The organism is Runella sp. MFBS21, assembly GCF_029433105.1.
GTDB lineage: Bacteria > Bacteroidota > Bacteroidia > Cytophagales > Spirosomataceae > Runella.
On sequence record NZ_JARNTW010000001.1, the window covers coordinates 115343 to 576715 of the forward strand.

General features: G+C 41.8%; 389 protein-coding genes and 1 riboswitch (2 of these 390 only partly in view). Of the genes, 200 read left to right on the forward strand and 189 right to left on the reverse strand.

Going from position 1 to position 461373, the window contains the following annotated elements; genetic code table 11:
• From P1X15_RS00325 to P1X15_RS00345, 5 genes are all read right to left on the reverse strand, one after another.
• Positions 1-1937: the 5' portion of an ABC transporter permease gene (locus P1X15_RS00325; protein ID WP_277336150.1), read on the reverse strand. The gene continues 535 nt to the left of window position 1, outside the view; 1937 of the gene's 2472 nt are visible here — the first part of the coding sequence; the start codon lies at positions 1935-1937; the stop codon falls past the left edge of the window.
• 72 nt (positions 1938-2009) lie between these two features.
• Positions 2010-4421 (reverse strand): ABC transporter permease, encoded by a 2412-nt coding sequence (locus tag P1X15_RS00330; protein ID WP_277336151.1) that lies wholly within the window; start codon positions 4419-4421, stop codon positions 2010-2012.
• An 84-nt stretch (positions 4422-4505) separates the two neighbouring features.
• A complete protein-coding gene (locus P1X15_RS00335; RefSeq protein WP_277336152.1) occupies positions 4506-6863 on the reverse strand; it encodes an ABC transporter permease in 2358 nt (785 codons plus the stop codon).
• Positions 6864-7068: 205 nt separating this feature from the next.
• Positions 7069-7746 carry an ABC transporter ATP-binding protein gene (locus P1X15_RS00340; RefSeq protein ID WP_277336153.1) on the reverse strand — a complete coding sequence of 226 codons (678 nt, stop codon included), beginning with the start codon at positions 7744-7746 and terminating at the stop codon, positions 7069-7071.
• A 99-nt stretch (positions 7747-7845) separates the two neighbouring features.
• Positions 7846-9099: an efflux RND transporter periplasmic adaptor subunit gene (locus tag P1X15_RS00345; protein WP_277336889.1), complete on the reverse strand. Its 1254-nt coding sequence runs from the start codon at positions 9097-9099 to the stop codon at positions 7846-7848.
• A 453-nt stretch (positions 9100-9552) separates the two neighbouring features.
• On the opposite strand from P1X15_RS00345, the gene P1X15_RS00350 reads away from it, so the two are divergent.
• The gene (locus P1X15_RS00350) at positions 9553-10923 is read left to right on the forward strand and encodes a sigma-54 dependent transcriptional regulator (protein WP_277336154.1); all 1371 of its coding nucleotides are present in this window, start codon (positions 9553-9555) and stop codon (positions 10921-10923) included.
• On the forward strand, positions 10920-12260 hold the full coding sequence (locus tag P1X15_RS00355) for a PAS domain-containing sensor histidine kinase (protein ID WP_028664123.1): 1341 nt from the start codon (positions 10920-10922) through the stop codon (positions 12258-12260). Before P1X15_RS00350 ends, P1X15_RS00355 begins: the two co-directional genes overlap by 4 nt.
• Positions 12261-12275: 15 nt before the next feature.
• Here the strand turns inward: P1X15_RS00355 and P1X15_RS00360 are convergent, their stop codons facing one another.
• The 8 genes from P1X15_RS00360 to glgB all read right to left on the reverse strand — a co-directional run bounded on the left by P1X15_RS00360 (position 12276) and on the right by glgB (position 19723).
• A complete protein-coding gene (locus tag P1X15_RS00360; protein WP_277336155.1) occupies positions 12276-12578 on the reverse strand; it encodes a DUF952 domain-containing protein in 303 nt (100 codons plus the stop codon).
• Positions 12575-13645, reverse strand: coding sequence for a TerC/Alx family metal homeostasis membrane protein (locus P1X15_RS00365; protein ID WP_277336156.1), 1071 nt, complete (start codon positions 13643-13645; stop codon positions 12575-12577). Before P1X15_RS00365 ends, P1X15_RS00360 begins: the two co-directional genes overlap by 4 nt.
• Positions 13646-13768: 123 nt before the next feature.
• On the reverse strand, positions 13769-14485 hold the full coding sequence (locus P1X15_RS00370) for an alpha/beta fold hydrolase (protein WP_277336157.1): 717 nt from the start codon (positions 14483-14485) through the stop codon (positions 13769-13771).
• A gap of 127 nt (positions 14486-14612) precedes the next feature.
• On the reverse strand, positions 14613-15851 hold the full coding sequence (clpX, locus tag P1X15_RS00375) for an ATP-dependent Clp protease ATP-binding subunit ClpX (RefSeq protein WP_277336158.1): 1239 nt from the start codon (positions 15849-15851) through the stop codon (positions 14613-14615).
• A gap of 215 nt (positions 15852-16066) precedes the next feature.
• The gene (locus P1X15_RS00380) at positions 16067-16669 is read right to left on the reverse strand and encodes a superoxide dismutase (RefSeq protein WP_277336159.1); all 603 of its coding nucleotides are present in this window, start codon (positions 16667-16669) and stop codon (positions 16067-16069) included.
• Between the two features lie 65 nt (positions 16670-16734).
• Entirely contained in the window at positions 16735-17181 is a 447-nt protein-coding gene (locus P1X15_RS00385) for a nucleoside deaminase (protein WP_277336160.1), read from the reverse strand.
• A 91-nt stretch (positions 17182-17272) separates the two neighbouring features.
• Positions 17273-17509, reverse strand: a complete 237-nt coding sequence (locus tag P1X15_RS00390) for an acyl carrier protein (protein WP_028664116.1) — start codon at positions 17507-17509, stop codon at positions 17273-17275.
• Between the two features lie 192 nt (positions 17510-17701).
• Complete coding sequence (gene glgB, locus P1X15_RS00395; protein ID WP_277336890.1) at positions 17702-19723, reverse strand: 1,4-alpha-glucan branching protein GlgB; 2022 nt, start codon at positions 19721-19723, stop codon at positions 17702-17704.
• A 141-nt stretch (positions 19724-19864) separates the two neighbouring features.
• On the opposite strand from glgB, the gene pnuC reads away from it, so the two are divergent.
• Positions 19865-20524, forward strand: a complete 660-nt coding sequence (gene pnuC, locus P1X15_RS00400) for a nicotinamide riboside transporter PnuC (RefSeq protein ID WP_277336161.1) — start codon at positions 19865-19867, stop codon at positions 20522-20524.
• A gap of 102 nt (positions 20525-20626) precedes the next feature.
• On the opposite strand, the gene P1X15_RS00405 is transcribed toward pnuC, so the two are convergent.
• Both P1X15_RS00405 and P1X15_RS00410 read right to left on the reverse strand, forming a co-directional pair.
• Positions 20627-20893: a hypothetical protein gene (locus tag P1X15_RS00405; protein WP_277336162.1), complete on the reverse strand. Its 267-nt coding sequence runs from the start codon at positions 20891-20893 to the stop codon at positions 20627-20629.
• Positions 20894-21236: 343 nt separating this feature from the next.
• Positions 21237-22601, reverse strand: coding sequence for a dihydroorotase (locus P1X15_RS00410; protein ID WP_277336163.1), 1365 nt, complete (start codon positions 22599-22601; stop codon positions 21237-21239).
• Between the two features lie 114 nt (positions 22602-22715).
• Here P1X15_RS00410 and P1X15_RS00415 point away from each other — a divergent pair, with 114 nt between their 5' ends.
• Both P1X15_RS00415 and P1X15_RS00420 read left to right on the forward strand, forming a co-directional pair.
• Positions 22716-25121, forward strand: coding sequence for a TonB-dependent receptor (locus tag P1X15_RS00415; protein ID WP_277336164.1), 2406 nt, complete (start codon positions 22716-22718; stop codon positions 25119-25121).
• A 4-nt stretch (positions 25122-25125) separates the two neighbouring features.
• Positions 25126-26046 (forward strand): DUF4249 domain-containing protein, encoded by a 921-nt coding sequence (locus tag P1X15_RS00420; RefSeq protein ID WP_277336165.1) that lies wholly within the window; start codon positions 25126-25128, stop codon positions 26044-26046.
• 2 nt (positions 26047-26048) lie between these two features.
• On the opposite strand, the gene P1X15_RS00425 is transcribed toward P1X15_RS00420, so the two are convergent.
• A complete protein-coding gene (locus tag P1X15_RS00425) occupies positions 26049-27020 on the reverse strand; it encodes a zinc-dependent alcohol dehydrogenase family protein (protein ID WP_277336166.1) in 972 nt (323 codons plus the stop codon).
• Between the two features lie 102 nt (positions 27021-27122).
• On the opposite strand from P1X15_RS00425, the gene P1X15_RS00430 reads away from it, so the two are divergent.
• On the forward strand, positions 27123-27857 hold the full coding sequence (locus tag P1X15_RS00430; protein WP_277336167.1) for a 1-acyl-sn-glycerol-3-phosphate acyltransferase: 735 nt from the start codon (positions 27123-27125) through the stop codon (positions 27855-27857).
• A gap of 51 nt (positions 27858-27908) precedes the next feature.
• Here the strand turns inward: P1X15_RS00430 and P1X15_RS00435 are convergent, their stop codons facing one another.
• The 3 genes from P1X15_RS00435 to hisA form a co-directional block, all read right to left on the reverse strand.
• Positions 27909-28148: a hypothetical protein gene (locus tag P1X15_RS00435; RefSeq protein WP_028664339.1), complete on the reverse strand. Its 240-nt coding sequence runs from the start codon at positions 28146-28148 to the stop codon at positions 27909-27911.
• Positions 28123-28722, reverse strand: coding sequence for an RNA polymerase sigma factor (locus tag P1X15_RS00440; protein WP_028664340.1), 600 nt, complete (start codon positions 28720-28722; stop codon positions 28123-28125). Before P1X15_RS00440 ends, P1X15_RS00435 begins: the two co-directional genes overlap by 26 nt.
• A 311-nt stretch (positions 28723-29033) precedes the next feature.
• Positions 29034-29756, reverse strand: coding sequence for a 1-(5-phosphoribosyl)-5-[(5-phosphoribosylamino)methylideneamino]imidazole-4-carboxamide isomerase (gene hisA / locus P1X15_RS00445; protein WP_277336168.1), 723 nt, complete (start codon positions 29754-29756; stop codon positions 29034-29036).
• Positions 29757-29926: 170 nt separating this feature from the next.
• Here hisA and P1X15_RS00450 point away from each other — a divergent pair, with 170 nt between their 5' ends.
• The 10 genes from P1X15_RS00450 to P1X15_RS00495 all read left to right on the forward strand — a co-directional run bounded on the left by P1X15_RS00450 (position 29927) and on the right by P1X15_RS00495 (position 41550).
• Positions 29927-32332 carry an endonuclease MutS2 gene (locus tag P1X15_RS00450; protein WP_277336169.1) on the forward strand — a complete coding sequence of 802 codons (2406 nt, stop codon included), beginning with the start codon at positions 29927-29929 and terminating at the stop codon, positions 32330-32332.
• Positions 32333-32377: 45 nt separating this feature from the next.
• Complete coding sequence (locus P1X15_RS00455) at positions 32378-33559, forward strand: DUF819 domain-containing protein (protein ID WP_277336170.1); 1182 nt, start codon at positions 32378-32380, stop codon at positions 33557-33559.
• Between the two features lie 23 nt (positions 33560-33582).
• Positions 33583-34407 carry a glutamate racemase gene (gene murI, locus P1X15_RS00460; RefSeq protein WP_277336171.1) on the forward strand — a complete coding sequence of 275 codons (825 nt, stop codon included), beginning with the start codon at positions 33583-33585 and terminating at the stop codon, positions 34405-34407.
• 273 nt (positions 34408-34680) lie between these two features.
• The gene (locus P1X15_RS00465) at positions 34681-36039 is read left to right on the forward strand and encodes a Na(+)-translocating NADH-quinone reductase subunit A (RefSeq protein WP_277336172.1); all 1359 of its coding nucleotides are present in this window, start codon (positions 34681-34683) and stop codon (positions 36037-36039) included.
• A 37-nt stretch (positions 36040-36076) separates the two neighbouring features.
• A complete protein-coding gene (locus P1X15_RS00470; RefSeq protein ID WP_277336173.1) occupies positions 36077-37234 on the forward strand; it encodes an NADH:ubiquinone reductase (Na(+)-transporting) subunit B in 1158 nt (385 codons plus the stop codon).
• Positions 37227-37958 carry an NADH:ubiquinone reductase (Na(+)-transporting) subunit C gene (gene nqrC, locus P1X15_RS00475; RefSeq protein ID WP_277336174.1) on the forward strand — a complete coding sequence of 244 codons (732 nt, stop codon included), beginning with the start codon at positions 37227-37229 and terminating at the stop codon, positions 37956-37958. Before P1X15_RS00470 ends, nqrC begins: the two co-directional genes overlap by 8 nt.
• Entirely contained in the window at positions 37955-38635 is a 681-nt protein-coding gene (locus P1X15_RS00480) for an NADH:ubiquinone reductase (Na(+)-transporting) subunit D (protein ID WP_277336175.1), read from the forward strand. Before nqrC ends, P1X15_RS00480 begins: the two co-directional genes overlap by 4 nt.
• A 45-nt stretch (positions 38636-38680) precedes the next feature.
• On the forward strand, positions 38681-39295 hold the full coding sequence (gene nqrE, locus P1X15_RS00485) for an NADH:ubiquinone reductase (Na(+)-transporting) subunit E (RefSeq protein WP_028664349.1): 615 nt from the start codon (positions 38681-38683) through the stop codon (positions 39293-39295).
• Positions 39296-39301: 6 nt separating this feature from the next.
• The gene (gene nqrF, locus P1X15_RS00490; RefSeq protein ID WP_277336176.1) at positions 39302-40552 is read left to right on the forward strand and encodes an NADH:ubiquinone reductase (Na(+)-transporting) subunit F; all 1251 of its coding nucleotides are present in this window, start codon (positions 39302-39304) and stop codon (positions 40550-40552) included.
• A gap of 2 nt (positions 40553-40554) precedes the next feature.
• Complete coding sequence (locus tag P1X15_RS00495) at positions 40555-41550, forward strand: FAD:protein FMN transferase (protein ID WP_277336177.1); 996 nt, start codon at positions 40555-40557, stop codon at positions 41548-41550.
• A 7-nt stretch (positions 41551-41557) separates the two neighbouring features.
• Here the strand turns inward: P1X15_RS00495 and P1X15_RS00500 are convergent, their stop codons facing one another.
• On the reverse strand, positions 41558-41746 hold the full coding sequence (locus P1X15_RS00500; protein WP_277336178.1) for a hypothetical protein: 189 nt from the start codon (positions 41744-41746) through the stop codon (positions 41558-41560).
• A 146-nt stretch (positions 41747-41892) separates the two neighbouring features.
• On the opposite strand from P1X15_RS00500, the gene P1X15_RS00505 reads away from it, so the two are divergent.
• The 13 genes from P1X15_RS00505 to rimO all read left to right on the forward strand — a co-directional run bounded on the left by P1X15_RS00505 (position 41893) and on the right by rimO (position 54701).
• Entirely contained in the window at positions 41893-42327 is a 435-nt protein-coding gene (locus tag P1X15_RS00505; protein WP_277336179.1) for a CBS domain-containing protein, read from the forward strand.
• Positions 42328-42364: 37 nt separating this feature from the next.
• Positions 42365-43672 carry a sodium:proton antiporter NhaD gene (nhaD, locus tag P1X15_RS00510; RefSeq protein WP_277336180.1) on the forward strand — a complete coding sequence of 436 codons (1308 nt, stop codon included), beginning with the start codon at positions 42365-42367 and terminating at the stop codon, positions 43670-43672.
• A 263-nt stretch (positions 43673-43935) separates the two neighbouring features.
• Positions 43936-44973, forward strand: a complete 1038-nt coding sequence (locus tag P1X15_RS00515) for a hypothetical protein (RefSeq protein WP_277336181.1) — start codon at positions 43936-43938, stop codon at positions 44971-44973.
• A gap of 166 nt (positions 44974-45139) precedes the next feature.
• Entirely contained in the window at positions 45140-47071 is a 1932-nt protein-coding gene (locus tag P1X15_RS00520; RefSeq protein WP_277336182.1) for a TlpA disulfide reductase family protein, read from the forward strand.
• A gap of 153 nt (positions 47072-47224) precedes the next feature.
• The gene (rfbA, locus tag P1X15_RS00525; RefSeq protein ID WP_277336183.1) at positions 47225-48085 is read left to right on the forward strand and encodes a glucose-1-phosphate thymidylyltransferase RfbA; all 861 of its coding nucleotides are present in this window, start codon (positions 47225-47227) and stop codon (positions 48083-48085) included.
• A gap of 61 nt (positions 48086-48146) precedes the next feature.
• On the forward strand, positions 48147-48740 hold the full coding sequence (locus P1X15_RS00530) for a riboflavin synthase (RefSeq protein WP_277336184.1): 594 nt from the start codon (positions 48147-48149) through the stop codon (positions 48738-48740).
• A 48-nt stretch (positions 48741-48788) separates the two neighbouring features.
• Positions 48789-49013 carry a hypothetical protein gene (locus P1X15_RS00535; RefSeq protein ID WP_277336185.1) on the forward strand — a complete coding sequence of 75 codons (225 nt, stop codon included), beginning with the start codon at positions 48789-48791 and terminating at the stop codon, positions 49011-49013.
• Positions 49007-49396, forward strand: coding sequence for a type II toxin-antitoxin system VapC family toxin (locus P1X15_RS00540; protein ID WP_277336186.1), 390 nt, complete (start codon positions 49007-49009; stop codon positions 49394-49396). The genes P1X15_RS00535 and P1X15_RS00540 overlap by 7 nt, the downstream gene beginning before the upstream one ends.
• A 12-nt stretch (positions 49397-49408) precedes the next feature.
• The gene (locus P1X15_RS00545) at positions 49409-50881 is read left to right on the forward strand and encodes an alpha-amylase family glycosyl hydrolase (protein ID WP_277336187.1); all 1473 of its coding nucleotides are present in this window, start codon (positions 49409-49411) and stop codon (positions 50879-50881) included.
• A 67-nt stretch (positions 50882-50948) separates the two neighbouring features.
• Positions 50949-51455, forward strand: a complete 507-nt coding sequence (locus P1X15_RS00550; RefSeq protein WP_277336188.1) for a GbsR/MarR family transcriptional regulator — start codon at positions 50949-50951, stop codon at positions 51453-51455.
• 97 nt (positions 51456-51552) lie between these two features.
• On the forward strand, positions 51553-52119 hold the full coding sequence (locus P1X15_RS00555; RefSeq protein WP_277336189.1) for a hypothetical protein: 567 nt from the start codon (positions 51553-51555) through the stop codon (positions 52117-52119).
• Positions 52116-53051, forward strand: coding sequence for a TIGR01777 family oxidoreductase (locus P1X15_RS00560; protein ID WP_277336190.1), 936 nt, complete (start codon positions 52116-52118; stop codon positions 53049-53051). Before P1X15_RS00555 ends, P1X15_RS00560 begins: the two co-directional genes overlap by 4 nt.
• A 342-nt stretch (positions 53052-53393) precedes the next feature.
• On the forward strand, positions 53394-54701 hold the full coding sequence (gene rimO / locus P1X15_RS00565) for a 30S ribosomal protein S12 methylthiotransferase RimO (RefSeq protein WP_277336191.1): 1308 nt from the start codon (positions 53394-53396) through the stop codon (positions 54699-54701).
• Positions 54702-54788: 87 nt separating this feature from the next.
• Here the strand turns inward: rimO and P1X15_RS00570 are convergent, their stop codons facing one another.
• The 11 genes from P1X15_RS00570 to P1X15_RS00620 all read right to left on the reverse strand — a co-directional run bounded on the left by P1X15_RS00570 (position 54789) and on the right by P1X15_RS00620 (position 68965).
• The gene (locus P1X15_RS00570; RefSeq protein WP_277336192.1) at positions 54789-56153 is read right to left on the reverse strand and encodes a putative oxidoreductase C-terminal domain-containing protein; all 1365 of its coding nucleotides are present in this window, start codon (positions 56151-56153) and stop codon (positions 54789-54791) included.
• A gap of 51 nt (positions 56154-56204) precedes the next feature.
• The gene (locus P1X15_RS00575; protein ID WP_277336193.1) at positions 56205-56990 is read right to left on the reverse strand and encodes a glucosamine-6-phosphate deaminase; all 786 of its coding nucleotides are present in this window, start codon (positions 56988-56990) and stop codon (positions 56205-56207) included.
• A 166-nt stretch (positions 56991-57156) separates the two neighbouring features.
• Positions 57157-58365, reverse strand: coding sequence for an N-acetylglucosamine-6-phosphate deacetylase (gene nagA, locus P1X15_RS00580; protein ID WP_277336194.1), 1209 nt, complete (start codon positions 58363-58365; stop codon positions 57157-57159).
• Between the two features lie 81 nt (positions 58366-58446).
• Positions 58447-59769 (reverse strand): sugar MFS transporter, encoded by a 1323-nt coding sequence (locus P1X15_RS00585; RefSeq protein WP_277336195.1) that lies wholly within the window; start codon positions 59767-59769, stop codon positions 58447-58449.
• A gap of 83 nt (positions 59770-59852) precedes the next feature.
• The gene (locus P1X15_RS00590; protein ID WP_277336196.1) at positions 59853-61220 is read right to left on the reverse strand and encodes a Gfo/Idh/MocA family oxidoreductase; all 1368 of its coding nucleotides are present in this window, start codon (positions 61218-61220) and stop codon (positions 59853-59855) included.
• A 28-nt stretch (positions 61221-61248) separates the two neighbouring features.
• Complete coding sequence (locus tag P1X15_RS00595; RefSeq protein ID WP_277336197.1) at positions 61249-61584, reverse strand: high-potential iron-sulfur protein; 336 nt, start codon at positions 61582-61584, stop codon at positions 61249-61251.
• A 34-nt stretch (positions 61585-61618) separates the two neighbouring features.
• Positions 61619-63724, reverse strand: coding sequence for a PVC-type heme-binding CxxCH protein (locus tag P1X15_RS00600; protein ID WP_277336198.1), 2106 nt, complete (start codon positions 63722-63724; stop codon positions 61619-61621).
• Positions 63725-63814: 90 nt separating this feature from the next.
• Positions 63815-65077, reverse strand: a complete 1263-nt coding sequence (locus P1X15_RS00605; RefSeq protein ID WP_277336199.1) for a hypothetical protein — start codon at positions 65075-65077, stop codon at positions 63815-63817.
• 114 nt (positions 65078-65191) lie between these two features.
• Entirely contained in the window at positions 65192-66535 is a 1344-nt protein-coding gene (locus P1X15_RS00610) for a neutral/alkaline non-lysosomal ceramidase N-terminal domain-containing protein (protein ID WP_277336200.1), read from the reverse strand.
• Positions 66532-67932, reverse strand: coding sequence for a DegT/DnrJ/EryC1/StrS aminotransferase family protein (locus P1X15_RS00615; protein WP_277336201.1), 1401 nt, complete (start codon positions 67930-67932; stop codon positions 66532-66534). Before P1X15_RS00615 ends, P1X15_RS00610 begins: the two co-directional genes overlap by 4 nt.
• A 19-nt stretch (positions 67933-67951) precedes the next feature.
• A complete protein-coding gene (locus P1X15_RS00620) occupies positions 67952-68965 on the reverse strand; it encodes a Gfo/Idh/MocA family protein (protein WP_277336202.1) in 1014 nt (337 codons plus the stop codon).
• Positions 68966-69120: 155 nt separating this feature from the next.
• Here P1X15_RS00620 and P1X15_RS00625 point away from each other — a divergent pair, with 155 nt between their 5' ends.
• The 20 genes from P1X15_RS00625 to P1X15_RS00720 all read left to right on the forward strand — a co-directional run bounded on the left by P1X15_RS00625 (position 69121) and on the right by P1X15_RS00720 (position 96990).
• A complete protein-coding gene (locus tag P1X15_RS00625; protein WP_277336203.1) occupies positions 69121-69759 on the forward strand; it encodes a GntR family transcriptional regulator in 639 nt (212 codons plus the stop codon).
• Positions 69760-70099: 340 nt separating this feature from the next.
• The gene (locus P1X15_RS00630) at positions 70100-73264 is read left to right on the forward strand and encodes a TonB-dependent receptor (RefSeq protein ID WP_277336204.1); all 3165 of its coding nucleotides are present in this window, start codon (positions 70100-70102) and stop codon (positions 73262-73264) included.
• 59 nt (positions 73265-73323) lie between these two features.
• Positions 73324-75111: a RagB/SusD family nutrient uptake outer membrane protein gene (locus P1X15_RS00635; RefSeq protein ID WP_277336205.1), complete on the forward strand. Its 1788-nt coding sequence runs from the start codon at positions 73324-73326 to the stop codon at positions 75109-75111.
• A 79-nt stretch (positions 75112-75190) separates the two neighbouring features.
• Positions 75191-75985, forward strand: coding sequence for a creatininase family protein (locus P1X15_RS00640; RefSeq protein WP_277336206.1), 795 nt, complete (start codon positions 75191-75193; stop codon positions 75983-75985).
• An 11-nt stretch (positions 75986-75996) separates the two neighbouring features.
• Complete coding sequence (locus tag P1X15_RS00645; RefSeq protein ID WP_277336207.1) at positions 75997-76389, forward strand: RidA family protein; 393 nt, start codon at positions 75997-75999, stop codon at positions 76387-76389.
• The gene (locus tag P1X15_RS00650) at positions 76386-77357 is read left to right on the forward strand and encodes a 3-hydroxyacyl-CoA dehydrogenase family protein (protein WP_277336208.1); all 972 of its coding nucleotides are present in this window, start codon (positions 76386-76388) and stop codon (positions 77355-77357) included. Before P1X15_RS00645 ends, P1X15_RS00650 begins: the two co-directional genes overlap by 4 nt.
• Positions 77344-78468: a mandelate racemase/muconate lactonizing enzyme family protein gene (locus P1X15_RS00655; RefSeq protein ID WP_277336209.1), complete on the forward strand. Its 1125-nt coding sequence runs from the start codon at positions 77344-77346 to the stop codon at positions 78466-78468. The genes P1X15_RS00650 and P1X15_RS00655 overlap by 14 nt, the downstream gene beginning before the upstream one ends.
• Before the next feature lie 14 nt (positions 78469-78482).
• Positions 78483-79409 (forward strand): DMT family transporter, encoded by a 927-nt coding sequence (locus P1X15_RS00660; RefSeq protein ID WP_277336210.1) that lies wholly within the window; start codon positions 78483-78485, stop codon positions 79407-79409.
• Between the two features lie 12 nt (positions 79410-79421).
• Positions 79422-80375, forward strand: coding sequence for a dihydrodipicolinate synthase family protein (locus P1X15_RS00665; protein WP_277336211.1), 954 nt, complete (start codon positions 79422-79424; stop codon positions 80373-80375).
• 89 nt (positions 80376-80464) lie between these two features.
• Entirely contained in the window at positions 80465-81208 is a 744-nt protein-coding gene (locus P1X15_RS00670; RefSeq protein ID WP_277336212.1) for an SDR family NAD(P)-dependent oxidoreductase, read from the forward strand.
• 50 nt (positions 81209-81258) lie between these two features.
• Positions 81259-83328, forward strand: a complete 2070-nt coding sequence (locus P1X15_RS00675; RefSeq protein WP_277336213.1) for a glycoside hydrolase family 20 zincin-like fold domain-containing protein — start codon at positions 81259-81261, stop codon at positions 83326-83328.
• 169 nt (positions 83329-83497) lie between these two features.
• Positions 83498-84571, forward strand: coding sequence for a hypothetical protein (locus P1X15_RS00680; protein ID WP_277336214.1), 1074 nt, complete (start codon positions 83498-83500; stop codon positions 84569-84571).
• Positions 84572-84651: 80 nt separating this feature from the next.
• The gene (locus tag P1X15_RS00685; protein ID WP_277336215.1) at positions 84652-86073 is read left to right on the forward strand and encodes a Gfo/Idh/MocA family oxidoreductase; all 1422 of its coding nucleotides are present in this window, start codon (positions 84652-84654) and stop codon (positions 86071-86073) included.
• An 84-nt stretch (positions 86074-86157) separates the two neighbouring features.
• Positions 86158-88149: a TonB-dependent siderophore receptor gene (locus P1X15_RS00690; protein WP_277336216.1), complete on the forward strand. Its 1992-nt coding sequence runs from the start codon at positions 86158-86160 to the stop codon at positions 88147-88149.
• 5 nt (positions 88150-88154) lie between these two features.
• On the forward strand, positions 88155-88649 hold the full coding sequence (locus tag P1X15_RS00695; protein WP_277336217.1) for a molybdopterin-dependent oxidoreductase: 495 nt from the start codon (positions 88155-88157) through the stop codon (positions 88647-88649).
• A 4-nt stretch (positions 88650-88653) separates the two neighbouring features.
• A complete protein-coding gene (locus P1X15_RS00700) occupies positions 88654-89760 on the forward strand; it encodes a cytochrome-c peroxidase (RefSeq protein WP_277336218.1) in 1107 nt (368 codons plus the stop codon).
• Positions 89761-89848: 88 nt separating this feature from the next.
• Positions 89849-90583: a Bax inhibitor-1/YccA family protein gene (locus P1X15_RS00705; RefSeq protein ID WP_277336219.1), complete on the forward strand. Its 735-nt coding sequence runs from the start codon at positions 89849-89851 to the stop codon at positions 90581-90583.
• Positions 90584-91021: 438 nt separating this feature from the next.
• Entirely contained in the window at positions 91022-94123 is a 3102-nt protein-coding gene (locus tag P1X15_RS00710; protein WP_277336220.1) for a SusC/RagA family TonB-linked outer membrane protein, read from the forward strand.
• Positions 94124-94197: 74 nt separating this feature from the next.
• On the forward strand, positions 94198-95658 hold the full coding sequence (locus P1X15_RS00715; RefSeq protein WP_277336221.1) for a SusD/RagB family nutrient-binding outer membrane lipoprotein: 1461 nt from the start codon (positions 94198-94200) through the stop codon (positions 95656-95658).
• A 69-nt stretch (positions 95659-95727) separates the two neighbouring features.
• Positions 95728-96990 carry a dipeptidase gene (locus P1X15_RS00720; protein WP_277336222.1) on the forward strand — a complete coding sequence of 421 codons (1263 nt, stop codon included), beginning with the start codon at positions 95728-95730 and terminating at the stop codon, positions 96988-96990.
• Positions 96991-97181: 191 nt separating this feature from the next.
• Here the strand turns inward: P1X15_RS00720 and P1X15_RS00725 are convergent, their stop codons facing one another.
• The 7 genes from P1X15_RS00725 to msrA form a co-directional block, all read right to left on the reverse strand.
• A complete protein-coding gene (locus P1X15_RS00725; protein WP_277336223.1) occupies positions 97182-99602 on the reverse strand; it encodes a hypothetical protein in 2421 nt (806 codons plus the stop codon).
• A gap of 11 nt (positions 99603-99613) precedes the next feature.
• Positions 99614-100732 carry a DUF4249 domain-containing protein gene (locus tag P1X15_RS00730; RefSeq protein WP_277336224.1) on the reverse strand — a complete coding sequence of 373 codons (1119 nt, stop codon included), beginning with the start codon at positions 100730-100732 and terminating at the stop codon, positions 99614-99616.
• Positions 100733-100743: 11 nt separating this feature from the next.
• Positions 100744-103515 carry a TonB-dependent receptor gene (locus tag P1X15_RS00735; RefSeq protein ID WP_277336225.1) on the reverse strand — a complete coding sequence of 924 codons (2772 nt, stop codon included), beginning with the start codon at positions 103513-103515 and terminating at the stop codon, positions 100744-100746.
• Positions 103512-104225, reverse strand: a complete 714-nt coding sequence (locus P1X15_RS00740; protein WP_277336226.1) for a hypothetical protein — start codon at positions 104223-104225, stop codon at positions 103512-103514. Before P1X15_RS00740 ends, P1X15_RS00735 begins: the two co-directional genes overlap by 4 nt.
• 248 nt (positions 104226-104473) lie before the next feature.
• Positions 104474-105745 (reverse strand): TolC family protein, encoded by a 1272-nt coding sequence (locus tag P1X15_RS00745; RefSeq protein WP_277336227.1) that lies wholly within the window; start codon positions 105743-105745, stop codon positions 104474-104476.
• Between the two features lie 91 nt (positions 105746-105836).
• Positions 105837-106499, reverse strand: a complete 663-nt coding sequence (locus tag P1X15_RS00750) for an ABC transporter ATP-binding protein (protein ID WP_277336228.1) — start codon at positions 106497-106499, stop codon at positions 105837-105839.
• A gap of 238 nt (positions 106500-106737) precedes the next feature.
• Positions 106738-107391 carry a peptide-methionine (S)-S-oxide reductase MsrA gene (gene msrA / locus P1X15_RS00755; RefSeq protein ID WP_277336229.1) on the reverse strand — a complete coding sequence of 218 codons (654 nt, stop codon included), beginning with the start codon at positions 107389-107391 and terminating at the stop codon, positions 106738-106740.
• 193 nt (positions 107392-107584) lie between these two features.
• On the opposite strand from msrA, the gene thiL reads away from it, so the two are divergent.
• The 3 genes from thiL (at position 107585) to P1X15_RS00770 (ending at position 109975) form a co-directional block, all read left to right on the forward strand.
• Positions 107585-108616, forward strand: coding sequence for a thiamine-phosphate kinase (gene thiL, locus P1X15_RS00760; RefSeq protein WP_277336230.1), 1032 nt, complete (start codon positions 107585-107587; stop codon positions 108614-108616).
• A gap of 43 nt (positions 108617-108659) precedes the next feature.
• Positions 108660-109073, forward strand: a complete 414-nt coding sequence (locus P1X15_RS00765; RefSeq protein ID WP_277336231.1) for a cytochrome B — start codon at positions 108660-108662, stop codon at positions 109071-109073.
• A 161-nt stretch (positions 109074-109234) separates the two neighbouring features.
• Positions 109235-109975: an outer membrane beta-barrel protein gene (locus P1X15_RS00770; RefSeq protein ID WP_277336232.1), complete on the forward strand. Its 741-nt coding sequence runs from the start codon at positions 109235-109237 to the stop codon at positions 109973-109975.
• A gap of 13 nt (positions 109976-109988) precedes the next feature.
• On the opposite strand, the gene P1X15_RS00775 is transcribed toward P1X15_RS00770, so the two are convergent.
• From P1X15_RS00775 to P1X15_RS00805, 7 genes are all read right to left on the reverse strand, one after another.
• On the reverse strand, positions 109989-110579 hold the full coding sequence (locus P1X15_RS00775) for a methyltransferase domain-containing protein (RefSeq protein ID WP_277336233.1): 591 nt from the start codon (positions 110577-110579) through the stop codon (positions 109989-109991).
• Between the two features lie 2 nt (positions 110580-110581).
• Complete coding sequence (gene hisH / locus P1X15_RS00780; RefSeq protein ID WP_277336234.1) at positions 110582-111172, reverse strand: imidazole glycerol phosphate synthase subunit HisH; 591 nt, start codon at positions 111170-111172, stop codon at positions 110582-110584.
• A 6-nt stretch (positions 111173-111178) separates the two neighbouring features.
• Positions 111179-111658 (reverse strand): 6,7-dimethyl-8-ribityllumazine synthase, encoded by a 480-nt coding sequence (gene ribH / locus P1X15_RS00785; protein ID WP_277336235.1) that lies wholly within the window; start codon positions 111656-111658, stop codon positions 111179-111181.
• A gap of 132 nt (positions 111659-111790) precedes the next feature.
• Positions 111791-112855 (reverse strand): DUF3500 domain-containing protein, encoded by a 1065-nt coding sequence (locus P1X15_RS00790; protein ID WP_277336236.1) that lies wholly within the window; start codon positions 112853-112855, stop codon positions 111791-111793.
• Positions 112856-112978: 123 nt separating this feature from the next.
• On the reverse strand, positions 112979-113563 hold the full coding sequence (locus tag P1X15_RS00795) for a hypothetical protein (protein WP_277336237.1): 585 nt from the start codon (positions 113561-113563) through the stop codon (positions 112979-112981).
• A 46-nt stretch (positions 113564-113609) separates the two neighbouring features.
• Entirely contained in the window at positions 113610-115367 is a 1758-nt protein-coding gene (locus P1X15_RS00800; RefSeq protein WP_277336238.1) for an Ig-like domain repeat protein, read from the reverse strand.
• Between the two features lie 35 nt (positions 115368-115402).
• The gene (locus tag P1X15_RS00805; protein WP_277336239.1) at positions 115403-118198 is read right to left on the reverse strand and encodes a TonB-dependent receptor; all 2796 of its coding nucleotides are present in this window, start codon (positions 118196-118198) and stop codon (positions 115403-115405) included.
• Between the two features lie 289 nt (positions 118199-118487).
• Between P1X15_RS00805 and P1X15_RS00810 the strand changes: the two genes are divergently transcribed.
• From P1X15_RS00810 to kynU, 5 genes are all read left to right on the forward strand, one after another.
• On the forward strand, positions 118488-121454 hold the full coding sequence (locus P1X15_RS00810; protein WP_277336240.1) for a glycoside hydrolase family 3 N-terminal domain-containing protein: 2967 nt from the start codon (positions 118488-118490) through the stop codon (positions 121452-121454).
• An 83-nt stretch (positions 121455-121537) separates the two neighbouring features.
• Positions 121538-126397 carry a PKD-like domain-containing protein gene (locus tag P1X15_RS00815; RefSeq protein ID WP_277336241.1) on the forward strand — a complete coding sequence of 1620 codons (4860 nt, stop codon included), beginning with the start codon at positions 121538-121540 and terminating at the stop codon, positions 126395-126397.
• Between the two features lie 60 nt (positions 126398-126457).
• Positions 126458-128194 carry a hypothetical protein gene (locus P1X15_RS00820; protein WP_277336242.1) on the forward strand — a complete coding sequence of 579 codons (1737 nt, stop codon included), beginning with the start codon at positions 126458-126460 and terminating at the stop codon, positions 128192-128194.
• 83 nt (positions 128195-128277) lie between these two features.
• The gene (locus P1X15_RS00825; protein ID WP_277336243.1) at positions 128278-128730 is read left to right on the forward strand and encodes a thioredoxin family protein; all 453 of its coding nucleotides are present in this window, start codon (positions 128278-128280) and stop codon (positions 128728-128730) included.
• Between the two features lie 88 nt (positions 128731-128818).
• Complete coding sequence (kynU, locus tag P1X15_RS00830; RefSeq protein WP_277336244.1) at positions 128819-130120, forward strand: kynureninase; 1302 nt, start codon at positions 128819-128821, stop codon at positions 130118-130120.
• Here kynU and P1X15_RS00835 read toward each other — a convergent pair.
• The 3 genes from P1X15_RS00835 to P1X15_RS00845 form a co-directional block, all read right to left on the reverse strand.
• Positions 130113-130727, reverse strand: a complete 615-nt coding sequence (locus tag P1X15_RS00835) for a transposase (protein ID WP_277336245.1) — start codon at positions 130725-130727, stop codon at positions 130113-130115. The genes kynU and P1X15_RS00835 overlap by 8 nt on opposite strands.
• A gap of 108 nt (positions 130728-130835) precedes the next feature.
• Positions 130836-131699 (reverse strand): prolipoprotein diacylglyceryl transferase, encoded by an 864-nt coding sequence (lgt, locus tag P1X15_RS00840; RefSeq protein ID WP_277336246.1) that lies wholly within the window; start codon positions 131697-131699, stop codon positions 130836-130838.
• A gap of 117 nt (positions 131700-131816) precedes the next feature.
• A complete protein-coding gene (locus P1X15_RS00845; RefSeq protein ID WP_277336247.1) occupies positions 131817-132794 on the reverse strand; it encodes a bile acid:sodium symporter family protein in 978 nt (325 codons plus the stop codon).
• 179 nt (positions 132795-132973) lie between these two features.
• Between P1X15_RS00845 and P1X15_RS00850 the strand changes: the two genes are divergently transcribed.
• Both P1X15_RS00850 and P1X15_RS00855 read left to right on the forward strand, forming a co-directional pair.
• Entirely contained in the window at positions 132974-134353 is a 1380-nt protein-coding gene (locus P1X15_RS00850) for a glutamine synthetase family protein (RefSeq protein ID WP_277336248.1), read from the forward strand.
• A 251-nt stretch (positions 134354-134604) separates the two neighbouring features.
• A complete protein-coding gene (locus P1X15_RS00855; RefSeq protein ID WP_277336249.1) occupies positions 134605-135282 on the forward strand; it encodes a superoxide dismutase in 678 nt (225 codons plus the stop codon).
• Positions 135283-135348: 66 nt separating this feature from the next.
• On the opposite strand, the gene P1X15_RS00860 is transcribed toward P1X15_RS00855, so the two are convergent.
• From P1X15_RS00860 to cysS, 3 genes are all read right to left on the reverse strand, one after another.
• Positions 135349-137724 carry a gliding motility-associated C-terminal domain-containing protein gene (locus P1X15_RS00860; protein ID WP_277336250.1) on the reverse strand — a complete coding sequence of 792 codons (2376 nt, stop codon included), beginning with the start codon at positions 137722-137724 and terminating at the stop codon, positions 135349-135351.
• A 68-nt stretch (positions 137725-137792) separates the two neighbouring features.
• Positions 137793-138332, reverse strand: a complete 540-nt coding sequence (locus P1X15_RS00865) for a DUF192 domain-containing protein (RefSeq protein WP_277336251.1) — start codon at positions 138330-138332, stop codon at positions 137793-137795.
• 27 nt (positions 138333-138359) lie between these two features.
• The gene (gene cysS, locus P1X15_RS00870) at positions 138360-139889 is read right to left on the reverse strand and encodes a cysteine--tRNA ligase (protein ID WP_277336252.1); all 1530 of its coding nucleotides are present in this window, start codon (positions 139887-139889) and stop codon (positions 138360-138362) included.
• Between the two features lie 204 nt (positions 139890-140093).
• On the opposite strand from cysS, the gene udk reads away from it, so the two are divergent.
• Entirely contained in the window at positions 140094-140723 is a 630-nt protein-coding gene (gene udk / locus P1X15_RS00875) for a uridine kinase (RefSeq protein WP_277336253.1), read from the forward strand.
• Positions 140724-140729: 6 nt separating this feature from the next.
• On the opposite strand, the gene P1X15_RS00880 is transcribed toward udk, so the two are convergent.
• Positions 140730-140951 carry a PspC domain-containing protein gene (locus P1X15_RS00880; protein WP_028664477.1) on the reverse strand — a complete coding sequence of 74 codons (222 nt, stop codon included), beginning with the start codon at positions 140949-140951 and terminating at the stop codon, positions 140730-140732.
• 299 nt (positions 140952-141250) lie between these two features.
• On the opposite strand from P1X15_RS00880, the gene P1X15_RS00885 reads away from it, so the two are divergent.
• Positions 141251-141445 (forward strand): cold-shock protein, encoded by a 195-nt coding sequence (locus tag P1X15_RS00885; RefSeq protein ID WP_028664478.1) that lies wholly within the window; start codon positions 141251-141253, stop codon positions 141443-141445.
• 105 nt (positions 141446-141550) lie between these two features.
• Here P1X15_RS00885 and P1X15_RS00890 read toward each other — a convergent pair whose 3' ends face one another.
• Entirely contained in the window at positions 141551-142744 is a 1194-nt protein-coding gene (locus P1X15_RS00890) for a Gfo/Idh/MocA family protein (RefSeq protein WP_277336254.1), read from the reverse strand.
• 110 nt (positions 142745-142854) lie between these two features.
• Between P1X15_RS00890 and P1X15_RS00895 the strand changes: the two genes are divergently transcribed.
• Positions 142855-143400: a hypothetical protein gene (locus tag P1X15_RS00895; RefSeq protein WP_277336255.1), complete on the forward strand. Its 546-nt coding sequence runs from the start codon at positions 142855-142857 to the stop codon at positions 143398-143400.
• A 19-nt stretch (positions 143401-143419) separates the two neighbouring features.
• Entirely contained in the window at positions 143420-143911 is a 492-nt protein-coding gene (locus P1X15_RS00900) for a hypothetical protein (RefSeq protein ID WP_277336256.1), read from the forward strand.
• A gap of 72 nt (positions 143912-143983) precedes the next feature.
• Here the strand turns inward: P1X15_RS00900 and P1X15_RS00905 are convergent, their stop codons facing one another.
• From P1X15_RS00905 to P1X15_RS00925, 5 genes are all read right to left on the reverse strand, one after another.
• Positions 143984-144955 carry a MoxR family ATPase gene (locus P1X15_RS00905; RefSeq protein ID WP_277336257.1) on the reverse strand — a complete coding sequence of 324 codons (972 nt, stop codon included), beginning with the start codon at positions 144953-144955 and terminating at the stop codon, positions 143984-143986.
• A gap of 34 nt (positions 144956-144989) precedes the next feature.
• The gene (locus P1X15_RS00910; RefSeq protein ID WP_277336258.1) at positions 144990-146147 is read right to left on the reverse strand and encodes a DUF4350 domain-containing protein; all 1158 of its coding nucleotides are present in this window, start codon (positions 146145-146147) and stop codon (positions 144990-144992) included.
• 72 nt (positions 146148-146219) lie between these two features.
• Positions 146220-146936 carry a DUF4129 domain-containing protein gene (locus P1X15_RS00915; RefSeq protein ID WP_277336259.1) on the reverse strand — a complete coding sequence of 239 codons (717 nt, stop codon included), beginning with the start codon at positions 146934-146936 and terminating at the stop codon, positions 146220-146222.
• A 118-nt stretch (positions 146937-147054) separates the two neighbouring features.
• Complete coding sequence (locus tag P1X15_RS00920; RefSeq protein ID WP_028664485.1) at positions 147055-147399, reverse strand: c-type cytochrome; 345 nt, start codon at positions 147397-147399, stop codon at positions 147055-147057.
• Positions 147400-147500: 101 nt separating this feature from the next.
• Positions 147501-148808, reverse strand: a complete 1308-nt coding sequence (locus tag P1X15_RS00925; protein ID WP_277336260.1) for an MFS transporter — start codon at positions 148806-148808, stop codon at positions 147501-147503.
• 100 nt (positions 148809-148908) lie between these two features.
• On the opposite strand from P1X15_RS00925, the gene P1X15_RS00930 reads away from it, so the two are divergent.
• Positions 148909-149367, forward strand: coding sequence for a regulatory protein RecX (locus P1X15_RS00930; protein WP_277336261.1), 459 nt, complete (start codon positions 148909-148911; stop codon positions 149365-149367).
• A 315-nt stretch (positions 149368-149682) separates the two neighbouring features.
• Here P1X15_RS00930 and P1X15_RS00935 read toward each other — a convergent pair whose 3' ends face one another.
• Positions 149683-150147: a helix-turn-helix domain-containing protein gene (locus tag P1X15_RS00935; protein WP_277336262.1), complete on the reverse strand. Its 465-nt coding sequence runs from the start codon at positions 150145-150147 to the stop codon at positions 149683-149685.
• Positions 150148-150449: 302 nt separating this feature from the next.
• Here P1X15_RS00935 and P1X15_RS00940 point away from each other — a divergent pair, with 302 nt between their 5' ends.
• The 4 genes from P1X15_RS00940 to P1X15_RS00955 all read left to right on the forward strand — a co-directional run bounded on the left by P1X15_RS00940 (position 150450) and on the right by P1X15_RS00955 (position 154241).
• Positions 150450-150677 (forward strand): hypothetical protein, encoded by a 228-nt coding sequence (locus tag P1X15_RS00940; protein ID WP_277336263.1) that lies wholly within the window; start codon positions 150450-150452, stop codon positions 150675-150677.
• Between the two features lie 278 nt (positions 150678-150955).
• Positions 150956-151531 carry a hypothetical protein gene (locus tag P1X15_RS00945; RefSeq protein WP_277336264.1) on the forward strand — a complete coding sequence of 192 codons (576 nt, stop codon included), beginning with the start codon at positions 150956-150958 and terminating at the stop codon, positions 151529-151531.
• A gap of 27 nt (positions 151532-151558) precedes the next feature.
• Positions 151559-152050, forward strand: a complete 492-nt coding sequence (locus tag P1X15_RS00950) for a peroxiredoxin (protein ID WP_277336265.1) — start codon at positions 151559-151561, stop codon at positions 152048-152050.
• The gene (locus P1X15_RS00955; protein ID WP_277336266.1) at positions 152037-154241 is read left to right on the forward strand and encodes a peptidase domain-containing ABC transporter; all 2205 of its coding nucleotides are present in this window, start codon (positions 152037-152039) and stop codon (positions 154239-154241) included. Before P1X15_RS00950 ends, P1X15_RS00955 begins: the two co-directional genes overlap by 14 nt.
• 21 nt (positions 154242-154262) lie before the next feature.
• On the opposite strand, the gene P1X15_RS00960 is transcribed toward P1X15_RS00955, so the two are convergent.
• Entirely contained in the window at positions 154263-155108 is an 846-nt protein-coding gene (locus P1X15_RS00960) for an alpha/beta hydrolase (RefSeq protein WP_277336267.1), read from the reverse strand.
• Positions 155050-156807, reverse strand: coding sequence for a gamma-glutamyltransferase (gene ggt, locus P1X15_RS00965; protein WP_277336268.1), 1758 nt, complete (start codon positions 156805-156807; stop codon positions 155050-155052). Before ggt ends, P1X15_RS00960 begins: the two co-directional genes overlap by 59 nt.
• A 100-nt stretch (positions 156808-156907) precedes the next feature.
• Between ggt and P1X15_RS00970 the strand changes: the two genes are divergently transcribed.
• Complete coding sequence (locus P1X15_RS00970) at positions 156908-157390, forward strand: hypothetical protein (RefSeq protein WP_277336269.1); 483 nt, start codon at positions 156908-156910, stop codon at positions 157388-157390.
• A 7-nt stretch (positions 157391-157397) separates the two neighbouring features.
• On the opposite strand, the gene P1X15_RS00975 is transcribed toward P1X15_RS00970, so the two are convergent.
• Entirely contained in the window at positions 157398-158156 is a 759-nt protein-coding gene (locus tag P1X15_RS00975; protein WP_277336270.1) for an NrtR DNA-binding winged helix domain-containing protein, read from the reverse strand.
• A 216-nt stretch (positions 158157-158372) separates the two neighbouring features.
• Between P1X15_RS00975 and P1X15_RS00980 the strand changes: the two genes are divergently transcribed.
• The 3 genes from P1X15_RS00980 (at position 158373) to P1X15_RS00990 (ending at position 160149) form a co-directional block, all read left to right on the forward strand.
• Positions 158373-159056, forward strand: coding sequence for a MotA/TolQ/ExbB proton channel family protein (locus tag P1X15_RS00980; RefSeq protein WP_028664491.1), 684 nt, complete (start codon positions 158373-158375; stop codon positions 159054-159056).
• An 87-nt stretch (positions 159057-159143) separates the two neighbouring features.
• Positions 159144-159536 carry a biopolymer transporter ExbD gene (locus P1X15_RS00985; protein ID WP_277336271.1) on the forward strand — a complete coding sequence of 131 codons (393 nt, stop codon included), beginning with the start codon at positions 159144-159146 and terminating at the stop codon, positions 159534-159536.
• Between the two features lie 151 nt (positions 159537-159687).
• Positions 159688-160149, forward strand: a complete 462-nt coding sequence (locus P1X15_RS00990; protein ID WP_277336272.1) for a polymorphic toxin type 4 domain-containing protein — start codon at positions 159688-159690, stop codon at positions 160147-160149.
• Between the two features lie 2 nt (positions 160150-160151).
• Here P1X15_RS00990 and P1X15_RS00995 read toward each other — a convergent pair whose 3' ends face one another.
• Complete coding sequence (locus P1X15_RS00995; protein ID WP_310586000.1) at positions 160152-160694, reverse strand: hypothetical protein; 543 nt, start codon at positions 160692-160694, stop codon at positions 160152-160154.
• A 7-nt stretch (positions 160695-160701) separates the two neighbouring features.
• Positions 160702-160959: a DUF4296 domain-containing protein gene (locus P1X15_RS01000; protein ID WP_277336274.1), complete on the reverse strand. Its 258-nt coding sequence runs from the start codon at positions 160957-160959 to the stop codon at positions 160702-160704.
• Between the two features lie 147 nt (positions 160960-161106).
• Here P1X15_RS01000 and P1X15_RS01005 point away from each other — a divergent pair, with 147 nt between their 5' ends.
• From P1X15_RS01005 to P1X15_RS01020, 4 genes are all read left to right on the forward strand, one after another.
• On the forward strand, positions 161107-161976 hold the full coding sequence (locus P1X15_RS01005) for a DUF58 domain-containing protein (RefSeq protein ID WP_277336275.1): 870 nt from the start codon (positions 161107-161109) through the stop codon (positions 161974-161976).
• Positions 161977-162053: 77 nt separating this feature from the next.
• Complete coding sequence (locus P1X15_RS01010; RefSeq protein ID WP_277336276.1) at positions 162054-162779, forward strand: sulfite exporter TauE/SafE family protein; 726 nt, start codon at positions 162054-162056, stop codon at positions 162777-162779.
• Positions 162780-162803: 24 nt separating this feature from the next.
• Entirely contained in the window at positions 162804-163406 is a 603-nt protein-coding gene (locus P1X15_RS01015; RefSeq protein WP_277336277.1) for a phosphatase PAP2 family protein, read from the forward strand.
• A gap of 69 nt (positions 163407-163475) precedes the next feature.
• Positions 163476-163572: riboswitch (TPP riboswitch) on the forward strand.
• Complete coding sequence (locus tag P1X15_RS01020) at positions 163563-166019, forward strand: TonB-dependent receptor (protein ID WP_277336278.1); 2457 nt, start codon at positions 163563-163565, stop codon at positions 166017-166019. (Overlaps the previous riboswitch by 10 nt.)
• 367 nt (positions 166020-166386) lie before the next feature.
• Here P1X15_RS01020 and P1X15_RS01025 read toward each other — a convergent pair whose 3' ends face one another.
• The 6 genes from P1X15_RS01025 to P1X15_RS01050 all read right to left on the reverse strand — a co-directional run bounded on the left by P1X15_RS01025 (position 166387) and on the right by P1X15_RS01050 (position 175465).
• The gene (locus tag P1X15_RS01025; protein ID WP_277336279.1) at positions 166387-167064 is read right to left on the reverse strand and encodes a hypothetical protein; all 678 of its coding nucleotides are present in this window, start codon (positions 167062-167064) and stop codon (positions 166387-166389) included.
• Between the two features lie 154 nt (positions 167065-167218).
• Positions 167219-170074, reverse strand: a complete 2856-nt coding sequence (locus tag P1X15_RS01030) for a T9SS type A sorting domain-containing protein (RefSeq protein ID WP_277336280.1) — start codon at positions 170072-170074, stop codon at positions 167219-167221.
• Positions 170075-170287: 213 nt separating this feature from the next.
• Entirely contained in the window at positions 170288-171145 is an 858-nt protein-coding gene (locus tag P1X15_RS01035; RefSeq protein WP_277336281.1) for a hypothetical protein, read from the reverse strand.
• Positions 171146-171364: 219 nt separating this feature from the next.
• The gene (locus P1X15_RS01040; protein WP_277336282.1) at positions 171365-173848 is read right to left on the reverse strand and encodes a sacsin N-terminal ATP-binding-like domain-containing protein; all 2484 of its coding nucleotides are present in this window, start codon (positions 173846-173848) and stop codon (positions 171365-171367) included.
• An 80-nt stretch (positions 173849-173928) separates the two neighbouring features.
• Positions 173929-174855, reverse strand: a complete 927-nt coding sequence (locus tag P1X15_RS01045; protein ID WP_277336283.1) for a sugar phosphate isomerase/epimerase — start codon at positions 174853-174855, stop codon at positions 173929-173931.
• 43 nt (positions 174856-174898) lie between these two features.
• Positions 174899-175465 (reverse strand): hypothetical protein, encoded by a 567-nt coding sequence (locus P1X15_RS01050; RefSeq protein WP_028664502.1) that lies wholly within the window; start codon positions 175463-175465, stop codon positions 174899-174901.
• A 107-nt stretch (positions 175466-175572) separates the two neighbouring features.
• On the opposite strand from P1X15_RS01050, the gene P1X15_RS01055 reads away from it, so the two are divergent.
• Entirely contained in the window at positions 175573-176793 is a 1221-nt protein-coding gene (locus P1X15_RS01055) for an NADH-quinone oxidoreductase subunit D (RefSeq protein WP_277336284.1), read from the forward strand.
• 1 nt (position 176794) lies between these two features.
• On the opposite strand, the gene P1X15_RS01060 is transcribed toward P1X15_RS01055, so the two are convergent.
• From P1X15_RS01060 to rpmH, 3 genes are all read right to left on the reverse strand, one after another.
• On the reverse strand, positions 176795-177496 hold the full coding sequence (locus P1X15_RS01060) for a response regulator transcription factor (protein ID WP_028664504.1): 702 nt from the start codon (positions 177494-177496) through the stop codon (positions 176795-176797).
• Positions 177497-177674: 178 nt separating this feature from the next.
• Positions 177675-178085, reverse strand: a complete 411-nt coding sequence (rnpA, locus tag P1X15_RS01065) for a ribonuclease P protein component (RefSeq protein ID WP_277336285.1) — start codon at positions 178083-178085, stop codon at positions 177675-177677.
• 87 nt (positions 178086-178172) lie between these two features.
• Positions 178173-178331, reverse strand: coding sequence for a 50S ribosomal protein L34 (gene rpmH / locus P1X15_RS01070; protein ID WP_028523643.1), 159 nt, complete (start codon positions 178329-178331; stop codon positions 178173-178175).
• A 426-nt stretch (positions 178332-178757) separates the two neighbouring features.
• On the opposite strand from rpmH, the gene P1X15_RS01075 reads away from it, so the two are divergent.
• Positions 178758-179885, forward strand: coding sequence for a hypothetical protein (locus P1X15_RS01075; RefSeq protein WP_277336286.1), 1128 nt, complete (start codon positions 178758-178760; stop codon positions 179883-179885).
• Here P1X15_RS01075 and P1X15_RS01080 read toward each other — a convergent pair.
• Positions 179872-180645: a hypothetical protein gene (locus P1X15_RS01080; RefSeq protein ID WP_277336287.1), complete on the reverse strand. Its 774-nt coding sequence runs from the start codon at positions 180643-180645 to the stop codon at positions 179872-179874. The two genes, P1X15_RS01075 and P1X15_RS01080, sit on opposite strands and share 14 nt — an antisense overlap.
• A 110-nt stretch (positions 180646-180755) precedes the next feature.
• The gene (locus P1X15_RS01085; protein ID WP_277336288.1) at positions 180756-181334 is read right to left on the reverse strand and encodes a nucleoside triphosphate pyrophosphatase; all 579 of its coding nucleotides are present in this window, start codon (positions 181332-181334) and stop codon (positions 180756-180758) included.
• A 157-nt stretch (positions 181335-181491) separates the two neighbouring features.
• Between P1X15_RS01085 and P1X15_RS01090 the strand changes: the two genes are divergently transcribed.
• On the forward strand, positions 181492-182238 hold the full coding sequence (locus P1X15_RS01090; RefSeq protein WP_409049666.1) for a HipA family kinase: 747 nt from the start codon (positions 181492-181494) through the stop codon (positions 182236-182238).
• Positions 182235-183080 (forward strand): hypothetical protein, encoded by an 846-nt coding sequence (locus P1X15_RS01095; protein ID WP_277336290.1) that lies wholly within the window; start codon positions 182235-182237, stop codon positions 183078-183080. The genes P1X15_RS01090 and P1X15_RS01095 overlap by 4 nt, the downstream gene beginning before the upstream one ends.
• 29 nt (positions 183081-183109) lie before the next feature.
• On the opposite strand, the gene P1X15_RS01100 is transcribed toward P1X15_RS01095, so the two are convergent.
• Both P1X15_RS01100 and P1X15_RS01105 read right to left on the reverse strand, forming a co-directional pair.
• Positions 183110-183517, reverse strand: a complete 408-nt coding sequence (locus P1X15_RS01100; protein ID WP_277336291.1) for a MaoC family dehydratase — start codon at positions 183515-183517, stop codon at positions 183110-183112.
• Between the two features lie 57 nt (positions 183518-183574).
• The gene (locus P1X15_RS01105; RefSeq protein WP_277336292.1) at positions 183575-184363 is read right to left on the reverse strand and encodes an SDR family oxidoreductase; all 789 of its coding nucleotides are present in this window, start codon (positions 184361-184363) and stop codon (positions 183575-183577) included.
• A gap of 130 nt (positions 184364-184493) precedes the next feature.
• Here P1X15_RS01105 and P1X15_RS01110 point away from each other — a divergent pair, with 130 nt between their 5' ends.
• Positions 184494-185252, forward strand: coding sequence for a DUF547 domain-containing protein (locus P1X15_RS01110; protein WP_277336293.1), 759 nt, complete (start codon positions 184494-184496; stop codon positions 185250-185252).
• 113 nt (positions 185253-185365) lie between these two features.
• Here P1X15_RS01110 and P1X15_RS01115 read toward each other — a convergent pair whose 3' ends face one another.
• The 5 genes from P1X15_RS01115 to P1X15_RS01135 all read right to left on the reverse strand — a co-directional run bounded on the left by P1X15_RS01115 (position 185366) and on the right by P1X15_RS01135 (position 190819).
• A complete protein-coding gene (locus P1X15_RS01115; protein WP_277336294.1) occupies positions 185366-186715 on the reverse strand; it encodes a Gfo/Idh/MocA family protein in 1350 nt (449 codons plus the stop codon).
• Between the two features lie 323 nt (positions 186716-187038).
• Positions 187039-187353: an L-rhamnose mutarotase gene (gene rhaM, locus P1X15_RS01120; RefSeq protein WP_277336295.1), complete on the reverse strand. Its 315-nt coding sequence runs from the start codon at positions 187351-187353 to the stop codon at positions 187039-187041.
• Between the two features lie 141 nt (positions 187354-187494).
• Positions 187495-188481 (reverse strand): aldo/keto reductase, encoded by a 987-nt coding sequence (locus P1X15_RS01125; RefSeq protein WP_277336296.1) that lies wholly within the window; start codon positions 188479-188481, stop codon positions 187495-187497.
• Positions 188482-188503: 22 nt separating this feature from the next.
• Positions 188504-189097 carry a gluconate 2-dehydrogenase subunit 3 family protein gene (locus P1X15_RS01130; protein WP_277336297.1) on the reverse strand — a complete coding sequence of 198 codons (594 nt, stop codon included), beginning with the start codon at positions 189095-189097 and terminating at the stop codon, positions 188504-188506.
• Positions 189098-189112: 15 nt separating this feature from the next.
• The gene (locus P1X15_RS01135; protein WP_277336298.1) at positions 189113-190819 is read right to left on the reverse strand and encodes a GMC oxidoreductase; all 1707 of its coding nucleotides are present in this window, start codon (positions 190817-190819) and stop codon (positions 189113-189115) included.
• A 296-nt stretch (positions 190820-191115) separates the two neighbouring features.
• Between P1X15_RS01135 and ygiD the strand changes: the two genes are divergently transcribed.
• Positions 191116-191988, forward strand: coding sequence for a 4,5-DOPA dioxygenase extradiol (gene ygiD / locus P1X15_RS01140; RefSeq protein ID WP_277336299.1), 873 nt, complete (start codon positions 191116-191118; stop codon positions 191986-191988).
• 30 nt (positions 191989-192018) lie between these two features.
• Here ygiD and P1X15_RS01145 read toward each other — a convergent pair whose 3' ends face one another.
• Positions 192019-193038, reverse strand: coding sequence for a zinc-binding alcohol dehydrogenase family protein (locus P1X15_RS01145; RefSeq protein WP_277336300.1), 1020 nt, complete (start codon positions 193036-193038; stop codon positions 192019-192021).
• A gap of 126 nt (positions 193039-193164) precedes the next feature.
• Here P1X15_RS01145 and P1X15_RS01150 point away from each other — a divergent pair, with 126 nt between their 5' ends.
• Positions 193165-193920 (forward strand): enoyl-CoA hydratase/isomerase family protein, encoded by a 756-nt coding sequence (locus tag P1X15_RS01150; RefSeq protein WP_277336301.1) that lies wholly within the window; start codon positions 193165-193167, stop codon positions 193918-193920.
• Positions 193921-193975: 55 nt separating this feature from the next.
• Here P1X15_RS01150 and P1X15_RS01155 read toward each other — a convergent pair whose 3' ends face one another.
• Positions 193976-195700: a M3 family oligoendopeptidase gene (locus P1X15_RS01155; protein ID WP_277336302.1), complete on the reverse strand. Its 1725-nt coding sequence runs from the start codon at positions 195698-195700 to the stop codon at positions 193976-193978.
• Between the two features lie 140 nt (positions 195701-195840).
• On the opposite strand from P1X15_RS01155, the gene P1X15_RS01160 reads away from it, so the two are divergent.
• The 3 genes from P1X15_RS01160 (at position 195841) to P1X15_RS01170 (ending at position 197969) form a co-directional block, all read left to right on the forward strand.
• The gene (locus P1X15_RS01160; RefSeq protein ID WP_277336303.1) at positions 195841-196299 is read left to right on the forward strand and encodes a beta-carotene hydroxylase; all 459 of its coding nucleotides are present in this window, start codon (positions 195841-195843) and stop codon (positions 196297-196299) included.
• An 85-nt stretch (positions 196300-196384) separates the two neighbouring features.
• Positions 196385-197140, forward strand: coding sequence for a ThuA domain-containing protein (locus P1X15_RS01165; protein WP_310586002.1), 756 nt, complete (start codon positions 196385-196387; stop codon positions 197138-197140).
• A 166-nt stretch (positions 197141-197306) separates the two neighbouring features.
• Positions 197307-197969 carry a porin family protein gene (locus P1X15_RS01170; RefSeq protein ID WP_277336304.1) on the forward strand — a complete coding sequence of 221 codons (663 nt, stop codon included), beginning with the start codon at positions 197307-197309 and terminating at the stop codon, positions 197967-197969.
• A 66-nt stretch (positions 197970-198035) separates the two neighbouring features.
• On the opposite strand, the gene P1X15_RS01175 is transcribed toward P1X15_RS01170, so the two are convergent.
• Positions 198036-198269 (reverse strand): hypothetical protein, encoded by a 234-nt coding sequence (locus tag P1X15_RS01175; protein WP_277336305.1) that lies wholly within the window; start codon positions 198267-198269, stop codon positions 198036-198038.
• A gap of 201 nt (positions 198270-198470) precedes the next feature.
• Here P1X15_RS01175 and P1X15_RS01180 point away from each other — a divergent pair, with 201 nt between their 5' ends.
• From P1X15_RS01180 to P1X15_RS01200, 5 genes are all read left to right on the forward strand, one after another.
• The gene (locus tag P1X15_RS01180) at positions 198471-199664 is read left to right on the forward strand and encodes an AI-2E family transporter (RefSeq protein WP_277336306.1); all 1194 of its coding nucleotides are present in this window, start codon (positions 198471-198473) and stop codon (positions 199662-199664) included.
• Between the two features lie 127 nt (positions 199665-199791).
• Positions 199792-201612, forward strand: a complete 1821-nt coding sequence (locus tag P1X15_RS01185) for an alpha-amylase family glycosyl hydrolase (protein WP_277336307.1) — start codon at positions 199792-199794, stop codon at positions 201610-201612.
• A gap of 33 nt (positions 201613-201645) precedes the next feature.
• Positions 201646-202104 carry a hypothetical protein gene (locus tag P1X15_RS01190; RefSeq protein WP_277336308.1) on the forward strand — a complete coding sequence of 153 codons (459 nt, stop codon included), beginning with the start codon at positions 201646-201648 and terminating at the stop codon, positions 202102-202104.
• A 197-nt stretch (positions 202105-202301) separates the two neighbouring features.
• A complete protein-coding gene (locus P1X15_RS01195; protein WP_277336309.1) occupies positions 202302-202679 on the forward strand; it encodes a hypothetical protein in 378 nt (125 codons plus the stop codon).
• A 137-nt stretch (positions 202680-202816) separates the two neighbouring features.
• Complete coding sequence (locus P1X15_RS01200) at positions 202817-203614, forward strand: transglutaminase family protein (protein WP_277336310.1); 798 nt, start codon at positions 202817-202819, stop codon at positions 203612-203614.
• A gap of 46 nt (positions 203615-203660) precedes the next feature.
• Here the strand turns inward: P1X15_RS01200 and P1X15_RS01205 are convergent, their stop codons facing one another.
• Together P1X15_RS01205 and P1X15_RS01210 are read right to left on the reverse strand one after the other, a co-directional pair.
• Positions 203661-204254, reverse strand: coding sequence for an RNA polymerase sigma factor (locus P1X15_RS01205; protein ID WP_277336311.1), 594 nt, complete (start codon positions 204252-204254; stop codon positions 203661-203663).
• 81 nt (positions 204255-204335) lie between these two features.
• Positions 204336-204839, reverse strand: coding sequence for a PA2169 family four-helix-bundle protein (locus P1X15_RS01210; RefSeq protein WP_277336312.1), 504 nt, complete (start codon positions 204837-204839; stop codon positions 204336-204338).
• 196 nt (positions 204840-205035) lie between these two features.
• On the opposite strand from P1X15_RS01210, the gene P1X15_RS01215 reads away from it, so the two are divergent.
• The 3 genes from P1X15_RS01215 (at position 205036) to P1X15_RS01225 (ending at position 206990) form a co-directional block, all read left to right on the forward strand.
• Entirely contained in the window at positions 205036-205260 is a 225-nt protein-coding gene (locus P1X15_RS01215; RefSeq protein ID WP_277336313.1) for a hypothetical protein, read from the forward strand.
• 97 nt (positions 205261-205357) lie between these two features.
• Positions 205358-205672: a hypothetical protein gene (locus P1X15_RS01220; RefSeq protein WP_277336314.1), complete on the forward strand. Its 315-nt coding sequence runs from the start codon at positions 205358-205360 to the stop codon at positions 205670-205672.
• Between the two features lie 115 nt (positions 205673-205787).
• Positions 205788-206990 (forward strand): FAD-binding oxidoreductase, encoded by a 1203-nt coding sequence (locus P1X15_RS01225; protein WP_277336315.1) that lies wholly within the window; start codon positions 205788-205790, stop codon positions 206988-206990.
• Positions 206991-207010: 20 nt separating this feature from the next.
• Here P1X15_RS01225 and P1X15_RS01230 read toward each other — a convergent pair whose 3' ends face one another.
• Entirely contained in the window at positions 207011-207376 is a 366-nt protein-coding gene (locus P1X15_RS01230; protein WP_277336316.1) for a response regulator, read from the reverse strand.
• A 270-nt stretch (positions 207377-207646) separates the two neighbouring features.
• Here P1X15_RS01230 and P1X15_RS01235 point away from each other — a divergent pair, with 270 nt between their 5' ends.
• From P1X15_RS01235 to P1X15_RS01245, 3 genes are all read left to right on the forward strand, one after another.
• Positions 207647-207958: a YtxH domain-containing protein gene (locus P1X15_RS01235; protein WP_277336317.1), complete on the forward strand. Its 312-nt coding sequence runs from the start codon at positions 207647-207649 to the stop codon at positions 207956-207958.
• A 117-nt stretch (positions 207959-208075) separates the two neighbouring features.
• Entirely contained in the window at positions 208076-208441 is a 366-nt protein-coding gene (locus P1X15_RS01240) for a phage holin family protein (protein WP_277336318.1), read from the forward strand.
• A complete protein-coding gene (locus P1X15_RS01245) occupies positions 208431-208907 on the forward strand; it encodes a hypothetical protein (RefSeq protein ID WP_277336319.1) in 477 nt (158 codons plus the stop codon). The genes P1X15_RS01240 and P1X15_RS01245 overlap by 11 nt, the downstream gene beginning before the upstream one ends.
• On the opposite strand, the gene P1X15_RS01250 is transcribed toward P1X15_RS01245, so the two are convergent.
• Together P1X15_RS01250 and P1X15_RS01255 are read right to left on the reverse strand one after the other, a co-directional pair.
• Positions 208904-209350 carry a response regulator gene (locus P1X15_RS01250; RefSeq protein ID WP_277336320.1) on the reverse strand — a complete coding sequence of 149 codons (447 nt, stop codon included), beginning with the start codon at positions 209348-209350 and terminating at the stop codon, positions 208904-208906. The genes P1X15_RS01245 and P1X15_RS01250 overlap by 4 nt on opposite strands.
• Complete coding sequence (locus P1X15_RS01255; protein WP_277336321.1) at positions 209347-210765, reverse strand: CHASE3 domain-containing protein; 1419 nt, start codon at positions 210763-210765, stop codon at positions 209347-209349. Before P1X15_RS01255 ends, P1X15_RS01250 begins: the two co-directional genes overlap by 4 nt.
• A 264-nt stretch (positions 210766-211029) precedes the next feature.
• Here P1X15_RS01255 and rpoN point away from each other — a divergent pair, with 264 nt between their 5' ends.
• From rpoN to P1X15_RS01285, 6 genes are all read left to right on the forward strand, one after another.
• Entirely contained in the window at positions 211030-212445 is a 1416-nt protein-coding gene (gene rpoN / locus P1X15_RS01260; RefSeq protein WP_277336322.1) for an RNA polymerase factor sigma-54, read from the forward strand.
• Between the two features lie 19 nt (positions 212446-212464).
• Complete coding sequence (locus tag P1X15_RS01265) at positions 212465-212878, forward strand: low affinity iron permease family protein (protein WP_277336323.1); 414 nt, start codon at positions 212465-212467, stop codon at positions 212876-212878.
• Between the two features lie 13 nt (positions 212879-212891).
• Positions 212892-214367 carry a sigma-54 dependent transcriptional regulator gene (locus P1X15_RS01270; protein ID WP_277336324.1) on the forward strand — a complete coding sequence of 492 codons (1476 nt, stop codon included), beginning with the start codon at positions 212892-212894 and terminating at the stop codon, positions 214365-214367.
• Positions 214367-215968, forward strand: coding sequence for an ATP-binding protein (locus P1X15_RS01275; protein WP_277336325.1), 1602 nt, complete (start codon positions 214367-214369; stop codon positions 215966-215968). The genes P1X15_RS01270 and P1X15_RS01275 overlap by 1 nt, the downstream gene beginning before the upstream one ends.
• Before the next feature lie 44 nt (positions 215969-216012).
• Entirely contained in the window at positions 216013-216483 is a 471-nt protein-coding gene (locus P1X15_RS01280) for a response regulator (RefSeq protein ID WP_028664539.1), read from the forward strand.
• 189 nt (positions 216484-216672) lie between these two features.
• Entirely contained in the window at positions 216673-218142 is a 1470-nt protein-coding gene (locus P1X15_RS01285) for a hybrid sensor histidine kinase/response regulator (RefSeq protein WP_277336326.1), read from the forward strand.
• Positions 218143-218410: 268 nt separating this feature from the next.
• Here the strand turns inward: P1X15_RS01285 and P1X15_RS01290 are convergent, their stop codons facing one another.
• Together P1X15_RS01290 and P1X15_RS01295 are read right to left on the reverse strand one after the other, a co-directional pair.
• Complete coding sequence (locus tag P1X15_RS01290) at positions 218411-219274, reverse strand: hypothetical protein (protein ID WP_277336327.1); 864 nt, start codon at positions 219272-219274, stop codon at positions 218411-218413.
• A gap of 26 nt (positions 219275-219300) precedes the next feature.
• A complete protein-coding gene (locus P1X15_RS01295) occupies positions 219301-220233 on the reverse strand; it encodes a YihY/virulence factor BrkB family protein (protein ID WP_277336328.1) in 933 nt (310 codons plus the stop codon).
• A 224-nt stretch (positions 220234-220457) separates the two neighbouring features.
• On the opposite strand from P1X15_RS01295, the gene P1X15_RS01300 reads away from it, so the two are divergent.
• From P1X15_RS01300 to P1X15_RS01340, 9 genes are all read left to right on the forward strand, one after another.
• Positions 220458-220610 carry a lmo0937 family membrane protein gene (locus P1X15_RS01300; RefSeq protein WP_157585112.1) on the forward strand — a complete coding sequence of 51 codons (153 nt, stop codon included), beginning with the start codon at positions 220458-220460 and terminating at the stop codon, positions 220608-220610.
• 52 nt (positions 220611-220662) lie between these two features.
• Complete coding sequence (locus P1X15_RS01305) at positions 220663-220833, forward strand: hypothetical protein (RefSeq protein ID WP_277336329.1); 171 nt, start codon at positions 220663-220665, stop codon at positions 220831-220833.
• A gap of 63 nt (positions 220834-220896) precedes the next feature.
• A complete protein-coding gene (locus P1X15_RS01310; protein ID WP_277336330.1) occupies positions 220897-221364 on the forward strand; it encodes a Dps family protein in 468 nt (155 codons plus the stop codon).
• A 33-nt stretch (positions 221365-221397) separates the two neighbouring features.
• On the forward strand, positions 221398-222093 hold the full coding sequence (locus P1X15_RS01315) for an OmpA family protein (protein ID WP_277336331.1): 696 nt from the start codon (positions 221398-221400) through the stop codon (positions 222091-222093).
• A 16-nt stretch (positions 222094-222109) separates the two neighbouring features.
• Positions 222110-222289, forward strand: a complete 180-nt coding sequence (locus tag P1X15_RS01320) for a hypothetical protein (protein WP_277336332.1) — start codon at positions 222110-222112, stop codon at positions 222287-222289.
• A gap of 15 nt (positions 222290-222304) precedes the next feature.
• A complete protein-coding gene (locus tag P1X15_RS01325; RefSeq protein WP_277336333.1) occupies positions 222305-222553 on the forward strand; it encodes a hypothetical protein in 249 nt (82 codons plus the stop codon).
• Between the two features lie 179 nt (positions 222554-222732).
• Positions 222733-223035, forward strand: coding sequence for a Dabb family protein (locus P1X15_RS01330; protein ID WP_277336334.1), 303 nt, complete (start codon positions 222733-222735; stop codon positions 223033-223035).
• Entirely contained in the window at positions 223016-223903 is an 888-nt protein-coding gene (locus tag P1X15_RS01335; protein ID WP_277336335.1) for a helix-turn-helix domain-containing protein, read from the forward strand. The genes P1X15_RS01330 and P1X15_RS01335 overlap by 20 nt, the downstream gene beginning before the upstream one ends.
• Positions 223904-223986: 83 nt before the next feature.
• Positions 223987-224946: a VOC family protein gene (locus tag P1X15_RS01340; RefSeq protein WP_277336336.1), complete on the forward strand. Its 960-nt coding sequence runs from the start codon at positions 223987-223989 to the stop codon at positions 224944-224946.
• Positions 224947-224948: 2 nt separating this feature from the next.
• On the opposite strand, the gene P1X15_RS01345 is transcribed toward P1X15_RS01340, so the two are convergent.
• Positions 224949-225902 carry a helix-turn-helix domain-containing GNAT family N-acetyltransferase gene (locus P1X15_RS01345; RefSeq protein ID WP_277336337.1) on the reverse strand — a complete coding sequence of 318 codons (954 nt, stop codon included), beginning with the start codon at positions 225900-225902 and terminating at the stop codon, positions 224949-224951.
• Between the two features lie 231 nt (positions 225903-226133).
• Here P1X15_RS01345 and P1X15_RS01350 point away from each other — a divergent pair, with 231 nt between their 5' ends.
• Genes P1X15_RS01350 through P1X15_RS01360 form a run of 3 tightly spaced genes read left to right on the forward strand, consistent with a single transcriptional unit; the run spans position 226134 to position 228667 of the window.
• On the forward strand, positions 226134-227111 hold the full coding sequence (locus P1X15_RS01350; protein ID WP_277336338.1) for a VOC family protein: 978 nt from the start codon (positions 226134-226136) through the stop codon (positions 227109-227111).
• Between the two features lie 54 nt (positions 227112-227165).
• Positions 227166-227792: an alpha/beta hydrolase gene (locus P1X15_RS01355; protein WP_277336339.1), complete on the forward strand. Its 627-nt coding sequence runs from the start codon at positions 227166-227168 to the stop codon at positions 227790-227792.
• Complete coding sequence (locus tag P1X15_RS01360) at positions 227789-228667, forward strand: pirin family protein (protein ID WP_277336340.1); 879 nt, start codon at positions 227789-227791, stop codon at positions 228665-228667. The genes P1X15_RS01355 and P1X15_RS01360 overlap by 4 nt, the downstream gene beginning before the upstream one ends.
• A gap of 105 nt (positions 228668-228772) precedes the next feature.
• On the opposite strand, the gene P1X15_RS01365 is transcribed toward P1X15_RS01360, so the two are convergent.
• Positions 228773-230020 carry an RNA polymerase sigma factor gene (locus tag P1X15_RS01365; RefSeq protein ID WP_277336341.1) on the reverse strand — a complete coding sequence of 416 codons (1248 nt, stop codon included), beginning with the start codon at positions 230018-230020 and terminating at the stop codon, positions 228773-228775.
• Between the two features lie 65 nt (positions 230021-230085).
• Positions 230086-230439 (reverse strand): YciI family protein, encoded by a 354-nt coding sequence (locus tag P1X15_RS01370; RefSeq protein WP_277336342.1) that lies wholly within the window; start codon positions 230437-230439, stop codon positions 230086-230088.
• A gap of 129 nt (positions 230440-230568) precedes the next feature.
• Here P1X15_RS01370 and P1X15_RS01375 point away from each other — a divergent pair, with 129 nt between their 5' ends.
• The 11 genes from P1X15_RS01375 (at position 230569) to P1X15_RS01425 (ending at position 239285) form a co-directional block, all read left to right on the forward strand.
• Entirely contained in the window at positions 230569-231264 is a 696-nt protein-coding gene (locus P1X15_RS01375; protein ID WP_277336343.1) for a YafY family protein, read from the forward strand.
• A 56-nt stretch (positions 231265-231320) separates the two neighbouring features.
• A complete protein-coding gene (locus P1X15_RS01380) occupies positions 231321-231752 on the forward strand; it encodes an SRPBCC domain-containing protein (protein WP_277336344.1) in 432 nt (143 codons plus the stop codon).
• A gap of 99 nt (positions 231753-231851) precedes the next feature.
• Positions 231852-232361 (forward strand): YdeI/OmpD-associated family protein, encoded by a 510-nt coding sequence (locus P1X15_RS01385; RefSeq protein ID WP_277336345.1) that lies wholly within the window; start codon positions 231852-231854, stop codon positions 232359-232361.
• Between the two features lie 56 nt (positions 232362-232417).
• Positions 232418-232750, forward strand: coding sequence for an MmcQ/YjbR family DNA-binding protein (locus tag P1X15_RS01390; RefSeq protein ID WP_277336346.1), 333 nt, complete (start codon positions 232418-232420; stop codon positions 232748-232750).
• A gap of 35 nt (positions 232751-232785) precedes the next feature.
• Positions 232786-233325 carry a dihydrofolate reductase family protein gene (locus P1X15_RS01395; RefSeq protein ID WP_277336347.1) on the forward strand — a complete coding sequence of 180 codons (540 nt, stop codon included), beginning with the start codon at positions 232786-232788 and terminating at the stop codon, positions 233323-233325.
• A gap of 381 nt (positions 233326-233706) precedes the next feature.
• Complete coding sequence (locus P1X15_RS01400; RefSeq protein ID WP_277336348.1) at positions 233707-234393, forward strand: hypothetical protein; 687 nt, start codon at positions 233707-233709, stop codon at positions 234391-234393.
• Between the two features lie 236 nt (positions 234394-234629).
• The gene (locus tag P1X15_RS01405) at positions 234630-234989 is read left to right on the forward strand and encodes a hypothetical protein (protein WP_277336349.1); all 360 of its coding nucleotides are present in this window, start codon (positions 234630-234632) and stop codon (positions 234987-234989) included.
• 197 nt (positions 234990-235186) lie between these two features.
• Complete coding sequence (locus P1X15_RS01410) at positions 235187-235531, forward strand: hypothetical protein (RefSeq protein ID WP_277336350.1); 345 nt, start codon at positions 235187-235189, stop codon at positions 235529-235531.
• A gap of 380 nt (positions 235532-235911) precedes the next feature.
• A complete protein-coding gene (locus tag P1X15_RS01415; RefSeq protein WP_277336351.1) occupies positions 235912-236826 on the forward strand; it encodes a DUF5050 domain-containing protein in 915 nt (304 codons plus the stop codon).
• Between the two features lie 134 nt (positions 236827-236960).
• On the forward strand, positions 236961-238139 hold the full coding sequence (locus P1X15_RS01420) for a cytochrome-c peroxidase (protein WP_277336352.1): 1179 nt from the start codon (positions 236961-236963) through the stop codon (positions 238137-238139).
• A gap of 51 nt (positions 238140-238190) precedes the next feature.
• Positions 238191-239285, forward strand: coding sequence for an acyltransferase family protein (locus tag P1X15_RS01425; RefSeq protein ID WP_277336353.1), 1095 nt, complete (start codon positions 238191-238193; stop codon positions 239283-239285).
• 370 nt (positions 239286-239655) lie between these two features.
• On the opposite strand, the gene P1X15_RS01430 is transcribed toward P1X15_RS01425, so the two are convergent.
• Positions 239656-240369: a hypothetical protein gene (locus tag P1X15_RS01430; RefSeq protein ID WP_277336354.1), complete on the reverse strand. Its 714-nt coding sequence runs from the start codon at positions 240367-240369 to the stop codon at positions 239656-239658.
• A gap of 247 nt (positions 240370-240616) precedes the next feature.
• On the opposite strand from P1X15_RS01430, the gene P1X15_RS01435 reads away from it, so the two are divergent.
• The 4 genes from P1X15_RS01435 to P1X15_RS01450 are packed head-to-tail and all read left to right on the forward strand — an operon-like array spanning position 240617 to position 243156.
• Entirely contained in the window at positions 240617-241321 is a 705-nt protein-coding gene (locus P1X15_RS01435; protein WP_277336355.1) for an ATP-binding cassette domain-containing protein, read from the forward strand.
• Between the two features lie 2 nt (positions 241322-241323).
• A complete protein-coding gene (locus P1X15_RS01440) occupies positions 241324-242142 on the forward strand; it encodes a hypothetical protein (RefSeq protein WP_277336357.1) in 819 nt (272 codons plus the stop codon).
• A 5-nt stretch (positions 242143-242147) separates the two neighbouring features.
• On the forward strand, positions 242148-242510 hold the full coding sequence (locus P1X15_RS01445; RefSeq protein WP_028667375.1) for a GntR family transcriptional regulator: 363 nt from the start codon (positions 242148-242150) through the stop codon (positions 242508-242510).
• Positions 242497-243156 carry a hypothetical protein gene (locus P1X15_RS01450; protein ID WP_277336358.1) on the forward strand — a complete coding sequence of 220 codons (660 nt, stop codon included), beginning with the start codon at positions 242497-242499 and terminating at the stop codon, positions 243154-243156. Before P1X15_RS01445 ends, P1X15_RS01450 begins: the two co-directional genes overlap by 14 nt.
• A 68-nt stretch (positions 243157-243224) precedes the next feature.
• On the opposite strand, the gene P1X15_RS01455 is transcribed toward P1X15_RS01450, so the two are convergent.
• The 4 genes from P1X15_RS01455 to P1X15_RS01470 all read right to left on the reverse strand — a co-directional run bounded on the left by P1X15_RS01455 (position 243225) and on the right by P1X15_RS01470 (position 249717).
• Positions 243225-246989, reverse strand: coding sequence for a PVC-type heme-binding CxxCH protein (locus P1X15_RS01455; protein WP_277336359.1), 3765 nt, complete (start codon positions 246987-246989; stop codon positions 243225-243227).
• 60 nt (positions 246990-247049) lie between these two features.
• Positions 247050-247526 carry an IS200/IS605 family transposase gene (tnpA, locus tag P1X15_RS01460; RefSeq protein WP_277336360.1) on the reverse strand — a complete coding sequence of 159 codons (477 nt, stop codon included), beginning with the start codon at positions 247524-247526 and terminating at the stop codon, positions 247050-247052.
• Positions 247527-247670: 144 nt separating this feature from the next.
• Positions 247671-248795, reverse strand: coding sequence for a Gfo/Idh/MocA family protein (locus tag P1X15_RS01465; RefSeq protein WP_277336361.1), 1125 nt, complete (start codon positions 248793-248795; stop codon positions 247671-247673).
• Between the two features lie 94 nt (positions 248796-248889).
• The gene (locus P1X15_RS01470) at positions 248890-249717 is read right to left on the reverse strand and encodes a sugar phosphate isomerase/epimerase (protein WP_277336362.1); all 828 of its coding nucleotides are present in this window, start codon (positions 249715-249717) and stop codon (positions 248890-248892) included.
• A 239-nt stretch (positions 249718-249956) separates the two neighbouring features.
• Between P1X15_RS01470 and P1X15_RS01475 the strand changes: the two genes are divergently transcribed.
• The 5 genes from P1X15_RS01475 (at position 249957) to P1X15_RS01495 (ending at position 255717) form a co-directional block, all read left to right on the forward strand.
• A complete protein-coding gene (locus P1X15_RS01475) occupies positions 249957-251855 on the forward strand; it encodes an AAA domain-containing protein (protein WP_277336363.1) in 1899 nt (632 codons plus the stop codon).
• A 102-nt stretch (positions 251856-251957) separates the two neighbouring features.
• A complete protein-coding gene (locus P1X15_RS01480; protein WP_277336364.1) occupies positions 251958-252572 on the forward strand; it encodes an NAD(P)H-dependent oxidoreductase in 615 nt (204 codons plus the stop codon).
• Positions 252569-254455: a monovalent cation:proton antiporter-2 (CPA2) family protein gene (locus P1X15_RS01485; protein ID WP_277336365.1), complete on the forward strand. Its 1887-nt coding sequence runs from the start codon at positions 252569-252571 to the stop codon at positions 254453-254455. The genes P1X15_RS01480 and P1X15_RS01485 overlap by 4 nt, the downstream gene beginning before the upstream one ends.
• 5 nt (positions 254456-254460) lie before the next feature.
• The gene (locus tag P1X15_RS01490) at positions 254461-255336 is read left to right on the forward strand and encodes an AraC family transcriptional regulator (protein ID WP_277336366.1); all 876 of its coding nucleotides are present in this window, start codon (positions 254461-254463) and stop codon (positions 255334-255336) included.
• Between the two features lie 27 nt (positions 255337-255363).
• Positions 255364-255717 (forward strand): YraN family protein, encoded by a 354-nt coding sequence (locus P1X15_RS01495; protein ID WP_277336367.1) that lies wholly within the window; start codon positions 255364-255366, stop codon positions 255715-255717.
• Positions 255718-255723: 6 nt separating this feature from the next.
• Here the strand turns inward: P1X15_RS01495 and P1X15_RS01500 are convergent, their stop codons facing one another.
• The 5 genes from P1X15_RS01500 to P1X15_RS01520 are packed head-to-tail and all read right to left on the reverse strand — an operon-like array spanning position 255724 to position 264598.
• On the reverse strand, positions 255724-256152 hold the full coding sequence (locus P1X15_RS01500; RefSeq protein WP_277336368.1) for a barstar family protein: 429 nt from the start codon (positions 256150-256152) through the stop codon (positions 255724-255726).
• Positions 256153-256169: 17 nt separating this feature from the next.
• Positions 256170-256721 carry an NTP transferase domain-containing protein gene (locus P1X15_RS01505; protein ID WP_277336369.1) on the reverse strand — a complete coding sequence of 184 codons (552 nt, stop codon included), beginning with the start codon at positions 256719-256721 and terminating at the stop codon, positions 256170-256172.
• A complete protein-coding gene (locus tag P1X15_RS01510; protein ID WP_277336370.1) occupies positions 256718-257695 on the reverse strand; it encodes a YheT family hydrolase in 978 nt (325 codons plus the stop codon). The genes P1X15_RS01505 and P1X15_RS01510 overlap by 4 nt, the downstream gene beginning before the upstream one ends.
• Positions 257696-257746: 51 nt before the next feature.
• Positions 257747-260551, reverse strand: a complete 2805-nt coding sequence (locus P1X15_RS01515) for a S8 family serine peptidase (RefSeq protein WP_277336371.1) — start codon at positions 260549-260551, stop codon at positions 257747-257749.
• 24 nt (positions 260552-260575) lie between these two features.
• Positions 260576-264598, reverse strand: a complete 4023-nt coding sequence (locus P1X15_RS01520; protein ID WP_277336372.1) for a S8 family serine peptidase — start codon at positions 264596-264598, stop codon at positions 260576-260578.
• A gap of 277 nt (positions 264599-264875) precedes the next feature.
• On the opposite strand from P1X15_RS01520, the gene P1X15_RS01525 reads away from it, so the two are divergent.
• The 6 genes from P1X15_RS01525 (at position 264876) to P1X15_RS01550 (ending at position 274911) form a co-directional block, all read left to right on the forward strand.
• On the forward strand, positions 264876-267974 hold the full coding sequence (locus P1X15_RS01525) for a two-component regulator propeller domain-containing protein (protein WP_277336373.1): 3099 nt from the start codon (positions 264876-264878) through the stop codon (positions 267972-267974).
• A gap of 52 nt (positions 267975-268026) precedes the next feature.
• On the forward strand, positions 268027-268647 hold the full coding sequence (locus P1X15_RS01530) for a response regulator transcription factor (protein ID WP_277336374.1): 621 nt from the start codon (positions 268027-268029) through the stop codon (positions 268645-268647).
• Positions 268648-268894: 247 nt separating this feature from the next.
• A complete protein-coding gene (gcvP, locus tag P1X15_RS01535; protein WP_277336375.1) occupies positions 268895-271774 on the forward strand; it encodes an aminomethyl-transferring glycine dehydrogenase in 2880 nt (959 codons plus the stop codon).
• Positions 271775-271995: 221 nt separating this feature from the next.
• Positions 271996-272961: a fasciclin domain-containing protein gene (locus P1X15_RS01540; protein ID WP_277336376.1), complete on the forward strand. Its 966-nt coding sequence runs from the start codon at positions 271996-271998 to the stop codon at positions 272959-272961.
• Positions 272962-273129: 168 nt separating this feature from the next.
• Positions 273130-273546 (forward strand): CBS domain-containing protein, encoded by a 417-nt coding sequence (locus tag P1X15_RS01545; RefSeq protein WP_277336377.1) that lies wholly within the window; start codon positions 273130-273132, stop codon positions 273544-273546.
• Positions 273547-273603: 57 nt separating this feature from the next.
• The gene (locus P1X15_RS01550) at positions 273604-274911 is read left to right on the forward strand and encodes a deoxyribodipyrimidine photo-lyase (protein ID WP_277336378.1); all 1308 of its coding nucleotides are present in this window, start codon (positions 273604-273606) and stop codon (positions 274909-274911) included.
• Positions 274912-275163: 252 nt separating this feature from the next.
• On the opposite strand, the gene P1X15_RS01555 is transcribed toward P1X15_RS01550, so the two are convergent.
• From P1X15_RS01555 to P1X15_RS01590, 8 genes are all read right to left on the reverse strand, one after another.
• The gene (locus P1X15_RS01555) at positions 275164-275913 is read right to left on the reverse strand and encodes a hypothetical protein (RefSeq protein WP_277336379.1); all 750 of its coding nucleotides are present in this window, start codon (positions 275911-275913) and stop codon (positions 275164-275166) included.
• Positions 275914-276556: 643 nt separating this feature from the next.
• Positions 276557-276928, reverse strand: a complete 372-nt coding sequence (locus P1X15_RS01560) for a hypothetical protein (protein ID WP_277336380.1) — start codon at positions 276926-276928, stop codon at positions 276557-276559.
• Positions 276929-277125: 197 nt separating this feature from the next.
• Positions 277126-277947, reverse strand: coding sequence for a nuclear transport factor 2 family protein (locus P1X15_RS01565; protein ID WP_277336381.1), 822 nt, complete (start codon positions 277945-277947; stop codon positions 277126-277128).
• 223 nt (positions 277948-278170) lie between these two features.
• Positions 278171-278911: a hypothetical protein gene (locus P1X15_RS01570; protein WP_277336382.1), complete on the reverse strand. Its 741-nt coding sequence runs from the start codon at positions 278909-278911 to the stop codon at positions 278171-278173.
• An 11-nt stretch (positions 278912-278922) separates the two neighbouring features.
• Positions 278923-279507, reverse strand: coding sequence for a hypothetical protein (locus tag P1X15_RS01575; RefSeq protein WP_277336383.1), 585 nt, complete (start codon positions 279505-279507; stop codon positions 278923-278925).
• 98 nt (positions 279508-279605) lie between these two features.
• Positions 279606-279995 (reverse strand): hypothetical protein, encoded by a 390-nt coding sequence (locus tag P1X15_RS01580; protein WP_277336384.1) that lies wholly within the window; start codon positions 279993-279995, stop codon positions 279606-279608.
• 41 nt (positions 279996-280036) lie between these two features.
• Positions 280037-280714, reverse strand: coding sequence for a response regulator transcription factor (locus P1X15_RS01585; protein ID WP_277336385.1), 678 nt, complete (start codon positions 280712-280714; stop codon positions 280037-280039).
• A gap of 139 nt (positions 280715-280853) precedes the next feature.
• Positions 280854-281942: a histidine kinase gene (locus tag P1X15_RS01590; protein WP_277336386.1), complete on the reverse strand. Its 1089-nt coding sequence runs from the start codon at positions 281940-281942 to the stop codon at positions 280854-280856.
• A gap of 84 nt (positions 281943-282026) precedes the next feature.
• Here P1X15_RS01590 and P1X15_RS01595 point away from each other — a divergent pair, with 84 nt between their 5' ends.
• Positions 282027-283520: a DUF1501 domain-containing protein gene (locus P1X15_RS01595; RefSeq protein WP_277336387.1), complete on the forward strand. Its 1494-nt coding sequence runs from the start codon at positions 282027-282029 to the stop codon at positions 283518-283520.
• Between the two features lie 2 nt (positions 283521-283522).
• Here the strand turns inward: P1X15_RS01595 and P1X15_RS01600 are convergent, their stop codons facing one another.
• Entirely contained in the window at positions 283523-284344 is an 822-nt protein-coding gene (locus P1X15_RS01600) for a hypothetical protein (protein ID WP_277336388.1), read from the reverse strand.
• Between the two features lie 12 nt (positions 284345-284356).
• On the reverse strand, positions 284357-285721 hold the full coding sequence (locus P1X15_RS01605; RefSeq protein ID WP_277336389.1) for a M28 family peptidase: 1365 nt from the start codon (positions 285719-285721) through the stop codon (positions 284357-284359).
• A 253-nt stretch (positions 285722-285974) separates the two neighbouring features.
• Here P1X15_RS01605 and P1X15_RS01610 point away from each other — a divergent pair, with 253 nt between their 5' ends.
• The 5 genes from P1X15_RS01610 (at position 285975) to P1X15_RS01630 (ending at position 292412) form a co-directional block, all read left to right on the forward strand.
• Positions 285975-288407 carry an outer membrane beta-barrel family protein gene (locus P1X15_RS01610; protein WP_277336390.1) on the forward strand — a complete coding sequence of 811 codons (2433 nt, stop codon included), beginning with the start codon at positions 285975-285977 and terminating at the stop codon, positions 288405-288407.
• A 105-nt stretch (positions 288408-288512) separates the two neighbouring features.
• Positions 288513-289541 (forward strand): YncE family protein, encoded by a 1029-nt coding sequence (locus P1X15_RS01615; RefSeq protein ID WP_277336391.1) that lies wholly within the window; start codon positions 288513-288515, stop codon positions 289539-289541.
• A gap of 51 nt (positions 289542-289592) precedes the next feature.
• Entirely contained in the window at positions 289593-290918 is a 1326-nt protein-coding gene (locus P1X15_RS01620; RefSeq protein WP_277336392.1) for an alpha/beta fold hydrolase, read from the forward strand.
• A 303-nt stretch (positions 290919-291221) separates the two neighbouring features.
• Positions 291222-291710, forward strand: a complete 489-nt coding sequence (locus tag P1X15_RS01625) for an AraC family transcriptional regulator (RefSeq protein WP_277336393.1) — start codon at positions 291222-291224, stop codon at positions 291708-291710.
• A 123-nt stretch (positions 291711-291833) separates the two neighbouring features.
• The gene (locus tag P1X15_RS01630; protein WP_277336394.1) at positions 291834-292412 is read left to right on the forward strand and encodes a 1-acyl-sn-glycerol-3-phosphate acyltransferase; all 579 of its coding nucleotides are present in this window, start codon (positions 291834-291836) and stop codon (positions 292410-292412) included.
• A 1-nt stretch (position 292413) separates the two neighbouring features.
• Here P1X15_RS01630 and wecB read toward each other — a convergent pair whose 3' ends face one another.
• Together wecB and P1X15_RS01640 are read right to left on the reverse strand one after the other, a co-directional pair.
• Positions 292414-293526 carry a non-hydrolyzing UDP-N-acetylglucosamine 2-epimerase gene (gene wecB, locus P1X15_RS01635; RefSeq protein ID WP_277336395.1) on the reverse strand — a complete coding sequence of 371 codons (1113 nt, stop codon included), beginning with the start codon at positions 293524-293526 and terminating at the stop codon, positions 292414-292416.
• 15 nt (positions 293527-293541) lie between these two features.
• A complete protein-coding gene (locus P1X15_RS01640) occupies positions 293542-293886 on the reverse strand; it encodes a Spx/MgsR family RNA polymerase-binding regulatory protein (protein ID WP_277336396.1) in 345 nt (114 codons plus the stop codon).
• 71 nt (positions 293887-293957) lie between these two features.
• Here P1X15_RS01640 and P1X15_RS01645 point away from each other — a divergent pair, with 71 nt between their 5' ends.
• Positions 293958-294404 carry a hypothetical protein gene (locus P1X15_RS01645; RefSeq protein ID WP_277336397.1) on the forward strand — a complete coding sequence of 149 codons (447 nt, stop codon included), beginning with the start codon at positions 293958-293960 and terminating at the stop codon, positions 294402-294404.
• A gap of 2 nt (positions 294405-294406) precedes the next feature.
• Here the strand turns inward: P1X15_RS01645 and P1X15_RS01650 are convergent, their stop codons facing one another.
• Together P1X15_RS01650 and tatC are read right to left on the reverse strand one after the other, a co-directional pair.
• Entirely contained in the window at positions 294407-295153 is a 747-nt protein-coding gene (locus P1X15_RS01650) for an ABC transporter ATP-binding protein (RefSeq protein WP_277336398.1), read from the reverse strand.
• Positions 295154-295158: 5 nt separating this feature from the next.
• Positions 295159-296067, reverse strand: a complete 909-nt coding sequence (tatC, locus tag P1X15_RS01655) for a twin-arginine translocase subunit TatC (protein WP_277336399.1) — start codon at positions 296065-296067, stop codon at positions 295159-295161.
• 322 nt (positions 296068-296389) lie between these two features.
• Between tatC and P1X15_RS01660 the strand changes: the two genes are divergently transcribed.
• Both P1X15_RS01660 and P1X15_RS01665 read left to right on the forward strand, forming a co-directional pair.
• Positions 296390-296812: a hypothetical protein gene (locus tag P1X15_RS01660; RefSeq protein WP_277336400.1), complete on the forward strand. Its 423-nt coding sequence runs from the start codon at positions 296390-296392 to the stop codon at positions 296810-296812.
• A complete protein-coding gene (locus P1X15_RS01665) occupies positions 296784-297548 on the forward strand; it encodes a geranylgeranylglyceryl/heptaprenylglyceryl phosphate synthase (protein WP_277336401.1) in 765 nt (254 codons plus the stop codon). The genes P1X15_RS01660 and P1X15_RS01665 overlap by 29 nt, the downstream gene beginning before the upstream one ends.
• Positions 297549-297565: 17 nt before the next feature.
• On the opposite strand, the gene P1X15_RS01670 is transcribed toward P1X15_RS01665, so the two are convergent.
• Positions 297566-299110 carry a hypothetical protein gene (locus P1X15_RS01670; protein WP_277336402.1) on the reverse strand — a complete coding sequence of 515 codons (1545 nt, stop codon included), beginning with the start codon at positions 299108-299110 and terminating at the stop codon, positions 297566-297568.
• A 280-nt stretch (positions 299111-299390) separates the two neighbouring features.
• Between P1X15_RS01670 and argS the strand changes: the two genes are divergently transcribed.
• On the forward strand, positions 299391-301169 hold the full coding sequence (gene argS, locus P1X15_RS01675; protein ID WP_277336403.1) for an arginine--tRNA ligase: 1779 nt from the start codon (positions 299391-299393) through the stop codon (positions 301167-301169).
• Positions 301170-301422: 253 nt separating this feature from the next.
• Here argS and P1X15_RS01680 read toward each other — a convergent pair whose 3' ends face one another.
• Positions 301423-302130, reverse strand: coding sequence for a 2-phosphosulfolactate phosphatase (locus tag P1X15_RS01680; RefSeq protein ID WP_277336404.1), 708 nt, complete (start codon positions 302128-302130; stop codon positions 301423-301425).
• A gap of 10 nt (positions 302131-302140) precedes the next feature.
• On the reverse strand, positions 302141-303241 hold the full coding sequence (gcvT, locus tag P1X15_RS01685) for a glycine cleavage system aminomethyltransferase GcvT (protein WP_277336405.1): 1101 nt from the start codon (positions 303239-303241) through the stop codon (positions 302141-302143).
• A 188-nt stretch (positions 303242-303429) separates the two neighbouring features.
• Here gcvT and P1X15_RS01690 point away from each other — a divergent pair, with 188 nt between their 5' ends.
• Entirely contained in the window at positions 303430-304146 is a 717-nt protein-coding gene (locus P1X15_RS01690; RefSeq protein WP_277336406.1) for a hypothetical protein, read from the forward strand.
• Positions 304147-304173: 27 nt separating this feature from the next.
• Here the strand turns inward: P1X15_RS01690 and P1X15_RS01695 are convergent, their stop codons facing one another.
• From P1X15_RS01695 to P1X15_RS01735, 9 genes are all read right to left on the reverse strand, one after another.
• On the reverse strand, positions 304174-305085 hold the full coding sequence (locus P1X15_RS01695; protein WP_277336407.1) for a class I SAM-dependent methyltransferase: 912 nt from the start codon (positions 305083-305085) through the stop codon (positions 304174-304176).
• 12 nt (positions 305086-305097) lie between these two features.
• Complete coding sequence (gene pheS / locus P1X15_RS01700; RefSeq protein ID WP_277336408.1) at positions 305098-306138, reverse strand: phenylalanine--tRNA ligase subunit alpha; 1041 nt, start codon at positions 306136-306138, stop codon at positions 305098-305100.
• A 115-nt stretch (positions 306139-306253) separates the two neighbouring features.
• Positions 306254-307867: an amidohydrolase family protein gene (locus P1X15_RS01705; protein ID WP_277336409.1), complete on the reverse strand. Its 1614-nt coding sequence runs from the start codon at positions 307865-307867 to the stop codon at positions 306254-306256.
• 122 nt (positions 307868-307989) lie between these two features.
• On the reverse strand, positions 307990-308364 hold the full coding sequence (gene hpf, locus P1X15_RS01710) for a ribosome hibernation-promoting factor, HPF/YfiA family (protein ID WP_277336410.1): 375 nt from the start codon (positions 308362-308364) through the stop codon (positions 307990-307992).
• A 186-nt stretch (positions 308365-308550) separates the two neighbouring features.
• Entirely contained in the window at positions 308551-309387 is an 837-nt protein-coding gene (gene kduI, locus P1X15_RS01715) for a 5-dehydro-4-deoxy-D-glucuronate isomerase (protein WP_277336411.1), read from the reverse strand.
• A gap of 78 nt (positions 309388-309465) precedes the next feature.
• Complete coding sequence (locus P1X15_RS01720) at positions 309466-310527, reverse strand: NAD-dependent epimerase/dehydratase family protein (protein WP_277336412.1); 1062 nt, start codon at positions 310525-310527, stop codon at positions 309466-309468.
• Between the two features lie 6 nt (positions 310528-310533).
• Complete coding sequence (locus P1X15_RS01725; protein WP_277336413.1) at positions 310534-312486, reverse strand: KUP/HAK/KT family potassium transporter; 1953 nt, start codon at positions 312484-312486, stop codon at positions 310534-310536.
• Between the two features lie 11 nt (positions 312487-312497).
• On the reverse strand, positions 312498-314441 hold the full coding sequence (locus tag P1X15_RS01730; RefSeq protein WP_277336414.1) for a KUP/HAK/KT family potassium transporter: 1944 nt from the start codon (positions 314439-314441) through the stop codon (positions 312498-312500).
• Between the two features lie 425 nt (positions 314442-314866).
• Positions 314867-316315 (reverse strand): NADH-quinone oxidoreductase subunit N, encoded by a 1449-nt coding sequence (locus P1X15_RS01735; RefSeq protein WP_277336415.1) that lies wholly within the window; start codon positions 316313-316315, stop codon positions 314867-314869.
• A gap of 83 nt (positions 316316-316398) precedes the next feature.
• On the opposite strand from P1X15_RS01735, the gene P1X15_RS01740 reads away from it, so the two are divergent.
• Positions 316399-317067: a hypothetical protein gene (locus P1X15_RS01740; protein ID WP_277336416.1), complete on the forward strand. Its 669-nt coding sequence runs from the start codon at positions 316399-316401 to the stop codon at positions 317065-317067.
• 66 nt (positions 317068-317133) lie between these two features.
• Here P1X15_RS01740 and P1X15_RS01745 read toward each other — a convergent pair whose 3' ends face one another.
• The 9 genes from P1X15_RS01745 to P1X15_RS01785 all read right to left on the reverse strand — a co-directional run bounded on the left by P1X15_RS01745 (position 317134) and on the right by P1X15_RS01785 (position 327455).
• Positions 317134-318321 (reverse strand): phosphoglycerate kinase, encoded by a 1188-nt coding sequence (locus P1X15_RS01745; protein ID WP_277336417.1) that lies wholly within the window; start codon positions 318319-318321, stop codon positions 317134-317136.
• Positions 318322-318553: 232 nt separating this feature from the next.
• Positions 318554-318988, reverse strand: a complete 435-nt coding sequence (locus P1X15_RS01750) for a nuclear transport factor 2 family protein (protein ID WP_277336418.1) — start codon at positions 318986-318988, stop codon at positions 318554-318556.
• A 9-nt stretch (positions 318989-318997) separates the two neighbouring features.
• Positions 318998-320299 carry an MFS transporter gene (locus P1X15_RS01755; protein ID WP_028667429.1) on the reverse strand — a complete coding sequence of 434 codons (1302 nt, stop codon included), beginning with the start codon at positions 320297-320299 and terminating at the stop codon, positions 318998-319000.
• A 24-nt stretch (positions 320300-320323) separates the two neighbouring features.
• Complete coding sequence (locus P1X15_RS01760) at positions 320324-320992, reverse strand: bifunctional 4-hydroxy-2-oxoglutarate aldolase/2-dehydro-3-deoxy-phosphogluconate aldolase (RefSeq protein WP_277336419.1); 669 nt, start codon at positions 320990-320992, stop codon at positions 320324-320326.
• 22 nt (positions 320993-321014) lie between these two features.
• Entirely contained in the window at positions 321015-322064 is a 1050-nt protein-coding gene (locus P1X15_RS01765; RefSeq protein WP_277336420.1) for a sugar kinase, read from the reverse strand.
• A 66-nt stretch (positions 322065-322130) separates the two neighbouring features.
• On the reverse strand, positions 322131-323540 hold the full coding sequence (gene uxaC, locus P1X15_RS01770; RefSeq protein ID WP_277336421.1) for a glucuronate isomerase: 1410 nt from the start codon (positions 323538-323540) through the stop codon (positions 322131-322133).
• An 18-nt stretch (positions 323541-323558) separates the two neighbouring features.
• Positions 323559-325106, reverse strand: a complete 1548-nt coding sequence (locus tag P1X15_RS01775) for a tagaturonate reductase (RefSeq protein WP_277336422.1) — start codon at positions 325104-325106, stop codon at positions 323559-323561.
• Positions 325107-325115: 9 nt separating this feature from the next.
• Positions 325116-326945, reverse strand: a complete 1830-nt coding sequence (locus P1X15_RS01780; RefSeq protein WP_277336423.1) for a glycoside hydrolase family 88 protein — start codon at positions 326943-326945, stop codon at positions 325116-325118.
• Positions 326946-327101: 156 nt separating this feature from the next.
• Complete coding sequence (locus P1X15_RS01785; protein WP_277336424.1) at positions 327102-327455, reverse strand: cupin domain-containing protein; 354 nt, start codon at positions 327453-327455, stop codon at positions 327102-327104.
• Positions 327456-327786: 331 nt separating this feature from the next.
• Here P1X15_RS01785 and P1X15_RS01790 point away from each other — a divergent pair, with 331 nt between their 5' ends.
• A complete protein-coding gene (locus P1X15_RS01790) occupies positions 327787-328707 on the forward strand; it encodes an AEC family transporter (RefSeq protein WP_277336425.1) in 921 nt (306 codons plus the stop codon).
• Positions 328708-328709: 2 nt separating this feature from the next.
• Here P1X15_RS01790 and P1X15_RS01795 read toward each other — a convergent pair whose 3' ends face one another.
• The 10 genes from P1X15_RS01795 to P1X15_RS01840 all read right to left on the reverse strand — a co-directional run bounded on the left by P1X15_RS01795 (position 328710) and on the right by P1X15_RS01840 (position 342816).
• Complete coding sequence (locus P1X15_RS01795; RefSeq protein ID WP_277336426.1) at positions 328710-330920, reverse strand: radical SAM protein; 2211 nt, start codon at positions 330918-330920, stop codon at positions 328710-328712.
• A 65-nt stretch (positions 330921-330985) separates the two neighbouring features.
• A complete protein-coding gene (locus tag P1X15_RS01800; RefSeq protein ID WP_277336427.1) occupies positions 330986-332665 on the reverse strand; it encodes a PNGase F N-terminal domain-containing protein in 1680 nt (559 codons plus the stop codon).
• A gap of 62 nt (positions 332666-332727) precedes the next feature.
• Positions 332728-333696 (reverse strand): glycosyl hydrolase family 18 protein, encoded by a 969-nt coding sequence (locus tag P1X15_RS01805; RefSeq protein ID WP_277336428.1) that lies wholly within the window; start codon positions 333694-333696, stop codon positions 332728-332730.
• Positions 333697-333721: 25 nt separating this feature from the next.
• Entirely contained in the window at positions 333722-335482 is a 1761-nt protein-coding gene (locus P1X15_RS01810; RefSeq protein ID WP_277336429.1) for an SGNH/GDSL hydrolase family protein, read from the reverse strand.
• A 43-nt stretch (positions 335483-335525) separates the two neighbouring features.
• Positions 335526-336887 carry an alpha-L-fucosidase gene (locus tag P1X15_RS01815; RefSeq protein WP_277336430.1) on the reverse strand — a complete coding sequence of 454 codons (1362 nt, stop codon included), beginning with the start codon at positions 336885-336887 and terminating at the stop codon, positions 335526-335528.
• A gap of 85 nt (positions 336888-336972) precedes the next feature.
• Positions 336973-338022, reverse strand: coding sequence for a N(4)-(beta-N-acetylglucosaminyl)-L-asparaginase (locus P1X15_RS01820; RefSeq protein WP_277336431.1), 1050 nt, complete (start codon positions 338020-338022; stop codon positions 336973-336975).
• A gap of 49 nt (positions 338023-338071) precedes the next feature.
• Positions 338072-339508 (reverse strand): alpha-L-fucosidase, encoded by a 1437-nt coding sequence (locus P1X15_RS01825; RefSeq protein ID WP_277336432.1) that lies wholly within the window; start codon positions 339506-339508, stop codon positions 338072-338074.
• A gap of 57 nt (positions 339509-339565) precedes the next feature.
• Positions 339566-340042 carry a GNAT family N-acetyltransferase gene (locus tag P1X15_RS01830; protein ID WP_277336433.1) on the reverse strand — a complete coding sequence of 159 codons (477 nt, stop codon included), beginning with the start codon at positions 340040-340042 and terminating at the stop codon, positions 339566-339568.
• A gap of 60 nt (positions 340043-340102) precedes the next feature.
• Positions 340103-341527: a glycoside hydrolase family 125 protein gene (locus tag P1X15_RS01835; RefSeq protein WP_277336434.1), complete on the reverse strand. Its 1425-nt coding sequence runs from the start codon at positions 341525-341527 to the stop codon at positions 340103-340105.
• Between the two features lie 281 nt (positions 341528-341808).
• Entirely contained in the window at positions 341809-342816 is a 1008-nt protein-coding gene (locus tag P1X15_RS01840) for a hypothetical protein (RefSeq protein WP_277336435.1), read from the reverse strand.
• Between the two features lie 257 nt (positions 342817-343073).
• On the opposite strand from P1X15_RS01840, the gene P1X15_RS01845 reads away from it, so the two are divergent.
• The gene (locus P1X15_RS01845) at positions 343074-343742 is read left to right on the forward strand and encodes an MCP four helix bundle domain-containing protein (protein WP_277336436.1); all 669 of its coding nucleotides are present in this window, start codon (positions 343074-343076) and stop codon (positions 343740-343742) included.
• Positions 343743-343752: 10 nt separating this feature from the next.
• Here the strand turns inward: P1X15_RS01845 and P1X15_RS01850 are convergent, their stop codons facing one another.
• Positions 343753-347238, reverse strand: coding sequence for a VCBS repeat-containing protein (locus P1X15_RS01850; RefSeq protein WP_277336437.1), 3486 nt, complete (start codon positions 347236-347238; stop codon positions 343753-343755).
• Between the two features lie 393 nt (positions 347239-347631).
• Between P1X15_RS01850 and P1X15_RS01855 the strand changes: the two genes are divergently transcribed.
• From P1X15_RS01855 to P1X15_RS01910, 12 genes are all read left to right on the forward strand, one after another.
• Positions 347632-350634, forward strand: a complete 3003-nt coding sequence (locus tag P1X15_RS01855) for a SusC/RagA family TonB-linked outer membrane protein (RefSeq protein ID WP_277336438.1) — start codon at positions 347632-347634, stop codon at positions 350632-350634.
• A 26-nt stretch (positions 350635-350660) separates the two neighbouring features.
• Positions 350661-352154 carry a RagB/SusD family nutrient uptake outer membrane protein gene (locus P1X15_RS01860; protein WP_277336439.1) on the forward strand — a complete coding sequence of 498 codons (1494 nt, stop codon included), beginning with the start codon at positions 350661-350663 and terminating at the stop codon, positions 352152-352154.
• A 109-nt stretch (positions 352155-352263) separates the two neighbouring features.
• A complete protein-coding gene (locus P1X15_RS01865; RefSeq protein WP_277336440.1) occupies positions 352264-352833 on the forward strand; it encodes a hypothetical protein in 570 nt (189 codons plus the stop codon).
• Between the two features lie 30 nt (positions 352834-352863).
• Positions 352864-356187 carry a VCBS repeat-containing protein gene (locus P1X15_RS01870; RefSeq protein ID WP_277336441.1) on the forward strand — a complete coding sequence of 1108 codons (3324 nt, stop codon included), beginning with the start codon at positions 352864-352866 and terminating at the stop codon, positions 356185-356187.
• Positions 356184-358934: a TIM-barrel domain-containing protein gene (locus tag P1X15_RS01875; RefSeq protein WP_277336442.1), complete on the forward strand. Its 2751-nt coding sequence runs from the start codon at positions 356184-356186 to the stop codon at positions 358932-358934. The genes P1X15_RS01870 and P1X15_RS01875 overlap by 4 nt, the downstream gene beginning before the upstream one ends.
• Before the next feature lie 9 nt (positions 358935-358943).
• Positions 358944-360146 carry a DUF4249 domain-containing protein gene (locus P1X15_RS01880; protein ID WP_277336443.1) on the forward strand — a complete coding sequence of 401 codons (1203 nt, stop codon included), beginning with the start codon at positions 358944-358946 and terminating at the stop codon, positions 360144-360146.
• Positions 360143-362536 (forward strand): TonB-dependent receptor, encoded by a 2394-nt coding sequence (locus P1X15_RS01885; protein ID WP_277336444.1) that lies wholly within the window; start codon positions 360143-360145, stop codon positions 362534-362536. Before P1X15_RS01880 ends, P1X15_RS01885 begins: the two co-directional genes overlap by 4 nt.
• 69 nt (positions 362537-362605) lie before the next feature.
• Positions 362606-365974: a VCBS repeat-containing protein gene (locus P1X15_RS01890; RefSeq protein ID WP_277336445.1), complete on the forward strand. Its 3369-nt coding sequence runs from the start codon at positions 362606-362608 to the stop codon at positions 365972-365974.
• A gap of 121 nt (positions 365975-366095) precedes the next feature.
• Entirely contained in the window at positions 366096-366752 is a 657-nt protein-coding gene (gene fsa, locus P1X15_RS01895; protein ID WP_277336446.1) for a fructose-6-phosphate aldolase, read from the forward strand.
• 72 nt (positions 366753-366824) lie between these two features.
• Complete coding sequence (locus P1X15_RS01900; protein ID WP_277336447.1) at positions 366825-367511, forward strand: cell division ATP-binding protein FtsE; 687 nt, start codon at positions 366825-366827, stop codon at positions 367509-367511.
• A gap of 424 nt (positions 367512-367935) precedes the next feature.
• Entirely contained in the window at positions 367936-369663 is a 1728-nt protein-coding gene (locus P1X15_RS01905) for a DEAD/DEAH box helicase (RefSeq protein ID WP_277336448.1), read from the forward strand.
• Positions 369664-369816: 153 nt separating this feature from the next.
• Positions 369817-371661 carry a YgiQ family radical SAM protein gene (locus P1X15_RS01910; RefSeq protein ID WP_277336891.1) on the forward strand — a complete coding sequence of 615 codons (1845 nt, stop codon included), beginning with the start codon at positions 369817-369819 and terminating at the stop codon, positions 371659-371661.
• Between the two features lie 32 nt (positions 371662-371693).
• On the opposite strand, the gene P1X15_RS01915 is transcribed toward P1X15_RS01910, so the two are convergent.
• Entirely contained in the window at positions 371694-373631 is a 1938-nt protein-coding gene (locus tag P1X15_RS01915; RefSeq protein WP_277336449.1) for a DUF3857 domain-containing protein, read from the reverse strand.
• A 137-nt stretch (positions 373632-373768) separates the two neighbouring features.
• On the opposite strand from P1X15_RS01915, the gene P1X15_RS01920 reads away from it, so the two are divergent.
• Positions 373769-374158: a hypothetical protein gene (locus P1X15_RS01920; protein ID WP_277336450.1), complete on the forward strand. Its 390-nt coding sequence runs from the start codon at positions 373769-373771 to the stop codon at positions 374156-374158.
• Here P1X15_RS01920 and P1X15_RS01925 read toward each other — a convergent pair.
• Positions 374155-376203, reverse strand: a complete 2049-nt coding sequence (locus P1X15_RS01925) for a hypothetical protein (protein WP_277336451.1) — start codon at positions 376201-376203, stop codon at positions 374155-374157. The two genes, P1X15_RS01920 and P1X15_RS01925, sit on opposite strands and share 4 nt — an antisense overlap.
• A gap of 537 nt (positions 376204-376740) precedes the next feature.
• Between P1X15_RS01925 and P1X15_RS01930 the strand changes: the two genes are divergently transcribed.
• The 10 genes from P1X15_RS01930 to P1X15_RS01975 all read left to right on the forward strand — a co-directional run bounded on the left by P1X15_RS01930 (position 376741) and on the right by P1X15_RS01975 (position 391789).
• Positions 376741-377160 carry a hypothetical protein gene (locus P1X15_RS01930; protein ID WP_277336452.1) on the forward strand — a complete coding sequence of 140 codons (420 nt, stop codon included), beginning with the start codon at positions 376741-376743 and terminating at the stop codon, positions 377158-377160.
• Between the two features lie 237 nt (positions 377161-377397).
• On the forward strand, positions 377398-378030 hold the full coding sequence (locus P1X15_RS01935) for a hypothetical protein (RefSeq protein WP_277336453.1): 633 nt from the start codon (positions 377398-377400) through the stop codon (positions 378028-378030).
• Positions 378031-378127: 97 nt separating this feature from the next.
• Positions 378128-378580: a hypothetical protein gene (locus P1X15_RS01940; protein WP_277336454.1), complete on the forward strand. Its 453-nt coding sequence runs from the start codon at positions 378128-378130 to the stop codon at positions 378578-378580.
• Between the two features lie 223 nt (positions 378581-378803).
• Complete coding sequence (locus P1X15_RS01945; RefSeq protein WP_277336455.1) at positions 378804-381533, forward strand: substrate-binding domain-containing protein; 2730 nt, start codon at positions 378804-378806, stop codon at positions 381531-381533.
• Between the two features lie 276 nt (positions 381534-381809).
• Positions 381810-383135, forward strand: coding sequence for a sugar porter family MFS transporter (locus P1X15_RS01950; RefSeq protein WP_277336456.1), 1326 nt, complete (start codon positions 381810-381812; stop codon positions 383133-383135).
• Between the two features lie 79 nt (positions 383136-383214).
• Positions 383215-384105 carry a carbohydrate kinase family protein gene (locus P1X15_RS01955; RefSeq protein WP_277336457.1) on the forward strand — a complete coding sequence of 297 codons (891 nt, stop codon included), beginning with the start codon at positions 383215-383217 and terminating at the stop codon, positions 384103-384105.
• 41 nt (positions 384106-384146) lie between these two features.
• On the forward strand, positions 384147-387284 hold the full coding sequence (locus P1X15_RS01960; protein ID WP_277336458.1) for a SusC/RagA family TonB-linked outer membrane protein: 3138 nt from the start codon (positions 384147-384149) through the stop codon (positions 387282-387284).
• A gap of 20 nt (positions 387285-387304) precedes the next feature.
• The gene (locus tag P1X15_RS01965) at positions 387305-389011 is read left to right on the forward strand and encodes a RagB/SusD family nutrient uptake outer membrane protein (RefSeq protein ID WP_277336459.1); all 1707 of its coding nucleotides are present in this window, start codon (positions 387305-387307) and stop codon (positions 389009-389011) included.
• Positions 389012-389105: 94 nt separating this feature from the next.
• Positions 389106-390608, forward strand: a complete 1503-nt coding sequence (locus tag P1X15_RS01970) for a glycoside hydrolase family 32 protein (protein ID WP_277336460.1) — start codon at positions 389106-389108, stop codon at positions 390606-390608.
• Positions 390609-390856: 248 nt separating this feature from the next.
• Entirely contained in the window at positions 390857-391789 is a 933-nt protein-coding gene (locus P1X15_RS01975; protein WP_277336461.1) for a carbohydrate kinase family protein, read from the forward strand.
• A 4-nt stretch (positions 391790-391793) separates the two neighbouring features.
• Here P1X15_RS01975 and P1X15_RS01980 read toward each other — a convergent pair whose 3' ends face one another.
• The 5 genes from P1X15_RS01980 to P1X15_RS02000 all read right to left on the reverse strand — a co-directional run bounded on the left by P1X15_RS01980 (position 391794) and on the right by P1X15_RS02000 (position 400360).
• Positions 391794-393065: a hypothetical protein gene (locus P1X15_RS01980; protein ID WP_277336462.1), complete on the reverse strand. Its 1272-nt coding sequence runs from the start codon at positions 393063-393065 to the stop codon at positions 391794-391796.
• Positions 393066-393163: 98 nt separating this feature from the next.
• The gene (locus tag P1X15_RS01985) at positions 393164-393856 is read right to left on the reverse strand and encodes a hypothetical protein (RefSeq protein ID WP_277336463.1); all 693 of its coding nucleotides are present in this window, start codon (positions 393854-393856) and stop codon (positions 393164-393166) included.
• Positions 393857-393875: 19 nt separating this feature from the next.
• Positions 393876-395600 carry a SusD/RagB family nutrient-binding outer membrane lipoprotein gene (locus tag P1X15_RS01990; RefSeq protein WP_277336464.1) on the reverse strand — a complete coding sequence of 575 codons (1725 nt, stop codon included), beginning with the start codon at positions 395598-395600 and terminating at the stop codon, positions 393876-393878.
• A 20-nt stretch (positions 395601-395620) separates the two neighbouring features.
• Positions 395621-398968: a SusC/RagA family TonB-linked outer membrane protein gene (locus P1X15_RS01995; RefSeq protein ID WP_277336465.1), complete on the reverse strand. Its 3348-nt coding sequence runs from the start codon at positions 398966-398968 to the stop codon at positions 395621-395623.
• Positions 398969-399586: 618 nt separating this feature from the next.
• Positions 399587-400360, reverse strand: a complete 774-nt coding sequence (locus P1X15_RS02000) for a patatin-like phospholipase family protein (protein WP_277336466.1) — start codon at positions 400358-400360, stop codon at positions 399587-399589.
• A 213-nt stretch (positions 400361-400573) separates the two neighbouring features.
• Between P1X15_RS02000 and nspC the strand changes: the two genes are divergently transcribed.
• Both nspC and P1X15_RS02010 read left to right on the forward strand, forming a co-directional pair.
• Positions 400574-401731, forward strand: a complete 1158-nt coding sequence (gene nspC, locus P1X15_RS02005; RefSeq protein WP_277336467.1) for a carboxynorspermidine decarboxylase — start codon at positions 400574-400576, stop codon at positions 401729-401731.
• Positions 401732-401993: 262 nt separating this feature from the next.
• On the forward strand, positions 401994-402404 hold the full coding sequence (locus P1X15_RS02010; protein WP_277336470.1) for an Rrf2 family transcriptional regulator: 411 nt from the start codon (positions 401994-401996) through the stop codon (positions 402402-402404).
• Here the strand turns inward: P1X15_RS02010 and uvrA are convergent.
• Entirely contained in the window at positions 402388-405255 is a 2868-nt protein-coding gene (uvrA, locus tag P1X15_RS02015) for an excinuclease ABC subunit UvrA (protein ID WP_277336471.1), read from the reverse strand. The two genes, P1X15_RS02010 and uvrA, sit on opposite strands and share 17 nt — an antisense overlap.
• A gap of 260 nt (positions 405256-405515) precedes the next feature.
• Between uvrA and P1X15_RS02020 the strand changes: the two genes are divergently transcribed.
• Entirely contained in the window at positions 405516-406586 is a 1071-nt protein-coding gene (locus tag P1X15_RS02020) for a 6-bladed beta-propeller (protein WP_277336472.1), read from the forward strand.
• Positions 406587-406752: 166 nt separating this feature from the next.
• Positions 406753-407508, forward strand: coding sequence for a hypothetical protein (locus tag P1X15_RS02025; protein ID WP_277336473.1), 756 nt, complete (start codon positions 406753-406755; stop codon positions 407506-407508).
• 56 nt (positions 407509-407564) lie between these two features.
• Here P1X15_RS02025 and P1X15_RS02030 read toward each other — a convergent pair whose 3' ends face one another.
• The 4 genes from P1X15_RS02030 to P1X15_RS02045 form a co-directional block, all read right to left on the reverse strand.
• On the reverse strand, positions 407565-409496 hold the full coding sequence (locus P1X15_RS02030) for a hypothetical protein (protein ID WP_277336474.1): 1932 nt from the start codon (positions 409494-409496) through the stop codon (positions 407565-407567).
• A 41-nt stretch (positions 409497-409537) separates the two neighbouring features.
• Positions 409538-411913, reverse strand: coding sequence for an ELWxxDGT repeat protein (locus P1X15_RS02035; RefSeq protein WP_277336475.1), 2376 nt, complete (start codon positions 411911-411913; stop codon positions 409538-409540).
• A 106-nt stretch (positions 411914-412019) separates the two neighbouring features.
• Positions 412020-413117 (reverse strand): alpha/beta hydrolase, encoded by a 1098-nt coding sequence (locus tag P1X15_RS02040; protein WP_277336476.1) that lies wholly within the window; start codon positions 413115-413117, stop codon positions 412020-412022.
• 329 nt (positions 413118-413446) lie between these two features.
• Entirely contained in the window at positions 413447-414178 is a 732-nt protein-coding gene (locus P1X15_RS02045; RefSeq protein ID WP_277336477.1) for an outer membrane beta-barrel protein, read from the reverse strand.
• Positions 414179-414325: 147 nt separating this feature from the next.
• Between P1X15_RS02045 and P1X15_RS02050 the strand changes: the two genes are divergently transcribed.
• The 4 genes from P1X15_RS02050 to P1X15_RS02065 all read left to right on the forward strand — a co-directional run bounded on the left by P1X15_RS02050 (position 414326) and on the right by P1X15_RS02065 (position 421487).
• Positions 414326-415411: a hypothetical protein gene (locus P1X15_RS02050; protein WP_277336478.1), complete on the forward strand. Its 1086-nt coding sequence runs from the start codon at positions 414326-414328 to the stop codon at positions 415409-415411.
• Between the two features lie 111 nt (positions 415412-415522).
• A complete protein-coding gene (locus tag P1X15_RS02055; RefSeq protein WP_277336479.1) occupies positions 415523-419350 on the forward strand; it encodes a PVC-type heme-binding CxxCH protein in 3828 nt (1275 codons plus the stop codon).
• A gap of 344 nt (positions 419351-419694) precedes the next feature.
• Positions 419695-420165, forward strand: a complete 471-nt coding sequence (gene tnpA, locus P1X15_RS02060; protein WP_277336480.1) for an IS200/IS605 family transposase — start codon at positions 419695-419697, stop codon at positions 420163-420165.
• A gap of 62 nt (positions 420166-420227) precedes the next feature.
• Complete coding sequence (locus P1X15_RS02065; RefSeq protein WP_277336481.1) at positions 420228-421487, forward strand: DEAD/DEAH box helicase; 1260 nt, start codon at positions 420228-420230, stop codon at positions 421485-421487.
• 1 nt (position 421488) lies between these two features.
• Here the strand turns inward: P1X15_RS02065 and P1X15_RS02070 are convergent, their stop codons facing one another.
• The 3 genes from P1X15_RS02070 to P1X15_RS02080 all read right to left on the reverse strand — a co-directional run bounded on the left by P1X15_RS02070 (position 421489) and on the right by P1X15_RS02080 (position 425231).
• A complete protein-coding gene (locus P1X15_RS02070; RefSeq protein WP_277336482.1) occupies positions 421489-422355 on the reverse strand; it encodes a hypothetical protein in 867 nt (288 codons plus the stop codon).
• An 8-nt stretch (positions 422356-422363) separates the two neighbouring features.
• Positions 422364-423803, reverse strand: coding sequence for an AAA family ATPase (locus tag P1X15_RS02075; protein ID WP_277336483.1), 1440 nt, complete (start codon positions 423801-423803; stop codon positions 422364-422366).
• A gap of 150 nt (positions 423804-423953) precedes the next feature.
• Positions 423954-425231 (reverse strand): PAS domain-containing sensor histidine kinase, encoded by a 1278-nt coding sequence (locus tag P1X15_RS02080; protein WP_277336484.1) that lies wholly within the window; start codon positions 425229-425231, stop codon positions 423954-423956.
• Positions 425232-425239: 8 nt separating this feature from the next.
• On the opposite strand from P1X15_RS02080, the gene P1X15_RS02085 reads away from it, so the two are divergent.
• The gene (locus P1X15_RS02085; RefSeq protein WP_277336485.1) at positions 425240-425926 is read left to right on the forward strand and encodes a 2'-5' RNA ligase family protein; all 687 of its coding nucleotides are present in this window, start codon (positions 425240-425242) and stop codon (positions 425924-425926) included.
• Between the two features lie 32 nt (positions 425927-425958).
• On the opposite strand, the gene P1X15_RS02090 is transcribed toward P1X15_RS02085, so the two are convergent.
• The 8 genes from P1X15_RS02090 to P1X15_RS02125 all read right to left on the reverse strand — a co-directional run bounded on the left by P1X15_RS02090 (position 425959) and on the right by P1X15_RS02125 (position 434567).
• On the reverse strand, positions 425959-427389 hold the full coding sequence (locus tag P1X15_RS02090; RefSeq protein WP_277336486.1) for a sigma-54 dependent transcriptional regulator: 1431 nt from the start codon (positions 427387-427389) through the stop codon (positions 425959-425961).
• A 111-nt stretch (positions 427390-427500) separates the two neighbouring features.
• Entirely contained in the window at positions 427501-428613 is a 1113-nt protein-coding gene (locus P1X15_RS02095; protein ID WP_277336487.1) for an ABC transporter permease, read from the reverse strand.
• A 59-nt stretch (positions 428614-428672) separates the two neighbouring features.
• Positions 428673-429920 (reverse strand): ABC transporter permease, encoded by a 1248-nt coding sequence (locus P1X15_RS02100; RefSeq protein ID WP_277336488.1) that lies wholly within the window; start codon positions 429918-429920, stop codon positions 428673-428675.
• A 2-nt stretch (positions 429921-429922) separates the two neighbouring features.
• Entirely contained in the window at positions 429923-430588 is a 666-nt protein-coding gene (locus P1X15_RS02105) for an ABC transporter ATP-binding protein (RefSeq protein ID WP_277336489.1), read from the reverse strand.
• Positions 430589-430624: 36 nt separating this feature from the next.
• Entirely contained in the window at positions 430625-432124 is a 1500-nt protein-coding gene (locus P1X15_RS02110) for a TolC family protein (protein WP_277336490.1), read from the reverse strand.
• Positions 432125-432903: 779 nt separating this feature from the next.
• Positions 432904-434154: an efflux RND transporter periplasmic adaptor subunit gene (locus tag P1X15_RS02115; RefSeq protein ID WP_277336491.1), complete on the reverse strand. Its 1251-nt coding sequence runs from the start codon at positions 434152-434154 to the stop codon at positions 432904-432906.
• A gap of 159 nt (positions 434155-434313) precedes the next feature.
• Positions 434314-434460, reverse strand: coding sequence for a hypothetical protein (locus P1X15_RS02120; protein WP_277336492.1), 147 nt, complete (start codon positions 434458-434460; stop codon positions 434314-434316).
• Complete coding sequence (locus P1X15_RS02125) at positions 434457-434567, reverse strand: hypothetical protein (RefSeq protein WP_277336493.1); 111 nt, start codon at positions 434565-434567, stop codon at positions 434457-434459. The genes P1X15_RS02120 and P1X15_RS02125 overlap by 4 nt, the downstream gene beginning before the upstream one ends.
• Positions 434568-434721: 154 nt before the next feature.
• Here P1X15_RS02125 and P1X15_RS02130 point away from each other — a divergent pair, with 154 nt between their 5' ends.
• The 4 genes from P1X15_RS02130 to P1X15_RS02145 all read left to right on the forward strand — a co-directional run bounded on the left by P1X15_RS02130 (position 434722) and on the right by P1X15_RS02145 (position 439857).
• Positions 434722-435186, forward strand: a complete 465-nt coding sequence (locus P1X15_RS02130) for a (2Fe-2S)-binding protein (RefSeq protein ID WP_277336494.1) — start codon at positions 434722-434724, stop codon at positions 435184-435186.
• A gap of 50 nt (positions 435187-435236) precedes the next feature.
• The gene (locus tag P1X15_RS02135; RefSeq protein WP_277336495.1) at positions 435237-437366 is read left to right on the forward strand and encodes a xanthine dehydrogenase family protein molybdopterin-binding subunit; all 2130 of its coding nucleotides are present in this window, start codon (positions 435237-435239) and stop codon (positions 437364-437366) included.
• A gap of 176 nt (positions 437367-437542) precedes the next feature.
• On the forward strand, positions 437543-438934 hold the full coding sequence (gene lpdA / locus P1X15_RS02140; RefSeq protein WP_277336496.1) for a dihydrolipoyl dehydrogenase: 1392 nt from the start codon (positions 437543-437545) through the stop codon (positions 438932-438934).
• A 146-nt stretch (positions 438935-439080) separates the two neighbouring features.
• Positions 439081-439857: a hypothetical protein gene (locus tag P1X15_RS02145; RefSeq protein WP_277336497.1), complete on the forward strand. Its 777-nt coding sequence runs from the start codon at positions 439081-439083 to the stop codon at positions 439855-439857.
• A gap of 56 nt (positions 439858-439913) precedes the next feature.
• Here P1X15_RS02145 and P1X15_RS02150 read toward each other — a convergent pair whose 3' ends face one another.
• The 3 genes from P1X15_RS02150 to P1X15_RS02160 all read right to left on the reverse strand — a co-directional run bounded on the left by P1X15_RS02150 (position 439914) and on the right by P1X15_RS02160 (position 442193).
• The gene (locus P1X15_RS02150) at positions 439914-440420 is read right to left on the reverse strand and encodes a hypothetical protein (protein WP_273213785.1); all 507 of its coding nucleotides are present in this window, start codon (positions 440418-440420) and stop codon (positions 439914-439916) included.
• Between the two features lie 96 nt (positions 440421-440516).
• Positions 440517-441665, reverse strand: coding sequence for a hypothetical protein (locus P1X15_RS02155; protein ID WP_277336498.1), 1149 nt, complete (start codon positions 441663-441665; stop codon positions 440517-440519).
• 156 nt (positions 441666-441821) lie between these two features.
• Complete coding sequence (locus P1X15_RS02160; protein ID WP_277336499.1) at positions 441822-442193, reverse strand: hypothetical protein; 372 nt, start codon at positions 442191-442193, stop codon at positions 441822-441824.
• Positions 442194-442534: 341 nt separating this feature from the next.
• On the opposite strand from P1X15_RS02160, the gene P1X15_RS02165 reads away from it, so the two are divergent.
• Positions 442535-443191 carry a porin family protein gene (locus P1X15_RS02165; RefSeq protein WP_277336500.1) on the forward strand — a complete coding sequence of 219 codons (657 nt, stop codon included), beginning with the start codon at positions 442535-442537 and terminating at the stop codon, positions 443189-443191.
• A gap of 79 nt (positions 443192-443270) precedes the next feature.
• Here the strand turns inward: P1X15_RS02165 and P1X15_RS02170 are convergent, their stop codons facing one another.
• The 10 genes from P1X15_RS02170 to rplM all read right to left on the reverse strand — a co-directional run bounded on the left by P1X15_RS02170 (position 443271) and on the right by rplM (position 450047).
• Positions 443271-443666, reverse strand: a complete 396-nt coding sequence (locus P1X15_RS02170; protein WP_277336501.1) for a LytTR family DNA-binding domain-containing protein — start codon at positions 443664-443666, stop codon at positions 443271-443273.
• Between the two features lie 252 nt (positions 443667-443918).
• A complete protein-coding gene (mscL, locus tag P1X15_RS02175) occupies positions 443919-444257 on the reverse strand; it encodes a large conductance mechanosensitive channel protein MscL (RefSeq protein ID WP_277336502.1) in 339 nt (112 codons plus the stop codon).
• Positions 444258-444326: 69 nt separating this feature from the next.
• Positions 444327-445220: a DUF3078 domain-containing protein gene (locus P1X15_RS02180; RefSeq protein ID WP_277336503.1), complete on the reverse strand. Its 894-nt coding sequence runs from the start codon at positions 445218-445220 to the stop codon at positions 444327-444329.
• Positions 445221-445312: 92 nt separating this feature from the next.
• Complete coding sequence (locus P1X15_RS02185; RefSeq protein WP_277336504.1) at positions 445313-446143, reverse strand: mechanosensitive ion channel family protein; 831 nt, start codon at positions 446141-446143, stop codon at positions 445313-445315.
• On the reverse strand, positions 446140-446349 hold the full coding sequence (locus tag P1X15_RS02190) for a hypothetical protein (RefSeq protein ID WP_028667510.1): 210 nt from the start codon (positions 446347-446349) through the stop codon (positions 446140-446142). The genes P1X15_RS02185 and P1X15_RS02190 overlap by 4 nt, the downstream gene beginning before the upstream one ends.
• Before the next feature lie 4 nt (positions 446350-446353).
• Positions 446354-446980, reverse strand: coding sequence for an RNA polymerase sigma factor (locus P1X15_RS02195; protein WP_277336505.1), 627 nt, complete (start codon positions 446978-446980; stop codon positions 446354-446356).
• Positions 446981-447167: 187 nt separating this feature from the next.
• Positions 447168-448004 (reverse strand): translation elongation factor Ts, encoded by an 837-nt coding sequence (gene tsf, locus P1X15_RS02200; protein WP_028667512.1) that lies wholly within the window; start codon positions 448002-448004, stop codon positions 447168-447170.
• A 220-nt stretch (positions 448005-448224) separates the two neighbouring features.
• Positions 448225-449028 (reverse strand): 30S ribosomal protein S2, encoded by an 804-nt coding sequence (gene rpsB / locus P1X15_RS02205; protein ID WP_028667513.1) that lies wholly within the window; start codon positions 449026-449028, stop codon positions 448225-448227.
• Between the two features lie 186 nt (positions 449029-449214).
• Positions 449215-449601, reverse strand: a complete 387-nt coding sequence (gene rpsI, locus P1X15_RS02210) for a 30S ribosomal protein S9 (protein ID WP_277336506.1) — start codon at positions 449599-449601, stop codon at positions 449215-449217.
• A 2-nt stretch (positions 449602-449603) separates the two neighbouring features.
• Positions 449604-450047 (reverse strand): 50S ribosomal protein L13, encoded by a 444-nt coding sequence (rplM, locus tag P1X15_RS02215; RefSeq protein WP_028667515.1) that lies wholly within the window; start codon positions 450045-450047, stop codon positions 449604-449606.
• Between the two features lie 226 nt (positions 450048-450273).
• On the opposite strand from rplM, the gene nadB reads away from it, so the two are divergent.
• Both nadB and P1X15_RS02225 read left to right on the forward strand, forming a co-directional pair.
• Entirely contained in the window at positions 450274-451857 is a 1584-nt protein-coding gene (gene nadB / locus P1X15_RS02220; RefSeq protein WP_277336507.1) for an L-aspartate oxidase, read from the forward strand.
• A gap of 83 nt (positions 451858-451940) precedes the next feature.
• Entirely contained in the window at positions 451941-453197 is a 1257-nt protein-coding gene (locus tag P1X15_RS02225; RefSeq protein WP_277336508.1) for a DUF5690 family protein, read from the forward strand.
• Positions 453198-453240: 43 nt separating this feature from the next.
• Here P1X15_RS02225 and P1X15_RS02230 read toward each other — a convergent pair whose 3' ends face one another.
• Positions 453241-454155: an RraA family protein gene (locus P1X15_RS02230; RefSeq protein ID WP_277336509.1), complete on the reverse strand. Its 915-nt coding sequence runs from the start codon at positions 454153-454155 to the stop codon at positions 453241-453243.
• 220 nt (positions 454156-454375) lie between these two features.
• Between P1X15_RS02230 and P1X15_RS02235 the strand changes: the two genes are divergently transcribed.
• From P1X15_RS02235 to P1X15_RS02255, 5 genes are all read left to right on the forward strand, one after another.
• A complete protein-coding gene (locus P1X15_RS02235; protein ID WP_277336510.1) occupies positions 454376-455809 on the forward strand; it encodes a mandelate racemase/muconate lactonizing enzyme family protein in 1434 nt (477 codons plus the stop codon).
• Positions 455810-455943: 134 nt separating this feature from the next.
• On the forward strand, positions 455944-456360 hold the full coding sequence (locus P1X15_RS02240; protein WP_277336511.1) for a hypothetical protein: 417 nt from the start codon (positions 455944-455946) through the stop codon (positions 456358-456360).
• Between the two features lie 17 nt (positions 456361-456377).
• A complete protein-coding gene (locus P1X15_RS02245; protein ID WP_277336512.1) occupies positions 456378-456860 on the forward strand; it encodes a hypothetical protein in 483 nt (160 codons plus the stop codon).
• A 12-nt stretch (positions 456861-456872) separates the two neighbouring features.
• Entirely contained in the window at positions 456873-457286 is a 414-nt protein-coding gene (locus P1X15_RS02250) for a hypothetical protein (RefSeq protein ID WP_277336513.1), read from the forward strand.
• Positions 457287-457383: 97 nt separating this feature from the next.
• A complete protein-coding gene (locus P1X15_RS02255; protein ID WP_277336514.1) occupies positions 457384-458658 on the forward strand; it encodes a hypothetical protein in 1275 nt (424 codons plus the stop codon).
• Here the strand turns inward: P1X15_RS02255 and P1X15_RS02260 are convergent.
• Positions 458655-459629: an NAD(P)H-quinone oxidoreductase gene (locus tag P1X15_RS02260; RefSeq protein WP_277336515.1), complete on the reverse strand. Its 975-nt coding sequence runs from the start codon at positions 459627-459629 to the stop codon at positions 458655-458657. The genes P1X15_RS02255 and P1X15_RS02260 overlap by 4 nt on opposite strands.
• Before the next feature lie 296 nt (positions 459630-459925).
• Between P1X15_RS02260 and P1X15_RS02265 the strand changes: the two genes are divergently transcribed.
• On the forward strand, positions 459926-461373 hold the 5' portion of the coding sequence (locus P1X15_RS02265) for a bifunctional aldolase/short-chain dehydrogenase (protein ID WP_277336516.1). Its footprint extends 685 nt past the window's final position; 1448 of the gene's 2133 nt are visible here — the first part of the coding sequence; it begins with the start codon at positions 459926-459928; its stop codon lies beyond the right edge, outside the window.

Below are 461373 nucleotides of genomic sequence, written 5' to 3' on the forward strand. Positions count from 1 at the left end.
CCCCAAGTTTGGTAAGTTTTAGAAGATTTATGAAAAATCGCTACAGGCTCAATAGCTGCTCTAATCGACCCAATGTGAAAATCTTTCATAATTCCTACTACCTGAAAGCGTTGGTTTCGATTGCCAGGGTAGCGCATCCATTTACCTATGGGTTTTTGCCAGCCAATGGCTTTTACTGCTGCTTCGTTAAGAATAACTGAAGTAGAATCAAGGGTCGAATTATGAACAAAATTTCTACCTTCTAACAATTGAATTCCCAAAGTTGGTACAAAATACTCGTCGGTTAAAAAAGAAGAAATAGGTAAATTTTGAACAACAGGACTGGTTTGAGTACCTTGCTCTGGCTCATAAAAATCCCCAAAACTTCCTAAAGAAGGCAAGAAAGTCGAATGTGTTACTTGCTGCACTTCGGGTAGTTGGAGCAATTTTTGTCTGAAAGTTTCTCTGGTACTTTCAGATTCTAGGTGTCGTACATTTTCTACAATCAAGATGTTTTTGCGCTGTAAACCAGCCGATTGGTTTTGTGCAAATTGTAATTGCCAATAAACGACCGTGGCGCATATCATCAAGGTGATAGAAACCGCAAACTGAAATACCACCAAACTACTACGGAGCCAGCCCTGTCCGCCTTTGGCCGAAGGAGTCGCAGCTTTGAAGATATCTACAGGCTTAAATTTGGATAAATAAAGGGCAGGATAGATTCCTCCTAAAAGCGTACTTATGAAGGGTAATATCAGCATCAAACCAACGGTATTTGGTGAAAAAAGCTCCTTGAAAGTCCATACATGGTCGGTGAGTTGATTGAACAGCGGCAGAGCTAAAGATGCTAGAATCATAGTTAGGCCTAGTGCCATTAGACTAAACAAGAATGCTTCTATTAAAAATTGACCAATGATGGTGCTACGTTGCGAGCCAATCGCCTTTCTTACTCCTACTTCGCGAGCTCTTTGTAAGGAGCGTGCGGTAGTAAGGTTGGTAAAATTGACGCAGGCAATGATTAGTATCAACACACTGATGATACTAAATAACTCAACTTGTTGGGCATCCCCCAAAGTATTGAGTCTGGAAGAGAGGCCCGGCTGATGCAGATGCAGAGACTTTAAAGGTAAAAGTTCGACTTTATAACGGTCTCCGCGCTTCATGTTTTCCTCAAAATTTTGGCCAATGCGTTGATAAGCCGCGGGTGCATGAGTACGTACCATGAGATCAAACCTATCGGTAAGCGCTGCCAATGCCTCAGGAGTAAGAGGCTTACGAAGGCGTACCCATGTATCCATTTGGAGCCATACCCAGCTCCACGAAAAACGCTCCACTACTTTGAAATTGGTCATTGAAACCAAAAAATCAAATTGAACAGAAGAGTTGGAAGGAATGTCTTTAACGATACCAGTAATGCTAAAAGGGCGGTCATTAATCGTCAAGGAGCGACCCATTGCATCCAAATTACCAAAGTATTTTTTTGCCATTTTTTCGGTCAACACCACACTATTAGGCTTATCCAGTACCAATGATACATCACCTTGCTGCATCGGAAAACCAAATAATTCGAGAAAGGCAGTATCAGCTGCCATAATCCCGTCTTCATTAAAAAGTAGGGGTTTTTGGTTTGGCAAGTCCCGTTGAATGACAGTGGTGCCTAGGTCAAACGTTCGGGCAAACATCTCAATTTCAGGATAATCAATCGCCAACTGCGGCCCTAAAGGGGGCGGGGTATTGGTAGTACGACCTTCATCCTGCCCCATTTTGATGTTGAGTGCTACTGCGTGTGTACGCTCAGCATATGGCAAAAATTCATCATAGCTTTTTTCATGTTGTACATAAAGCATAATCAACCAACAAGCCGTTAGGCCCATTGCCAAACCTGCTATATTGATAATACTGTACACCTTATTTCGAGTTAAGTTACGAAAGGCGATTTTGAGATAGTTTTGTACCATGATGATATAGATTATTTGTTGGAATGGTCATTGCATTGCAACGACCATTCCAACGGCCCTGCACGCATAAATTTATTCCGATTTCAATGATTTTACGGGATTTACCAAAGCAGCTTTGGTCGCGTAATAAGCAATCGCTCCAATGGCCACAGTCAACACTACCCCAAAAAACAGAACCATCAAGCCTATGTTTAACCCTGCATAAAAAGTAAACATCTTATTCATAAACATATTCTCAACCAATCCAATCGGTAAAGCGACCACTGCTGCAATAAACAATAGTTTCAAAAAACTCCACGACAAAATCCGAACCACTTCCCATACGCTTGCTCCCATTACTTTCCGAATCCCGATTTCTTTGTAGCGTTTTTCGGTACTGTATGTCACCATGCCTAGCAATCCCATAAGGGCAATTACAAAAATGATGACTGAGGCCAAGCCCATGATTTTCATATCTTCTGCCGGATAGTAGCGGTCATATAGTTCTTTTTCGTACCACGAATACCCTAGTTCTTTGTAAGGATGGTGTTTTTTCCAAATGGTCTTCATATCGGCCAAGAAAGCATCCTGATGCACTTGTGGGTTGACTTTCACCGACAGCATCGCAAATTGTGACGGATTGTACTGGAAAACCAACGGTTCTTTTTTGTATTGGTAATGGAAATGACAAAAATCTTTGACTATGCCCACAATTTGGGCAGGAAAACCATTGTTCAAAAATACCTGCTGCCCAATCGTTTCGCGAGGCGTGCCGAGGCGCAGACGCTGCACGGCGGTTTCGTTGAGTAAGATAAAATGCCCCGTCGAGTCGGTAGAAGAAAAGGGTAAATTTTTACCTGCTACCAACGTCAGATTCATGTTTTCGATGAAGTTTTTATCGACCGAATAATAGTATGTGGATGAATTTTCATCCTTTTCGTGCACTTTAATGGCTTGCTGCGAAGGCACACCTCCAAAGGGCATGGAGACCAAACCTATTTTTTCTACATCTTTATGCTTTTTGATGTCATCTATCAACACACGATAATCTTGCCCTGCCAATGATAAATTAAAAATTCCTTTTCGGTTAAAATTATCGTTTTCGGTAGCCATATAACTAAACTGATTGTACATATGACCAATCATAAACAAGAACCCCAACGTAGCTACAAACTGAATGACAATCAGGCTTTTTCGGAAGTTTACTTTTCCAAATGAAATCGGGCCTAACATACCTTTCAAGACCATAGCAGGCTGAAATTTTGACAAAATAACGGCTGGTAATGCCCCTGCCAAAATACCCAACACCAAAGTAAAAATCACAAACATTCCTCCGATTAGCGTTTTATTTTCGACCTCCCAGGTAAGCCATTGTACTTGAAGGTTTTGTTTCATAAAATACAACAACACTAACCCAATCCCAAAGGCAAAAAAGGCAATGATAAGCGCTTCACAAATAAACTGAATCACCAACTGAACCCGAATTGCCCCCATCACTTTGCGTACACCTACTTCTTTGGAGCGACTCAACGACCGCGCCAATGTCAGGTTGGTGTAATTGAAACCGGCCAACAACAAAATCATTAAAGGAATGAAAAAATTGAAATAAATATCTTCCATAGAGTCTACATAGGGATTGTATCTCAAATCCTCGACACTTGGAGATATATCGGCCAAAGCCTGTTTCCGAAACAGATTGGTCTTTTTGGTAGCGGTTAGGTTGATATTCGTCTTTTTAGCCACTCCTTGTAGTGCCAAATCTAAAGCATTTGAAGGCGCATTAGGCTGGACTCTCACAAAGGTGTGGGTTTCGTAGGTTCCCCATTCCGCGTTTTGTTTTATCTCTGGCCGAAATTTTTCTAACGTCGCTATCGATACCATTACATCGCTTCGAAACTGCGTTTGCTTTTTAAAAGGCTTCAACACGCCCGTTACCGTCATGGGGCCGTAGGTAGGATGTACCAATGTTTGTCCAATAGGATTGGCATCATTAAAAAACCTTTTAGCGGCTTCAGTACTCAACATCAACGTATTGGGAGCTATTGAAATGCTTCCTTTGGTGAGCGAAAACCCAAAAAGTTCGAAAAAACTGGGCTCTACGTACAAGGTGTTTACTTTCAACGACTTAAACGGAGTAGTTAGCTCCCAGCCAAAATCCCGCACCACTTTGGTGGCTTTTTCAATGCTAGGGTAGTTGTTTTTTAACTCATCTGCTAGTAAGTAGGGCGACGAAGCATACTTTGTCACTGTTCCTTCGCGGGTTATTTCGTTGGTCAAAACTCGATAAATGCGTTCGGGATGAGGGTGGAAATTGTCAAACTCAAAAGTGCTTTGAAGATGCATCAAGGCCAATAGCGCAAAAGGAATAGCCAACCCCAAACCCATGATGTTGATGAAGGAGAAAAGCTTGTTTTTCCAGAGATTTCGAAACGCTATTTTGATATAATTGGCCGCCATGCCAGCCTCCCAACCTGCAATAGGGAAGAAATTATTTGATGTTTTCATATTTCTATTTTCCGTGTTGGGGTATTGTAGAGACGTTGCATGCAACGTCTCTACAGCATGCAACGTCTCTACGTGACAATGAATTTATTCTGATTTCAACGATTTCACGGGATTCATCAATGCCGCCTTGATAGCCTGAAAACTGACCGTAAGAAGCGCAATCACCAACGCACTAACGGCGGCTATTAAAAAATACCACCATTCCATATCGATGCGATACGCGTATTTTTGAAGCCAATCCTTTAGGAAATACCATGCAATAGGAAAGGCGATGAGCGTGGCAATGAACACTAATTTCAGAAAATCCAAAGAAAGCATTTGGACTAAGTTGCCTACGCTTGCGCCCAATACTTTTCGCACGCCGATTTCTTTGGTACGTTGTTCGGCAGTAAATGCGGCCAATCCAAATAGACCCAAACAGGAAATAAAAATGGCTAAGAAGGCAAAGTAGTTGGAGAGATTGCTGACTACATTTTCGCTTTTGTACTGTTTGGCAAGTTCTTGGTCAGCAAAGAAGTACTTGAATGGAAAATGAGGATTAAACTGCTTAAAGATTTTTTCGGTGCTAGCGATAGCCGTTGGGATTTTTCCAGCCTCGGTACGAATTACTACTACGCCCCAATTTTCGTCTTTGGGCTGTAATCGCAAAATCAAAGGCTCGATGGCTACATGAAGTGTATTGTGATGAAAATCTTTCATCAAGCCTACAATCGTCCCTTTGCGCCCCCACATGGTCATTTCTTTGCCAACGGGGTCTTTGTAGCCCATTTTGCGAGCGGTGGCTTCATTGATGATATAGTTGGTGGTATCCATACCAAATTGAGGGCCAAAATCACGTCCTTCAATCAGCTGTATGCCCATGGTTTGGATATAGTCATAAGAGATAGAATTGTTGGCAAAAAGGAGAAGCTGAGTAGTATCTTTGCCAGGCCAAGACACCCCTTGGGTAGAAGAACCCACTTCCAAAGGATTGGCCTGTGAAGAAGTGACAAGCTTGATGCCGGGTTGATTTTGAAGTGCTTGCTTAAACGAAGCGAAATTTTTCTGTAAATCTCCCTCCAATGGCATATAAAGCAGGTTTTCGCGGTCAAATCCTATATTTTTGGTCTGTAAAAAATTGATTTGGCGGTGTACGATAATCATCCCCACAATCAGGATAATAGATAATGCAAACTGAAATACCACCAGCCCCTTGCGAAAATAAGTGGCACTAGGTTTGAATTTAAGTGCTCCTTTCAAGACTACGACAGGATTGAGCGACGACATAAACAAGGCTGGATAACTCCCCGCTACAAATCCCGTAAGAAGGGTTAGAATAACTAAAAAGAGCCAGAAACTGCCTTCAGTAAAGTTGAGAGAAAGCTCTTTTTCGGTAAGCAGATTGAAAGTAGGTAACAACAAAAACACAATCAATAGGGCTATCACAAGAGACATAAAAGTGATAAGAATAGCTTCCCCGATAAACTGGCCAATCAAAACACTTTTCATGGCACCGATTACTTTTCTGACTCCTACTTCCTTGGCTCGCTTGACCGAACGTGCCGTGGCTAAATTCATAAAATTGATGCACGCAATTGCCAAAATAATAATGGCAACAATGGCAAAAATACGAACGTAATCAATCCGACCGCCGTTTTGACGACCACTGTCCCAGTTAGAATATAAATATGACTCTTGGTATGACTGTAAAAATAATTCTACGTTGCTGTCTTTGTTTTTGGTTTTAATATACTTTTTGATTTTGGCATTTACTTTTTCTATAGAAGCACCTTTGACGAGCATTACGTAGCAGCGGGGGCCATTGTTGCCCCATTCTTTGGCCCATGCGTTGGTTTTATGCCAACGGTCGTAGCTCATCAAAAAGTCAAATTTAAGGGAGGAGTTTTTGGGGATTTCGGCCAGAATACCCGTCACCATCATGTCATCTTTGCTATCAATTCGGATGGTTTTGCCTAAGGCATCTTGATTGGGAAAATATTTATCCGCCAATTTTTTAGAAATCACAATGCCGTCGGGGCGTTTGAGGGCAGTCCGAGCATCTCCTTTGCCTAGTTTAAAGCTAAACATTGTCAGAAAATCGCCTTGTACATAGCGGCCTTTTTCTTTATCGAAATTGTTGCCAACCGTAAAAAGCGGTTCTTCTTCCCATAGCATCTGACTTGCTTTTTCTATTTCAGGAATATCCTTTACGATATTTTCGGCCAAAATGCCAGGTGTAGAAGCATAAGTCTCAATTTTACCAGAATAAAACTGATTTTCCATCACCCGATAAAGACGAGAGCCATTTTCATGGAAAGAATCCATCGCTACTTCATCTTGTACCCATAGCATAATGATAAGGCTACAAGCCATTCCGAGGGCTAGCCCTAAAATATTGATAGCCGAAAAAGCCTTGTTTTTTTGAAGATTACGAAGGGCTATCTTGAAGTAATTACTAAACATGATTAAAAGAGCTGTTGAATAGGTTTTTGAGAAATGAGAAAAGGAAAAAACAGCGTTGTACTCACTTTGTGTTTTTTATAGCAGCATTACACAAACAGCACTGTCTCACTCAAGACAAGTGGTATGAAGAAAAAAATGTGCTGTATGAGATAGATATCAAGGAGAGAAAAGTAAACAATTCTTACTTTTCTCTCCTTAGAAGGGTTTAAACCCGCATTTTTTCGGTTACTACTTTTCCGTCAAATAAATTGACAATACGGTGGGCAAAGCCAGCATCGTAAGGTGAGTGAGTCACCATGATGATGCTTGTGCCTTCGTCGTTGAGTTGAGAGAGGAGTTTCATCACTTCTTCGCCATTAGCAGAGTCCAAATTTCCGGTAGGCTCATCGGCCAAGATTAATTTGGGTTTTGCTACTACTGCCCGCGCGATTGCGGTCCGTTGTTGCTGTCCACCAGAGAGTTGTTGAGGAAAGTGATTGCGACGGTGCATGATATTCATACGGGTCAAAACAGTCTCTACCATATCCTTGCGCTCATTGGCAGGCACTTTGAGATAAAGCAAAGGAAGCTCTACGTTTTCGTACACCGTTAGCTCGTCGATAAGGTTAAAACTTTGGAATACGAATCCAATATTGCCTTTACGAAGCTGAGCGCGTTGGCGTTCGGAGAGTTTGGCTACTTCGGTGCCATGAAAATCGTAGCTGCCATCAGAAGGATTGTCAAGCAATCCTAGGATATTGAGAAGGGTGGATTTTCCACATCCAGATGGCCCCATGATAGCTACAAATTCGCCATCTTTTACTTCCAAATCTATTCCGTTCAGGGCTGTTGTTTCTACTTCTTCGGTAGTGAAGATTTTTTGGAGATTAGTTGTTTTTATCATCGTAAAGTCAAAATTATGGATTCAAGAATTGTGAGGATGAAAATGGCTACTCGATAAGAGACTCAATATAAAACCGAGGGTTTCTTTCTTAGGGGTTGATTAATTTAATTCCAATACTTCTTTATCTCCAAAATTGGCGTACGAACTTGTAATCACTTTTTCACCATTTTGAAGGCCCTCCAATACTTCATAATACTCGGGGTTTTTGCGGCCTAAAGTGATATTTCTTTTGACGGCCCGCTTGCCGCTGTTGTCTAAGACATAGACCCAGTTGCCACCTGTATCGGAGAAAAACCCACCTACTGGCAATAAAAGAGCCTTTTCTGCTTTACCTAGCCAAAGACGGATGGGGGTAGATTGTCCACGTTTGATTCCTTCAGCAGCGCCGGTGGCAGGGAAAATCATATCCACTTCAAAGCGACCATTGCGTACTTCAGGGTATATTCTAGAAATGGTGAGGGGGTTTTCTTTTCCGTTAAAATCAAAAGTACCTTTCAGACCTACAAAAATCCGTGAGATATAGTGTTCATCGATAGCAACCCGCATTTTGAAGCCGTTGAGGTCGTCGATTTGTCCGATGTTTTGTCCTTGGCTGATATTAGAACCCACTTCTACATCAATCGAAGACAGTACCCCGCTTACGGGTGCTTTTACCACTAAGTTGTCGAGGGTTTGTCGCCACAGCTCAACGTTTTTCTGAGTACGTGAGAGCGTACCTTCTAGCTGTGCGATTTGCATCTTGGCGTTTTCTTCCTGATAGTTTTGTGATTCGGTTTCGATTTCTTTTTGTTTTACCAAAAGCTCATAATCACGTTTTGATTTCAAAAAATCAGACTCAGGCAATACTTTATCTTTGAAGAGTTTCTGATTGCGTTCATAAATATCCTTCGCTTGGTCGATTCTGAACTCTAGATCGTTGAGAGTACGGCGAATATTGAAGCGATTGACTTTCAGTTGTTGGCGGGTATTTTGGAGGTCGTTTACCAAGCGGCTTGCTTCGGTTTCTGACTGCAAGAAGCTCAACTTTAAATTTTGATTCTCAAGTTTGAGCAATATCTGTCCTTGATTGACCATACTACCACCTTCTACAAGTTTTTCTTTAACGTACCCTCCTACAATCGCATCTAAGCGGATGATTTTGAGGGGTTGTACCACCCCTGTTACCACAATAAACTCATCAAACGAACCTCTTGAGACTGAGGAAACCGTGAGTTTTTCGGCTTCTACGTTAAGTTTAGAGCGTTTATCTGCAAAAAATACTTGATAAACGACAAAAGCCACGAGGGCTGCCCCGCCCGCAAACATGAGCATGCGTTGGGTATTCCAAAATTTCTTTTTGCGTACGCGGTCCATTGAGCCTTGAGTATGGTTGCCCGTGGTTTGGTTGATGAGCGGATTCTTAACTTCCATGTGAAATAAATTTAAGCAAAATAATTTTTAGAAAAATGGTAAACAAAATGGCTGTTAATAACAACGCCTTGTCTGGCTCACGCTTCTCTTAACCTAAACTAATTTTCAAATCGTGTTTTTATGGCTGTATGAGTTCATTTACAATGCTGCCAATACCCGTGCCAGAAATATAAGTACCTGTATATGAGCGATTTGTTTTTGGAGAATGATTCGCAAATTGTCCGAAAACGGACAACCGTTGTACGGCTTTGGACAAGAATAAAAATAGCCTTATTTCTTAATGGTTGATAATGAGGGATTTCGTATTTTGGCATCCTAATTGGGTAATAAATAATACAGAAAGTCTTCTTAAGATTACAGAGAAAAAATTAAATCGTCCATTCACAAATATCTCAAATGCAGACAGCCAAAATATTAATTGTTGACGACGACGTGGATGTCCTTAGTGCAGCTAAGTTGCTCTTAAAGCGTCATTTTAGCCAAGTCGATATTGAAAAAAATCCGCAGCGCATCCCTTTTTTAGTCACCAATGGAGATTATGATGCCATTTTGCTTGACATGAACTTTACGCGGGATGTTATCAGTGGCAAAGAAGGATTTGATTGGCTTGATCGTATCTTGGATATTGACCCCTTAGCGGTGGTGGTTCTTTTTACGGCGTTTGGCGATGTCGAAATGGCGGTTAGAGCTATGAAAGCTGGGGCAATGGATTTTGTTTTAAAACCTTGGGAAAACGACAAACTCTTGGCTACGATGCAAGCAGGAGTTCAGAAAAGGGCTAATGATAAAGCACAGGTGGGTATAGCGGCCCCCATGACTACTAACAAAGCAACACCCCCTCACCAAAATTCTAGTATCAATTTGGTATTTGTAAGTTCGCTCATGCAGCAGCTCTTTGAAACCGCCGAGCGCGTAGCCGTTACGGATGCTACTATATTGATTTTGGGAGAAAATGGTACCGGAAAAAGCGATTTGGCACAGTTGATTCATCAAAAATCCAAACGTGCTGAAAAGCCTTTTGTCACAGTCGATTTGGGGGCTATTCCAGAAAGCTTGTTTGAAGGAGAATTGTTTGGACACGTCAAAGGGGCTTATACTGATGCAAAGGAAGACCGAGCGGGGCGTTTTGAAGAAGCCAATGGTGGCACTCTCTTCTTGGACGAAATCGGCAATTTGTCGTTGCCGATGCAGGCCAAATTGCTAACCGTTTTACAAAGCCGGGTCGTAACTAGGGTAGGCTCCAATAAGCCAAAACAGGTAGATGTTAGGATTATATGTGCTACCAATCAGCCACTGGGACAGATGGTTGCCGAACGAGCCTTTCGTCAAGATTTACTATATCGTATCAATACCATTGAGCTGCGTTTGCCTGCTTTGCGAGAGCGCCCTGAAGACATTATGCCTCTGGCTGAGTTTTTCTTAAAGCAGTATCGGCACCAATATAAGCGCGTAGTTACTACTTTCAGTGCGCCACTGGTCAAACAATTACAACGGTATAATTGGCCCGGAAATGTGCGCGAGCTTAGAAGTGCTGTAGAGCGGGCGGTAATTCTTACCCAACAAAATGCCTTGCAACCCGAAGATTTTTTTCAAAATGCTTTTACCGAAGCGTCGCAATTTTCGGAAACATACCAACTCGAAGAAATGGAAAAACAGTTGATTGTGAAAGCGATGAAAAAGTACAGTGGCAACATCACCGAAATCGCACGAGAATTGGGGCTGTCGCGGCAAGCCCTCTACCGTCGCATGGAAAAATACGGGTTATGAGACATTTTTCTATCGGGATTTTGTGGCGGATTTTGTGGCTAGTGGCGAGTATATCGGCCTTGATTTATTTTTTTCCTCAGCAGCAATGGGTACTCTCTGCCCTCATAGGATTGGTGTGTTTGATTGCGGTGATTCAGTTGTATTATTATGTAACCAACACCAACCGCAAACTTGCCCGTTTTTTTGAGTCAGTAAGGTATTCTGATTTTGCCATCAAATTTCGCTCTGATGACAAAATGGGCGATAGCTTTCGCGAAATCAATCAACAATTCAATGAAGTATTGGAGGCATTTAGGGTGGCTCGTGCCGAAAAAGAAGCAAATCTACAATACCTCAATACCATCGTTCAGCATATCAGTACGGGACTAATCAGTTTTAGTGGTCAAGGGCGCGTAGAGCTTGTGAATAGTGCCGCCCTTAAAATGCTTAATATCTATCGCCTGCGTCAGCTTGACGACTTGAAAGAGTCTCATCCGCAGCTGTATACTTTGGTAGAAAATCTTCATACTGGCGTAAGGCAGCTCTATCAAACGCCTGACGATGAGCCACTATCGGTGCAGGCTACGCAAATCCAACTGAGAGGTAAAGTTTTGAAAATTTTGGTGCTTCAAAATATTCAATCCGAATTGCAGCAGAAAGAAATCGAAGCTTGGCAAAACCTAACGAGGGTACTGCGCCACGAAATCATGAATTCTTTGACCCCGATTTTGTCGCTTGTAGGTACAATGAAAGACATTGTAGAGCTTGATATATTGCCTGTAGTCCCTGAAAACGAAGGCGTACAAGACTTAAAAGAAGCCCTCCAAACTTTACAAAAACGCAGTGCTGGCATCATCCAATTTGTGAATGCTTACCGTGATTTTACGACGCTCCCAAAGCCTGTTTTAGTAGATATTCCAGCCAAAGAATTGCTAAATAGGATTGTACAATTGTTTCAGAAAGGCTTACAAGATGCTTCTATCGAAACTACCGTAACAGTACTGCCCGAATCTCTCATCCTTAAAGCGGATGCCGACCAAATCGAACAGGTGCTTATCAATTTAGTGAAAAATGCCATTGAAGCTTTAGAGGAAATTCCCAATGCTCACCTTACCGTTAAAGCCTATGCCGATATGAGTCAGCGTATGTATATTGAGGTTGCTGATAATGGACAAGGTATCGAACCCGAAGCATTAGAGCGGATTTTTATTCCTTTTTATACTACCAAAAAAACAGGCTCAGGGATTGGTCTAAGCTTGTCTCGTCAGATTATGCAGCAGCATGGAGGGCAGTTGAGTGTTTCGTCGGCAGTGGGCGAGGGGACTACTTTTGTGATGGTACTGCGGGGAGCGGAGTAAAAAGGCAAACTACCCCTAAGTTCGCTTTCCCCAGCTTATTTCCACAATCGCCTCTCGGTTAATCGGCCCATAGATGTGCGGAAAAGTTTCGGAACTATCAGCAACCGCTTCGTACAAAAGCGGCGATGTGAGTTTTGACTCATCAATGTGGAGTAATAGCAATTCTGAAACGTTGCCATAAAAACGCTCTAATACCCCTGCAATCTGTTCGTGTCGGCTACAATGGATGAAATTTTCGGTAGCAAGAGACTCGCTCACATAGGCGGTCTCTTGCTCAAACTGTGCCCAATACGCTGGACTTACGAGATGATAAATCATTGGGCAGTCTCTAGTTCGGGTTTTTTAGGAAATAAAAGAGACGCAATAACGGCGACTGATAAAATCCCCACAATGATATAAAGCGAATAAATCGTTTTAAAGCCCCATGCCTCTAGGTAGTGATGAGCCAGCATTTTGATACCTATGTATGACAACAATATACCAAGCCCAGGCTTGAGATAATGGAATTTGTCCATAATACTCGATAAAAAGAAGAACATAGACCGAAGCCCCATAATGGCAAAAACATTGGAGAAAAATACAATGTAGGGGTCTTTGGTAATTGAAAAAATGGCCGGAATAGAATCTACCGCAAAAATCAAATCGGTAAAGGCAATCACAATCACTACTACAAAAATGGGTGTGATGTACCATTTTTTATAACGTTTGTGATAGACAAAGAAATGATCAATGACATTTCTTTTATACACATTGAAGTACTTAGATGCAAACTTTACAGCAATATGCTCGTTGGGATTGATTTGCTCGTCTTCTTCTTTTTGAAACAAAATCTTAATACCTGTGTATACCAAAAAAGCACCGAAGATATAAATAATCCATTCAAATTTTTGGAGCAAAGCTGCCCCTACGAATATAAATACAAAGCGGAGTAATACCGCCCCCGAAATCCCCCAAATGAGTACTTTTTTGTAGAATTTTTCGTGAACTCCGAAGGAGCTAAAAATCAAAATAAACACAAAAATATTGTCAGCGGAGAGGGAATATTCTACCAGATAACCCGTGATATATTCAAGGGCCATATTGTTTTGGAAAATTTGTAAACTTTCTTCAAAATTGCCGGGTACTAGCTTCAGATGATTCGCATATTTGCTGACAATTGCCTCAAGATGTTCCATATCCGAGACATCATGCACCAAATAGCCGTAGTTTTTAATAAAGAAATAAAAACCAATTGATAAAGCTACCCAAACCGCGCTCCAAATCCCCGCTTCTTTAAAGCTAACAATATGGCTATGTTGTTTGGTGAATACACCAAGGTCAATGAGCATGATGAAGATAACAAAGAGCGAAAACGCTCCGAAAAATAGAAGTTCGTTAGAAATCATCGCTTACGCGTGGGTTAGTTGTGAACTGTTTTGGACTCATAAGCCCAAAACCTTGGTCAAAGTTCCGTAGATTCTTTCACATTGACAAATGGCAATAGAGAGAAGACGAGCGGATAAAATTACTTAAGTGGTTTGTAAGAAAGTTTTGATGGAGTCTGCACAAGCATCCGTATCTTCAATCATGCCCATGTGTCCTGCTTGGGCCAAAATCACCGTAGAAGCTTTTTGGGGTAGTTCGGAAAGGCCGATGTTTTTTTCAAACACAATGAGCTTATCTTGTTTTCCAAAAATGAATAAAACGGGCACGGAGGTTTCGCTAAGTAGGTGGGTACGGTCAGGGCGATTCATGATAGCTCTAAACCCCGTAATGACGGCATCAGTGGGAAGTTGACTATACTGCTCTACGTGATTTTTGACGATTTCTGGGTTTTGCTCGGCAAATTCTTCGGCATACATATTAGGGCCTGATTGACGAATAAAAGCAGCAGCTCCGTGATTTTCCATGAATGCCAACGTTTTTTTACGCTGTTCTTTTTTTGCTTCGTCGTCAGCATATGCCGTGGAATGAAAAAGACCAAAGCCTTCTAGCAAATCAGGATATTTTTCGGCAAAAGCTAAGGTGATATAGCCTCCCATCGAATGACCTAATAAAGTGCATTTTTCAACACCCACCGAAATCAGCCATTGATAGAGCCAATCGGCATAAGCTTCGATACTTTGGTAAGCTACCTCTGCCGAATAGTCAGGAGTGAGTACTTGGTAATCGGAAAGTTTTGTGCTTAGAGGCTCCCATATTTTAGAGTCAACTCCGTGGCCATGCAAAAGTACTAAGGTTTTCATACGTTAAAATCTGTGTTTTGGTGGGGATGAAGATAGCTAAAAAAAGACTTCCCAAGTTATGTTCTTACTCTTTTTGTTTGAGTAGAATTAACTTGGGAAAGTCAAAATGGAAAAAAAATAGGGTGTATTAAGCAACAGATTTTAGCACATATAGCGATGAACGCTCAAACTTTTCACGAGCATAATCAAGCGTAAGTGTAAACTCAGTGACATCTTTCATCGAAGGAAGGTCAAACATAGCATCGGTCATGATAGCCTCACAAATGGACCGCAATCCTCTAGCGCCTAATTTGTAAGTAAGTGCTTGATCTACAATATACTCAAGTACGTCGGCGTCAAAGTGTAGTTTGATACCCTCCATCGCAAACAATTTTTGGTATTGTTTGGTGAGGGCATTTTTAGGCTCTGTCAAAATTTGACGTAAGGCATCAGCATCAAGCGGGTTGAGGTGAGTCAATGCTGGAAGACGGCCTATCAATTCGGGAATCAAACCAAAAGACTTAAGGTCTTGCGCTGCTACATATCTCAGGAAGTTGCCTTTATCAAAAATCTCACCCAAACGGCGGTCGTTGGTAAAGCCTATGGGGCGGGAGTTGATGCGTTTGGCAATATGGCGCTCGATACCGTCAAAAGCTCCCCCACAAATGAAAAGGATGTTTTCGGTATTAAGCGGAATGAGTTTTTGGTCGGGGTGCTTACGACCTCCTTGGGGCGGAACATTCACGATAGAGCCTTCCAGCAGCTTGAGAAGGGCTTGCTGTACGCCTTCGCCGCTCACATCACGAGTGATAGAAGGATTATCGCTTTTGCGGGCTATTTTGTCGATTTCATCAATAAACACAATACCTCTTTCGGCGGCTTCGGCGTTGTAATCTGCCGCTTGGAGAAGGCGAGTTAGAATCGTTTCTACGTCTTCGCCCACGTAACCCGCTTCGGTAACTACGGTCGCATCAGCAATACAAAAAGGCACTTGCAACATCTTTGCAATGGTACGTGCCAAGTAAGTTTTGCCTGTACCTGTTTCACCCACCATGATGATGTTGGTTTTTTCGATAGTCACCTCATCCTGAGATTTGGGTTGCATGAGGCGTTTGTAGTGATTGTATACCGCTACAGATAATGTTTTCTTGGCTTCATCTTGGCCAATCACATACTGGTCAAGATAGCGTTTGATTTCAAGGGGTTTGACAAGGTTAAACTTAGGTGTGCTAGTTTTTTCCTTTTTCTTTTTAGGATACAATTCCTCCTGAACTACGCCATAGCCCTGTTCGATGCAGAAATTACAGATATGGGCATCAATTCCAGAAAGGAGGAGTTGAACCTCGTTTTTGCGCCTACCGCAAAAAGAACAATTTATTGCTGCCATGGAAGGTGTCAATGTGAACAAATTAAGATTTTGATGAATGCAAATTTAAAGGGAAAACACAAAGAAACCCCAATAAGTTTATCTAACGGTCTTACGTATTTGAGAGTGAGGGCGTTGCAATATTGTATGATGGAATTTTAAAAATAATTACGGCGACAAACTGCCGTTTTACACAGTTTGTCGCCGTAATTATAGGTTTTACCCTAAAAGATTATTTAGCCTTGAAAATTAGCTTCGGCTACGTTCCAATCTACTACATTCCAAAACGCATCCACGTAATCGGGGCGTTTGTTTTGGTATTTCAAATAATAAGCGTGCTCCCATACGTCAAGTCCGATGATAGGAGTTCCTTTTACATCGGCGATGTCCATCAAAGGATTGTCTTGGTTGGGAGTAGAAGTAATTGCTACGCCTCCGTCTTCAGTTTTGATAAGCCATGCCCATCCTGAGCCAAAGCGGCCAAGCGCTGCTTTTTTGAATTCATCTTTGAAAGCGCTGAATGAGCCAAATTTTGCATCAATAGCTTCAGCCAAAGCGCCTACGGGTTGTCCACCGCCGTTGGGCGACAAAATTCCCCAAAAGAAAGTGTGATTCCAGTGACCACCGCCGTTGTTGCGTACTGCTGGTGAAATAGCACCGGCATTGGCTACCAATTCTTCTAAGCTTTTATCTTCGTTGGGGGTACCTGCTACCGCGTTGTTGAGGTTGGTAACGTAGGTATTATGATGACGACCGTGGTGGATTTCCATGGTAGCTTGGTCAAAATGAGGCTCTAACGCATCAGAGGCGTAGGGCAGAGGAGCTAATGTAAAAGCCATAGTAGATATTGAATTTATGAAGTTTTAAAAATTAAGATTCGACTCCAAAACACCATGCCAGCCGATTACGTTCGCAGCTTGAGGAAAAATTTCTTCAACAATTGGGTTATTTCTACCTCTAAAACGCCTTTTTTAACGATAGTTTTTGGATGTAAAATAGAGGGTTGAATGAGCGAAAAGCCACGTTTTTCATCAGAGGCACCATAAACAATTCTGCTGATTTGGGACCAATAAAGCGCTCCTGCACACATGACACAAGGCTCTAAGGTTACATAAAGTGTACAATCTTTGAGGTATTTGCTTCCTAAGTATTCGGCGGCAGCGGTGATGGCAAGGATTTCGGCATGAGCCGTGACATCGGAGAGTTTTTCAGTGTGGTTGAATGTTTTCGCAATCACATGATTTTGGCACACTACGACGGCTCCGACGGGAATTTCGCCCGCTTCTGCGGCAGCTTCTGCTTCATAAAGCGCCATTTGCATGTAATATTCGTCCGAAAAAAGAGGGTGCATATGTAAGCTCAAAAAGAAGTAGCTAAATATGAAAAGAGGATACAACTTAGGTAGTTATATCCTCTTTATGAATGTTTGGAAATAAGACCTCTTATGCCATAGCGACGTTTTGTTCTTCTTCCAAATACTGCATCAATTTACTCATTGTAGTGAGTTTATGATAATCTTCATCTGGAATGCGAAGTCCAAATTCCTGTTCAAGTTTCATCATCAAATCTACTGTATCGAGGCTATCAAAGCCCAAATCTTTGACAAAATGAACTTGATCTGTTACGGTACGGCGCTCGACGCCAAATTCTTCTAGGATGGTCAAGATACGGTCTTTCATGGCAATGTATGTTAATATTTAGTGTATAAACTCTACATTCGAATTAACGCCAAGAAAGACATAAAAATTTCAACAAATAAGATGAAACTAATAACTATTTATTTTTATTAAATCCAATCAACTTATGTTCAACAAGATATGAAAAAAGATTTTTGTAAAAAAAACAGAATCCATTATTGATTTTAAAATAGATTAAGGTTTTTTCTTCAAAACAATCCCTCCTAAAGGAGGAATGGTAATCACCGTTGACTGCGGCTGATTGTGCCATTTGAGATTTTCTGTTTCGATGTGTTGGGTATTACTCACCCCACTACCATAAAAATCTGAAGCATCGCTATTGAAAACTTCTTCCCATTCACCCTCTGCTGGAATACCGATACGGTAGCCACTTTGGGGTGTGGGTGTCATATTGAGAACTACCACCAAAGTATCGCTGGGATTAATTCCTTTACGTGAATAAACGACGATACTATTGTCGCGGTCTTGGGCATCAATCCACTCAAAACCCTCGGCAGAGAAGTTATAGTCGTGAAGCGCAGGTTGGTTTTTGAGCAAATGATTCAATGATTTCAAACAATTTTGGGCTCCTTTGTGGGGCGCAAGTTGGAGGAGATGCCAATCAAGCGATTGCTCAAAATTCCATTCTTTTAGTTGGCCAAATTCCCCACCCATAAAAAGTAACTTGGTGCCTGGGTGTGTGTACATATAAGTAAACAAAAGACGTAGATTAGCAAAGCGTTTCCACTCATCGCCGGGCATTTTATCAAGTAGGGAGCCTTTACCATATACAACTTCATCGTGAGATAAAGGAAGCATGAAGTTTTCGGAAAAAGCATATACTAGACTAAATGTAATTTGGTCTTGGTGCCAACGACGATACATAGGGTCTTTTTGGAAATATTTGAGGGTATCGTTCATCCAGCCCATCATCCATTTCATCCCAAAACCAAGTCCTCCTATGTATGTAGGACGAGATACGCCGGGAAATGCCGTAGATTCTTCGGCAATCGTCTGTGCATCGGGAAATTCGCTGAAGATAGCCACGTTTAGCTCACGCAAAAAGGTAATGGCCTCTAGGTTTTCGCGTCCACCAAATTCATTGGGAATCCATTCGCCGTGTTTACGAGAATAATCAAGGTAGAGCATTGAGGCAACTGCATCTACCCTGAGGCCATCTACATGATAGCGATCAAGCCAAAATATAGCGTTTGAAATCAGGAAGGAACGCACTTCATTGCGACCATAGTTGAAGATAAAGCTTTTCCAGTCAGGATGATAGCCTTTGCGGGGGTCGGCGTGTTCGTAAAGGTGCGTTCCGTCAAACGCAAAAAGACCGTGAGCATCGCCCGGAAAATGCGACGGCACCCAATCCATATACACACCGATGCCTTCTTGGTGAAGGTGCTCAATGAGGTACATCAAATCTTGTGGAGCACCCATACGCGACGCGCAAGAAAAATAACCCGTGATTTGGTAGCCCCATGAGGGAGGATAGGGAGCTTCCATGATAGGCATCAATTCTACGTGCGTAAATCCCATATCTTTGACGTATCCCACAAGACTATCGGCAATTTCTCGATAGTTTAAGAATCGTGTAGGCTCCGCAGGGTCGCGCATCCACGAACTCAAATGCACTTCATATACCGATATAGGCGAAGTGAGGGAGTTGTGTTTACGGCGATTGCGCAACCATTCAGCATCTTGCCATTCGTGCCATGTATCCCACACAACAGAAGCCGTTTTGGGGGCTACTTCACACCAAAGAGCAAAGGGATCTGCTTTTTCAATTTCTGCGTCATTGATGTTGGATTTAATAAAATACTTATAAACTTCTCCCCGTCCAATATGAGGTACAAAACCTTCCCAAATCCCTGAGTTGTCCCAGCGTAGACTCAAGGGATGACTTCCTTTGTTCCAACCATTAAAGTCGCCAATGACCGATAGGTATTGGGCGTTTGGTGCCCACACGGCAAAGTAAGTTCCTATTACTCCCTTGTATTCCATTACATGAGAGCCAAGCTTTTCGTATAGCTTATAGTGTTTGCCAGATTTAAAAAGATATATATCAAAATCAGTAAGCCGGGAGTAATTTTCGACACCCTGCAAAGGGTCATTTACGATAGGTTCGGGTACGATTTCGGCTTTTTTGCGAGTTTTTTTGGGGGCGGGAACTTCGGCTACGACTTCTTTTTTAGTTTTTGCTGATTTTGCCATAATATTGATATTGGAGGATGATTCATCGAGGGTTATGTGATGCAAAATAGACTTTTTCAAGCTAAAATTGCACTATTGTACAAAAAAATAATTTGTTTGGTGAACATACTTCCATTCAAGCAAACACGCAAAGAACACACAATGAATTTTTTTGATATTAACACCATTTTTTTTGAGGCTTTGGGTTATAAAATGAGCCATTTAGAGTTTTGGGCTACTGTCACAGGGGCAGTGGCGGTGTGGTTGTCGGCTCGTGAAAATGTATGGAGTTGGATTATAGGTCTTTTTAATGTAGTTCTAGCTTTTGTGATGTTCTACCAAATCCAGCTTTATCCTGATATGTTTTTGCAGGTTTTCTTTTTTATTACAAACCTAATAGGCTGGTGGCAGTGGAAATTTCCTAAAGTAGAAGAGGCCAACCAAAAAAATGAATTAAAAATAAGCAAACTTTCAGTGAACCAATGGATAGTGCTTGGGGTAAGTGGGGTAGGAGCGACGTTTCTGATGGGACATTTTGCTAAAAATCTTCATGAGTGGTTTCCTCGCTTATTTAGTATTCCTAGTGCTTTTCCCTACATGGATTCGTTTACGACTATCATGAGTGTGGTGGCGACCTTTATGTTGATTCGTAAAAAAATTGAATCTTGGTATGTGTGGTTGTTAATTGATATTATTGCTACTTACATGTACTATATCAAAGACGTGAAGCTTTATTCACTTTTGTATTTTGTGTTTTGCTTTATTGCGGCTTTTGGAGCTTACCATTGGACCAAAGAATACAAAAGTTATTTCAAGTCGTAAAACTTGCTCAATAAGATAGGCACAAAAAAAACCAACCTGATATGGTTGGTTTAAATTTTAGAAAGGATATATACACAAGCGATTAGACTTATCGCTTTGTGGTTATGAATTGATTAATTTCCAAAATATTGCCACAATACTCCCAATCGTAGAAACAGCTTGGCGAGTTTCCTCCGCGCCATTTTGTGCTTTGGTAGTCACTTCTTTCAATACCGAAGTACTCGGGGTTACGTTTACTTTTTTCGGTTGATTTGCCGCTGTGCGTTCCACTAAAGCCTTGTGGTTAGCAAAGATATTGTGAGGGCGACCAATCGAAAAAGCAGAAGTGCTTAACAAACACAAAACGGCGACGAGGGTGATAGCTTTCATGACTGTACGGGTTTTTAAAATGGTCGATTTTTTATCTATTTTGTTGTCTGGCTGTAATGTTGATACAAAGATATATGTTTGCTATGGTATTATGCAATACAAAGTACCTTGTTTTTTGTTGAATTAGTGATAGAAGGCAAATTTTCAGGATAAATGGTAGGCAAATTTGGCTCTTCGCTAAATCCATCCGTTTGTCATATAAACATTGAAGATTTGCTTCACACAACATTATGATGCAAAGGTGTGATGGAAGGTTGCATCACACCAAAAAAAAATGACAAACTCGCTCTTATTCCCGATGAAACGGATAAAACGTGGGGCGAACCGAGCCAGTTTTTAGAGCCTAATGAGAAAAACGCAAACGTTTGCCTTGCTTCGATTCGTCAAAAGTACCATTTTCATAAACCACATGTCCTGATACCAAGGTATGAGTCACTTTAGATTGAAACGTAGTGCCTTCTAGCGGAGACCAGCCGCATTTAAACAAAATATTTTCTTTGGATACGGAGGTAGTTTGATTCAAATCAACTAGTACCAAATCTGCCCAATAGCCTTCTCGAATGTATCCGCGTTTTTCAATCCTAAATACATCGGCTACGGCGTGGCTCATTTTCTCCACCACTCTTTCAAGAGAGATTTTACCTTGGGCTACAAATTCGAGCATTATATTGAGGGAATGCTGCACCAAAGGTAAGCCTGAAGGGGCAGCCCAATATCCCTTGGATTTTTCTTCCCACGTATGAGGTGCATGGTCTGTCGCAATTACATCAATACGATTGTCTAAAACGGCCTGTAGTATTTGCTCTTTATGATGAGGAGCTTTGATAGCGGGATTGCACTTTATCAAATTTCCAAGTCGGTGGTAGTCTTCGGCATCAAACCATAAATGGTGTACACAGGCTTCGGATGTGATTTTTTTTCGCTGCTTTTCTGTGTCGCTTATGGATGAATTTCCATAACTTCCTATTTCAAAAAGTGAAGTTTCTTCGCCAGTAGAAATATGCAATATGTGTAAACGGGTGCCATATTTTTGGGCAAGGCTTACCGCCAACGACGACGATTTCAAACAAGCCTCTTCGTTTCGAATCAGGGCATGAATATCATAGGGGACTTGGTCACCATAGCGTTCTTTAAACATTTCGGTACGTTGACGTACAGTCGGCTCATCTTCACAGTGGGTTGCAATGAGACAAGGTGCCGTTGAAAATAGTTTTTCTAGCACATCGGGTGAATCAACAAGCATATTACCGGTAGAAGAACCCATAAAAATCTTGATTCCACATACATCAGGGCAAATTGTTTTCATGACCTCATCATAATTATCATTGGATGCCCCCATAAAAAAAGAGTAGTTAGCCAACGAGGTTTTAGAGGCAATTTGATACTTGTCTTCCAACAATGCTTGAGTAAGTGCATTTGGTACTGTATTGGGCATTTCCATAAAGGAAGTCACTCCGCCAGCTACGGCAGCTTTGGCTTCGGTATAGATAGAAGCTTTGTGAGTAAGACCTGGTTCTCTGAAATGTACTTGGTCATCAATAACCCCCGGCAAAAGATACTGCCCATTGGCATCGATGATACGGTCGGCAGTAAGATGTGCAAGATTAGTACCTAACTGCTCAATAAAGCCATTTTTTACAAAAATGTCTTGCGAAATTGTCCGCCCTTCGTTGACAACTTGAGCGTTAAGAATAAGGATATTTTCCATATTATTTTGATAGAGATTTTACTTCCCTATTAGCAAATGATACTATTTTCAGTAAAGAATTCGTTTTTCAAATTAAAAATCAAACTTACGACGCATTACCTAAACAGCCATAGAATGAAGTTTTTTTTATTTTGTTTTCTAATCTCAATTTCTACTTTATCGCAGCAGCGATTCACTATTAGCGGTTATATTAGAGAACAAGGGAGCCAAGAGCAACTCATTGGAGTAAATGTTTTTTTACCCGGAACAACTACTGGCACCACTTCCAATACTTACGGTTTTTATTCTCTGACTCTCCCTAGCAATGATTCTGTCACAATAGCCTATTCTTTTGTAGGATATGAAACCGCACAGCGTAGTTTTCGATTAAATAAAAACACTGAACTAAATATCTCTTTAGCGCCAATAGGACGGCAGCTGGAAGAAGTGGTAGTCTCTGGCAAGCGTGACAATGAGCGTATCAGCGAATCGCCTCAGATGAGCCGAATTGATATTCCGGTACAGCAAATCAAGAAAATTCCAGCTTTTTTGGGTGAAAAAGACGTACTGCGTGTATTGCAGTTAATGCCTGGTGTGCAAAAAGGCTCGGAAGGACAAACAGGTATTTATGTAAGAGGAGGGGGCCCCGATCAAAACCTTGTGATTCTGGATGATGCCCCCGTCTATAATGTAAGTCATTTGTTTGGGTTTTTCTCGGTGTTTAATGGAGATGCGCTCAAAAGCGTCGAGCTGATCAAGGGGGGATTTCCGGCGCGTTTTGGAGGGCGACTCTCTTCAGTCATTGAACTTAACATGAAGGAGGGCAACAAAGAAAAACTTCATGGAGAAGGGGGTGGGGGATTAATTGCTTCGCGACTTACCCTTGAAGGCCCCATCAAAAAAGGCAAATCCTCTTTTTTAGTATCAGGGAGGCGTACTTATCTTGACCTTTTGGCTCGTCCGCTCATTGCTGCCCAAAACGACGGTAATAGTACCGGAGGATATTATTTTTATGACTTGAATGCCAAACTAAATTATGATTTTGGACAAAAAAATAAGCTATATGCCAGTGGCTATTTCGGACAAGATCGATTTTTCTTTAGAGACAATAGTTCGTCTTCTTCAAGCGAAGGGGGGCTTAATTGGGGGAATGCCACAGGTACAGTTCGTTGGAATCACCTCTTCAATGAGAAAATGTTTTCGAATGCCTCGCTCATTTTTAGTAATTACAAATTTCAGATTTATGCCAAAGACACCCGCACCAGTGGAACTACCCAGAATGAATACGAACTTAGATATAGCTCAGGAGTGAGAGATTGGGGATTAAAATATGATGTTGATTATTTTCCTAATCCACAGCATGCTTTACGCTTTGGCGTTGCGACTACTTTTCATCGGTTTACCCCTAGCGCTGTAGTGGTCAAAGATTCTGACATTGCACAATTTAAAACAGAAGTAGAGGCTTTAGATAATGTAGAGTCGGGGATATATGTAGAAGACACCTGGAAACCTACCAATAGGCTGAAAGTAAATGCAGGGCTAAGATTAAGTTATTTTCAGGCCGAGACAAAACGCTATCTACGTCCCGAACCTCGTATTTCAGCAGCATTTATGTTGCGTTCGGATTTGTCTTTCAAAGCTTCTTATGCTCGTATGAATCAGTACATCCATTTGCTTTCTAATACAGGAATAGGATTACCTACTGATCTTTGGGTACCAAGCACTGACAAAATCGCACCTCAACAATCAGGTCAGGTCGCGGCGGGTTTTGCCAAAGATTTCACTAAAAGAGGACTTGCCTTATCGATTGAAGGTTATTACAAAACCATGAACAACATCGTTAACTATAAAGAAGGAGCAAGTTTTTTATTGATAGATGGTCCCGAAGGAGCCGATAAAATTCGCTGGGATGACAATCTCACTGCGGGTAGAGGCTGGTCGTATGGAGCAGAAGTATTGTTACAGAAAAAAACAGGGAAATTGTCGGGTTGGATTGGCTATACGCTGTCTTGGACTCAATGGCAATTTGCGGAGCTTAATGCGGGCAAGACTTTCTTTCCTCGTTATGACAGACGGCATGATTTTTCTATTGTGGGTATTTATGAGCTTTCACCGCGTGTCACCTTGTCGGGGACTTGGGTATACGGGACAGGCAATGCACTCACTCTGCCTCAAAGTAATTATACGGCTTTTCAGCATGCCGCTATTCCCTATTTAAGCAACAACAACTCTTCGTTGATCAATACTACTTTTGGAGGAGTAAGAGCCGTAAGCGACTATGGACCCAAAAATAGCTTTCGAGCTGAGCCCTATCATCGTTTTGATTTAAGCCTCCAGTTTCATAAGAAAAAACGCTATCACGAACGTACTTGGGAATTAAGTATCTATAACTTATATAATCGGCGAAATCCATTTTTTTATAATTTAATCACTCGCCCCGTATACGATAGCGCTGGTAAAGTCATCAGTAATGAAAGGGTATTACAACGCGTTTCGGTTTTCCCGATTGTTCCTACTTTAAGCTATAACTTTAAATTTTAGAACTGTGAAAATAGTTGCAACAATTGCTACTTTGCTTCTTCTCATCGTATTTACTGCTTGTAATACCCTCATCAAAGATGTTGATTCTAGCCTATTGCCTCAGACTGCTAACAAACTTGTGATACACGGCTATCTTTCTCCTCAAGATACCGCAATCAATATCATGGTCAATCGAAGCAACGAAGTACTTGGAAATATTTATGGTAGCTCTAGCAGTTCGGCCTCTTTAGCCGGAGCAACTGTTTTGCTTGCGAGCCAAAATCGTGAAGTGAAAATTCCTTTCAATACCAAAGATTTAGTGTACCGAATATCTGTTAAAGACATGCCTATCGTAGAAGGTCAAACTTATTCTTTGAAAGTCACTCTGGGTGACCAAACAGTTCAATCGTCTTGTACTGTCCCTAAGGCCACATTTATCAAAGAAATAAAATTTGATTCTACACTTTCAACCTCCATGTTTTCATCAGCTCAAACTTATTACGACTATCTCTACCGCATTGTATGGCAAGATGTCCCAAATCAGGTTAATTATTACCGAGTAGCGGGGTATTTATTTCAAATAGAAAAAATACAAACAGGGCCTGACAAGTATCAAATGATGCCCAATATTACCAATATCAACTTTAGGGATAAAAGTCGTCTTGGTGATTTGGTATCAGACCAAAATGCTGATGGTGAAACCATGATTTCAGAACCTGGAAGAATAAGCGCTTATACGCTTACTCGCCCCGTAGAAAACTCCCGACAAGTAACCTTAATGCTTCTAAGTTGCGATAAAAGCTACTATGATTACCACCGAACCGTACGTTCTTTTGATGATGACAACCCTTTTAGCGAACCTACTTTGATTCCAAGCAACATCCAAAATGGACTTGGGTGTTTTGCTGCTTACAATAAAAGTTCTGTCACTATTACTCTAAAATAGATTTAAGGCTTGAGTAAGACCTTACCCCACCGTCCTGAGGCCTCTGCATGAGAAACGGCTTTTTTGATTTCATCCAATCCATATACTGCTTCTACGGGTATTTGTACTTGGCCAGTTACGAGTAGGTTTATTACTTCTTGAGATACTCTTTGACGAGTATTGGTATCTACCCTACGCATCCAATCAGTAAGCCAAAATCCCCTCAATGTCAGTTCTTTGAATATCATCAGCCCCACATTTACTTGCGGATCTTGGAGACTAAGTGAACCGTATATAAGCATTAATCCTCCTCTACTGATACATTTCACGGCTTCGCTTGCGGTGTGGCCTCCTACACACTCTAGTACCGCTTTTACGCCTTCGTATTTGGTGATATGTTGGACTTTTTTAGGGAGATTTTCTTCTGAGGTATTCACTACTTCATCTACTCCAAGGCTTTTAAGGTCTTCAGTATGTTCATTATGGCGTACAGTTCCGATGGTTTTGATTCCTCTCATTTTACAAATCTGAATCACCATTTTGCCGAGAGCGGATGCTGCTGCCGTAATCATGAGCCACTCACCGCTTTTTACGCCTGATTCTTCAACCATTGCTACTGCCGTAAAGGGATTGACAAACAACTGCGCTGCTACATCATCTGTCATGGCTTCGGGTACTGGTATCAAAGTTCGATGATTGGTAAGCACATACTCTGCCCATGTTCCGATTCCTGTAAAACTTACCCGTGTGCCTATCGGTATTTTGACGTTTTCACCAAAAGACTCTACAATACCCACTCCTTCAAACCCTGCGCCAGAGGGTAAATGAGGTCGAATACCATATAAATTTTGTACAAACATAATATCAGAAGGATTGATAGGGCTGGCTATTACTTTGATAAGTACTTCGTCGGTATTAGGGCTTGGCTTAGGTAATTCTTCTACCGCCAATATATCGGAAGGTTTGCCAAATTGATGGAATACAACTTTTTTCATGTGATTTTGAGACTTAGTGAAAGGTTTCGCTAAAACATTTTCTTGTTCAATATTCGACAATTACTTTTACATTTTTGGTATCGTCATTTACAATTTTCGTTAATGAAACTTATTTATACGATTTGGTGTGGTTTTTGGCTCGTGATTATCTTTTTGGTTTTATTTCCTGCGATGTTTATTTGTTTACAACGTCGCCCATGGAAACCTTATGCACATTGGCTTAATCGGCTTTGGGGCAAACTTTTTTTTCCATTAGCAGGTATCCGAATCGAAATAGAATACCGTTATAAACCTTCCGCTGACAAAGCCTATGTTTTTTGTGCCAATCACTTCTCATACTTAGATATTGCAGTGATGGGGGTTATTCTAGAAAATTACTTTGCTTTTGTCGGAAAGCATGGCGTGAAGAACATCCCTTTGTTTGGGTATATGTTTCGGCACTTGCACATACAAGTAAACCGTGAAAATAGCCAAAGCCGTGTATCCTCTCTCAATAAGGCGATTAAGACCTTATCACAAAATAGAAGTGTGGTGATTTATCCTGAAGGGGGAATCAAAACAAAACAGCCACCCCAAATGCACTATCCTTGGATGGACGGAGCTTTTAGGATGGCTATTCATCAACAAGTACCGGTAGTACCGATTACATTGTTGACCAATTATAAAATTTTACCAGACAAAAACCCTATTCGCTTGCATAGATACCCAATGCGAGCGATAGTACACGAGCCTTTACTTACAATAGGTCTAACCTCTCAAGATGTCTCAATGCTAAGAGACAAATGCTATCAAGTCATAGACGACGAGTTAAAAAAACATCATCTTCTCGAAAATTGAGAAGGAGAAAGAATATTGCACAAAATAGAAAAGCAGCCAACCTTTAGCACTTTAGGCTACTGGCAGACTGCTCTTATAATTTTGTGAATACTCCAGAATGTTAGCAACGACACCCTTAGAAGGGGTACGTTCTATTTTGTTCATTAGCATTTTTATCTCAAGGGTCTCAAGATAAAACTCTAAAAGCTCTTGATCGCTAATCAAAGCATCTTCAATGAGCGTGTTTTCTTCATCGGTAGTTTCTTCATAAACATACCGAATTACATCATCTGGGGTAAACGTTTGTGTCATATATAGGAACGCGTTTGCTGAGTTGCTTTCGCAAATTGATCAGCGCGTAACGCATTCTCCCCAAAGCCGTGTTGATACTCACTCCTGTGGCATCGGCAATTTCTTGGAAACTCATGTCTTCGTAGTGCCGCATAATAAGCACTTCTCTTTGAGGATCCGGTAACCGTTGAATCAGTTCGCGAAGGTGTTCGTGCGTTTCTTGACGAATCTGAAGAGACTCAATTGAATCTTCTGAAAAGTCTAACGTATTAAACACGTTGCTTCCGTCTTCAAACACTATTTCGGGGTAGCGTTTGTCGCGCCGAAAATGGTCAATAGCCAAATTGTGAGCAATTCTCAGTATCCACGGCAAAAACTTGCCTTCATCGTTATACTTACCCGATTTGATGGTGTCAATCGCTTTTACAAAACTATCTTGCATCAAATCCTCAGCCACGTACTGATCCTTAACAATCAAATAAATGGTGGTGTAAATTTTGGACTTGTGACGCTGAACGAGTTTTTCGAATGCTTTCTCGTTGCCATGCATATACAATGAAACCAGCTCACTGTCGCTAACTTGGTACTTTTCCATTTCAGTATGTACAATTAGTTAACGTAAAGCTTTGTTTCGATATTGTATCCTCCGTAGGTTTAAGTTGAAGAAAAATTATTTGCGTCTGTTCGTTGTGCCAAAGATAAAACATAAAAAAAATATTGTGCAAGTATTTGCCAAATTTTTTTTAAAGTGTAAAGGAAACACCAAATTTAATTCTGATTATTTTCGTGAATGCCGAATTAATGTCTGTATTACACTAATCAAAGAAAAAATTGGATAGGTATATTTTTTGAGGCTTAAATCAATGATTTGACTGTATTTTCCTTAAGTAAAAATCATTATTATTTCTAGGCTATCCACTTACTAAGCTCTGACAACGATACCCTACCTTCATAGATAGCTTTACCAATAATCACGCCAAAAAGATTCATTTCGGCTAATTTTTCAATATCGGCCAGGTTGCTCACCCCGCCGCTCGCAATTATATTTAAAGAAGGAGATTGCTGTTGAAGTTTTTTGTACAAATCAAAGGAAGGACCTTGAAGTAATCCATCTTTAGCGACATCTGTACTAATGACATAGGTGGCACCTTTTTCTACCCACTGCTGCACAAAATCATATACCCAAATCGCGGTTCCTTCTTCCCAGCCACTTACGGCTACTTTTTCGTTGCGAGCGTCGGCTCCCAAAATCATTTTATCGCCCCCATGCTTTTGAAGCCATCCTTCAAATAGCTCAGGCTTTTTGACTGCTATGCTCCCGCCTGTTACTTGTTTGGCTCCCGATTCAAACACGACACGTAAATCATCGTCTGACTGTACACCTCCTCCAAAATCAATATGAAGACTTGTTTTGGTAGAGATAGTTTCTAGCACTTTCCAGTTTACGACTTTTTTGGCTTTTGCCCCGTCAAGGTCTACTAAGTGCAATCGACTCAGGCCTGCATCCTCAAATTGCTTCGCTACTTCTAATGGATTTTCGTTGTATACCGTTTTTTGATTATAGTCACCTTGGGTAAGGCGCACACATTTTCCTTCGATGAGGTCTATGGCAGGGATGATTTGAAACATGTTTTTAGGAAACTACAGAAGACTAAAATTGCTAAATACGATGCGAAAGTAGCTTAAACGCTGCGTTAGTCCTACCTTTGTAGGAACTTTTCGTGGAATATTTATCATTTATCACTAAGCATTTACTGCCTCTAAATGGATGAATATTCGGTGGTAAATGTTTGATATATATGTTATACCCGCAAGATTTAGAACAGAAATTAGGATTCGACCGTATTCGTGAGCAACTAAGTGAGCTATGCCTAAGCCCACTTGGACAAGCTTTTGTGCAAAAAATCCGCTTTTCCGACAATTTTGTCGTGATTGATAAACTTACCCGCCAAACTGCCGAAATGAAAAACATTTTGGAAGAAACGACGGGAGAGTTTCCAGCCCAAAACTATTTGGATGCTACTCCTGCTTTAGAAAAAATCAGAATAGAGGGCATGTTGCTTTCATTGGATGAGTTTTTTGATCTTAAGCTTTCGTTACGTACCATTCGACAAGTATTGAAATTTCTGGCCGATCAAGAAGAAGGACGTTTTCCTTTCTTAACAGATTTGGCCGGTAATGTTAAAGTAGAGAAATCGGTCAGTGACGCTATTGACCGTATCATCGATGACCGTGGTCAAATCCGCGATAATGCCTCTCCTCAGTTAGCGGATATTCGTCGTAGGCTGATTGCTGAAGCGGCAAGCGTACGCAAAAAACTCGACTCTATGCTCAAACATGCCAAAAGTAGTGGATGGGTAGGAGATGATGTATCATTGACGGTCAGGAATGGCCGAATGGTGATACCTATTGCGGCCGAACATAAACGTAAACTCAAGGGTTTTGTGCATGATGAATCTGCCACGGGTCAAACTCTCTTCATCGAACCCGCAGATGTGTTGGACGCTAACAATGAAATCAGAGAACTAGAATATGCCGAACGCCGCGAAATCAATCGGATTTTGATTGAATTAGCCAATCGAATCCGTCCTCATTTGACTGATTTACAAAAAGCGTATCAGTTTTTAGGAATGGTAGATTTTATCAGAGCCAAAGCAAAATTTGCTTCTATACTTGGTGCTACGAACCCTAAATTTGTGAATCAGCCTATTGTGGACTGGCGCCTGGCACAGCACCCTTTGCTTTTTTTATTTTTCCAAAAACAAAATAGAAAAGTAGTGCCCCTCACCATTCAACTCCAACAGAATCAGCGCATTTTGGTGATTTCGGGGCCCAATGCGGGAGGAAAATCAGTGGCACTGAAAACCCTTGGATTGGTACAATATATGCTACAATGCGGCTTGTTGGTACCCATGCGTGAGGACTCGACAGTAGGTCTTTTTCAAAACCTCTTTATTGACATTGGCGACGAGCAAAGCCTTGACAATGACCTTAGCACCTATAGTAGTCACTTGACTAATATGCGTCATTTTTTGCAGTTTTCGCACAAGCGTACTTTGTTTTTGATTGATGAGTTTGGGACTGGTACTGAGCCAAGTTTGGGTGGAGCTATTGCGGAGGCTATCTTAGAAGACCTTACCAAATCTGGAGCCTATGGTGTAATCAATACCCACTATACCAATCTCAAGACCTATGCCGACAAAACCAATGGCTTGGTCAATGGAGCAATGCGCTACGACGGAGAGCACCTTGAGCCTCTGTATGAGTTAGAAATCGGGAAGCCAGGCAGTAGCTTTGCTTTCGAAATCGCCTCTAAGATTGGTTTGCCCAAAGCAGTGGTGGAAAGAGCTAAAAGTAAGCTTGGTACTCAACAAGTCAATTTCGAAAAGTTGCTCAAAGAACTAGATATTGAAAAGAAAGTATTTGCCGACAAAAACCTAGAGATAGGAATCAAAGAACGCAAGCTGGCTCAACAACTTGTAGAAACGACTGCGCTGCAATTAAAGCTTGATACTGAGCAAAAAAAGATTTTGAATGAAGCCAAACAAAAAGCGAAGCAGCTCTTAGCAGAAACCAACCAACGTATCGAAAACACGATTCGGGAAATTAAGGAAAACAAAGCCGAGAGAGATACTACCAAAATCGTGAGGCAGGAGTTAGAGCAATTTGAGAAAAAGGAACTCCAAATTGAAACCGTAATCGAACCAGAAAGAGAAGAGTTTTTGCCAGAAAAAGGCGAAATCGGCGTAGGTAGTTTCGTTCGTATCAAAGGCCAATCTACGGTGGGAGAAGTATTAGCTTTGAAAGGTAAAGATGCTGAAATACGCATCGGAGATTTAAAATCCAATGTCAAACTCAACCGTCTTGAAAAAGTCTCCAAAAAGGCTTTTAAAGAGGCTACTGGCGAAAAAAGCCCAGCCCCAAAACTAGGTGGCATTGACCTTAATGAAAAGATGTTGAATTTTAGTTTTAATCTTGACATAAGAGGTAAGCGTGGTGAAGAAGCAATAGTGGAGCTGGATGATTTTATCAATAATGCCATTGTACTAGGCTACGACGAACTACGCATAGTACATGGGAAAGGCGACGGGATATTGAGGCAATTGGTTCGGAATCATCTCAAGTCATTCAAACAAGTTGGCAAAATGAACGACGAACACCCCGACCGTGGTGGTGCTGGAGTCACGATTGTGCAGATGCGATAAGAAAGCTTATATTGCATCTGCAATCTACTTCATCATCAGCCCACTATGCCTTTGTTTCAAGACCCACTCGCTATCTTAGTCATTTTGATGCTCAATATCGTTATTTCTGAGCAGCTAGCACGTTTGCCTTATCTACGTCATATGGGTACGGCACTAATCGTAATTTTGTTCACCGCCTTTACTTCCAATATTGGCTTGATTCCTGCCTCCACCCATGTGCCCCCTCTCTATGACGGCATTTTTACTTACCTCGCTCCCGTTTCTATTTTTTATTTATTGCTTACTGTCAATCTTAAGGATATTCAAAAGGCGGGCAAGCCCATGATAGGTAGTTTTTTGCTCGGAGCACTTGGTACAATGATGGGCGTTACGGCGGGGATTGTTGCTATCAACGGCCCCGAGGGTTTCGGTAAATTTTATTATGCACTAGGAGGGATGTTTACGGGTACCTACATTGGAGGAAGTAGCAACTTCAACGCGATTGCTCTTCATTATGGTATCAACAAAGAGGGACATTTGTATGCCTCTGCCACGGCGATAGATAATATTTTGACGGCTCTGTGGATGATATCAACCCTTCTTTTGCCGCAGCTGTTGAATCGTTACTTTCCTCGTCGGAGTCCAAGTTCTTCTTCAGCCCAAGTTCCACCTTCAGTTGAAACGGAAATATCTTCGGCCACCAACGATACCGAGACCTTTACGCCTCAAGATTTAGCTATCTTAATCGGGCTGGGGGCTTTTGGCCTTTTGGTATCTAGTCAAGTATCGCTTTGGTTTCCCAAAATACCTTCGATTTTGGTACTTACGACTTTAGCTTTAGGATTAGCACAGTGGCCTGTGATTCAGCGTTTGCGGGGAATGAAAGTGCTTGCTATGTTTTGTATTTACTTATTTTTGGCAGTGATTGGCGCATTCTGCGATATTGAGGCACTTTTCAAAGACGGCACTTTGGCTCTTAGTATGGTCATTTTCGTAAGTGTGCTCATAACGGTTCATGCCAGTATTATTTTTGGAATCGGAGCCTTATTGAAGCAAGATTGGGATATATTGGCGATAGCGTCGCAAGCCAATGTGGGAGGTTCGGCCTCTGCTTTAGCTCTTTCCAAAAGCCTCAATCGTCCAGATTTGTATCTGCCTGCTATCTTAGTGGGCGCTTTAGGCAATGCCCTGGGTACTTACTGTGGGTTGGGAGTAGCTCAACTCTTAATCACTATATTTGGCACCTAGTTTTTAATCATAAAATAAAGTCGATGCAGGGAGCAATCGGAGTATTTGATTCGGGCTATGGAGGCCTTACTATTTTGAAGGAATTAGTAAAACAGCTTCCCTCTTATGATTATATGTATCTCGGCGACAATGCTCGCGCTCCTTATGGTACGCGGTCGTTTGATACGGTATATCATTATACTTTGGAATGTGTCAAACATCTATTTGCCAAAGGTTGCCCTCTCGTTATTTTGGCATGCAATACCGCCTCGGCTAAGGCCTTACGCAATATTCAGCAACTAGATTTGCCTCATATTGCTCCTGACCGAAGAGTATTGGGCGTCATTCGACCTACTACCGAAGTTATTGGGGATTTTTCCCACACAGGGCATATTGGTATATTTGCTACCGCAGGTACAGTGGCTTCTGAATCTTATTTGGTCGAAATTGAAAAATTCTTCCCCGGAACTCAGGTTTTTCAAGAAGCTTGCCCGATGTGGGTTCCTTTGATTGAAAACAATGAATACGACAAAGGAGGGGCTGATTATTTTGTAAAAAAACACATTGACAATTTACTAAAAAAATCTCCTGCTATTGATGCTGTGCTGCTAGGATGTACGCATTACCCACTCCTTATCCAGAAAATCCGCCAATTTTTACCTACTCATATCCAAATCATCAATCAAGCCGAAATCGTCGCTAGAAGTTTGACAGATTATCTACACAGGCATCCCGAAATCGATGAGCGGTGTAGCAAAAATGGAAATCGTACGTTTTATACCACCGATTCCACCGAAAACTTTGACAAGCAATCTGCCGTATTTTTTGGTCAAAACGTAAAAAGCTTCCATCAAGATTTAATTCATTAGATGATTGTCTTTCAATCTCCACCAATGAATTTTATATTTCTTCGAATATTTTATTTGACTCCTTTTTTTGCAGCTTAATATTCCTATATCATCTTCTTAGTGGCACAAATAAGCCTTTATGAAGCAGAAACGCTTTTTCTAGTTAATCTCTATATAAAAACAACATAATATCCTCATAATCAATGTTGTAAATCGGGGTGAGTTTTTTTGGAAATAATTAGGATTTTCAAAAAAAAAGGTTTCTTTTGTATTATTAAAAGAATAAATAGTATTATGGAAAAAGTAATTACTATTAAAAAAGGTTATAATATAAAGCTAAATGGTGTAGCTGAAAAGATAACCTCCTCCCTTGACCTCCCCAATTTAATCGCTATTAAGCCTCATGATTTTCCTATGCTTATCCCCAAACTTTCTGTAGAAGTAGGGCAGGAAATATTGGCAGGTCATCCACTTTTTTATGATAAAAACAACCCACTCATTCGTCTTCCTTCGCCAGTAAGTGGCGAAGTGGTCGAAATCGTCAGAGGTGAAAAAAGACGAATTTTAGAAATTCGAATTTTGCCCGACAAAATCCCCAAGTATATTTCCTTCCCCTCACCCAACCTTAAAGAAGCCGCGCGAGAGTCAATCATAGACTTATTATTGGAAAGTGGCTGTTGGAGTTACATTCGCCAGCGCCCCTACTGCTTCATCGCCAATCCTACTGATATTCCTAAAGCTATTTTTGTGTCTTGTTTCGACACGGCCCCTCTTGCTCCCGATTTAGGATATATTATCGAACAAGAACGCGCCAATTTTCAACTAGGAATTGAAGTATTGGACAAACTTTCCAACGGTCATCTTCACATTTCAATTCACGATTCGACAAAAGAGAAAATCTCAGAAAGTGATTTTCAGGAATTTTCTCACCATAAAATACATCATTTTAGAGGCCCTCATCCCGCCGGCAATGTAGGTATTCAGATACACCATATTGCTCCTATTCAGAAAGGAGAAGTTGTGTGGTATATTCATCCGCAAGATGTGATTATCATTGGGCGTTTGTTCAGCGAAGGTCGCTATCGCGCTCACAGAACGGTCGCACTTACAGGGAGTGGGGTGATTCATCCCCACTATGTTAGAGTCATGACGGGCCAAAAACTAAGCACTATCTTAGAGCATCAACTCCATGAGGGCCATTATCGTATTATACAAGGTAATATCCTTACAGGAAAGCGATCTAGCAGCGACGATTTTCTTTCTTTTTATGAAAATCAGCTGACTATTGTCCCTGAGGGAAACGAACCTCAGTTCTTGGGGTGGCTTCTTCCTGGTCTTCATAAGCTTAGTCTTTCTCGAACTTTTCTGTCGTGGCTTACTCCCGACCGTAGCTATAATCTGAATACAAATACCAACGGTGAAGAACGTGCCTTTGTCATGACAGGGCAATACGATAAAGTACTTCCCATGAATATCTATCCGGTACATTTGCTCAAAGCTATTTTGGCCAAAGACATTGAACGTATGGAAGATTTGGGAATATACGAAGTATCAGAAGAAGATTTTGCGCTCTGTGAGTTTGTGTGTACTTCCAAAATTGACGTACAACGTATTATTAAAGAAGGTCTCGATTATATCCGCAGTGAAGGCTAGTGTCTTAGAAAATGTTTAACCTCTACTTTCGTTTAGTGTGAAAATAGCTCAAAATCTCATTCAATCCGTAAAACCGCATTTTGAGAAAGGGGGGCGATTTGAAAAATTCCATCCCGCCTTTGATGCTCTCGAAACGTTTTTGTTTGTACCAGCTCATACTACAGCTAGTGGGGTACACATACGCGATGCGATTGACCTCAAGCGAACCATGTTTACGGTTATTATTGCATTGGTACCCACCCTACTCTTTGGAATGTGGAATGTAGGTTATCAGCATCACCTTGCTTATGGCGTACAAGTATCAATGATGGATAATTTTTTATTTGGCTTTTGGAAAGTCCTCCCCATCATCGTGGTCTCTTATACGGTAGGGCTAGGGGTCGAGTTTATTTTTGCTATTATTCGCAATCACCAAGTCAGCGAGGGTTACCTTGTTACGGGGCTACTGATTCCGCTCACCATGCCCGTCACGATTCCGCTGTGGATGGTGGCACTTGCGGCTATTTTCTGCACCGTATTAGGTAAAGAAATTTTTGGGGGCACTGGCATGAATTTCATGAACCCTGCTTTATTGGCGCGGGCCTTTTTATTCTTTGCTTTTCCAGCGTATATGTCTGGTGATATCTGGACTGATTTGTCGTCCGAAAATGGACATTCGCTTGTTGATGCCTATTCCGGAGCGACCAATCTCGTCACTTTTGATACTGATTTCACAAAAGTAGGGACTGTATCAGATATGTTTTGGGGGTTTGAACAAGGCTCGATTGGCGAAACAAGCGCTTTTGCGTGTCTGATTGGTGCTTTTATTCTCATTGTTACTGGCATTGGAAGTTGGCAAATTATCGTCTCTTGCTTTGTGGGGGCATTGGTGATGGGGCTAGTACTCAATGGCCTCGCGCCAGTCGACATCCCTACCCATCCTATGCATACTCCCGCCTACTATCATTGGCTGATGGGAGGGTTTGCGTTTGGGGCAGTGTATATGGCTACTGACCCCGTCAGTGCTGCACATACCGAAGTAGGTAAGTGGATATATGGTTTACTTATTGGGATGTTTACGGTCATTCTAAGAGTCTTTAATCCTGCCTATCCAGAAGGAGTGATGTTGAGCATTTTATTGATGAATGTTTTTGCTCCTTTGATTGATCATATTGTAATAGAACAACACATCAAAAATCGCAAGAAACGTGCATAGCAATCGATATACTCTCCTCTACGCCGGGGTATTATCCATCATTACGGCGATTGTACTGACTGTAGCTGCCGAAGGGCTGAAACCTGCCCAAGTAGCCAACATTGCTCTCGATAAGAAATCTAACATCTTGAAAGCGGTGCGTTTATCTTTTACAAAAGGTGAAGAGATTGAACATGCCTATACCAAAGGTATTCAGGAAGTTGTATTGAATAGTTCGGGAGAAGTATTAACGGGACTAAAAATAAACGACATTGATTTAAAAAAAGAACTCTCTAAACCCGCCAAAGACCGCCACCTTCCTTTGTATATCTTCACCGCAGACGACGCCCGCAAATACTACATTGTTCCGTTGAGAGGGGTAGGGTTGTGGGGGCCAATATGGGGCTATATTTCTCTTGAAAATGACCTAAATACAGTATATGGCGCTTTTTTTGACCATAAAAGCGAAACCCCTGGCTTAGGTGCTGAAATAGCCGAAATTCCTTTTCAGCAACAATTTCAAGGAAAAAAAATCATCTCTGAGCAAGGGCAGTTTGTATCCGTAAACGTGGTCAAAAAAACGGATAAACTAAACCTCAGCGACGAACATCGTGTAGATGCTATCTCAGGGGGAACCATTACCTCCAAAGGCACTGATGCCATGCTCAAAAATTGTACAGCCCCCTATTTAGCTTATTTTGAAAAAATCAAAAACGAATCACCATCAAATCAACAAGCACCATGAGCACCGAAACTTCAGCTACATTGGCTACTCAGGAGACAAAAAAGGAGGGATTGTTGTCGAAAAAAAATATCCAAATTTTACGCGACCCTCTGGATGATACCAACCCTGTCACGGTACAGATATTAGGTGTATGCTCGGCTTTGGCGGTGACTGTCCAAGTGAAGCCTGCGCTTATCATGGCTTTGGGGGTGACTCTGGTTACGGCTTTTTCTAATCTTATTATTTCTCTCATTCGAAATTCCATCCCAAACCGTATTCGAATCATTGTGCAGCTTATCGTAGTAGCAATGCTCGTCACGATTGTAGATCAAGTATTAAAAGCCTATCTGTTTGATGTCAGCAAAAAGCTATCCGTATTTGTGGGTTTGATTATCACCAATTGTATCGTTATGGGGCGTCTAGAAGCTTTTGCACTTGCTCAAAAACCTTGGCCTTCGTTTTTGGATGGCATTGGCAATGGGCTTGGTTACGGGATTATATTAGTGGTAGTAGCTTTTGTTCGGGAGTTGCTGGGGGCGGGTTCGGTTTTTGGTATCAAAGTCGTTCCTCAATGGTTGTACGATATGGGCTATGTCAACAACGGCCTCATGATGCTCCCTCCCGCTGCTTTATTTTTGATTGGAATCTATATATGGTGGCAACGAAGCCGCAACAAAAACCTTATCAATGCCTCCTAATTCGGTGATTACTAGAGATATATTTACTCCTAAAACTAAGTAAGTATGCAAAACCTAATCAATATCTTAATCAAGACCATATTTGTCGAAAATGTCATTTTTGCCTTTTTTTTGGGAATGTGTTCCTTTTTGGCTGTATCCAAAAAAATAAAAACGGCCTTTGGGCTTGGGTTGGCAGTGGTGTTTGTGATGCTCCTTACCACTCCACTCAACTATCTCATTCTACGCTATATGCTTCAAGAAGGAGCACTGAGTTGGATACACCCTTCTTTGGCTTCGGTAGATTTAACATTTCTTTCGTTTATTTTATTCATATCCACTATTGCAGGGGCAGTACAATTGGTAGAGATGGTTGTTGAAAAATTCATGCCCGGCTTATACAATTCTCTCGGTATATTTTTGCCGCTCATTACGGTCAATTGTTCCATTTTAGGGGCGTCGTTGTTCATGCAAGAACGCGAGTATAATTTTGCCGAAACTACTGCTTTCTCTCTCGGTGCAGGTATTGGCTTTTTCTTAGCGATTGTATTGCTTGCTGCTATTCGCGAACGTCTACGGTATTCCAATATTCCTGCGCCTTTGCAAGGATTAGGGATTGCGATGATTATCACAGCCTTGATGGGGCTTGCTTTTTTAAGTTTCTCAGGAATTCAACTCTAACATCCTATGCTGCCTGTACTTTCTGCCAGTGTTGTCGTCTTTATTCTAGTGATTTTGTTGTTTGCATTCCTTATTTTGACGGCCAAAAATCGGTTATTGCCTCAAAAGGATGTGGCTATTGTCATCAATGGCAACCAAGACACTCCCCTCATTGTCAAACCCGGTTCCTCTTTGCTGTCAACCTTAGCCGCTCAAAATCTCTTTTTAGCCTCCGCGTGTGGAGGCGGCGGAACCTGCGCCATGTGTAAATGCCAAGTATTTGAGGGCGGCGGCGAGGTATTGCCCACCGAAACCAATCACCTCAACCGCCGACAAGTAAACGAGAAGATAAGGCTTGCTTGCCAAGTCAAGGTCAAAGATGATATGGAAATCAGAATCGCTGACGAAGTATTTGGGATTAAAAAATGGGAGTGTACGGTAATATCAAACGAAAATGTATCTACCTATATCAAAGAATTTGTAGTAAAACTGCCTGAGGGAGAGTTGCTTAAATTCAAATCTGGGGATTATATACAAGTGGATGTTCCTTCTACTATGATTGATTTCAAAACCCAGCTTTATCAGATTCCCGAACGCTTTAAAGACGAATACGATAAATTTAAGATTTGGGATTTGAAAACCAAAATCGATGAGCCGCTTTTTAGGGCATATTCAATGGCCAATCACCCCGCCGAAGGCAACATCATCATGCTCAATATTCGATTGGCTACTCCTCCTTGGGATAGAACTCGCAATGCCTTTATGGATGTAAATCCTGGGGCTTGTTCTTCGTATGTTTTTTCACGAAAACCCGGTGATAAAGTCACCATAAGTGGCCCCTATGGCGAATTTCATATCAAAAATACCGATAAAGAAATGATTTATATCGGGGGCGGTGCTGGGATGGCTCCTCTCCGTTCTCACGTTTTTCATTTATTTCATACCCTCCAATCGGGACGTAAAGTATCTTATTGGTACGGTGCGCGTAGCAAAAGAGAAATATTTTATGAAGAAGATTTCAGGGCGATTGAACGGCAGTTTCCTAATTTTCGGTTTGAAATCGCGCTGTCTATTCCTTTGCCCGAAGACAATTGGGAAGGTTATGTAGGGTTTATTCATGAAGTTGTAAAAAACGAATATTTGGATAGTCATGAAGCCCCTGAAGACATCGAATACTACTTGTGTGGCCCACCTATGATGCTATCGGCCGTACAAAATATGCTCGACAATCTTGGAGTGGCTAGAGAAAATATTGCTTTCGACGATTTTGGTAGTTAAGTATGAAAAGTTTGCAGAGGGGTATTTTGTTTATCAGTTTTTGGGTAAGTAGCTGTCAACAATCACCTACTTTCACTACCTTGGAAGGAGAGGCTCAAGGAACTACCTTTAAAATTGTATATGACAGCAAGGAAGATTTTTCGCACTCCATCGATAGCCTTTTTAGAGTCATAGACCATAGTATGTCGCTTTGGGACAGCACTTCTATTCTTCGCGCTGTCAATACCAATCAATCCTCCATAAAAGTTGATTATCATTTTGAAAAAGTGTTCGAAAAATCGCAGTCTATATCCCAAATCACCAATGGAGCTTTTGACATTACGGTGGGACCTTTGGTAAAAGCATGGGGATTTAGCTACAAAAAAGGAATGCCTTTTCCTGCTCAAACTACACTTGATAGCCTCCGGCAATTGATAGGGTATCAGTCGGTACAACTCAAAAATGGCGTAGTTCAGAAGCAAAACCCACGAACCGAAATCGATTTTAATGCCATTGCACAAGGCTATACAGTAGATGTAATGGTAGCGTTTTTAGAAACTAAGGGTATTAAAAACTATCTGGTGGAAATAGGAGGTGAAGTGCGCGCCTTGGGACATAACCAACACGGCAAAATATGGCAAGTAGGGATCGACAAACCTATTTCAAATTCCGATAATCAACGACAACTTCAAGCTATTGTCGCTTTAAACGGCCAAGCCTTGGCTACATCGGGGAGTTATCGAAAGTTTGTGGTACGTCAGGGGCAGAAGTTCAGTCACGCTATCGACCCCAAAACAGGTACCCCTATTACTCATCATTTGCTAAGTGTCTCTGTAATAGCCGACGATTGTATGACTGCCGATGCCTTCGCTACGGCTTTTTTGGTGATGGGGTTAGATGCTGCAAAAAAAATAGCAGAGCAGCAGCGTTTAGAGTTCTACTGTATTTATACCCTGCCCAATAAGGATTTTCAAACTTATCATACTCCAGGTTTTTTTAATACCCCTTCTTCAAACTGAAGTAGCTTCAAGATTTATTGCTACAAGCTTCTCCTACTTTTTTTCCACAAACACCACACACAATTCCATCCTTTTGTAAAAATGGGTTATTGTTGGCACAACTGCCTTTAAATTCGCCATTTTTGACAAAAATCAATCTCACTCCCAACAATAACACACTTATAATCACTACCAAAACGGATAAAACCAGAAGCATAACTATTTATCTTTTTAAATGACAATTATCAAATAAATATACACAAATATAATAATATTTTTCATATATTTATTTGTATATATTCAACATTGTTTATATATTCGTATATGTCTACTCGCTACTAACTCACTAAATATGAAACGCTTATGAAATCAGTCAAAAAATTGCTTACCGATAAGCCACAGTCCTATGTCTGGAGTGTTTCTTCCGACAATACTGTCATAGATGCCTTGCACTTAATGTCCGACAAAAACATCGGTGCTGTAGTAGTAATCGACAACAATCAGCTCGTGGGTATATTTTCTGAGCGAGATTATGCACGAAAAGGAATCATCAAAGGGCGAAAAGCCAAAAGCACTCCTATTGCAGAAGTCATGACTTCAAGGGTATTTACGGTAAGTCCTGATACAGACATCAAAGAGTGTATGAAACTTTTTAGTGAGAAAAAATTCCGCCACCTACCTGTCGTAGAAGATGACCAAGTGATTGGGATATTGAGTATTGGTGATATTGTAAATTCAATCATGAAAGAACAAGTGGATCATATCCAATTTCTTGAAAGTTATATTACGAATGCCTAATTTTCGGCTCAATTCCCAACCTCTCTAATTTTCTATCATGATTATTTTACTGACGGCCGTATTCATCTTAGGGTACGTGCTCATTGCGCTTGAGCATCCTCTCAAGATTGACAAAGCAGCCTCCGCTTTATTGACGGGGGTTTTTTGTTGGGTTATACTACTCATTGGATATGATTATATGCCCGCCTTTCAAGGAGCTAACGGAGATGCCCACGAGACTCTTAATGAATCTCTCTTCGAACATTTGGGGGAAATCGCCGGTATTCTTTTCTTTCTACTTGGAGCGATGACTATTGTGGAGCTGGTAGATGTGCATGATGGATTTAAAGTAATTACGGATCGCATCTCTACCACCAATCGTGTCACTTTATTGTGGATTATTTCTTGGATAACATTCTTTTTATCGGCGGCCTTAGACAACATGACCACGGCTATCATCATGTGTGCGTTGCTTCGGAGGATTATTAAAGACAAGGAAAATATTTGGTTTTTTGGGGGCTTTGTGATTTTAGCAGCCAATGCTGGTGGGGCATGGTCGCCGATTGGGGACGTGACGACCATTATGCTGTGGATTGGCGGACAAGTAACTACCCTAAGTGTTATGAAAACCCTGATTCTTCCCTCGGCGGTTAGTCTTCTCACTCCTTTGTTAATAGCCTCTTATACTCTGCGTGGGCATATAGAAACCCCTAAAGTGACCGAAAAAGAAAAGAAAGCTCATGCCTATACTACGCCTCTAGAGCGTAATTTAATGTTTGTACTAGGCGGCTTGGGACTGCTATCCGTACCGGTATTCAAAGCCCTTACTCATTATCCGCCTTATATGGGAGTATTGCTAGCGGTGGGGCTTCTATGGTATTTTACTGAATTTTTGCATCGGCATAAAGAGCCAGAATACAAACAAGGCTATTCGGTAGCGGCTATGTTGCACCGTATTGATACACCCAGTATTTTGTTTTTTCTAGGGATTTTATTGGCGGTAGGAGCCCTCAATACTTCGGGGCATCTTCGTTTGATGGCTACTTATCTAAACGAAACCTTTGGTAGTATTTATTTGATTAATGCCCTCATTGGGTTACTGTCGGCGATTGTAGATAATGTGCCTCTAGTAGCAGCTGCTATGGGAATGTACCCTATTTCTACTTACGCACCCGACCATGATTTTTGGAATTTGTTGGCCTATTGTGCTGGCACAGGTGGTAGTATTTTGATTATTGGCTCGGCGGCGGGCGTAGCTTCGATGAGTATCCTAAAAATCGATTTCATATGGTATCTCAAACGAATCTCAGGGTATGGATTGGCAGGGTATTTGGCTGGCATTGGTGTTTATTATTTAACGCATTAGATTGACTACTTAGCTATAGGCTTTAGGCGATAAGCTCCTAGCTAAAAAAGTTTCAGCGACAGATAAACTGTCTTTGTGCCTTGAAAATCAATAACTTGGTTGTTGTGTAGGTTTGCGATTTTGGTTTCCTGAAAATGCATATCACTAAATGATTTCCTTTTATTTTAAAAAAATATAGAAGTGGTGCAACGTTACGAATCAAATTAGCATCTTTTTAAAAAATCACCAACAATTTCATCCTCTCATTTATAAATTTACAGCTCATGAAAACCTTCTTAACCTTCGCAATGCTTGTTGGCACAGTTGCCGTTGCCCTTGCCCAAAACGACGACAAACCTTATTTTACCAAAACATTTAACCCTTCTTCTTTTAAAGCTTTGAATGTTCGTACTTCCGGAGGAAGCATTCAGGTGACAGGCGAAAGCGGTGAAGCAAGGGTAGAAATGTATGTACGGTCTAACAATTGGAATGGAAAGTCTTCGATGAGCAAGGAAGAAATCGATGAGCGCCTCCAAGATTATGAAGTAAGAGTGGCATTGGACGGCGAAACCCTCGTCTGCAAAGCCAAACGTAAAAGCGAAAACGATAGCTGGGACTGGAAAAAATCACTTAGTATTTCTTTTAAAGTGTTTGTTCCCGAAAAAACCACTACGGATTTGGCTACAAGCGGTGGAAGCATCAAATTGGCTCGTTTGTCGGGTATACAAAATTTTACCACTAGCGGCGGTAGTCTTCACCTCAACGAATTAAGAGGTAACATCAAAGGCCGTACCTCTGGTGGCAGTATCCATTTGACCAATTGTCGCGAACAATTAGATTTAAGTACAAGCGGTGGAAGTATTCACGCCGATGCCTGTGACGGTGATATTAAACTTGTGACTTCGGGTGGCAGTATTCAATTGGATGAAGTAACGGGCTATGTAAAAGCTACTACAAGTGGAGGAAGTATCAAAGGCGGAGGTATCAAAGGTGAGCTTGTGGCTTCTACTTCGGGCGGCTCTATTAGACTTATGGGAGTAGCTGCTGCCCTCAAAGCTAGCACAAGTGCTGGTAGTATCCACGCCGAAATCGTAAGTCTCGGCAAATACCTTGATCTTTCAACTTCGGCCGGTGGGATTCATGTACAAATGCCACTCAACAAAGGACTTGACCTTGACCTACGTGCCAATCGGGTGCATGCTGGCACTCTCCAAAACTTCAGCGGTATTATAGAAAAAGACCGTATCAATGGCAAACTCAATGGCGGCGGTACGCTCGTCACTATGAGAGCTAGCTCGGGTTCTATTTCTATCAATGATTAAATTTTTAATTTTAGTTTGTAAAGGTTTCCTTATTAGGCCTCTTGCTTTGGTAAGAGGTCTTTTTTTATTCCTATATTTTGAGCCTCATTACTTGGGATTGTTTCTGCTTTTTTTGACTTTTGATGATACAAACTCTTTATATTCCACATTTTACTTCATCTTTCCCATGAAACAACTATTTTTTTATGCTACTTTATTGCTGATTTGGAGTAGTAGCGCCATGGCTCAATACACCGGCAACGCCCTCAAATTAACTACGGATAGGCCTATCGTAGGGCAAGCAATGGGGGTAACTTATGACCCTAGTCAAACAAAACTTAGAGAGGCCACATCCCTCGAAGCAGTCGTATATTGGTTACGTACCAATAACGAACCTCTGGCGCAAGCATACACGTTCACAAAAAAAGCAACGAAGTTTGAGGCACAAATTACGGCTCCTACCGACGCTGTCGCGTTTTGTATCATTCCCCAGACCGAAGAAAAGAAAGACCTCAACAATGGTCAAACTTATGCTTTTTTGTTGTATGGAACCGACGCCAAGCCTCTGTCGGGTAGCTATGCAAGTCTAAGCTATGCCTACGCCAACTATTATTATGATATGGGACTCGACGACCGCGACATAGACCTAGCAAAATCACTCATTGAAAAAGAGTTTGGTCTTTATCCTCCCAACAAACGCAAATTTTTCAAAGAATATGCTTCTACGCTGAGTCCTCGGAAAGAAGAAGACAAAAAACAGCTCCTCTCCGATGCAGATTTACTTGCCCAAAATTCCGACTTAAATGAAGAAGAATTGGGTACGTTACAACAAGTTTATCAAAGATTTCAACAAAAAGAAAAAGCCGAAGCTGTCCAAAAAGTGAAAGAAAGTAAGTTTGGTAAAAAAGAAGATATGGTAGCTACGTATAGCAATTTTGTACGTACCAAATCATCAATTGCCGACAAGAAAAAAGAATATGCTAAAGTCTGGAATAATTTTCCCTCAGAGCCAAAGCCTATTGATTGGCAGTACATGACATACATTCATAATACTTATTTGAGAATGCTCGCCGATTCTAATCAATGGGATGATTTCAAAAAAACAGTAGCCGAAGCGCGTCCTAAACTAAAATCCCAGTCGATGCAAGTATATAATTCAAGCGCATGGAATTTGGCCAAAAAAGACCAAAACTTAGAACAAGCCGCCGAGCTATCGATCCAAGCTACCCAATGGGCCAAGGAGCAAATCAATCAACCCCGCCATGCAAGCGACCCTTCTTCAAGTACTGATGCGAAAATTCGGAAAGGACGCGAAAATCAATACAGTACCTTTGCTGATACCTACGGTTATATTTTACTCAAACAAGGCAAAGCTGCCGAAGCCGTGCCGTTTTTGAAAGATGCGGCCATTACATATGGTCATTACAAAAATGCCGAAATGAATGAGCGATACATTCAAGCTTTAGAAAAGGTAAACCCTGCTGCTATCAAAGAAGTGGCCGAAAATGCCATCAAAAAGGGCAAGTCTACCGAAGCTATTCATACTGCTCTCAAACAAGCGTACTTAAAAGAAAAAGGAAATGAAAATGGTTTTGAGGGATACATAGCGGAGTTGAATCGTATCGCTTCCGAAAGTACGCGCGCCGAACTTCGCGAAAAAATGATTCTAAAACCTGCTCCTGCTTTTAGTCTCGTCAATCTGGAAGGCAAGCCCGTGACCTTGGCCGACTTAAAAGGCAAAACCGTAGTAGTTGATTTTTGGGCTACTTGGTGTGGGCCTTGTATCATGTCGTTTCCCGGAATGCAAAAAGCCGTTGACAAATTCAAAAATGACCCCAATGTAGCTTTTGTTTTCATCGATACTTGGCAAACCGAAACCGACAAACGCAAAAATGCGGCTGATTTTATCGAAAAGAAAAAATATACATTCAATGTGTTGCTCGACGAAAAAGACGAAGTAGTGGCTTCTTATAAAGTATCGGGGATTCCTACCAAGTTTGTGATTGATAAAACAGGCAATATTCGTTTCAAAAGCATTGGTTTTGGCGGAAATACCGATGCACTTGTAGATGAGCTTTCGACCATGATTGCGCTCGCTAATGAGAATAATCAGCCATAAAAAGCGTTTTTGAATAGCTATTTGTCAAAGCCCGTTGCAAAACGGGCTTTATTTATAGGTAACAGCGTTATGACGCTAATTTATTATTTTTGCGCTTATCAGCTTAATACCTGCTACCAAATCAATTGAAACCAATTCGATAATCATCCAAATATGAAGGGAATTATTCTTGCCGGAGGCTCTGGCACTCGTCTTCACCCACTTACGTTGGCCGTAAGCAAGCAGCTCATGCCTGTTTATGATAAACCTATGATATACTACCCCTTGTCAATTTTAATGCTAGCGGGTATTCGTGAAATCCTCATTATTTCTACGCCTCATGATTTACCTCATTTCCAAAAACTTCTGGGTGATGGAAGTCGGATTGGGTGTAAATTTGAATACGCCGAGCAACCTAGCCCCGACGGACTCGCACAGGCGTTTATCATTGGAGCTGATTTCATTGGCAATGATAAAGTAGCACTTGTATTGGGCGACAATATTTTTTACGGCAGTGGATTGAGTAAATTGCTCCAAGCCAACAACGACCCCGAAGGAGGAGTAGTATATGCTTATCAAGTACATGATCCTGAGCGCTACGGCGTGGTGGAGTTTGACAAAGATTTCAATGTGCTTTCTATCGAGGAAAAACCCGAAAATCCTAAGTCAAATTATGCCGTACCAGGACTTTATTTTTACGACAACGAAGTAGTAGAAATTGCTAAAAATATCAAACCTAGTCCTCGTGGGGAACTAGAAATTACGGATATAAACCGTGTTTATCTTGAAAGAGGTAAACTAAAAGTAGGTGTTCTCAATCGCGGTACTGCTTGGCTCGATACGGGTACTTTCGCTTCTCTAATGCAAGCAGGCCAATTTGTGGAGGTAATTGAAGAACGTCAAGGGCTTAAAATTGGTTGTATTGAAGAAGTCGCTTATCGAATGGGCTTTATCAACGAAGAACAACTTCGCACAATCGCCCAGCCTTTGTTAAAAAGTGGTTATGGACGCTATTTGCTAGGACTTCTTAAATAATTTTTTGACTAATCAGCTAGTGACTTCGCTAGCTGGTTTATCTTTTTGAATCTCGAAATCTATGTTTACGGGCATTGTTGAAACTACCGCCGAAGTAATCGAAATCCTTGCCGAAGGTACCAACCTCACTTTTAGGCTTCAATCGCATTTGGCATCAGAACTCAAAATCGACCAAAGTGTAAGTCACAATGGCGTATGTTTGACTGTGACGAGTTTAGAAGAGCAATCTTACACCGTCACGGCGGTAGATGAAACCCTCAAAAAAACCAACTTAGGACAATGGAAAATAGGCACCAAAGTAAACATCGAGCGCTGTATGCCAGCGCATGGGCGTTTTGATGGGCATATTGTGCAAGGACATGTGGACCAAACGGGGATTTGTACTTATATCGAAGAGGTAGGCGGAAGTTGGCTTTTCGATTTTCAATATGATGAAAGTATTGGTAATATCACCGTTGAAAAAGGTTCGATTTGTGTCAATGGCGTGAGTTTGACTGTTTTTAATTCAAAAGACGATGGCTTCCGCGTAACCATTATTCCATATACCTACGAGCATACCAACTTTCATCAGCTTCAGGTAGGAGATAGTGTCAATTTGGAGTTTGATATTTTAGGGAAATATATGCAGAAGATATTAGCGAGGAGGCAAGGATAGTACAACTCTCAGTATAAAAAGGTTATATTTGGTAAAATTTCATATTTTATGAATGCAATCAGTGATATAATAGAGGTAAAAGCCCACAAGATAACCTATTCACTCCCTCCAGATTTCGATGCAAAAAGGGTGCAAATTATTATTTTACCCATTGAGTCAAAAACTGAAAAGCCTGCAAAAAAAAATCGTATTCTTGGTCTTAAAAGAAGCATTTTAGGCGAGGAAGGGCGCCGTTTAGAATCACATCTCAAAGAAATCAGAGAAGAATGGTGAAACGTTTCTTGGTAGATAGTTCTATTGTAAGCAAGTATTTGAATGGGCTTCTTCCTGAGAAAGGGTATGAGTTTATGGACTCTATTTTTGAAATAGAAAGCAATATTTCCATTATCACTAAAATAGAGTTATTGAGCTGGACAACTACTGATAAAATGCTGTATCAGCAAATTGAGATATTTATAGAAGATTCTACTATCTATTCTCTTTCAGATGAAGTAGCCCAAAAAACCATAGCACTCAGGCGAAAGTATCGGATAAAAACTCCGGATGCAATTATAGGAGCGACCGCTTTAGTTCATCAATTAACCTTGCTGACAGATAACGAACGTGATTTTCGGGCTATTAAATCCCTTAAAATTGTCAATCCTACCCGTTTATAACTTTTACATATCTTGTCTCACCCACGCATTTGTTACGAAATCTTCGTTCGCTCATTTTGTGATTCAAACGGCGACGGTATCGGTGACCTCAATGGTATCACTTCCCGATTAGATTATCTCACCGACTTAGGCATTGAAGCTATCTGGCTCACTCCTATTTTTACTTCCCCGAGTTATCACAAATACGATGTGATTGACTACTACGCCATCGACAAAGAATATGGCACGCTCGACGATTTCCAGCGGCTGCTCTCAGAAGCGCACGCGCGTGGCATTGCTGTCATCATGGATTTAGTCATCAATCACACAAGTGCCAATCATCCTTGGTTTCAGGAGTCGGTTAGGGGCAAAAACAATCCTTATCGAAATTTTTATAATTGGAAAAGCCCTCAAGAAATCGAAGAACTAGGCATTGCTACGCGCGAAGTTACGCCCGACACTTGGGATCGAAACCCTTGGCACGAATGGCCCGATAACATTGAAAAATACTACGGGCTGTTTTGGAGAGGAATGCCAGATCTCAATTGTGACCATCCTCCAGTGCGCAAGGCGATTTATGAAATAGGGCAGTTTTGGCTTAAAATGGGAGTAGATGGCTTTCGACTTGATGCAGCACGGCATATTTATCCCGAGTGGGAAGAATATAAAAATCATGATTTTTGGGTGGAATTCCGTATCGAAATGCAAAAAATCAATCCACAGGTATATCTTGTGGGTGAGGTATGGACCGAAGCACCCAAAATTGCCCCGTATTTTCGAGGGCTTACCGCCAATTTTAATTTTGACTTGAGTTTGGCACTCCAAAAAATCACCGCCACCGAACGGGATTCGGTAGGTTTGGTAAAAAAGCTTGCTCAAAATCGCCTGATTTTTGCGCAAACCAATCCGCGTTTCATTGATGCTATCATGCTTACCAATCACGACCAAACCCGCATCGGAAGTGCGTTGAAGGGTAATATCAACCGCCTAAAAGTCGCCGCCAATATTTTGTTGACTTTGCCTGGGCAGCCTTATTTGTACTATGGAGAAGAAATCGGAATGTTGGGTAAAAAACCTGACGAGTATATCCGTGAGCCTTTTTGGTGGGATGAGCCCGAAAAAGACCATCAACGCACACACTGGATGGTGCCTAAATACAACAAAAATAAAAGAATAATCCCTTTGGGAGTACAACGCCAAAACCCTGATTCACTCTTTAATCACTACAAACGCCTCATTCATTTCCGAAAATCGAACGCAGTTTTGGGGGATATTCGAGGAAATCTCCAACCCTTAGATACCCACTCCGACCGTCGCATGGTGGCTTTTAAGCGTAGCGTGGGGGAGAATGAAGTCTGGGTGATTCATAATATTTGTGGTGAAGAAGTTACGTTTTCGGCTCCGTTTTTACCTCATCATGTTTTGTTTAGTACGTCTTCGGTTACTTTCCTAAAAGCCGACACTCTTTCTATTGCTCCTTATAGTTGTGTGGTATTGGGGGAGTGAAAATTTATTTTTCCAATTGAATTTTCAATTATTTTTGAAATTACGATAGCTTGTTATACATTTGGCTATGGAATTACAAGAGGCAAAAGATCGCTTTGTTCAGGCGTGGGGGACATTGGCAACTCAATGGGGTATCAATCGTACAATGGCACAGATTCATGCGTTGTTAATGATTTCTCTCAATCCACTCACGACCGAAGACTTGATGGCGCAGCTGCAAATTTCGCGAGGGAATGTAAGCATGAACTTGCGGGACTTGATGGATTGGGGGCTAGTTTTTAAAGAATTACGCCCTGGCGAGCGAAAAGAGTATTTTTTTGCCGAAAAAGATGCTTGGAAAGTAGCAAAACAAGTGGCTAAAGAGCGCAGAAGAAGGGAAATAGAGCCTGTCATTAAGCTGTTAGAAGAGCTTCGAGCTGTTCCTGTTCGGGCGGGTGATGCCGATTCAGAAACATTTCATGCGACTATAGAAAGCATCAGTCGAGTGGTAAACCTCGCCGACGGGGCGCTGGACGCCGCCATGAAAGCAGAAGAAAGCCTGATTTTAGGAACACTCATTAAATTATTACGATAGCATTCAAACCGTAAATGAGCACTCATGTGCTTATTTTTTGAATCTTAAATTTCAATAATTTCTGAAAATTATAAATTTATAGAAAATGAATCGTGTCATGAATCTTCCGACCCAGGCCCCCGACATTCGTTCGGCCTTTCGTAAAAAATGGTTTTGGTTATGGGCTTTGTTACCCATTGGAGCCTACTATATAAGTTGGTTGTTAATGATGATGCCCTTTCCTGTGTTTTTGGTCATTGGACAATGGCTAGCTTTGGAGAGCTTCCAAAAAAAGAAGAAACCAATGATTTTATGGCTACTGAACTTGGGGACACTTTTGATAACGGGACTGATTATCACGTTTCTGATTGAAAAAATGTGGACAAACAAATACGATAACTATCTCATTTTTTTCCTTTTTGGGACATACTATCTATTCCAGTGTTTCAATGAGTGGATTTTCTTTAAATTATTTCCTTCTTGGCGTTTTGGTTATTGGTCGGCCGCCAATCTCATCGCGGCGGTAGTATGGATAGTAGTTTTAATGGGAGGTAAACACGCTTTACCTTTCACTGTAAAGCAAGAATATGTGCTTTGGTTTATCATTCCATTGCTTGGAATCATCTCCAATAGCATCACAGGCTTAGGAATACACATCGCTACCCAAACCCGTTATGGACTATGAAAAAGATAGTAATTGCGGGAGGGACTGGGTACTTAGGAAGAGTGCTTACCGATCACTTTGTTGCAGAAGGGTATCAATGCGTTGTTTTAACTCGCAGTCTTCCCCCATATTCTCCTCAAACCTCCCAAATCAAATGGGTAGAGTGGGATGGGAAATCGTTGGGAGCATGGAGTAGGGAATTGGAAGGAGCAGAAGCTGTAATAAACTTAAGCGGGCGAAGTGTCAATTGTCGATACAATGACCGTAATAAATTAGCTATTTTTATTTCCCGACAATGGTCAACGTTCGTTTTGGGAAAAGCCCTACAGGAGTGCCAACATCCACCTAAAGTGTGGCTTAATTCTTCTTCCGCTACCATTTATCGACATGCTGAAGACCGTCCAATGAATGAAGAAAATGGAGAATTGGGTGCGGGTTTCTCGGTTGAAGTGTGCCAACTTTGGGAACATACTTGTAATGCGTTCCAATTGTCTAATACCAGAAAAATCCTTTTACGTACAGCCCTTGTTTTAGGAACGAGTGGGGGTGTTTTTCCTGAATTAGTGGGATTGACGAAATGGGGGCTAGGTGGAAAAATGGGGAGTGGGCAACAAATGGTAAGTTGGCTTCATGAAAAAGATTTTGTTGGGGCAGTACATTGGCTTATAAACAATAATGGCGCGAAAGGAGTGTATAATTTGGTAGCCCCTACAGCAACTTCTAATATAGAAATGATGACGATTCTAAGACGGGCATTAAAAATTCCGATTGGATTGCCCAGCACCAATTGGATGCTAAATATAGGTACGTGGCTGAAGCAAACAGAAGCGGAACTGGTCTTAAAAAGCCGTTGGGTATTACCGACTCGCTTGCTCAATGAGGGTTTTACTTTTGAATTTGTAACTTTTAAAGAGGCTTGCCAAAATCTCCTACTAGAAAAACCTACTGTGTAAGGTTGCGTGAGAATAAAACGGACGCTAAAAATAACATCAATTTTGGTGCTTCCGATTCAGTTGCCGAACTTTGTGGCTCAAATTACAGTATTACGTAAGGGCATAAGGAGTTGAATATCTGTATTATTTAGCGATGTCACCTAAAGTCGGAGACTTTAAGCCGTATTCGTCCCGACATTATGTGGGGACGAGCCTTAGCTTGCCCCAAACTGTATTTGGGGCACACCTGGCCTTGCGTCTCCGACGCAAAGCATAAAAACTAAACAGTTAAAATCAAACAATCCATAGTTGGAAGAAATAAAAGAGGCTTTACCCAAAGCAGGTGAGTCGTACAAATAATCAATGAAAACCAAAGGAACCAAACGAAACAAAGTCAATATCGTGACACTGGGTTGTAGTAAAAACTTGGTGGATAGCGAAAATATCTTTACGCAACTCAAAGGTAACGGTTATAACGTGACCCACGAGTCGCAAAAAGACGATGCCAATATCGTGATTGTCAATACGTGTGGTTTTATCGACAATGCCAAACAAGAGTCGGTGGATACCATTCTGCGCTATGCCGATGCCAAAGAAGCGGGGTTAGTGGATAAAGTATATGTAACGGGTTGTTTGTCACATCGTTATAAGGACGAATTGGCAGTTGAGATTCCCACAGTAGATGCGTGGTTTGGAACGAATGAACTCCCACGTTTGCTCAAAACCCTCAAAGCCGACTACAAACAAGAGCTCGTTGGAGAACGTCTATTGACGACGCCCGCGCACTATGCCTACCTCAAAATCGCGGAAGGCTGCGATCGTCCTTGTAGTTTTTGCGCAATTCCGTTGATGCGCGGCGGCCACGTGTCGCGCTCGATAGATGAGTTGGTGACCGAGGCGAAATCATTGGCGCGCCGTGGCACGAAAGAGTTGATTTTGATTGCCCAAGATTTGACCTACTACGGGTTGGATATTTACAAAAAACGCAATTTGTCGGAGCTACTCAACCACCTGGCCGATGTAGAAGGCATTGATTGGATTCGTTTGCAGTACGCATATCCGTCGGGTTTTCCGCTAGATGTGTTGGATGTGATGCGCGAGCGTTCCAACATTTGTAAGTATTTGGACATGCCGCTTCAAAGTGGTAGCACCGAAATGCTGAAACTCATGCGCCGTGGTATCACACGCGAGAAAACCGAAGACCTCATCAAGACCATTCGTGATAAAGTACCTGGCATTGCGCTGCGTACTACGCTTATTGCAGGACACCCAGGGGAAACGGAAGAAATGTTTGAAGAAACCCTTGAGTTTGTGGAGCGTACCCGTTTCGATCGATTGGGGGTTTTTGCCTATTCGCACGAAGATCAAACGTACTCGTTTACAATGCCCGACGACGTGCCTGCCGACGTAAAACAACAACGTACCGACGACATCATGGCGGTGCAACAAGATATTTCGTGGTCGTTGAACCAAGCTAAAATTGGCAATACGTACAAGGTGTTGTTTGACCGTAAAGAAGGTGGGTATTTTATTGGTCGTACCGAATTTGATTCCCCCGAAGTGGATAATGAAGTACTGATTTCGGCTGAACAATACGTTCGTTTAGGGGATTTCGCCCAAGTAAAAGTCAATGATGCCGAGGAGTTTGACTTATATGGGGATTTGGTATAAAGAATTTTAATCACAAAGGTCTCAAAGAATAGCACCAAGGGGCACAAAGAAATATTTCTTGTGCCCCTTGGTGTGTAGAACCAGAAGCTACTTCTTCGCTTTTGCGATTTTAAGTGCTTCGGTAGTGGTATAATATTTCGAAATCATATTAGGCACTTCCCACTCAGGCAATTTGCCCGCTTTCAGAAAATCCATATATTTTTTGGCAACTTGCGAAAAATGCGCTTCGTGGCCGATGTCGTATTTTTTCGGAATCACCACTTCCCAACCTTTGTCGTTTTTCTTTAACTCAACGCCCGGATAAGTGGCTTGCACTTTCTTAAAAGCGTCCGCAACGGCTTTTTCATAGGCAGGCGTGTTGTTGATAGCTTCGATGTACAGTACAGGCTTGAAATTTTGTTCTTTGCCTTGACGAATGATAAGATTTGCCTTACTTCCTTTCATGATTGAGTAATGCGTATCACCCGTACCTTGTGGAGCCTGAAAATTCCAAATCACCGATGCGCGCGCATGAACACCCTTGAGTGTGTAGTCAATCTGACCATTGGCGTATACTTCTAGGTTTTTACCTTTTACGTCTTTTTTGAGATAGTCAGGATAAGTGTCGTTTTTGGTAACTAGCTTAAACTGCTCAGGTGTGAGCGTAGTAGGAGTGTGGGTAGCGTTTATGATTTTTATATCTTTTTGATAATCAAGAGACTGATTAGGAAAACAGCTCCATTGAATCAAATCTACTAAGTGGGTAGTGACGTCCACAATGCCTTCTCCTTGCTGCGCTACATCAAAAAACCAACTTGGGCGAATCAACGGCTCGCCTGATACATATTTGAAAAAATGGTGAACGCTTTCTTTGGTCACAGCAGGGTCTTGAGGTGTTCCTTTTTGTAGGGTACCAAACAATGCCGGCAGTAAGGCCAATTCGCGTTGAAGGGCGTTACTGATTTCGTAGCGCTCCGTCATGATATCATATAGCAACACATTGTTTTTCTTGGCCTGCGCAAAAGCCTGTTTCAACAACGTAAATCCAGCGGCATCGATTGCCATAGGCTTATCGGCCAATACATTCAAGCCCGCATCTACCGATTTTTTAATATAATCTGTCTTTTTTTGATTATTTCCAGCCAATACCACCAAGTTTCCAGCTTTTTCAGAAATCATTTTTTGGAAAAAATCAGGACCGGTATAAACCTTTTCATCCCATTTGGTGGGGTCTTCGGGGCGGGTATTGTACTTCTTGATTTTGTCGAGGTAAGCTTCTACATCAGGGCCTTTGGAGGCATATACATGCACGACAGGGTTGACGTTGTCATAGCGCGTATTTTGAACCAAAGCGGCATGAAAGTGGCCTGGCTCTAATACAATCAAATTAACAGGCTTACTATTTTGTTGTCCCATACTTGGAATCACGACACTACTTGCGGCTAATAAACAACCTAAAATGCGGGTTTTCATAAAAATGTGGGTGTTTTTTAGGGGAATAAGCTAGCTAAGAGACAAATTTACTTACAAACTTACGGCTTCCCTCCATTTTTGGGCGCTATTTTGGTCAATAAACAGCGTAGCATTAGGGTGCTTACGCAAAATCGTTGAGGGGTATAATTCTTGAATATCATCTATCAAAGTATGATAGATTGCTTCTGCCTTGTGAGCCGCAGGCACCATACAAAATACACTTGGGGCTTTGACTAGCGCCGGAATCGTAAGCGTAAGGGCATACTCTGGTACTTGTTCGAGTGTGGCAAAACATCCATCATGCACTTGCTGTAGGCGGCTTGTAAGGTCTAGGTCAATTCTTTTTACCAATACAGGGTCGTCAAAAAATGCAACGTGGGGGTCGTTGAAAGCAATATGACAATTCTCGCCGATACCCATAAATACAATGTCGGTAGGGTACGCCTCCAAGAGTGCCGAATAGCGTTGACATTCTTCGGCGGGGTCAGAGATATTGCCGTTGAGATAATAGACGTTTTTAAGAGGTACTTTGTCAAAAAAACGGTCTTTCAAAAAATTCCCAAAACGTTGTGGTGCGTCATCGGCTAAGCCAATGTATTCGTCCATATGAAAGGCATTTACCCGTCCCCAATTGATGCCCTCCTGAAGTGACAATGCATCCAAAAACTCATTTTGGGAAGGCGCTGCTGCAAATATGATATTAACTACGTCTTGATTTTGGAGTAATTCTTTGATTTTAACGGCGGCCATTTCAGCTGCATTTTGACCCAATTCTTGACGCGTTTCAAAAAGTTTAACGTTGAGTTGGTCAACGATTGTTTCTTGTAATGGATTCATTTTTGAGAATGTTTTATAAAGCTTTTTTCTACCACAACGAAGTGTAGTTAGGATATGTGTATTAGAATTCTATTGTGTTCGTGGCGATTAAGTAAGCAAATCTATCGCACCAACCTAAAGGCGTAGGGTTAGAGGAGAACCTTGTTGTTTTATTATATTTTGATTATCAGATAGTTGACTTTGTCTTGAATCCGACCTGATAATTTGAATAAACCACTCTTCCCTCTACCATCGTCATACTTACCGTGATGTCTTTATCGAAAATCACAATGTCGGCATCTTTCCCTTTGGCCAACGAGCCTTTCTTTTCTCCTACACCCATGATACGAGCAGGTGTAGTACTCGCCATTTTGACGGCTTCGAGCAAGGAAACATCGGCCATAAAGACCATATTTCTGACCAAACGGTCGAAGGTAGCGACACTGCCCGCAAAAGACGTGCGGTCGGGGAGTTTGGCAACCCCGTCTTCAATAATGACCTTCAGTCCATTTTTGAGTGAACCTAGCGTACTTTCACCCTCTGGCATCCCTGCACCACGCATAGCGTCAGTGATAAGAGCGGTACGGTCAGCACCTTTGATTTTGTGAACCAATTTGAGAAGAGGAGCTGGCAAATGAATGCCATCGCCGATGATTTCGACATCTAAGTCTAGCAAATAAGCACTTTCAATCACTCCTGCATAGCGGAAGGCATTTTTACGAGTTACTCCCGACATAGCCGAATACAGGTGTGTAACGAGCGAATATCCATTTTCATATGCCTCCAGCACGTCATCATAAAAGGCATCGGTGTGGGCAATAGCTGCTAAAATTCCTTTTTGACGAAGTCGTTGCCCAAAAGCAATAGCGCCGTCTAGTTCGGGTGCGGCACTCCATCGTACAATCGACGACGAATGAGCGAGTATCTCTTCGTATTCGGCAGGGTCAGGATTGCGAATATAGCGCGGGTCTTGCGCCCCTCGCTGACTTAGGGCAAAATAAGGGCCTTCGAGATGTATCCCCAAAAACGCCGCCCCACTTGTATTCAAGCGATTGGCATTTTCATAGACATCGAGGGTTTGAAGTAAGTCTTCTTTTTCGGCGGTGAGTGTAGTGGGTACGAGGGCTGTGGTGCCGTATTGGGCATGGAGTTGGGCTATTTTCAAGAAAGCTTCTTCGGTGCCATCCATAAAATCGAACCCTCCTCCTCCGTGCACATGAATATCAATAAAACCTGGAGCGATGTATAGCCCTTGGGCGTCTATTTCCTCGGCGTCGGGTACTTCTACGTTACCTTCGTGAACCCCTAAAATTTTCCCGTCTTCCACAACTACCGTTCCGTTTTTAATGGCGCGGAAAGGAGTAAGAACGGTACCGTTGGTTATCTTTATTTTCATGAAAAATGTCTTCTTTTAGTGCTTCGCTCTAATTACCTTATTCAAACCTTCCAAGTTTTCAAAACTTGGAAGGTTTGAGAACTATAAAGACCAGCGTTTTACTTTATGGCCGTAAGCGGCATAATACACCAAATACAAATAGCAAGGGAATAATACCCAGTAAGCGGTGCGGACATCATACAAATCGGCAAAATATCCGTAAAACAAGGGCATGATGGCATTGCCACAAAGCCCCATAATCAAGATAGAAGCGCCTAGCTTGGTATAACGCCCCAGACCATCAAGTGCTAAGGGCCAAATACCTGCCCATACCAAGGAATTGGCCAACCCTAACAAGACCACAAACCAAATTGAGAGATCAGCGGTATGACCTAGAAAAGAGACTGTTCCTTTCGCGAAAATGATGAACAAAGTAAATATCGTGCCCAATACCGTACAAAACCGTAAAGCATTGACTTGGCTAATGAATCGAGGAATAGTAACGATACCGATGATATAACCTGCAATCGTACAAGCCAAGGTATAAGAAGGAAATGTTTTGGCTTTGAGCAAGTCAATCCCCATCGAATTGGCATAACCAATGACGGTATCAATCGCGATTACTTGAGTACCTACGTGTAGGAAAATGGCCACAGCCCCTAAAATCAAATGTGGAAACTGAAAAATACTGTTTTTGCCCGCATTGGCCGACGCCACTTCGGGGCTTTCGTGCTCGGTGTTGATTTCGGGCAAAGGCGAACGATAGACCAAATAACCCAGTACAAATAAAAATACGCCTAAAACAGAGTAAGGAGTAATGACCCGTCTCACCAATTCATCCAAAGCTGCTCCTCGTTCGGCATCACTCATGGTACTAAGTTGGGCAAACAAATCGGTATCGGTAGGTCTTAAAATGACCGCTGCAAATACCAATGGCGACAAAATTCCCGCTGCTTTGTTGCAAATCCCCATGATACTTATACGCTGAGCACCACGTTCTTTAGGCCCCAAAATCGTAATGTAAGGATTGGCCGCAGTTTGAAGAATAGCCAACCCTATACCAATGGTAAAAAGACCCGCTAAAAAAACGCCGTAGGTGCGCGTCATAGCCGCTGGTACGAAAATAAACGCCCCCAATGCCATAAACCAAAAACCAAACATCATTCCTTTTTTGAATCCTTGGGTTTTGAGCAAATACGATGCCGGCACCGACATGATGAAGTAGGCGATATAAAACGCAAACGCTACCAGATATGCCTGAAAACTCGTAAGCTCACAGGCGATTTTGAAATAAGGAATCAGGATAGAATTGACCCAAGAAATAAAACCAAAGATAAAAAACATCAACCCGATGAGGAAGATAGAAACGGTGGTTTCGCGGGGACTTAGGCTGCTTACTTCAACGGCAGCAGTAGAGGGTTTCATAGCAAGAAAAGGGGTTTCAGGTTGAATTTGTTTGAACCACAAAGAGCCTATAGAATCGCTTCTTTGTGGTTCTGAAAGAATCGCTACACGGTAGGCTCCCAGCCTTTTTCGTATTCGCGTTTCCAGAGTTTTTGGGCTTCTTTATTGTTTTTGATATGTCCGTTAGAAGGGTCAATATCAAGGATACTATTGGAGCGAATCGCGATATTACCTAGTTGACAAAGTAACGTGCTCTGATGCCCTCCCACAATACCAGAAGCTAAGGTTGACCCTTGTTTGATAGCTGATACAAAATTCTGGAAGTGGAATGCATCAAGTGCCTGCGACGGATCCATTTTGTTGCGTGGGTCGATGACCAAATCATTTTTTACATCCTTTACAATCTTATTGTCTAAATCGTAAATTTTGTAGGCATTGCCACCGCCATATTCTAATGTGCCTTTTTCACCATAAAATGATACTCCTACACTGCTTCCTTCAATGTTGCGGCTATTGCAACTGCGGCCTTCCCAAGTCATAAACTTATCTTTACCAAACTCTAAGTTAATCACTTGCGTATCGGGAGCTTCCCAGTCATCTTGATAACGATAGCGCCCACCCGACGAGGATACTTTGGTTGGGTATTCAACTTGCAACCCCCATCGCATCAAATCAAGCATGTGCGTGCCATTGTTGAGGGCTTCGCCGGTGCCCCAATGCCAAAACCAGTGCCAGTTATAGTGAATCACATTGTCTTTGTAAGCTCGGCGTGGGGCTGGCCCTTGCCACAGGTCATAATTGAGCCACGAAGGTACCGCTGCCGCTTTACCGATTCCGATTGAGGCGCGGTTGTTGGTGTACCAGCCTTTGGCGAAATAAGGCCGACCAATCACTCCATCATGTATTTCCTGAATGGCTTGCTTCACATTAGGCCACGAACGACGCTGATTCCCCATCTGAATCACATTTTTGTATTTGGCGGCTACTGCCATTAGCAATTCACCTTCATTGGGATTATGACTACATGGTTTTTCAAGATATACGTGTTTGCCTGCTTTCGACGCCAAAATCGCCGCCGGTGCGTGCCAATGGTCAGGAGCTGCCACGATAAGCCCATCCATGTTTTTGTCTTCCAGCGCTTTGCGAAAATCAGGCGTATCCTTCGGCTTTGAGTTTTGGATAGTCTCTACGGCCTTGATACATTTTTCAGCAGCACGAGAATCTACATCCGAAATCGTAACTATCTCACAGTTGGGTTGTAATGCAAAATTTTTGGCCAAGGCTAAACCACGGCTATTGACCCCCATTACTCCGAGTCTTACTTTTTCGTTGGCTCCTATGATGCGTCCATAGCTTTTCGCACTGACGCCCGGTAAAATTCCACCAACGGTGATGGCGGCCGTTCCGGTCAAAGTCTTTTTGAGAAAATCGCGTCTCGACGCACTGTTTGAAGAGTTTTCCTGCTTATTCATGCAAAGATTTGTTTTGAAAAAAAGGTTTTTATTTGCTTTGAGGAACCCAATAAGTACAATAGCCCGTAGCCTCTACAGGGCCTTTAAACAGCATACAGCCTCCGCAAGCTTTTTGCTCTTTGGGCGGAAGCCACAAATTACAATTGCTGCATTGAGACTCAGCTTGGGGTGACACCGCTACATAGCCTAATTTCTTTCGGGTCTTCAGGTCATTTTCCGATAGTCCCGATAAGTCTTTACAAGGGTCAATGTTTACTTTTGAGTTCTTTTCCTCAGAAGTCGATTTTGACTGGCAGCTACTCACCCAAATTCCTAAGGCAGGGATAGTGTAGAGCGTTTTTTCGATAAAATTCCTTCTTTTCATGTTGATGAATCAGCCTCTTTTAAGTCACCTTATTTTATGGGTTTTTGCTTGTGTTAGAGGAAATTAAAAATTCAATGTTTGCTTTGGTAGTGCTGTCGGCAGTTGCGACTTGTTTTTTTAGTATTTCCTTCAAAGAATCTTCAGGTATTACTTTTAGTTTTTTCATTCCTCTTATTGCTCCTTTCACCACCCAAATTTGCGACTCAGACCCTTCTTCAAATATCCCGAATAGCTCAGCGATTTCCCCTCTACGATTACGAGCTCCGATGACGTGCCCAAATTCTTCTAAAAATTCATTTTTTGCAAGAACAGTTTGTTGGAAAAAGTTTTTTTGCTGTAATCCCTTCAACAAACTTAACGAAGCTCCCGTCTCTGCGCTCAACACACCCATGCGAAACCATTTGTCTGAAACTTGCTTTTCTAGCACGCTAGCCAATGCTTCCGTGCTTTGAGGAGTCATAAACTGACCTACACTCAAACACGCCTGAAAAGCTACTCTAGGAGAGGTGTCTTTAGTGGCAGCTAGTATTTGGGCAAAAAGCGTAGGAAAACGCTCCGCTTCGGCTACAGCATAGGCTCTTATTTCGGGTTGTTTGTCTTTCAAAACTTCAGCTACGAGACGCTCTTCCAAAGCATTAAGACCTTCCAGTGTAAAAAAGGCGTGTAAACGAGCATGAGGATTTGCATCTTTTAGCAACATTTCTTTCAGCGATGCTACCACCGATTTGTCCTGTTTTTCGAGCAAAAGGCGTTGTGCTTGTAGCCTCCACCATTGCTGAGGATGCGCCAAAAGAGCTACTAATTCGGCCGCACTTTTCGACCTCAACCGAGGCTGAACGGGCGTAGGTTTAGCGCCTTTAGGTATAATACGATAAATCCGTCCCAATTGACTACCCTTGAAAAAATCCATTTCTTCTTTTAAATCTTCGGGAATCGCCGTAGGAGTTTCGATGTGTTGACGATACATATCAATTACATACAAAACGCCATCAGGTCCCACGCTCAACTGAACAGGACGAAACCAAGGGTCGGATGAGACCAAAAACTCCTTATCTTTTTCTTTGTCGCCTCTTTTGGCAATAAAAGTGGGACTATTGGAAGCCAAAGTAAGTATGTCTCGATGCACCAGATTGCCAGCCACTTCTCCCGTAAAAACCGACCCTTGGTATTCTTTGGGTAATAAGTCTGCCCCATAAAAAGTACCGCCCGAAGCTCCCGTAAAGTGGTCTTCGGCGTATTCATGACGGTCTAGCTTGGCTTCGGCAAATTGTTCGTTTCGGCGTTTGGTTCGTTCTTTACGCCAATAGGGCGGTGGGGTTTGCTGAAACATTTCAGGGTCGTGGTCAGAGATATTGAGTGCCACATCGTAAGAAGGCAAAAACCCGTGACGATACAGATACCGCCCTGCGATAGGCGCATGCTGAATATGAATGGAGTTTTCGGTAAAAAAACGATTTCCCCAATCATCTACCGCCATCCCAAACTGCCCCGAACTAGACTCAATTTCAAACTTCCCTTTGTCTAATCGAAATCTAAAATCTCCACCCTTGATTGAAATAGCAGGAGCTTGGGGATTTCTTAAAAACTTGATTTCGCCTGCTTGCCCACAGTTAGAAGCATAAATCCAGTTATCTACATTGTAATGCAAATTGGTGATTTGAGCTTCGGAATTGCTGGCAAAAAAGCCCGTAAAAAGCACTTCCTTCACATCAGCGCGGAAATCGCCCGTTGTGTCTTTCAAAAACAAAATATCGGGCGCAGCGGCCACCAATAGCCCCCCTGCCCACGGCAAAATACTGGTAGCCTCAGAAAGATGATCCGCAAAAACGACGGCGGAGCCAATCCGTCCGTCTCCGTTGGTATCTCTCAATAGCCGAATCGCCCCGTTGAGCGTGCCATCTTCGGGTTTGGAAGGATAGTCGGGCATTTCTACTACAAAAGCATTTCCTTCTTCGTCAAATACCATCTCTACAGGGTCGAGTACCTGAGGCTCAGTAGCGAAAATGTCAACAGTAAGTCGGTCGTCGCTCAAGGTGAAACTTTTAAGAGCCTCCTCTGCTGTGAGCGAATCGGTATAGTGTCTACAGGATAAACTCATCCCTACCAAGACGAGAAGCCATAATTTTGTTGGAGCATTCATGGGGTTATTTATGGAATATCTGCACCTTTTGTTGTTGCGGGGTTATTTCTACAAATATTTCGGTGCGCTGCACCTTTGGGGGGCTTTGTCTTACTTGGGGATTTTTACTAAATCTTGTATTTCGTGGCCTTCGTGGTCAAAACGGGCTAAAGTATAAACGCTACCGTCGTGACCCACGGCAATAGAGTTGACATAAGTCGGGCGACTACCATCAGGATAGAAAATAGGGCCGTGGTCTTTGTAAGTTTGAGTAGGAATATGAAACGTAACCAAATGCAAATTTTCTAAACCTTTAGCGGCTCCTTTGGCGATTTCGTCGGCTCCTTTTAAGCGTTTACCATCAATGTAAATAGGGCTACCCGTGAGATAATAAATGGTTTCATTGTCGGGTCCAGGCTGAAAACCCAAATATCCATAGCTAAATTGGTCAAACATTCCGCTTTTTCGCGAAGGCTCTGAAGTAAGCCTTTCTACCAATTCTATTTTAGGGATTTTGGGATCAAAGCGAAACAGATAGCCCGAGTTTCCGTGGATACCATAGGCGACTTCTTCGGGTGCATACCAAAAGATTTTGCGCCAATTGTATCCCATACTTCCGGGACGGGTAGGGTCGTATTTGCCAAAATAATCCAATCGTAAATCTACCCCTTCTAGTTTTTGAATTGATTCATTGTTAGGATGATACGTGAAAATGTCTCCTTCAGAAGTAGAAAAATAAACAGTCCCGTCGCGAGGGTCAACCACCATAGAGCGGCACAATACACGATAATCATCTCCCGGAATGCCCGCTTCGCCTTTGACCGATACCAGCCCGACGGTTTTGAGGGTTTGAGTATTCAAATCAAAATGAATAAAATACCCTAACGGCCATGTGATTCCATATAAATGACCTCGCTCACGGTCGATAGTCATGGTAAGGATACCTTCTCCTTCTGGAGCAAGGGCTAAATTTTCAAACTGACCTGTTGCCAAATCATAAGATATAAAATGCCCGCCTGGATATAACGCTTTGCCCGCCGGCGCTGACACTGGCAAACGTTCCATACCATCAATCATGTCGTACACGCCTACATGCGTAGCAAAATAAAGCTTGCCATTGCTTTCATAAAATCGCACATGACTTTTGCCTTGCGGAATGGCATTGGCATTTTTTTCGCCGCATATTTCGGTCAGGTCAGCTACCCATTCGGTGAGGTCGGTGGCGGGGTCATAAGCATACATTTGACCACCAATCTCGTAAGATTCGGAGCAGAGAACATAATAAATTTTGCCGTTGCTTGCGGCTGTAATGGCATTGTAAGTATCATGGGCCAAATCAAAACCAGAGAAATAAGGAGTTGCAATCAGGGTCATAAGTGAGAAGGATTTGAATTTGTCAAGGCACAACAATGACTTCAAAGGACTTTGGTTCTTTGCTAGTGTGCTTGACAATAAGTTTTTTAGCTATAAAAACGTTGTTTTCAATTGTTATTTAGGAGTAAGACCTACTTGAGCGGCTAATTTATCTATTTCTTGATAAATTAGCCCCGGCATACGTGCATCCCAAACACTCGGCAAACCATACACCATTTGAGAAGAAGCCCCCTCATAGCCACCTTCTTTCAGAATAGTAGCCGACGGGATGTAGCCCATCACGTCGTTGGAATAACCCATCACGAAGGCATCTTGTCCAAATCGCTTTTTGCATTCAATGGCATATTCTATCACTAGCTCTCCGCCAAAACTAAACAATGCTTGGTCGCCTATTTTCCAGATTTGGATGGGGTAGCTATAAGAAGAAAGAAAAGGTTTGCCTTGTTTTTTTTCATTCAAAAGTCTCGTAGCCCAGCGTTGCATATAAGGGGCATCATCTTTTTGGACTTTAAGCAATTCGGCTTCCGTAGGGGGAGGCGACAAGGGCAAATCTATTTCAGCATAAGCCGTGAGAAGCTCCGCTGCCAACGGGCGCATAGGTTCTTCGATGACACGTTCTACTGCTGCCGCCAGCTCACGCCCGTACTGTTTTGCCAACGCAACCGTCCGACGAGGAAGGGGGTTTTGGTCGCCCGCAGCTCCCTGAAAAAACAAAGCAGTGGCCTCGGGATGGGCTTTTTCAAGCTCAATTTGAGCAAATCCCGGATAGTCTCCCGACAATTGATAAATATCCAGTACCGTAGGATGGCACGCATACCCAAAAGCCAAAGCTTTGAGTACGCCTTTGGCATTGACGACTTTGATGACTGGTACTGCATAGTCGTTGGGGCCTTTGAGTTCTGTTTGTTCTCGCAAACTCCCTTCTTTATTGTTGCGACGATTTACCTGAAACCTTGTTACTCCATTTTGGGCAAATAGTTCGACTGGTTCCAAAGATTGAATGGCTTTGGCCGCCAATGCGATAACCTGCGCTTCTAATTGGCGAGAGTATTTGGCAATTTTGGCTTCTTCAGTTTCATTCAAGGGATAAATATCGTGCAAAGCATCGTCCAATACTGGTCCCGAATGCGTGTGGGAGCTGTTGAGAATGATTTGGGCTTTTGATAATCCAAACTGCCGCTTGAGCTGCTCCCGAATTCGGTCAGACATTGCCTTGGGAAACCCTAGCATATCAGTCGTAATAAGTAAAGCCTTTTGGCCTTTTTCGTCTTCCAAGGCCAACGCTTTTGCCCACAAATTATGTAGTTTTCCTTCGGAAGCGTGCGTACGAGAAGCATAGCCTGCTTGCCAAATCGCCGTTTGAGGCGTGATAATGACTTTGGCTACGCCGGCTTTCCAACCTTTGGCCCAAGTGGTAAGACTCACCAAAAGACCAATCACCCAAAACATTTTTTTCATTTCAAACTGATGAGTTTATCGGCGTGAGTGTAGATTTTCTCAATGGCATTCACAATCTCATCCATATCGGCGCGTGTACCTAGGAGCATATTTTGTGTAAACCAAACTGCCTCTTCGTTGCAGAGTTTGTCATTTTGAGGGCAATGATTCCTTTCTACGTATCCTTTAAAATTCAATTGAGATTTTGGATACATTTTCTGGAAATTTTTCGATTGAAAAGCGTCATTGAGATAAGGCATATTGTTGAGCGTAGCGTAGCCTTTTGAACACGGAACTCCCTCCGCATTAAGTGCCTTTAAGAATGTATCTCTCGACAACCCCTTGAAATCTTGCTTTTTATAACGAAAAGGAAATAAATGAAAGGCTGCACGGGTTACATTGTCATATAATTGGTAGGGGACAATGCCCGGTATCTTTTCAATCTTCGCTTTTAAATAAGCCGCATTTTCGTTGCGCAACGTTGTTTCGGCATCTAGGCGTTTGAGCTGTGCTAATCCAATCGCCGCTTGGTACTCGGTGATGCGTTGTTTGTTGCCTTGCATAATCGTCCCGGCCCCAATCACGCCTGAGGCCATTCCATAAGGATTTCCGTAGTTGTGATATGAAAAACAACGATCCATAAACAGGTCGTTGTTGCTCACGATAGCCCCCGCTTCGCCAATAGCCAAGTTTTTAGAGTTTTGGAAACTAAAACAGCCTGCATCCCCAAAAGTGCCTACTTGTTTGTGGTTTATTTCGGCCAAATGCGCTTGGCAAGCATCCTCAATCACGGCCAACTTGTGTTTTTTCGCGATTTCTAAAATCTTGGGCATATTGGCAGGTAAGCCCAAAATGTGCACCGGAATGATTGCCTTGGTACGTGGCGTAATTTTTGCTTCGATTTTGGCCGGGTCAATTTGAAAAGTTTCAGGGTCCACATCCACAAAAACCGGCATCGCTCCGTTTGCAATCACGGGTGCCACTGTACCTATAAAAGTATAAGGCGGTACCAATACCTCGTCACCACCCCGAATATCCAATTGTGCCAAAGCCGTAATGAGGGCATTGGTACCGTTGACGACCGCCAAAGAGCGTTTTGCACCGACGGTTTCGGCCCATTTTGCTTCAAATTCAGTGACGACACCCGCCCGTGACCATACGCCACTCCGAATCACTTCAAGGAGCTGTTTTTCGTCAGTTTCGGGCTTCCAAATCGGCCACGTGGGCCACGGTTTTGTCCGCACGGGCTTGCCTCCTAATAGAGCAGGTGGCTCCGCCAACGAAAAAGTAACGGGTACTTCTTGTGGGATTGGCGTTTGAAGTTTTTCGGTGAGTAAGGTAGGCGTTAGCATGGCGCCTAAACCCGTCAGAGAATTGCGCTTCAAAAATTCGCGTCTGGAAAAGGGTTGAGAGGGCATAGTAATGACTTTTTTAGATTTATGCTTTTCTTGCTTTTTTGAGCACACTTTCGATGGTTACGGGTGCACCACCTTGGCGTTTGCTTTCGTCAGCTGCTTCCATAAAAGCAAAGATTTCAATGGTTTCTTCGGGGGTAACAGGCACACTTCCTGTATCAAAATAGTTGACAATATCTTTGAGCAACGGCTCATATCCACCATAAGGCCCTAAGACGATGTTGCCGTTTTGGGTATAAACCGTTCCGCCATAATCGTGTTTTCCCGTACGAGTGCCACGAAAAGTGCCTACTCGACCATCTGCCCAAGTACCTACTACAATATCCGTACTGTCGTTGTTGACCCTCACTACCTGCTTGCAACCTGTGCCCATCACGGTATAGAGTGTCTCTACTCCATGAATACCGTACCAAAACAAATCGGGGTGCGTTTTTTCTAAAACGGCAGGACTAAAGGTATCTGCTCCTACTACGGTACTTTTATCCACTTTTTCGATTCCTTTGATATGGCGTAAAGAAGAGGCCGAGAAAACGGGTATTTTGTACTTTTTGGACGCTTCAAAAATAGCAATCGCATCCGAAAGCGAAGCGGCGATTGGTTTGTCAATAAAAAGACGTTTTCCTGATTTAAGAACCTGAATCGCTTGCTCCAAATGCAGGCGTCCGTCGTTGGTTTCGAGCAAGACTACGTCCACCTTTTTTAGCAAATCAGCAATCGAATCTACGATTTCTACATTGTATTTTTTTACTTCTTCGATATAGCCCGGAATACGTTTCGTACTACTTTCGATGTCTTTGCTACCGTATGGATAAGCTGCTACTATTTTATAACCCCTAAAATCAGTACTCGCTTCAGGGGCGTTGAGTACTTTGGTGAAGGCCGTACTATGAGAAGTATCAAGTCCGATAATGCCCACCCGCTTGCCTTCCACTATCGTCTGAGCAGAAATACGAAGAGGGTCTAACATTCCCAAAGTCAAAGTTCCTAAAGTGGCATTTTTTACAAACTTTCTACGGTTATATAGTGATTGAGCCATGATAAAATGTTGAGATTTAAATAAGAGACAATAATATATCTATATTTAGTAAGTCTTTTTGTACTATTACTACGGTAGTTTGAATAAATATTTTTTTAACTTTACAAAGATAGTTAAAATTTGTTTACATTTTTGCATAAAATTTGATTACAAAAATGAAGGTTGATTCTCTTGCTAATAAAGTATATATAGAGCTTCGCAAAAAAATCCTCTCCAATCAACTCGTATCAGGCACGCGCCTTAAGGAGGATATTTGGGCCAAACGCCTAGATGTAAATCGTATGGCTGTCCGAGAAGCCCTCACTCGTCTTCTAGGAGAACAACTCATCGAAAATGGTGAAAAAGGCGGCTTCTTTGTAAAGTCAATGAGTGCAGAAGATGTAAGGCAAATTCGCGAACTCCGCGAAATTTTAGAATTGGGGGCGATTCGGCTGGCGATTCAGAAAATCGATGAACAAGGGATTCAGAAACTTGAGGAAATTTGCAATGATTTTACATCAATGGTAGAGCGAGGGTATTTTGGGGGTGCTTGTGAAGCTGATGTTAAGTTTCATGAAACCTTGATTGATTGTGCTCAAAATGAGAAATTAAAAGATATTTATGAAATTAGCAATATTCCCTTGTTTCATCAGAAGCTAGGCAAGTCGCAGACTCATATGGATGACTATGAGCTTACTGACCAAGAGCATCGACAAATCTTAAAGGCACTCAAAGAAAAGGACATAAAGCTTGCGGAGGAGACTCTTAGTAAGCATCTTCTACGTGGCGAAGTAGAAGCATTGGAGTTGGACTGACACTTATTATACATATCTATTGTTTCCTTGATTCACCCTAGGCTGTTATCTTATTAAGGTAGCAGCCTCTTTTTTCTCTAAAAACTCCAATTGTAGCTTGGCATTGTTAACTAACAAGCTTTGTGAAGTTAGTTTTCGTAAAAAAAACTTTATACAATTTTTTTTGTTTACAAAAATAAGTTTTCTTTGTAAACAAATTAACGGAATATATGCCAACAATCATGATCAAATTGTTTTATATATTTTGGTAAACTGTAAGTCTAACCAATCAACATCTCAAAAAACCTGTCTGCATAAACCCTATTTCAACGTAACGCATTCCTTAAAAACCATCTAACACATGAACAACTTTTTCCTACTCCGAAAAAAAGGAGTAAGTATGCTACTGCTTTGCCTACTTACCTCCATTGCGGTGTATGCCCAAACCCAAATCTCTGGTCGAGTAGTGGGTTCTGACGATTCGCAGCCAATTGCAGGGGCGTCAGTACTAATCAAAGGAAATACGACAAATGGCGCTATTACTGCTGCCGACGGCACTTTCAAATTATCGGTTGGCTCTAACGCGGTTTTAGTGATTTCTTATATAGGATACCAAGCCCAAGAAATTCCAGTAGGCAATCAAACCACTTTTAATATCTCTCTCACTCCCTCTTCTACGACTTTGGGTGAAGTAGTAGTAACAGGCTACTCTGCTGAAAGAAAAAAGGATATTACAGGGTCGGTATCGGTAGTGGATGTAAAAGCCATGAAGTCTATTCCGGCGGGGTCGGCAGTGCAAGCCCTTCAAGGCCAAGCGGCTGGGGTCAATGTGATTAGTTCGGGTGCCCCCGGTAGCCCAAGCAATATCTTCGTGCGGGGTATTTCTTCCTTTGGAAACACGCAGCCGCTTGTACTGGTAGATGGCGTACAAGCCGAGCTCAACGACGTCAGTGCCGATGATGTAGAGTCGATTCAGGTACTTAAAGATGCTGGTGCGGCCTCTATTTATGGAGTTCGTGGTTCAAACGGTGTCATCATCGTTACGACCAAAAAAGGAAAATCAGGGCAGCCTGTGATTTCGTATGATGCCTACTACGGTAATCAGCAACCTTTGCAAGGAAATGTATTCAATTTGCTCAATTCGACGGATTTTGCTCGTTTGACCAAAATCGCTTACCCTACTACAGGCTTGTTTCAAAACGGTCTTCCTGACTTTACGTATAGAGGTCCGGGTGCAACAGGGGTAGGAAAAGCAGGAGATGCCGCCGTAGACCCTTCTAAGTACAATTTCGACGCCAACGCGCCAGGTCGTAATTACTTGATTCAGGCTGTCAATAAAACAGGTACTGACTGGTTTCATGAGTTGTTTAAAAATGCCCCTATGACTAGCCACAACCTAACCGCGAGTGGTGGAACCGACAAATCGAATTATATGGTTTCGTTGGGCTACTTCAACCAACAAGGTACCATGTTGAAGAGTTATTTGGAACGTTATTCGGCACGTATCAATACCCAATTCAAGATTAAAAACAACATCAGAGTTGGGGAAAATGTGTATATGTTTTATAAGAAAAACCCTGGTTTTGACAACCTAAGTACCGGAAATCCTATCGCTTGGACTTACCGCGCTATGCCTATCATCCCTGTGTATGACATCAAAGGCAACTATGGTGGTACATTTGCTGGCCCAGAGCTAGGAAGCTCATCTAATCCAGTAGCGGTACAAATGAATACCGTCAACAACAAAAACAATGCTTGGGATGTAGTAGGAAATGTGTTTGCAGAAGTGGATTTCTTAAAGCACTTTACCGCTCGTACAAGTTTTGGGGGAACCATTGATAATCAGTACGCTACCAATTTCAACTTTACCCCTTATAACAATTCTGAAGGAAATACCAACCCCAACTCCTTCTCCGAAATTGCGCTCTACAACAGTAACACCATGTGGACCAACACCCTTACTTATACCAATGCGTTTGGGAAACACAACCTAAAAGCGATTGTAGGTTCGGAGGCGATTCGCAATTATGGTCGCTATTTGATTGGGTCGGCAAGTAGATTATTTTCGACCAATTTTGATTATTTGAGCCTTTCAAACGGTACTATCAATATTACCAACTCCAGCAGTGCGTATCACAATACTCTCTTCTCCATTTTTGGTCGTGTTGATTATGCTTATGACGACAAATACCTCGTGGGTGTGACAGTTCGCCGCGACGGTTCTTCGCGTTTTGGGGCCAATCGCCGCTACGGAACCTTCCCTGCGGTATCATTAGGCTGGCGCTTGACAGGCGAAGAATTCTTGAAAGATGTAGCGTGGCTCAACGAGCTTAAACTCAGAGGTAGCTATGGTGTATTGGGTTCTCAAAACAACGTAAGTCCTCAGAATGCCTATACGCTATTTGGTGGAACTTTTGCCAATGCCTACTATGATATCAATGGCAACAACGCCTTGGTACAAGGTTTTGCGCAAACTAGCATCGGAAACCCCAACACAGGTTGGGAGGAAAACATCGTGACCAACGTCGGGTTGGATGCGACTATCCTAAACAATAAATTGGATGTATCGGTCGAATACTACCAAAAATCAATTAATGGACTGTTATTTACCCAACCTCTCCCTGCTACTGCGGGTGGAGCTACGGCTCCTACGGTCAATATCGGAGACATTCAAAACAAAGGGGTAGATTTGGGGTTAACTTACCGTCATGCAGTTAATTCTGAACTTAAATTTAACATTGGTGCCAATATTACCACTTACAAAAACAAAGTAGTAAATACGCCAAGCCCTGGGTATTTTGACGGAGCTAATACCCAAAATTTAGGGAATGTAGTACGTAACCAAATCGGTCAGCCAGTAAGTTCGTTCTTTGGATATCAGGTGATTGGTTTATTCAAAAATGATGCAGAAGTGACGGCTTCTCCTACTCAAAGTGGTGCCGCACCGGGTCGCTTCAAATATGCCGACATCAACGGTGACAACAAAATCGATGCAAGTGACCGTACTTTCTTGGGAAGTCCTAACCCGGACTTTACTTACGGACTGAACTTAGGTGCTACGTATCGTAATTTTGATTTCTCGACGATTTTGTACGGCTCACAAGGCAACGAAATTTTCAATACCGTAAAATCCTTTACGCATTTCTTTAGTACCTACGTGGGTGCCAAAAGCAATGACCTTCTCAACGCTTGGACGCCCGAAAACCCCAATAGCAATATTCCCAAAATCGAATCCACTGGTTCGTTTAGCTCATCGGGCGTTTCCAATTCATTTTACGTAGAAAACGGTTCGTTCCTCAAAATGCGCTCTTTGATGGTGGGATATACTGTTCAACCTTCTTTCCTCAAAAAATATGGTATGAGCAAGCTGCGTGTATATGCCCAAGGAGCCAATTTGTTTACGATTACCAAATACAGCGGACTCGACCCTGAATTGAGTGGTAACAGTTCGGCGTTTGGAATTGATTATGCCAACTACCCCAACAACCAACGGAATTTCATTCTGGGCCTCAACCTTTCTTTCTAAGGTATTGAATAAATGATAAACACGAGAAATCGGATAACATTCCAAACATATTGACTCTCATGAAAAGATTTAAAACACTTTTATATGCCGCTGGATTGGGGTTGATTTTGACCACCAACTCTTGTAAGGATGATTACTTAGAAATTGGGGCACTAGGCTCCACAAGCGAAGCTACTTTGGCCAACAAAGCGGGGGTCAATGGCCTACTTGTGGGTGCGTATTCTCTCCTCGACGGCTGGGGCGTACCGGGTACTACCTATTATTTTGTAGGTGTAAGCAACTGGATTTTTGGCGGTGTTACGTCTGATGATGCCCATACTGGTACACAAGCCTCGGCGCTTCCGCCAATGGAAGCCGTAGAAAGCTATAATTATGACGCTACTATGGCACCTTTCAACAATAAGTGGATTGTGCTGTATGCAGGGATTCAGCGTGCCAACGACGTATTGCGTGTTTTAGCCAAAACGACCGACCCTTCGCTTTCGGCAGAGGAAGCCAAGCAAATCAAGGCAGAAGCTACATTCTTGCGTGCAGTGTATCACCTCGAAGCTGCCAAAATGTGGGAAAACATTCCTTATCTTGACGAAAACGTGAGCTATTCAAATGGTAACTTCAACGTAAGCAATACCACTTCAGCGTGGCCTAAAATCGAAGCGGATTTCAAATTTGCTGCGGATAATTTGAGCGCTACCAAAACCGACGTAGGCCGCGCCAATAGCTGGGCAGCCAAAGCTTTCTTAGCCAAAACCTATATGTTTCAAGATAAATATACCGATGCAAAACCACTATTGGAAGAAATCATTGCGAATGGTGTGACGGCTTCGGGTGCTAAATATGCTTTGGTAAACTATGCCGACAACTTCAATCCTTCTAAAAAGAATGGTCCTGAATCCGTATTTGCTGTACAAATGTCGGTAGCGGAGTCGTTTCAAAACGGAAACTATGGCGATGCCCTCAACTTCCCAATGGGTGGGCCTGCTACTTGCTGCGGTGCGTATCAGCCTTCATTTAGTTTGGTAAATTCTTATAAAACAGACGCTACTACGGGTCTTCCTTTGATTGATACTTTCAATAACTCTGACGTCAAAAACGACCAAGGTATCGAAAGCAGCACTCCTTTCACACCTTATGAAGGTACGCTCGACTCGCGTTTGGACTGGACAGTAGGTCGTCGGGGTATTCCTTACCTAGATTGGGGACTTCATCCGGGCAAAGCATGGATTCGGGTACAGGATGTGGCAGGACCTTACAGCCCTATCAAAACCATTTATTACCAAGCAGCTGCGGCTACTACTTCTTCGTCATCACGTTGGACTTCCAACAACTACACCATGATTCGCTTTGCCGACGTACTGCTGTGGGCCGCCGAAGTTGAAGTAGAGGTAGGAACCCTAGCCAAAGCCCAAGAATACGTAAACCGCGTAAGAGCACGTGCCGCCAACCCTGCGGGATGGGTCAAAAAATATGTTGACAATACAGCTCCTTTAAAAGGCTTTACTAGCGAACCCGCTGCTAATTACAAAGTAGGTTTATATACAACTGAGTTTACGGCAAAAGGCAAAGATTTTGCGCGTGAGGCTGTTCGCTTCGAGCGTAAAATTGAGCTAGGAATGGAAGGCCACCGTTTCTTTGACCTTCGTCGTTGGGACAACGGAACAGGCTATATGGCCAATACCCTCAACGCATACGTAGCACACGAAACATCAATCCCTAGTTATAACTTCACTTATATGAAAGGAGCTACATTCAAAAAAGGCAAAAGTGAATTGTATCCTATTCCTCAGGCGCAGATTGATTTAAGTGTCGTAAATGGCAACTCGGTATTGAAACAAAATCCGAATTATTGATTAGCTTTAATATCCTTTCCAAGGTGCAAAGCCTTGGAAAGGATGCAATGATTTCTTTGCCTAATTTTCAGATTAACAAATGCTTTTTTACGCATCCACATACGCCGACCTCAACAAGGCAACCAAAGACAAGGTTGTGCTTCTTCCTCTAGGAGCTATCGAACAGCACGGGCCTCATTTGTCGGTTTCGACCGATACCGATATCGTTACTTATGTCGCTCAGCAGATAGAAAAATTATTGCCCTACTCTGTTTTACTTTGTCCTACGTTGCCTTTTGGGTCGAGTCATCATCATTTGTCTTTTGGAGGAACCATAAGCCTCGCTCCTGAACTCTACACCCAAGTCATCATTGATCTCGTAAATTCGTTGGTAGTGAGTGGATTTCGCAAAATTTTATTGCTCAATGGACATGGCGGTAATATCACGCCCGTCAAACAAGCTTTAGCGGTATTGAGCAAGCGTTTTGATGTATCTCATCAGCCTACTATCGCCTTAGCTACTTACTGGGAAGTAGGCGGAAAAGCTTTTGCAGGCGAGGCACCTATGCAAAGCCCTGCCCTAAGTCACGCTTGTGAGTACGAAACCAGCATGATGCTCCATCTTTTTGCCGACAAAGTGTGGATGGATAGAGTGGCGCGTGCCCAGCGCCCCGAAAGCAACGGCTATATCCCTTGGGAAGATGATGAGCCTTACCGAGGTGTTACGGTATTCAAACAAACGGAATTTATATCGAGCAACGGCAGTAGTGGAGAGCCACAACTAGGAACTGCCGAAAAAGGTCAATATTTATTAGAGAAAGCAATAGAAGGGCTAGTGTCTTTTGTAGAGTCATTCAAAAACTGGCCACTATCTGATAGCTTGGTAAATTCATAATTGTGAAAGATATGACTGAAAAAATAGAAATTCATCACCCCGACAAAGCGGTCGATACGGGTGCTTATTCGGCGGGTGTACAGGTAGGTGAATGGCTCTTTGTGAGTGGTCAAGGACCTTTAGATTTGGCTACGGGAGAGGTGATTCATGGAACTATAGAAGAAGAAACTTTACATACGCTTTCTCATATCCAGAAAATAGTAGAAGCCGCTGGGGGCAGTATTGATAACATCGTAAAATGTACGGTACATTTAGAAAATATCAACGATTTTGACCGCTATAATGTGGCTTATGCTTCCTTTTTTAGAGGTATCAAACCCGCCCGCACTACGGTGCAATCCGTATTGTCGGATGGTATCAAAATAGAAATAGACGCGATTGCCATTATTCCAAAAAAATCATGACAAACAAAAAAAGAATCGGCACGGTAGGTTTGGGCCTAATGGGAAGTAGCATTGCTACCTGCATTTTAGCAGCTGGGCATGATGTAACCTCCTTGGTCAAGGACTTATCACAAGCCGATGAAGCCAAAGCTCGAATTTTGGGCTTTTTGGAACAGTTACACGAAGAAGAAATTCTGACCCAAAGCCCCCAAGAAGTTTTAAAACGCCACATTATTACCGACGATGTGTCCCTATTTCGGGAACACGAAGTGGTGATAGAATCGATTACAGAAAATATCGAAGAAAAGAAGAAGGTATATCAACGCCTCGAAACCGTGCTCTCACCGACGGCGATTATTGGTAGTAATACTTCGGCAATTCCGGTTACGGTTTTGCAAAGTGGGCTCCAACATCCCGAACGGGTCTTAGGCATTCACTGGGCCGAACCTGCCCATATTACCCGTTTCATGGAGGTAATTTGTGGTAATGAATCCGACCTAAAGTACGCTTATGAAATTGTGGCTTTGGCCGAAAGCTGGGGCAAAGAACCTTCCTTGTTAAAGAAAGATATTCGCGGGTTTATTACCAATCGTATCATGTACGCCATGCTACGAGAAGCTTTTTATTTGGTCGAAAATGGCTATGCCACCGTGGAGGATGTAGACCGCTCTCTCCGCAACGACCTCGGTTATTGGATTACGTTTGCGGGGCCTTTCCGCTTTATGGATTTGACGGGTATTCCGGCTTATCTCACCGTGATGAAAGACTTATTCCCCGAACTCAGCAATACCGCCCAAGTACCTTCTTTGATGGAAGAAGTGGTGGCCTCTGGCGCCAAAGGCGTAAGCAACGCAAAAGGGTTTTATCCTTATACGTCCCAAAGTGCGGAGCATTGGGAAAAGCAATTTGTTGAGTTCAGCTACGACATCCGAAAACTGGCTAAAAAATATTCCTCTACTTCTTCAGAAGATAAAAATGACGCTTATTAAAACCATAAAAGCCACGCAAGTGGTAGTGCCTGCCAAACCTGGCAGTCTTAACTCTGAGGAGGTAATTGACAAAGATGCTGCTTTTGCCCAAAAATTTTTGACTGGCGAACGATGGACCGAGTTTGCCAACCAGCCTAAATGGATTATTGAGATTACGTTGGCAAACGGTCTTACGGGTATCGGTGAAACGTATCGGAGTGCTTCCGAAGAGGTGCTTTTGGAAGCGATGAAAACTTTTGTAGGGCAGGATGTTTTGAAACTAAACTGGCGTCGTTTGCCCCTCACTGACCAACGTATTTACGAAGCTTTTGAGACGGCCGTACTGGATGTGGTGGGCAAAATACTGAACGTACCGGTCGCTCAATTGCTCGGAGGTATCTATCGCGACCGGATTGATTGCTTCGGCTGGACAGGCCGCCGTACTCCCGAAGATGCCGCCCAAAAAGCCTACGAAGCCATGCAAAAAGGGCACAAGGCTTTTAAATTCAAGTGCTCGGATGAAGACCCTGTGCGGCTTTGGACGGCCGAAATAAAGAAAAAATGCGGCGATGGCATCAAGATATTACTCGACCCCAATCAGCGCTGGACCGACGTAGCTACCACGCTTCGGCTAATGGAAGGCGTCGAAACCGACATCATGCTTGGCCTTGAAGATCCTATTCTTCATGCCGATGTGGCGGGTTTTAAATACCTCCGTCAAACCTTGGGAATACCGATGTACCGGCATATATCCCTTCCTTATACCCAAGACATCCGCGATATGATTGCTTTTGTACGCGCCGATGCTGTGGATGGCTATAATTTCAATGGTTCGGCCTACAACTGCGTTCTTTTGGCGGAGATTGCTCATTTGGAGGGCAAATCATGCTGGCGTGGCTCAGAAGTAGACTTGGGTATTTCCGAAACCATGGGGCTTCATATAGCGGCGGCTAGTGTAAACTGTACCATTCCGTCCGATATTTTTGGCGAATTGGTTCGGGAAAATGATTTGATTGTAAATCCCATTCAGTTTGAAGATGGTGCTGCCCTACTGCCTTCGGGAGCTGGGCTTGGCATCGCGCTAGACCAAGAAGCGCTTCATCATTACAAACAGCGCGAAATGAGCGTTTAACCCCTTTTTGCTTTATGAAAAAATCTGTCATGTCTTGGATTATTCTGTTTGCTTGCAATTTTATGTGGGCATTCCACTTTACAAGCATCAAGCTCACCCAAGACCAAGTAGGCCCTTATTTTACAGTATGGGCACCCATGTTGCTAGCTACGATATTGTTGGCTCCTTTTGTGGCTAGAGATTTCAAAAAAGGGGGTAAAAAACTCAAAGACATTCTCATTTTTGTACAGCTTGCCGCACTAGGTGCTTTTCCTTCCCAAGTACTCATGACCTGGGGTACTCAATACTCCCTAGCGAGCAATGCCGCTATTTTGGTCTTGACTTTACCGGTCATTACGGCCGTATTTGCCTTTCTTATTTTAAAAGAAAGAATGAATACCGCCCGCTGGATAAGTTTTGGGATTGCGATTATCGGGGTTGCTCTGTGTTCGACCGACGATATTAAGCGCGTGGACTTAGGCTCGCGCTATGCGCTTGGAAATGTGCTGATTTTCTTAGCAATTTTAGGAAATGCCTATTACAATGTAGGCTGTAAACAAATCGCCGAAAAATACACCGAAATCGAAATGGTATTTTATACCTATCTTGTAATGTGTATCCTGCTTACTCCTCTAGTGCTGTATTACGAACCTGAGATGTTTGGCAAAATTCCGGAGTTTACCACCAACACTTGGATAGGAATGATTTCGTTGACGGTATTCCACAATTTCCTTTCTATGGTGTTGTTTTTCAAAGCCCTAAAAAACTTGGATGCCACCCAAGTGGCCTTGTCCAACTACCTCATTACATTCATGGGGCTGCCGATTGCGGCCTTTTGGCTAGGCGAAAAACTCAATACGCAGGCCATTGTAGGAGGTGTATTGGTACTAGTTTCGACCCTTATCCTTTCTATAGTTGATAATAGAGTGCAACAAAAAAAATTGATTAATAACAATCCATAATCAGTCAAAATTATGTCAGAGCTAACCAACGAACTTTTCGGCGTTGTTCCGATTATTCCCACGCCATTTACCGAAAACGAAGAAATCGACGAAGATGCCCTTCGCAGCCTTATTGATTTCGCCATCGCAGGTGGTATCAAAGCCGTATGCTTACCCGCGTATGCCAGTGAGTTTTATAAACTTACCGACGACGAAAAACTCCAAGTGGTACGTGTAGCTGTACAACACGCCGCTGGTCGTCTCAAAATCGTAGCCCAATCCAATCACCCTTCGCTCAAAGTAGCCATCAAACTTGCCCAGGCCAATGTAGAAGCAGGAGCAGACGTGGTTTCGTTGGCAGTGCCTCGGATTTTTAGTTTACCCGAAAATTCGTTGAAACAATACCTTTCCGAATTTTTACAATCCATTCCCAACACCCCCGTTCTTATCCAAGACTTCAATCCGGGAGGTTCGTCTATCAGTGTTGAATTTATCAAAGAACTGATGAACGAAAATCCCAATTTCAAATACCTTAAACTAGAAGAACCTCTTTGCGCTCCGAAGTTTGAAAGTATTATTAAGGCCACCCAAGGCCAAGTGGGGCTTTTTGAAGGTTGGGGAGGTTTGTATATGCTCGAACTCATTCCGATTGGCATCCAAGGCGTTATGCCTGGCCTTGCCGTTTCCGATATTTTACAACGCGTATTTGATCTCCGCCGCAATGGAGAAGACGGTAAAGCGTTTGATTTGTTTGAAAAAGTAATGCCGCAGATTTTCTTTTCGCTACAAAACATGGAGCTGTTTCATTATGCCGAAAAAGAGCTGCTCATCGCTCGGGGAGTTCTTTCCAATAGTATTGCACGTAAGGCCGCTTATATTCCCGATGCTTCAAGTGTAAGTTATATCAAAGAACTTAACCAACGCGTGTTGGATGTGCTCAATGACGAAACTTATGCGCTTCGCCCTTCAGCTGTAGTAGAGTTATAAATTAGGTTAGGAAACCATAGGCAAGCTCGTACTTTGTATGGGCTACTGCCTAGGTTTTTTTGCTTTCACAATTTTAATCAGATTTACTTATGAACGAATTTAGCGGACAAGTCGCCATCGTAACAGGTGCCGCTTCGGGAATTGGGCTGGCTATCGCCCATAAATTGCTAGCAGAAGGGGCGAAAGTAGCCCTCTTAGATTTTAACGAGAAAGGTTTAGAAGAAGAATTTTCAAAGTACGAAGCTCAAGTATTAAGCATCGGAATCGACATTACCAACGAAGCAAAAGTACAAGAAGCCGCCGACCAAGTTGCTGCTCATTTTGGCAAAATCGATATTCTTATCAACTGCGTTGGAATCACGGGTATCACCAACCTCAAAAGCCACGAAGTAAGCACCGAAAATCTGCAAAAGGTGTTTGAAGTCAACTTTATGAGTTGTTTTTATACTTCAAAGGCCGTTATCCCCTCTATGCTTGCCCAGAAATACGGCCGGATTTTGCACATTGCTTCTATTGCAGGCAAAGAGGGCAATGCAGGTATGTTGGCTTATTCGGCTTCCAAAGCGGCAGTCATTGGCATGACCAAAGTACAAGGCAAAGAATACGCCGAGCAAGGTATTACCGTCAATGCTCTTGCCCCTGCGGTGATTCAGACGCCACTCGTAGATGCCATGCCCGAAGTCCAAGTCAAATACATGACCGACAAAATCCCAATGAAACGCTGCGGTACACTCGAAGAAGCCGCCAATCTGGCAGCCTATATCGTCTCGGCCAAAAATAGCTTTACAACAGGCTTCACTTTCGATTTATCGGGAGGAAGAGCAACTTATTAAAAAAAGATGTGGGCTTTCTAAAGGCCCACATCACTGAAAATAAAAGATGTATGAAATTTCTCTTCATTATTTTTAATCTTGTTTGTTGGGGACTTGTAGAGGTTTTGGCCCAAAATCCCCCTGTTCTTTATCCCCAACCGACGGCTGTCAAATACAAACAAGGAGAGATTCTTCTGCAAAATATTTCTGTTTTTGTAGCCCCTTCCGCTCCCGAAGAAGTAGTTTTTTCCCTTAATGAATTGAAGCAAATTTTGCGTGAAAGAAGCGGTCAACTTCCTAAAAAAGCAAGCAATGCCCAAACTTCTACGGTGCGCTATCGCATCCAAAATACAGGAGGCGCACTACCTCAGCCCAATGAAGCTACCACTCAAAGTACCCGAGAACATTATACGTTGACTATCTCAGCCAAAGGAATTGAAATCAACGCCCAAACCTCTACGGGTTTGTATTATGCCGTTCAAACGCTACGGCAATTGATTAGGGGAGAAGGCAGCAAAGCTTCTTTGCCTTTTGTAGATATCAACGACCGCCCTCAAATGGCTTTTAGGGGCGTGATGATGGATTTTGCGCATGGCGGCCTGCTGACGGTAGATGAAATCAAAAAACAAATTGATTTTCTAGCCCGCTGGAAAACAAACCAATACTATTTTTACAACGAAGTAAGTATCGAACTAGAAGGATACGCTACGCTCAACTATCGGGCAAGCTATACCCAAGCGCAGGTGAAGAGTATCATCGAATACGCCCAACAACGTCACATGGATGTGATTCCATTTGTCAATTTTTATGGACATTTGCATGAGTTGATTCGCAATGAGAAGTACGCCTCTTTGGCTATTGGAAAATATGGTCATGAATTAGACCCGCGTAATGTGGGCGTCAGAACACTCCTCCAAAATTGGATAAAACAATACACTGCCTTATTCAGAAGCCCTTTTATTCACGTAGGTTTTGACGAAACATGGGAAACCAAGCGCCTCAATAGTACCGGCGAAATGTCGCTTAATCCAGAGGCTTTGTACATCCAACAACTCACGTTTGTAAGCAACGAACTCAAGCAGTATGGTAAAACCTTACTTGCTTGGACAGATATGAGTTCTTTTTATCCAGAAATCATCAAAAAATTCCCAGCTGATGTGATTCCGGTTATCTGGCAGTATTCGCCCGATTCGTCGGCTACATACCATTATCTTGACCCTGTTTTAAAAGAAAAACGGCCTTTTTTCATTCAGCCAGCAGTTTCGGGTTGGGGGCATATTTATCCCGAATCTGATTATACTTATGACAACATCGCGCTGTGCTTGCGCGCAGGTCTTCGCCACCAAACCCTCGGCTTCATTACTTCCGTCTGGACCGATTCGGTAGAGCCTTTTGTGCGTTCGTCTTGGATGTTTATGGCCTATGGATGCATAGCCGCTTGGCAGGGGCAGGTGCCTGACAAAAAGACCTTTGCCAGCCACTACAGTAATATTATGTATCCTCGTATTGGGTCAGAGATGAGCAAAGCTTTTGAAAACCTAGCGATTGCGGGCGATTATTTGGGAAAATGTTTGGGGAAAAACACCCAAAGTATGCCACGAGGTACTTTGGTAGAAGCTTGGTCAAATCCTTTTGCTAGTTATTATTTGACCAATACTGAAACCCACATGGCCGATTTTCGAGAAGTACGCAAATACAGTGAAGAAGCACAAGCTCAGTTGATTGCGGCTCTTTCCAAAGCCACTCGTGCCGATAGTGCTTTTATCCACTCGCTATGGGTTTCGGCACGTCTCATTAATTATACAGCTACGCGCTTTATGTGGGCCAAAACTATCGTTGACCGTTGGGATTATGCTATGGTATCCAAGAAAAAAGAAGATTACGTAATTTACGATTTGACTTACCCTTGTCATAGTTTACTAGTAGATGCAATGGACGAGACAGGCGAACTGAAACGCGTGTACGAAGAAGCATGGCTGTCGGAATGTATGCCGTATCGGTTAAATGGTATTTTGAGTAGGTTTGATGTTGAGTACAGCTTGTGGCGAAAATTACATCTCAAAGTCGTAGATTTCCAGATTCAGCGTGATAAACAAGCCCCCGTCAAATCTTTTGTGGAATTGTTCAAACCTGATTTTTGAAATTTGAAAATGACAAAATACCCCGTAGGGGCTATATATCGGTAACCTCAAATGACATACAAAATCGACATCAATGCCCCGTAGGGGCTATATATCGGTAACCTCAAACGACACACAAAATCGACACCAATGCCCCGTAGGGGCTATATATCGGTAGAACCCCAAACACATGAAAACCATAGAATTTATAAATCCCATCGAAGGCGATATGCTCCATGCCCGCGATGGTATCGTGGTAAATGGCAGTTTACAAACCATCGTCAAAATCAAAGCGCCGCTACAACATTTGCTCACTATCAACGGAGTAGAAGCGCAAGAACGTGAAGGTGTTTTTGAAGCTCGGATTATTCTTAACGACTACCAAAATACCATAGAAGTCAAAAATATGACTACGGGCGAAAATGCCCAAATTACCGTTTTTTGGCTCCCTCGTTTTGCTGGCAATTATCGCCTTTCGATTGACGACAACATTTGGTTTTTGCGCGATATCCATCAAAATGAAGATAAATACACCTCTATTTTTGACAATCCCTACTTAGGGTTTCTCAAAGAAGTACATGATACTTATGGGACCAAGGTTCATTTCAATTTGTTTTACGAAACCGATGGTTTTAATCTCTCACAGTTGACCGATAAGTACAAATCCGAATGGACAGCCAACGCCGATTGGATTCGATTGAGTTTTCATGCCCTAGGCGAATTTCCAGATATGCCCTACCGCAATGCAAGCTACCAACAAGTCGCCCAAGATTGTGAATTAGTCAAGAACGAAATCCGACGCTTTGCCGGAGAAGCCGTCATGGGGCCTGTCACTACGATACATTGGGGAGAGGCAAACGTAGAAGGGTCGCGGGCTTTGCGCGATGCTGGTTATGTGGGTCAATTAGGCTACTTCAATGTCGACGATGACCTACCAGCGGTATCTTATTATTTGACCGTAGAGCAGCGCCGCCGTCTCAAAAAGCGTTTTGTATGGCACGATACCGCCGAAAATATTACGTTTATCAGAAGCAGTATTGTGGTTGACAAAAAAGAGTTAGACGAGATTGTTCCTCACCTCAACTACTACGAACAACTACCTTCGGGACAGCCTCCCTATGTGGATTTCTTAGTACATGAGCAGTATTTCTATCCTTTTTATGAGGCTTATCAGCCCGATTTCCGGGAGCGGATTGTGGCGTGTGTCAAATGGGCGACTCACAAAGGTTATACTCCCGCTTTTTTAGGAGATTGTATTCTGTAGGCGAAAAGGAAACTACTATTTCTAAACACTCAAATTACCCCCTTATGAAACTCAAAACTTTGTAAGGGGTATCTAAAAACATGGAAAACAACCGTAGAAACTTCTTAAAAGCTGCCAGCGCTACAGGGTTGGGGCTGATGGCAGCCAATCCATTTTCTGCCTATGCCCAAACCCCTGACGAATGGGCACAAGTCCACCAACAAGCTACTCGTCCCCGTGTTCAAAAATTCAACATGAGTGGTTATGCTGCTCCTAAACTAGAGACCGTTCGAGTAGGTTTTATTGGGATTGGCAACCGAGGCATGGGCGCCGTGGAGCGCATGAACAAAATTGAAGGTGTAGAGATTAAGGCGCTGTGCGATTTGCGAGCTGAAAGGGTTGACAAAGCCAAAAAACTAGTCGAAGCCTCTGGGCATCGCCCTGATACTTACATAGGTACGCCCGAAATCTGGAAAAAACTCGCCGAGCGCACCGATTTAGACCTTATTTATATCCTTACCCCATGGGCTTTTCATACCCCGATGGCGGTTTTTTCGATGGAACACGGCAAACATGTCTGCGTAGAAGTGCCTGCCGCCAAAACCATAGAAGAAGCTTGGAAACTCGTAGAAACTTCAGAACGCACCAAGAAACACTGTATGATGGTCGAAAACTGTTGTTATGATTTTTCGGAACTACTTACGTTAAACCTAGCTCGAAATGGTTTTTTTGGGGAGATTGTACATGGAGAAGCTGCCTATATTCACAATTTACAAGACTATGTATTTTCCAAAAATCATTTTTATCAACTTTGGGAACTTCATGAAATGTATCAGCGTCAAGGCAACTTGTATCCTACGCATGGTTTAGGACCTATCTGCCAGGTCATGAATATCAATAGAGGTGATAAAATGGAATACCTGACCTCTATGTCAAGCAACGATTTTGTGCTAGGGAATTTGGCGAAAGAATTGGCGGCTAAGGATGATTTTTATAAACCTTATGTAGGAAAATCTTTCAACGGAAACATGAGTACGACCACCATCAAAACCAATAAAGGCCGTACTATCATGGTACAATATGACGTATCTTCTCCTCGTCCTTATTCTCGGATTCAGCTTGTAAGTGGAACCAAGGCCGTAGGACTCAAATATCCAGAGCCCGCGCGTTATTCTACGGGACATGAATGGATGAGTGCCGAAGAATATAAAGCGTTGGAACAAAAGTACCTTCCTCCAATTGTGAAAAAAATGGGTGAAGTTGCCAAGAACGTAGGCGGACACGGTGGTATGGATTTCTTGATGGATTGGCGTACGGTCGATTGCTTACGCAATGGCCTTCCGCTCGACCAAGATGTGTATGATGCCGCGCTGTGGAGTTGTATTGCCCCTCTCAGTGGGTGGTCGGTTGCAAATCGTTCCAATTCCATTGATGTTCCGGATTTTACGGGTGGGTCTTGGAAAAACAATGCTCCAGTCGATATTTCAATGACCAAAGGCGGCACTACCAAAGCCAAAGTATAATTTCCGCCCAGCTCATTTAGAGTGCTGATTAGGTATTTTTGAGAAAGCGTTATATTTTTGAAGAAATAACGCTTTTTCAAAAATATGTTATCTATATCTACCCGCCTTTTTGCTTTTCTTATATTTTCTTTAAGCCTCTGCGTCAATGTATTTGCCCAAGTACCTGACTCTTCTTTACGCGGGCGCACTTTTCTTTTGGGCGAAATCTCGGTGATTGGTCGCCGCGCTTCAGACACGCTTTTAGTGGCATCTTCTGCCCAAATGGAAGCTTTCAATCGCTTAGATGTTGGACGGGCTTTGGCGCTTTTGCCAGGAGTTAATTTATCCAATGTAGGCGCTCGTAATGAGTCTATGGTGTATATACGAGGGTTTGATTTACGACAAGTCCCTGTATTTGTGGATGGTATTCCAGTGTATGTACCCTATGATGGCTACGTAGATTTGGCAAGATTTACGACCTTTGATTTGGCCGAAATCAACATTTTCAAAGGTTTTACTTCTGTCACTTATGGTCCTAATACCATGGGTGGAGCAATCAATTTAGTGTCGCGTCGCCCTCAAAAATCTTTAGAATTTGACGGAAAAGTAGGGATGTTTAGCGGCAACGGACGCCGACTCAACCTCAATCTTGGCACTAAATTGGGGCGCTTTTATATACAAGGCTCCGCTTCCCAGCTCAAACAAGATACTTATCCTCTTTCTGCCGATTTTGTACCTAAAGCACAAGAAGACGGCGGCGATCGCCAAAATGCTTTTCGGGATGATATTAAATATAGTGCGAAAGTAGGTTTCACTCCCAACGCCACCGACGAGTATGCCGTCAGTTATATCAATCAACACGGTACTAAAGGTACTCCACCATACGTAGGAGACGATACGCGACAAAATCCTCGTTTTTGGCAATGGCCTTATTGGGACAAAGAAAGTTGGTATTTTATTTCCAAAACTCGTATTACAGCCAGAAGCTATTTGAAAGCAAGGGTATATTATGACCGCTTCAAAAATCTCCTCAGTGCTTTTGACGACAATACTTACACCAAACAAACCCGTGGCTCTTCTTTCAATAGTTATTATAATGACGATACCAAAGGAGCTAGCCTTGAATTGGGCATTCAAGAATGGAACAAGCATACCCTCAAAGCCTCGATACATTATAAACACGACCATCACCGTGAAAACAACCTAGGCGAACCCGTACGGAATTTTATTGACCAAACTTACTCCCTCGGTATCGAAGATGTAATCCGCCTTAGCAGTAGCCTTACGCTCGTACCGGGCTTGAGCTTCAATGCCCGACAAAGCGACAAGGCTGAAAACTACGCCTCAGCTACTAAAACGATTACCCTTTTCCCAAAAAACAACAGTCAAGCCTTAAACGCTCAAGCAGGACTATTCTATAATCCCAGTGCCTTGCGTCAGTTGAGTTTTACGGTAGTGCGTCAAACTCGCTTTGCCACTATCAAAGACCGATATTCGTATCGGATGGGAGCGGCTATTCCTAACCCTGATTTGAAAGCCGAAGGAGCGTTGCACTTTGATGCAGGTTACAGTGAGCAATTGGCCTCTTTTCTAAAACTTCAAGCCAATGTATTTTACAGTCGAATATCGGATGCCATTCAACAAGTCAACAATGTCCAGCCCAATATTTACCAATTCCAAAACACGGGAAAAGCGGAATTTTATGGGACCGAAATCAGTCTCAATGCTTCTGCGCGCAATTGGCTGCAAGGAGGAATACAATACTCATATATTAGCCGCAAAAACCTCAGTAATCCTGATTTAAAATTCATCGATGTTCCTCCTCATAAACTTCTCATTTTTGCCCAAGCTCATTTGCTCAAAAGGATTTCGTGGCTTGCAAGTGTAGAATACAATGCCAAACGTTTCAGCACAAGCTATGGTACCGAAGCCGCATCTTTTGTGGTAGCCAATACTAAATTGTCGGCAAAAGTGTGGCGTTTTATTCAGCTTGAAGGGGGCATCAACAATATTCTTGACCGAAATTATGCCTTATCAGAAGGGTTTCCAGAAGCAGGGCGAAATTATTTTATCAACTTAGTTTTCAATAATTTATAATCACAATGAAAATCTTAAGATTAAAGCATATTTGTTTTCTTATAGGCTGTGTTTTGGTAGGAAACTTCTCAGTAGCTGCCCAAACGCTTTCTATCATTGGCGAAGTCAAAACCCCACTGACTTTGTCAATCAATGATCTCAAAGCCATGCCGCAAACGCAGTTAAAGGCCAAAGACCGTGATGGAAAAGAGCATGAGTACGGTGGCGTGCGTTTAGTAGATTTGTTTCAAAAAGCAGGCGTGACACTTGGCGGAGAGCTGCGTGGCGAAAATCTCACTAAATATGTCATAGCAAGGGCTGCTGATGGCTATGAAGTTTTGTTTTCTTTAGCCGAAATAGATGAAGAATTTAGCGGGTGCACCATCTTACTAGCTCATACGGTAGATGGACAAGCTTTACCTCAAGGGATAGGTCCTTTTCGCCTTGTCGTTCCTGATGAAAGAAGACCTGCGCGGTGGATTCGTGAAATCAAAACTATTGAAATAAGATTTGCCAAATAATCCCATGAAACTCCTGACGAGCATCTTGAGTTTGTTTCTGCTTGCGGGCTTTTTAGCTCTCAAATCACCTCGTCATGATGCCCGTTTACATCCTTACAAACTAGAGTATCCTTCTTCTTTCGGGAGTCGGTTTGTGATTCCTGAAAACAACTCTCTTACCGAAGAAGGAGTGACATTGGGCAGAATGCTTTTTTATGAGCCCTTACTTTCCAAAACCAATACAATTTCGTGTAGTAGTTGTCATCAGCAATCGCTTGCTTTTTCTGACAATCGCCGCCTGAGTATAGGCGTATCGGGCAAGCCTACTCGTCGCAATTCGATGTCGTTGGCCAATTTATTGTGGGTCAAAAACTTATTTTGGGACGGACGAGTCAGCGGGCTAGAAGCACAGGCGGCATTTCCACTTATCCATCCCGACGAAATGGGACAAAGCCTTGAGATTTCGGCCAAAAAACTTTCAAAAACACGGCTTTATCCGCCACTATTTAAGGAAGTATTTGGGACAGCTACGATTACGGGCGAGCAAATCACCCAAGCATTGTCTCAATTTGAGCGCACACTTATCTCTGCCGATTCGCCTTATGACCGCTACTTGGAGGGTAAGTATCAATTGTCGGCTACAGAAAAACGTGGTTTAGAGCTATTCATGCGTGGCCCTGCTCCTGAGCGTGGCGTGAGGGGAGCCAATTGTGCTCATTGCCACGGAGGTGTAAAGCTTTTTCAGGAAGTATTTCATAACAACGGCTTAGATAGTATAGCCGTACAAGATAAAGGTCGGCAAGAAATCACTGGAGAGGCATCAGACAATGGTCGCTTTCGAGTACCCACTTTAAGGAATATTGCCTTGACTGCACCTTACATGCACGACGGGCGCTTTGCTACTTTAGAAGAAGTGCTCGACCATTACAATCAAAATATGTTTCATCCTTCCAACCTCAGTCATGAACTTCGTACTGCTACCAACACAGAAGGTGGAAAAACGTTGGGGCTTACTGCGGTCGAAAAAAAGGACCTTATCGCTTTTCTGCATTTATTAACAGATTCGACCTTCATTACCAATCCTGCTTTTGCCAATCCACACCCAAATACCAAAACCAAGCCCATTAGATAGAATATCCGTTATTTTGTTTGTACAATATTCATAATTGGTATAAATTGTGAATCAGAAAACGATTTTTTATTAAACACCTAATAAACAAATGGCAAATCCAACCTTATCTGAAAAATCTTTCATCAAAGCAGCACAAGAAGGCGTCGGTCAGAGTGCTATGACAGTCCAAGGTACTGTCAATAAAATCATCATCATGGGTGCGCTTGTTATCGCATCGGCGGCGGCTAGCTGGTTTTTGCTTGTGGCCAATCCCGGGCTTATCATGCCTTTGGCCATTGGAGGTTCTATTGCAGGCCTTGTAGTGGCCTTGATTCTTGCTTTCAAGCAACACCTTGCGCCTACTTTGGCACCTCTATATGCCGTAGTAGAAGGTGTTTTTGTGGGTGCGATTACTTTGGTATTTGAGAGTATGTATCCTGGCATTGGGATGTCGGCGGCATTGCTTACGTTTGCGATTTTGGCCGGCATGGTAGGTTTATACAAAGCGGGAGTTATCCGGGCTACTCCTACATTCAAAAGAGTCATTTTTGCGGCTACTGCGGGCGTGGCTATTTTTTATTTAGTGGCTATGGTACTTCGCATGTTTAGTATCGATGTACCCCTTATCTACGATTCAGGCTGGTTTGGCATTGGCTTTTCTTTGTTTGTGGTAGGTTTGGCTGCCTTCAACTTAGTGATTGACCTAGATACCATCGAACAAGGTGCCGCTTACGGTGCTCCCAAATACATGGAGTGGTATTGCGCCTTCGGTATGATTGTCACGATTGTGTGGCTATATGTAGAAGTACTCCGTCTATTGGCCAAGCTTTCAAGCCGCGATTAAGCGATTTTATTTTTTATTCAAAGAGGCTGCTCTAATAAACTTAGGGTAGCCTCTTTTTATGTGTTTTAAGGTAGTAAAAATATAAAAATAGTTATATTTTTTAAAATAAAACAAAGTTGGTTGTTTGGTTTTACAGTATTTTGTTCCACAAGTTTGAAAAATTCATATGTACTATGGAAGGAAATTATAATTTCTCCAACAATTATTTTTAAATATTAAATTTTTGTAAAATTTAATTTGGATATGATATTTAATAAATCTAAAATTGCAGCGTCTGTTACCAAGCAATAACTCTTCTCCGTTCTTTTAAAATCAGGTTTTTGAATTCGAAATGGCCGCAAACTATTAAGATTCCAAGACGCTTTCTTGCTAAAGAAGCGCGTCTGTAAAATTGGAAAAGTACAATTTTTATCCGATAACTTAATACTTACAATGCCCATGAGAAATTTTTTTACAAAAACCTGCTTTTTGGTCTTTACGCTTTTATGCTTTCATAGCTATGCACAAGACCGAACATTGAAAGGACGGGTGCTCTCCAAAGACGGCACTAGTCTTCCTGGTGCCAGCATTATAGTCAAAGGCTCAGATCGCGGTACAAGTGCCAACGCTACGGGGGAGTTTACGCTTGCAGCCCCTGCCAATGCCACTCTTGTAGTCTCATTTATTGGTTACAAACCCCAAGAAATTGCGGTAGGCAATCAAACCTCCTTTGATATTTCGTTGGAAGAAGACGCTTCTATTCTTAGTGAAGTAGTGGTCACTGCGCTCGGGATTGCCCGCGAGAAGAAAGCCTTGGGTTATTCTGTACAAGAAGTAAGCGGCAAGCAAATGACCCAAGCCCGCACCACCAACTTCGTCAATGCACTCTCAGGAAAAGTAGCGGGTGTTCAAGTCACTGGTACTAATGGTGCTCCGGGTGCTTCGTCGCGTATACTAATTCGCGGAGCTAGCTCTATCGGTAGTAACAATCAGCCTTTGTTTGTGGTTGATGGTGTACCTATCGACAACGGTAACTATGGCTCAGGAACGGGCGTAGATTATGGTAACGGCGCAGCTTCTATCAACCCCGATGATATTGAAAATGTGAGTGTTTTGAAAGGACCAAGTGCCGCCGCACTTTATGGCTCAAGAGGTGCCAATGGTGTGATTCTAATTACTACTAAAAGTGGGAAAGGTTCTAAAGGAATCGGAGTTTCGTTTAATTCAAATACTGCCTTTGATACTCCATTTCGTCTACCCGAATGGCAAGATGGCTACGGTCAGGGCAACAAAGGCCGTTTTTCGTTTGTGGACGGAACGGGTAAAGGTGTAAACGATGGGGTAGATGAAAGTTGGGGACCTAAAATGGACGGCCAACTTATCCCGCAGTTTGATTCGCCTATCGCTGCAGATGGTACACGCACTCCTACTCCTTTTATCCCTCATCCCGATAACGTGTCCAATTTCTTTGAAACAGGAAAAACCTATACCAACAACATTGCCATCACGGGTGCCAACGAAAAAGGCGATTTCCGTCTTTCCTACACAGATTTGAATCAATCCGGTATCCTTCCTAATACAGACTACAAAAGACGCACTTTGTCGTTGAATGCGGGCTGGAACGTTACCAAAAAATTGAGCATCAGAGCTACCGGAAACTACGTAGTAGATGGTAGCGACAACCGCACCAACTGGGGACTTTACTTTATCTGGTTTGGGCGGCAAGTAGATATGGAAAAATTGAAAGATTATCAAGCTCCGGGTAGCATTTATCAATACAACTGGAACTACAATTACTGGACCAATCCTTACTATGTATTGAATCTAAGTACTAAATTTAATCAACGTGACAGGGTATATGGCAACGTAGCGGCAACTTACAAATTTACGGATTGGCTTACGCTTACAGCACGTACCGGAACGGATGTGTATATTGACCGACGCAAAACCAAAAACGCTGCTCGTATCGACAACTTAAACGGTGCTAAACAATACGATAGCTACAACGAAGAGCAAATCTTTATTAGAGAATCTAACTCTGATTTCTTGTTGACCGCCACGCACAAATTTGGGGAGTTTGACGTGGCCGCCAACCTTGGAGCCAACCACCGTAGCAATTACTACCAACGCAACTACATGGGCGCTACCGAATTGGCGATTCCTAGGGTATGGAACTTAGGAAACTCTCGCCAAGCCAAAGTAGCTGAAAACTCTTTTACCGAAAAAGTAGTCAATAGCGTTTATGCCGCAGCCAATATTGGTTTTAGAAATTATTTATTTTTGGATTTGACCGCTCGCAACGACTGGTCGAGCGCACTTCCTTCTGACAACCGCTCTTATTTCTATCCTTCAGCGGCTTTGAGTGCTGTATTGACCGATATGCTCGGCATCAACTCGCCCGTTTTGTCGTTTGCCAAAGTGAGAGCGGGTATTGCACGTGTTGGAAATGACACGGATGCTTATCGCTTAATTCAGGCTTATAAATACGAAAACCCTTGGGGTAGCACGCCGTCGTTGTCAGAAAACAACGCCATGCTCAATGCCAACCTTAAACCCGAACTTACTAATTCATATGAGATTGGGGCAGAAGTAAAACTTTGGCGTAATCGCGTGGGATTGGATGTGACTTATTACAACAAACAATCTTTCAACCAGATTTTGGATGTTAATATTTCTCAGTCTACTGGTTTTACTTCTAAACTTCTTAATGCTGGTAAGCTTGAGAATAAAGGGGTTGAAATTCAATTAAGTGCAACGCCTGTCGTCGCTGGACCTTTCCAGTGGGATGTGGCTGTCAACTGGGCTCGTAATCAAAACAAAGTAATAGAACTAGCCGAAGGACTTACTACTTACACTTTGGGTACAGTACGCGGTATGGCCATTGAGGCACGCGTAGGTCAGCCTTACGGAAACTTCTTCGGGCAAGGGTTTGCACGTGACCCTAACGGCAATATCATCTATGACAAAAGCGGCTATCCTACTCTCAACCCTACCCGTCGCATCTTAGGCAATTTTACCCCCAAATGGATAGGTGGTCTTCAGAATACATTTACTTATAAGAAACTGTCTTTGAGTACCTTGATTGATATGAAAAAAGGTGGAGACATTTTCTCCCAAAGTGTAAACATCGGTCGCTATACAGGGGTATTGAAAGAGACGCTTATGGGTAGAGAAGAAGGTATCGTAGGAGAAGGTGTAGTAAACACTGGTACCGCTACTGAGCCGGTGTATGTGCCTAATACTACACGCATTACGTCGGAAGAATGGCATCACAAATACTATGCTCTTACCAACAACGAAATGACGATTTTTGATGGTAGTTTTGTCAAACTTAGAGAAGTGAAACTTACCTACATGATTAGTGGTCAGGTATTTAAAAAATTACCTTTCCGCGATATAGCTATCTCGGTGGTGGGCCGCAACTTACTATTGTTGCACAGCAATGTTCCACATATCGATCCCGAAACTAGCTATTACAATGATGGCAACCTACAGGGAATCGAAAATGGCCAAATCCCTACCACTCGTACCATGGGCTTTAATATTAGTTTTAATCTGTAAACAACCCTTGGCTACTGCAAAATGGGTAGCCAAAGCATTTACCTTAAAACAACATCTCAAAATTTTTGATGCATATGAAACGTATTTTCTCTTCTCTCCGACATATATCACTGATTGCAGCATTTACCCTTGGCGTATCTGCCTGTACTGACAAATTTGACGAAATCAATACCAATCCTAATGCACCTTCTACCGCTACAGCAGATTTGTTTTTGCCGCATGGTATCCAAAGTGCCGTAGATGCTTACTGGGGCGGATCGCTTGGTATGGACATTGGCAACTTGATTTCGCAATATTGGGCCCGTATCCAATACACCGATATTGACCAATATCTCGTCTCTAGCGATGTATATAGTGGGGCTTGGCAAACTTTCCATATCGAAGCATTAGCTGACTATCAGCGTATTTATAAATTGGGCGTCGAAACCAAAAACCCCAATTATCAAGCTGTAGCGCTGATTATGCGTTCGTGGGTATTTTCTCTGATCACCGATATTTACGGTGACATTCCTTATAGCCAATCTATTCAGGGGTTAGAAGGTATTCTTCAACCCAAATATGATACTCAAAAAGAAGTGTATGCGGGTATCGTCAAAGAATTGAAGACAGCCAACGACCTCATAGATGCTACTGACAAAACAAAGGCCATTGCTGGGGATATTCTTTTTGCGAATGATTTGACCAAATGGAAAAAATTTGCCAATTCACTTAGCCTGCGTCTTCTCAATCGCATGTTGGACAAATCTGACGCGGGTATTGATGTAAAAGCTGAAATAAATCGTATTTTAAGCGACCCTGCTAAGTACCCGGTGATTGGTTCGGTTTCGGAAAATATCCAATTGAATTACATTGATGCCACAAACAACAATAACCCTATTAATCAAAATCGTAAGACCCGCGATGACCACCGCGTAAGTGCGACTTTGGTAAACAAATTAGTGGAAATGAAAGATGCACGTTTGGCGGTATATGCCGATAAGCCTGCCGACGGTGGAGATTATAAGGGTGTACCCAATGGTCTTTCAAATGCCGATGCCAATGCGCTAGGTTTGTCAAAAACCTCAAAAGTGGGTGCTTATTTTGTAGCGGCAACCGCTCCTGGAGTGATTATGAGCTATGCTGAGCTGCTATTTATCAAAGCAGAATTGGCTTATAAAGGAATCACTGCTGCCGGAACGGTTGCTGCCAATTATACCAATGCTATCACCGCTTCGCATAGCCAATACAAGTTGACGGTAAGCCCTGATTACTTAGCCGCCAATGCACTCAAAACGGGCAGTGAAGGCTATACGCAGATAATGGAGCAAAAATGGATTGCGCTTTTCGGACAAGGTGTAGAAGCGTGGACGGAGTTTCGTCGTACTGGAATTCCCGCTCTCAAGCCTTCTGTAATTAATGTAAATGGGGGCGTGATTCCAACTCGCTTGCCTTATCCTGGTTCGGAAGAGTCGCTCAATTATGAAAATTTCAGCGCGGCCCTCAAACAACAAGGTGGTACAAACGACATGAAACTCAAACTGTGGTTTGCTAAATAACATTAGTCGGGTAAGGAGTTTTGGCTCTTTACCCGCTTTTACCTTATCATTTTCAAACTAAATCATTTCATGAAAACCCTTATCCGTTCTACACTCATTTCGTGCTTTGCCTTGAGTACCTCTGTAGCAATGAGTCAGGAAACAGACAAAGCTTTGCTCAAAAAAGCAAAAAAAATTCACGAGAAAGCTTTCACTGTCGATACTCACGCTGATACGCCTATGTTGCTCTCGCGCGGAGGATTTGATATTACCAAAGACAACGACGCCCGCACAACCAATAGCAAAGTGGACTATCCGCGTATGAAGCGCGGCGGACTAGATGCTATCTTTTTTGCGGTTTATTTGGGTCAAGGCCCGCGTAATACTGAAGCCCACGAAGCCGCCAAAAAACGTGCGTTGGATATTTTTGAAGCCGTCAATACTACCCTGAAAAATACGAGTTCGGAAGCCGAGCTGGCCACTACGCCCGAAGAAGCTTACCGCATTGGAAAAACAGGAAAAAGAGTTATTTTCATTGGTGTCGAAAATGGCTATGCCATGGGTCATGATTTGAAAATGCTCCAAAAATTTTATGATTTGGGTGCACGCTACATGACGCTTTGCCACTCAAGCAACAACGACATCTGTGACTCTTCTACCGACCCCAAAGGAGCCGAATATCAAGGCCTTAGCCCATTGGGGGAGCAAGTAGTAAAAGAAATGAATCGTTTGGGGATGATTATCGACATATCGCACGTCTCTGATTCTACCTTCTATGATGCCATTCGCCTTTCTAAAGTTCCTATTGTAGCCACTCACTCAGGCGCTCGCGCTATCTGCAATCACCCTCGTAATCTTACCGATGATATGCTCAAAGCTTTGGCTAAAAACGGGGGGGTGATTCAGTTGAATTTGTTGAGCGATTATATCAAAACGATTCCTCCTAGCCCCGAAAGAGAGGCTGCTATGAAGGGTCTTTATGAAAAATACAACATCAAAGATCGTCGCGGCATGGCTACTTTGTCGGAAGAGCAGCAGAAACAAGCCCGTGCTGAGTTTATGGAATTAAACAAAAAATATCCCGTGCAACTCGCTACTGTCAAAGATGCAATCGACCATATTGATCACATCGTCAAGCTTATTGGTATCGACCATGTAGGTATGGGGGCTGATTTTGACGGTGGTGGCGCTTTGGCTGATTGCTTTGATGTAAGCCAATACGAAAACATGACCATTGAATTGGTACGTAGGGGTTATTCCAAGAAAGACATCGAAAAGATTTGGAGCGGCAATTTTTTCCGTGTCATGAAAGCGGTTGAAAAAGGAAAAACCCAAGAAGTAAGCCTCAAGTAAAGTTTATTTCTAACAGTCTGATATATAAAAAACGGGCAGAGTCAGCGACTCTGCCCGTTTTTTATGAAGTTAATTTAGACAGTAGAGCAAAAATTTTTGTGTGCCTGATTGAGTATAATTCGTTGATTTTGAATGGGCAAAAATTAATAATTGACCGTCGGGTAGCACCGTTGTGCTTTAGCACTTAACTTTTATAAAGCCGCTTTTTTGACTTCAAAAGTCGCGGTTTTACTGCCAGCTTGGCCATCGTTGGTGAGACCTTGCACCACTATTTTGTAAGTTCCGAGCTGTTCGGAAGCATAAAAATTCAACGATGCTTTTCCTTCGGCATTGGTCATCAATTGCGGCGACCAATGGAGCAAATTTCTAAAATCTGGCACACGTGTTTTTTGGGCGGCTTCGGTATCATAGCGGGGAGCATAAAATTCTTTTTTGCCTTGCACTCCTTCATAAGACAACACCAAGGCGCGTGGGTCGATGGGGAAACCCGCCATATCACCTTTATAAGTAGTATAGCTCACAATTCCCGAAAAAGACATGGTTCCTAAGTAGTAAAGCCCGTCTATTACTTCCAATTTTTTAACTTTCAAAGGGTCAAAAGCGATGATTTTGTCGGTATCAAACACAGGTACACCATCCATCAAAACCAGCGGTTCTTCTTCAAAAAGTACGTTGGGTTGTAATAAATCAACGACACGAAAACGAAATTTACCCTGTCTTTTCCGAACTACTACCCCTGGTACATATTCTCTCATCACCTCCTCCATGGTCGGGAATCGGGTATAGGCATCTAGCAGATACCTTTCGTCGGGTTTGCCAAAAAACGCCAATGTATCCGTCTCTCCAGTGGTCATTTGCTGTGCCCATTTGGGCAAAAAAGCATTGTAAGTCTGCATGTTGATGCTTCGAGCCTGAAGATTGTTTTTCCAAGTAGCATTCCACGCAAAAGGCGGCAAAGTACGTATGCCAAATTTGTCAGAAAAAGGGCTCAAGATTTCGATACGAGAAGTAGTATCTACTTGGGTATTGGTTTGGACAACCACTTCTTGCGAACCAAAAAAATGTTTCATTTCAAAAGCAATTCTTCCTTGTGCATCACTTGTGGATACAAATAACTGAGGCCTTTTGGAAGGTGCTGCAAGATAGGTATTGACCCACGGCACAGGTGCGCCCGTTTGGGGATTTAGCACTTTGCCTCGTATAAAATGTCCTCCATTTTCGGGAATATAATCAAATGAAAGCTTTTGCTTGTCAAGTACTTCGTCCCAAGTAAAACGCCGCCATCCGTGGGTAAGCATCAGATTATCAATGGCTGTATTAGCGGTTTCATCGGTATTGTTGAAATAATATTGGGGCGATTCTACGTTTCCTTTCAAGTCAGAAGAAAGGCCAAGGTAGCTTTCAATCATGGGATGGTTTTCGACAGGCAGCGAATCTACCAGATAAACCGATACTGACAAATCCGCTGAAGCAGGAGTATTTCCCTTGCCGGTGGTTCCCAAATCAAGTTCAATTTTTTGGCGGGGGGCGTATTGATTCTTGTCTGTTTTGGCACTAATACTTAGATTTTGAGCGGGGCGTTTGAAATAAAGGCGTTCGCACAAAGGCTTTTGGGATTCGTCAAAAAGCGTAATAGCAGTGATGCCATCCGCCAAATCGCTCTTGTTAATTAAAAACACCGACTGTCCCTCTTTCAATATTTTTTTCTCGGCGTATTTAGGGCTTCCTTTAGTATGAGCCAAGACATAAACGGAAGCATTGGAAGAAGCATTGGACAATACCTCCACCTTGAGCCACCGTGCCGTAGAGTCGGTGACTTTCAATACAAACCCTTTTTCTTGAACCGTAGGAAGATTATAAACCAGCCATTTCTTGTGCTCATCTTTCAGCAATACGCGGTACTTTTCACCTGTCTGAGGTTTGAATTGAAAAGAACCAATCCCAAATTTTGAGGGTTCAAATCGAACTATGGTATCATTTTGCTGATTGACTATCGCGCCATTAAATTTGATTCCCTTTCCTGCTATATCCGTAGCTCTAAATCCTAGCTTGCTTTCCATTCCCTGCACCAATTGCCCTCCTTCTGGAAATAGTTGCAAATCATAGGCTAAAGTAGGCGCTGCTGAAGGGATAAAGGTAGGCTTACTGAAAGGGTTGGCAATGGTAATGAGAGTTTCGAAATAAAAATCAGGGCTAAAGTTTTTCATCCAGTTGGTATAACACCTTACGGAGTAATGTCCACTCTGCAAAAAAGGCGGGATGAAAAGCGAGCCATTTCCTTTACCTTTTTCTAGGGCTATTTTGGTTTGTAAAACTGGGTTATGCTCTTTGTCTAAGACATCAAGGTAAGCTACTTTGCTCATGTCTAATGGATGGTGTAGCAAGGCATCTACACAAATGGCCTTAAACCAAATACTTTCTCCCACCACATAAAGAGGCCTGTCAAGATGGACAAACATCTTTTCTTGCACAGTCCGCTGACCATGTTGTGTAAGCTTTTGGGGGAGATTTTGCTCTTGGCTTTTGGAGAGTAGGGGCATTCCAAAAATGCTAAAAATCACCGCTATTTGGGTTTTCCAATACGTATTTTTAAACGAAAAAAAGGGTTTCATAAAAAGCATTTTTATTGCCAAAAACTAGGTCTAATGATGGTGCCACCTCGCGTGCGGCAATCTGTGCAAGCATGGTCGCCTGTGATATATTGAGGAACCCTCGCTCCCTCAGGCCAATACTCTGATAAAAGAAGGTCGTGAGTTTTGAGAGCTTCTGCTGCACTGAGGGTGTCTGTCGGAACGCACCATTCGTATCGTCCCAATGAAGGAGTAATAAATATCCGCTGCTCTTGGGGCGTTACGGCACTAAAAAAACCAAACACCAATTCTTGCGAATCGCTAGTAGAGTTGATATTGCCTGTGACTTGGGAGGGTTGTGGGTCAAACAAGCTGCCGGTGGTTTCGGTGGTTTTGGCGAGGTTTGTCCAGTATTCAAATCCTTCTTGCGTAAGTCCATATTGTTTTACTAAAATGCTATACTTAACAAGCATTTTATTACTCGAAGTCGGGACATTTGTGATAGGAATATCTCTAATCAAATCTTGTGTAAGCTTTATGGTGGAAGCCAATAGAATTGTAGATGGCTTCTCAGAACTCCAACAAGTGTTGATATTTTCGACTCGGTCTATAATGGAATTATTTTTAACTTCATACAAAGAATAGAGTGACATCCGGTATTCCCAAGTTTCTTCAAATTTCCACCGATAAAAACGGGTTTTGGCGCGCGGGTCGTGGGTATTGATGTTGATTTGGACGGCGCTTTTATCGGCAGCTATTTTGTAAGTAATGCTATCAATAGGTGGGGTTTGTTTGACCTCTACGTAGGATGAGACATATTCTTTGCGAGTGGAAGTGCGGATACGGAGTCTAAACTGCTCGGCTTCGTTAAAAGCCCTGGGTGCCAGGCGATAAAGTCCTTTTCCTATTTCGGTAAAGTTATAAACACTTCCTTTATTTCCTTCTACAATCACTTGGGCTCCTACGGCAGCCGTAAAAGCGTTTTTGTTGGTAACGAGCTGCGTATAACTAAGCTGAATACGGCTACTGTCTTTTGCTCCAGTATTCAAGAATCCATCTACTACCAAAAACTTGTCAGCGGCCGTAACTTCAGGAGGTGAGAAGGGTACAATACAGCCTTCTAACCCCAACATTACTATCAATACCGCCACAATCCCAAAAAAGGTTTTCATAAGCTTTAAAGCTAAAATCTAAAATTATAAGTAATGGTGGGGATGGGTTGCCCAAAAATTGAAAGCATATATCCGTTTACTACGCCATTTTGGGTACGGAAATAAACAGACGAAGGATTTTTACGTCCCAATAAGTTAAACACGGCGAAGGTCCAGGAGCTATGCGCTAGTTTTTTGATTTTGTGATTTCCTTCCACATTCATTGAAAAATCAACCCTGAAATAATCAGGAATCCTGAATTGGTTGCGGTCGGCATAATAAATCCGTGGTACCCCTTCGAGCACATATTTTCCAATCGGTGGGGTATAAGGGCGGCCACTGCTATACGTCATATTGAACGAAAGACTAAAGCGGTGCGAAAACTTATAATTGCTCACCAATGTAAAATCGTGCGGTTTGTCATAATTGCTTGGATAATATTCACCTTTGTTGGGTACATCCGATGCGGTAGGGTCATCTGCTTTGAGCAAAGAGCGAGCATAGGTATAGCTTACCCAGCCATTAAGCTTACCCGTAAGTTTTTTCAGCATCAATTCTACCCCGTATGCTTTTCCAGTAGTAGAAATGACTGCCGTCTCAATACGGTGGTTGAGAATCAACGAATCGCCTCCTTTATAATCCAGAAAATGCTGAATGTTTTTATAATATGCCTCAATAGAAATCTCTAGTTTGTTGCCTCTCATATTACGATAAAGCCCCAAAGCCCATTGACTTCCTACTTGGGGTTTGATATAAGGATCGCTCAATTTCCAGATGTCTGTTGGCGACATTACCATTGTATTGGTCAACAAATGAATGTACTGACGAGTAGTATTATAACTTACCTTTAGAGAAGTAGAATTGTTAAGAAAATACCGTCCCGATACTCTAAACTCTGGCCCTTGATAGGTTTTGATGTTTTGGCCTGCTTTGTAAGTCTCACTACCTGAGGCATAAGGCTTCTCGATAGGAAGCCCTTCGGTATAAGTAGTGATGGTTTTGGGGCCTAAATAATTGAACATCGAAAAACGAATCCCACCCGCTAGCGATAGTCGAGGACTTACATCAAACCTATCTTCAATATAAATAGCACTTTCTACAGCTTGCTCCGCCTCCATGATGTCGGGTATCAACAACGACTCCCCACCCACTGGCTGGAGCGTGCCAGGATGTAGTTTATAATGCGTAGATGTAATTCCAAAATCAAGTGTATGCTGCCGATGCAAAAAGTAAGTAAAATCTGCTTTTCCTTGGGTTTGACTAATATCAAAATTCAAATTGAAGGCATTGATAGGAACCCTCTCACTGCCTACCGTATATTGATAATGACTATATGCCCCTACAAAAACCCCGTAGAGTTTAGAATTGAAAGTGTGCTTCCATTTGATAGATGCCAGATGATTTTGGTAGCTATAGGCCGTATCCCCAAAAAGCTTGAATTGGTCTTTGCTCAGATAACCCGTCAAAGAAATACTATTTTTTTCATTGATTTCGTGATTGACTTGTAAGTTTATATCATAAAAAGAGGCGGTACTCTTATTAAAAGAATTATTGTCTAATCGCCTAAACAACCAGTTTGAATAGGTAGTGCGACCGCCCAAGATAAAAGATGACTTTTCTTTGATAATGGGTCCTTCTACCGCAAAACGTCCCGTAAGGAGGCCAATCCCGCCTGAGCCCACAAATTTTTTCTTATTACCGTCGCGGCTATTGATTTCCAATACCGATGATAGACGCCCTCCGTATTTGGAGGGAATCGTACTTTTGTAAAGTTCAACTTCTTTAATCACATCAGGATTAAAAGCGGAGAAAAAACCAAAAAGGTGAGAAGGATTATAAACGACCGCGTCGTTGAACAAGATGAGGTTTTGGTCGGTAGAGCCACCTCTTACATTGAGCCCTACGCTACTTTCGCTCACGGCCTTTACTCCTGGAAGGGTAAGGACAGTACGCAGCAAGTCTGTTTCGCCAAAAGCTGTCGGAACCTGCTTCATAGTCTTGATATTGAGCTTTACTTGCCCCATTTGGGTACCTGCTACGTTGGCATCTTTTCCGGCCGTAATCGATACTTCTTTCAAAGCCATTACACTTTCTTGCATTTCAATATCAAGCTTGCCGTCGCCATATAGCACAATCCGCCGATAGGTATCCCTCATACCTATACTTTTTATTTTGAGGGTATGCTTGCCGCGCGGAATTGTCAATGAAAACAGCCCTAGCGCATCGGTCGAAGCACCTATAGAGGGGGATTCTATATACACAGAGGCCCCTATGACAGGCTCGCCCGTTTGAGAATTTCTCACATATCCCGTCAGAGTAGATTTTCCTTCAATAATACGCTGCCGTTGCACCCCAATATTATACGTTTTGCTTTCGGCGGTAGATAGTAGCCTATCTTGCTCTTCGGTAGTAGGAGCTACGTATAAGTTTTTATCTGTTTCTTTTTCTGAGGTATTATTTTCAAACAAATCGGCGGGGAGCTCTGTAATAATCGCTTGATCGGATGTCACAAAAACCCGGTCTTTGTCATCAATCGAAAATTTGAAATCAGTACCATTGAATACCTGCAACAAGACCCTGACCAAAGGCTCATTATTGGCATCAAGGGTTATTTTTAGACTATCGAGCTGTGATGGGTCATAGTAAAAATAACAGCCTGTTTGGGTTTCGGCTTCTTTGACAAACTGTTCAAACCGCACGTCATTAAATCGCCCTGTTAGGCGTTTTTCGGATTTTGACTGAGCAAAAACCAAAGCATACCCAAACACAAAAAATAAAGTAAAAATCGTATAACGCTGTTTCATGGGTGAAGTTTGTCGTACTGTGTGGCTATTTCGATAAGTGCAAGTTCTGTGGTTTTACGGTATTTTATTTTTTTGTCTCTCAAATGCCGTTTTAAAGCCCTTTTGTCCTCTTTCAATAGCCCCAAAACCGCTTGTTTAGAGCGTATGATATGGTATTTGTCGTCTTTTTTAAGATAATAAAATGTTTTTTCTGGAAAGCTTACAGTCACTTTATTACTCTCTATTTGCTCTTGCCTTTGCTTGGTTCGGCGTACAATAAGAGCCGTTTTGCCACTGTACAACAAATCATAAAAACCAGTTACACTGATTCCACTTTGCGGATCGGCTTCCAATCTTACAAACTGATGCTCCAGTACCCTAAAGCTTTTGATACGCTCACTTTGAAGCTGCACCAGACCAATTCTTTCTTGATGACGCACTACTACTTTGTCTTTCACAATGTCGTAGAGCATGTTTATAGGTTCATACAACTGCCCGTCATAGACTACTGAACCATCCTGCCAGGTTTCGGTTTCAAAAAATTGATGGTCTTTAGAGCGACTATCATAAATATGATAGCGATTGCCATTATACAAATGAGGTGACAGGCGAGTTTCGGCCTTGTAAAGTGCAAGAGGAGTATCGGCGATTGTGGCCGAGGGTACATTTTGCCCCTTTAAAGAAAGCACTGCGCAAACAGAGTACCCTAAAAACAGTAGAGTTTTGTGCATAGAGTGTGAATAAAGCCGTTTTTTTATTTAAAAGTAGTAAAACTTTTATTTTACTTAGCTATGAATATTGTTGATTTTCAAAAACTTGAATATTTATGAGTATTTACGCTTCCCAAGAGGAGTGTGTTGCATTTTTTTGTTTGTATTTTAAGCTTTAATTGGGTAACTATGTTCTAAAATACAATAGCGGTGGCTTTACTTAAAGCCACCGCTGACGGTATAAACATTCTAATCCTATAAACGCTCTTTTAAAACTCCCACCTACCTTTTTGGTAGAAGTCGATGATTTGCCGCTGTAGGGCATATTCATAACGTGACCGAATTTCGTTGGCCTGGGCTCGCGCCAAATTTGCCTTGGCCAAAGTGTATTCAAAAACATTGGCAGTACCAGCCGCCAAACGGCTTTCGGCAGCGGCAAAGTTGGCCGTTAGCGATTCTACTTGACTTTTAGCTGCTGCATATCGGTCAGTGGCAGCGGCTAGTTGTTGGGCCCCTTGCTCAATAGATTGACGTAACACCTGCTTTACTACATCTACCTGATTACGTGCCAACTGCTGTTGAGCTTTTACTACATCCACCCTTGGTCTGATTTGCCAACGCCCCATAATGGGTATATTCAGACCTAAGCTCAAAGAACCGTTACGGGTTGCATCTAGTTGTTTAAAATAACTTCTTTCCGAATTAGAAGAGGCATAGAAGGCACCAAAACTAGCCGACAAATCTACCGAGGGAAGGGCAGCGGCCTTCACTGCCTTGATTTGGCTTGCAAAGCTACTTAGTCTTAATTCGCCACTTTTCACCTCTGGAAAAGTCTTAATAGCATCTTCATAGATAGCATCGGCCGATGGAGGAGCACTCAAAGCTGTAGCAGCATCTTCTACGGGCTGGAAAACAATGCTTTTATCTGGTGGTAAATTCATCAATTGAAAAAGAGTAAGACGAGCTATTTCTTCGTTGTTTCGGGCTGTTACTTCGTCAAACTTATCATTGGCTAATTGAGCTTTGATTTCATAGAGGGTATTGAGCGCGATAGTCCCCGCATTCACTTGTTTTTCGACCCGCTCTACTTGTTGCTGCGACGATGCCACCTGCTCTTGTGCCGCTTCATAGAGTGCTTTTGTTGCCAGCACTTGTACATAAGCTTGCAGCAAGCGAATAATCTGCTGATTAAGAATAGCTTCTTGGTTTTTCAGCGCGGCATCTCTCAGTGCAATACCCTGCTGAATTTGATGCTGAATCTGAAACCCCTGAAAAAGAGGCATCTGCATACCTACGCCTATCCCGTTGGTATTGTACACTTGGTCGATGTATGAATTAGTAAAACGATCAATACTGCGACCAAAATTTAAGTTTTGACCTGCGTTGAAACCTAGCTGGGGGAGCTGAAGCGATTTGGTCTGCTGCAACTGTGCCCCCGCACTTTGCGCCTGTAGCTGACTTTCGCGGTAAGTGAGGTTGTTTTTTGTTAACAATTCAACACACTCTTTCAGCGTCAAAGCCTTTTGTGCATAGCCACTCATGGCTTGTAATAATGCACAGCATAAAAGAAATTTAATTTTAGATGCTTTCATCATCCTGACAAATATACAATTAGACTATTAAGTCACTTTTTTAGGCAATCCAGCCATCTTTTAATCTTATCACACGATTTCCGTATTCGGCATTCACTTCTGAGTGAGTTACTTGTACAATCGAAACGCCATCTTTTTGATTGAGTTCTTTAAACAACTCCATGATTTCTTTGGCTTGTTCGGAGTGTAAGTTGCCAGTAGGTTCATCGGCAAAAATGATTTTAGGCTCATGTACAATCGCTCTGGCAATACCTACAAGCTGCTGCTGCCCACCCGACAGCTGACTAGGAAACAAATCTTTTTTGGCAACGATATTGAAACGGTCAAGCAATTCGGCCACCCGACTTTTGCGCTCCGACGAAGAGGTTCCTTTGTACAACAATGGTGTCTCTATGTTTTCATATACCGTGAGTTCATCAATCAAGTGATAAGCCTGAAACACAAATCCGATACGATGCCTGTGAAGCTCGGTACGTTTTTTTTCACTAAGCCTATCTACTTTTTCATCCAAAAACAAGTACTGACCTTCGGAAGGCTCTTCCAACAAGCCCAAAATATGTAAAAGAGTGGACTTGCCCGAACCCGACGGACCCATGATTGATACAAATTCTCCTTCTTGAATGTCTAGGTTAATATTTCGCAGTACGTACGTTTTACCGAAACCTGCGGGATAATGCTTTGAAATACCGTTTAACTGAATCATGAACCTTGCTGCTGAGTGATTAAAAATAATAATTAATAGTTTGCATGAGTTGTGCCAATAATTTATACTACTGAAAATCAGATAGTTGATTTGTTGTAGTTCCACAAAAACGTCCGAAAACGGACAATATTTGTACGCCTTCGGACGGCTTATTCAAGTCCCATACTTTGGAATGAAGACACAAAAAAAGCCCAAAAAATGGGCTTTTTCAATCACTAACACTAAAGTTTCTAGCTTCTTAGTGTTTTAGTTTTTCTTTAAACACTTTCCGAAATTTATCCACTTTGGGAGCTACTACAAACGCACAGTATCCTTGAGTGGGATTATTGGCGAAAAAGTTTTGGTGATAGTCTTCGGCAGGATAAAATTTCACGGCTTTGGATACTTCTGTCACGATAGGCTTACTAAATGCGCCCGATGCATTGAGTTCTTTGATCGCTTTTTCGGCAAGGGCTTTTTGCTCAGCATCATGATAAAAAATCACCGACCGATACTGTGGCCCTACGTCGTTGCCTTGGCGATCTTTGCTTGTAGGGTCATGTACCCGAAAAAATACCTCCAACAACTCCACATACGATACTTTCTTAGGGTCATATTTAATTTCTACGCACTCTGCATGGCCCGTAGCTTTGCCACATACTTGCTCATAGGTGGGATTTTCAACAAACCCTCCCGAATATCCCGATACTACCGATTCTACCCCTTCCATTTCTTGATATACTGCTTCGGTACACCAAAAACAGCCCGTTCCAAAAGTTGCCGTTGCCAGACCAGTCATGGTTTTTGCTTTATCTTCCATCTGTTCGATTTTTTTGGCTGACTGCTGCCCACAAGACGTAAGAGCAGAAAAAGTCAACACGCTTAAAAGGATTTTTTTGATGAGTGTCTCCATATTATTTTAACAAAAAAGAAGTGATTAAGTTCTCAATAAGATGCTGCTTACTTTACCATAAATCTCAGAACGTTTTGGGAGTACATACGGGAAAAGACTTTGATTTAACGAACTTTGCGCCAAAAAGTTTTGTAATGCAAATTTTCAACTATTACTTTACAACAAATGTCGGGTATCTGACATCTTTCTTAAAATGACTCGAACTGAACTATCTACTATAGGTGAATTTGGGCTGATTAGCCGTATAAATCAGCAATTTACCCCCCAACTTTCGCAGACTATCAAGGGCATTGGTGACGACGCCGCCGTCATTGATACTGGCACGGACGAGTACTTGCTAGTATCTACCGATATGTTGGTAGAAGGGGTGCATTTTGACCTTAGCTATGCCCCACTCAAGCACCTAGGTTATAAAGCTATCGCGGTCAATGTATCCGACATTGCGGCCATGAATGGTATCCCTCGGCAAGTGACTGTGAGCGTAGGCCTTAGCAATCGGTTTTCAGTCGAAGCAATCGATGAGCTATATGCGGGAATTCAAGCAGCTTGCGAAGCCTATAAGGTGGATTTGGTAGGAGGCGATACTACTGCTTCTCGCTCAGGATTAGTGATTTCGGTAACAGCCCTTGGAGTGGTTGAAAAATCAAAAATAGCTTACCGTAATGGCGCTAAACCCAATGACATTATTTGTGTCACGGGAGATTTAGGAGCCGCTTATGTAGGTTTGCAACTACTCGAACGTGAAAAAAGGGAGTTTTTGGAAAACCCCAACATGCAGCCTCAACTCGAAGATAAATCGTATTTAATAGGTCGCCAACTCAAACCAGAGGCCCGCACCGACATTGTATATGAGCTACAAGATGCGGGCGTGATACCTACTTCTATGATTGATATTTCAGATGGGCTTGCCTCAGAGATACTTCATTTGTGTACTCAATCGGGCGTAGGAGCGCAAGTTTTTGAAGAAAATCTTCCGATTGCGGATGAGACATATCTTACCAACGATGAATTTAAACTTAGTCCTCTCACGGGCGCTCTCAACGGCGGTGAAGATTATGAACTGCTGTTTACGATTCAACAGAGCGATTATGAAAAAATCAAAAACTCACCTCATATAAGCTTTGTAGGATTTATGACCAACCAACCCGACCAAGTAGAGTTGATAACCAAAGGAGGAGGGCGCTTCCCTATTCAGGCACAGGGATGGCAACATTTAAGCAAATAATACGCTAATCAAACTCATAAACACCCAAACAAAAAACGAATCTATGGAAATTCTTGTCCGTGCACACTCTGGCCTTCGATATGTGGTTTTAGGCCTTTTGATTGCGGCTATCTTCGTGGCTTTTAGCAAACGTGGAGAACGCAATGCCCCTTATTCTAAAATATACTTATTTGCCATGATTGCCACTCATACACAGTTATTGATAGGACTCATACTATATGCACTTGATTTTGGAGTAAAGGTACGTTTTGATATGATGAGCGATAAGTTTTATCGGTTTTATACAGTAGAGCATATTGTAGGAATGCTAGTGGCGATTGTTTTAATCACTATTGGACACTCTCAAGCCAAAAAACTCAACCACGGTAAGGTATTTGCGTACTATTCAATAGCATTACTTCTTATTTTGATTTCTATTCCTTGGCCTTTCCGTAATTTAGGCGCTGGATGGTTCTAATATCGCAATCTCGTTTGAAGGGAGCATAGTTTTAATCAATAATTTATCCCTTCAGACGAGATTTTTATACCGTTTGTTAAACAAGTAATCTTCTTTTGTCAAACGGATTTGATATTTTTGTACATTAGCTTCTGTTTCAGATTTCTAACCCTCCCATTCCTATGAAACACTGCTACGTGATTGTTGGATTGTTATGTTTGATTGCATTGTCGGGATACGGTCAAGCGAGGCTTTTTCGCGGCAACTGGTATGTAGGCGCAGATGCTGGGGTATTTAGCAGTCATACGCGTATGATTGCGGGAGAGCTCAGTACATATAATGCCGGAGGGTCTGGGATTATGTCTATGTATGGAGTGAAAGTAGGTCGAGTATTAAATCCCTATTTATCTGTTGAAACAGGTGTCTATTCACTTCCTCTCAATCTTGTCTACCTTTATCAAAAAGACCGTATTATCGGCACTAGCTCACTTCAATATGTAGCTTTGCCAGTGCGTGCTCTGTGGCGAGTAAGGGTTTTTCATGACCAATTAGACGCTCATCTTGGAGCCGGCTTACAGTATGTTTCGGCCAGCAGTACATTAGGTGCGCAACCTTTTAGTGGAGTCATTACGACCAACAGACATACTTGGACTGATTCACTTGTGTATAGTGGTACCGCCAATGTGGTACGGCAGCATTCTATCAATGCGGAAGTCTCAGCGAGTTTTAATTGGGCGATGTCGCGTCGTTGGACTCTCAGCGTATATGCCCGTCAGATGATGGGGCTTGTCAATATTGCTCAAGTAAAAGTTGCTATCAGAAATAATCAAGAACCAACTCAAAATGCCGAATTTGTATCAAAAGGTTCAGGGTTTACGGCTGGAGTAGGAATTCGATACAACATTCCTGTTAAGGTGAAATAACGCTTATCAAGCTCTACTCAATTAAGGAAGTATAGAAAGCCCTAAAAAACACTTCACTACCACGTCTTGCGGGAATGGAAGGGGGATGAAGGTCAAAAATCATCTCAAATCCTGCTTCGGTAAAGAGTTGCTGATATTCTTCTTTTGTTCCACCAAAAGGTGGACCACCTTCAAAAGTGCGATTAAAAAGCAAACCTGCTAATACTCCTTTTGTGTTTAACAAAGTCCGCATTTTTTGACAATATGCCGAACGCAGCTGCGGCTCTAAAGCACAAAAGAAGGTCTGTTCTACAATCAAATCATATTGACCTTCATGTTGAAAAAAATCCTGACAAACTACTTTTAATCCTTGAGTTTTGTATTTTTCGGTAAGCGTTTGGCACACTATTTCCGAAATATCAACCACCGTTACGTTTGCAAAACCCAATTCCAGTAAATACTGAGCTTCGTAGCTATTACCTCCTCCTGGAATTAAGACAGCAATATTTTTGTCGGTAAGGGTCTCAAAATATTGCTTTAGCGGAGTAGATACATAGCCTATGTCCCAGCCTATTTGCTGATTGAGATAGCGGTTGTCCCAATATTGTTTGTCCAGAATTTCCACCTTTATGAGAGTTGAAGAAAATTCTCAAAAATCCTTTGTCCTACGTTTCCGCTGATTTCGGAGTGAAACTGAGCCGCAAAAAAATTATCTTTTTGAAGCATGGCCGAATACTCCAAAATATAATTTGTTTTAGCTACAGTCTGTTTACATAGAGGTGCATAGTAGCCATGATTATAATATACGTAGTCGTGCTCGTGAAGGCTTTGACAAAGCGGATTTGTTAAATCGTAAATGTCGTTCCAACCAGTTTGGGGGACTTTAAAACCTTTTGTCGCCGGAAAACGCAATACATCCACATCGAAAATTCCCATGCAAGTAGTGTCATTTTCTTCCGAATAACGGCACATAAGTTGCATTCCTACACAAGTCCCCAATACGGGTTGGCGAAGCGAAGGAATAAGTTTATCAAGCTCCCGTTCGCGTAAGTAAGCCATCGCAGTACTGGCTTCTCCTACTCCCGGAAAAATCACTTTATCGGCCGAACGAATGGTGTCAGGGTCATCGGTCCATTCGTACTGAGCGCCGATGCGGTCGAGAGCATACATGACCGACTGCACATTGCCTGCATTGTATTTGATAATAACTGTTTTCATTGCTTTTTATTGAAGGCCCAACATTTTGATAGCAGTAATAGCGGCTTCGTCGCCTTTGTTGCCATGAATCCCACCTGCACGGTCGAGAGCTTGCTGAAGGGTATTGGGAGTAAGTACGCCAAAAATCACAGGCTTGTTGTATTTCAAGGCTACATCAGTGAGACCATGTGCTACGGCGTGATTAATGTAATCGTTGTGCTTGGTTTCTCCTTGTATCACACACCCAATGGCAATCACAGCATCCACTTCGGTTTTTTGGGCATACACTTGAGAGCCAAAACTCAACTCGAAACTACCCGGAACGCTTACTTTTTTGATATTGTCGGGATGAGCACCGTAAGCAAGCAGGGTTTTATGCGCTCCTTCATAAAGTGCTTCGGTGACTTCTGCGTTCCATTCGGCTACTACAATCACAAATCGCTTGCCGCTAATATCGGGCAAACCGTCGGTGGAAAAGACACTTAAATTTTTGTGGGCTGATGACATTTCGATGAGTATTTTAGAAAATAATTGACAACAAGAGCCAATGTCTCGCACAAAATTAGGGTATTGCAGCGAAGTTTCTATTTTTTCATCAGTTCTAAACTCATTAAATTGGAGGTCATGCTTCGGTATGCTTTATTTTTTGTGGGCGGCTTCGTAGTGTGCTTTCAATAAATCTTCTCCCCAGTCATCGGTTAAGTCACGAATGACCGAATGTACGTGGTTGGCGTTGTTTTGGGTGTTGTCGTACTCTATCAAAAATGTAGGGCCGTGGATGCGATAATAAAACCCCTTTCCTTGTCCTCGTTCGGGACGTTGGTCTCCCATCCATGCAAAATACACTTCGTTGAGATTGGCTTGGCTGATGCGGTGGAGAGCTTGATTTTTGAGCGTAACATGAAAACGGCTAAAATAAACATTCAGCAATTCTTTAAAAATAGCTTGTTGAGAAGAGGTCATTTTTCCAAACGACAAACCTTCTCTTGTTTGAAGGTTTACTTTTCGGGAATTGCTTGTGATGATTTCGTAAGGCGCTTTATCTGATATAATGACCTGAGCGAGCTGTTGCTCGTCAAATGATGCTAATAAACGAAAAGCGCTTTCGGTTTCTTCTTTCAATACTTGTTTTCCTTCTTGTACATAGCCCGGCAACACAACGGCGGGGTTGCTTCCAAAAAAGCTAGGCAAAAACTGAATTTTCCCGTTTATGATTGTAAAATGTAAAGAAAGATGGTGCCCTTCTACGCGCCAACCCCAAGGCAATTTGGAGTCGGGTGTTCCAAAAACAAGGAAAGCATAATTTTCGGGGTCTCGATAGGTATCATTGTCGGGGCGTTTTTCTACTTGGCGTAGCACCTGTTCTAATCCTATGATAGCTTCTACTTTTGCTAGTCCTTTATCACTGAGGGTCGTTTTTAGGATTTGCATAGCTGCTTGGCGTTGAGAGGCGTCCATCTGTTTGAGAGGAAGCCCTTTGCGCTGCCGAGGCGTAAAATGCCAATCAAAACGCCATTCAGAATCAAAAGGTAAATTGGCTACGCTTTTTTGCTCTGCTGAAAGCCCCTGTAAAAACACTTCAGTAGCTTTTTGAATATCAGTGCTGATATTTTTTTGAGCAACGGTATTGGCAATATTGAAGCAGATGATGACAAAAAAAAGAAGCCATCGAGAAGTAAAATGGTAGATAAAAGGTATTCTCATGACAGAAGCGATGATTAAGGAATAACAATCTGAAAATGAATTTATTCCGAAAATCTACTCCAATAAAAAAACCAAGGACAGCTGCCCTCGGCTTTTTTGACAATCTGACACCAATATGAAATCTTAAGGTTGGGGCAACATTGGTTTGGTTGCGACCCATTCTTTTATTTTTTTATCATAAACAAGAGTTGAATCGGGCCATTCGACATAATGCTTCATGGTCAGGTACTTGTCTATGTTTCCTTCTTTAATCATTGCTTTAAACAAAAACCCACCTCGCTCTTTTACGGTGGTATCGCTTTTGAAATGGGGCGTACACCAGAGTTCTTCATAATCGACGGGCATGAGGTCTTTACCCATTTTGAATTTACCCCCTACTCCTCTTTGGTACATACCACTTCCTACGGGGCGAATAATAAAAAAATAGTGGGTAGAATCAGGAGCCACGAAATAGTTGGCAAATCGAAACTGCCCTAATCTACTTACGTATTCTTTACGAAACGAAGGCTCAAAGCGAGTTGCATTGGACGCTCCTTTGGCATAAGCACTCGTGTAAGTAATAATGTTGGCTAGGAGAGTATCTTTTTCGTTGTTAGAAAAATAACTTTCCACTTCATATGGATTTGTTTCTTTACAACTCCAAAAGCCTACATTGACCGCTAAAACAAGAAAAAAGAGAAAGAACGTAGTTGAAAAATGTGTTTTCATAGTTTCGGAGAGTCAAAGTTTGAATGACTCCCCGAAATATAGATAATTATTTTACTTTAGAATAGTCGGTAGTTCCGGGGTTGAAATTAGACCATTTTGTAGTCCAATCTTCCGACCCAAAAGCACCGATGAAAGTAGCCGCTGTAAAGAATGACCCACTAGGAATGGTACCGCCAGTGGCAAGTGTACCGCCATTGCTCAATGTAAATGTAGGCGTTACGGCTTGGAACAAGCTTTGACTCAAACCTAATCCAGCATAAGTAGTAAGGATTTTGTTGCCTGCTTGAGCCGCAAACCAATCAGACGGTTTTTGTTCGCCTACTTTGAGGTCTACCGCAGGAGTGGCTGTGTTGATATCTCTTACCGCAAAACCAATAGGTGCAGGGCTAGATCCTTGACCAAAACCATTGCTACCCCAGTTGGCTACACCTGCTACTACTACGCGATTGAGAATCAAGCTACCACTACCTGCATTTGCCAAGGTATTGGTTCCGTCGATATAAACACCATTAGGGTAGCCAGTTACTACGGCATTGTATACCTTAATTTGAGTGTTACGACGAAGGTGCATACCGTTCTGGAATTGAGTGCTAATCGACGTTGCATTGGTTTCTTTAGGTCCAATCAAGGAGGCGTTTGAGATAACTGGCGCAGTGATAGGAGTAGCTGCAGAGCCTTGGCCATCGTTGTCGACCTCAAATCCATTAGAACCAGATTGATCGGCCAAAGTAGCACCACGCATACCGACGATAAATTGGAGGTTTCCACGATACCCAAAATCCATGTCAAAATCATCGTCAAGACCGCGATAAGCTACCAAATATTTGGCATTGACAGTACCACCAAACCACTCAAACGAATCATCAAGACCATAAGAAGCTTGTAAGTATTCCATAGTTGTACCGCTTCCTACCGAACCAAAAGTAAAGGAGTTTACTTCTTGGTTGGGGTTGATAGGCACACCTGCATATTCAACACGTACATATTTCAAAGAACCAGAGTTGTCGGCATCGTTGGAACCACCATGCCAGCCTTTGTAGCTTCCTTCAAGTTGAATACCTTTATCACCGGTAGATTGATTGTTTACGGCTCTACCACAAATCACCAATCCTCCCCAGTCTCCTGACTCACGCTGACCAATCGGGCGCTCTGAAGTAAATACGATAGGGGCATCGGCGGTACCGTTAGCGATGATTTTGCTACCACGCTGAATGATAAGCGTTCCTTTTGAAGCACGGTCACCGATGATGACAGTACCAGGTTCAATAGTCAAAGTACCTGTAGCAGCCGTAGAAGAGAAGGTTTCGGTAGTGTCGGCACCTACTCTTACGAAGCCAATGAGCTTGTAGATTTTGTCTTTTGTCCAAGTAACATTTCCTGTTATTACCCCTCTTACGTCAACAGGCGTACGCGAAGGAACGTCAGAAACGCTCACCACTTGCGTAGCTACAGTAGAAGTTTGATTTTGAGAATCCGTAGCTTGGAAAGTAAATACTACACTAGAGCCTATGGGTAGGGTTTCGATAGTATAATCTTTGGAGTAGCTATCGGTAGTTTGACCAGTATAGCTTTTGCTATCAAAAGCCTGACCGTTTTTCAAAACAGTAAGGGTTTTTAATCCTTCGGGGGCGTTGATAGTGGCCGTAATCTTTACAACTGCACCTACCAATCCTTGAGTAGCATTACCAGCTGTGATAGTAGGGGCGGGGCCGATTTCTTCTTCTTTTTTACAAGCATTGAAAACCAATGCCAATGACAGTATTCCTAATGTTAGGACTGACTGGGTTAGACGACGAAAGTTCATCGGTGTTTTGTTTTGTGAAATGAAATGATAAGAAATTATAACAATCGGTAAGAAAATCCTAAGCTGACAAGTTGGCCTGTGCGGTACTTCTGCACGAAGAAGTCGGTCCCAGACTCAAACTTGTTGTCTTTGTTGGAGTCTTGCATGATGCGCCAAGGCTGATTCAAAAGGTCTTGGATACCACCTTTAAGCGTCCAGCGTTGTCCTATGCCTTTTGAGAAAGTAAGGTCTATTACATTACGAGGCATTTCGTATAAGTCAGGGTAAGCTTCGAAACCTACCGCGATGATACGGCGACCAATCACATTGTAGAGCAAATTGACTTGGAAGTCTTTTTTGGTATCACTATAATTGAGACCTACATTGACGATATAGGGAGATTGACCTTGTAATGGACGATTGTCTGACTGCCCTACACCTCTTGCTCCCAAGCTTACGCGGCTGTAAATAAGTGCAGTGTTAAAGAGTAAACTGGTTTTTTCGAGGAAGCTAGAGCCAGGTCTCAATGTACCCAAGCCTTTTTTGACTTCAACCTCAAGTCCGGTGCTGTATGCACTTTCGGCGTTGTTGGTGATGAAAGTTTTAGAACCCAAGCCTGTTGAACCTAAATCAACAGTAGATTCAATTGGAGTATTGAAGTACTTATAAAAAGCCGCTACACTGATAATCTCTGACGGAGTAGGATACATTTCCCAACGCAAGTCCATGTTTTGAACAGTCGCGATTTTCAGGTTGGGATTTCCTTCATATACAACGTTGAAGTCAAAGTCAAAAAACGAGAATGGGGCGAGTTCACGAAACTCAGGTCGGTTGACAGTCATGCCATAGGCGGCTCTAAGCAAAGTTTTTTCGCTGAAATTGTAAGTCAAGTTGGCTGAAGGAAGTACGCTTGTGATTTTGTTGTCAACTTTGGCAGGGGCACCACCCAAAAACGTACTCTTCATTTGTTGACGGTTGTTTTCGATTCTTACCCCTACGATGGCATTGAATTTTTTGGTAAAAGGTACATTGATAAGACCATATCCAGCCACAAGGGTATTTTTGGAAGTATAAGAGTCGTTGGGATTGGTTTGTTCGTCAATCCGAATACCTCCGTCGTTTCTAATATTTTGAAAGAGTTGGTTTATATCACTTCCTGCTAGCGAAGGATCGAAGTTTCCACCTCTGACATACCCTAGGTTACGGGCTTTGAAAGTGCGGTCTTTCAATTCATAAAACCCACCAAATTTTAGTTCGAGTTCTTTGCCGCCCGCAGTGAGTTTTTGGGTAAGGTTTGCACCACCAGTATACCCACTTTCTTTCATTTCGGAGCTAAAACGACCTAGAAAGTATGCTTGAGCTTGACCTATAGGAATATAGATTTCGGTTTTTCCTGTAGTAGCATCAACTACATCAGAGCGGTATCTTTTATAATCAGGCTGGTCACGATAAGAATTGTTGTAGCCTGCTACCCAGTCAATCACGGTTTTGTCGTCATTGAATTTGTGCTTTCCAGTAAGTTGGCCAGAATAAATACCACGGTACACTTGGTCAAAGGAGTGATTGTTTGGGCGATAGTTTTGAGCAATATCTTGACCTGAGCGGAATACATAGCGGCCATTGCTGATTTGATTGAACAAATTCTTAAATTCTACCGAGTGATTGTTGTTGAAACGGAAAGCCCAGTTGTGTAAAACTCCAACGCGGTTGTTGCGAGCATAAGCTTTGTCGTCGTATTCAAACAAGGTCTCGATTTGATTGTTGGCACCGATATTGTAATCATTACGCTCGGTATTGGTAACTACCCTTGTCTCACTGTAGTTGACAGTAGTGATGTTACCGATTTGAATATTTCCTAACTTCATTTTGAAGTTGCCAGTCAATGACAAACGCTGGTCAGGTGAAGCACTCGAACTTACCGGCACCCACTCATTGCGCAAAGAGCGTCCCGCTAGCTCGATAAGTGCAGGATTGTTGCCAACCGCTCGCAAATCTTTGGGAAAATCACTAGGCAAGTCCAAATAACCATTGTTGAAAGCTGTCCAATAGTTATTCCCTTGTTTTGAAGCTTTAAAATCTTGGAAAGTAGTTCCTTGACGGATTCCTAGACTATAGTCAAAAACGATGCTATTTTGGTCAGGAATATTTTTAGTAAAGATTTTAACAACTCCCCCTGCAAACTCTCCTGGCAAATCAGCGGAAGGGGTCTTGTAAATCAATAAACGATCAATCTGACCACTCGGAATCACGTCGAAAGAAAACGCTTTTACGTCTGTTTCCATAGAAGGAGTGAAAGCGTTGTGAAGCATCACATTGTTGTAGCGTTGATTCAAGCCTCTAATAGTGATGAAGCGGTCGCCTACGATTGTAATACCGGGTACACGCTTCACGACTTGGGCAGCGTCGCGGTCGAGGGTACGTGCGATTTGTTGGGACGAAATCCCACTCACAATGTTCTGAGAAGCTTTGATTTCGCTAATGACCGACACCTCCGTGTTGGTCTGTCGTGTAGCTACTACGCGTACTTCATCAAGGGTAGAAGCGGCTTCTAAAAGTGCTGAATTTATCTCTGTAACTTTGTCGGCTTCTATCGCAACATTTGCGATGTTTTCCGTTTTATAAGAGACATACGTAATTTCAACGGTGTATTTGCCAGCGGGTATTTTGGCAATAGAAAAGAAACCGTTGATATCAGTAGCAGCACCTAGTTGAGTACCTACCAATTTGACGGTAGCGCCAATCAAAGTTTCTTTGTTTTTGGCATCAGTGATAGTGCCACGGAGGGTTCCAGTTTGGGCAAAACTAAAAGCGGAAAAGAAAGAAAGGACAACAAACAGTAAGAATCTGCTCATGGATTTGTCTTGTTTAAAATTTACTTTCATATCGGTGTTTAAAATTCGATACAAAAGTAGAAGTACAATATTATGCCAATGTTAAGCCAATATTATGAGTAGATTATTATTGGTTTTGGGTTAGTAAGTGTCTAAAAATCACCAAAAAAAAGAGTAGCCCTGCTTTGTGAATTAAAGTTGACTAATAATAAACATTGGTTTAGGAATAGAGAAAAAAATTGGTTTTGTACAATTTTTTTAAAGTTTTACAAAGGGGTTTTTTCTTATTTTTGTGTGTTTCCCCGTACCTATGAAAAATTTATTGGTTCACTCGTCTATCTTAAGCATACTATTACTTGGCAGTATGAGCTTGGTCTTTCATAAGCCTACTAAGCTTGATACCCCTACCAATACCTTTGTTTTTGCAGAAAACAAATGGGTAGATAGTGTCTTCACTTTAATGTCATTAGAGCAGAAAATTGGCCAGTTTTTTATGATTGCCACCCACTCTGATCGCAATGAATCTTACTACAGGCACCTAGATTTGTTGATTAAAAATCAGCAAGTGGGTGGATTGATATTTTTTAAAGGAGGGCCTTCACGGCAAGCCAAGTTGACAAACCGCTATCAAGCATTGTCAAAAGTTCCCCTCATGATAGGTATTGATGGAGAATGGGGACTGGGGATGCGCTTGGATAGTATTGATGATTTTCCCAAACAAATGACTTTAGGAGCTATCCAAGACAATCAGTATATTTATCGTATGGGGCTTGAGATAGGCCGTCAGTGCCGACGGCTGGGAATACATGTGAATTTTGCCCCTGTAGCAGATATTAATAGTAACCCCCGCAATCCTGTCATTGGAATGCGTTCTTTTGGGGAGGCACGCGAAAATGTGACTGACAAGTCTGCTGCTTATATGAAAGGCTTACAGCATCAAAATGTAATGGCTACGGCCAAGCATTTTCCAGGGCATGGCGATACTGACTCGGATTCGCACTATACGCTACCAGTACTAGCCCACTCGACGGATCGTCTCGACGAAACAGACCTTTATCCTTTTAGAAAACTTATTGCAGATAGCCTTACAGGAATCATCACAGGGCATTTATATGTACCCGTTTTGGACAAAACACCTTATTTAGCTTCGTCTCTTTCCTCAAAAATTGTGACTGATTTGTTGAAAAAGCAAATGGGATTTCAGGGGTTGGTATTTACTGATGCCATGAATATGCAAGGCGTAAAACGTGGACGCACCGCTGTTGAGGCTAATATCAAGGCATTAATCGCCGGCAACGATGTGTTGCTTTATCCGGAAAATGTGGCCGAGACGATCAAAAGAATCAAGGAAGGAGTAGAGAAAGGAAAAATCTCCCAAGACATGATTGATGAAAAGGCTCGTAAAATATTGAAAGCGAAATATTGGATGGGGCTGAATAAGAGAGAAAGTGTTGATTATAAAACGGTCAATGCAGAGCTGAGTTCAGCTCATTTTAAGTCTTTGACCCGCGATTTGGCGGAGCAAGCGGTCACTCTTTTAAGAAATGAAAATCAGTTGCTGCCGATTACGGCAATAGATACCTGTACATTTGCTTCTATTGCTATTGGCGGAGGTGGTATTAATCTTTTTCAGCAAACACTCAGCAAATATGCTTCTTTCAATCACATAGTATATGCCGAAAAGCCTACTACTAATTCAGAGGTTGAAAGCTTAGTATCACAAGTAGGTAATGCCAAAGTGGTGATTGTAAGTTTGCACGATACGCGCCGAAATTTTAACCGACCTTTTCATATTACTTCGGCTACAGTGGAGCTGTTGAATCGCTTGCAGCAAAAATCCAAAGTGATAGTAAGTCTGTTTGCTTCTCCTTATGCCTTGTTGCAGTTGCCCACCACCTCTGGGGTGATTTGTGCTTATGAGAATCTTCCCGATTTGGAAGTAGCAGCCGCTCAACAAATTTTCGGGGCTTTGCCTTTCAAAGGTAAATTGCCTATCTCGATAGAAGGATTATATACTTTAGGAACAGGTATAGAAACAAAACCTCTTAGCAGACTAATTGTAGGGCTACCAGAACAGGTGGGCCTTCGTTCGGCGACTTTACTCAAGATTGATACCCTTGTTCAAAAATCAATCCAAGCACGAATATTTCCTGGATGCCAAGTAGTGGTAGCGCGACGTGGAAGGGTAGTTTTTCAGCGAAACTATGGAACGCTTACCTATGATAATTTGAACGAAAAAGTCACTTCCGAGACTATGTACGATGTCGCCTCTGTCACAAAAGTAGCAGCTACCTTACAGGCAGTTATGTACTTAAACGAACAAGGCATTATTGATATAAAACAAAAAGCGGCACATTTTTTGCCTGAACTTGTGGGTACCAACAAAGCCCATATCAGTATCGAAGATTTGTTGTTGCACCGTTCGGGGTTGGTGGCTTTCTATCCAAAACTTTGGGAAAATACAAAAACGGGAGGAGGTGGACTGATGAGTGAATATTATAGTTCGGTACGAGACAGCATATATCCCATGCAAATAGCTCCGAAGCTGTTTGCAAAATCGGCCTTGAAAGACTCAGTATGGCGATGGGTCGTACAATCGCCACTCAAAAAGCCAGTAAATGGACATTATCCTTTTGTATATAGTGATTTAGGGATTTTGATGTTACAAAAGGTAATAGAGCGCGTCACAAATCAGCCCTTAGACGAATTCTTAGGTCAGAATTTTTATGAACCATTAGGGATGATGAATACACGTTTTAAACCATTAGAAAAGTTTGCTGATACACAAATTGCTCCTACCGAAAACGACTTTACGTACCGTAATCAATTGCTTCGAGGAACCGTTCATGACCAGATGGCAGCCGTCTATGGCGGCGTGGCTGGGCATGCAGGGCTCTTTAGTACCGCTTATGATTTATCGATTTTGATGCAAATGAATTTGCAAAAAGGGCTTTACGGAGACCGACGTTATTTCCAAGAAGAGACTTTGCCTACCTTTGCACGTATGTATGATAGTGCTCATCATCGGGGCTTGGGCTGGGACAAAGCTCCTCAAAAGGGAGAAAGTGTTTTTGTGGCAACTTCGGCCTCCCCTTCGTCATTTGGACATTCAGGGTTTACGGGCACTATGGTATGGGTAGATCCTAAAAATGAGCTAGTATTTGTGATGTTGTCCAATAGAGTGCATCCCAATGCCGAAAACACCCAAATCAACAGCCAACGGATCAGACGAAAAATCCATGAGATAGTATATGAAGCGGTGGCAGAACACGAATAATAAGTGAAGCTGGTGAGAATGTGAATGTTTTTCAATAAAGAAGTAATTTTGAGCGTTTTTAGAAAAATCAATTTGAATCGATTATGTTAAAAAAACTACTTATCCTAGGCTGTGCAGTTATATTAATGTGCGGAGGAGCCTATCGGAGTTTTGCGCAAAGTATAAACACCGTAATAGTAACAACTACGGCGGGGGCTGTTCCGACGGGTGGTTTTTGTTTAGGCAGTCAAGCGAGAGTATCGTTTAGTGCCACTGGTTTTACACCTGCTCCTTCTTCGTTTACAGTGGAGCTATCAGATGCAAGCGGGGTATTTGGCTCTCCAACTAACTTAGGAACTGGTGCTGCAAGTCCTATTACCGTTACCTTACCTGATAATGTCACTGGAAGTTCTACTTACAAAATCAGAGTAAGGGTAAATGCTGTCAGTGGTCAAAGCCCTAATTTTACCATTAACCCCAAGGCTACCGTAAACAATATTACGAGTCTAGAAGCTTGTGATAATGCCTCAGCAGGTCCCATTAACTTTAGCAGTTCTTCGGCAGGAGCGACATTTAGCTGGACAAGCACCGCTAATGTAGGCTTCAATACTTCGGGTACAGGTAATATTGGAAGTTTTACTGCTAATAATAATGGTTCAAGCAACGTCACGGCTACAGTCACGGTCACTCCTTCAGTAAACGGATGTGTGGGCACATCCAACAATTTTACAGTAACTGTCAAACCTTCCCCCACTGTCAATTCTGTCTCCAATATCAATGGGGTCTGTAATGGTAGCGGGGTAGGTGCTATCAATTTTTCAAGTTCAACTTCTGGTACTACTTTCGCTTGGACAAGCACCGCTAATGTCGGGTTTGGAACTTCAGGTAATGGGAATATTGCAGGTTTTACTGCCACCAATGCCACCTCTAATCCTGTAACAGCTACAGTCACGGTTACGCCTACCGCCAACGGTTGTACAGGCACTCCAACTTCATTTACGGTAACTGTCAATCCCACCAATGCTACTGTCAATGCAATATCAAATGCCAACTACTGTAATGGAGCCACTGGCACGGCTATTAGTTTTTCGAGTCCTAGTGGGGGAGCTACTTTCGACTGGACAAGCAGCATAAATGTTGGTTTTGGTACTTCTGGAAGTGGGAATATTGCTGCTTATACAGCTAGTAACGGGGGCACTTCTGATGTAGTTGCCACGGTAACAGTTACGCCAAAAGTAGGAGGTTGTGCTGGTACTCAAAGAAGTTTTTCGATAACCGTCAAACCTACTCCTACTGTCAATACGATTTCGGATGTATCATTGTGTAATGGAGCAGGCGGTGCGGCCATTAATTTTGGCAGTGCAACCGCTGGCACAACATTTACTTGGACAAGTAGCACCAGTGTGGGTTTTGGTACATCTGGCAATGGAAATATTCCTGCTTTTACTGGTACCAATGGTACCGCCAATCCTGTAGTAGCGACTGTTTCGGTAACGCCTACCGCTAATTCATGCACTGGGCCTGCTCGAACTTTTACCGTCACCGTAAACCCTACCGCAAGTGTAAATGCAATAAGTGATGCGAGCTTTTGTGGAGGTGTACCAGTAAGTGGTATTAATTTTACAAGCCCTACTAGTGGTGTTTCATTTAGTTGGGCGAGTAGCGTCAATGTAGGGTTTGGCACTTCTGGCTCAGGCACTATAGGTGGCTATACTACTATAAGTGATAATACCACCGCAGTAGTTTCTACTATCACTGTTACGCCTTCAATCAATGGATGCCCAGGTTCACCTCGAATTTTTACAATAACTATTAATCCACGCCCTACAGTTAATACAGTATCTAATGTTGCTTATTGTAATGGTGCTGCAGGAAGTGCTATTAACTTTTCTGGCCCTGTGAGTGGTACTACATTTAATTGGACAAGCTCAGTCAATTCAGGCTTTGGCACTTCCGGCTCAGGCAATATTGCGGCATTTACGGCTACTAATACAGGGACTAATTCTGTAGCCAATACCGTATCGGTGACCCCTACTACTGGAACCTGTACAGGGCCAGCTACCAATTTCACAGTTACAGTCAATCCCACCCCTATTGTCAATACTATCTCCAACGCTACTTTTTGTGGCAATGCCCCTGCTCCTTCTATTGCATTTGGTAGCGCTACTCCTGGTACTACCTATGCTTGGACAAGCAGTACAAACGTAGGCTTTGGTACTTCAGGATCTGGAAATATCCCTAATTATACGGCTATTGACGGAAGTCCGACAGCAGTAGTAAGTACCGTGTCGGTAACTCCCACAGCCAATACATGCGTGGGAAGTGCAAAAACATTCACTGTGACTGTCAACCCCTCTCCCAGAATCAATGATATCACAAACGCCGTCTTTTGTAATACAGCCTCTGCACCAGCGATAAGCTTCTCTAGTCCTACTACAGGTGCTACTTTCAATTGGGTATCCAATGCTAATGTTGGTTTTGGAGCTAGTGGTACTGGTAATATTGCAGCCTATGCTGCTATTAACACAGGAGCTACGCCGGTGGTAGCTACCGTTAATATTACTGCTCAAACAGCCACCTGTACAGGAGCCTCTCGCTCGTTTACTGTTACCGTCAATCCTACCCCTACCGTCAATACCATCAACAACCTTACCCTATGCGGCGGTACAGGTGGTGCTCCTATCAATTTCGGAAGCCCTACTCCTGGTACTACCTTTGCATGGACAAGTACCGCAGATGTGGGTTTTGGAGGTAGTGGCTCAGGTAATGTCGGAGGGTATACAGTGACAAGCCCCGTGACGAGTGCTGTCACAACCACCGTTACCGTAAATCCTACGGCAAATGGTTGCGCAGGAAAAGAAGGTAAGTTTACTATCACTGTCAATCCTACACCTAAAGCTAGTCTTCCAAATCCCAACCAGATTTGTGCCAATAGCATAGGAGTGGCGCTTAATTTCTCTAGTGAAACTCCCAATACTAACTTCAATTGGTCGTCGTCAAATAATATTGGTTTTGGGACAAGCGGCTCAGGAAATATCAATGGAGGATACCGGGTTATTAATAATTCTCAGGATGTACTTACAGCCACGATTAGCGTAGTGGCTTCTACCGCAAGCTGTACTGCTAGTGCTCAGCAGTTTACGTATAGAGTCAATCCTACACCTGGTAACCCAAGTGCTCCTTCGCCTATTTTTTATTGTAATACTGCGGTAGCACAACCACTCACAGCCAATGGGCAAAATCTAAAATGGTATAGCCAACCTACTGAAGGAACATGGTCGGGCTTAGCTATTACACCTTCTACCAACACAGTGGGTACTACCAGCTATTATGTGTCTCAGACCAATCAATACGAGTGCGAGAGCCCTAGGTCAGAAATAAAGGTAACTACCAAACCATTACCTCCTTTTGCTTCTGTTTCAAAACAAGAATATTTATTGTGCCAGTTTGATCCTCAAGTAGAATTGGATGCAAAACTTACAGGAACGGGGCAAAGCCTAGTGTGGATACTACCCAATAATACAGGGGAAACCAATGTGGCACCCGTTATAAAAACGGATGTAGGCTTTGAAGGTACTTATAGTGTACTTCAGGTGCTAGATGGATGTCGTGGCGGGCGTACCGATATCAAGGTAAACGTGCGTACTACTCCGCTTCCTACAGTGACAAGTGCACCAGTAGTAAACTGCCAAAACTCAGCTCCTCAACCCCTGAATGCTACTGGAGATAACCTTAAATGGTATAATACCAACAAAACGGGCGGAACCCCTCAAAGCACTCCAAATATTCCTCCAACCCAAACGCCAGGTACTTACCAATTTTATGTAACACAGACGGGTTCAAATGGTTGTGAAAGCCCAAGAGCTGAAATCACGGTAGTCATCAAACCTTTGCCAAGTGCAACTTTGAGTGGAGGCTCCAATATCACACAAGGACAATCGGCTCCTCTTTCGATTGTGTTTACGGGAGATGCTCCTTGGACTTATACACTTTCTAACGGAGTCACGCTTTCAACTTCCCAAAACCCAACGACTATTTCAGTAAGTCCTTTGGATACTACTACCTATATTATTACGAAAGTAACAAACAATTGTGGTGAGGGAACTCCAGCAGGTAGTGCCGTTATCAACGTAAAGGTAGCTATTATAGATGTAGGGAATCCAAGCGTTACCAATTTGTGCGCTGGTACTTCATTTACAATGCCTTATTTTTCATCCGATTTTTTCCCTTCTAATACACAGTTTAAGGTTCAGATTTCGAAAACTCCAGAAGATGCTGGTTTCCAAACCATCACTACAGAAGGAAATAGTAGCCCATTGAGGGGTATCTTGCCCAATACCACTACTGCGGGGAATTACTACGTACGTGTCGTAGGAATTGCCTCAAATTTTACAGTAAAAGGCAAAATTAGCCCCGTACAAATTACTGCTCGCGAATTACCCACCGCTACCATTTCTGGCCCACCAAGCGTGTATGAAAATGAAAGTGCCAAAATCGCGATTGCGTTTACGGGTGAGGTACCTTGGACGATTACCTATAATGATAGTTTGTCTAGAAAAGACACTTCGTTTACTACTTCGGTTACACCTTATGAGTTTTCTGTAAAACCTGGCCAAACCAATGCCTACAAAGTAGTTTCAATCCGAAATGGTTGTGGTAATGGTGCTGCTACTTCCCGCTTTGTGCTTATTGTTAATCCTGTGCTTGGGGTTAAGCCTGGGGCTGGAACTGAATGGCTCAAAGTATATCCTGTACCAGTACAGGCGCGTTGTACTGTAGAAATAGAAGGACCAACGGGCGTCACGCTTACGGTAGTGGATGGATTTGGAAGGGTGATATTGCGACAGCAAACTACCTCTAGTCGTGATGAGCTAGATTTTACTAATATGCGCCCTGGTGAGTATTTCCTAAATGCGGAAAGAAATGGGGAGATTGCTCGACGAAAAATCTTAAAAATACAGTAGAAAACCAATACTTACTATTTTCACTAGTAGTCAATCAAAAAGTTGAAGTTCATTCTAAATATGAAAATACTTGTTGCGTTTCAAACCGGCTGCCTTCTCTTGGCGGCCGGTTTGGTTTTTTCTTTGAAGGCCCAAAATGTAGGCATGACCCAACTTACTACCGACGGGAAGGGTGCTTTCCAGCTGACCGGTAGCTGGAAAGTAGCACAATCGGTGATGATGCATCCCGAAAAAAGTACTTTCCTTAAAACTACTTCCCCTTCCGATGCTAAAACAAGCATAATCGTAGGAAGTACAGGTGCTAAAGCAAGCGCAAATCTAGGATTAGGAGATATTATTTTGAATCTTGATTTTATGCTCGCTCCTGGAAGCACCGCCATTCTAAATCTCCCGGGAGGGTATGGTATTAGACTCAATGATAGCTGGAAAAGCCCCAAACTAGACAGGAATGCGTGTGGCAGCGTGGGGAGCCTAGTCCCTATTCAAAATGCCTCCAAAGCTCCTGGACTTTGGCAAAAACTAGCGGTACAATACAAAAGAGCCAGCAAAGGAAGTGTAGCTCAAGTCGAAAAACTTACATTGAACGGAGTGGTGATTCAAGAAAATGCTTTCTTAGGCACCCCGCCCACTCCTGATATGGCTTTATCTATTGAAATAGAGAATGGTACGGCAGCTTTTAGAAATATATTTTATCAACTCTTAAGCGATGCTAGACCTGTGAAACTTCGAGATTTGTCTTATACGCTTTACAAAGCTACTAATGATAGACCGAAGGAGTTGTTGGCTGAAAATATCTTGAAAAAAGACACAACCTCTATCTTGACTCGCGAGTGGGGACTTGGCAACAATAGCTTTTATCTAGTATATGAGGGAAAATTTGATGTGGAACAAGAAGCCGACTACTTGATTCAGCTAGCTTACATGTCTAATGCTTCTTTAGAAATAGACGGGAAAACGGTATTACCGTATCAATGGAATGATTTTCTTCAAAACTACGTACCCGCAACTTATCATTTTACCAAAGGGTTGCATCCTTTTCGTCTCCAATATCACAAACTCACTTGGAGAGGACACGGACTAGGAATGTTTATTTCGACTCAAGGCGTCAGATCATATGCTTTGCATGTGACTTCTTCGCTTCCAGAACCAAAACCTATCCCGACTATTGAAGTCACTGCTTCTACCAAAGCTGAATTGGTAAGGTCGTTTATTCAGCGTGAAGGCGAAAAAAATAAACGCACCCATTGTCTTTCAGTTGGTTCGCCCGTGGGGACGCATTATAGTTTGGATTTGAATCGAGGCGCACTTTTGCAATTTTGGAAAGGTGGTTTTGCGGATGTTACCCAAATGTGGTACGAAAGGGGGGAACCTCAAATATTACAACCAGCGGGTGCGGCTATTTTGACCAAAGGCCAAGCCGATGTAGCCGTATTGTCGGATGTCAATGCTAGTTGGCCTGATTCAATGGCTAATTTTGTTTATAAAGGCTTTAGGCTGAATCCTGATGGCTTTCCGATGTTGACTTATCTTATCAATGACGCATCGGTGAGCGATGAAATCATCCCCGAAAATGGCGGCTTGACTCGTACTATTACCACTACTCTTCCCAATGGCTACGTAAGACTTGTAAGTAGCGGTAGCATCTCACAAGTAGAAAAAGGTCTGTATGAAGTAGATGGACAAAGCTATTATGTACGTGTTGATCCCAAAAGTAAACCTATAGTACGGACTGCTAACGGACAGCAGGAATTGTTGCTCCCGGCCAACGGAACCATTAAGTATTCGTTGATATGGTAAGTTTTGAAAAAGGAGTAAACCAATTAGGAGCATTTTTGCGTTGTAAAACAAAATAGAATCTAAAACCTAATAAAATAAACTCAATGCAACGCTTTCTTTTTGCTTTAGTATTGACAGTTGCTGTAGTATCGGGTATTGCTGCTACTACCACAGAGGTATCCAAAACCCCCTCTAAGTCTGCTGCTGAAGGCATACAGTTTGTGGAACTACCTTGGGCAAAAGTATTGGCAAAAGCAAAAAAAGAGAAAAAACTCATCTTTTTTGATGCTTATACCAGTTGGTGTGGCCCTTGTAAGCTTCTCCAAAAAAATGTCTTTACTCGTAAAGACGTAGGCGAATTTTTTAATGCCAATTTTATTAATGTAAAAAAAGACATGGAGATAGGAGAAGGGCCACAGTTGGCAAACGTATATCCTATTGAAGGTTATCCTTCATTGTTTTTTATCAATGGAAATGGTAAAGTGGTTACTAGTCATCTCGGAGGTATGGATGGTCCTGAGCTTATCAAGTTTGCTCAAATGGTAATGAAAAAATAAGAAATAATCACCAAGAATCCCTCTTCACACAAAATGAAGGGGGATTCTTGTTTTTATAGAATCTAAAAATATAGATAAAAAAGCTATCATGAACTTTGATTCGCTTCTGTCAGTTTCTTCCCCACAGTTAAAAGAGTGGGCACTTGCCCAAGACCAAAAAGATAGGTTACGCGGCTTCCGCGAACAGTTTTATATCCCTCAGCAAAATAACAAGTCAGTGATTTATTTGTGTGGAAACTCCCTAGGGCTTCAACCCAAAAACGCAAGACTTGCCGTAGACAAAGAATTAAAAACATGGCAAAACTACGGAGTAGAAGGCTGGTTTGAAGGCGAAAAACCCTGGTTATCTTACCACAAATATTGTCAAAAAGGGCTAGCAAAGCTATTGGGTACTTTACCTGAAGAAGTGTGTCCCATGCATCAGTTGACGGTCAATCTCCATTTGATGCTTACTTCTTTTTATCGACCCACTTCTGAGAAGTTTAAGATATTGACTATAGCAGGCGATTTTCCCTCTGACCAATATGCCCTCGAAACCCACGTGGCATCGCGCGGGTATGTTCCTAGGGAGGCGATAATTGAAATAGCTCCGCGTATAGGTAAGTGGTTAATCCATACAGAAGACATAGTGGCAGCTATCAAATCCCACGCCCATGAGCTTGCATTGGTTTGTATGAGTGGTTTGCAGTATTATACGGGGCAGCTATTTGATATGCGTGAGATTGTGGCAGAGGCGAAAAGATACGGAATTTTGGTAGGTTTTGATTTAGCCCATGCCATTGGGAATGTTCCTCTCCAACTACATCAATGGGAGGTAGATTTTGCGGTATGGTGTTCGTACAAGTATCTTAATTCTGGTCCTGGAGGTGTGTCGGGGGTATTTGTACATCAAAAATATCACGATAATACTTTGCCTCGTTTAGCAGGTTGGTGGGGATACGAAGAGTCAAGGCGATTTGAGATGACCAAAGGATTTATCCCAATGAAAGGTGCTGCGGGCTGGCAACTCAGCACCCCAAATATCATGGCTTTGTCTATTCATCAAGCATCATTGGGTATTTTTGAAGAAGCTGGTATTGAGAATCTACGAACTAAGTCGATAGCACTCACTCAATTTTTGGAATTGGTAATCAAGCGAATCAATCAAAAAATTGGATTTCAAAAAATCAAAATCATTACACCCTCAGAACCTTCCCAAAGAGGAAGTCAGCTTTCTTTGCTAGTGGAAGAGGGAGGGAAAGAGTTATTTGATTTCTTACTACAAGAAGGGATTGTAGGAGACTGGCGTGAGCCCAATTGCATTCGACTCACGCCAGTTCCTTTGTATAATACTTTTGAGGAAATTTGGGAGTTGGAAAATGTGTTATTATCCAAACTAAACGCTATTTAGTATCGGCAAGTTTATCTAAGTCAATATCATCCAAAACCGACTTGATTTTGTCGATTCCAACCCCATTTCCAGATACTTGTACAATGTAGCGGTTGGCCACAATGACCGATATTTCGCCATTTTTGCTGTCCGTGTTGTATTTCTCAAAAGCTTTATGGCCTTTATATTCGGTAGTTTTTTCATAGCCTGTTTCGGTTTCTTTGTCGATTGTGGCCATTGACCAAGCGGCCATTCCCATGAGCGCTACTCCCATACCGGCCACGTCGGAGATGTTGACATCGATGTCTTGACCATTGTCGTCCCGGTAAGATGCTTTGGCCGTAGATATACCAAATCCCATAGCGGCACTTTTTTCACTAGAAGCCTCTTTTCGTTTGAGGCCATCGGCGTCTTCTGGCAAAAGTGCTTTAAGAAGTTTAGGGTCTACGGTCTCTTTAGGCCCTTCTTTTGACATTTTCTCAGCTTCTTCTCCTATTTTTTGCAATGCTTCAAGTGCATTTTTGGGCTCTTTTTTTGCCTTTTCGGCTTCTTCTTCTTCTTTACTTGTACAGTTCCAGCTTAGTAAGGCAAGGGATAGAAATAAGGCAAGGAGTTTAATCGTTTTCATCTTTTAACTTTTTGGTTTAAAAAAAATAAAAAAGGAACCTTTCGGTTCCTCGAAATTACGGTTTTTCTAAACTTAGCCGCCTTTTTGAAGGCAATATTTACTAATCGGTTAGGAATGAGTCACACTAGCTTGAATTCGATTGGCTTCTTCGGTAGGGCTTCCTGTAAAAACAACCTGTTTTTTGTCTCGATTTTTCCATGCTATTCCCAAAAACAAAAAGCCTAACAATACCGCAGGAATACTTAGGATTTGTCCCATGTTGTAAGTCAAATCGTTTTCGAAAGCTACTTGATTTTCTTTAAAAAACTCAATTACAAACCGTAACCCAAATACCCATAAAAGAAAGATACCAAGTAAAAGTCCTTGAGGTGTCTGTGATTTTTTCTTAGTCCAAAGCCAAAAAAGTAAAAAGCACAATACGATACAAGCGATGGCTTCGTACAACTGAGCTGGGTGGCGTGGGTACTGAGTAAATTCAAAATTGCGGGTAAAAACAAATGCCCAAGGAACATCCGTGACTTTACCAACGATTTCGGAATTCATGAGGTTGCCCAAACGAATAAAACAGCCACCTAGCGCTACCGTAATCACAATACGGTCTACAACCCACAGGAAGCTCATTTTTTTTGTACGAGCATAAAAATATAACCCTAATAATATACCAATAGTAGCACCATGACTTGCCAAGCCCGCAAAAGGAGGAGTGATGATTTGCAACGGGTTTTTAAAAAAAACTTCTGGTTCGTAAAAAAGAAAGTGGCCTAGGCGAGCACCGACCACCGTCGAAATCACCATGGTGAGTAAAAGCGAATCTAAAAGTGACTCTTTGACACCCTCTTTTTGAAATATATAGGCCATGATACGTTGACCAATCAAAAAACCCGATGCGAACAGCAATCCATACCAGCGAATTGAGAAACTACCAATACTGAAAATTTCAGGGTTTACATCCCAGATAATGTAGGCAAACATAAGTGACCAATTTTGGAAATAACTTTCAACAAAAACAAAACCTCCACAAAAATCAAGAAAGATTGTTAGAAAAGGAAATTATCAATCAATGGAAATCATAAATAACTCTCATCTTGACTAATGCTTGGAGCCCCATTGCTGGGCAATAATACTACCAGCTAATAGCTGCAAAGCATGATACATCATCAAAGGAAGCAACACTACTCCTAATGATACAGGATTGGGGAAAAGTACTTTTCCCATGACCGCGCCTTGCACTAAAGATTTTTTAGAACCGCAAAATATGACCGTAACTCGGTCCTCATAAGAAAACCCTAACCAAGAACTTAGCGCATATAAGAGTCCGAAAATTAAAAAGAAGAAAGAGAGCATTTCACCACCCAAAATACTCAGGTCACGAATCGACTGCCCTTCAAACATACCTCCTGCAAAGGACTCACAAAATGAAGTATAAACAATAAGAAGGATGATTGTTTGGTCAAACAAGCGTAAGAGATGATTGTATCGCTCAGCCCATTTACTAAGTTGTGAATGCAAAACATAACCCACTATGACAGGTAGAAGTACTTCAAAACAAAGGCGTAAAATAACTGGTAATAGATCAAAATTAGCATCTTGCTGCTCAAGAAGCCCACTCATCCAAAGAGGCGTAATGAAAATACCTATGATACTAGAAATACTGGCGTTGAAAATAGCCGCAGGTAAGTTGCCTTTGGCAATAGCTACCATTACGACTGATGACGAAACGGTAGAGGGCAATGCTGCCAAATAAAATATACCTATCCAAAACAAAGAAGTTTTGTCAACATCAAGAAAGTATTGAAGACAAAGAATAAGCAATGGGAATACCCCAAAAGTGGCAGTTTGAATCAGAATATGTAATTTCCAATTGGTAAGGCCGCTTTTTAGTTTTTGGGGACTCAGCTTGAGCCCATAAAAAAAGAAAATGACAGAGACGCCATATTCGGCGATTTGGGGTAAATGCCACGGGCTTTGATGAAGACCAATGGTAGGGAAATAATAGGCAAGAAAAATGACACCAATCAAACAAAAGAAAAATCCATTTAGGCCTACTTTGGCTAAAAGTTTCAACATAGGACGGGAATTTGGTTTGGATAATGGCAAATATAAGACTATTCATGACAATAGCCCATTATCATACAATAGCCGTAATTTGTATGATAATTCAGTAAAAAAGGTGTAATTGGCATTGAAAGACAACCAACCTATCTGACACTTTTATTTTTTGGTATTTTTAAAGAAAAAAATAGACTATGCCTAAAGCCCAAGGACTTCTTACAATCGAGCAGCTTAAAGAAGCTGTAGAACAACAAACTATTGATACGATTATTGTCGCTTTCACAGACCATTACGGACGCCTCGTAGGCAAACGTTTTGATGCAGATTATTTTGTGGACGACATTTACAAAAGCGGCACTCACGGATGTAATTATCTCCTTACGACCGATATGGAAATGGAACCTGTACCGGGTTATAGCTTTGCCAATTGGGAACTGGGATATGGGGATTTTCATTTAGTACCTGATTTGTCTACTTTAAGAGTAGCGGCGTGGCTTGAGCGTACAGCTATGATTTTGTGTGATGTACAAAACGAGAAAACGCATCAGTACGTCGATATTGCGCCAAGGTCTGTATTGAGAAAGCAACTACAACGAGCTGAGAAGCACGAGTTTGAGGTGGTGGCGGCTTCGGAGTTAGAGTATTATTTGTTTGAAACTAGTTTTAGAGATGCCCACGAAAAAGGTTTTGATGCAGTCAAACCAGTGGGATGGTATATCGAAGATTATCATATTTTACAAGGAACCCGCACCGAGCCTTTCAATGCCGCTGCACGTCGCTATTTGAAGCAATCGGGCGTACCAGTCGAAAACTCCAAAGGAGAGTGGGGGCTAGGTCAGCATGAACTCAATGTGAGATATTCAGAAATTCTAGACATGGCCGACCGCCACGTGGTATACAAGCAATGCCTCAAAGAAGTGGCCGACGCGATGGGATGGAGTATTACCTTTATGGCCAAATTTGCCACTGACCGGGCAGGTTCTAGTTGTCATATTCATATTAGTTTGTGGAAAGACGGAGAAAGTGCTTTTGCTGGTGACGAAGCTTTTGGACCAGTAAAATGTACCAATGTGTTTAAATGGTTTTTAGGGGGATGTATTGCCCATGCGCCTGATGTAATGGTTTTCTACGCTCCTACTATCAATTCATACAAGCGCTATGTAGATGGCTCTTGGGCACCTACGCGCCTAGCATGGAGCTACGACAACCGTACTGCTGGGTTTAGGGTAGTAGGGCACGGCAAAAGCCTTCGTATCGAATGTCGAATTCCTGGCGCTGATTGCAATCCTTACTTAGCATTTGCTGCTTTGTTGGCCTGTGGTCTAGAAGGAATTGAAAAACAAATCGAGCCACCTACGATTTTTGAAGGGGATATTTATGCGGCGGCGCATTTGCCACGTGTACCTTATACATTGGCGGAGTCAATCGCTATTTTCTCTAATAGTGATTTTGCCAAGCGAGCTTTTGGAGAAGAAGTAGTAGCGCATTACACTCACTTCTATAGTAAAGAGCAAGCGACTTATAACGCCTCAGTGACGGATTGGGAAAGAAAACGATATTTTGAAAGAATTTAGATATGCCCTTTTAAAGAATTGTACAAGGGGTATTTTTAAACTTTTTCTTGGAATAGTTCAGTTGTGAAAATATTGTTTTATATTTGCTCGTCCTATTCCTAAACCCTTAGACTGATTTAATCTTTGAAACCTTCTGCCAAAACCAGAAGGTTTTTTATTTTTGTCTAATAAATACCTCCAATACCTACGCTTGCGTTGTATTGCTGTGTATTATTGCACATCATTAATGTATCATATAACGTTTTATCACAATGACAACCCAATTTTTTCGAAACATCTTAGGAATAGCCTTGACTGTAGGTTCGCTACAAGCTATGGCACAGTTTACTCAAGCGCCTCTTCCCTACGCGACCAACGCTTTAGAGCCATACATCGACCAAAATACCATGGAAATTCACTATGGCCGTCACCACAAAGCGTATGTAGATAACCTCAATAAAACACTTGCGGGTAAGCCAGAAGAAAAAATTACAATTGATGCTTTGATGAAAACCATCACGAAAGAAACCGCTGGTGGGGTTCGCAATAATGGAGGTGGTCACTGGAATCATACTTTTTTCTGGAGCATTATGGGAGCCAATAAAGGCGGAGCTCCTACTGGTGCTTTGGCCGCCGCTATCACCAAAGATTTCGGCTCGTTTGATGCTTTTAAAGCTAAATTTAAAGATGCTGGAGCCACTCGCTTTGGTTCTGGATGGGCGTGGCTAATTGTAAAAGATAAAAAACTAGTGGTCACTTCCACCCCCAACCAAGACAATCCTCTTATGCCAGTGGCCGATGTTCAGGGAACTCCTATATTGGGTGTAGATGTATGGGAGCATGCTTATTATCTTAAGTATCAAAACAAACGTGCAGATTATTTGGATGCTTTCTGGAATGTAGTTAACTGGGACAAAGTAGCCGAATTGTACGCTGCTGCTATCAAATAAAAAAACATAGAAATTGTATATGAGTAAAGGAGCTGGCGAATAGTTAGCTCCTTTTTCTTTGTTTTATTAGCGAATGATGTTGAGCGTACCAGTGAGTTTGAATTCTACTTCTCTTAAATAAATTTGGTAGTAGTAAGCACCTACCGGCACAGGTTGGCCATTCCAATTACCATCCCAAGGGGTTTCGTAGCCTTTACTGCTAAAGACAAGATTGCCCCAGCGGTTAAAAACCTCAACTACGCAATTGGGATACTCAAAAATACCGCTTATCTCCCACGTTTCGTTAGCACCGTCATGATTGGGTGTAAAGCCATTGGGAATATCAAGATTAATGACCACCACCGTGACTTCCCCTTCTGCGACGCACCCTTGAGTACTAATGAGCGTCGCGTAGTAGGTAGTAGTAAGGTCGGGACTTGCGGTAGGTTGAGGAGCGTGGTCATTGTTGAGGCCTGTACTAGGAAACCAACTGATAGAAGCATTGAGAGGAAGACTTGTATTAATCTTTACGCTGTCTCCTTTTAAAACCACGAGTTTAGAGGGTATAGAAAAACGGGGAGGTGGAGCAATAAACGCTGCTTTGGTATCTTTGCCAGTGCAGCCTTCGGGGCTAGTGTAGGTGTAGGTAATGGGATATCGACCTGAGGGCAGGTTGGCACTTACAAACCGATTGCCTACTACTCCTGTACCGCTATAAATACCTCCTTCTGGAAGCCCATTTAAAGTAATAGCTTGTAGACTTGCCGTACATACTGAGGGGATTGAGTCAAGGGTGACTTGTGGAGCAGGTTTGACCACAACATTGATAGCTGAGGAGTGAGTTAGGCATTTTGAGGCTGTATCTTCTACCGATACTGAATATTGACCTGATTCGCGGGGTCTAAATTCATTACCTATCGCTTGCACTAACGGAAAATCATTCTTGTACCACACAAAATTGTAAGCATTGTTGGGAGCAATAAAAAGCTTGACTGAGTCATTGGAGCAAAAAGTAGCAGCTCCGCTTATCATCAGTTGTGCCAAAGGAGATGTAATAGATTTAACCAAAAGGCTATCGGTGGCAGTGCAGCGAGAATTATTATCAGTGATTTTTACTTTATAAAGCCCTCCTTGTTTGACATGGGCCAGAACGTTGTCTATATTAGGTAAAACTATTCCATTGAATCGCCATTCAACTAAAGTATTAGAAGTAGTCGTAACAGATAAATTGGTACTGTCGGAAGAACAAATAGGTAGTGGTCTACTACTCGTAATGGCGGCATTAGGGCTTAGTTTGAAGTTGACTTTTGTGGTATTGGTAGTAGAGTCTTCTGCTCCGCAACTTTCTTTAAAACGCTTCACAATACTATATACTCCTTCTTCTTTGATACTCAACAAAACAGTCGGAGTGGTGGAAACAAGTTGACCATTTTTAAGCCATTGATAGCTCCAGCGCGGGTTTTCGTCGTCGGCTTTTAGTACTACCGAGTCACCCTTACAGAGGCCTACGGTTTGTACATGGCCATTGGGTTGCAAATCAAAAGTAATGGAAGGTGAGCCGTCTTTGAGATTTATATAAGCGGGGGGCACTTGGGTTGAAATACAATCTACCACATTAAGGACAAACTCCCGTCGTACTTCTCCTATTTTAGAGCCATTTCGCCATTCTTCACATTTGACGGCAACAACATAAGTACCAATTTGAGAAGGATTAAGTGATAACTGACCTGTACGGGAGTCAATTTTTGGCGGGATTGTTCCTGTGATAGCTCTTGTACTATCATATCCTGCATTCCAAGTCGCTTTCCGGTAAGGGCCAGCATTAGGCATAGAAGGAAAGGTCCCACTTGGGTCGGTATTGCCTGCTAGGGGTGTCACGAGCGAATACCTCAGCTCATCGCCATCAAGGTCAGTAGCAGCAAAGCTAGCTTCAAAGTTTTTTCCAATACATGCAAATTTAACTTGGGGCGTAGCAAATTGCGGAGAGCTGTTGGAAGTAGTAAGGGGGGGGATTTCGCAGTAGAAAACTAACCCAGCTCCTGCATTTGCTTGAATATTAAGAACGTTGTTGTTGCGACAGCATTCTTCCCATGCCAGATAGTATCCGCTAAGGTGATTGTAATTGCTAGGGAGAAGAGTGACGTTGGCTTCGTATTTTATGTACGAAATCTTGGTGCTAGGAGTCCCATTGATACAGCTTGCATTTTGGTAAGGTAATGCTTGCTCAACAACGCGGGTGAGCGTAAAATCATCCATTCGCGTATGGTCATTCTTACGAAAAACCGAAACAAAGGCTTTATCTTCAGGGGACTGGACTTGGTCATAAACCAACGTAAGTGTTATGGTAAAAGTATTAGGAGAAGTACCTCTCTTAGTGATAGATACATCTCCTCCCATCAGATGGTTTGCCCAAGTTTTTGACCATACCAGTAAAACTAATCCGCACGTAATCAGACACTTCATGAACCTCAGTTTGCGATGTTGGATATGCTAAGATATATGCTACATCATGGGCAAAAATTGTTCCAAACTCAAAACACTATGCTATCTCCCACGCCGATGCCATACTTATCGCAGTAGCCTCCATTGACTTCCACCACATATTGGGTGTTGCCATAAGAAGGTAGGTTTTCTTCCGAATAAGGCTTTGCATTTTTTTGGATAGAAACAATCTTTTTGTTCTGGTCAACATAAATGATATCGAGTGAAATCATCGTGTTTTTCATCCAGAAAGATTGTGGCGTAGGGCTGTCAAACACAAAAAGCATTCCTACCGAATCGGCCAGATAAGGCCTAAACATGAGTCCTTTTTGGCGTTCTGCATCATTTTCGGCGATTTCTACGTCGATGGTTTTGAATTTTTTACCGTTCTTCAAAAAAGTTACTTCGCCCTCCTTAGTGATACCATTGGAAGAAATAGTAGCAGGAGTAGATGAGGGGGCTGCTGCGGTAGTTTCGGAACTTGTGGGTCTATTTTCCGAAACGAGCAGAGGGCGTAGTAAATACAACGCTCCCGCTAGTACAAAAACGGCTAAAAGTACATAACTAAAATAAGACCTACGATTGCGCATCTTTGAAAATGTTAGTTGAGAAAACCATTATTCTTCATAAGCCCAGTCAATTCGGTGCTTCATGTCCCGAATTACGAGGTTTTGTGCTTTAAAGTAGGCTCTTATTTGGTCTACTTTATCATAGCGCTGACTTGCTTTGTATTCTCGATAAAGGTCTAGCATTCCGCCTAAAATGGCGTCACTTTCGCTTTTCTCTTCTTTCAAGCCCAAAATTTCTTCCGTAAAAGTGGTAAACTTATCTTTCAACATCGCAAACCCTCCCTCGCCCAATGCAGCGGGAGAAAGCTGATTGAGATAAAGCATGTTGACATATTTTAAGAGGTTAAACAACTGTGCTATCGCAACGGCCGTATTGAGGTCGTCGTTCATGGCATCATAAAACCCTTGTACTGATTTCTCAATGTCGGCGACTTTTTTTGCATCAATCGCTACACCAGGGGTGGATACCTTTAGGCCGGCAGTTTGAGTGTCAACTTCAGAAGGTATATACTCCATTGCTTTAATAGCACGAAGCCCATTCATAAGCCTTTTGAAGGCTTTTTGGGCACCTTTTAGTGCATCATTTGAAAAATCAAGCGTACTGCGATACTGACTTTGCAGCATAAAAAACCGCGTGGTCATGGGGCTGTATGCTTGCTCTAGCAATGGGTGATTTCCCGTAAATAACTCAGCGGGCAAGAATGAATTGCCCAGGGATTTAGACATTTTTTGGCCATTCACGGTCAGCATGTTGGAGTGCATCCAATACCGCACGGGGTCAGCCCCATTGAGTCCCGTTCCTTGGGCTATTTCGCATTCATGATGAGGGAATTTGAGATCCATACCCCCGCCATGAATATCAAATTGAGCGCCTAAATATTTGGTACTCATGCAGGTACATTCGAGGTGCCAGCCTGGGAAGCCCTTGCCCCACGGAGATTCCCACTGCATGATGTGCTCGGGGGCAGCTTTTTTCCAAATGGCAAAATCCAAAGGATTTCTTTTTTCGGAAGTACCTTCTAATTCGCGGGTTTCGGTCAGCAACTCCTCCAAAACCCTTCCAGAAAGTTTGCCGTAGTTATTTCCTTGAGCGTTGTATTTATTAATGTCAAAATAAACAGAGCCATTTGACTCGTAGGCCAAGCCTTTATTTATCAAATCTTTGACGGCTTCTATCTGCTCTATCAAATGCCCCGTAGCGGTAGGCTCGATACTTGGGGTATGGAAATTGAGGCGTTCTAATACTTGATGAAAATCGTTGGTGTAGCGTTGGACAATCTCCATCGGCTCCAACTTTTCGAGTTTGGCCATTCGACCAATTTTATCTTCTCCCTCATCTCCATCTCCTACAAGGTGACCTACGTCGGTGATATTTCGTACATAGCGTACTTTATAACCAATGTGCGTAAGATATCGAAACAAGATATCAAAAGTAAGAAAAGTTCGAACGTTGCCTAAATGCACGTAATTATACACAGTAGGACCACATACATAAAGCCCCACATGAGGAGGGCTGAGGGGTTCGAAAAGTTCTTTTTGGCGAGAAAGCGAATTATAGATTTTGAGCGGTTGTGTCATGGTGATATTGCGAAATACTGATTTTGAAAAAACATACTAAACCATCGAGTATTGGCAACATCGGAACGTGTTAGAATTAAATTTTGGTGAAAGCATAACTAGAAAACGAATATTTGTCCACAAAACTAACAATTTGTTGTGGGTTCTTTTACAAAATCAATGCCAGAAGTTCGGTATTTAATTACGGCAAATTAACTTTACCGCATGAAAAAGCCTTTTATTGTCGGAATCACGGGCGGGAGTGCTTCGGGAAAGACTTACTTTTTGAACAGTTTGATGGGAGCATTTTCAGAAAATGAAATTTGCCTGATTTCGCAAGACCACTATTATCGGCCTCGCCATGAGGTGGCTGTAGATGAAAATGGAGTACATAACTTTGATTTGCCATCGGCTATCAATCACCGAAAGTACGCTGAGCATATCATTGAGTTGCGTGAAGGGCGTACCGTGCAGCAGCTAGAATATACCTTCAACAATCCCAATATTATCCCTAAAATGCTGACCTTCAGTCCTAGGCCCATCATAGTGGTAGAAGGTATTTTTGTGTTTTATTTCAAAGAAATAGCCGAGTTGCTGGATCTTAAGATTTTTATTGATGCCAAAGAGCACATCAAACTAAAACGTCGGATTATTCGGGATCAAATTGAGCGAGGTTATGACCTTACTGATGTATTGTACCGTTGGGAAAACCACGTCTTTCCTACTTATGAGCAGTATATTAAGCCTTCCAAAGCAGATGCAGATTTGATTGTGCCTAACAATCGCCATTTTCACCGAGGCCTAGAGGTGGTGAAAGCGTTCTTGAAAAGTAAGGTAGATAGCAAAGAAGAATAAGCTTTGCTACAGCTCCCAAATCGTGGGATTTTTGTGACGGCGAAGGTGCTTGCCCATTTCCATCCAAAATGCCATCACCAAGTAAATGATGATAGGAGACCCGAAGGTCAAAAAAGTAGCATAGATAAAATACAAACGAATGCTACTAGCCGAAATATTGAGGATTTCTCCCAAGCGTGTACAAACGCCAAAAATATGGTTTTCTACGAAATAGCGGAAACGATTCATAGCGTTGTTTTGAAAAATTTGAAACGAAGATAATAAAACCAAAATTAAATGTCAAGCACCTGAATAACAGCCCTTATGACTTGACTTATAACAAATAATTTATAATTTTGTTTTAGCTTTGCCTAAAACTTCATTATCATAGCAAGACAAAGTTTAGCCTCGGCAAGTTCATAATTTTGAGAGTTCAAGCCTTTGCTCAAATATTAGTTCCTGTCAGCATCTTTGTAAGGTTCAGAAAATGAGGCTGATAGCAGTTTATTTTAATTATTTTTTTTCATTTTTTTAATTTTTGTAGTACAATGCAAACAGGAACAGTAAAGTTTTTCAATGAAGCTAGAGGGTATGGTTTCATTGTGGACGATGAATCTCAAAAAGAAATTTTCGTACACGTAACGGGCTTAGGCGGCGTTGTTATTCGCGAAAAAGACCGTGTTGAGTACGAAGTCGTTGACGGAAAGAAAGGCTTGAACGCGACTAAAGTAAAGAAAATTTAATTTTATTTACTTTAACAACGGCACGAGGCACTTCCCAGGAAGTGCCTCGTTTTTTTGTTTTTTGGGAAAAATAAGAATTGTATTAAACTTCCAAAATTCAAGTGTTTATTTTAAGTCTCGCTCGATGATTTCGTTGGTTTTTTTGTCTTTCAAAATCAATTTATGGCGCCCGTCATGGGTTACTTCTTCTTTAATTAAGTAATAGTCAGCATCGTAATCTACTAAGGTAGAAACGGGCTTCAACCCTTCTTGCCCCCGCCATACAGGCAATATTACTGGTTCCCAAAGTTTAGATTGAGCCGATTTATAAGCGGCGTCAATAATAGCATTCACTACATAGCCGTCATACAAAGTTTCGGCGGGTTGTTGACCTTCTTCTACCGACCGAAACATGTCCGTAAACATATGATTATATCCCAACTCGTTGACCTCGTCGCCTACCGGGAAAAGCCACCCCGAATTGCTTTCGGCTTTTTCGGCTACATAGTCACCGCCTTTGCCTGTGGTGAATACTTCAAAACCAGTGCGTAAAAAATTGTTCATCCAGATAGTGCCTTCGGTACCCATCACTTCGTCGCGCAGGTCCATACCTCCTCTGAAAGTCCAACTTACTTCAAACTGCCCGATTGCGCCATTTTCATACTTCACCAGGGCAATCGCATGGTCTTCGGCTTCAATGGGTTTTACTTGGGTAGCGGCCCAACACATGACCTCCACGGGCTTGATGTCTTTCCCAATAAAATTACGAGCTATTTCGATACAATGGCAGCCTAAATCTAGGATACAACCCCCGCCTGCCATTTCTTTGTCCCAAAACCAATTGCTGTGAGGGCCGGGGTGAGTTTCGCGGGATTTGGCCCACAAAATCCGCCCCAATGCTCCGTTGTCGACCATTTGTTTGGCTTTCAGAAATTTGGGAGTATAGCACAAATCTTCCAAATACCCGCCAAATATTCCTGCTTCTTCTACTGCCTGCATCATGCGAAGGGCTTCAGCACCATTTCTGCCGAGTGGCTTGGTTGATACCAATGCCTTTTTGTGTTTTACGCAGAGCATTACGGCTGCTTCGTGTAAGTTGTTGGGAAGAGCTATACACACCATCGTCACATCTGGATGGGCAATTACTTCTTCCATATCAGTAGCCCAAAAAGAACAACCGTAATCGTCAGCAAATTTTTTAGCACTTTCTTCGCGCCGGGCGTATATCGCCACTACACGATCACGCCCTCGCTGTCCGTGAATAGATTCTGCATAAAAACGTCCGATAAAGCCAGAACCAAGCATTGCAATTTTCTGCATAAAAGAGAAGAGTTTGAGGGTGAAAAATAATTTCTAACAAAAAGCAGTCTCCATAAACTTTTTAATGATGAGTTTTTGTTAGTACTTTTGCAATATAGTTGCAATTAGTCATGTCAAAAATTATTTCGATTACTTTAAACGTAGGATTAACAGGGCTTGTTCATCTCTTGTGCTGCTGGTTGCCGTTAATTGTGGTTGTATTCAACGGAGTATCAATAGGATGGCTTGCTCAGTATCAAACTCAGTTGATAGCATTACAGATAGGGGTTTTGATTTGGTCATTTTATGATCTCTACCTACGGTCTTCGCATCGCTCATCGGCTTTTGAGAAAAAAGTTTTTTGGACTGCTGTGGGATTAACTATTGTTTTGAATTTGATTCCCCATCGTTACTTTCAAGCTGAGGAAAGCAAGTTGGCGCAGGCTCAGTTTGAGCGTATTCGGGCTACGCGTGTAGCACAATTTGAACTCCAAAAACCTCCCAAATCGGTAGAAAAGTTGAGCAATATGCTTCAATCTGTAGAAGGAGTTGTACCTTCGCAAATCAAACTTACTGACGCAGGAGTATCAGTGAGATACTATCAAGACAAAACCTCTGAGCAAGCTATATTGGCCATGCTTCGGAAAGAAGGGTATCAAGTTTCAACAATTGATTAACCACTAATCTACATTTATCATGAGAAAATCTGCTTATCGTACTGCCATTTATGGTTCTTTGCTAATCGCTTCGGGCGTTTTATTTGTGGCGTGTGGCGACAAAAAAGACCCTAAAATGGAAGAGGCTGGGAAAGTGCACTTAGAAGCTATGGCCATAGAAGAGTCTCTACATGAGCAAATTGAAGCCATAGATTCGATAAAGATTGTTTTGAACGATAAGAAAAAAACACTCACCGATGCAGCTCAAATTGCCAAAGCTGACTCGGCATTGGCGGCCCTAGATGGCGTAGCCAAATCCTTCGAAACTTGGGAAGAAAATGTAATAGAAGTGCCCGGCTTACCTCATGAACACCATCATGGCGAGGGCGAGCACCACCATCATGACCATAAGCCAGCCCCAGATTTGACACCTGACCAAATGCTTGATGTTCAGAAAGAATCAAAAGCAAATATTGAGAAAATCAAATCAGATTTACTCAAAGTAGAAGAGATGCTAAAGCAATTACTCTAATTTAGCTATCCATCACAAAGGGCGTCTCCTTCATTGGGAGACGCCCTTTGTGATGGAGCTATTTATCATCTATTAGCGCGGGACTTCGATTTTTTGGAGCAATTGAGCTACTACATCATCAGGAGTGGCTCCTTCCATTTCTCTTTCGGGAGTAAGCAAAATGCGGTGCCGCAGCACACTCGGCGCCAAAAATTGGATGTCTTCAGGAGTTACAAAATCACGTCCTTTGATAGAGGCAAAAGCCTTGGAGCTATTCAACAATGCCACTGACGCCCGCGGCGATGCTCCCAGAAATAAAGATTTGTTGCTGCGAGTTTCGAGCACAATTTGGGCAATGTAGCCTAGCAATTTATCTTCTACATGGACCTGATGTGTTTTCTGGCGTAACTCGGCTAACTCAAGAGGCTGAAGTACAGGTTCAATATCCGCAATCGCCTCCGCCATGTTTTTTCTTAGATGGTGCCCTCTCAAAACTTCCACTTCTTGGTCTGGCGTAGGATAGTTTACTGTTATTTTAAACAAAAATCGGTCAAGCTGAGCTTCGGGAAGTCGGTAAGTACCTTCGTGCTCAATGGGATTTTGGGTGGCTATCACGATAAAAGGCGAGCTCATCGGATAGGTAGTTTTATCGATCGTAGCTTGTCGTTCTTCCATTACTTCAAACAGCGCCGATTGGGTCTTTGCAGGAGCGCGGTTGATTTCATCTACCAACACGATGTTGGAGAAAATGGGACCTTTAATAAATTCAAAGTTAGTGAGTTTGGGGTTGAATACTGATGTTCCTAATACGTCAGAAGGCATCAAATCGGGGGTAAATTGGATGCGACTAAAATCCGTATTGATAGTTTTGGCGAGTAGCTTTGCCGTAAGGGTTTTGGCTACGCCAGGCACTCCTTCAAGAAGCACATGTCCATCAGCCAGCAAAGCCGTAAGGAGTAACTCTATGGTTTGGTGCTGCCCTACAATGATTTTCCCAATTTGTGATTTGATGGCTCCAATGGCATTGCTAAGGTCTTCTAACTCAATCCTAGATTTAAAGTTCATTTTGTAAAATAGTTTCCTGAGGTGATAAAAGGGCTTATTTTGATTTTTGATAAAAGTCTTCGATGCGGCGGTTGAGACTCAAAAGCGCATATTCAGACAAAATGGGCGTACGCTCGGCATGGGCTATTTCTCCAAACAACAAATCAATGTCTAATCGAGAAAGGCCTGTTTTGTGTGCTAATGATGTTTTAAATTCATCATCAACATCTTGGGTACGTAACCCAAAGCGTTCGCGAATATAAATCATCAAATGTTGTATCTTCTTTTGGGCAATATTAGAATGGTTGCCTTTTTGAAAATACATCTTTCCGATGGTTTTGACAAACTCCAAAGAGGTATTTTGAGGTGGAGTCATGATTGGGATGATGCGTTGGGTGCGTTTTCCCGCAAAAATGGCAAAGAATAATAAACCCCAAAGGATAAGATAATAACTCCATTTTAGGGCAGGCTGTGTCATGATATACCTAAATATAGACTGCTCATCCTCACCAAATCTTCCCTGCTTGAGGTATTCGTCCCAATACACAGGTCGCACTGATAAATAAGAAAGAGACTTAAAAGCAAAATCGGTAGTGGCAGGGTCTAAGGTATAATAATTAGTCAAAGCCAAGGGGAGATTATGTAAATAAAAGTACCCCTTTCCGTATTTTACCTTCAAAAATATAGGTTCGCCACGGGCGTTATTGGCCAGAATTGAGACATTTTGGGGTTGTTTGACCGAAAAATAATTGCGACCATCATCTTGTGCAAATACATAGCCTTTTGGGGTCTTGAAAGAAGGGGTAACAAAGTTCATTACCAATGCTGTATCGCGAAGAGTAGGGGCTTTTAGCTCGGCTTTTACGCCTAATGTTTTCATCAAAGTATCAGGAAAGTCGTAGGCCGATATAAAAACATCGTTTCCTTTGGATACGTACTTAAATAACTGTTCACGGTCGTTTTTGTCAACACTAAATTCCTGACAGACAAAGATGTAATTGCTCAAAAAACGATCCGTGTTATTACTTAAATGATTATAAATGGGCGTCCTTAAGGAAGTTGCCTTTTGATTAATAAAAACTTCCGGCAACAACTCATACAATGCCTTGGTACCCAAGGGAATATGGTCTTTGTTGGAATAAGTAGGCGTCCAATCCAATGGCTTAGGACGGTAGTATTCAAACAACCCAAAACCTAGGAGAGTCAATATCAAGAACCAAAAGTATTTGCTACGTAATGTTTGCAAGGCTTATCGTTTGGGGGATAGGGTACAAGGATAAAAGCTTCAAATTTTTAATGAAAAGTGCTGAAATTCTTCTTTTATGATTCCAAATTCTACCTCCGAAATCCTAAATTCCCCATACCATACATATTCAAACTGGGATGTGAGTTTTTCAAAATCACTCTGTAAGGTCTTGGTATTTAGCTCGTCCACATAGCTGCGGTTGGTTTTGGTAGGCTGCCAATGAATCAGCCCTTTGTCGGTAAGTTGTTTGAGCGTTTTTAGATAATACAAACGCACCGCCAATCTATAATTATTTTTGGCAATGGCTTCTTCTATCAGGGAGTTGAAATCAAGCTCATGGATATTTTCAGTGATTTTGTTGTAAGCCAATGGGTCTTCTTGGGCTTTTGTCCCAAACAACCCACCCAAAAACTCAGACTTGTACAAAAGCCATACTACCAGCGCACCAATAGTGACTAGAAACACATATTGCCAGAAGTTTTCATAGGAGCTACTCCTAAAAAACTCAAAGAATTTTCGGCTAAGCCAGTACCAAAACCGGGAGAGGGGATTTTCGGGAGGAGGAGCTGCTTGTTGATAATTGTAGTCGCGGTCGCTACGAAAACGCTCTAGGGCGTCGTCGGATGGTTTTCGGAGTTTGACAGGAGTTTGGTCAAAAGCGGCTTGGGAGATAGTCGTATCTGCTTTTTCCGGTATTTGGGAAAAAACACTGAGGCTAACGCACCATAAGAACCAAATAAAACTAAACCTTTTCAAGAGGAGGATGTACTTGATTGTTGATAGACACTAAAATTGCGAAAAAGAACCTAAATCTACAAAAAAGCCGACGTTTTGGCGTCGGCTTTGCAAACAGGAAAAAACAAAACAGGAAAGATTATTTCTTCTTGGCTGGTGCCAAAGTCACAATCCATTTAGCAATCTTCAACGCTTCGTCCTTAGGAACATTGGGAAGCGCTGCCATTGGAGGATAGCCAGGCCAGTGGCTAGGCTCAGGCTTATAAATCAATTCTACAATTTGCTCAGGCGTATATTTTTTCTTTGCCATTACTTCTTTGTAGCCAGGACCAACCAGTTTTTGGTCAGCGCGGTGACATGCAAAGCAGGTATTTTTCTGTAACAATGCTTCAATATCAGCAGGAATCTTCACTTGTGCATTGGCTACGGTAGAACCTACGCAAAAAATACCAGCCGCTACTAACATTTTTGTAATTCGTTTCATGCTCAGGCAGGATGTTTTGTAATTTGAAAAAATGGAACTAATTAAATGCAAAGCTATAACGTTTTGAGAAAGAATTTGTGTTAAAATACCAAAAGATTATTTTACATTTCTACTGGCTTCATTTTAGGAATCAACACATTGATAATCAAAAGAGCCACTAAATAAGTAAAACTAGCGATGAGAAAAAGGGGCATGTAACCAAATTTGACCCGAATAGGGCCCGCAAATGCAGCCAACAAAGCGCCACCTACTGCCCCCGAAAAGCCCCCTATCCCTGTTACCATCGCCACAGCACTCTTGGGAAACATATCTGATGCAAAGGTATAAACATTGGCCGACCATCCCAAATGGGCAGCTGCTGCAATGGCAATCAGTACTGTGGCAAGGTAAATATTGTGAGTTTGGGCGGCTAAAAAGATAGGTACAACACACAAGGCACAAATCAACATGGTGGTTTTACGAGCCCGATTTAAGTCCCACCCTCCTTTCATGAATTGAGAAGAAAGCCACCCAAAAAAGACACTCCCTCCATCTGAAATCAAGTAAATGACCATGAAAGGAAGACCTATGTTTTGTAAATCGAGGCGTTGGGTGAGAGATTCACTAGAATTAAAAAAATCAGGAAGCCATGTCAAATAAAACCACCAAATAGGATCCGCCATAAATTTGCCCACAATGAGGGCCCAAGTTTGTCGATACCGAAGTAAACGCCACCAAGTAAGCCGCCCAGAGATTTCTTCTTGTTGTCGGTCTTGTTGGATGTACGAAAGCTCTTCGGCAGATACTTTTGGGTGTTGCTCAGGCCGTTGGTAGTTTATCCACCAGATAAGAAGTACTACAAAACCAAGTACCCCAGTAGTCATAAATGACATTCGCCAACCATAGTGTAGTGTCATCCAAGGAACGAGCGCCGCTGTAAGTATAATACCGACATTGGTGCCAGCATTGAAGAGACCCGTGGCAAAAGCTCGTTCTTTTTTAGGAAACCATTCGGCGATGGATTTAATACTTGAAGGGAAATTGCCTGCTTCGCCTATCCCTAGTGCAAAGCGAGTAGCCCATAAGCCTTGAAAAGAGCTTACGAAGGCATTGGCTACTCCCGCAAAACTCCAAAGTCCAATCGCAAAAGCCAATCCTCTTTTGGTACCTAGCCGGTCAATGAGCCAGCCTATCATAATAAACCCTAGGGCGTAGGCGGTTTTGAAAGCAGTATCTATCCAGCCGTATTCGATTTTGAAAGTATCAAGGTCTGCTTGTGTTAGTGTGTAAGTAAGCGGGACCCCGAGCATTTCTTTTCGAAAAGTATCATCAAGCATCGCAAATGAAAGGACGTTTCGGTCGATGTAGTTGATGGTCGTTACCAAAAACAGTAACAATACAATACGCCAACGAAAGTTGCCGATATACATTTGAGTGAGAGGTTAAAAGGGTGGTTAGGAAATGAGGATGCAATATACGGGGTTATCGGATAAAAGTTCTATTCTTACCTTTGTTAAAAACTGAATGATAATGAATGACCTACAAAAACAAGTATTGATAAAAGCTGCTTCTTTTTGTGCATATCAAGAAAGAACCCTCAAGGAAGTACGTCAGAGGCTGCGGGAGTGGGACTTACCAGATGAGGAGGCCGAGCCCCTTATACAAGAATTGATTGCCCAAAACTATCTCAATGAAGAGCGTTTTGCAAGGGCTTTTGCAGGGGGAAAGTTTAGGGTCAAAAAATGGGGACGTCTCAAAATCAGACAAGAAATGAAACTGAAAGGGCTTTCAAATGACTTGATTCAAAAAAGCCTTTTGGAAATAGACGGAGATGCCTACGAAGAGACCTTGAAGGAGCTTCTCTCTAAAAAAGTACAAGGCCTCAAAGGTGAACCTTCCCAAGTAAAACAAAAACTACTACGTTTTGCATTGAGTCGAGGTTTTGAAAGTGATATAGTGTGGGAGGTGCTGAAGGGGATTAATATTTAGGGAGTTGGGCTAATTTTGATACTGTTTTTCGTAGATTTAATTTCTGGCAATTTTACTGCTTAGTATTAAATAGGGTATGGGTTCTCCGAGATTTTCTTTAATGAAGGTAAAATCTTAAAATGTATTGTTAAGTAATTTTTGTTGGATCATGGCGTACATTGCATTGGTACTATAGTAGTACTATAAATACAAGCAATAAGAAAACTAATCGAATAATCTCAATAGGAATATAGTAAGTAGGTTGACAATATTAGATTTGGTGACAGTTTTCTTTTTGGGATATTTTTTAGATTTTACGAAACCTAAGATAAATAGTTAGCCTCTATGTTGGCCTAGGAAATTCACTAATTGTGTCTGCATATCCATAATCATTTGCATCCATTTTTCATCACGATGGCGTAGTTGAAGATTTTCTTCTCTTAAAAACTCCTTATCGGCTTTAAGTTCATTGATTATTGCTTGCATTTGTTGAAAAATATCTTGAAATTGAGACAAAGCTTGCTCAAATACCTCTGTATTGTGATTGGTATATGTATGGCCGTTAGCTTTAGTAGGATTGGTATATATACTTGCATTAAGCTTTGCTGATTCTTTTAGTTCGTCTGTTGTTGTTTCCAAAATCACTGCTAACTTTTGGAGCGTTTCTTCTGATACCCCCACTTTATTGTTTTCTATTCTGCTAAGGGTAGTTTGAGGTATGTTCATGGCTTTTGCAAGGGTCTCTTGCTTCATTTTACATTCATCTCTCTTAGATCTAAGTTTTGTTCCTATATATAGCATATTAGTATTGTTAGGATATTATACCATATTTGGACGAATTTAGTAGTAGAATGTCACACTTACAAATAAGGGGCTGCTGTCCTATTTGTCAAATATAAAAATAATTTATTCGTTATTTGTGATGGCTAAATGACTGTTATTCAGTGATGCTTTCTTGAAGTTGCTAGTATATTCAGTCTGTATTATGAATATTCAAAAGCAGATGAATATATTCGCTGCTTTATTTTTTGGTTTTATTGATTGTGGCTTTTTATCTTCGTTTCGTCTTGTAATAAAGTAATAAAAATTAAAATCAAAAGACTATGAACAAATTATCCAATGAACAAATGAGTACATTTTCTGGAGGTAGCTGTACTTTTCAAGAGTATTGGGAGTGGGTCAATAATCCCCCTTGGTGGATATGGATTATTCCGGGCGCAGGCCCAGCCCTTTGGTCAGTTATTGTTCGTCAAGATATGTGCGGGGGTACAATAATATTCCCTCTGGGAACTGGCGGAGATGGCGTAGTAAGTCCTCCTCATAATTTATAAAAAATGTAACTGTTTAGGTACTCTTTTTACTTAAAAAGTACAATTTAAAGACCGTTTTCCAGTTAGAATAGTACAATTTGTGATTTAAGGGAAGCTCGAAAATTCAAAAAATGCGACATTTTTACACAATTGGTTAACAATAAAAACAGCAACTAATTGATTATCAGGTGTTTGTTTTTTTGTAGGGTACCTAAACAGTTACTAAAAAATAATTGTTAACGCTGATATATTTTGAATTAGATTGTCAGCGTTAATTAAAATAATTCTTAAATTAATATATGATGTTGCGAGTTATATTTTCGTTTTTAGTTCTATTTATAGAAGCATCAGACGTTTTTTCGCAAACTGAAGAAAAAGCAATTTTAGTGGGGATACACAACTCTTTTATAATTAATAATAATTCTATAAGCTTTTCATTAAGCCCCCAAATAGGTTATTTCCTTAAAAAGAAAATACTTTTAGGGTTATCTACGCCACCTTCAAGCTCAAGTAAATCGTTAAAAGGGATATATGTTCCTAATGATGGGTTTGTAAAAAATAGAGGATTAGTGAGTCCATTTGTTAGATTTTATTTGTTTGATGAAGCTAAATTTCAATTTTACTTACAGCAATCAGGAGATTTTTATCAATTTAAGTCAAATATTCCTGATTTGGAAGAATTTTCAGGGAGATTAATGTTAGGTACGACCTTTAATTTAGGTATTGCTTATTTTATAGATAATTCTACTACTCTTGAGTTTTGTTATAGCCGCCCCCTATTGAATGGTAATATTGAACTTTTTCCGATAAGTAGAATTGCGTATCTGAAATTTGGTGTTAATTATATGTTAAAAAAAGGAGTATTTAGGAAATGATAAATATTATAATGTAATAATAGGTAGATGAAATATTTAATTGTATTTACTATTTTTTTGTTGTCTTTTATCTGTCTAATTGTTAAATATATTTTATCGAACAAATATGAAACTAGAGCGGTTGAGCATGTGTCGGAGATTCCATTTATAGGTGTACGGAATGAAAGTGAAAATTTTTCACATACAATAGTTATTGTTTTTTCTTCTACTTGTGAATACTGTCAAAATGATGCTGAACAAATTAGGAAGCATATTGATGTTTTTCTTAAGGTAAAAATATTTATGGTTTCCCCAGAAAATACAGCTTCTATTATAAAGTTTTCGTCTGATTATAAGCTCAATAGTTTTTCTAATATAAGGTTTTTACGAATGTCGAAAGAAGAAATATATAAGACATTCTCGGTAATAACTGTACCATATATTTTAGTGTATAATCAAAATGGAGATTTAAACAAAGAAATAAAAGGGGATATAAAAATAGAAAAACTAATAGAGGTAATAGCCAATGAAAAAAAATAACCTTCCCTTTATTCGTCAACAAGACCAGTCGGACTGTGGTGTAGCTTGTTTGGCTTCGGTGGTGCGATATTTTGGAGGAGAGGTATCGTTAGAACGGCTTCGTGCACTGAGTGGAACCACTAATCAAGGGACTACACTGCTGGGGCTATGCCAGGCAGCACAGCAAATAGGGCTGGAGGCGGAGGGTTTTGAAGCAGAAAGTATTGAGATGCTATATGAGTTGCCTGAGCCTGTTATATTGCACGTAGTGATAGATGGGAAGTTGGAACATTATGTGGTATGTAGCTCCCCACCTTCCGAAGAAGGAATTAAAAAGAGGGTATTTACCATAACCGACCCAGCGAAAGGGATTGTAGAAATGACCCAAAGCGAGTTGGATGCGATTTGGAAATCTAAAATTTTGCTTCAATTAACTCCAACAGAGCGCTTTCAGAGAAATGCCCTCAATAGCAGTCAAAAGTTACGTTGGCTCAGAAGTCTCATTCAAGAAGATTTATCTGTTTTGATTATTGCAGCGGTATTGGGGGTAGTGATTTCGATGATGGGATTAGGAATGTCGCTTTTTTCGCAAAAATTGATTGATGAGATTTTGCCCAAACAAAATACCCAGAAATTAACAATTGGACTGATTTTATTAGGCATGTTTTTGGTGGCGCGTTTAGGTATCTCCTATCTTCGGGCCTTGTTTTTACTTCGTCAAGCCCAAAGTTTTAATAATAGAGTGGCGGGGAGCTTCTACGAAAGATTGATTCGATTACCCAAATCTTTTTTTGATAGCCGTAAAACAGGAGACCTCATCGCGCGTATGCATGATACGCGCCGTATTCAGTCAGTAATAGCCTCATTGGCAGGCAACGTACTGATTGATTTTTTGGTCGTAATAATTTCAGCAGTTTTTGTGTTCATTTATTCGGTTGAGGTTGGAATAATTATCTTGTTAAGTTTACCTTTTTTTGGCTGGTTGGTATGGAAGTATCATCTGCGGATTATGCATGGTCAACGAGCAGTAATGGCAGGTTATGCAAGGGTAGAGAGTGAGTATGTAGATACTATTACAGGTATAGGAGCGATAAAAGCGGCTGGACGAGAAGATTTTTTTACCCGTACTACGCAATCTACTTATGAGGGATTTCAGCAAAAGTCTTATGAGGTAGGTCTTTTGGGGACGCGTTACGGAATCTGGGCAGAAGTATTTGGTGTCGTAATCACCGTGGCAATGTTGGCAGTTGCGTCAGTTTTAGTTTTGCAAAAGCAGCTTAAAATAGGCGAAATGATGGCTGTTATTAGTGTGGCATCAGGGATGATAGGGGCGGTGGGGCGATTGGCTACGCTCAATATTCAGATTCAAGAAGCACGTATTGCTTTTGAACGGATGTATGAATTTACGAGTTTAGAAAGTGAAATGACAGCATCGGTGAAGTCAGATTATAAATCCGAATTAGATAACCTTCCGATTACCACTCCGGACAACCAAAAGGAATTTATTTTCTTGTCTTTAATTATCAAAAATCTCTCATTTCGTTTTGTGGGACGTTCGGCGTTATTGAAAAATATTTCTTTAGAACTTCACAAAGGTGAAATGATTGCTTTATTAGGTGAGAGTGGTCATGGAAAAAGTACATTAATGCAGATTTTGCAAAAATTTTATGATTGGGAGGAAGGCAAAGTTTGTATAAATGGCCAAGATTTGAGAATGATAGATACGAGGCTTTGGCGGCAAAATATAGGCGTAGTACCGCAAGAGATTAAGATTTTTAATGGTACAGTATTGGAAAATATCGTTTTGGGCGAAGTCGTCGAACCCAAAGAAGTAATACAATTTTGCCAAGATTTACAGATTAGCTACTTTTTTGAGCAGTTACCGCAAAGCTATATGACATTAGTAGGAGAGGAAGGGATTAACCTTTCGGGCGGACAAAAGCAGTTGGTGGCACTAGCGAGAGCTTTATGGCAAAAACCTCAACTATTGCTCCTTGATGAGGCTACGGCTTCCATGGATAAAAATACAGAACGTGTGATATTACAGCTTTTGCAGCGCCTAAAATCCAAAATCACTATTTTTTTGATAACGCACAAAATGCAGACCGCTTACCAAGCAAATCGTATTTATATCATTGAAAATGGACGTTGTGATAAGTACACAACACCCGAGCAATTGCTTCGCAGTCCAAGCCTTTATAGTGAAGGGTGAAAAGATTAGCCATAATATTTACTAAACTTTTGAAACCCACTCCGCCACTTTTTCGATGAGCCGATGATGCCCTGTTTTTAGGACAATGGGCTTTATATCAGGTAGCTGTGTGGTAAGAGGAAGTACGTAGTGAGCTGGTAGTAAGCTGTCGTGTTTTCCAAGAAAAATCTTTAAATCAATTTGGTTTTCTTTTACCAATTGGGCGATGAGTTTTATATCTGCCCGGATCAAACTAAAACCTATCCACGAACGATACACGCGCTCGCGCTGCTCAGCGGTGGCGAGGGTACTTTCTGCAAATTTTACGGCACTTTTCTCAATGAGTTTAAACTTTACTAATAGGTTGGCTAGTTTTTTAAAATAATTGACATTACTTACAAAAAAGCGAAATAGTTTTTTGCTTACCCAAAAGCGCGTTGCCAACCCATACCAAGGACTTTCTGTAATACCATCGGGAGCCAAAAGCCAGCAAGATTCAGTTTGTTCTGCAAAGAGTTGAAGAGTAGCTAAGGCAAATTTCCCTCCCATGCTAAAACCCATGAGAGAGAAATTTTCGATTTGATGTATTTTTAAAAAATCTTCCAAAAAAGCCTTCCATGCTTCTAAGGTGAGTTTTTCGGAAGCTAGAGCAGGACTTTGACCATGAAAGGGTAAATCAAACAAGTAAAAGGTATACTGATTTTTTAACACCTCCACCAAAGGCAAAAAGCAACGGTAATCTTGCCCAATCCCATGAAAGGCCAAGAGCGTTTTTGGACCATGCCCTAAAGCGACGCTTACGAGGTTTGGAGCCTCATAAGCGTTGAGATTAGTAGCCGATGCTTGTGTCATCGCCACGAGGGTCTGAGCCGCCTTCCAATGTGCCATCTGGGCGAACCAAAATACAGTCCATTCGCCCGATGGTGTTGCGCTGCATTTCCAGATTATATGATTTGGCTTGAAGCTTCTGAATAACGTTGGGCGTAAATGCCCCATTTTCAAAAGTAGTTTTGTCGGGCAACCATTGATGATGAAACTTGTAAGCATTTACAGCCTGCTGCATGGTCATGCCGTGTTCGATTACATTCAAAATCGTCTGAAACACAGAGGTAATAATCGTAGAACCCCCTGGGGTACCCACTACCATATAGAGCTTTTTATCCTTTTCGAGGATAGTCGGAGTCATGGACGAAAGCATTCTTTTGCCGGGTTCGATGGCATTGGCTTTGTTGCCAATCAGCCCAAACATATTAGGTACACCGGGCTTGATACTGAAGTCGTCCATTTCGTTGTTCATAAAAAAACCTCCCCCTTTCACGATGATACGGCTACCGTAGCCGCCATTGAGCGTGGTAGTAACCGAAACGGCGTTGCCGTCTTTATCTACGATAGAAAAATGGGTTGTTTCCATACTTTCGTATCCCGAAATATTTCCACCTTTGATGGCCTTACTATCAGTCGCTTTCGAAAAGTCAAAGTCTTCCCAACGTTTATGGAGATAAGAGGAAGCCAACATTTTTTTGATAGGAACTTTTACGAAATCAGGGTCGCCCAAAAACTTAGCCCTATCGGCATATACGCGTCTTTCGGCTTCAATCATCACCTGTACGGTAGAGTCAGCGTGCCAGCCCCATTTTTTGAGAGGATAAGGCTCTACAAGTTTCAGAAGTTGTAACAAAGCTATGCCACCGCTTGATACGGGAGGCATTGTGATGAGTTTATAGTCTTTGTATTTTCCAACGAGAGGCTTGCGCCAAACGGCTTGGTAAGATTTGAGGTCTTCGGCCGAAATAAACCCATTCCCGCGTTGCATTTCGGCTACGAGCAAGTTGGCTGTTTCGCCTTCATAAAAACCAGCTCTGCCGTTTTGTTGAATACGACGGAGTGTTTTTCCTAAATCTACCTGAATCAATGTATCTCCCGCTTGCCATTCGCGCCCGTCTGCTCTTACAAAATAAGTAGTATCAGCATTGAGTTTGACAATATCCGCTTTGATTCGATTCAATCCCGCTGCTTCTTTTGTGGTAAGAATCACGCCTTTTTCTGCCAAATCAATCGCAGGTTGAAGGAGAGTTGCCCAAGGGAGTTTTGCGAATTTTTGGTGTACTTGCACCATACCGTCCACCGACCCCGGCACTCCACTTGCTAGATGCCCCACCATACTTAGGCCAGGAATGACGTTGCCGTTGGCATCTAAGTACATGTCTTTGTGTCCTTTGATGGGCGCTTTTTCGCGGAAGTCTAGCGTAAAATTTTTGCCTTTTCGATCACGATACACAAAAAAACCTCCTCCACCGATGTTGCCAGCTGATGGGTGAACTACGGCGAGCGCAAACTGTACTGCAATGGCCGCATCGGTAGCATTTCCACCTTTTTGCAGGATTTCTATCCCTACGCGTGAGGCCTCTGGATGAGCAGATGCTACCATGCCGTTGGAGGCGGAGATCCCCATGCGATCTGAGTAAAACGGTTGTTGGGTGGGATCGTCGGTCAAAAATTGATAAAAGCCTTTGTTTTCTTTTACTTCTTGACAAAACGCATGAGTGCTGATAAAAACAGCCAGTAAGTTGATGAATAGTTTGTTCATAAAGTGGGCATAAAAGTTTGGGGTTTCAAGTTACAAAAACTCTTTCATTTTGCTTCAAACCAAAAGTTTTAGAAATTGCAGCTTCTAAAATCTGAATGTTATGGCGATGTTTGAAGATGATGAAAGTTTCGGGTTTGAAGATGAAGATTTTGACCCTGAAGAAGCCAATCAAGAATGGCAACAAGAGCGCGCACGGGTTGCCAATATGCCCATTATGCTCAAGGCTCGCGAAATCTTGGACACGGTGGATTCGTTGACTGAATTAATGGAAGAGGACGCAGGCATGGCACATTATCGAGATATTTTGTTTGAAGATGCCAGTATGATTTGCTCCAAAATCGCAGGTGCCGAGAGTCGAGAATTGTATAGTTTACGTATGGAAAATGCCGTGATTATTAAAATCCATGCCAGAAGCTTACTTACGCAGGTGTCAGGGCTAGCAATGATGGGGTTTAAAGAAAAGCATTATTTGGAGGTCTTGCGGGAAGAAATTGAGGAGTTTCGAGTATTGTTTATTGAATGGGTAGAGGGTTTTGACAAATCCAACGACATCCCCGATAATTGGGGTGTTTTGTTTCGATAAGATGAACTTATATTTCAAACAAAAAACCTTTTGATACTAACTCTTGGTAGCGTTTTTCATCAAAACAAAAATAATAAGCCCCGCGCCTAGAGGTGCCCTTTTGTTTCTCTTTGAGTTTTACTAATAAGTTCATATTCAGGATTTTCTTGCTAAAGTTTCGCTTGTCAAGGGGTCTTCCCAAGATAGACTCATATAGATTTCTGAGCTCAAGCATCGTAAATTTTTCGGGCAACAATTCAAAGCCAATAGGCTGGTATCTGACTTTTCGGCGAAGTTGATCAAGTGCTTTATGAAGCATCGAAAGATGGTCATAGACAAGGTTGAGTTTTAGAGCAGAAGAAATAGGATGCCATGTAGCTCCAAAATTGGAAGAGAGCTTGGATAAAGTAGGTTCTACTTCAATTAGGGCATAATAACAAGTCGTAATGACTCTTTCTGTAGGAACCCTAAATACATTTCCGAAGGTGTACACTTGCTCCATGTATACATTTTCGAGGCCCGTAAGACGCTCTACGGTGTTGCGGGCTGCATCGTCAATATTTTCATCAAGATGTACAAATCCCCCCAACAAAGCCCAGTATCCTTTAAAAGGCTCATAAGGGAATTTGTGAAGCAAAATGTGTAACTCCGTTCCATAAAACCCAAAAATGACACAATCAACCGAATTGAGCAGGCCAATTTCGCCGGCATGATAATGTGGCATAGCGCTATCTGTGAGGCGTGAAATAGGAAGATTGGTTTGGTTGAAAGTAGAAGAGTCGGACATATAAGCGTATAATTTTTCTCCAAATATGTTATGAAAAGACAGCAATGAATTGAAAATACCACTTCATTTTAAGGATACTTTTTAAATAAATCACTACAAAATGTGATAGACTGAGGCGGTGTTTAATGGTATCTAATAGAAATTTGTATATTTGGAGCCAATAAACAATATTAGACCAATCCATTCCGTTTTTGTCACAGCAAAAACCTAACAGTAATGATTTTACTTCAAGCGCAAACCGCCGTCGATTCAGTAGCTACCGCTGCCTCAGCCCCAGGGATTTCATTGTTTGATTTGTTGATGAAAGGTGGATGGGTGATGATTCCCCTCCTAATTATGTTTTTTTTGACGATATTCTTAATCATTGAGCGTTGGCTAGCTATCAATGCCAATGGTAAATTGGAAGAGAGTTTTATCGACAATATGAAGGACTTTGTTCAACAAGGCAATATCAAATCTGCCGAGTCTCTGTGTCGTAATCAACGCTCGGCGGCAGGGCGTATTTTTGAGAAAGCGATTGGACGCATTGGATATTCCATAAAAGATATTGAAAGCACCATCGAAAATGCCAGTCATATCGAAGTCTCTCGCCTCGAAAGCAACCTTTCGTATTTGGGGGTGATTGCGGGGATTGCGCCGATGCTTGGGTTTGTGGGAACCATTTCGGGGATTATCAACATCTTCTATAGCATCTCTCAATCCAATGATTTTGATATTAGTACTATCGCAAGTGGGATGTACGAAAAAATGGTGACTTCAGGCGCTGGTCTGATTGTGGGTTTGATTGCGTATATGGGCTATCACTTGCTCAATATGAAAATCGACCGTATCGCTCTGAAACTTCAAGCAGGCGCTTTTGATTTCTTAGATGTATTGCAAAAACCTATTACGAATCGCTAGTCACAGGTATTGCTTGGAAAGGGGTGTTTGTTGAAAAAGAATAAACACCTATCTAAGCAGTGAAGATGACTTACAAATACTTATGCTATGAAAATCCGCCGTAAAAGTAGATTCGCACCCGAGGTTTTTACGCAATCATTAAACGACATCATGTTTTTCTTGATGTTGTTCTTTTTGATTATCTCAACGATGGTGAATCCCAACGTCATCAAGTTGATGCTGCCTAAAGCTTCTGCTGCCCAACAAATGCAGAAGAAACAGACGACCCTGTCGGTAGATGCCGAAAAAAACTATTTTTTAGATAAAGAACCTGTTTCTAAAGAGCAATTGGAGTCGGCATTGTCGGCGGCTTTTGCGGGCATTCAAGAAAAAACGGTCATTTTGCAAGTTGACCAAAGCATTACAGTACAAGACTTGGTAGATGTGTTGGCGATTGGAGCTAAGCTCGATATCAAAATGGTAATGGCTGTTAAGAAATAACTCTTTAAAGCTTACCTTCTCTTCACAAATTAGAGTATATCATACGATAAAACGGGGGTTTTTACGCTAAAAGCAATCGTAAAGAGTAATTAAATTTGCCCTTGCTTATATAGCTGTAGTTCAGACTCTTAACACTCTAATTTGTAAAATCATGATTTTTTCTGAAAGAACTTTCGTAGATGCTTTGGGTGGGATTGTCATTCAAAGCAAGTTAGGGCCTGCTGTCAAGCGTAGCGGGTTTGAAAAGGTGCTTTTTCCGGGCGTAGAAGTGGGGCTTCCAGGTTGGGAACGCGCTCACAGCCAAGGTGCTGGTACAGGTTTTGAAAGTCCTAATGCCATCAGGTATGCCCCTCAAGAGGTCAATCAAGAATATCAAAGGTTAGGAATTGAACGCTACCTAAGAGACTTAGTGAATGATAGAAAGACTGAACTGTGGCTTACTACGGTCACTTACACACATCCGCGAAGTTTAAGGCTTAAAGAAATTCAGTACCGAGTTGATGAAGTTTTAAATGGTTTTTCGAGGCGGTTGTTTGAGGCTAGTATTGAGATTGAAAACAAAACAGAAAAGCCTAGAGTGGTAACCAACGCAACTCCTTTCTTGATTCATTAATCTTAAGGCCATATCTTCGGAATCCCCATAGTATGGGCATAGTTTTTAGGACAATGCGTATGTACATAGTCTAATAGCCGTTGCATATCGCGCTCAAAATCAACAAAATAATCTGGATTAAACTTTGCTAACTTTTTGAGGAGAGCTTCGGTTTTTTTTGCAATATATTCGGCACAAGTATCACTACGGCTATTGTGAACTTTGAGTAGGGGAGATTGATGTTCAAAAAAAGTCAAGAATAAGTAAATCGTAAGCTCAATTTCCCCGTATTTGTCTTTGGTGATTTTGACGTGCTGAGTGATGTCACCCATAAAACTCCTCATATCCATCATCATCCATCCGGGAGTGTCATGCGTCATTTGGGCTACTTTCAATATGCGCTTTTTGATGTCATCGCGGCGAGGCTGAATGGTATCTCCGTGTTCAATAAGTTCAAATTCAAATCTTTGGACTAGATTTTTATCTTTTCCTATCAAGCGAAGAAGCAACTTATCTTTTTCTTTTTGAGATAGCTGTACAATTGCTTTCTTTAGTTCATTGGACATCGCCATTTTAAATCCCTTTATAGTTTTTCTTTTTTTGCCGTGTTTCTAATTGCTTAACAACCTGCCCATATATTCTTTCCATAAAAACAGGGTTGGTTGAATAAAACTGATAGCTACGATTATAAGAGGCGGAGTCTACACCATATTTTTTGAATGCTCTCAATTTTAGTTGCTCCGTAATGATAGTCGACGAATCGAGAGATGTAATAGCCAACCGCCCTACTCGTGCCTCAATCAGGTGAATGTCGGCCAAAATTTGAGCCATTTTATCTTCAGTTATTGTTCCTTTGGGAATTTGAGGGTCACTTTGGCAACCTATTAAGAACAATACGAAAATTGAAAAACATAAAACTGTGCGATTTACCATGGCTGATTTTTTGTACTTTTGGATAGTTTAGTTACAAAAATACGCATGATTGAGCAATTTATTACTAAGATTCGACAGTACGAGATTAAGATTCGTAAGGCAGTCAACGCCGATATGCGTGGAAGCTTTCGCTCGGTGTTTAAGGGTTCGGGAGTGGAGTTTGCCGACTTGCGTGAATACCAATACGGAGACGACGTGCGCACCATTGATTGGAACGTATCGGCTAAAGGTCATGGTACTTTTGTTAAAATCTTTAGGGAAGAAAAAGAACAAACGGTATTTTTTTTGCTAGATGTAAGTGGGTCGCAGCAGGTGGGGGAAGTTTTTAGAACCAAACTTGATACTGCCAAAGAAATATGTGGGGTATTGGCACTGTCGGCGATACAGGAAGCAAGTCATGTAGGATTGCTTTGTTTTTCGGATCAAAAAGAAAAATACATTCGTCCTTCCAATGGCATGAAACATGGCTATGAGCTTATTACGGAATTATACAAACTCAAGCCTCAGTCTAATAAAACAAATCTTGCGGAGGCTATTCTATTTACCCTCAATGTAGTAAAACGGCGAAGCGTGGTGATTTTTGTTTCGGATTTTATTGACAAAAACTACGAGCATAATCTGCGCGCATTGGCTCGTAAACATGATTTAGTCATGATTCATTTGCAAGACCAGCGAGAAACTAACTTGCCTCGATTGGGGATTATTCCGATGGTAGACCCCGAATCAAATCGTACGGTGTGGGTCAATACTTCTTCACTTTGGTTTCGACGTAAAGTCAGGGAGGATTTTGGAAACGTAGGAAAACAAATTGAGCTTTTTGCCCGCCAAAATGATATTAATTATGTGTCTATTGATTCTAAACAAGACTATGTCGAGCCTTTGATTAAGCTCTTCCGTATTCGTCGCAACAAATAAGCTTTCATCCTAACTACGATTTTTGATATACCAATAAAAGCGTTATATATTTGGGGATATAACGAGCCCCTTTTTTCATGCAAGATATTTTAGCACCGCTTTTGTTTGCCATTATGGCTTTTTTATATGCTTCGGTAGGCCACGGAGGAGCAAGTGGGTATCTAGCTTTGATGGCTATCTTAGGCACTTCCCCGGCGCTTATGAAATCATCGGCTTTGATTCTGAATGTGTTTGTGTCATTGATTGCTTTTGTGCAGTATTATCGTGCGGGACATTTTCGTTGGAACCTGTTTTGGCCTTTTGCCCTTGCGAGTATTCCGCTTTCATACGTAGGTGCGACCTTACCCATTACTGATTCGCTTTACAAAAAACTCTTGGCAGTGGCCTTGGCTATTGCCATTGCTCGAATGCTCTTTCAGCCCGTTGATAAAGCGGAAAGCAAGCCTGTGCCACTGCTAGGTGCCTTGGCGATAGGTGGAGTGATTGGGCTATTGTCAGGAATGCTTGGGATTGGTGGAGGGATTATCCTGAGTCCAGTGATTTTATTGTTAGGATGGGGCAGAGTGAAAGAGACGGCGGCGGTTTCGGCCTTGTTTATTTTTGTCAATTCGATGTCGGGGTTGTCTGGACTTTTGCAGAAAGGGTTTGAGCCTAATGCTGAAATAACTACTTGGCTGATAGCTGCTTTGATAGGAGGCTTTTTGGGGGCATATCAAGGTAGTTTTAAATTTAATCTTCAAACGCTTCGATATATTTTAGCTTCGGTATTGTTGATTGCAGTGGCCAAACTATATTTGACCTAGTATCAAGCCTCCAATCATCAATAAGTGAAAAAATATCTTCTTTTTTTGTGCCTATTCTCTTGGCAGCTGAATGCTCAAAACTTAGACGTTCGTTTCTTACAAAATGTATATGGGAGCATTCATCCTACCAATGTAACTACCGAAAAGTTTTTGTCATCTACAGCTACACCTGTGAGTTTGGCTTTACCAGCGGGGTTGCTGATAACAGGTTTTTCAACCCATAATAAAACCTTACAGCAACAAGGTTGGCAGGCACTGGGAGGATTTGTGATAGCCAATGCAACTACTCAAATCTCCAAGAGGATTATATTGAGGGATCGTCCATTTGTGGCTCATCCTCAGTTGTTTGTGGCCCGTGTGGATGGAGAAGAACCTCATTATTCTTTTCCGTCGGGGCATACTACTGCGGCTTTTGCTACGGCTACTACTCTGGCTATCAATTATCCAAAGTGGTATGTGATTGTACCTGCTTATGCGTGGGCAGGAGCGGTAGGGTATTCGCGGATGCGATTGGGTGTACATTATCCAAGCGATATATTGGCGGGGGCTGTCACGGGGGCGGCGGGAGCGTGGCTATCGTACAAAATCCAACAGAAGTGGCTTCGTAGAAAAGCGCAAAGAAAGTAGAATCGAAAAGATATTTGCATTTTTCTAAGTTATCCTCTTACCTTTGTAGTCGATTCTGGCGCGCAGAATTTTTCAAAAATGGGGTGCCCTAACATGACGGGCTGAGATTATACCCTTAACACCTGAACCGGGTAATGCCGGCGGAGGGAATTTAAAATGTTAAAATTTACATCTTGGTTTTTGGCCGTAGCAACGGGAGTGTTGCTTTACGTGCCTGCACTTGCCCAGCTTTCGGTATCGGGCAAAATCACTGACGCAGAAGACAGTCAGCCACTGCCGGGAGCTACCGTTAGGGCGGGAAGTGTGAGAGGAACGGTGACTAATGAAAAAGGAGAATTTTCCCTTAAAAACCTACCTCGTGATACAGAAGTGTTGGAAGTGTCTTATGTAGGTTATGAAACCCAAAAAATCAATATTGGAGGTGAATCAACAGTTGAGGTTAAGTTACGGAGAAGTTCTTTCTCGGCCGATGAAGTGGTAATCAATGCTACTCGTGCCAACCAAAACTCGGCGGTAGCTTTTACCAATGTTGGAAAGCTAGAATTGAATAAACAAAACCTTGGGCAGGATTTGCCCGTGTTGCTCAACTTTACGCCTTCGCTCGTCACGACTTCTGATGCAGGGGCAGGGGTTGGTTATACAGGTTTGAGGATACGAGGTTCGGATGCTACGCGTATCAATGTTACTATCAATGGTATTCCATACAACGACGCTGAAAGTCAGGGAACATTTTGGGTCAATATGCCCGATTTTAGTTCTTCGGTGAGCAGTGTTCAGATTCAGCGCGGGGTAGGAACTTCTACCAACGGAGCGGCGGCGTTTGGAGCTACGGTCAATATCAATACCAACGAGTTTCGGAAAGAAGCTTATGCCGAAATCAACAATTCGGTAGGGTCTTTCAATACCCGTAAGCATACTGTCATGGCTGGAACGGGGCTGTTAAACGAAAGATTTACGATTGATGCACGTTTGTCCAAAATCACTTCCGACGGTTTTATTGACCGTGCCAAATCAGATTTAGGTTCTTTTTATGTATCTGGGGCTTATTTTGGAAAGAAAAGCTCTATCCGTATGAATGTCTTTTCAGGAAAAGAAGTAACCTACCAAGCTTGGGAAGGTACGCCTGAAGCAAAAATAAAAGGTGACCGCGAAGGTATTTTGGCTTATATAGACCGCAATGGTTTGAGTGAGCGGGATGCTCAAAATCTGTTGAATTCAAATAATCGTACTTACAATTTGTACTTGTACGACAATCAAGTTGATAACTATCAACAAGACCATTACCAACTGATTTCGTCGCACATACTCAACAAAAATTGGACGTTTAACCTCAACGGATTTTTGGTAAAAGGGCGAGGCTATTATGAACAATTTCGTGATAATGATCGCCTGCGAAATTACAAAATTCCGAATGTGATTATGGGTGGAGATACTATCACTCGCAGTGACTTGGTGCGGCGTCGTTGGTTGGATAATTCTTTCTACGGAACCACCTTTTCTTTAGATTATAACAGTTTCAAAAAACTAACGGCCAATATTGGCGGCGGCTGGAACCAATACGACGGTAACCACTTTGGTGAAGTGATTTGGGCGCGTTTTGGAGGCAATGCCAACATTCGTCAGCGATATTATGAAAATGTGGGTTTGAAAACCGATTTTAATCTTTACGCAAAGGCCTATTATCAATTGACTGAGAAACTGAATGTATTCGTGGATGCGCAAGTACGTAAGATTGGGTATTTTGTGAAAGGAGATGACAATCAGCAGCGGCAGCAAGCCCATGATGTCAACTATACTTTTTTCAATCCTAAAGGTGGGTTGACTTATCAGGTTTCGGAAAGCAGTACGGCTTTTGCATCGTTTAGTTTGGCGCATCGTGAACCTAATCGTGACGATTTTACCGAATCTACTCGGCAGATTCAGCCCAAGCCAGAAGTATTGCGAGATTGGGAAGTGGGGTATCGTTTCCAAAAAGGACGTGTAGCTGCTTCGATCGGGGGGTATTATATGAATTACAAAAACCAGCTTGTAGTATCGGGACAGCTCAATGACGTGGGGAATCCGATTAAAATCAACGTTCCCGAAAGTTATCGCGCGGGAATTGAACTAGAGTTTGGGGCGCAGCTAAGCAAGGAATGGAAATGGAATGCCAACGCGACATTTAGCCAAAATAAAATCAAAAACTTTACGGAGTATGTGATTGATTATGACGACGAAAATGGCGGCTATCAAGTCACCAATCATGGTAATACTGATATCGCATTGTCTCCCAATGTAATTGTGGGAAGTCAATGGGCATACACTCCCGTCAAAAACCTTGAAGTGGCATTACTGACCAAATATGTAGGAAAGCAATACCTCGACAATACTTCTAACAATGGTCGTAAAATAGATGCTTATTTTACCAACGACCTTCGACTCATCTATCGCATCAAGCCCAAATGGATGAATGAAATTACGGTAAGTGCCTTGGCCAACAATGTCTTCAATGAATTGTACGAATCCAACGGTTATACTTATAGCTATATTTACGGAGGCCAAACCACCACCGAAAATTTTTATTACCCACAAGCCGGGCGAAACTTCTTAGTGAGTTTGGGATTGAAGTTTTAATGATATTGTATAAAAGTCCGAGTATACATCACTCGGACTTTTATACAATATGGCTTACCTTGTCTCTCAAAAGTTCAATGAGTTTTTCATCCATCAATTCAAATTTGTCAGGGATGAATAAGACTTTTATTTCCTTGTTTCGAAGTATATCTCTAAACTGTTGTATAATGATGTCTTTATGTCGTTTTTCCATTACATATATAACATCTGCCCAATGAATTAACTTTTCATTGATTTTGATTCTTGATTGAGGACTTGTACCACAAGACTTGACTGAAAAATACTTATGATCCCGAAAAATCATTTCTGCGGTTAAACTTCTACGTTTATTACGAGAGCAAACAAAAAGTAATTTTGGCATAGGTACTTAGAGAAAGTAGGGAATAAAGTTGCCTTGAATACACCCTGGTATAGGAATTAAGTTATCTCCTTTCATATCGCATCCACTGATAGTAGTAATACTTTTATACCAAGTCTTTTCAAAGTCTTTGTGAATTTTTGAAAGCTCGACGAGTAAATGGAAACCTCCACGTGTACGTAATACCCTTAAACAATCTTCATTGATAAATTCTTTAATGGTAGGTAAAACACTTTCGGGTAAAATGTCGTCAAAATCTAAGTCAAAAAAAATCTTCCGACTACAAGCTTTTTGGATTTCTGAAAGTACTTCTTGGTGAGGGTTATAACCACTGTAATCACGAGTGATTAGGTCTACAAACTTTATAAGGGAATTTTTGGTAGCTTTCTCCAAATCTCTAGGGTTTGGGTTGATATAAATAGCCAAACTTTCTTGTGGAATGGCTAGTCCATTGGATTTATAGGCACCAAATTGTACTTCTAACTGCTTAATTTTATCAAATAGGTTTTCTTTGGTGGTAGTAAATCTTTTTAATAGTGCCTTATTTGCTTTTAAGACATTACTTTCCGTTTCGTATTTATTTCTGGCAAATAAAGAGATATAGTAAGTTTCGTGTTTTTCTAAGGTTGGTAACCACTCAATAAAATTGGTTAACAAAACTTCATCTTTAATAATCGTATAATTCATATGAGACATAAATTTGGTAGTCAGTCTAAATATAAAACTTATTTATGATTCAACCTTAAAGGTGATTGATTTGGACATCAGAGTTTATAAATAAACAATAAAGCCCTTCCATTTCTAAAAATTGGAAGGGCTTTATTGTTCGTTTTTTGGAATCCTATTCTACCAAAACCTTGGTTGTAATCATTTTCAATCCTGCGCTTATGCGAATAAAGTAACTTCCTTTGGTAGAGGTATTTATCTGAAAGAGGTCGTATTGTTGCCTTAGTGGTAAAGCACGCCCCAGAACATCAAAAAGCTCTACTTTTCCGTTTTTAAACTCAGCAGGAATATCCATTTTGAAGGTGCCATTGTTAGGATTGGGGAAAACCCTTAACTTACTTTCGACACTGTTTGGTTCGGCTCCTAATATAGGGCTGATGTCTATAAATATACCTTTAGAAACATTGTTGCAACCATTGTGGGTAACTTTCACCGTGTAATTTCCCGAGCTCGAAACTTCATAAGAAACTTTGTTGGCACCTTCTATATCTTCAGTATCTTTTTGCCATTGATAAGAAAACCTATTATCGCCTTTGTTGGCCTGTAAAATAGCTATAAATGAGGTGTTTCCGTTGGTCAAGGGGCTAATCTCAGCCGGTGGAGGAGAACTAAATTGGATACGGAGTTCATTGGAATTCATGGTCAGACAGTCGGTATCTTGGGCGATGATTTTGTAGGTTCCTGCTATAGAGGTATTGAGGCTGGTAGAGGTGGCGTTGAGTGTAATATTTTGATTGTCTTTTTGCCATTGATACCTAAAACCTTCTACTTCATTAACCTTCAACATAATGTTTTCGCCAGTACAAGCTTCTGTTTTAGAAGCCGTAATTTGGGGTTTAAGCGACGCGCAATTGAGCACCAGACGTTCTATTCGGCCTTTATAGACTAGCAAAATCTCTTGAGAAGATACTGGGAAAATATTGCTAATAAAGCGTGTATCTATGGCTGGAGTTACTCGAAAGGTAGTGTCACGCGTGCCGTCGCTATTGAGCCTTACAAATAAGATCTCGTCCGAAGCTTTCTCTTCATTGAAGTATTTACCATAAACCATGATTTTTTGGTCTTCTTGGATGTAGGCTGTACCATATAAGTTGTCTGGGAGAGCCGCTTGAAAGGTGTTGTCTATCACCGCGTTATCGTTGAAGCGTGATAGCTTTCCGTTCATTGTCGCAATCACTCTATCGCTGTATTGAGAGCCTTTCAATTTAAGGTAGTTTTGGGCTGAAATGATGACTGGAGTAAAAGAGGCATCCACTGAGCCATCTGCCAAAAAACGTGTGAGAGACATCGTTTGATTGTCAGAAGAGACTATTCGCGCTACGATGTTTTTTTGGTCTTTCAATGGCCAATATTCATAAAATTCAGAGGCAATGATACGTTGCTCAAATTCATTTTGAGGGGCTACGCGTTGGCCATCTTTATCCACAAGAAAACGTGCGGAGGTAGTCCAAGGGTTAGAAAATTGCCTAACCGCAAAGCGATTGTTTGGTAAGGGTAAAGTGCTAGCACTGTCTTTCAAAAATCTAGAATCTACATTTCCGTCGGGTTTTAAGAGATAAGAATTTCGATAAAACACAAAAACGGAGTTCCTATCAGTTTCTCGATTCATTACTATAGAGCCGTCATTTAGTGGAAAAACTTCGGGGTTCTTTACCGTATTGAAGGCTGTAATGTCCCCGTAATAGCCTGTGGGAGAAGGAAGTTGGTATTGGGCCGGAATGCTAGGTTTGGCTGATTGGTATTTAAAATTACTGTCCAATTTTCCGTCTTTATAAAAGCGATATAGTTGGGTGTCATAGCCGTTTTGGATATCAGCCAAAAATCGCTCATTGGCTAAAATCCCTCTTACGGCATTGACGGTAGAAATCCCAAGCTTAGGCTTTGATTTTTGAATGATATTGCCTTCATTATCTACCCAGAGTAATTCATCGGCATAATTTGTCAAAAGAAACTGCCCTTGGGGAAGGAGCGAAACTTTATATGCCCCAAACGCGGGATGAAGCGTGGTATCTTTGAGCAGAGGCTTGGCTTCATTGGTGTTTATCATAATCTTGTAAGGCATTTTAACACCGCGTTCGATGACAAAATCATCAGAACCAATGATAGTATTGCCCCATTTGTCAAACACTCCTGTGGGAAGAAGGTGGTTTTTTTCGAGCTTCCCGTCTTGGTCAAATAGGTAATAGGCTTTGGCCATACGATCCCTCATAAAAAGCTTTCCATTAGGAAAAAAGGAGATTTGAGGAAAAGGACCATCTGCAATCTCAAAAGGAAGACCATTGTGAATGAGAGTTGCCTTTTTTTCTAAAACGCCGTCTTTGCTAAATAGTTGAATGCTAATGTTTTTGTTTATGCGAGTAGCCAACAAAATTTTATCGTCGGCTTTGAGGCTGAGATCTAAAACGTAAGGGTCATATTGCTTGCCTGCTACGGGCTGAAACCGAAAAGTAGTATCTATTTGACCATTACTGAGCAGACGAAAAAGCTTATCGTTGCCAAGAGCTACTATTTTGCCGTCTGATTGAATTTTCCACTTATGAAAATGTGGGTGATAGCTTTGATAGACGGTATCAAGCCCTGCGTTTTCTTTGTTTTTTAAATGAGTGATATTTAGCATAGTACCCCACGTCTGAGGAGGGATAATCATCACTTTTCCATCCGCAAATACCCTGTGCTCATCGCCTACCAAAATCAGATTTGGCTTAAAAGTTTCATCCAGTGTTCCGTCTGGGTGGAGTCGAAACATATTGCCCGAAAAATGCTTGCCATTGATGTAATTGAAGCTGGAAGTACACAAAATGATTTTTCCATCTGGCAATACAATAGGTTCAGAGAAATAAAAATGAGTGGCTTCTTGATAAAAATCAGGGGTTCGGAAGGTAGCATCTAGTTCATACCTTTTCTTTTGCTGGCTATATACGCTGACGACAACCCACCCTATGAGATACAAGGTCATGCATACTCGTTTCATCTACAAAAATATTTTAGAATTAATACTTCACTTGAGGTTGTTCTTCTGCCGGTAGAGGATACAAAAGTATAGACGGAAACCCTCACGAAAGAGTTGTATAAAAACTCCTTAAATAGTGTAAATGACTATGAGTCAGTCTTTTTTAATAGTGAACTGCGGTAAAAAATAGCTGCTATTTTTCAATAGGCAAGTGTCACTAAGGAGAAGAGATGTCTATTTACTAGTAAGTTGGTGATGTACAGATTTTACAAAATCCACCGTGGTATCAGCAATTTCTGCAATTTGCTCAAAAGTTTTGTTACCTTCTCTAATAAGATAAGTAACAAACTTTGTCAGTTCTCTGCGTTGAGCAATAGCTTGTCCTTTGTCAAGTCCTAATAAGAAAGCCACATCTTTCTTTTCATCAATATATTTTGCGATGCTATCCATAATGATGGTTTTCAGTTTTTGTTCTAATTTACGTAGCTGTGCCAAAATACGCAACTGTGTAAAATATCTTTTTAACGCTAAATCCCCTTCTACAGTTTCTTCAAGTCGTGAAATTATACGTTTTAAGGCAATTTCGGTTGTTTCTTTGTTAAAGTTGGCTAAGACAGATAAAATAACTTCTTCGGGTTGGTTTGAGTTGAGAAAGGTTTTATAGTCTATGGTGTTGATTGCGAGTAAATTGTACTTAAAAGCTAAATCAAAGGTTTGAAGTGAACTTTGCATTAACATCTTACCCTTTCCTAAAAATATAACGTATTGGCGAACAGGAATCCGATACATTCTAAAAAGCATTGCTTTATAATCAAGCATACGATGAACCATTTCATCATCGTTTGCTACTTGAAATTCGATTTGAAGTATAAAAGTGTCCCCTTTCTTATCAGTTATTTTTTTGAGTACATCAGGCTTTCGTTCTTTTGTATGTTGAATGTCATCGGGCAGCTCTTCTATATGAACAGCCGTAATTTCGAGGACATTTTTCATAATACCTGAAATTACGGCTTCAATATTTTCCTTAAAAATCTTATCATATTGTGCATATTGTCGCCCACTTGACTGGTTTTTTTTCTTTTTTGCTTTCATGAAGTGAAATTACTAAAAGTGAGGTATAATTAATATACTACATTTAGTCAATGCTATCAATCAACATAGTTTTGAGAACTTAGATATGAGAACAAAGCTCTAAATTGGCATCTCACCAGACGAATCGAATGAGGGACGCAAAGCGAGTTAACAGTCTCATTTTTGGATAATCCTTCTCATTGTCGGCAGCCTTTCTGTTAGTCCGAATCTCTGTCGTTATTAGATGTCACCTTTGTTTATTTTTAAAAACTTCGCTTTCAATTCTCCATTGTGGCGGAAAACTCTTGCAATGTGGTATTTGTCTTCACTCTCATTCTCGTCAAGAAAATTCCATTGAGACAATCGCATAAAGAACGGAATACTGTTTACATTTGCAATGCCTCTTGAAGTTGTCTTGACATCAACATAAAATCTTGTTGTCTTGTCAGGATTCAAAACCTGAAAATCAAAACGGGCTTCACCATTTCTGCTTGCCCAAACAACATTTTCTTTTTGGAACTTACTTACCAATAGGGCATAAATAAATTCCTCGCCTTCTTCACCGCCAATTTCATCAGCAAACTCCTCATCATCCACTTTGTTTTTTAGCCAATCCAAAAACATTTTGAACTCGCCAATATTTTCAGTTACAAGTTCAATGTCTGAACTGGATAAATTGCTCTTGGCAATTTTTGCTAATGCTTCCATCTTACCACTCTGAACAATTGCAAAGGCATTTTCTCTGTCTTGGTCGGTTGAGAAAGTGTCCAAAACGATTTGTGCTTTGTTTTGGGAGAACCAGGGAAAATAGATTTTGGCTTTTTCTTCTGTTATGCCGTTATCATTTACCCATTTGAAAATTGAATTGACAGCCGTAAGAAACTTGGCTTCCTTTCGGTCAGATTTGTAATCTCTCAACTCATTGTCAATTTCAATTACAATATCAAGTAAAGATTTTTTGTCTTTCTCTGCAATCAAGGTTGTATTGCGTTCATAGTCCTTGTGAAGCAGAAAATCTTTCCAATCATTTTTTGTGAGTCCATTTAAAACTGTTTTAAGTTCATCAGGAACATCATCGTCAAGAAATAATTTTTCCTTGGCATTTCGGATTTTGAAATTCTCGTTTTGGTTTGGAACAATAGCGAATTTATCAAGCAGGGTAGTATTATCTGTTGCAATAATTAGCTCAATCACATTGTTAAGCCAGTCATCAATCTTTGTGGTAGGAGATAAACTTGCTTTAAGGTTTGTCAGGTTTGATTTGCTTGCAATTTCTTTCACTAATTTTTCAATGTCTAACTTTTGTTCCTTGAAATATGTGAAATCAAGAATATTACACCATTCAAAGTAATGCTCTGATTTGGGTAACTTGCTTGTTAGTAAATCTTTTGATGAAGTGTAAATCTTTTTTACAACTTCCTCTTTCTTGTCTGTGAAGTATGGAATCAAACTATCTCTTAAATAGATTGGTTCTTTATCTGTTTCTACGGTCTTGTGTGATAGTATTGCTGAACGAATTTCATCAACGACAGCTTTTTTGAACCAGCTTTTTATTTTCTCTTCCGCAAAGTTTGCATCCTCAATATTGCAAATGCGATAAATGTTTTTCCAGTTTTCATTTTCGGCAATCTTCAATACTTTCTTGTAAGCTGTAACAGCTTCGGTAATGCGACTGCGATTTTTTTCGTCCTTGTCGGATAATTCAATTCCGTTCCTTTCAGTTTTTGGGTCAAAGTCCTTACTGTTAATGACAATTGGGAAATTAAAATCTTCTGTTCCTACAAACGGAAAGGCGCAAAATAGTTTTGGCAACTCTTTATCGTATGGTATGATTGAAATTTCTGTTGAGTTGATTTTCTCAATATTAATTGCAACTGTTGTTGCTCCTTCGGAAATTAAGGCAATGTGTGTTTCAGCTTCTTTAGTGTCATCAAGAGTTCTCGTGATAGAAAAGAGTTGATAAGGCAATGTAGTGTTTGGGTCTTGTTTGGCTGAATAAACAGTTATATGCTCTGTTGTAGCAGTCCGGTCAATTATTGTTGCAGTTTTAATTTTTGGAATGAATGAAAGAACGAATGGAAATACTGTTTTCAGGTTTTCAATTCCATACTTTGCGATTTCAAAACTGTTCTCACTTTCATAAGGAAATTTAAAATCGTAGTGGAATTCTGTTTCAGGTTTTCCATTCTTTTGATAGTTGGTGATTGGCGAATAATCCTTGTTAAGTTGTCCAATGGATTTTTCAATACTTACCATCAATGCAGACTTGTAATCCTTTTCCTCTGGATGCCTTCTATCAAGGTCAAAACCGAATTTGTAATAGTTGAGCTTGTCTTTGCTTTCAATAATACCGTCAACTTTTATCAATAGTGATGGAATATGTGTCGCAAGAAATCCAGTTCCAAATTGTCCGACTTGTTCTCGTTGTGTATTTTCTAAAAACTCGTCCTTGCCCGAATCAGGTTCAATTAAATTTCTTGCGTCTTTATACGTGAACGGATTTCCGTTGTGTCGAAACTTTAAGTTGTCAACGGAAAGTATAACCTCAATTTCAGTTTGCTCACTTACATCACTTGCGTTTTGCAGCAATTCCCAAAACCATCTTCTCTTTGCAATGTCAATGTTGCTGCGAAGCGGTTTGATTTTTTCCATAATCCGCTTTGCCGGTCCACTGAACCGCTCTCTTTTGTCAAAGTCGTCAATTTCGTTTTTTAGTTTGTCCATTGGGAGCAATTATTTTGATTAAGCGATACTGTTTAATCGGAGCGGTTAAGGTTGCCGATAGCGAACCTACTTACCCTTACCTAAAACCAACCCCCAAAAATTTTCTTGGCATATACTAAATCGCGTTGATGCGCTTCTACGGCTTTGATAGTGTTGGGGGATTGGGCTTCGAGGCATTGCTCCAATACAAGCAATGGCTTTACTTTTAAGGCGGAGAGTTCGCGCACTAAACGAGGATAATCAATATCACCTTCGCCAAAAGTTTCGGCCCAAATCTGATTGACAGATTGGCGGACATGTAACTCTACGATACGTTTGCCGTACATTTTAACCACGTCAAAAAGAGCAACTTGCGAATTGCCAGCACCGCGATATACCCAATGTACATCCAAACAAAACCCCACCTCTGTGGGGTCGGTGTTTTGAAGCATATGATGAAACTCCCGCGCCCCTGCCCGCAGCTCTATGTCGTGCGTATGATAAGCGAGCGTTATACCACGTTTACGTAGTTCTTTACCCAGATACGCTAGATTTTTGGCTTGTTCGATGAGTTGCGCATCATTTTTAAGTTCTGCCCCTCCCCATTTCAATGGGCTGGGATTAGAGACCAATATTTTGAGCCCTAATGGCTGGGCCGATTCGGCAATTGCCAAAGCTGTTTCGATGGATTTTTTCCCTTCGTTGGGTTCGTGAAGTACACTGCCTACGTAAGCCGAAGGCATCGTTAAATTGTATTTTTGCAAGAGCGGTCCCAGCTTTTTTACTTCCTCTACCGTCGTAAAGCTAGGCTCGTACGCCGTGAGTCCTGATTTGACATATTCCGCTAAAGAAGCATCAAGGTCGGCGTTCCAATTGCGTTTGTCGCGGTTATAAAAAGTAATCCAAGCGTATTGGTTAGAAGAAATAGGCCAATGCTTGGTACCTATCGCCTGAGCCAAAGGTGATAGCAAAGCTGCTGCTCCAGTAGCGGTGAGAGTTTCGATAAAATGACGACGCGTGTAAGACATGAAAGTGTTTTTTGGGAAAAAGACATAAAGTCTCCAAAACTCATTACATCAGGCGTCTTACAATCAATCCTTTGACCAATTCATAAAAAGGCTGAGGCTGCATCGTACGCCAATTGTCGAGGTGGAGCGTCCCTCCGAAGTTTAGGAAATAATCTAAGCGATAGCGTTTCCATTCGCGTTCTACGTGCTCACGTGAGCCTACAACCGCAATCCAACCATCTTCGATTTCTTCAAACCATTCGGCATAGTATTCGTCGTCGGAGCCGTGGAAATTGAGAATGTTTTCTCCAATCAAAATAAATTGGCTGATACCCTCGGCGAGGAGGTGATCGATGACATTGCGCTTGAAATACATGATGTCGTTGTGGAGGGTATCGTTCCATTCTCCAAATAGCTCAATCACCACAAAATGCTTTTTGTAATCAGCAAAAAGTATTTTCACATAAAGCGTTTCTGAATCAATTTCGTCCCACAGAGGGTGTATGTAGTAGCCATAAATATCGTGTTCATACTGATTCATGTTATAGTCGCGACCATAAAAAGGAGATTTTCGATCTTCGGCGGCTATGTAGTGCTTTTCCCAATTGTAAAAAGGCTCAATTTCGTGCATGTCTTTCTCGCGTTATCTTTTATAACAAATATACAAACATGGATGGGAGGGTGTGGCTGCTAGACCGTTTTTCTTCTTAACTTGCATCATTAATTTGTAATGATACCATGCCTACCAACACAATCCAATATAACTACAAAGCTGAGCATCTCAATGTTTCGGAGCCTAGTAAATACACTGCCGAAAATCTAAAATCGGAGGAAATGGTGCTCAATATGGGGCCTCAGCATCCCTCGACCCACGGCGTGTTGCGGCTTGAAGTGGTATCGGATGGAGAAATCATCGTGGATGTAGTGCCCCATATAGGTTATTTACACCGTTGTTTTGAAAAGCATGCCGAAGCATTGCCTTTCAATCAAATCATCCCGTACGTAGACCGCATGGACTACGTAGCGGCCATGAACTCCGAACACGCCTATGTAATGGGCGTAGAGCGGATGCTTGGTATCGAAAAAGACATTCCCAAGCGTGTCGAATATATCAGAGTATTGGTGGCGGAACTCAATCGCCTTGCCTCTCACTTTGTGGCTATTGGTACTTATGCGATGGATATTGGGGCTTATACGCCTTTTTTGTGGATGATGCGCGACCGTGAGCATATTCTTCGGATGCTAGAGTGGCTATCAGGTGCGCGAATGCTTTACAATTACATTTGGGTGGGCGGATTGTTTTATGATTTGCCGGTAGGTTTTGAGGAAAGGTGCCAAGAGTATATCAAATACCTCAAACCCAAATTGCAAGAGCTACAACAATTGGTGATAGAAAACAAAATTTTTGTGCAACGTACTGCCAATGTGGGGGTATTACCATTGGCAGTGGCTATCAATTATGGCTGCTCTGGCCCTGTATTGAGAGGTTCTGGCTTGCGATGGGACTTACGAAAAGTAGATGGTTATTCAGTATATCCCGAATTGGATTTTGATGTACCAATGGGGGAAGGGTTGGTAGGAACAGTGGGCGACTGCTGGGATAGAAACTATGTCAGAGTACAAGAATGCTGGGAATCTACCAAAATCATTGAGCAGTGCATCGAAAAACTGCTGGGAGAGTATCGACGCACGCCCGATTTTGACCCGCAGGCTTTTGTCCCGAAAAAAATCAGACCTCAAGCGATGGATTATTACGTAAGAGCCGAGAATCCCAAGGGCGAGCTAGGTTTCTTTTTTAGAACCGACGGAAAATCTGATATTCCAGTTCGGTGCAAAGCTCGTGCTTGTTCGTTCAACAACCTCTCGGTCATTGCCGAAATCTCACGAGGGGCTATGCTTGCCGATTTGGTGGCGATTATTGGCTCTATTGATGTAGTAATGGGAGAGGTAGATAGGTAGGCTATTCATCATTAAACATATAGCCTACTCCTTTGAGGGTTTTGATGTAGTTTTCCCCTACTTTTTCTCTCACTTTTCTGATATGCACATCCACGGTGCGTTCGAGCACATAAATATCTGCTCCCCAGATTTTTTGGAGAAGTTCTTCGCGGTTAAAAACCTTGTTGGGGTGATTGGCCAAGAAAAACAACAATTCAAATTCTTTCTTGGGCAATACTACCGACTTGTCTTCTTTCGTAACGGTATAGTTTTTACGATTGATAGATAGACCTGCGATTTCGATTTGAGACTCAGGCTCGGACTTTTGGGCTTCTCTTCTAAACAGCGCATTGATGCGGCTCATCAAAGCACGTGGCTTGATAGGCTTCGTGATGTAATCATCAGCACCAATTTCAAAAGCGGCTACTTCCGAATACTCTTCCGAACGAGCGGTAAGAAACAAAATGTAGGTATTGCGAAAATCAGGAATATCTCGCAACAAACGGGCGGTTTCGATGCCATCCATTTGGGGCATCATAATATCCAAAACGACGAGTTCGGGGATGAAAGAACGGGCGATTTCGAGTGCCTGTTTTCCGTTGTGGGCAGTGGCTACATCGTAGCCTTCTTTTTCTAAATTATAAGCAAGAAGCTCGACAATATCTGAGTCGTCGTCAACGACTAAAACTTTGTGTGCAATCTGAGCCGATTTTGCAGCGCTCATAGCATAAATGTTGATTTCGGTGACGAAATTACAAGTAGTGTCAACAATTTTAACACTACTTATTGATTCTTAACACAAATTTAACAGTTGAAGTACATTAAAACGAATGAAGTGTAAAAGTAAAAATACTTTTTTAACTTCAATAAAATCAACAGTTTATGCCGTTTAGGGAAGGAGACTATGATTCTTTAGGAGCAACTGGCGACATCACGTCTTTTTGAATACGATGCAAAAGCTTTTGCATTGAGCGTTCTATTACCTCATATTCTACTTTTTCTTTGGCAATAAGTACAAATGCAATCGATAACGCAGGAAAACTAGGGGAAATCTCCAACAAATGTTTGTTTTTACGATAAGCTTCACGGCAGCGGCGACGCAGAAGATTGCGATCTACGGCTCTTTTGAAATTACGTTTTGATATAGAAAACAAAACTTGAGGAAGCTGAGAAGGGAGAGATGCATCAGCTAAATAAAATACCTTAAACGGAAAAAGGTAGGACGTTTTGGTTTCCGTACTACCTTTTTCAAACAAACGACCGATGCGTTTTGGGCTACAGAGTCGCTCTGTTTTTTTGAATGTCTGTTTCAATGTTTGAATCGTTTGAATGGTTTAAGCTGTTTGAGAAGCTAAATTCAACTTTTCAAACTATCAAACTCCCCAAACACACAAACAAGATTATTGCTTGTGACGTTTTTCGTCAGAAACTGTTAATTTCCAACGACCTTTTTTACGACGCGCCGCCAATACTTTACGACCATTGGCCGATGACATACGCTCACGGAACCCGTGCTTATTGCGTCTTTTGCGGTTTGAAGGTTGATATGTACGTTTCATTTCTTAAAGCCTTTTATTACTTATAAATCCTTGATTTCAAAACGAGTCCGCAAAGGTACGGAAACTTATAAAAGTTTACAAACTATTTTTCAGGGAAAAACACGAAATTTGGCACAATAGCCCTCAAACCCTTCATTCGTATAAAATAAAAACCCTTCTATGGGCCTATTTCGCAAAGATTTGAATACAATAAATTCGCTAAAACCCGAAAAAAGCACTTGGCTTTTTTTCCTAATCTTTTGTGTGCTGAGTGCAATAGGGCATGTATTGATAGGATATTGCTGGTTGCGCTCACAAATAGGAGAACTGATTCTTACGTTTGCCCCTCTTTTTTTGCTATATACAATAGTGATTTTAAAACAGTGGCCCACGAAATGGGTGAAAAGGTTGATTTGGGTTGGCGTAGGGCTAAGATTGCTTTTCTTAGTGGCAACACCTGCTTTGTCGGACGATTATTTTCGCTTTATTTGGGATGGCAGATTGCTGGCTTCAGGCTACAATCCCTATTTATATTTGCCTTCTGAAATCCTGCATACTTCTATTGTAAAAGAGGCCAATCTCACCCAAGCGCTTTATGAGGGGCTGAATTCGCCGCATTATTTCACAGTTTATCCACCCCTTAATCAGTTGATTTTTGGGGTAGCAGCTAGGTTAGGAGGGGAAAGCGTGCTTGTTAGTATTGTGGTGCTTAGACTTTTTATTATAGCCGCCGAGATTGGAAATCTCTGGCTAATGAATTCTTTTCGATGGCCACAGTATCTTCAAAAATCCCGCCGAGGAATGGTGTTGGTATATGCCCTCAATCCGTTTGTGATTATGGAATTAGTGGGGAATTTGCACTTTGAAGCAGTGACCTTATTTTGTGTTTTATTGGCCATACGAGGATTAATGAGCTTACCAAAAGTACCTTACCTATACACTAAATCGGCGGTAGCTTTGGGGTTAGGTGCTTCTGTAAAGCTGATTCCTTTGATATTTTTGCCTTTGATTGTCGGTAAGATAGGCTTGCGAGAGGGAATCAAGTATTCGATAATAACGTCTGGGGTGTTATTGGCTTTATTTATACCTTTTATGAGTGAAGCATTGTTTCACAATTTTGGTAAAAGCTTAGATTTATATTTCCAAAAATTTGAATTCAATGCCAGCGTGTATTATCTGCTACGGGAAATAGGGTTTTGGCTCACAGGCTATAATATTATTCAGTCATTAGGGCCTTTATTGTCTTTGACGACTCTTGCCGGGCTAAGTTGGTTAGCTTTTCAGCGGCAAAATTTGTTAGAAAAAATGCTACTGGCTCTTACTTTGTATTTTCTGTTGGCTACTACTGTACATCCTTGGTATATTACTACTTTGGTAGCTTTGGGAGCGCTTACTAAGCATTGGTACACAGTGGTATGGTCGGCTTTGTTGCCTCTTACCTATGTTGCCTATCTTTCCCAACCTTACCAAGAAAATTTACGGATTGTGACGCTGGAGTATATTCTTGTTTTTGGGTGCTTGGGCTATGAGTTTTTTCTGAAAGGAATAGACTGGGAAAAGCCTAGTTCCCTTTAATTTTTTCTTGAACGAACTTCAATTCCATGGGAGTTGAATCAGCAGGAGGAGCATAATGAAGCCACAAGTAAGAGGCACGGGTGTCTTTTGGCAAAAACAGCAAACCACGCACAGACTCACCTACAGGAAGGGTGGTTTTGCGCAAGGCCATTTCTTGCCAATTAGCTCGTTCGTGTTTGAGTTGTTCTGTGCGGGCTTTTTGGAGATGAACGTCGGCAATCTGTTTTTGGATGATAATATTGTAGGCTTGATCGTGCATGTACCGATTGTTGGTTCGTTGTTGCCAAGAGCGGTCGTTACGGCTCGAATGTACGTCACTAGCGATAGTAGCGATAAGCAGCAAGCCGTTAAAGACCGAAGAAGCGACCAGTCTTTGTTTTTGTCGTTTTATGTCAAGCGTGGATTGCTCAATTTTCTTCTCAGGGTCAGTAGCCCGATAGATAGAGGCATACAATTCATTGTGTTTGTTGCGAAGGGTATCTGACTTGGTATCAAAAGGATAATACGAAAAATGAACGGGGTCAACCAATAAGGGCGCGGAAGTTCGGTTTTTGATTTCGACATCAAGCACCAAATGACTTGGGTCTTCAAATTCGTAAGAAGCTACCAACACTACCCCATTTTGTTCGGTACGGGTCACTTCACGTCCGTCAATCCAAGCTACATCGCCCGAGGCAGGGCGTAGTTGATAATAGCTGGGCGCACATCCAATCAGAGAAAGTAAACTGAAACATACGAGGATATAAAATGAGGTTTTCATGACAACTTTGGCTGTTTTGTTAATCACAGATTTGATAATAATCTTCACAAAGTGTGATTAACAAAAATAACAACCATAATGATACCGCCCAAATGAATTTTGATGAATGGTCAGGAGGTAGCGTATTTTGAAAGTAGTTCGTAAACTTTGTGTAAAGGCAAGCCCATGATGGTATAAAATGAGCCTTCGATGTGAGAAATCCCAATCATTCCAATCCACTCTTGTACCCCATAGGCGCCTGCTTTGTCGAAAGGACGATAATGGGTAATATAATAGTCGATTTCGCTTTCGGTCAATGTTTTAAAAACTACTTTTGCCACATCGCTGATGGTTTGGTAGCCTTCTGGACTTAGTAAACATATGCCCGTAATCACCTGATGCTCACGCCCCGATAGTTTTTGGAGCATGGTACGAGCTTCGGTTGCATCGGTGGGTTTGTTGAGGATTTCGTTGTCAACCACTACTACTGTATCAGCACACAAAATTAGCTTTTCGCCCAGGTCATGCGCAAATTGCTCAGCTTTGTGCTGCGCCAAGTACCCTGCTACTTCCGAAGCGGGCATATCCGCAGGAAAAAGCTCATCGGTAGGACGAACTTGTACCGTAAACTCAATCCCCAATTCTCTTAATAACTGCTGACGGCGCGGGGAATTGGACGCAAGAATAAGAGGATGAGATAGGTTTATCATAGAGAGACAAGTTGTGATAATAACGGTTTGCTAATAAAAATGTAATTTTAAGCATTAGATTCAATCGAACATACATAAACTTTTGGTTTTGAAGGTTTTTAATGCTGTTTCATTCCAAAAAATCATAACCTCAGGAGGGTCGACGAGCCCTTGGAGAGTGATTGTATGCGATGAACAGGGAATACTTAGGGAGTTTGTTGTAAAGCTATTCACAGAACGGCAAATGGAGCAACAGCATCCTATTGCAAAAGAAATGTTTGGTAATATCCTGGCTCGTGAATTTGACTTGCCCGTAGCCGAAGCAGCTTTAGTTCATTTTTCAAATGAGTTTATTTCTTTATTGCCTGAGGAGGCAAAAAAACAGCTCGATGGAAAAGATAACGGCCTTAAATTTGGCTGTGAATGGAGAGCGATGACTATCGTTGACCCAAGTAATCTAAAGTCCATCTTTAATGACTACGATGTGGCAACGGTATTTGCTTTTGATAATTTTGTTTTGAATCCAGATCGAGGTGGGTTTCGTAATAAGCCTAATTTACTGATTGATGATGAGGGTTTCTTACTTATCGACCATGAACAGATTTTTCCATTTGCCGACGATATACACCGTAATGGTTCAAAAATAATCCAAGATTTTCAGGAGGGTATTTGGCAATATCAAGCGGAGAAGCACTTGTTTTATCCTTATCTTTCTAACCTAAGAAAAAATGCTAAAAACGGTATTTTTGATACTTTTTGGACTTATTTGGAGAGTCTAAATGTTGTAGTCTTAAGAGAAATGGCCCATTTTTTGGGTGATAAAAATATATCAATTGGTAATTTTGCCCTTATAGAGCAATATATTCAGAAAGTAAAAATGAATCCATCTAAATTCTGTAAGTTGTTGACGGAGAAGATTGCATGAATTCGATTTATCAATATAGCCCCCTACAATATCATTTCAACTCGGCTTTGGGCGAAGTGTTGAATGTGGGTTTGCTGGTGATTTTTCCTGAGCAGCAAAAAGTAGAATTTGTATATCCCGAACGCCTTGCACGGCTAAAAGCTGCTTATCCTAGTGGAGTTCCTGAAAAAACCTTAAAAGCATTTTTTAAAGGAATTTTACAAAAAGTAGCTTTACTTAATAAACAACCCGAGATTTTTAACGATTATCATAATCGCCCCCTCGACTTTATTGATAATGAATTATTGATTCGGGATGAGTCTCTCTTACAATTTGGTGAAATAAGAACCGGAATTCTTTATACCGACAACCTTACAACTATAATTCAGCAGCTTCGTCATCTATACTTGTCGATTTATGATTTAGATGAAGAAGAATATAAAAAACATGATGAAGATTATTTGATAAAAGAATATCGTAATCGATTGAAGGGGTACAATGAAGCCGTTTTTGAAGGAAGAAAAATAGAAGAAAATATAAAGATTGGGGACTACATTTTTCCTTTTGCTTGGCAAAACGGTACTTATAATGTGGTCAACCCCGTTAGTTTTGACCTTCGTCGTCCAGAATCAATTATTCGCAAAGCTACGCTCAACTTTGGCAAAGTGACTTTATTGCAAGACTTCGCGGTGGAAAATCAGGCACGTTTTGATATGCTACTAGCGAAACCTAAGAAGAAAATACTATTCAAATCGTATGATGAAGCCATTGGTATTCTTAGTCGACCAAATTTTGTTAAAATATGGGAAGAAGAACGAATTGAGGAGTACGCCATCAAAACCTTAGAAGCGCTTGCCTTTTAAGTTTCTTCGTTCTTCTCTCCACAGGTTTATCATATCTTCTCTTTGTGCATAAGCGTTGCAACGCCTTTGGTGGTAATTTTTCCAGTAGTTACATCAAACACTTCGCCCAAAATTTCGCCAGTGTGTTTTTCAGGGTTGAGGCTTTGTACTGTAAACTTTACTTTGTAGTCGGTATCCACAAACATAGGCCGTAAAAATTGGAAAGTTTGCCCCACATAAATTGACCCATAACCAGGAAAGCGAGTTCCAATGATTTTGGTGAAAACACTAGCTCCTAGCATCCCGTGGATAATGGGGCGTTTGAAGGGCGTTGTGGCCGCGTAATCGGGGTCTAAGTGCAGTGGATTGTCGTCGCCTGTGAGTTGTGCAAAGGCAATTACATCGTCTTGGGAAAATCGAAATTCGTATTCGTAGGTATCGCCAATGGAAAGTTTCATGATAAAATAAGAAGTTAATATACAGTAAAGTTGCCTAAAGTTAAATTTGATTTATGGTTAAAGAGAGCCTGTTTTGCCCCCATCTACTGGCAAATTGATACCGCTAATCGCCGCTGCCGCTGGGCTACAAAGAAAAGCTACTGCGGCGGCGATTTCTTCGGGCTCGGCAAAACGCCTGAGAGGCACATCGGCCGCAAGTTGTTGATTGATTTCTTCTACGGTTTTGCCTGCTGCTTGGGCCCGTTGTTCGTTGATGGATGCTAGACGGTTGGTGTTGGTGTAGCCCGGCAATACATTGTTGATTGTAATACCAAACTGCGTAATTTCTAGAGAAAGTGTTTTGGCCCAGCTCGCCACCGACCACCGTACCGTATTGGATACTCCCAAACCCAGTATAGGTTGTTTGACCGAAGTTGAGATAATATTTACGATACGTCCAAAACCCGCCCTTTTCATAGAAGGAACTACTGCTTGGGTCAAGAGTTGATTGTTGATGAGGTGCATTTCAAAAGCCTTCAAAAATTGCTCAGGCGTGGCTTCGATGATAGGGCCTGAGGCTGGTCCGCCTGTATTGTTGACCAAAATATGTACTTCAGGAAAAGTAGACAAATAAGCCTCAATGGCTGTTTTTACATTTTCGCTACTGGCAAAATCAACCACTATATATCGGTGGCTTTGGTTTTTGCTAGTATCCAACGAAGTCAAGGTTTCTTTTAGGGCTTCTTCGTTGCGAGCCATTAAGGTAATATTTGCGCCCAAAAGTGCCAATTCTACCGCGCACGCGCGGCCTATACCTTGCGTACTTCCGCATACAATGGCTGTTTTGTGAGTGAGGTCAAGATTCATAGCAGTGGCATAAGTTTTTATGAAAAAGAATCTATTTGGGTTCGAATTTACGTTTGTATGGAAACACCAAAATCATTGGCATTGTACAAAAGTGTAAATTCGTCATTTCATTTTTAACTTATCTAATTTTATGCGCAGTTTCTTATTGATTGTATGGTTAATAACATTTGCTTTTGGGAGTTGTACAGCTACGCCTACTTCCAATGCCGCACCTGTGGATCACTCTGCTTGGGACAAACTTCTTAAAAAACACGTAAACGACAAAGGTTTTGTCAATTACACTGCTTTCAAAAAAGATTATGAGGAGCTTAAAAAGTACTTAGATATGCTGAGTACGAGTGCTCCAAACGACAAATGGAGTAAAGAAGAACAACTTACCTACTGGATCAATGCTTACAACGCTTTTACGATTCAACTTATTTTGGATAACTATCCGGGGATTAGTAGTATCAAAGATATTGGTTCTAAAATCAAGATTCCGTTTGTGAATACACCTTGGGATGTAAAATTCATAAAAATCGGAGGACAAAAGATGGATTTGAACAATATCGAGCACGGTATCATCCGTAAGAAGTTTGATGAGCCACGCATTCACTTTGCGCTTGTATGTGCTGCTAAATCTTGCCCACCCCTCCGCAACGAAGCCTACGTAGCTGACCGCCTGAATGCGCAGCTGGATGAGCAAGCGCGTGATTTTATTAATGACAAAACCAAGAATAATATCACAAAAGACAAGGCTACCTTATCAAAAATTATGTCTTGGTACGGAGGAGATTTTACCAAGCAAATGCCCATCGTGGATTGGGTAAACAAGTATTCTAGTGTTAAAATCACGAAGAATACCAACCTAGACTATATGGATTATAATTGGGAACTGAATGGTAAGTAACTAAAAAAGGCGGTGTATTCAACCGCCTTTTTTATTAAAAAAAATGTAACTACATAGTAATATACGTTTTCTAAAAACATCGCCCAAAATGCTTATTGCTTAAAGCCTATTGCCTAAGCTTTGACTGCTGCGGGTTTGAGGTCAGTAAGATCCGAAATTTTTACAGGTTGTCCTGTTTGAATGCTTTTTCTGGCTCCGATTCCAACCAAAATCGCCATTGCTCCGTCGCGGCTACCTGCCGATTGGCGGTAAGTATCTTTGGCGTTGGGATTACGGAAAATCTTGTCGCGAAGGCGTGCATCTCCTCCACCGTGCCCTTCAGCTTGCGGAATTTTGATATATTCTACTTCTCCAAAATTTTTAGAAAGCATAAGTTCGTCGTAAGGCTCCATGGTCATCTTGCCGGATTCTTTAATCCATGCTTCTAAACGACCTTTGGTGCCGTTGAAAGCAATGCGATAGCCTTCATAAGGTGAATAAGTAGTGAGAGAGTAGCTGACGTTTACGCCGTTGGCATAATGAATCGTCGCTGCCATTTTATCATAAATATTCACATCTTCTTTGAATACACAGCCATCACGTAGATAGCCGTCGTGTTTTTCGTTGTCAACGTATAAGGCCACAAGGCGCTTGTCTTTGGTAACATCCCAATAAAACTTGCAATCGTTTTTGTGAGGGCAGCTACGGCAATTGTTTCCTCTTAGAGTGCCATTTTTGCCATAGTGTTCCAACGACCCTTGGGCATACACACTTTCAGGCTCAGATTCGAGCCACCAATTGAGCAAATCAAAATGGTGGCTTGCTTTGTGTACCCAAAGTGAGCCGCTGTTTTCTTTTAATCGGTGCCAACGACGGAAGTAGTCGGCGCCGTGGCGTACATCAAGATACCAATGAAAATCTACCGAGGTCACTTTGCCAATAGCCCCTTCCCGTAGCAATTCATAAAGTTTTTGACGGTGAGGTGAATAACGATAATTGAATGTAACAGTGACTTTTTTGCCGGTGCGTTTTTCGGCATCCAAAATCGCCTGACACTTTGTTTCGTCGGTGGTCATGGGCTTTTCAGTCACAATATCAGCACCCATTTCCATACCTTTGATGATAAACTGATCGTGGGTAGCATCTACCGTAGTGACGATGAGCAAATCGGGCTTAACTTCACGCATCATTTTTTCAAAGTCCGTATAAAGTGGACAGTTGACATTAAGCATCTTGCGGGCAGTTTCGGCGCGGCCGGGATTGATGTCACAAAGACCGACAAATTCGATTATATCCCCAAATTCTTTGATAACGGGAATGCCCCACATACTAGTACCACGGTGACCAGTGCCTACCATAGCTACTTTGCGTTTGGCAGAGGTTCCGCTGGCAAATGCCGATGATGCTGCCAACACTCCAGCGGTAGCTAAGGAGCCTTTGTGCAGAAATTCGCGGCGGTTAAGAGTTTCTTGTGAATGATTCATGTTTGGAGGTATTTGGAAGAATGATGAGGGAAATCTAGAGGCTTATTTTTAGAAGAGTTAGATTTTTTGAAGAAACCTAAATCATTAAATAAAACACATTGAAATATTCCTTATTCAATTCTACACTGTAGGGCTGGTACATTACAAACAAAATATTGACTTTTTTTATGCAAACGTTATCGGCAACGTTGTCAAGGTATTAAAATCCTGCTTTTGAGAAAACAACAAGAAAGAAATAAGCTCGCTAGGTAAGTTTTAAATGCTGCAATAAAAAAAGCAAAAGTTGTATTAATGGAAGAATTTCTGAGGCTTCTCTCCCTTTGTTAATCCATATGAAAGACACATTCAAGTGATTCACTGACGGGAGAGTTGTCGGGATTGGTATCCATAATGTCGGACATATAAGCCCACCATTTTTTGACAATTGGATGCTGTGGTAGCAAATCAGCGATATGGTTTTCGGTGCGTTTTTGTACCGCAAACAAAAAGCCAGAAGACCGATGAAGGTAAATGGAATAGTCGCTTACGCCTGCTTCGGAGAGGGCTACCGAAAGTTCAGGCCAAATTTCGTCGTGGCGTTTTTGGTATTCTTCCTCAAAACCTGGCTTGAGTTTCATCACAAAGGCTACTTTTTGCATCGTTGGGATTGGGATATGAGTTTGGAAAAATAATCAACGAATAAAAAAGAAAAAACCTACCAAACCCTCCTGTACTTTGGGGAGGTATATCATAAGCAAAGAGAGATTCAGGAGTTGTTTTGAATCTCTCTTATATCTTGTTTACCACAGATGATGCACCTGTGGCTTGATATATTTTTCATAAATACGATTGACCGCTTCTTGCTGGGATTCAGTCAAATCTGGCGTGTTGAGCGCAGCTAAGTTGGCGGTAGCTTGCTCAGGATTTGAAGCCCCCGGAATAATCGTACTTACGGCAGCAAACTCCAAAATCCAGCGCAAAGCTATAGGGGCAAGATTAGAATATTGAGGAAAAAGGGCTTTCAGTTCCTCTACCGCTGCAAGTCCCGTTTCATAGTCAATCCCCGAAAATGTCTCACCTTTGTCAAATTTTTCGCCGTGTCGGTTAAAAAAACGGTGGTCACCTTCGGTAAAGGTAGAATTTTTTGAAAACTTGCCGGTCAGCAATCCACTTGCCAAAGGCACTCTCACAATTACCCCTATATTTTTTTTGAGGGCTTGTTCAAAAAATAATTCAGCAGGGCGTTGACGAAACATATTAAAGATGATTTGAACCGTAGTAACGTTTTCAAATTCAATGCCTTTGAGAGCTTCTTCTACTTTTTCGACGCTAATGCCGAGATTGAGGATTTTGCCTTCATCTTTGAGTCGGTCAAACAGCTCAAAGATTTCGGGACGGTAATACACTTCGGTAGGGGGGCAGTGGAGTTGAATCAAATCGAGGGTTTCGAGGCCCATATTTTGGAGACTGTCTTCCACAAATTTGCGTAATACCGCTGGTTGATACGCTTCACTGGTATGAGGATTGAGCTGGCGCCCGCACTTGGTAGCTACATAAATGCGCTCCGAGCGGTTTTTTATGAACTTCCCAACCGCTTTTTCGCTTTCTCCAGCGCCATATACATCGGCTGTATCAATAAAGTTAATTCCTGCATCGACCGCAGCGTGGAGGATTTTTTCGGCGTTGTCGTGGCTAAAATCATCGCCCCATTTTCCGCCTACTTGCCAAGTGCCAAGGCTGATTTCGGATATTTCAAAGCCCGTTTTTCCTAATTTTCGGTAATTCATTTCTGTAATTTTGTTGAGTTGATTATTCATTCCAAGCGTTCATGCCGGGTGTAAGAGGCATACACGCAATGTAAGTACCCGGAATAGGGTCATAGCCAAGTACTTCCTTTCCGATTTTTTGGGAAGTAAAATACCCCAGTAATGTCAATTCTTTGAGTCGTCTAAAAAACGGAGTAGGAGAAGGTGGCGCCAGTCTGATTCCCCAAACTGAAGGCGGCAAGGCATCGGCTTCTTTGTCTAGTTGGGTCAAAAATGCTTCGCGCTGCTGAGGCGTACATTCTACAAAAGATTTTCCATGCGCTTTTTCACATTCTTCTTCCAGTTTTTCGAGTCCTGCAACAAAATCTTTTTGCTCTTCTTGAGAGAGTAAATCTTTGAGCATTTTATCCACAAATTGCGGTACACCCAGTTCTTTCGCCCCTGGTGTTTTGGTTTTGGGAAGAATCGTCTCGGTAATTTCGGCAATGCTTGCCGCTTGGTTGTTGGTCAAGAATACAGGCTTCCAATCAAGTTTTGCGTCTTGAGTGCAGGCCAAAAATGTTTGGCTCAGGGCGGTTGTTGAGACGGCATATCCCAAAAACAAAGCCGATGATTTTAATATTTCTCTGCGGTTCATGTTGATTTGGTAGGTTTAGAGGTTGAGGCGATTGAGTTCTTTGACGGCAAAATCTACCGCGCGGGCTGTCAAAGCCATATAAGTAATGGAGGGATTGACACAGCTCGAAGAGGTCATACATGCGCCGTCGGTGACGAATACATTGGGTACGGCATGAATTTGGTTTTGTCCATTCAAGACTGAGGTTTTTGGGTCGCGACCCATGCGAGCAGTCCCCATTTCATGCACTCCTACGCCGATTCCTCCCGAATAGTCAAATGGGGTGACGTTTTTGAAACCTGCCTTTTCGAGCATTTCGGCGGCGTCGATTTTCATTTGTTTGCGCATGGCCATTTCATTGCCCTTAAATTCGGCATCCATAGTCAGTGCAGGAAGCCCCCATTTGTCTTTTACCTCTTTGTTGAGCGTTACTTTGTTTTCGTGATAAGGCAAACATTCCCCAAAACCTACCAGCGACATTCCCCAACCTCCGGGTGCAAAAAGGCCATCTTTGAAGTCGGCTCCTACACCTCCACCACCTACGCCACCGCCCCAATTGCCTCTGCCTCCGCTTCCTTGGTAATCATAACCACGAATGAAATCTTTGGTTTGAGAAGCTTCATCCAAGTTGCGATAGCGTGGAATAAAAATCCCGTTAGGACGGCGACCTTTGTAATACTGGTCTTCAAAGCCGTCGTATCCTCCCATGGCACCTACTCGATAATGATGATCCATGAGGTTGTGACCTAGTTCGCCGCTATCATTGCCCATGCCGTTGGGAAAACGGCTTGAGGTAGAATTGAGCAAAATTTGGGTTGAACCTAAAGTGGAGGCATTGAGGAAGATAATTTTGGCATAAAACTCAAATTCTTCTTTGGTTTCGGAATCAATTACTTTAACTCCTTTGGCTTTGCCAGATTTTTCGTCGTAAATGATAGACGCCACTTGCGAATCAGGACGGAGGGTAAGCTTACCTGTAGCATCTGCGGCAGGAAGTGTGACGGCATTGCTACTGAAATAAGCCCCAAAAGGACAACCCCGTGAGCAGCGGTTGCGGTTTTGGCATTGTCCACGGCCGTTTAAGGGCTCGGTAAGATGGGCTACTCGTCCAATAGTGAGGTGCCGCCCTTTGTAGTTTTTTTCAAGGCTTGCTTTGAAATGCTTTTCGAGACAATTTAGCTCCATAGGAGGTAAAAAATGACCATCGGGCAAATGAGACAGGCCGAGTTTTTCGCCGCTGATACCCACAAATTTCTCAACGTAAGTATACCAATTTTCGAGGTCTTTGTATCGAATCGGCCAATCGATGGCGATGCCTTGCTTGGCGTTGGCCTCAAAATCAAGGTCACTCCAGCGATAGCATTGCTTCCCCCAAAGCAAAGAGCGGCCTCCCACTTGGTTTCCTCTAATCCAATCAAAACGCTTCACCTCCGTATAGGGGCTATCGAGGTCGTTGTTGTAAAAATGCTTATTGGTTTCGTTGATAAATCCACTCCGAAGTTGGATGTGGTATTTTTGCTGGTCTTCGTAAGAAAGTTTTTCGCGGTGCTCAAAATCCCAGTGATCGAGATTCATGGTAGGATAATCTTCTACATGCCGCACCATGCGGCCACGCTCCAATACCAAAGTTTGTAGCCCTTTTTCACAAAGCTCTTTGGCGGCCCATCCACCACTGATACCAGAGCCAATCACAATGGCATCGTAGGTATGGGTTTTGTTTACTTTTAAATTAAAACTAGGCATAGGTTAATATATGATTGAATTGAATAATCTTCAGTTAAAATGTTGCTAATGTAAGAAATTAAATGTCGAGATGACAATTGCCAAAAGACTTAATTTATTTTTAATGGAAGACCCCCTTCCTTGGAAGATAGAAGGTTGGCATGATGCATGGCAATCGGCTTTTATAAAGGAGTTGAACTTTTAATGGGAGAACTTTATTGTAAATTTATATGTATATACATATATTTATCTTGAAATTGGAAATATGAATCAAATCTGGGATTTTGAAATTTTCGATTTACTTGATAATCAATCCTATGAAAAGAAGTGAATTTCTTAAAAGTGCCCTTGGAGGGGCTATCACAATGGAATCTTTAAAAGATTTATATAAATGGAACGAACAATTGGCTACTAAAGATAGCCTCATGCCTATGTTGTTTGTAGGACATGGTTCTCCTATGAATGGAATCGAAGATAATGAGTTTAGTCAAGGCTGGAAAAAATTTGGTGAAGAAATACCAGTGCCTACGGCTGTGTTGGTAGTATCGGCGCATTGGTACACACCTGGTACAAAGGTGACAGCCATGCCCGAGCCGCGCACAATTCATGATTTTGGAGGGTTTCCTAAAGCACTTTTTGATGTTCAATATCCTGCCCCCGGAAATCCTGCTTTGGCTAAAGAAACTGCGGCTTTGATTCACAAAGCCAGCGTAGGGCTTGACCACGAATGGGGCCTTGACCACGGTACTTGGACGGTAGTAAGGCACATGTATCCTCAGGCCAATATCCCTGTATTACAGCTTAGTATTGATTATACCAAGCCACCACGCTACCACTACGAGTTGGCGAGAGAATTAGGGGCTTTAAGAAAAAAAGGAGTATTGATCATAGGAAGTGGTAATATGGTACACAACCTACGAATCCTGAATTGGCAACTTACAGACAAAGGATACGACTGGGCCATTGAGATGAACGAGACTTTTAAGTCGTTAATTCAAAAAAATCAACATTCGTCGCTTATCAATTACGAAAACTTAGGACAAGCCGCTAAAATGTCAATCCCAACACCTGAGCACTATTTGCCGCTTTTGTATATTTTGGGATTGAAAGAAGAGAATGAAAAAGTAGGTTTTTTCAACGATAAAACCCTGATGGGTTCTATCTCTATGACCTCCGTCAAGGTAGGTTAGGCACTTTCAGAAATGCCTAACCTACTAGGTTTATACTTCAATCACTGCCTTAATGACGTTGCTTTCGGGTTTTAGCAATTCGTCGAAGGTATCGATAAGTTGGTCAAAAGCAATTCGATGCGAAATCCAAGGACGGGTATCGAGCGTCCCATTTTCCATGGCCGCGATGATGCTTTTGAAATCTTCAGGCAGGGCATTGCGACTGGCCAAAAGGGTTACTTCGCGGCGGTGAAATTCGGGGTCATTGAAAGTGACATCTCCTTGGAATAAACCCACAAAGGTCAATCGCCCGCCGTGAGAAAGATACTTGAAGGCTTGCATCATCGAAGTAGGATTGCCAGTGGCATCAAACACTGCCGTCGGCAAATCTCCCGCAAAAGCTTGTCGGATGTCATCCAATGGACTCTCGTTTTGTAGTAAAATAGTCGCATCTACGCCGAGTTGTTGCGCACAAAAAGCCAATCGAGAAGCGTTCATATCCAACACCGCTACTTTAGCTCCTTTCAACTTTGCAAATTGAATGACAGATAAGCCAATCGGCCCTGCCCCAATGACAAGCACCAAATCATGGGCTTGCACTTGCGCACGGTTGACGGCGTGAGAGCCTATACCGAGGGTTTCGACCAAAGCAAGTTGTTCGTAAGAGAGTGTCTTAGATGGATATACCTTAGACGCAGGCACTTTGATAAGCTCACGCATTCCGCCGTCAGTATGAACTCCTAGTACTTTGATTTGTTCGCAGCAATTGGTTTTTCCGCTTCTGCACGCCTGACATTTACCGCAGTGAAGGTAGGGCTCTACGGCTACTTTGTCGCCTATTTGTAAAGAGGTTATATCATCGCCTACAGCAATGATTTCGGCTCCTAACTCGTGGCCTAGAATGCGAGGATAAGAGAAAAAAGGCTGCTTGCCTCGATAAGCATGATAATCTGTGCCACAAATGCCGATACGATGAATCTTAATCAATACTTCGTGAGGGTCGAGTGAAGTATCAATATCGGTGTCTGAATAACTAAACTGTCCGGGGGTGTTGAGGATGAGGGTTTTCACATCAATGATTGGTTGGGAAATCGCAAATATAAAAACATCCTCAACGCAAACTCTCCTGCCTCTTCCTATTAAGCTGTTTTATTGGATTTAATAAGTTATTTTTGTTTGGTTCAAACCTAGTTTTGTATGTACAAAGACATTCTTTTTTCGCAAAGCGCAGGGGTAGCGCGTATTACCTTCAACCGTCCCGAGGTATTGAATGCCCTCAGTCCAAATCTTATTGCTGAACTTACCGATGCTACCCAAAAAGTAGCATTGGACGAATCTATCAAAGTGTTAATTGTGACAGGAATAGGGCGAGCTTGGTCGGCAGGGGTAGATTTGCAAAGCCTCAATGATAGTATTCAAGAAGGATACTTTTCCAATACCGAAGTACTTGAAATGGGGGTAGCGTTTATTTTGGCGCTTCAGTCTATGCCCCAAGTCACTATTGCGCAGGTCAACGGTCACTGTTATACGGGTGCGATGGAGTTGATGCTGGCGTTTGATTTGGTATATGCAGCCGATGAAGCTCAGATAGGAGATACTCATACCAAATGGGGAATTGCCCCTAAATGGGGTATGACACAGCGCTTACAGCAAAAAGTAGGGCTATTGAAGGCCATGGAAATGTCGTTTACGGCGGAGCCTATTAAGGGACAAGAAGCCGCAAGGATTGGGTTGGTGAATCAATCGGTTCCTCTCGAAGAGCTAGAAGAAAAAGTGAGTCAAGTAGCGGAGAAAATCAAAGCAAACTCTGCGCAAACCATCGCTGCTATGAAAAAGATGTACTATTTTGGGGCGCATCACGGCTTGCATCGGGGGCTGGAGTACGAATGGCAAGCCGATTTTAAAATCACTGACCGTGAGCAGTTTTTGAGAGATTTTAAGAAAAATAAATAAGCTTTTTCTTATGGCTTGGACACAGCTATTGGCTATGCCCAAGCCGCGAATTAATTTACTTTTTCAGTTTTTCTAATTCATCTTTCACAAAGTTCATGAGCTCTGTGATGTATTCTTTAGAAAAATCAAAGGGAATATTGGCTGCCGCATAAATCGCGCTGATAGGGGCGGTATAGCCTAGTTTGAGGGCATTGAGATAGCCTTCTAGTCCCTGTTGAGGGTTTTGCTTATAATTTCGCCATACGCCGATAGCTCCCAGTTGCGCCATGCCGTATTCGATATAATAAAACGGCACTTCGTAGATGTGCAGTTGTTTTTGCCAAATGTACTTTTTGAATGCTTCTAGTCCACTCCAGTCGGTTAGAGAATCGCTGAACTGCTCATAAATAGTGAGCCAATTTTGCTGACGTTCGGCTACTGAGTGGGTAGGGTTTTCATAAATCCAATGTTGAAATTTATCAATGGTTGCTACCCACGGCAAGGTTTCGATGATAGATTCGAGGTGTTGGATTTTGGCGCGGCGTAGTTCATCTTTGTTTTCAAAAAATACATCCCAATAATCCATCGTAAGCAGTTCCATACTCATCGAAGCCAATTCGGCGACTTCGGCGGGCGTATTTTTGAAAGAATTGAGCAGTAAATCCCGTGTCACAAAATTGTGAACCGCATGCCCTCCTTCGTGCAGAAGCGTAACCAAATCGCGCAAATTAGAGGTTGCATTCATGAAAATGAATGGTACGCCGATTTCTTCTAAGGGATAATTGTAGCCACCAGGTGCTTTGCCCTTGCGCGATTCGAGGTCGAGGTGTCCCATGGCTTTCATGATGCGCAGGTAATCCCCAAGCTCAGGGTCAAGCAGGGTAAAACAGGTGATGGTTTTTTCGAGCAATTCTTCACCCGTACTGAAAGGCTTCAGCGGGGGTAAATTTTGTGGATCTACCTTGAAATCCCACGGACGAAGGCTCGAAAGTTGCAGCGCCTCTTTACGTTCGAGTGCCATGGTATTGAGCATTGGTACTACGGCTTCTGCTACTGACTCATGAAAGTTGAAGCAGTCTTGGGGAGTATAATCGAAGCGGCCCAAAGCGGCAAACATATAATCGCGAAAGTTGTCAAAACCAGCGTTGGTAGCTACTTGATGGCGCAAATCGCGTAAGGTATTGAGTAGCTCGTCGAGTTTGTCTTTGTCTTCCAATCGCCGTGTTTGGATTTTATTCCACACTTCTTCCCGAAGAGCGCGGTCGGTCGATTGCAAAAAATCTGAGGCTTTTTGCAGTGTTACTTCTTCTCCTTGGATATTGACCGTCATGGCGCCTACGGTAGCTCCGTATTTGGCTTGTTCGGTTTGGATTTGGGTTTGGAGAGGAATATTTTCATCCCTAAAAATCTCAATGGCTTTTTTCATGCTACGAAGCGCGATGTCAAATCCTTGGTCTTTGAGTTCATTCAAAAAAGGACTTTCCAAGGCTTTTTGGTCGAGTGCATTGCCATAGGCAGAGAGGTGAGGCTGGAAGTTTTCTACAAAATCACCGAATTCCTTTTGATATTGCTCACTGCTTGTATCGCAAGTCATGCGGATATACCGCCATGCAAAGTTTTCGGAGAGATAAGACTCCAATTCGCTTTTGTCCAAAAACCATTGCCGTAATGCTTCGGCCGATTCAATAGGGCGATTGATGAGGTTTTCATAAAATGGCTGAAGTTGCTCCCAAGTGGTAAGCTCAAAATCTTCTCCTAAAAATTTTCGAGGCGGGCGTTGGGGAATATTAATCGCTGACATAAGGCTGATTTTTCGATGTTTTGATAATGTTGGCTAACAAAGGAAGGTGAAAAATGGTTTTGTTAAAAACAACATAACTACTAATCATTAATTTTATCATCAAGACGAGCTACTTCTTCTAAGATTGATCGCAAAAAATTATGTGGCTTAATATTCTCATTGTGTTAGGAACCTTTGTATTTATGGAAGGTTTTGCGTGGTTTACGCACAAATACATCATGCACGGGCCCATGTGGAATTGGCATGAATCTCACCATGTTCATCATAAAGGATGGTGGGAAACCAACGACCTCTTCGGGATTATCTTTGGGGCGACGGCGACGGTTTTGATTATAGTAGGGTCGGAGTGGGAATCATTTCGGTGGTTGATGTATGTCGGGATAGGAGTTACGCTTTACGGAATTGCCTATTTTGTATTTCATGATATAATCGTACACCGTCGAATCAAGATTAAATTTAAAACGACTAGTCGGTATCTTAATCGTATTATTTGGGCGCATTATATGCATCATAAAGTTCACCAACGTGATGGGGCTGAGGCATTTGGGTTTTTGTATGCTCCCAAGAAGTATGACAAGCAAAAAATGAAAGAGAAATAAGAACGTATTTTTTTGAGTCAAGCCACGATTTTTCTAAAAGTAGTTTTGTAAGATTGGCTGCTTTAATCAAAAAATACGTACAATAATGACAAAATCGTTTTATCTCCTCGCGCTTCTTTTTGCTATTTCAGTGAGTTCTTTTGCGCAAAAAAAGAAAAAAGCGGCTACTAAAGATGCTATTTTGGTTTTTTCTAAAACGGCGGGCTACCGACATTCGTCTATTCCCAAAGGAAAGCAAGCGTTGATACTCATGGGGCAGCAAAACAGATTTGCAGTAGATACTACAGAAGATGCGTCGGTATTTACGCCCGAAAACCTAAAGAAATACAAAGCAGTAGTATTTTTGAGTACTACTGGAAACATCCTCAACCAAGAGCAAGAACATGCTTTTGAGCAGTTTATCCGTGCAGGAGGAGGTTTTGTGGGGATTCATGCCGCCGCCGATACCGAATACGACTGGCCTTGGTATAATCAACTGGTAGGAGCGTACTTTTTAAGTCATCCCAAACAGCAAAATGTAGATGTAGTAGTCAATGACCACAATCACCCATCTACTACTATGCTACCCGACCGCTGGAAGCGTTTTGATGAGTTATATAATTATAAAAAAATAGTGCTTGGTATCAAAGTATTGGCGACACTCGACGAATCTACCTATAAAGGCGGAGCAAACGGGGTCAATCATCCTTTTATTTGGTATCGTGAGTTTGATGGAGGGCGGTCTTTCTACACGGGAGGTGGCCATACTGACGAGTCGTTTGTAGAACCGCTATTTGTACAGCATTTGCTGGGAGGAATAGAATATGCGATTGGTCGTAAATCCGTAAAGAAACCGATGTAAGGGGTTACGTTGGTAATTAGTACAATCATGAATGCAGATAGGCTGCTTTGGTAGCTTGTCTGCGTTTTTTTTATTTGGAATGAGGTACGAATTCCACAAAATACCCGAAAAATACGCATGGAATGGTTTTTTGATGAAATATACCAAATCAAAAAATGCAATAAACATGAAAACGAAAGTATTACTGTTAGCGCTTCTGTTGGTTCAAGGACTAAGCTATGCACAAAGCGAACCCAAATTTTTTAGCCTAGGTCTACGTGCTGGTGCCAACTTATCACAATTTAAAGGCAACGATTTGTCGTTGAATTCAAGCGAAGGTTCTTTTCAATTGACCGACAATAGCAACCGAGTGTGGGGAGCTACAGGAGGTATCTTTATGAGATTTGGACGTACGTTCTTCATACAGCCAGAAATCATGCTTTCTCAAAAAGGAGGTAGATTTAGCGTATTTGAAGGAAATACTGGAAAGGCTGAAAAAAGCTTCAAAATGACAAACTTAGATTTTCCAGTAATGTTTGGGGTAAAAATTGCCCGTTTCTTGAGAATCAATGCAGGGCCAGTAGCGGCTTTCAACTTAGGCCGTGATGGAGACTTAGAAGAAGCTTTTGAAGACTATACCAATGAAAAAGACTTCGATAGCGCTTTTCGGAGAGCGGCTCTGGGGTATCAGGCAGGTATAGGCCTTGATTTTGGCAAACTCAACCTTGATGTGCGTTATGAAGGAAACCTCACTGATGTAGTAAAACTTCAATTGAGCAATCCACAAGCTCAGGCGCAGTTTGACCGTAAGATGAATCTCGTTCAAGCTACCCTAGGTTTTGCTTTTTAGTGCTTATATTATTCCATCAATCAATAAAAAAAGGGCGATTATCGCCCTTTTTTTATTGATTGAACTTTACTTTTCAAATATTTCGTCCTCTTCTCCATTTACGATTTGATTATCATTTTCGGCGTTGATTTCGTGTTTTTGAGGGTCGGGGGGAGTATGTTTATCGGGTTCGATTTCGGGAGGAGCCGTAGGCTGTTCTATTTCTGGTTGATGGATCTCGGGCTGCGCAGGATGCGGCTCCACTTCTGGTGCAGGCGTAGGTGGCGCAGGCGTGGGATCGGGTGTTTGTGTGTTTTTCATGGTTTGAAATATGTTTGGTTTGGATATTGTTTTGAAAAACCTGTGCCACGTTTTTTGGGGAACAATCTCCTCAGGCTAGTACAATATTGGTTTGGAATACATTTTTAGCATATAGTAGTGACAATAATAATACAGTGAAGCCAACTTTGATAGGTTTCAAGTTTGATTAAGTTTTCACAATAAAATCAAAAAACAGCCGCTATGCCTCCCGTACCTCAAAATTTTCAATTACCTTATATAGCACGTTTAGCTTTTGGACTTATCTGTGTCACCATTATTGTATATTGGATGCACGTACTTGGCTCAATCGTAACTTTGCTATTGTTTTCTATCCTTTTTTCGATAGCTATGTATCCGCTTACTGATTGGCTAGAACGAAAAGGTTTAGGTAGAATGTTGGCTATTGCGATTGCTATTATTACATTTTCGTTGGTAGCAGCGGGAGTGTGTATGATCTTAGGATATCAGGTGAGAGATTTTTCAGAAATGCTTCCCCAATTGATTAATAAAGTAAATGCATCTCTAAGCAAAGTGCAGCTTTGGGCGTATGAGCGTTTTAAAATTCCCCCAAGCCGTCAGTTAAATGAGTTGCAGAAATACTGGCAAAATATAGCCGAAGGAGGAGGGTCGGTAGTAGGAACCGCCGTCTCTACCACCACTACCATGCTAGGCAATATCTCTATCTTGCCCGTGTATATTTTCTTCTTGCTGTATTATCGCGATATGTTCAAGCAGTTTTTTTGCAAAGTTTTTGCTTCTACCAAAAAAGCCAAAATACATGAAGTACTTAGTAAAATATACGAAGTAGTACACAGCTACCTTTCAGGGCTTTTGATTGTGACCTTGATCGTGGGTACGCTCAATTCGGTAGGGCTATTAATTTTAGGGATTCCATCGGCTATCTTCTTTGGGTTTTTAGCTGCTATTTTATTGATTATTCCTTATATAGGAATCTTGATAGGGTCTATTTTGCCCATTGTGGTAGCCCTTGTTACTAAAGATTCCCCTATGTACGCGGTAGGAGTAGCCGGAATTTTCTTCTTTGTACAAATGCTGGAAGGAAATATCATTACACCTTATATTGTAGGATCCAAAATTAGCGTCAATCCCTTGGCTGCCATTGTGATGTTGTTTTTGGGAGGAGCTTTGTGGGGAATTGCTGGACTAGCATTGGCCTTACCACTTACGGCGATTTTGAAAGTGGTGTTTGATGAAGTAGACGAGCTAAAACCTTATGGATATTTGCTTGGAGAGCCCGAAACTACCAACAAACAACGAGCTATTCAGAGTAAAAAAGTACAAAAAATAGAACAAAATGTAGTGGAAAGTATTGCTGAAACTACCCAAGAAGTAAAATCGCTTTTTGGACGAAAAAAAGCCACAAAATCAGCATAATGAGTAAAATTGGGTAGAAGGTTCTACAAATTTTATGCTTCGGAAGTATTGAATTGAAGAGTTGTAAGTGGTATAGTTTTTTGTAAATCTTGAATATCAAAGACTAACACTACAATTTAAAATATTTATGGATATAGCCATTACCCCAAAGTATATAAAAAGTAAAGTAGGTGGTATGGGGGCCGTACCTACCGATGAAGGGGTGTCGTTTAGAGTATGGGCTCCTAATGCACAAAAAGTATTTGTAACAGGTGACTTCAATGGTTGGGAAAAAGCGTCTATCGCGTTAACTCACGAAGAAAACGGCTTTTGGTCAGTACAAGTACCGGAAGCCTCCACTGGACATCAATATAAATATGTCTTGAAAACAGCCCAAGGTGAATTAATGAGAAATGACCCCTATGCGCGAGAAGTTACCAATTCGGTAGGCAATAGTGTGGTCGTTAATCCTTCGGATTTTGACTGGCAAAATGATCATTTTGATATGCCTTCTTTCAACAAAATGGTCATATATGAACTACACGTAGGAAGTTTTAACGTAAAGGAAGAAGGCAAAGCAGGGGATTTTTATGGCGTAATCGAAAAATTAGATTATCTAAAATCTATTGGAGTTAATGTCATAGAATTGATGCCCGTGGCTGAGTTTCCGGGTGGTTTCTCTTGGGGCTATAATCCGGCTCATCCTTTTGCGGTAGAGTCAGAATATGGAGGTCCCAAAGCACTAAAAGAACTCGTGAAAGCAGCACATCAAAAAGGAATCGCGGTGGTGTTGGATGTAGTTTACAACCACTTTGGGCCTACTGATATGGATTTGTGGCAATTTGACGGTTGGCAAGAAAACGGTTTAGGGGGAATTTATTTTTATAACGACTGGCGCGCCAAAACTCCTTGGGGAGATACAAGGCCAGACTATGGAAGATCAGAAGTACGACAGTATATCCGTGACAATGCTCTCATGTGGCTTGAAGAATACCACATTGATGGCCTTAGGATGGATATGGTTCCGTATATCAGAAACGTAAACGCTGACGGAAATCCTGCCAATGACCTGGAAGAAGGGTATAAACTGATACAATGGGTCAATTCAGAGATTAAATCTAGGTACCCTGAAAAATTTACAGTAGCCGAAGATTTACATACGCTAGATGCCATTACAGCACCTGTCGAAAATGGAGGACTCGGCTATAGTAGTCAGTGGGATAGTCAATTTGTACATCCTATTAGAGATATTATTATCCAAATGCACGATGAGCATCGTAACATGGATGTAGTGGTGGCGTCTATTGTACACCGTTATAACAATGATGTTTTTGAAAGAGTCATTTATACAGAATCGCACGATGAAGTCTCCAACGGACAAGCTCGCGTAACACAGGAAATTGCGGGAGAGCAGGATGTCGATAATTGGTATGCCAAAAAACGCTCTCTCTTAGGAGCTGCTCTTATGATGACAGCCCCTGGTATACCGATGCTGTTTCAAGGACAAACCATGCTGGAAGATGGCTGGTTTCAAGATACCGATCCTATCGATTGGTCACGGGTTTCGGAATTCAAAGGCATCACTAAGCTTTATCGGGATTTGATTCATTTACGTCTTGATTATAAAGGAATTACCAAAGGACTATCGGGGCAAAATGTAGAAATTTTACACGTTGATAACCAAAATAAGGTGGTGGCGTTTCAGCGTTGGATGGAGGGTGGCTCCAAAGATACCACGGTGATAGTAATGAATTTTTCGCAGCAACCCATCGAAAACTATAGTATTCGTTTTCCAATGCAAGGTCTGTGGAAAATCAGGTTCAACAGTGATTGGGAAGGCTATGATAATGACTTTGATAGTCACTTTAGTTATGATATAGAAATAAATACATCCCAAAATGATGATTCTCATTGGATGGCAGATGTTTCTTTAGGAGCTTACAGTACTATTATTTATTCACAAGATTAATCAAAATTGTTTCACAATAAACTTACTAATAGAATGAAAAGAGTATTCAAAACCGCCGCAATGTTGTTGGCATTAGGAATGTTTACATTGACTAGCTGCTCAAGAGAAGATAAAAGAGAAGTAGCTGATGATGTGCAGAACGCACAAGACAAAGTAGAGGACACAGCTGATAATGTAGCTGAAGATGTAAAAGAAGCAGGCCAAGAAACCGCTGCTGAAATCGAAGCCGAACGTAAAGAAATGGCCGAAAAAATTGAAAAACGCAAAAAAGAAATCAATAAAGAATTAGACGAATTGGATGCGAAAATCAAAACGGCTAAGGCGAATGAAAAAGCAAAATGGGAAAAACGCCGCGCTAATCTTAAAGAAGATATCAATGAGCTAGATGCGGAAATGGCCGAAGTAAAAAAAGACATCAAACGAGATTGGAAGCAGTTTAAGCGTGATCTAAATGCAAAGATTGACGACATGCAAAAAGATCTAGAAAACTAGTATACAATCAAATTCTGTTCGAAAAGTGAGTAGGCACCAAGTAATATATGGTAAGAAAAACTTTTCGGACAGAATTTTTTAATAAACAATATGAAAAATCGCTACACCATTGTCTTAAAGACATTATTTAAGGTCAGTCAATAAAACAACTCAAGCATATATCCACATAACAATAACACACCTAATTGAAGAGAGTCATGGAAGAAGTGAAAGAGTCAATGGTGGTACAGTTGAGGAAATTGTGGGCGCTGTACCTGCGACGCTTGCAAGTATGCAAGCAGCTCGAAAAACAATCGTTAGCTGAAGATAAAAGCACGTTTATCAAGCATTTTCAGGCCGAAACGCAGCTTTTTCTTAACGAAGCAAGCCAGTTTGATTGGATTCTTGGGCAAAAATGCTTGCCTATAGCTGTGGCTTGTAAAAGTCTGTATGAAGTTGATAATCATCTGATTAAAGTCTATGCTGTCTTGCAGAATGATACTTCTTGGGAACAAGAATACCCCGAGTTGTCGCGATTTCTGATGCGAAACTTGGGACGTATCAAGGCTTCTTTGGGGTTGACTCGCTATTTATGATATCCACAACCGTCGGGTTGAATCAATAATTATTCGTACTTTTACTAATATTCACTCAGCGGTCATTTTTGAAAAACAAACTAGAAAATGGGCGACTCAAATCACTATAATCTTATCTTTTTAACCCATTTTTATCCATGAAACTAAGAGGCAAAAGTGTCTTCAAGTATCAAGTCAACGAAAACACGCCCGTCCTAATGCTATTACGTCCTCGTCGTCAAGAGGGGCAATCTATCATCAAAGAAGAATTTACGACTGAACCTACCTTCCCTTTTAATGAATATACCGACGACTATGGTAACCAGTGTCAAAGAGCGGTATTTCCGGTAGGGCCCCTTACTATTACCACTGAGGTGGAGTCATTGGTAGAGCCACATGTTCAGCTGCAAGAGCCTTTTCCTGAATTTGTGCCGGTAGAAGAATTGCCCAGCGAGACGATTATTTATTTATTGCCAAGTCGCTATTGTCAGTCTGAGCTTCCCGAAATCAATGATTTGGCTCAGCAAATTGTGGCAGAAGTGCCTATAGGGTATCTTCAAGCAGAAGCTATCCGCAACTGGGTACATCAAAACATTAAATATGAGTACAACACTACCGATTCTTCTACTACTGCGGTAGACATCACACGGCAAAAAGTAGGTGTATGCCGCGATTTTACCCATTTGAGTATTGCGTTGTGTCGTAGTTTATGTTTGCCTGCTCGTATGACTGTGGGATATTTAGACAAGCTAAAATACATGGATTTACATGCGTGGTTTGAGGTTTTTTTGGGGGGACAATGGCACACCTTTGATGCCGTACAACCCCAAACAGAAGGATGCAGGATTGTGATAGGCTACGGGAGAGACGCTGCTGATGTAGCCATGGTGACTCAGTTTGGTGATTCGGAGTTGCTATCTTTGACGGTAGAAACGGCCGTAATAGAAGAAGAATAAAATATAGGCAAAGAAAGCCGGGGTGTTTGATTCTCTAAAAAAGAAATTATGCGCTTAGAGAGCTACTAGGGAAATATAATACTAGGGCATTAGAACCAAAAGAGGGTGTCTGCATCAGACACCCTCTTAGTTTAATGATTGCCGTCCTGATACGGGTTTTGACCGTAGTAAGGGGCAATTGCAGCTTTTTGGCAGTTTCTTCGTGCGTATATCCACCCCAGTACACCATTTCGATGAGCAGTCGGTGCTCGGCTTTTAGAGTAGACACTAGTTCTCGTAGCTCATGGCTGTCCATCAATCCGAATATAGCTTGGCGCTCTTCTATTGAAGTAGCTGCCTTTTCGATTTCAATCATTTCGGGACGTCTGGCTCTCAAAAAATCAATAGCACAGTTGCGGGCTATGTTGAGCATCCAAGTAAATAGCCGCCCTTTTGAAGAGTCATAGTGGGATATTTTCTTCCAAATCTTGACGAAAGTATCTTGTAGTAAATCCTGAGCAACGTCTTCTTCTTGCACAATTTTGAGGAGTATTCCATAAAGAGCCTCCGAGTAGTTGTCATATAGATAGTTGAATGCTTTCCGATCTTGTTGAGAAAGCATTTCTAACAGTTCGTTTTCGGCATAAGTCGGTACTTTCATACAAGTATGGGAGAAATTTAAGGGAGTTAGAGAAATTAAGAAAAGCTTGGTTTGTAATATAAATCCTTCAAAGAGACAGACTTATTGGATTTTCAAAGTCTCTTGTTCGGCTTTATTATATTGGGTGCTTGTACTGATGCTTTGTATGATTTTGAGCGAGTTTTCGAGGTTTTCACGTTGACGTTGCAGCACTCCTCGAAGTTCTTCATTATTATATATTTCTTCTGTGGCCAATGCTTCATCATAAGTCTGGAGAGCAGAGCTATCCCCAAATTCGCAGGATGCTAAAATAGCAGCTCTGTCATTTCCCACAATCGCTGCTTTGAGATTAAGCCAAGCCTGATGGATATTTCCACCGATGGTTCCTTTGGTGGTAGGTTCGGCTCCCATATCACGAATATAAGCGGCCAAATTTTCAGCGAAATTGACGCTTTCATTAAGCATAGTCGAAAATACTATTTGCAGGTCTTCATCTTTGATTTCCTGTGCTGCTTGATGGTACCCCGCTATCCGGTCGTTGTTGATATGCAGCAGTCCATTGAGTATATCCACAACTTTTTCGATGGTGTCTTGATTGAGTTCCATGACGTAGCTTTAATAAATATTGAATAGATACATATTCCCCAAAAAATCTAATACCACCTATTTTAGGGTAAAATTGAGGAGAGAAAACGGGGACTTGGGGTGTTTTTTCTACAATATTTTTGAATACCTCACTGGCATCTGTTTTTCTGATAGATAAGTATCTAATAAGACGCCATACTCAAAACAATATATTGTTATGAATAACATCGAAAAAGAAAGTGTCAAAGATGACGCAAAATCTCAGAAAATTTCGGCAAGTACTATTTTTTGGATAGTGCTGGGGGTTGGAATCTTACTCATGGGCTTTGCTTATTTCAGCGGATATTTTACAGTCGGTGAAGACGGTGGAGGAAGAATGGGCCCCGTAAGTGGCAAAGACTCAGCAATAGTTACCAAAAGTGATACCATACAAGGAAACTAGCCTTAAGTATACATGATGACTACTGTCTATAAACAATCAAAATTACCTTCTAAAAAAACATATCTTTTCTTAACATAACCAAAAATCAATTTTTATCATGAAAACTAAAGAAGAATTGCTTAAAGAAGCTGCCGAGCATAAAGTGGAAACTGTGGAAAAAAAAGCAGATGTAGCCAAAGCTGAGTTACAAGAAAAAGTAGACGATGTAAAAATTGGGGCTGCTACATTGGCCGAAAAAGCCCAAGACAAATGGGAAGATTTCAAAGATAAAGCCGAAGATGCTTGGGAAAATACCAAAGAAAAAGTAAAAGATGCTTGGGAAGATACAAAAGACAAAGCCGAAGAAATTCGTGATAAAGTAGCCGACAAAACCCAAGATACAAAAGAAGAAATTCGGGAAAAAACAAGATAGTAATCCCTTCTTCATGGCCTCGATTCGACTGTATATACAGCCTAATCGAGGCTTTTTGTTGATAATAAATAAGCCTTCATTTACTGAATACATTTAACTTAATCGATTTATAGCTATGGATTTAAGGACCGATTCTCCTTACTGGCTTATGAAAAATGGCTTTGTTTATTCTTACCCTTCTCTTAATCATTCGGTCAAAACAGAAGTAGCAATCATAGGCGGCGGAATTACCGGTGCTTTGATAGCTTACCATCTTACTCAAGCGGGGATTTCTACGGTGGTAGTTGACAAACGAAAAATCGGAATGGGAAGTACTTGTGCGAGTACTGCTTTGCTTCAATACGAAATTGATACTCCTTTGAATCAGCTAATGTCTTTGGTGGGTGAAAAAAACGCTAATCGCAGCTATCTACTATGTGTAGAAGCCATCAAAAAAATCGAATCTATCACCAAAACCTTACCGAATGAAGTGGGTTTTGAAAACAAACAGAGTTTTTACTACGCATCCAGAAAAAAAGACCTTGACGAACTTGAAAAAGAACTAAAACTAAGGCAAAAAATAGGGATAGAAGTCGATTTTTGGACCCAAGAAAAGATAGAAAAGCATTTTAGTTTTTCTGCGCCTGGCGCTCTCATGTCAAATTCAGGGGCGCAAATTGACGCCTATCGTTTTACACATGAGCTTTTTCAGTGGGCGCAAGCACGCGGATGTCAGGTGTTTGATGATACGACCGTTGAGGAGATTGTGCATCATAAAAATAGAGTCACCCTAACGACCGAGCACGGCCATACTGTGGAAGCCCAAAAACTAATCATCGCGTGTGGATATGAATCTCAAAACTATTTGACAAAAAAAATAGTAGACTTCAATTCTTCCTTTGCTGTGGTAAGTGAACCTGTGCCTATGGAAGATATTTGGTATCACAACTGCTTGATTTGGGAAACCGCCCGGCCTTATTTATACATCCGAACAACCTCCGACAATCGTATATTAATAGGAGGAAAAGACGAGCCTTTTTATAGCCCTACCAAAAGAGACGCTCTCAACAAGCGTAAAGCCGCCCAGCTAGAAAATGCCTTTAAACGAAGATTCCCTCATATTCCGTTTCGGGTAGATTTTAAGTGGGCAGGTACCTTTGCCGAAACTATTGATGGGCTACCCTATATTGGAAAAGTGAAAGAGCGCCCACATACTTACTTTGCTATGGGTTTTGGAGGCAATGGTATTGTTTTTAGCCTTTTAGCAGCGGAGATAATCAGAGATGAATTGGAAGGGAAGAAAAACGCAGACGCGTCAATATTTAAGTTTGATCGTTAGAGTGTATAACTAAAAAAATACTATTCAAGGATTTGCTCTATCTTGCTCAAATCGAGCGGTTTTTCGACAAAACCATCGGCACCCGACTGTAGTGCACGCTCTCGTAAGCCGCTCATTGCGGTGATCATAACGAGTTTAGAAGTAGGGGCTTTTTCCCGAAATTTTTCGATTTGTTCTACACCGATTCCGTCTGGCAGGTTGTTGTCCAAAAAAATCAATGAAGGTTGTTCTTCGGCAGCTTTAGCAAGTCCTTCTGCAAGGGTATGTGCTCTGAGCGACATAATCCCAAACCTCTGTAATGCTAACCCTAATAAAAGACAGGTGTCAATCTCATCGTCTATGATCACAGCCTTTCTGTAGGTTTCTGAAAAGGCTCTATTACTCATTTTTTACAAATTGGTTAAAGTACACATTATTAATATTTTGAATCATGGCTGAATTAATAATACAAAGCAGTTCTGCTTTGTATTATTACCTTTAATATTAGTTAAAAAATCGTGCCAGTATAATGTATTAGTGACAGATTGAATGCTCAATAAACCTCAAATTGGGGAAAAAAAGTAACATAATCTGCTTTGAGATAGATATTCGAGTATGGAATGGTTTTTTTTTGATGATATACGAAAATATATGTCAATCACTAAAACTTAAATGCCATGACTAATAATTCGAAAGTTGTATTGGGTATTGTTACTGCCGCTGCCGCAGGAGCTGTTATAGGAATGTTGTTTGCTCCCGAAAAAGGTAGCGAGCTTCGTGATAAAATGCGTGACACCGCAAATGGCTTTGCTTCTGATTTGTTGGATGCCATTCAACGTGGTCGTCAGCAATATACAGAATTAGAAAGCGAAGTAGAAGACAAAGCCAATGAGCTTAAGTCAAAAGCAGCGGGTAAAGTTGCCGAAGTAAAAGACCGTGTAGAATCGGAAGTTGAAAATGTGAAAGAAAAAGCGCAACGTTATTCATAACGGTGAGTCTGACGAAAAGGTACAAACCTGCTAGCTTATACACGATTATCACATATCACAACCTCGAAATTGCGAAGGCATCAGTCTTCGCAATTTCTCAAAATATGATCCCATACAATGCAAGTACTAGAATCTGCAAACGAAATCAAAGAACGAGCCGGAGATTGGTTTGAACACGCTTCCGATTATTTGGAGGCACGTTGGAACTTAGGCGTGTTGGATGTTTCTCAAAAAACCGCTAGTGCCATTTCAAGCTTGGTTTCGGCGCTTATTTTGGGCGCTATTGGTATGTTGGGGTTGCTGTTTGTGAGTTTAGGCGCTGCATGGCTCATTGGGGAGAAACTCCAAAACTTGGCGGCGGGATTTTTCATCGTAGCCTTATTTTATGGAGTTGTCGGGGTGATTTTGTACTTGGTCAAAGACCGGTTTATTAAAATTCCAGTAGTCAACACTTTTATAAAAAAGTTTTATTATGAAAACTAAGATTGAAACAGTTGATGACCTGCGAGCTGAAAGAGCACGATTAAAAAACAAGTTGGAATTGTCTAGAATTCATATGCGAAAAGAAATAAATGCCATAAAAACAGAGCTTAGCCCTGCGCGACAGGCCGTAGGAGTGGTAAGTGATTTGTTGACTACTCCTCGGAAAGGGCTGTTGCCTATTGGGGTAGGGATTGGTGTAGACTTAATCCTGCGACGCACCTTGCTCTCTAAAGCGGGCTGGCTTCCTCGGTTGATAGTCCCTCTTATAGTAAGGAATGTCACCACAAATCTTATTCAGAAAAACAAAACGAGTATCGTAGAAAAAGCCCTGATTTGGCTCAAAAAAGCCACTGATAAGCCTCAGTCTAAGCCACAGCTTATAGAGGCGGCGGCTCCTCAAAAATTGTTGCCAAGCCCTGCCAAGCTGAATGGCAAGGTTCAGCATCCGTCTTTTATGGATAATTAATAAAAAGCCTTAAAGGGTTCGGGTTTTATGGGTAAATGGGTAAGATTAATCCAAAACTTAACCAATGTTAGAATGGTATCATTGAAGACATCAAACGAAGAAGGTTTGGAAATGTAGCAGTTAGCACCTAAAGCATAACATTGGTTAACGTCTTTTTCTGATTTTGAGGTAGTCAATACCACTACTGGAATTTTGCGGAGCTTAGGCTCGGTTTTCAAAACTTTTAGTACCTCTCTTCCATCCATCCTAGGCATATTGAGATCAAGGATGATAAGCCCTACCGAAGCATCATTGTTGTCGGTACGGATGTATTCCAATAGCTCCAAACCATCTCCTACAAACACAGTTGGGTTGAGTAAATTACAATCGTCAAGGACAGATTGCAGCAAGTACCGGTCGTCGTCGTCGTCGTCGGCTATGAGGATAGTGGCGTTTCTGTTCATAATTTCGGGGCTAAATGATTGGTTACTGGCAAATAGATGTGGAATATGGCTCCTTCTTGATTTGGTTTTGCCTCTGCAACTATAAACCCGTTGTGATTGGATACAATTCTGCGGCATAGTGCTAGACCAATTCCCGTGCCTTCATATTCAGACCGATTATGTAATCGTTGGAAAATTACGAAGATTTTTTCAGCATAAATAGGATCAAAACCTATACCATTATCTATAAACGAAATTTGGTGGTAAATGTTTTCTTTTAGATTGGTATTTATTCCTGCGATACTTTCCCCCAGCACCTGTTTATAAACAATTTCGATTACGGGCGGAGTAGTGGGTTTGCTATACTTTATAGCATTAGAAATAAGATTGTTGAATAGCTGAATAATCTGAAATTCTATACCACTAATCACCGGTAGCGTTACGCTTTTGATAGTCACTTTTTTCTTGGAGATAGTATCCGAAAACTCTTCTTGTATGCGCTTAACTAAAGTGTTGAGGTCAATCTCTTGGAAAATTTTTTCGCGCATATTTGCCGTTCTTGAAAACAACAACAAATCATCAATAAGTTGCTGCATTCGATTAGCTGATTGATTGATTTTGGTGAGGTTGGCTTTACCGTCTTCGCTGAGTTGATCGTATTGTTTTAGGATGAGCCTTTCGCCAAAGGCGCGGATTTTGCGCAGCGGCTCTTGTAAATCATGAGATGCTACGTACGCAAACTGCTCAAGTTCAGCATTGGCCCGTTCTAAGTCGGTGAGCTTTTCTTCTAATGTCTTTTGGAAACTAATACGCCGCGAAAGCTCTACATACAATAATCGAAAGAAAATAAGCAAAAATGCCAAAGACACTACCGAAAGCAACAAAAGGTAAAAGTTGGTGTTGCGGTCGGCTATTTTTTGCATTTCGGCTCGTTGATTGAGTAGTTGGAGCTCGTCTTCTTCAAAATGCCGAGAAATTACCCTAATCTTATCCATTTCTTTTCGTCCTTCTTCTAGAGCCACTCCATCAAAATGCTGTTTGGCTTTTATACGGCTAATGTTTAGTTCAATTAGGTTTATGTGCCGTTGGATAAGCATGTTGATAGTATCTAAGCGCCGGAGTTGGAGGGGATTGTCTCGCACAAGCAGCCGGAAGTCACGAGTTACTTTTTTTAGTTTGTTTCTGCCTTCCGCATAAGGGTATAAATATTTTTCTTGGCCAGAGAGTAAGTAGCCTCTATGTCCGATTTCTATAATAGATAAAGTATTGGTCAAGTCTTTGTTTTTGAGACGTACTCGGTAGCTGTGATTCACCGATTCGGTGCGTCGGCCGGTTTCTTGTACTCGGTCGTAGGCGAGCCAGCTTAAAAAGATAAGCATGAATAAACTGACGGCCATTGCTAAAAAAATTCCCAACAAATCGTTGCGTAAAATCATAAGGGTGATGAATCTGTGGCTTATTTTCTACAAATAAATGTAGAGAAAAATACCCAATTTGGGTAAAAAATCGTTTTAGTATAAAACTATAAAATCATAATATGTGTTGTATATAAAAAGTTTGAAAAATGTAATGTATTGATTTTTAGGGTTTTTTGTAGATTTAGACTCGTAAATATAAATTTTAATTGAATGTAATTACTTACTGAGGCATCCAATTTGGTAGATAAAACCAAAAAATGTTGTCCAACAATGGCGGCTCCTATGCTAAACCTCGTACAATCTCAAAAGCAAACGCTGAAGATATCTCCGGCGCAAATTCAGTTGCTCAATTTTTTGCAGTTGAATACGCTTGAGCTTGAGCAGCATATTAAAAATGAGCTTGAAGAAAACCCACTACTTGAAGAAGGGACAGAAGAGTCTGATGATAATTTTGGGGATGATTTTAATACCCCCGCCAAGGCCGAAGACCGTACGCAAGATTACATGGATTGGGATGAATTCAAGGATGATGATATGCCAGATTATCGTACTCGAGTCAACAATTATGCCGATGACGATACTAATTATACGCCCATTGTGGTAGAAGCTGTCACTTGGCGTCAAGAACTCAAGGAGCAATTTCACTTACTGCCCCTCAACGAACGCCAGCAAATATTAGCTGATTTTGTGATAGATTCTTTGACCGACGAAGGCTACCTTAACTACACTGCGGAGGCATTGGCCGATGACGTATCTTTTACAAGTGGAATTTTTGTAGAAGAAACGGAAGTCCAAGAGATAGTTGAAATCTTACGTAAAATGGATCCGCCGGGTCTAGGGGCGCGTGATTTGCAAGATTGCTTGTTGCTTCAATTAGAGCGCCGTTCAGATAAAGAAGCCGAATTAGCTACGCTTATCATAAAAAAATATTTTGACGAACTAGCCGCTCGCAATTATGAAAAACTAATGCGCGCTTGCGGGATTTCGTCAGAAGAACTTAAAGAAGTAATTGCACTTATTGCTTCGCTCAATCCGCAGCCTGTCATGGGTAGTCAGATTGACAGTTTTGTGATCAAAGACAACATTGTACCCGACTATATTGTCAGAGTGGACGGAGACCTAATCGAAGTAGAGCTCAACAACCGCCGTATTCCACCTTTACGCGTCAATAAGTCATATGCGCAAGAAGTAGGAGGTACTCGTGCTGCTAATACCTACGTCAATTCTAAACTTAATGCTGCCAATTGGCTGATTGATGCAATTCAACAGCGCGAAAATACCATGCTCAAATCAATGAGAGCTATCGTCAAACTACAAGAAGAATATTTCCATACAGGGGATATTCGTAGGCTAAAGCCGATGGTATTGAGAGACGTAGCGGAGCGTATTCAAATGGATGTATCTACTGTGTCACGCGTTACGAGTGGTAAATATGCCCAAACTCCGTTTGGCGTCATTCATCTCAAAGACTTGTTTACGGAAGGAATCGTAACCCAAAGTGGAGAGGAAGTATCTAATCGACAGATACAACTGGCATTGGTAGAACTGGTGTCGCAAGAAGATAAGCAAAGCCCGCTCAACGATTTTCAGTTGGCCGAAATGCTCAGCGACAAAGGATATTCGGTAGCGCGTAGAACAGTCGCCAAATACCGTGAGCAAATGGATATACCAACGGCCTCATTGCGGAGGGTATTGTAACCAAAATCGTAGTGTAATTATGAATATGAAAGCTAAATTGTCGGAAAAATTCGAACAAATGGCTGAAGCTGCTACCAGAGGAGTAGGAAGTAGCTGGGCTTTTTTGTTGGCTTGTGGATTTGTGATAGGATGGCTGGTAAGAGGTATAGCTGTTGGATTTGATGACATGTGGGACTTGGTCATGAACAATATCACGGCTATTGTTACTTTTCTGATCGTTTTTTTGATTCAACAATCTCAAAACAAAGATTCTTTGGCGATTCAGCTTAAACTTGATGAAATCATTTTGGCTTTAGATAAAGCCAACAACCAACTTGTGGATGCTGAAAATCTACCTGAAAAAAAATTGAGACAAATGCATGGAGAATATAGTAAACGGGTAGAAGCACAAACACCTAAGAATAAAAAGCGTAAAACAACATCTTCATCTTGAACTTTGGATTCGTATGGAAAATAGAATATTGGTCATTGATGATGACACCGACATTTGTTTATTACTACGCCGTTTTTTGACCAAAAACGGCTTTGAAGTTGCAATCGCTCATACAGGTGCGACGGGATTGGCGACGCTTGAAGAATTTCGCCCTGATTTGGTTTTGACAGATTTTCGTTTGGGTGACATGGACGGAACAACCATCTTGACCAATATCAAAGAAAAATTCCCTAGTGTGCCGGTACTTATTATTACGGGCTACTCTGACATCAAAATTGCTATCAATGTCATGAAACAAGGGGCTTATGATTACATCACTAAGCCTTTGTTTCCGGATGAGATTTTACTTACAATTAAAAAGGCCCTAAAAGCTTCTCAAGAAGCTTCTGAGGCCGATACTACCGTAGAAGTAACCAATACTACTTCTAGCCCCACAGGGAGTCGTCGTAAAAGTAGCACTCAAGCGCAGTATATTTTTGGGGAAGGCCCTGAGTCTGTGTATCTCTACAAACAAGTAGATTTGGTAGCTCCTACCAATTACAGCGTGTTGATTTACGGAGAAAGCGGCTCAGGCAAAGAGGCTGTTGCACTCGAAATCCATAAACGTAGTAAAAGAGCAAATGGACCTTTCATTGCGATGGATTGCGGGGCGATTTCGAAAGAACTAGCCGCTAGTGAGTTGTTTGGGCACGAGAAAGGTTCTTTTACGGGAGCAGTAGGCCAAAAAATCGGCCATTTTGAAATGGCCAACGGAGGTACTTTGTTTTTGGACGAAGTCGGCAATCTACCCTACGATGTCCAAATGTCGCTTTTGAGGGTAGTGCAAGAACGAAAATTGCGGCGTATTGGCGGAAACCGTGAGATAGATGTAGATGTAAGGCTGATTGTAGCTTCCAACGAGCGCTTGATTGAGGCAGCTCGAAAGGGTAAATTTCGTGAAGATTTGTACTATCGCTTCAACGAATTTAGTATCGACGTACCTCCTCTCAGAGACCGACGCTCTGATTTACTGACTTTTGCACAATTTTTCTTGGATAAGACCAACGCCGAATTGAGCAAACAAGTCAAGGGCTTTACGCCCGAAGTAGAGAGAGCTTTTAAGGAATATCCTTGGCCAGGTAATTTGAGAGAGATGAGAAATATCATTCGTCGGTCAACATTACTTACCGAAGGCGATAAGATAGACATCCGTACGCTACCTTTTGAGCTTATCAATTATGATAGGTTGTTGTTTTTAGAACCAAACAATCCATCCCTCCCCGAACCTTCTCCTTATACTAGCTATGAAGCTCCGGCTCCGTCGATTCCGGCTAAGGTGGTGCCTGCTCCCAAAGTAGATTTGAAGTCGGCAGCTCTCGAAGCCGAATATGAAATGATTCTGAACGTTTTGAAGCAAGTAAACTTCAACAAAAGTAAGGCAGCCCAAGCCTTAGGAATAGATCGTAAGACATTATACAACAAAATGAAAAATATCAATCTTAGTAACTAATGCTGCCGCCCAATCATCAAGATAATGCTGTAAAGCCTTTTGCTTTGAGTTTTTCTCAAAGTCAAATGGAAGCGCTATTGCAAAATTCTCCTGATTTGGTATACATTGTAGATTTAAGATTGCAAAGCCTAATCTTCATAAATGAGAGAGTTAGTGATATTCTGGGCTATAGTATGGCTGAAGCAGAGACACTAGTTCAAAAGTTATCATCCATTGTGGTTCACTCGGATATAGCCTCTTTAGGCGAAGCTTTACTTACTAGATTTAGATTACTCCCTTCCAATGAAACCGCAGAGTTTCATTTAAAATTACGACACAAAGACGGCTCGGTACGTACTTTACGTCATCGCTGTAGAGCGATGATAAAAGAGGGTGGAGAAAATACCCAAATCATGGGAACCGCCGAAGACGTGACCGATAGCTCTAGCCGAGAACTTGCGTATCAAAAAAACCAATATCAGCTCAAAGAAGCAGAGGTAATATTTAAGTGTGGAAGCTGGGAGTGGCAATCTCACGAAACATGCATGAGATGGTCTGATGGATTATTTAGGGTATTTGAATTGTCGCCAGACCAGTATCCTGATAGATGTATTGAGTATAAGGTTTATGAAAGTTTTATATACCAAGAAGACGTTGTTAAGGTACGAAATTATGTAAGGCAGCTATTGTCAGAAAAGCGCGGAACTTTGGATTTAGAGCATCGTATTATAGATGCCAAAGGAGTCCTTAAATACATCACTCTACGTGCCAAATGCTATTTTGATGAAAAAGGCAAACTTGCCCGCCTCATGGGAGTAGCCGCAGACCGTACCGAAATCGAAAGCTACCAAAATGAGCTGGAAAGACGCCTCATCGCGCTCAAAAAAAGCAATCAAGAATTGGAGCAATTTGCTTATGTAGCTTCTCATGACCTACAAGAGCCTCTTCGTAAAATCATTGCTTTTGGAGAGCGGTTGGATAAAAAATACAAAGAGCAACTCGGCACAGAGGGACAGTTTTTTATAGCTCGTATGACCAACGCCGCCAATAGGATGCATGGGCTTATTGAAGATTTGTTGACGTATTCGCGGGCTTCGCGGCAATTAGAATCCCAAGAACCCATTTCGCTTAATGAGGTAGCAAAAGAGGTATTGGAAGATTTAGAAGTGAAAATTCAAGATAAAAAAGCGGTTGTTGAAGTAGACGACTTACCCACTATCGAGGCACAGTCCACCCAAATGCACCAGCTTTTTCTGAACCTCATTGAAAATGCACTGAAATTTACTAAACCTGACCAAGAGCCAATGGTTCAGGTGAGGGTTCGGAAAGCTACCCTACCAGAAATAAAAGCAATACCCCAACTCAATCCACACCAATCTTATTTTTGCTTTACTGTGAAAGACAATGGCATTGGTTTTGAGCCTCAGTATGCAGAACAAATTTTTGCGATATTTCAAAGATTACATGGGAGATCAGAATATGAGGGGACAGGTTTGGGATTGGCGATTTGTCGCAAAATTGTCGAATCCCATCAAGGGTATATTGGAGCTCGTGGAAATATAGGCGAAGGAGCTGAGTTTTATTTTTATTTGCCACACCGTCGGTCCGGCGTTTCGGCTTAGTACATGGTAGAACTTTTTAGTTCTACCCTAACCTAATGCATCTTATGAACAGTACAGACAGTAAGCAAACCAAGGAAAGTGTTTTGATATTAGTCGCTGACGACGATGAAGATGATCGGATGTTTACCAAAGAAGCCTTTGAAGAAAACCATTTACTGAATGATATTCGGTTTGTGAATGATGGTGTAGAGCTGATGGATTATCTCAAACGGCGCGCCAAATACGCTAACCCTGCCGATAGCCCGCGCCCAGGTATTATCTTATTGGATTTGAATATGCCCAAAATGGACGGTCGTGAGGCGTTGAAGGAAATCAAATCAGACCCTACGCTCAAGACCATTCCAGTAGTAGTACTTACTACTTCAAAAACCGAAAAAGATGTGTTACAAACCTATGATTTGGGGGTGAATTGTTTTATTACAAAACCTGTCACTTTTTCAAGTTTTATTGAAGTTACCCGCACCTTGGGGCATTATTGGTTCGATATCGTCAAGCTACCCAATTCTCAAGATTGATGCGACAAAAGATAGGGTGAGTTGGGAGTTCGATAATGTAACCATCATACGACTTCGCTGTGATAAGTGCTAAGTTGTGGAATATCAGTGCCTTCAAGAATGAGTGCCTATTGGCCAATTATTATATTTCCGAATTACTGAATTATCATATTTTCAAACTGTTACATTCTCAAACTTTCAAATTACCTAATGTCGAAAGATATCATTAAGCTTCTCATTGTAGATGATGATGAGGATGATTTTTTCTTAACCTCAGATTATCTAAAAGATATTCGTTCAAAAAAATTTGATATTACTTGGGCTAGTTCTTTTAGCAAAGGAGTAGAGCAGCTAGCGCAGTCAAAGTTTGACCTCTGTTTTTTTGATTTTTTATTAGGAGCCAAAACGGGGCTGGATTTGCTTAAATCTGCTCTTCAAAATGGAGTGAGCTGTCCTATTGTCTTACTGACAGGCAAGGGAGACCAGCAAGTAGACCTAGAAGCCATGCGACTTGGGGCGATGGACTACTTGGTAAAGAGTGAGCTTGACTCCGAAAAGCTAGAGCGTTGTATCAGATATGCTCTTGAGCGAGCGGAAGTACTGCGGCGCTTGCGAGAGAGTGAAACGCGTCTTCGGGGTATTTTTTCTCAACTGAAAGACGCTGTACTGCTCAAATGGCCCAAAGGGGGCTCTATATTTTATTTCAACGATGCCGCGCTTGACCTTCTTGGTTATGAAGAAAACGAAATATTACAACTTTCAATGCGCCACTTATGTGCTATCTCTACTCAGCACGATGAATATGTTCATACATTAGAAGAAAAGGGAATTCTGGAAAATTTTGAAGTATGGCTCGTCCGAAAAAGTGGGGAACGTGTGCTATGCTCTCTCCATGCTAGTAAACAAAACGACAGCGAAGGGAAGTTGTATTATTTGCTGGTTATTCAAAATATCACAGCTCGCAAAAAAGTTGAAAGAGACCGACTATTGGCCGAAAAATCTGCTTCGACAGCGCGCTTGATACGTACTTTAGCGCATGAGGTACGCAATCCACTTACCAATATTCACTTATCACTCGATCAGCTAGAGTCTGAATTTACGACCGAAGACCAACGTCTTTTTGGGGATATTATTCGTCGCAACGGAAAGCGTATCAATGCTCTTATTACTGAATTACTAAATTCTTTCAAGCCCCAAGAAACAATCCTCAAGCAGGTATCTATTCAAGATATACTAGATCTGACGCTCAATGAAGCCATTGATAGAATCAACCTCAAAAAAATAACCCTTATAAAAGAATATGGGGAAGATTGCTTCTTGCAGCTTGACGAACCCAAAATCAAAATCGCCTTTCTCAATCTCATTATCAATGCCGTAGAAGCAATGGAAGAAAACGTAGGCCTACTCACCATAGCTACGCATGTAGCTGGTCAATCGTGCTTTGTCGAAATCAAAGACAATGGGACGGGTATCAGTCCTGAAAACTTGAATCGCCTGTTTGAGCCTTATTTTACTTCCAAAAACAACGGCTTAGGCTTGGGACTTGCTTCTACATTTACGATTCTTCAATCTCACAAAGCATCGGTAGAAGTGGAGTCGGAGTTAGGGCAAGGCACTACTTTTACGGTCACTTTTCCTCTGGGAGAAAAGCTACCTGAAAATTTAGTTATTAGTAATTAAATCTTTGTAGGAGGCAAAGGACTTACAAACACAAACACCTCCTTATTTGAGTTATTTAAAAAAATTAAAGGGGCGGCATTCGCCCTTTTATTTTTTATGATGAAAGATGTTGTAAAAACAGCAGTAGTCTTTTTTGATAGGCTATCCTTGGGAGAAGCTTTAGGAGGTTGGTAGCTACCATACATTAGATAGTGGGCTACCAACGCAAATCCAAATAAGGCATTCGTTTTCATATCTAAAAGGAAGGAAAGTAGGGGAAATATTATTACTATTCTTGAACGATTACTTGTTCATGGGTGGAAGTAATAACTACTCTTTTAGAAGAATTGCTTCTAAAGAGAGAACGTGTAAACTCAATGATGACCATAGCCGTAAGCAATAATGCTCCAAACACTGCCGACCACGCAATAAAACGGTAATACACATCAGCATTGATACGGGCAATCAAAATACCACAGAAAGCCCAAATTACGGACAAACCTAAATAGGCATTTTGGGTTTTAAACAAAGCCCATGTAGTAATCAGCGCTCCTACAAAAATCATGGTACATGCCCAGAAGGTTTCGGTATTGCCCCAGCCATTCCAGCCACTATTTACGAGAAGAGCGGTTATGTTAGCAATCGTTGCGATACAAATCCACCCTAGATAAGTGCCAAAAGCCGCTTTGACCGTAAAACGTGAGCCACTAGCTAAAAAAGGAGCAATTTGTTTTACTTTTAGATTGATATGTACCAATTGGGCCAATAACAGCAACATCACCACCACCGAAAACTGAATGTATCCATAATGCCATGAAAGAATCCACAGGGCGTTGAGGATAGAGGTAATCATAAAACCCGCACCTACCGTAGATACTGTATCTCCAGTGGCGTCGTCTACGGTACTACTAAAAAGAGATTTGCTCTGCTTAATACAAAACACAAGCAATAAAAGATAAATCACTCCCCAAATGGAAAATGTAATAGGAGCGGGTACGAAGAGGTTGGTGTATTGATCCGAAACTTCTCCGGTTGTTTTTCCATTGAGAGGCAGGGCGTTGGCCAAATAATTAACGAATATCATCACTCCAAAGAAAACCCAATTGAGGACTTGGAGGATTTTGACGGTTGATTTACTCCAAATAGTTTTCATGATGTATATATAAGTTTATGTTAAGACTAAGAAGTATGAGGCATGTGTGCTTTGGCAGGGAGTGTTACTTCTTCTTTCAGAATACGTACGGCATACGAGCCGGGCTTAATGCCTGAGCCGAGGCTGTTGGCGTAGACCTTGGTAAACTCAGCACCGAAGTACAAAATCACTGACGAATAATAAACCCACAATAAAATAATTACGACAGAACCAGCGGCACCATAAGCATTGCCGATATTGGACTGACCCAAGTAAAGCCCAATGGCGTATTTGCCAATCATAAATAAAATGGCTGTCACGCCGGCACCAATGAAGGTGTCTTTCCAGGCCACTTTCCCGTCGGGCAAAACACTAAATATGACCGCAAATAAAACCGTCATCACACCCCATATGACGGCTATGTTAAGAATCCAAAAAAGATAAATAGTAGCTTCCGAAAACAAGGCCATTATCTTTTCGCTGAATAAGTTGAGAAGCGCATTGAGCAACAACGACACAATAAATAAAAAGCCTAATGAAATAATCAACGAAAACGACAATAAGCGATTGGTGAGGTATTTCAAAAAACCGCTTTTAGGCTTGGGTTTAATCGACCAAATCTGATTGATTGAATCTTGAATCTCAGCAAATACCCCTGTAGCCCCGATAAGTAATGTAACCACACCAATAACAGCGGCAATGCCAGTTTTACCAGAAAGCTGGGCGTTTTTGATTAGTTCTTGTATTTGTGTCGCCGCCTGACTACCAATCAGCCAACTAATTTGACTATAAAGCTGCCCTTGTACGGCATCGCGTCCATAAAAAACTCCCACAACTGACATAAATACCAATAGCATGGGAGCCAGAGAAAATAACGTATAATAAGACAGTGATGCACTCAGCTTGAGGGCTTTATCGTTGGTGAATTCTTGAAAAGCTTCTTTAAGTAGTGAAAAGTATGTTTTCCAAGATGTAATCATGATAGAAGTGTGAGTTAAGTACAAGATTAGTAGTTAATTATAATATATATCACCAACAACCATTCCAAGGGTATTGTTGCAGACTTTGGGGAATATTTTCTACGTTATTTGTTATTTTCTCTACGCAATTTCCCCATTTCTACCTTCTTTAGATACTGGCATAGCTATTTGAAGAATTAGAGCATCAAATGAAATTGTTTATCAACTCTAAATCTTTAAAAGTTATGCGCTCTCTCTTGTATATCATCGCCGTTATCCTTATCATAGGTTGGTTAATTGGGGCTTTTGCCTATAGCGCCGGAGGCCTTATTCATATCTTATTGGTACTAGCTGTTATTTCGTTTTTGATAGGTCTTATCCGTCGTGGAACAGTCTAGTTTTACAAGTTATTATTAGCTATCATCATTCATCTCTAACTTACTAAACGTCATGGAAATCTTTTTGTTAATGACTATTACAGGACTGATTGGTTTGGCAACTTCGGTAGGTATGATGTACTTGTCACATACCTCTAACTCACACGATACTTCGCGATTCAACACAGAAGGACGCAACGAGTTTTATCGACGCGTAAAACTAAACGCCAGTCGTTTGAAGTAAGACATGGGTTTGTAAGTTAGAGTTAGCACACCATTATAATCGAATATACTAAAGTAAACAGTCATGCAAGCAGATATTGGAATACCACAAGTTCAGACAAAAAAAATAGTAGATGTGCTTCATCGGCTATTAGCCGATGAGCACATAATCCTCACCAAAACGCGTAATTATCATTGGAATATCAGAGGGTCTAGTTTTATGGAGCTTCATAAATTTTATGAGTCACAATACGAGCTATTGACCAATCTGATTGATGAAATTGCCGAACGAGTCACTCAGCTAGGTGATACTGCGATAGGAACCATGAAAGAATTCTTAGAAACTACACGTTTGGAAGAAGGGCCCTATCATCATCAGCAAGATCAACAAATCAAACGTCTATTGGAAGATCATCAAACCTTATGTAAACATTTGCGGGAAGATATCGACCAAAGTGATAAATATGACGACCCAGTTACAACTGATTTTTTGACAGGGGTACTGGCTCAACACGAAAAAATGGCTTGGATGCTACGTTCATTTTTAAAGTAGTGTTCAAAATATATTGAATTCCTTGGCACAGCCATGAAAACATATCAATACATATCGCTGAATAATATTTGGAGTCTCGGTTTGGGAATCTTGATTGTACTTACGCTTTCTGACTGTACTTCCACACCAAAGATGTCGAAACCGAGTACATCATCTAGCTCTAATCGCAAAATAAGTAAGGCTAAAGACCCGGCTGATTATGCGATTAGAGCCTCAGCGGTGGGAGGAGTCGCAGGGAGCATTATCCAGAAATACATGGAAAAACAAGCTACCGACTTGCGCCAAACATTGGGCTGGATTTCGCAAATACAGCAAGTAGGGGAAGGTCTTATCATCACTATGAATTCGGGAATATTGTACAAAGACAATACCTCCGAACTTTCGACCGAACCCCAATCAAATTTGAAAAAACTAGCGGAAACGCTAAATAATTATAAAAATACCGAGATTTTGATAGCCGCTCATACCGACAACGTGGGTGATGCCAAACAGAACCAATTATTGTCGGAAAAAAGAGCCGCCGCTTTTGCTGAATTCCTAACTTCTCAAGGCGTATCGCCCTTGCGAATCGTAAGACAGGGCTTTGGCGGTGCTACACCCGAGGTTTCCAATAATACTGATGAAGGGCGGCGTCAAAATCAACGTGTAGAGCTAGCCATTGTAGCCAATGAGTCTCTAAAAAAACAAGCAAAGAAAGAAGCTCGTGAAGCGAGAGTTAGTAAAAAATAAACCATAACTAAGACTGATGCCAGATACCATTGTAACTCCTGATGACTTTGAAAAAAATGCAAAAGGAGAAATCGTAAGAAAAAAAGAGGAAAGTAAGCCGACCGCCAAAAACCTCGCTGAAGCTCCTGACCATGTAGATATGGAGCTCTACGAACAGCAAAAAAAGAAGGCAGAAGAAGCTGCTAAATATGACTAAAAACAGAAAATAGCTATGAGTACTCAAGAAAACGGTATAATTACTACTAAGAGTCGGCCTAAAGCTGGAAATACCGAAAACTCAAATGAGGTACTTCAACATGGGAAAGTTCCTGAAGGGGAACCCAACGACGATTCAGAAAAAAAATCAGATGTACCACATACTTCTAATAAAGAAAGTGCTAGGGTATCAGAACAAAAAAATATAAATGGCAAACGAGGCTATAATGAATTACAGCCAAATCGTAAGCCTAAAAAACAGTAGAATTTTTCATAAGGTTAAGGGTTTAGGAATGGGTCGAGAGTAGGATGGCTTTGCTATCCTACTCTTTTATTTTTATCCAAAACTAGCTATGTTTGTTAGGCCTCTTTATTTTATAAAAACAGTTAAACAAAGCTTAAAAGTGGCTTTTATCACTAGATTGTATTTAATCCCCAAAACTTATGTTTGTACACCACGTATTCTTTTTTCTCAAAAATCCTGATAGCACTGCCGACCGTGACCAACTCGTCGCTGGCCTACAGACCCTTACCTCGATAGAAGGCGTCAAACTTGCCCATATCGGAAAAGTAGCTGATACTCACCGAGGCGTGATCGACCGTTCGTATTCGGTATCATGGTTGATGCTGTTTGATGACAAAGCCGCCCAAGATATTTATCAAGATCACCCTGTGCACCACAAGTTTGTGGAAGATTGTGCGCATTTGTGGGAAAAGGTAATCGTTTATGATTCGGATGATGTCTGAAAAAGAGACTATACCTATTCGGCAGGCGTTTCTTCAAGCTCCCTTTGCGTACCGAAGTATGCAAGAGATTGAAGAAAAACGTAGCCAAACACCAGACTTGCCTCATCGCCACGATTATTTTATGGTGATGCTGGTAGAGGCTGCCGATGGTGTACATCAAATCGATTTTGTTGATTATGAGCTTCGGGCAAACACCGTTTATTTTGTGGCCCCTGAGCAGATTCATCACGTGACCTTGGCGCAGTCTGTGCCGCAAGGTCACGTGATTTTGTTTCGCCCCGATTTTCTCCAGCAGTATAGTATTTCGCCCGCGCAGCTGTATGATATGGAGTTGTTTTTCAACTGTGACGAAGCTCGCCCTTTGGAGCTTACGGCGGCAGAGTTTTCGTCATTGCTTCCTTATGTGAAGGGTATAGTAGCCGAATACACTTCTGATAAGCCCCAAAAATGGGATGCGGTGGGAGCGTGGCTAAAATTGCTTTTGCTAGAGTGTAAGCGTTTTAAGATACTTCAAAATGTGACTTATAAAACGTGGGACAAACGACAAGCTGAGATTGTGAAACAATTTAAGAATGATGTCGAGCATTTTTTTCAGAAGTTGCATAAGGTCAATGAATATGCCGATAGGCAAAATCTCACAAGCAATCACCTCAATGAGGTGATTAAGACCGAAACGGGTACTTCGGCCAAAGATTTTATTCAAAATCGTGTACTGTTAGAAGCCAAAAGGCTCGCGCGATATTCCAACCTTTCGGTCAAGGAAATCGCCTATCAGTTGGGATATGAAGATGTGGCTCATTTTAGTAAGTTCTTCAAGAAAAATGTTGGAGTAGCTTTCACCGAGTTTCGCGAAACCGTAGAACCATAAAATTGCCAATACCTCCCTTTGTTTTTCCATTGTAGCAAGCGCTTCAATATTCCAATTTTGCATTGTTTTTAAATATGATTCTCATGAATGCTACTCACGTTTTGAAAGGACTCCACCACGTCACCGCTACCGTCAACGACGCCCAAGAAGATTATGATTTTTATACCAAACTTTTGGGTTTAAGATTGGTCAAAAAAACGGTCAATTTTGACAACAATGCAGTATATCATTTTTATTATGGGGATAAAAAAGGAACACCTAGTACGATTTTTACGACCTTTCCCTATAAAAACCAAGGAGTACGGCAAGGTGAAGAAGGAACGGGGCTGATTATTTCGACGGCATTTTCGGTACCTTCTACAGCTTTGGAGTTTTGGCAAAATCGTCTTTCTAAAGCGGGTATTGAAACCAAACTCTCCCAACGCTTCGGTCAAGCCGTTTTGTGGTTTCGCGATCCTGCTGGTTTACAGTTGGAATTGGTGGCTAATGATGCTGATTCGCGCATTCCTTTTGAAACCCATGAAGTCGCCAAAGAGGTCGCTATTCGAGGAATTCATCATGTGACTTTGTGGGTGGCTTCGCAAGACTGGGAAGTATTACGAAGCTTTTTGACCCAAGAGCTGCAAATGACCGAAATAGCCCAAGAAGAAAATCGTATTCGCTTAAAAATCAATCAAAACAATAACGCAGATTTCCTCGAACTGCTACGCGCCGAGGTCGATGCTCCGCGTGGAAAAAACGGTCTTGGTACTGTGCATCACGTAGCTTTTCGGATTGATTCGGAGGAAGAACAACTCGCTCTGCGCCATCGCCTTGTCAGTGATTTGAAGATGCAAGTAACCGAAGTAAAAGACCGTAAATATTTCCGTTCTATCTATTTCAGGTTGCCTTCTCATCAGCTTTTTGAGGTAGCTACAAGTGGCCCGGGCTTTGACGTGGATGAGTCGGTAGAGGAATTGGGAACGCATCTCATGCTACCCGACGATAAAGAATACAATCGGGCGGTGATTGAGGCTGCTTTGCCTCCTATTGTGCAGGGATGATTTTAGAGCCACAATTCCATGGCCACATCGGCCCGCGAATAAGGCGAACTGAAATCTTTGACCGTCTTAAAGCCAAGCTTTTGGTATAAATTGAGGGCGGGGAGCAGGCGTGAATTTGTTTCTAGATAAAGCCTTTTGAGACCTAAGCGCTTGCCTTCCTCAATGATAGCTTGTCCTAGCAACTCGCCGATTCCTAGCCCTTTGGCATTGCTATCTACGCCCATTTTCGATAGCTCCATGCTATCGGCTGTCATGGGTTTGAGCGCTGATGTACCTACGATATTGCCTTGATATTCGGCCAAAAGTACCAAGCCGCCTTTGTTGATATAAAAGGTATCGGGATTTTCCAACGACTCCATATCGAGTGGTTCTACTTTGAAGTACTTTTCAATCCATTCATAATTGATGCGCTTGAAAGCCGCGCGATGTGCGTCATTGGTGGGGTCGAGATGAATGATTTTTACTTTGTTTCTTTCACGGGTTTTGAGACGGGCTTTGATACGTTCGGGCAGCCCTTTTCGCAAAATGACTTGCTCGTACTCCATCAATGCCCGCAATACGTCCGTTTCACATTCGTTTTTTACTTCAGTCATCGTGTCTTGCAAATCTTCCAAAAGTTCGTTCATTCGCAGCTGCATTTGCTGCCCTTTGGGTGTGAGCTTGACCAGTGTTTCGCGTTTGTCAGTGATGCCTTTTTGGGTCTCTACAAACCCTGACTTGCTCATTTCCTTGACCATCAGGCTTACCCCTACGTGCGATTGTCCGATGTATTCGGCGATTTTGGAGACAGTTTCAAATTCATTTTCGGCAATTGCTAGAAATACCGGAAACCATTTTACTTCAAAATCCATTCCGTACATTTGATAGATTTGGGCAGATGCTTGTTGACTTATTTCCCCTAACCTTCGCATATAGCTGCCAAGTGCTACATAGCCCATTGTACGATAGAAATCCATGTTTGTAATAATTTGCGTAAGTAATTACGTAAATTAAAATATTTAATTTTTTGCAAACAATACCCAAGCCTTATTTCATCAAAAAATAGAAGCCATGATTTTGACAAGGTATTCCTGCTTTTCTACCTTGAACGGCTTTTACTATTGAACGACCTTTGTATTGTCAATAAAGACAAAAACAACCCAAGGCAAACAAAAGCCTTCTTTTATAAACCACTAAATTTTAAAATAATGGAAACGAATAATTTGATAAAAGGGATTCACCATGTAACAGCAATTGCTGCTGACCCTCAAGAAAACGTTGATTTTTATGTTGGCTTATTGGGATTACGTTTGGTTAAAAAAACAGTCAATTTTGACGCCCCTGATGTATATCACCTTTATTATGGCGACGAAACAGGCAATGCGGGAAGTATTCTTACTTTTTTCCCTTTCGGAAAAGGCAGCCAAAAAGGTCGTCATGGAAAAGGACAAGCCGCTACTACGTCGTTTTCGATACCTACCGCTGCGTTGGATTATTGGATGAAGAGATTTGACCAATATGGTATTCTTTACAAAAATCCACAACAGCGTTTCAACGAAGTATTTATTTATTTTGAAGATCCTGATGGCTTAGGATTGGAGCTTGTGGCCAACGACGTAGATACTCGTCCTGGCTTTAGTTATGGGCATATTCCGTTGGAATATTCGATCAGAGGCTTTTGGAATATCGAAATGTGGGAAACTACTTACGAGCGCACCGAGGCATTGTTGGCCAATTCGCTCAACTATGAATTTGTCGTTGAAGCGGGAGCTCGTCGTAGATATGCTGCTAAAGGCGCTCAAAACGGGCAATTTGTAGACATCGTCTGGGACAACAACAATCGTTGGGGAATGAGTGGCGCGGGGACTGTACACCATATAGCATTTGACACTCCCACCGACAATACCCAACTCGAAGTTAGAGATGCGGTGCTTTCGGCAGGTTTTATGCCTACACACGTACTTGATAGACAATATTTCCACTCTATTTATTTTCGCGAACCCGGTGGCGTATTGTTTGAAGTGGCTACCACGCCTCCTGGCTTTTTGCTTGATGAAGAAAAAGCAAAATTGGGAGAAGCGCTTAAACTTCCACCTTGGCAAGAAAGAAATCGGGCGCAAATAGAACAACTCTTGCAACCAATTTCTTTGGAAAAGGTTTATCAGAAATACAATATCAATCATTAAGCAACTATTCTTCCTCTCCTTCTCAAGAGGAGAGGAAGAAAAAACATAAAAATCATGCACAACGTTAAGAATAGTATTTGGGCAGGTGTACCTTTGGCGGAGGCCAAGCGTGTACTTATCATGACCCATGGACGAGGGGCAAGTGCGCAGAGTATTTTGAGTTTGGCAGCGGAGCTAGACGTCGATGATTTTGCTTTGGTTGCCCCGCAAGCTACGGGGCATACATGGTATCCTTATAGTTTTTTGGCTCCCGAAGCTCAAAATGAACCGGGTCTTTCGTCGGGTTTGGCGGTATTGAAACAATTGGTTGACACGGCCAAAGAAGCAGGGTTCAAATCCGAACAAATTTATTTGTTAGGGTTTTCGCAAGGTGCTTGTTTGACGGCTGAGTTTGTAGCTCAAAATGCCCAACCCTTTGGTGGGGTTTTTATATTGAGTGGGGGAGTAATCGGCGATAGTGTAAAAACCGAACGCTATCAAGGAGATTTTGCGGGAGCGCCGATTTTCTTGGGATGCTCGGATATAGATTCGCACGTGCCCAAACACCGCGTCAATGACTCCACCGAAGTCTTTAAAAATTTAGGAGCCAATACCGTAGAAAAAATCTATCCTAATGCTCCCCACAGTATTTTTCAGGATGAAATCAACCACATCAATCACATATTGAATCAAAAAAAATGAAAGCATTCAAAAGTATTTCATACGTATGGGAAGGCCGCCCGCAGCAAGTAGGCGATGGTTTTGTAGGACAAAGCATGATTCCTTCTCAGCGATTCCAAGATTTTAGTCCTTTCTTGATGCTCGACCACCACGGCCCTATGCAAGTAAAGCCATCTCCTGTACCAAAGGGCGTAGATGAACATCCCCACCGAGGTATTGAGACAGTGACGGTGGTGTTTGAAGGAGCCCTTCAGCACCGAGATTCGGCCGGCAACAAAGGAACTATCTTCGCGGGAGATGTGCAGTGGATGTCGGCAGCTTCGGGCTTGGTGCACGAAGAAAAACACGAAATCAATTTTTCAAGAAAAGGAGGAACGTTGGATTTTGTGCAACTTTGGGTCAATCTGCCCAGAGCGCATAAAATGGAGGCGCCGCGTTATCAAGAACTAACCGCAGCTCAGATTCCGGTGGTTCAAATCAACGAACAGACCAAACTGCGCCTTATCTCGGGTGAGCTCAACGCCCTCAAAGGCCCCGCGTTGACTTACACGCCTGTTTTGTTGGCGGAGGTAATCATTGAAGGAAGTTCTGAATTTGAGTTGCAATTGCCCGAAAACTTTAATGTGGCTATTCACGTAGCTCAAGGAGAAATCGCCCTCAACGATACCAAGGGTATCAAAGCCAAACGCATTGCGAAGTTGAGTCAACAAGGCGAGTGGGTGAGCGTAGCTACCCAAGGTGGCGTGACACGGCTGCTGATTTTGGGTGGAGAGCCTATCAATGAGCCAATTGCTAGCTATGGGCCTTTTGTAATGAATACCCAAGCCGAAATCATGCAAACGCTTCAGGATTATCAATCGGGAAAAATGGGCTTTTTAGAGCCTGTGGAGTACTAATGATTAACCCATAACCTCGGCTGCGTTTTGAACGCAGCCGAGGTTAAACCCCACCTACCCCTGCCAGCGTTCAAAACGCTGGCAGGGGTTCAAACGTTGCCAGGGTTAAAGCTCTTCAATCTTCTTCCAAATAAGTTGCCATTCGGCTTTCGAATTTGTCAATGTGAGGGCAATCTCGTAGTGATTTTTAGCTGCTACAGTGTTGTTTAATTGTTTATAAAAATCACCCAAAGCCGTGTGGTAATAGTGGTTTTTCTCCATTTCTTTTAATAGTAACAATGCCTCTATTCCACGCTCAGGGCCATAGGCAAAGCCTATCGCAATGGCTTTGTTGAACTGTACCATTACACTCTGATTAATCTGCTCTAGCAAGCGATACAAGTAAACAATGGCTTGCCAATTGGTAGTTTCAAAACTTTTGGCTTGCGCATGATAGCTCGCCAAGGCAGCTTCAATATGATAAGAACTGAGTTCGTCTCCGTCCGAAGCTCTGTTTAGAAATTGGACTCCTTGTTGAATCATGGATTGATTCCATTTCTCTCGATTTTGGTGCGCCAGTAGCACCATATGGCCTTCTTCGTCGAGGCGGGCGTCGAAGCGGGAAGCTTGAAAATACATCAATGATAGCAAAGCGGAGGTTTTGGGTAGATTTGTGATTTTGTGTTGACTAAGCAACGTCCCTAATCTAAGCGCCTCTTCACAAAGCTCTTTTTTGATAAATTGGTCAGGATTTTGGGAATGATATCCTTCGTTGAAAAGTAAATAAATCGCCTTCAAAATAGCATTTAAGCGAGGAAGGAGGTCATTGCCTTCAGGCACTTCTAGTTCAATGGGCGTGGTTCGGATTTTATCTTTGGCGCGGTAAAGTCGCTTATTGATGTTTTCGTCGTTTGACAAAAACGCCCTTGCAATTTCTGGAATACTTAGGCCACAAAGCGTACGCAAAATCAACGTAATTTGGGCTTCTTGAGGCAGGCTCGGATGACAGCACGCAAACATCATTCGAAGCTGACTATCCTCGATTTCGTGCTCAAGAAAAAGCTGGTCGATGTGCTGTTGCATTTGCTGTTCGGATTGTAAATCATGGATAAGGTGGGGGCTGACTTCGGCCCAGGATTTTTCTTTGCGTAAGCGATCCAAAACTTTGTTTTTGGCTGTAGTATAGAGCCAACCCGTGGGGTTGTCGGGGATGCCGTTTAGTTTCCAATGTTGCATGGCTGCCAATAGCGTATCTTGTACTACGTCGCGGGCGGTGTCGTAGTTGGGGAAGCCAAACAAGCGGGTCAAGACGGCGAGCATCTTTCCTGACTCATGTCGGAAAAGATGCTCGGCCAATTGGTTGACTTCATTCATGAGTTTTGGGATAGACTTTCTAAGTTTTAAACCTAATAAATACCTAAAAACTTAGAAAGTCAAGGTTAATTAAACTCTTGGATTTGGCGTACTTCTACCCGTCCTTCAACGTCGTAGATGGGGCAGCCTTTGGATAGCTCGATGGCTTCATCAATACTATCGGCAGTAAGAATCATAAATCCGCCGATGATTTCTTTGCCTTCCGTGAAAGGCCCATCGGTGATGACATGGCTAGAGCCTGATACTGTTTTGCCAGTAGGATAAAGCCCTTCGGTCGCAATCATCTTTCCTTGAGCCGCAATGCCCCCAATCCAATTGTTCCATTTTTCTATTTCGGCTTGGATAGTCTCGGGCGACATTTGAGCAAAATCTTCTTCCGCAGGGATTGAATTCCAGAAAGCGAGCATGTACTTGTTCATGGTAGTAAATTGGTTTTTGTGAACTAAATGATTGAATTTATACGAATGACGGACTGGCTTCTCGAAACTGGACAAAAGAGACAAATTTTTTTTTATATTTTTGAAAAATAAAAAACTTCCCTCTTTCTCATGAATCGTATAGACCGTTTGTTGGCTATATCGCTTGTCTTGCAATCTCGCAAATATACCCCTGCCGAAACCCTCGCCGAACGCTTCGGGATGAGTATCCGAACCGTATATCGTGACCTGAAAGCACTCAACGAAATCGGTGTTCCAATAGGTTTTGAACCCAATAGAGGGTATTTTATCATGCAAGGGTATTTTTTGCCACCCGTAACATTCAGTAGCGAAGAAGCCAATGCTTTGGTATTGGTAGAGTCTATTGTAGAGCGTTTTACGGATAAATCTATCAGCAAAAATTATCATTCTGCCCTCAACAAGGTAAAAGCTATTCTGAAAAACTCCCAAAAAGAAAGCATCGAACATCTGGAAGGGAAAGTGGTCAATAGCGTAGTTTGTACTCAATCAAACTTTGAGTATTTGTCTGAAATTCAGACCTCTATTACCCAGCAGACCATTCTTAAAATCAAGTACCAAAATGCCAATCAAGAAAACAGCGAACGTGAGATAGAGCCTATAGGGATCATTTTTTATTCGATGGCTTGGCATGTGATTGCATGGTGTTGGCGGCGTCTCGAATACCGCGATTTCAAAGTCGCCCGTATCCAAAAGCTTGTAAATACGCAGGCTGCTTTTCGTAAATCTTCGCATCAAGAAATCAATGCTTTCATAAAAGAGCAAGAAATGCGAATGGCACTGACATAGGGTTGTCACTAGGGGGTGTTTTATTTGTATTCACAAAACCAAAACAGCTTCTAGTTATGAATAGCAATCTATTAACCCTGAAAACATCTATCATTATTGAGGCGCCTGCAGCGGAAGTATGGGATGCCCTTACCAATCCCGAAATGGTAAAAAAATATTTTTTCGGTTCCCAAATGATTACTACTTGGAAAGAAGGTGAAAGTATCCGTTTTACGGGAGAGTGGGAGGGACAAACCTACGAAGACAAAGGCACCGTTTTGAGCTTTAAACCAGCGCATTATTTGGCGTATAGTTATTGGAGTTCGATGGGTGGTACTCCCGATCTTCCCGAAAATTATGCTCAGATTGAATACTATGTTGAGCCTCTGGAAAACGGTACCCAAGTAAGCGTCACGCAAGACAGTATCAAAGATGAAACCGCCCAACATCATTCTGAAAATCTGTGGCAGCTTGTACTGGGCGAAATGAAGAAGCTCTTAGAAAAGTAAGTATGGATGCGCAAATTGGTTTTCTAATTTTTTAACTTGGAAGACCAATTTGCACATTTACTTATTTAAGTACCAAAGAGTCAATTACTTAAAAACAGAATGGTATCGTTTCGAGCATTGTTAGAGAAGTTTGATAAAAAAGGAGAAAAAACGGGCTGGACTTATTTTGAGATTTCGGAAGAAATGGCTCATCAGCTCAACCCTAATGTCCGTACTTCTTTTCGAGTAAAAGGAAAACTGGATGAGTATGCCATCAAGCTGGTAGCATTGCTGCCGATGGGCGACGGGGGATTTATCATGCCGGTCAATGCCGAAATGCGCCGTGGACTTCGCAAGAAAGAAGGTGCTATGATTAACGTAGCTCTCGAAGTCGATGTAGATCCATTGCCTCAGTCCATCGATTTGTTGGAATGTTTGGAAGATGAACCACAGGCGTTGGCTTTTTTTAATAAACTTCCCGTAAGTCATCAAAACTATTACAGCAAATGGATTGAATCGGCCAAAACGATTGAAACCAAAACCAAACGCATCAGCATGATGATAAAAGGCATGTCGATGGGGTTGAATTTTGGTGAAACGATTCGATATTTTCGAGATTTAGAAAAGTAAATAACGCCCTTTTGCGTGTTTTGATTACATCTGACATCACTTTTACCTACCCTACAATGGTAAATTTAGAACAAGCTCATACACTTCTGGTTTCGATGCCCGATGCCGTAGAGGAGGCTCACTTTGACAAACCTGCCTATAAAATCAAAGGCAAGATATTTGCTACGTTCAATATCGAGAACAAGTGGGTGACGCTAAAATTGACACCTGAGCAGCAAAATATTCTTTGTGAAGACCCCGCTTTTTATCCTGTTCCCAACAAATGGGGCCAAATGGGATGGACTCACGTTAATCTAAATCAAGTAAAAAAAACTCACTTTGCGGAGGCGGTAGACCTCGCTTATCAAAACATTATTTCACAAAAAAAGAAAGCCAAAAGTAAGTCATAGAGGCGGCTTTTGGGAGATACTCAACTATAACAACCATGAGAAAACTAATATTAGGACTTGCCGTGAGCTTAGACGGCTTCATCGAAGGCCCCAATGGCGAATATGACTGGTGTTTTACTGACCAAGATTATGGTCTCAACGAGTTTTTTACTCAAATAGATGCCTTGTTTGTAGGACGCAAAACCTACGAAATGTCTATCGCTCAAGATGGGCGTGAAAGCTGGCTTCCTAAGCTCAAAGAGTATGTTTTTTCAAACACATTGGAGCGATTTAAATCAGATAGAAGATTGATTAGCGGTACTCCTGAGGAAGTAGAAGCACAGGTCAGAAGGATAAAAAGCTTAGAAGGGAAGGATATTTGGCTTTTTGGCGGAGCTGAGCTTAGTAATTTTTTGATGGAGTTGAACCTCATTGATGAGCTTTGGTTGTCGGTTCATCCCGTCATGTTGGGAGCGGGAAAACCTTTTTTAGGAAACCTCAAAGACCGGCATTGGCTTACCCTCATCGAATCAAAAGTCTATGAAACGGGCTTGGTATCTTTGAAATATAGCTGCAAAAAGACATTGAGTGATTAGACAACAGCGATTGGATAGTTTTTTGTGGCTAAAAATTTTTTACAACATCGGGGAGTTTAGGAGTCGAATCCTAAACTCCCGTTGTATTTTTGGGATAGTATTTACTGTATTCTATGTCTTCAGAGAGGCAAGAAAATTTTGTAATAGCTCTTTGAACCATTAGGGAAGCTACTTTGAGCGGTTAAAAAAAAGGTATGTAAAACATAAGATGATGCTGTACGTACCAATAAAAATTTAGCAAAAGTTTTGAGGAATTGAAAGTAGCCTCGGTAGAGGTGCAACATTTGCAGTAGTAGCTGCGCATAACGGGAGGTTTTATTAGGTACAATTGAGAGGCATTAACTATTCAAAAAGTCACTCTTTACATTTAAAATAAAAGCTATGAAATACTTTCGAATTATTGTTTGGGGTACTCCGTTGTATAATTATGAGCCTTGGAAAGGTGAGCCTGATAACTTTTATTATAATTTAGAAATAAATAAAATGCCAACATTTGACCCTGTATTCTCTTATCAAGTGTTGGAGGAAGTACCCGCTACTGATTTTATAAGTAGCACCTTTGGTGGATCTACTTATGGTTTTTTGGTAAATCAAAAAGCTAGAAATTTTTTAAATTCAATTAATGCAGATTTAAATCACAAATATTATCCTATAAAAATGCTGCAAGAAATTAATCAAAAAGCTTCTGATTCTCCCGCTTATTATCATTCAACTCCTTATTGGTATTTTTTTATTGTCAACCCTGATTATGTTGATTGGATAGATTTTAAGAAAACTATATTTTTTGCCCGCCCATTAAAAGGAGATATTTTACAAAACATTCGTTTTGAAAACTCAGAACAATTCTCTTTATTTAAAAGTGAAGAAAAATACGACATAGGATGTGAAATGTTGTTTTTGAATGATGAATTTAAAAGAAAGGAGTTAGATATTTTTGTTATACCTCAGTTGGCAGCTAAATCATCTTATTATCAAATTGTAGTTTCTGAGAATTTTAAAGAAAGGGTTGAAAAAGCAAAACTAACAGGAATTCATCGTTTTGTAGAATTACCCATCTATGTAGATTAGGCTCTAAGTGAATATTTACAAAAACTCAAATAAATGCCTTTTGTAATAGTTGATTTAAGCGAAATATTGACCAAGGTCGTAACCTCCACTACCAATGAAGCAGTGGACTTTGAGAAGGTGTACTTCTTATAAATGGATATTAACACAAAACTTAATTAAACGTAGCCAATAATACTATCTAAATTTGGTTGATTTTAATTTGGATAGCCAACTTTAAACCTTTTAATTGAATAACTATGGACTTAAAAATAACCTTATCTCTGAAGCATGATTATCCATATTCGGATTCTCCTTCTATGTATATCTCCGCCCCTTATGAAAAGCTAGGCCCCCTTTTTTGGGAGATAAAATATGATATAGATGTTGATACTTTTAGAGAAGCGATTGACCAAATCGTGGCAGGAACATGGTCAGAGCCTTTGGTCTTTGATTGGACTAGTGGTGTAACGACAGTGTTTGTTTACCCAGAAATTTCTTATTATGAAGAATTTGATAAAGATGCTGGAGAAATTCCCACCTTACAGCTATTCTATTTATTCAATATATGGGAGAATTTTTTAAAGGTATCTTCTGCAATAATTCCTATAAAAATGTGATTGCAAGAACTATCAATTTACAAAATTTTCTTTGGGAAGAGTTCGGTGAACCTTTGGGCAAGCTGCTTTGAGAGCTTATAAAACTAAGAGGATTCCCGTTGTTGCTCTGGCGACCTCATCGGCACAGCGACAATAGGGGGAAAACATTAATACTGTTTATCCAATGATAAAACTTTAAACCTTTTAATTGAATAACTATGGAATTAGAAATAACTTTATCTCTAGAGGATAATCATCCTTTTATGTATATCTCCGCCCCTTATGAAAAGTTAGGAGCCTTTTTTGGGGAGATAAAAGATGAAGATAGGATCAATATTTTTAGAAAAGCAATTGACCAAATCGTGGCAGGAACATGGTCAGAATCTTATCCCTTTGATTATACTGGCGGTGTAACGGCGGTATCTATTTCACCAGAGATTTCTTATTATCATGAATTAGGTAAAGAATCTGAAGAAATTCCCACCTTACACTTATTGTATTTATTCAATATATGGGAAAACTTTTTAAGGATATGTTCTATAATACCTCCTCTAAAAAAGTGATGACAAGAACTATCCATTTACAAAATTTTCTTTGGGAAGAGTGGTCTAAACTTAGAAAGTCCATTAATCGCAGTCAACAAGACTTTCCAAGTTTAGAAAAAGAAAGAATAACGCCGTATATATGAAACGCTATTTTACGCCGCTACTTGGCAGGCCGACCTCGACCCATACCGCACCAAACGATTAAATACTAACCATTTGATAGTTTTTTGTAGCTAAAACCACCTTTTGGGTCTTATATTACATCATCGTGGGAGTTTGGGAGTATAATCTTAAACTCCCATTGTGTTTTTGGTATATTAAATCGTCGTAAAATGAGTTTGGGTAGCATTAAATATCATCGTAAATTTGGCATCTAAGCCTATTTTCCACCACTTACTATGAAAAACTATTTACTGATAGTTGCCTTTTTGGTATCTAAACTGACCATAGGTCAATCTCCTTCTCCCAAGATAACGAGCAATTTGGAAGTGCTAGACATCAAAAATGGTAAGCGACAAGTGATTCTGACGGGCAATTGGCTCATGGAAGCGCCCAATTGGTCGCCAGACGGAAAATTTCTGATTCTCAATCGCAAAGGTGTTCTCGAAAAAATGTCGATTGAAGGAGAATCTTTGGGCGTGATTGATACCGATTTTGCTAACCGATGCACTAGTGCGCATGGTATCAGCTATGACGGCAAAACCGTTTTTTTTAGCCATAATGACACTAGAGCAGGGCTTACCAACAATTCTCGCATCTTCAAAGTACCCATAGAAGGAGGAAAGCCGACTTTGCTGACGCCCAATGCCCCTTCTTTTTGGCATGGTGTGAGCCGTTCGGGAAAACATATTTTGTATGCTGGCCTGCGTAATGGGAATTGGGATATTTATAAAATCCCCACGGCTGGCGGCGAAGAAATTCGTCTTACTGATCATTCAGGCTTGGACGACGCCCCCGAATATAGCCATGATTCCAAATTCATCTATTTCAACGCTTACCGTACAGGCCGGGTGCAGCTTTATAGAATGAAACCCGACGGCACCGCTGAAGAGCAGCTTACTGATGATGAGTTTGACAATTGGTATCCACATCCGAGTCCTGATGGGCGGTGGATTGTTTTTATGTCTTATCTCGAAGATCAAAAAGGCAAACACCCTCTGGGCAAGGAAGTAAAACTGCGCTTGATGAACCTCAAAACCAATCAAATCAAAGATTTGACTGAGACATTTGTTGGAGGGCAAGGAACCCTTAGTGTGCCATGCTGGTCGCCCGATAGCAAGCGACTTGTTTTTGTGACCTACAAATTAGACTAGGCGCAAACTTCCCAAGTTTGATGCTCGATAACTTGGGAAGTTTGGCTCAGGCATAACATAAAGTAGATTGATATAAATCATTGTATTAATATTATAAATTTTCTAATGTTGCTTTCTAAAAGTAAAAAGCAAACATGTTGAAATATACCTTAAAGCTAGGAGTGGGGATAGGTTTGTGGATAAGTGTGTGGAGTTGTGGAAAAGAAGAGCAAAAAAAGAAAATTGTAGAGCAAGATGATATAAGCAAACTAGCCGCTCTTCCTTTAGAAGCTCCCGTACCTGCTGACAATCCCCTCACTAAAGAAAAAATTGCCTTAGGAAAACTATTATTTTTTGACCCTATTTTGTCCGGAAATAAAGACATCGCTTGTGCTACTTGTCATCATCCCGAATTTGGTTTTGCTGAGAGCCTGGAAATATCAATCGGTACCAACGCCCACGGTATGGGAAGCAATAGAGCCTTTAACATGCCCAATGATATTCCTTTTGTAAAGCGTAATTCTCAAACCATCCTCAATGCGGCTTTTAATGGTGTCACGCTCACGACCAATGCCAACCCAACGCAAGCACCCATGTTTTGGGATTTGCGGGTAAGGAGTTTGGAAAAACAATCCCTAGAGCCAATCAAAGCCTTAGAAGAAATGCGAGGGCGGAGGTACTCGGCAGAAGCTGCCCTCGATAGCGTCGTAAATCGATTAAGAAAAAATCCTACATATGCCTCACTTTTTCGAACGGCTTTTCCCAACGACCCCACGGTTACGGTTGATCATCTCGCACAAGCGATTGCATCTTATGAACGAACCTTGATAGGAGGCAACTCGCGTTTTGATCAATACCTGAGAGGAGACAGAAATGCCCTATCTATCAATGAAATAGAGGGAATGCAAGCTTTTCTGAAGTCAGGTTGTGCCAAATGTCATCATGGCCCCATGCTGTCGGATTTTCAGCTACATGCTTTAGGAGCACCCGACAACGAAAAACTACCCGAATCAGATAAAGGTGTGGATAATCAGTACAAGTTTCGAACGCCTAGTTTGCGCAACTTGCGCTATACTGCGCCTTATATGCACAGTGGTAAGCTCAAGACCTTGGAACAAGTACTGGAGTTTTATGAAGACTTGGCCGGGGATAAAATCCGTAATTCACAAGTAAAACCATCCCAAATCGACCCTATCGTGGAGGCTCTCAAGGTCGATTTTAAAGATATATCTTTGATTGTCGAATTTTTGAATACCCTCAACGATGAGCAGTTTGATCGCTCTATTCCCGAAAAAGTACCGAGTGGATTAGCCGTAGGGGGCAACCTTCGCTAAAAATATTTGTCTTAACTTGCGTAGCAAAACAACACTTCGTCTTTACAAGCTATGCAAAACCGCCTACTTTCTTTAGATGTTTTTCGGGGTATTACGGTCGCCGCGATGATTTTGGTCAATAACCCCGGCGATTGGGAACATGTTTATGCTCCATTGCTCCATGCACATTGGCACGGCTGTACTCCTACCGACCTTATTTTTCCATTTTTTCTATTCATTGTGGGGGTTTCTATTTCATTTGCGATGAGCAAGTCCAAAAAACCTTCGATAGATAAGATTGTGAAGCGTAGTGCTATTTTGTTTGGGTTAGGGCTATTTTTGAATCTATACCCTAAATTCAATTTCGAAACAGTACGCATTCCAGGGGTATTGCAACGTATCGCTTTGGTATATTTGGTTTGTGCGATTGTTTTTGTGAAAACAACCCATTCGACCCAAATAAGGTTAACTGCTTTTCTGCTTGTAGTTTATTATTTGTTGATGACATTCGTGCCAGTGCCCGGTGTGGGCTACGCCAATCTGGAAGCTACCACTAATTTGGGCGCTTGGATTGACCGAAGTATTCTCACTACTGCGCATTTGTGGAAAGCTGCAAAAGTGTGGGATCCCGAAGGCTTGTTTAGTACGCTTCCTGCCGTTGCTACGGGACTATTGGGCGTCCTGACGGGGCAATGGCTACGTTCGGACAAAGCTGTAGCTGAAAAAATCGCTTGGTTGTTTACGGTTGGTAATCTTCTTGTCGTAGCAGGATTGATTTGGGACTTGTTTTTTCCTATCAATAAATCCCTCTGGACTAGTTCTTTTGTGTTGTATGCGGGTGGGTGGAGTATGGTAGGGCTTGCGGTCTGTTATTGGCTGATTGACGTACAGGGCTATCGCCGTTGGACTACGCCTTTTGTGGCTTTTGGCGTGAATGCCATTACGGTATTTTTCTTGTCGGGGATTATTCCCCGCACGCTGGCACTGATTAAAGTCGAAACTCCCGAAGGAACGATTAATTCGCAGCAATGGATGCAAAAAAATCTGATTGGGGTATGGTTTAGCAATCCCTACAACGCGTCGTTGGCAGGCGCACTTACTTTTGTTGCGATTTGGTTTGTGATTTTGTATGTGATGTACAAGAAAGGAGTTATTATCAAAGTGTAGGAGTATGAAAAAGGTCAGTGTTAAATGCAAAGGTATGGTTCCATATGCGCTAAGTAACACATGAATCTCATTTACTAAACTTTTTCGTCCCAGAATTAATAAAACCTCTAAAACTACTAATAAGGTTAAGTTTCGTGAAAAGGTGATTTTAGTATCTGTTGTCAAATTATGACCACTTCCAAGGGCTAAAAACCAGATAGATAATTGCCCAATTATTAATAAACTAACCAGTCCTAATAAAATGCTATATAAAGGTTTCATCTCTGGTAAAATTAGAATGTAATTTTTATTTACCTGTATAAAAAGTTACTTTTTTGATAATTTCTAGGCCAATCTTTTCAAGATAAACATCTCATAACTATAGGACACGTCATACAGTTATGAGATGTTTATCTACCAAAACATAAAAGGGGAGATAATTTATGCCTCTATGTATTTTGACAATGACGTTATTTTCTCTTACTTCTATCTTTTTGTAAATCTCTAAGAAAAACTCGCACCCCCTTTCCGCTTTATCAATCTCTTTTTCCAATATTATTAGACCTCCTTTTTCAAGTACTAACTTAGAAATCATAGAATCAGATTTAAATTCAATATATACATATGTATATATAAGTTGATTGTATAATAGGATGCTTTGCTCTAGTACCTTATAATTGGTATTTAATTTATTTGCTAGGCCTTTATGATAAGCAAGGTTAGTAGCTTCTAATAGAGAGGGATTCTTTATTGTATTTGAGGCTAAGCGCATATAGCTGCACGCTTTTTCCCAGATATAAAATTTCTGCTCTTTTTCATTTAAAGAGTCAAATTCTAAAAAGTCTAACTCACCATAAAATCGTAAATGTCCACCCCCACCTCCGTAATAATGAACAAAGTTTTTAGGTATCTGAGGGAATATCCTATATTTTTCATCTGAGGCAAAGTCAATATTTATAAACTTGATTTTTTTTCCTATATAAATTTCATTCAATAATCTTGTGAGTAGCCTAGCAAGACCAAAAAATTGATCATTTAAGGTTGTTAAATCTCTATCGCCATCTTTAAACCAAAATAGCAGTCTTTCTATTTTCCTGTATTTCATCTTGTTTTTGAAACTTGTATACTTTGTGTCAGAGACGGGGGTTGAGCTAGTTTGGGCATAGATGCACTTTCCGAACTATGAGCTCATTTAAAGTGTCAAAGTGAAACTCATTATGAAAATAAGCAAAAAAGGTTTACTTCCACTAATCATTTTGAAAAAAATTAAGCCTCTCTATTGACATCTATGGAGAGGTTTTTGTATGTTTGTAGTGTATTAGTTAAGTAGTACACTAAATCTCAAAGATTCTATGATTCATCTAGACAATGTTTCGTTCAGCTATGAAAAGAAACCCTTATTTTTGGGGTTGACAATGTACTTGCAGTCAGGGCACATTTATGGGCTTTTGGGGGAAAACGGGGTGGGTAAGACGACTTTGCTCAAGTTACTGGCAGGGTTGGTTTTTCCCAAAGGAGGGATGTGCAAGGTGTTGGAGCATGAGCCTCGTCACCGCAAACCTTCCTTTATGAGTCAGCTGTATTTTGTGGCTGATGAGCCTCATTTGCCGCATTCAACGGCGGCGCGGTACGCGGATACCTACGGCGTTTTTTACCCAAATTTTGATAAATCGCTGTATTTAGATTATCTAAAAGAGTTTCAAGTGCCTGCCGAACAGGTCTTTTCTAAACTATCGTTTGGGCAACGTAAGAAGGTAGTCATTAGCTTTGCCTTGGCAACCAACGTACCCTTGGTATTGATGGACGAACCTACCAATGGATTGGACATTCCCTCAAAAAGTACTTTTAGGAGAATCGTAGCGGGGGCAATGACCGATGAACGTAGTATCGTGATTTCGACCCACCAAGTGCGCGATTTAGATAGTTTGATAGACGCCGTTTTGATTCTTCACCAAGGAAAAATCGTCTATAACGAAGACCTGAATGCCTTAGCCGATAAGGCCACCGCCCAACCTAATCTCGAAAATTTGTTCCAAGAAGTTATTCAATTTCACTAATTATGAACGATATATTTGACCTTCGCCGATTTGGGTGGTATGCCCGAAAAGAATTTCGTGAAAACTGGAAAGTGTATGCGCTGTTTGCCGTAGGTGTGGTGGTGATGCAGTTGGTTTTCATTTATCTGCTGTGCAAACCGTTGGAGGATAAATTTTATTATGACCAGTTGAAATGGTATGATTTAAACCCTTTTGCTGGGCTTTTTAACTCTGCCGTAATAGCCACCTGGATTGCAGGAAGCTACGCTTACTCTTATTTTTCTTCTTCTTCCAAAACTTTATTTTCTCTAACCTTACCCGTTTCCCCCTTTGAACGATTTTGTTTTGCTTGGCTTCTTACTATTCCTTTAAGCTTGATAATAACGGCTATTTTATGGCGAGTAACGTGGTTGTTTACAACTCCTTTTATCCTTTCAACCTTTCCTAAGGCAATTATCAGAATGGATTATGCGAAGGCATTTCGGAATGTAGGCGAAACAATTTTAGCGATTGGGGTTTTGGGTATTTCGGGTGCGTTTATGTTGGGAAGTGTAATTTTTAGGAAATATAGTTTTTTCAAAACGTTGGCTATTGGCGTAGGAACGGTACTACTCCTTTACACATTTCAGCAAAAAGCACTAATAGCAATTTTACCAAATGCTGACAAAGTGGAAACTTCCCCTTATCCAGGGGTTATATACGCAAGTGTAAGAACCATTTCCAAGCTTCATATCCAAGTTGGTTCAACGCTTGAGTTGCCCTACTTGGTTTGGTGGGTGGGGTGTTTACCCGTCATTTTGTGGGTAGTTACGTATTTGAAAATCAAAGAAAAAGAAGTTTAATAGCCATGAATTTTCATAACCAAATCCCGATTTATCTGCAAATCGCCGAACACATCGGCGAGCAGATTCTGACCCAACGTTGGAAACCCGATGACAAAATTCCGTCCATTCGGGAATTGGCGGTGCAATTGGAAGTAAATCCCAACACGGTGCAGCGTACTTACGATTTTTTACAAACGCAGGAGGTAATTTTTACCAAACGCGGATTGGGCTATTTTGTAGCTCCGAACGGTGAACAAAATTACCTCAACTGGCGCAAAGAGACGTTTATTCAGAACGAATTACCGATCTTTTTCAAACAAATTCGCTTACTAAAAATGAGTTTTGAAGAACTCGAAAAACGATTTTACGAACATGAAAACATCTAATAAATTGCTAAGTGCGACGGTCGTTATCACGTTGGTTGTGCAGGCACTTTTAGTATTTGGGTACAAGAGCGCTTATTTGGAGCAATTGACCGCCAAAAAAGAAAAAGCGCATACGGTGTTTCGCACTTTTGATAAGGAGAAGGCATCGGCCAAAGTTTTGAGAGCCAAAGGGATTCGGTTTGTGCTGCATTTGGGAGGAGAGAAATTAGGTTTTCGCCACGATTACCGTCGGGTAGGTTTTAGCTATAGTAAAAGAGGCGATACGCTCGAAATCTCAGCAGGAACGGGACGGCAGGATGATGTCGATTTTTGTGAATTGTATTTTCCCGAAATGCCTGCGATTGAGTTGTATAATTCAAATGTGACCATCGTTACTACTAAACCAATGGATGCATCGCTGTTGATTAAGAAAAATAGCGTGTGTGCACTAGAAAAAGGAATGTGGGGAAATGTAAACGCTCAGGTAGAAGACATCTCTAAACTCCGATTGGTAGAGGGCAGCGAAATCAATCAGTTGACGGTGAGCTTGGCAGATAAAGCTGGATTAGAGGATGTTGGTACAGCCGTGAAAAAAATTCGATTGACTACTCAGTCGGATAGCAGCGAGGTGAAGCTTTCGGGTAAATCACTGAAGAATTTATATTAGGCTACTAGATTACAAAAAAGAGAGGCGCCATATGGCGCCTCTCTTTTTTGTAATAGATTGTTATTGAATTACTTACTTGTGGCTTTGCTATCGTCTTTCACGACTTTCATAACACCACTCATCAAGCGCCAGTGACCGGGGAAAGTACATAGATAAGGGTAGTTTCCGGGTTCGGTAGGAGCGGTGAAAGTAAGGCGATACGTTTGGTCGGGATTGACTAAAGGCGTGTAAGCTACGATTTGGGGCAAGTTAGGAACGTAGTTTTTCTCGGCAGCATCTTTTTGCGTAATCATTTTATCAGCCGCATTTCCCACGATTTCGGTAGATTTTGGTTTGATAATCACAAGATTGTGCTGCATAGCATCAGGATTTTCAAAAACCAATTCTACGGGCTTACCTGCAATCACCGTAAATTCTTTTACATCAAACTTCATCGCTTCTTTGATAGATTTGATTTTGATGACTTGGAGATTGGGGTCAACAGGCACGAGAGCATTAGCACCAAATGACTCAATCACTCCCGTAAATTTAGCCTTCAAATCGTCGGCGATAGTTTCTTTGGTACTTACTAGGAGCATTTTGCCAGCATCGCTCGTGGTCACTTTACGGCGAGGATTCCAGCCGTTCACGATTCCCTTCAATACCGCATAACGTGCATCGCTATCTAGCGTATTGGCTTTGGCAATCAAGGCTATCACCGAATCGGGACTCATACTGAGCGAAGAAGCATAGCTACGTGCGGCGCGTTCAAGAGCAAAATCCGAAAGTTTGGCGGGGCGTTTTACTTCAAAAGTTTTAGAAAGAGAATTGTTTTTAACCTCGTCTTCTTCTGGAATTAGATTGTCAGGATCGATGCTCGCACTGATACGCAATTTACCTGCTTGCTCTGCCGTAAAGCCCATACGACCTACCCAGGGGCCATTGTTGCTTTCTACCAGTTGAATGGTTTCGCCGGCTCCAATGCCATTTTTGAGTTGGTAGCTTACATAGTTGATTTTTAGACCTAGTCCTTCGATTCCTACTTTCACCACAGGAACGGTTTCTTTAGGAATAGCCACTCCTTTGTTGGTAATTTCAATCGTAATAGCGGCGGGTTCGCGTACAAAAGGCACCGTAGGATTGATTGTAATATTGGTAATAGCCAAGTCAGGTTTGGTGGCGGTGGTCATGGCACTGTGGTTGTGCTCAGTGGCAGCATTGGGACCATGCATAGCGCTGTGGTCGTGTGCCATAGGGGCGGGGGCTTTGGTCTCTGCTTTTTGTCCTACGGTACGTTTAGCCAAATAAGTTTGCATCAATTTACCTCCATGCGAATTTAATACCACCGAGAAGGCGTCGGGCAGCCAACGATCGTCGGCTTCGTTGGAAGCTTCGAAGCGAGCCAGTAAAACCTTCTCTATTTCGGGAGTAAGCGGAGTTTCGGTAAATTTGAGCAACGAGTTGAGAACTACAAGGGGCTCCGAATCATTGAGGGTATTGTTGGCCAAAAGTGCTTGCGCAGTAGCCGCAGTGGAAGGCAAAACTTGCACGGCGTTTTTACGTACGGCAGCACTTGGATGTTTGAGCGCACCAATTACGGCTTTGAGGGCATTATCATCCGACAAAGCACCCAATCCTTGCAATGTCCAAAGAGCATGAATAGCGGCTGGATTTAAACCAATTTCATCAACTGAGGGGTCATTGACCAAAGCGATAAGCTGAGGTACAACGTCTTTGTTGGCACGTTCGACCAGTAAGCGTTGCGCGTGGTTACGCCACAACATATTGGTGTTTTTGAGGTTGGCAATCAATTCCGCAGGGCGGTCTTTACTTAAGCTGATAGGAGTATAAGCAGGCGCTTCTTTGTAGGCTACGCGATAGATACGTCCGTGAGTATAATCGCGAAGGTCGGTATCGTAAGCATTTCCTTTTCCATTGCCAAACCCTTGAGGAGTAGGATTGTGCTGAATGATGAAACTGTACCAATCGGCTACCCAAACTGCGCCATCAGGGCCTACTTCTGCAAAAACGGGTGAAAACCACTCGTCAGCACCAGCCATGAGGTTGAAGGCTTCTTTGTCTTCATAATCGGTGCCTTTTTTTACTAGCTGATTTTGGTGCAACACGTGTCCAGTAGGCTCGGCTACAAAAGCGATTTGATTCCAATATTTTTTAGGAAAAGCACGGGCGGTATAGAAATTATGCCCAGCCGCTGCCGTAAATCCACCAAATACATCTACCTGACGAATACGCGGAGTGATTGGTTTCATGTCTTTGTGAGTATCAGTGCCACGGCTACCGTTGTCGCGTCCCATACCTACACTACCTGTGAAGTAGCGGTGGGGAATCGCCATATACCAGCCGTGTGAGTTGTTGGCGGTAGAACCAAATACATCACCTGCTTCATTGAACGCAAATCCCCATGTATTGTTGGAAGTACTGGTAACCCACTCAATTTTAGATCCGTCGGGTTTGAAGCGGAAAAATGCCTGACCGAATTTGAGACTGTCGGCATTGTCTTTGAGTTTTCCTTCAAAGCCTGAGTAGCCTACACATCCCCAAATCCAGTTGTCGAACCCATAGTGCAAGTTGCTAGGCCCTGCGTGTGTATCGCCCGTACCGAAGCCTGAAAACAAGATTTTTTTTTCGTCTGCTTTGTCGTCACCGTCGGTATCTTTTAAGAAAATAATGTGAGGTGCTTGGCTTACGATAAGACCGCCGTTGGCAAAGACCATACCCGTTGGGATACTCAGACCATCGGCAAAACGCGTGAATTTATCGGCTTTGCCGTCTTTGTCAGTATCTTCACAAATCAAAATATAATCACTACCGCCTGAGTCTTTGCGTTCGTTGGGATAATCTTTGGTGATTAATACATACAATCTCCCGCGCTCGTCCCAGCTCATGGCGATTGGATGCTGCACATTAGGCTCCGCCGCAAACAAATCCAGCGTAAAATCGGTCGGGACCTGAATGTGTTTCATGGATTCTTCCGGCGAAACGGCATTTTGTTGAAGCTGTGGCCCAGAACGTTTTTCGTAGTTGGGAAGTTTGGCTTCTTTGTAAGTAAACGGACGAGGGTCGAGGGCTGTCAAATTCTTAATAGCTTGGTCTCCTACCGCCCAACGAATTCCTTTTTCGAGCAAGTTGATGAAATCTGGCTGACTCCAAGTGCGGTCGTCATGTCCATAGGCCGTATAAAAAATGCGTCCTTTTCCGTGCGTACGTACCCATGTGTAAGGCTCAGTTTTGGTATTGGGCTTGTCTTTGTATTGGTCAGGTTGGATTTCGCGCTCCGTCAAGACAAGGTTGTCAGGTTGGAGCTTACTGTGGAGGTAAGTTTCGTCCAGTGTCTTAAATTGTTTGACGCCCATGATGGCAGGGTGGTTGGGATTGGTCCAAATAGGACGAATAGTATCCCACGTGTGCCGCCAAAATTGCCCTCCCATGATTTTTACCAATTCCTCAGAGTTGCGGAAGCAGTAGGATGCACAGTGAACAGGAATAAACCCTTTGCCACTAGCAATATAATCTACCAAGGCTCTTTCTTGGGGCTTGCTGATAGTATCCCAGTTGGCATACAGTAGTACTCCGTCGTACTTGGCTAGATTGGTAGGGTTCAGATCGTTTAGATCATCTGAATACGAAAAATTGATTCCCTTAGAGCCTAATGCCGCCATGATAGTAGGCACACGTTCGATGGGGCGGTGGTGGCCGTTATCGCCCAGAAAGAGAATTTCAAGGCGACGCGGAGTAACCTCGGCAAGGGTTGAACCCTTGCCGAGGTTGGTTTTTTGCGTAGCACATTGCCACAGCAAAGTCGCCGACAAAAGAATGGTTAGAAAGCGTTTCATTGTATGGTTAGAAAAGTTATTTGTTGCTGGGAAAAGTCAAATAAGAGCTATGTTATATTGCTATTCGTACTCTTCATTATTTTCAAAAAAATCAAATAGGTATTCTTCTTTAAACTCTATTCCAAAATCCGTTAGCATTTTTAAATATTCTTCGCGAAAGGTCTTTTTTCGATGGTGTTCTTCTTGATTATTAATGTACTTGATCACGGCGTCGATGTGAGATTTACTGTAAGAAAAAGCGCCGTAACCGCGCTGCCAATTAAAATTAGCGTATTGAAAATGTATTTTTATGAATTTATTGGAGGAGGTTTTTATTTCTTCTACTAAATCGGAAAGAGATACTGAGGTACCGTAACCCATAAAAATATGAATATGATCTGAGGTTCCATTGATTGCCAATGGCTTCGACCCGTGTTGTTTTAGAATGCCACCTATATATGCATATAATTCTTCTTTCCATACCTTATGGATAAGGCTTTGTCGTCCTTTCACTGCAAAAACAATTTGGATGTAAAGCTGCGTATAGGTATTGGCCATGGGTTAAACAAATGGTTTTGTAAATATCACGTCTCTACAAATATTACGGTGCGCTGCACCTTTGGGGTACCCCAAAGCCGCAGCGCGGCGTAATATTTGTAGCACGGCGTAATATTTGTAACGCGGCGTAATATTTTTGGCCAATTAGGCATTAAAAAAATCGGGTAATTGCAAAATCTTTCCACCTTGCATCGCCGATTCGTGAGCCAAAATCCCTACAGAAGTCCAGTTGGCAGATTGAGCTGCGTTGGGGAAAGGATCACGGTCTTCGACCAAAGCCATCAGAAACTCATGTACCAAGTGGGGGTGCGAACCACCGTGGCCCGCACCCTGTGTAAATGAAAGATGGGTATTTTCGGCAATGTCATAAACTCCTTTGGTCGTAAATTGTTGAATTTCTTCGGGCAACAAATGTGCGTAATCTGGTGTTTCGATGCGCTCAGGGATTTCGTGTTCTTCTTTTTTAGCAGTGTGAATCACCGCTTCTTCCCCCTCGATGAGGGGCCACTCAAAAGATTTTTTAGAGCCATACACTTCAAAACTTTCACGGTATTGGCGAGCTACATCAAACAAAGAGCGATATACATACGCACTTAAATCGCTGTCTTTGAATTTGATATGTGCCGATTCTACGGCAAAAGGTGAGTTGTGAATCTTGGCGAGTTCTTCGCGAATTGTGCCCGAACCAAAACAAGATACATACTCTGCTTCCAATTTGAGTAAGCCTGCTACGGGACCTACGCAGTGAGTAGCATAGTGCATAGGAGGCAAGCCAGGCCAATAGTCAGGCCAACCGTCCATGTCTTGCTGGTGAGAAGCTTTCAGGAATTGAACTTTACCAAGTTCTCCTTTTTCGTACAATTCTTTCACAAACAAAAATTCTCTTGCATACACTACTGTCTCCATCATCATGTATTTCTTGCCTGTTTCTTTGCACGTTTTGACGATTTCCATGCACTCTTCTACCGAGGTTGCCATCGGCACCGTACAAGCTACGTGCTTGCCTGCTCGTAACGCTTTGAGGGTTTGCTCGGCGTGATTAGGAATAGGAGAGTTGATATGAACAGCGTCAATGTTAGGGTCTTTGAGAAGCTCATCATAGTCTGAGTAGCGCACATCTATATTGAAAGCGTCGCCGATAGCGTTTAGTTTTTCGGCATTACGCTGACAGATAGCGTACATATTGGCATGGGGATGGCGCTGGTAAATGGGAATAAATTCGGCCCCAAAACCGAGCCCAACGATAGCGATGTTGATTTTTTTAGACATAGCAGAAGCGGGTTGTAGAGTGGTATTGCTGCAAAGCAACGCCACAGGATTCGTTATGTTTTAAATTATTTTTTGAATAAAATTTTTACTCTCTTTAAAGGCCTATTTGCTGACATGAATTACGAATAAAGGCCAAGCCGTCGCGCATGAGTTGTTCTTCCGAATCAAACATTTTGCGCCATATATTGGCCGCAGGAAGCTTAGGGCTGAATGCTTCGATACTCAGCCATCCGTCGTAGCCAATGTCTTTGATTGCTTGAAAAGTACCTGCCCAGTCCACGTTACCTTTGCCGGGCGTACTACGGTCATTTTCAGAAAGTTGGATAAAAGAAATGCGGTCGCCCATTTTGCGGATGCAATCACCAATGCTTTTTTCTTCGATGTTGGCATGAAATGTATCAAACATAATCTGACAATTGGGGTGATTTACGTCATCTACAAACCGAATCAGTTCATCGCCACAACTTGTGAGGTAAAGCTCGAAGCGGTTGAGGTATTCAAGACCCAATGAAATGCCTTGATTTTGAGCATATTCTGCCAATTGTTGAATACCTTCTACGCCCCATTTCCATTCGTCAGAAGTGGCAGCTTGTCCAGTAAATACCCCTAGTGCCGAATGATAAGGCCCCATGAGCTTGGTGGCTCCTAAAACCACACCACAATCCACTACTTTTTTGAGATTGGCCAAGGCATAAGCACGTACGGCGGAGTCGGGGCTAATGAGGTTTTCGGCTTGGCCGCAAAAGGTATCACATTCTCTATGCAGGCCGAGTTCATCGAGTTTTTTACGCCAACTATGCCACGCATCTGGATTCGTATTAAAGATAGGAACTTCCACGCCTTCAAAGCCGATTTCTTGGATTAAATCAAGGGTAGGAAATAGACTTTCGTCAATTTGCGTGCCCCAAAGGAGCAAGTTCATGCTGAATTTCATATAGATATATAAGAGATGGCTTAGGGGTAGAAAAATTCAAATACAAAATAATAGTAAAATAATACTAAAAACTTCCCTTGCATTTGCTTATTTTGACTGTATTTTGACTTAAAAATAAAGAAAAGAATAAAATATTGTTAAAATTAAGTTAGTGAAAGTTTTGTTTTAAATCTACAATCAGCTCTTGATGGCGATATCTCTTTGGTAGATATAGCGTACCTTTGTATATGGATTATTTTAAAAATTTACTTGATTTACTTAAAACAGAACGCGAAGAAGACCACAATCAGTATCGTAAACTTACTGAGCAGAGTTCTGTATCAGAAAGAAGAGCCAATGGTTTGACTTGGTATCCGGTGGCTATCAGAGGTTCGGAAATGAGCCGAGGAGATTATCTAACAGTAGAGTTGGAGCGCACCACTCATCAAGACATTGCACACCAATTCAGATTTGGAATGCCTGCTGTGTTTTTTGGGAATCACGATGCCAAAAACGACCGCGTCGAGGGAACCATAACGCATCAAAACGGCAATCGCCTTAAAATCACGCTACGCACCGACGAACTACCTGAATGGTCGAGAGATGGGAAGCTTGGGATTGATATTCTCTTTGATGACAATAGCTACGAAGAAATGCAATCGGTTTTGAAGCAAATTATAGCTATCGAATCCAAAAGCGTAGATAAAGATAAAAAGCTCATCGGTATTTTAACGGGAAGTCAAAAGCCAACTTTTAAGGAAAAAGTGTCTCCTTTTGTGGGTACAAGATTGAATGAATCTCAGCAGGTCGCAGTCGATAAAATATTGAAAGCCAACGAACTTGCTATCGTACATGGCCCTCCTGGTACTGGCAAAACCACTACGTTGGTACAGGCGATTAAGGCTTTGGTAAAGACTCAAAATCAAAAAGTGCTCGTAGTAGCACCGAGCAATACAGCGGTAGATTTGTTGAGCGAGAAGCTACACGAAGAAGGGCTCAATGTATTGCGAGTGGGCAATCCCGCTCGTGTAACAGAGCGATTGATGTCTTTGACGCTCGATGCCAAAATGGCCGAACACCCCCAAATGAAAGAATCGAAAAGGCTCAAAAAGCAGGCGCAAGAGTTCAAAAATATGGCGCATAAGTACAAGCGTAATTTTGGAAAATCCGAACGCGACCAACGTAAGCTGCTTTTTGATGAAGCCCATAAAATCATGAAGGAAGTAGGCAATACAGAGCAGTATATCATTGATGATTTGCTGGTCAAAGCGCAAGTAGTGACAGCTACCTTGGTAGGGGCGAATCATTATACCGTTAAAAACTTGAGCTATGACACCGTAGTGATTGATGAAGCAGGGCAAGCGCTTGAGCCGGCTTGTTGGATTTCGATTCTGAAAGCCCCCAAAGTAGTCTTGGCCGGCGACCATTGTCAGTTGCCTCCTACTATCAAGTCAGAAGTAGCCGCCAAAAATGGATTAAGTACTACGTTGCTCGAAAAAAATGTGGGCTTGCATCCCGAAGCTGTAACACTCCTTGAAGAGCAATATCGTATGAATGAGCAGATTATGGGGTATTCGTCGCAGGTATTTTATCACAATCGCCTCAAAGCCCATACTTCGGTAGCCAAGCGATTGCTTTTTGAAGACGACAAACCCTTGTTGTTTATTGATACAGCGGGCTGTGGATTTGAAGAAAAACTAGAGGGAACCAGTAGTACCAACCCCGAAGAAGCGGTGCTCTTGCTCAAGCATCTTGCGATGTTGGCGGAAGAATGCCCAAAACAGGAGCCTTTTCCAAGTATAGGTGTCATTGCACCTTACAAACAGCAGATTCGGGTGCTTACGGAGCAGCTCGCCCATGTGCCAGCCTTACAGCCTTATTTATCTTCTATTGCTATCAATACCGTCGATAGTTTTCAGGGACAAGAAAGAGACGTAATTTATATCAGCATGACCCGTAGCAATACCGACGGAATCATTGGGTTTTTGGCAGATATTAGGCGTATGAATGTAGCCATGACACGCGCCCGCAAGAAGCTTGTAATAGTAGGTGACAGTGCTACTTTAGCCCAATCAGCGTTTTACGCAGATTTTATTGAATATGCCGAAAAAAAGGATGCTTACATAAGCGCTTGGGAATGGATGTAATTTTTTAAAATTCAAAAACAAAGAAGCGCTTGGCGATATACCAGAAAAAATCTAACTTTAAACTCAACCTTTACTCAACATAACCTATTTTTAAGCTTTTTTATGCCTCCTGAAAAAAATAAGGTGCTTGTGCTTTTTTCGCATCCACTTTTAGAAAAATCACGTGCCAATCGTCTAGTCTTAAAATCCTATCTCAATCGAGACGATATTACTTTTCATGATTTGTATGAGCGCTATCCCGACTTCAACATTGATGTGGAGTACGAAAAAGAACTGCTCTTGCAGCATGAAATGATTGTCTGGCATCATCCTTTTTATTGGTATAGCTGTCCGCCTTTGTTTAAACAATGGATAGATATGGTACTGGAAGTAGGATGGGCCTACGGCCCTGGTGGGGATGCCCTAGAAGGAAAATCAATAATGCAGGTCATTACGGTAGGTGGGGGCCATCAGGCGTACCAAGAAAGCGGCTATAATCGCTTTCCTATTAGAGAATTTTTACGCCCTTTTGAGCAGACAGCCAACCTCTGCAAGATGAATTATTTCCCGCCGTTTGTCATTCATGGTACCCACCGCCTGAGTCGCGAACAACTCATAGATTATAGCTCAGAGCTAGTGCTTTTTCTGGACAATTGGCAAGAGATACAATATAGCCCCACTTTGTATCAGCACACTTATATTAATGATCTTCTCAAAAAAATTACGACTAACAAATGAGCACAGGATTTTTATTTCAGGCATTGGTATTTATGGGAGCCTCGATTTTGCTTGTTCCTATTGCCAAAAAAATAGGTTTAAGTTCGGTGCTTGGGTATTTGGTAGCGGGAGTGGTGATTGGACCTTTTGGGTTGAAATTTGTGGGGGAAAATGGCCAAGACATCATGCACGCTTCCGAATTTGGGGTAGTAATGATGCTCTTTTTGATTGGATTGGAGCTAAATCCAAAAAAGTTTTGGGAAATGCGCAAAGCCATTCTTGGGTTAGGAGGCTTACAAGTATTGGCCACTACATTTTTGCTGTTTATTAGTTTTTTATTGATGGGTTGGCCATGGCAAATGTGTGTCGCGGTAGCTTTGGCGTTTTCAATGTCATCGACGGCGATTGTGCTACAGACCCTAAAAGAAAAAAACCTCTCGCATACGGTGGCAGGGGAGGCTTCATTTGCGGTGTTGTTGTTTCAGGATATTGCGGTGATTCCGATATTGGCGCTTTTGCCGCTATTGGGTACCCACACAGCCTCTTCGAGTGAGCACTCCTCGTCATTGTTTGAGGGACAGCCCGCTTGGGTGCAAGCAGTGTCCGTTTTGGGAGTGGTTGGGTTGATTTTGGTGGTAGGGAAGTTTTTGGTCGTGCCTTTTCTACGTTTTGTTTCCAAAACCCAAATGAGAGAATTGTTTGTGGCAGCAGCTTTGTTTATTGTGGTAGGAGTAGCAGCGGCCATGCAAGCTGTAGGTCTCAGTCCTGCTTTGGGTACTTTCTTGGCTGGAATGGTATTGGCCAATACCGAGTTTCGTCATGAGCTAGAAAGCGATATCGAACCTTTCAAAGGCCTGCTTTTGGGGTTGTTTTTTGTGAGTGTTGGTGCTACTATTGATTTCGATCAAATCACCAATGACCCTTCTACTATTGCGCTTCTTGTGGTGTTGTCGTTGGTTTTAAAATTTGGTGTATTGATGATTACGGGCAAAATCTTCAAAATGAGCAGTGACCAAAATTTCATTTTTTCTTTTGGACTGAGCCAAGTAGGAGAATTTGCTTTTGTATTATTATCATTTTCCAATCAAATCAATCTACTAGATGAAGTCTGGAATGCCAAGCTTATGGCGGTGGTAGCGATTACAATGGCTTCTACTCCGCTAGTTTTACTCGTAAATGAAAAGTTAATTGAACCTTATTTTGGCGTAAAAACCCAAGGCGACCCCCAACCCGAATCAGATACGATTGATACACAACATAAGGTGATTATTGCAGGGTTTGGGCATTTTGGAAGCACTATTGGACGGTTTTTGCGGGCTAGTGGCGTCAAAGCTACCATTCTCGACAATGACTCCGACCGTGTCGATTTGCTGCGTCGTATGGGCTTTGAAGTATATTTTGGAGATGCCACACGCGTAGATTTGTTAGAAGCTGCAGGAGCGGCAGAAGCTACTATTTTGATTGCGGCGATTGACCCACCCGAAATAAACCACTTGTTGATTGAGGTCGTTAAGAAAAAATTCCCTAATCTGAAGATATTTGCGCGGGCGCGCAATCGCTACGACGCTTATGAGCTAATTGATATGAACATCGACAATGTTTACCGCGAAACACTCGATGCTGCGGTACGGCTAGGCGTAGATGCGATGGTTCAGTTAGGTTTTCGCAAATACACCGCCAATCGGCAGGGGCAGAAGTTTATTCATTATGATGAAGTATCGGTACGCAAGCTCGCTAAGAGTCGCCACGAAACCAAAGATTATGCCTTGTCGGTAAAAGAGCAGATTCAGTGGCAAGAGCAAATTTTGCAGAATGACCTCAAACTCACCAAAGAAGAAGCAGATTTAAGCTGGGACAGCGAGCACCTACGACAAGTAGTAGTGCAGGCATATCCCAATGAGTAACCACAATGCGGATTCCATTAAGAAAAGAACTAAACGCTCCTTCGGCATCTTTCACTACGATAGAGCTTGAAGAATCTTATTTTGACCCCAATTGGCATTTTCATCCTCATTATCAGCTTTTTACGGTTATTGAAGGGACAGGGACGAGATTTATTGGCGACAATATTCTGCACTTTGAAGCAGGGGATACGGTTTTTTTAGGACCCAATATCCCACATTTATGGCGTAGCGACCGTGCGTATTTTGAGGGGAATCCTGCCCTCAAAACGCACGGAATTGTGGTGTATTTTACTGAGGATTTTTTGGGAGAAGGTTTTTTTGACAAACCCGAAATGTACAATTTACGTCAATTGCTCATCAAAGGTCAACGTGGGCTCGATATCAGTGGAGAATCACGCGAACGGGTGCGTAAAAGTCTCCAAAAACTCGTCAATCTTCATGATTTTGAAGCAGTTTTGGAGTTGCTAAATACGCTGCATTATTTATCATCGGCGGTAGAAGTAGATTATATCACGAGTGTGGGGTATGTCAATACGCACAAAGTCTCCGAAACCGAGCGTATGCAGCGGGTGTATGAGTATGTGATGAAGCATTTTAAAGAAGAAATCAGGCTCAATGAGGTGGCTACGCTAGCCAATATGACCGAAGCGGCTTTTTGTAGGTATTTTAAAAGCCGTACCAACAAGACTTTCTCAGACTTCGTGAGCGAAATCCGCATCGGATATGCTTGTAAGCTTTTGGTACAAGAAAAATATTCAGTGACCCAAATATGTTACGAAAGTGGGTTCAATACCGTCTCAAACTTCAACCGCCAATTCAAAAACCTGACTGGTAAGTCTCCTTTACAATATCAAAAGGTATATATGAGGGCGGAAGGATAGTATTGTATCTAAACCTCTCTCGTACTCATGGCCGAACATATTGACACTGGTAAGCTGGGCGAAGACAAAGCCGCTGCTTTTTTGGAAGAAAAAGGATATGAAATCTTAACGCGAAACTACCGATTCCGCCATTCCGAAATTGATATTATTGCTAAGAAAAACAAGATTTTGATTTTTGTGGAAGTCAAAACCCGCACCAATGTCAGTTTTGGGATGCCTGAAGAGTTTGTGGATGCCACCAAGCGGCGTCTTATCATGAAAGCTGCGGAGCAGTATATCTTTGATTTGGACTGGCAGGGCGACATCCGATTTGATGTAGTGTCGGTGGTAATTACACAGCACCAAACTCGCCTTCATCATATCGAAGATGCTTTCTATTGAGGATTTTTATAAAGTATTGAAAGCAATTTCTTCTTTTTCTAAAATCTCAATGGCTCGTGGACTATTTTGAATCAAAATCTTAAAATTTTTCTTTGGCATTTCGTCTTCATCATCGAGCCATTTCCAGTCTTCGGCAGTGGCGTCAAGAAGGTTGAGAAGCTCCACCAATACTTTGCCTTTTTTTTCTTTGCTTAAAAACTCATCAAAATTGGTGATATAAATAGCTACATTAGGTTGTTTTATCCATGTCAGGTCGTTGAGCAAACTATCTAATAGTTCCATCTCTGGCTCAAAGTCTGGAAGACTCAAAGCTTTTTCAATCGCATTATAAAAGAGAGGTAATGTTTGGGCTTGGGCCCCATCTATGTGTCCGATACGAAAGTTTTTGAAAGGTGATAATGACTGCTCAGACGATAAAAGAGTAAAATTGGCCATAGAAAATCAGAATTGAATTAAAAACTATTTTGGTATTCTTTGAGTGTATTGATATTGCGTAGCCACTGTGGATGTGGGCATGATAATAAGGAGATGGCAGCTTGTTCTAAAATATTTTTGGGAGAACGCTTTCCCTCCTCATAGGCTTTGGCCATTAAAGAGTAGGACGCAGGTTCCCAAATTGTAAACAATGGCTCAGGGGATAAGCTTTCTGGATTTTGGAAAGCCGTTGCAATTTGGTGGGAAAGCCGGTTTTGAATTAAAAATTCAATTGCTTTGCTATCCACAAAAGGCATATCACAAGCCACTACTAGCCAAGCCTCACTAGGGTCAACTTCAAAAGCCGACAAAATTCCGCCCAACGGTCCGGCTTGATAAGGGTCAATGAGCAGATTGGCCTCCAAAAAAGAGGAGGTTTGCTCGGCTCGACAAGATATAAAGCTTTCGATATTAACTTTTTCCAATATATCTTTACAGTATTGCCACTGAGCAACTCCGTGATAATGGAGTAGGCTTTTGTCGGTGCCCATACGAGTGCTATATCCGCCTGCCAATACCAATCCTTTCATGTTTCTTGGATAAAAGATAAAGCCCGCATTTCTGACCAATACGCCCCGTTTTTATTGGAGATACGAGGCCGAAACCCGCAATGCCCGCCGTGTTGGGTAAGCTCAAGCCATACATGCGGTAGCTTCTCAATCACATCTGATGGCAGGCTTTGGTAAGGTACAAGAGGGTCGTTGATAGCGTTGACGATGAGTGTGGGAATGGCGATATCCTGCACAAAGTATTTGGAGCTACATTGTTGGTAATAATCATCCGCTCCCTTAAACCCATGCAATGGCCCCGTAAAAAGGTGGTCGAAGTCCCAAAAAGTTTTGACTTGTTGCCATTTCTGAACATCAAAATGCTCAGGATATTGAAAAGATTTAGCTTCTATTTTAGGTTTTAGTGTTTTCAAAAACCGCCATAAATAAATGCGATTTTCAGGCTTTTCGATGTTGCGACTACAAGCTAACAAATCCATCGGAACACTAAAAACAACTACTTTTTTGATTGCATTATGAATATTTTTGCCTTGTTCTCCTACGTATTTGAGAGTGACATTGCCGCCTAGGCTAAAGCCCATCAAATAGATTTCTGAATATCCTTTTTTAAGGGCGTATTGAACCACAAAGTCTAAATCAGAAGTTTCGCCACTGTGATAAAAACGTATCTGTTGGTTTAATTCACCACTACAACTTCGATAATTCCACGCCAAACAATCATATCCATTGGCGGTCATGAGTTTTACCATTCCCTTGATATACTGGCGAGTACTATCTCCTTCTAAACCATGCGATAAAATAACAAGTTTGGAGGAAGGTCGAGAGGCGTTGGCCAAGCTCCAGTCTATATCCAGAAAATCATGGTCAGGAGTATTGAGGCGTTCGCGGTGGGAAGGGTATTTTATTTTCCTAAAAAGAGCGGGATAAATACTCTGATAGTGGCCATTGGGCAACCAGGCGGGAGGTTGGTGGGTATGGGTTGAAACAACAGGCATAGACTTCTCAAATAACCAAAACAAATAACGGGCTTTTACAAAAGACAAACGTTATTGTTTAATAAAAGGTTTAGTGATAGAGCGGCGTCCGTCACTAACTCTGATAAAATGTTGTCCTGGCGGTAACTCTGAAACATCAAACTGATTGATAAACACACTACCATTGTCATAAAGGAGCTTGCTAGGAAGTATTTTTCCTGTTTGTGTTACGATATAGGCCGTAAGATTGTAGGTATTGTCAGATTCGTAGGCGACAGTCAGTAAATCTACAGTGGGATTAGGAAAAAGCTTGAGATGTTCTTTCACGATTAATATCTCGGGAATCGCAGCAGGGGTTTCTGTTGGGTATTTGACGTGAGTAAGCTCCAAGGGTTTGGATAGTACCGAGCATCCATTTTGAGTGATTTCGACCGTATATTTTCCTGCCACAGTAGCTACGAGGCGTGCGCCGGTCGCTGTAGGAATGGGAGTGCCATCTACAAACCACCGATAAGTCATGTTTTCTCCTGAGATAGTAGTTAGTCGAATACTACCTTTAGGTGGGATTACTGTTCCAGCGTTGGTTGAGATGACGGGTTGTTGAAGCGCCGATAGAATTTGAGTAACAGAGGAAGTCGCCGAACACACCCCTGACGAAACTACGACATTATAGTTACCTGCCTCGGTCGGAAAGATGGTGGGCGTGCTGGCACCTACTACGGGTCTTCCGTCTTTGTACCATTGATAACGGTAGCCGATTCCAGTATTAACACTAAGAGGAACAGGTTTACCTGCACAAATGGTAACACTTCCTTGGGGGGTAATTTGGGCAGAAAGATTAAATATCTTAACATTAATGGGGAGAGATTCGGCGGAGCATTGATAGCCAATGACTTTCACACTATACAATCCTTCTTGGGAAATTTCGAGGCTAGGGGTATTGGAAGTGCTGATTGTTTGGCCATTTTTAGACCATTGGTAAGTGAGAGCATTATCACCTTTGACTTGAAATAGGAGCTTACTATCGCCACATAAAGTGGTGTCTTTTCCTTGTAGGATTTGAATGGCACTATTGCAGTCTTGAGGACGTACTCCACTCACCATAATTGAGTAAGGTTGCCCATTGTTTTGGAGAGTACGTTTATGCCTGACTATCAACGTATATACTTTTCCTGCGACCGGATTATCGAGCAATATTTGTTCTACGTTGTCGCGAATATTATCCCCAGGCGTAGCGACAGACGCAGGTTGTTTAGGATCTAGAACCCACGGAAACCAGGTATTTCCTTGTTCATCAGTGATTCGAACGTCTAAGTCATTGACAAGTTTTGGGGTTAAATCGTCTACTGTTTGGGAAGCGATTTTTGTGGCCGAGGCTTCAGGGTCACTCCAACAGAGGGTCGCAATAAGTGGTTCTCCACCACTGGCGATGATTTTTTGTTGAAAAGTTTCATTTTGAACCAAAGTTCGCTCCATCAGTAGATGTTTATTGTCTTGATTGAGAAGGACTTTGGCTGCTTTTTCGGCATTCAACAACCCCCAGCCATAATCATAGCTTGGGCCTGTCTTACCAGTAGGTTTATCGGCTGTATGAAGCACTAGGCCTTTGAGGGTGGCCGAACGCATGAAGTAGTTTTGACGCCGATAAAATAGTTCTTGTAATAAAATCAAGGTGCCTGATACGTTGGCACAAGCAGTGGAAGTTCCCGAAAGGGTCGCATAGGCATTGTCGGCACTCGAAATAGCCGAGATGATATTGGTACCTACTCCCAAAATATCAGGTTTGATGCGGCCATCATCAGTGGGTCCCCAACCACTATAGTCAGCGACCGAAAAATTACTGACAAATCCTTTCTGAATATTGACATTGGCGCCCCCTACGGTCAATATATTTTTGGCATTGGCCTCGGAAGGAATTACATCATAGGCATCGTTGCGACTACGCTCCAAAAGACTAGTTTGATTTGTATTTCTTAGAAAGTAAGGAGTGCCTACTGGGGGGCCGGTGTCGGCGTGTTTATTATCCGCCGATTTTACGATGAGATAAAATGGATTGTTGTAGGCAAGCTTATCTAGGTCTCGTGCTTTTTCGTCATAAAAACCAAAACGATAATCTTCCATAGCATTGATGCTAGGATTACCCCACCATTCCCATTTTAGTTTGGGGTCGTTGCCAGGGCGGCTAGCATTAAAATACCATCCCGAAACAGGGCCATAAGAGTGATTCGATACCAATATTTTCGAGGCTTCTTGTGCCATTTCAATCAAGTCATCAGTATAGTCCCATACATCTAGTGTAGCTCCAAAAGCCATTCCTTTGACCTGAGAGTTGACACCAGCCGCAGCAATCGTACCAGATAAGTGAGTCGAATGATCGCTAAGTACTGAGTTTTGGTCTTTTTGTCTAATACGTCCTCCAAACTCAACATGCGTAAGTCGAGGTTTTCCGCCATCCCAAATGCACAGACGACCGTTTAGGGCAGGCAAATCCCCCTTTAGGTCAATACCTAAGCTCCCGCCTTGGTAGAGATTGGTAGTATGAGTTCCAGTAGAAGCAACTACATTATGGGTACTATAATAAATAGGGAGGCCAAAAGAATCTATTCCTTGTAAATCTAGCACTCGTCCATTGGCATATTTTTTGCGGAGAGGCCATCCTTTCTTTTTAGCTATTTTGAAGGCTTCGAGGCGGTTGGTGAGGTACCTTTCTTTAAGGTTTTTTTTGAAGGTTTGATTGAACGATAAGTCAGCGTGTAAGGTAGAATCTTTTTGCTGCGCATATCCGCAAAAGCAAACCGCTGATAAGCAGGCTATTAATGTCCTGCTTATCAGATTGTAGCTTGAGAAATATGAAAAAAGGGGTAAAATAAAAAGCATGCCTCTCTTGGTACGGCGATTCTCCTATGGTTTCACAATGGTGCCCACGGTACGCGTTGATGTACCCTCCTCCTCAATTATTGCAAAAAACGTACCGCTTTGTAGAGAAGCAAGGTTAAATTGAGTATGGAAAAAATTTTCAAATTTTTCCATAGTTTGTTGGACAATCAACTTGCCTTGAAGGTTATAAAGCGAGGCTTTGATTTTAGTACCCGTTTTCAGAAGGGCAGTATATTCACAAACAACGAAAGATGAAGCAGGATTTGGATAAATCTTAAGTGTTTTATCCAAGAGGGTAGAAGCTTGATTTAATGAAGTAATTATAATTCTGATTTCGTCAGAGACCAATTCGCCGCAACCATTGACACTTGCTTTCACCGAATAGTTTCCTGTTTGGATAGCGGTAAAGGTAGGCATGTTAGCTCCACTAATCGGAACTCCCTCTAACAACCATTGGATATTGGAGGTAGCGTTGGAGCTAAGCACAATACCATTAGCCGAAATGGTGGGTTTTTCGGGTCTACGGATAGTAAGCGTAACAGGAGTAGACAAGCTCGGTAAGCAATTGTTGACCGAAGTACTTACAGTGTAGCTACCGGGGGTAGTTGCCGCTAGGGTAGAATTAGTAGCTCCTTGGATGGCTTGATTGTTTAAAAACCATTGGTATACTCCTGAGCTAGAAGAAGTACGTAAATTGAGAGAACTACCTTCGCAAATATTATTATTACCTTCAAAACTGATAGTAGGAGTAGTCGTGGTCGTAGTTTGGGGCGTGATTGCGACGCGAGGACTTGGGCAACCTAGTGATTTTATTTTTAAATCATAAAAATAATAGTAAGCGTTAGTAAGTGTATCAACGGTATTGTTCTGGGCAAACAAAGCTCCTTTGAGAGCAATGATACCCGGGATACTAAAAGGAAAACCACTCACGCCGACATTGCTTCGATAAATTGTCGCGCCGCCTTCATACTCAATTGTGATTTTATAACTTCCGGCAGTAGGTATACTTAAATTAAGAGGATAGACGCGTCCTTGGTCGTTGGGGTCATCGGCTACTTGACCAGAAGGTGCTCCTTGATTAGGTGCATCTGGATTGCGACTTGCTACTACATCTACGGTAGAACTTGAGATGAATTGGTCGTCTAAACTCAATACTGTGAAAGTGATTTTTCCGGCCGAAGAAGTATAAAGTCTGGCACTTTCTAAAAGAAGGGGGACTTCAGTTTTGAAAAGTGGACTAGGACCAAAATTACCTGCATAAGAACCTCCCGCAAATGTAGATTTGGTAGCAGGACCAAGAGTGCCACTAAAATCATTTAAAGCCACGTAGACATTTCCAGTAGGTAATTGCGTAGCGCTGCTCGTTAGATTGCCTATGGCAAAAGGAGTACTTCCATTGGGACTATTGTACCAAAACGCAGTACCTTCATCTTTAGAAATGAGTGCTAGAGGGTCGGTATTGCAATAGGTTGCGGTAGCTTTTGAAACAGTAGGTGTAAGCGAAACTGTTCTGGATTCACGCAAAATGTTATTGAGCGTATCTTGGTCGTCGGGTAGCGTGATGCGACTGATAAATTGGTAACGAACGCCTTCTTTTAAAGTGCTTAAAAATGGCGCAGCTAATGAAATAGTGGCTTCTTCAAATGCGGCCAAGGACTGTGATATAGTACCTGTAGTTTTACCAGCAATTTGGCCAGAAGGCTCCACCACAGTCACTTCTAGGGGGGTATTCTGTATAGTTTGTAGACCTGTATTTCTAACTTTTAAAGTAATAGAAGAAAGCTGACTACCACAAAAATTATCACTAGGATTGACTAAAGTCGTCAAACTTATGTCTCTACTTGGACGTGTAAATTGGAGCAAAAACTCCTGGGTTTCACCTTTGGGATAAGTACCACAAGCCGAGAGTGTAGTAGGATCAGAAGATTCTAGACACACGATTCTGAGACGCGTATAATTCCCCACTATTAAGCCTGAGGGGGCTGTAAGTGTGCTTGAAAATACGCCCGAATTCATAGGGGTGGAAGTAGCGATGAGCTCATTCGCATCATCAAAATCCCCATCTTGATTCCAGTCTACAAAAGCTTTGATGACTTTGGTCAAATCGGCACCGCATGATCCTACCGTTACTTCCAAAGGAAGTGATTGCCCCGCAGATACACTTATGGCTTGATTCATAAAATCACTATAACTCTGACAACCCGCGTTGGCCACTTGAGAAAGACCACCAAGCGTTACTTTCGTAATTTTGGAGTCGGCATTTGACAAAGCCCTTGATTCACAGTAGGTTTTTCCTCCGATGCCACTCACCACTAGGGCGTAAGGTTGAGTTCCGTTGGTAAGCGTTCCTTTGTGTTTTATGGTAATAGTGTAAGTGCGCCCCGGTACTGGATTTGGAATCAATATTTGTTCTACATTGTCACGGATATTGTCACCTTTTGTGGCAAGATTTGCTGGTTGATTAGGGTCCAAAATCCAAGGTAGATTTTCCACCGTGCCATCACTGATTCTTAAATCAAGATCATTGATCAATTTAGGATTTCTGTTATCAACATTAGCTATGGTAGCCGTAGTAGCGGATGCCTCAGGGTCTGTCCAACAAATGGTGGCAATCAATGGGCCTTTGCCAGAGGCTACCACTTGTATCGTGTATGTCTCATTGGTGGCCAAGGTACGTTCGGAAAGCAAGTGTGACTGGTCACGATTAAGGATTACTTCGGCGGCTTTTCGTTCATTGAGTAAGCCCCATCCGTACTGATAATCTGGACCTAATGCTCCTGCGTCGTCAGCAGTATGAAGTACGAGTCCTTTGAGAGTCGAAGAGCGTAGGAAGCTTTTGTTAAGATTGTTGTATAATTCTTGCAATAAAAACACCGAACCCGAAACATTGGGTGAAGCCATAGAAGTACCGCTTAGGGTAGCGTAAGCGTTGTTGCTGGTAGAGGTAGTTGAAAATACACTTACTCCTACGCCTACTATGTCTGGTTTGATACGACCATCGTCGGTAGGGCCCCAGCTACTAAAACTTGATATTTGTGGGTCGCTGATTTGGTTATAGCCATTGTTTAATACACTAATGGCACCCACGGTCAGGATATTTTTGGCAGTGCCATAAGTTGCAATCAAATCATAGCCATTTTGGGGAGCTCTAGCGGTAGTAGAAGTACGAGAACTTCCTCCTAAAAAATAAGGCGTGCCAGCGGGCGGGCCATTACTTCCACGGGCATTGCCTGCTGCTTTTACAATCAAATAATAGGGAGCAGTGTTGGCGATTCTGTCCCATTCGCGAGCACGAGCATCATAAAATCCAAACTTATAGTCTTTTTGGTCGTTGAGAGTACTATCACCGTACCATTCCCATTTCAAGTTGTTGTTGGTTCCACTACGAGCAGTATTGAGACGCCAGCCTGAAAGAGCTTCGTATGAGTGATTAGAAACCAACAAATTGGAAGCTGCCGCCGCCATTTCGGCTGCATCATTGCCAAAATCATGGGCTAGCAATGTAGCAGATGGTGCCATGCCACGCGCACGAGGATTGACACCAGTCGCAATCATAGTGCCGCTCACGTGGGTAGCGTGGGCATCTATCGTAGTTGAATTGTCAACTTGCCTTACGCGATTGGCTAATTCAGTATGGGTATCTCTTACTTTTCCACCGTCCCAAACTCCCAAACGATCTTTCATGGCTTCACTACCACCAGTCAGATTCAAACCTAAGCCGCCTCCTTCATAGAGTGCGTCGGTACGGGTAGTGAGGGCGGCGCCTCGATTGGTTGTGGTGATGTCATAGAGAGGCTCACCTGTTTCGCTGACGCCGCTCAAAATAATCACTGTCCCATCCGCAAAACTTTGACGCAAAGGCCAATTGTTTTGGCGTGCCAAGTTTTGAAGCCGAAGATTGAGCGTTTTATAGTGATTTTCAATATCTTGTTTTGTAGTTTGTAGTTTTTGCTGTTGGTCTACCGAGTACAAAGGACGCGGCTGGGATTGGCTCAAAACTGGAATAATGCACAATACAAAAAGATAGAAACGTAAATAGTGCTGCATAGTGAATCTTTTTTTTTGTAAACGAAAAATGACAAAAAATTGATACGGAAAAATTATTAACTTTAATGACTCGCCTATGGAGGTTTCGTAACACTATCAATTTGGAAAAATAGTAAGCCCTTTTTTAAACTTATTATTTCCATCGCTGATAGAAACCTAACCAAAAAAGGAACGGATAAATAATCCCCTATTTTGGGTGAAGTATTTAAAAAGAGTTCTAACCTACATTTGTTGCACAAAAACTTTTTTGGGTGTTTAGGCCACTCTTCCCTAAGTCATGAAAAAATACCTTTGGTTGTTGATGTGGATTGCGAGCCGAGTAGTTACGGCCAATACTACTACGCCTATCACCGATTATTGGGATCATCTTGCACTCAATGAAGGCCTAAGTCAAAACGAAATCAGAAGTATCGTGCAAGACCATCGCGGAATGATGTGGTTTGGTACACAGGATGGCCTCAACTGCTACGACGGGCAAAGCATCAAAAAATATCGCCATAATCCCTTCGATTCCACTACTATTACTCACGACGACATTACCTTTTTGTATGAAGATAGCGCTCATCATCTATGGGTGGGTACAACCAAAGGGCTGAATCGTAAATTAGCACAAAGAAATGTCTTTCAAAATTTTCCTCAAATCGAAGGGATTGTCACTCATATTTTGGAAGACAAAAATCACACTATTTGGGTAGGAACTTCGGCAGGCTTGTGGGTTTTGCGTCCTAAAAACAACGATTTTCAGTATTTTTTGTATCGTCATAATCCCGATGATGCTTCTTCTCTCTCGCACGATTTTGTAGGTAGTATGGCGTTGGATAGTGAAGGGAACATGTGGATAGGGACCGCCAAAGGATTGAATAAAGCGTTGGCAGGCTCTACGCTTCATTTCGAAAATGATCGAAATTGTTCTTTGCCTCTTTACCAAAAAGAGCAGTTGCCTACGCATGTTTGGAATGCCAAAGGAAGAGGCATCTGGGTAAGTACGCCAAAGCAATTTGGATTGTTGAATATTCAAGTTGTTGAAATAGAAGATTTTACTGCTGCCCTCCCTGCTGATGTGGTGGTGTCTTCGGTATGTACTGATCATTTGGGAGTGCTTTGGGTAGGCACGCAAGGCAACGGGATTTATCGTTTTCGGTTTGACACAATCACTCGCCAATTGCTTAGATTAGGAGCTTATCAAGAGGATTTATTGAATAAAAACGGTCTCAAAAGCAGTCATATTACGTGTATTTATGAAGGTAATGAGCCCCAAGAAGATGTAGTATGGGTGGGGACAAGGGAGTCGGGGGTGCAGTTGTATGCTCGTTCTAAAAATACATTTCGTCATTGGGAACGACTTTTGAAGCAAGAAACTGCCGCTGGAAAAAGTTTTTTCGGAATCGGGACAGATAAAGAAGGTTTTTTGTGGGCAGGGACTTTTGCAAATCTCTATCGTATCAATCGCCGTACTCAGGCAATCCGAAAATATGAACTCCCTAAAAATGCTCTCATTGAGACTATCGCCGAAGATGCCAAAGGTACTCTCTGGATGGGCGGAAATGTGGGACTCCTACGGTACGACCGCCAACGCGATAGATTTGCGGCTTTTCCATTGCCTACCTTCGACAATGTAAGACCGTGGGTATTTCGAATTTACAACGACAGCTCCCACCAAATGTGGATAGGAACAAGGTCTTATTTGGCCAAAATAAATGCTGAAGGCAAAACCCAAGTTATCAGAGAAGTAGCTGCTCTCAAAAACACAAAAATAGAACTCCGAAATATAGGGGCGATTCAGAAAGATGCCAAAGGGGGGCTGTGGATAGGAATGAGACAAGGATTGGTATATTGGCCTGACGAAGCTACCAAGGCACAAATATTTCAGAACAATCCCCGTGACCCCAAATCATTGATTGATAATGTGATACTAGATATTCATATCGACACCAAGCAGCGGGTGTGGATATGCACTACAAAGGGGTTGAGTAGAGTAATAAATGGTAAAGGAAAAATCACTTTTGAACATTTTACTGAAAAAGAAGGCCTCTCCAATTCTTTTGTATATGGGGCACTGAGTGACTCGAAAGGAAAAATGTGGTTGACTACCAACGGTGGTATTGTGTGCTTCGACCCCGACCGGCATACCTTTCGTAACTATACAGCCAAAGACGGCCTCGGAGGGGCAGAGTTCAATTCGGGCGGCTTTCACCAAAGTGCTGAGGGAGAGCTTTTTTTTGGGGGTAATGGCATGTTGTTGAGTTGTTGGCCAAACGAAATTATCCCCAATCGTCATTTAGCAAAAGTCGCAGTTATTTCTTTCAAAAAGTTTGAAAAAGAATGGGATATTGATAGCCTGCTTGCTTCTCCGCAGCCGATTAGTTTCAAGCCAGACGAAAACTTTTTTTCTTTCGAGTTAGCTGCCTTAGATTTTACTAATCCTTCCCAAAATCAATTTGCTTACCGTTTAGAAGGATTTCAGAAAGATTGGATTGTGGCAGGTACCCGAGGATATTTGAGTTTTACCAATCTTAATCCGGGGCATTATACATTGCACCTGAAAGCAGCCAACAATGAAGGACTTTGGAACGATAAAAATGTGTTGAGTATTCCGATCTATATTCAGCCGCCCTTTTGGCAAACTTGGTGGTTTTATTTAGGGATAATGTTGGTATTAGCCACGTCAATCAAAGCCCTTTATGATTATCGGGTACGAATGCGGGTAAAATATTTGTTTGATTTGGAACGGGTGAAATTAGAGGAAAATGAGCGTGTTCGGAAATTGGCCGCTCAAGACCTTCACGACGAATTTGGCAACACACTTACCCGAATTTCACTATTGACCGAAATCATCAAAACTCGGCTCAATGGTCAAGCAAATGGTGAAATCGGGACGATGCTTACCAAAATCGGCGACAACTCCAATCGGATGTATCAGGGTACCAAAGATTTTATCTGGGCTATCAATCCTGAGCACGACAATTTTTATGAGATAGCAGTTCGATTGAAAGACTTTGGCGACGATGCTTTTGATAAAACGGGTATACGATTTTCGGTAGAAGGACTCAACGACGACCTCCGCTCTGTCAATCTTTATATGGGAGAAAGTCGGCATTTGGTTTTATTGTTCAAGGAGGCTATCAGCAATACCCTCAAACACGCCCAAGCCCATGAAGTAAAGCTCACTTTTGGATATGAGAAGGATGAAATGCTCATTGAGTGGCGCGATGATGGAAAAGGTTTTGAAATAGAGCAGATTCGCCAAGGAAATGGATTGACCAACATTCACACGCGTGCTCAAAAGATTGGGGGAGTGGTCATGGTTGACTCCCTCCAAAAGAAGGGGACTTGTGTAAGATTTCGAAAAAAAATCAATGAAGACGTGAAAAGTTGAGCGTTAGTTGCCATAAAAATTTATATCATCCATAATTTTATTAATTCCAAAAATGATAACCCGTTTGTGCTTGGTCGAAGATGATCACCTTATTAGAGAAGCTTTTGCCGATTTGTTGAACAATACCGAAGGTTTTCGGGTAATCAATACTTACTCAAATTGTGAAGACTATCTTCGAAACCTCGCTACCGACCGTCCTGATGTGGTATTGATGGATTTGGAGCTTCCTCGTATGGGCGGGGTAGAAGGTATCGAAAAAACTAAAAAACTTCGTCCCCAAACGCAGCTCATTGTAGTGACAGTGTATGAAAATGATGAATTGGTATTTAAAGCACTATGTGCAGGTGCAGGTGGATATCTTACTAAAAATATGCCTCCTAGTAGGCTCATTGAAGCTATTCGAGAGATACGTCAAGGAGGTGCACCGATGAGTACCAATATCGCACGTATGGTGGTGGCGTCGTTTCAGAAAAATCATCATTCACCTCTTACTGCACGCGAAACAGAAGTACTAGAGCGTATTGCCCAAGGAAAAAGCTATACTACTATTGCTGACGAGCTTTTTGTGGATAAAGAAACAATTCGTACGCATATCAAGAATATTTATTGGAAACTAGAGGTGCATTCAAAAGCGGAAGCCATTGAAAAAGCTCGAAAAGAACGATTGATTTGAATGAGTTGTGTGGTTAAGGGGCTGAATATGAGTTGTATATTTGGGTGTAAAGTGTAGTTAATTAAAATCTATATAGATTTTCAAAGGCTTTAGCTAGTATTTTCGGAGTATGACTTTTTTGTAGAATCAGAGCCGCAAAATAAACTTTACTAGTCAAATTTTGTTTTTCCAAGAAAACACCGCAACAAACAGCTTATTTTTTGACTATTTTTGCGGATTCTTACACATATATCGCTCTGATCATCGGATGAAAATCAGTCTTCACCAACAAGAATCCTTCGAGCGCCGTCATCACGGCCAAAGTCCTACAGATTTACAAAAAATGCTAAAAACAGTCGGCGTTGGTACGCTCGACGAGCTGATAGAACAGACGGTTCCGGCGGCTATTCGCAGGGCTCAACCGCTCAATTTGCCAGCACCTAAGTCAGAATTTGACTTTTTGAATGATTTGAAGAAAGTGGCACGTCAAAACCGCATTTTTCAATCTTTCATCGGAATGGGTTATTATGATACGATTGTTCCAAATGTGATTTTGCGGAATATTCTCGAAAATCCCGCGTGGTACACGGCCTATACGCCTTATCAGGCTGAAATTGCCCAGGGGCGTTTGGAGATGTTATTAAACTTTCAGACGGCCGTGATTGACCTCACGGGTATGGAAATCGCCAATGCCTCGTTGTTGGACGAAGCTACCGCTGCGGCCGAAGCCATGACGATGTTGCATAGCCTACGGCCTGCGGCACGCAAAAAAGCCGAAACCTTTTTTGTATCGGAGCGCTGTCATCCCCAGACGATTGATTTGATTTATACGCGTGCTACTCCGCTCAATATCAATGTAGTAGTAGGAGACCATGCCAAAGTGGACTTGACCGACCCCGCTCTATTTGGGGTATTGGTGCAATATCCGGCTACGGATGGTGAAGTGATAGACTATACGGATTTTATTGCTACAGCTCATGAGTTGAGCATATCGGTAGCAGTAGCCGCCGATTTGTTGAGCCTTACTCTCCTCAAGTCTCCTGGTGAAATGGGGGCTGATGTAGTGGTAGGTTCGGCGCAGCGGTTTGGGGTTCCGATGGGCTACGGTGGGCCTCACGCGGCTTTTTTTGCTACCAAAGATGCTTTCAAACGTCAGATTCCGGGGCGTATCATTGGTGTATCGGTAGATGCCGAAGGAAATAGAGCTTTGCGGATGGCACTCCAGACACGTGAGCAGCACATTCGCCGCGAAAAAGCTACTTCCAATATTTGTACCGCTCAGGTGTTGCTTTCGGTAATGGCTGCGGCCTATGCCGTTTATCATGGCCCCGAAGGTTTGAAAACCATTGCTTCCAAAGCGCATGGTCTCACAAAAGCCTTTGCGGAAGCAGTGTCGGCGATGGGTTATGAAGTTTTGACTAAAAATTATTTTGATACGGTTACTGTACAAGTCGGAAATGCTGAAGGCTTGCGCGAAGAAGCCGAAAAACGAGGTATCAATTTACGTTATAATACCAATGGCACCGTAGGTGTCTCTTTTGATGAAGTAAAATCTTTTGGTGACCTAATAGGAATCTTAGATTTGTTTGCGACTGCTTCGGGCGAAGGGGTGGAAATGACCGTTCCAAGCGAAATTGAGATAGCTTTTCCCGAAAACTTGGCGCGTCAGTCTAGTTATCTTACGCATCCTGTTTTTAGTACCTACCATACCGAGCATGATATGCTACGTTATTTGAAATCGTTGGAAAACAAAGATTTGTCTTTGGTACACTCTATGATTTCGTTGGGTAGCTGTACCATGAAACTCAACGCTACAGCGGAGATGATTCCGGTTACTTGGCCTGAGTTTGGAAAGATGCACCCCTTTGCTCCTACCAATCAAGCCGCAGGTTATCAGTTGTTGTTTAAACACCTCAACGATTGGCTTTGCGAAATCACCGGCTTTGCCGCTATGTCGCTTCAGCCTAATTCTGGTGCGCAGGGCGAATACGCTGGTTTGATGGTGATTCGGGCATACCATGAAGCCCGTGGCGATGCCCACCGCAACGTAGCCTTGATTCCTTCGTCGGCGCATGGTACCAACCCTGCTTCGGCTGTAATGGCAGGCATGAAAGTGGTGGTTACCAAATGCGACGAGCGTGGCAACATTGATGTGGAGGATCTAAAAGCCAAAGCCGCACAATATAGCAATGAACTTTCGTGTTTGATGGTGACTTACCCATCTACCCACGGCGTGTTTGAAGAAAGTATCATTGAGATATGCGAAGTTATCCACAGTCATGGTGGACAAGTATATATGGATGGTGCCAACATGAACGCCCAAGTAGGACTTACAAGCCCAGCCACGATTGGAGCGGATGTATGTCACCTCAATCTTCACAAAACTTTCTGTATTCCACACGGTGGCGGTGGTCCTGGTATGGGGCCTATCGGGGTAGCGGCGCATTTGGTAGAACATCTTCCAGGTCACGTTCAGCTTACCGAAGGCCAAAAAGCAGGAGCAGTCTCAGCAGCCCCTTATGGTTCTGCAAGCATTCTGACCATATCTCACGCTTATATCGCAATGATGGGTGGCGAGGGATTGACCAATGCTACCAAAATGGCTATTTTAAACGCCAATTATATCAAGCAGCGTTTGTCTGGTAATGGCGATTATGAAATCCTATACACGGGTACTAATGGCCGCTGTGCGCACGAAATGATTGTGGATTGTCGTCCGTTTAAAGCCGTAGGCATTGAAGCCGAAGACTTGGCAAAACGATTGATGGATTATGGATTTCATGCACCCACACTGTCGTTTCCGGTAGCAGGTACTTTGATGATTGAGCCTACTGAGTCGGAATCTAAGGCTGAACTTGATCGTTTTTGTGATACGATGCTGAGTATCCGTGCCGAAATACGTGAAGTAGAAGAAGGAGTAGCAGATAAAGCTAACAATGTTCTCAAAAATGCCCCTCACACAGCGCGCGTGGTACTGACCGAAAACTGGGAGCGGCCTTACAGTCGCGAAAAAGCAGCTTTCCCATTGCCTCATTTGAGATTTAATAAATTTTGGCCAAGTGTAAGCCGTATCGATTCTGCTTACGGCGACCGTCATTTGATTTGTGCGTGTATTCCTGTAGAAGAGTATGCACATGTAGAAGCATAGTTTTAGCTCCAAATATTGAATTTTATAAAAAAGCCCTCAAAAGAGGGCTTTTTTGTTGATATTCAGTGAATTGTAATGTTTGCTTTTTAGGGATCTAAATCAATGGAAAGATGCTTTGTTTAATTTTTTTATGTAAAGATTAAACAAAATAAAATATTGAAAAGTTATTATGCTGTTCAAAAAACAAAAATTTTCCACCCTCTAAAATTCAAACAACGACTATGAAAACTTTTTGGAGAAAGGCGAAAGCCCAAATGGTAGTAATGATGATGGTAGCGGCAGGTGCTACTTTGGTAGGCTGTAAAGATGAAGAAACTACTCCTACCTCTAACACGGTGACTGATATTGTACTCGCCAACAACGATTTTACTATTTTACGAGCAGCCGTCACACGAGCAGGACTAGCTGATGCTCTCAAAGGCGGCACACTGACAGTATTTGCCCCCAATGATGCCGCATTCACAGCATCAGGTCTAGATTTGAGCACCGTCAATTCATTGGATGTTAATACTTTGAGAACGGTGTTGCAGTATCATGTTTTGGGTACCACAATTACAGCTTCAGCTGTACCTACTGCCAACAACACCGAAGTGCCTACCTTAGCGGGTGCCAATGCGTATGTTACCAAAAATGACGGCGGTGTGTCTATCAATGGCGCGCGAGTAATTACGGCTGATGTAAAAGCAGACAATGGCGTGATACATGTGATAAATCAAGTGATTATGCCTCCTTCAGGAAACCTTCTCCAAGTAGCGCAAGCCAATCCTAACTTTACTTTTTTGGTGGCTGCTCTCAACAAAGTCATTCAAGCCAATCCTTCGGTAGGGGCTACTGTTACATCAGTATTGACGGGCACTACTCCTTTTACGGTATTTGCGCCTACCAATACAGCTTTTCAAGCTACTCCTTTTAACAGCATTGAGGCTATCAATGCTGCAAGTGGTGCTACTCTTACTACCCTTACCAATGTATTGTTGGCACACGTAGTACAAGGACGAGTATTTTCTACCAATTTGACGGCGGGTAATGTCGTAACGGCTGGTAATGCTCCTATTACAGTGACGCTTGGCTCGGGTGTGCAAGTACGTGGTGCGGGTAACGGTACCAACAATGCCAATGTAACAAGTGCCAACATCGTGGCTACTAATGGCGTTATCCATGTTATAGATAGAGTAATTTTGCCTTAATATTAAGTTTGATTTTAAGGTTTCGTTAGGGTGATTTTTAGCAATAAAAATCACCCTTTTTGTTTGTCTTCAAAACTGACAAAAAACAGTTTTAAGGATGTTTTTGGTCATCAAATTTGACAAAAAAGGGACGCATTTTGGGGTATCAAAATTAAACCTCAAACAAAAATGAAAAAAAGAGAACCTATTTCGCACATCATGACCAAAAACGTGTACACTGTCAATGTAAGTGATGATTTGCACGAAGCGATTGAAATTGTAAAGAAAAACCACATCCGTCATTTGCCCGTATTGGAAGGCAAAGAAGTGGTGGGGATAATTAGTAGAACAGATATTAATCGATTGACATTCAGCTCGTTGTTTGATAACCAAGAAGGTGCTGATGAGGCTATCTTAGAGATGCTAAGTATTCCACAAGTAATGACCCCAAAACCGCGTACGGTAGATGCGTTTTTGAGCATTAGAGAGGTAGCGGAGATTCTGGCTACAGAAGAATATCACGCTTTGCCTGTCATCGAAAATGGAGAATTGGCGGGGATTGTCACTACTACTGATGTCATCAAATATATGCTTGAACAGTACTAAGGTTCAAAACAATTTCTTCCCAAGCCTAGTTTGTAGTCATACAAATTAGGCTTTTTTATGAATCAACCTTTGACGATATTTTGGTTTCGGCGTGATTTACGTTTGCACGACAATGCAGCACTGTATCGAGCCCTTACGGCGGGTAATTCCGTTTTACCTCTTTTTATTTTTGACAAAGAAATCCTTAATCAATTAGAAGATAAAAAAGACCGGCGTGTCGAGTTTATTCATCAAGCGTTGAGTGAACTTCAAGAGCAATTAACCCAACTAGGAAGCTCGATTGTGGTAAAATACGGTACGCCTTCGGAAGTATGGCAACAGCTCATAGAAGAGTACAATATTGGGGAAGTTTATACCAATCATGACTACGAGCCTTATGCTAGAAATCGCGACAAGGCTATTGGCGCTTTTCTGAATGGGCACGGTATTGCTTTTTATACCCACAAAGACCAGTGTATTTTTGAGAAAAACGAGGTACTGAGCGGCGCAGGAACTCCTTATACAGTGTTTACGCCTTATAGCCGAAAATGGAAAGAAACCCTCAATGATTTTTACTTGAAGTCGTACCCTACCGAAAAATATTTTGATGCTTTCTACAAAATCTCTCCTTCCGCAATCCCCTCTTTGGAAAGTATGGGTTTTGAAAAAGTAGGACTGTCATTTCCTAATAAAAGTGTCAGAGATGAATTGATAAAAAATTATAAAGAACAACGTGATATTCCTTCTATTGCGGGTACCTCCCGTTTGAGTGTACACCTACGTTTCGGTACTATTTCGATTCGGGAATTGGCTCGCAAAGCTCAAAAACTCAACGAAACCTTTTTGAATGAGTTGATTTGGCGGGACTTTTACATGCAGATTTTGTGGCATTTTCCGCACGTGGGCGAAGGCAAAGCCTTTCGGGCGGACTATGATAAAATAGAATGGAGGCAGGATGAAGCTCAGTTTAAGAAATGGTGTGAAGGTCGCACGGGTTACCCGATTGTGGATGCCGGAATGCGCGAACTCAATGCTACGGGCTTTATGCACAATCGCGTCAGGATGATAGTGGCTAGTTTTTTGACCAAACATTTGCTCATTGACTGGCGTTGGGGGGAGGCGTATTTTGCCCAAAAACTATTGGATTTTGACTTGTCGGCCAACAATGGTGGTTGGCAATGGGCCTCTGGTTCAGGAACGGATGCCGCGCCTTATTTTCGGATTTTTAACCCTACCGCACAGACCCAAAAGTTTGATCCTCAATTGGCTTATATTAAAAAATGGGTACCCGAACTTAACACGTTCGACTACCCCAAGCCGATTGTAGACCATGCTTTTGCGAGAGAGCGGTGTCTGAAAGTGTATCAGAAGGCATTGAAGGGTTAAATCCTTATTTAAGAAATAAACGCCTGAGAATGAGCTTGATTCAGTTTAGTGATTTTTTTCTCAAAGCAGAGAAGAGGCTTCAGATGGGGCATTATTTTGTTTAAACCAACTAATATTTATAGAAATGACATGAGTTTCACGTCTTATTGGAGGCCGAGTATGATTTACAGTCAAAAGAGATGTTCTATTAGCGGGTTTACAAAAAAAGCCACCTCAGCAAAGGTGGCTTTTTGATGTCATTTTTAACCTAACCTAATCTTTCAAATTCAAAGCGGCTTTTACTTCGGCGTAGTTTTTCCAGTCAATGGCGGCTAAGCGGCCTTTGGTAGAACCATATACTACAATGACGCGATATTGATGAAGGTCTTTGGCAATGTCGTTATAAAAACTAAATGACTTACCCGCTAATTCCGGCAGTGCAATTTGTTGACCCTGACTGTTATAGCCCATTTTAGAAAAATTGCCATAAATAGCCAGGTAATTTACCCCAATTTGGGTATTTGCATTGGCTTGGACGTAATTATAATCATACCAATTGTTTGTTGCACGACCGGAAATTTTATAATAAGAGGCAAAATTATTAGGTGCTATACGTTCTACTAATTCATATTCTTTGGTATCAGTATTGAATTCCTGTATTTTTCCCTTAAAATAGACATACACCAGTCCCTTGTCAATGGCTTCTTTGGTAAGTATCGCCATGGATTTATCTTTCGCTTCAAAATAGAAAGTATTGGGGCTATCTCCACCGGTTATCCAAGTGGGTGTAATCCATTCAGAATAAACTACGTTGGCGTTGCCTATCGGCCCCTGCGGTCCTGTGGCACCTGTCTGACCTATGGCACCTGTCTGGCCTATGGGTCCTGCCACGCCTACGGCTCCGTCTTTACCCGCTGTGCCTTGTGGCCCCTGTGGGCCTGTTTCTCCCTGTGGCCCTTCGCAGGCCAAAAAACAAATCGCCATTAACAGGCTGCTGATTGTTAGTAATTGATTGATTTTCATTTTTTTAGTATAAAGTTTGTTACTGATTTAACATTGCAAAATTGGTTCGGAATCCGTTTCTGCGTCCCCCCCAATTTGGGCGGCATTGACGATTTTTTTAGGCTTATCACTCGTTAATTCAAACACAGGATTTGATTTGATAAAATGAGTGTTGCCAAAACAGCCTGTTCTTTGATGATAATTTTTGTGATCATTGGCTCTTTTTCGTCCGAGAGATTGATGTAGTACTTACCATTAGACAGTTCATTGAGATTCAGATCAAAAAGGTACTGGGTAGTTTGTTTGGTCAATTGTTCGAAATAAATCAAGTGCTGATTTTCATCATGGACATACCGAAAGAATTTCTTTCCGCGCAACCCGAACTTTGAAGGTGCTCAGAACGGGATAAATCGAAGCGGAGAAGGAAGGCAAAAAGGGGTGTTTTCATGGTTGTTTTGTTTAAAAGGTGATTACTAAAGTTGGGTAAGTATGTAACTCATGCTGCCCGTTGAGGTGTATGGTTTGCATTGATCAAATTTCGGTATATTTTGGGGGCGACGTTGCCCCCAATTTGGGTAGTATTTCAAGGTTCAGAAACAAAAAAAGCCACTCCCAAAGGAGCGGCTAAAAAGACGGACTAGTTTTGATTGTAAACGTAAATTTTTTAAGGCTTCAAGTCTAAAGTACGACTTTTTTTGATAACCTCTAATGGGGGTAAATCAGTATTCTTGAGTTTTACGATTGCATACAGTTCTTCTTCTCCCCATTCAGTATCTAAGCCCGCTGCACTAACTTTTATCTTAATACTTCTGTCTATACTAGCGGCGTTTGATTGAAAACTCGACGCTCCCACAAATCCAGTAATAACATCATCTGAAATAGGATCATCTTCTCTAATACTAATACTGTCTCTCATATTGAATCTTTGATTTACCTCGTAGGGTGTAAAGCGAGCTTGATACTTTACTGCTATTTCCCATACATTTGGATTCTGTACGCTTTTTTTGGCGCTTAAAACAATGTTTCTGATTTCCATTTTCTCTTAAATTTAATGTTGATTGACTACTCATTTTAAGGCTTTTCGTCTTTCGCCTATTTAGTTTGAACACAACAAAATTCTTATAAATACTCCTCTTTCACTCCCCCCAATTTGGGTAGTATTTCAAGGTCAGAAATAAAAAAAGCCACTCCCAAAGGAGCGGCAGGTGGTGATATTGTATCTTATAACAGTCTCTAAAAGCCTGTAAGACTAATCATTACTATTTTCCACTGACCGTTAATTTTCTCCAAAATGCGTAAGGAACGTTGTTTTTGCGCCACCGACCCATCCGCTTTACGGTCTTCTTGCGTGAATGTGGCCCAGGCCATATTGCCCATTACGTGCGATTCATAATCACTCACTACCGAGCTAAGACCAGTCGGTTTGTGGGTTTTGCCAAACTCCTCGTAACCCTTTTGGAGGGCTTGGCCTTTCAAATAGGGCGTATTGGCCATTTTTCTGAGTTTTTCGTCTTGTCGTTCTATGTAGGGAGTTGTGGCCCAGTTGCTACCCCACACCGCCAAGTTGGCCTCGTGGTACGCTTTGGTCTCGGTATCAATTACTTGTCGGACGGCAGCCTCTTCGCCCGTTTGGTAGTCAATCTTAGTGTGGTGCAAATCGGTTATTACCCAGTTGTTGTTTTTCCACTCAAAAATGTATGTAAAAGTATCTTTCCAGGTCATCACCACGCCATTGGGCAAGTTAAGGCTTTGGTTTCGGATACCCGTTGCTATCCCCAATGTTCCCAATTGTCGAACGTTGAGGTCTGTGATTTGGGTTTGATGTTTGCCTGCATTAAGCCGAGCGGCCATTTGGGTAGTTTGGCTTTTGTTGCGCACTACACCATCTTCTCCGCCCACAAAACGTAAGTTATCGGCCATGGTTTGTACTTCGGCAACGGGGTCATTGTTAAAGTTTTGCGCCCCTTTTTCAAAAGCGGCTTTGAGGTCGGTTTGGGCGTAGGTGCTTCCTGCTAAGGAAAAAAGCAAAGCGATGATAAATGGTCTTTTTTTCATGTTTGTGTAGGGATTGAGGTTTAAAATTGGTTTGGATAAACTCCAAAGCAGGGTTTACTTGCCAGCATTGATTGTAAAAATGCGGCACTGAATCAGAACAAAATTGGGGGATTGGTAATCAATCTAGCCCTCCAATTTTGTTGGTGTTGTAGAAAATCGTGAAATTATGAAACAGCCTCTCCGGTTCTTTTTTTGCATTATAAACGCAAACCAAAATCATCATTTATCGTTGCGTGATTAAATACCCGGCATATTTGGCTTGATAGAAGGCATACGCAAAGATGAATTGGGCCAGTACGCTTACTGCATTTCTTGATATGAGAAATTTAGAATAGAGTATATAATCAGTAAGATAGAGTTTGTTTCCCGTAGTGCTGAAAAATAGACTTAATAGATTTACCAAAAGAATGCCGACACTTATCCAAAAGTAGGGAATTTTAGATAATGGGATATGAGAGGGCATTTTGGCCAAAAAGAAAAGATAAATCATCGGCATACCAATCAAAAATAGGCTCAATATCAATGGATTAAATGTGCCATGTACCCTAATTCCTTCGATAAACAGATAATTGATTAAAGCAATCAATGCCAACCCTAGTGAAATTATCCATACGATGTTGTAAGCTTTTTTTTGATAAGTTGATAACAGTGAATTGTAAAACCACCCTACCAGTAAAAAAGTAGGTAATTGAGACGTGATTTGTAGAAAATTAGTATCACCAATCTGCCATTTGTTTAGATACGGCACCCAAAAATCTTGGTAGCGAGTTACGACTTCAATAAATAATAACTCAAAACCGGCGGATACAACCAGCGCCAAACGTGACCAGAAAAAAATACGTAACGGCGGCGTAAGTAAACGCCAACGGACTATCGCTACCACCAGAGGAATAATCATGACAGCGGTAGTAATTTGCCCTAACACTACAATCAAATGAGTGTAAAACTTTTCATCGTTAGGCATAGCATCGGTTGTTAATTTGCCGGGATTTTAACGCCCGTAGTAGGGTTGCCGCCTCCGCCCGAAGGATGAGGATAGTCTGAATCTTGCGTTATTGTAGTATCTACTACAATATTTTGATTGTTGTACCTGTAAAAAGTGAACAGCATATAAATCTTCGTGTTAGCATCTGTACAAAGAGTGGCTCTCAGCCCAAGAATAGCGTCTTTTTCCTGCCCTTTGTGCCGATTGTATAACTCATCAAGTATTACTTTACTCACTTGATATTTGATTTCACTTCCAAAGGGAATACTTGATACACTTCGGTTTTTTTTGAGGCTCTTTAAAGTATGTATAAAGGGCTTGTTAATAATAGAATGAGAAAACATAACGGGGACCGTCGGTTGGGGAACCACAAAATTGTGGCTAAAAGTGGTAAGGAGAGGAGAGGAAATGTTACGGACGGTAATCTCAAGTTTTGATTTGAAAGGAGCGAGACCCGCCCAAAGACTGTCTAAATCAATACTGAAATATTTTGAATTGGTATTCCCCCAAAAAGCATCAATTTCTATTAATTCTTTTCGTCTCAGTACAGTTGACTTATAAACAATTGCTGACATATAAGTAAGTTGATTAAAGGTTATTAGAATGAGTTAAGTTAGGGTCGTTGCCTATCAATATGGCGACGGCTTTAAAAATGGTGAAGGGAAGTGTGCAATTACTCCCCAACCTCCATCTTACGCATCACTAACCCCGACCACATGGCCAAAACGACTCCTACGAAGACAATGCCCCACGCTTGGTTGTTTTCAATACCGTTGAGGATAGCGTGAATGTGAACAATGGGTAAAATAATGTCGCCTACGAAGATCAGCAACAAAATACCCTTCAAAGCACGGGAAGGAGCGGCGGGCCTGATGTACCAAAGGCAAACCGTGAGGGCAAAAAGCAGGGAGCCATACCCCCGCATCAGCACCCAAGTGGCATTGTTGGCCGTTTCGGGATGGGTGAGGTACATATCAGCTACTATTTTTGGGGCGAGCATCATCGGGAGGGCAAATAATACCGCCGTGATGGCATTGAAGGTGAATAGATTTTTAGTGTTCATGATTATGGAGGTTTATGGTAAGAGTGATTCTTTTGTTGCACTCACACCATCCTCCCCTCAATGGCCTTGGCTACAGCCTCAGGCGCGGAGTTGACGTGGAGTTTTTCGTAAATATGCTTGACGTGCCAATGCACCGTATGAAAACTCAGACTACAGGCATCGGCGATCATCTTGTAACTCATACCTTTGACCATGCAACCCAAAACCTCCCGCTCACGGTCAGTGAGGGAGATGTAGGTGGGCTGGGTTTTGACAAATTGACTTTGGAATATCCGCAATACCTTGGCCGCAATGGACGGGGTCATCCACGCACCGCCGTCGTGAACATCTATGATGGCCTGTAATATCACTTCTGGGTCGGGGTTTTTGAGCACGTAGCCGTTGGCACCCGCGCAGATGGCCGCAAAGACGCGGTGATCATCGTCAAACACCGTTTGTATCAGCACTTTGGTGTCGGGCAACACGGCTTTGATTTCCTGCAAGGCTTCAATGCCAGAGATGCCTGGCATTTGAATGTCCATCAGGACCACGTCGGGTTTGTAGCGTTTGATTTTGCCCACGCAGCCTTCGGCGTCGCCAAACGAAGCGCACATAAACACCTCATCAGAGCCGGCCAGATACAGCGACAGACTTTGGCGAAAGCTTTTGTTGTCTTCAAAAAGTACGACGCGGATCATGGGCTTGATAGTCAGGAACAAAACGACAATGGCTAAAGTCAAGCTGGACTTTTTGGCATGTCTTTTTGTCGGTTGTTAAATGTAAAATTTTATGATTAATAATTCGTTACAAAAATCCCGAAACTTATCAAACGGTCATCCCCCCAATTTGGGTAGTTCTCTCTTCGGCGTCATTCAGGGGTTAAACAGAAATAACGATTATCTTCAGTTGAGTACCTTCACCTTCGTTTGAGATGAGTGTTACTTCCATAAAGCTCTCGGCAGCGCGTTTTTTGTAGTTTTTGAGGCCGTTGCCTTCGTAGCGCTGGGTAGTATCAAAGCCTTTACCATTGTCGGTAATATTCATCAGCACTTCCTGTCCGTTCATTTTGAAGGTTACGCTCACTTTGCTTGCTTCGGCGTGTTTGAGAATGTTGTTAAGGGCTTCTTTAAAAATGAGGTAGAGGTTTTGCCGTTGTTCCATGCTTAGTTGGAGTCGGTGGGTCTCGGAGGAAGAAAGTTGATTGTTGAATGTCAGCGAAATATCCTGTGGTGTGAGCAATTGAAACGCCAACGAGCGCATTTTCTCCAATAACTGTTCGACCGAATCATTGTTAGGGTTAAGCGTCCAGACCGTATCGCGAATGGTTTGGATAGTTTCTTCGGAGTCGGTTTTGATCTGCTGCAAAATCGAAAGCATTTCGGGTGCCTGTCGTCCGTATTTTTTTTCTACCAAACGCGTCGAAATGGCAATACTGCTTAGGGTGGCACCTACTTCGTCGTGGAGGTCGGCAGCGATGCGGTTGCGGAGACTTTGCAGTTTGAGTTTTTGGCGAAAATTATAGAGCAGAAAAAAGTAAATCGCGGCACCCGCCAACAGCAATCCATACACGGCGACGGCTGGCCAAAACCAACCTTCTTCGGTGATGCTTTCTTCTATTTCAAGCGAGATATAAGCGGGCTTTGACCATTGGCCGTTTTGCTGCGCCTGTACCCAAAAACGATACTCGCCGCCTTCGAGATTGGTATAATGCGCAATGGGGTAATGTAATATAACGGTGTCGGCGTCCAAACCTTCGGTGTAGTAGCGGTAGGTACAATGGCAGGGTTTCCATTCAATGTGCAAATCATTTTCCAGCGCGGCCAATTTTACCACGGAACCCGCAGAAACAACTTTTGCTTTTCCGTTGGCTTGAACAGATAAGATAGAGGGCGTTGGTTGCGCCGTTGCGCTTATGAAAACAAAAAGAATCAATCCCCACGTGCCTGCCCCAATCGCCGTTTTGTTCATAATGATAAAAATAATTCGTAGGGTAATGCCTTTGCAAATTAAGGTTTTTGGGTAACTTTCCTCTATTGTTGCCTTTTTTTATCTATGGAAAAGTTATTAAAAGAACTTCAGCGAGCCGATTTAGAGCGGCAAACACGACGGTATTTTCTTCAAACCTTGGGCACAGGACTTGGTTCATTGGGGCTAGGTTCCCTTTTGGGGAGCTGTGGGTATTTAGGTAAAGATGAGGCGGCATCGTCTACGCCTGTCCAATCGCTCGATGCGATGAGTGTGAAAATCCCACAATTTGCACCCAAAGCCAAACAGGTGATTTATATCCATATGGCGGGGGCACCCTCGCAGTTGGAGCTTTTTGATTACAAACCCGAACTCGAAAAATACCACGGCAAAGATTGTCCAGCGGAATTTTTGGAAGGGAAAAAATTTGCTTTTATCAAAGGAGTGCCCAAGATGCTTGGCCCTAAAGGGCAGTTTGCACAGCATGGACAATCGGGTGCATGGATTTCCAATTATTTGCCTTATCTACAGACCGTTGCCGATGACGTGTCTTTTGTAAAAGCCATGTATACCGACCAGTTCAACCACGCGCCCGCTCAGTTGTTGATGCATACGGGAAGTGCACGTTTGGGGCGACCTAGCATTGGGGCTTGGACGGTCTATGGATTGGGTTCGGAAAACAAAAACCTGCCCGGATTTATCGTACTAGCCTCTGGAGGAAAGCAGCCCGACGCTGGCAAGTCGGTATGGGGAAGTGGATTTTTGCCCACAGTCTATCAAGGAGTACAATGCCGTACTGGTGGCGACCCTGTTTTGTACGTTTCTGACCCGCAAGGGATGAATCGGGATATACGAAAACAAACAATCGAGGCTATCAATACCATCAATCAACAAGCCTACGACGAAGTAAAAGACCCTGAAATATTGACCCGCATTAGCCAATATGAAATGGCTTTTCGAATGCAAATGTCGGTACCTGAGGTGATGGATGTGAGCAAAGAACCGCAGTATATTTTGGATATGTACGGGGTAAAACCTGGCGAAGGGTCATTTGCGATGAACTGCCTCCTGGCGCGTAAACTCGTCGAAAATGGTGTTCGTTTTGTACAGTTGTTTGATTGGGGCTGGGATACGCACGGCACAAGCGAAGACGGATCGGTAGAAATCGGCCTCATGAACAAATGTAAAGCATCTGACCAAGGCGTAGCGGCTTTGTTGAGAGACCTCAAAATGAGAGGATTGCTCGACGAAACGCTCGTGGTATGGGGAGGTGAGTTTGGCCGGACACCCATGCAAGAAAACCGCGACGGTCAAGTACTTCCGTATTCGGGACGTGACCATCATTTGGATGCTTTTACGGTTTGGATGGCAGGCGGTGGCGTCAAGAAAGGTTTTTCACTTGGCGAAACCGACCCACTGGGCTACTATGGTGTCAAAGACCGCACACATGTGCATGATTTACAGGCTACTATCTTGCATTTGATGGGTTTCAATCACGAAAAATTTACCTATCCTTTTCAAGGTCGCAACTTCCGCTTGACTGATGTAGCAGGGAAAGTTATCAAGCCGATTTTGGCATGATACTACTCAAGATTAAACTTCACGGCTTTGAGTACTTTGAGATAGCCTTCGGTGTGTTTTTTGATATTAGAAGGATATTCGGTGTCGGTATCAAACGCATCTAGCAATATTTTATGTCCTTTGAGGGCGTCTTGTTCATCAAAAAAAGTTTTTGTCCATTCAGTAGGAAGGTCTTGGGCAGAGGCCACGCCAATGCCTCCGCTATAAAATAGAAAAGGACTTTGTAAGATAGGTGTCTCGAAATAAGGCTGCTCTTTCTTGTCGGTAAGTTCAAAATAATCAATAATAAAGGTCACCATTCCCAATACTCTCTTTTTGAGTTGTTGGGGAGTTTCGGCTTGTTTGGGTTTGATACGCCATTGGTTGTGAGAAGGATGCAGAAGATCGGTTGAGTCAACTTCGTATAGTGGTACAGCAGCCAAAAATAGATCGATTCCTTCCGCTTGATTTTTGGAATCAATGAGCCTAAACTTGGCTTGCTTTTCTTCTCTTTTAAGCTCTTTGAGCGAAAGCCCTTGGGTAAAAATGGGACCACTTAGCAAATAATACCCGTTTTTTTTGGAATACTCCCAGCGATTCACGGAATATCCAATATCTTTTTGCCATACCACCAAAGTTTGATCGGGATAAAAACGCAAAAATCCGTCTTTGAGGGAAGTAATGAGATTTAAGTCATTAGAAACTACATTGTCGATAGTTTCGTCGAGGTCATATTTGCTTACTTTCCAAGAAGCTACCATAGGGTCTTGGTCAGGATTATCGCTTCCAGAGCCACAGGAAGAAAGTAAAATGGCAACGTTAATTATCAAAAACAGTGAACGCATAAAGAGGGAGGTTTAGATGCCGTATTTATCCAATAAATAAATTAGAACAGCCATAGAGGCGGTTCCTAAATCAAGTTCTCTTTTGCTAACATTTTCAAAATTGTCATTGGCGGCGTGATGATAATCAAAATAACGTTGCGTATCAGGCTTATAACCAAGCAGTACGGTGCCCTGTTGTGCCAAAGGCCCGATGTCTGCACCGCCGCCTCCAGGGCCTATCTCGTGAAGGCCATAAGGGGCAAGCAGTGGCCTCCAACCGATGATTTTGGCTTTTTGGTCAGCTTTTCCTACGATACCAAAACCTCTGGGAGTAAAACCACCATTGTCTGACTCAATCGCCGCAATGTGTTTTTCATTGTTTTGTTTGGCCAAATCAGCGTATTTGATGCCCCCTCGAAGCCCATTTTCTTCATTCATAAACATCACCGCCCGGATTGTTCTTTTGGGTTGATAACCAAGAACTTTCAGTAATCTCACTGCTTCAATAGACTGAACGCAGCCTGCACCGTCGTCGTGGGCTCCTTCGGCGATGTCCCACGAATCTAAGTGCCCGCCCACCACGATGATTTCGTCAGGTTTTTCGCGGCCTTTGATTTCGCCGACTACATTATGAGAATCGGCATCGGGTAGCGTTTCGCAGTTTTGACGAAAATAAAACGTAAGATTTGGATGTTCTTTTAGTTTTTGGCTGAGTAGGTTGGCGGCATTGGTGCTGATGGCGGCGGTCGGAATCAACGGCACTCCTGTACCATAGCGCATACTTCCAGAGTGAGGTACGTCGTCTTGGCGCGTGGTAACGGAGCGCACAATGGCCCCCACAGCGCCTAAATTGGCGGCTTCGGTAGCTCCGTTGGCACGCTGATCCACAGCTCCACCGTAGGCTTCAAAGGTATTGATTTTGGTAGGATCCATGGGACGATTGAAAAACACAATCTTACCCTTCACTTTTTCTTTTCCTAACTCCCGCAATTGTTGAAAACTTTTTACTTCTATCACTTCTGCTTCAAGCCCTTTAGGCGCTGTTGCTACTGACCCGCCTAAAGCTGCAATCGGCACCTTTGTTTTTTCTTTTCCGACTTTGAAATAAGCTTCTTCTTTGGCGCCGCGCACCCAGTGAGGTACTTTTACATCTTGCAAAAACACCCGGTCAAATTTTTCTTTTTCCATGAGTTCTTTGGTATAAACCACGGCTTTTTGCGCCCCTATGGAGCCACTAAGACGCGGGCCAATTTGTTTGCACAGATATCGAAGCCATTCGTAAGCTTGCCCGTTGGAGAGCACTTCATCATAAATCTTACGAATCATGAGCGAATCTTCGGAGGTTTGGGCAAAAGTAGTAGTACTAACAAGGAGCAGAAAGAAAATAAACTTTTTCAAGCGTTTCAGCAGTTTGAGGATGGTAGAAAGTGTCAAACACAAAAATAGGATTTTGTTTGAAAAAAGAAGACAATAGAAGCTGTAAAAGAGTAGCTCGTATAATTAAAATCTCTTCTGTTACAAAGTAGAAAATTGCCTTGCAGGGGAGAGTAAAACGCTGCCATTTATCCAAATCACCCCCTTTGGGTGAACGGCCTCATACTCACTGCGTTGTAGTTTTGGGAATCAGTTTCACCAACTCCTACAGCCAGCCATGTCTAAAATTGTATTCCTTCTTGTCATTGTTTGTGTCGGAAATGCGGCCCTCCAAGCCCAAACGGTTTCGGGGCAAATTGTAGATGAAATCGGTAAAAATATCGAATTTACCAACGTAACTCTCCACCGTACTGCCGATTCTGCCTTGGTCAAGGCCGCGCTGAGTGACGAGCAAGGCCGTTTTTTGTTTGAGAAAATCGCCCAAGGGCGTTTTTTTGTACAGGTCTCGCAGATTGGGTATGAAAGATTGGCTACGCCTTCATTTGTGATTAGCAATGAAACCCCCTCCGTCAATCTTCGGACTATTGCACTTGTGCCCGCTGCCCAAAATCTCAATGAGGTCACGGTACGTAGTACGAAGCCCTTTATCGAGCGCCAATTAGACAAAACCATCGTCAACGTCGAAAATAGCATTGTAGGTGCCGGTAGTAATGCTTTGGAGGTACTGGAGCGGTCGCCTGGTGTGGTAGTGGATCAAAACGACAATATCAGCTTGAAAGGTAAACAAGGCGTAGTGGTGATGATAAACGGAAAACCCTCGGTGATAGCGGCGCAAGATTTGGCTAATTACCTACGCGGCTTGCCAGCCAATACGCTCGAAAAAATTGAAATAATTACTAATCCCTCCGCCAAATACGATGCCGCCGGCAATGCAGGGATTTTGAATTTGGTCATGAAAAAAGACCAACGCTATGGCACAAACGGAAGTGTCAACCTTAGCTATGGACAAGGGGTATATGCCAAAACCGCCGCAGGAATAACCCTCAACCACCGTAACAAAAACCTAAACCTTTTTGGAAGCTACAATTTTTCGTACCGTAAAGCTTTTAGTCATTTGGTGTTGGATAGGAAGTTTTACAAAGACGGAGTTTTGGAAGGGGTTTTTGAACAAGATAATTATATTACGATACCCTTCAAAAATCATAATACCCGATTGGGGGCGGATTATACGCTTTCTAAAAAAACAGTGATAGGGGTGGTTTTTAGTGGCCTTTCTAATGGCTTTAAACCCAATGGAGATACTCGTACAGAAGTACTTAACCAAGATTCTCAAGTCATAAGGTATGATTTAAACAGCAACCGTTCGAAGGAAAATTGGTTTAACTATGCGGCCAATGCTAACCTTAAGCATACTTTTGATTCTACGGGGCGAGAACTTAACGTAGATTTGGACTATGCCTATTATGGTAATAAAACGGATCAGCGTTTTACCACTGATTTTGTAGATGTCAAAGGAAATAAGATTTTACCCACGTATGTATTGATAGGTGATATTTTGGGCAAACTTGACATCAAATCTATCAAGGTTGATTATGTACACCCGCTCAAAAACAAAGCCAAGCTAGAAACGGGTTTAAAAAGCAGTTTTGTGAGGGCCGACAACGATCTCAAATATTACGATGCTAGCAACGAACAGCCCGTTTTTGATGCCTCGCAAAGCAATCATTTTATTTATGATGAAAACATCAACGCGGCCTATCTCAACTTTGCCAAAGAATACAAAAAAATCAATTTTCAATTGGGATTACGAGTAGAGCAAACTCATATCAAAGGCAATCAGTTGGCTACCAATGCCGTATTTGATAGTAGCTATACACGTTTATTTCCGAGTGCTTTTGTCAATTATAAGTTTTCCAAAAAGCACGAATGGGGTTTTTCGGTGAGTCGTCGTTTGGATAGACCTAGTTATCGCCAATTGAATCCCTTTCGATTTTTTATTAACAATACTACTTATAGTGAGGGTAATCCGTATCTCCAGCCTCAATTTACGTATTCGTTTGAAGTATCACATACTTATAAGCAGCAGATTACTACCACATTGTCTTACAGTCGTACTACCAACAATATCACGCAGGTGATTATGCCCGTAGAAGGACAAGACAAAATCACGGTTCAGACCAATCGGAATTTAGCAGAATTTGAGTTTTGGGGAGTTAATATTTCTGCTCCTATTCAAGTTACAAAATGGTGGAATAGCGTCAACAACCTAAATACCTATTATGGAGTTTATCGAGGCAATGTAGCCAATACACCTCTACAAAACGGTAATTTCAATTATAATATCAACAGCAACAACAGTTTTGTATTGGGCAAAAAAGGATATACTGCCGAAATGACGGTGGTATATCGTGCCCGCGAAATTTATGGGTTTATGGATGTAATGCCTACGGGACAACTGTCAGTGGGGGTTCAGAAATCTTTTTGGCAACGTCAAGGCTCCCTTAAACTCAACGTGACCGATATTTTTTATACCAACAATAGCCGTGCTACGGTGACTTTCCGCGATTACATAGAAAAATTTGAAGCAAATCGTGAAACAAGAGTTGCTACTTTGGCTTTTTCGTATCGGTTTGGAAATACCAAAGTGGCCGCAAGCCGCCGTCGTTCGAGCGGGGTGGAAGAAGAAAAACAACGTGCCGGTAATGGATAATTTGACCTTGGCAGCGCTCGCAGCGTAGCCGAGCTTAGTAAAACAGTGCATGAAAAACCGACCAACTTAATGTATCTTCGTATAAAATCAATAAAACAAAATACGATGAAAAAGTGGTTGGTAATACTTTGGTTTGCATTGCTTTCAACAAAGGCCGCAGCTCAGTCGCTAGGCTCTTTGATGGTGGTCAACAAAGGTGGGAATACTATGTCGATTCTTGACCTTGATTTGAATACAGAACTAACGCGGATTCCGACGGGTGAAGGCTCCCACGAAGTGGCCGTATCACCAGATGGTAAAATTGCTGTGGTTTGTAACTACGGAAATCAAACCCCAAACAATAGCCTCACTATTATTGATATTGCCCAAAAATCTAGTATTAAAAAAATTGACTTGGGCATTTATCAGCGTCCGCATGGCATAGAGTTTATCAATCCTGACGAGGTGATTGTGACCAGTGAAGTAGCTCAAGCGTTGATTAAAGTCAATATCAAAACCGACGCCGTAACTGAAGTGGTCAAGACCAATCAAGAAGGAAGTCATATTGTGGCATACTGTAAAGCAGATGGCAAAGCCTACGTGGCCAATCGCCGCTCTGGGTCGGTGTCGGTAGTGGATATAAAAGGTAATAAGTTGCTCAAAACCATTGTACTAAAACCTGGTACCGAGGGGCTAGATATTTCGCCTAACGGAAAAGAATTGTGGGTCGCCAATCAAATTGACAGCACGGTTACGATTATCAATGCGCGAACCTTCAAAGAAGAAGCGTTGCTGTCTGCGCATGAAAACGCAATTCGAGTCAAATTTTTACCAAATGGAAAATATAGTTTGATTTCCAATGCCAAAACAGGTAATGTGAGCGTTTATGACGTAGCCGCTCGTCGGCTGATAAAAGACATCGATTTGTTCAATTTAGATAAAGGTGTTGACGGAGTAGGCAAAGCAAAAGATCTTAAAAATCCGCCTATACCTGTTGGGATTACCACCCATCCCAATGGGAAATTCGTATATATTGCTGCGGTTAATTATGGAACCATTGCTGTAATAAATACCGCCAATTGGGAGGTCGTGGCTACCATTAGAGCAGGTGCTTCTCCCGATGGGTTGTATCACTCTCCTTTGAAAATAAATTAATTTAGACTATAAGGGGAGATAAAATGGTAGAATTGAAAAATAAAGAGACCTATGAAAAAGATTGGATGTGTTGTATTGATGCTGCTATCGGTCATTGCTTATGCTCAACTCCCCGAGCGTAAGACCGTTATGGGGATGAGAGGAAAAGATACAGCAGACGGGATTTTGGTAGATACGGTTCTGGCAAATGGAACTTTGGCGACGGTTGGGATCCAAAAAGGGGATTTGATTGTGTCTTTAAACAATCAGCCAGTCACTACCATGCTCGAATTTAATGCCATTGCTGCTAATATCCGGGCTGGGGAATCTGTTTCGGTAATGTTTTCGCGGGGGCGCAAAAGAAATGCGGCTACTACTACGGCGGTAGCGAGGGCTTTGGAGCAGTCAGACATTGCAGAGGTAAAATACGATTGGGTAAAATTTAGAAATGGCTATTTGCGGGCCATTACTCGTATTCCCAAAGGCAAGACGATTGTACCCGCTATTTTGCTCATACCGGGCTATGGCTGCGGTTCTATCGAAAATTATGGCTCTAGCTACAATGGCCGATTGATGGACGAATGGCTCAAAAATGGCTACGCGGTAGTGACCATCGAAAAATCAGGAGTAGGCGATAGTTATGGATGCGCTCCTTGTACTGAGGTTGATTTAGTGACGGATATTGAGAGTTTTGATGCGGGGTACCGTTATATGGAGCAGCTCCCTTTTGTGGACAAAACCCAGCTTTTCATTTGGGGGCATAGTATGGGAGGCACCATTGCGCCTGAAGTAGCCAAGCGGCATCAGCCCAAAGGTGTGATAGTGTTTGGCTGTGTATTTCGGCCTTGGAGCGAATTCTTGCTGGAAATGCACCGCGTTCAAAAACCTTTGCTCGACGGTCTGAATTACCAGCAAACCGAGACTTTTGTCCGAACCATCCAGAAAGTTTATTATGAATTTTTTGTTCTGAAAAAATCTCCCGCTGAGCTTTATCAAAATCCTGAATATAAGGCAGTAGTAGAGAGTGAACTAGGCTATAAAGAAAACTGGAACAACAATATGTGGGGGCGTCATTGGCGATTTTGGCAGCAACTTGATTCTCTCAATCTCGCCCAAAGCTGGCAAAAAGTCAATTGTCCAGTGTTGGTACTTCACGGCGGTACCGACTATGAACAATGCTCATTGGTGGAGCCATACATGATTCAGCAAACTGTCAATGAGGCGCATCCCAATTATGCCACTTGGGTTACCATCCCTGACCTCGACCACTTTATGATGAAGAGCAAAGACTGGCCCGAAGCCGTCAGAAATTTCAGAGAACAGCAGTACTTGAAAGGCAACTTCCATCCGCAAATTGCCGATGAAACCATCAAATGGCTAAAGAAGTATCTTCAATAGTGTTAGTTTAGAAAGTCTTGTATATGTGTAAAAGTTGATTTCCTAAGTTTAGGTCTGTTAACATACTTTAACACCTGATTTTCTGGTATTTGTAAAAATAGGGTGCATTTTTGTGAAGCAATAGTAGTACTGTTCAAAGTCTCCTATTAACAGCCCTTTATAAGTTTAAAAAATATGGTAGCCGTTTTTAGAAAATCTTCAAAACCTCGTAAAACATCTAACTATAGGCAAAAATAAATAAGTAGTTGATGCAACGTTAGGAGATATTTTATCATCTTATAGCTAACTACCCAGCCTGAAAAGATGAAACGACCAGTTGTATTGAGAGATTTAGGAAGATGGAGACACACTACCCAACGGCTTCTGTCGCAGATTCCTAACAATGCTTTTATTACGTTTTTGGGGCGTATTATCTTTCGCCAAACAGCCCGCCAACGTTACGGAGTAGACTTGCTTAATAGGCTTTTTAGGCTGATGAATCAGGAAAAGCCCTATCTCAATACCTCCGTTTCAATTGATTATCTTGCTTCTCAATTAGGGGTTTCTGCCTGTCAATTGGCACAGGTGATTAATGAAAATCTCGAACAAAGCTTTATGGATTTGATAGCGACCTATCGTATTCAAGAAGCCAAACGCTTGCTCGTAAGTCCCGAATACCGCAATCTAAAAATGAGTGAGCTCGCACGTAAAGTAGGTTACGATTCTAAAATGGATTTTTTTGAAGCATTTAAAAAAATCACCGAACAAACGCCTACCGAATACAAGAAGAAAACCAATTTGGTTTGTATGTAGACAAATCCTAAACCATTTTCTTTGCTTCGCAAAATAATAACTTGTTAAAGTACAAATAATCCCAAAATAGTTGGCGAATCAAAAGTAGTTTCTAAATTTGGCGAACTTAACATTCGGCAATTTATGAATTGGCTTTTTGCATTTTTGTACCGCTTGTTTGGATGGACTATCATTGGAACTCCCCCCAGACATCTGAAAAAAGCAATATGGACGGTCTGTCCTCATTGGAACAGCGGTGATTTTTTTATTGGGATAGGTGCCCGCGCAACCATCAAAGTAAAAATGGGATTCCTAGCCAAAAGTACCCTCTTTAAATGGTATTCAGGTTGGTTTTTTAGAGCATTAGGCGGCTATCCTGTATATCGCGAAAAGTCTAATAATTTGGTAGAAGCAGTAGCGGAGACTTTTCACCAAAATGATACTATTCATATTGCTATCGCTCCTGAAGGCACTCGCAGCAATACTTCAAGGCTCAAAACGGGCTTTTACTACATGGCTCTCAAAGCCAAAGTACCCCTTGTACTTGTGGGGTTTGATTATGGCCGCAAAGCGGTTGTTTTTGGGGGAACTGTGACTGTGACAGGAGATTATGCAAAAGACATGAAACCATTTTATGATTTTTATCTAACCATTCAAAGTCCTAAAAAAGAATGGCTTCAAAACTACGAGCAAACAGGCGTAGTAGCTTTGCCAAAAAACTGACTCAAAGTGTTTTTAGAAAATCAATGATACGATTGCTTGCCAATCCATCTCCATAAGGGTTGGTAGCTTCTGACATCTGACGATATACCTCAGGATGCTCCCAAAGTTGACTCACAGCGTCCACGATTGTTTGTTTGTGCGCGCCTACTAATTTTACTGTACCTGCCTGAATGGCTTCGGGCCGCTCGGTTGTATCGCGCATTACGAGGACGGGTTTTCCTAAACTAGGGGCTTCTTCTTGTACTCCGCCCGAATCAGTCAGAATCACCCAGCTTTTTTTCATAGCATATACAAAATCGGCATAATCCATCGGAGCTGGTAAATGAATATTCGGCAAATGACCTAGCCGCTCGTAAACAGGCGTTTGAACATTGGGGTTGAGATGTACAGGATAAACGATTTGGAGGGTAGGATAGCGGAGGGCAAGGGCAGATAAAGCATCACAAATCTGAATAAAACCATCTCCAAAATTTTCGCGCCGATGCCCGGTTACTAGCAAGATTTTTTTGTCAGTATCAAAAATAGCTTGGATTTTTTGGGGAATTTGAGGAGAAAAATGCCTTACTCGATTGCTTACGTACAGCAAAGCGTCAATGACCGTATTGCCTGTTTTGACGATAGCCGTCGGTACAATTTTTTCTTCTATCAATGCCTGAACATTACGCGTAGTAGGGGCAAAAAAATAATTGGACAAACGGTCGGTAATGAGTCGATTGGCTTCTTCTGGGAAAGGCGAACGTAAATTGCCCGTGCGCAATCCCGCTTCTATGTGCCCTATTTTGATACCTGCATAAAAAGCCGCCAACGACGTAGCCATGCAGGTAGTAGTATCGCCATGAACCAGCACTAAGTCGGGACGGTAACTTTGAAATAGCTCTCTCAATCCTGTTAGGATTCGGCAAGTAATGTCTGTTAAATCTTGTCCTGACTGCATGATATTAAGGTCAAAATCGGGTGTGATTTCAAACAAAGACAATACTTGGTCGAGCATTTGGCGGTGTTGGCCAGTCACACACAGTTTATGCTCAAAGTGAGGGTTTTGTTGCAATTTTTGCACCAAAATAGCCATTTTAATGGCCTCTGGCCGCGTCCCAAAAACAGTCAATAACTTCATTGGAGAAAAGAAGTTTTAAAGCTGATGAATATAATCAGGCTTCCAACCTACCACTATGATTTTACCTTCTTTTTCAATAATGGGGCGTTTGATAAGGGAAGTATTTTCTTGCATTAAAGTAATGATATCTTCTGGGTTTTGAAGCGAGTTTTTTGGGTCGTCGGTGAGTTTTTTCCAAGTAGTGCCCGCACGATTGATAAGTATTTCTTGGGGCTGTTGGGTGAGCCACTCTGCTAGTTTTTGGCGAGAGATACCTTCTTTTTTATAATCGTGAAAAGTATAATTGATGTGGTTTTCTTTGAGCGCGGTGAGCGTTTTTTTGATAGTATCACAATTGGGGATTCCGTAGATAGTTACCATTTTTTGTACAAAGCAAGTTGAATTTGTGTGCAAAGTAGAAAACTTTTTTGAGTGCGGGAAGTTAAAAACGTATGAAACTCCATCTACGTACATCTGTGTTACAATCTTACCAACAAGTATGGGAAGGTTTTGACGAAGCCCTTTTCCGACAATTAAGCCCTCCTTTTCCACCTGTACGAGTGGTGCGTTTTGAGGGATGTACAGAGGGAGACATCGTAGAACTTGAACTCAATTTTTTGTTTTTTCGTCAGCGTTGGACTAGCCTTATTGTGGAGCAACAAGCAAGCACTGATGAAATCTATTTTGTAGATGAGGGTATAAAACTACCCTTCTTTTTGAGGTATTGGCACCACCGCCATCGTATTATTCAGAAAACGACTTCTACGACTATCATCGCCGACGAAATCGAATATCGTACGCCTAGCTTGCTTACCGATTATTTGTTTTATCCTCTATTATGGGCGCAATTTGCCTATCGCAAGCCGATTTATCGCCGTTATTTTAGGCCAAAATCGTGAGGCTATTTGTCTAGTTCTCTTAAAAGTTTATTGGCAAAAATGAACTCATTGAGCTCTGCTACTTTCGATTTGGTGATGGTTTGATTATCACCTTCCCAAAGTTTATGTCCTTTGTAAAGGAAAATGATTTTTTCTCCAATTTCGAGCACCGAGTTCATGTCATGCGTAATCACTACCGTCGTAATATTATATTCGTCAGTGATTTCTTTAATGAGCTCGTCGATTTTGATAGAAGTAAGAGGGTCAAGGCCAGAGTTGGGTTCATCACAAAACAAATACTTGGGATTCATCACGATAGCTCGTGCAATGCCCACCCGTTTTTTCATCCCACCACTGATTTCGGAAGGCATTCGATTGGCAGCTTGTTCGAGTCCTACGCGTGCCAAACAAAACATGACTCGGTCATTTTTTTCGCTTTCACTCATATCGGTGAGCATTTCGAGCGGAAAGCGCACGTTTTGAGCTACGGTTTTGGAGTCAAACAAAGCCCCTCCTTGAAACAACACTCCCATTTCGCGGCGAATCTGCTTACGCACTTCTTCTTCACTGTTCCAAAAATCACGGTCATTGTATAGCACCTGCCCTTTGTCGGGTTTGACGAGCCCAATAAGACATTTTAGTAATACACTTTTGCCCGTACCACTACCGCCGATAATCAAGCTAGTATCACCGGGCTTAAAAGCGCTAGAGACATTCTCTAGCACCATGCGCCCATCAAAGGATTTGCATATGTCGATAAATTGAATCATCAGGCTTACATATCAGATTCGGGATTCCAGGAAGTATCTCCTCTGGCACCAGCTTCTTCTTCTTCTTTGGCTTCTAGTTCGGCTTCTTCCTTTTTGTTTCGTTCTACCCAAGCTGATACCCAAATACTTACCTCATAAAGTAAAGTAAGAGGCATAGCCACCAACACCTGACTGAGTACATCAGGAGAAGGAGTAATCACCGCTGCCAAAATCAAAATGACAACAAAGGCATGACGACGATACTCGCGCATGAAGCGTGGATTGAGGAAGCCAATTCGGGATAAAACAAACGCTACTACGGGCAATTGAAATGTAAGTCCACAAGCCAATGTGAGAATCGAGATCAAACCAATATAAGACGTAATATCAAATTGATTTTTGATGCTGGGGTCAAGTTGGAAATTAGCTAAAAAGTTGATAGCGAGAGGTGCTACAATATAATAACCAAACAGTACACCAGATAGAAATAAGAATGTTACATAAAAAACGGCCCCTCGGGCAGCTTTACGTTCGGACGCTTTGAGGCCGGGTTTGATAAAACGCCATACTTCCCAAAATGAATACGGAAAAGCAAACAACAAACCAAGGATTACCGAAGAAAGCAAGGCCATGGTAAACTGGCCAGCCATTTCACGACTTTGCAGCTCAAAATCTAATTTTTGAATACAAAGTCCTTCTGCCCCCGTAAAATCGGCTAATTTACACAGCATTCGGTAAGTCCAGAAATCACCCTTGGAAGGAGCTAAAATGATTTTATTGTAAATTTCTTCAATGTAAACAAAAGCAACAATGGTGAAAATAAGAATAGCGCCCACAGCTCTAATAACGTGCCAACGAAGTTCTTCGAGGTGCTCTATGAAGGTCATTTCATCACCGTTGGCTGATTCTTTTTCAAATTCTTGGTCGAGTGGCATTGGTTGTAAGTAAAATTTTTATTGAATGATATATAGAGTCAGACTCTAATTGTATAGGGTGGTGTAAGTACTTAAATAGACAAAGCTACTATGAACTTACGGCTTGGTTAGGTTCTATCTACTAATCTACAAAGGTACACGCTTAGACGTGTTTGTATTACAATTTCTTGAAAAATTAGATTCTGTTTTGGGCTTATGACAGGTTTTTAGCATTTTTGAAACCAATTTGAGTCGCGATTTTAAAGAGATTTTGTTTGATTTTGAGAAAATATCCTTAAAACGTGAGCAAAAATCTTCCAATTTACCATAACAAAGAGAATTTATGGCCAAACTTCCTAAAAATATACTAACTTTTGAGGAACCCTTTGGTGATACCAACGGTCGTAAAATCGAACTGAAGGACACTTCTGAAGGCTATCGTCAATTGCTGGAAGAAAAATTTGAAGATATAAAAGCCAACGCAAGCCATATTGGACAGCAGGCATTAGTCATTGGGGGAATTATTTCGGCAGTATATTTGCTATTAGAAGCAGTATTGCCAGATGAAGAACCGGAGCCTCGCGCTAGCGAAATCAATAAAGCCCCTGTGGTGATTGAGCGTCGTGAAGATAAAGCATCGTGGCTTACAAAGGCCGTAACCTCTTATGCCTTAACGTGGGCATTGGGAGTGGCTCGGCAAAAATTAATTGATTTTTTGGCCGCACAGCAAAATAGGGATGAAGTCAAAAATACGCACGAAACTTAGAAATAATTTCCAACAAGGGCGAAAATCATTCGCCGTATTGCTCGACCCTGATAAGGTGGAGCTTTCTTCGTTTCCGTTTATGTTGGCGGAGAGTGTTAGGTACGGAGTAGATTTCTTTTTTGTGGGCGGTAGCCTCATCACACGGTATGCCGCCGATGAGATCATCGCCGCCATTCACACACATACCAATATTCCCGCTATTCTCTTTCCTGGAAATAGCCTGCATATTGAGCCTTCGGCAGATGCTATTTTGTTTTTGTCGCTTATTTCTGGCCGCAATCCCGACTTGCTTATTGGACAGCATGTAGTAGCAGCTCCTTTGCTCAAGCGTAGCAATTTAGAAGTGTTGCCTACGGGTTATATGTTGGTCGAAAGTGGCCGAGCTACTACTGTTTCTTATATTAGCAATACCACTCCTATTCCACACGATAAGCCATCGGTAGCAGCTTGTACTGCAATGGCCGGAGAGCTATTGGGGTTGCAATTGATGTATTTGGATGCAGGCAGCGGTGCCCAAAATCCCGTCTCGCCAGAGATGATTGCGGCAGTACGTAAATCGGTAGATACGCCAATCATTGTAGGTGGGGGTATCAATTCGGTAGCAAAAGCCCAAGCTGCCTTAGAAGCAGGAGCTGATGTGGTTGTAGTGGGGAACGGTATCGAAAAAAATCCTGACCTTCTTCCCGAATTAGCGCAAGCGGTGAGAGTCTTTAATGAAAAAGTAACGGCGATTTAAAACCACTTGTGTGGTCGTCACTTATTTTCAGAAGCTTTTCCTTTTTTTAGGTCTTCTTTATCGGGGCGTGGAGCACTAGGGTCATAAGAAAGTTTATTGATATAAAATACCTCTCTTGGAGCTCCTATCCATTTTTCACTACCGATTTTTTGATAACCATAAGCTAAAAAATACCTATCGTACCAAGCTGCCAAAAGTCCTTTATCATTGTCTACGATGCGTTCGCCTTCATCGCTGGTTTTGATTTCAAACGCTTCTTTTTCACGGATTACTTTGTTTTTATCGATTACTTCGGTATGGATTTTGCCGTCTTTGGGATAGCCTAAAACCAACAACCCTTCTTGGCGACTAACTTGTACCATCGGTAAGAGCTCGATGCTTTCGACACTTTCTAGCGCAAAGCAATTATCCCAGAGAAGATTGCCACTTTTATCGAAACCGCATACAATAGCATGAGTGTACCGAAAACCGTCAAATTCACGGTTGTTGTTACGCGGCATGTTGCTGTAGTAGATGGTGCCATTTTTGTAAATAGGATAATACACCTCCGCTACTAGGACAAATTCGTCTTCATTCTGTACAATATCGTGCACCAACAGGCGATACCGAAATTTAGGTTCTTTTCCTTCTTCTTTGCGTCTGGAGATTTTTTCTACTACTTTTTGTTTACGCTTGGGTTTAAGGTAGTTGAAAAAATTTTCGAGTTTTGAAAAGTCTACCCATTGGAGTTTTTCGGGTTCGGCGTCTTTGATGCGCGAAAAGTACAGCCCCTGTGAATATTGAGTACAACCCTGAGCGTAGTTTCCGACGATGAGCGAAGAAGCTTCGTCGAGAGGCAATATTTTGCCCGAAATCAACCCGTTGTTGTTTTCAAAAGGCATGGTAGTGGTTTTGAGAAGTTTACCTTCGTAGGAATAGGTTTTGATAGTAAACTGACAATTGCCACGTTTCATGGTATAAAGCAGCACATTGAGCTGATTACGTTTTTCGTCGAGCTCGATATTACTTATTTCGGTATTGCTGGTATAGAGGTAGGGAAGTGCTTTGATGCTTTTGTCAAAAAATGAAAAAGCCATTACTACAGGTCTACTATGGTGATAGCCTCCAATAAAAGCCATGTTGCCCAAAACTTTGAAATGCACAATATCGGCTCGGGTGAGCAAGTCACCTTTGAAGGTTTCGATTTCTCCATTTTGTAAATCTACCCGCAAGACACTTACTTTTTCGCTGTCTGTTTCCTGCAAAAGCCAAAAAAGATACTGGTGATTGTGATAGGTCTTGAGCGGGTGCAAATCATAAGGAATTTTATAATCTGTAGTCCATTGTTGTTTGAGGGCGTTGTCGAAGCGATAGAATGTCCATTTTTCATTGCCATAATATTCTTCTTTCCGTTGGGTAACCAAAATACCCCCCTTGTCCAAAGGGGTAACGTCGAAGTACTCGTCTCCATTTTGGCTTACTTTAAATTCTAAACGTACGGATTGCTCAAGCTGGGCGTTGGCTCGAAAAGAGAAGGATAGGATTCCTATCCCTATTAGGATTAAATATTTTAAAGGCTTCATTTCTTGACTGTTAAGTGCTGTCGCACAGTTGATTGCTCTTTTTTAACTTTAAGCTGGTCTCACTCCGAGAGAAGAGTCACCATTTTTAATCTCCAATCTTCTTTATTCCCAGTAAGAATGTGAAGTTACGAAAATACTGTTAAATTGTTAATTGCTTCCCGAAATTGAAGTACTTTTGCCAAATTTATTAAAGAAGGATTTATCTTTTTAACTAAAAAACAGCCAACTCTGTTTTTTTCTTTCTTTACTGACTCATAGTTAGATAGTTAACTTATTTATCATGCAATTAGAAGCAATCATTCAGGAGCATATCCAAAATGCTTTAAAGGAAATCTATAACGTTGAAGAAAACCAGATAGCTCTTCAGCCTACCAAAAAAGACTTTGAGGGTTTTTATACATTTGTAACCTTCCCTTATACCAAAAGTTTAAGAAAACCTCCTGTCGAAATTGGGAATGCTATTGGGCAATATTTACTTGAAAAATCGGGTATTGTAAGTAGTTTTAATGTAGTGCAAGGTTTTTTGAACTTGAGTATTGCGGACGAAGCTTGGGTAAAAGCCCTCAACGAACTTGCCCTTGATGCTGATTTTGGTTTTTGGCCCGCCAATGGTAAGTCTGTAATGGTTGAATTTTCTTCCCCAAATACCAATAAGCCGCTTCACTTAGGGCATTTAAGAAACAATTTCTTGGGAGATTCGGTATCTCGTATCCTAAAAGCCAGTGGATATGAAGTAGTAAAAGCTTGCTTGGTCAACGACCGCGGTATTCATATTTGCAAGTCGATGTTGGCTTATGCAAAACTAGGCGAAGGAGAGACGCCCCAAAGCTCAGGAATCAAAGGCGACCATTTGATTGGAAAGTATTATGTATTGTTTGACAAAGAATATAAACGTCAGATTGAGGCTTTAGTTGCTGAGGGTATTTCCAAAGAAGAAGCTGAGAAAAAAGCACCTTGGATGATAGAAGCCCAAGAGTTGTTGCGTAAGTGGGAGCAGGGAGATTCTGAGACAGTGGCACTTTGGAAGCAGATGAACGAATGGGTATACGCTGGTTTTAATGATACTTATCAAAAGATAGGGGTGAGTTTCGACAAAACTTACTACGAATCAAATACTTATTTGTTGGGTAAAGATGTAGTCGAAGAGGGGTTAGAGAAGGGCGTTTTCTTTCGCAAAGACGACAATTCCGTCTGGATTGATTTAACAGCAGAAGGCCTTGACCAAAAACTCGTACTAAGAGGGGATGGTACTTCGGTGTACATGACGCAGGACTTAGGCACTACTGATCTCAAATTCCAAGACTTTCACAACGATAAATCGATTTGGGTAGTGGGCAATGAACAGGACTATCATTTTCAAGTTTTGTTTGCAATCTTGAAGCGTTTGGGGCGTACATATGCTGAGGGTTGTCATCACCTAAGCTATGGAATGGTAGACTTGCCTACTGGTAAAATGAAATCTCGTGAGGGTACGGTGGTAGATGCCGATGATTTGATTCAAGAGATGGCTTCTACCGCCGAAACTCGCACTCGTGAGTTGGGAAAAATTGAAGATTTTAATAGCGAAGAAGCCCAACAGCTTTATCATACGCTTGCTTTAGGGGCCTTAAAATATTTCTTATTGAAAGTAGACCCAAAGAAACGGATGCTCTTTAATCCAGAAGAATCGGTTGATTTTCAAGGGCATACTGGGCCTTTTATTCAATATACTTACGTTCGGATTCGGTCGGTGATGCGCAAAGCAGACCAGCAAAATATTGAACTTGTGAAAGCTGCTTCGGTGGTTTCGTTGGCAAAAATAGAACAAGAGATAATTTTCCATTTGGCCGATTTTCCAAGCAAAGTAGCCGATGCTGCGCGTGATTATTCGCCCGCTTTGATTTCACAGTATGTCTATGAATTGGCCAAACTATACAATCACTTATGGGCCGAAGTATCGGTATTGAATGAACCTGAGGAAGCCTTGAAGTATTTCAGAATTTTGCTCTCAAAAGCAGTAGGAGATACTATCAAAAAATCGCTCGATTTGATGGGTATTGGAGTGCCAGAACGAATGTAAACAAACATGAGTTGCCCCAGCATACAAAAAGTGCTAGATAAAAGCTCACAGTTTGTAGCTAACAAGTCTCCACAAAAAACAAATGACTTCGGAGAAGTCAAACATAAGCTGGATTGAATAGATAATCAAAGATACCTACACGATAAGCATAAAAAAACCTTCTGTTTATATTTGAGAGTTTGTACCTACTCAAACACAAATCAGAAGGTTTTTTGAATCCTCTAAATTCAGGATGACTCAAAAAGTACGGTTGTTACAAATTGACTAAGGTACTCCCTCTTAATACGGGCACTACATCATACAAGTCTTTTTGTAGACAATATGCGATGTCTTTCTGAATGCCTAGCCGTTGTAATCGACGCACATGCGAGGAGTTTGATACATAGCCAATCAAATCATTTTGAGCTTGTTGATACGCTCTCATAGCCATCAAAGCACTGTCTTCGGCGATGATATAATCTTCTTTGAGGGCTTCGACCAAAGCACCCGCAAACAAAGTATCTTCTAAATTGACACGGCCTTTCCAGCCTGCACAAAGCACGAGTATATCGTAAGGCTGTGCTTGTAGATAATTGGCCACTGCCCCTAGATTAAGAAAGGCACCTATGAGTACTTTTACCGCGGAGGATTTAGCTTTGGTGATAGAAAGTGTACCATTGGTAGTCGTCATAGCGATATTAGCCCCGATCAGTTGGTCGTCCATATAGCTAAAAGGGGAGTTGTCAAGGTCAAATCCTTCTACCTTCATGGCGTTACGTTCGGCAGCAGCGATGTATCCTTTTTGCTGAAGGGTGTAACATTCTTCGACTGTAGCTACAGGTGTAATACTGCCCACCCCATACGCTAATCCAGTGACCATACAAGAAGTAGCGCGAAAAATATCGGTAACAACTACAATACTATTATCAATCTTATGAAGATGTAATAAATCAGGTGTTAAACAGACGTCAATCGATTTCATAAGTTTGTGTTTATACAGTAGGCTTCACAAAAGGGAGTTTTACTACTTGTGCTTTTAGTAGTCTATCGCGGACTTTTACGAAAATTTCACTTCCAACTTTGCTATGCGCAGTAGGAACATATCCTAGTCCTATACCTTTAGACAAAGTAGGGGATTGAGTGCCAGAAGTCACATGGCCCATGGTATTGCCTTCGGCATCACATAGTTCATAATGACTCCGAGGAATCCCCCTATCAATCATTTCAAAACCTACTAGTTTGCGTTGAAGCCCTGCTTGTTTTTGTTGGAGAAGAGCGTCGGAGTTAGTGAAGTTTTTGGTAAACTTCGTAACCCATCCTAGCCCAGCTTCGAGTGGAGAGGTGACATCGTCTATATCATTGCCATACAAGCAATAGCCCATTTCCAAGCGCAGTGTATCACGCGCTCCAAGACCAATCGGTTTTATATCAAAAGATTTGCCTGCTTCGAAGATATGATGCCATACATGAAGAGCTTGGTGCTTGGGGATGTACAACTCAAAACCTCCCGCACCCGTATAGCCTGTAGCAGAAATGATAATATCTGACAATCCTGCGAAATTCCCTTTTTGGAAAGTGTAGTATTCCATTTCCGACAGGTTGATAGGCGTTAGTTTTTGCAAAGCTTCGGCTGCTTTGGGACCTTGTACCGCAAAAAGGCAAAGGTCGTCAGAAGCATTAATCATCAGTACACCTTCGGTATTGTGTTTTTCAATCCAATTCCAATCCTTCTCTATATTGGAGGCATTGACGACCAAAAAATACTCTTCGGCGTCGATACGATACACTAATAAGTCATCTACGGCTCCTCCTTCATAGTTGGGCAAGTAGCTATACTGAATTTTGCCGTCTACCAACACCGAGGCATCATTAGCAGATACTCGCTGGATAAGGTCAAGTGCTTTGGGACCTTTTAAAATAAATTCTCCCATGTGCGAAACGTCAAAAACCCCCACTCCATTCCGAACACAGTGATGTTCTTCTAAATCAGACGAATAGCGTACGGGCATCATAAATCCAGCAAAGGGTACCATCTTTGCCCCTAAAGTTTGATGTAAATTGTGAAGAGGAACGGTTTTGTGTTGTTCTGTCATGATTGGTCTATTAGAAAATGAATGTTACAAAGATAGCAGTTCCTGCAAAGCTATTCGCCATATTGGAGGCTTGTAGAAGATTTTTGTAAGAAATCATGCTTGGGAGCTGTCTTAAATCTTCTTTAAATCTGCATATTTACTTGAAGTTTTTATTTACTTTTGTCTTATACTCAAGCTTTTAGGGTAAAATGGGTAAGAAAAAACAACCTGTCAATCAGTTTGCAATTGATTTTCGATTACAAAACCGAACTTTATTGCATCTAGGCCAAATCACGGCTCAACGCCAAGGAGAGGAGCTTTTCCAAGCTTTGTTAAATGAAGAATGGCTACTCGAACCTGCGGGAGAGGTAGCCGATGTGTCGTCGGGGCAAGATATTATTCGTCAGCTGGGACGTAGGTTATCTTATCCTGAAACGGTGAAAGTGGCTCAATTGCACCGGCTCGAAACCGAATTTGTGGGATTCTCTGCGCTCTATCAAGACAAAGGATGGGTATTTATCAATGCTCGTGCCGATGAGCATGAGAGATACTATTACACTTCACTTCTTGTGGCTTCTTTGGGGTTATACATGGCTTATCCCAAAGTAGATGTATTATATCAAAGAGCTGAAAAGTTGATATTTGATGCTTTGCTTCCTGAAAACGAAGTTCAGAGTTTTTTTCATCGGGGCATCACCAAAATATCCCCTTCATTGGCCATGGATATTGCAGATTTCTTCAGAGTTCCTTTTTTTGTGGTTTTGAAAAGAGCATTGACGTTGGAAGTAATTTCAGATGAACAATACCGCAATTTCATGACTGTCAAACCAGAGCGTCCTGTCAAAGCTCGTCCATTGTTTGTCTCTAAATCGGGACACATTGAAGGAGATTTTGATGATGAACAATGGATTGGAGGAGGATTCTAAACGCTACAGATTCAATTGTCTTTAAATCTATTTCTTCAAATAAGGATTTGGAGGAAAGACATGTACATGAAAACCGGCCTCTTCCATTTTCTGACGGGTAGTGGGCGAAGGGAGTTTTTTGAATATCACCGCACAAAGTACGTGAGTAGGCATGAGGCTCAGTCTGGTGAGAAAATTATGAAAAGCGAGTTTACGCTTGATTTTCTGGAAAGCTACTGAAGCATCCGTAGCGGGTTCGGCTACGGTTTTGGGAGAAAAGTAATTGTTGTTTATCCCTTTAAAAGCAACTCCTGGCAGCCCAATACCATTGGCAAGTTTGTCCATTTCGCGTTCTGAAAGTTTAAATACATAATTGCCAACTTCTTCAAACGAGTAGCGGTTTTTCCAGTATCGTTGCAAAAGGGTAGTATCAAAACGGTCCAATATATTGCGCAGGGCAAGTAAAAGAGGCATTTTGGAGATAGGGTCGTGAGGCTCCACAATCACTACGGCTTCGCGGGCTACCCGAATCATCTCATAAACAGCCAAATAAGGTCGAGGAAAATGATGGTATGCCTCTTTACAAAATACGTAATCAAAGGAATTGTCTTCAAAGCTTAATTTTTCGGCGTTTTCTACCGAATAATTTTCGATGATTCCGTGCGCTTTGGAAAGAGGCAAAAAAGTATCAGAAATATCCGTAGCCGTCACATTTAGGCCTTTTTCGTGAAAAAAATTAGCATCAAATCCATATCCATCTCCCACCGTAAGCCAGCTTTTTTTGGGTTCTAATAGAGGAGTAGCAAGTTCATTGAGTCTTTGGTGCATCCACGACCCAATCGTTGGATTGATTTTCTGGGCTTTCCAATCAGAGATTGCTTTTTGCTGGGCGTCGGTGCCAGCGTATACTTTCTCGTACCAGTTGGCATGAGCTTCGTGACTGAGGTTTTCTGTACTCATTAATAGTTGCTATTAAACACCCTCAAATTGTCTTAAGAAACGTACATCATTTTCGGAATAAAGACGTAAATCACGCACGCCATAGCGTAACTGAGCGATGCGCTCAATACCCATTCCGAAGGCAAAACCCGTATACTCTTCGGGGTCAATGCCGCAATTGGCCAGTACATTGGGGTCTACCATACCACTACCGGCGATTTCGACCCAGCCGGTACCTTTGGAAAGGCGATAGGTTTCTTCGGTATCAGTACCCAACCAAATATCGATTTCAGCACTAGGCTCTGTAAATGGAAAAAACGAAGGACGCAGTCGGATTTTTACGTCCTTATCAAACATCTCTTTGGAAAAATGATAAAGCGTGTCTTTCAAGTCTTTGAAGCTTACGTTTTTGTCAATATAAAGGCCTTCTACTTGATGAAAAAAGCAGTGAGCCCTTGCTGAGATAGCTTCATTACGATATACTCTACCGGGCATTATAGCCCTGATAGGTGGCTTCTGGCGTTCCATCATCCGTATTTGAACATTGGATGTGTGAGTACGCAGGAGCATGTCTTGAGTGGGGTCTTCGGCGTTTTTGGCCACAAAAAAGGTGTCCTGCATTTCGCGAGCAGGGTGATTTTCGGGAAAATTAAGCGCCGTGAAATTATACCAATCGGATTCAATCTCTGGCCCGTCGGCTACACTAAAGCCCATTCGTTCAAAGATTTCGATGATTTTGGCACGCGCTAAAGTGAGAGGGTGTATGCTGCCGAGCTGATTGGGAACAATCGGTAAAGTAAGGTCTACAGAAGGGCCGCTGCTACCACTATCGTTTGCTTCAAAATCTGCTTGAAGAGCCGAGAAACGGTCGTTAGCAAAATTTTTGAGTGTGTTTAATTCTTGCCCCACAGCGCGTCTATCTTCTTTTGGAATGTCTTTGAGACCTTCAAAAAGGGCTTCTACTACACCTTTACGACCCACAAATCGTTGGCGGTATTGTTCTAATTGCTCTTTGTTGGTGACAGCAAATTGCTCAATTTCTTGGTATATGGCTTTGACGCGTTCGGTTAGCATTGGTTTGAATTAATCGGTTTCTGTAAGAAAGCACTCCATTGTTGAGCTTTATACTAACAACGGAGTGCCTAGTTGTTGCTGCAAAGTTAAGAATTCTTCCTAACTTCTGGGCGTTCTAATTGCTTCCAGATACTTTTCCAGTCTTAGCGGGCATTCCTGGCTGGGTGATTTCAAAGTTTTCTTGCTTTTTAGCTTCTGCTACGATTTTACGTACATCGGCCAAAAGTTTTTTAGCGTCATAAACGACTCCGTCTTTGACAGTATATTTGACTCCACCTACTCTCACAACTTCGTTTTTATCGTTGAGACGAATAGCACCTGTACCATACAAAACTTTAAGGTTTGCAAGGGGATTTTCTTCGGTGATGACAAAATCGGCTAGTTTGCCTACTTCTACCGAACCGATTTCTTTGTCCATCCCTAAAGCTTCAGCGCCTTTGAGAGTAGCAGCACGAATGACTTCCATTGGATGAAAACCCGCTTCGCGAAGAAGCTCTAACTCGCGGATGTAGGCAAAACCGTATAATTGATAAATAAAACCTGAGTCAGAGCCTGCCGTCACACGCCCTCCTCTATTTTTGTATTCATTAATAAAACTCATCCAGAGACGATAGTTTTCTTTCCAAGCTACTTCTTGCTCTGTGCCCCAATTGTGCCAGTAAGAGCCGTGAGAAATGCGACTTGGGCCATAAAAACGCCACAGCGAAGGCAGGGTGTATTCGTCGTGCCATTCGGCACGGCGAGCGAGCATTAGTTCGCGGTTGGCTTCATAAATATTGAAAGTGGGGTCAATCGTAAAATCAAGTTTTATCATGTCGTTCATTACCTGATTCCATTTGTCTGAATAAGGCTTGGCCGCTTGTTTCCATAGTTTCCCAGCTTCCTCAAATCGATTTTGCTCGTTGTTGTAATTATAGTCGGTAGGGTAGTTTTGGAGAGTCTTGTCATCAAACAGCGCTTCAGGAAGTCCATACCAGTGTTCCATACTCGTCAATCCTGCTTGGGCGGTGGCGAGGGCATTCATACGGCCTACTTCTGTTTGGGCATGGTGAGCGGCTGAGCCTAGACCCAGTTTTTTGTTTTCTTCCAGAGCGGCTTTGAATACATTAGGTTCGGCGCCAAAAAATTTGATTCCGTCGGCTCCTTTTTGGGCGTTTTGTCGTACCCATTCGCGGGCTTGTTCAGGAGTGCTAATAAAGTCTTTCGCTCCTTGTCCAAATACTGTATAGGCTTTGATGCGTGGCGCTGTGATAAGATTTTTAGCACTTTTTTCTTTTTGGTCAAGTACCCAATCCAATCCATTACCACAGGCTGGGTCGCGTACAGTAGTGACTCCATGTGCCATCCAGAGTTTAAATACGTATTCGGCATTTGCTCCTTGCTGTACTCCGCCAATGTGACCGTGCATATCTACAAAACCAGGCATAAGATACATGCCTTGGCAATTGAGCTCTTTGTCGCCGGCATTGGCCTTGATGCCATTTTTAGGATCGGCAGGGACGCCCGGATAACCTGCTTGACGAATCTGTACGATGCGATTTTTTTCGACTAAAATATCCATTGGCCCGATTGGGGGGGAGCCAGTACTATTGATGATAGTGACGCCTCTAATGATGAGCCGATTGTGCGGGCCATCGCCTTCTGCACGATTTGGGGCTTTTTGAATTTGGGCTAATAAATAAAGAGATGGTAGTAAAAAAAGAGATAGAAAAAGTAACGATTTTTTCATACGGAGCTAGGTGTTTGATGATGAGAGGTAATCCTATCTCAAATTTAAGGAAGATTAGATATATTTTTCACAAAAAAGGCGAATACATTATACGTATTCGCCTTTTTTAGTGGTAGTTTGTTTTAGATTTCGTCAATTTCAATCTCTTCTTCTACCTCGCCATTATTTGTGACGCCTCTTATTGTTTGATTTTCTACGCCTTGGCGTTTTGCTTTGTATTTTTTGAGTTGGATTTTCAATGCTTCTACTGCCGAGTCGGTAGCTTCTTCAAATGAAGTAGCGTTTTCTTTTACAAACAACTCTGCGTTTGGCACATTGATTTTTACTTCTAAAATTTTATTCTTGATTTTACTACTTTCACTTTTGTCTAATCGAAGAAAGACTTCTCCACTGGTTATTCGGTCATAAAATGTTTCGAGTTTTTCGAGTTTTTTCTGAATGAATGCGAGCAGTTTTGGATCTGCGTCGAAGTGGATTGCGTGCATTTGCAGTCTCATAATTACGCACAGTTTTAGTTAAACATTGATTTGCAATCGTATTTGTGACATCAAAAAGGGAAAAATAGCGGCCTGTCAAACCCAGACCGCTATCTCATCATGTGAAGTTTACCTTCAACGATTGTAAGTCTAAACTGTGTCTTTTTTTTTGAAAAATCAAGAATTATTGTCAGTTTTTTTGAAAAATTACTTTAATTCATTCATAGTCAGGAAGTCCATATCCGTAAAACTATAGTTCTCTCCTGCCATGGCCCACAAGAACGAATAACTGGTAGTTCCGGCACCTGAGTGAATCGACCAAGGAGGCGAAATGATAGCTTGTTCGTTGGCCACTACGATATGACGTGTCTCTTCTGGCGCACCCATAAAATGGAAAATACGCTGGTCTTCATCCATGTCAAAATACACATAAATTTCAGAACGGCGATCGTGTATGTGGGGAGGCATGGTATTCCACACACTGCTATATTTCATGGCGGTCATTCCCATTACTAACTGACAGCTTTCGAGCCCGTCGGCATGAATGTACTTGTATATGGTGCGGGTGTTGGCATTTTCGGGGGTTCCCATATCTACAGGCATAGCATCAGCGGCTTTCAAAAGGGCCGTAGGCACGTTTCGATGGGCAGGTGTAGAGATAAGGATGAATTTTGCGGGAAACTCTGCATCTAAGCTTTTGAAAGAAACAGTTTTGTTGCCTTTTCCAATGTACAAACAATCTCGCTTTTGGAGGGTATATAGTTCTTCACCTACCATCACAAAGCCGTCCCCACCTACGTTAAGTATCCCTAGCTCGCGTCGTTCTAAGAAATAATCCGATTTCAGTTCTTCATAAACTGGGAGTTTGTGCAATTGCCCCACGGGTTTGATACCTCCCACGATCATACGATCATAATGTGAATATACAAAGTGGAATTGGTCAGGAACGAAAAGCTTTTCCATCAAAAATTCTTCCCTAATACGGTGGGTATCATAACTTTTGAAATCTGTAGGATTGGTAGCGTGCCGAACTTGAATGTGCATTGGTATGATGATTTAAGAGTTGGTATTAAGGGGATGATAAAAAACATAATGGTGATATATCCCCTTAATTCATAACATTTATTTCAATATAGGTGCTAGAGCAGCATTATTTTGGTCGAGCCATAGTGTAATGTCCTCTACAATCTGACGAACTCCGATTTGGGGCGCCCAGCCTGTAAGATTTGTTACTTTGGTATTGTCTGTAATATAAAGACGAATATCAGCTGTGCGTGTTTCTGGCACTTGCTTGATAGGGATTGTTTTGCCAGTTACTTCTTGGCATATTTTGGTTAATTCTTGCAACGATGTACTGCTTTCGACTCCTCCACCTGCATTCAAAATTTCTCCATTGACTTTGTCTAAGTTATGAAGTTGCCAATCAATCAAACGATACAAGTCGGCGATGTGAAGCATATCACGGGTTTGTTTGCCAGTGCCACCATATCCAAAATACCCCAATTGCTGCTCCCAATAGTGTTTGGCTATCCAAAGTACCATCACTCCTTGATCTACTTTGCCCATCTGCCAAGGCCCCGTAATCACTCCGCAGCGATTGACTACTGTACGTAAGCCATAAAACTCATTGTATTCTTGAATCAACAGCTCTGAGGCAAGTTTGGTAGTTCCGTAGAGCGAACGGGCACCGTCGAGTGGAAAGGCTTCTGAAATGCCTTTGGACGATACACCTGCCACAGGTTGCGCGTCGGTAAGTGCAAAGCGAGTTTCAGTTTCTACGAAATTGAGCGTTTCGATGGTTTTGATTGGATACACGCGGCTGGTTGATAAAAAGATAAAATCAGCGCGGTGTTTGAGAGCATAGTTGAGGCAATTGACCGTCCCGAAGAGGTTGGTATTGATGAGATAGTCAGGCGTGCCGTCTAATCCTGCCAAAACGGAAGGCTCAGCCGATGCTTCAATAATTTTATCAACTTTAGGAAGAGAATCAAAGTCTTCTTTGTTACGGATATCACCATGCACAAAATTGATTCCGAGCTGCATAAGCCTGCTGACATTGAGCTCTGAACCTTTGCGTTTGAGATTGTCTAAACAAAAAATCTCGTAGGTGGGATAGTTAGTTTTAAGAGAAATAGCTAATGAGGAGCCAACAAAGCCGGCTCCGCCGGTAATAAGAATTTTCATGGAATATTAATTATATCTTCTTTTAAGAACAACATTTTCGGCGGGCTGAATCAAGAGAGGTACTTTCTCAATTTTGACAGCACTAGCATCCAACCCAAACCATTTATCTTCGCTTGTTGTAAACTGCTTGATAAAGAAATAAGACTGCATGATGATTTGCTCGAACAAAGGTAATTCGTTTTCGTAAGATAAAAACTTTTCGAGTACCACAAATCGGAAATCGCCCACTACGTTTTGTTTACCAAGCGATTCATATCGGCTCGTAATATCCACTTCTTTGTTTTTGACCATTTCCTCAATCACTTTACGGAGATAGAGATTGATTTTTTGTTCGACACGGAAGCCTAAATAAAAATTGACTTTGATGACATCGTCGGGTTCGAGTACATTTACTTTATACTCCATTGCATAGGGGTCGTCGGTGGTATCTACGTGTACAAACCAATATACATCAGCGCGTTTGGGGCGTTTTTGAAAGATAGAGTAAATCACCTTAGATTCGATTTCGCTGACCCGTGAGGCATTGGACATAAACACCAAATGAGTAGTATACTTGGGGATAGAATTGTCGCGACTGAGTTCTTTGAGGGGCTCTAAATATTTGTCTAATTTGACATATTCAGTCAATTGTTGTTTGATATGAGAAGCATTGTACCAAATAATCATGAGCGTTACAATGGCCCCTCCAATAATCAACGATACCCACCCACCATGGGTAAATTTGATAAGATTGGCTACTAAAAACGACAATTCAATGGTCAAATAAACCACTAAAAACAACACAATTCCCCAGGGATAGTAGCGCTTGGCATATAAATAATACGACATCAGCAGGGTAGTCATGAGCATAGTAAGCGTAATGGCCAAGCCATAGGCTGCTTCCATATGAGAAGATTCTTTGAAATAAAGAACTACTCCAATACAGCCTAGCCACAGCAGCCAATTGACGCTCGGTACATACAGCTGTCCTTTTTGTAAGCTAGGATAGCGAAGCCGTACTTTGGGCCAAAAGTTGAGACGAATCGCTTCACTTACCAACGTAAACGAACCTGTAATCAAGGCTTGACTGGCAATAATCGCCGCAAGAGTTGCAATGGCGATTCCGGGCAATAAAAACCAATCAGGCATCAAATCGTAGAAAGGATTGCGGCTTCCTAGTGGCTGCCCTACTAAGGTGAGTAGATAAGCACCTTGACCCAAATAATTGAGAAAAAGGGCAGATTTGACAAATACCCAACTTACTCGAATATTGCCTCTCCCACAGTGACCAAGGTCAGAATAAAGAGCTTCGGCTCCTGTAGTACACAAAAATACCGCTCCTAAAATCCAGAAACCTTCGGGATATTCGAACAATAACCAATAACCATAATAGGGATTGAAACATTTGAGAATTTGGGGGGCATCACCGATGTGGCTGATTCCCAAAATTGCCAACATCAAAAACCATAAAAACATAATAGGCCCGAAAGCTCGCCCAACGGCGCTTGTTCCGAAGGCTTGTATGAGAAAAAGGCCTGATAAAATAGCAATGACAATGGGAATGGTTTGTAGGTTAGGATAAATAATCTGCAAACCTTCCACTGCCGACGAAACTGAGATAGGGGGAGTAATGATGCCATCGGCCAATAAAGCCGCACCTCCAATCATAGCCGGAACAGTAATCCATTTGGCATGACGGCGCACTAAGGCATACAAGGCAAAAATCCCACCTTCGCCGCGGTTGTCGGCTCGTAAAATAAGAATGACGTACTTGATAGTGGTTTGTAAAGTAAGTGTCCAAAACACCAACGATAAAGCCCCTAAGATTTCGTTTTCGATGATAGGTTTCGTAGTACCCGTGACGGCTTTCATCACGTAGAGCGGAGAGGTGCCAATATCTCCATAGATGATTCCTAAGGCAATCAACAGACCTGCCGCCGACACCTTGTTGGTAGGGGCATGGTGGGCATTATTTTCCATGAATTTAAAATTTACCCGTAGATGCGTTGTAACTTGACGCGGTCCACGGCTCGGATAATGAGAGGTACTTTTTCGATTTTTACGGCACTACTGTCTAATCCAAACCATTTATCTTCACTGGTTGTAAATCCTTTAATGAAGAAATAGGCTTTCATAATAAGCTGTTCAAAAATGGGTAATTCGTTTTCAAACGAAAGAAATTTCTCCAAAACAACAAAACGGAAATCACCGATTACGTTGTGTTTGTTTAAGGATTCGTATCGACTTGTAATGTCTACCTCTTTATTTTTAACCATATCTTCAATCACTCTCTTGAGGTATAGATTGATACGTTGCTCGATTCGGAATCCTAGTTTGAAAGTGACTTTGATGACATCATCTGGCTCAATGACATCCACTTTATATTGCATGGTATAGGGCTCGTCGGTGGTATCCACGTGTACAAACCAATAAATATCAGCTCTTTTTGGTCTTTTCTCAAAAATGGAATAAATGATTTTGGATTCTACCTCACTTGTACGAGAGGCGTTTGACATAAATACCAAATGAGTGGCGTATTTCGGAATACTTGCATCGCGGCTGAGCTCTTTGAGCGGATCAATATAGGTGGAGAGTTTAGTGTATTCAGTAAGTTGTGCTTTGATTTCGCCCGCTTTCAACCATATAAACATCACTCCTGCCAAAATAACGCATATCAAAAGTGATACCCACCCTCCGTGAGAGAATTTTTCAAGGTTGGCCAACATAAAAGCCCCCTCAACGGCAAAATACACTACCAAAAACATAATAACCAACCACATATTGCTGCGGTGAGTATATAAGAAATAAGCCATCAAAAGGGTATCTACAAGCATGGTGAGCGTAATAGCTAGTCCATAGGCCGCTTCCATGTTGGTGGAGCGTTTGAAGTACAATACTACTGCTACACATCCAATAAATAGGAGTAAATTAATACTTGGAACGTAGAGCTGCCCCTTTTGGTCGGAAGGGTATTTGAGTTTGATTTTTGGCCAAAAATTTAAACGAATCGCTTCACTTACCAATGTAAACGACCCCGTAATCAAAGCTTGACTGGCAATAATAGCAGCCATGGTAGCGATAGCAATACCGGGCAACAAAAACCAATCGGGCATCAATTCATAAAAAGGCTTACGACCATTGAGAAATTGGCCATCATGCTGCATAAGCCAAGCTGCTTGCCCAAAATAATTGAGTAATAAACAAGACTTAACAAAAATCCAGCTCATTCGAATGTTTCCCCTTCCACAGTGACCAAGGTCAGAATATAGCGCTTCTGCTCCTGTAGTACACAAAAAAACCGCCCCTAACAAAGCAAATCCCCCTGGGTGCTCTGCTAGTAATTGATAAGCGTAATAGGGGTTTAGAGCTTTGAATACAAGTAGATTGTCGGCTACGTGCGAGAGACCGAGAACACCTAAGGTTGAAAACCACACCAGCATGATAGGCCCGAAAGCTCCTCCCACTACTTTAGTACCAAAGACTTGAATTATAAATAAAACACTCAAAATGACCAAGACAATCGGAACTGTCTGAATCTTAGGGTACAATAGTTCTAGACCTTCAATGGCTGAGGAGACCGAAATGGGTGGACAAATAATCCCATCTGCAAGCAATGCCGCTCCCCCTATCATTGTAGGTATTGTAAGCCATTTGGCATGACGGCGTACTAGGGCAAATAAGGCCAGTGTACCACCTTCACCACGGTTGTCGGCGCGTAAAATGAGGATGACATACTTGATGGTAGTTTGAAGCGTAAGGGTCCAAAACACGCACGAGAGTGCCCCCAGTACTACTTCTTCGTTGATGCGAGACTTGCCAATGATAGCCTGCATTACATAAAGGGGAGAAGTTCCAATATCGCCATATACGATTCCAAGAGCTACCAATAGCCCAGCCCCTGTGACTTTGTCTAACTGACCGTGACCTTGTTCCATGAAAAAAATTGTCTACTAAAACGCTTTAGTAAGAAGCATATATTAAATTAAAAAAACATCAAATTTTTCCTGTAAAACGTGGCTTGTCAGTAAGTTTTAAAAAAAACTTGGCAAATATAACGGGATGAATCATCGGTTGTTCTCTTAGGAGCAAAATTATTCGTGAAGCATACTGTTTATTGAGTCTTAGGTATTTGTACTAGTAATTTTCTTGGTTTAAATTAAATTTTCTTTATAAAAGAACAAGCCCGACTCCAAAATCGGGCTTGCTAAAGTACGGTTTCGTCTATCTAACCTTAAACTGTATAATGGATTATTGAGCGTCGAAGACGCTAATCCATTTAAACAAATTCCCGTAGGGGCAGGCCTTGCGTCTGCCCTTTTTGGGGGTGGGCAGACGCAAGGCCTGCCCCTTCTCATAAAAATTACCCAATTGCCCTAACCCAGCCTATAAGCCAGTCTGCTTTGAGGAATAAAACTACTATAAGAAGTGTGAGGAAAAACACAAACGCTTTTTGATAGATAGTAATAGGAGTATAGGTCTTGTCAGTAGCTGTTCGGAAATAGAGGTAAAAAGGAATCTTGAAATAATAAAAAAGTGAAATGATGGCATTGAGTAAGCCCACAATTAGCAACACAATGAGTAAGGTAGCGCCAGTAGCTTGCCATGATTCCCACAAAGCCGAAAATACAAGTAGTTTGGCCGTGAATCCGGCGGTGGGAGGCAAGCCTACCAAAGCTATCATAAGGATAGTAAAACATACCCCAAGTAAAGGCTCTTGGCTCCCTTTTCCTGCTAATGAAGCCAAATCTGTCTCCTTACTTGCTAATAAATCAATCAAGATGAAGGAAGCGATATTCATCAATACATAAATCGCCACATAAAAACTAGCACTTTCAAATCCGCTTTGGTTGAGTGCTACAATCCCTACCAGCATAAAACCTGCTTGGGCAATACCCGAGTAAGCAAGAAGGCGTTTGAGGTTGTTTTGCCAAAGTGCCGAAAGATTTCCTACCAAAATGCTAATCAAAGACAATAAGGCGGTCAGTTTTTGTAGGTCACTAGGCAAGGCACTCATTAGACGCATTAAGACCAGTAGAGCAGCGGCTTTGGGAGCCGTAGAAAGAAACGCTACAATGGGCGTAGGTGCTGCTTCGTACATATCAGGTGTCCAAACGTGAAAAGGAACCAACGACAGTTTGAACAACACACCCGCAAGGGTCAAAAAACTGACGATGCCTAATACCGCGGAGGGATTTTGAAATAATTGGCGGCTAAAATGCGGACTTGTAAAGTCTAGTGTGCCGGTCATTCCGTATAAAAACGACAAGCCATAAAGCATAAGTGCCGAACTAATCGCCCCAAACAGTAAGTATTTGAGTGCTCCTTCGCTTGATTTTTTTTCAGACCCAAAAGCCGCAATCAAATAAGAACCAATCGAAACCAATTCTAAAGACAAATAAACACTGAGGCCATTGACCGACATCGTCATCAAGCAAAGGCCAAGTGTGATAGCCAATACAATACTATAAAATTCGGCAGGAAGATAAGTTTTAGAAATATGAATGTGAATCAATACGAGCAGTAAGGCCGTAATGATGACAAATTTAAAAAAAACGGCTTTGTTGTCGAGATACAGTAAATGATGAAATAAATAGCCGTTTGTGGCGTTCCATTGTTGAAATACCAAAACAAGTGCTACCAAGCCAAATCCAAACGTTAACACCCTCAACAGAAAAGGGATAGAAGGAACTCTCCTTTTGAAAATAATCTCACACAAAAGAATGAGGAGAAAAGCCCCCGCTAGCCATATTTCTGGCAAAAATTCGGGCATACTTTGAATAACGTGATAGAGATGGTCTTTGAGTCGCAATGTTTGGGAATTTTGTAAGTTAGAGGTTCTGTAGTTTTCTTGCTTAATTTGACAATAAAACGATTACCATAAAACCTTTGATTATGTCAACAAAAGTACAACGCATCATTAAAAAGTCATTACTCTGTGCAGGATTGATTTTTGGAAGTTTAGAGATTCATGCCCAAAGTATGTTTTTACAAGATATTAATGGCCGTCCGATATTCGAAACTTCGTACGTCGAAATTGAGGGTTCGCCTTATTTGAATGAAGAATGGTCAAGAGGAACCGTGAAATCAAAGCAAAATGGAAAAACGTATGAATTGGCCAAGATGCGTTATGATACTTACAAAGACGAACTTGAATACGAAGAAAATCAAAAAAAGTATCGATTTGGCAAAGAAATCACGGAATTTGCGACAGGAGACGGTGTTTTTAGAAATGGTTTTCCACCCATAGAAAACCAAACCGAACGTCAGTTTTACCATGTGCTTTATGATGGCAAAGTGAAGTTACTTAAGCGTCTATCTGCGCGTATCCAAACCGAAAAACCCTACAATTCAGCCACGACTATCAAGCGTTTTGTGAAAGAAGATGCTTTATATTTGGTAAAAAATGGCGTAATAACTCGTTTGAAAAAAGATAAAAAAACATTGTTGGAAGCGCTAGGTGATAAACAAAAAGAGCTTGATACCTTTATCAAAGACGAAAAACTTAAACTCTCAAAAGAAGAGGATATTTTGAGAGTTATCGAAAAATACGACAGTGAGTAAAAATGAGGAGAAAGAAGTCGTATTAAAAAAGGGCGCCTAAGCGCCCTTTTTTTTGTTATCTAAATTTTAGTCGAGTGCAGCTACACCTGGAAGCACTTTGCCTTCCATGTATTCGAGAAGGGCACCACCACCCGTCGAAACATAGCTTACACGGTCGCCAAAGCCGGCATTGTTGATAGCAGAGGCAGAGTCACCACCACCAATAAGAGAAAAGGCACCATTTTGCTCAGTAGCTGCAACCACTGCTTCTACAATAGCATTGGTACCTATGGCAAAGTTAGGGAACTCAAATACACCCATAGGGCCATTCCACAAAATGGTTTTGGAATTACGAACCACTTCCTCAAATAGTTTGACGCTTTCGGGACCAATATCTAACCCTTCCCAGCCGTCGGGAATTTCGCCTGTAGCCACGATTTGACGATTGGCATCGTTGGAGAAAGCATCAGCGCAAACGTTATCAACTGGCATAATGATATTAACTCCTTTCGCTTTTGCTTTTTCCAAAATTTCAAGAGCTAAATCTTGTTTGTCAGCTTCCAATAGCGATTTGCCGATGCTTCCACCTTGCGCTTTGGTAAAAGTATAAGTCATTCCGCCACCAATGATGAGGTTGTCTACTTTGTCGAGGAGGCGTTCGATGATAAGGATTTTATCAGAAATTTTGGCTCCACCCATGATGGCCGTAAAAGGACGCTCGGCGTGCTCAAGCACACGTTGCGCATTGTCGATTTCGGCTTGCATTACGTAGCCACAGATACGATCTTCAAAAAACTGACCTATCACGGCAGTAGAAGCATGAGCGCGGTGAGCGGTTCCGAAGGCGTCATTGACCCACACATCTCCAAGTTTTGAGAGTTTTTCGGCAAAAGCGACGTCACCTTTTTCTTCTTGTTTATAAAAACGGAGGTTTTCCAACAACAATACTTCGCCTGGCTTAAGAGCCGCCGCTTGTTCGGCAGCAGATTCGCCGATGCAGTCATCTGCAAACTTAACAGGAATTCCTAAAATGACCGAAAGAGGATTGACTAAGTGTTTGAGGGAATATTTTTCGGTAGGTCCGTCTTTGGGACGTCCGAGGTGCGACATCAGGATACAAGAACCCCCATCGGCTAAGATTTTGCGAATAGTTGGGAGGGTAGCTTGGATGCGCGTGTCGTCGGTGATTTCGAATTTTTCATTAAGAGGAACATTGAAGTCAACGCGCACAAGGGCACGTTTGCCTGCAAAATTGTACGAATCTACGGTCTTCATAGGATTCAAGTGGGTTGAAAGAAAGATTGATTTTCAGGACAAAAATAGGTTTTACGGTTGGATAAATACTTACTTAGTACCTTGTTTTTATTTCGGATAGTGATTATATTTTAAAATTTAGGCAGGTTGAAGGGCGTAAAAAGTGGGATATAATACTGTAAATAGATTTTATAGTAAGAAAGCCCGTTGGGCATTGCTCAACGGGCTTTCTGGTAGAAGGGTACTAATTTTGTTAAATTCTCACAGCTTGGCGAGCGAGGAGTTTCCAGCCGCCTTTTTGTTTTTGCCAAACTTGCAAAACCGCCAGTTTTACTGAGCCAGGTGCTTGTCCTTTGTTGTTGGTAGTAGCACTCAATTTGTGGCGAACTATAGCGGCATTACCTGACATGGTGATTTTTTGGTCAGTAATATCTATAGCCACAAAGTCAGATTCACCGCTTACGATTGCTCTTACAAACTCGGCTTTGTCTTCTATCTTGCCATTGGAGTGGGCATAGTCAAGAGCATCAGCGGCGATGTTTTCCAAGGCCGCTTTGTCGGCATCAACAAGGGCTTTGCGAAGAGTTTCGACAGCGGCGGCTACGGCAGCTTCTTCTTTTGACTGGGCAAATGCACTAAAGGCCGAAAGCTGAATCGCAAACAAAAAAATCAATACCTTTTTCATCATTTATTGAGATTATAGGTCAACTTGTTTCATCTTAGGTACTAAGAGGTGCATGATAAACCATGCCAATACATAAGCTGCTCCGCAAACAAAAAACATGATATAATAAGCCGTTTCAATTTGGTTGATAGAACGATAGTATACAAACATATTTTTTTGTACCAAAGCCGACAATAAAATACCGCCTAATGCACCAAACATCCCGCCGATACCCGTTACAGACGCAGTGGTGTATTTGGGAAACATATCAGAAACGGTAGTGAAAATATTAGCACTCCAAGCTTGGTGAGCCGCTGCTGCAAACCCAATTACGCATACGGCAAGCCACATGTTGACTCCACCAAGAATCTGTGCAAAAACAATAGGCGAAACACATAAGGCATAGATAAGCATGGAGGTTTTGCGGGCTCTAAACACTGGCCAGCCAATTTTGATGAGATACATGGGAAGATACCCACCCGCTACACTACCAAAAGTAGATAAAGTATAAACAAGCGCTACTGGTATGGCGATTTCGGTACCAGATAGCTTATATTGGCTCTGCAAGAAATCGGGCAACCAAAATAGGTAAAACCACCAAATAGGGTCAGTGAGAAGTTTGCCTAAAGCAAAGGCCCAAGTTTGTTTGAAACTCAACAATTTGAACCACGATACTTGAGGTTTGTTTACGTCGTTTTTGTCGGCTTCTACTTCGGCTGCATCAGAGTGAATGTAGTCGTATTCAGCTTTTGAAAGTTTGGGACTTTTGGCGGGGGTTTCATAAAACATAAGCCATAGCACTAGCCATATAAAACCCAACATACCAGTAATAATAAAGGCCCATTGCCAGCCCATTTCGGCGGCAATGAAGGGAACCGAAAGCGGAGCAACGATTGCCCCAAAGTTAGTACCAGAATTGAAAATCCCCGTGGCGAAAGCACGTTCTTTTTTAGGAAACCACTCTGCTACTGTTTTGATAGCGGCAGGAAAATTTCCAGCTTCGGTGATTCCTAAGGCTGAGCGAACTACCGCAAAACCAAACACTGAACTTACTAATGCGTGCGCTACCGCTGCCACACTCCATAAAGTAGTGGCTACAGCATAGCCAATTTTGGTGCCTAGTTTATCGACCAATCGACCAGCTCCCAGCATCCCGAAAGCATAAAAAAGTTTAAAAGCGATTTCGATGTTAGCATAGTCGGCATCATTCCAATTAAGCTCTTCTGATAAAGTAGATTTTAGAAGGCTAATTACCTGCCGGTCGAGGTAGTTGATGGTGGTTGCAAAAAAAACTAGACCGCAAATAGTCCAGCGATAGTTCCCTATTTTTTCCATGTAAGATAAGGTGTTTGGCTACAGCTAGGTAGTAGCAAGGGTTTGGTAATAACTAATTAAAGAACTTATTGTGTGGGTGATTTCTTCAAATTGACCTGTTTCCACCACTGCTTTAGGAAATAATTGCGAGCCTATCCCGACAGCGGTTACCCCTGCACTAAACCATTCTTTGAGGCTTTGGGGAGTAGGTTCTACGCCGCCTGTCACCATTACTTTTACATGAGGCATTGGGCCTTTAAGGGCTTTGATATAACCTGACCCTACGACGTTGCCCGGAAATACTTTTACTATCTCAGCTCCTAAAAGCGTGGCATTATATATTTCTGTGACGGTCATAGCGCCTGGCATCCATGCAAGTTGGTGTGCGTTACAGACTTCGGCTACATCAGCCGATGTTACGGGCTGAACGATAAAGTCTGTTCCGAGGGCGATAAACTCTTCGGCTTGGGCTGCATTGAAAATAGTCCCAATACCTAAAGCCATATCAGGGTAATTTGTACTGATAAATTCCCGCAATACTTTAAAAACTTCTTTGGCATTTTGGCCACGATTGGTAAATTCAAATGCCCTAATCCCCCCTTCATAGCAAGCCTTAATGATTTGACAAGTGAGATTGGGGTCGGCATTATAAAACACGGGGACAATAGGTGCCGCAGCCAATGTTTGATAGACGATATGAGGGGCTAGTGCCATATAATTTTAAGGTGGATTAAAACTAACTTAGAATGCCTTGGAGGGTGTGATGAATATCTTCGACTGTTTGCTGAGTAGCATCCCCATATTCTTGAAGTTTGCCAAAAGCGGCTGCCGCTGCAAAATCAATAAGGTCTTGGGGAGTATGATTTTGGCTTAATCCATAGATAAGCCCTCCCATAAAACAATCACCACTACCCACTTTATCTACTACTTTGACGGTTTTGAATTCGGGCGAAACGTACTGTTGCCCGTCTTTATAGAGGGTAGTATAATATTGAATTCCTGCATCAAAAGCATCGAATCGGAAAGTGTGAGCTACTGATTTGCATTTGGGGTAAGCTGCTTGGATAGCTTGGGCCGTGTCAATGCTGTGTGCCAAATACCTTTCGCGAGAGTGAGCTTGTTCTACAGTTTTGTCGAGGGGAATCCCAAGTAGCGTGTTGGCTGCCCAGATATTGCCCATGATTACGTCACAATATTGAGCCAAGGCGGGCATTATTTCTACGGGATTTTTGCCATATTTCCACAATTTTGCCCGATAATTAAGGTCAACAGAAATGGTAAGTCCCTTGCGTGATGCTGCTTCTAGCGCCTCTTGACAAGCATCGGCCACTTCTTGATTGAGGGCAGGACTAATAGCGCTAAAATGAAACCACGAACAGCCTTCTAACACTTCATCCCAATTTACTTTGCTTACGGCTAATTCTGAAAAGGAAGAAAACGCACGGTCGTAGATGACACCTTCATTTTTGAGGTCAGCGCCCTGAGGAAGATAATAACCCCCAATGCGATTTCCAAAATGACGTATGCCAGTAGTATCAATTCCTTTGTTTTCGAGATAAGTTTTGATTTCAGTAGACAACTGATTTTCGGGCAAAACAGTACTATACCTGACGGGGATGTGCCAGTTGGCAAGCGCATTGGCCACGTTGAGTTCGGCACCTCCTACAAAAACGGGCATTTGGCTTGTTTTTATCCATTCACCGTTGAGTTGGGGCGAAAATCTTAGTAGAAGTTCTCCAAAACAGCAAATCAAAGTAGCACTATGGTTTTCTTGTGAAGTAGACATATTATTTGAAAATGCAGATAGCCAATAGAAAGGCTATCTGCATTATATAAAGACCAGGAAATTCCTTTAAAAGCCAAAATATTGTTTGGCGTTATTGTAGCAAATGTTTTGCACGATTTGACCAATCCATTCGGTATCATTGGGTAACTCGCCATTTTCAATATCATTGCCAAGCATATTGCACAAGATTCTTCTGAAATACTCATGACGAGGAAAAGACAAGAAAGAACGAGAGTCGGTAAGCATCCCTACAAAACGGCTCAGTAAGCCCATGTTTGACAAGGCGTTCATTTGCTTTTCCATACCATCTTTTTGATCCAAAAACCACCATCCTGATCCAAATTGGATTTTGCCCGCTACAGATCCGTCGTTGAAGTTGCCAATCATGGTTGCAATCACTTCATTGTCGGCAGGATTGAGGTTGTAGATGATTGTTTTAGAAAGTTGGTCATATTCGTCTAATTTACCCAAAAACTTAGACAAAGCTTGTGCTTGCGACCAATCCCCCATTGAATCCCATCCAGTATCAGGCCCAAGGAGGCGTAAAGCGCGGGCATTGTTGTTGCGCAAGGCTCCAAGGTGGAATTGTTGAGTCCAGCCAAGTTCATGGTACATGGTGCCTAAAAAGTGTAAAATGGCGGATTGGTACACGAGAGCCTCTGTAGTACTGAGCGACTGCCCAGCTAGTACTTTTTGAAATGCGCTATCGGCGGCTTCAAGCGTAAAATCAGCAGCATAAATATGCTCTAAACCGTGGTCAGAAAGAAGACAGCCAAGGCTCGCAAAAAAATCAGCACGCGCACGTAGCGCCTTTGTAAGGTCATCAAAACGTTGGATTTCAAAACCTACAAGAGCGGCAAGCTTTTGAATATAAGTAGTAAAGTTGGGATTGGTGATAAGAATAAACTTATCGGGACGGAAAGCGGGGCGCATTTGGATTTCAAAAGAACCTTCAGCTTTCAATTGTTGATGATACTCCAGCGAGTCGAGCGGGTCGTCGGTAGTACATACTACCTCTACGTTCATTTTTCTCAGCAGATTACGTACCGAAAAATCAGGCGTGCGTAATTTCTCCGAACACTCGTCATATATCTTACGGGCAGTTTTAGGGCTGAGTATATCCTGTACATCAAAATAACGTTGCAATTCTAAGTGTGTCCAATGATAAAGAGGATTGCGTAAAGTGTATGGAACGGTCTCAGCCCATTTTTCAAACTTCTCATAATCACTCGCATCTCCCGTACAATACTGCTCGTTGATACCATTGGTACGCATAGCTCTCCATTTATAGTGGTCGCCATAAAGCCAAATCTGCGTTAAGTTTTCAAAGGTCTTATCGGCCACAATTTGGTCAGGGGGTAAGTGGTTATGATAATCGATGATGGGCATTTGTTTGGCAAACTCATGGTAAAGTGTACGTGCAGCTTCAGTTTGCAACAAAAAATCTTCATCCAAAAACGTTTTGGTCACCAGCATGGTATTATTGAAATAGTTTTAGATTGTAGCATTGATTTCAGGAATTGAGATGCTATTTCTTAAGAAAAAGGCATCAAGTGTAGGTTTTACCCCATGTGTCAGCATATTTTCTAAATTTTCTGTCACAGTCTGAGCAAAACCCGCGAGTAAAGTAAGGTCAGTATCCCATAGATTTTTGTCTTGTAAAACAGATTCTACAAGCTGTGAAGGGTTTAGTTCTTGCCATTTATGATAAAAATACTCGGCTTTTTCGTCTTGGATAGGATATAGTACTCCGTCTCTTTCTCCAAAATATACGAAGCCTTCTCTTACTACAGGCTTCATAAATTGTAAATAGGCCGCAAACCCCAAAGAAAAATAAGCAGGAACACACTCAAAAATTTTGTAATAATTGAGGAGGGTTGCCACGTTACGCATCTTCATTTTTGAAGTATAATTGAGCGTAATACTAAGCCATTGGTGATTGAGATGAGGATTGCGGAACCGATCCAGTACTTGCATCCCAAAGCGTTGGGGACGTTTTGAATCCATCGGATAAGGGATGGCTAATCCAAGCTCTGAATTCATTAAGTTGCCCATAAAAGCCGACATATTATCGTCTTGCATGGCACTGATTACATTGTCAAAACCTGCTAAATAGGCCAAACCACAGCTCAAAGTATGCGTACCATTGAGGAGACGCAATTTGAGTTCTCGAAACAAGTTAATGTCAGGTTCTACAAAAATGCCTTCATCGGCTTGGGCAAAAGATAATATTTTTTTGACGTCATCATTACCTTCAATAGCCCACAATCGAAACACCTCACTCATTGTCAAGAGTTTGTCGTGATACCCTAACTCTTTCGTAATGGCCTCATAACTAGGAGCGTCTGGTTTGCCGGGTACTATTCTGTCTACTAATGAATTACAAAAGTGGTTAGCATTTTCGAGCCAATCCAAAAAGCTGGAATCAAGACCATTACGGTGGGCCAGTTCGATGACAATGGCTTCGAGTTTAGTGGCGTTGTCGGAGATAAGTTCAGTGGGTACAATCACCAATCCAGATTCTTGACTCCCGCCAAATGCTTTGAAGCGAGCATATAAAAAAGCAAGTAGTTTGCCTGGGAAGGAGCTGGGAGGCGACTGAGAAATATCGTCTTGTACCAACTGAATGCCTACTTCGGTGGTATTAGAAATCACAATCTGAAGGTCGGGTTTTTGGGCGCAGTCCAAAATGCTTTGCCATTGCGACTTGGCCGACAAAACCCGACTGATCGCCGAACAAATGATGTTTTCTTCGATGTTTTGCCCTAATTCTACCCCACGTACACAAAGTGTATAAAGGCCATCTTGTTCATCAAAAGCGCCCGAATCTCCCGAATCAGTTGATTTCACAACCACAATACGACCATTGAAAATACCTTGCCGATTGGCCTTATCGATGAGATAATCGGGCAGTCCTCTTAGTAGTACGCCCGTGCCAAATTGGAGCACTTTTTCAGGTAGTTGTAAAAGGCTATCCTCAGGAACCGAAACGGAAGGGTTGTCGCGCAGATGGGCTAATTTATTAATAGATAGATTTTTCATAATTGCATTTTATTTCTGGGGAGAGATTAGCCATCTTGCCAAATCTTTAGCGGCGGAGAAGTTTTCATAAATCAATGGAATACGGCGGCCATCAGTGTATTCATTATAGAGCCAAGGGTCGCCTACGGCAAATACGCGTCCTTTGCCCACTTGTGCAATACTCACGATCACATCACCTTGGTGAGTCAAGATAGGTTGAGCAGGTGCTTTCAACTCCAACGGAGCTAGTTCTTTAATATAAACCGCTTTGGTATTTTTGAAGACGGGATTGTTGGGATTGATGTCAATTCTTCCTTGTTGCCATTGCGTACCTTGAACCATATTTACATTTTTCGGTAAAAACTGTATGCCAAATTCTTTGGCTAGCAAATTGAAGTTTTTGTGTTCGCAGTTGGCGGTATCATTGGCCATCAGTACAAGTGTCCCACCTGCTTTTACCCAATCCGTAATCACTTTAATATCGGTGTTTTGAATAAAATTGGGATTTGGAGTTTCTTTCTTAGTATCGGGGTCAACGATGATATAAACATTGACATCTTTGAGGTTTTGTGCAGTAGGAGCGGCTTTGATAGCCGTAGTTTTAGCCCCAAAATCACGAAATATAGTTCCCCAAAACCAAAAACCGGGGTGCTGACGGTCTTCCCAAGTATAGTGGAATTGTTCTTCTTTACCGTTAAAATCTTTTCTAAACTCACGGTTAAAGTAATAATCTGTCGCCACTATTTTGCCTTGACCGAGGGTATTTTCGGCGGCGGTTTCTATTTCTACACTTGCAAAAATAAACGGCCCTACGCCTTTGAGGTCGTTTTTACGGATGGGTTCGCTCAAGTAATATTCATAAGTCCCGTCTCGGTAAGGAGTGCCACCAAGCCCGCCTACGCTCACTGTTTTGTTGAGGCTAATGGTACCATTGGGTTCTTCTTCCACAAATTCTTTCAAAATCCCTGCATATCCTTTTTGGGCGGCAGTTAAATAATTTTTGGGGAGATAGCCCATCCGTACTCCCTTTGCCAAGGCATACACAAACATACAAGAAGCAGAGGCCTCAAAGTAATTTCCTACACGCGTGCCTTGAGTGGTCATTTGATACCACACGCCCGATTTGGGGTCTTGGTATTTTACCAAAGCAGGAGCGAGGCGTTGGAGGTATTTGATAAGATTGGCACGTTGAGGGTGATCTTGAGGAAAATAATCAAGCACATCTACCAAAGCCATAGCATACCAGCCAATGGCTCTGCTCCAAAAATGAGGTGAGCGGCCTGTTTTGGGGTCAGCCCATTTTTGGGATTTGCTTTCATCATAAGCATGATACACGAGCCCCGTTTTTTCGTCAACAGCGTACTTTTCGATAAGCGTAAATTGCTTCGCGATATCATTGAAGTGCTCAGGGTGATTGAAAATAAGGCTATACTCTGCCGAAAAAGGCTCTGCCATAAAAAGCCCATCAAGCCACATCTGATAAGGGTAGCGTTTTTTGTGCCAATACCCCCCTTCATTGGTTTTGGGTTGATTTTCTAATTGTTTCCAAAGGAGGTCGGCGGCTTTTCGGTATTTTTCCTTGTCAGGCTGGGTTTGTTGATAAAGCATTAGCAAAGCCCTACCTGTGGGGATATTGTCGAGGTTAAAATCCTCATATTTATAAGAGCGAATGCTTCCGTCTTTTTGGATATAACGGTCGATGTCTTTTCTGATGTATTCAAAATACTTACTATCGCTAGTACGTACCCATACTTTTTCGAGGGCTTTTAGCACTAGCCCCTGTTCATAATCCCAGCCAGCAGGTTTGTTTTCTTTGACCGTGATGGAATCTTTATGCCAAGTCATAAAAGACTCTGCCATTCTGATAGAATAAGGTTTTTTTTGGGCAAAAACCAAATGGCTAATGCCTAAAAAGAATAAAAAATAGAGAGGAACGCGCATCATAATTGAAGGTTACTTTTGCAGCTAATATTAAATGATTGTATTGAGATAGCTCTCCTGTACCGTTGGGTGCTATTACAAGAAGTCTTCTCGGAGTGGATTGAAAACATCTATCAAAACTCCTTCTTCTAAGCATACCGCTCCATGTAATACGTCGGATGGGACAAAATACACGTCACCTTCTTTCAATACTTTACTTTCAGCCCCGATACTTACTTCAAAAGCCCCGCTTGCCACGTAGCTGATTTGAAGGTGGGGATGTTTGTGAGTAGCCCCGATACCTCCTTTTTTAAAGGCCACCTTGACCAGCATCAACTCTTGCGTGTAAGACATGATTTTGCGCTGGATTTTATCATCGATAATTTCCCAAGGTATGTCTTCGTCGGCTACCAAAATTTTTTCAAACGATAGATGATTCGAGGCTTTCAAAATTGTATTTTTTTATTAGACAATAGATAAACTACTTATTTTTATTCTTAACAATGATACAATAAGTTTATCTTTATTTTATTTACACACCAAAGAAAAGGAGGGATATTTTTATGCAATCGTTATCGGTAACGTTTGCAAAATTGTACTTAATGTAAAATAGATTGTAAAGAATCAAGAAATGGTATAAGTGACCATAATTAGGAAATAGAATAGAAAGAAGGATTAGAAAACAAAAAAATTAGACTTTTCAAAGTTTTTTCGATAGCATCAAATCCACTTTATTACTTTTGTATCTCCCAGTGTATACCCACGTTTTCAGTTACTTCTAATGAATCAAACCAACAGCGTGTTTTTGATTACCCTTGGTATTGCCACTATGGGTTTTTTAATCAAAAAATTTGATTTTGTATCGGAAAAAGACGGCAAATCTATTTCTAAGTTTTTGATGCATACTACTTTTCCTGCGCTGATGATTGTCAGTATGCTCAGGATAGATTTCAAACCCACGCTTTTTTTGATACCCTTGTTATGCATATCCTTGGGGTGTATCATGACTTTGATTGCGTGGTTTTTGTTTGCCAATTATTCCAACCAAACCCGTGGCGTATTGACGATGGCTTGTGGAGGGCTCAATGTGGGACTTTTTGCTTTTCCAATCATTGAGGGAATTTGGGGCCGCGAAGGACTAGTATATGTCGCGATGTTTGACATCGGCAATACTATCATTACGTTTGGGTTGGTATATTCGGTAGGAAGCTACTTTGCCGTGCGAGAAGAAGGAAAGGTAAATTACAAAAAAGTTTTGGGTAAAGTGATTCAACTTCCACCCTTACAGGCAATGTTTATTGGTCTTACTATCAATGCATTGGAGATTGAATTGCCAGTGGTAGCGTATGATTTTTTGGATGTATTGGCCAAGGCCAACAAACCTCTCGTGCTACTTTTGATGGGTATTTATATGAGTTTTGAATTAGAAAAAAGTCAAGTATTAGCGGTAGCAAAGGTATTAGCGATTCGCTATGCTTGTGGTATTGTGGGAGTGATATTGTTGTATGTATTTTGGCCTGAACCATCCTTGGCTCGGAATGTGCTCATTGTATGCGTGGTACTCCCTATCGGTATGACAATCCTTCCTTTTGCGGATGAACTCAATTATGATTCGCGCATTGCGGGGGTATTGGTCAACATTTCTTTGTTGATAAGTTTCTTGCTGATGTGGGGCTTGGTCGTAGGTCTTAAATTGGCTTAATGTTACAAAATCAATAACCCATTTTGGCGTAGTTGTTTCCAAATCTCAGCATGGGTAAAGGCTTGGAAGTCACCTAAATGAGTGTTCTCAAAATCGCTTTGAAGTTGGGCATAAGAAAATGGTTTCTCAAATTCACTAACAGTAATGAGAGGGAAAATACGCATCCAAAAATCGGCCAAAGAAGCAGGCATTTCAATGGTTAGGTTTTGCTTTTTTTGATAAAAATAGAGCGCAGCCATTGTTATTTTCTTTTTTCCAACTTTAGCTTCAAAGTATTCGATAGTGGGTACTTTGCCCAACCAAATCACAAATGCATTTTTTCTAATAAGCTCCTCGTTTTCGTGGATTTGTTTTTGGATATAATTAGACGGAATACTAGTGAGCGGAACTTTGGCTTCAAACCATTTGGATAGCGGTACTTCAAAACCTACTCCGTGCATGTAATTGAACAATGATTTCCGAAGTCCTTCGCTGTAAAAGTCGTGATTGGTGCCTTTGGGGTCGTCGTGATAGAGGTCGTTGTCGGCAAAGCCCCCAAAATCAGGGCCAATACGTTGAACATCAAAAGCTTCGGGAGCCAGCCCTACGGGACTATGTGAGGTCATAGCAAAGCGGTGCCAAAAGCCTGATTGCAACACGCCATTTTCAAAAAGCTGCCGCACCATTTCTAGGGAATCGATAGTTTCTTGAGCAGTTTGGGTCGGGAAGCCGTACATCAAATACGCATGAACCATAATACCCGCCTGTGTAAAGCCATCGGCTACGCGGGCTACTTGTCCTACGGTCACGCCTTTTTTCATAAGAGCTAGAAGTCGGTCAGAGGCTACTTCTAGTCCGCCTGACATGGCAATACAGCCCGAGGCTTTGAGCAACAAGGACAAATCGTGCGTGAAGTTTTTTTCAAAACGGATATTGGTCCACCATACCACCGTGAGTTTTCTACGGATGATTTCAATCGCCAAATCCCTTAGTAACGCTGGTGGCGCAGCTTCATCCACAAAATGAAAACCATTTTGTTTGGTTTGACGGATGATTTCCTCAATTCGATCGCATAAAAGAGCGGCTGTAAGCGGCTCATAGTTTTTGATATAATCAAGCGATATATCGCAAAAAGAGCATTTTCCCCAATAGCAACCGTGTGCCAGTGTAAGCTTGTTCCAACGCCCATCACTCCACAAGCGATGCATGGGATTGACGATTTCGATTACTGACAGATAATCCATCAAAAGTAAATCACCGTAGTCGGGGGTGCCAGTTTCGCGCTGCGCGATGTCTTTTTCGACGGCTCCATTATGATATACGACCTTTCCCTCTACCCGCGAATACACCCGCTTCAGGGATTCAATAGGGCGTTTTTGTTCAAAAAAAGCCAACAGCGAACGAAGCGGGGCTTCGCCATCGTCTAGGCATACAAAGTCGAGATAGTCAAACAATCGTGGTTCGGAAAGAGAGCGCAGCTCAGTATTACAAAATCCGCCTCCCATTACGATTTGGATAGCAGAATAATGACGCTTGAGGTATTGTCCACATTTCAAAGCTCCAAAAAGATTTCCCGGAAAAGGAACTGTCAAACACACAACTGTGGGCTGAAAGACTTCAATCTTTTGATGCAGAATTTGACAAAGTAAGGTCGTAATAAATGTATCAGGTGCTTCGAGAGAGTGGTGGAGTTCATCAAAATGCGTAGCGGTACGGCCAAGGCGCTCGGCATAGCGACTAAAGCCAAAGTGGGGGTCGATAGCTTCTTGGATAAAATCACCCAAATCTTCCAGATAGAGCGTAGCCAAGTGTCGCGCCTTGTCTTGGGTTCCCATCGTACCAAAAGCCCATTCCAAATCTTCTACTTCCTGAAAACGAGAAGCTTCGGGCAAATAAGTACGGTCGCAGATGCTGTGAGCAAGGGTTGGGTTTTTGTTTTGTAAAAAAAGAATAACAGGCTCAATGGTATCGATATACTCTTGGCGAAGGCTATAAATACGGTAGGCGTTTTCGGATAATTCGATGTCGTCCTCGGCTTGGTCAAGGGCTTTGAAAAGGTCATGAAGACCTTTGGTAGAGAAAAGTGCTAAAATAACCTCAATTCCCAAATCCGCTTGCTGAGAAGAAACCCCCAATGTATTAAGAAACCCCTTGATATAGGCCGTAGCGGGATAGGGGGTGTTGAGTTGCGTAAAAGGAGGAGTAACTAGTAAAAGTTTGGATGGGGAAGTCATAGGTAAAAGCGCAAAGTCAAAATTAGTGAACCTTGCCGACGTTCAAAACGTCGGCAAGGTTTTTTTTACCATTCACCAATCAAAGTACCTGATACATTCCAAGCACTGAAACTGCCGCCTTCTGGAAGGCCCTGCGGAATCTGTACTTGTAAGGTATGCTTGCCAGCGGGTAGGTTGCCAAGCTCTACCCAAATAGGATTGGTGACTGTACCAGGGCACCAATTGGAACGACTCAAATCTGAAGAAGAGAGACCATTGCCAAAATTGCCAGAGGCAGGATTGACCAAACGATAGCTGCCGCAGTCGGCGCGCCAAGGGGTAATCGTGAATATTTGCTTTCCATCCACCAAAATGGTATTAGGTTTGGGTACAAATTCATCTCCATTGCCCCAGCCGCCGTGACCCGTGGTAGTATAGCGAAGCTTGAGGTTTTTGATACCTTGGGGTACTTCAAAAGTTACTTGCAGCCCTTTGTCGTTGTTAAACATAGTCCCGTACTCTTGCCCAGCCATTTCCATGACATTGGTGGTATTGAAAAGAGGCATCACCCAGTCTTCCTTTTGGGTAGAAGGGCGCTCATTGGGATGCACCGAAAACCGCATACTTACTTTATGCCCTCCTTTGTCGTAGTTGCCAATAAAAGCGGCTATCCATACTTCTTGGCCATTGTAAGCAGGTAGCAAATCGCTCACATCTTGACGATAATAAGTGGAATCGGCCCAAGTTTTGTTTTTGAGTTGTAAATAGTTGTATTGCCTTACACCAAAGGGCGTAAAGAATCGCATCAATTCCAAAACAGGCAGATAGTCAGCGGTTTGAATTACTCCTTGGTATTGCTTACCATTGCCATTTTCATATACTGGAACTTCCTTGATTGATTTTTGAAGCGCATCCAAAAAAGAAATTTTACTTTGGGTCGGAATCAAAAATACCGACCCTGTGCGGTCGTAAGCGTCACCATTGGAGTATTGTGAAAGTTCCAAAAATACATTGGAGGCAAGTCCTACTTTGGGAAATTTTACTTTTTTGGCAATGACTGTTCCGTGCGCAAATCGGAAGACTTCGCTAGGGGCATGGGCCGAATCCGAGAAATTAATGGTTTGGTTTTGGAAAACAGGAATTTGGATAAACCTACTTTTCCAAAGTTCGTCTTTGTAAGTAAGCTCATCTACGAGCGGCGGCGTGGGCTTGGGTAGTTGATTTTTGGCCGCCCAAGTTGTATTTTTTTCGATTTTTACGGCTTCTGTTTCACTATTTCCATTCCGTACCATTTTCAAAACCAAGCCTATGGTTTGACCCAAAGCCGAGGGGGCACCTTTTACTTTGAGTTCATTGGTATACCAAAGGTCGATGCGGTTGGAGTTGACGACGGTGGTGGCTTTCTTGCACAAATAGCCCAAAATAGTTTGGGTGTCGGGCAGAAATTCGATTTTTTGTTCTCCTAAAGTCTTGGTGTTTTGGGTCATCAAGACTTTATCATTTCCCAAAAAAGCGATTTGATAAAGGCTGTTGTCGCTACGGTCGGTAAAACTTACCTCATAGGGTGTCTTTGCTTCTCCTTTGAGGATTTTTTCCGAAAAAACACTCGTGCCCGTTGCCGAAGCCAATACAATGATTGGGTCTTGGTTGGGCGGGGTTTTGCCGTTGTTTTTACGTAAATAAGTAATTTGGAACACATCCTTGGTTTGCGCCAAACCGTCGAGTGCTAAGAGGCTCACAAGGAGTAGCTTGACAAAATATTTCATGGATAATCAATTTTTTTATGGCAGGATAAACGACTAAGAAATCTGATTTTTGGCACCTATCACTATTTCGCTTTCTGGCCTCTTTTGATGGCTTGAAGAAGCGAAAAGTCATCGTTGGTATCGCAAGCGATTTCCCAAATCATAACACCCCCACATCCACGTTCTTTGGCGAGTTTGGTTTTGAGCTCGATAGTATGAATTCCGTTATAAAATGCCCCCATCCAATAGTCATCATAAGGGCTTGCACCGTCTTTGAGGAGAGATTTGTAGTCGGGTCCGTAGTTACCCATGCCTTTTTTAGAATAAAAAGGCAAGCCTAAGAGGGTTTTGTGGGCAGGAATACTACGCTCTTTTGTCCAATAGTCTAAGCTTTTGATAGCCAGCGAATAGGGCGAGTGCGCACGGACATAGTTAGGGCCATAATCATCATCGTAGGCCATGAGGTTAATCCAGTCCATTTTGTCGAGGGCTTCTTTTTTCATACCGTAGCCTTTTTTGCCATAAGAAATCACGGCGGCTGTTAGTTTTTTTCCTTGGGCGTGAAGGGCATCGCCTAGTTCATTGACAAGAGCTACGTAGTGGTCGGCCGAAGGTGTATCTTCATCGGGATATTCCCAGTCGAGATCCACGCCATCGACTTGGTAGTTTTTGACAAACGCCATGACATTTTTGACAAAAGTATGACGCCCTTCGGCGCGTTCGGCCATTTTATGAAAGCGAGTGTCGTCGCCGCCACCGTCGCCAATGCCCCAGCCGCCAATAGAAATAAACACCTCTTTTTTGTGTTGATGCATGTATTTAACGAGCTTGTGTAATGCCTCTGGGTTACCAAGTGGCATGAGTGTATCTCCTGTTTTGGCCGGAATCGCAAACGAAAAATTGATATGGGTCAACACATCAACGGGGATTTTTTCGGGCGGGATGCTTGGTACATAATACCCTACAACTTTGAAGTCTTTGGGTTTGGTTTGGGCAACTACTTCTAAGCACAGCAAAGTCAGCAAAGCAGCGAAAATGGATTTGGTGTTCATCTTAAAATGAGGGGTTAGTTATGTATTATTTTTTCAAAATGGTGGCAAGATTTTTTCCTAAAGCTTCGTACCCATTGGCATTGGGATGTAGGCCATCGGAGAAGAGTTTTTCATCGATTTTGCCCGAAGGCAGTAAAAGCGTTTTTCCAATATCCGCGAAACCGATTTTCAACGATTTGGACAGCGCATCTATACCTTTGTTGAGGGTGGCTACCCTGAATTCTTGCTCGCGGCGTGGATAAATCCCCAACAAGATAACCTTGGCCGAAGGCTGTTTTTTTTGAACAGTCTCTACGAGCAAACGAAGTCCTTCAATTATTTCTTGGTCGGTGTTGAGGTGTAAATTGTTGGTGCCAATGTTGATAACAATCTTTTCAGGGGAGATGTCGTCAAGTTCATCATGCTCTACGCGCCACAGCACATTTTCGACTCTATCCCAGCCAAAACCAAAATTTCGTACTTGAAGAGGCTCAAGGTATTTTTGCCATGAGTCAGCTCCTTTGATACGATTGTTGAGAGGCTTTCCACCCCAGTTGTGGGTGATTGAATTGCCAAGAAATACGACTTTGGTAGGTTCAGTTTGGCTGAGGCTGAGGATTTCTTGGTGCCGTTGTTCCCAATTATAGCTACCCGGTTCACGATTCTGACGAATAGGGATTTGGGTTTTGAGCGTCCCAACGGGGGCTTTCAGAATCTCCCTAAGCTTTTTTTCGTAAGCATTGGCATAGTTCATCATACCTATATCGTTGGGGTGAGTGCCATCTACCATACCTTCATGGTCAATGTTGATTTCGGAAATAGGCAGCAGATAAAGATTAGAAATACCCTCTGCGGTAAGTTGAGCAAAGGTTTCACGGAGGTATTGGTTGGCATCTTCAAAAAGAGGTTGTCGATGAGGTATCAAATATCCTTCGGTATATCCGTCGTGTTCGGTAAGCAAAATAGGCGTAGAAGGATGCTTAGCACGAATGCTTTTTACCGATTCGGCGATTCTTTTTTGTAACTCTTTTTTGTCCACAATAGGACTGATGAGATTGGGTAAACAATCCAACACAAATACCTTGGCGTCGATTTCATTGATAAGGTCAATTACTTCTTTTTCCAGACGGCCATTGCCTGAGAAGCCCAAATTGATGACCGTACGGTCAAGTTTGCGTGATAAGATATTAGTCCAAGCCATACCAGGGCGCGTGGCGCAGGCTCCTTGCGCAATAGAAGTGCCATAGACCACAATCGGTTTTTCGGGGCGTTGAGGCAGTACATTGAAAATGCTTCCTTCTGGTACTCCAATTTCCAAATCTCTGACACTATTGTACAAAGGCAAAAACAAACGATACTCACGGCCTAGTTTGTGGTAATTGTCGTTGGGGAGAAGTTGCGAAAAACTATACTGAACCGTATCTTTAAAACTATATTTTCCGGCTGCCCAGTGCCATTTGCCGTCGCTATCAATACCATACAAATCTACCCCACTTACGCCGGTAGAAGGCATGTGAGGCATATTATAGGGACCTGTGACTTTGTATCTTACCACGATTTGGGAGGCATTGCTCACAAAAAGAATCGAAAGGCCGGCGCTGTTGCGTGAAAGATTCCAAACGGCTTTTCGAACGAGGGCTTCGGCGCGGGGCGGAAAGCGTTGGATTGTATCACGCATTTCGTCAGACCAGGCCTGCCCATCAATGATGGGCACTTTGCTATCTGATGGCTTCCACCAAGTAAAATTGCTTTGAGCCAAGCTAAAAGAAGCCCAAAAGCACAGTACTGCCGTAATTAGGTTTTTCATTGTGAGGAAAGGGTCAGGAATAAAAAGTAAAATCGCTTATAAACTATTTAATTTCATAGGTCCAGGCGTATTGACAAGGAATCGTATTGGGCGTGACGGCGGGTGCCGTAATTCGTAATACATTGCCTTTGTAAGAAAACTTAACCTCACCTTTGAAACCTAATAGATTTACTTTGGAAGGTTTGGGAACATTTTCGATGACGATTTCATCTTTCCACTGACGGCTGATGGCATACAATGCATTAGCCTTTTTGGTAAAAAATACCTGTGACTCTTTGGTATATTTGGGGGCTTTGTCCCATTTACGTGTTTCGTAGATAGCTTCGCCGTTTACTTTGAGCCAGGTTCCTATTTCATGCAATCGCTGCTGCATAATCACCGGAATACGCCCATCAGCAGTAGGGCCGATGTTGAGCAATAAATTTCCGCCTCGGGCTACGATATCAATGAGCTGATGTACCAACTGTTCGCCTGTTTGGTAGCTATCTAGGTTTTCGTTGCGATTGTAGCCAAAAGACTCTCCCATGCCTCTACATTCTTCCCACGGCCGTACAAATCCTTGTACTTCTTTGTTGTCGGTACCACCGTGGCCATACTCTGAGGTCATAAAGCTGCCATGTTGACTTTTGGTATCGCTGCCCCAACGGTCGTTGACGACGATACTATTTTTGACGGGAGAGTCGTTGAAAAGCCATGCCAAAAACTCTTCGCTGCGCCATGTTTTGGCGGGATGATCCCATTCGCCATCAGTCCACAAAATATCAGGCTGATAGCGACTCACTAAGTCTTTCATCTGCGGAATCATCCGCTCGTTTACGTATTGGTTCACATTGGATTTATAAACAGGATTGAACCATTCATAAAGGGAATAATAATATCCCATTCGTAAATTGCGAGCTTTGACGGCCTTCGACAAATCGCCCGCTAAATCTCGGTGAGGACCTACATCGACGGCGTTCCAGTTCCATGATTCCGGGCTAGGCCACATGGTAAACCCCTCGTGATGCTTTGATGTTAAAACCACGTACTTAGCTCCTGCTTGCTCAAATATCTTAGCCCAATCTTCAGGGTTAAACAACTCTGCTTTGAAATCCTGAACAAAGTCTTGGTAACTTCGATTGCCGTAGTTTTTTTTATGAAATTCAACAAACTCTGGGTGAATCTTGAGATTGGGAGCAAAAAGCCGTTGCCAATACCATTCGGCATAGCCACTTCCAAAACCGTCGGCGTTGGATTTGGTGGCCCAAGCCGGTACTGAATATACCCCCCAGTGAATAAATATCCCAAATTTAGCATCTTCAAACCACGCAGGAGTAGGACGTTTGTCGAGGCTTTGCCAGTTGGGCTGGTATTGGGCAATGGCAATTTGGGAAAGGAAAAAAAGAAAAAAAAGCGATTTTTTCATGAGACATTAAAGAAAAAACGCTAGTGCAGTTCCAAGACTTTGGCATGATTTATAACCAACTGTTAGGCAGCACTAGCGTTGAAAATTATCCTTTTGGGAAATAGCTTTTTGCCATAAATACTTTACCACCGTCATCCGTTGAAGTGACCGAATAGTTGAAACCGTGGTGGATGGAGTAGGCTCCATATTCACCTTGTTTGTTGATGGCAATAAACCCTACCTGAAAATCTTTGGCTTTGGCAGGATTGATTTTGATAATACGCTCAACAGCGATTTTACAAGCCTCTTCGGGGCTTTTGCCCATGCGCATCATTTCTACAATCAAAAATGCCCCCGCTACTCGAAGTACTTCTTCGCCTTGTCCTGAGCCAGTAGCAGCCCCTACTTCATTGTCTACATAGAGTCCCGCACCGATGATAGGAGAATCTCCTACACGGCCTCGCATTTTGAATCCCATACCGCTTGTAGTACAGGCTCCCGAGAGATTGCCCGCTGCGTCCATTGCAATGGTTCCCATGGTATCGTGATTGGGAGTACCGTCGTCAAAAAAGTTGGGAGCAAAAGGCCCTCCTTTGGTTTTTTGGCCTTTTGACTGTTGTTGTTCAATATTGATAACAGGCTTATATTCTGATTTTTTAAGCCAATTTTTATAGGTTTTTTCCGCATCGGTCGAAAGCTTTCCTGACTCTTTTTGGAAACCACTTGCCAGCGCAAACTGAAGTGCCCCTTCGCCTACTAATTGTACGTGAGGAGTATTTTCCATTACCTTGCGAGCCACCGAAATAGGATGTTTGATGAACTCCAAGGCCATCACTGAACCGCAATTGAACTTATCGTCCATGATACTAGCATCTAAAGTGACTTTGCCATCGCGGTCGGGATTTCCGCCAAGTCCCACACAGCAATTGATAGTATCTTCAATCGACCTTGCTCCGGCTTCTACAGCATCGAGAGCATATCCGTTGGGTTGTTTTAAGACTTTCCATGCTACGGCATTCACAGGCAAGCCACTGTCCCAAGTAGAGACCACGATGGGCTTGGTGACTGCTACGGTCTTTTTAGAAAAAGCTTTGCCGATTGAAAGCAATGGCAAACTTAAAGCTGACCAGCGAATGAAATTTCTTCTCGATTGCATTTTAGAAAATGGTTTAGAAAGTTGAGTTGTTAGTATTGTTGAGGCTTTTTTATTTCGTGATTTTGAAGACCCACGCGTAGCTATTAGGTATCTTTTTTGCCAATTTTTCGGGGATTTCTACTACCACTTTGCCATTTTTGATAGACCATTTAAGGGTTTCCTTTTGGCCTAACAACGAAATTTTGGCAGTCTTACTCAAGTTCAAATTAGCGATTTCAAGATGAGAAGGAATCGTCTCGTTTTCGTCGGCACAATAAAAAGCGTAGGTCGTATTGTCATCTTTGTGAGTAAATACCATTTTGCCTTGTTTTCCTAGCTGATTGTCGCCACGGGTTTCATAAATCGCTTCGTTGTTGATTTGCATCCATTTCCCGATTTCTTCCAGGCGTTGATAGGCTTCTGGGTGAAAATCTCCTTCGGGACTTGGAGCGATGTTGAGTAATAAATTTCCGTTTTTCGATACTATATCGGCCAAGATATGGATTAATTTTCGGGCTGACTTGTAGTTTTCTTTTGGAATATAACTCCATGAGTCGCCCATTGTCATGCAGGTTTCCCACGGAATAGGCATGTAGTGGTCTGGAATTTGATGCTCGGGTGTTACATAGTTTTCAAACTCTCCACTCACGGTTCTGTCTACTACCAAAAGCCCCGGCTGATGTCCACGGGCCATTTTAGCAATGCGACCCATGTCAATGTCTTGGTCAAAAGGAATTGATTTTTGCCAAGAAATAGTCGTATCTATTGAGCTAAAAGGACGCACCCAGCCGCCGTCTAGCCACAAGATGTCCATCTTGCCATAGTCGCTCATGAGTTCCTCAATTTGGTTGTAGGTGAAGTTTTTGAAACTTTCCCATTTTTGAGGATATTTCTTTGGATGGTATGAAGGATTGCGGTCTTTTGGGGGAAAATAAGACCACCAATAATCGTTGGTATTCCAGTCGGGTTTGGAGAAATACGCCCCAATCATAAAGCCTTCTTTGCGAAAAGCTCCAAATACTTCTTTGGCGACATTGCTGCGAGCGTTGCTTCCGAAGGGAGATTTGGTGATTTTATAATCGGTATATTTTGAATCAAACATACAGAAGCCGTCGTGGTGTTTCGTAGTAAAAACCACATATTTCATACCCGCATTTTTGGCGGCACTTGCCCATTTTTCGGGGGCAAATTGGGTGGGATTAAAGGTGTTTTTGAGATTTTCGTAGGCTTTTTTGTATTCGTACCAATTGTCTTTGTAAGGGCCACGGCGCTCGCACCAGCCTTCGTCTTCGGGGCAGAGGCTCCAGCTTTCTACAATTCCCCACTGACTATAAACACCCCAGTGCATCAACAGCCCAAATTTTACATTTTGCCATTGATTCAGCTTAGTCTTTACTTGGGGGTCAGACGGGACTATATACTTATCGTGGTTTTGCTCAGAATGTTGTTGAGCAAAAAGAGAATAACTTAGAAGAATGGTCAATAAAGTGTAGGCGTACTTTCTCATTATTTAGGTTGATTGTGATGCTAATTAGGTGTCATTGGTGGCTTCTAAGAAAATCCTTTATAATCTCAGTTCCATTTCGTCGGTTGTGAGCCGAAAACCAAATTTTTCATAAATGGGTTGGCCATCAGAAGTTGCATGTAGCGAGATTCGTTGGTAGCCGCGTTGTTTTGTCTCTTCAAGGATGTACTCAAATATTCGTTTACCTATGCCTCTTCCACGCCACTCGGGAAGTGTATAAATATTAAGGATATAGGCAATTTTTCCATCTTGGAGAGTATAACCTGGCACGATCTGAAAAAAACAAAGGCCACTCGTTGCTATAATCTGGCCATCAACTTCGGCTAGCCAAGCCACAAAGGTGTCGTTGGCTATGTTTTCCTTAAAGTAATTTTTTAGAGAAGTGTGCAGCGTTTCGTCATCGATTTGGCGAGTTTCTAAAGGCTGTATTTCTTTTAGGAAGGCTGTACGTAGACGTATCAGGGCGTCGATGTCGTCAGGGGTGGCTTTTCGAAAAGTGGTTTCTTGCAAGTTCATTTTCTAAATCAGCAAAAGATATTGCCAAATATTAGTTGGATAAGTCTTGGAAGCTCTTTCTTACAATTGTTGTTTTAAAATGTGAGGTCTTTCGCGTTCGATTTTGAGCAAAAGTTCGCCAAACAAGGTATTGGCCCAAGCAAACCATTTACGGGTAAACTGACTTGCATTGTCTTTATCGAAAGATTCGTGCATGAAACCCGTTCCAGCATGGGTATTTTTAAGGAAACGCAACTGCGCCAAAATCTCAGTATCGTTGGTTGATGTCATCGCTCGCATGATGATACTCATCGGCCAAATCTGATTCACAAGCGTGTGTGGACTGCCAATGCCCTCGGCAGCTTTTCCTTTGAAAAAATAAGGGTTAGAGTCGCTCAGAATGAATTTGCGGGTATTCTGGTAGATTTTATCATTAAGATTGACCGCCCCAAGGTAAGGTAAGCTCAATAAATTGGGGACATTGGCATCATCTTGAAAAAGACAATTCCCGAATCCATCCACTTCCATGGCGTAGATAGGGCCAAACTGTGCATGATTGATGATGGCATGTTTCTTAATGGCTTGCTCAACCTCAGTAGCAAAAGCACGACATTCGTTGGCAAATGTTATGTTTTTATAAACTTTGTCCGCGATTTCGGCCATTTGGCGAAATGATACCACGGCAAACAAATTAGAAGGAATCAAAAAGGGGTACTGAGTGGCGTCATCTGATGGTCTGAAGATACTGTGAATCAGTCCATTGGGTTTAGTATTGTTGCCATAACCATTGCCGGGTACAGTGTCAGTAGACCAAGACGTCGTGCGACCAAAACGATATTTCCCACGGTTTTTAAAACGCTGTTGTTCGCGGCAGGTTTCGATGATAAGCTGTGCAGCTTTCAGCCACTTATCATCAAAAACGCTTGTATCTTGGGCAGTTTTCCAATAATGATATGCCAATCGAACCGTATAGCAAAGTGAATCAAGCTCCCACTTACGTTCATGTAGTTCAGGCTTCATATCGGTATGGTCTTTGAGCCATTCGCTGTGGCCTGGGCCATCGTTGAAAGCATTGGCATAAGGGTCAATCAATATACATTCAGTTTGGCGATTGACAACCCCCGCAATCAACTGCTTTAGCTTTTCATCTTTAGTAATGAGAGGTAAATACGGCCATACTTGCGCGGTGCTATCGCGAAGCCACATCGCATGAATATCTCCCGTAATCACAAAAGTATCGGGGCGACCTTCCTTGAGTTTGAAATGAACTGTAGTATCGAGGGTATTGGGAAAACAGTTTTCAAACAACCACGCCATTTCCGTATCCTTTATACTGCCCTTCATACGTTCGATAGTAGCTTCTATTGCTGGGCTATTAAACTTACGTTGGGAGGAGGGAACCCGCACTTGTGGAAAATCGCTAGCAAAAGCTGGAGATTTGACCAGAAATCCCATACTTACCAATGATGATGTTTGAAGAAATTGACGGCGGTTAAGTGGTTTCATGAAGTTAAGAAAGGTTCGATAAGAGCGAAATAGTGCAAATAGACATATTCTACTTGTAAAAATGATATAAAAAACTTGATATTCAAAAAATATTTTAAAATATAGGTGCTTGAAAAGAAAAAAATTAACAAAGTATTTTAAAGTAATATGTAGAAACAAATCTACATCCCTAAATTTAGTGATAACCTATGTAAAGAAGGACTTATCAGAGATAAATGTATTGAAAAAAGTAAAGGCGCCACCTGCTAGGTAAGCGCCTTTATTCTTATTTGAGGGGAGGACTATTTGACTTCAATCGTAATACTTGCGTCTTTTTGTGGTTTGCACTGCCAATCGCCTTGACACCTCACAAAATAAGTAGTAGTAGTTTCGGGATAAAACCGACGTTCGTTTCGGGCAGAGTAACTAAAACGTTGTAGCAATATCTTATCGCCTCCTGGAGACTGAGCAAACCATTCTAAAGGTCCTTGTGAGCCATTAACTACGGGACATCCTTCGAAGTACAACAGCGCCTCTTCTCCTTTGTTAATGGTAGTTTTAGCGGCAGTTAGCGTTGGTATAGGTACGTTGCAAGTGCTACATTCTTTTTCGCGGACTACAATATATTGTACATCGGGCGCAAAATCAGATGCTTTAAAGAAATAACGTGAAGACCAACTTCCCGACGAAGCATTTTCTAAGACGATTCGGGTGTTGTCGAAAGCTTGCGTACTAGACAAGCTTACTTCTGAGCATTTGACTTGGTCGAGCTGTAATGAGTAGCCTTTACGGAGTGCTACTTTATATTGTCGGTTGCTGATGATGTTTACGTAGCTAGAATCTTCTTTGACCGTAATTTCGTAAGGAAAAGGCTGTAAAGTGTCGGCGAAAGGAAGGTCTCGGTCTACGTCGTCGCGGTAGTTGATGTCCGTAAATCGAATAGCTGCTCGGGGGGCGTTTCGATCAACGGTAGTACCCTTGGGACCTTCCCATATGATGCGAAACTTACGAGAGATGACGTTTTTATACTCATATGGGCGTTTTACTAATTCGCAAGGATTGGTGATTCCGCCTCTATAAAACACCCCGTACACCAATGTCGAATAATAAAGACTATCTTTAGGGTTGAAGAATCCGCGTTCTAGGTTAGTTTCTTCGCTCAGACTGAGGGGCGTTTCGGATTCACATTGGCCTACTGTCGCGTCTATTTTTTCGGCACTGTGTTTTTTCTCTGTTGAAAGAAATTGCTTTTCGCAGCTCACCAATCCAACCAAACCAATCAGTATTACTGCTTGTATCCACTGTTTCATGCTCACTTCTATAAAAATGGTTTTTACAAATATACGGTGAATCTTTATAAAACGTTTTCGCTATCTTGAATCTTCTCTTGAGCCAAAACTTTAATGGATGTTATTTAAGACGAAAAGCAGCAGTGCAAAAATTTTATGTATATTTGATTAAAAAAATCCAAGTCAATCTCAATAGTATTCCAAAAAAGCCTCAGTAATGAGACTGTAGGCTAAGATAAGCGTTAGTTTTTCATCGTTAAAACTTAATTTTTCAAGAAATGAAATGGGCATACAACCTCCAACAAAAATTTAAAATAGCCCTCTTATTGAGCGTTGTTTTTATTTCTTTGTTTATCAAAAATATGATTGATAAGCACAATATTACCACCTTGGGGGAAACTTTTTCATCAGTGTATGAAGACCGTTTACTGGCCGAGAGTTATATTTATAAGTTTTCGGCTCATCTTTATCAAAAGAAAATTCTTATCAATGAATGCTCCTCTAATGCTGATATTGCTCAGTATAAGAGTATGCTGAAGTTTCATGATAATGCGATTGAGAAATTGATTCAGGATTTTGGACAAACCAAGCTGACCCAACAAGAAGCCCTTGTTTTTTCAAAATTTAAAAAAACACTTCAAGAAAACCGCCGTTTGGAGGATACGCATTTGTATCAGGTTGATTATGAAACCCATATCAAAGAGGTAAGGTCTGTCTTGAACAAGTCCTTCTTGGCGACTTCTAATCAACTGAATGAACTCTCAAATATCCAGCTCTTAGAAGGCGAGAAACTGAATCAGACCTCGAAAAAAATCGTGGTAGGTTCTGCGACTGAAAATACGTTTGAGCTTTCCCTATTGATTATTATCGGTGTTTTGGTGCATGTTTTGATTTTTACTTCAAATGCCTCCTTGCCCAAAAAACCACAAAACTCCTCTTTAAATTAGACGTCTATTATTAACGGTTCTCAAACACTTGAACCTTGTCCTTGTTTTTTGCTAGAATAAGGCGGAGTTTTCCGTGGCTACTTTTTAGCTTACTCATTTGGCGTACTTGACCTTTGACCCTAAATCCTGACTGAGCGGGCCCAACAACTTCAAATGTGAGCGAATTATCTTTGTTTTTTTTCCTCCCACGAAGTACTAAGCCTTCATTTCCGTCGTATCGACCTAGTTCGGGAAGAACATCAAAAAAATTGCCAGCCAGTAAAATATCAAGCTGCTGGTCGTGGTCATAATCTAAAGTAGTAATCCCGAAAATGGGCGAAAACTGTGCGGGCATTGGTAATATTTGTATCGCAAAGTTGCCTTTGCCGTTGTTGATAAGTAAGACACTATTAGTCTGATAAACTATTTTTTTCTGAACACCTTGCATCTGTTCGCTCGTAAAAACTTCCTCAATGGTTTTGCCCCCATAATCTTGAAAACGGACAAATCTTTTCTTGATATCTGGCAAAACTTTTTGCAAATCAGACTTTAGCACCATAGGGTACGTTTTGCCGTCAGGATTATAGCAAGTAATGATTTGCTCAATACTTCCATTACGGTCAAAGTCATTGACATACAGCTCAGCGGGTTGGTTTTCTGAGGCGTGTAGTTTTGAATTTTTGCCTAGATTGCCCACAATAAAATCAGTGTCTCCATCTTGATCTATGTCGGTGGCATGGAGTCTATTCCACCATCCTTCCGACATGGGGAGTGTCTGACGGATGGATTCTGGAAAAGAACCTTTCTGATTTTTTAAAATACTAATAGGCATCCAATCTCCTACAATAATTAGTTCAGGAAAATTATCCTTGTCTAAATCTTCAAAATAAGCATCCGTCACCATCCCAAGGTGGCTATCGGGAAGAAGGCTTGAAGTTACGTCTTTGAAAGAAGGTTCACCACGTAAATTCTTGCCCTCGTTTCGTAGTAAATAGCTACGAGGGTTGAGTCCATATTGGCCAGAAATCATTCGGGTACCTACAAACAAATCTATGTCGCCATCATGGTCAAAATCAGCCGCCGCTACACAGGAACCATTTTCAAAAACAGACGGTAAAGCCCCTTGCGCAAGAGTAAAGTTGCCTTTGCCATCATTGATATATAGTAAATCCGCTAAAGATTCCTGACCAGTAGGAAGTTCATTACCTCCCGTCACTACGTACAAATCGAGGTCTTTGTCTCCGTCGGCGTCAAAAAATAAAGCGGCAGTTTCGTCAGCTGGAGAGGGCACTGAAAATGTATTGACCGAACCCTTGACAAACTTACCTTGTGAGGTTTGGATAAACAATCCTCTTGGCTGTCCGGCTCCGCCACCGATGTAAGTATCATCAAGGCCATCGCCATTGACATCTCCTACTGCCAATGCCGGCCCTTGGGTAGAATACATCTGTTTGAGCAATCCATCGCGATTATAGTCTACAAAGTTGTTTTCTTGGTGCACAAAGTCAAGCCCCGAAGCTGTCGTTATGTCTCGGAAGGGCGTTGTAATAGATTTAGGATAAGTAGGTTTCCAAATACTTTGGGCGTCGCTATAACTAAGCGTTATGTCAGTGTCGGATTTGATACTTTTTAGAGTTTGAGTACGGTCATCAGGCCATATTATTTTCAAAGAGTCGATCAGTGGCTGGTTGCCTAATCCAAACACCATCGTGAGGTCACTCGAAGACTGAAACCCACGACTGGGCATTTGCTGGAGGTATTGTGTTTTTTCTTTTTGGAAAATGTATACTTTGGCCCCAATACCACTAAGGTTTTTTGGGCTTCCTTTAAGTTTAACCCTCAAAAAATGGGGCTTGAGTTTTTCGATGGTATTGTTTTTTAAAATACTTAGTTCACTATTGTTGTTATTGATTACCAAATCCAAATCACCATCATTGTCTAAATCCCCATAAGCGGCTCCATTAGAAAAACTAGGCTCACTCAAACCCCACAAATCTGTTTTGTTCTCAAATTGAAGATCCCCTTTGTTGCGGAAAGCAAAATTAGGAATGGGGGTAGTAGAAATCATATCAACAAACTTATGATAGTCAAACTGCATCTTTTGCTCAATCATCGCTTGGATATTTCTTTTATCTGACAAAAAGGCTACGTAATCTTGGTCAGTTAAGTTTTTTACAATGCCGTTGGCAATAAACAAATCTTTGAGGCCGTCGTTGTCCATGTCAAAAATAAGAGCTCCCCAGCTCCAGTCCGTGGCGTGTACACCCGCCAATTGCCCCACTTCTGTAAAAGACGGCGCGGAGATAGAAGGAGAAAACGGTACATCGACACCTTGGTTGAGATGAAGCATATTGCGCATATATTGATGCCAGTAGCCTTGTTTTTCTTTGAATTGGGTGAGTTCATAGCCCTCAAAAACAGAGGTCGTTTTGAGCCGCTTGTCATCACTTGGCAGCATATCGGTGACGAAAATATCAAGCAACCCATCATTGTTAATATCCGCAATATCAGCTCCCATCGAAGATAGGCTAATATGTGGCATACTTTCTTCAAGGGTTTCTTTGAAGGTGCCATCGCGTTGATTGATATAAAGATAATCGCGCTCATAAAAATCATTAGAAACATAAATATCAGGCCAATTATCTTCGTTGACATCGCCGACAGTAATCCCTAATCCAAATGCAATCAAACTTCCATAGATCCCGGCTTCAGCCGATACATCAGTAAAGATGGGTGAAGCCTTATTGGAGCTTGGTTTGCTCATTGAGTCAGCTTTGCCGTTATTATTTTTGACTTGAATGGTTTCGTTCCTAAAGAGCTTATGTCCACCCATAGGGTCGCGGTCTTGTCGGAAATTTTGATATTGTAATTTGTCTACAGGAATGAAGCTATTGTTGAGGAGATACATATCTAAATCTCCGTCTCTGTCATAGTCAAAAAAAGCGGCATGGGTCGAAAACCCACCGTCTGCTAAGCCGTATTCAGTGGCTTTGTCTATAAATTTAGGAATTCCATGGGCATCTAATCCTTGATTGATAAACAGCTCATTGCCTCGATTATCGTCTTTGACATTTCCGGCGTTGCAGACATAAATATCCATAAGCCCATCGCCATTTACATCGGCAAAAGTGGCGCCTGTGGACCATGCTTTGGTTCCACCTACCCCTGCTATAGACGAAACGTCTTCAAATTGCCAGCGTTCAGATGCATTTTTGCCTTTGTTAAGGTAGAGGTGATTTTGTTCGAAATTGGATGTCACGTATATATCCGCCCATCCGTCGTTGTTGACGTCGCAGATAGCTACCCCCCCCCCATTATAGAAATTTCGGTAATTAAAAATATTTAATTCCTTTTTATCCAGTAACTGATTTACAAAAGTCACTCCTGTTTGGGAAGAGGGTAATGATTCAAAGAGAGTGTCTTCAGGTAAATGTTTACAACTAAGGAGCAACATTACGAAGGCAATAATCAAATAATATTTATGAGAGGCGGAGTGTAGCATTCGATGACACGACATTGGACAACAATTTATTTCATTATCAGAATCTTAAATGTCTTTTAACGACAACGTTTATAGACTCCGTTGGTATTCTTAATCTTCCAAAAATAGCTCTATTAGACAAAGTAGAAGCTTCTTTTGAGGTTTGAAACAAAGATACTCTTAAAATAATTAAACCGTAAATACTAGAAAATGCTTTGGGTTATTATAAACAGATAATCTGACGATTCTAAGATTAATTGGCAATATTTCTGAATAAACTCTTTGAAAATTATTTGCACTGTCTTTATATATTTTTGTAGCTTTGCCTGCTAGAAGTAATTCTTTAGTCAAAATAATCCTATTTTTAAAATATTTGATTAAAGGAAGAGGTCTATTTGTAATTATTTTATTAATCACTTAAAATTACCTATGATGAACAACGCTTACCAGCTAAGTCGTCCTAAAAAAATGGGACGACAAATAGCAGCTATTCTTTCTGCTGCTTTGATGGTTGTGGGATTGCACTTCGGTGTTCAAGCTCAAGAAAAAATGATTACGGGTACTGTTAAAGGTGCGGATGGCACAGGCCTTCCGGGGGTAACTGTGCAAGTAAAAGGGACAAACAAAGGAACACAAACTGAGGTCACTGGTGAATACAAAATCAGTGCAGCACCAAATTCTACTTTAGTCTTTTCCTTTGTAGGTATGAATACTGAAGAGATTCAGATTGGTGACAAGACCGTCGTCAATGTAACGATGAGCGATGATACCAAAGCGCTTCAAGAAGTAGTGGTAGTGGGATATGGTACCGTAAAGAAAAAAGATGCAACGGGAGCCGTAAATGCTATTGGTACTAAAGACTTCCAAAAGGGAGTGGTAGTATCGCCAGAGCAATTGATGCAAGGACGTGTAGCAGGGGTTCAAATCACTCAGTCGAGTGGTGAGCCAGGTGGTGGTATCAACGTACGTATTCGTGGTACATCTTCTGTATTTGGTGGCAACAACCCCTTGTTTGTAATTGACGGAGTGCCTTTGGCTGGTGACAATACCTCATCAGATGCAAGTGCTTCAGGAGTAGGCCGTCAGGCTGCTAAAAACCCCTTAAACTTCTTAAACCCTGATGAAATTGCAAGCATCGACATCCTTAAGGATGCATCTGCAACAGCTATCTATGGTTCTCGCGGTGCCAATGGAGTAGTCTTGATTACGACTAAAAAAGGTAAAGGTAAAGGAACATTGGAGTATGGGTATTCGCTGGGAATGAGCAATATCACTAAGAGATACGATTTGCTTTCAGCGGCTGAATTCCGTGCCGCAGGGGGGCAAGATCAAGGTGGTAGTACCGACTGGCAAAACGAATTGTTCAGAACAGGTTATACCAATCAGCACAACTTAGCTTATGGAGGAGGAGATGCGAGTGGAAATTACCGCTTTACGCTTGGTTTTTTAAACCAACAAGGTATCATCAAAGAGTCTGATATTAAGCGTTATAGTATTGGATTTAATGGTTCTAAGAAATTTATTCAAGATCGATTGACCATTTCAAGCAATATCAATATTGCTAACAACCAAGATGCTAACGTGCCTGTATCAGAAAATATCGGTTTTACAGGAGATTTGCTGGGCAATATTTTGAAAGCGAACCCAACGCGTTCTATTTACAATACCGATGGTACATTTACTCAACCAGGTGTAACTGAACCCAACCCATTGGCATTCATTGTTTTATCGCAAGATAACACCAATTCACTTCGTGCTTTAGGTAATATCAACGCTGAATTACAAATTTATAAAGACTTGAAATTTAAAACTGTGGTTGGTTTTGACAAGTCTTTCTCTTCACGCAAAGCGGCTTATTCGAGAGATTTGGTAATTGAAGGTAACGGTGGTATTGGTAGAGCATATGTGGGAGATATTGAAACTGACAACAAATTGTGGGAAAACTACTTTACATATGATAAAGAAATAAATGGTATTTCCATAAATGGATTGTTAGGGTATTCTTATCAAAGCTTTAGCCGTTCAACTAAAAATATCTCAGCGGCTAATTTCCGTACTTCAGATTTGAATTTGATGCTCAATAACCTTGCTTCTGCAAATGCTGGTAAGTTTGGTAGCAATGTGATCAATAACTCAAGCTCAGAAACTGATGAACTCCAGTCTTATTTTGGACGTGTAAACGTAGGTATTAAAGATAAGTATTTGTTGACTGCTACATTGCGTGCTGATGGCTCAACCAAATTTGGGGGCAACAACAAATATGGGTACTTCCCGTCGTTTGCAGCTAAGTGGAAAATCATGAACGAAAGCTTTGCACCAAAAACTCTTTTTGATGATTTGGCACTTCGTGTAGGTTATGGTTTGACTGGTAACCAATCAATCCCTCACAATTTGTATGACCGTCGTGACCGCTATAGTGGCTGGGGAATCAACCAAGGTGCTGATAACATCGAAGGGGGTGGTTTGAATGCCGTAGCTTTCAACAACCCTAACTTGAAATGGGAAACCACTTCTTCTATCAATATCGGTTTGGATTTTGCTATCTTGAAAAACCGTATCTCTGGTACTATCGACTTTTATCAGAAAAACACAAGAGATTTATTGTTTTACGTAGTTTCGGCACAGCCTGCACCTACTCCATTTACATGGAAAAACTTGGATACCGATATTGAGAACCGTGGAGTAGAAATTTCCTTGACTGGAGCGGTAGTTGATCAAAAAGATTTTGGTTGGGAAGTATTATTAAATGCAGGTTTCAACAAAAACTTAGTTAAAAACCTTAATGGGGTATTTGATACTGGTGAAATCAACGGACAAGGTCTTACAGGAGCTTTTGCACAACGTATCGCAGCTGGTCAACCTTTGTTTGCTTATTTCTTGCGTGAGTTTGGTGGGTACGACGAAAATGGTAACTCTCTCTATCCTAATGGTGACTTCCAACAATTCTTGAATGGCAAAAGCCCACTACCTACTGCTACTGGTGGTTTGACCAACAATTTCCGTTATAAGAATTTTGATTTGAGCTTGTTTTTCAATGGTGTATTTGGTAATTATCTTTACTCTAATACCGAAAACGCCTTCTTTACCAAAGGTTCTTTCGCCAATGGTCGTAACGTAACCAAAGATGTAGTATCAAGCAAAGAAGGTCCACTCAATGCTCCTGATGTTTCGACTCGTTTCTTACAAAAAGGCGATTTTGTTCGTTTGCAAAACTTGAATTTGAGCTATCGTTTCCCACTTCAAAGCAAAACGATTTCAAATCTTCGCGTATTCTTGACAGGCCAAAACCTAATGACTTTCACTAAGTATACAGGTCAAGACCCTGAAGTAAGTACCAACAAGTCTATCAATGGTATTCCTTCGTTTGGTATTGACTATACGGCGTATCCAAGAGCAAGAACTTGGACGATTGGTGCTAATATTTCTTTCTAAGAAACACTTAAACACACATTGGAACTATGAAATCTAATCAATATATAGTAGGAATTTTGATAGCAGGATTTAGCCTGGCTACCATAACTTCTTGTACCGACTTAGTAAATACCGAAAAAGATTCGATTGTTCGTCCTAATACCGACGGAAAACCCGTAGCAGGAGATGCTACAGCCTTGTTGGAGTCTGCCTATAAAGATTTGGGAGCTTATACCGACCAAGCTAACATGTATGCCTTGGGCATGCACACTTCTGCCGAAATGATTCCTCCTACTCGGGGTGTGGACTGGGGTGACAATGGAGTATGGCGTACGCTAGACCAACATACATGGGACGCTACTCACCAACAAGTACGTGATGCATGGAATAACCTAAACTCTCGCGTTTTTAAAACTACCGAGATTTTGGCTGGAAATGCTACTCCCGCCCAAAAAGCAGAAGCTCAATTCTTACGTGCATTTAATATGTACAATGTTATGGACTTGTATGGACAAGTTCCACTTAGAGAGTTTAGTCAAGGGGTGGATGAGCTGCCACGCGTCATGACTCGCTCTGAGGCTTTTGATTTTATCGTAAAAGATTTAGAAGAAGCTCTTCCTAATTTAGCTAAAGTTGGGCCTTCTCCTAACAATGGTGTCGCTAATAAAGCTGCCGCTAATTTCTTGTTGGCCAAATTGTATTTGAACAAAGCCGTTTATAAATCAGCTAAACCAGAAGGACCTTATACTTTTGAAAAAGCTGATATGGATAAGGTAATCACCTATGTAAATGCCATTACTGCTGACGGTTATAAATTTGATACCGACTATTTTAATGCATTTTCGGCTACAGCCAATGGTGAAACTATCTTGGTGTCGTTGGAAGGAACAGCACAAAACCGCTGGTTTATGACGCTTCACTACAATCAAAACCCTTCAGGTTGGAATGGTTTTACTACCCTAGCTGACTTCTACGACAAATTCGAGAAAGATGATCCACGGATTGGTAAACCCGCAAAAGGCGACGGTACTGAGTTTTCAGGAATTGGTCTTGGATTCTTAATCGGAAAGCAAATCGATGATAAAGGCAAAGACCTTATCGATACTCGTACCCAAAAAGTATTGTCGTTTACACGCGATGTGCCCTTGGCTGGTGCTGCTACCGACAAAGGTATCCGGGTTATCAAATACCACCCTGCCAATGCTAGCAAGTACATCTTGATGCGCTATGCTGAGGCAATTATGATGAAAGCAGAAGCCGAACTTAGAGGTGGTAATACTGCGGCGGCGCTCGCTACTGTGAATGCTTTGAGAACAGCTCGTAAAGCTAAAACTATCGCATCTTTAACTACCGATGGATTGTTTGACGAAATCGGTCGCGAGCTTTATTGGGAAGGTGGTAAACGTACAGTAGAAATTCGCTTTGGTAAATTTACTACTGGTGCAGGAGCTGACAACAAAGAAGCTTATACGGTATTGTTCCCGATCCCTTCTATTGCCCTTGTTTCGAATCCAAATTTGAAACAAAACCCAGGGTATTAAGCTGCATTTTTAAGTAATATTCAAAACAAAAATGCTCGAACCTTCGAGCATTTTTGTTTTAAGACGCTACACCTTATTCCACAGTATTAGACCTATGATGAAAAACTTTATGCGCAGTTTATTGCTTTCCGTTTTTTTGAGTGCTGCGCTTCTTTCTTGTCATTCTTCGCATCGAGCCGATGAGATATACCAAACCCTCAAAGATGGCCAAACTAAAATAGAAGTTTTGATTGATGGAACTCCTTTTTATCCCCAAACAAGTATCTTTAAAGGAGAGATACATATATTTGATAATTTGTTTAGAATCAATATGTTTGATCAGTTTGAGGGCAATGTAGTAGTGGCTTTTGGAGGAGACAAATGGTATGAAAACAAGCCACTCAAAAAACAAGTCTTTAGAGATAATCAGGTGGCGGCAAGTGTGATGATTGGACGATTGATAGATAAACAAAAAATGAAAGGAGAGGGCTACCTCATGACCGAAGGCGAAATCAGGGTAGAAACCCTTTCAGATGAAAAACTGGTGATGTATATCGACGGAAAAGTAGGTAAATACAACATGCAATATACCCCTGAAAAGTGGAGCCAAGTCAAGTGCATTGTCGTAGCTCGAAAGCCTAAGATTATCCTACAAGGGGTGTCTAAACAACAGGTATATTTTACCGAAAAAGAAAACTGAAAAATCAACCATTCTAAATTGATAATCTTTGTGAATCAAGGTTTTAAAAATAAAGCTGTTTACTTTTTTTGTTTGGTAATAGGCTTACAAGCTTGTTCTTTAAAAAAAGAAGCACCTGTTTTTGAGAAGGTCGAAAATTCGGGAATTGATTTTGAAAACAAAGTCGTCAATACCGCCGATTTTAACATCTTCAATTATCGCAATTTTTATAATGGAGGAGGCGTAGGCGTAGGTGATATCAACAACGATGGCCTGCCCGATGTATTCATGACCTCCAACATGGGAGCCAATAAACTCTACTTGAATAAAGGCAATTTCCAGTTTGAAGATATTTCCACCAAAGCAGGTATTGAAAACTCAGGACATTGGAACACGGGCGTGGTGATGGTCGATATCAATCACGATGGCCTTCTGGATATTTATGTGTGTAATGCGGGCATTGACAAAAGATTTAAAAAGCAAGGAAATGCCCTATTTATCAATAATGGGAATCTGACCTTTACCAATAAAGCGGCAGAATACGGCCTTGATGAAGATGGCTATACAACCCATGCTGCCTTCTTCGATTATGATTTGGACGGTGATTTGGATTGTTATATCCTTAACAATAGCTTTATCCCGGTCAATACTCTCAACTATGACAACAATCGCACGCTTCGGGCAAAAGATTGGCCAGTCAAAGATTTTCTTAAAGGGGGAGGTGACAAACTATTAAGAAATGATAATAATAAGTTTGTAGATGTGAGCGAGGAGGCTGGAATTTATGGAAGCTTGATTGGATTTGGATTGGGCGTCACAGTGGGGGATGTCAACAATGATGGTTATCCTGATATTTATATTTCAAACGATTTTTTTGAGAAAGATTATCTCTACATCAATCAACGCAACGGGACTTTTAGCGAAGAAAGCGAACAACGACTCGGCCACACAAGTCTGGCCTCAATGGGTGCTGATATGGCTGATATCAACAATGACGGATATTCAGAAATCTTCACCACTGACATGCTTCCACGGGATGAGGTGCGTCTCAAAAGTACCACTTCCTTTGAAAATCATTATGTGTTTAAACTGAAGCAGAAAAAAGGCTTTTCCAATCAGTTTATGCAAAATGCGCTTCAGCTCAACAATCAAGACGGTACTTATAGTGAAATCGGCTGTTTGAGTGGAGTAGAGGCGAGTGATTGGAGTTGGGGGGCATTGATGTTTGACGCTGACAACGACGCCCAAACCGATATTTATGTATGTAATGGCATTTACCATGATGTGATTGACCAAGATTTTATCGATTTTTTTGCGAATGAAGTGGCGCAAAAAATGGTGTTATCGGGCGAAAAGAAAAGCTTTGAAGCTATCTTAACTAACATGCCTTCGCGGCCTATTGCCAACAACTTTTTTCATAACAAAGGCGGCTTGAGATTTGAAGAAATTGGCGAAAAGTTTGGGTTTGATACTCCTTCCTTTTCAAATGGAGCTGCTTATGCCGACTTAGACAATGACGGTGACCTTGATTTGATTGTCAATAATGTAAATCAAAAAGCCTTTGTGTATCGCAACAATACAGAAAAAATCCCCAATCGTCATTTTGCTAAATTCATTCTGAAGGGAGACGAAAAAAATCCCCGCAGTATTGGAGCAGAAGTTAAAATATTTGCCGACAAGCAAGTCTTGAGTCGATATATCATGCCTTCAAGGGGGTTTCAGTCCAGTACCGAATATCCCATTACGGTAGGTTTAGGAGCAATTACAAAAATTGATTCAGTATGGATAAAATGGCCTAATGGGAAGGTCACAGTAGCGACTGCACTGGGAGTGGACAGAACCCATAACTTCTCAATCAAAGACGCATCAACGAGGACTTTGTCTTTTGATTTAACAAAACCGACCATTTTGGCAGAAACAAAATGGCCTTTTGAGGCTCATAAAGAGAATGACTACGAGGATTTTTACGAAGAAAAAAACATCCCTGTCAAACTTTCTACTGAGGGCCCCAAAGCTGCGGTGGGAGACGTAAACGGGGATGGGAAAGATGATATTTATATTTGTGGGGCTAGTCAGCAGGCAGGGCAACTTTATCTCCAAACGGCCACCTCATTTGTCAAATCTCCGCAAAAGGTGTTTGAAGACTTTATCTATTTAGAGGATACTGAAGCTGTGTTTTTTGATGCTGACCAAGATGGTGATTTGGATTTGTATGTGGGTACGGGTGGCAACGAATTTCCGGCCAATGATAGGGGACTTCAAGACCGGCTTTACCTCAACGATGGCAAAGGTAATTTTACTTACAAAGAAAAAGCCTTGCCTTTCAATGGCATGAATACTTCGGTCGTAGCCCCACATGATTACGATGGCGATGGCGATATAGACCTTTTTGTGGGGAGTCGTAGCGTAGCTAAGCAATATGGCCTCAACCCACCGAGCTATATTTTCCAAAACAATGGAGACGGTACTTTTAAGAGTGTTTTACCCAAAGAAATTCAAGAAATAGGAATGGTAAGAGATGCTGCTTGGCAAGACCTCGATGGCGATAACAAAAAAGAACTTATAGTGGTAGGAGACTGGATGGCGCCTTTGATTTTAACTTATAAGAATGGACAGTTCCAAAAGCTGACCACTGGCCTCGAATCTCTAAGTGGTTTTTGGGGAAGGGTAGAGGCGGTAGATATTGACAATGACAATGATATGGATTTAGTCTTGGGGAATATGGGTGATAATTTTATGCTTCAAGCCAGTGCTGATAAGCCTATCAAGCTATGGGTGAGTGATTTTGACAACAACGGACTGATAGACAAAATCATGACCAAAACAGTGGATGGCAAAGATTCACCGGTGTTTTTGAAACGTGAAATGATGGAGCAATTTCCCATTCTCAAAAAAGAAAGCCTCAAACACGCGGAGTATGCTACACGTACGCTCAAGGACTTTTTTAAAGAAGATGTTTTAGCCAAAAGCCTTGTCAAAGAAGTCAATTATCAAAAATCTTCTGTAGCGATCAATGATGGAAAAGGGCACTTTTCAATCATTGAACTTCCGGTGGAAGCGCAATTTTCGTGTATCAATGCATCTTACTGTACAGATTTGAATGGCGATGGCCTCAAAGACATCATTATCGGAGGCAACAATCATAATTTTATTCCACAGTTTTCGAGATTGGATGCTAGCAAAGGAAAAATACTCATAAACAAAGGTAAAGGAGTGTTCGGGGCTATTTCAGACAAAGACAGTGGGTTGAGAATGGATGGTCAAACAAAGCAGATATTGCCGATTACCATCCAAGGGCAAAAGAGTGTCATATGTTTGATTAACAATACAGTACCGAAAGTATTTAGGGTAGCAGAGAAACCAAAAAATCTATGAGGTATCACTACAGGGGCATAGGGTTGATGATTCTGCTTGGGTTGTTGACGCATAGTCTATTTTCTCAAAATGCAGGTGATTTTGTGAGTTTTCGGAAGAATGCCACTGATTTGCGCATTAGCGGAACCAAAGGCGACATCTTGATTCAGGGATTTTCGAGTTCAATTTTCAAAGTCCAGTGGCTTTCTACCAACGAAAATTCGGTAGATACTTCTGCCTCGGTGATTTTAAAACCCGAAAGTTTTACTTATTCTGTTGTCGAAAGTGCTACCGCGTTAGAAATAAGCTCAACAGAGTGTAGTATTGAAATTACGAAAAAGCCCCTATCGGTATCTTTAAAGTCTAACGGACGTACTAAAATTCAACAGTATAACTTTAGAACCGTACCAGATTCGGTATACTTAGATTTCAAAATCAACCCTGCCGATGTTTTTCATGGTTCGGGGGGGCGTATTTCGGAAGTTGATTTGAACCGCAAAGTACTGGAGTTCAAAAATGCGTATCGCCCTAGTTATTTTGAAGATATTTATGGCTATACGACTCAGTTGTCCCAAAGTTTCAATGTGCCGTTTATTGTATCCTCTCACCAGTATGGATTGCTCCTTGATAGCAATTTGCCCGGCAATATGCGAATGTACATTGGAGCATTGGATTCTACCCAAATCCACGTGGAAGCACAAAGCCAAGGTAAGTGGGCATATTATTTTATCAATGGTGATTCCAACGATGAAATTCTGGCGCATTATACCTTGCTCACAGGAAGGCAGCCATTGGTGCCACGCTGGGCTTTAGGGTATTTGCAATCAAAGTTTGGCTACAAGACGGAGGCCGAAGCCAAAGAAGTAGTCAACAAGTTACAGGCCCAAGGGTTTCCGATTGATGCCCTGATTTTGGACTTGTATTGGTATGGAGATGGCACTACAATGGGTAATTTTGACTGGAACTCTGCGGCTTTTCCCAATCCTACCCAAATGATGAAAGATTGGGCGGCCAAAGGCGTAAAGACTATATTGATAAGTGACCCTTATATCACCACCAAATCCAAAAACTTTCGATTGGCGGATTCGCTGAGTTATCTCACAAAAAATACCAACAATCAGACCGCAACCGTAGACATGTGGAATGGCACGGTCGGGCTATTGGATGTGTTTAAATCTCAAACTCAACAATGGCTGTGGACACAGTATAAGCGACTTACTAACCAAGGTGTTTCGGGCTGGTGGTGTGATAAAATCGAACCTGAGGAGCATCCTTCCAATTTTGTGCATGTCAACGGAAGTGCACCTCAGGTGCATAATCTATATGCGCTTACATGGGCGCAAAACCTGTATGAAAATTATCGGCGTGATTTCCCTGAGCAGAGAGTGTTTAATTTGATTAGGTCTGGTTGGGCGGGGTCGCAGCGATATGGAGCTTTGCCGTGGAGTGGAGATGTGATGAGATATTGGGCGGGATTGAAGCTGCAAATCCCGATGATGATTCATTCAGGATTTTCGGGATTGGCCTACATGCACTCCGACATCGGCGGTTTTGAGACTGGCCCCGACAAAAGAGAAAAAGATGAAGAAATGGATATGCGTTGGTTTCAGTTTGGGACCTTCTCGCCTATCATGCGAGCGCATGGGCTGAGGTCAAGTACGGAGCCATATAATCTTTCTCAACCTTTTTATGATATTGTCAGACGGCATATCAAGCTCCGATATGAGTTGTTGCCTTATACCTATAGTTTGGCTTACCAAAACAGTACCACAGGGCGGCCACTATGCCTGTCGATGGATTATTTTGAATTGACAAACACCAACAAAAATATCACAGATCAGTATTTTTTTGGAGAAAATTTGCTCGTTGCACCTATTTTGCTGCACGGGATGTTGGTGCGAAAAGTAGTATTGCCCAAAGGAAAATGGTTTAATTTTTGGACCAATCAACTGCACAATGGCGACGCTAATCTTTTTGAAAAAGTGACCAACGAAAATATCCCTGTTTATGCCAAGGCAGGAAGCTTTATTCCGTTGGCATCTTCGGCTAAGTCTTCTACTGACTCTTATATTTCGGATAGCCTTACAGTCAAATTTTTTCAGGATGTATCGGTAAGAAACTCTTCCTTTACAATGTTTCATGACGACGGGAAAAATCCTAATTCGTTGAAAGATAATCAAATAGAGCTTATTGACTTTGTGGGAAAAACCGTGACCGATACCGTACAAGTACAAATCAGGCGTCGCCAAAAATTTGATAAAAGCTTGACTATAAGAGCGATAACGTTGGAGCTTGAAAACATTACTTCTTTTCCCAAAGCCGTAATACTCAATGGGCAAACGATTCCGGTTGTTTTTCAAGCAAATTTATTCACTAAAAACAATCAAGCCTTTTACAACACCACTTCAGCGCAATTGTTGGTTCGTTTTGGATGGCAGTGCGATTCTCCCGCTCAAATCACGGTCATTCGAGATGGCTTGTCGGTTTTGACATCCGTGGAGCCTACCGAAGACTGGAAGATATACCCCAACCCGATCAGACAAGGCCAAAAAGTAACTTTAGATTTTGTAGTAAATACGTCTGCTGAATATGAGCTTGAGCTAGTCAATACCGCTGGAATGGTAGTGAATAGACTTCGACTAGGGCCACTTCAGAAAGACACTCACGTGGTATATCCTTTAGATGTACCCACGCTGAAAGGCACAGTAGTACTAAGATTGAAAAACAACTTAGGACAAGCAACAAGTAAAAAATTAGTGATAGAATAAAAACTGCCTATGAAATCTCTGATAAAGCTTTTGATGTGGAGTGGATTGCTAGGCGCTATTGCTTGGGGATGTGTAGATAATTTTCAGGTCAACATCACCACTTCCAAAGGGTACTTGTTGGTAGAAGGCACGCTTACCGATTTGAACGAACCCCAGTATATAAGTATATTCAGAACTCCCGAAGATACCCAGTTTAAAAGCTCAGATTTTACTTCTTCTATCAATCTTGACCGTCAAAAAGCGGTGCCTATTACACAAGCCCAAGTAAAGCTAATTGTAAACAATAAAGATGAGATAGTGATGCAAGAAACCCTAGCGGGCTATTATTACCTACCGTCTTCTTTTAAGGCACAAGTAGGAAATACGTATCAGCTTTGGTTTAAGACTACGGACGGGATTACGTACGAGTCGTCAGTTGAATCCATGAATCCAGTGGCAGGTATCAAAGACATGCGAGAGGAGTTTAATTCGGTAGGTATCAAAAGGTCGCTAACGAGTAGCGAAAGAATCGCAACAAATGATATTTATATAGACTTCGATGATACGCCTAACTCCAAAAATTTTTATCGGTGGAGATGGGTGAATTGGGAAATACAGCGCGTATGTGAGACTTGTCGTCAGGGGCGGTATTATATTTATGAAGATGAATCAGGCGAAACAGGAGGCTGCTATCGAGACCTTACACTTCAATCAAACGATCTATTCGATTATTACTGTGGTAACCGTTGTTGGGATATTTTTTATAGCCCTGATATCAACATTTTGGCGGATGTATACACCGACGGTCAACCTCAAAAAAATCGTCTAGTAGCGCAGATACCTCTTCGACAGTCAAACCCTACTTTGGTGAGTGTGCAGCAGATGTCATTGTCGCCCAATGCTTTCAGATACCTTAAACTCTTACAAGACCAATCTATCAATACAGGTACTTTGGCCGATACACCTCCTGCGCCTATCAGGGGAAATATTAAAAATAGTAAGAATGAAGAAGAGTTGATTTTGGGATATTTTTCGGCATCGTCGGTATCCGAACAAAGATTGATGATGAATCGGCGTAATACCACGGGAGGCACGCTTAATGGTTTGTTTGCATTTTTCAACAATCGCCTCCCTCTGTTGGAAGATGCCTCCAACGAACGTCCTGACATTCCGTTGGGTATTTGTAAAAATAGCCTTACCCGAACCTCTATTCCCCCTTTTGGTTGGCGATGAAAACAAGATTTTTACTTTTGATGATAATGCTTCTAGGAAGTTTAGAAATCATAGCTCAGAGCTATCTTATTAGTGGGATTGTGCGTGATTCCCTGACCAATGCTCCCCTAGAAGGTGCCACGATTGTGATGGATAGAAACAAAAAACTATACGCTACCCGCAGCGATGCAGAAGGTAAGTTTTCGATCAATGCAGGAAGTGGCAATCACGTTCTTTCGATTCGATATGTAGGATATGTACCTTTTTCCAAATACATCCCTTCTTTAAAAGGAAACTTGAAGATAGAAATAGTACTTTCTAAAGTAGAGCATCAGTTAGAACAAGTAGTGATTACTACCAAGGGATTTGACCAAACCGTGCGACAGCCAATTTTGGGCGTAAATCAGCTCAATATGAAAACGTTCCAAAAATTGCCGGCGGCTTTTGGGGAAGTCGATTTGTTGAGGGGCATTCAGATGCTTCCGGGCGTGACAAGCGTGGGCGAAGCTTCCAATGGAGTCAATATCAGAGGCGGAACTACCGACCAAAATCTCATCTTGCTCGACGATACGCCTATTTTTAATCCTACGCATATGTTTGGGTTGTTTTCGGTATTTCCTCCCGATGCCGTAGCAGGGCTGGATTTATACAAAGGAAATGTACCTGGAAGGTATGGAGGCAGAGCTGCTTCGGTGATGGATATAGCTTTAAAAAACCCCAATCTCGAAACATGGAAGGGCAAAGGAGGTATCAGTGTTGTATCCAATCGCTTTATGTTGGATGCGCCCATTGTCAAAGGAAAACTAGGTGTATATGCGGCTGGAAGAGGGGCATTCAATGATTTTTTGCTTCCTATCGCATCCGAACGTCTCAAAGGTATCAAAGCCAAATTTGGAGAGGGTGTTTTGAAAGCGTTTTGGAAAGTAAATCAGCGTAATACCATAACCGCAATGGCCTACAAAAGTTACGATTTGTTCAAAACTGATTTACTACCAAGTTTGCCCAATGTAATAGGTGTGACGACATTTTATGAACACCAAACCACCAACGCGATGGCGCGGTGGCTACACGTGATTTCGCCCAAACTTGACATTCAGACCACGGCTGTATACGCGCATTATACGCCCACTATTTCTACCCTCGAAAAAGATACCGACAATCCCGTTCGTTTGGAATCGTCTATTGTGCAAAAACAACTAAAATCTAATTTGAATTGGCAGTCTGACAACCATAAAATAGAGTCAGGAATTGTTTTTACAAATTATACCATAGCTCCCGGTACCCTTCAACCCAATCAGAGCGAAAGCGTAAAGTACGTGACCACCCCTACCGAATACGCCAACGAATGGGCTTGGTACGCAGACGAAGAATTTAGCTATTCCAAAAAATGGGCTTTTTCGTTGGGATTGCGTTATTCGCTGTTTATGGCTTTGGGACCCAACGATTATCGGAATTATGAAGCAGGAGAGCCCCGTGACGACTTTTCGGTCGTTGATACAGTGGCGGTGGCTAAAGGAAAAGCCCTCAAAACCTATGGTGGGCTAGAGCCACGGCTAGGTATACGATACACTATCACCGACAAAATCTCTTTGAAATTTGGGTATAATTTGATGCGACAATATGTACAGATTATTTCCAATACTACCACGCCTATTCCAACATCTCGCTGGAAAACAAGCGACCGAAACATCAAGCCACAAATAAGCAATTTGGCGTCGGCGGGGTATTATCAATCTTTCAATAAAGACATTTATGAAGTCTCGTTGGAGGGGTATTATAGATATACCCAAAACATGGTCGATTATAAACCAGGCGCTGATTTTTTACTTCAAAAGTACCCCGAAACCCAAATTGTACAAGGCGTAAGTAAGGCGTATGGGGTAGAACTGATGCTGACCAAAAAGAAAGGCAAACTAACGGGTTGGGCCAATTATACGTATTCTCGTACCTTCAATCGTACTTATGATGGCATCGCGCCTATCGAACGTGTCAACAATGGGAATTGGTATGCTGCCAATTACGACCGGCCTCATACGTTCAACACTTCCATTGATATTTTTGTGGACGACCACAATTCTTTCAGTTTTACTTTTATGTACAGCAAAGGCCGACCTTATACGGAGCCCGTGGGTTTTGTAAATTATCTCAACAATTACTTCCCCTTTTATGAAGCTCGCAACAACCGACGCGTTCCAGATTATCATCGGCTAGATTTTGCGTGGAATATTTACAATCCACGCATGAAAGATAGACGTTTTAAGGGACACTGGGCATTTACGGCCTACAACTTGTATGCTCGTAAAAATGTCTATTCGGTCTTTTTTAAGACCGAAAATGGCACGAGTGTAGCCCAAAAACTCCAAATATTTGCCGCACCGATTGTAAGCCTAGCTTATAATTTTGAGTTTTAAAATCAAACAAATTAGAATCTTCAAACTTGCCTAGTTTGAGTTTCGGAAGTTTTATAAATACTGTTTTTAATGAAGTCTATTTATCTTTTTTTACTTTTTGCAGTATTGTTTTCTTGCCAAAAAGCCGAGAAAACAGTCCCTGCCTTTCGATTGCTAGAGGCTAGTCAAACGGGTATTGAGTTTTCAAATGATCTGAAGGCGACCAATGAGCTCAATATTTTTAACTATATGTATTTTTATAATGGAAGTGGCGTAGGCGCTGGCGACTTCAACAACGATGGGCTCATTGACCTTTGTTTTACGGGCAATCTCGCCCAAAATCGCCTTTATATCAACCGAGGAAAACTTAAGTTTGAGGATGTAACTCCCCAAACCAATATCAATACAGGAAAAGGATGGGCCAATGGAGTCTCGGTAGTGGATATCAACCAAGACGGGAAACTGGATTTGTACATCAGTCAAGTAGGCGGTTTTCAGGGTTTTGATGGTAGAAATCTCCTTTTTGTCTGTAAAGAAATCACCAAGGAAGGCGTCCCTATTTATGAAGAAAAAGCCAAAGAATATGGGCTGGATTTGGTAGGATTTGGTACGCAAGCTGCCTTTTTTGATTATGATTTAGACGGAGATTTAGACTTTTTTCAACTCAATCATTCCGTTCATCAAAATGGCACTTTTGGATTCCGTTCGGTATTTCAGGGCAAAATGCATCCTACGGCAGGCGATAAGTTTTTTAGGAATGATAGCCAATATTCTTCTGAAGGGCAGTTGGTTAAACCTATTTTTAAAGAGGTGACTTTGGAGGCGCGTATTGTAAGCGATGTGTTAGGATATGGACTGGGTGTAGGCGTAGGCGATGTCAATTTCGACGGCTATCCAGATATGTATATTGGTAATGATTTTCATGAAAATGACTATCTCTATATCAATCAGCAAAATGGGCAGTTTAAAGAAGATTTGGAAAACCAAATAATGCACACAAGCCAATTTTCGATGGGAATTGATATTGGAGATATCAACAATGACATCCTGCCCGAAATCATTTCTCTGGATATGTTGCCCTCCGATAAAGAAATCTTGAAACGGTCGGAAGGGGAAGACTCTTACAATATTTTCAAATATAAAATACGGCAAGGCTACAATCACCAATTTGCCAGAAACAATCTACAGCTCAATTTAGGGCCATTGTCGGCTCAAAAAAACGCCCAAGGGGCTTTTTCAGAAATTGGGATGTATGCCGGAGTACACGCCACCGACTGGTCGTGGGCACCTCTTTTTATGGACTTTGACAACGACGGCCGCAAAGATTTGTTTATCTCAAACGGTATTCCTAAGCGTATGAATGACATTGATTACATACAATTTGTATCAAACGAAAACATTCAAGCCAAAATGAACAAGGGGGAATTTACGGAAGATGACCCTTCGGTAGTGGAGATTTTGCCCGAAATCAAATTACCTAATAAGTTTTATCTCAATACTCCAACCCTACAATTTCAGGATTGGCAAAATCGAATTGTTAATGACAAACCTTCCTTTTCAAATGGGGCTGTGTACGCTGATTTGGACAACGACGGTGACCTAGAAGTCATTACCAACAACATCAACGACAAAGCCTTTATCTATGAAAACTTGGCCAATGAATATGCTCCCACTCATCAATCTTTGACGCTACATTTGAAGGGTTCTTCCACTAATCGCAATGCTATTGGAGCTAAGTGTTTGGTATTTAAGGGTAAGGAAATACTCTCTTACGAAAAATTTCCAGTAAGAGGGTTTCAGGCAAGTATGGAAGTACCTTTGACGGTGGGCCTTGGCAACAAAGCCGAGGTTGATTCTATTTATGTGATTTGGCCTGACAAACGTTTTCAAAAAATAGACCCTAAAAATTTGCCTAGCTCCATTACTCTCACTTATCAAGTTACGCTACCCGTATTTGATTATGCAGCTTTTGTACCAAAGATGATTCGTAGCGTAGCCGTAGAAGATGTGACAGAGGCGGCGGGGTTGGATTTTGTACATCAAGAAAACAACTTCAATGAATTTGACCGTGAAGCTCTTATACCGCATTTGGCTTCTTCGGAAGGCCCTGCTTTGGCGCTCGGCGATATCAATCATGACGGTCTTGAAGATGTGTTTTTGGGAAATGCCCGCGACGGGGTTAGCAAGGTATATCTTCAAAATTCCAAGGGTAAATTTGTGTATTTAAAACAACCCGAAATCGCCAAAGATAGTGCTTACGAAGATGTCGATGCGGTGTTTGCGGATGTCAACGCTGACTCGCATCTCGACTTGATAGTAGCAAGCGGTGGAAATGAATTTTTTGGTAACTCCGAGTATCTCCAACCGCGCGTTTATCTCAATGACGGCAAAGGGAATTTTGCCCGAAAAAAAGACGCTTTTACCGACTTGTTTGTGACGGCCTCTACCGTAAGGGCTTTTGATTTCAATGCTGATGGTAAGATAGACTTGTTTATTGGAGGACGATCTATTCCGAAGGCTTATGGTGAGAGTCCTCGTTCGTATTTGCTCCAAAATGACGGCTCGGGCAAATTTGTGGACGTGACTGAAAAAATAGCCCCCGACTTGAAAAATATCGGGATGGTAAAAAATGTAGAGTTGGTGGATATTGACGGTAATAAAGATACGGATTTGGTGCTGTCTATAGAATGGCAGGGGATATGTGTAATGGAAAATAAAAAGGGGGCATTTACCAAAAAAATGCTTACTGAAGCCAAAGGTTGGTGGAATTTTACACTCACGCACGATTTTGACGGAGATGGGGACTTAGATATACTGGCAGGGAATTTGGGATTAAATAGCCGTCTCAAAGCCACAGTAGAGGAGCCCGTAAAACTGTATGTGGGAGATATTGATAAGAATGAAAGAGTAGACCAAATTCTGACTTATTTTCTCAACGGAAAAGAGACCCTTTTTGCCAATAAAATGGAAACCGACAAGCAATTTCCGTTTATCAAAAAACAATACATTCATGCCAAAGATTTTGCGCAAGCAAGTGTAGAAGCGCTTTTTGGGAGAGATAAGTTAGAGAAAATGAAAACCCTAACTGCGACAGAGTTTACCAATTGTATTTTGCTGAATGATGGTAAAGGTAACTTTACCCTAAAACCGCTGCCTATCAAAGCACAGTGGACTACTTTTCGGGCGGGGCAAATCATCGATGTCAATGGTGACAAACTCCCTGATGTGCTCATTGCAGGCAATTTTTATGACAACAACATCCAAATGGGACGTTATGATGCAGATTATGGAACCGTACTGGTCAACCAAGGTCAAGGAGAGTTTGAGGTCAGGCCTTTGAGTACCTGGGTAAAAGGGCAAGTAAGGCATATCGCTACGGTCAAAAGAGCGGTAGGTCAGCCTCTACTAATACTCGCCAAAAACAACGATAAAGCCCAAGTGATTACCTTAAAGAAATGATAGATAAAAGGTCTTGACGAAACCCAAAGCATTGTTTATCTTCTTGTACACAAAAATATCTTTTTAGAAATAAACGGTTTAACTACTTTTGCAAGTACAAAACCAAACAAAACTCACCAGAATGAAATTTTTCATTGATACTGCCAACTTAAAAGAAATCCAAGAAGCCTACGAATTGGGCGTACTCGACGGAGTTACTACCAATCCTTCGCTTATGGCCAAAGAAGGAATCACGGGCAAAGCCAAAATCATGGCTCATTATAAAGCTATTTGTGATATCGTAGATGGAGATGTAAGTGCAGAGGTTATTTCGACCGAATTTGACGGAATGATCAAAGAGGCGGAGGAGTTGATTGAAATCGATGATAAAATCGTGGTCAAAGTCCCTATGATTAAAGATGGTGTCAAAGCCATCAAGCATTTGTCGGATCGTGGCATCAAAACCAACTGCACCTTGGTATTTTCGGCAGGGCAAGCCTTACTTGCGGCCAAAGCAGGTGCTACTTATGTCTCTCCTTTTATTGGTCGTTTGGACGATGTATCAATGGACGGAATGGATTTGATTGAGCAGATTGTTACTATTTATCAAAACTACGGTTTTACTACCGAAGTATTGGCGGCATCTGTACGTCACCCTATTCACCTTCTCAAGTGCGCTGAGCTTGGTGCTGACGTGGTTACGTGTCCCCTCAGCGTGATTACATCGTTGCTCAAGCATCCTCTTACAGACCTTGGCTTAGAAAAATTCTTGGCCGACTACAAAAAAGGAAATCAATAATCTAGTTTATAAAGCGAGCAATGTACCTTAGTGAAGGCGCATTGCTCGCCTTCTTTATTGCCTATCAGAACTATGACTGCTTTTTCATCGGACCCTATTATCCAATTAGAAAACACGGATATTTACCAAAACGGTAACAAGCTTGTTTTGTCGGATGTCAATTTTGAAATCAACAAAGGCGATTTTGTGTTTTTGATTGGGCGAACAGGTAGTGGTAAAAGCTCTCTTCTCAAAACCCTTTACGGTGATTTGTGGCTCGAATCAGGAAAAGGCAAAGTGGTAGGCTATGAATTACAGAAGCTAAAGCGGTCGGATGTTCCTTTTTTAAGACGTAAAATTGGGATTGTATTTCAAGATTTTCAGTTGTTTTTTGACCGTAATGTAGAAGAAAACTTAGAATTTGTACTCCGTGCTACCGGCTGGACTGACAAAGCATCTATCAAAAATCGTATCTCCGAAGTACTAATGCAAGTCGGACTGGGAACGCTCCAGAAAAAAATGCCTCATCAGCTCTCAGGTGGCGAGCAGCAACGAGTCGTGATTGCACGGGCTATGCTCAACGAACCGCAGATTTTGCTAGCCGATGAGCCTACCGGAAATCTAGACCCCGAAGTAGGAGAGCAAATCATGCAAGTTTTCCAGGCTATCAACACTGCAGGCACCGCTATCTTGATGGCTACTCACAATTATGACTTTCTTAAGAAATATCCCGCTCGCGTCCTCAAATGTGAGGCGGGTGCCGTCACCGAAATAGCCTAATACCTTTTGCAAATATTATTTTGCTAAGAAAAATACAAAATTTAACATTCTCTTCATTCTTATTTCAAGAATTTGTCTTACTTTTGCATAAGTTTTTACTGCACGAACAAGCTCGTTCGTCTCTGCGATTTTTTGTGTCAGGGTACTTTTAAAAGTAGGCAGTTTGCAGTCAATAGTTACAGCACTGTTTTTGTATACGTCGTAGCTGTTTTCTAGTAGTGGCTCCCTGCAAACTCTCCTCTCTTCGTCGTCCTCAGAAATACACGCAGGCCTTCTGTAAATGTTTACAGAGACTCTTCGGGCTGCAGTGCTTTTTACGCGAGTATTGAGTAAGTCTTCAGTATTGGGAAAAAAGAAAGGCACTTTCTTCCCAGTTGTGGTGTACTCTTTGCTCACAACTAAATGCTCATTACTAATTTAAAAAATGCAAGAAGAAAATTTGAATTTTCAATCACTTGGCTTGTCAGACGAAGCGCTGAAAGCAGTGACCGAAATGGGTTTTGAAAAACCCTCTCCTATCCAAGCGCAAGCGATTCCTCATTTGTTACAAGGTCTTGATGTCATAGGCCAAGCTCAAACCGGAACCGGAAAAACAGCAGCGTTTGGTTTGCCAGCCTTGGAGTTGGTAGAAGTAGATGATAAACACACGCAAGTACTTGTTTTATGTCCTACTCGTGAGTTGGCTGTTCAAGTAACAGACGAACTACGCCGTTTGTCCCAATTTAAAAAAGGCCTTAAAATCGAAACAGTTTACGGTGGAGACTCTATCGAGCGTCAGATTCGGTCGTTGAGAGGAGGCGTTCAAATCGTAGTAGGTACTCCTGGACGTACCATGGACTTGATGGAGCGTCGTGCCCTAAAACTCGACAAAGTAAGCTACGTAGTACTTGATGAAGCCGACGAAATGCTCGACATGGGCTTCCGTGAAGATATTGAGAGTATTTTGGAAGATATTCCAGAAGAACGCCAAACGGTGTTGTTTTCGGCAACGATGTCAAAGCCTATCATGGCTATTACGCAGAAGTTTCAAAATGACCCTGTATTGGTAAAAGTAACGCGCAAAGAAGTTACGAATGAAAATATCGAACAGGTATGTTTTGAAGTAAAACAACGCGCTAAAAGCGAAGTAACTTGCCGCCTAATCGACGCTTATGACCTCAAACAAGTCATTATTTTCTGTAATACTAAACGTAAAGTGGATGAGATTACGGAAGAGTTGATGGTAAGAGGCTATCAAGCAGAAGGGCTACACGGTGATTTACGTCAAGCGCAACGTAACAACGTGATGGCAAAATTTAGAGCCAATACTACCAATATCCTTGTCGCTACCGATGTAGCCGCTCGTGGTATTGATGTATCAGGGGTAGACGCCGTCATCAATTTTGATTTACCACTCGACGAAGAGTATTATGTACACCGTATTGGTCGTACAGGTCGTGCGGGTCGTACAGGTAAAGCGTTGACTTTGGTAGCAAAAGATGAAAAATATCGTCTTCGCCAAATTGAGACTTATACCAAAGTACGTATTGAAAAAGGAGTGATTCCAAGCTTTGAAGATATCGTAGGCGTTCGGAAAGCTCGTTTTATTGAGCAAGTAGAACAGGCAGCTTCCGAAGGAGATTTGGAAATCTACAACGACATGCTTACCATGTTGCATCATACTACTGGCTTGAGCACAGAGGTGATTGTGGCAGCCTTGGTCAAAATCAATATGGGTGTTCAGAAAAGCGAATTTTCTGATACTGACTTGGCTTGGGAAGAAGAACGTAAGTTTGGTAAAGACCGAGGAGCTAGGGGTGAAGATAGAGGCGGGCGTTTTGGCAGAGACAGAGATGCTGGTCGTGGTAGTAACGACCGAGGAGGCCGTGGCGACCGCGATAGCCGTGGTGGCAATGACCGCGCAAGACGCAATGACCCCGGAATGGTTCGGTTGTTTGTAAGCGTGGGTCGTAAAGACCGCGTACAACCTCGCGACATCGTAGGGGCTATTGCTGGCGAAGCGGGTATCCCAGGGCGTGTTATTGGATCTATCGATATCTTTGATGCTTACTCGTTTGTGGATGTACCAGAGCGCGATGCCCGTAAAGTAGTAGAAGCCATGACTGGCAATACTATCAAAGGAAAAGTTGTAAATATTGAAGTGGCCCGATAAACCTGTCGGATAAGACTTAAAAGCAGCAGTTCACAGCAAGCAGTATGGCGATATTGTTGGTTGTGAACTGTTTTGTTTCAAACTATTTAGGGTTATCTTTGGTTAAACTACCGCGTACCCATTCGACTTTGCAAGAAAATTTAAGAAAAAATGATGGTAGACAGACCCATAACAGATTGGTTGCCTTTGACAAAAAAAGAGGTAGAAAAACGAGGCTGGAATGACGTAGATGTGGTGCTTATATCGGGCGATGCCTACGTAGACCACCCAGCTTTCGGAACGGCGGTCATTGGGCGTATCATAGAGAGTGAAGGCTTTAAAGTGGCGATTGTGGCTCAGCCCAACTGGAAAGACGATTTAAGGGACTTTAAAAAGTTTGGTACACCTAAGTATTTCTTTGGCGTGACGGCCGGCTGCATGGATTCGATGGTAAACCACTATACAGCCAACAAACGTTTACGTTCCAACGACTCTTATACCCCCGGAGGAGAAGCTGGTTTTAGGCCCGATTATGCCACGACGGTTTATACCAATATTCTCAAACAACTATATCCTGAGGTGCCGGTATTGATTGGTGGTATTGAGGCTTCTTTGCGCCGAGTGACTCACTACGATTATTGGAAAGATCAGCTGATGCCATCGATTTTGGTGGACTCAAAAGCCGACCTTTTGGTATATGGAATGGGAGAGCAACCTTTGCGCGAAATACTGAGACGATTGAAAGAAGGGCAGACTTTCGCTGATTTGCAAGACATCAATCAAGTAGCCTATTTACAACCTTCTTCTGCCGAACTGCCCCGCTATAATGACTGGGAAACCGTGGAATTGTCGAGTCATGAAGTATGCTTGGCCGATAAAATCAAATATGCCGCAAACTTTAAGATTGTAGAAGTTGAATCCAATAAATGGCAAGCCAATCGTATTACGCAGCAGATTGGAGAGCAGCTATTGGTTATCAATCCTCCGTTCAAAATTATGGACGAGAAGGAAATGGATGCTTCTTTCGATTTACCATATACGCGCTTGCCCCACCCCAAATACAAAAATCGGGGTACGATTCCGGCCTATGAAATGATTAAATTCTCTATCAATATGCACCGTGGGTGTTTTGGGGGATGTAGTTTTTGTACTATTTCGGCGCATCAGGGTAAGTTTATTGCCTCTCGTAGCGAAAAGTCAATCATGAAAGAGGTGGAAGAAGTGACAAAGCACCCTGAATTTAAAGGCTACATTTCGGATTTGGGAGGGCCTTCGGCCAATATGTACCGCATGAAGGGCAAAGACGAGTCGATTTGTGCGCGCTGTTCGAGCCCAAGTTGTATTCATCCAGTTATTTGTTCCAATTTGGATACTTCTCATAAGCCACTTACGGAGCTTTATCGCAAAGTAGATGCGCATCCTAAGGTCAAGAAAGCATTTGTGGGTTCAGGAGTTCGGTATGATTTGCTGGTAGATGATTTCAATAAAAACAACAAAGACGGCAATCATGACGAATACATGGAGCAGCTCATTACGCGGCATGTATCGGGGCGATTGAAAGTAGCACCTGAACATACTTCTGATGATACCCTCCGCGTGATGCGTAAGCCTTCGTTTAAGTATTTTAAGTTGTTTAAACAGAAATACGATAAAATACAGGACAAGCACAATCTCAATCAACCGTTGATTCCTTATTTTATCTCTTCGCATCCGGGATGTGAGGAAGCTGATATGGCCAACCTCGCCGCCGAAACCAAAGATTTGGGTTTTCGTCTGGAGCAAGTGCAAGATTTTACACCTACTCCTATGACGGTGGCAGAGGTCATATACTATTCGGGAGTACATCCTTATACGTTAAAACCAGTGTATACGGCCAAAACACGGGAAGAAAAACAAAACCAAAATCGCTTTTTCTTTTGGTATAAACCCGAGTACAAGGATATGATAAGAAACCGCCTCAACAAACTCAAAAGGCCCGATTTGGCCAATCGTCTGTTGGGTAGTCCCAAGAAGAAGTAATAAAAAAAGAGGCTTTCGAGCCTCTTTTTTTATTACTTCTTCTTCAACGAAATTACTTCACTATAAGCTTCATTGAGAGCAGCTACCATTTTGTTCCATTCGGGAAAACTGGTTTTTTTGACCAATAACGTATTCAAATTAAGATGGCTACGTACAATGATTTGCCCATTTTTTTGTTCGTAACTAAGCTTAAAGCCAAAATCTGGATTCGAAAAACTAACGTTAGTGGGCAAATAAGACACCTCATACCCTTGAGGAATAGGGAGTGTCGTTATGGTTTCTTCGGCGTGCGTAAACTCATGTTTCCAATCATTTTTACGATTGTCTTCTTGGCGTTTGTCAGCCCACGGGCGAGTAAGGTGGGGATTGATAAACAACTCTCCTGCGGCTTCTTGAACATAATCAGGTACCCGAAAAGTATAATCAAATACCACCGGAACATCGCGTTGATTGAGTCCCAACACGGTTCTTTGCTCCAAAGTTGATTTGTTTGAGCCTCTGCTCAAAAGAGATTTATAATACTCATCTTTTTGGTTTTCTGACCGATATTGCACTGCCGATTTGACGGCGGTTTTCCAAAGTCCTTCAAATGAAAGCATTCCTTTGCCTTTCAGGGTTTTACCGTCAATAGATAAAGTAATAGAGTCCCGTTTGAAGTTTTGTAGCGGTGTAGCAATCGGCACGGGGACAATTTCATATTTGTCTTCTGACGTCATAATGAGCGCCTCCTTGCCTTGAATATGAGAAGTAGGGAGGCCAAAGTCGATGCGATCGTCGGTAGCATCCAAAAACTTCCACTCTCCTTTATATTTCACCGCCGCAATCATGTGATTGTCAACACTCATAGAAGGGTTTTCGGCATAGCGGTAGGGGATGTCGCGCGTGCCAATCCATACCAAATAAGACGGCACACCCGACAGATTGAGGAGTGTAGAAGTCAAGCTTGCCATGTCTTTGCAGTCACCGTAGCGTTTTTGACACACATCAGCGGCTTGGCGGGGTACAAATCCCCCGAGACCTTCTTCAAAAGCGATGTATTTTACATGGTCTTGCACCCAATAATACACTGATTTGATTTTATCTAGTTCACTTTTACCGCGCGTAAGGGAGTCGGCCAAGGCTTGTAATTGAGGGTTAGGCGTTTTGTTGAGGTCTTTGACCAAACTTTTGTAATAATTAAAGAGCTTTGGCACATTCCCAAGCACTTCTGTCGTCTGACCGTCGATAGTATAGCTTTCGATAAACAAAAATACCTGTGGGACGTAATGTCTGAGCGAAGGAGATTCGGTTTCGAGGGGTGAAGGTTTGATGTTTTGAGCTTTCCAAGAGTAAGTTGTCTTGCCATTTTGGGAGCTTTGCTTAAATACAATCCCCTTCATATCGCCGTAGGTTTTGTATGAAACTTTGACTGACGACGGAAATGTGACCGAAAATTCGCTGTTGAGTACGGGTACGTAATTTCCAAAAATAAACCCCGTAAGCATATAAGGATTTTTGATGCGTTCGCGATAAGACACACTCCCTATTCCTCCTTGTTTGGCGCCGGGGAAGGTGAATTTTTTGACTTGCATATCGTCAAAAAAAATCCCTCCGCCTGGACTAGGCCGTTCGGTTTTGAAGTTGGTGACGGGGGTACGTTTAAAGCCCGCCTTTTCGGGAATATAAGAAATAGCTTCTAAGTCTTTGATTTCTTGAAAAGCATCCGAGAAATAAATGCGTTCGTCGGCCCAAACGCTCGCTCGTTCATCCAAAAATACCCGGTCTTCTTGGTGTAAAACCTCAATTTGCAAGGCTTTATCCAAGATTTCGATAGATACTTGTTCCGAACGATTGACATAAGCCATCTCTTCGTCTGGAAACTTAGCTTTCAACTGCGCAATATTTACCTTTGGCTGTGCCCATGATAAAGTAAACGAGAGAAAAAATAGGAAAAAGTAAGCTATTTTTTGGGTCGTTGAGGAATAATGCATATTTCAAGAAATGATTAATGTGGCTCTAAAATAACGGAAGGTTGGCAAGAAAAGTTTTATTTTGTATTTCATCCTCTCACAAGACGAAACAATGAGGTATTTCTTTAATCAGGTTTTTTGAATTTAAAACAAAAATTATGCAAAAAGCAGCGGATGATTTGATGGGTGCGTCGTCGGAAGTAGTACAAGGGTGCCTCAATACTCCCAATTTGCTCCGTGACTTAATCTTTCAATTAATAAAAGATTTTCAGACCGCACAAATACCCTTATCGTTGGATGCAGAAGTTGCTTATTCTTTTGAAGGGCTTTGTGAGCATCTGGCTCAAGTCATCGAACTGCATTTGGACAAAGGCGGTACTTTGAAAAACCTGCTCAACCGCGTTGATTTGACCGAAAAACAAATCAGAAAAATGATACCTAATCAACTCAACGCTCATCTGCGCTCTTTGGCTGAGCTTATCATCAAGCGTGAGTTACAAAAAGTAGTGATTCGGTATTGGTACCGGCAAGCTTCCGAAAATAGCTAGGGAGTAATACTACAATTGACAAAAGAGCTGGGATTCAGTGTTTTTTTCCAACCTTTGGTTCGTGCTTCTTTTCTTTGATTCATGAGTAAGCTTTGTTTGCTTGCTACGGGCAAATACCGCCGTGTAAGGTCGTTGGACGAACTTTCGACTAATTTCATTTTTACATTTTTCCAATTGAATTCCACAAAAGGGACAAATGCCTCTACCGTATTACGAAGATTAGAGTCATTATCATAGCGGTAAGCTGTCATATAAGTAGATTGGCCGTCAGGAGTCACTACAGTAGTATGGGTTTGGAGTCGATTGTTGCCGGAGAAGTTTTTAAACTCATACCTTTCGCCAGAGGAAATGGATTCATTTTGAGTGATTTGGGGTTGATGGATGAGCCAGTTGAATTTCCATAAAATATCCGTCGCTTCGCAAGCTTCTACGATGAAGCCATTGTAAAGGGTATTTTCGTTTTTAAAGACATTTTCTCGATTCTCAAATTCTACAACTGTTCCTTTGTCTTGGGTAATGTTCTCAATTTTAGAGTTGCCCATGGCAAATTTGACGCCTGCGCCTTTTGCAATATGAAGGTGTTTGATGGTAAGGTCGGCATTGAGAGGTTGAACATAGTTTTTCTTTGCCGGAATACGACACACAAACTTGCCCACTCGGTGTCTACCGTCGGGTACGTTAGGAAAACCGAAGTAATAGCCGTCACCATAAAATTTGAGGCGGACATCGGTTTCTATTTCATCAAAAACAGCCCCTGTAATGCCTTTATTGAGCCACAAGCCCGTCATGTCGTTGAGAGCAGCTTCGCTCATAAATACGGGATTGGTGTTTTGAATCAATAATTTTTTTATATAAAAACTACTTTTAGGCGATTTAAACGAAGTCCATGTATGTTTGGAAGCTACCCATGAGAGGTTTTTGTTCATCATCGTAGGATAGGCTTTGGCGTCGGAGATGCCAGGTTTACGTAGAGCGCCGTCTATTACGTAGTTGTCCACTCGTACATGATTGACAGCTTGGGTATAAAATACCAACGAACAAGGGAAACGAGCGTAGATATTTTTGATGTACAAGCTATCTTTTCGTTTATGCACCTCGGGGTCTACTTGGTTTTCGAAGGTAAAAGTATAGAAAGGCTTTTCGATAGGTGCGTCTCCCCAAAGTTCTTGGTCTTGCTGAGCGTAGAGAGAATCGATGATTACGGCTCGATGTGCACCGCGTACATTTACGCCCCACACGGCGAAGTTTTCTTCTTGAATATTGAGACAGTTGAAGCCGTTGACTTCGCGGAAGGCTTTCACTTGGATACGGTCGTAGCCTATGTCTTTGACTTGGTCGTGGGTATCGATATTGATGCCGCACATGGGCATATTTTTAAAAGTCAAAGAGCCAATGGTCAATCTCGATGTAGGCTGATTAGTAGGAGAAATGATTTGTAAGAATGCCTGCCCCGCTTCATTTTTGGCGTTGGCGATTTTGAGGTTTTGGGTATTGCCATTGAGCAGTAGTGTGCCGCTCAATGTAAGTTCGGGAATGTCTTCAAGCTGAAGAATTTTGATTTGGTTTACGCCGTTTTGGGTTTGTAAAATTGTATTTTTAAAATCAAGTGTTAGCCGTTTGGGATTAAAGAGGTTTTTTGGGGTAATGATGAGCGGTTGGAGAAAATAAGTTTTGGCCCCGAAGTTAATCTTATCGCAAGCCATAAGTGCATACAAAAGCGCCTCATTGACACTGCTATCATTGTTGTTCATAAACCATTCTATCATTACTCCTTTGGAAGGATTATAGAGGCGTTTGTAGCGGCCTTTGACTTCGCGGCTCGAGCTTTCGAGAATAGTGCCGATATTGGGACTTGATTGGGTCTCCGTAGGGTCGTATCTCCAATCGCCTTGCTTCCCGGCATCCGTGATGCGATAGGTGGCATTAGGGGAGGGGTTTTTGAGGGTGACTAGTTGCCGTAAGGTGAGAGAACTAACTTGTGCTCCCCCCCTCAAAGACATGCCTAACAGAAGAGCATACAAAATAAAAAAAGTCGATTTGTTCATATCATTAGGGTAGATTCACTGTTATTAACTCCCAAACTCAAAAATATTGTATAAACCCAAAAACTATAGTGATGTGGGATATTTGTTGTGGTTTAGGGTTTTCCCGAATTGTGAATGGTAAGTAGCTACACTTTATGATTCAATGCCTGAAAGTAAAACCCAAGTCACTTAAAATGATGCTTAGTACTAGTGATTACATCAGATAAAAGTATATTTGTTTTTATTTGTCTTTTTTTGGAAAAGAAGAGTGCAAAATATGTCAAAAATAGTTTGTTGTTTTTTTAGGTGATTTGGATAATGTTTTTTGCACAAATAAAATGTAAATTGTTGGTAATTTATAAAAATTATCAACAATTTACATCTGAAGTTTTAGAAATAATGATTTTGTGCTTGTGGATAAATTTGTTTGTGGTTTTTTTTGGTAAATTTAAGGTATAATAAGAGTGAGTATTTTAAGAGATTAATAGAAGTAAATTAAATTTTTGTAATGAGAGAGAGGCTAGAAGAGCTATAATAGTTATGATAAAAAAATAAGTAATGGCTGAAAATCAAAAAAAATATGGAATTGCATTTTGTGTCATCATGATTATAGTAATAGTTTATGATTTCTACTATAGAAATGAAGTATCAAAAAAAATGAAAGAATGCTCTAGATATACAATAGGGGAAATAAAGAGTGTTTATACATCAAGATGGATGACTCGAATAAAGTATCAGTTTCAAGCAAGACAAATTAGAGTCGAACACAATACTACGGTAGGACGCTCAGAATCAGAGGATGGATGGTGGATAGATAAAGAGAAACTAAAGGAAAGGCGTTTGTTGATACAATACTATTGTAAAGAACCAAAAAGTATACATAAAATCTTTTGGAGCATCAAAGTACCCGACACGCTTAGTTATGTTCCCTTTGAGGGCTGGAAAGAAATTCCTTATGATTTGGCTGAAAATAAATAATGGATTGAACTTGGCAAGTTAATTCGCTAGGTTTAGTAATAAATAAATGCTATCGAAAGCCTGTCTCTTGAAAACTAGAGAAAAATAAAATTTTATAAAAAACAATAAAAACGCATCAACCAAGAGGAGTATTCTGGAATAATTGCCTAAGGGCTTGCTTTGTCTTTATATTAACCATAGACAGTGACACGAAATATGGGACACAAATTCAAAAACAATTAGATCAAATTATTAAAAATGGAGACTACAAAAAAACACCCTAAGTATTATGAGGTTATAGCGAAAGGAGATGATTTATTAGATCCGGTGGACTATCATCAATTGGTTAATCATCCTTCGTTCTGCGGGACTTGTGGCCAACCATTAGCAGGTATCAAGACGCTTCCAGATATTCAAATAAAAGAAATGTATAAAAAACAATGTAGTATTTATTATATGAGTCATTTTAAAGGTGTACCTGTGTGGGCAATACATATAACTTTATTGGAAGAATTGGCAAAATTTGTGAAAGTAGAAGACTATTTGATGTTGGGTACTTTGCTTGATGCTCATCAAAATATTATTGAAACCTACCGTACTTTTCTGCCGCGTTATTATCTTTTTGTAAGAGGTAGTATATTTTTTGAGAAAACTTGTGAGGCATGCCATTCTTATATTTATAGCGACTACCGAGCTCCCTATTTGCCAAGAATAGTAATAGGCTGCCCAATTCCCTTATTCGGAGTCAAAGGTGCTAGTCTCATGGTCAATACAGAAATAGGCTTGCATTTAAAAGCCCTCAAGCTACCTTGCCTAAGTGTCTCGTTTTTGAAAATCCAACAAGAACTTCCTCAAAACGCCCATGTACCACTTTATAAAACGTATTTCTGAATTAGTTACAGGCACATAGCTTGGTTATGATTAACAAATAATATTGAAAATATCTCGAGAAGTAGCTTGTCAGGAAATTAGATAAAATATTGAACTTATGAAACATTCATTCAGTGTATTTCTAATGTTGATTTTGGTGGCCTGCCAAACTAAAAAAAATAAGATTACCTTTTATATTGAAAATGGAAGTAGAGTAGATACTATAGTTAATATAAATGTATGGATTGAAGGACGGAAAGTTGTTGATACTAATTTTGTTTATTCTACTATTACCCCAAATTATGATACTTTTATTATTGAAGAACCTATGAAAGATAGTGTTCTGATTAGTGTAAGTACAAATACGGGAGCAAATAGACAATTTAAAATAAAGTTTGATAAAAATGCCTATGTTTTTCTTGCCTATGTACATGATTCAATAACAACAGAAAAACAGAGAAAGGTAATTGAACAAATGAAGAAAGAACTGAATGGATATGACCCCAGTGTGCTTTTGGAGAAGAAAGCTATTCGGGAAAAAGTTCAATATACAGAACCCTTGTTGTATTAGAAAAAATCTTTGCATTTTTCCTTAGAGAGTACTGAGCCAATTAAACAAAAATTTAGCTTTTGTCTAGAGTTCAAGATGGGCGGTAAGTTTAAGCGCCTCGTATAAAGAAGGTCCTAACCTCCACAGGGGTTGGACTTTTTTTTTATTTTACTTGACTTTTTTGTTATGAAATCTCTTCGACAAAAGTATCTTTTGTGTACTTTCGACCCGAAGAGAAACTCCAATGCGACTACGATTACTATTTATTATCTTGATATGGATGGGTGGGGGATGTCAGTCTGCCAGCGAAAGGAAGACGTACAGCATTGGGTTTTCGCAATGCACGGGCGGCGATGAGTGGCGGCGGGCAATGCTCAACGACATGAATAGAGAGCTTGCGCTTTATCCCCATTTTAAATTGCTGTATAAAGATGCCGCCAATAGCACTTCCACGCAATTGACCCAAATCAGGGAGTTGGTGGCTCAAGGTATTGATTTACTTATCATTTCTCCCAATGAGACTTCTCCCGTTTTGACCGAAGCAATTGATGCCGTTTTTCAAAGTGGTATTCCCGTGATTCTGCTCGACCGCAAAATCACGTCAGATTCTTATAATTCATTCATTGGGGCCGACAACTTGGAGATTGGACGAATGGTGGGCGAAGCGATTCCCAATCTCCTTCAAAACAAAGGCAAAGTGGTAGAAGTCTGGGGACTTCGAAGCTCTTCGCCTGCCCAAGAGCGTCATAAAGGTTTGGTAGAAGGGCTTACAAAAAGCAAGGCCGTTGAGTTAATAGGTGAACTTGATGGCGAGTGGGAACAAGATACCGCTCGAAAAGCCGCTCAGGCTCACCTTGATTTGCTACGGCAGGCTGATTTGGTTTTTGCTCACAATGATGTCATGGCGCTGAGTGTACAACGTGTCTGCACAGAAGCAGGTATCAACCCTCTTCCTTTATTTGTTGGAATAGACGGTCTCCCCGGAGCAAAAAGCGGCCTTCAAGGATTGATGGAAGGAAAACTAACGGCGACTTTTTTGTATCCTACGGGGGGCGAAGAGGCGATTGAAGTAGCAGCTCAGATTTTGGCAGGTAAAGCAGCCAAGCGAGAGTATATCCTCAGCTCTATTCGGATTGACCACAGCAACATTAAGGCCATCAAAGCCCAAAGTGATAAGTTATTGCATCAACAGCAGGATATTGAAAAATTAAACCAAAAAATCGGGCAATTGAATGACACCTACGCCACCCAAAAAAACGCTTTGTATGTGATTATTACCTGTTTGATATTGGCGGTATTGTTAGGGGTTTGGGCGCTGTATTTGGTAAGGGCAAAACAATTGTCCAACAAAAAACTGGAGTTGCAAAACCAACAAATCAACGAGCAAAAAAATAAAATAGAGGAGGTGTCGAACAAAGCACGGCAGGCTACGGAAGAAAAACTGCGCTTTTATTCTTACATTTCTCATGAGTTTCGTACTCCCCTGAGTTTGATTTTGACGCCCGTCGAAGACCTCCTTAGTCAAAAAGCGATTTCGCAAAAAGACCTCAAAACGGGTCTGGTGTATATCCAAAAAAATGCTCATCGGCTATTAAGACTGGTGGATCAAATGCTCGACCTTCGCAAAACCGACGCTGGCAAACAACTCCTTCAGGCTTCTGAGCAAGATATTGTGTTGTTTTTGCGAGAAATCGTAGCTGATTTTCAACAGAAAGCTCAGAAGTCTAAAATTGACTTGCAATTTATCCCTTCCAGTAGCCGTGTGGCTTTGTGGTTTGAGCCCGAAAAACTCGATAAGGTGCTGTTCAATTTGCTTTCGAATGCTTTCAAATACACGCCTAGAGGAGGATATATCCACGTGACATTGCAAGAATCGCCCGACAAGGTGCAGATTATAGTCAAAGACAACGGAGAAGGAATGTCGGAAACAGAGAAGGAAAGGGCTTTTGATTTGTATTTTAGTGGACAAAAAAAATACAGCTTAGGTACTGGCTTAGGGCTGGCACTATCGCGGGAGTTTGTACACTTACACCACGGTGATATTGAAGTGGCATCGTCCAAAAATGAAGGGACAACCTTTACTATTACCTTACCCAAGGGAGACGCCCACTTAATGATTGATGAAAAGACCTCCCTTGAACCCACAGAACGTATCACTCCTATTTTCTTTGAAGATACAGACCTACTGTCGTCTCTGCCGCAGTCGGTGGGAGAGGGTTCAAATGAAAGTGCCACTATTTTGCTCATTGAAGACAATACAGACTTGAGCTATTACATAGTAAATAAACTCAATAAAATGGCGTCTATTTCGGCCTATACCAATGCAGAAGAAGGCTGGGAGGGGATTTTAGGGACAATTCCTGACTTGATTATTTGCGATGTGATGCTCCCCGGAATGGATGGTTTTGAACTTACTCATCGTGTCAAAGAAGATTTCCGAACTTCGCATATTCCTGTATTGCTGTTGACGGCCAAAAGCCAAATAGATGCCCAAATAGAAGGTTCCAAAGCCGGTGCAGATGTGTACTTGACCAAGCCTTTCAATACGGTTCATCTTAGCGAAACCATCAAAACAATGCTTAACAATCGGGCCAAGGTTCAACGGAGATTTGGGTCAGAATATGTTTTTACGAGTGATAACAAAGCCGAAAAACGTTTTCTGAACGAACTAACGGCTCGTATTGAATCGCACATTTCGGATGCGGCCTTTGGGGTCGAAAAATTGAGCACCGAAATGGGAATGTCTCGGGTACAACTTTACCGAAAAGTACAGGCATTATTACAAATGAATGTCAATGACTATATCACCGAAATAAGAATCAATAAGGCCAAAACGCTACTGCGCGAAACCAACAAAAGTATCGCAGAAATTGCTTATGAAACTGGCTTCAACTCACCTGCTTATTTCACGACCCTCTTCCGCCAAAAACAAAATCAAACGCCCTCCGAATATCGAAAAGGAAATGGACTATGATTTCAATGAAAGGAATGCGTTAGCTGCCGTTTCTTAGCGTAATCATTAGGATAGAATCATGTACGATTTCTTAAAAACGATGTAACATTTTCTAAATACTTTTGTGGATATTTTTATTTAAAAGTCTGAAAGTCAATATTTTGTATATTTTTTTGAATTTATAAATATTTGAAAGAAAACCAAAATCTAATCTCCTAATACCCTTCTACTTTTGACTCATTCAATCGCAGGGTTGACCATTGCGATGTAGAAACCAAACGCTAAATCTTTTATCGAATGAGTCGTCAAAACAGTATCTTTTTTTGGTCTATCACGGCCGCGTTAGGTGGTTTTCTGTTCGGGTTTGATACCGCCGTAATTTCGGGAGTAGAACAAACACTCCAACAACTTTGGTCGCTTACTCCTTTCCAGCATGGCCTTACGGTATCTATTGCGTTGATAGGGACCGTCATAGGCTCTTTTTTTGGGGGGATTCCCGCCGAGCGCCTTGGCCGTAAAAAGACCTTGTTTTGGATTGCAGTTTCTTATTTGCTTTCTGCTTTGGGCACCGCTTTGGCACATGAGTGGAGTTTGTTTTTAGTGTTTCGATTTTTGGGAGGCTTGGGGGTAGGTGCCTCTTCGGTAGCAGCTCCTATGTATATTACCGAAATCTCGCCTGCGCATTCGAGAGGTAAGATGGTAGCTCTTTTCCAGTTCAATGTGGTGTTTGGAATTCTGATTGCCTATGTATCCAATTATTTTTTAAAAGATATACCTCAAGAGGCGTGGCGTTGGATGTTGGGTGTGCAGGCAATTCCGGCTTTGCTGTTTGTGATTACGGTTCTCAATATCCCCGAAAGTCCACGTTGGTTGGTATTGAAAAAGGGCAAGACTCAGGAGGCTTTGTCTATTCTTCAAATTATTGACCCCGCCACTGCCGAGCAAACTTTGGTGCGTATTTCGGATGCTCAAAATGATACGATAGGTCGTACACCCAATTTGTTTTCGGGAAAATACAAAACCCCCGTTGTGTTGGCGGTACTGTTTGCGCTTTTCAATCAACTATCGGGCATCAATGCGATCATTTATTATGCGCCACGTATTTTTGAAATGACAGGCTTAGGCAAAGATTCGGCTTTATTGTCGTCGGCGGGAATTGGGCTTACAAACTTGATTTTTACGCTCTTAGCACTCAACGTAATCGACCGTTTTGGGCGCCGTAAGTTGATGCTGATTGGCTCTGTGGGGCTGATTATAACGTTGGGCTTGGTAGCGCGGGCTTTTTATGTCGAAGATTTTGGTATCACCGTACCCGTGTTGTTGTTTGTTTACATTGCTTTTTTTGCCTTCTCCCAAGGAGCAGTGATTTGGGTATTTATTTCAGAGATTTTCCCCAACGAAGTACGTGCCAACGGGCAAGCTTTGGGGAGTTTTACGCACTGGATTATGGCCGCAATCGTGGCTTTTAGCTTTCCATCTATCGCTAGTTATTTAGGGGGAGGTCATACGTTTTTATTCTTCGCTGGTATGATGCTTCTTCAGTTGGTTTTTGTGTGGAAAATCATGCCCGAAACCAAGGGCTCTACGCTCGAAAAAATCCAGCCCACCGTTTTTGCTCATTAAGCATTGCTCCGAATGTGCATTTAGATTTTTTAGATAATTGTCTCTGATTTACAATAAGTTATAAAACTGCCTCGCTAATATGGAAACCAATATTGTTTGTTTTGGAGAAATGCTTTGGGATGTATTGCCTACTGGCAAACAACCTGGTGGTGCTCCCATGAATGTAGCCGTTCACCTCAAAAATTTAGGTCACAATCCCACGATGGTTAGCCGCATAGGGCGTGATGATTTGGGAGAGGAATTACTAGATTTTGTGAAGCAAAAAGGCCTATCGACTCATTTGATTCAGCAGGGTGAAACCCACCTCACTGGCGTAGTAAAAGCCAATGTGAGCGACAAAAATGAGGTCACCTACAAAATCGTCCATCCAGTAGCGTGGGATTATATCCAATCCAATGAGGCACTCGAAGCAGCGGTGGCTCACTCGGATGTGCTAGTATACGGAAGTTTGGCCGCTCGTAGTGCGACAAGCGCCGAAACCCTCTTTCGTTTGCTAAAAAAAGCCTCTTTCAAAGTATTTGATGTCAATCTGCGCGCTCCTTATTATGATTCCGAACTCATTAAAGCGTTGTTGATAGAAGCCAATATGGTCAAAATGAACCTTCAAGAGCTGGATGTTATAGCTACTTGGTATGGACTCGGAACCAACGAAGAGATGGCTGTGATACGTTTGGCAGAGCTTTTTGATATACAGACCATCTGCATCACTAAAGGCGAGAATGGTGCCTTGCTCTGGACAAAAGGTCAATTTTATCATAGCGCAGGATTTCAGGTAGAAGTAAAAGACACCATTGGAAGTGGTGACTCTTTTTTGGCAGCGCTACTCACTTGTCTCTTACAAGGAAAAACCCCTACGGATAGTCTTCAATTTGCTTGTGCTATGGGGTCGTTGGTAGCTACTTATCGCGGCGCAACTCCCTATGTGACAGTTTCCGGAATTCAATCTTTTTTAACCCCCCATTTTACATAATCTCCCATTTTATGAACACTAAAAATCTCTACCTTATGAAGATGAAGAATTATCTTCTGAGCATCGCAGTTTGGCTACTGTCGTTGCAAGTTGTCATGGCGCAGAGGGTCGTTACGGGGACCGTGACGGGCGAAGACAACAACGAACCCCTCGTAGGAGCAAGTATCCTGATTGCGGGTACTACTATCGGAACCACAGCCAACGGAGACGGGAAATTTTCGCTTTCGGTTCCCGACAATGCTACCACCTTGAAAGTGTCATTTATTGGTTATACCACCAAGGAAGTAGTCATTACTTCTACCAACAATGTCACTGTTAGTCTTGCGCCTGGTGGGGCTTTGGGCGAAGTAGTAGTGGTAGGTTATACCACTCAAAGAAAAGAAGATTTGACGGGCTCGGTAGCGGTAGTGGAGCTAAAACCTCTTAAAAACAATAGCTCTGGCAATCCTATGCAGGCATTGCAAGGGCGTGTGCCAGGGTTGTATATCGAAAGAGATGGCTCTCCCAATGGTTCCAATAGTCGTATTCTGATTCGCGGTGCCAATACCCTAGGAAACAACGACCCTCTGTATGTGATTGACGGGATTCCGACGGTGCGTCCAGAAGTTTTTCAAAATATGAATCCGGCCAATATCGAATCCATTCAGGTATTGAAAGATGCTTCGGCAGAGTCGATTTACGGGGCACGTGCTTCCAATGGGGTCATTATCGTAACCACCAAAAATGGAGGAAATACCAATGGGAAAATAGAATTTCAATTCAATAGCAGTATTTCGGCTCAGTCCGAAAAAGCCATGCGTTTTAAAATGCTAAATGCCGTAGATAGAGGGAGGGCTTTGTGGCAAGCCTCGGTCAACGACGGACAAGACCCTGCGGCGGGCTATGGTGAAATCTATGATTTTGATTGGAATAAAAACTTTGCGAATCCTACTTTGAACAAAGTGACGCTAAAGCCTTTTGTGGGAGGTGATCCCAATACTCCTGTAGGAGATACCGATTGGCAAAATGTAATGTACAAAACGGGCATCGTGACTCGCAATGACCTCACGGCATCTTATGGCAATAAAACCTCTTCTTTAGAAATCAATATCGGTCATCTCAAAAATACCGGAATGCTCCGTTTTACCAATTACGACCGTTTGAGTGGTAGTATCAGTGCGATGACGAGAGCATTTAATGACAAAGTAAAATTTGGGGTCAATCTACGAATTGCAGACTCGAATGAGACCTTGACAGCTACTGATTTGGGAGGTGCTACTACTACTTCATTGGCTGTGACGTTGGCTCCTACAATTCCGGTATATCAAAAAGACGGTGTAACGTATGCAGGAGCTTCGGGAGCGGGCTATTCGGATCGCAACAATCCCCTGCATATGCAAGACATCGCTAAGTGGAACAACGCCAGTCGATTGAGTTCTTTTGGAAATATTTTTGTAGAAGTAGAACTCCTCAAAAACCTATTCTTTAAATCTAACTTGGGTGCCGACGATGCTCGCTTTTTGAATAAAGTCATTACGCCCACTTTCTCGGAAGGAGCCTTCAATCGTACCACCAATAGCTTATTTTTTGACCAGAATCATTACTTAAGCACTACTTGGTCCAACACGCTCCGCTATAGCCTAGATTTGAACAGCAAAAATCATTTCAAATTTTTGGTAGGTACTGAATACATCAAAACCAATTTGGATTTTCAAACGACCAAAAAAGAAGGATTTGCTTTACAAACGGAAGCTTATTTTACGCTCAATGCCGGTACTGGCAACACCACCGTGACGGGCGGCTCTACAGGGCACCGATTGCTATCGCAGTTTGCCCGTGTCGATTATACTTTCAATGACAAATATTTAGCGGCGGTCACGGTTCGTCGCGATGGCTCTTCACGGTTTGGGGCCGACAATCGCTATGGAATATTTCCAGCCGCCTCTTTTGGGTGGAGAATCGACCAAGAAGGGTTTATGCAAAACAATACGTTGTTTTCGGAGTTGAAAGCCAGAATCGGAGTAGGGCGTGTGGGTAATCAACAAATTGGTGATTTGGCTCGTTTTGGATTGTTTGATACGCGTTATGGCACTACACAAGCGCAACTTGGAGGAGGTTTTTGGGAACAATACATGAATATCGGCACCGCCTATTCTTTGTCGGGGGCTAATTCCGGCACTTTACCTTCGGGATTTGTGCAGACGCAAGCTGCCAACTCAGCCCTAAAATGGGAAACTACCGACGAAATCAACGTAGGTACTGATTTCGCGATTTTGAACAACAAAATCTTTGGTTCGTTTGATTATTTTACTCGTCGTACTACTGGTATTTTGATTACGCCTCCTGTAGCTTCGGCTTTGGGCGAGGGGCAATCAAAAGCGGTAAATGGTGCTTCGAAGTCTAACAAAGGATGGGAGTTTGTGTTGGGCTATCGGGGAGCGGGATTTGGAGATTTGAAGTACAACATTGTAACCAATCTTACCCATTTTAGGGACAAAATCACGGAACTTCCCGAAAATGTACGTCCTGCCTATCCCGGAAACCTCGTAAATACCATCATTGGACATTCGCAGTTTGATATTTTTGGCTACAAAACCAATGGCCTCTTCCAATCACAATCGGAAGTAGATGCAGCCCCTGCACAGGTAGGTGCGGCACCAGGTAGAATTCGCTACGTAGATATCAACAATGATAACAGAATCGATGACCTAGATCGCACATGGATAGGAACTACGCTACCGGCTCTTGAATATGGTGTAAGAATTGACATGAGCTACAAAAAGTTTGATTTATCAATCTTTGGCTCCGGAGTAGCGGGTAGAAAAGGGTTTGATGTTTATACCTTGTTTAATAATCTCATGAAAGGACGTGAGAATGTGGGGCCGGGCGTATTTGATGCTTGGACTCCCCAAAATACCAATACCAGCGTTCCGGCTTTGACCCTCAAAGACAACAACAACGAAGGACGCACATCAGACTATTTTATTGTCAACACTTCGTATTTCAAGATGCGCAACATCCAGCTTGGCTATAATATTAATCCTAAAGGGGTATTTAGCCGTCTTCGGGTATTTGGGATGGCCGAAAATCTATTTTGGTTCAAAAGCAAAAGTTACTTAAGCCCTGACCCTGAGCGTATCGACCTTGGGCCAGTGCCGATTCCCAAAACTTTTACCTTCGGTGTAAATGCGTCATTTTAATGCCTCAAAATTTTCCAAACATGAAAAAGAACATATTCTCTACTATATTTATTTCGGGGGTTTTGGCTTTTAGCTCGTGCGAAAATGCCCTCGACTATACCCCAACAGGTGTACTTTCCTCTTCTGACCTTACTTCTCCTACCGCAATTGACGGTTTGGTGACAGCGGCTTATGCTGCTATCGGCAATGGCGATATGATAGGCCCTATCTACAGCATGTGGGCTTATGGTAGTGTACGCTCCGACGATAGCTACAAAGGCGGAGGAGGTACAGGAGATGTGGGTGAAGTAGATGCCCTTGAGCATTATAATTTGGTGACTCCTACCATGGGTTCTTTTGTGACGCGTACTTGGCAAAACCTTTTTAAGTCTATCTCTCGATGCAATGTAGCTTTGCGCGCCGTCAATACGCTCAATGAAACTACTTTTCCTAATAAGAAAATACGCTTGGCTGAGTTGAGATTTTTGAGAGCACACAGCTATTTTACTATGAAATTGCTCTACAAAAACATTCCAATCTTTGACGAAACTGCCACGGAGACAGATATTCTGAAAACCTCAAACAATCTTTCCAATGAAGAATCATGGAATAAAATTGCCGCAGATTTTCAGTTTGCCATTGATAATCTGCCCACGAGCCAAACCGAAATCGGCAGAGCCAATAAATTGGCAGCGCAGGCGTATTTGGCAAAAGTAAGACTATACCAAGCTTACGAGCAAGACAATCAGCACAAAGTAATCAATATCAACAAAGGGAGATTGCAAGAAGTAATAACCCTTACTCAAGCCGTGATTGCATCGGGCAAGTATAGTTTGAGCAAAGATATTGCTGATAACTTTTTGCCCGAAACCGAAAATGGCCCCGAATCGATTTTTGCCATTCAGTTTACCATCAATGACGGCACCACTGCTGGGCGAATGAGCTACGAAGATGGCCTTAATTACCCACACGGTGCCCCTCAATATGGCTGCTGTGGGTTTCATGCGGGAAGCCAAAACCTCGTCAATGCCTACACTACCAATGCAGATGGTTTGCCCAACTTTGACACCTTTAATGATAAACCTGCTGATCTAACAACCCAGACCGTAGATACCCGACTCGACCATACCATCGGGATGGAGGGGCATGTCTATAAATACGACAACACAAGATTGTTTAGCAATAGCTGGGTACGCGACCCGGGAGTCTATGGAAATTTCCATACGATGCGCTTTCAGCAATTGGCTACGAGTGGGTCGTATTTCAAACTTGGGCCTTTTATGGGTACCGCCAAAAATTACGATATACTTCGCTATGATGATGTTTTGTTGATGCAAGCGGAAGCGTATATTCAGCTTGGACAGCCTGCCAATGCTCTTCCGCTTATCAATCAAATTCGAGAAAGGGCGGCGGCGAGTACAGGGCGTCTCAAAAAACTTGATGGTACTTTTGCTTCTAAATACAACGTAAAGCCTTATACTGCTACGGGGTGGACCCAAGATTTTGCTTTCAAAGCGCTTCAGTGGGAGCGGCGTTTGGAGTTTGCTACTGAAGGGGCGCGTTTCTTTGACTTGGTGCGCTGGGGAATCGCCGAGCAAACCCTCAATGCTTATATCGCCAAAGAAAAAATCAGTCGTACCTTTTTGGCTACTGCTAAGTTTACGGCAGGGCGTGATGAGTATTTGCCTATTCCTCAGGCCGAAATTACGTTTACCAACGGTTTGTATAAGCAAAATCCAGGGTATTAAAACAAGCTCATAGCCCACTAAAATGAATGGTCGCAGTTAAAATCGACAGCGGCCATTCTTATCTTTATACATATCGAAATCAAGACACACACACATGAAAAAAAAATTAATCATAGGCGTATTTGTACTTAAGTCGATAGTTGGATTCGCCCAATCAAAATCCTATCCAGAGTATCGTCCCGTTTATCACTATACGTCTCCTAAAAACTGGGTAAATGACCCCAATGGCTTGGTGTATCTTGATGGCGAATATCATTTGTTTTATCAATACAATCCTTTTGGTAATAAATGGGGACACATGAGTTGGGGACATGCCGTGAGTCGTGACCTCAAAAATTGGGAAACATTACCGCTCGCGTTGCCCGAATTTGATAATTCTGATGGTACCAAAACCATGATTTTTTCGGGTTGTGCTGTCATTGATAGCCTCAATACCTCTGGTTTTTTTGAGAAAGGTTTCAAGAAAGGAATGGTGGCGGTGTTTACATCGCATATTGAAGGTAAAGCCCAGCACCAAAGCCTTGCTTATAGCACCGACAAAGGCCGAACTTGGAAATTTTATGACAAAAATCCCGTGCTAGATTTGGGGATGAAAGATTTCAGAGACCCCAATGTGATTTGGTATCCCGACAAAAAAGCGTGGATTATGACCGTCGTAAAGCCGCTAGAGTATACCGCTCAGTTTTATGAATCTAAAGATTTGAAAAAATGGACATTGCTGAGTGAGTTTGGCAAACAAGGCGATATGACCAAAATATGGGAGTGTCCATCGCTTACCAAAGTACCAGTAGAAGGTAGCAAAGAATCAAAATGGGTATTGATGATTTCGAGTGGGCATCGACAAAAAAACTATTTAGCGATGCAGTATTTTGTAGGAGATTTTGATGGGAAAACGTTTACTCCCCAAAAACAAAAAGATATTCTGTATGTAGATGAAGGCAAGGATTTTTATGCGGCGATTCCATTTTATAACCTTCCTAAGTCGCACAAACCCATGATGATTGGATGGGTGAATGATTGGGAATATGCAGGCGATATTCCGACAGGAGATGTATGGCGCGGGGCGTTTTCGGTGGCGCGTGAGATGTCTCTCAAAAAAACATCTGATGGGCTTCGACTGATTCAACAGCCTGCAAAACAGCTGAAAAGTAATCAAAAAGAGGTATTTAGTATTAAAAATAAAGCCATAACCGATTCTTACGTTTTACCCTTTAAAGGTGATGTGTTTGATTTGAATGTAGAACTTGATTTTGGGCAAGCAAAAAGCCTAGCTTTGAATGTATTAGAAAGCGAAGGCGAGGCTACCACGGTGCGTTATGAGGTAGCTACTCAAGAGCTATCACTGGATCGAACACGGTCTGGACAAGTCGATTTTCACCCACGGTTTTCGAGTATTGAGCGTATCAAAGTACCCTTGAAAGAGGGTAAGCTTAAATTGAGAATATTGGCCGATAAATCTATTCTCGAAATCTTTGTTCAAGACGGCGAACAAGTTCTTACAGAGTGGGTATTTCCGACCAAGCATGAGGGCGGTATCAGGTTTACTACCCAAGGCGGGAGAGCTCAAATCAAAAACTTGTGGGTAGGTGGGTTTTAGGACACTTAATAAGCTTAGACTTCTCCGAAGTCTTTGGTGTAAGGGAAAACCTCATGCTACAAAGATTAAGCTTCTTCGAAGCTATTCTTTCAAGGTAACATTTTTATTATGCCTCGGAGAAACACAAGGCTTATAGCTAATAAGGCTGCAAAAGAACAATGACATCGAACAAGGCTTAATATCTTCCATGAGGGTTTTGCAAACGTGTCAAGTTTAAATATAAATTGCGGAAATCTTTCCTATAACCTATGATACCTAAAAAATACGCCCTCGTCTCGGTGGGGGAGCTGCTCGCTGACTTGATTGGAACAGAATTTACGCAAAATCTGTCGGATACCGAAACTTTCAGAAGATTTCAGGGTGGAAGCCCCGCAAACTTGGCCGCTAATATGGCTCGCTTAGGCAATCCCACGGCTCTAGTAGCCTGTGTAGGCCACGATAATTTGGGTACCTACTTGATCCAAAAAGTAGCCGAAACGGGCGTGGATACTGCCTATATTGCCAGCGACAGCATGGCTCCAACAAGTATAGTGCTGGTTTCGCGTACAAAGGGAACGCCCGATTTTATTGCCTATCGTACTGCCGACCGTATGATTCATCCTGTTCACATTACCGATGAATTGTTGCGAAATGCCTCTTTCTTCCATACCACTTGTTTTGCCTTGAGCCAAGCACCCGCCCAAGATACCATAGTGGAGGCCGCTCAAAGGGCCTACGCCGCAGGATGTATTGTGAGCTTAGATGCAAACTATGCTCCTCAAATATGGCCCGACCGCACCCAAGCGCAAAAAGTGATTGCCGATTATTGTAAAAATGGGACTTTTGTCAAATTGAGTGAAGATGATGCCGAGCGTATTTTTGGTGAGCCACGTTCCAATTCCGACATTATCAATACTTTTCATGCAATGGGAGCTCAGTTGGTCTGCCTGACTTTGGGCGGAAAAGGAAGTATTGTTTCTTCTGATTTTGGAAAAGAATACGTCGAAATCGCAGGCCGCCCTATTGAAGTCAAAGATGCTACGGGTGCAGGAGATTCCTATTGGGCGGGATTCTTGACGGCTTGGCTTGATGGCAAATCGCCCGCCGAATGTGCCCAAGCAGGAGCCAACATTGCAGCCCTCAAAATAAGCACGGTAGGGCCACTTCCTCCTAAGGTCGAAAGGGCTATCTTGTATCAGTAGTGTATTACTGCTTGAGGGTTTCGTCGCCGGGTTGGTATTTGACGTAATAAAGCACCATCTCCATCATCTCTGATGTAGAGCTCCACCCGTACGATATATCACGGGTAGGTTTGAAGGGATTGAGAGGATTGGCTTCTGTATTGTCATATTCGGCTTCGGCGATGATGACCGAGCCTTTCGGAATAGGAAGTAATGTAGAAAACTGATAGGTCATTTGCCAATTAAAATCCCAGTTATCAATTTTTATCAAAGGCACTAAATCGCCATCAGGAGTAATGGCAAATGCCTTAAATGACTTGCCTAGCCAATGCATATGAGGAAGTACCGAAATCGCCGAAATATCTTCTTGAATTGGTCCTTTGCTCATATAAAATTTGGGTTGAGCATTGGCCTGAATATAAAAAGGAGGATTAGTAATGTCTTCTTCATAAAAAATCATAGATTGAATCTCTCGCTTGACGGGCGCTTTGGCAAAATAAAGATTGACCGTGGATTGATCGGTTTGTATTTTTGGAGAAGGAGAATAATGAATATTGAGGACTAAGTTGGCACGAGCCGGTATCTTTTTGGCAACTCCCGTCGGAAACTGTATGCGGTCATTGCCAGGCACCCACCCGTACAAAAATTGGTCAGCCATGGGTATCTTCTGAAATTCCACTAGCCGATGGTCAGAAGCTTCCATTCCCTCTAAGCCGCTCATACGCCCACTTGTATCTACCATCACTCTACTATGATGAACTACTTTGCGATTGCCCGGCACAAACTCAATCGCCTCTACCATGACGTCTTTAGTGAGATGAGTCGGAATATGAAAATACCTAAACTCTTCGATGCCTGTATTAGGGATAGTAAAAGCATTCGCCATTTTTAAGGTAAGGTCTGGCGTTCGGGAAGAGAGAGAAAGAGGGGTGTTTGGTGATGAAAGAGAAGCGTTTTTTTTCTTCTTTCCTTCCATGCTTCCTTGCTTTACCCATTGTTGTATAAGTTCAATCTGAGTAGAATCCAATCCTCGTTGATTAGCATAATGTTGAAAAGACTTATCGGCCGGGAAAGGAGGCATGTATTTGATTTGAGTTACTTTGGCTATAAACTCAGAGCGTTTTGCTACGTCTTCGTAAGAAATTAAACTAAAAGGCCCGATACCCCCTGGGCGGTGGCATATCATGCAGTTTTTGGCTATAATAGGCTGAATATGTTCGGTATAGGTAATTTTTTGTTGGGTAAAACCCAAACACACGGTGCCAAATATTAACCAAAATGCAATGAAGAATTTCATGCCCAAAAGAAATTTTATAAGACAAAAATACAAGTTCTATCCTTAACAAAACAGGGCGAGCTTTCGCCCGCCCTGTCTGTAAGTCAGTACATCAAAACTTAGTTGACGCGTAAGGCCATAGAGCAGTTGGCACCTTGTACTTCGGTACATACCGAAGGGCTCCAGCTACGATATATAAGTCCTTTATCGCTGGTCAATCTCCAAGTAAAGGTAAACAAATCACCCGCCAATGCTTTTCCGTTGCTAGCGGTTCGAGCTGCTAAGAAAGGAACCGTAGCCGTACGTTTAGAAGCAGTGCCAAACACTTGGGTGTCTGTTTTTCCATCATACTTGAAAGTGGCCGCTTTATACAAATCATAGATTTGAGTATAAGGAATGCTAAACTTTACATCAGTACGAAGGGCTGGTCCATTGAGCGTAGTCAACAATTTAAGCCCGTGGTTGGCAGTAGTGGTGGAACCGTCAGATGCCAAATAAGCTTCTGTAAAAGTGACATAAATATCAATTTTAGTAATATTAACACTTTTGTCAATAGAATTCCAACGAATTTGGGCATCTACAGGTGCGGTGGTCCATGCCGCCATAGTGCGAGATAAGGCATCTGCCCCTCTGTTGAGGGTAGCACTAGGTGCAAATGGCGTTTTTTGAGGTTGTCCATTGACAATAAACGTCCCAAAAGCATTCGCATTCCCTTGCGGGGTAAGGTTGGGATCTAATTCGGGCTTCTCGCAGGCAAACATTACCACGAGAGCTGTTGATAAAAAAGAAGCTAGTATCTTCGTCGTTTTCATATTTCTCTCAGGTTTTAAATTATTGGAACTTAAACTTCAACACATCCCAGAAAACAGCAGCTTCTGGCGTATCAAACGCAACTGGACTTTTAGGCGCGCTTTTGTTGAGGTCGGTTTCTTGTTGAGGTTGAGGCAAACGCAATGGGAACTGACGGAAACGAGCGATAGGCTTTTGGATATCGTTAGGATAACCTGTGCGACGGAATGCCGTATACATTTCATGACCATTACCGAAGTTGCTAAACCATGCTTGTTTTAAAGCGATGTTTAGTTTTTGGGCGTCATTAGGTGCATCGTCATAGCGTTTCAAGTATAAATTGACATATTTGTCGATGGCAGCAGTAGTGGGTGCAATTGCAGCTGCATCTGCTGCGGAGCCTACTGATACTACTTTAGCCATTTGCTCACGCATAGCCGCCTCAAATAGTTGACGTGCATTGCCAGTAGAAATACCTGACAAGATTGCCTCAATTTGGTAGTACTTAGTCATCCAGCTTGTGATAAGAGGCGTGATACCATCACCTGCACGTGAAGCAGCGGTGTTACCGGTAGTAGCAGCCGTAAGTGTACCAGCGGCATTGTATGTCAAAGCATCATAAGCACCAGCTGCAGGATAAGCACCTGGAGAAGTACGGAAGTTTACGTCTTGCGGAACCCCCGAAATATCACCACGGTCACGGCCAAATATACCCGCCAAAAACAAACGGTCATTGTTTGTGAAAGGCTTTCCTTTGTCGGTATAAAGTGCTTTAATGATATCTTGGTTCAACACAAAATAAGCATACGTACATCCTGAAGCTTGTGAACAAGGAATAGTATTGGCCTGTCCTTGGTCATTTGGATTCAAGATAGATGTAGTTTGACGCTTGAAATAAAATGGAAAACGTGGGTCATCATCCAATAGCATTTCATACATGTATTGATGTAAGAAATAAGTGAATGAACTTGGGTTTGAGACGTATCCCCCTTGGAACCAAGGGTGACGACCCTCAGGGTTGGCTAGGCGGTTGTAGCGGAATTGGAAATCCTGTGCTGCAGTTTGGATGTAATTGCCACTTGTCAAGATAGCGTTGATTGCAGCGGCGTTGTTGCGTACCAAACGAGTGTTAATCAACAATCTCAATTTGACAGTATTAGCTAGACGAGTCCAAGAAGCAATATTGCCACCATAGTACAAGTCACCACTTACGGTAGCTTGGCCAGTTTTGGCAAAGTTGGCAACTGCTGCATCACAAAGCTTGATGAGGTCTTCATAAATATCCTTTCCAGCATCAAATTTAGGGTTGATGTTTGCCGCTTCATAGTTTCCTGCAAACGCCTCTGTGTAAGGAGCATCCCCAAACAAATCTACAAACAGACCGAAGTGATAAGCTTTCATCACTTGAGCTATCCCAAGATAATATTGAGCAGAGGTATTAGCTTCGGCGGCTTTGATGATTTCTTCTAGGTCTTTAGCGCCATTTGAATAGAAATCATTCCAGCCTCCATTATAGGAGTTGTTGCTCAGGTTGTAAGAATCAGAACTTGACATAACACCCATAAAACCGTGAGCGTCGTTGTTGAAGTTGTTGAAAAATCCTAGAGTACTAAGCTGTGAAGAAGTCAACAACAAGGCAAAGTCAGCTTTGGAGGGGTTGTTAGGGTCTGTATTGATGTTAAGATCAAACATATTACAGCTGCCTACTACTATCATCAACCCTAAGGCCAAAGCGGTACGTTGGATATATTTTAAAAATCTTTTCATGTGCATTCTCATTGGTTAGATTAAAACGTGAGATTCAAGTTTACCCCAAAACGGCGTGTTGAAGGTTGAGCACCTAAGTCAAACCCTTGGATATTTGAATCAGGGAATGAGCCTAGTACTTCAGGGTCAAACCCTAAACCTTTGAGCAAGTTGGGTGAACGGAACCAAAGGTTACGACCTGATGCAGATACGCGGGCGCTTCCGAATGGAGTCTTGGTCAACCATTTTTTTGGAATAGTGTATCCTAATGAAATCTCACGAATACGAATAGTGGTGATGTCATAAACGTTTACTTCATCTTGACCATACGCTCCAAATCCGCGAGAGAAGTGCCAGTCAAAAGCAGTAATACCCGTAGTGTTGACCAACGGCTTGCCGTCATCTCCTAGTACAGGGGTACCGTAAGTTTGGCCAGTGGCAGGATCAGTAGTAAATTTGGTGTTGTCACCATATACGCCTGGTACTACGCGAAGAGCCTCACGATCTTCTTGGAATTTGAGCATCCCACGCAATAATAAAGAAGCAGCAGTAGATGACCACATTTGACCTCCATCGCGGTAGTCAAGTAAGATACCCAAATTGATACCTTTCCATGAGAATGTATTGGTCCAGCCTAATGTAAAATTAGGGTTTGGATTTCCAATGATTTGTGAAGTAGGTAAGGCATAAGGCAGACCGTCAAGTTCATTAATTAGCAGATTGCCGTCTTTGTCACGCGCATTTTTTGTTCCGAAAATCTGCCCATAAGGATAGCCTGTTTTGTGGATAGTACCTAAGGCAGAGGTACCCGTTCCACCTAAGAAGATAGAGCCTTGAGGGCCTGCATCTTTTACAAGAGAACGAATACGGGTAAAGGCAAAGCTGCTCGACCATTCAAAACCATTAGCAAGACGCACAGGAACTAAATTTAAGGAGATTTCCCAGCCTTTGTTGTTAATCCACCCAGCGTTTACGATTTGCTCTGTAAAACCAGAAGAAGCCGCTACACGTTGAGCAATGATTTGGTCTTTAGCATCAGAGTTAAACCAAGTAATGTCGGCAGAGATACGGCTTTTCAAGAAACTTAATTCCAATCCTACCTCTAGCTCGCTTTTAAACTCTGGACGAAGAGTGGCATTGTTGGCACGGTCGCTCAAACTAGCACGATAGAAAGTCTGTCCAGCATAGTTACGATAGGCTACGCCAAGTGGATATACAGTTTGTAGACGATAAGGATCAGTATCGCTACCTACTTTACCATATCCTATGCGTAGTTTACCATTGTCAACAAACGAAGGCATTTGGAATGCATCCGTAAAGTTGAAAGACAAAGTAGCCGCAGGATAGAAGTAGCTGCGATTGTCGGCAGGCAGGGTTGAAGACCAGTCGTTACGACCTGTCAATCCCAAGAACACCATATTTTTGTAACCTACCAATACATCGGCATATACCCCATACAGACGACGTAAAGAAGTAAAGTCTTCAGTTACGATTTGAGAGGCCGTGGCACTTGCTCTATCGAGGCCACGCGAAATAATATCAACTGCCGAAATGGTTTGGCTACGGTTGAAGCGTTGGTTAAGGTTACCACCTGCTAAAGCACGGAAAGAGATATTTTCACCAAACTCACGGTTGACACTCATGATAAGGTTATAGTCTTGCTCCATAAAGCCTACATCTTGGTTACGAATAAAACCAAGTGGCTGGGCAGTACCTCCTTTGGCGGTACTACGCACACGGCGGTCACTATAAGTATTGATACCTCCTTTGAGCAAAATATTGAACCAAGGCGTAACATCATAAGATAATGCTAAGTTACCGAAAGCACGGTTTACCTCGCTCGTTCCTTTGTTGTATTTGATACTCCAAAGTGGGTTGTCAAGACCCGAACGGTAAAATAAGTTGGCGCCGTTCCGTGGATCTTCAAAAGGATAGCCGTTCAAATTGTAGTTACGTGGCAAATAATACAAACGCCCGAAGATAGAACCTTCGTTGCTGAATCCGCCATAATCAGTATAATAGCCTGCTCCGAGGGGAGGGTTAGCGGTAGTAGTATTTACGTAGTTAACGTTTCCAGAGACAGTAAGACCATTGGCTAGAGTAGCGTTTCCACCGAAGCTCAAGTTGGTACGGCTTGATTTTTGGCTAGGTACAATTCCCTCATTGGTCATACGAGAGATAGTAGCATTCAAGGAAGTTTTGTCACCCGTAGAGCTAATGTTAATCCCATTTTCCCACAGCTGCCCTGTTTTGAAGAAACCACCCACCACATCGTGCGCCATTACAGGCTCTGCAATACCATTGCCGTATTGGTCACACAATTCAGGATACATCGCACATAGGTTTTGGTTGAGGTTGAGCTGATGCTCTGCAAAACCATCAGGATAAGGCTTGCCAGCATTAGGACCGTAGCGGTAAGTGCTGTAAGTTTTGGTATAGCGAGGTTGCCCATCATAATACTGTTGGTTTACTTTATCAACGTAATTAGGCATTGGAGGTCCCCAGTTTCCAATAAAAGTACCACTATAGTTCTGGTTAGAACCTTGGGTATAAGCGTCTTGATATTCGGGTAAAGAGGAGATTTTTTCAGTATTGTAAGACATGTTATAGCTTACTTCTAGGCCTTTACGAGCCTTTTTGCTACCGGCTTTGGTAGTAATCAAAATGACACCATTGACCGCCCGCGAGCCGTACAAGGCTGCAGCTGCTGCACCTTTCAACACAGTCATAGACTCGATGTTGTTGGGGTCGATGTCATATGCACGGTTTGAAGCGCCAGTATTATTTGCAAAGCTACCTGCTCCACCAGCACTTACAGAGTTATCAAAGGGAATACCATCTACTACAAAAAGAGGCTGAGTGCTACCAGTCAATGAGTTGAAGCCACGAATGTTGATTTTAGTAGCTTGACCAGGGGCGCCACCTCCTCCTACGATTGTAACCCCAGGGACTTTGGCAGAAAGAGCTCTAAGGGGGTCGGGCTCAGAGCGTTGTTGGAGTGATTCTCCCCCGACGTTGGTGACGGCATAGCCTAAGCCTTTTTTCTCACGTTGAATCCCGATAGCTGTTACGACTACCTCGGTGAGTTGTTTGGTGTCTGAAGCTAACTTCACATCAATGGCCGAACGACTTCCTACTCCGATTTCTTGAGTAAGCGTACCTACAAAGCTAAAGACAAGAGTAGAGCTATTGGTAGCCATAATTGAGTAATTACCGTCGGCGTCTGTATTGGTACCTTTGGTTGTACCTTTCACAACTACCGACACGCCTGGCAGCGGCGTTCCGTCCTCTGCCGAGGTGATCTTTCCTGTAACCTTGCGCTCTTGGGCTTGTAAAGAAATCCACGAAACACAGGCTAAAAGAAAGCTCAGAAATAGAGATTTCCTCATAAAGGTGATTTAGTTTGTTTAGATTAAGTAATTATTAAAAATCGCGTAAGCGCACACCGAGCAAACAACATTAGCTGTTTGAAAATAAAAGCAATACAATACTACCACATCGCGCTTTTTGGGTAAATTGGAAAGGCGATGCAATAATCAAAAAAATCTAAATAAAATATTATTATTCCGATGTAAAGGAATAACTAAGAAGAGTGGAGAAGATAAAGTGTATAATTTGGATTCATAAAAAGATTTAGTTAGGTTAAGAAAATGTTTGTTCTCGTAAAGTAAAATAAACTATATCATATTTCCAATAACCAGTAAATTTGATAAAAGCCTAATTTTTCAAAAAAAATAGAGTGTAAATAAGTAGGATGCCGAAGAAAATATGGTTAAAAACCGCTTTTTTGAGCAAATTTCTTGGGTATTGTATTTTTTTTGGGCTATTAAATCACTGTAAAATTATAAAAATACTGGAATATTAATATTTGTAATTTTCTTTAAAAAGTGCAATAAATTCAAATTTAAAGAGTATTTTTATTTTATTTTTTTGGAGTAGAAGACCCTTGGTTGGTCTAAAGAAAATGGGAGTTTGTCTCTTTTCGCAATAATTTTAGAACGAGCTTTCTAAGAAAGGAGGAGTTTTTCTAGGTACATAAGCTGTTCAGGTGATTTTAATACTTCTCTATATCCAATAGTGAATATCTCTCTGGCCTTTCTGACATCAAAAATATCGAATCTTCCTACTTCTTTGGGTTCAATGACTAAGTGGCATTGCCGGAGACGCTCTTGGGTTTTGTTTCTAACAGCTAGCATCAAGCTACGTTCTACCACATTGCGAGTTGAAGTGAGCGGCTTATCTTGTAAAGAGGGATTGCAATTGGCTCCTATGATGATATCTACTTTTTTATCAAGTAAAGGTTCTATGGGTAAGTTATTCAAGACAGCCCCATCTACAAATAGCTGTTTTTTGTAACGAATAGGCTCAAAAATGCCTGGTAAACAGCTAGATGCCATCAAAGGATAGATAAGTTCGCCTGAATCAAAATACACAATTTCGCCTGCTTCAATATCAGTTGCTGCCACAAATAGCGGAATTTGTAATTTGTCAAAACTATTGTGAGGCAACAATTCTCTGTAAAGTTCTTCGGCTTTGTGCATTCGCAAAAGCCCAGGGCCATTGAATGAAGGACGAATATATTTTAAGAAATTAGTTTTTAGTAGAATCCCCAATACGTCGTCGGGGGTATATCCGTGAGCAATCAATGCGCCTGCAATTGCGCCCGCACTCGTACCTGCAATATAATCAGGGTGTATGCCTTTTTCTTGCAATGCTTTGATGACCCCTAAGTGCATGATGCCACGGGCTCCGCCGCCCGAAAGTACTAATCCAATTTTCATGGTTTGTTGACTGTTAGTTTTGTCCAAATCTTAATAATACTATAACGTAGTGCTGTCTCTATGGAATAAAAGTAGGTAAAAATTCTCCCGTCTTATTCATGGATTTCTAAACAGAATTGTATAGTAATAGGTTTTCTATTATAATACAAGCTCAATTTAATAAATGTTTCCAATATGATTTTTCTAACTTTGCGGCCTTAATCCATTTATGCTATGTCTATAGATTTTTCTCAGATTCCGTCTCCTTGTTTTGTACTAGAGGAGAAACTACTTCGTCAAAACCTTACGCTGATTCGGAAAGTGATGGATGAAGCTGGATGTCATATCATTTTGGCATTGAAGGGATTTTCGATGTTTAGTGTGTTTCCGATTGTTAAAGAGTATTTGCCAGGAGCTACCGCTAGTTCGCTCAATGAGATTAAACTTATCAACGATTATCTAGGATATCAATCTCATACCTACATACCTGCCTATCAAGAATCGGAGTTTGAAGAGGTATTGCAACGGAGTAGTCATATTACATTCAATTCTTTGGCCCAATGGGAACGCTTTAAAGGGTATGTTAAACATCATAACCAAACAAATCCTGACAAACAGGTATCTTGTGGGATTAGAGTAAATCCGCAGTATTCGGAAGTCGAAACCGACATGTATAATCCTTGTGTGCCAGGGTCGCGCTTGGGTGTAACACGGGATCATTTTGGAGCAACACTTCCTGAAGGAATAGAAGGTATCCACTTTCATACTTTATGTGAAAATGGCTCAGATGTATTGGAACGTACCCTAGATGCTTTAGAGAGCCGTTTTGGAGATTTGCTTTATCAAGCCAAATGGCTTAATATGGGAGGAGGGCATTTGATGACTAGAGAAGGGTATGATATTCCGAAGCTTATAATGCTCATCAAAAAAATCAAACAAAAGTATGGACTTGAAGTGATTTTGGAACCCGGTTCGGCCATTGCCTGGCGGACAGGCTATCTGACTTCTAGCGTATTGGATATTGTGGATAGTCAAGGTATACAAGTAGCTATTTTAGATACTTCTTTTGCTGCGCATATGCCTGACACCCTCGAAATGCCCTATAAACCTCGCATTGTGGGGGCTTATCATGAGCCTCAAGCGGGCAAGCCTACCTATCGCTTAGGTGGAATGACTTGCCTAGCAGGTGACTTCATGGGAGATTATTCTTTCGATGAGCCGTTGGAGATTGGAAGTAAATTGGTTTTTGAAGATATGATTCACTACACTATGGTCAAAACGACCACTTTTAATGGTGTCAATCTTCCTTCGATTGGGATATGGCAAGCCGACAACTCCTTTAAGTTGGTAAGAACTTATGGCTATGAAAGTTTTAAGGACAGATTGAGCTAATCCACACAATTAAGACTTAGAGGAAAGTATAAGGGAGAGTGTGCCAAATAAAGACATTGGAAAAGAGGAGTAAAGAGGAACTATATTGCTACAATTATGGTATAATGGCTTCCTTTATTGAGTATTTTGACAGTAATTCTACATAAAAAATGTCTTTAATGGTTAAAATATATTAAATTAATCGAGTAAATTTGCTTTTGACCAACCCTATAGTACCTCTCAACTTACATGAATAACTTTCCTAACTTAATTTAAAAGAAAAATGATCTCTAAAAAAGCCAAATACGCCCTCAAAGCCCTTAAAGTCTTGACGGAAGAACATGGCAAAGGCCCTGTTTTGATTTCTCATATTGCAGAAAGGGAGAATATCCCTAAAAAATTTTTGGAAGCAATTTTACTAGAACTACGGAATCATGGGATATTGTCAAGCCAAAAAGGCAAAGGTGGAGGATACCTTTTAAGGGTAGAGCCTTCACGAGTTAACTTTGCCCAAGTGATTAGGGTGATTGACGGGCCTATAGCTCCCACACCCTGTGTCTCACTTCACTTTTACGTAAAGTGCGATGATTGTATCGACGAAGCAACTTGCGCTCTCCGCCCTGTCATGGAGCAGGTAAGAGATGCAAATTTAGGCGTCTATGAAGGAACAACGCTCGCTATTTTTGTGAAATAGTATTCATTTTTTCCTTCAAAAACGACGCTGTATAATTATCAGAAAGGAGGGTCATTTCTTCGGGAGTACCTGTAAATGTAATGTACCCTCCTTTGTCTCCTCCTTCTGGGCCTAAATCAATAATCCAATCGGCCGATTTTATCACTTCCACGTTATGCTCAATCACCATCACAGTATCTCCTTGATTGACAAGTGCGTTGAAAGCTTTTAACAGCTTTTGAATGTCATGAAAATGCAGACCGGTGGTGGGTTCGTCAAAAATAAATAATGACCTTCCTTGATTAGGGTTTGATTTACTCAAAAAGAAAGCAAGCTTTACCCGCTGGGCTTCTCCGCCCGAAAGGGTGTTTGATGACTGTCCAAGTTTAATATATCCCAGCCCTACTTCTTGCAATGGCATAAGGCGGTCGGCTAGCTTGGGTTCTGTATCCTGAAAAAACTCAATAGCTTCGCTGATAGTCATGTCTAGTATTTCAGCAATATCTACCGTTTTTCCCTCCGCCTTCTGATACCGTACATCTAGCACTTCTTGTTTGAAGCGTTTGCCACCACAAGCCTCACATTTGAGATAAATGTCGGCCATAAATTGCATCTCTATCTTTACTTGGCCTTCTCCTTGACAGGTTTCGCAGCGGCCTCCTTCTACATTAAATGAAAAATGAGAAGGCTTATAACCCCTTGCTTTGGCAAGTGGTACTTCGCTCATCATTTGCCTGATATAGTCATAGGCTTTGATATAAGTGACAGGATTAGAGCGAGACGACTTACCGATAGGATTTTGATCGACCATCTCAAGATTGTCGATACGGTCTAGGCTACCGGTTAGGTTGGTATATTTCCCCGTTTCTTCGTTATATTCTCCTTTTTGTCGAGCTAAGGCTGGATACAAAATCTTACGAATAAGTGTTGATTTTCCAGAGCCAGATACACCTGTGATCACGGTGAGTGTTCCTAACGGAAACTTTACGTCTATATCCTTTAAATTGTTTTCGCGGGCTCCTGTCAATTCAAGCCAATGCGTAGCTTTTCGACGAAATGTGGGCACGGGAATCTTGTCTTGAGCTCTCAGAAATCGTACGGTGTGAGAGGGCGTATCTTCTTGAAGATTGTTTATATTGGTCCAGTTTCCTTGCCATACTACCTCTCCTCCGAGGTTGCCCGCATCGGGACCAATGTCGATAATTTGGTCAGCGGCTCGCATTACTTCTTCTTCATGCTCAACCACTATGACCGTATTGCCCATGTCTCTCAACGATTCAAGTACTCCCACAAGTTTACGGGTATCGCGGGGGTGAAGCCCAATACTAGGCTCATCCAAAATATACATAGAGCCCACTAAGGCACTTCCTAAAGAAGTCGCAAGTTTGATGCGCTGAAATTCGCCACCTGAGAGACTATTGGTAAGGCGGTTGAGGGTGAGGTAGCCTAAACCTACCCGTTCCATGTATTCGAGACGGTTTTCTATTTCGACCAATATCCTTTTAGATACACTGTATTGGTATTCTGAAAGTTGGAGATTTTTGAAAAAACTCAGCACTTCCGAAATCGGCATCAACACCAAATCCGTAATAGAAGCTCCTCCCACTTTGACGTAGCTTGCATCTTTACGTAACCGTGAGCCACGGCACTCAGGACAAGTAGTACGGCCTCGGTAGCGAGAAAGCATGACGCGGTATTGGACTTTATGAGTTTGAGATTCGAGATGCTCAAAGAAATGGTTTAAACCTTCAAAATATTCATTCCCAGTCCACAAAATGGCTTTTTGGGCGTCGGTCAAATCTTTATAGGCCCGGTGAATCGGGAAGTCGAATCGGATACCATGCCTTAATAGAGGGGCCAGCCACTCACTCATTTTTTCGGTACGCCAAGGAGCGATGGCTCCCTCAAAAATAGAGAGGTTTTTGTCGGGAATCACTAAATCGGGATCCAAGCCTAGCACTTTCCCAAAACCTTCGCAGCGCTTGCAAGCTCCGTATGGATTGTTGAAGCTAAAAAGATTGACACTTGGCTCTTCAAATTTGATACCGTCAAGCTCAAATTGATCCGAAAATTCGCGACGCTCACTACCAACCACTTCTACAAAGCATATTCCTTCGCCCTCAAAAAATGCGGTCTGAACCGAATCAGAAAGTCTAAATTGAGTATCTTCATCCTCTTTTTTTACGACAGTGCGATCAATAAGAATACATAAGTCGGCGGGGTCTGTATTGATTTCTTCTTCAAGCAACTCTTCGATAAGCCGTATCTCTTGTTGAAAAACAATCCTGGTATACCCTTTTGAAAGTAAGATATTTAACTCTTGAGAAAGGGTACGGTCATTTTTGATGATTAGGGGGGCAAGCACCATGATGCGCGTGCCTTCATCATGACTAAGGATAAAATTCACCACATCAGTGACGGTATCTTTACGTACTGCCAGCCCTGAAATGGGAGAATACGTAATGCCTGCGCGGGCAAAAAGCAATTTTAGATAGTCATAAATTTCGGTGGTAGTGCCTACGGTAGAGCGTGGATTGCGGGTATTTACTTTTTGCTCGATAGCTACCGCAGGGGATACGCCTTTGATGTAGTCAACTTCGGGTTTTTCCATTCGTCCCAAAAACTGACGCGCATAGCTGCTGAGACTTTCTACGTACATACGTTGTCCTTCTGCAAAAAGCGTGTCAAAAGCAAGGGACGATTTTCCGCTTCCCGACACCCCCGTAACTACCACCAGCTTGTTGCGAGGAATCACTAGATCGATGTTTTTTAGATTGTTGACACGAGCACCTTTGATGATGATGTATTGCTTCGGACTGATGGCTTCGAAGTCTATTTGAGAAGAATGTTGCGATTGGTTAACTACGTTCATGTGGCTGGTTGCTAAACTTACAAAGTTAGGGAAAAGCCCTCCCAAATACTAACCTTAGTTTTTTGAAAATGGTTTGCCAATGGTTGAAGTTGACCAAAACAAAATGAAGCTGAAAGTGCCTTACACGATTGATGAAGAAAGAATTAGCAACTACAAGATATTATAAGAAGTATAAAAATCAGGTTTCTTGCTTAGGTAAATATTCAATACCTAAAGACTATTTGTTTAGCATTAATAAAAAATACATTCTTAATAAAATCATGAATCCTTCTACTTCGCGTCGCGACTTTATGAAAACTACCGCAGCTACTTTGTTGGCACCTTCGATTATTACTTCTGTCAATGCTCAGACCAATGATGGGGACGGGGCTATTGTGGGTCATGGGTCTCATCGCTATAAAATTCAAGCCAACTGGGGAAAATTAGATGCTAGCAAATTTCCAGTAAAAAACTGCCATGAAATGGTAATGGATAGCAAAGGGCGACTCATTATGGTAACGGACGAAACTAAAAACAATATTTTGGTCTATGACCGTTCGGGTAAATTGCTTGATAGCTGGGGACATGAATATCCAGGTGGTCATGGACTTACACTTTGGAATGCCAACGGCGAAGAATTTTTGTTTATTTGTGACCCCAATTCCAACAAAGTAACCAAGACGGATATTAACGGTAAAGTGATTTTTACCATCGAACATCCCTCTAAAGTAGGTGCTTACAAACCTGAAGATAAGTTTTTGCCTACGGAGACGGCTATCGGGCCCAATGGCGATATTTATGTGGCCGACGGCTATGGTTCACAGTGGATTTTGCAATATTCTTCTAAAGGAGAATTTATTCGCAAATTTGGCGGCTCTGGCGATGGCGATGATCAGTTTGCAACCGCCCACGGTATCACAGTAGATTATCGCAATAAAGCCAATCCTACGCTTGTCATCACGTCGCGCGTTCATAATGCTTTCAAGCGATTTACGTTAGATGGTAAGTATTTATCAACCATATTTTTGCCAGGTGCTTTTGTATGTCGCCCTGTAATTCACGGCGATCATTTATTTGCGGGGGTATGCTGGTCGCGTTTGCGCTATCTCAATCAAACCAATAACTCGGGCTTTGTCACTATCTTAGATAAAAACGATAAAGTAATCTCAAATCCAGGCGGAACAAAACCCGAATATCGTGATGGTAAACTTCAGCTCATGGTTCAGGATGCCGCTACGGTAGGGGGTACTTTTATGCATTGCCACGATGTGTGTGTTGACAACGACGAAAATATCTATATCTGTCAGTGGAATGCCAAACAAACTTATCCTATTAAGTTAGCTCGGGTATAAGATGGAAGTGTAGGGCGAAGAGCATAAAGTCCTATTCTGGGGAAAATGTTCTACATCAAAAGAGGTTAGCACGATTTTTTTGCATTAACTTTACATAGTTTATTGAGATTCAATAAGCCTGCGAGATTTGATAATAAATCATATAAGTTAATACAAAGCAAACGCTATGAAATCCATTTTGACTGCCCTACTTTTGGTTTTTACTGTGGTAGGAATTCAAGCGCAATGCCGTCCAGCAACGGCTGCCGAAAATGAAGCCTACGAACGTGTTGTTAAAGAATTACAACGCCAGTTTACCTCCAAAACACCTAGTGGTAATTGGAAAGTATTTGATGAAAAGCATTCTATGGGTGCTTTGGAGGTAACCTCTGAGTGGGGAGGATTTGTGCATTTGTGTACCGACCGCTATGATCTTATCATGGAAAAAGCAGAAGTAGCAGCAGCGCGTAAAGCCGAGCTAGATACCCTAAAGCCTCAAACCACTACTCAGCCGTCGTTGTATGTGCATCGCGATACAATGTATCGAGAAAACCCCAATGCCCTGATTCAACGTTCATTAGATACGTATTCTGTAAGTGTGGAAATCAATTTAGGAAATTACCGTTTACAGGATACCGAAAGTGCGCGTATTGTCGAAAACTCTCAGACGATTTCAGTCAGTGGCAGTCCACTTGCATTTGAAGTCCGTCTTAAGCCAGATTTGGAAGGAGCCTTAGGGCGCCAAGAGACAGTGGTATTGTTGGGAGGATGGAGAACTAAGGTCGTCAAAGTAGGGCAAGATATACGGTATCAACCACAGTTTAGAAAAGGCGGAAAACTAGTAGAAAACATAGTAGTGACTATTACGGCTCCTGTTGAAATAGCACGGGAGATTGTCAAACAAATCGATTGGAAGGCAATTGATGCTACCCTAGTAAAATAAATTTTTTAGGCAGTACGCTCTGTCTTGAACGTACTGCCTCACTTAAGTAATAACTCCTAAATTTTAAACACTGAATAGTTTAAATCCCGAGTGGACGAAATATCAAAAGTATACGAAGTATTCGTAACCGGGTTTTTGACGCGTACTTTATAATTAAGATTACCTGACGGAAGTTTAAGGGAAAGATGCGCAATCAAAAAAGTCTTCAATTTGTCATTATAAGAAGCTGAAATAATGGGAGCGGGTTGATTGTTTTGAAATAAATTGTGCATCCACCACCCATTATATCGTTGTTGAAAAGGGGCGTTGGGATATCCACCTTCTACCCACGTCTGTCCACCGTCAAAACTAATGTCTGTAAAAATCAGTTTATGATCTTCAAAATGGTTTTTGTAGGGAGCGATTTTTTTCTGTGCCAAGATAATTCCTTCCCGTACCATAGGCGGTACTTTGCCTTCAGTATTGGCATCCCAGTGTACTACACCGAAATTTTGAAGATTTGAAAAAGCAATCATGGCATCATAAATACGTTGCTCAAAAAGGTCGGAAGTAGACAGCGGATAGCTCCCAAATAGGAACGTGCGAGGGGTAGGTTCCCAGTTTGCAAAACCTAATTTGGTAGGCTCTATATAACGGCTACAATATAGTGTATTCCATACTAGCATTAAATATTGCTCTTCATCAGCCCAGACTTGTTCGGGAGCAGTAGTGGTAAGCTCTACCGAGTGAGAGCCAGCTGGAATAATAGCCTCCGTATGACCACGCCAATGCTGAAAACTCACTTTAAGCTCTTTATGTGCTACTCGTAGAGAGCCATCTTGAGCGTGCAAAGATACACGTGCCCGGCGGTTGCCGTTGGGGGCTGTTCCCAAGTCTGTTACATAATATCGCGTCGGAACGCCTGCTGTCACATTGGTTTTGGGAGATTCCTTCAATCTGATAATATCCGTACTGTACCAATAATTGTATTGCTCATTTTTTTGTACAATCGCCCATACGTAGTAGTAAGGTATAAAATCGGTAGGCTCCATATAATCCAGTTCTTCTTCTAAAACCCGATTATTGAAACGATTGCGAACCCTCCAAATAATACCTCCATTAGGGACATTCCACCAAGAAGAAATATTGCCGTTATCATCAAATTGGGGTTTATTGCCTGGATCAATCTGCCCAATTGGCCCTAGTCCATAAGCCCATATTTTGGATTTGCTATAAAGACGGGTTTTATAGTATAGTTCGGTATAAATGTAGCTCCAACGCTCTTGTACATAATTGAAAAACTGACCATCGTCCATATCTTTGAATTCGGGATTGGTGCCACCGTTGATATTATGGCGATATTTGCCTCCTTCCCACACTTGCCTTCCGCGAGCGATTCCATTCCAATCTCCGAAAAAAATAGATTCAATATCCCATCTGATAAATCCGATTCTCGAATCTGCCACGGCTTTGGCTCTTCGATCTATTTCGCGTTCAGTGAGGATAAAAGGGTTTGTTTTGGCGGCTTCATCTACATTGTCAATAGTTACAGAATTAAAAGGGCCATTGATGATAGTGTAGGTTTTGCCCTGCGCCGAAAAGTCGCGACTAGGATCTGGAGCGTACATAGGATTTAGACCAAAAGATTCTCCATCGATCGTAAAAGCTTCTCGAAAACTTGCTTCGTTGATGTCTACGTAGCGGTTAAATTTAGGTTTGCCTTCAGAGGAAGCAACACAGGCTGCCATGAATCCAAAGTCTCGAAAATCAGAGACATTTTCCCATACTACTTCTTGGGCTGGAAATACTTTGATAAGGTGCCGGAAGGGTTCGTTGGAAGCTTTGTTTGACAAATCAAAAATACCCAGCTTTTTGGCGGGATTATATCCATGAGGATAGCCTCCTTCATCGGGCTCATACATCCCTTGAGAGGGGATACCCTGGGCAAAAGAGCTACTCCACAGCAATAACTTTGCAAATAATAATAGATAATAATTGGGCTTGAGCATTGTCTAGTATGTTTTTCAATAAACTATTGTCTATTTGAGTATCAAAATTTAACACCTGTAAAAAGGCCATTGTTAGTCAACCACATGATATTGTCGAGGGCATTAACCGCGCCATCAAGATTCATATCTGCCGTAGAATAGCGCGAAAATTGCCCATTTTGCTGTTGCCACAGCACTATATCGCCCGCATTGACATCTCCTACCTGATTTTTTTGAATATCTCCTACGTACATCATGTATCGGTTATCCAAATATTTCTGACCTATTCCAGGGATACCTGCTGGGATATACGATTGAGTAATTGTAAAATCATAGAAGAAGTGGTTGTTGATAAACAGGGTAGGCGTAGCTGATACGATACCCACGTGGTTACGGTGCTCGACAGCTACGTAATAGTTTGTGAAGTTTTCGAGTTTGCTAGGGCAGCCCTTGATGTTGCTTACAGAGCCATTGGTTTCGATAGTTGCCGCTGCTCTAAAAACGGTAGTTTTGGGGTCGTCGCGGTTGGTACGTAAAGATACTAGTACCCAATCAGTGACATTGGTGCCATAAGAGCCTATGCTTTCGTTTCCATTATAAAACCACGGACTACCTGAGTAGGGTTGTTTGGCGGGTGTAGGCTGCCCAAATGGACTTATGGGGGTTTGACCAGGTAAGAGACCTTGTTGATTTAATTGGTTGCTCATTACTCCAAAACCTCTTCGATAGGCTCCTTCTAGCATTACTACTACACTACCTACATAATCTGGATAAGCAATAGTGCGAATTGTAATGCGAGCACTACTTGCACAAGTAGACCCTAGCTGTGCCACAAGGAAAAAATCGGTTTTGGAAGAAGTTAGAGTAACACTACTAGGGTTGGATATGATAGGGCCATCCCAGCTCCCCTGTCGCCAGACATGATTGTTGAAACTATTGTAGTTGCTTACAAATCCGGGTAAAGAAATCGCCCCTGGGCTACAAAGAGTTGTATCTGAAGCAATCATATTAAGTGGCAAACAGGCAGCAAGTTTCCAAAGCTCAGTACCTTGAATGCCATTATCAGCTGTAAAATAAAGCGTATCGGCAATAGACACCACATTCCCAATAGCACTGCTGGCGTTACCCATTCTAATTTCAGGCAATGGTGTTGTCAGATTTTCGGTGCCGCCTGACCTCCACCATTCGTGATTGGTAGTGCCATCAGTAGCCGTAAAATACAAAGCTCCTTTGATTTCACTGAGTAGTAAAGGTAAGCTAGACGAACTCTCATCGCCGGGACGAATGTTTTTCACCATAATCGTGCCACTGCTTGTTCCGTCCGATTTCCATAATTCTTGCCCCGTTATACCATTTGTAGCCGAAAAATAAACGGTGCTGCCTATGGCTTTCAGATAGCGGGGTTCACTTCCTTTGGCCCCAGATTGGATATCAGCCACTAATACGGTACCATTGGCTGTGCCATTCGATTTCCAAAGTTCGAGGCCTGTTTGTCCGTCGTTGGCTGCAAAATAGAGCGTTCCGTTAACATTGGTTAAAAACTGAGGCATACTATGAGCCGCTCCACTGGCAATATCTTTTACCATCACTGTTCCACCCGCTGTGCCGTCTGACTTCCAAAGTTCATAACCATTGGTACCATTATTGGCTTTGAAGTATAGAGTACCGTTGATATTAATAAAATATTGTGGTAGGCTACTTTCTGAGCCTGTTTGGATGTCTTTTACCATCACTGTTCCACCCGCAGTTCCATCTGATTTCCAGAGTTCATATCCGTTGGTACCGTCATTGGCAACAAAATACAGCGTACCATTAAAGTTAAAAAGAGATTGAGGGTTGCTTCCTGTACTTCCGCTCAAGATATCCTTTACCATTACAGTGCCGGCAGCGGTGCCATTAGACTTCCAAAGTTCGCTACCGTGGGTATCGTCGGTAGCTACGAAATATAGTGTGCCGTTGACGTCCGTATAACTTTCAGGCATACTACCGACAAAGCCGCTCGCTATATCTTTGAGGAGGAAGGTTCCGTTGGAGGTCCCGTCAGATACCCAAATTTCGTGACCCGTGTTGAGATCATCAGCTGTGAAATACAGAAAATTGCCTATACTGGTAAGTCCATGAGCAGTGCCTGGCAAATCTTTGATTTTTAGAGTGCCCGTAGCTTTGCCATTAGATTTCCATAGCCCTAGGGTGTTATCATTTTGTTTGGCCAAAAAATAAACAGATCCTTTATGGCTGACCAAAAATCTAGGGTCACTACTAAGTGTATTAGAAGGAGAAGAAGGGTCGGGTTGGGTATTAATGTCTTTAATTAAGACGGGTGTTTGGGCGTGGAGTAGCCCGCCATAAACCCCCAAAAAATAAAAGATACCAATGAGTTTACAACAGAATAAAAAGTAGGACTCATGGTGAAGATAACAGCGTAAAAGTCTTAACATATGCATTGAGATAGGTATTCATTTGCGATAAGGGGAAAGCGCGAAGACGCTGATAAGAATCTTCTGCTTTTTGCCTTACCACAAATTGAATGCCAAAATGCGTTTGCTAAGACTTTTGATAGAAAAGCCAGTCGAGGGCTTTGGGGAATTCTTTGCTCCATCTAGCCTCCGTGTGCTCACCTTTGGGGTCGGTAGAAAGTTGAAAACGTAGACGTTCGGGCGACCATCCTTGTTTAAAAACGGCTTCTTTGAGGCGTTCTACGCTCGGAATCATGTATTGACCCTCTTTGCCACCTGCATACACATAAATTTTGGTATCTAGTGGATTAAAAAACTCAATGGAGTCAAAATATATTTTTTCGGATACCCATAACGATGGCGAGAAAATCATCAATCTTCCCAAAATTTCGGGATACATCAATCCTGCGTAAATACTAATCAGCCCTCCCATAGAGCTACCTCCTATACCCGTATGCTGACGCTCGGGGAGAGTTCGGTAGTGTCGGTCGATATAAGGCTTGAGCGTTCTAACGATAAAATTAGCATATTTTTTACCTGCCCCCTTGCCAAACTTAGGATGGGTATAAGGTGCAAATTCATGCAAACGATCTCCCTCGGCATGGTCTATGGCTACTATGATGATATCACCTTTGCCTTGCGCCGAGAGTATGGCCATTTTTTTGTCAATTTCCCAGTTGCCATAAGCAGAACCTTCTCCAAACAAATTTTGCCCATCTTGTAAGTAAAGTACAGGGTATGATTTTTTTGAAGTATAATAATCGTAAGGGAGCAAAATACGAACCCGCCGGTTGCGATTGAGTTGAGGTATCTCAAAGCGCTCTGCTACAGTTTCAATGATAGGTACAAAAGAAGTATCGTACACTGCACCGTTTTTACGCCAATAAGGCACAAAATCCTTTTGTACAATTCCTTTTGTGATAACCTTACGGTTTTGAGGGGCTTCTCCAAAAGTATCTAGCTCTACTTGATCCCAACCTCCTCGCGTGTATTTGTATTCGAGTGATTGGTCAAATTGAAAATCAGGAGGAAATTGGAAGTGGTATTTTCCTGCTTCGATTTTTTGCATTTGGTACCGTGGTATGTCTGGAAACCATTCGCAAAAATTGCCTGCTACAAATACTGGGCGCTCATCATCTAGGGCAGTGGTTAGTTCTAGCGCTAAAGACGCATAACGGTTACTCATTACTCTTGTCTCATAAGTTAGTGTCACATCAACACTTACAAAGTTACGAATGTTAAAAAAAAGAATTATTAATAATCCTAAAACAAATTGTATTTATGATACCCCCATTTGTTGTTTTTGGACTATAAATATAAAGAGAAAATAAAATATATGGAGAGCTATGAGTTGATTATCAGAGACTAACCAATTAAAATGACTTGAAGGTAAATCTGATTTTTTATCAAAAATATAACCTAAGAAATTGTATCTTGATAGTTCTACAAAAGCATATTTATGAAGAAAGGCTACGAAATTTCGTAGCCTTTCTTCATAAATAAAGTATGATCTGATTAGAATAGTAAGCTCAAGCCACCATTTATACTAACCAACCCGATTGGATGAACTTCGCGGATGTTTTCATCTACCTTTTCTTTTCCTACGGTAAGAGTACTGGTGAGATTATCAAAACTAGCTCGCGTGCTTACATAATCAGCATTGAGGGCAAGAGCAAAATTCCGACTGATTTTGTATCTAATACTAGCTCCGCCTCCTAAAGTAGCCGAGCCTTTGCGCATCTGCTGAGTTTTAACGGATAAAGGTACATCATAAAAATTCCCCTTAAGCTCAGTAGTAGGGCGTTGAATCCATGAATACCCGCCCATGATGCGTGCATCAAACATAAAGAGACCCGACGAAAAGGTCATAAAAGGTCCTGCCATTAAGTGAGAGCAGTTCCAAGTGCCTCCTGAAGTGGACCAATTGCCACCCGCATGACTTTTTTCAATGTTTTCTACCAATTTTTTAGTGCCAGCATTGTTGAGGCAGTTGGTAAAAGACCCTTGGATGCCCATTCTTCTGGTAAGCCGATAGCCTGCCGATACTTGCATGGAAGTACCTCGCAAGGCCACCACATCCGATGGTGCGGTGGGGTCTCCTTTCATGAGCGACTTAACTGGCATACTCACCCCTCCCGATAAGTTTACGAACCCACGGTGGTCGATATGCGACAAAATGAAACTTTGCTGGGCAAAACTCATGCCCGTGGCAAGCAATCCGATGATAAGGCTATATACTTTTTTCATAACAACTTATGGGATTAAGGTTGATATTGTATACTCCTATCAATATTCGTGCCAAATTTTTAATGTATTGATTTTCAGGTTGGTGTGTTGCCGATTGTTGGGATAAACGATGATTTTACGATATTCGTGATTTGATATAGAAATACAATGTCGTTAGAAAATATTATAGAGAAAATAGCCGCTTTGCAGTCGAAAGGAGAGAAATACTTTGATGAGGGATTGTTTCCTGCATTGCGAACCAACCGTCTTATTGGCTATCATCGCCCCGACACAACGGTGTTTTTTACGGCGGTGATTATATTTACTTTAAAAAAACTCAAACCTAGTCTATCACCCCAATCCCAAAAATTAGTAGAAGAGATAGTACGCAAAGGCATTCAGAATTATCCTCAGTTTCAAAATAAAGATGGTTTAAAAACCTATAATTTCTGGAAAACAAAGCCTTCGAAACATTTCCCGAATGGGTACCTGTTTCGAAGGTTTGAGCATTTTCGTATCCCTGATGATATAGACGATACGGCGATGATTTATCTTACTTCATCACCTACTGAAAAAGAACTTGGATGGCTCAAACAAAAACTGAGCTTACACGCCAATCTTTCAAAACAACAAATCAAAAATACTTATCCTGAATATCGGTTTTTAAAGGCATATTCGACGTGGTTTGGCAAAAATATGTATATCGAATTTGATGCTTGTGTTTTAGCCAATATATTGTACTGTATTTACGAGTATCAATTGCCTGTCAATCACCACGATAAAGATAGTTTGGCTTATATTCGTTCAATTGTCGAAACCAACCGCTATTTATTAGAACCCTTTCGGTGTGCGCATCAATACCCCCGCTCAGTTCCCATTATTTATCATATTGCCCGCCTTATGGGTGCTTTTGATATTGAGGAACTGGTGCCTATTCGTACTAAGTTGATTGAAGATACCCAGATTTTATTGAGTCATCCACAATCTATCATGGACGAAATCGTCTTGAAAACTTCGCTCATGAGATTAGGCATAAGACCTGCTCCAATCACCCGAATTCCGACTTCTAACAAAGATTTTGAAGGGTTTTATTTTTTCATTGCGGGGTTATTGACAGCTTACGAAAATCCCTTGTTGTATCAATTATCTATCTCTCCTTTGGTACAGATGCGGTGGGAATGTGAGGCTCATTGTTGGACTCTAGTAGCCGAATATCTATCATTATACCAAGCTATGACTGAGCAACAGAACTAATAATTTTTAAAATAAAAGCAGGAATTATGATATAGCGCAGCCTTTTATAATAAGTTGAGAAAATTCGGTTTTCTCAACTTCGGTTATATGCTTCTATAAAACTTCCTGGACATGTATTCATTTCGTTTATTTCTTTTTGTGGTAGCTTCCACGTTAGGTTGGTTTGCGTTTAGACCTATCACAAATCCCCCCAAACAGACATCCTTACAACTTGTTCAAAATGAGAAAGAAGGGACTATTTCGGTGTATCGACTGAATGAAAAACAGCCGATTTTGGTGCAAAATGCCAAAGCTGATTTTAGACCTTATCTGCATCCTATTGCTGCTCCCGATGGCAAGGGGATATTGACAGAGTATAGTCCGGGGCATCACAAACATCAAACAGGAATTTATTGGGGATATACACGGGTCAATGGGCGTGATTATTTCCACCATCCCGAAGGAGACTATTGGCGGAGGGTATCAGCCAAAATCATCAAAGCCAAAGGCCCAGAAGTAAAGTGGGAAGCGGTCTATGATTTGTTGGACGAAAAGGGCAATGCCGTTTTGACCGAAACCCAAACGTGGGTTATGCGCGAGCAAGATGGCCGATATTTGTTAGATTTAGAATGGGCAGGAGAAGCCCAAACCGATGTCACTATTGGGAAATACGATTATGGAGGGCTTTTTGTACGGATGCCTTGGAAACAGGGCATCAAAGGAGAAGTAGTGAATGCCGCTCGCCAAAAAGATGCAAAAGCCGAAGGACAACGTGCTGGATGGGTAGATGTGGGAATGCAAATAGAAGGTCGCACAGATTGGGCGCATATTGCCGTACTGGATCATCCTGAAAATAAAGGATTTCCGCAGCATTGGCGGGTCGATGGTCAGCTGGGTATTGGTCCTGCTCGCGCTCGTTTGGGCGATTGGCAAATCAAAAAAGGTAAGGTAGAGGTAATCAAGCATCAACTAGTGATTTACACTGGTGAGCTTAATGACGTGACCATGAACAAAACCTGGAGCGACTACAGCGGCCAAGAAATGATGTATTCGCTATGGGGAATTGCCCAGCAAGAAGGGCGCGATGCTAAATTTTTGACCCCCGAAGAAGCCGTTGCAAGCATGACTTTGAAAGAAGGTTTTAAAGTCAATACTTGGGCTTCCGAGCCGATGATTACACAGCCAATGGCTTTTTGTTGGGACGATAAGGGGCGGCTTTGGATTGCCGAAAACCGCGATTATGAATCACGTGGGAGTGGTTTTTCAAACGCTGGCAATAGTCGTATTTTGATTTTAGAAGATACCAATCACGACGGAGTGGCAGATACTAAAAAAGTATTTCTAGAAGGTATTGCCTTTCCTGCCGCAATGGCCGTAGGGTTTGATGGTTTGTTTTTGGGAGCTCCTCCTAATTTACTTTTTGTACCTGACCGCAACCATGATGATGTGGCAGATATGGACAATATCGAAGTAAGACTTACGGGCTGGGGTATTCGTGACCGTCACGAAACGCTCAATAGTTTACATTGGGGGCCTGACGGCTGGCTGTATGGATGTCAAGGGTTTGCGACTCCATCAAAAGTTAGAAAACCCGAAGGAAAAGGTCGTATTTATCGTCATAAAGACCCCTTTCCAGAAGATATTTTGCAAGGAGAAGGGGTTGATATCAATGGAGGCGTATGGCGGTATCATCCTATCAAAGACAAATTTGAGGTTGTCGCTCATGGTTTTAGTAATCCTTGGGGAATCGATTATGATGCCAAAGGTCAGTTGTTTATCAGTGCTTGTGTGATTCCTCATATGTGGCATGTCATTTTGGGGGGGATTTATCACCGTCAAGGTGGACAGCATTTCAACCCTTACATTTATAGTGATATTCGGACCATTGCCGACCACAGTCACCGGTCGGCGCACGGTGGGGCTAGGGTGTATCAGTCGGATGCTTTTCCAGCCGAGCATAAAGGACGAATTTTTATGGCTAATATCCACGAGCACGCCGTTTTATCGGATATTCTTCAGAAAAGAGGCTCTGGATTTGTAGCCAAACATGGTGATGAACTGCTCATGGCCAACAATGCCCAATGGGTAGGTTTTAGTATGGAAGTAGGCCCTGATGGAGGTTTGTATGTGCTTGATTGGCATGATGCCGACATATGTGGCAAAGAAGTAATCAATGGAGAAACAGGGCGGGTTTTTAGAATTATGCCTAAAGAATCACTCGCCCAGCAGTGGGAAGGTCGATATAGCGATTTAACAAAAATGTCGGACAAACAACTCGTGGCTCTGCAAACGAGTCCGAGCGATTGGCATGCGCGGCGTGCAAGGGTGATTTTGCAAGCACGTGCTACCAAAAATGCGTTGGATAAAGAAGCAGTTGGTGATTTACGCACTATTTTTCAAACCAATTCCAACACCGATTATCGCCTGCGGGCCATGTGGGGAATGTTTGTTACAAACAATCTTCCTGCCACCGAATTATTGAAATCGCTGTCTGATACTGACGAATACATACGGGCGTGGGCGATTCAGCTTTTATGCGAAGACAAGTCTCCTTCCGATGAAGCTAAAGCAATGTTTGCCAAGATGTCAAAAGATGATACTTCCCCCATAGTAAGACTTTACTTAACCTCGGCAGTACAGCGTATAGACGAAGAGTCGGCTTGGAAAATACTCGAAAACCTTTCAAAGCATGGCGAGGATACCGAAGACCATAACCTCCCCAAAATGATTTGGTTTGGTTTGGAACCTTTGGTGAAAAATAATCCTCAAAGGGCGCTTGAATTGGCTTCTCAGACGAAACTGCCGCTCATTGCGAAATACGTAGCGCGACGATTGGTAGATGCCAACAATCCCGAAAGTGTTGTGAAAACCATTGCAGCGTTTTCGAGCTTGCCTAGTGCCAACGGCATTGGGCTTTTGGAAGGAATGCGGGATGGTTTGGAAGGAAGATTTGACTTAAAAGCCCCTGCTAATTGGCCCGCAGTGTACAATAAACTGCGCCAAAGTCAAGGAGAAAAAGCGCAGTTGGCTTTACAAATAGCACAGCGTTTTGGAGATACGGAAGCTACTCAGAAGTTTATGGCTACGCTCAAAAACAAAAATGCGCCCATAGCGCAACGTCAGCAGGCAATACAGGCGCTTGCTGCTCGTAAGAGAGGAGAATTGGCAGACGAAATTCCAACGCTACTCAACGATTCCAAATTGCGTCTGGAGACGATTCGAGCTATTGCAGAATATGATAGAGAGCCTTTAGCGAAATTGTTGATTTCAAAATACAAGGACTTGAATCCCACCGAAAAACAACAAGCGATTCAGACACTTTCATCCAGACCTAAATACGGTTGGCAACTTACGCAAGCCCTTAAAAATCAGACGGTACCTAAACGCGACGTGCCGCCGTATGCTGCCCGTCAGTTGTTGCGTGTGGTAGGAAGTGGTTTTATTGAAGTGTGGGGGCCTATAGAGCAAGAACCTTCTTTGGAAAAGGCTTATTCCAAATACCAACGTATGATTACTGACAAAGCCGTGGCGGCTGCGGATGCTACTAAAGGAGAAGTAGTGTTTCAGCGCACCTGTGGTAGTTGTCATAAAATGTACGGTAAAGGCGGTAATATTGGTCCTGATTTGACGGGTTCAAACCGTGCTAGTCTTGATTATTTACTTTTCAATGTTCTCAATCCAAGTGGCGAAATTCAGGATGATTATAAGCTTGTAGTAGTGACGACCCGCGACGGACGTACGTACTCGGGCAATGTCGTCTCCGAAAACGAACGTCAGCTCACAATGCGGGTAGTAGGACAAGATGCGGTAGTAGTAAATAAATCAGCGATTCAGTCGCGGGAGGTGATGCCGACTTCATTGATGCCCGTGGGTTTGTTTGATGCTTTGTCTGAAGCCGAAGTCCTGAATTTAGTAAAATACCTGCGAACAGTAAGTGGCCCAAAGCAAGCGGGGCGGTAGGTTTGGAAAAGGGCAACGTTTGTAGCAAAAAAGAAGATTGGTTTGGTATATGCTTCGAAGAAGTATAATGTTACACTTCTCCGAAGTGGTGTTCATTTTGGTGTATTGTTTTTGTCTACAAATATTTTACTTCTCCGAAGTAAAGTTATTAGAGTTGGCCCCTCGTTCGGCGAACGAGAACATTTGTAGCAACAAGAAGATTGTTTTGGTATATGCTTCGGAGAAGCACAATGTTATACTTGTTCGTATCAAGAATATTTACTGTATTCTAAAGTGAAAAGAATATTTCTTGTAGAAGTATCTTTTGCGAGAATAGGCAGTCTTTAGGAGAAATACTGTTTTTCATGGCTGACGTTTTTTCACAATTATACATTCATTTGGTATTTGCTCCAAAGCACCGTCATTCTTTGATTCATCTTTCTTGGGAAGAAGATTTGTATAGATATATAACAGGGATTGTCCAAACACGCGGGCATAAGCTTTTGGCAATTGGCGGAATGCCTGACCATATTCATATTTTTCTTGGTTTAAAACCTGTAGAGTCAATATCAGATTTGGTACGAGAAATAAAAGTAGCTTCTAATGATTTTATTAGAAATGAAAGATTGAATTCTATCAAATTTGACTGGCAACATGGTTATGGCGTATTTTCGCATAGCCGTTCACAACTTGACGCTGTTTGTAAATATATTTTGAATCAAAAAGAACACCATCGCCGAAAAACATTCAAAGAAGAATTTCTTAAATTTTGTGGCGATTTTGGGATAGATGTCGGTAAAAAGCAACTCTTCGAATGGTTTGAGAATGAAGCTTAAAAAGTACTTCTTACAAAGACCAATCTCCTTTGTACCTTTGTATTCCAAAAAGAGCGACTCGCATGAAATTTGAAGATTATCATATTGCCCCCGAAATCAAAAAAAGCTTAGAAAAACAAGGCTTCAAACGTCCCACCGATATTCAGTATAAAGCCATTCCCTCGATTTTGAAAGGGGAAGATGTATTGGCAATTGCCCAAACAGGTACTGGGAAAACGGCAGCTTTTGCGATTCCGATTATTCATTTACTCAACGAACGTAAGAAAAATAGCCGCCGTCCTGATGGCGTGAAATGCATCGTAATGGTACCAACACACGAGTTGGCACTACAAATCACCGAAGTATTTGAGCGACTTGGACATTTTACTTTGGTCAAAACCCTTGGGTTGTTTGGCGGAGTAGCCCAAGACCCCCAAATCGCCAAATTAGAGAAAGGGGTAGATGTGGTGGTCGCTACGCCGGGGAGGTTGTTTGACTTGGTAAGTCAAGGGCATCTTAAACTAGAGAGGGTAGAAGTGCTTATCTTGGATGAAGCCGACCATATGCTTGATTTGGGTTTTATCAAAGACATTCGCGATTTGTTACGTCACTTGCCACGTCGCCGTCAAACCTTGTTTTTTTCGGCCACTATCGACGACAAAATCAAGAAATTAGCCTATTCGTTGGTCAATAAAGCTGCTATCCGAATTCAAATTTCTCCCAAAGATCCTGTCTCCAAAAACATTGACCATTTTGTGACGCCTGTAGAAATGGACGATAAGCGGTTTTTCTTGGAACGTATCATCAACGAGCATCCCGATAGCAAAATCATGGTTTTTGTACGAACCAAAATAAGAGCCGAGCGCGTGGCTCATGCTATGGATAGAATGGGTATCAAAACACAAACCCTTCACGGTGACAAAGAGCAAAAGGATCGTTCGTTGGCACTGAATGATTTCAAAAAAGGAGTAGTAAAGGTGCTCATAGCGACTGATATAAGCGCCCGTGGTATTGATATTTCGAATGTAGACTATGTGGTCAACTATGACCTTCCTGATGAGGCCGAAAACTATGTACACCGGGTAGGACGTACAGGCCGAGGTACACAACGAGGTACTGCAATTTCGTTTTGTAGCCAAGAAGAAAAACCTAAATTGGCGGAGATTGAGACCCTAGTTGGGAAGCCGATTGCTATTTTACAAGTCACAAAAGCCGAATACGATAGCATCGTAGATTATAGCAACGATACGTCGGGCAACATCAAATCGCTACTTGAAGAAATTGAAAATATCGAAGCCGAGAAAAAACTTCGTAAGGGAAGAAAGATAAGTAGGAAGAAGTAGACTAAAGTTGGCCTTTGAGGAAAAGTTGGAATAATTTTCTAACAGCATCTTGTTGCTGGGCAGTAGGAAAACGCTCTGTGAAGAAATTATCAAACTTGGTAAACAAAAAATATCCAAAACGTGAGTATTCTTTGTCTGTGTTTTGTAATGAAAATATTTTTTGAAAAATTCGTTTGATACTATGACGGGCATTGGCAGTAGAAATCGTCCCAGCGGCTAGCTCTTTAAGTTCTAATTGTATTTCATTAAATAGTCCATTTAAAATCTTTAAGCGTTTAATTATTAGGTCTTTACGGTTAAGGCTGCATGTTTTTATAGTTTCGACGGCGCGCGGATTATTATTCAAGGCTTCGATTTTCCCGTCAGGTTTGAAGATGAAAAAATCTTCTACACGATCAATTTCGGGATGAAGGAGTAAAGGTTGTTCATTGAGAAAAAAAGGCGAATTGGCCAATCGAGAAGCATCGTCAGGAAAGCCATTTACATTTAGGGTGGGTGTGCTGACTCGTACTCCTGCTATAGGAAAATGGTTGCGCTTTTTGTTGTTACACTTAGAGCAACTCAGCAACAAATTACTCCATTCATACCCCACCCAATAATACCCTTCATGCAACTGTGCTTCTGTTACTTTAGCTTTGGGGCGATAGTGCTCAACTTGCATAGGTGCGCCTGCGGTAGTATCGGTTTCGCAATAAGCGCATTTGCGTTGGTAAAGAGTTTCGAGAGCAACTAACGTGCTATCTCGATATATTTTTGATTTAAACTTATGAGTGTTTTTTTCTGTCAATGCCTGTTTGATGGAAGTGTCACGTTCGGCAGTGGTTAAGGTAGTAGGGGCTACACCAAAATCTTTTTTGATACTAATCATACAAACAACTAATCGGCTTTAGGAGTAAACAAATCATCAGGAAATTGGCGATTGCCTTTTTCAAATTCAGCCAAATAATTTTCCACCTCATCGTTTTGCTTCATTTTTTCAAAACTATCTTCGGTACGAGTTTGAGTAATGTCATCATTTTCGACAGATAGCACATCATCCATGTCAAAAATCCCCGAAGTCAGAATGAGATTGGGAGTAAGGTATTTAAGCTCCACGTCAACCCTTTCAATCTTAATGCCTTCTTCTTTTGTGCGGACTACTTTCAAAATGACAGAATTGTGTGGTGCACCCAAAAGTGGAATGGGACTATGTGTAGAGACAATAAATTGAACTTTGGGAAAAACGCTTGAAAACAACTGTGGAATTTGCTTTTGGAGTTTAGGATGCCAATGCAAATCTAATTCATCGATGATGACAATTCCTTTTAATTGAGAAGGGTCTTTGATGTCAGGTTGAGAATGAGAAAGACGTACAATCATATCTCCTGTCAAACCTATGATTGCTCTGAAGCCCGAAGCTAGTTTGTGGTAAGGAAGTGGTTCGTAAGTTTCAGTGCCCTCAATCATATCTTTTTCAAGGTATTCTATTTGGCTTGTTTCTGAATTAAAACGAACATCGGCCAAATAAGGAATTAGTTTGCAAAAAGCCTTTTTGACCAACTCAAAGCGTTTATTATCTTTTTGAAGTAACCAATCTTTCATTTTGGCTTCGATATTAAGCAAAGCCCCGTCAGAATTGAAAAGTCCATAGGCTACAGAACTTTTTCTATATTCTTCACTGATAGTGGCATCTGCTTGCAAATTGAGCCGTGAAGGACCGTAAGCCGCTAATTGAAGTAGGCGATGAGAATTGGTCCGATTATCGTTGATGAGATTATTGTCGTTGCTTTTATATTCGACTTGAACACGAACCTTAGGGTCTTGAACTAACTGATAGTTTTCATCTTTATTTCCATTTAGACCCAACAGTATAGATTGTAGTATGGTCGATTTACCAAAACCATTTTCTCCCACTAAAAATACCCACTGAGTATCTACGGGGAGATTTTCAATAGTAGTATGCTTAATCCCTTGAAAATTAGAAACATTTAGGCTTTTGAGGCAATAAGGAAGAATTTTGTCTTGTTCTTCATAAATATCTTCTTCTGGTTGAAGGGGGGATTCTCGAACGTCAAGAGAAAAGAAAGTATCGCTATCAATAGACTCATATTCAATAATTAAATCTAACCATTCTAAAAACTGTTCTTTTGTTTTCTCTAGAGTTCGATCGACTTTTAATGTATCGCCAATTATAGAGGCGGGGTATGTATCTACTTTAAAAGTAACTTCAATGCCCGTATAAATACTATTATTTAAACCATAGCCAAAAATTTTAAAATAAAAATCTTCGAACTTTTTAGGAGTAATTTCTACAATAAACTTTTCATTAGTATTCATGGACATTTGAATACTTGATGATTTTATAGTTTCTGAAAAAAAATCAGATAAAATTTTAAGCTCTTTTAAAACCTGCAATGGCAACTTCTGCTTATCCATTCCTTCCATAGAGTTTGCGTTTGGTCAAAGTTAGGAAGAAAACTAAACCCCTCAAAATCCCACTCTAAACACTGTTTTTCCTGCTTCTACGGTTTGTAGAGAGACACTAAAACCATGATTGAGCAAGATTTCTCGAACAAGGGTAAGGCCTACGCCTTGCCCATTTTTTTTGGTTGAAAAAAAAGGCGAAAACAAATGCTGCGCTGTTTCGGGAGAGATGCCGGCACCGTTGTCGATGATTTCGAGATAGGAAGACGTGGTACGAAAAATTACTTTTCCTTTTGTGCCAATACTTTCTAATGCATTCTTCACAACATTGACAAGCACTTGTTCCATTTGGCGGCGGTCGGCTTGGATTTGTGGTGAATTTACGGCAAAATCAAATTCAAACGTTATGTCGCGTTGGTGGGCGTTGAACTCCATCAAACGCGCAATGTTGATAACTAACTCCTCGATGTTGATAAGTTCTTTATGGGGTAAGGGTAAGCGTACAATATCCGCAAAGTTGCGCATAAACTGATTGAGGTGGTCATTGCGCTCAATTGCTATTTGTACCGCATTCTGTACATCGGGCGTGTGGTCTAAAAAGTGAAGTGCCGAATCCAGAATTGAATTTACCGCTCCAATCGAATTGTTGACTTCATGCGCCATAAGCCTGATTACTTTACCATAGGCGTTTTTTTCGGCTGCCAAAATCTCCGTCGTGAGTTCTTCTATCATTACAAAATAACGCGGAAATCCACGATCCATAAAATGGGCTTTTTGGCACTTGAAGGTTTCGACACCGTTGAAATTGATAGTGCGAGATTCTCCCGTTTTGAGTTGGCTAATGACTTTTAAAACAGGATGTGCTAAGGAATTTAAAGGACGATGAAGGGTAGCCTCAGGAGTGAGTTCTAAAAGTTTTTGGGCTTTGGGATTGATATGGGTAATATTTTCATCAAAATCCAACATCACAATACCCGTAGGGGAGGTAGTGACGAGTTTTTCTAAGAAATAGTGCTGTTCTTGTTGTTGGGTACGTTCGGTGCGCAATTGGTCTATCATTTCGTTATAGACCTCAATGAGCTTGTCCATTTCGTATTTACCTGTTTTGAGAAATTTGACATTAAAATCACGGTCTTTGATGGCTTCTGCGCCTGTCATGAGGAGTTTGAGGGGCTGGATAAAATCATGGTATAACTGCCACGCAATCGCTACCGAAATCAAAATAAAAACCTCAGATGCAATAAAAAAAAGAGGCTTGTCTTTAAAAATATACAACGACAGCCCCACGGCTACTAAATGAATAATGATGATAAAGGTGATAAATTTGGTACTTAATTTCATGGATAAAAATGAATTTACAACAGCATTATGACCAAATGTGGGTGCAGGCAAGCAGTTTGTTTGAAAGTGGAAGTTTTGAATGTGATGCCTTTCTTCGCAACCCCACTGATAAGCGAAGAGGTATCACGCTCTTGGCTCGCCCGCCACAGGCTGTAGCTACCCGTATCCAACAAATGCTAGACGAGTTGCAAAGTAGCGAACCTCTCCAATATTATTATCCTATCGCCGATATTCATCTTACTATTTTATCGATTATTTCTTGTTACGAGGGTTTTACGTTGGATCTTATTTCACCAAAAGCCTACATTGAAATTATCACAGAGGCTTTAAGAAGCCATTCACCTTTTGTCATTAATTTTGAAGGAATTACCGCTTCTCCTAGTTGTTTGATGATTCAGGGATTTTTGAACGGAAACCAACTCAATCACCTGAGAGATGATTTACGAGTTTGTTTCAAAAGCTCTGATTTACAGCATTCTATTGACAAACGCTATAATCTTCAAACGGCACATTCGACAGTGGTACGTTTTCAAAAACCTCCCCAACACCCTCTTGATTGGTTAGAAAAAATAAAGAAATATAGGAATTTTAACTTTGGAACGTTTGAAATAAATGAGCTAGAATTGGTATACAATGATTGGTATCAAAAAGCCGAATATACGGTAAGCTTGGCAAAATTCAGTTTATGTCGTTGATATAGTGCGTTGATTTTCAGTGTACTATAGGGTCATTCTTCTTCAAACGGGATTTGGTATTTTTCTAGCCGCCGATAGAGCGCCGAACGGGTAAGACCAAGTGCTTTGGCCACCCGTGCTACTTTATAACGATGATACTCCATGGCTCGCTTTATCATCTGAATTTCCATTTCTTCAAGTGTCATACTTCCTACTTCAGGCAAAGAAGACATCGTAGTGTTGTTGTTGTTGGGCGTAGTTTGATAGTTTTGCTGGAAGTCTTCTATTTGTAAGGTATCATGTGGGCTGATGAGAACAGTTCGTTCCACCAGATTTTTTAACTGCCGGATGTTGCCCGGCAAATGCAGTTGAGACAGCCACTTGAGGGCTTCGTAACTTACTTTTAACTGAGGTCTATGGTAAAGCTGACTTAGGTTGTTTACAAAAAAATTGACCAACAATGGAATATCGTTGGGGCGTTGGCGTAAAGCTGGTAATTGTATAATAATGAGGTTGATACGGTATAATAAATCTTCTCTGAATGTACCTTGTGCCACCATTTCTTCCAAGTTTCGATTGGTGGCGCAGACGATACGGACATCTACCGATTTGGTTTTGCTACTTCCGAGTACTTCATAAGTGCGATCTTGGAGTACACGCAGTAATTTGACTTGGCTACTTAAATCTAATTCACCAATTTCGTCCAAAAAAATAGTGCCTCGGTGCGCCAACTCAAAGCGCCCCGTGCGGTCAAAACGGGCATCGGTAAAAGCACCACGGACGTGCCCAAACATTTCGGATTCAAACAAACTAGTCGAAACACCCCCTAAATTTACTTTCACAAAAGGACGCTTGCTGCGTTGGCTATTTTGATGAATGGCTTCCGCAATGAGTTCTTTCCCAGTACCGCTTTCGCCCAATATCAACACCGACGCATCGGTAGCAGCGATGCGACCGATAGTTTGGAGGATTTGGACGAGCTGAGAATCTTCTCCGATGATTTGCCCAAAATCAAATTGTTTGTCGAGTGTGCGGCGAGTACTCGAAGTGGAGGTGGGCGCATTAGTTTGTGTTTTGAGAGTTGTATTGATAGGGGAAGTTTCTTGTACTTTGGGGGTAGCCAAAGCCAAAGCCGTCCGAATGCTTTGTACTAAGTGCGCATTTTGCCAAGGTTTATTGATAAAATCGGCTGCTCCTAGTTTCATTCCTTGCACGGCCAAGTCGATAGTAGCCCATCCCGTAATCAGAATGACGGGTAAAGTAGGCTCGAAAAGTTTAAGCTGCTGAAGAAGCTGCAAGCCGTCTTCTCCCGTGGTAGTGTTGGAAAAATTCATATCCAACAATACCAACTCCACAGGATGCCTTTTTAGGATTGCAAATGCATCTTCGGGATTTTGGGCAATAGCCACATCAAATCCTTCTTTGCGCAAGAGTAGCGAAAGCGAGGTACAAACGGCGATATCATCGTCAATGATTAAGAGCATTTTACTATATTATCTTTAACCGCAATGGACGCGATAGAATAAGCAAAGGTCGCAAAATCTTTGGGTCTATTGGGCCTTTCTATCGCGACTATTGCAGTTATTCTTTCCCTTTTATTCTTCATGTAACACCGTGGCAGGGTGCAAGACCGATGCTTGGCGACTAGGATAAAAAGCACAGATAGTTACTAAACCATAAACCGATAAAACCGCTAGCAACATACCTGTTAGATATACACTTGCTTCTAAATCAAAGACATTCAGGAGTGGGAATTGAATCGCAAAAAATAGCCCTAGAATCAGCCCTAAAGTGGCGATAACGACCGTTTCGCCAATAAAATGGATTAAAATAGCTTTTTGAGTAGCTCCCATTGCACGGCGTACACCAATCTCTTGTCGGCGGCGATTGATGGTTTGGAACAATACTCCGAAAAGCCCTAAGGCTACATTGAAAATCAGAAAACCACACACAATCGACAAAATTATAATGGGTACCAGCACTAGGTTGTTTCGATTGGCTTTCATATTATTCATTTGTTGAATTTCGACCGACCAATCTTTGCCAAGTTGAGTAATTCCTTTGGCTATTTGAGCTTCTAGTTCGGCACCACTACCTTCGGCCACTTTCATGAGCATGGTATCTTCCCACCTGCCTGCGGGTACAAACGTACAATTGGAAAGAGGTTGAAAGTCGTCTTTATGTCTAAAAAAATCGATAACTCCTATTACTTTTGTAGGGGTATTGTCAGATTCTCCTTCATTGATTATTTTACCTATTGCGTTTTCATTGCCAAACAATTCATTTTTGAGGTGGCGTGTGATAACAATAGGACGGAATTTGGCAACTTCGTCTGCTTTCGTAAACCAACGTCCCTCTGCTAGTTTGATCCCCATTACGTCCGGAAACGCAGGCTCAACCGACATCACCTCGCTCATTACTTTTTTCTTGTTGTATTCAAACTGATTGTTGCTGCTGCTGAAGGTAAAAGGCGCGTTGGTGCTTGAAAAAGCAAAGCTTTTCACTGCTTTATACCTTTCCATTTGTTGTTTTACTAGCTCTTTGTATTGCATTTTTACTGTATCGTTGGGAGCATGGAAATCAATAAAAGCTACCCACACGTTGTCGGTCTGAAGACCCGAAGGGTGAGCATAATTTTTGTAATTATAAACGGCAAGTGTCCATACCGCAAACAATATCAAGAATGAAAAGAAGATTTCAAGAACCATCAAAGAGTTGCTTTTTTTTCTTTTCCAAATCAGTTTAAAAAGGTGTTTTAACATGGCTTTTAGTTTTTAAGAGCTTCTACTACTTGTAGTTTTGACATTCGCCAAGCTGGATAAACGCCCGACAAAAGCCCAAAGATGAGACTAATTAAGAGCGCAATGGAAAATACTTTCCAATTGAAACTCAAATCAATATAGGCAATAAGATTGCTATGATTGAGGTAATAAATCACTCCTAACGATAAAAATACAGCAATAATACCCCCAATGAGAGTCAAGATAATGTTTTCAATTATGAACTGCATTACGAGTGTATTGGCCGAAGCCCCGAATGCTTTCCGAATACCGATTTCGGAAGCGCGTTCCATGATACGACTCAGGTTGATATTGACTAAATTGATAGCGGGTAAAGACATGAATAAAAAAGTAACTCCGAACAAAATCGTGAAGAAGATACTTTTGCCAGAGTTTTCGCCATCTTTTTTTAGTTGCCTTGTAAAACTCGTCAGATACGTATCGGCAGAGACATATATCTTATCAGGATTAAACCATTTGTCGCCTAAAGTAGGTTTGAGTCTGGAAGCTACTTGGTCAAATTCATCTTGTATTTTGGAAAGGTCGGCAGGATTGTCGGGTAAAATAATAGCAGCAAATGAACCTCGATAGCGTTCTCCTTTTAAGTCAGATTTGTAAGTATTGTACGGAAAATACAAATCTGAAGATACTTGTAGTCGCGTAATAGGACATCCCCTAACCACTCCAATAATACGGTAATTCACATTGTCGATTTCAATCATTTTACCTACCGCAGATTGGCCTTTGCCTACATACTCATCACGCACATGGTCGTTGATAACTACCACAAAATCATTGTTGTCGATGTTTTGTTGAGTATAACTTTTTCCTTCTAAAAAATCGAAAGAAGTAATATCCCAGAAACTAGCATCAGTATAGCGATAGTATAATTTTAGTTTGCTGTTGTTGAGATAAATGTTGATGGTGTTGGGAATGGTTACTGCGGCTACTTTGGCGGGAGTTTTGAGGGTGCGTACATATTTATTTATAAAAGAGAAGCTAATAGGGCCCGAGCTTTGTCCACTTTTTTTGGTATCTTTTTCTTTGATATTCCAAATATAAAGTGAGCGGTCGCGGTTGATTTCGGGATAGCCCGGCGCAATCAAATGATCCATAAAGGCCGTGGCTACGACCAAAATAGTGAGCGTAAAACTGATGCCGAATAAGCTGATAAACGTGAAAAATTTCCGACGTTTTAGTACGGCGAGGGTGATTTTGAGGTAGTTGAAGAGCATGGTTATGAAACTTGTGAGCCGTCAAACAATCTGATTAAACGATGCGTACGCTTGGCCATGTTTTCGTCGTGAGTGACCATCACGATGGTGGCTTTGTCGTCACGATTGAGGTGGGTCAAAATATCCATAATTTCGTTGCCCATGTTGCTGTCGAGGTTTCCTGTAGGTTCGTCGGCAAGGATGATTTCGGGTTGTCCTACAATAGCCCTTGCAATAGCCACGCGTTGTTTTTGCCCGCCTGAAAGCTGATTGGGATAGTGCTTCATACGATTGCTGAGTCCTACTTTTTCCAATGCTTCTGAGGCCAGTCGACGGCGTTCGTTTCCAGATACCGAACGATACAGAAGCGGGAGCTCTACATTATCAATGACGGGCAAATCATTGATCAGGTGGAAACTTTGGAAAATAAAGCCAAGCGTATGATTCCGAAACTTTGCCAATTCTTTGTCGGGCAAACCAATCGTGTATTTACCACCAATTTCGACATTCCCCTTTGACGGCTCATCTAGCAGGCCAATGATGTTGAGCAAGGTGCTTTTGCCACAGCCCGAAGGCCCCATAATGGAGATAAATTCTCCTTTTTCGATGCTCAAATTGATGTTGTTGAGGGCTACTGTTTCTATCGTAGCTGTTCGATAGACTTTTTCGATGTTTTTTAAATGTATCATGGGATTGTTAGTACCCCGTCCCCCGACGGGGTGTTTTTATTGTTTTGTTTTCCCTGCGGGGGTTAAGGAAATATTGTTTTCAAAATCATAGAGAGTGAGTTGTCGTAGCTTATAATAAGCTCCCCAATAGTCGCGAAGGGCATAAATGTAATCTCTTTTAGCTTGGTCTTTTTCGGTAAAAGAAATACTCAAGTCGGTAATGCTCAAATTGCCCAATACGTAGCGTTCTTGTGCTATTTTATACTTTTCTGAGGCAATACTATCGGCTTTGAGCGTAAGCTCAAGCTGGTCGCGAAGCATCTCAAAAAGAGTAACTTGGGTGTAGATTTCCTGCCTGAAATTTTGTTTATCTTGTTCTACGGTATATTGGGTGAGTTGTTGTTGAGCTTGGGCTGTTTTAGTCCTGGATTTGGAGCGCCCCCAGTCCAAAATCGGAATATCTAGTTCGAGTTGTATGGTTTGTTGGTCTTGTGGCCGACGATAAAGTTCTGGTACAGTTTGCCCGCGATTCGAGAATCCAAGCGTGGCTGTGAGCGTGGCATTGAGGCCATTGTCACCTTTAGCTTTGGCTACGGCCCGTTCGGCTTCGAGGGTACGTCTGCCAAAAGCAATAGCATCCGATCTATTGGCAAAAGCTTCTTGGATGGCTTTTTCGGACGATAATACCAAAGTAGCAGGGGGTGCAGGAGCTTGGAGTTCTATTTTGCCTTCCGTTTGTAATCCTATGTAAGCTTTGAGATTAAGCGAGGCGATTTCTAAATCTCGCTTCGAAACCCCCACCGCCTTTTGACCCTTGAGTAGTTCGAGCTGAAGTTGAAGGATTTCGTTGCGACTGTTTTTTCCCAATTCATATTTTTCATTGGCTACTTTAAGAATATTTTGAGTGCTTGTAAGATTGGTTTCCGCGATTTGCAGGTTGACTTGTGCCAACAACAAATCAAAAAAAATCGCACTTGCTCTCAATGAAATCAGCTCTAAAGTTTCAAGGTAGGCTTGTTGGCTTTCGTTGAATTTGAGTGGTTCAATTTTCTTATCCCATTTAAAACTATTAAATCTCAGCAAAGGCTGTAAATAACCCACGGCAAAAGGAGTACCATTGTAAAGGGTATTTTTTCGATCAAAATCGTCAAATCTTTGTAATTGCGAAGTGGCATAGATACTCCCACCTGTAGCGGCAATACTCTGACTGAGGGAAAGATTTAGTGCTGAGTTGTTGTTACGTACAGGCTGAAACTGAATAGTACCATCAGGCTGTAATACTTCTCTAAACGACCGAGTAAAAGCAGGTAAATTACCATTGAGTGTGAGCTGAGGTTTGTAGTTGGACTGAAAGGTTCGATATTCCCAATATTTTGTTTCTTTGGTAGTAGCCGCTTGTCGAGCCGAAATGGATTGATTTTTAGCCATTTGTACTACCTCTTCCAACGTAAGTTTACTGTTTTGGGCAAAGGTTTGATAAATGACGCACAAAAAGAAAAGCAATACCCAAGTTTTGGAGTAGCTTTTTGGTAACATATCTATAAATCTGTATTTCATGGCTGTGTTTATATGGATAATGGTAGGGGCAGGGCTTGCCTCTGCCCCTATGGTTTGTTTCTGCCCCTATAGTTTGCTTTTGTACCAATGGTTTGCCTCTGCTCCAATGGTTTGCCTCTGCTCCTATGGCTTGGCTTTACCCCAATGTTTTGGCTCTGCCCAATGTTTTGGCTCTGCCCAATGTTTTGGCTTTGCCCCAATGTTTTGAATTTGTCCCAATGTTTTGAATTTGTCCCAATGTTTTGCTTTTGCCCCAATGTTTTGCCTTTGTCTCTATGGTTTGGCTCTACTCCTATGGTTTGGCTCTGCCTCTATGGTTTGAATTTGCCCCTATGGTTTGAATTTGCCCCAATGGTTTGAATTTGCCCCAATGGTTTGAATTTGCCCCAATGGTTTGAATTTGCCCCTATGGTTTGAATTTGCCCCAATGGTTTGCCTTTGTCCCTATGGTTTACATCTGCTCCTATGGTTTGCCTTTGCCCCAATGGTTTGCCTTTGTACCAATGGTTTGGCTCTGCCTCTATGGTTTGAATTTGCCCCTATGGTTTGGCTCTACTCCTATGGTTTGCTTTTGCCCTATAGTTTGCCTTTGCCCCAATGGTTTGCCTTTGTACCAATGGTTTGCCTCTGCTCCTATTGTTTGCCTTTGTCCCTATGGTTTGGCTCTGCCTCTATGGTTTGAATTTGGGCAGACGCAAGAACAGATGTAAGGATTGCGTAGTGGCAAATGCAAGACGTAAGACAGACGCAAGAGTAGGGGGCAGACGCAAGGCCTGCCCCTACGGTTTGATTTCCAATTGTGTCGCATTTTTAAATTTAGTCATGTCCGAAACAATGATGCGCTCGCCCGCTTTGATACCTTCGGTGATTTCCACGAAATCAAAATTGATTAACCCTACTTTCACTGTACGGCGTTCGGCTTTGCCATCAGTACGTAGTACAAATACATCTTGAACAGGAGCACCGTTGAATCCCGCTCCATTGGCTACACGAATGGTTTTAGGTCGAGCCTCTGTTACGAGATAAACTTCTACTTTCATTTTGGGTCGTAAAAGTTTGTTTGCTTTATCATCGAGTTGCACATCAAAATTGACGATGTTGTTTTGCACAGAAGGCAGAATATTGGTGAGTAAACCCCGAATCTGGGTTTCATTGATACGTACTATAACGGGCATTCCGACGCGAATTTGTGGGGCATAATTGTCAGATATAGAACCGATTACTTTGAACCCACCGAGGTCGGCCAAGCGAGCGAGTGCTTCTCCTTCGGCTACCTTTGACCCAATGTTTTTGTTGACATACGTTAGCACGCCTGCTCGAGTAGCAGTAATGTTGGCTTGCTGAAGTTTACGTTGAAGTTCTTGTAGCTCTTTTTCTTTGATTTGGGCACTAATTTCAGACTCTCTAATATCCGCTCTCATGGTTTGTTGTTTGATGCGGATGTCGTTTTCAAGTTGTCTTTTTTCGAGTTGAGCAATACGCAGATATTGTTCGGCTTGGTCAATATTTTCGCGAGTTCCACCGCCTGCTTTAAAAAGTCGCTTCGCATTTTCTATATCGGCATGGAGACTATTAATTTTCAGAACTTTAATAGAGTCGTTGATTTTGAGGTCATAAAAGCTTTTTTCCAACTCCCATCTTAGTTTTACAATGGCATTTTTTTTGAGTTCTAGCTCATCTTTGAGTTTTTCGAGATTGAGTTGGGTAAATTCTTTGTCGAGCTCTAGAATTTTGTCGCCTGTTTTTACATTCGCACCGGCATCTAAGTAAGTTTGTTGAATCACGGCTGTGATAGGGCTAGTAATCACCGCCTCAAAGTCAGGTTGAACTTCGCCTGAGGAACTAAGGGTATTTTCTACGTCACCTACTTCGGCAGTAGCAATTCGGATATCGCTAGAGGTGATACTGTTGCCTAAGGTGCCACGTAAAGCCCATATTGCAGCTATTATTAAGAAGGTCAAGAGTGCAATCCATAACCAAAGACGACGTTTTTGTTGGTTTTGGGCTTCTTCAGGTATATTTCTGTCCATTTTTGAGAAAAATTTGGCTGTTTCTCAAAAATGGCTTCAATACCTGTGCCAGCAGGTAAGTTTCTGTAAGTGAGGGTTTTGTTTGTTTTTAGGTGTAATAAAAGTGTTCGATTTCGAACACTTTGTTTGAAAATGGGAAAAGCTATAAAACAGAAAATATTATTTGTTTTTCAAATTTTCTATTTTTTCTGCTGTGAGTCGCATAATAATAGGCAGAGAAATATTTTCGGCAATTGCATTACGAGCCATTTCTATTTTTCCTTTTGATTCTCCCTCTGCAATTGCAGTATCAATAACATTTTTCAAATCTCTGTAATACGACGGTTGTCTAAATAAGGAAGATGTTTTAAAACATAGAGCCATTTGTCGTAAGTAGTCTCTAGTTGCTTTTCTGTTTTTGTAAAGTGAGGCATTTCAAAATAGATGAAAGTCAAGACATCACTAAATACCTTTGGTTTTCGTCGTTAACGGAAGGCTGTTTGTCGCTAAGAAGAGGAGGAGATGCTTGCAAAATCTAATTTTTATGGTGAACTTTATGTTATATCCCAAAATTTAACCTTCTCTAACATGGCATTGTTTAATCTGAAAATCAATGGAAAAACGTACAAGGCGGATGTAGATGGCAATACGCCCTTGTTGTGGGTATTGCGTGATCACCTTGATTTGGTAGGAACCAAATACGGCTGCGGTATCGCTATGTGCGGTGCTTGTACGGTACACGTAAACGGAGAGGCTACGCGCTCATGTGTAATGCCAGTATCTGCTTTAGAAAATGCGACTATTACTACTGTAGAGGGGCTTTCAGAAACTGCAAGCCATCCTGTGCAACAAGCTTGGGACGAAACCGACGTGCCTCAGTGTGGGTATTGTCAAGCAGGACAAATGATGACAGCGGCGGCACTTTTGTCTAAAAATTCTAATCCTTCCGATAAAGACATTGAAGAAGCAATGGTAGGCAATATTTGCCGTTGTGGTACTTACCATCGGATTCATGATGCAGTAAAGTTGGCAGCTTCTAAAATGAAAAAATAATCTACTCCTAAACCATTCTAAATAGCAGACGAACGTCTGTACCATATACTATGAGCAATATTCAATCAAGAAGAGACTTCCTCAAATCTACCGCAGCAGCGGGAGGAGGTCTGGTGTTGGGGTTTAGTTGGTTAACAACCGAGGCTTTTCAACCCAAAGTATTAGGAAATACGGCAGCCGATGCCATAGATTTCAATGCCTATTTGTCGATTTCGCCTTCCGGAACGGTTACTATTTTTTCGCCCAATCCAGAAATTGGACAAGGCATCAAGACAGCTTTCCCTATCATTGTGGCCGAAGAATTGGACGCTGATTGGGAAAAAGTAAAAGTGGAACAATCCCCTTTGGATACCAAGAAGTTTGAGCGTCAGCTTACAGGTGGGAGCGGAGCGATTCGCCACTCGTGGGAGCGTTTGCGTAAAGCGGGAGCTACGGCGCGGTTGATGCTGATAGAAGCCGCCGCCAAACAATGGAACGTGGCTGCAAGTGAGTGTAGTGCTAATAAAGGGTTTGTAGTACATACTTCTGGCAAAAAACTAAGCTATGGTGAACTCGCTACCGCAGCAGCTCAAATAGCTCCTCCCAAAGATGTAAAACTTAAATCCACCAAAGATTTTAGTTTGATAGGAAAATCAATCAAAGGCGTTGATAATAAGGATATTTTGAGTGGTAAAAGACTCTTTGGAATTGACTACAAACGCGAGGGAATGCTGCACGCTATGATTCAGCGCCCACCTGCTTTCGGTCTAAAACTCAAGTCTTTTGATGCTACTGAAGCTAAAAAGATGCCAGGGGTAGTAGATGTAGTTTCGTTTGCCAACAAAGTAGCTGTGGTTGGCAAAACCACGTGGGAGGTAATGCAAGCTCGCAAAGCAGTCAAAATAGAGTGGGAAAAAGACAAAGACCTAGAAAGTTCTAGCGACCACGACCGTATCTTTAAAGAAATGCTCAGTAGTAGTACTCCTACTATACACCGCAAAGATGGCGATGTAGAAGCTGCTTTCAAAAATGCTTATAAAGTCATAGAAGCTGAATACCAGTGCCCTTTCTTACCGCATAGCCCTATGGAGCCAATGAACTTCTTTGCTCACTATAAAGGAGATAGTATCGAAATGGCAGGACCAAGTCAAACTCCAGAAGCTGCCCAAAAACAAGTAGCTAAAATGCTCAATTTAGCTCCCGAAAAAGTAAGTATTGAGCTTACGCGTATGGGAGGGGGCTTTGGCCGTCGCCTCAATACCGACTATGCCGTAGAAGCCGCCGAACTATCGAGTATTATCAAAGCGCCTGTGAAAGTGACTTGGTCACGCGAGGATGATATGACAGGGGGCATCTATCGCCCGGCGGTAAGGTATCGTTTTAAAGCTTCTATCGACAAAGCAGGAAATATCACAGGATATATGCTACACGGAGCAAGTATCAATGCTGGCAATTCTACTCGCCCCGACAATTTTCCTTCTGGAGCAGTCGAAAACGTATTGATTCAATCCAATGATCATAAATCCCCAATTACGACAGGCCCCTGGCGAGCACCTATCACGAATTTTTTGGCTTATGCTGAGCAAGCGTTTCTAGATGAAGTAGCAATGGCAGGGGGCAAAGACCCCATACAGCTTCGTTTGGAACTGCTCGACAAAGCAGAACAAAAACCCGTTGGAAAGCTAACTTATGAACCCAATCGCTTTAGAGAAGTAATCAAACTGGCCGCCGAAAAAGCAGGTTGGAATAAGAAGAAAAAAGGCGTTTATCAAGGCTTTAGCGTGTATTTTTCTCATGCATCGTATGTCGCACAAATTGCTGAAATGGCTGTAGTGAAAGGAAAACCTGTGCTTAAAAAAGTATACGCAGCGGTGGATTGTGGCATCGTAATCAACGAAAGCAGTGCTCGTAACCAAATCTTCGGCGCTGTAGTGGATGGCTTAGGTCATGCCATGTACGGCAATATTACTTTCAAAGAAGGAGCACCGCAGCAAGACAATTTCAACAAATATCGATTGATTAGATACAACGAGGTCCCCGAAATCGAAGCGCACTTTGTTTATAATGGTATCGAACCTACTGGGCTAGGAGAGCCAGCATTGCCGCCTACGGGGGGAGCCATTGCCAATGCTATTTTTAAAAGCACTGGCAAGCGTCTCTACAATCAACCTTTTGTGGAACAAGGGGCTACAGTAGGCTAAAATCAACCAAGAGAAGTTTGTTGTCAAACCAAGTTTTCCGTCTATTTTTGCAGTGAAATCAGGATTGAGCAAGAGAGACAAGGTAGAGGCACCACAGGGGTGTATTTAACACTTGTTTCTATTGCTCAATCCCCAATATTCACTACTCATCGCACGGGCGATCCCGTAAAAAAAAAATGGCTTCACAGTACGATTTGATAATTATTGGTAGCGGGCCAGGCGGCTATGTAGCTGCGATCCGCGCTTCACAATTAGGTCTCAAAACCGCCATTGTAGAAAGAGAGAGCCTTGGTGGTATTTGTTTGAATTGGGGATGTATTCCTACCAAAGCATTGCTGAAAAGCGCGCAGGTGTTTCAGTATATCAACCACGCCAAAGATTATGGTATTACGGTCGGCGAAGCATCAGCCGATTTCGGAGCGGTCATCAAACGTAGCCGCGACGTAGCAAATGGCATGAGCAAGGGTGTTAATTTTTTGATGAAGAAAAACAAAATCGACATCATCGAAGGAAATGGCCGCGTAAAACCAGGTAAGAAAGTAGAAGTGGAAAAAGACGGTAAAAAAACAGAATATACCGCCAACCACATCATGATTGCCACCGGTGGCCGTGCTCGTCAGTTGCCCAATGTGCCCATAGATGGTATCAAGGTAATTGAATACCGCAAAGCAATGTCGCTCGAAAAACAACCTAAATCTTTATTAGTGATTGGCTCGGGTGCTATTGGTGTTGAGTTTGCTTACGTGTATGCAAGCATGGGTACCAAAGTAACGATTGTAGAGTTTATGCCAAATGTAGTGCCAGTGGAAGATGAAGAAATCTCCAAAGAATTGGCAAAACAGTATAAGAAATTAGGCATTGAGATTCATGTCAATTCCAGCGTCGAAAAAGTAGATACTTCGGGCGCAGGTTGTGTATCGACCGTCAAAACTCCTTCGGGCGAAATCAAAATCGAATCGGATGTGGTACTTTCGGCAGCAGGGGTTGTAGCCAATATCGAAAACATTGGCTTAGAAGAAACAGGTATCAAAGTCGAAAAAGGTAAAATCATGACGGACGATTATTACCAAACCAACGTACCGGGTTATTATGCGATTGGCGATGTGACCAAAGGTCAAGCTTTGGCACACGTAGCCTCAGCAGAAGGTATTATTTGTGTTGAAAAAATAGCAGGTCTAAAAGTTCATCCTTTAAATTATAACAATATCCCAGGATGTACTTATTGTACGCCAGAGATAGCCTCGGTAGGTTATACTGAAAAAGCAGCCAAAGAAGCAGGTTATGAAGTAAAAGTAGGTAAATTCCCCTTCTCAGCATCGGGCAAAGCCAAAGCCGCTGGCGCACCCGAAGGCTTCGTAAAAGTAATCTTTGATGCTAAATACGGCGAATGGTTGGGCGCTCACATGATTGGTACCAATGTCACCGAAATGATTGCCGAAGTAGTAGTCGCTCGCAATCTAGAGACTACAGGACACGAAATCGTCAAGTCGGTACACCCACACCCTACTATGTCGGAGGCCATTATGGAAGCCGCCGCCGCCGCTTACGGCGAGGTGATTCATTTGTAGTATAATATACCTCTTCTAAAAAAGCCCTTAACTCACTGATTAAGGGCTTTTTTAATGATATATTTTGCAATATTTACACCACTCATCCGTTTTGGTTTGCGTATTTATTTCGCAAATTGCATCTTCGAGCCAAATCCCATTAAATTATGAGTCGAGCCTTCCAATATAGTTTTTTGATTAGTGTTTGTTCATTGTTTTTCGCGCGTTGTACTTCTGAAAAAGAAAAACAACCAGTGACCGCTGGCCCAGTATATACTTTGGTTTTTATGGATAAGACCCAAAGTGTAAATGTCAATAAAGCTTTTGTAGCTCAAAAGTATCAGCAGATACTGACGGATTTGGTAGAACAGAATATTCGCCAAAAAGGAGATAAGCTAGAAGTATATTTTATTCATGAAAATACCCAGAAAGCCAAAGCTCTTTCTCTAACTTGTCGTACAGAGATTGATGATGTAAGCCATATGAATGCAACTGACCGCGAAGCGGCTGAGACTACCGCCGATCTTACTCTACAGCGCGAGCGAATGGTATTTTTAAAACAACTTATTGCCAAACTAGGTATTCAAAATGTGGGGGCTTCGCAACGTCAGACCGATATTTGGGCTAGTTTGCCCGTAATCAACAAAGCCGCTGAATCAGGTGCAGAAGTAAAGGTGTATTATTTGAGTGATATGATAGAGAGTATGAAAGGTGCTAATCGTCGTGATTTTCACAATACTCCCCCGCAGGACAATGCTCAAGCTGAAACTTGGGCCAAAGAAGACGCTAAGCAAATGCAGCAATACGCGCTAAGTGCAGCCGAAGTGAAAATTGCATTGCCTTTTGAACCCACAAGTAGCACCAAAGAAAATAATCCCACGGTGACTACCTATTGGACTACCTTATTACAAGAATTAGGAGCAGGTTCGGTTGAAGAACTATAAACTAATAAAGCCAAAGACCGCTGAACTGTGCTTGAAGGCTTAGTTCGGCGGTATAATTAATTGAATAATTTTCGCCATCCCCAAAGCAATACTCCCAATAAGAGAACGAAAATCACGAGAACGTATTCAAATTTGAGGTACGAAAATACCACTATGCGCGTACGATCTACAATCCACATGAGGGCGATTGTGGCAAAAATCATCAAAACCAACGCACTTAGTTTCTGGAAGCCAGGAATATAATCAAACGAAATAACATTGCGTCGAATCAACCACAATGTCAGAAACATTGAAAAAAATGGGAGAATCTGGGTATAAATGTTAAAATCAAAAATACTTCGACGCTCAAATAAAAATAGATATATATTGAGTGTCACCGAAAAAATCCCAGGAATACAAGCCAAATAAATTAAAAAAGCGTAGAAGTAATTCCACGGCGATAAATGCCCTTCATTTTTACCCAAAATACCTGCCAGAAAAGCCATAAAGGGTAAAAGCGCAAAATAAATAAGCACCCAATCTGGGCGCTCGCCTATGCGGTCAAAAAACTGCTGTAAGGTCATTATTTTAATTTGAAAGAATAGCTTAACAACTATTTGTAAAACAAGCCCTTCCACAGTTTGAATTAAACTAGGAAGGGCTTGTTTCAAATTGGTTAATTAAAAAATATCAGTTAACCCGCCACCTGCATTTTTTTGCTGAGGAGTAAGTTTATAGTTAGGATTAGAAATCCGATTGGGATCACTAACCTCAAACTCTCCTCCTTTGATTTGATTGGCAAAAGTTTCGAGGCGAGCATAAGCGCGTTCGTCGTTTGGATTGAAATCTTTAACAATGCTATCCAAATCCCGGATATTGGCTTGAGTAGTAGCGATGTCACTGGCGATTTGTCCAGAAATCACTTCCAAAGCATAATCTAGCTGCCAATCTTGACTTTGTCCCAATACCTTGCGAGCCCGAGTAGTAGCATTGTTGGCGGCTGCCATAGCCCTTGACTCTGTTTTTAGGAGATTGATACTCGTGGCAAAATCTTTGAGCTTTTCGTCAAAAGCATGACCATATACTACTAGCTTGCGATCAAGTTTAGCAAAGACATTGGCTCTCGACCCAAAAGTATCTACCAAACGACGGTAAGTCTCAGCCTCAGATACCGCGCGATTTCCGTCTCCAATAGCGGTGTTAAGCTTGGCTTCAAGTTCTACAAAATCATCCGTTTCGCGGGCATTATCGCCTCCTTTTTCAATCATTTTATCCAACTTCGATTTCAAAGATTTGGCTTCTTCTTGGCAATACACCACTTTTTGACTGGCATCTTTTGCCAACTTCTCAGCTTTGACGGCTTCTTGCTTCATCTGAATCTTACAGGCATTGATTTCGGCTTTTACCTTTTCAAACTGCTGACGTGAGTCTTTCATTTTGTCGAGCTGGTCGTCAAGTTCAGCAAAGGGGTCAACTTTAATCAAAAACTTATGTAAACTGCGTACAATACGACGAAATACTTTGATAATCAAAGGAGAAAGCATAAATCCTAGCAATACCGCCCCCACTATAATCATTGCTTGGAGGAGCTTGATGCCTAGCGTGACGACTCCTACCAATAACTGCGTAAGTAATGGTAATACTACTGTAATAAAACCATAGCCTACCGCAAGCAACAACACGATACCTACGAGATAAGCCAATGTTTTTTCGCCTTTTTTCCAGTTTGCCATATTTTGGGGCAATACCTTCAATTTATTCTCACCGCCTTCTAAGTGTTTAAGAATGGGCAGATCACTCAGTTTGGTTAAAGCTTGATTGTTTTCCATGATTAGAAAATAAGTAAGGTTAAAAATACTATCTGTTGTTTAAATAAACCTTCATTCTCACTGCTTTCAGCCACAGCTTGCGATTATACAATTTTTGGTTGGCTTTTTAGCATTTTTAGATGGTTAATTCTTACTATCTGTTGTTATACTAAGTTCTCAATTTGTTTTCTCTTTGTCTTGAGGATGGGCCTCCGCTTGCTTAGCCATTTTTTGTACTAGATTTTTTATCCTTTTATGGGTTTCTTTTGAAAACAACTTCACCGAATCTTTCCGAACCACTGTGGGAGGCGCTTCTTTAGTCTCCGGTTCAGGAGCAATAGTAGTGGCTGAAACAACACTTTCTGATTCGTTTTCAGAAGCTGCCACTATCTCATCATCAGTAGCGGTTGAAGAAGTAATAACTTCTGTTTCTTGCTGGTACATATAAGCTATTAAACTGCCACTTATTCCTAAGATTAGTAGTAAAATGAGCACTTTTGAAAAAGTCGATAATTGTGACCAAAAGCCTTTGGAGTGTGGTGGATTCATCTTGGTTAATGATTGTTAATAAAGATATAGAACGATATTATATATTATTCACAAAGGTAAAGATACTAAAGGCAATATGTGTAAAGAAATTTGATAGTATTAAATGCTTAATATTCAGTGTTTTGTCCTTGTATTTGTTTTAAACTATTCAAAAATACGCGCTACGATTCACTCCCAATCAAAGATTTTTATGGAAGGTTGGGGGAGTTTAAGAAGTGTTTTTTTTGATTAGGATTGGTATATTTTGAAAATTAAAAATAAACGAACAATCTATATGCCTTAGTTGGCGTTAATCGGTCACGATATTTCATAAATTATTACATAAAACACGCTCTACAACCATGAAACGAGTACTCTTGGGCTTTGTGCTCCTTTTGGCTTTACAAGCAAATGCACAGTTTAACAGTAAATTTATTTTTGTTGGAATAAGAGGAGGAGCCAATTTCTCCAAACTTCAAACAGAAGGATTGAGTATTACGCGGCCTGGGGCTTCTACGGTAGATTTTTTTAAGAACAATTCTGCTAACCGCACAGGTTATGTTTTGGGGCTCTATACTCGTATAGGTCGTAAAGTATTTATTCAGCCTGAGGTATTGTTTTCATCCAAAGGTGGGACTTTCGAAATTTTTAAGAATGGAAGTACCTCACCAGTCAATGTAGATGTTAAGTTTAGCCAAATTGACATCCCTGTCTTACTTGGATTTAAACTAGGCCCGCTTCGCTTCAATGCAGGCCCTATGGCTTCTCTAAACGTAGCTCAAGGAGATAAGTTGGGAGATGCATTGAAAGATTACACTTCTCAAAATATCAACAAAACGATTGAACAAGCTACGTTTGGGTATCAGGCGGGGATAGGGCTTGATATCCGTTCATTTAATATTGATCTGCGCTACGAAGGAGGTTTTTCGAATATTTCGCAGCTTAACCTTCAAAACAATGCTCAATTCAACAGCAAAGTATCATTGTGGCAGTTAACAGCGGGTTTTGTCCTTTTCTAAACATACAAAACAGCCACTCTCAATCAAAGAGTGGCTGTTTACAACAATTAACCCACTAAAAAGCTTGTCTTTAATATTTTTAGGCGCAATTAACTAATGGCGCTAGTATTCCGTTTACTTCCCGAATTCTACGGCGCGAAATAGCTACTTCTCTCCCGCCTTTTAATTTGAGCGAACGCTCATCTTCGCAAAATTCTTGCAAATATTTGAGATTGATAATCCAAGATTTATGTACTCTTACAAATTGCTGCTCGTCCAGAATCCCTATGTAGCTTTTCAAAGTTTTGGATACTAAGTATCTTTTGCCGTCTTGAGTATAGAGATAAGCGTAATTGCCACATCCCTCTAAGCATACCAACTGTTCTGTAGGAATAATCACCTGACGGTTGCCGTTGGGGATGATGATGCTATGCAGAGGTTGAGTTTCAACAGAATTGTTTGAAGAAAAGGTGCTGAGTAAAGGGTGCGTGTTCATGATGCTTGTCATTTAGAGTTGAAAAGGTAGATTTATTCAAATCGACATGACAAACTTAATATAAAAAAAAATGCTTACACAACACGTATTTTTACGTATTTGATTGTAATTTGTTGATATTGAGTTATTTGTGTTTTTGTGGTTAGGTGTAAATCAGTACTACCACTTGATAAAACACGTAGAAATACGTATATAGAAAAACCCCACTTTTGGACTCAAAAATGGGGTTTAAAATTTTTATATATAAAAATGCTATTCTTTAGGTGCCAAAGAATTTGAGAGCTTAGCTTTATTGGCAGCTCTTACAATCATGTAGATAACCCACATAGTTAGCAAAAATTGAATAATTACGTTTAAGAAGCTCCCATATCTGACAGCCACTTCTGCTACTCCAGCGGCAGGGTCTGCTGCTTTGAGTACTATTTTGAGCGCAGAGAAATCAACTCCGCCAATGATAAGACCTAAAATAGGGTTAAGGATATCATCCATGAGAGCGGTCACTACTTTGCCAAAGGCCGCACCAGTCAATACTCCTACTGCCAAATCAAGTACATTGCCTTGGGCAATGAAAGTTTTAAATTCTTTTAACATAGAGGAGATGTTGTATAGGGGTGAAACAAAAAGTTTTACTAAAGAAAGTATTTTTTGGATAAAATCCAACTACCATTTGTACAAAAATCCAAAATTGATAGATTGGGCTATTTGCATTTTTGCGATTTGGTCTTGATCATAGATTGCAATTAGCCCCAAGTTGACATTGAAATATTTCGCAAACTTAGCCGTCAATTGTGCATCTAACCTATTATCGATAGCTGCTAGGTCTTTTACACTGGCAAAGGCTTGGTAGCGCCATTTGAAATTGACATCTTTGGCGATGTCTTTATCAAAGTTCATTACCAATTGCATTAGTGCTACTTCATTTTTGATGGATTTTCCTCTTTCTACCCCATAATTAGCGAATTGATATTCGGGATTGAGGCGGTCAATATTTAAGTAAAGATCTTTGTTACCTAAAATAGTTTGACGAACTGCACCGGGAGCAAACTGCATACTAAAGTATTTTTGGGGTTTCCACTCTATACCGATTGCTTCCGTAATATAAGCAGGTGTAAAAAAACCAGAGATGAATGGGCGACGCTCGTCTTTATAATCGCGTCCATTGGCGATTTGTGACAAAAAGTTGAGGTTTGCAAAGAAGAGCCATTTTGAGTTTGTGCCTAGTTTACGCCCGTATTTAGAATCAAAAAATATTCGGTCTACGCTTTTGAGAAAAGCATCTTCTTTGTTGCTGATAGCCCCTAACTGAAATTGGAAATCATTGACCCAATTGTCACGGTCTTTGGTATATTCAGCTTTGGTGTTGAAATAGACACCTAAAGAGATGTTATTGATACCACCGCCTTGCCAGCTGCCGCTAAAAGTACCTTGACTTAAATTAAGCCCAAACTGAGAGTTTTTTTTCCAACTTGTGTCTTTTACTGCCTCTTGGGCCATAGACATAAATGTATTTGCTGAAGCAAAAAGGGTGACTAAAACAAAAGTCCACTTTTTCATAGGGATTGGTATTTATGGTTGTGAAAATAAGACCCGACCAGAAACTGTGTTCATCGGGTAATAACACCAAAGGTTTTTTAAGACCTCTGAGATTAATTATCAAAGACTGTTATTTTTTTAGATTGAATTACTTGAAGCGGAAATACAGTTTGAGAATCTCCAGTTTGAAGAGTGATAGAAGTATTATCTATGTGTATTATTTTACCTTTTATTTCGTCTATTTGGATTGTTTGGCCTAACTGAAATCGATTATTATTATAAAACGAGGCTAACAAATTTGACAAAACATCGCGAGAAGCAAAGCCATATCCTACCGCAAATGCCAGTATAATGCCTCCAATGATGAGGTTAAAACTAGACTCCAAAAGTTCTGTATTGATACCTGCTTGTCCTAGAGCGCTGATAAGTGTAATGACTGAAAAGAAAGAAAAAACGATACTCCCTATAAGTTTGGCTGAGGGGACATTGAAAGACTTACAAATGGACACTACTGCATTTTTGAGCGTTTCTGCTACCAATACTCCAATTTGTAGCATAATAGCAGCTACGATTAGCTGAGGCACAAAGTTTACTAATTTTTCTACTAAGCCAGTAATAGCGCCCACTCCTAAGGTACGAGTAGCGTCCGTAATAAAGCCTAGCATGATAAAATAATAGAGTACCTTTGAAACTATTTGACTTAGCTTTATTTCGGTTTGTAACTGTTTGACGATACTTATTTCATTGAGTTTTTCCCCAATTCGGTCAAACCCAATTTTTTCCAATACTTTTTTGAGAATAATAGATATGCCTTTAGCTACTAAATACCCTATTAAAAGGATAAAAGCCGCAAAAATAAATCTTGGGACAAAATCAACAAATTGGTTTATGAGTTTCGTTAGAGTACTTATCAAAACTTCGGTCAAATTAGGAAGTTCTTTCATTCAATGTCTGATTTGGGGGTTGAGTCCGTTGAATTTAAAGGGTTATTCATAGTTGCTGCTGAGCCAGCTACGTTGAAAAAATGGCCTACAAACAAAGTTACTAGTTCTAATGTATTACGTACTGTATCAATTTCAGAAACGAGGGCTCTTTTGAGAGACTCAGGAACTTTGTCGTCGGGATCTATATCAAAAAAGACCTCGTTCATTTTTTTAGTGAGAATGATTTAGCCACCACTTGATGAGAATTGCTATTTGACTTGCCAATAAAACTACCAAAACAATAGTTTCTAGATAGCGTTTTTTGAGTTTCTCTTTTGTTCTTTTTAAGCGCATTTTGACTGCGCTTTCTGTGAAACCAAAAGTGTCAGCAATATCACGAATACTAAAATCATCCTGATATTTCATTAATAAAATAGTTCTTTCTTCATGAGATAATCCCTCCAAAGCTTTTTTTAATTTTTTTGCTTCTAATTCAATACCATCAAATTCTTCAGGCTCATCTGCAATATCAATTGTTTCATTTAATTCGTCTTCTGCTTGCTTTTTATGCACCCGTAACTGGTCCATACAATAGTTGTAAGTAATTGAAAAAAGCCAAGTTGAAAACTTTGAACTTTCTTTAAAGGTACCTACTCGTAAAATAAGCTTTAAAAAAATATCATGTGTAAAATCTTCTGCTTTAGCTTGGTCTTTTACGAAAGAAAGACATTTTCGATAAACTTTATCCGCGTAACGTTCATATAGTTCTTCAAAAAAAGTATTACGTTGGGTATCGACGTATAAACGCACCAACTGTTCGTCGGTGTAGTGGCTCAGTCCTATTGAGTGTACAGACATTGTGACGCGTAATAAGGTTTATAGTAACAAGGTAGACCAGAAAAAAATAAAATATTTACAAAATATCTGTATTTAGTTGATTGCTTCAGTAAACAACATGTAAAGAAACTATTTTTAAAGAATATAGATACAAAAAAACCCCAGAAATTAATTTTCAGGGGTTTTGAAAGGTTAATATTGAGGTACATTAAGCACCGATAGCGACGTGCTTGAATGTTTTTATAGTAAGACCTTTTTGAGTTTTGTCGAGCAACTGGGCGATAGTCAAAGAACCATCCTTGATAAACTCTTGGTTGAGCAAAGTGCTCTCTTTGTAAAATTTATTGAGACGACCAAGGGCAATCTTCTCGAGCATTGCTTCGGCTTTGCCTTCGTTGCGAGCTAGTTCTTTTCCAATTTCGATTTCGCGTTCGATTGTAGCTGCATCTACATCATCTTTGTCAAGAGCGATAGGTTTCATAGCCGCGATTTGCATAGCCACATCTTTTCCAACTTCTGACAAGTCAGTGCCATTAGCACCCATGAAAGCTACTAATACGCCACGTTTGTTGTTTGAGTGAACATAAGAGCTTATTACATCGCCACTTACATTTTCATAAGATACCAACTCAAGTTTCTCTCCAATTTTACCAATCAGCTCAGTGATTTGGGCTTGAAGTGTTTGACCGTCTGCTTGCACAGTAGCCAAGAGAGTTTCTTTATCAGGAGCATTGGTTGCTACGGCTTGGCTCATAATATTCATTGCCAAGTTTTGGAAGCTTTCTACTTTAGATACAGGTTCAGTTTCGCATGCCAAGCCTACGATTTTGCCGTTAGTACCATCAGCGCTTACATGAACTAATACTAAACCTTCCGATACCACGTTGTCGGCACGTTTAGCTGCTACTTTTTGGCCTTGTTTACGGAGAATATCAATTGCTTGTTCAAAATCACCATCGGCTTCGGTGAGGGCTTTTTTACAATCCATCATACCTGCACCAGTCATTTGGCGAAGTTTGTTAACATCTGCTGCTGTGATAGCCATTTGTTTAAAGTTTAATTATTTAGTTTAATCAAGATGAGTACAATGTATTGAGTTACAATAGAATCAGAAGTGGTAAAACTACACAATACCTTTGGTTGAAACTCAAATACTTATTTTATGAAATCGTTAAACGGAAAAGCCCATAGCATTTAGAAGGCTACGGGCTATCCGATAAGAGGACGGCCGCTGCCGACCGTCGCGCCGAAGCGGGATTGAGTGCTTATTCCTCGTCAGCGGCTTCTACAGCTGCTTGAGGAGTCTCAACTTCTTCACCTAAGTCTTCTGAGCGTTTTGCATCTTCTTCTTCTGCAAGGCGGGCATCATCGCGCTCTTGTTTGCGCTCAAGCAATCCTTCTTCGATTGCTTTTCCGATAGCCAACGTAATGAGAGAAATAGACTTGTAAGCATCGTCATTGGCAGGGATGACAAAATCTACCTCATTGGGGTTAGAGTTTGTATCACACATTGCAATGACTGGGATGTTCAAACGTTTTGCTTCGGCTACTGCGATGTGCTCACGTTTTACGTCAACCACAAACAATGCGGCTGGCAAACGAGTCAAATCAGCAACACCACCGAGCAAACGCTCCAATTTATCTTTTTCGCGACCTTTGATAAGGCGCTCACGTTTTGCGATATTATTTGCAGTAGCTTCATCACCCAACAATTTCTCCAATCCTTGCATTTTTTTCAATGACTTACGGATAGTGGCGAAGTTTGTCAACATTCCACCCAACCAACGTTCCGTAACGAATGGCATCTTCAAACGACGCGCTTCTTCAGATACGATTTCTTGGGCTTGCTTCTTCGTCGCTACAAACATCACTTTACGGCCTGAGCGCACTACGCTTTTTACATAGTGGCAAGCTTCATCAAGTGAGGCAACTGTTTTATTAAGGTCAATGATATGGATTCCGTTTTTCTCCATGAAGATATACGGTGCCATACGTGGATCCCATTTGCGGGTTAAGTGACCAAAGTGTACGCCTGCATCTAACAGGTCTTTGTACTCTAATTGTGCCATTTTTTTGTTTTAAAATGAAAATTGTAAATAATTGAATAGTACGCAGCACCGCGCGACGGACACTGTAAGCGCAGTCTGGACGTGATTAATTTGATAATTTGATAACTGAGTAATTTGAAAGTAAAGAGCTTTTGAAGACTTTAATTTTCAAAATAACCAATCCCCCAATTTTCAAATTGAAAGTTATTAACGTTTTGAGAACTGGAAACGACGGCGAGCTTTAGCGCGTCCGTATTTCTTACGTTCTACCATACGGGCATCACGCGTCAAGAAACCTTCTTTTTTCAATGCTGGGCGGAAATCGTTATTGATTTCACACAAAGCACGCGCAATCGCCATACGAGTGGCTTCTGCTTGGCCTCTGATTCCACCTCCACGTACATTCACTTTGATGTCGTAGTTAGCTACGGCGTTGACGGTCGTTAAAGGTTGTTTCAAAATGATTTGAAGCGTTTCTACTGGAAAATATTCAGCAAATTCGCGGCCATTGACCTTGATTTCACCTTGTCCGGTAGATACATAAACGCGGGCTACTGAAGTTTTTCTTCTACCTACTGTGTTCGTAACTTCCATGATTAAAATTTAATTTCTTTCGGTTGTTGAGCCGCATGCGGGTGTTCAGCACCAGCGTACACGTGCAAATTTGTAAAAATGCTACGACCTAAACGGTTTTTAGGTAACATACCTTTTACCGCCATTTCTATCACTTTGTGAGGTTGTTTAGCTAACACTTCACGAGGAGTGGCAAAACGTTGACCACCAGGGTGACCTGTGTGACGTACATATTCTTTGTCTGTCATCTTTTTGCCCGTCAAACGAATTTTGTCGGCATTGATGACAATCACGTTGTCTCCGCAGTCTACGTGCGGGGTGAAAGACGGCTTGTGCTTACCGCGCAAAATTTTGGCAATTTGGCTAGCCAAACGACCCAAAATTTCACCGTTTGCATCTACCACTACCCACTCCTTTTGTACGGTAGCAGAGTTAGCCGAAACGGTTTTGTAACTGAGTGTATCCACTTTAGTTATTACTTTTTTCGTTGAAAATCAATTAATTAACTATATAAACGGGCATTTTGAGGCGAAAATCGGACTGCAAATATAGCGGTTTGGTTTTTGAATAGCAAAATGATTCTGAAAATTAAATTATTACTAAATATTTCTTTATTCTTGCAGGACAGAAAAGACTTTAATTTTGCCTTTTCAAGTTAGGTTAGGTATTCACCATTTTGCAACTAAACTTTATATGCCTCAGTTCGATTTTTTAGTGATAGGCTCTGGAATTGCGGGCCTAAGTTATGCCGCCAAATTAGCTCGGCATTTTGACGCACGCAAAGAGAAAGTCTCGATTGCAGTCATTACAAAAGTACAGGCAGACGAAACCAATACTAAATATGCCCAAGGAGGAATAGCAGCGGTATGGTCGGAAGAAGATTCTTTCGAAAAACACATCGAAGATACTATGGTAGCTGGAGGTGGTATTAGCAAACGCCACATTGTGGAGATTGTGGTCAAAGAAGCTCCTGAGCGTATTATGGAGCTGATTTCGTATGGGACTCGCTTTGATAAAGAAGCAGACGGCGACTATGATTTGGCCAAAGAAGGAGGCCACTCTGACCATCGTATCTTACATTTTAAAGATGCCACAGGTGCCGAAATCGAAAGGGCGTTGCTTGGTGAGGTGAAGCGTCATGCTTCTATTCAAATCTTTACGCATTATTTTGCGGTGGATTTGATTACGCAACATCATCTGGGCGAAACGGTCTATCGACACCGCGACGATATTAAGTGTTTTGGAGCTTATGTGCTTGATACCAAAACGGGTAAAGTCGAAAAGTTTTTGGCCAAAACTACTATGTTGGCTACGGGCGGAATCGGGAATATTTACCAAAATACCACCAACCCTCGCATTGCTACCGGCGACGGTATTGCGATGGCGTATCGTGCCAAAGGAGTTTGTGACAATATGGAGTTCATTCAGTTTCACCCTACGGCCCTTTACCAACCTGGTAAAAAACCAAACTTCCTGATTTCGGAGGCTGTGCGTGGTTTTGGGGGGATTTTGCGAAACAAAAAAGGGGAAACTTTCATGGAGCATTACGACCCACGTTTGTCGCTTGCTCCTCGCGATATCGTAGCGCGTTCGATTGACTCCGAAATGAAAAAGTATGGAGATGAATGCGTGTATATCGATGTCACTCATTGTGACTATGAGAAGTTTATTGAACATTTTCCCAATATTACGGCTTATTGTAGCGATAATTTAGGAATTGATATTCGTAAAGACTATATCCCCGTCGTGCCAGCGCAGCATTATATGTGTGGTGGAATTAAGGTCAATGAATTTGGGCAGACCAATATTTTCTTCTTGTATGCTACTGGCGAATGTGCCTGTACGGGGCTGCACGGGGCTAATCGCCTTGCTTCTAATTCGCTTTTGGAAGCTGTAGTATTTGCACACCGAGCTTTCCTGAAAACCATTGACAATCTACCTGATGCTCATATTCCAGACAACGTACCCGAATGGAACGATGAAGGTACGACGCACCCGGAGGAGGCTATTTTGGTGACCGAAATGACCAAAGAGTTGGAAGCTATCATGTCAAATTATGTGGGGATTGTCCGTACAAATCGCCGTTTGAAACGCGCTCACGACCGTGTAGAATTGATTTATAAAGAACACGAAGAACTCTACTGGCAGTCGAAGGTGTCGGTGCCGATTATGGAGCTTCGTAATATGATTAACGTATCGTATTTGGTACTCAAAATGGCAATGGCGCGCCGCGAAAATGTAGGGCTACATTACAATTTAGACAATGTGAAGAAGTAATAACATTTGCAAAACACGGATTTTACTATTTTTGGGTGTTTATCAACAAACACCCTTTTTTTATTATTGCTAAACCCTTTTTCATGAAAAAAACATCCGAACTCCGCCTGATGGTATGGGGTGCTACTGCTGCTTTCTCCACTTATGCTTGTATGTATGCTTTTCGCAAAGGAATCACCGCCGCTACTTTTGAAGGAATGGTTTTTTGGGGGATTGATTACAAAATTTGGCTCATTACTTTGCAAGTGTTGGGATATGCACTCTCTAAGCTTATCGGTATCAAGGTAGTATCGGAAATGAAACCGGCCCAACGTGCCTTTTTTATTCTTTCTTTTATTGGGATTTCGGAGCTTGCTTTGCTAGGATTTGCGCTTGTACCAGCACCTTACAATATCCCCTTTTTGTTTCTCAATGGCCTGCCTTTGGGTATGGTATATGGTACTGTTTTGGGCTTTTTGGAAGGACGCCGACAAACCGACGCGTTGGTGGCGGGGCTTACCGCTTCCTTTATTTTTGCTTCAGGCTTTGTAAAAACCATCGGCAAAATGCTGCTCAACGAAGGTGTATCAGAATTTTGGATGCCTTTTGTGACGGGCTTGCTATTTGCGGTGCCGTTGGTGTTGGCGATTGGGGCTTTGGCCAAGCTTCCTGCACCTACGCTTGAAGATCAAGCCGAACGTACCGAAAGGGCACCCATGAATGCGATAGAGCGTTCGAAGTTTATCCAGACTTTTTCGGTGGGATTGATACTGTTAATATGCTCGTATGTGTTGCTATCTGCTTTCCGCGATTTTCGCGACAACTTTGCCCCTGAGATTTTGCGAGCAGCGGGGGTAGACAACCCTTTGATTTTTACACAGACAGAAACAACTGTTTCGGTATTTATCTTGATTCTGATGGGAACGCTCCGTTGGGTAAAAGACAATTGGCGAGCTTTTTATTTTATCAATGGGTTGTTGATTGTGGGCGGTATTACGGTGGGAGTGAGTACTTGGCTTTTTCAGCAAGGGATGTTGTCGGCGGGAGTGTGGTTTACGTTGACAGGCGTGGGGCTTTATCTGGCGTATGTGCCTTGCAATGGCCTTTACTTTGAGCGTTTGGTGGCTTCTTTCAAATATGTCAGTACTGTAGGGTTTGTGGTGACTTTGGCCGATTGGTGGGGGTATTTGGGAAGTGTATTGGTATTGCTTTACAAAAACTTTGGTCAGCCCAATATCAGTTTCCTTGATTTCTTCATTTACGGGGGCTATATCTTAGCGGTGTTTTATGTCATCTTGGTAGTGATTTCGTTTGGGTATTTTAAAAGAAAATATGAGGAAAAAGTATTAGAAATAAATTAAGGGGGCATTTATGGGATAATGCCCCCATTATCTCTACAATCATTTACTCCCTCGACAAAAACTTCTCAATCTGCTCGCTTGTCAAATACACTTTTCCTGAACGCGTTTTGATGTGCTCGCGGAAGGCGTTTTTGATAGCTTCACTCCATTTCATGTCAATTTCACCTGGGGTGAATTTATTTTCGCGGAGCATTTTGTGCCCAAACTCGTCTTGCAATGCAATAAACTCGGACTGATTTACTACTTTTTCGGCCAAATGTGCGGGAATAAAAATCACACCTTCGGGTTTGCCCAACACCAAGTCACCTGGCAAAACTGACGCCCGACCAATACGAATAGGGCAGTTGATGCAGGTCATGGTCATATCTTTGATGGCCGAGGGGTCGTAGCCACGCGTAAAGCTCACGAAGCCATCGATAGCACTTAGACCTTCGAGGTCGCGGACGCCTGCGTCGAACACCACGCCCGTTTTAGATTTAGCATAAATCGAGTTGCCAAGGTTATCGCCAATGAGCGTGCCGTCGATGATTTTTCCGTACCCATCGGCTACATAAACGTCATTAATTTGAAGCGCGTCGATAGGCCATGAGTTGGTGTTGCCTTTGCGACCTTCAGCTTTGCCTTTTTCCTTGATGGGTTTTTCCATATCGGGACGTGCAGGCATGTATTGCGCTGTCAAGACACGGCCTACCAATGGTTTTTCGGGGTGAATGATTTGAAAATTGCCTTCAAATTGGTTGTTGTAGCCATCTCCCCGCATGATTCCCCATGCTTCTTCGATAGAGACGTTGGCGAGCCTTTTTACAATTTCATCAGGAACTTTGGGACGGCCGTCAGGAAAACGCTCGCCCTTCCATTCTTGCGTATAAAACATGATAAGCTCTTTGGGCGCTTGAATCTGAGCGAATAAAGGTGAGGTGATAAAGGCTAGTACAAAAGCCGAGAAAATTTTTTTCATGATGGATTGAACTTGTTAAGGATTATATAGACAAAAGTCTGACAATTAACTTTTCTACACTTCTATCTTTTTCCAACGGTGAATTTTGAAATATTTTCAGAAAAAATTGACCTAATCTTGTGCCAAGATAAGATTAATCTTTAAATTATTCTTTTTTTGACGACACACAACTCGTTGTTCTAAGTCCCATTTTTCTTTTCATTTTTAATTCTAAACCCCAATGAAAAAACTATTAGACCGATTCAAGTTACCCTCCACCCATGCAAACAGTGAAAACAACCGTCGCGACTTTTTGAGAAAAGGTGTTTTGGGAGGATTATCATTAGGACTGATGCTCGACGGCAAGCATGAGCAAGAAATGGAATTTATCACCCAAAAAGTAAAGCGGGATTCAAAACCTTCAGAACTTAAAATCACGGATTTAAGGATTGCCCACTTGCAAGGGGTTCCTTTCAGAAGTCCGATTATTCGGATTGATACCAACCAAGGATTGGTGGGGTGGGGAGAAGTGAGAGATGGAGCAAGCCCCAATTATGCACTCATGCTCAAAAGCCGTTTGCTGGGTCAAAACCCTTGTAACGTAGAAAAAATATTCAAAGAAATCAAACAATTTGGCGGGCATGGTAGAGCCGCTGGCGGGGTATGTGGCGTTGAAATGGCACTGTGGGATTTGGCAGGAAAGGCTTACAATGTTCCTGTATATCAGATGCTTGGAGGTAAGTATCGTGACGAAGTACGCCTCTATGCCGATACCCCCGAAATCAGTGACCCTTCTACTTTTGCCAAAAAACTAAAAGAAACCCGTTTGGATAAAGGCTATACATTCTTGAAAATGGATTTTGGAATTGGCTTGTTGGCCGATAAACCCGGCATGCTCATTGGAGCCAATGTGTGGAAACTCAATCAGAGAGATAATAAAACAAAAACCGTGGGAAACTATGGCCTTACCAAGCACCCTTTTACGCGTATTCAGATTACCGATAAGGGGCTTGATTATATTGCCGAGTATGTGAGCAAGATTCGGGAAGGAGTAGGGTATAACATTCCGGTCTCTGCCGACCACTTTGGTCACTTTGATGTAAACACGGCGATTCGTTTGGGTAAAGCTGTCGAAAAATATCAATTGGCTTGGCTTGAAGATTTGGTGCCTTGGTTTTATACCGACCAGTGGAAACAGATTTCGGATGCGATTGATACTCCGACGCTTACGGGGGAAGATATTTTCTTAAAAGAAGAGTTTATTAAGTTGATTGATGCCAAAGCGGTAGATTTGATTCACCCAGATTTGGCTTCTTCGGGCGGGATTTTGGAAACCAAAAAAATTGGAGACTATGCCGAAGAGCACGGGATTCCGATGGCAATGCACTTTGCAGGTAGCCCTATTTCGTTTATGGCCAATGTACATTGTGCGGCAGCTACCGAAAATTTTGTAGCACTAGAGCACCACGGCGTAGATGTGCCCGGCTGGGAAGATATTGTGACAGGAAATAAACCATTGGTAGTAAATGGATTTGCGCCAGTGCCCAACAAGCCAGGCTTGGGAGTAGAACTTAATGAAGAAGTAGCTAAGAAGTTTTTGATGAAAGATCAGAAATGGTTTGCACCTACCGACGAGTGGAACACCAAAGACTCTTGGGATAGAGATTGGAGTTAATCTGAGTGGTTGATAATTATGCTCGCCAGAGTGGAAGGAGGCGTTAGTTGATTCAAAAAAATCGACGAACGCCTCCTTTATTTTTCCAACTTTTTGGTAGTGCCTTGCGTCTTTGGTATAAAATGACACGTACAATGAAAAATATTCTGCTGCTAATTCTTTTCATAGCTTGCTTTTCGTGTAAAGACAAGTATCTCACGCCCGAAATCGTTCAGCCTTTAGTAGGAAAATGGAGGGTAGTGGCTGTAGAGCCAGTTGGAAAAAATGAATGGCAGTATGTGACCCAAGATGGCCAATACCAGTTTGAGATTCGGTATGATGGTGTGGTACTTAGTGCCAATGGCTTACCTGCTTGTTGCGCCCCTAACAAACTCAATATTAATGGTAAAACATTTAAGATTGAGCCTCAATCGCGGCTTCCCGAAAACCCTCAATGTTCTTTGGTCAATTGTGTATATTGTGAAACGTGGTATATGGATTTACAGGATGATGTACTTACTATCAGATATTGTAATGGAGGTGTAGGGCGAGCACGCTATACTAAAATCTAAACCCTCAGTAGGCTCACATGAAAAATATTACTTATGTACTTTTGTTAATAGGAATGAATTGGGGATGTAGGCCCAAAAATGACATTTCTCCCAAAACGGCTCCTGTAGATAATGCTTTTGGACTAAAATACAAAGACAAAACAAGCATTGAAGTAGAAGGTACTAAATCAACGTTGGAACTTTCCGAGCTTGAAGACGGAAGATGCATTGGAAAAAACATAGTGTGTGTTTGGGCAGGAGATATTTTTGTGACCTTACTACTAGACAACGACACGGTGATTAGACTCCAATTAAATGGGCCTACGCTGGATCAATTGACTTCCTCAGCGGTTTCGATTTATGCTAGGGCAGGTTATGCCAAAGAAGCCACAGTAAAATTAAACAATGTGCCTTACATCATCCGTTTAGAACAAGTAGATGTTAAAAATTTGAATGAAGAATGGGCAGCCTTGACTCCTAAAGAAAATTACACAGTTTGGTTGAAGATTTTTAAAGATTAGAGAACAAAGACAATGAAGACTTTTTTAGTGTTTTTACTTTCTGTGGTGCTGCTATCGTGCGGGGACAAAAAACTCGGCCCTGAAGAGATACGTCCTTTGGTAGATAAATGGCGGCTTGAAGCCGTGGAAGAAGCTACAGGAGACAAAAAATGGACTCCTGTCTCCGCTAAAGATGGCTATGTTTTTGAGGTACGTTATGATGGCGTTATACTTGATGCCAGTGGACTTCCAGCCTGTTGTGCTCCTAGTAGCTTACTTTTCAATGGGCAAAAATTCGTTATCGAACCCAAAGAGTCCCTGCCCCAAAATCCTCGCTGTGCGCTGGTACTTTGTATGGCTTGCGATACATGGAATATGAACTTACAAAACGATACCCTCATTGTGAAATATTGCTCCTCTACTGGTAGTCGGTTTGTGCGGGAGTAAAAGAAAATTTGGATTCACAACTCAGTTTTTGGGGAGATATGGAGTTTTTCGCAATTTTGCGCTTTGGCATTCTCAATATCTAATGCCGAAGTTTGGTATGAAAGTTGGTTTTGTAGTTTCTTTTTTTGATTTTCGAAATGATGTCAGGCGGGTGATTGCGGAAGTAGCGCAGCAGCATGACGTAGTGATTTTAGGAAAACCCGAAAACCGCGATGAAATTTTGCGGCATCTCCCACCCAATGTGGATTTTCGACTTATTGATGAAAAGAAAGGTGGATGGTGGAATGCCCTTTGGCTCAAACTTTATGTGCTTTTCAAAAAAATTCCCAAAAGTCGCCATAACTTCTTTTTGATGGAATTCTACAAATCCTCATTGATTCCAGAGGCGGCTTTGAGAGCAAAAAGTTATCGAATTTTAGACTGGGTCAAGCGTTTGCCTAAGTTTATCTCCTATGATTTTTATTTGAATCGTCTCCAGTATAAAAAAAATACAGAATTGACTGGTATCGATCAGTTTATCTGTTTTACGGCCATCGCTGATGATTTTTTGATGGCACGTTTGGTTCGTGAAATTCATCCCGTTAAAGTATACGTTTATAGCTGGGATCACGCTTGTAAGCATGTTTGTTTTTCCAAACGAGCCAAATACATCTGTTGGAACGAGCGTATCAAAGAGGATATTTGTGAGCTTCAACATATACCTATTTCACAAGTAAAAGCCGTTGGTGCAAGCCAATTTGCGTACATTGAAGAGTATCGTCGCCAACAAGCCACGCTCCCAAAAACCTATCCTTTTCAATACCTTTACGTAGGCTGTGCGATAGGTGCCGCAGACTTAGTTCCTGATGAAATCGCCGTAGTGACTTCAATCGCTAAAGTAGCAGCGAGCGTAAGGCCAGATTTGAAAGTAGTAGTAAGACCCTATCCTGTGCAAGGAAATTGGGAACTGTATCATCCTCTTCGGGCTCTTTCAAATGTGGTCATGGATGATGGTTTTAAGACGCTTGATTTGTCAGTAAAAGACGGACATATTTTAGAAAAGTTTGAAAAAATAACCCATGCTGAAGCTTTTTTTCATCTAGGAACGACCATGGGTTTAGAGGCTTGCTTTACTCAAACACCGTCTTTTATCTTAGATTATGGCTATACCAGTAGAGATGGACTAAGTCTTTATAGTTTTATTCATCAGTACCAGAATGACCGGCATTTGATAAATCTAGCCCCCCAAAATGCGGTAAAATCAGAGGTGCATTTGGCCGAAATTCTCCAAAATCTAGATGCACCATTGTACCAGCAACTCAATCAAAAAGTACAATCTCAATATCAAATCAAATCTTTTTCGGGTTTTGCTAAAGATTTAGTTGCTCACTAATGCCCTACTGTTAGCACGATTTTGCCGATATGTTGGCTGCTTTGCATGAGTTTGTGAGCTTCGGCAGCCTCACCCAAATCAAAACTTCGGAAAAGAATAGGTTTGAACTGTTGGTTTTCTAATAAAGGCCAAATATGTTTTTCGACTTCTGCTGCCAAACTAGCCTTAAAATCAGCATCTGTTGGCGCTAAAGTACTCCCTGTGATCGTCAGGCGTTTGGTCATTACTTCCAAAATATTGAATTGTGACTGAGCACCTCCTAAGCTAGCCAAAAAACCTAAACGCCCGTCGGGCTTTAGGAGACGTAGGTTTTTGGGAGTATAATCTCCACCAATATAGTCCAAGATTACATCCATACCTTCTGGTTCTAAAACTTCCAAAAAATCTTGGGTTTTATAGTTGATGCATTTGATAGCTCCGAGTTGTTCGCAAAAGTGACATTTTTCATCAGTGCCAGCTGTCGCAAAGGGGCGTACACCAAACGCTTTTGCTAGCTGAATCGCCGTAGTACCAATCCCACTTGTGCCACCATGCACCAAAAAATTCTCACCAGCTTGTAAGTGCATTCGCTGAAAAACATTCGACCATACCGTCATGAGAGTTTCGGGCAAGCAAGCCGCTTCTTCAAAGGAAAACGAATCAGGGATAGGGAAACAATGGCGGGCGTCGGCGGCAGCATAAGCGGCATAGCCTCCATTTTTAAGGAGCGCGCATACTTTGTCGCCTACTTTCCAGCGACCTACTTCTGAGCCTATCTCTACGACCACCCCTGCTACTTCCAGACCTAGGGGGGCAGAAGGTGCTTGCTTAGAAGTACCATATCGGCCTTGCCGCATCAGGATGTCGGCGCGATTGACACCACTGGCATAAACTTTGATGAGAACCTCGGAAGGATTGAAAAGGGGCTTTGCGGTCTCTATCAATTGTAAAACTTCAGGGTCGCCTGTTTGAGTAACGATGACTGCTTTCATGCTTTTGAAAAGAAAATAATGAATGAGTAGATAGGTAAAATGTAAGGATACAATTGAAATTTGGACGATGATGAGCGAGTGACTAAAATAGGATTAAAATTATTTTAATCATAACGAATCCCGAAAATAGCCTTCTATTGCGCTCAATTGGGCAAAGTCTTCAATAAAATTTTACAAATTACTCAAATCTAAAAAAATCCATGAAGGTACATGACACCCATGCACGGGTGGTAATATACATTTGTATTGTTGATTTATTCTAAACTTTTAAAAGACCTACCAAATTTCTATTATATATGTCAGCAACTACCTCGCAGTTTAAGTATGTAAGCTATTTATGGGATGAAGCTAAAGCTGCCGAATTGGCAGGGGATGAAGTAGCCCTTTTTATTTACCGTTCGAATATGCTCGGTGCAGACCTTCGCCTTACCAACTACGGCGGTGGAAATACATCTGTAAAAATAACTGATAAAGATCCTCTTACTGGCAAAGAAACGGAGGTAATGTGGATTAAAGGCTCGGGAGGAGATATAGGTACACTCAAAAAATCGGGTTGTGCGGCTTTGTACATGGACCGTTTGTTGAGCTTAGAAAATGTGTACCGTGGCGTAGAGTTTGAAGATGAAATGGTAGAATTGTTTAATCATTGTATTTTCGATTTAGCTTCCAAAGCCCCTTCTATTGATACTCCCTTACACGGATTTTTGCCCTTCAAACACATAGATCATCTTCACCCTGATGCGGCTATTGCGATTGCGGCAGCCAAAGACGGTAAAAAAATCACCGAAGAGCTTTTTGGGGGTGAAGTAGGATGGGTAGAGTGGCAGCGTCCTGGATTTGATTTGGGGCTTAAGCTAAGAGCTTGCCTAGAAGAAGCTGCTGCGAAAGGTATCAAGCTGCGCGGTATCATGCTAGGGTCACACGGTTTGTTTACGTGGGGGGATACTTCCTACGATAGCTATATCAATACCCTCGAAGTAATCGAAAAATGTGCTGAATATCTAGAAGCAAATTATGGTAAAACGCGCCCTGTATTTGGCGGTGCTAAAATCGAAAGCTTACCAGCCGAAGAGCGTTTAAAACAAGCCGCACAATTAGCCCCTGTTTTGCGTGGTTTTTGTTCGTCCTATCGTACGATGGTAGGGCATTTTACCGACGATGCGCGGGTATTGGAGTTTATTAATTCCAACGACTTAGAAAAATTGGCACCTCTTGGTACTTCTTGTCCTGATCACTTCTTACGCACCAAAATCAGCCCATTAGTGTTGAGTTTGGCACCTGAGGAAGATTTGTCGGATGTGAAAGCTTTGAAAGAAAAACTCTTGCCAAGTTTTGTAGCATATCGCGAACTTTATACAGAATATTACGAAAACTGTAAGCATCCTAACTCGCCAGCCATGCGCGACCCTAACCCAGTGGTTATTTTGTATCCTGGAGTGGGAATGTTTACTTTTTCTAAAGATAAAACGACGGCTCGTTTGGCATCCGAATATTACATCAACGCCGTCAATGTAATGAAAGGTGCTGAGGCGGTATCGGAATATACCTCATTGCCACGTCAGGAGGCTTTTAATATTGAGTATTGGTTGCTAGAAGAAGCAAAACTTCAACGGATGCCTAAGCCTAAGGCATTGTCGGGAAGAGTGGCTTTGATTACGGGAAGTGCAGGAGGGATTGGTAAAGCAATCGCCAAAAGATTTGTGGAAGAAGGGGCGGTAGTGATTTTGAATGACATCAATGAAGA

Excerpts from the sequence above, each read along its gene's own strand:
- P1X15_RS00330 (WP_277336151.1), bottom strand. The coding sequence starts at position 4,421 with ATGAAAACATCAAATAATTTCTTCCCTATTGCAGGTTGGGAGGCTGGC.
- P1X15_RS00335 (WP_277336152.1), bottom strand. The coding sequence starts at position 6,863 with ATGTTTAGTAATTACTTCAAGATAGCCCTTCGTAATCTTCAAAAAAAC.
- P1X15_RS00340 (WP_277336153.1), bottom strand. The coding sequence starts at position 7,746 with ATGATAAAAACAACTAATCTCCAAAAAATCTTCACTACCGAAGAAGTA.
- P1X15_RS00345 (WP_277336889.1), bottom strand. The coding sequence starts at position 9,099 with ATGGACCGCGTACGCAAAAAGAAATTTTGGAATACCCAACGCATGCTC.
- P1X15_RS00350 (WP_277336154.1), top strand. The coding sequence starts at position 9,553 with ATGCAGACAGCCAAAATATTAATTGTTGACGACGACGTGGATGTCCTT.
- P1X15_RS00355 (WP_028664123.1), top strand. The coding sequence starts at position 10,920 with ATGAGACATTTTTCTATCGGGATTTTGTGGCGGATTTTGTGGCTAGTG.
- P1X15_RS00360 (WP_277336155.1), bottom strand. The coding sequence starts at position 12,578 with ATGATTTATCATCTCGTAAGTCCAGCGTATTGGGCACAGTTTGAGCAA.
- P1X15_RS00365 (WP_277336156.1), bottom strand. The coding sequence starts at position 13,645 with ATGATTTCTAACGAACTTCTATTTTTCGGAGCGTTTTCGCTCTTTGTT.
- P1X15_RS00370 (WP_277336157.1), bottom strand. The coding sequence starts at position 14,485 with ATGAAAACCTTAGTACTTTTGCATGGCCACGGAGTTGACTCTAAAATA.
- clpX (WP_277336158.1), bottom strand. The coding sequence starts at position 15,851 with ATGGCAGCAATAAATTGTTCTTTTTGCGGTAGGCGCAAAAACGAGGTT.
- P1X15_RS00380 (WP_277336159.1), bottom strand. The coding sequence starts at position 16,669 with ATGGCTTTTACATTAGCTCCTCTGCCCTACGCCTCTGATGCGTTAGAG.
- P1X15_RS00385 (WP_277336160.1), bottom strand. The coding sequence starts at position 17,181 with ATGCACCCTCTTTTTTCGGACGAATATTACATGCAAATGGCGCTTTAT.
- P1X15_RS00390 (WP_028664116.1), bottom strand. The coding sequence starts at position 17,509 with ATGAAAGACCGTATCTTGACCATCCTAGAAGAATTTGGCGTCGAGCGC.
- glgB (WP_277336890.1), bottom strand. The coding sequence starts at position 19,723 with ATGGCAAAATCAGCAAAAACTAAAAAAGAAGTCGTAGCCGAAGTTCCC.
- pnuC (WP_277336161.1), top strand. The coding sequence starts at position 19,865 with ATGAATTTTTTTGATATTAACACCATTTTTTTTGAGGCTTTGGGTTAT.
- P1X15_RS00405 (WP_277336162.1), bottom strand. The coding sequence starts at position 20,893 with ATGAAAGCTATCACCCTCGTCGCCGTTTTGTGTTTGTTAAGCACTTCT.
- P1X15_RS00410 (WP_277336163.1), bottom strand. The coding sequence starts at position 22,601 with ATGGAAAATATCCTTATTCTTAACGCTCAAGTTGTCAACGAAGGGCGG.
- P1X15_RS00415 (WP_277336164.1), top strand. The coding sequence starts at position 22,716 with ATGAAGTTTTTTTTATTTTGTTTTCTAATCTCAATTTCTACTTTATCG.
- P1X15_RS00425 (WP_277336166.1), bottom strand. The coding sequence starts at position 27,020 with ATGAAAAAAGTTGTATTCCATCAATTTGGCAAACCTTCCGATATATTG.
- P1X15_RS00430 (WP_277336167.1), top strand. The coding sequence starts at position 27,123 with ATGAAACTTATTTATACGATTTGGTGTGGTTTTTGGCTCGTGATTATC.
- P1X15_RS00435 (WP_028664339.1), bottom strand. The coding sequence starts at position 28,148 with ATGACACAAACGTTTACCCCAGATGATGTAATTCGGTATGTTTATGAA.
- P1X15_RS00440 (WP_028664340.1), bottom strand. The coding sequence starts at position 28,722 with ATGGAAAAGTACCAAGTTAGCGACAGTGAGCTGGTTTCATTGTATATG.
- hisA (WP_277336168.1), bottom strand. The coding sequence starts at position 29,756 with ATGTTTCAAATCATCCCTGCCATAGACCTCATCGAAGGAAAATGTGTG.
- P1X15_RS00450 (WP_277336169.1), top strand. The coding sequence starts at position 29,927 with ATGTTATACCCGCAAGATTTAGAACAGAAATTAGGATTCGACCGTATT.
- P1X15_RS00455 (WP_277336170.1), top strand. The coding sequence starts at position 32,378 with ATGCCTTTGTTTCAAGACCCACTCGCTATCTTAGTCATTTTGATGCTC.
- murI (WP_277336171.1), top strand. The coding sequence starts at position 33,583 with ATGCAGGGAGCAATCGGAGTATTTGATTCGGGCTATGGAGGCCTTACT.
- P1X15_RS00465 (WP_277336172.1), top strand. The coding sequence starts at position 34,681 with ATGGAAAAAGTAATTACTATTAAAAAAGGTTATAATATAAAGCTAAAT.
- P1X15_RS00480 (WP_277336175.1), top strand. The coding sequence starts at position 37,955 with ATGAGCACCGAAACTTCAGCTACATTGGCTACTCAGGAGACAAAAAAG.
- nqrE (WP_028664349.1), top strand. The coding sequence starts at position 38,681 with ATGCAAAACCTAATCAATATCTTAATCAAGACCATATTTGTCGAAAAT.
- nqrF (WP_277336176.1), top strand. The coding sequence starts at position 39,302 with ATGCTGCCTGTACTTTCTGCCAGTGTTGTCGTCTTTATTCTAGTGATT.
- P1X15_RS00495 (WP_277336177.1), top strand. The coding sequence starts at position 40,555 with ATGAAAAGTTTGCAGAGGGGTATTTTGTTTATCAGTTTTTGGGTAAGT.
- P1X15_RS00500 (WP_277336178.1), bottom strand. The coding sequence starts at position 41,746 with ATGCTTCTGGTTTTATCCGTTTTGGTAGTGATTATAAGTGTGTTATTG.
- P1X15_RS00505 (WP_277336179.1), top strand. The coding sequence starts at position 41,893 with ATGAAATCAGTCAAAAAATTGCTTACCGATAAGCCACAGTCCTATGTC.
- nhaD (WP_277336180.1), top strand. The coding sequence starts at position 42,365 with ATGATTATTTTACTGACGGCCGTATTCATCTTAGGGTACGTGCTCATT.
- P1X15_RS00515 (WP_277336181.1), top strand. The coding sequence starts at position 43,936 with ATGAAAACCTTCTTAACCTTCGCAATGCTTGTTGGCACAGTTGCCGTT.
- P1X15_RS00520 (WP_277336182.1), top strand. The coding sequence starts at position 45,140 with ATGAAACAACTATTTTTTTATGCTACTTTATTGCTGATTTGGAGTAGT.
- rfbA (WP_277336183.1), top strand. The coding sequence starts at position 47,225 with ATGAAGGGAATTATTCTTGCCGGAGGCTCTGGCACTCGTCTTCACCCA.
- P1X15_RS00530 (WP_277336184.1), top strand. The coding sequence starts at position 48,147 with ATGTTTACGGGCATTGTTGAAACTACCGCCGAAGTAATCGAAATCCTT.
- P1X15_RS00535 (WP_277336185.1), top strand. The coding sequence starts at position 48,789 with ATGAATGCAATCAGTGATATAATAGAGGTAAAAGCCCACAAGATAACC.
- P1X15_RS00540 (WP_277336186.1), top strand. The coding sequence starts at position 49,007 with ATGGTGAAACGTTTCTTGGTAGATAGTTCTATTGTAAGCAAGTATTTG.
- P1X15_RS00550 (WP_277336188.1), top strand. The coding sequence starts at position 50,949 with ATGGAATTACAAGAGGCAAAAGATCGCTTTGTTCAGGCGTGGGGGACA.
- P1X15_RS00555 (WP_277336189.1), top strand. The coding sequence starts at position 51,553 with ATGAATCTTCCGACCCAGGCCCCCGACATTCGTTCGGCCTTTCGTAAA.
- P1X15_RS00560 (WP_277336190.1), top strand. The coding sequence starts at position 52,116 with ATGAAAAAGATAGTAATTGCGGGAGGGACTGGGTACTTAGGAAGAGTG.
- rimO (WP_277336191.1), top strand. The coding sequence starts at position 53,394 with ATGAAAACCAAAGGAACCAAACGAAACAAAGTCAATATCGTGACACTG.
- P1X15_RS00570 (WP_277336192.1), bottom strand. The coding sequence starts at position 56,153 with ATGAAAACCCGCATTTTAGGTTGTTTATTAGCCGCAAGTAGTGTCGTG.
- P1X15_RS00575 (WP_277336193.1), bottom strand. The coding sequence starts at position 56,990 with ATGAATCCATTACAAGAAACAATCGTTGACCAACTCAACGTTAAACTT.
- nagA (WP_277336194.1), bottom strand. The coding sequence starts at position 58,365 with ATGAAAATAAAGATAACCAACGGTACCGTTCTTACTCCTTTCCGCGCC.
- P1X15_RS00585 (WP_277336195.1), bottom strand. The coding sequence starts at position 59,769 with ATGAAACCCTCTACTGCTGCCGTTGAAGTAAGCAGCCTAAGTCCCCGC.
- P1X15_RS00590 (WP_277336196.1), bottom strand. The coding sequence starts at position 61,220 with ATGAATAAGCAGGAAAACTCTTCAAACAGTGCGTCGAGACGCGATTTT.
- P1X15_RS00595 (WP_277336197.1), bottom strand. The coding sequence starts at position 61,584 with ATGAAAAGAAGGAATTTTATCGAAAAAACGCTCTACACTATCCCTGCC.
- P1X15_RS00600 (WP_277336198.1), bottom strand. The coding sequence starts at position 63,724 with ATGAATGCTCCAACAAAATTATGGCTTCTCGTCTTGGTAGGGATGAGT.
- P1X15_RS00605 (WP_277336199.1), bottom strand. The coding sequence starts at position 65,077 with ATGACCCTGATTGCAACTCCTTATTTCTCTGGTTTTGATTTGGCCCAT.
- P1X15_RS00610 (WP_277336200.1), bottom strand. The coding sequence starts at position 66,535 with ATGAAAAAAATGTTTTGGGTGATTGGTCTTTTGGTGAGTCTTACCACT.
- P1X15_RS00615 (WP_277336201.1), bottom strand. The coding sequence starts at position 67,932 with ATGCCCTCTCAACCCTTTTCCAGACGCGAATTTTTGAAGCGCAATTCT.
- P1X15_RS00620 (WP_277336202.1), bottom strand. The coding sequence starts at position 68,965 with ATGGCTCAATCACTATATAACCGTAGAAAGTTTGTAAAAAATGCCACT.
- P1X15_RS00625 (WP_277336203.1), top strand. The coding sequence starts at position 69,121 with ATGAAGGTTGATTCTCTTGCTAATAAAGTATATATAGAGCTTCGCAAA.
- P1X15_RS00630 (WP_277336204.1), top strand. The coding sequence starts at position 70,100 with ATGAACAACTTTTTCCTACTCCGAAAAAAAGGAGTAAGTATGCTACTG.
- P1X15_RS00635 (WP_277336205.1), top strand. The coding sequence starts at position 73,324 with ATGAAAAGATTTAAAACACTTTTATATGCCGCTGGATTGGGGTTGATT.
- P1X15_RS00640 (WP_277336206.1), top strand. The coding sequence starts at position 75,191 with ATGCTTTTTTACGCATCCACATACGCCGACCTCAACAAGGCAACCAAA.
- P1X15_RS00645 (WP_277336207.1), top strand. The coding sequence starts at position 75,997 with ATGACTGAAAAAATAGAAATTCATCACCCCGACAAAGCGGTCGATACG.
- P1X15_RS00650 (WP_277336208.1), top strand. The coding sequence starts at position 76,386 with ATGACAAACAAAAAAAGAATCGGCACGGTAGGTTTGGGCCTAATGGGA.
- P1X15_RS00655 (WP_277336209.1), top strand. The coding sequence starts at position 77,344 with ATGACGCTTATTAAAACCATAAAAGCCACGCAAGTGGTAGTGCCTGCC.
- P1X15_RS00660 (WP_277336210.1), top strand. The coding sequence starts at position 78,483 with ATGAAAAAATCTGTCATGTCTTGGATTATTCTGTTTGCTTGCAATTTT.
- P1X15_RS00665 (WP_277336211.1), top strand. The coding sequence starts at position 79,422 with ATGTCAGAGCTAACCAACGAACTTTTCGGCGTTGTTCCGATTATTCCC.
- P1X15_RS00670 (WP_277336212.1), top strand. The coding sequence starts at position 80,465 with ATGAACGAATTTAGCGGACAAGTCGCCATCGTAACAGGTGCCGCTTCG.
- P1X15_RS00675 (WP_277336213.1), top strand. The coding sequence starts at position 81,259 with ATGAAATTTCTCTTCATTATTTTTAATCTTGTTTGTTGGGGACTTGTA.
- P1X15_RS00680 (WP_277336214.1), top strand. The coding sequence starts at position 83,498 with ATGAAAACCATAGAATTTATAAATCCCATCGAAGGCGATATGCTCCAT.
- P1X15_RS00685 (WP_277336215.1), top strand. The coding sequence starts at position 84,652 with ATGGAAAACAACCGTAGAAACTTCTTAAAAGCTGCCAGCGCTACAGGG.
- P1X15_RS00690 (WP_277336216.1), top strand. The coding sequence starts at position 86,158 with ATGTTATCTATATCTACCCGCCTTTTTGCTTTTCTTATATTTTCTTTA.
- P1X15_RS00695 (WP_277336217.1), top strand. The coding sequence starts at position 88,155 with ATGAAAATCTTAAGATTAAAGCATATTTGTTTTCTTATAGGCTGTGTT.
- P1X15_RS00700 (WP_277336218.1), top strand. The coding sequence starts at position 88,654 with ATGAAACTCCTGACGAGCATCTTGAGTTTGTTTCTGCTTGCGGGCTTT.
- P1X15_RS00705 (WP_277336219.1), top strand. The coding sequence starts at position 89,849 with ATGGCAAATCCAACCTTATCTGAAAAATCTTTCATCAAAGCAGCACAA.
- P1X15_RS00710 (WP_277336220.1), top strand. The coding sequence starts at position 91,022 with ATGAGAAATTTTTTTACAAAAACCTGCTTTTTGGTCTTTACGCTTTTA.
- P1X15_RS00715 (WP_277336221.1), top strand. The coding sequence starts at position 94,198 with ATGAAACGTATTTTCTCTTCTCTCCGACATATATCACTGATTGCAGCA.
- P1X15_RS00720 (WP_277336222.1), top strand. The coding sequence starts at position 95,728 with ATGAAAACCCTTATCCGTTCTACACTCATTTCGTGCTTTGCCTTGAGT.
- P1X15_RS00725 (WP_277336223.1), bottom strand. The coding sequence starts at position 99,602 with ATGAAACCCTTTTTTTCGTTTAAAAATACGTATTGGAAAACCCAAATA.
- P1X15_RS00730 (WP_277336224.1), bottom strand. The coding sequence starts at position 100,732 with ATGAAAACCTTTTTTGGGATTGTGGCGGTATTGATAGTAATGTTGGGG.
- P1X15_RS00735 (WP_277336225.1), bottom strand. The coding sequence starts at position 103,515 with ATGAAACAGCGTTATACGATTTTTACTTTATTTTTTGTGTTTGGGTAT.
- P1X15_RS00740 (WP_277336226.1), bottom strand. The coding sequence starts at position 104,225 with ATGCACAAAACTCTACTGTTTTTAGGGTACTCTGTTTGCGCAGTGCTT.
- P1X15_RS00745 (WP_277336227.1), bottom strand. The coding sequence starts at position 105,745 with ATGAGTGGCTATGCACAAAAGGCTTTGACGCTGAAAGAGTGTGTTGAA.
- P1X15_RS00750 (WP_277336228.1), bottom strand. The coding sequence starts at position 106,499 with ATGATTCAGTTAAACGGTATTTCAAAGCATTATCCCGCAGGTTTCGGT.
- msrA (WP_277336229.1), bottom strand. The coding sequence starts at position 107,391 with ATGGAGACACTCATCAAAAAAATCCTTTTAAGCGTGTTGACTTTTTCT.
- thiL (WP_277336230.1), top strand. The coding sequence starts at position 107,585 with ATGACTCGAACTGAACTATCTACTATAGGTGAATTTGGGCTGATTAGC.
- P1X15_RS00765 (WP_277336231.1), top strand. The coding sequence starts at position 108,660 with ATGGAAATTCTTGTCCGTGCACACTCTGGCCTTCGATATGTGGTTTTA.
- P1X15_RS00770 (WP_277336232.1), top strand. The coding sequence starts at position 109,235 with ATGAAACACTGCTACGTGATTGTTGGATTGTTATGTTTGATTGCATTG.
- hisH (WP_277336234.1), bottom strand. The coding sequence starts at position 111,172 with ATGAAAACAGTTATTATCAAATACAATGCAGGCAATGTGCAGTCGGTC.
- ribH (WP_277336235.1), bottom strand. The coding sequence starts at position 111,658 with ATGTCATCAGCCCACAAAAATTTAAGTGTCTTTTCCACCGACGGTTTG.
- P1X15_RS00790 (WP_277336236.1), bottom strand. The coding sequence starts at position 112,855 with ATGAGAATACCTTTTATCTACCATTTTACTTCTCGATGGCTTCTTTTT.
- P1X15_RS00795 (WP_277336237.1), bottom strand. The coding sequence starts at position 113,563 with ATGAAAACACATTTTTCAACTACGTTCTTTCTCTTTTTTCTTGTTTTA.
- P1X15_RS00800 (WP_277336238.1), bottom strand. The coding sequence starts at position 115,367 with ATGAACTTTCGTCGTCTAACCCAGTCAGTCCTAACATTAGGAATACTG.
- P1X15_RS00805 (WP_277336239.1), bottom strand. The coding sequence starts at position 118,198 with ATGAGCAGATTCTTACTGTTTGTTGTCCTTTCTTTCTTTTCCGCTTTT.
- P1X15_RS00810 (WP_277336240.1), top strand. The coding sequence starts at position 118,488 with ATGAAAAATTTATTGGTTCACTCGTCTATCTTAAGCATACTATTACTT.
- P1X15_RS00815 (WP_277336241.1), top strand. The coding sequence starts at position 121,538 with ATGTTAAAAAAACTACTTATCCTAGGCTGTGCAGTTATATTAATGTGC.
- P1X15_RS00820 (WP_277336242.1), top strand. The coding sequence starts at position 126,458 with ATGAAAATACTTGTTGCGTTTCAAACCGGCTGCCTTCTCTTGGCGGCC.
- P1X15_RS00825 (WP_277336243.1), top strand. The coding sequence starts at position 128,278 with ATGCAACGCTTTCTTTTTGCTTTAGTATTGACAGTTGCTGTAGTATCG.
- kynU (WP_277336244.1), top strand. The coding sequence starts at position 128,819 with ATGAACTTTGATTCGCTTCTGTCAGTTTCTTCCCCACAGTTAAAAGAG.
- P1X15_RS00835 (WP_277336245.1), bottom strand. The coding sequence starts at position 130,727 with ATGAAAACGATTAAACTCCTTGCCTTATTTCTATCCCTTGCCTTACTA.
- lgt (WP_277336246.1), bottom strand. The coding sequence starts at position 131,699 with ATGTTTGCCTACATTATCTGGGATGTAAACCCTGAAATTTTCAGTATT.
- P1X15_RS00845 (WP_277336247.1), bottom strand. The coding sequence starts at position 132,794 with ATGTTGAAACTTTTAGCCAAAGTAGGCCTAAATGGATTTTTCTTTTGT.
- P1X15_RS00850 (WP_277336248.1), top strand. The coding sequence starts at position 132,974 with ATGCCTAAAGCCCAAGGACTTCTTACAATCGAGCAGCTTAAAGAAGCT.
- P1X15_RS00855 (WP_277336249.1), top strand. The coding sequence starts at position 134,605 with ATGACAACCCAATTTTTTCGAAACATCTTAGGAATAGCCTTGACTGTA.
- P1X15_RS00860 (WP_277336250.1), bottom strand. The coding sequence starts at position 137,724 with ATGAAGTGTCTGATTACGTGCGGATTAGTTTTACTGGTATGGTCAAAA.
- P1X15_RS00865 (WP_277336251.1), bottom strand. The coding sequence starts at position 138,332 with ATGCGCAATCGTAGGTCTTATTTTAGTTATGTACTTTTAGCCGTTTTT.
- cysS (WP_277336252.1), bottom strand. The coding sequence starts at position 139,889 with ATGACACAACCGCTCAAAATCTATAATTCGCTTTCTCGCCAAAAAGAA.
- udk (WP_277336253.1), top strand. The coding sequence starts at position 140,094 with ATGAAAAAGCCTTTTATTGTCGGAATCACGGGCGGGAGTGCTTCGGGA.
- P1X15_RS00880 (WP_028664477.1), bottom strand. The coding sequence starts at position 140,951 with ATGAATCGTTTCCGCTATTTCGTAGAAAACCATATTTTTGGCGTTTGT.
- P1X15_RS00885 (WP_028664478.1), top strand. The coding sequence starts at position 141,251 with ATGCAAACAGGAACAGTAAAGTTTTTCAATGAAGCTAGAGGGTATGGT.
- P1X15_RS00890 (WP_277336254.1), bottom strand. The coding sequence starts at position 142,744 with ATGCAGAAAATTGCAATGCTTGGTTCTGGCTTTATCGGACGTTTTTAT.
- P1X15_RS00895 (WP_277336255.1), top strand. The coding sequence starts at position 142,855 with ATGTCAAAAATTATTTCGATTACTTTAAACGTAGGATTAACAGGGCTT.
- P1X15_RS00900 (WP_277336256.1), top strand. The coding sequence starts at position 143,420 with ATGAGAAAATCTGCTTATCGTACTGCCATTTATGGTTCTTTGCTAATC.
- P1X15_RS00905 (WP_277336257.1), bottom strand. The coding sequence starts at position 144,955 with ATGAACTTTAAATCTAGGATTGAGTTAGAAGACCTTAGCAATGCCATT.
- P1X15_RS00920 (WP_028664485.1), bottom strand. The coding sequence starts at position 147,399 with ATGAAACGAATTACAAAAATGTTAGTAGCGGCTGGTATTTTTTGCGTA.
- P1X15_RS00925 (WP_277336260.1), bottom strand. The coding sequence starts at position 148,808 with ATGTATATCGGCAACTTTCGTTGGCGTATTGTATTGTTACTGTTTTTG.
- P1X15_RS00930 (WP_277336261.1), top strand. The coding sequence starts at position 148,909 with ATGAATGACCTACAAAAACAAGTATTGATAAAAGCTGCTTCTTTTTGT.
- P1X15_RS00935 (WP_277336262.1), bottom strand. The coding sequence starts at position 150,147 with ATGCTATATATAGGAACAAAACTTAGATCTAAGAGAGATGAATGTAAA.
- P1X15_RS00940 (WP_277336263.1), top strand. The coding sequence starts at position 150,450 with ATGAACAAATTATCCAATGAACAAATGAGTACATTTTCTGGAGGTAGC.
- P1X15_RS00945 (WP_277336264.1), top strand. The coding sequence starts at position 150,956 with ATGATGTTGCGAGTTATATTTTCGTTTTTAGTTCTATTTATAGAAGCA.
- P1X15_RS00950 (WP_277336265.1), top strand. The coding sequence starts at position 151,559 with ATGAAATATTTAATTGTATTTACTATTTTTTTGTTGTCTTTTATCTGT.
- P1X15_RS00955 (WP_277336266.1), top strand. The coding sequence starts at position 152,037 with ATGAAAAAAAATAACCTTCCCTTTATTCGTCAACAAGACCAGTCGGAC.
- P1X15_RS00960 (WP_277336267.1), bottom strand. The coding sequence starts at position 155,108 with ATGGCACATTGGAAGGCGGCTCAGACCCTCGTGGCGATGACACAAGCA.
- ggt (WP_277336268.1), bottom strand. The coding sequence starts at position 156,807 with ATGAACAAACTATTCATCAACTTACTGGCTGTTTTTATCAGCACTCAT.
- P1X15_RS00970 (WP_277336269.1), top strand. The coding sequence starts at position 156,908 with ATGGCGATGTTTGAAGATGATGAAAGTTTCGGGTTTGAAGATGAAGAT.
- P1X15_RS00975 (WP_277336270.1), bottom strand. The coding sequence starts at position 158,156 with ATGTCCGACTCTTCTACTTTCAACCAAACCAATCTTCCTATTTCACGC.
- P1X15_RS00980 (WP_028664491.1), top strand. The coding sequence starts at position 158,373 with ATGATTTTACTTCAAGCGCAAACCGCCGTCGATTCAGTAGCTACCGCT.
- P1X15_RS00985 (WP_277336271.1), top strand. The coding sequence starts at position 159,144 with ATGAAAATCCGCCGTAAAAGTAGATTCGCACCCGAGGTTTTTACGCAA.
- P1X15_RS00990 (WP_277336272.1), top strand. The coding sequence starts at position 159,688 with ATGATTTTTTCTGAAAGAACTTTCGTAGATGCTTTGGGTGGGATTGTC.
- P1X15_RS00995 (WP_310586000.1), bottom strand. The coding sequence starts at position 160,694 with ATGTCCAATGAACTAAAGAAAGCAATTGTACAGCTATCTCAAAAAGAA.
- P1X15_RS01000 (WP_277336274.1), bottom strand. The coding sequence starts at position 160,959 with ATGGCTCAAATTTTGGCCGACATTCACCTGATTGAGGCACGAGTAGGG.
- P1X15_RS01005 (WP_277336275.1), top strand. The coding sequence starts at position 161,107 with ATGATTGAGCAATTTATTACTAAGATTCGACAGTACGAGATTAAGATT.
- P1X15_RS01010 (WP_277336276.1), top strand. The coding sequence starts at position 162,054 with ATGCAAGATATTTTAGCACCGCTTTTGTTTGCCATTATGGCTTTTTTA.
- P1X15_RS01020 (WP_277336278.1), top strand. The coding sequence starts at position 163,563 with ATGTTAAAATTTACATCTTGGTTTTTGGCCGTAGCAACGGGAGTGTTG.
- P1X15_RS01025 (WP_277336279.1), bottom strand. The coding sequence starts at position 167,064 with ATGAATTATACGATTATTAAAGATGAAGTTTTGTTAACCAATTTTATT.
- P1X15_RS01030 (WP_277336280.1), bottom strand. The coding sequence starts at position 170,074 with ATGAAACGAGTATGCATGACCTTGTATCTCATAGGGTGGGTTGTCGTC.
- P1X15_RS01035 (WP_277336281.1), bottom strand. The coding sequence starts at position 171,145 with ATGAAAGCAAAAAAGAAAAAAAACCAGTCAAGTGGGCGACAATATGCA.
- P1X15_RS01040 (WP_277336282.1), bottom strand. The coding sequence starts at position 173,848 with ATGGACAAACTAAAAAACGAAATTGACGACTTTGACAAAAGAGAGCGG.
- P1X15_RS01045 (WP_277336283.1), bottom strand. The coding sequence starts at position 174,855 with ATGTCTTACACGCGTCGTCATTTTATCGAAACTCTCACCGCTACTGGA.
- P1X15_RS01050 (WP_028664502.1), bottom strand. The coding sequence starts at position 175,465 with ATGCACGAAATTGAGCCTTTTTACAATTGGGAAAAGCACTACATAGCC.
- P1X15_RS01055 (WP_277336284.1), top strand. The coding sequence starts at position 175,573 with ATGCCTACCAACACAATCCAATATAACTACAAAGCTGAGCATCTCAAT.
- P1X15_RS01060 (WP_028664504.1), bottom strand. The coding sequence starts at position 177,496 with ATGAGCGCTGCAAAATCGGCTCAGATTGCACACAAAGTTTTAGTCGTT.
- rpmH (WP_028523643.1), bottom strand. The coding sequence starts at position 178,331 with ATGAAACGTACATATCAACCTTCAAACCGCAAAAGACGCAATAAGCAC.
- P1X15_RS01080 (WP_277336287.1), bottom strand. The coding sequence starts at position 180,645 with ATGAAAACCTCATTTTATATCCTCGTATGTTTCAGTTTACTTTCTCTG.
- P1X15_RS01085 (WP_277336288.1), bottom strand. The coding sequence starts at position 181,334 with ATGATAAACCTATCTCATCCTCTTATTCTTGCGTCCAATTCCCCGCGC.
- P1X15_RS01095 (WP_277336290.1), top strand. The coding sequence starts at position 182,235 with ATGAATTCGATTTATCAATATAGCCCCCTACAATATCATTTCAACTCG.
- P1X15_RS01100 (WP_277336291.1), bottom strand. The coding sequence starts at position 183,517 with ATGAAACTTTCCATTGGCGATACCTACGAATACGAATTTCGATTTTCC.
- P1X15_RS01105 (WP_277336292.1), bottom strand. The coding sequence starts at position 184,363 with ATGAATCTTGACCTCACTCACAAAACAGCCATTGTATGCGGAAGTACG.
- P1X15_RS01110 (WP_277336293.1), top strand. The coding sequence starts at position 184,494 with ATGCGCAGTTTCTTATTGATTGTATGGTTAATAACATTTGCTTTTGGG.
- P1X15_RS01115 (WP_277336294.1), bottom strand. The coding sequence starts at position 186,715 with ATGAATCATTCACAAGAAACTCTTAACCGCCGCGAATTTCTGCACAAA.
- rhaM (WP_277336295.1), bottom strand. The coding sequence starts at position 187,353 with ATGCAAAAAGTAGCCTTTGTGATGAAACTCAAGCCAGGTTTTGAGGAA.
- P1X15_RS01125 (WP_277336296.1), bottom strand. The coding sequence starts at position 188,481 with ATGAATTACCGAAAATTAGGAAAAACGGGCTTTGAAATATCCGAAATC.
- P1X15_RS01130 (WP_277336297.1), bottom strand. The coding sequence starts at position 189,097 with ATGAACCGCAGAGAAATATTAAAATCATCGGCTTTGTTTTTGGGATAT.
- P1X15_RS01135 (WP_277336298.1), bottom strand. The coding sequence starts at position 190,819 with ATGCCTAGTTTTAATTTAAAAGTAAACAAAACCCATACCTACGATGCC.
- ygiD (WP_277336299.1), top strand. The coding sequence starts at position 191,116 with ATGAAAAGAAGTGAATTTCTTAAAAGTGCCCTTGGAGGGGCTATCACA.
- P1X15_RS01150 (WP_277336301.1), top strand. The coding sequence starts at position 193,165 with ATGTACAAAGACATTCTTTTTTCGCAAAGCGCAGGGGTAGCGCGTATT.
- P1X15_RS01155 (WP_277336302.1), bottom strand. The coding sequence starts at position 195,700 with ATGTCAGCGATTAATATTCCCCAACGCCCGCCTCGAAAATTTTTAGGA.
- P1X15_RS01160 (WP_277336303.1), top strand. The coding sequence starts at position 195,841 with ATGTGGCTTAATATTCTCATTGTGTTAGGAACCTTTGTATTTATGGAA.
- P1X15_RS01165 (WP_310586002.1), top strand. The coding sequence starts at position 196,385 with ATGACAAAATCGTTTTATCTCCTCGCGCTTCTTTTTGCTATTTCAGTG.
- P1X15_RS01170 (WP_277336304.1), top strand. The coding sequence starts at position 197,307 with ATGAAAACGAAAGTATTACTGTTAGCGCTTCTGTTGGTTCAAGGACTA.
- P1X15_RS01175 (WP_277336305.1), bottom strand. The coding sequence starts at position 198,269 with ATGAAAAACACACAAACACCCGATCCCACGCCTGCGCCACCTACGCCT.
- P1X15_RS01180 (WP_277336306.1), top strand. The coding sequence starts at position 198,471 with ATGCCTCCCGTACCTCAAAATTTTCAATTACCTTATATAGCACGTTTA.
- P1X15_RS01185 (WP_277336307.1), top strand. The coding sequence starts at position 199,792 with ATGGATATAGCCATTACCCCAAAGTATATAAAAAGTAAAGTAGGTGGT.
- P1X15_RS01190 (WP_277336308.1), top strand. The coding sequence starts at position 201,646 with ATGAAAAGAGTATTCAAAACCGCCGCAATGTTGTTGGCATTAGGAATG.
- P1X15_RS01195 (WP_277336309.1), top strand. The coding sequence starts at position 202,302 with ATGGAAGAAGTGAAAGAGTCAATGGTGGTACAGTTGAGGAAATTGTGG.
- P1X15_RS01200 (WP_277336310.1), top strand. The coding sequence starts at position 202,817 with ATGAAACTAAGAGGCAAAAGTGTCTTCAAGTATCAAGTCAACGAAAAC.
- P1X15_RS01205 (WP_277336311.1), bottom strand. The coding sequence starts at position 204,254 with ATGAAAGTACCGACTTATGCCGAAAACGAACTGTTAGAAATGCTTTCT.
- P1X15_RS01210 (WP_277336312.1), bottom strand. The coding sequence starts at position 204,839 with ATGGAACTCAATCAAGACACCATCGAAAAAGTTGTGGATATACTCAAT.
- P1X15_RS01215 (WP_277336313.1), top strand. The coding sequence starts at position 205,036 with ATGAATAACATCGAAAAAGAAAGTGTCAAAGATGACGCAAAATCTCAG.
- P1X15_RS01220 (WP_277336314.1), top strand. The coding sequence starts at position 205,358 with ATGAAAACTAAAGAAGAATTGCTTAAAGAAGCTGCCGAGCATAAAGTG.
- P1X15_RS01225 (WP_277336315.1), top strand. The coding sequence starts at position 205,788 with ATGGATTTAAGGACCGATTCTCCTTACTGGCTTATGAAAAATGGCTTT.
- P1X15_RS01230 (WP_277336316.1), bottom strand. The coding sequence starts at position 207,376 with ATGAGTAATAGAGCCTTTTCAGAAACCTACAGAAAGGCTGTGATCATA.
- P1X15_RS01235 (WP_277336317.1), top strand. The coding sequence starts at position 207,647 with ATGACTAATAATTCGAAAGTTGTATTGGGTATTGTTACTGCCGCTGCC.
- P1X15_RS01240 (WP_277336318.1), top strand. The coding sequence starts at position 208,076 with ATGCAAGTACTAGAATCTGCAAACGAAATCAAAGAACGAGCCGGAGAT.
- P1X15_RS01245 (WP_277336319.1), top strand. The coding sequence starts at position 208,431 with ATGAAAACTAAGATTGAAACAGTTGATGACCTGCGAGCTGAAAGAGCA.
- P1X15_RS01250 (WP_277336320.1), bottom strand. The coding sequence starts at position 209,350 with ATGAACAGAAACGCCACTATCCTCATAGCCGACGACGACGACGACGAC.
- P1X15_RS01255 (WP_277336321.1), bottom strand. The coding sequence starts at position 210,765 with ATGATTTTACGCAACGATTTGTTGGGAATTTTTTTAGCAATGGCCGTC.
- rpoN (WP_277336322.1), top strand. The coding sequence starts at position 211,030 with ATGCTAAACCTCGTACAATCTCAAAAGCAAACGCTGAAGATATCTCCG.
- P1X15_RS01265 (WP_277336323.1), top strand. The coding sequence starts at position 212,465 with ATGAATATGAAAGCTAAATTGTCGGAAAAATTCGAACAAATGGCTGAA.
- P1X15_RS01270 (WP_277336324.1), top strand. The coding sequence starts at position 212,892 with ATGGAAAATAGAATATTGGTCATTGATGATGACACCGACATTTGTTTA.
- P1X15_RS01275 (WP_277336325.1), top strand. The coding sequence starts at position 214,367 with ATGCTGCCGCCCAATCATCAAGATAATGCTGTAAAGCCTTTTGCTTTG.
- P1X15_RS01280 (WP_028664539.1), top strand. The coding sequence starts at position 216,013 with ATGAACAGTACAGACAGTAAGCAAACCAAGGAAAGTGTTTTGATATTA.
- P1X15_RS01285 (WP_277336326.1), top strand. The coding sequence starts at position 216,673 with ATGTCGAAAGATATCATTAAGCTTCTCATTGTAGATGATGATGAGGAT.
- P1X15_RS01290 (WP_277336327.1), bottom strand. The coding sequence starts at position 219,274 with ATGAAAACTATTTGGAGTAAATCAACCGTCAAAATCCTCCAAGTCCTC.
- P1X15_RS01295 (WP_277336328.1), bottom strand. The coding sequence starts at position 220,233 with ATGATTACATCTTGGAAAACATACTTTTCACTACTTAAAGAAGCTTTT.
- P1X15_RS01300 (WP_157585112.1), top strand. The coding sequence starts at position 220,458 with ATGCGCTCTCTCTTGTATATCATCGCCGTTATCCTTATCATAGGTTGG.
- P1X15_RS01305 (WP_277336329.1), top strand. The coding sequence starts at position 220,663 with ATGGAAATCTTTTTGTTAATGACTATTACAGGACTGATTGGTTTGGCA.
- P1X15_RS01310 (WP_277336330.1), top strand. The coding sequence starts at position 220,897 with ATGCAAGCAGATATTGGAATACCACAAGTTCAGACAAAAAAAATAGTA.
- P1X15_RS01315 (WP_277336331.1), top strand. The coding sequence starts at position 221,398 with ATGAAAACATATCAATACATATCGCTGAATAATATTTGGAGTCTCGGT.
- P1X15_RS01320 (WP_277336332.1), top strand. The coding sequence starts at position 222,110 with ATGCCAGATACCATTGTAACTCCTGATGACTTTGAAAAAAATGCAAAA.
- P1X15_RS01325 (WP_277336333.1), top strand. The coding sequence starts at position 222,305 with ATGAGTACTCAAGAAAACGGTATAATTACTACTAAGAGTCGGCCTAAA.
- P1X15_RS01330 (WP_277336334.1), top strand. The coding sequence starts at position 222,733 with ATGTTTGTACACCACGTATTCTTTTTTCTCAAAAATCCTGATAGCACT.
- P1X15_RS01335 (WP_277336335.1), top strand. The coding sequence starts at position 223,016 with ATGATTCGGATGATGTCTGAAAAAGAGACTATACCTATTCGGCAGGCG.
- P1X15_RS01340 (WP_277336336.1), top strand. The coding sequence starts at position 223,987 with ATGAATGCTACTCACGTTTTGAAAGGACTCCACCACGTCACCGCTACC.
- P1X15_RS01345 (WP_277336337.1), bottom strand. The coding sequence starts at position 225,902 with ATGGATTTCTATCGTACAATGGGCTATGTAGCACTTGGCAGCTATATG.
- P1X15_RS01350 (WP_277336338.1), top strand. The coding sequence starts at position 226,134 with ATGGAAACGAATAATTTGATAAAAGGGATTCACCATGTAACAGCAATT.
- P1X15_RS01355 (WP_277336339.1), top strand. The coding sequence starts at position 227,166 with ATGCACAACGTTAAGAATAGTATTTGGGCAGGTGTACCTTTGGCGGAG.
- P1X15_RS01360 (WP_277336340.1), top strand. The coding sequence starts at position 227,789 with ATGAAAGCATTCAAAAGTATTTCATACGTATGGGAAGGCCGCCCGCAG.
- P1X15_RS01365 (WP_277336341.1), bottom strand. The coding sequence starts at position 230,020 with ATGAATGAAGTCAACCAATTGGCCGAGCATCTTTTCCGACATGAGTCA.
- P1X15_RS01370 (WP_277336342.1), bottom strand. The coding sequence starts at position 230,439 with ATGAACAAGTACATGCTCGCTTTCTGGAATTCAATCCCTGCGGAAGAA.
- P1X15_RS01375 (WP_277336343.1), top strand. The coding sequence starts at position 230,569 with ATGAATCGTATAGACCGTTTGTTGGCTATATCGCTTGTCTTGCAATCT.
- P1X15_RS01380 (WP_277336344.1), top strand. The coding sequence starts at position 231,321 with ATGAATAGCAATCTATTAACCCTGAAAACATCTATCATTATTGAGGCG.
- P1X15_RS01385 (WP_277336345.1), top strand. The coding sequence starts at position 231,852 with ATGGTATCGTTTCGAGCATTGTTAGAGAAGTTTGATAAAAAAGGAGAA.
- P1X15_RS01390 (WP_277336346.1), top strand. The coding sequence starts at position 232,418 with ATGGTAAATTTAGAACAAGCTCATACACTTCTGGTTTCGATGCCCGAT.
- P1X15_RS01395 (WP_277336347.1), top strand. The coding sequence starts at position 232,786 with ATGAGAAAACTAATATTAGGACTTGCCGTGAGCTTAGACGGCTTCATC.
- P1X15_RS01400 (WP_277336348.1), top strand. The coding sequence starts at position 233,707 with ATGAAATACTTTCGAATTATTGTTTGGGGTACTCCGTTGTATAATTAT.
- P1X15_RS01405 (WP_277336349.1), top strand. The coding sequence starts at position 234,630 with ATGGACTTAAAAATAACCTTATCTCTGAAGCATGATTATCCATATTCG.
- P1X15_RS01410 (WP_277336350.1), top strand. The coding sequence starts at position 235,187 with ATGGAATTAGAAATAACTTTATCTCTAGAGGATAATCATCCTTTTATG.
- P1X15_RS01415 (WP_277336351.1), top strand. The coding sequence starts at position 235,912 with ATGAAAAACTATTTACTGATAGTTGCCTTTTTGGTATCTAAACTGACC.
- P1X15_RS01420 (WP_277336352.1), top strand. The coding sequence starts at position 236,961 with ATGTTGAAATATACCTTAAAGCTAGGAGTGGGGATAGGTTTGTGGATA.
- P1X15_RS01425 (WP_277336353.1), top strand. The coding sequence starts at position 238,191 with ATGCAAAACCGCCTACTTTCTTTAGATGTTTTTCGGGGTATTACGGTC.
- P1X15_RS01430 (WP_277336354.1), bottom strand. The coding sequence starts at position 240,369 with ATGAAATACAGGAAAATAGAAAGACTGCTATTTTGGTTTAAAGATGGC.
- P1X15_RS01435 (WP_277336355.1), top strand. The coding sequence starts at position 240,617 with ATGATTCATCTAGACAATGTTTCGTTCAGCTATGAAAAGAAACCCTTA.
- P1X15_RS01440 (WP_277336357.1), top strand. The coding sequence starts at position 241,324 with ATGAACGATATATTTGACCTTCGCCGATTTGGGTGGTATGCCCGAAAA.
- P1X15_RS01445 (WP_028667375.1), top strand. The coding sequence starts at position 242,148 with ATGAATTTTCATAACCAAATCCCGATTTATCTGCAAATCGCCGAACAC.
- P1X15_RS01450 (WP_277336358.1), top strand. The coding sequence starts at position 242,497 with ATGAAAACATCTAATAAATTGCTAAGTGCGACGGTCGTTATCACGTTG.
- P1X15_RS01455 (WP_277336359.1), bottom strand. The coding sequence starts at position 246,989 with ATGAAACGCTTTCTAACCATTCTTTTGTCGGCGACTTTGCTGTGGCAA.
- tnpA (WP_277336360.1), bottom strand. The coding sequence starts at position 247,526 with ATGGCCAATACCTATACGCAGCTTTACATCCAAATTGTTTTTGCAGTG.
- P1X15_RS01465 (WP_277336361.1), bottom strand. The coding sequence starts at position 248,795 with ATGTCTAAAAAAATCAACATCGCTATCGTTGGGCTCGGTTTTGGGGCC.
- P1X15_RS01470 (WP_277336362.1), bottom strand. The coding sequence starts at position 249,717 with ATGAACTTGCTCCTTTGGGGCACGCAAATTGACGAAAGTCTATTTCCT.
- P1X15_RS01475 (WP_277336363.1), top strand. The coding sequence starts at position 249,957 with ATGGATTATTTTAAAAATTTACTTGATTTACTTAAAACAGAACGCGAA.
- P1X15_RS01480 (WP_277336364.1), top strand. The coding sequence starts at position 251,958 with ATGCCTCCTGAAAAAAATAAGGTGCTTGTGCTTTTTTCGCATCCACTT.
- P1X15_RS01485 (WP_277336365.1), top strand. The coding sequence starts at position 252,569 with ATGAGCACAGGATTTTTATTTCAGGCATTGGTATTTATGGGAGCCTCG.
- P1X15_RS01490 (WP_277336366.1), top strand. The coding sequence starts at position 254,461 with ATGCGGATTCCATTAAGAAAAGAACTAAACGCTCCTTCGGCATCTTTC.
- P1X15_RS01495 (WP_277336367.1), top strand. The coding sequence starts at position 255,364 with ATGGCCGAACATATTGACACTGGTAAGCTGGGCGAAGACAAAGCCGCT.
- P1X15_RS01500 (WP_277336368.1), bottom strand. The coding sequence starts at position 256,152 with ATGGCCAATTTTACTCTTTTATCGTCTGAGCAGTCATTATCACCTTTC.
- P1X15_RS01505 (WP_277336369.1), bottom strand. The coding sequence starts at position 256,721 with ATGAAAGGATTGGTATTGGCAGGCGGATATAGCACTCGTATGGGCACC.
- P1X15_RS01510 (WP_277336370.1), bottom strand. The coding sequence starts at position 257,695 with ATGCCTGTTGTTTCAACCCATACCCACCAACCTCCCGCCTGGTTGCCC.
- P1X15_RS01515 (WP_277336371.1), bottom strand. The coding sequence starts at position 260,551 with ATGCTTTTTATTTTACCCCTTTTTTCATATTTCTCAAGCTACAATCTG.
- P1X15_RS01520 (WP_277336372.1), bottom strand. The coding sequence starts at position 264,598 with ATGCAGCACTATTTACGTTTCTATCTTTTTGTATTGTGCATTATTCCA.
- P1X15_RS01525 (WP_277336373.1), top strand. The coding sequence starts at position 264,876 with ATGAAAAAATACCTTTGGTTGTTGATGTGGATTGCGAGCCGAGTAGTT.
- P1X15_RS01530 (WP_277336374.1), top strand. The coding sequence starts at position 268,027 with ATGATAACCCGTTTGTGCTTGGTCGAAGATGATCACCTTATTAGAGAA.
- gcvP (WP_277336375.1), top strand. The coding sequence starts at position 268,895 with ATGAAAATCAGTCTTCACCAACAAGAATCCTTCGAGCGCCGTCATCAC.
- P1X15_RS01540 (WP_277336376.1), top strand. The coding sequence starts at position 271,996 with ATGAAAACTTTTTGGAGAAAGGCGAAAGCCCAAATGGTAGTAATGATG.
- P1X15_RS01545 (WP_277336377.1), top strand. The coding sequence starts at position 273,130 with ATGAAAAAAAGAGAACCTATTTCGCACATCATGACCAAAAACGTGTAC.
- P1X15_RS01550 (WP_277336378.1), top strand. The coding sequence starts at position 273,604 with ATGAATCAACCTTTGACGATATTTTGGTTTCGGCGTGATTTACGTTTG.
- P1X15_RS01555 (WP_277336379.1), bottom strand. The coding sequence starts at position 275,913 with ATGAAAATCAATCAATTACTAACAATCAGCAGCCTGTTAATGGCGATT.
- P1X15_RS01560 (WP_277336380.1), bottom strand. The coding sequence starts at position 276,928 with ATGGAAATCAGAAACATTGTTTTAAGCGCCAAAAAAAGCGTACAGAAT.
- P1X15_RS01565 (WP_277336381.1), bottom strand. The coding sequence starts at position 277,947 with ATGAAAAAAAGACCATTTATCATCGCTTTGCTTTTTTCCTTAGCAGGA.
- P1X15_RS01570 (WP_277336382.1), bottom strand. The coding sequence starts at position 278,911 with ATGCCTAACGATGAAAAGTTTTACACTCATTTGATTGTAGTGTTAGGG.
- P1X15_RS01575 (WP_277336383.1), bottom strand. The coding sequence starts at position 279,507 with ATGTCAGCAATTGTTTATAAGTCAACTGTACTGAGACGAAAAGAATTA.
- P1X15_RS01580 (WP_277336384.1), bottom strand. The coding sequence starts at position 279,995 with ATGAACACTAAAAATCTATTCACCTTCAATGCCATCACGGCGGTATTA.
- P1X15_RS01590 (WP_277336386.1), bottom strand. The coding sequence starts at position 281,942 with ATGAACAAAACGGCGATTGGGGCAGGCACGTGGGGATTGATTCTTTTT.
- P1X15_RS01595 (WP_277336387.1), top strand. The coding sequence starts at position 282,027 with ATGGAAAAGTTATTAAAAGAACTTCAGCGAGCCGATTTAGAGCGGCAA.
- P1X15_RS01600 (WP_277336388.1), bottom strand. The coding sequence starts at position 284,344 with ATGCGTTCACTGTTTTTGATAATTAACGTTGCCATTTTACTTTCTTCC.
- P1X15_RS01610 (WP_277336390.1), top strand. The coding sequence starts at position 285,975 with ATGTCTAAAATTGTATTCCTTCTTGTCATTGTTTGTGTCGGAAATGCG.
- P1X15_RS01615 (WP_277336391.1), top strand. The coding sequence starts at position 288,513 with ATGAAAAAGTGGTTGGTAATACTTTGGTTTGCATTGCTTTCAACAAAG.
- P1X15_RS01620 (WP_277336392.1), top strand. The coding sequence starts at position 289,593 with ATGAAAAAGATTGGATGTGTTGTATTGATGCTGCTATCGGTCATTGCT.
- P1X15_RS01625 (WP_277336393.1), top strand. The coding sequence starts at position 291,222 with ATGAAACGACCAGTTGTATTGAGAGATTTAGGAAGATGGAGACACACT.
- P1X15_RS01630 (WP_277336394.1), top strand. The coding sequence starts at position 291,834 with ATGAATTGGCTTTTTGCATTTTTGTACCGCTTGTTTGGATGGACTATC.
- wecB (WP_277336395.1), bottom strand. The coding sequence starts at position 293,526 with ATGAAGTTATTGACTGTTTTTGGGACGCGGCCAGAGGCCATTAAAATG.
- P1X15_RS01640 (WP_277336396.1), bottom strand. The coding sequence starts at position 293,886 with ATGGTAACTATCTACGGAATCCCCAATTGTGATACTATCAAAAAAACG.
- P1X15_RS01645 (WP_277336397.1), top strand. The coding sequence starts at position 293,958 with ATGAAACTCCATCTACGTACATCTGTGTTACAATCTTACCAACAAGTA.
- P1X15_RS01650 (WP_277336398.1), bottom strand. The coding sequence starts at position 295,153 with ATGATTCAATTTATCGACATATGCAAATCCTTTGATGGGCGCATGGTG.
- tatC (WP_277336399.1), bottom strand. The coding sequence starts at position 296,067 with ATGCCACTCGACCAAGAATTTGAAAAAGAATCAGCCAACGGTGATGAA.
- P1X15_RS01660 (WP_277336400.1), top strand. The coding sequence starts at position 296,390 with ATGGCCAAACTTCCTAAAAATATACTAACTTTTGAGGAACCCTTTGGT.
- P1X15_RS01665 (WP_277336401.1), top strand. The coding sequence starts at position 296,784 with ATGAAGTCAAAAATACGCACGAAACTTAGAAATAATTTCCAACAAGGG.
- P1X15_RS01670 (WP_277336402.1), bottom strand. The coding sequence starts at position 299,110 with ATGAAGCCTTTAAAATATTTAATCCTAATAGGGATAGGAATCCTATCC.
- argS (WP_277336403.1), top strand. The coding sequence starts at position 299,391 with ATGCAATTAGAAGCAATCATTCAGGAGCATATCCAAAATGCTTTAAAG.
- P1X15_RS01680 (WP_277336404.1), bottom strand. The coding sequence starts at position 302,130 with ATGAAATCGATTGACGTCTGTTTAACACCTGATTTATTACATCTTCAT.
- gcvT (WP_277336405.1), bottom strand. The coding sequence starts at position 303,241 with ATGACAGAACAACACAAAACCGTTCCTCTTCACAATTTACATCAAACT.
- P1X15_RS01690 (WP_277336406.1), top strand. The coding sequence starts at position 303,430 with ATGGGTAAGAAAAAACAACCTGTCAATCAGTTTGCAATTGATTTTCGA.
- P1X15_RS01695 (WP_277336407.1), bottom strand. The coding sequence starts at position 305,085 with ATGAGTACAGAAAACCTCAGTCACGAAGCTCATGCCAACTGGTACGAG.
- pheS (WP_277336408.1), bottom strand. The coding sequence starts at position 306,138 with ATGCTAACCGAACGCGTCAAAGCCATATACCAAGAAATTGAGCAATTT.
- P1X15_RS01705 (WP_277336409.1), bottom strand. The coding sequence starts at position 307,867 with ATGAAAAAATCGTTACTTTTTCTATCTCTTTTTTTACTACCATCTCTT.
- hpf (WP_277336410.1), bottom strand. The coding sequence starts at position 308,364 with ATGAGACTGCAAATGCACGCAATCCACTTCGACGCAGATCCAAAACTG.
- kduI (WP_277336411.1), bottom strand. The coding sequence starts at position 309,387 with ATGCACATTCAAGTTCGGCACGCTACCAATCCTACAGATTTCAAAAGT.
- P1X15_RS01720 (WP_277336412.1), bottom strand. The coding sequence starts at position 310,527 with ATGAAAATTCTTATTACCGGCGGAGCCGGCTTTGTTGGCTCCTCATTA.
- P1X15_RS01725 (WP_277336413.1), bottom strand. The coding sequence starts at position 312,486 with ATGGAAAATAATGCCCACCATGCCCCTACCAACAAGGTGTCGGCGGCA.
- P1X15_RS01730 (WP_277336414.1), bottom strand. The coding sequence starts at position 314,441 with ATGGAACAAGGTCACGGTCAGTTAGACAAAGTCACAGGGGCTGGGCTA.
- P1X15_RS01740 (WP_277336416.1), top strand. The coding sequence starts at position 316,399 with ATGTCAACAAAAGTACAACGCATCATTAAAAAGTCATTACTCTGTGCA.
- P1X15_RS01745 (WP_277336417.1), bottom strand. The coding sequence starts at position 318,321 with ATGAAGACCGTAGATTCGTACAATTTTGCAGGCAAACGTGCCCTTGTG.
- P1X15_RS01750 (WP_277336418.1), bottom strand. The coding sequence starts at position 318,988 with ATGATGAAAAAGGTATTGATTTTTTTGTTTGCGATTCAGCTTTCGGCC.
- P1X15_RS01755 (WP_028667429.1), bottom strand. The coding sequence starts at position 320,299 with ATGGAAAAAATAGGGAACTATCGCTGGACTATTTGCGGTCTAGTTTTT.
- P1X15_RS01760 (WP_277336419.1), bottom strand. The coding sequence starts at position 320,992 with ATGGCACTAGCCCCTCATATCGTCTATCAAACATTGGCTGCGGCACCT.
- P1X15_RS01765 (WP_277336420.1), bottom strand. The coding sequence starts at position 322,064 with ATGTCTACTTCACAAGAAAACCATAGTGCTACTTTGATTTGCTGTTTT.
- uxaC (WP_277336421.1), bottom strand. The coding sequence starts at position 323,540 with ATGCTGGTGACCAAAACGTTTTTGGATGAAGATTTTTTGTTGCAAACT.
- P1X15_RS01775 (WP_277336422.1), bottom strand. The coding sequence starts at position 325,106 with ATGAAAAATCTATCTATTAATAAATTAGCCCATCTGCGCGACAACCCT.
- P1X15_RS01780 (WP_277336423.1), bottom strand. The coding sequence starts at position 326,945 with ATGGCAGAGTCTTTTATGACTTGGCATAAAGATTCCATCACGGTCAAA.
- P1X15_RS01790 (WP_277336425.1), top strand. The coding sequence starts at position 327,787 with ATGAATCAAACCAACAGCGTGTTTTTGATTACCCTTGGTATTGCCACT.
- P1X15_RS01795 (WP_277336426.1), bottom strand. The coding sequence starts at position 330,920 with ATGACTTCCCCATCCAAACTTTTACTAGTTACTCCTCCTTTTACGCAA.
- P1X15_RS01800 (WP_277336427.1), bottom strand. The coding sequence starts at position 332,665 with ATGAAATATTTTGTCAAGCTACTCCTTGTGAGCCTCTTAGCACTCGAC.
- P1X15_RS01805 (WP_277336428.1), bottom strand. The coding sequence starts at position 333,696 with ATGAACACCAAATCCATTTTCGCTGCTTTGCTGACTTTGCTGTGCTTA.
- P1X15_RS01810 (WP_277336429.1), bottom strand. The coding sequence starts at position 335,482 with ATGAAAAACCTAATTACGGCAGTACTGTGCTTTTGGGCTTCTTTTAGC.
- P1X15_RS01815 (WP_277336430.1), bottom strand. The coding sequence starts at position 336,887 with ATGAAAAAATCGCTTTTTTTTCTTTTTTTCCTTTCCCAAATTGCCATT.
- P1X15_RS01820 (WP_277336431.1), bottom strand. The coding sequence starts at position 338,022 with ATGCAATCGAGAAGAAATTTCATTCGCTGGTCAGCTTTAAGTTTGCCA.
- P1X15_RS01825 (WP_277336432.1), bottom strand. The coding sequence starts at position 339,508 with ATGAGAAAGTACGCCTACACTTTATTGACCATTCTTCTAAGTTATTCT.
- P1X15_RS01830 (WP_277336433.1), bottom strand. The coding sequence starts at position 340,042 with ATGAACTTGCAAGAAACCACTTTTCGAAAAGCCACCCCTGACGACATC.
- P1X15_RS01835 (WP_277336434.1), bottom strand. The coding sequence starts at position 341,527 with ATGAAACCACTTAACCGCCGTCAATTTCTTCAAACATCATCATTGGTA.
- P1X15_RS01840 (WP_277336435.1), bottom strand. The coding sequence starts at position 342,816 with ATGAAACAGTGGATACAAGCAGTAATACTGATTGGTTTGGTTGGATTG.
- P1X15_RS01845 (WP_277336436.1), top strand. The coding sequence starts at position 343,074 with ATGAAATGGGCATACAACCTCCAACAAAAATTTAAAATAGCCCTCTTA.
- P1X15_RS01850 (WP_277336437.1), bottom strand. The coding sequence starts at position 347,238 with ATGTCGTGTCATCGAATGCTACACTCCGCCTCTCATAAATATTATTTG.
- P1X15_RS01855 (WP_277336438.1), top strand. The coding sequence starts at position 347,632 with ATGATGAACAACGCTTACCAGCTAAGTCGTCCTAAAAAAATGGGACGA.
- P1X15_RS01860 (WP_277336439.1), top strand. The coding sequence starts at position 350,661 with ATGAAATCTAATCAATATATAGTAGGAATTTTGATAGCAGGATTTAGC.
- P1X15_RS01865 (WP_277336440.1), top strand. The coding sequence starts at position 352,264 with ATGCGCAGTTTATTGCTTTCCGTTTTTTTGAGTGCTGCGCTTCTTTCT.
- P1X15_RS01875 (WP_277336442.1), top strand. The coding sequence starts at position 356,184 with ATGAGGTATCACTACAGGGGCATAGGGTTGATGATTCTGCTTGGGTTG.
- P1X15_RS01880 (WP_277336443.1), top strand. The coding sequence starts at position 358,944 with ATGAAATCTCTGATAAAGCTTTTGATGTGGAGTGGATTGCTAGGCGCT.
- P1X15_RS01885 (WP_277336444.1), top strand. The coding sequence starts at position 360,143 with ATGAAAACAAGATTTTTACTTTTGATGATAATGCTTCTAGGAAGTTTA.
- P1X15_RS01890 (WP_277336445.1), top strand. The coding sequence starts at position 362,606 with ATGAAGTCTATTTATCTTTTTTTACTTTTTGCAGTATTGTTTTCTTGC.
- fsa (WP_277336446.1), top strand. The coding sequence starts at position 366,096 with ATGAAATTTTTCATTGATACTGCCAACTTAAAAGAAATCCAAGAAGCC.
- P1X15_RS01900 (WP_277336447.1), top strand. The coding sequence starts at position 366,825 with ATGACTGCTTTTTCATCGGACCCTATTATCCAATTAGAAAACACGGAT.
- P1X15_RS01905 (WP_277336448.1), top strand. The coding sequence starts at position 367,936 with ATGCAAGAAGAAAATTTGAATTTTCAATCACTTGGCTTGTCAGACGAA.
- P1X15_RS01910 (WP_277336891.1), top strand. The coding sequence starts at position 369,817 with ATGGTAGACAGACCCATAACAGATTGGTTGCCTTTGACAAAAAAAGAG.
- P1X15_RS01915 (WP_277336449.1), bottom strand. The coding sequence starts at position 373,631 with ATGCATTATTCCTCAACGACCCAAAAAATAGCTTACTTTTTCCTATTT.
- P1X15_RS01920 (WP_277336450.1), top strand. The coding sequence starts at position 373,769 with ATGCAAAAAGCAGCGGATGATTTGATGGGTGCGTCGTCGGAAGTAGTA.
- P1X15_RS01925 (WP_277336451.1), bottom strand. The coding sequence starts at position 376,203 with ATGAACAAATCGACTTTTTTTATTTTGTATGCTCTTCTGTTAGGCATG.
- P1X15_RS01930 (WP_277336452.1), top strand. The coding sequence starts at position 376,741 with ATGGCTGAAAATCAAAAAAAATATGGAATTGCATTTTGTGTCATCATG.
- P1X15_RS01935 (WP_277336453.1), top strand. The coding sequence starts at position 377,398 with ATGGAGACTACAAAAAAACACCCTAAGTATTATGAGGTTATAGCGAAA.
- P1X15_RS01940 (WP_277336454.1), top strand. The coding sequence starts at position 378,128 with ATGAAACATTCATTCAGTGTATTTCTAATGTTGATTTTGGTGGCCTGC.
- P1X15_RS01945 (WP_277336455.1), top strand. The coding sequence starts at position 378,804 with ATGCGACTACGATTACTATTTATTATCTTGATATGGATGGGTGGGGGA.
- P1X15_RS01950 (WP_277336456.1), top strand. The coding sequence starts at position 381,810 with ATGAGTCGTCAAAACAGTATCTTTTTTTGGTCTATCACGGCCGCGTTA.
- P1X15_RS01955 (WP_277336457.1), top strand. The coding sequence starts at position 383,215 with ATGGAAACCAATATTGTTTGTTTTGGAGAAATGCTTTGGGATGTATTG.
- P1X15_RS01960 (WP_277336458.1), top strand. The coding sequence starts at position 384,147 with ATGAAGAATTATCTTCTGAGCATCGCAGTTTGGCTACTGTCGTTGCAA.
- P1X15_RS01965 (WP_277336459.1), top strand. The coding sequence starts at position 387,305 with ATGAAAAAGAACATATTCTCTACTATATTTATTTCGGGGGTTTTGGCT.
- P1X15_RS01970 (WP_277336460.1), top strand. The coding sequence starts at position 389,106 with ATGAAAAAAAAATTAATCATAGGCGTATTTGTACTTAAGTCGATAGTT.
- P1X15_RS01975 (WP_277336461.1), top strand. The coding sequence starts at position 390,857 with ATGATACCTAAAAAATACGCCCTCGTCTCGGTGGGGGAGCTGCTCGCT.
- P1X15_RS01980 (WP_277336462.1), bottom strand. The coding sequence starts at position 393,065 with ATGAAATTCTTCATTGCATTTTGGTTAATATTTGGCACCGTGTGTTTG.
- P1X15_RS01985 (WP_277336463.1), bottom strand. The coding sequence starts at position 393,856 with ATGAAAACGACGAAGATACTAGCTTCTTTTTTATCAACAGCTCTCGTG.
- P1X15_RS01990 (WP_277336464.1), bottom strand. The coding sequence starts at position 395,600 with ATGAAAAGATTTTTAAAATATATCCAACGTACCGCTTTGGCCTTAGGG.
- P1X15_RS01995 (WP_277336465.1), bottom strand. The coding sequence starts at position 398,968 with ATGAGGAAATCTCTATTTCTGAGCTTTCTTTTAGCCTGTGTTTCGTGG.
- P1X15_RS02000 (WP_277336466.1), bottom strand. The coding sequence starts at position 400,360 with ATGAAAATTGGATTAGTACTTTCGGGCGGCGGAGCCCGTGGCATCATG.
- nspC (WP_277336467.1), top strand. The coding sequence starts at position 400,574 with ATGTCTATAGATTTTTCTCAGATTCCGTCTCCTTGTTTTGTACTAGAG.
- P1X15_RS02010 (WP_277336470.1), top strand. The coding sequence starts at position 401,994 with ATGATCTCTAAAAAAGCCAAATACGCCCTCAAAGCCCTTAAAGTCTTG.
- uvrA (WP_277336471.1), bottom strand. The coding sequence starts at position 405,255 with ATGAACGTAGTTAACCAATCGCAACATTCTTCTCAAATAGACTTCGAA.
- P1X15_RS02020 (WP_277336472.1), top strand. The coding sequence starts at position 405,516 with ATGAATCCTTCTACTTCGCGTCGCGACTTTATGAAAACTACCGCAGCT.
- P1X15_RS02025 (WP_277336473.1), top strand. The coding sequence starts at position 406,753 with ATGAAATCCATTTTGACTGCCCTACTTTTGGTTTTTACTGTGGTAGGA.
- P1X15_RS02030 (WP_277336474.1), bottom strand. The coding sequence starts at position 409,496 with ATGCTCAAGCCCAATTATTATCTATTATTATTTGCAAAGTTATTGCTG.
- P1X15_RS02035 (WP_277336475.1), bottom strand. The coding sequence starts at position 411,913 with ATGTTAAGACTTTTACGCTGTTATCTTCACCATGAGTCCTACTTTTTA.
- P1X15_RS02040 (WP_277336476.1), bottom strand. The coding sequence starts at position 413,117 with ATGAGTAACCGTTATGCGTCTTTAGCGCTAGAACTAACCACTGCCCTA.
- P1X15_RS02045 (WP_277336477.1), bottom strand. The coding sequence starts at position 414,178 with ATGAAAAAAGTATATAGCCTTATCATCGGATTGCTTGCCACGGGCATG.
- P1X15_RS02050 (WP_277336478.1), top strand. The coding sequence starts at position 414,326 with ATGTCGTTAGAAAATATTATAGAGAAAATAGCCGCTTTGCAGTCGAAA.
- P1X15_RS02055 (WP_277336479.1), top strand. The coding sequence starts at position 415,523 with ATGTATTCATTTCGTTTATTTCTTTTTGTGGTAGCTTCCACGTTAGGT.
- tnpA (WP_277336480.1), top strand. The coding sequence starts at position 419,695 with ATGGCTGACGTTTTTTCACAATTATACATTCATTTGGTATTTGCTCCA.
- P1X15_RS02065 (WP_277336481.1), top strand. The coding sequence starts at position 420,228 with ATGAAATTTGAAGATTATCATATTGCCCCCGAAATCAAAAAAAGCTTA.
- P1X15_RS02070 (WP_277336482.1), bottom strand. The coding sequence starts at position 422,355 with ATGATTAGTATCAAAAAAGATTTTGGTGTAGCCCCTACTACCTTAACC.
- P1X15_RS02075 (WP_277336483.1), bottom strand. The coding sequence starts at position 423,803 with ATGAATACTAATGAAAAGTTTATTGTAGAAATTACTCCTAAAAAGTTC.
- P1X15_RS02080 (WP_277336484.1), bottom strand. The coding sequence starts at position 425,231 with ATGAAATTAAGTACCAAATTTATCACCTTTATCATCATTATTCATTTA.
- P1X15_RS02085 (WP_277336485.1), top strand. The coding sequence starts at position 425,240 with ATGAATTTACAACAGCATTATGACCAAATGTGGGTGCAGGCAAGCAGT.
- P1X15_RS02090 (WP_277336486.1), bottom strand. The coding sequence starts at position 427,389 with ATGCTCTTAATCATTGACGATGATATCGCCGTTTGTACCTCGCTTTCG.
- P1X15_RS02095 (WP_277336487.1), bottom strand. The coding sequence starts at position 428,613 with ATGGTTCTTGAAATCTTCTTTTCATTCTTGATATTGTTTGCGGTATGG.
- P1X15_RS02100 (WP_277336488.1), bottom strand. The coding sequence starts at position 429,920 with ATGCTCTTCAACTACCTCAAAATCACCCTCGCCGTACTAAAACGTCGG.
- P1X15_RS02105 (WP_277336489.1), bottom strand. The coding sequence starts at position 430,588 with ATGATACATTTAAAAAACATCGAAAAAGTCTATCGAACAGCTACGATA.
- P1X15_RS02110 (WP_277336490.1), bottom strand. The coding sequence starts at position 432,124 with ATGAAATACAGATTTATAGATATGTTACCAAAAAGCTACTCCAAAACT.
- P1X15_RS02115 (WP_277336491.1), bottom strand. The coding sequence starts at position 434,154 with ATGGACAGAAATATACCTGAAGAAGCCCAAAACCAACAAAAACGTCGT.
- P1X15_RS02125 (WP_277336493.1), bottom strand. The coding sequence starts at position 434,567 with ATGCCTCACTTTACAAAAACAGAAAAGCAACTAGAGACTACTTACGAC.
- P1X15_RS02130 (WP_277336494.1), top strand. The coding sequence starts at position 434,722 with ATGGCATTGTTTAATCTGAAAATCAATGGAAAAACGTACAAGGCGGAT.
- P1X15_RS02135 (WP_277336495.1), top strand. The coding sequence starts at position 435,237 with ATGAGCAATATTCAATCAAGAAGAGACTTCCTCAAATCTACCGCAGCA.
- lpdA (WP_277336496.1), top strand. The coding sequence starts at position 437,543 with ATGGCTTCACAGTACGATTTGATAATTATTGGTAGCGGGCCAGGCGGC.
- P1X15_RS02145 (WP_277336497.1), top strand. The coding sequence starts at position 439,081 with ATGAGTCGAGCCTTCCAATATAGTTTTTTGATTAGTGTTTGTTCATTG.
- P1X15_RS02150 (WP_273213785.1), bottom strand. The coding sequence starts at position 440,420 with ATGACCTTACAGCAGTTTTTTGACCGCATAGGCGAGCGCCCAGATTGG.
- P1X15_RS02155 (WP_277336498.1), bottom strand. The coding sequence starts at position 441,665 with ATGGAAAACAATCAAGCTTTAACCAAACTGAGTGATCTGCCCATTCTT.
- P1X15_RS02160 (WP_277336499.1), bottom strand. The coding sequence starts at position 442,193 with ATGAATCCACCACACTCCAAAGGCTTTTGGTCACAATTATCGACTTTT.
- P1X15_RS02165 (WP_277336500.1), top strand. The coding sequence starts at position 442,535 with ATGAAACGAGTACTCTTGGGCTTTGTGCTCCTTTTGGCTTTACAAGCA.
- P1X15_RS02170 (WP_277336501.1), bottom strand. The coding sequence starts at position 443,666 with ATGAACACGCACCCTTTACTCAGCACCTTTTCTTCAAACAATTCTGTT.
- mscL (WP_277336502.1), bottom strand. The coding sequence starts at position 444,257 with ATGTTAAAAGAATTTAAAACTTTCATTGCCCAAGGCAATGTACTTGAT.
- P1X15_RS02180 (WP_277336503.1), bottom strand. The coding sequence starts at position 445,220 with ATGAAAAAGTGGACTTTTGTTTTAGTCACCCTTTTTGCTTCAGCAAAT.
- P1X15_RS02185 (WP_277336504.1), bottom strand. The coding sequence starts at position 446,143 with ATGAAAGAACTTCCTAATTTGACCGAAGTTTTGATAAGTACTCTAACG.
- P1X15_RS02190 (WP_028667510.1), bottom strand. The coding sequence starts at position 446,349 with ATGAACGAGGTCTTTTTTGATATAGATCCCGACGACAAAGTTCCTGAG.
- P1X15_RS02195 (WP_277336505.1), bottom strand. The coding sequence starts at position 446,980 with ATGTCTGTACACTCAATAGGACTGAGCCACTACACCGACGAACAGTTG.
- tsf (WP_028667512.1), bottom strand. The coding sequence starts at position 448,004 with ATGGCTATCACAGCAGCAGATGTTAACAAACTTCGCCAAATGACTGGT.
- rpsB (WP_028667513.1), bottom strand. The coding sequence starts at position 449,028 with ATGGCACAATTAGAGTACAAAGACCTGTTAGATGCAGGCGTACACTTT.
- rpsI (WP_277336506.1), bottom strand. The coding sequence starts at position 449,601 with ATGGAAGTTACGAACACAGTAGGTAGAAGAAAAACTTCAGTAGCCCGC.
- nadB (WP_277336507.1), top strand. The coding sequence starts at position 450,274 with ATGCCTCAGTTCGATTTTTTAGTGATAGGCTCTGGAATTGCGGGCCTA.
- P1X15_RS02225 (WP_277336508.1), top strand. The coding sequence starts at position 451,941 with ATGAAAAAAACATCCGAACTCCGCCTGATGGTATGGGGTGCTACTGCT.
- P1X15_RS02230 (WP_277336509.1), bottom strand. The coding sequence starts at position 454,155 with ATGAAAAAAATTTTCTCGGCTTTTGTACTAGCCTTTATCACCTCACCT.
- P1X15_RS02235 (WP_277336510.1), top strand. The coding sequence starts at position 454,376 with ATGAAAAAACTATTAGACCGATTCAAGTTACCCTCCACCCATGCAAAC.
- P1X15_RS02240 (WP_277336511.1), top strand. The coding sequence starts at position 455,944 with ATGAAAAATATTCTGCTGCTAATTCTTTTCATAGCTTGCTTTTCGTGT.
- P1X15_RS02245 (WP_277336512.1), top strand. The coding sequence starts at position 456,378 with ATGAAAAATATTACTTATGTACTTTTGTTAATAGGAATGAATTGGGGA.
- P1X15_RS02250 (WP_277336513.1), top strand. The coding sequence starts at position 456,873 with ATGAAGACTTTTTTAGTGTTTTTACTTTCTGTGGTGCTGCTATCGTGC.
- P1X15_RS02255 (WP_277336514.1), top strand. The coding sequence starts at position 457,384 with ATGAAAGTTGGTTTTGTAGTTTCTTTTTTTGATTTTCGAAATGATGTC.
- P1X15_RS02260 (WP_277336515.1), bottom strand. The coding sequence starts at position 459,629 with ATGAAAGCAGTCATCGTTACTCAAACAGGCGACCCTGAAGTTTTACAA.